430 protein-coding genes, 4 tRNA genes and 3 pseudogenes (1 of these 437 running past the window's edge) are annotated in these 454,823 nt (G+C 69.5%); 242 read left to right on the top strand and 195 right to left on the bottom strand.

The features are described 5' to 3' along the window. The first annotated feature begins 49 nt into the window (after positions 1-49). Positions 50-2,908, top strand: a complete 2,859-nt coding sequence (locus tag A37U_RS0102945; RefSeq protein ID WP_020495113.1) for a vitamin B12-dependent ribonucleotide reductase — start codon at positions 50-52, stop codon at positions 2,906-2,908. A 188-nt stretch (positions 2,909-3,096) separates the two neighbouring features. Then, positions 3,097-4,215, top strand: coding sequence for a threonine synthase (locus A37U_RS42075; RefSeq protein WP_205622847.1), 1,119 nt, complete (start codon positions 3,097-3,099; stop codon positions 4,213-4,215). Positions 4,216-4,430: 215 nt separating this feature from the next. On the opposite strand, the gene A37U_RS0102935 is transcribed toward A37U_RS42075, so the two are convergent. Beyond that, positions 4,431-4,793 (bottom strand): peptidase inhibitor family I36 protein, encoded by a 363-nt coding sequence (locus A37U_RS0102935; RefSeq protein WP_020495112.1) that lies wholly within the window; start codon positions 4,791-4,793, stop codon positions 4,431-4,433. A gap of 90 nt (positions 4,794-4,883) precedes the next feature. Continuing rightward, positions 4,884-5,321 carry a peptidase inhibitor family I36 protein gene (locus A37U_RS49035; protein WP_026196812.1) on the bottom strand — a complete coding sequence of 146 codons (438 nt, stop codon included), beginning with the start codon at positions 5,319-5,321 and terminating at the stop codon, positions 4,884-4,886. A 237-nt stretch (positions 5,322-5,558) separates the two neighbouring features. On the opposite strand from A37U_RS49035, the gene A37U_RS48035 reads away from it, so the two are divergent. After that, positions 5,559-6,560 (top strand): DUF4192 domain-containing protein, encoded by a 1,002-nt coding sequence (locus A37U_RS48035; RefSeq protein ID WP_020495110.1) that lies wholly within the window; start codon positions 5,559-5,561, stop codon positions 6,558-6,560. 4 nt (positions 6,561-6,564) lie between these two features. Here A37U_RS48035 and galE read toward each other — a convergent pair whose 3' ends face one another. From galE to A37U_RS0102910, 3 genes are read right to left on the bottom strand one after another with little or no spacing between them, the layout of a single operon-like run. Beyond that, positions 6,565-7,527: a UDP-glucose 4-epimerase GalE gene (gene galE / locus A37U_RS0102920; protein WP_020495109.1), complete on the bottom strand. Its 963-nt coding sequence runs from the start codon at positions 7,525-7,527 to the stop codon at positions 6,565-6,567. A gap of 40 nt (positions 7,528-7,567) precedes the next feature. Further along, positions 7,568-8,767 (bottom strand): galactokinase, encoded by a 1,200-nt coding sequence (gene galK, locus A37U_RS0102915; protein ID WP_026196811.1) that lies wholly within the window; start codon positions 8,765-8,767, stop codon positions 7,568-7,570. A gap of 50 nt (positions 8,768-8,817) precedes the next feature. Further along, the gene (locus A37U_RS0102910; protein WP_026196810.1) at positions 8,818-9,513 is read right to left on the bottom strand and encodes an iron-dependent transcriptional repressor DtxR; all 696 of its coding nucleotides are present in this window, start codon (positions 9,511-9,513) and stop codon (positions 8,818-8,820) included. A gap of 163 nt (positions 9,514-9,676) precedes the next feature. Here A37U_RS0102910 and A37U_RS0102905 point away from each other — a divergent pair, with 163 nt between their 5' ends. Genes A37U_RS0102905 through A37U_RS42065 form a run of 5 tightly spaced genes read left to right on the top strand, consistent with a single transcriptional unit; the run spans position 9,677 to position 15,280 of the window. Beyond that, positions 9,677-10,528, top strand: a complete 852-nt coding sequence (locus A37U_RS0102905) for a sulfurtransferase (RefSeq protein ID WP_020495106.1) — start codon at positions 9,677-9,679, stop codon at positions 10,526-10,528. A gap of 29 nt (positions 10,529-10,557) precedes the next feature. Then, complete coding sequence (locus tag A37U_RS0102900) at positions 10,558-11,724, top strand: acetoin utilization protein AcuC (protein ID WP_026196809.1); 1,167 nt, start codon at positions 10,558-10,560, stop codon at positions 11,722-11,724. A 12-nt stretch (positions 11,725-11,736) separates the two neighbouring features. Further along, positions 11,737-14,433 (top strand): bifunctional acetate--CoA ligase family protein/GNAT family N-acetyltransferase, encoded by a 2,697-nt coding sequence (locus tag A37U_RS0102895; RefSeq protein ID WP_020495104.1) that lies wholly within the window; start codon positions 11,737-11,739, stop codon positions 14,431-14,433. Positions 14,434-14,444: 11 nt separating this feature from the next. Then, positions 14,445-14,885: an SRPBCC family protein gene (locus A37U_RS0102890; protein ID WP_020495103.1), complete on the top strand. Its 441-nt coding sequence runs from the start codon at positions 14,445-14,447 to the stop codon at positions 14,883-14,885. Continuing rightward, positions 14,882-15,280, top strand: coding sequence for a hypothetical protein (locus A37U_RS42065; protein ID WP_020495102.1), 399 nt, complete (start codon positions 14,882-14,884; stop codon positions 15,278-15,280). The genes A37U_RS0102890 and A37U_RS42065 overlap by 4 nt, the downstream gene beginning before the upstream one ends. Here A37U_RS42065 and A37U_RS0102880 read toward each other — a convergent pair. The 3 genes from A37U_RS0102880 to dtd all read right to left on the bottom strand — a co-directional run bounded on the left by A37U_RS0102880 (position 15,277) and on the right by dtd (position 18,864). Beyond that, on the bottom strand, positions 15,277-16,935 hold the full coding sequence (locus tag A37U_RS0102880) for a fumarate hydratase (protein ID WP_020495101.1): 1,659 nt from the start codon (positions 16,933-16,935) through the stop codon (positions 15,277-15,279). The two genes, A37U_RS42065 and A37U_RS0102880, sit on opposite strands and share 4 nt — an antisense overlap. Before the next feature lie 291 nt (positions 16,936-17,226). After that, entirely contained in the window at positions 17,227-18,198 is a 972-nt protein-coding gene (locus A37U_RS0102875) for a sigma-70 family RNA polymerase sigma factor (protein WP_020495100.1), read from the bottom strand. Positions 18,199-18,435: 237 nt separating this feature from the next. Continuing rightward, positions 18,436-18,864, bottom strand: a complete 429-nt coding sequence (dtd, locus tag A37U_RS0102870; protein ID WP_020495099.1) for a D-aminoacyl-tRNA deacylase — start codon at positions 18,862-18,864, stop codon at positions 18,436-18,438. Between the two features lie 73 nt (positions 18,865-18,937). Between dtd and A37U_RS0102865 the strand changes: the two genes are divergently transcribed. Both A37U_RS0102865 and A37U_RS0102860 read left to right on the top strand, forming a co-directional pair. Next, positions 18,938-19,264 (top strand): DUF3099 domain-containing protein, encoded by a 327-nt coding sequence (locus A37U_RS0102865; protein ID WP_020495098.1) that lies wholly within the window; start codon positions 18,938-18,940, stop codon positions 19,262-19,264. Between the two features lie 56 nt (positions 19,265-19,320). Next, positions 19,321-19,566 carry a DUF3039 domain-containing protein gene (locus A37U_RS0102860; RefSeq protein WP_020495097.1) on the top strand — a complete coding sequence of 82 codons (246 nt, stop codon included), beginning with the start codon at positions 19,321-19,323 and terminating at the stop codon, positions 19,564-19,566. Here the strand turns inward: A37U_RS0102860 and A37U_RS0102855 are convergent. Further along, positions 19,521-20,654: a YihY/virulence factor BrkB family protein gene (locus A37U_RS0102855; RefSeq protein ID WP_020495096.1), complete on the bottom strand. Its 1,134-nt coding sequence runs from the start codon at positions 20,652-20,654 to the stop codon at positions 19,521-19,523. The genes A37U_RS0102860 and A37U_RS0102855 overlap by 46 nt on opposite strands. Before the next feature lie 253 nt (positions 20,655-20,907). Here A37U_RS0102855 and A37U_RS0102850 point away from each other — a divergent pair, with 253 nt between their 5' ends. Then, positions 20,908-22,647 carry a DEAD/DEAH box helicase gene (locus A37U_RS0102850; protein ID WP_020495095.1) on the top strand — a complete coding sequence of 580 codons (1,740 nt, stop codon included), beginning with the start codon at positions 20,908-20,910 and terminating at the stop codon, positions 22,645-22,647. Between the two features lie 81 nt (positions 22,648-22,728). Here the strand turns inward: A37U_RS0102850 and A37U_RS0102845 are convergent, their stop codons facing one another. After that, the gene (locus tag A37U_RS0102845; protein ID WP_020495094.1) at positions 22,729-22,914 is read right to left on the bottom strand and encodes a DUF7455 domain-containing protein; all 186 of its coding nucleotides are present in this window, start codon (positions 22,912-22,914) and stop codon (positions 22,729-22,731) included. Between the two features lie 270 nt (positions 22,915-23,184). Continuing rightward, positions 23,185-24,630: an amino acid permease gene (locus tag A37U_RS0102840; RefSeq protein WP_026196807.1), complete on the bottom strand. Its 1,446-nt coding sequence runs from the start codon at positions 24,628-24,630 to the stop codon at positions 23,185-23,187. 72 nt (positions 24,631-24,702) lie between these two features. Between A37U_RS0102840 and A37U_RS42060 the strand changes: the two genes are divergently transcribed. Beyond that, a complete protein-coding gene (locus A37U_RS42060) occupies positions 24,703-25,308 on the top strand; it encodes a DinB family protein (RefSeq protein ID WP_338054970.1) in 606 nt (201 codons plus the stop codon). Positions 25,309-25,359: 51 nt separating this feature from the next. Here the strand turns inward: A37U_RS42060 and A37U_RS0102830 are convergent, their stop codons facing one another. Continuing rightward, positions 25,360-26,703 (bottom strand): RNA polymerase sigma factor, encoded by a 1,344-nt coding sequence (locus tag A37U_RS0102830; RefSeq protein WP_020495091.1) that lies wholly within the window; start codon positions 26,701-26,703, stop codon positions 25,360-25,362. A gap of 207 nt (positions 26,704-26,910) precedes the next feature. After that, the gene (gene ppgK / locus A37U_RS0102825; RefSeq protein ID WP_020495090.1) at positions 26,911-27,672 is read right to left on the bottom strand and encodes a polyphosphate--glucose phosphotransferase; all 762 of its coding nucleotides are present in this window, start codon (positions 27,670-27,672) and stop codon (positions 26,911-26,913) included. 99 nt (positions 27,673-27,771) lie between these two features. Here ppgK and A37U_RS0102820 point away from each other — a divergent pair, with 99 nt between their 5' ends. Beyond that, the gene (locus tag A37U_RS0102820) at positions 27,772-28,590 is read left to right on the top strand and encodes an inositol monophosphatase family protein (protein ID WP_040586624.1); all 819 of its coding nucleotides are present in this window, start codon (positions 27,772-27,774) and stop codon (positions 28,588-28,590) included. Between the two features lie 133 nt (positions 28,591-28,723). Here A37U_RS0102820 and cei read toward each other — a convergent pair whose 3' ends face one another. Next, positions 28,724-29,380: an envelope integrity protein Cei gene (cei, locus tag A37U_RS42055; RefSeq protein WP_020495088.1), complete on the bottom strand. Its 657-nt coding sequence runs from the start codon at positions 29,378-29,380 to the stop codon at positions 28,724-28,726. A gap of 433 nt (positions 29,381-29,813) precedes the next feature. Between cei and A37U_RS0102810 the strand changes: the two genes are divergently transcribed. Next, the gene (locus tag A37U_RS0102810; RefSeq protein ID WP_020495087.1) at positions 29,814-30,122 is read left to right on the top strand and encodes a DUF4193 domain-containing protein; all 309 of its coding nucleotides are present in this window, start codon (positions 29,814-29,816) and stop codon (positions 30,120-30,122) included. Here the strand turns inward: A37U_RS0102810 and A37U_RS0102805 are convergent. Further along, complete coding sequence (locus A37U_RS0102805; RefSeq protein ID WP_020495086.1) at positions 30,095-30,601, bottom strand: DUF3093 domain-containing protein; 507 nt, start codon at positions 30,599-30,601, stop codon at positions 30,095-30,097. The genes A37U_RS0102810 and A37U_RS0102805 overlap by 28 nt on opposite strands. Before the next feature lie 24 nt (positions 30,602-30,625). Here A37U_RS0102805 and dut point away from each other — a divergent pair, with 24 nt between their 5' ends. The 3 genes from dut to A37U_RS0102790 are packed head-to-tail and all read left to right on the top strand — an operon-like array spanning position 30,626 to position 32,410. After that, on the top strand, positions 30,626-31,129 hold the full coding sequence (gene dut, locus A37U_RS0102800) for a dUTP diphosphatase (RefSeq protein WP_020495085.1): 504 nt from the start codon (positions 30,626-30,628) through the stop codon (positions 31,127-31,129). Beyond that, on the top strand, positions 31,130-31,783 hold the full coding sequence (locus A37U_RS0102795) for a DUF3710 domain-containing protein (protein ID WP_020495084.1): 654 nt from the start codon (positions 31,130-31,132) through the stop codon (positions 31,781-31,783). Positions 31,784-31,786: 3 nt separating this feature from the next. Next, the gene (locus A37U_RS0102790; protein ID WP_020495083.1) at positions 31,787-32,410 is read left to right on the top strand and encodes a LysE family translocator; all 624 of its coding nucleotides are present in this window, start codon (positions 31,787-31,789) and stop codon (positions 32,408-32,410) included. A 1-nt stretch (position 32,411) separates the two neighbouring features. Here the strand turns inward: A37U_RS0102790 and A37U_RS42050 are convergent, their stop codons facing one another. Beyond that, positions 32,412-33,116: an alpha/beta fold hydrolase gene (locus A37U_RS42050; RefSeq protein WP_157182579.1), complete on the bottom strand. Its 705-nt coding sequence runs from the start codon at positions 33,114-33,116 to the stop codon at positions 32,412-32,414. 257 nt (positions 33,117-33,373) lie between these two features. Between A37U_RS42050 and A37U_RS0102780 the strand changes: the two genes are divergently transcribed. Both A37U_RS0102780 and A37U_RS42045 read left to right on the top strand, forming a co-directional pair. Beyond that, on the top strand, positions 33,374-33,757 hold the full coding sequence (locus A37U_RS0102780) for an OB-fold nucleic acid binding domain-containing protein (RefSeq protein ID WP_020495081.1): 384 nt from the start codon (positions 33,374-33,376) through the stop codon (positions 33,755-33,757). 38 nt (positions 33,758-33,795) lie between these two features. Next, complete coding sequence (locus A37U_RS42045; RefSeq protein WP_020495080.1) at positions 33,796-34,548, top strand: DUF3159 domain-containing protein; 753 nt, start codon at positions 33,796-33,798, stop codon at positions 34,546-34,548. Between the two features lie 504 nt (positions 34,549-35,052). On the opposite strand, the gene A37U_RS0102765 is transcribed toward A37U_RS42045, so the two are convergent. Both A37U_RS0102765 and A37U_RS0102760 read right to left on the bottom strand, forming a co-directional pair. Then, a complete protein-coding gene (locus A37U_RS0102765) occupies positions 35,053-35,709 on the bottom strand; it encodes a potassium channel family protein (protein ID WP_020495079.1) in 657 nt (218 codons plus the stop codon). Next, positions 35,709-36,374: a potassium channel family protein gene (locus A37U_RS0102760; RefSeq protein ID WP_020495078.1), complete on the bottom strand. Its 666-nt coding sequence runs from the start codon at positions 36,372-36,374 to the stop codon at positions 35,709-35,711. The genes A37U_RS0102765 and A37U_RS0102760 overlap by 1 nt, the downstream gene beginning before the upstream one ends. A gap of 116 nt (positions 36,375-36,490) precedes the next feature. Here A37U_RS0102760 and A37U_RS0102755 point away from each other — a divergent pair, with 116 nt between their 5' ends. The 3 genes from A37U_RS0102755 to A37U_RS0102745 are packed head-to-tail and all read left to right on the top strand — an operon-like array spanning position 36,491 to position 41,277. After that, positions 36,491-38,506: an APC family permease gene (locus tag A37U_RS0102755; protein ID WP_020495077.1), complete on the top strand. Its 2,016-nt coding sequence runs from the start codon at positions 36,491-36,493 to the stop codon at positions 38,504-38,506. After that, positions 38,503-39,675 carry a class I SAM-dependent RNA methyltransferase gene (locus A37U_RS0102750; RefSeq protein WP_020495076.1) on the top strand — a complete coding sequence of 391 codons (1,173 nt, stop codon included), beginning with the start codon at positions 38,503-38,505 and terminating at the stop codon, positions 39,673-39,675. Before A37U_RS0102755 ends, A37U_RS0102750 begins: the two co-directional genes overlap by 4 nt. 33 nt (positions 39,676-39,708) lie before the next feature. Further along, positions 39,709-41,277, top strand: a complete 1,569-nt coding sequence (locus A37U_RS0102745) for an MFS transporter (protein WP_083933143.1) — start codon at positions 39,709-39,711, stop codon at positions 41,275-41,277. Here A37U_RS0102745 and A37U_RS0102740 read toward each other — a convergent pair. The 3 genes from A37U_RS0102740 to A37U_RS0102730 form a co-directional block, all read right to left on the bottom strand. After that, positions 41,274-42,320: a hemolysin family protein gene (locus tag A37U_RS0102740; RefSeq protein WP_020495074.1), complete on the bottom strand. Its 1,047-nt coding sequence runs from the start codon at positions 42,318-42,320 to the stop codon at positions 41,274-41,276. The two genes, A37U_RS0102745 and A37U_RS0102740, sit on opposite strands and share 4 nt — an antisense overlap. Further along, positions 42,320-43,630, bottom strand: a complete 1,311-nt coding sequence (locus A37U_RS0102735; protein ID WP_020495073.1) for a hemolysin family protein — start codon at positions 43,628-43,630, stop codon at positions 42,320-42,322. Before A37U_RS0102735 ends, A37U_RS0102740 begins: the two co-directional genes overlap by 1 nt. 198 nt (positions 43,631-43,828) lie before the next feature. Then, the gene (locus tag A37U_RS0102730) at positions 43,829-44,395 is read right to left on the bottom strand and encodes a TIGR03086 family metal-binding protein (RefSeq protein ID WP_020495072.1); all 567 of its coding nucleotides are present in this window, start codon (positions 44,393-44,395) and stop codon (positions 43,829-43,831) included. A 149-nt stretch (positions 44,396-44,544) separates the two neighbouring features. On the opposite strand from A37U_RS0102730, the gene A37U_RS0102725 reads away from it, so the two are divergent. From A37U_RS0102725 to A37U_RS0102715, 3 genes are read left to right on the top strand one after another with little or no spacing between them, the layout of a single operon-like run. Continuing rightward, complete coding sequence (locus A37U_RS0102725) at positions 44,545-46,035, top strand: peptide MFS transporter (protein WP_020495071.1); 1,491 nt, start codon at positions 44,545-44,547, stop codon at positions 46,033-46,035. Between the two features lie 14 nt (positions 46,036-46,049). Then, positions 46,050-46,445: a RidA family protein gene (locus tag A37U_RS0102720; protein ID WP_040586616.1), complete on the top strand. Its 396-nt coding sequence runs from the start codon at positions 46,050-46,052 to the stop codon at positions 46,443-46,445. Between the two features lie 10 nt (positions 46,446-46,455). After that, positions 46,456-46,986, top strand: coding sequence for a GNAT family N-acetyltransferase (locus A37U_RS0102715; protein ID WP_051111535.1), 531 nt, complete (start codon positions 46,456-46,458; stop codon positions 46,984-46,986). Here A37U_RS0102715 and A37U_RS0102710 read toward each other — a convergent pair. Beyond that, entirely contained in the window at positions 46,937-47,989 is a 1,053-nt protein-coding gene (locus tag A37U_RS0102710; RefSeq protein ID WP_020495068.1) for an ATP-dependent DNA ligase, read from the bottom strand. The genes A37U_RS0102715 and A37U_RS0102710 overlap by 50 nt on opposite strands. An 85-nt stretch (positions 47,990-48,074) precedes the next feature. Here A37U_RS0102710 and zapE point away from each other — a divergent pair, with 85 nt between their 5' ends. Next, entirely contained in the window at positions 48,075-49,097 is a 1,023-nt protein-coding gene (gene zapE / locus A37U_RS0102705; protein ID WP_020495067.1) for a cell division protein ZapE, read from the top strand. Here zapE and A37U_RS0102700 read toward each other — a convergent pair. After that, the gene (locus A37U_RS0102700) at positions 48,997-49,641 is read right to left on the bottom strand and encodes a phosphatase PAP2 family protein (RefSeq protein ID WP_026196805.1); all 645 of its coding nucleotides are present in this window, start codon (positions 49,639-49,641) and stop codon (positions 48,997-48,999) included. The genes zapE and A37U_RS0102700 overlap by 101 nt on opposite strands. 10 nt (positions 49,642-49,651) lie before the next feature. Continuing rightward, positions 49,652-50,866, bottom strand: coding sequence for an ornithine--oxo-acid transaminase (gene rocD / locus A37U_RS0102695; protein WP_020495066.1), 1,215 nt, complete (start codon positions 50,864-50,866; stop codon positions 49,652-49,654). 174 nt (positions 50,867-51,040) lie between these two features. On the opposite strand from rocD, the gene A37U_RS0102690 reads away from it, so the two are divergent. After that, positions 51,041-53,089: a S9 family peptidase gene (locus A37U_RS0102690; protein WP_240437474.1), complete on the top strand. Its 2,049-nt coding sequence runs from the start codon at positions 51,041-51,043 to the stop codon at positions 53,087-53,089. Then, positions 53,090-53,983, top strand: a complete 894-nt coding sequence (locus tag A37U_RS0102685; RefSeq protein ID WP_020495064.1) for an FAD-dependent oxidoreductase — start codon at positions 53,090-53,092, stop codon at positions 53,981-53,983. It begins immediately after the preceding gene. 5 nt (positions 53,984-53,988) lie between these two features. Here the strand turns inward: A37U_RS0102685 and A37U_RS0102680 are convergent, their stop codons facing one another. Beyond that, positions 53,989-54,789 (bottom strand): SDR family oxidoreductase, encoded by an 801-nt coding sequence (locus A37U_RS0102680; protein ID WP_020495063.1) that lies wholly within the window; start codon positions 54,787-54,789, stop codon positions 53,989-53,991. A gap of 105 nt (positions 54,790-54,894) precedes the next feature. Between A37U_RS0102680 and A37U_RS0102675 the strand changes: the two genes are divergently transcribed. From A37U_RS0102675 to A37U_RS0102665, 3 genes are read left to right on the top strand one after another with little or no spacing between them, the layout of a single operon-like run. After that, positions 54,895-55,674 (top strand): SDR family oxidoreductase, encoded by a 780-nt coding sequence (locus A37U_RS0102675; RefSeq protein ID WP_020495062.1) that lies wholly within the window; start codon positions 54,895-54,897, stop codon positions 55,672-55,674. Between the two features lie 10 nt (positions 55,675-55,684). After that, positions 55,685-56,644 (top strand): LLM class F420-dependent oxidoreductase, encoded by a 960-nt coding sequence (locus A37U_RS0102670; protein ID WP_020495061.1) that lies wholly within the window; start codon positions 55,685-55,687, stop codon positions 56,642-56,644. Beyond that, entirely contained in the window at positions 56,641-57,243 is a 603-nt protein-coding gene (locus A37U_RS0102665) for a TetR/AcrR family transcriptional regulator (RefSeq protein ID WP_205622845.1), read from the top strand. Before A37U_RS0102670 ends, A37U_RS0102665 begins: the two co-directional genes overlap by 4 nt. Here A37U_RS0102665 and crcB read toward each other — a convergent pair. The 4 genes from crcB to A37U_RS0102645 form a co-directional block, all read right to left on the bottom strand. After that, positions 57,232-57,591, bottom strand: a complete 360-nt coding sequence (gene crcB / locus A37U_RS0102660) for a fluoride efflux transporter CrcB (protein WP_020495059.1) — start codon at positions 57,589-57,591, stop codon at positions 57,232-57,234. The two genes, A37U_RS0102665 and crcB, sit on opposite strands and share 12 nt — an antisense overlap. After that, positions 57,588-58,007: a FluC/FEX family fluoride channel gene (locus A37U_RS0102655; protein WP_020495058.1), complete on the bottom strand. Its 420-nt coding sequence runs from the start codon at positions 58,005-58,007 to the stop codon at positions 57,588-57,590. The genes crcB and A37U_RS0102655 overlap by 4 nt, the downstream gene beginning before the upstream one ends. Positions 58,008-58,220: 213 nt before the next feature. Continuing rightward, on the bottom strand, positions 58,221-58,718 hold the full coding sequence (locus tag A37U_RS0102650) for a DUF3830 family protein (RefSeq protein ID WP_020495057.1): 498 nt from the start codon (positions 58,716-58,718) through the stop codon (positions 58,221-58,223). 18 nt (positions 58,719-58,736) lie between these two features. After that, positions 58,737-59,993 carry an aspartate aminotransferase family protein gene (locus A37U_RS0102645; protein WP_020495056.1) on the bottom strand — a complete coding sequence of 419 codons (1,257 nt, stop codon included), beginning with the start codon at positions 59,991-59,993 and terminating at the stop codon, positions 58,737-58,739. A 154-nt stretch (positions 59,994-60,147) separates the two neighbouring features. On the opposite strand from A37U_RS0102645, the gene A37U_RS0102640 reads away from it, so the two are divergent. Then, positions 60,148-61,617, top strand: coding sequence for an NAD-dependent succinate-semialdehyde dehydrogenase (locus A37U_RS0102640; RefSeq protein ID WP_026196802.1), 1,470 nt, complete (start codon positions 60,148-60,150; stop codon positions 61,615-61,617). A 68-nt stretch (positions 61,618-61,685) separates the two neighbouring features. Here A37U_RS0102640 and A37U_RS0102635 read toward each other — a convergent pair whose 3' ends face one another. Then, entirely contained in the window at positions 61,686-62,648 is a 963-nt protein-coding gene (locus A37U_RS0102635) for a GlxA family transcriptional regulator (RefSeq protein ID WP_020495054.1), read from the bottom strand. Positions 62,649-62,721: 73 nt separating this feature from the next. Between A37U_RS0102635 and A37U_RS0102630 the strand changes: the two genes are divergently transcribed. Next, the gene (locus A37U_RS0102630; RefSeq protein ID WP_020495053.1) at positions 62,722-62,979 is read left to right on the top strand and encodes a hypothetical protein; all 258 of its coding nucleotides are present in this window, start codon (positions 62,722-62,724) and stop codon (positions 62,977-62,979) included. Here the strand turns inward: A37U_RS0102630 and A37U_RS0102625 are convergent. From A37U_RS0102625 to A37U_RS0102615, 3 genes are read right to left on the bottom strand one after another with little or no spacing between them, the layout of a single operon-like run. Next, a complete protein-coding gene (locus A37U_RS0102625) occupies positions 62,950-63,630 on the bottom strand; it encodes a GntR family transcriptional regulator (protein ID WP_020495052.1) in 681 nt (226 codons plus the stop codon). The genes A37U_RS0102630 and A37U_RS0102625 overlap by 30 nt on opposite strands. A gap of 2 nt (positions 63,631-63,632) precedes the next feature. Then, a complete protein-coding gene (locus A37U_RS0102620) occupies positions 63,633-64,352 on the bottom strand; it encodes a maleate cis-trans isomerase family protein (RefSeq protein ID WP_020495051.1) in 720 nt (239 codons plus the stop codon). A gap of 15 nt (positions 64,353-64,367) precedes the next feature. Beyond that, entirely contained in the window at positions 64,368-65,156 is a 789-nt protein-coding gene (locus A37U_RS0102615) for a maleate cis-trans isomerase family protein (RefSeq protein WP_020495050.1), read from the bottom strand. Between the two features lie 98 nt (positions 65,157-65,254). Between A37U_RS0102615 and A37U_RS0102610 the strand changes: the two genes are divergently transcribed. From A37U_RS0102610 to A37U_RS0102600, 3 genes are all read left to right on the top strand, one after another. After that, the gene (locus A37U_RS0102610) at positions 65,255-66,247 is read left to right on the top strand and encodes a D-2-hydroxyacid dehydrogenase (protein WP_040586437.1); all 993 of its coding nucleotides are present in this window, start codon (positions 65,255-65,257) and stop codon (positions 66,245-66,247) included. Between the two features lie 29 nt (positions 66,248-66,276). Continuing rightward, positions 66,277-67,689, top strand: coding sequence for an amidase (locus A37U_RS0102605; protein WP_020495048.1), 1,413 nt, complete (start codon positions 66,277-66,279; stop codon positions 67,687-67,689). A gap of 165 nt (positions 67,690-67,854) precedes the next feature. Next, entirely contained in the window at positions 67,855-69,366 is a 1,512-nt protein-coding gene (locus tag A37U_RS0102600; protein ID WP_051111534.1) for an MFS transporter, read from the top strand. Positions 69,367-69,520: 154 nt separating this feature from the next. Here A37U_RS0102600 and A37U_RS0102595 read toward each other — a convergent pair. Beyond that, a pseudogene (locus A37U_RS0102595) lies at positions 69,521-69,862 on the bottom strand (histone-like nucleoid-structuring protein Lsr2); the annotation flags it as partial. A gap of 504 nt (positions 69,863-70,366) precedes the next feature. Here A37U_RS0102595 and A37U_RS0102590 point away from each other — a divergent pair. From A37U_RS0102590 to A37U_RS0102570, 5 genes are all read left to right on the top strand, one after another. After that, complete coding sequence (locus A37U_RS0102590; protein WP_020495045.1) at positions 70,367-72,505, top strand: DUF6421 family protein; 2,139 nt, start codon at positions 70,367-70,369, stop codon at positions 72,503-72,505. After that, entirely contained in the window at positions 72,502-73,212 is a 711-nt protein-coding gene (locus tag A37U_RS0102585) for an SDR family NAD(P)-dependent oxidoreductase (protein WP_020495044.1), read from the top strand. Before A37U_RS0102590 ends, A37U_RS0102585 begins: the two co-directional genes overlap by 4 nt. Continuing rightward, the gene (locus A37U_RS0102580) at positions 73,209-74,285 is read left to right on the top strand and encodes a threonine aldolase family protein (protein WP_020495043.1); all 1,077 of its coding nucleotides are present in this window, start codon (positions 73,209-73,211) and stop codon (positions 74,283-74,285) included. Before A37U_RS0102585 ends, A37U_RS0102580 begins: the two co-directional genes overlap by 4 nt. A gap of 65 nt (positions 74,286-74,350) precedes the next feature. Beyond that, entirely contained in the window at positions 74,351-75,781 is a 1,431-nt protein-coding gene (locus tag A37U_RS0102575; RefSeq protein ID WP_020495042.1) for a gamma-aminobutyraldehyde dehydrogenase, read from the top strand. Further along, positions 75,774-76,238 (top strand): dihydrofolate reductase, encoded by a 465-nt coding sequence (locus A37U_RS0102570; RefSeq protein ID WP_020495041.1) that lies wholly within the window; start codon positions 75,774-75,776, stop codon positions 76,236-76,238. The genes A37U_RS0102575 and A37U_RS0102570 overlap by 8 nt, the downstream gene beginning before the upstream one ends. Here A37U_RS0102570 and A37U_RS0102565 read toward each other — a convergent pair. Beyond that, a complete protein-coding gene (locus A37U_RS0102565; RefSeq protein ID WP_020495040.1) occupies positions 76,168-76,983 on the bottom strand; it encodes an SDR family NAD(P)-dependent oxidoreductase in 816 nt (271 codons plus the stop codon). The genes A37U_RS0102570 and A37U_RS0102565 overlap by 71 nt on opposite strands. Positions 76,984-77,266: 283 nt before the next feature. Here A37U_RS0102565 and A37U_RS0102560 point away from each other — a divergent pair, with 283 nt between their 5' ends. Further along, positions 77,267-77,542 (top strand): hypothetical protein, encoded by a 276-nt coding sequence (locus A37U_RS0102560; RefSeq protein ID WP_020495039.1) that lies wholly within the window; start codon positions 77,267-77,269, stop codon positions 77,540-77,542. A gap of 78 nt (positions 77,543-77,620) precedes the next feature. Here the strand turns inward: A37U_RS0102560 and A37U_RS0102555 are convergent, their stop codons facing one another. Further along, positions 77,621-79,210: a GMC family oxidoreductase gene (locus A37U_RS0102555; protein ID WP_020495038.1), complete on the bottom strand. Its 1,590-nt coding sequence runs from the start codon at positions 79,208-79,210 to the stop codon at positions 77,621-77,623. A 66-nt stretch (positions 79,211-79,276) separates the two neighbouring features. Further along, positions 79,277-79,753 carry a phosphoribosyltransferase gene (locus tag A37U_RS0102550; protein ID WP_020495037.1) on the bottom strand — a complete coding sequence of 159 codons (477 nt, stop codon included), beginning with the start codon at positions 79,751-79,753 and terminating at the stop codon, positions 79,277-79,279. Positions 79,754-79,835: 82 nt separating this feature from the next. On the opposite strand from A37U_RS0102550, the gene A37U_RS0102545 reads away from it, so the two are divergent. The 5 genes from A37U_RS0102545 to A37U_RS0102525 all read left to right on the top strand — a co-directional run bounded on the left by A37U_RS0102545 (position 79,836) and on the right by A37U_RS0102525 (position 84,547). Then, on the top strand, positions 79,836-80,969 hold the full coding sequence (locus A37U_RS0102545) for an amidohydrolase family protein (RefSeq protein ID WP_020495036.1): 1,134 nt from the start codon (positions 79,836-79,838) through the stop codon (positions 80,967-80,969). 84 nt (positions 80,970-81,053) lie between these two features. Further along, the gene (locus A37U_RS0102540) at positions 81,054-81,848 is read left to right on the top strand and encodes a 2-keto-4-pentenoate hydratase (RefSeq protein WP_020495035.1); all 795 of its coding nucleotides are present in this window, start codon (positions 81,054-81,056) and stop codon (positions 81,846-81,848) included. Then, positions 81,845-82,753, top strand: a complete 909-nt coding sequence (locus A37U_RS0102535; protein ID WP_020495034.1) for an acetaldehyde dehydrogenase (acetylating) — start codon at positions 81,845-81,847, stop codon at positions 82,751-82,753. The genes A37U_RS0102540 and A37U_RS0102535 overlap by 4 nt, the downstream gene beginning before the upstream one ends. Then, positions 82,750-83,781: a 4-hydroxy-2-oxovalerate aldolase gene (gene dmpG, locus A37U_RS0102530; protein ID WP_020495033.1), complete on the top strand. Its 1,032-nt coding sequence runs from the start codon at positions 82,750-82,752 to the stop codon at positions 83,779-83,781. The genes A37U_RS0102535 and dmpG overlap by 4 nt, the downstream gene beginning before the upstream one ends. Positions 83,782-83,803: 22 nt before the next feature. Next, positions 83,804-84,547, top strand: a complete 744-nt coding sequence (locus tag A37U_RS0102525; RefSeq protein ID WP_020495032.1) for an IclR family transcriptional regulator — start codon at positions 83,804-83,806, stop codon at positions 84,545-84,547. A gap of 647 nt (positions 84,548-85,194) precedes the next feature. On the opposite strand, the gene A37U_RS0102520 is transcribed toward A37U_RS0102525, so the two are convergent. Both A37U_RS0102520 and A37U_RS0102515 read right to left on the bottom strand, forming a co-directional pair. After that, positions 85,195-85,269: transfer RNA gene (locus A37U_RS0102520), tRNA-Val, on the bottom strand. Between the two features lie 36 nt (positions 85,270-85,305). Next, the gene (locus A37U_RS0102515; RefSeq protein ID WP_020495031.1) at positions 85,306-85,719 is read right to left on the bottom strand and encodes a TIGR02611 family protein; all 414 of its coding nucleotides are present in this window, start codon (positions 85,717-85,719) and stop codon (positions 85,306-85,308) included. Positions 85,720-86,069: 350 nt separating this feature from the next. On the opposite strand from A37U_RS0102515, the gene A37U_RS0102505 reads away from it, so the two are divergent. The 4 genes from A37U_RS0102505 (at position 86,070) to A37U_RS0102485 (ending at position 86,879) form a co-directional block, all read left to right on the top strand. Then, entirely contained in the window at positions 86,070-86,495 is a 426-nt protein-coding gene (locus A37U_RS0102505; RefSeq protein ID WP_020495029.1) for an SsgA family sporulation/cell division regulator, read from the top strand. 94 nt (positions 86,496-86,589) lie between these two features. Next, positions 86,590-86,662, top strand: a tRNA-Gly gene (locus A37U_RS0102495). A gap of 69 nt (positions 86,663-86,731) precedes the next feature. Next, positions 86,732-86,803 (top strand) — tRNA-Cys (locus tag A37U_RS0102490). 1 nt (position 86,804) lies between these two features. Next, positions 86,805-86,879, top strand: a tRNA-Val gene (locus A37U_RS0102485). Positions 86,880-86,929: 50 nt separating this feature from the next. On the opposite strand, the gene A37U_RS0102480 is transcribed toward A37U_RS0102485, so the two are convergent. The 5 genes from A37U_RS0102480 to A37U_RS53345 all read right to left on the bottom strand — a co-directional run bounded on the left by A37U_RS0102480 (position 86,930) and on the right by A37U_RS53345 (position 90,740). Further along, entirely contained in the window at positions 86,930-87,640 is a 711-nt protein-coding gene (locus tag A37U_RS0102480) for a flavoprotein (RefSeq protein WP_020495028.1), read from the bottom strand. After that, the gene (locus A37U_RS0102475; RefSeq protein WP_020495027.1) at positions 87,616-88,368 is read right to left on the bottom strand and encodes an endonuclease I family protein; all 753 of its coding nucleotides are present in this window, start codon (positions 88,366-88,368) and stop codon (positions 87,616-87,618) included. Before A37U_RS0102475 ends, A37U_RS0102480 begins: the two co-directional genes overlap by 25 nt. Before the next feature lie 92 nt (positions 88,369-88,460). Then, complete coding sequence (locus A37U_RS52800; protein ID WP_020495026.1) at positions 88,461-88,643, bottom strand: hypothetical protein; 183 nt, start codon at positions 88,641-88,643, stop codon at positions 88,461-88,463. A gap of 28 nt (positions 88,644-88,671) precedes the next feature. Next, entirely contained in the window at positions 88,672-89,688 is a 1,017-nt protein-coding gene (locus A37U_RS54335) for an alkaline phosphatase family protein (protein WP_276139733.1), read from the bottom strand. Then, the gene (locus A37U_RS53345; protein ID WP_276139732.1) at positions 89,670-90,740 is read right to left on the bottom strand and encodes an alkaline phosphatase family protein; all 1,071 of its coding nucleotides are present in this window, start codon (positions 90,738-90,740) and stop codon (positions 89,670-89,672) included. Before A37U_RS53345 ends, A37U_RS54335 begins: the two co-directional genes overlap by 19 nt. Positions 90,741-91,017: 277 nt before the next feature. Here A37U_RS53345 and thrS point away from each other — a divergent pair, with 277 nt between their 5' ends. After that, positions 91,018-93,045, top strand: coding sequence for a threonine--tRNA ligase (gene thrS / locus A37U_RS0102460; protein ID WP_040586431.1), 2,028 nt, complete (start codon positions 91,018-91,020; stop codon positions 93,043-93,045). Then, complete coding sequence (locus A37U_RS0102455; protein ID WP_020495024.1) at positions 93,042-93,575, top strand: HIT family protein; 534 nt, start codon at positions 93,042-93,044, stop codon at positions 93,573-93,575. Before thrS ends, A37U_RS0102455 begins: the two co-directional genes overlap by 4 nt. A 224-nt stretch (positions 93,576-93,799) precedes the next feature. Here the strand turns inward: A37U_RS0102455 and A37U_RS0102450 are convergent, their stop codons facing one another. Continuing rightward, a complete protein-coding gene (locus A37U_RS0102450; RefSeq protein WP_020495023.1) occupies positions 93,800-94,342 on the bottom strand; it encodes a YceI family protein in 543 nt (180 codons plus the stop codon). Between the two features lie 98 nt (positions 94,343-94,440). Here A37U_RS0102450 and A37U_RS0102445 point away from each other — a divergent pair, with 98 nt between their 5' ends. The 5 genes from A37U_RS0102445 (at position 94,441) to A37U_RS42035 (ending at position 98,112) form a co-directional block, all read left to right on the top strand. After that, on the top strand, positions 94,441-94,932 hold the full coding sequence (locus A37U_RS0102445) for a MarR family winged helix-turn-helix transcriptional regulator (protein ID WP_020495022.1): 492 nt from the start codon (positions 94,441-94,443) through the stop codon (positions 94,930-94,932). Between the two features lie 88 nt (positions 94,933-95,020). Continuing rightward, entirely contained in the window at positions 95,021-95,620 is a 600-nt protein-coding gene (pgsA, locus tag A37U_RS0102440) for a phosphatidylinositol phosphate synthase (protein WP_020495021.1), read from the top strand. 13 nt (positions 95,621-95,633) lie between these two features. Beyond that, positions 95,634-96,473, top strand: a complete 840-nt coding sequence (locus A37U_RS0102435) for a phosphatidylinositol mannoside acyltransferase (RefSeq protein ID WP_020495020.1) — start codon at positions 95,634-95,636, stop codon at positions 96,471-96,473. Then, positions 96,470-97,564: a glycosyltransferase family 4 protein gene (locus A37U_RS0102430; protein WP_026196797.1), complete on the top strand. Its 1,095-nt coding sequence runs from the start codon at positions 96,470-96,472 to the stop codon at positions 97,562-97,564. Before A37U_RS0102435 ends, A37U_RS0102430 begins: the two co-directional genes overlap by 4 nt. Then, on the top strand, positions 97,561-98,112 hold the full coding sequence (locus tag A37U_RS42035) for a hypothetical protein (RefSeq protein ID WP_020495018.1): 552 nt from the start codon (positions 97,561-97,563) through the stop codon (positions 98,110-98,112). The genes A37U_RS0102430 and A37U_RS42035 overlap by 4 nt, the downstream gene beginning before the upstream one ends. On the opposite strand, the gene A37U_RS42030 is transcribed toward A37U_RS42035, so the two are convergent. Further along, positions 98,063-98,773 carry a FadR/GntR family transcriptional regulator gene (locus tag A37U_RS42030; protein WP_020495017.1) on the bottom strand — a complete coding sequence of 237 codons (711 nt, stop codon included), beginning with the start codon at positions 98,771-98,773 and terminating at the stop codon, positions 98,063-98,065. The two genes, A37U_RS42035 and A37U_RS42030, sit on opposite strands and share 50 nt — an antisense overlap. Before the next feature lie 38 nt (positions 98,774-98,811). Between A37U_RS42030 and A37U_RS0102415 the strand changes: the two genes are divergently transcribed. After that, positions 98,812-100,203 (top strand): MFS transporter, encoded by a 1,392-nt coding sequence (locus A37U_RS0102415; RefSeq protein WP_020495016.1) that lies wholly within the window; start codon positions 98,812-98,814, stop codon positions 100,201-100,203. Positions 100,204-100,214: 11 nt separating this feature from the next. Here the strand turns inward: A37U_RS0102415 and A37U_RS0102410 are convergent, their stop codons facing one another. The 4 genes and pseudogenes from A37U_RS0102410 to A37U_RS0102390 form a co-directional block, all read right to left on the bottom strand. Further along, positions 100,215-101,510, bottom strand: a complete 1,296-nt coding sequence (locus A37U_RS0102410; protein ID WP_040586428.1) for a cytochrome P450 — start codon at positions 101,508-101,510, stop codon at positions 100,215-100,217. A 15-nt stretch (positions 101,511-101,525) separates the two neighbouring features. After that, a pseudogene (locus A37U_RS42025) lies at positions 101,526-102,180 on the bottom strand (DEAD/DEAH box helicase family protein). 12 nt (positions 102,181-102,192) lie between these two features. Then, a complete protein-coding gene (locus A37U_RS0102395) occupies positions 102,193-102,516 on the bottom strand; it encodes a TFIIB-type zinc ribbon-containing protein (protein ID WP_083933141.1) in 324 nt (107 codons plus the stop codon). A 9-nt stretch (positions 102,517-102,525) separates the two neighbouring features. Beyond that, complete coding sequence (locus A37U_RS0102390) at positions 102,526-103,098, bottom strand: TetR/AcrR family transcriptional regulator (RefSeq protein ID WP_020495011.1); 573 nt, start codon at positions 103,096-103,098, stop codon at positions 102,526-102,528. Between the two features lie 153 nt (positions 103,099-103,251). On the opposite strand from A37U_RS0102390, the gene A37U_RS0102385 reads away from it, so the two are divergent. The 3 genes from A37U_RS0102385 to egtD are packed head-to-tail and all read left to right on the top strand — an operon-like array spanning position 103,252 to position 106,747. Further along, positions 103,252-104,451, top strand: coding sequence for a glutamate-cysteine ligase family protein (locus A37U_RS0102385; protein WP_020495010.1), 1,200 nt, complete (start codon positions 103,252-103,254; stop codon positions 104,449-104,451). 38 nt (positions 104,452-104,489) lie between these two features. Beyond that, positions 104,490-105,785, top strand: coding sequence for an ergothioneine biosynthesis protein EgtB (gene egtB / locus A37U_RS0102380; protein WP_020495009.1), 1,296 nt, complete (start codon positions 104,490-104,492; stop codon positions 105,783-105,785). Then, a complete protein-coding gene (egtD, locus tag A37U_RS0102375; protein ID WP_020495008.1) occupies positions 105,782-106,747 on the top strand; it encodes an L-histidine N(alpha)-methyltransferase in 966 nt (321 codons plus the stop codon). Before egtB ends, egtD begins: the two co-directional genes overlap by 4 nt. 21 nt (positions 106,748-106,768) lie before the next feature. On the opposite strand, the gene A37U_RS0102370 is transcribed toward egtD, so the two are convergent. Beyond that, positions 106,769-107,413 carry a TetR/AcrR family transcriptional regulator gene (locus A37U_RS0102370; RefSeq protein WP_157182574.1) on the bottom strand — a complete coding sequence of 215 codons (645 nt, stop codon included), beginning with the start codon at positions 107,411-107,413 and terminating at the stop codon, positions 106,769-106,771. A 33-nt stretch (positions 107,414-107,446) separates the two neighbouring features. Then, positions 107,447-108,346, bottom strand: a complete 900-nt coding sequence (locus tag A37U_RS42020; RefSeq protein WP_020495006.1) for an oxygenase MpaB family protein — start codon at positions 108,344-108,346, stop codon at positions 107,447-107,449. Between the two features lie 74 nt (positions 108,347-108,420). Here A37U_RS42020 and A37U_RS0102360 point away from each other — a divergent pair, with 74 nt between their 5' ends. Continuing rightward, positions 108,421-109,962, top strand: coding sequence for an alpha/beta hydrolase (locus tag A37U_RS0102360; protein ID WP_020495005.1), 1,542 nt, complete (start codon positions 108,421-108,423; stop codon positions 109,960-109,962). Here A37U_RS0102360 and A37U_RS0102355 read toward each other — a convergent pair. After that, positions 109,959-111,407 carry a flavin-containing monooxygenase gene (locus tag A37U_RS0102355; RefSeq protein WP_040586425.1) on the bottom strand — a complete coding sequence of 483 codons (1,449 nt, stop codon included), beginning with the start codon at positions 111,405-111,407 and terminating at the stop codon, positions 109,959-109,961. The genes A37U_RS0102360 and A37U_RS0102355 overlap by 4 nt on opposite strands. Before the next feature lie 37 nt (positions 111,408-111,444). After that, positions 111,445-111,807 carry a winged helix-turn-helix transcriptional regulator gene (locus A37U_RS42015; RefSeq protein ID WP_020495003.1) on the bottom strand — a complete coding sequence of 121 codons (363 nt, stop codon included), beginning with the start codon at positions 111,805-111,807 and terminating at the stop codon, positions 111,445-111,447. A gap of 69 nt (positions 111,808-111,876) precedes the next feature. On the opposite strand from A37U_RS42015, the gene A37U_RS0102345 reads away from it, so the two are divergent. Beyond that, the gene (locus A37U_RS0102345) at positions 111,877-112,326 is read left to right on the top strand and encodes an anthrone oxygenase family protein (protein ID WP_020495002.1); all 450 of its coding nucleotides are present in this window, start codon (positions 111,877-111,879) and stop codon (positions 112,324-112,326) included. A gap of 56 nt (positions 112,327-112,382) precedes the next feature. On the opposite strand, the gene acnA is transcribed toward A37U_RS0102345, so the two are convergent. Together acnA and A37U_RS0102335 are read right to left on the bottom strand one after the other, a co-directional pair. Next, positions 112,383-115,196, bottom strand: coding sequence for an aconitate hydratase AcnA (gene acnA, locus A37U_RS0102340; protein WP_026196794.1), 2,814 nt, complete (start codon positions 115,194-115,196; stop codon positions 112,383-112,385). A gap of 128 nt (positions 115,197-115,324) precedes the next feature. Further along, positions 115,325-116,185 carry a helix-turn-helix transcriptional regulator gene (locus A37U_RS0102335; protein ID WP_020495000.1) on the bottom strand — a complete coding sequence of 287 codons (861 nt, stop codon included), beginning with the start codon at positions 116,183-116,185 and terminating at the stop codon, positions 115,325-115,327. Between the two features lie 94 nt (positions 116,186-116,279). On the opposite strand from A37U_RS0102335, the gene A37U_RS0102330 reads away from it, so the two are divergent. The 3 genes from A37U_RS0102330 (at position 116,280) to mobA (ending at position 119,919) form a co-directional block, all read left to right on the top strand. Continuing rightward, complete coding sequence (locus A37U_RS0102330; RefSeq protein ID WP_020494999.1) at positions 116,280-117,707, top strand: MFS transporter; 1,428 nt, start codon at positions 116,280-116,282, stop codon at positions 117,705-117,707. A 267-nt stretch (positions 117,708-117,974) separates the two neighbouring features. Continuing rightward, positions 117,975-119,330: an NlpC/P60 family protein gene (locus A37U_RS0102325; RefSeq protein ID WP_040586422.1), complete on the top strand. Its 1,356-nt coding sequence runs from the start codon at positions 117,975-117,977 to the stop codon at positions 119,328-119,330. After that, positions 119,311-119,919, top strand: a complete 609-nt coding sequence (gene mobA / locus A37U_RS0102320) for a molybdenum cofactor guanylyltransferase (protein ID WP_020494997.1) — start codon at positions 119,311-119,313, stop codon at positions 119,917-119,919. Before A37U_RS0102325 ends, mobA begins: the two co-directional genes overlap by 20 nt. Here mobA and A37U_RS0102315 read toward each other — a convergent pair. Then, positions 119,873-121,162 (bottom strand): MFS transporter, encoded by a 1,290-nt coding sequence (locus tag A37U_RS0102315; RefSeq protein WP_020494996.1) that lies wholly within the window; start codon positions 121,160-121,162, stop codon positions 119,873-119,875. The genes mobA and A37U_RS0102315 overlap by 47 nt on opposite strands. 85 nt (positions 121,163-121,247) lie before the next feature. On the opposite strand from A37U_RS0102315, the gene A37U_RS0102310 reads away from it, so the two are divergent. The 5 genes from A37U_RS0102310 (at position 121,248) to A37U_RS0102290 (ending at position 133,349) form a co-directional block, all read left to right on the top strand. Further along, the gene (locus A37U_RS0102310) at positions 121,248-122,150 is read left to right on the top strand and encodes an alpha/beta hydrolase (protein ID WP_020494995.1); all 903 of its coding nucleotides are present in this window, start codon (positions 121,248-121,250) and stop codon (positions 122,148-122,150) included. Positions 122,151-122,502: 352 nt separating this feature from the next. Further along, positions 122,503-124,263, top strand: coding sequence for a fatty acyl-AMP ligase (locus tag A37U_RS0102305; protein WP_020494994.1), 1,761 nt, complete (start codon positions 122,503-122,505; stop codon positions 124,261-124,263). Between the two features lie 15 nt (positions 124,264-124,278). Beyond that, positions 124,279-130,470 carry a type I polyketide synthase gene (locus A37U_RS42010; protein WP_020494993.1) on the top strand — a complete coding sequence of 2,064 codons (6,192 nt, stop codon included), beginning with the start codon at positions 124,279-124,281 and terminating at the stop codon, positions 130,468-130,470. A gap of 286 nt (positions 130,471-130,756) precedes the next feature. Further along, entirely contained in the window at positions 130,757-131,422 is a 666-nt protein-coding gene (locus A37U_RS42005; protein WP_020494992.1) for an ATP-binding cassette domain-containing protein, read from the top strand. Next, complete coding sequence (locus A37U_RS0102290) at positions 131,409-133,349, top strand: YhgE/Pip domain-containing protein (protein ID WP_020494991.1); 1,941 nt, start codon at positions 131,409-131,411, stop codon at positions 133,347-133,349. The genes A37U_RS42005 and A37U_RS0102290 overlap by 14 nt, the downstream gene beginning before the upstream one ends. A 63-nt stretch (positions 133,350-133,412) precedes the next feature. Here A37U_RS0102290 and A37U_RS0102285 read toward each other — a convergent pair whose 3' ends face one another. After that, on the bottom strand, positions 133,413-134,033 hold the full coding sequence (locus A37U_RS0102285; protein WP_020494990.1) for a LysE family translocator: 621 nt from the start codon (positions 134,031-134,033) through the stop codon (positions 133,413-133,415). Positions 134,034-134,243: 210 nt separating this feature from the next. Here A37U_RS0102285 and A37U_RS0102280 point away from each other — a divergent pair, with 210 nt between their 5' ends. From A37U_RS0102280 to A37U_RS0102240, 9 genes are all read left to right on the top strand, one after another. Further along, positions 134,244-135,023 carry a TIGR03084 family metal-binding protein gene (locus tag A37U_RS0102280; RefSeq protein WP_020494989.1) on the top strand — a complete coding sequence of 260 codons (780 nt, stop codon included), beginning with the start codon at positions 134,244-134,246 and terminating at the stop codon, positions 135,021-135,023. A gap of 14 nt (positions 135,024-135,037) precedes the next feature. Continuing rightward, positions 135,038-136,723: an acyclic terpene utilization AtuA family protein gene (locus A37U_RS0102275; protein ID WP_020494988.1), complete on the top strand. Its 1,686-nt coding sequence runs from the start codon at positions 135,038-135,040 to the stop codon at positions 136,721-136,723. After that, a complete protein-coding gene (locus A37U_RS0102270) occupies positions 136,678-137,859 on the top strand; it encodes an acyl-CoA dehydrogenase family protein (RefSeq protein ID WP_051111532.1) in 1,182 nt (393 codons plus the stop codon). Before A37U_RS0102275 ends, A37U_RS0102270 begins: the two co-directional genes overlap by 46 nt. A gap of 12 nt (positions 137,860-137,871) precedes the next feature. After that, positions 137,872-139,479, top strand: a complete 1,608-nt coding sequence (locus A37U_RS0102265) for an acyl-CoA carboxylase subunit beta (protein WP_020494986.1) — start codon at positions 137,872-137,874, stop codon at positions 139,477-139,479. A 5-nt stretch (positions 139,480-139,484) separates the two neighbouring features. After that, entirely contained in the window at positions 139,485-141,479 is a 1,995-nt protein-coding gene (locus A37U_RS0102260; RefSeq protein WP_026196790.1) for an acetyl/propionyl/methylcrotonyl-CoA carboxylase subunit alpha, read from the top strand. Beyond that, complete coding sequence (locus A37U_RS0102255; protein WP_020494984.1) at positions 141,476-142,645, top strand: acyl-CoA dehydrogenase family protein; 1,170 nt, start codon at positions 141,476-141,478, stop codon at positions 142,643-142,645. Before A37U_RS0102260 ends, A37U_RS0102255 begins: the two co-directional genes overlap by 4 nt. Positions 142,646-142,647: 2 nt before the next feature. Beyond that, positions 142,648-143,244 (top strand): TetR/AcrR family transcriptional regulator, encoded by a 597-nt coding sequence (locus A37U_RS0102250; RefSeq protein ID WP_020494983.1) that lies wholly within the window; start codon positions 142,648-142,650, stop codon positions 143,242-143,244. A 79-nt stretch (positions 143,245-143,323) separates the two neighbouring features. Then, complete coding sequence (locus A37U_RS0102245) at positions 143,324-143,656, top strand: ArsR/SmtB family transcription factor (RefSeq protein WP_020494982.1); 333 nt, start codon at positions 143,324-143,326, stop codon at positions 143,654-143,656. Continuing rightward, positions 143,649-144,125, top strand: coding sequence for an SRPBCC family protein (locus tag A37U_RS0102240; protein ID WP_020494981.1), 477 nt, complete (start codon positions 143,649-143,651; stop codon positions 144,123-144,125). Before A37U_RS0102245 ends, A37U_RS0102240 begins: the two co-directional genes overlap by 8 nt. Positions 144,126-144,143: 18 nt before the next feature. Here the strand turns inward: A37U_RS0102240 and A37U_RS0102235 are convergent, their stop codons facing one another. Next, entirely contained in the window at positions 144,144-145,229 is a 1,086-nt protein-coding gene (locus A37U_RS0102235; protein WP_020494980.1) for a zinc-binding dehydrogenase, read from the bottom strand. Positions 145,230-145,310: 81 nt separating this feature from the next. Here A37U_RS0102235 and A37U_RS0102230 point away from each other — a divergent pair, with 81 nt between their 5' ends. Next, positions 145,311-146,441, top strand: coding sequence for a CaiB/BaiF CoA transferase family protein (locus A37U_RS0102230; protein ID WP_040586592.1), 1,131 nt, complete (start codon positions 145,311-145,313; stop codon positions 146,439-146,441). On the opposite strand, the gene A37U_RS0102225 is transcribed toward A37U_RS0102230, so the two are convergent. Then, the gene (locus tag A37U_RS0102225) at positions 146,430-146,900 is read right to left on the bottom strand and encodes a GNAT family N-acetyltransferase (protein ID WP_020494978.1); all 471 of its coding nucleotides are present in this window, start codon (positions 146,898-146,900) and stop codon (positions 146,430-146,432) included. The two genes, A37U_RS0102230 and A37U_RS0102225, sit on opposite strands and share 12 nt — an antisense overlap. A 79-nt stretch (positions 146,901-146,979) precedes the next feature. On the opposite strand from A37U_RS0102225, the gene A37U_RS0102220 reads away from it, so the two are divergent. Further along, on the top strand, positions 146,980-147,558 hold the full coding sequence (locus A37U_RS0102220; protein ID WP_020494977.1) for a hypothetical protein: 579 nt from the start codon (positions 146,980-146,982) through the stop codon (positions 147,556-147,558). On the opposite strand, the gene A37U_RS0102215 is transcribed toward A37U_RS0102220, so the two are convergent. From A37U_RS0102215 to A37U_RS48025, 3 genes are read right to left on the bottom strand one after another with little or no spacing between them, the layout of a single operon-like run. Further along, a complete protein-coding gene (locus tag A37U_RS0102215) occupies positions 147,533-148,042 on the bottom strand; it encodes an NUDIX hydrolase (protein WP_020494976.1) in 510 nt (169 codons plus the stop codon). The two genes, A37U_RS0102220 and A37U_RS0102215, sit on opposite strands and share 26 nt — an antisense overlap. Positions 148,043-148,055: 13 nt before the next feature. Continuing rightward, complete coding sequence (locus A37U_RS48030; RefSeq protein WP_051111531.1) at positions 148,056-148,340, bottom strand: GNAT family N-acetyltransferase; 285 nt, start codon at positions 148,338-148,340, stop codon at positions 148,056-148,058. Further along, a complete protein-coding gene (locus A37U_RS48025) occupies positions 148,301-148,627 on the bottom strand; it encodes a hypothetical protein (protein ID WP_051111530.1) in 327 nt (108 codons plus the stop codon). Before A37U_RS48025 ends, A37U_RS48030 begins: the two co-directional genes overlap by 40 nt. A gap of 67 nt (positions 148,628-148,694) precedes the next feature. On the opposite strand from A37U_RS48025, the gene dop reads away from it, so the two are divergent. The 6 genes from dop to A37U_RS41995 all read left to right on the top strand — a co-directional run bounded on the left by dop (position 148,695) and on the right by A37U_RS41995 (position 155,080). Continuing rightward, complete coding sequence (dop, locus tag A37U_RS0102205; protein WP_020494974.1) at positions 148,695-150,188, top strand: depupylase/deamidase Dop; 1,494 nt, start codon at positions 148,695-148,697, stop codon at positions 150,186-150,188. 83 nt (positions 150,189-150,271) lie between these two features. Then, positions 150,272-150,466, top strand: a complete 195-nt coding sequence (locus A37U_RS0102200; protein WP_020494973.1) for a ubiquitin-like protein Pup — start codon at positions 150,272-150,274, stop codon at positions 150,464-150,466. Positions 150,467-150,553: 87 nt separating this feature from the next. Continuing rightward, positions 150,554-151,414 carry a proteasome subunit beta gene (gene prcB, locus A37U_RS0102195; RefSeq protein WP_020494972.1) on the top strand — a complete coding sequence of 287 codons (861 nt, stop codon included), beginning with the start codon at positions 150,554-150,556 and terminating at the stop codon, positions 151,412-151,414. A 153-nt stretch (positions 151,415-151,567) separates the two neighbouring features. After that, positions 151,568-152,368: a proteasome subunit alpha gene (gene prcA / locus A37U_RS0102190; protein WP_026196788.1), complete on the top strand. Its 801-nt coding sequence runs from the start codon at positions 151,568-151,570 to the stop codon at positions 152,366-152,368. Then, complete coding sequence (locus tag A37U_RS0102185) at positions 152,365-153,963, top strand: CocE/NonD family hydrolase (RefSeq protein WP_020494970.1); 1,599 nt, start codon at positions 152,365-152,367, stop codon at positions 153,961-153,963. Before prcA ends, A37U_RS0102185 begins: the two co-directional genes overlap by 4 nt. After that, positions 153,920-155,080: an MFS transporter gene (locus A37U_RS41995; RefSeq protein ID WP_020494969.1), complete on the top strand. Its 1,161-nt coding sequence runs from the start codon at positions 153,920-153,922 to the stop codon at positions 155,078-155,080. Before A37U_RS0102185 ends, A37U_RS41995 begins: the two co-directional genes overlap by 44 nt. Here the strand turns inward: A37U_RS41995 and A37U_RS0102175 are convergent, their stop codons facing one another. Beyond that, a complete protein-coding gene (locus A37U_RS0102175; RefSeq protein ID WP_020494968.1) occupies positions 155,081-156,307 on the bottom strand; it encodes an MFS transporter in 1,227 nt (408 codons plus the stop codon). A 106-nt stretch (positions 156,308-156,413) separates the two neighbouring features. Here A37U_RS0102175 and pafA point away from each other — a divergent pair, with 106 nt between their 5' ends. Continuing rightward, positions 156,414-157,772 (top strand): Pup--protein ligase, encoded by a 1,359-nt coding sequence (gene pafA / locus A37U_RS0102170; protein ID WP_020494967.1) that lies wholly within the window; start codon positions 156,414-156,416, stop codon positions 157,770-157,772. A gap of 17 nt (positions 157,773-157,789) precedes the next feature. Continuing rightward, positions 157,790-158,992, top strand: a complete 1,203-nt coding sequence (locus tag A37U_RS0102165) for a C40 family peptidase (protein ID WP_020494966.1) — start codon at positions 157,790-157,792, stop codon at positions 158,990-158,992. A gap of 93 nt (positions 158,993-159,085) precedes the next feature. Here A37U_RS0102165 and A37U_RS51230 read toward each other — a convergent pair whose 3' ends face one another. Then, complete coding sequence (locus A37U_RS51230; protein WP_157182573.1) at positions 159,086-159,259, bottom strand: hypothetical protein; 174 nt, start codon at positions 159,257-159,259, stop codon at positions 159,086-159,088. Between the two features lie 263 nt (positions 159,260-159,522). Between A37U_RS51230 and A37U_RS0102155 the strand changes: the two genes are divergently transcribed. Beyond that, positions 159,523-160,947, top strand: coding sequence for an FAD-dependent monooxygenase (locus A37U_RS0102155; RefSeq protein ID WP_020494964.1), 1,425 nt, complete (start codon positions 159,523-159,525; stop codon positions 160,945-160,947). Between the two features lie 49 nt (positions 160,948-160,996). On the opposite strand, the gene A37U_RS0102150 is transcribed toward A37U_RS0102155, so the two are convergent. After that, on the bottom strand, positions 160,997-161,779 hold the full coding sequence (locus A37U_RS0102150) for a GNAT family N-acetyltransferase (RefSeq protein WP_020494963.1): 783 nt from the start codon (positions 161,777-161,779) through the stop codon (positions 160,997-160,999). 202 nt (positions 161,780-161,981) lie between these two features. Further along, complete coding sequence (locus A37U_RS0102145; RefSeq protein WP_020494962.1) at positions 161,982-162,833, bottom strand: helix-turn-helix transcriptional regulator; 852 nt, start codon at positions 162,831-162,833, stop codon at positions 161,982-161,984. A 143-nt stretch (positions 162,834-162,976) separates the two neighbouring features. Here A37U_RS0102145 and A37U_RS0102140 point away from each other — a divergent pair, with 143 nt between their 5' ends. Then, complete coding sequence (locus tag A37U_RS0102140) at positions 162,977-163,915, top strand: SDR family oxidoreductase (RefSeq protein ID WP_020494961.1); 939 nt, start codon at positions 162,977-162,979, stop codon at positions 163,913-163,915. A gap of 3 nt (positions 163,916-163,918) precedes the next feature. Here the strand turns inward: A37U_RS0102140 and A37U_RS0102135 are convergent, their stop codons facing one another. The 3 genes from A37U_RS0102135 to A37U_RS0102125 are packed head-to-tail and all read right to left on the bottom strand — an operon-like array spanning position 163,919 to position 166,736. Next, positions 163,919-164,650 (bottom strand): SDR family NAD(P)-dependent oxidoreductase, encoded by a 732-nt coding sequence (locus tag A37U_RS0102135; RefSeq protein ID WP_020494960.1) that lies wholly within the window; start codon positions 164,648-164,650, stop codon positions 163,919-163,921. Beyond that, entirely contained in the window at positions 164,647-165,561 is a 915-nt protein-coding gene (locus A37U_RS41990) for an aminoglycoside phosphotransferase family protein (RefSeq protein WP_020494959.1), read from the bottom strand. Before A37U_RS41990 ends, A37U_RS0102135 begins: the two co-directional genes overlap by 4 nt. Positions 165,562-165,608: 47 nt before the next feature. Beyond that, positions 165,609-166,736 carry an FAD-dependent oxidoreductase gene (locus A37U_RS0102125; protein WP_020494958.1) on the bottom strand — a complete coding sequence of 376 codons (1,128 nt, stop codon included), beginning with the start codon at positions 166,734-166,736 and terminating at the stop codon, positions 165,609-165,611. Between the two features lie 133 nt (positions 166,737-166,869). Between A37U_RS0102125 and A37U_RS0102120 the strand changes: the two genes are divergently transcribed. Next, positions 166,870-167,721, top strand: a complete 852-nt coding sequence (locus A37U_RS0102120; protein WP_020494957.1) for an LLM class flavin-dependent oxidoreductase — start codon at positions 166,870-166,872, stop codon at positions 167,719-167,721. Here the strand turns inward: A37U_RS0102120 and A37U_RS0102115 are convergent. Both A37U_RS0102115 and A37U_RS0102110 read right to left on the bottom strand, forming a co-directional pair. Beyond that, the gene (locus tag A37U_RS0102115; RefSeq protein ID WP_020494956.1) at positions 167,718-169,166 is read right to left on the bottom strand and encodes a 4Fe-4S binding protein; all 1,449 of its coding nucleotides are present in this window, start codon (positions 169,164-169,166) and stop codon (positions 167,718-167,720) included. The two genes, A37U_RS0102120 and A37U_RS0102115, sit on opposite strands and share 4 nt — an antisense overlap. A gap of 7 nt (positions 169,167-169,173) precedes the next feature. After that, a complete protein-coding gene (locus tag A37U_RS0102110; protein WP_020494955.1) occupies positions 169,174-170,082 on the bottom strand; it encodes an AurF N-oxygenase family protein in 909 nt (302 codons plus the stop codon). A 91-nt stretch (positions 170,083-170,173) separates the two neighbouring features. On the opposite strand from A37U_RS0102110, the gene A37U_RS0102105 reads away from it, so the two are divergent. Then, the gene (locus tag A37U_RS0102105) at positions 170,174-170,881 is read left to right on the top strand and encodes a TetR/AcrR family transcriptional regulator (RefSeq protein WP_020494954.1); all 708 of its coding nucleotides are present in this window, start codon (positions 170,174-170,176) and stop codon (positions 170,879-170,881) included. A 162-nt stretch (positions 170,882-171,043) separates the two neighbouring features. Next, on the top strand, positions 171,044-171,166 hold the full coding sequence (locus A37U_RS54330) for a hypothetical protein (RefSeq protein WP_020494953.1): 123 nt from the start codon (positions 171,044-171,046) through the stop codon (positions 171,164-171,166). On the opposite strand, the gene A37U_RS0102095 is transcribed toward A37U_RS54330, so the two are convergent. Genes A37U_RS0102095 through A37U_RS41985 form a run of 3 tightly spaced genes read right to left on the bottom strand, consistent with a single transcriptional unit; the run spans position 171,163 to position 173,432 of the window. Next, positions 171,163-172,221, bottom strand: coding sequence for an FAD-dependent oxidoreductase (locus A37U_RS0102095; RefSeq protein ID WP_020494952.1), 1,059 nt, complete (start codon positions 172,219-172,221; stop codon positions 171,163-171,165). The two genes, A37U_RS54330 and A37U_RS0102095, sit on opposite strands and share 4 nt — an antisense overlap. 32 nt (positions 172,222-172,253) lie before the next feature. Then, complete coding sequence (locus A37U_RS54590; protein ID WP_338054978.1) at positions 172,254-172,589, bottom strand: cytochrome P450; 336 nt, start codon at positions 172,587-172,589, stop codon at positions 172,254-172,256. Positions 172,590-172,610: 21 nt separating this feature from the next. Then, on the bottom strand, positions 172,611-173,432 hold the full coding sequence (locus tag A37U_RS41985) for a cytochrome P450 family protein (RefSeq protein ID WP_020494950.1): 822 nt from the start codon (positions 173,430-173,432) through the stop codon (positions 172,611-172,613). 72 nt (positions 173,433-173,504) lie between these two features. Here A37U_RS41985 and A37U_RS0102085 point away from each other — a divergent pair, with 72 nt between their 5' ends. Beyond that, positions 173,505-174,563: a TetR/AcrR family transcriptional regulator gene (locus tag A37U_RS0102085; RefSeq protein ID WP_020494949.1), complete on the top strand. Its 1,059-nt coding sequence runs from the start codon at positions 173,505-173,507 to the stop codon at positions 174,561-174,563. A 6-nt stretch (positions 174,564-174,569) separates the two neighbouring features. On the opposite strand, the gene fmdA is transcribed toward A37U_RS0102085, so the two are convergent. From fmdA to A37U_RS41980, 5 genes are read right to left on the bottom strand one after another with little or no spacing between them, the layout of a single operon-like run. Continuing rightward, positions 174,570-175,823 carry a formamidase gene (gene fmdA / locus A37U_RS0102080; protein WP_020494948.1) on the bottom strand — a complete coding sequence of 418 codons (1,254 nt, stop codon included), beginning with the start codon at positions 175,821-175,823 and terminating at the stop codon, positions 174,570-174,572. Between the two features lie 7 nt (positions 175,824-175,830). After that, the gene (locus A37U_RS0102075) at positions 175,831-176,115 is read right to left on the bottom strand and encodes an FmdB family zinc ribbon protein (RefSeq protein ID WP_020494947.1); all 285 of its coding nucleotides are present in this window, start codon (positions 176,113-176,115) and stop codon (positions 175,831-175,833) included. 35 nt (positions 176,116-176,150) lie between these two features. Continuing rightward, on the bottom strand, positions 176,151-177,560 hold the full coding sequence (locus tag A37U_RS0102070) for an amidase (protein WP_020494946.1): 1,410 nt from the start codon (positions 177,558-177,560) through the stop codon (positions 176,151-176,153). A 9-nt stretch (positions 177,561-177,569) separates the two neighbouring features. Further along, complete coding sequence (locus A37U_RS51225; protein ID WP_020494945.1) at positions 177,570-177,725, bottom strand: hypothetical protein; 156 nt, start codon at positions 177,723-177,725, stop codon at positions 177,570-177,572. After that, positions 177,722-177,985, bottom strand: a complete 264-nt coding sequence (locus tag A37U_RS41980; RefSeq protein ID WP_020494944.1) for a hypothetical protein — start codon at positions 177,983-177,985, stop codon at positions 177,722-177,724. The genes A37U_RS51225 and A37U_RS41980 overlap by 4 nt, the downstream gene beginning before the upstream one ends. 129 nt (positions 177,986-178,114) lie before the next feature. Between A37U_RS41980 and A37U_RS0102055 the strand changes: the two genes are divergently transcribed. Continuing rightward, complete coding sequence (locus A37U_RS0102055; RefSeq protein WP_020494943.1) at positions 178,115-178,336, top strand: PspC domain-containing protein; 222 nt, start codon at positions 178,115-178,117, stop codon at positions 178,334-178,336. Here the strand turns inward: A37U_RS0102055 and A37U_RS0102050 are convergent. Continuing rightward, complete coding sequence (locus A37U_RS0102050) at positions 178,317-179,513, bottom strand: FAD-dependent monooxygenase (protein ID WP_020494942.1); 1,197 nt, start codon at positions 179,511-179,513, stop codon at positions 178,317-178,319. The two genes, A37U_RS0102055 and A37U_RS0102050, sit on opposite strands and share 20 nt — an antisense overlap. A gap of 71 nt (positions 179,514-179,584) precedes the next feature. On the opposite strand from A37U_RS0102050, the gene A37U_RS0102045 reads away from it, so the two are divergent. After that, positions 179,585-180,478: a LysR family transcriptional regulator gene (locus A37U_RS0102045; protein ID WP_020494941.1), complete on the top strand. Its 894-nt coding sequence runs from the start codon at positions 179,585-179,587 to the stop codon at positions 180,476-180,478. Here the strand turns inward: A37U_RS0102045 and A37U_RS0102040 are convergent. Both A37U_RS0102040 and A37U_RS0102035 read right to left on the bottom strand, forming a co-directional pair. Next, positions 180,464-181,165, bottom strand: coding sequence for a hypothetical protein (locus A37U_RS0102040; RefSeq protein ID WP_020494940.1), 702 nt, complete (start codon positions 181,163-181,165; stop codon positions 180,464-180,466). The genes A37U_RS0102045 and A37U_RS0102040 overlap by 15 nt on opposite strands. Next, complete coding sequence (locus A37U_RS0102035) at positions 181,162-181,704, bottom strand: DinB family protein (RefSeq protein ID WP_020494939.1); 543 nt, start codon at positions 181,702-181,704, stop codon at positions 181,162-181,164. The genes A37U_RS0102040 and A37U_RS0102035 overlap by 4 nt, the downstream gene beginning before the upstream one ends. Before the next feature lie 88 nt (positions 181,705-181,792). Here A37U_RS0102035 and A37U_RS0102030 point away from each other — a divergent pair, with 88 nt between their 5' ends. Beyond that, the gene (locus tag A37U_RS0102030) at positions 181,793-183,469 is read left to right on the top strand and encodes an ABC-F family ATP-binding cassette domain-containing protein (protein WP_020494938.1); all 1,677 of its coding nucleotides are present in this window, start codon (positions 181,793-181,795) and stop codon (positions 183,467-183,469) included. On the opposite strand, the gene A37U_RS41975 is transcribed toward A37U_RS0102030, so the two are convergent. Beyond that, positions 183,420-184,229, bottom strand: a complete 810-nt coding sequence (locus A37U_RS41975) for a globin domain-containing protein (RefSeq protein ID WP_020494937.1) — start codon at positions 184,227-184,229, stop codon at positions 183,420-183,422. The genes A37U_RS0102030 and A37U_RS41975 overlap by 50 nt on opposite strands. 53 nt (positions 184,230-184,282) lie before the next feature. On the opposite strand from A37U_RS41975, the gene A37U_RS0102020 reads away from it, so the two are divergent. Continuing rightward, the gene (locus A37U_RS0102020) at positions 184,283-184,630 is read left to right on the top strand and encodes a winged helix-turn-helix transcriptional regulator (protein ID WP_040586416.1); all 348 of its coding nucleotides are present in this window, start codon (positions 184,283-184,285) and stop codon (positions 184,628-184,630) included. Positions 184,631-184,655: 25 nt separating this feature from the next. Here the strand turns inward: A37U_RS0102020 and A37U_RS0102015 are convergent, their stop codons facing one another. From A37U_RS0102015 to A37U_RS0101995, 5 genes are read right to left on the bottom strand one after another with little or no spacing between them, the layout of a single operon-like run. Then, on the bottom strand, positions 184,656-185,315 hold the full coding sequence (locus A37U_RS0102015; protein ID WP_020494935.1) for an SRPBCC family protein: 660 nt from the start codon (positions 185,313-185,315) through the stop codon (positions 184,656-184,658). Beyond that, on the bottom strand, positions 185,312-185,656 hold the full coding sequence (locus A37U_RS0102010) for an ArsR/SmtB family transcription factor (RefSeq protein ID WP_020494934.1): 345 nt from the start codon (positions 185,654-185,656) through the stop codon (positions 185,312-185,314). Before A37U_RS0102010 ends, A37U_RS0102015 begins: the two co-directional genes overlap by 4 nt. Before the next feature lie 39 nt (positions 185,657-185,695). Continuing rightward, a complete protein-coding gene (locus tag A37U_RS0102005; protein ID WP_020494933.1) occupies positions 185,696-187,243 on the bottom strand; it encodes a GMC family oxidoreductase in 1,548 nt (515 codons plus the stop codon). Between the two features lies 1 nt (position 187,244). Beyond that, positions 187,245-188,801, bottom strand: a complete 1,557-nt coding sequence (locus A37U_RS0102000) for an APC family permease (protein ID WP_020494932.1) — start codon at positions 188,799-188,801, stop codon at positions 187,245-187,247. Then, on the bottom strand, positions 188,798-190,276 hold the full coding sequence (locus tag A37U_RS0101995) for an aldehyde dehydrogenase family protein (protein WP_020494931.1): 1,479 nt from the start codon (positions 190,274-190,276) through the stop codon (positions 188,798-188,800). Before A37U_RS0101995 ends, A37U_RS0102000 begins: the two co-directional genes overlap by 4 nt. 382 nt (positions 190,277-190,658) lie before the next feature. Between A37U_RS0101995 and A37U_RS0101990 the strand changes: the two genes are divergently transcribed. From A37U_RS0101990 to A37U_RS0101965, 6 genes are all read left to right on the top strand, one after another. Beyond that, the gene (locus A37U_RS0101990; RefSeq protein WP_051111529.1) at positions 190,659-191,228 is read left to right on the top strand and encodes a TetR/AcrR family transcriptional regulator; all 570 of its coding nucleotides are present in this window, start codon (positions 190,659-190,661) and stop codon (positions 191,226-191,228) included. A gap of 136 nt (positions 191,229-191,364) precedes the next feature. Beyond that, the gene (gene dxs, locus A37U_RS0101985) at positions 191,365-193,260 is read left to right on the top strand and encodes a 1-deoxy-D-xylulose-5-phosphate synthase (protein WP_020494929.1); all 1,896 of its coding nucleotides are present in this window, start codon (positions 191,365-191,367) and stop codon (positions 193,258-193,260) included. A gap of 52 nt (positions 193,261-193,312) precedes the next feature. Next, positions 193,313-193,990 carry a response regulator transcription factor gene (locus tag A37U_RS0101980; protein WP_020494928.1) on the top strand — a complete coding sequence of 226 codons (678 nt, stop codon included), beginning with the start codon at positions 193,313-193,315 and terminating at the stop codon, positions 193,988-193,990. Further along, complete coding sequence (locus A37U_RS0101975; protein WP_240437473.1) at positions 193,987-195,132, top strand: sensor histidine kinase; 1,146 nt, start codon at positions 193,987-193,989, stop codon at positions 195,130-195,132. Before A37U_RS0101980 ends, A37U_RS0101975 begins: the two co-directional genes overlap by 4 nt. Before the next feature lie 75 nt (positions 195,133-195,207). Beyond that, positions 195,208-195,921 carry an SDR family NAD(P)-dependent oxidoreductase gene (locus A37U_RS0101970; protein ID WP_026196783.1) on the top strand — a complete coding sequence of 238 codons (714 nt, stop codon included), beginning with the start codon at positions 195,208-195,210 and terminating at the stop codon, positions 195,919-195,921. Further along, positions 195,918-197,048 (top strand): glycosyltransferase family 9 protein, encoded by a 1,131-nt coding sequence (locus A37U_RS0101965; RefSeq protein WP_020494925.1) that lies wholly within the window; start codon positions 195,918-195,920, stop codon positions 197,046-197,048. The genes A37U_RS0101970 and A37U_RS0101965 overlap by 4 nt, the downstream gene beginning before the upstream one ends. Here A37U_RS0101965 and A37U_RS41970 read toward each other — a convergent pair. Then, complete coding sequence (locus A37U_RS41970; RefSeq protein WP_020494924.1) at positions 197,033-198,295, bottom strand: HRDC domain-containing protein; 1,263 nt, start codon at positions 198,293-198,295, stop codon at positions 197,033-197,035. The two genes, A37U_RS0101965 and A37U_RS41970, sit on opposite strands and share 16 nt — an antisense overlap. A gap of 80 nt (positions 198,296-198,375) precedes the next feature. After that, positions 198,376-199,101 carry a response regulator transcription factor gene (locus tag A37U_RS41965; RefSeq protein ID WP_040586411.1) on the bottom strand — a complete coding sequence of 242 codons (726 nt, stop codon included), beginning with the start codon at positions 199,099-199,101 and terminating at the stop codon, positions 198,376-198,378. A 237-nt stretch (positions 199,102-199,338) separates the two neighbouring features. Between A37U_RS41965 and A37U_RS0101950 the strand changes: the two genes are divergently transcribed. Together A37U_RS0101950 and A37U_RS0101945 are read left to right on the top strand one after the other, a co-directional pair. Continuing rightward, positions 199,339-200,520, top strand: a complete 1,182-nt coding sequence (locus A37U_RS0101950) for a dipeptidase (protein ID WP_020494922.1) — start codon at positions 199,339-199,341, stop codon at positions 200,518-200,520. Then, positions 200,520-201,293, top strand: a complete 774-nt coding sequence (locus tag A37U_RS0101945; protein ID WP_020494921.1) for an alpha/beta hydrolase family protein — start codon at positions 200,520-200,522, stop codon at positions 201,291-201,293. Before A37U_RS0101950 ends, A37U_RS0101945 begins: the two co-directional genes overlap by 1 nt. A 7-nt stretch (positions 201,294-201,300) precedes the next feature. Here the strand turns inward: A37U_RS0101945 and A37U_RS0101940 are convergent, their stop codons facing one another. Continuing rightward, positions 201,301-201,849: a DUF3000 domain-containing protein gene (locus tag A37U_RS0101940; protein WP_026196780.1), complete on the bottom strand. Its 549-nt coding sequence runs from the start codon at positions 201,847-201,849 to the stop codon at positions 201,301-201,303. A 195-nt stretch (positions 201,850-202,044) separates the two neighbouring features. On the opposite strand from A37U_RS0101940, the gene hemE reads away from it, so the two are divergent. Genes hemE through A37U_RS0101920 form a run of 4 tightly spaced genes read left to right on the top strand, consistent with a single transcriptional unit; the run spans position 202,045 to position 206,483 of the window. Further along, positions 202,045-203,094 (top strand): uroporphyrinogen decarboxylase, encoded by a 1,050-nt coding sequence (gene hemE, locus A37U_RS0101935; protein WP_020494919.1) that lies wholly within the window; start codon positions 202,045-202,047, stop codon positions 203,092-203,094. After that, complete coding sequence (hemG, locus tag A37U_RS0101930) at positions 203,091-204,443, top strand: protoporphyrinogen oxidase (RefSeq protein ID WP_020494918.1); 1,353 nt, start codon at positions 203,091-203,093, stop codon at positions 204,441-204,443. The genes hemE and hemG overlap by 4 nt, the downstream gene beginning before the upstream one ends. Before the next feature lie 7 nt (positions 204,444-204,450). Then, the gene (hemQ, locus tag A37U_RS0101925) at positions 204,451-205,140 is read left to right on the top strand and encodes a hydrogen peroxide-dependent heme synthase (protein WP_020494917.1); all 690 of its coding nucleotides are present in this window, start codon (positions 204,451-204,453) and stop codon (positions 205,138-205,140) included. Next, positions 205,137-206,483 carry a CoA transferase gene (locus A37U_RS0101920; protein ID WP_020494916.1) on the top strand — a complete coding sequence of 449 codons (1,347 nt, stop codon included), beginning with the start codon at positions 205,137-205,139 and terminating at the stop codon, positions 206,481-206,483. The genes hemQ and A37U_RS0101920 overlap by 4 nt, the downstream gene beginning before the upstream one ends. A gap of 214 nt (positions 206,484-206,697) precedes the next feature. Here A37U_RS0101920 and msrB read toward each other — a convergent pair whose 3' ends face one another. From msrB to A37U_RS0101905, 3 genes are read right to left on the bottom strand one after another with little or no spacing between them, the layout of a single operon-like run. Continuing rightward, on the bottom strand, positions 206,698-207,132 hold the full coding sequence (msrB, locus tag A37U_RS0101915; RefSeq protein ID WP_020494915.1) for a peptide-methionine (R)-S-oxide reductase MsrB: 435 nt from the start codon (positions 207,130-207,132) through the stop codon (positions 206,698-206,700). A gap of 25 nt (positions 207,133-207,157) precedes the next feature. Further along, entirely contained in the window at positions 207,158-207,442 is a 285-nt protein-coding gene (locus tag A37U_RS0101910) for a hypothetical protein (protein WP_020494914.1), read from the bottom strand. Between the two features lie 19 nt (positions 207,443-207,461). Beyond that, on the bottom strand, positions 207,462-208,310 hold the full coding sequence (locus A37U_RS0101905) for a MaoC family dehydratase (RefSeq protein WP_020494913.1): 849 nt from the start codon (positions 208,308-208,310) through the stop codon (positions 207,462-207,464). Positions 208,311-208,405: 95 nt separating this feature from the next. On the opposite strand from A37U_RS0101905, the gene A37U_RS0101900 reads away from it, so the two are divergent. Next, positions 208,406-209,053, top strand: coding sequence for a TetR/AcrR family transcriptional regulator (locus A37U_RS0101900; RefSeq protein WP_020494912.1), 648 nt, complete (start codon positions 208,406-208,408; stop codon positions 209,051-209,053). 25 nt (positions 209,054-209,078) lie between these two features. On the opposite strand, the gene A37U_RS49260 is transcribed toward A37U_RS0101900, so the two are convergent. Both A37U_RS49260 and A37U_RS0101885 read right to left on the bottom strand, forming a co-directional pair. After that, entirely contained in the window at positions 209,079-209,687 is a 609-nt protein-coding gene (locus tag A37U_RS49260) for a DUF3558 domain-containing protein (RefSeq protein ID WP_083933135.1), read from the bottom strand. 67 nt (positions 209,688-209,754) lie between these two features. Further along, positions 209,755-211,296 carry an alpha/beta fold hydrolase gene (locus A37U_RS0101885; protein WP_020494909.1) on the bottom strand — a complete coding sequence of 514 codons (1,542 nt, stop codon included), beginning with the start codon at positions 211,294-211,296 and terminating at the stop codon, positions 209,755-209,757. A gap of 97 nt (positions 211,297-211,393) precedes the next feature. Here A37U_RS0101885 and A37U_RS0101880 point away from each other — a divergent pair, with 97 nt between their 5' ends. Next, on the top strand, positions 211,394-212,293 hold the full coding sequence (locus A37U_RS0101880; protein ID WP_020494908.1) for an EamA family transporter: 900 nt from the start codon (positions 211,394-211,396) through the stop codon (positions 212,291-212,293). Here A37U_RS0101880 and A37U_RS0101875 read toward each other — a convergent pair. Next, a complete protein-coding gene (locus A37U_RS0101875) occupies positions 212,290-212,721 on the bottom strand; it encodes a DUF5313 family protein (RefSeq protein WP_020494907.1) in 432 nt (143 codons plus the stop codon). The genes A37U_RS0101880 and A37U_RS0101875 overlap by 4 nt on opposite strands. Positions 212,722-213,012: 291 nt before the next feature. Here A37U_RS0101875 and A37U_RS0101870 point away from each other — a divergent pair, with 291 nt between their 5' ends. Genes A37U_RS0101870 through A37U_RS0101860 form a run of 3 tightly spaced genes read left to right on the top strand, consistent with a single transcriptional unit; the run spans position 213,013 to position 216,644 of the window. Then, positions 213,013-214,581, top strand: coding sequence for a sugar ABC transporter ATP-binding protein (locus A37U_RS0101870; RefSeq protein ID WP_020494906.1), 1,569 nt, complete (start codon positions 213,013-213,015; stop codon positions 214,579-214,581). After that, positions 214,578-215,603, top strand: a complete 1,026-nt coding sequence (locus tag A37U_RS0101865; RefSeq protein ID WP_020494905.1) for an ABC transporter permease — start codon at positions 214,578-214,580, stop codon at positions 215,601-215,603. The genes A37U_RS0101870 and A37U_RS0101865 overlap by 4 nt, the downstream gene beginning before the upstream one ends. 27 nt (positions 215,604-215,630) lie before the next feature. After that, positions 215,631-216,644: a substrate-binding domain-containing protein gene (locus A37U_RS0101860; protein ID WP_020494904.1), complete on the top strand. Its 1,014-nt coding sequence runs from the start codon at positions 215,631-215,633 to the stop codon at positions 216,642-216,644. A gap of 180 nt (positions 216,645-216,824) precedes the next feature. Here the strand turns inward: A37U_RS0101860 and A37U_RS0101855 are convergent, their stop codons facing one another. After that, the gene (locus A37U_RS0101855; protein WP_020494903.1) at positions 216,825-217,829 is read right to left on the bottom strand and encodes a LacI family DNA-binding transcriptional regulator; all 1,005 of its coding nucleotides are present in this window, start codon (positions 217,827-217,829) and stop codon (positions 216,825-216,827) included. 131 nt (positions 217,830-217,960) lie between these two features. On the opposite strand from A37U_RS0101855, the gene A37U_RS0101850 reads away from it, so the two are divergent. The 10 genes from A37U_RS0101850 to A37U_RS0101805 all read left to right on the top strand — a co-directional run bounded on the left by A37U_RS0101850 (position 217,961) and on the right by A37U_RS0101805 (position 230,854). Then, entirely contained in the window at positions 217,961-219,376 is a 1,416-nt protein-coding gene (locus A37U_RS0101850) for an L-fucose/L-arabinose isomerase family protein (RefSeq protein ID WP_020494902.1), read from the top strand. 73 nt (positions 219,377-219,449) lie between these two features. Next, complete coding sequence (locus A37U_RS0101845) at positions 219,450-220,922, top strand: FGGY-family carbohydrate kinase (protein ID WP_020494901.1); 1,473 nt, start codon at positions 219,450-219,452, stop codon at positions 220,920-220,922. Between the two features lie 95 nt (positions 220,923-221,017). Beyond that, complete coding sequence (locus A37U_RS41955) at positions 221,018-222,133, top strand: hypothetical protein (RefSeq protein ID WP_157182572.1); 1,116 nt, start codon at positions 221,018-221,020, stop codon at positions 222,131-222,133. A gap of 87 nt (positions 222,134-222,220) precedes the next feature. After that, positions 222,221-223,531 (top strand): extracellular solute-binding protein, encoded by a 1,311-nt coding sequence (locus tag A37U_RS0101835; protein WP_157182571.1) that lies wholly within the window; start codon positions 222,221-222,223, stop codon positions 223,529-223,531. 6 nt (positions 223,532-223,537) lie between these two features. Beyond that, positions 223,538-224,422 (top strand): carbohydrate ABC transporter permease, encoded by an 885-nt coding sequence (locus tag A37U_RS0101830; RefSeq protein ID WP_020494898.1) that lies wholly within the window; start codon positions 223,538-223,540, stop codon positions 224,420-224,422. Further along, on the top strand, positions 224,419-225,252 hold the full coding sequence (locus A37U_RS0101825; protein ID WP_020494897.1) for a carbohydrate ABC transporter permease: 834 nt from the start codon (positions 224,419-224,421) through the stop codon (positions 225,250-225,252). Before A37U_RS0101830 ends, A37U_RS0101825 begins: the two co-directional genes overlap by 4 nt. 61 nt (positions 225,253-225,313) lie before the next feature. Further along, positions 225,314-228,340, top strand: a complete 3,027-nt coding sequence (locus A37U_RS0101820) for an alpha-mannosidase (RefSeq protein ID WP_020494896.1) — start codon at positions 225,314-225,316, stop codon at positions 228,338-228,340. A gap of 78 nt (positions 228,341-228,418) precedes the next feature. Then, positions 228,419-229,132 (top strand): GntR family transcriptional regulator, encoded by a 714-nt coding sequence (locus A37U_RS0101815; protein ID WP_051111528.1) that lies wholly within the window; start codon positions 228,419-228,421, stop codon positions 229,130-229,132. Positions 229,133-229,137: 5 nt separating this feature from the next. Then, the gene (locus A37U_RS0101810; RefSeq protein WP_020494894.1) at positions 229,138-229,884 is read left to right on the top strand and encodes a sulfite exporter TauE/SafE family protein; all 747 of its coding nucleotides are present in this window, start codon (positions 229,138-229,140) and stop codon (positions 229,882-229,884) included. Between the two features lie 64 nt (positions 229,885-229,948). After that, the gene (locus A37U_RS0101805) at positions 229,949-230,854 is read left to right on the top strand and encodes a sugar kinase (RefSeq protein WP_020494893.1); all 906 of its coding nucleotides are present in this window, start codon (positions 229,949-229,951) and stop codon (positions 230,852-230,854) included. On the opposite strand, the gene A37U_RS0101800 is transcribed toward A37U_RS0101805, so the two are convergent. Beyond that, positions 230,832-231,164 (bottom strand): YnfA family protein, encoded by a 333-nt coding sequence (locus tag A37U_RS0101800; protein ID WP_020494892.1) that lies wholly within the window; start codon positions 231,162-231,164, stop codon positions 230,832-230,834. The two genes, A37U_RS0101805 and A37U_RS0101800, sit on opposite strands and share 23 nt — an antisense overlap. A 126-nt stretch (positions 231,165-231,290) precedes the next feature. Here A37U_RS0101800 and A37U_RS0101795 point away from each other — a divergent pair, with 126 nt between their 5' ends. From A37U_RS0101795 to ligD, 11 genes are all read left to right on the top strand, one after another. Next, positions 231,291-231,854, top strand: a complete 564-nt coding sequence (locus A37U_RS0101795) for a biotin transporter BioY (RefSeq protein WP_020494891.1) — start codon at positions 231,291-231,293, stop codon at positions 231,852-231,854. Then, complete coding sequence (locus A37U_RS0101790) at positions 231,851-233,065, top strand: AMP-binding protein (protein ID WP_020494890.1); 1,215 nt, start codon at positions 231,851-231,853, stop codon at positions 233,063-233,065. Before A37U_RS0101795 ends, A37U_RS0101790 begins: the two co-directional genes overlap by 4 nt. Further along, positions 233,062-234,171, top strand: coding sequence for a thiolase family protein (locus A37U_RS0101785; RefSeq protein WP_020494889.1), 1,110 nt, complete (start codon positions 233,062-233,064; stop codon positions 234,169-234,171). The genes A37U_RS0101790 and A37U_RS0101785 overlap by 4 nt, the downstream gene beginning before the upstream one ends. Beyond that, positions 234,168-234,842 carry an energy-coupling factor ABC transporter ATP-binding protein gene (locus tag A37U_RS0101780; protein ID WP_020494888.1) on the top strand — a complete coding sequence of 225 codons (675 nt, stop codon included), beginning with the start codon at positions 234,168-234,170 and terminating at the stop codon, positions 234,840-234,842. Before A37U_RS0101785 ends, A37U_RS0101780 begins: the two co-directional genes overlap by 4 nt. Further along, positions 234,839-235,444, top strand: a complete 606-nt coding sequence (locus A37U_RS0101775) for an energy-coupling factor transporter transmembrane component T family protein (protein WP_020494887.1) — start codon at positions 234,839-234,841, stop codon at positions 235,442-235,444. Before A37U_RS0101780 ends, A37U_RS0101775 begins: the two co-directional genes overlap by 4 nt. Before the next feature lie 231 nt (positions 235,445-235,675). After that, positions 235,676-236,386 carry a P-loop NTPase family protein gene (locus A37U_RS41950; protein WP_157182570.1) on the top strand — a complete coding sequence of 237 codons (711 nt, stop codon included), beginning with the start codon at positions 235,676-235,678 and terminating at the stop codon, positions 236,384-236,386. Continuing rightward, on the top strand, positions 236,386-237,969 hold the full coding sequence (locus tag A37U_RS0101765) for a DNA polymerase Y family protein (RefSeq protein WP_020494885.1): 1,584 nt from the start codon (positions 236,386-236,388) through the stop codon (positions 237,967-237,969). The genes A37U_RS41950 and A37U_RS0101765 overlap by 1 nt, the downstream gene beginning before the upstream one ends. Beyond that, the gene (locus tag A37U_RS0101760) at positions 237,969-241,310 is read left to right on the top strand and encodes an error-prone DNA polymerase (protein ID WP_020494884.1); all 3,342 of its coding nucleotides are present in this window, start codon (positions 237,969-237,971) and stop codon (positions 241,308-241,310) included. The genes A37U_RS0101765 and A37U_RS0101760 overlap by 1 nt, the downstream gene beginning before the upstream one ends. A gap of 70 nt (positions 241,311-241,380) precedes the next feature. Beyond that, entirely contained in the window at positions 241,381-242,787 is a 1,407-nt protein-coding gene (gene gad / locus A37U_RS0101755) for a glutamate decarboxylase (RefSeq protein WP_020494883.1), read from the top strand. Positions 242,788-242,855: 68 nt separating this feature from the next. Continuing rightward, a complete protein-coding gene (locus A37U_RS0101750) occupies positions 242,856-243,929 on the top strand; it encodes an ATP-dependent DNA ligase (RefSeq protein WP_020494882.1) in 1,074 nt (357 codons plus the stop codon). Next, the gene (ligD, locus tag A37U_RS0101745; protein ID WP_020494881.1) at positions 243,929-244,933 is read left to right on the top strand and encodes a non-homologous end-joining DNA ligase; all 1,005 of its coding nucleotides are present in this window, start codon (positions 243,929-243,931) and stop codon (positions 244,931-244,933) included. Before A37U_RS0101750 ends, ligD begins: the two co-directional genes overlap by 1 nt. Positions 244,934-244,936: 3 nt before the next feature. Here the strand turns inward: ligD and A37U_RS0101740 are convergent, their stop codons facing one another. Both A37U_RS0101740 and A37U_RS0101735 read right to left on the bottom strand, forming a co-directional pair. Next, on the bottom strand, positions 244,937-245,632 hold the full coding sequence (locus tag A37U_RS0101740) for a maleylpyruvate isomerase family mycothiol-dependent enzyme (protein ID WP_020494880.1): 696 nt from the start codon (positions 245,630-245,632) through the stop codon (positions 244,937-244,939). Between the two features lie 54 nt (positions 245,633-245,686). After that, complete coding sequence (locus A37U_RS0101735) at positions 245,687-246,415, bottom strand: class I SAM-dependent methyltransferase (protein ID WP_020494879.1); 729 nt, start codon at positions 246,413-246,415, stop codon at positions 245,687-245,689. Positions 246,416-246,469: 54 nt separating this feature from the next. Between A37U_RS0101735 and A37U_RS0101730 the strand changes: the two genes are divergently transcribed. Together A37U_RS0101730 and A37U_RS0101725 are read left to right on the top strand one after the other, a co-directional pair. Beyond that, the gene (locus tag A37U_RS0101730) at positions 246,470-247,048 is read left to right on the top strand and encodes a GNAT family N-acetyltransferase (RefSeq protein WP_020494878.1); all 579 of its coding nucleotides are present in this window, start codon (positions 246,470-246,472) and stop codon (positions 247,046-247,048) included. A 17-nt stretch (positions 247,049-247,065) separates the two neighbouring features. Next, a complete protein-coding gene (locus A37U_RS0101725; protein WP_020494877.1) occupies positions 247,066-247,833 on the top strand; it encodes a 3'(2'),5'-bisphosphate nucleotidase CysQ in 768 nt (255 codons plus the stop codon). On the opposite strand, the gene A37U_RS0101720 is transcribed toward A37U_RS0101725, so the two are convergent. Next, positions 247,830-248,387, bottom strand: a complete 558-nt coding sequence (locus tag A37U_RS0101720) for a L,D-transpeptidase family protein (protein ID WP_020494876.1) — start codon at positions 248,385-248,387, stop codon at positions 247,830-247,832. The two genes, A37U_RS0101725 and A37U_RS0101720, sit on opposite strands and share 4 nt — an antisense overlap. A gap of 164 nt (positions 248,388-248,551) precedes the next feature. Between A37U_RS0101720 and A37U_RS41945 the strand changes: the two genes are divergently transcribed. From A37U_RS41945 to pcaD, 5 genes are read left to right on the top strand one after another with little or no spacing between them, the layout of a single operon-like run. Then, the gene (locus tag A37U_RS41945; protein ID WP_020494875.1) at positions 248,552-250,069 is read left to right on the top strand and encodes an AMP-binding protein; all 1,518 of its coding nucleotides are present in this window, start codon (positions 248,552-248,554) and stop codon (positions 250,067-250,069) included. Between the two features lie 22 nt (positions 250,070-250,091). Beyond that, the gene (locus tag A37U_RS0101710) at positions 250,092-250,889 is read left to right on the top strand and encodes a TIGR03620 family F420-dependent LLM class oxidoreductase (RefSeq protein ID WP_020494874.1); all 798 of its coding nucleotides are present in this window, start codon (positions 250,092-250,094) and stop codon (positions 250,887-250,889) included. Positions 250,890-250,949: 60 nt separating this feature from the next. Next, entirely contained in the window at positions 250,950-251,705 is a 756-nt protein-coding gene (locus tag A37U_RS0101705; RefSeq protein WP_020494873.1) for an MBL fold metallo-hydrolase, read from the top strand. Next, positions 251,702-254,326 carry a VTT domain-containing protein gene (locus tag A37U_RS41940; protein WP_020494872.1) on the top strand — a complete coding sequence of 875 codons (2,625 nt, stop codon included), beginning with the start codon at positions 251,702-251,704 and terminating at the stop codon, positions 254,324-254,326. The genes A37U_RS0101705 and A37U_RS41940 overlap by 4 nt, the downstream gene beginning before the upstream one ends. A gap of 9 nt (positions 254,327-254,335) precedes the next feature. After that, positions 254,336-255,094, top strand: a complete 759-nt coding sequence (gene pcaD, locus A37U_RS0101695; RefSeq protein WP_020494871.1) for a 3-oxoadipate enol-lactonase — start codon at positions 254,336-254,338, stop codon at positions 255,092-255,094. Between the two features lie 22 nt (positions 255,095-255,116). Here pcaD and A37U_RS0101690 read toward each other — a convergent pair whose 3' ends face one another. Beyond that, the gene (locus A37U_RS0101690; RefSeq protein WP_020494870.1) at positions 255,117-255,761 is read right to left on the bottom strand and encodes an FMN-dependent NADH-azoreductase; all 645 of its coding nucleotides are present in this window, start codon (positions 255,759-255,761) and stop codon (positions 255,117-255,119) included. Positions 255,762-255,841: 80 nt separating this feature from the next. On the opposite strand from A37U_RS0101690, the gene A37U_RS0101685 reads away from it, so the two are divergent. Continuing rightward, the gene (locus tag A37U_RS0101685; protein WP_020494869.1) at positions 255,842-256,441 is read left to right on the top strand and encodes a TetR/AcrR family transcriptional regulator; all 600 of its coding nucleotides are present in this window, start codon (positions 255,842-255,844) and stop codon (positions 256,439-256,441) included. Position 256,442: 1 nt separating this feature from the next. On the opposite strand, the gene A37U_RS0101680 is transcribed toward A37U_RS0101685, so the two are convergent. The 3 genes from A37U_RS0101680 to A37U_RS0101670 are packed head-to-tail and all read right to left on the bottom strand — an operon-like array spanning position 256,443 to position 260,148. Continuing rightward, positions 256,443-257,861 carry an FGGY family carbohydrate kinase gene (locus A37U_RS0101680; RefSeq protein ID WP_020494868.1) on the bottom strand — a complete coding sequence of 473 codons (1,419 nt, stop codon included), beginning with the start codon at positions 257,859-257,861 and terminating at the stop codon, positions 256,443-256,445. Positions 257,862-257,873: 12 nt separating this feature from the next. After that, the gene (locus A37U_RS0101675; protein WP_020494867.1) at positions 257,874-258,671 is read right to left on the bottom strand and encodes an SDR family NAD(P)-dependent oxidoreductase; all 798 of its coding nucleotides are present in this window, start codon (positions 258,669-258,671) and stop codon (positions 257,874-257,876) included. A 10-nt stretch (positions 258,672-258,681) separates the two neighbouring features. Next, positions 258,682-260,148 carry a class I adenylate-forming enzyme family protein gene (locus tag A37U_RS0101670; RefSeq protein WP_020494866.1) on the bottom strand — a complete coding sequence of 489 codons (1,467 nt, stop codon included), beginning with the start codon at positions 260,146-260,148 and terminating at the stop codon, positions 258,682-258,684. A 23-nt stretch (positions 260,149-260,171) separates the two neighbouring features. Here A37U_RS0101670 and A37U_RS0101665 point away from each other — a divergent pair, with 23 nt between their 5' ends. The 7 genes from A37U_RS0101665 to A37U_RS0101635 all read left to right on the top strand — a co-directional run bounded on the left by A37U_RS0101665 (position 260,172) and on the right by A37U_RS0101635 (position 270,229). After that, positions 260,172-261,017 (top strand): FAD binding domain-containing protein, encoded by an 846-nt coding sequence (locus A37U_RS0101665; protein ID WP_020494865.1) that lies wholly within the window; start codon positions 260,172-260,174, stop codon positions 261,015-261,017. Between the two features lie 76 nt (positions 261,018-261,093). After that, positions 261,094-263,382 (top strand): xanthine dehydrogenase family protein molybdopterin-binding subunit, encoded by a 2,289-nt coding sequence (locus A37U_RS0101660; RefSeq protein WP_020494864.1) that lies wholly within the window; start codon positions 261,094-261,096, stop codon positions 263,380-263,382. Next, positions 263,364-263,864 (top strand): (2Fe-2S)-binding protein, encoded by a 501-nt coding sequence (locus A37U_RS0101655; RefSeq protein WP_020494863.1) that lies wholly within the window; start codon positions 263,364-263,366, stop codon positions 263,862-263,864. The genes A37U_RS0101660 and A37U_RS0101655 overlap by 19 nt, the downstream gene beginning before the upstream one ends. Continuing rightward, on the top strand, positions 263,861-266,128 hold the full coding sequence (locus A37U_RS0101650; RefSeq protein ID WP_020494862.1) for a xanthine dehydrogenase family protein molybdopterin-binding subunit: 2,268 nt from the start codon (positions 263,861-263,863) through the stop codon (positions 266,126-266,128). The genes A37U_RS0101655 and A37U_RS0101650 overlap by 4 nt, the downstream gene beginning before the upstream one ends. Next, positions 266,115-267,488 (top strand): MFS transporter, encoded by a 1,374-nt coding sequence (locus A37U_RS0101645; protein WP_020494861.1) that lies wholly within the window; start codon positions 266,115-266,117, stop codon positions 267,486-267,488. Before A37U_RS0101650 ends, A37U_RS0101645 begins: the two co-directional genes overlap by 14 nt. A 19-nt stretch (positions 267,489-267,507) precedes the next feature. Beyond that, entirely contained in the window at positions 267,508-268,092 is a 585-nt protein-coding gene (locus A37U_RS0101640) for a GntR family transcriptional regulator (protein ID WP_020494860.1), read from the top strand. Positions 268,093-268,174: 82 nt separating this feature from the next. Then, positions 268,175-270,229, top strand: coding sequence for an elongation factor G-like protein EF-G2 (locus tag A37U_RS0101635; RefSeq protein ID WP_020494859.1), 2,055 nt, complete (start codon positions 268,175-268,177; stop codon positions 270,227-270,229). Here the strand turns inward: A37U_RS0101635 and A37U_RS0101630 are convergent, their stop codons facing one another. Both A37U_RS0101630 and A37U_RS0101625 read right to left on the bottom strand, forming a co-directional pair. Continuing rightward, positions 270,230-270,745 (bottom strand): AAA family ATPase, encoded by a 516-nt coding sequence (locus tag A37U_RS0101630; RefSeq protein WP_020494858.1) that lies wholly within the window; start codon positions 270,743-270,745, stop codon positions 270,230-270,232. Continuing rightward, positions 270,724-271,164 carry a GNAT family N-acetyltransferase gene (locus A37U_RS0101625; protein ID WP_020494857.1) on the bottom strand — a complete coding sequence of 147 codons (441 nt, stop codon included), beginning with the start codon at positions 271,162-271,164 and terminating at the stop codon, positions 270,724-270,726. The genes A37U_RS0101630 and A37U_RS0101625 overlap by 22 nt, the downstream gene beginning before the upstream one ends. Positions 271,165-271,265: 101 nt before the next feature. Here A37U_RS0101625 and A37U_RS41935 point away from each other — a divergent pair, with 101 nt between their 5' ends. Next, entirely contained in the window at positions 271,266-272,204 is a 939-nt protein-coding gene (locus A37U_RS41935) for an alpha/beta hydrolase fold domain-containing protein (RefSeq protein ID WP_020494856.1), read from the top strand. Here the strand turns inward: A37U_RS41935 and A37U_RS0101615 are convergent. Continuing rightward, complete coding sequence (locus A37U_RS0101615) at positions 272,201-273,085, bottom strand: LysR substrate-binding domain-containing protein (protein WP_020494855.1); 885 nt, start codon at positions 273,083-273,085, stop codon at positions 272,201-272,203. The genes A37U_RS41935 and A37U_RS0101615 overlap by 4 nt on opposite strands. Before the next feature lie 88 nt (positions 273,086-273,173). Between A37U_RS0101615 and A37U_RS0101610 the strand changes: the two genes are divergently transcribed. Continuing rightward, positions 273,174-274,277, top strand: a complete 1,104-nt coding sequence (locus A37U_RS0101610) for a diaminopropionate ammonia-lyase (RefSeq protein WP_083933133.1) — start codon at positions 273,174-273,176, stop codon at positions 274,275-274,277. Here A37U_RS0101610 and A37U_RS0101605 read toward each other — a convergent pair. Continuing rightward, the gene (locus A37U_RS0101605) at positions 274,274-275,431 is read right to left on the bottom strand and encodes a pyridoxal phosphate-dependent aminotransferase (RefSeq protein ID WP_020494853.1); all 1,158 of its coding nucleotides are present in this window, start codon (positions 275,429-275,431) and stop codon (positions 274,274-274,276) included. The genes A37U_RS0101610 and A37U_RS0101605 overlap by 4 nt on opposite strands. A gap of 39 nt (positions 275,432-275,470) precedes the next feature. Between A37U_RS0101605 and A37U_RS0101600 the strand changes: the two genes are divergently transcribed. After that, on the top strand, positions 275,471-276,031 hold the full coding sequence (locus A37U_RS0101600; RefSeq protein WP_020494852.1) for a helix-turn-helix domain-containing protein: 561 nt from the start codon (positions 275,471-275,473) through the stop codon (positions 276,029-276,031). 4 nt (positions 276,032-276,035) lie between these two features. Here A37U_RS0101600 and rpsR read toward each other — a convergent pair whose 3' ends face one another. Beyond that, complete coding sequence (rpsR, locus tag A37U_RS0101595) at positions 276,036-276,263, bottom strand: 30S ribosomal protein S18 (protein WP_020494851.1); 228 nt, start codon at positions 276,261-276,263, stop codon at positions 276,036-276,038. Between the two features lie 17 nt (positions 276,264-276,280). Further along, positions 276,281-276,586, bottom strand: coding sequence for a 30S ribosomal protein S14 (gene rpsN / locus A37U_RS0101590; protein WP_020494850.1), 306 nt, complete (start codon positions 276,584-276,586; stop codon positions 276,281-276,283). A 73-nt stretch (positions 276,587-276,659) separates the two neighbouring features. Between rpsN and A37U_RS0101585 the strand changes: the two genes are divergently transcribed. The 3 genes from A37U_RS0101585 to A37U_RS0101575 are packed head-to-tail and all read left to right on the top strand — an operon-like array spanning position 276,660 to position 277,832. Continuing rightward, complete coding sequence (locus A37U_RS0101585) at positions 276,660-276,920, top strand: type B 50S ribosomal protein L31 (protein ID WP_020494849.1); 261 nt, start codon at positions 276,660-276,662, stop codon at positions 276,918-276,920. Further along, on the top strand, positions 276,917-277,039 hold the full coding sequence (ykgO, locus tag A37U_RS0101580; protein WP_020494848.1) for a type B 50S ribosomal protein L36: 123 nt from the start codon (positions 276,917-276,919) through the stop codon (positions 277,037-277,039). The genes A37U_RS0101585 and ykgO overlap by 4 nt, the downstream gene beginning before the upstream one ends. 16 nt (positions 277,040-277,055) lie before the next feature. After that, positions 277,056-277,832: an alpha/beta fold hydrolase gene (locus A37U_RS0101575; protein WP_020494847.1), complete on the top strand. Its 777-nt coding sequence runs from the start codon at positions 277,056-277,058 to the stop codon at positions 277,830-277,832. Here the strand turns inward: A37U_RS0101575 and A37U_RS0101570 are convergent. The 3 genes from A37U_RS0101570 to A37U_RS0101560 are packed head-to-tail and all read right to left on the bottom strand — an operon-like array spanning position 277,760 to position 280,878. After that, on the bottom strand, positions 277,760-278,869 hold the full coding sequence (locus A37U_RS0101570) for a zinc-dependent alcohol dehydrogenase family protein (RefSeq protein ID WP_020494846.1): 1,110 nt from the start codon (positions 278,867-278,869) through the stop codon (positions 277,760-277,762). The two genes, A37U_RS0101575 and A37U_RS0101570, sit on opposite strands and share 73 nt — an antisense overlap. Beyond that, on the bottom strand, positions 278,866-279,858 hold the full coding sequence (locus A37U_RS0101565; RefSeq protein WP_020494845.1) for a DUF2891 family protein: 993 nt from the start codon (positions 279,856-279,858) through the stop codon (positions 278,866-278,868). Before A37U_RS0101565 ends, A37U_RS0101570 begins: the two co-directional genes overlap by 4 nt. A 33-nt stretch (positions 279,859-279,891) precedes the next feature. Next, complete coding sequence (locus A37U_RS0101560; protein ID WP_020494844.1) at positions 279,892-280,878, bottom strand: LLM class flavin-dependent oxidoreductase; 987 nt, start codon at positions 280,876-280,878, stop codon at positions 279,892-279,894. 214 nt (positions 280,879-281,092) lie between these two features. On the opposite strand from A37U_RS0101560, the gene A37U_RS0101555 reads away from it, so the two are divergent. The 8 genes from A37U_RS0101555 (at position 281,093) to A37U_RS0101520 (ending at position 289,199) form a co-directional block, all read left to right on the top strand. Beyond that, the gene (locus A37U_RS0101555; RefSeq protein ID WP_051111555.1) at positions 281,093-281,902 is read left to right on the top strand and encodes a TetR/AcrR family transcriptional regulator; all 810 of its coding nucleotides are present in this window, start codon (positions 281,093-281,095) and stop codon (positions 281,900-281,902) included. Continuing rightward, positions 281,899-282,789 carry a beta-keto acid cleavage family enzyme gene (locus A37U_RS0101550; RefSeq protein ID WP_020494842.1) on the top strand — a complete coding sequence of 297 codons (891 nt, stop codon included), beginning with the start codon at positions 281,899-281,901 and terminating at the stop codon, positions 282,787-282,789. Before A37U_RS0101555 ends, A37U_RS0101550 begins: the two co-directional genes overlap by 4 nt. Beyond that, positions 282,782-283,726, top strand: coding sequence for a 3-hydroxyacyl-CoA dehydrogenase NAD-binding domain-containing protein (locus A37U_RS0101545; RefSeq protein ID WP_020494841.1), 945 nt, complete (start codon positions 282,782-282,784; stop codon positions 283,724-283,726). The genes A37U_RS0101550 and A37U_RS0101545 overlap by 8 nt, the downstream gene beginning before the upstream one ends. Then, a complete protein-coding gene (locus A37U_RS0101540; RefSeq protein WP_040586572.1) occupies positions 283,713-284,153 on the top strand; it encodes a thioesterase family protein in 441 nt (146 codons plus the stop codon). The genes A37U_RS0101545 and A37U_RS0101540 overlap by 14 nt, the downstream gene beginning before the upstream one ends. Positions 284,154-284,261: 108 nt before the next feature. Then, positions 284,262-285,842, top strand: coding sequence for an ABC transporter substrate-binding protein (locus A37U_RS0101535; RefSeq protein ID WP_020494839.1), 1,581 nt, complete (start codon positions 284,262-284,264; stop codon positions 285,840-285,842). Beyond that, positions 285,839-286,795: an ABC transporter permease gene (locus A37U_RS0101530; protein ID WP_020494838.1), complete on the top strand. Its 957-nt coding sequence runs from the start codon at positions 285,839-285,841 to the stop codon at positions 286,793-286,795. Before A37U_RS0101535 ends, A37U_RS0101530 begins: the two co-directional genes overlap by 4 nt. Then, the gene (locus A37U_RS0101525) at positions 286,792-287,631 is read left to right on the top strand and encodes an ABC transporter permease (protein ID WP_020494837.1); all 840 of its coding nucleotides are present in this window, start codon (positions 286,792-286,794) and stop codon (positions 287,629-287,631) included. Before A37U_RS0101530 ends, A37U_RS0101525 begins: the two co-directional genes overlap by 4 nt. Then, the gene (locus A37U_RS0101520) at positions 287,628-289,199 is read left to right on the top strand and encodes a dipeptide ABC transporter ATP-binding protein (protein ID WP_020494836.1); all 1,572 of its coding nucleotides are present in this window, start codon (positions 287,628-287,630) and stop codon (positions 289,197-289,199) included. Before A37U_RS0101525 ends, A37U_RS0101520 begins: the two co-directional genes overlap by 4 nt. Before the next feature lie 22 nt (positions 289,200-289,221). On the opposite strand, the gene A37U_RS0101515 is transcribed toward A37U_RS0101520, so the two are convergent. From A37U_RS0101515 to A37U_RS0101505, 3 genes are read right to left on the bottom strand one after another with little or no spacing between them, the layout of a single operon-like run. Then, complete coding sequence (locus tag A37U_RS0101515) at positions 289,222-290,844, bottom strand: thiamine pyrophosphate-binding protein (RefSeq protein WP_020494835.1); 1,623 nt, start codon at positions 290,842-290,844, stop codon at positions 289,222-289,224. Next, positions 290,837-291,784 (bottom strand): agmatinase, encoded by a 948-nt coding sequence (gene speB / locus A37U_RS0101510; RefSeq protein ID WP_020494834.1) that lies wholly within the window; start codon positions 291,782-291,784, stop codon positions 290,837-290,839. The genes A37U_RS0101515 and speB (A37U_RS0101510) overlap by 8 nt, the downstream gene beginning before the upstream one ends. Then, entirely contained in the window at positions 291,781-293,187 is a 1,407-nt protein-coding gene (locus tag A37U_RS0101505; protein WP_020494833.1) for a sodium:solute symporter family transporter, read from the bottom strand. The genes speB (A37U_RS0101510) and A37U_RS0101505 overlap by 4 nt, the downstream gene beginning before the upstream one ends. Before the next feature lie 101 nt (positions 293,188-293,288). Between A37U_RS0101505 and A37U_RS0101500 the strand changes: the two genes are divergently transcribed. Next, a complete protein-coding gene (locus A37U_RS0101500) occupies positions 293,289-294,713 on the top strand; it encodes a PucR family transcriptional regulator (protein ID WP_020494832.1) in 1,425 nt (474 codons plus the stop codon). Here A37U_RS0101500 and A37U_RS0101495 read toward each other — a convergent pair. The 7 genes from A37U_RS0101495 to A37U_RS0101465 form a co-directional block, all read right to left on the bottom strand. Next, positions 294,710-296,161, bottom strand: a complete 1,452-nt coding sequence (locus tag A37U_RS0101495) for an amidase (RefSeq protein ID WP_020494831.1) — start codon at positions 296,159-296,161, stop codon at positions 294,710-294,712. The two genes, A37U_RS0101500 and A37U_RS0101495, sit on opposite strands and share 4 nt — an antisense overlap. Positions 296,162-296,171: 10 nt before the next feature. Continuing rightward, the gene (locus A37U_RS53335; RefSeq protein WP_240437471.1) at positions 296,172-296,489 is read right to left on the bottom strand and encodes a hypothetical protein; all 318 of its coding nucleotides are present in this window, start codon (positions 296,487-296,489) and stop codon (positions 296,172-296,174) included. A 158-nt stretch (positions 296,490-296,647) separates the two neighbouring features. Then, on the bottom strand, positions 296,648-296,989 hold the full coding sequence (locus A37U_RS53330) for a DUF222 domain-containing protein (RefSeq protein WP_020494829.1): 342 nt from the start codon (positions 296,987-296,989) through the stop codon (positions 296,648-296,650). 330 nt (positions 296,990-297,319) lie between these two features. Further along, the gene (locus A37U_RS41930; protein WP_157182569.1) at positions 297,320-297,646 is read right to left on the bottom strand and encodes a hypothetical protein; all 327 of its coding nucleotides are present in this window, start codon (positions 297,644-297,646) and stop codon (positions 297,320-297,322) included. Between the two features lie 109 nt (positions 297,647-297,755). Beyond that, complete coding sequence (locus A37U_RS0101475) at positions 297,756-298,346, bottom strand: DinB family protein (RefSeq protein ID WP_020494827.1); 591 nt, start codon at positions 298,344-298,346, stop codon at positions 297,756-297,758. 39 nt (positions 298,347-298,385) lie between these two features. Continuing rightward, entirely contained in the window at positions 298,386-298,814 is a 429-nt protein-coding gene (locus A37U_RS0101470) for a protein-tyrosine phosphatase family protein (RefSeq protein ID WP_020494826.1), read from the bottom strand. 69 nt (positions 298,815-298,883) lie between these two features. Beyond that, positions 298,884-299,474, bottom strand: a complete 591-nt coding sequence (locus A37U_RS0101465; RefSeq protein ID WP_020494825.1) for a TetR/AcrR family transcriptional regulator — start codon at positions 299,472-299,474, stop codon at positions 298,884-298,886. A gap of 77 nt (positions 299,475-299,551) precedes the next feature. Here A37U_RS0101465 and A37U_RS0101460 point away from each other — a divergent pair, with 77 nt between their 5' ends. Continuing rightward, the gene (locus A37U_RS0101460) at positions 299,552-300,415 is read left to right on the top strand and encodes an alpha/beta fold hydrolase (protein ID WP_020494824.1); all 864 of its coding nucleotides are present in this window, start codon (positions 299,552-299,554) and stop codon (positions 300,413-300,415) included. Here the strand turns inward: A37U_RS0101460 and A37U_RS0101455 are convergent. From A37U_RS0101455 to pdhA, 4 genes are read right to left on the bottom strand one after another with little or no spacing between them, the layout of a single operon-like run. After that, positions 300,402-301,370, bottom strand: a complete 969-nt coding sequence (locus A37U_RS0101455; protein ID WP_020494823.1) for an NADPH:quinone oxidoreductase family protein — start codon at positions 301,368-301,370, stop codon at positions 300,402-300,404. The two genes, A37U_RS0101460 and A37U_RS0101455, sit on opposite strands and share 14 nt — an antisense overlap. A gap of 56 nt (positions 301,371-301,426) precedes the next feature. After that, complete coding sequence (locus A37U_RS0101450) at positions 301,427-302,581, bottom strand: dihydrolipoamide acetyltransferase family protein (RefSeq protein ID WP_020494822.1); 1,155 nt, start codon at positions 302,579-302,581, stop codon at positions 301,427-301,429. Continuing rightward, the gene (locus tag A37U_RS0101445) at positions 302,578-303,564 is read right to left on the bottom strand and encodes an alpha-ketoacid dehydrogenase subunit beta (RefSeq protein WP_020494821.1); all 987 of its coding nucleotides are present in this window, start codon (positions 303,562-303,564) and stop codon (positions 302,578-302,580) included. The genes A37U_RS0101450 and A37U_RS0101445 overlap by 4 nt, the downstream gene beginning before the upstream one ends. After that, the gene (gene pdhA, locus A37U_RS0101440) at positions 303,561-304,625 is read right to left on the bottom strand and encodes a pyruvate dehydrogenase (acetyl-transferring) E1 component subunit alpha (protein ID WP_020494820.1); all 1,065 of its coding nucleotides are present in this window, start codon (positions 304,623-304,625) and stop codon (positions 303,561-303,563) included. Before pdhA ends, A37U_RS0101445 begins: the two co-directional genes overlap by 4 nt. A 115-nt stretch (positions 304,626-304,740) precedes the next feature. On the opposite strand from pdhA, the gene A37U_RS0101435 reads away from it, so the two are divergent. Beyond that, positions 304,741-305,223, top strand: coding sequence for an Lrp/AsnC family transcriptional regulator (locus A37U_RS0101435; protein ID WP_020494819.1), 483 nt, complete (start codon positions 304,741-304,743; stop codon positions 305,221-305,223). An 8-nt stretch (positions 305,224-305,231) separates the two neighbouring features. Here A37U_RS0101435 and A37U_RS0101430 read toward each other — a convergent pair whose 3' ends face one another. After that, the gene (locus A37U_RS0101430; protein WP_020494818.1) at positions 305,232-307,289 is read right to left on the bottom strand and encodes an MDR family MFS transporter; all 2,058 of its coding nucleotides are present in this window, start codon (positions 307,287-307,289) and stop codon (positions 305,232-305,234) included. A gap of 83 nt (positions 307,290-307,372) precedes the next feature. Continuing rightward, the gene (locus tag A37U_RS48020; protein WP_020494817.1) at positions 307,373-308,041 is read right to left on the bottom strand and encodes a TetR/AcrR family transcriptional regulator; all 669 of its coding nucleotides are present in this window, start codon (positions 308,039-308,041) and stop codon (positions 307,373-307,375) included. Positions 308,042-308,127: 86 nt separating this feature from the next. Between A37U_RS48020 and A37U_RS0101420 the strand changes: the two genes are divergently transcribed. Further along, a complete protein-coding gene (locus A37U_RS0101420) occupies positions 308,128-309,930 on the top strand; it encodes a hydroxysqualene dehydroxylase (RefSeq protein WP_040586568.1) in 1,803 nt (600 codons plus the stop codon). A gap of 25 nt (positions 309,931-309,955) precedes the next feature. Here A37U_RS0101420 and ilvA read toward each other — a convergent pair whose 3' ends face one another. Continuing rightward, the gene (gene ilvA / locus A37U_RS0101415; RefSeq protein ID WP_020494815.1) at positions 309,956-311,236 is read right to left on the bottom strand and encodes a threonine ammonia-lyase IlvA; all 1,281 of its coding nucleotides are present in this window, start codon (positions 311,234-311,236) and stop codon (positions 309,956-309,958) included. A gap of 136 nt (positions 311,237-311,372) precedes the next feature. Between ilvA and A37U_RS0101410 the strand changes: the two genes are divergently transcribed. Both A37U_RS0101410 and A37U_RS0101405 read left to right on the top strand, forming a co-directional pair. Next, positions 311,373-312,020 carry a TetR/AcrR family transcriptional regulator gene (locus A37U_RS0101410; RefSeq protein ID WP_020494814.1) on the top strand — a complete coding sequence of 216 codons (648 nt, stop codon included), beginning with the start codon at positions 311,373-311,375 and terminating at the stop codon, positions 312,018-312,020. 86 nt (positions 312,021-312,106) lie between these two features. Continuing rightward, complete coding sequence (locus tag A37U_RS0101405) at positions 312,107-313,411, top strand: aspartate aminotransferase family protein (protein WP_020494813.1); 1,305 nt, start codon at positions 312,107-312,109, stop codon at positions 313,409-313,411. A 61-nt stretch (positions 313,412-313,472) separates the two neighbouring features. Here the strand turns inward: A37U_RS0101405 and A37U_RS0101400 are convergent, their stop codons facing one another. From A37U_RS0101400 to A37U_RS0101390, 3 genes are all read right to left on the bottom strand, one after another. After that, a complete protein-coding gene (locus A37U_RS0101400; protein WP_026196772.1) occupies positions 313,473-314,210 on the bottom strand; it encodes a S1 family peptidase in 738 nt (245 codons plus the stop codon). A gap of 80 nt (positions 314,211-314,290) precedes the next feature. Then, positions 314,291-316,567, bottom strand: a complete 2,277-nt coding sequence (locus tag A37U_RS0101395; RefSeq protein ID WP_020494811.1) for a S9 family peptidase — start codon at positions 316,565-316,567, stop codon at positions 314,291-314,293. Positions 316,568-316,634: 67 nt separating this feature from the next. Next, positions 316,635-317,162: a DUF4232 domain-containing protein gene (locus A37U_RS0101390; protein WP_020494810.1), complete on the bottom strand. Its 528-nt coding sequence runs from the start codon at positions 317,160-317,162 to the stop codon at positions 316,635-316,637. A 243-nt stretch (positions 317,163-317,405) separates the two neighbouring features. Here A37U_RS0101390 and A37U_RS0101380 point away from each other — a divergent pair, with 243 nt between their 5' ends. Further along, entirely contained in the window at positions 317,406-317,798 is a 393-nt protein-coding gene (locus A37U_RS0101380) for a hypothetical protein (RefSeq protein ID WP_020494808.1), read from the top strand. A gap of 38 nt (positions 317,799-317,836) precedes the next feature. On the opposite strand, the gene A37U_RS0101375 is transcribed toward A37U_RS0101380, so the two are convergent. The 3 genes from A37U_RS0101375 to A37U_RS0101365 all read right to left on the bottom strand — a co-directional run bounded on the left by A37U_RS0101375 (position 317,837) and on the right by A37U_RS0101365 (position 321,341). Beyond that, a complete protein-coding gene (locus A37U_RS0101375) occupies positions 317,837-318,628 on the bottom strand; it encodes an IclR family transcriptional regulator (protein ID WP_020494807.1) in 792 nt (263 codons plus the stop codon). A 64-nt stretch (positions 318,629-318,692) separates the two neighbouring features. Then, positions 318,693-320,054 (bottom strand): MFS transporter, encoded by a 1,362-nt coding sequence (locus A37U_RS41920; RefSeq protein WP_020494806.1) that lies wholly within the window; start codon positions 320,052-320,054, stop codon positions 318,693-318,695. Positions 320,055-320,069: 15 nt separating this feature from the next. Then, on the bottom strand, positions 320,070-321,341 hold the full coding sequence (locus A37U_RS0101365; protein ID WP_020494805.1) for a hydroxyacid-oxoacid transhydrogenase: 1,272 nt from the start codon (positions 321,339-321,341) through the stop codon (positions 320,070-320,072). A 115-nt stretch (positions 321,342-321,456) separates the two neighbouring features. Between A37U_RS0101365 and A37U_RS0101360 the strand changes: the two genes are divergently transcribed. After that, entirely contained in the window at positions 321,457-324,315 is a 2,859-nt protein-coding gene (locus A37U_RS0101360) for an FAD-binding and (Fe-S)-binding domain-containing protein (RefSeq protein ID WP_020494804.1), read from the top strand. Here the strand turns inward: A37U_RS0101360 and A37U_RS0101355 are convergent. The 5 genes and pseudogenes from A37U_RS0101355 to xsc form a co-directional block, all read right to left on the bottom strand. Continuing rightward, positions 324,302-325,105, bottom strand: coding sequence for an IclR family transcriptional regulator (locus A37U_RS0101355; RefSeq protein ID WP_020494803.1), 804 nt, complete (start codon positions 325,103-325,105; stop codon positions 324,302-324,304). The genes A37U_RS0101360 and A37U_RS0101355 overlap by 14 nt on opposite strands. 33 nt (positions 325,106-325,138) lie before the next feature. After that, a pseudogene (locus tag A37U_RS54745) lies at positions 325,139-326,076 on the bottom strand (ABC transporter permease). Positions 326,077-326,106: 30 nt separating this feature from the next. Then, a complete protein-coding gene (locus A37U_RS41910) occupies positions 326,107-327,468 on the bottom strand; it encodes an amino acid permease (protein WP_051111553.1) in 1,362 nt (453 codons plus the stop codon). A gap of 102 nt (positions 327,469-327,570) precedes the next feature. Continuing rightward, the gene (locus A37U_RS0101340) at positions 327,571-328,935 is read right to left on the bottom strand and encodes an aspartate aminotransferase family protein (RefSeq protein ID WP_020494801.1); all 1,365 of its coding nucleotides are present in this window, start codon (positions 328,933-328,935) and stop codon (positions 327,571-327,573) included. A 196-nt stretch (positions 328,936-329,131) separates the two neighbouring features. Next, positions 329,132-330,904: a sulfoacetaldehyde acetyltransferase gene (xsc, locus tag A37U_RS0101335; protein WP_020494800.1), complete on the bottom strand. Its 1,773-nt coding sequence runs from the start codon at positions 330,902-330,904 to the stop codon at positions 329,132-329,134. 115 nt (positions 330,905-331,019) lie between these two features. On the opposite strand from xsc, the gene A37U_RS0101330 reads away from it, so the two are divergent. Beyond that, positions 331,020-331,967 (top strand): AAA family ATPase, encoded by a 948-nt coding sequence (locus A37U_RS0101330; protein ID WP_020494799.1) that lies wholly within the window; start codon positions 331,020-331,022, stop codon positions 331,965-331,967. A gap of 82 nt (positions 331,968-332,049) precedes the next feature. Then, complete coding sequence (locus A37U_RS0101325) at positions 332,050-333,678, top strand: cobaltochelatase CobT-related protein (RefSeq protein ID WP_020494798.1); 1,629 nt, start codon at positions 332,050-332,052, stop codon at positions 333,676-333,678. On the opposite strand, the gene A37U_RS0101320 is transcribed toward A37U_RS0101325, so the two are convergent. From A37U_RS0101320 to pdxR, 4 genes are all read right to left on the bottom strand, one after another. Further along, the gene (locus tag A37U_RS0101320) at positions 333,636-335,072 is read right to left on the bottom strand and encodes a sodium:solute symporter family protein (RefSeq protein WP_020494797.1); all 1,437 of its coding nucleotides are present in this window, start codon (positions 335,070-335,072) and stop codon (positions 333,636-333,638) included. The genes A37U_RS0101325 and A37U_RS0101320 overlap by 43 nt on opposite strands. Continuing rightward, entirely contained in the window at positions 335,069-335,293 is a 225-nt protein-coding gene (locus A37U_RS0101315; protein WP_020494796.1) for a DUF3311 domain-containing protein, read from the bottom strand. Before A37U_RS0101315 ends, A37U_RS0101320 begins: the two co-directional genes overlap by 4 nt. After that, entirely contained in the window at positions 335,290-336,921 is a 1,632-nt protein-coding gene (locus tag A37U_RS0101310) for an amidohydrolase (RefSeq protein WP_020494795.1), read from the bottom strand. Before A37U_RS0101310 ends, A37U_RS0101315 begins: the two co-directional genes overlap by 4 nt. A gap of 99 nt (positions 336,922-337,020) precedes the next feature. Continuing rightward, on the bottom strand, positions 337,021-338,505 hold the full coding sequence (pdxR, locus tag A37U_RS0101305) for a MocR-like pyridoxine biosynthesis transcription factor PdxR (protein WP_020494794.1): 1,485 nt from the start codon (positions 338,503-338,505) through the stop codon (positions 337,021-337,023). A gap of 150 nt (positions 338,506-338,655) precedes the next feature. Between pdxR and A37U_RS0101300 the strand changes: the two genes are divergently transcribed. Continuing rightward, complete coding sequence (locus A37U_RS0101300; protein WP_020494793.1) at positions 338,656-339,648, top strand: phosphotransacetylase; 993 nt, start codon at positions 338,656-338,658, stop codon at positions 339,646-339,648. 11 nt (positions 339,649-339,659) lie between these two features. On the opposite strand, the gene A37U_RS0101295 is transcribed toward A37U_RS0101300, so the two are convergent. Next, positions 339,660-341,159, bottom strand: a complete 1,500-nt coding sequence (locus A37U_RS0101295; protein WP_240437469.1) for a choice-of-anchor A family protein — start codon at positions 341,157-341,159, stop codon at positions 339,660-339,662. A gap of 210 nt (positions 341,160-341,369) precedes the next feature. On the opposite strand from A37U_RS0101295, the gene A37U_RS0101290 reads away from it, so the two are divergent. From A37U_RS0101290 to A37U_RS0101265, 6 genes are read left to right on the top strand one after another with little or no spacing between them, the layout of a single operon-like run. Beyond that, complete coding sequence (locus A37U_RS0101290; RefSeq protein ID WP_020494791.1) at positions 341,370-342,413, top strand: LacI family DNA-binding transcriptional regulator; 1,044 nt, start codon at positions 341,370-341,372, stop codon at positions 342,411-342,413. Between the two features lie 32 nt (positions 342,414-342,445). After that, positions 342,446-343,606 carry an extracellular solute-binding protein gene (locus A37U_RS0101285; RefSeq protein WP_020494790.1) on the top strand — a complete coding sequence of 387 codons (1,161 nt, stop codon included), beginning with the start codon at positions 342,446-342,448 and terminating at the stop codon, positions 343,604-343,606. Next, positions 343,603-345,138 (top strand): class I adenylate-forming enzyme family protein, encoded by a 1,536-nt coding sequence (locus A37U_RS41905; RefSeq protein WP_020494789.1) that lies wholly within the window; start codon positions 343,603-343,605, stop codon positions 345,136-345,138. The genes A37U_RS0101285 and A37U_RS41905 overlap by 4 nt, the downstream gene beginning before the upstream one ends. Continuing rightward, positions 345,135-346,448 (top strand): MFS transporter, encoded by a 1,314-nt coding sequence (locus A37U_RS0101275; RefSeq protein WP_157182568.1) that lies wholly within the window; start codon positions 345,135-345,137, stop codon positions 346,446-346,448. The genes A37U_RS41905 and A37U_RS0101275 overlap by 4 nt, the downstream gene beginning before the upstream one ends. 17 nt (positions 346,449-346,465) lie before the next feature. Further along, a complete protein-coding gene (locus A37U_RS0101270) occupies positions 346,466-347,641 on the top strand; it encodes a CaiB/BaiF CoA transferase family protein (protein WP_020494787.1) in 1,176 nt (391 codons plus the stop codon). Beyond that, positions 347,638-348,444, top strand: a complete 807-nt coding sequence (locus A37U_RS0101265) for an enoyl-CoA hydratase/isomerase family protein (RefSeq protein ID WP_020494786.1) — start codon at positions 347,638-347,640, stop codon at positions 348,442-348,444. Before A37U_RS0101270 ends, A37U_RS0101265 begins: the two co-directional genes overlap by 4 nt. Before the next feature lie 3 nt (positions 348,445-348,447). On the opposite strand, the gene A37U_RS54320 is transcribed toward A37U_RS0101265, so the two are convergent. The 4 genes from A37U_RS54320 to A37U_RS54315 all read right to left on the bottom strand — a co-directional run bounded on the left by A37U_RS54320 (position 348,448) and on the right by A37U_RS54315 (position 350,782). Then, a complete protein-coding gene (locus A37U_RS54320) occupies positions 348,448-348,573 on the bottom strand; it encodes a hypothetical protein (RefSeq protein ID WP_020494785.1) in 126 nt (41 codons plus the stop codon). Between the two features lie 176 nt (positions 348,574-348,749). After that, the gene (locus A37U_RS0101255) at positions 348,750-349,322 is read right to left on the bottom strand and encodes a TetR/AcrR family transcriptional regulator (protein WP_026196766.1); all 573 of its coding nucleotides are present in this window, start codon (positions 349,320-349,322) and stop codon (positions 348,750-348,752) included. Between the two features lie 10 nt (positions 349,323-349,332). Continuing rightward, positions 349,333-350,667 (bottom strand): amidase, encoded by a 1,335-nt coding sequence (locus A37U_RS0101250; protein ID WP_020494783.1) that lies wholly within the window; start codon positions 350,665-350,667, stop codon positions 349,333-349,335. Beyond that, positions 350,654-350,782 (bottom strand): hypothetical protein, encoded by a 129-nt coding sequence (locus A37U_RS54315; protein WP_020494782.1) that lies wholly within the window; start codon positions 350,780-350,782, stop codon positions 350,654-350,656. The genes A37U_RS0101250 and A37U_RS54315 overlap by 14 nt, the downstream gene beginning before the upstream one ends. A gap of 89 nt (positions 350,783-350,871) precedes the next feature. Here A37U_RS54315 and A37U_RS0101240 point away from each other — a divergent pair, with 89 nt between their 5' ends. After that, complete coding sequence (locus tag A37U_RS0101240) at positions 350,872-351,738, top strand: MBL fold metallo-hydrolase (RefSeq protein ID WP_020494781.1); 867 nt, start codon at positions 350,872-350,874, stop codon at positions 351,736-351,738. An 83-nt stretch (positions 351,739-351,821) separates the two neighbouring features. Next, positions 351,822-353,111: an N-acetylmuramoyl-L-alanine amidase gene (locus A37U_RS0101235; protein ID WP_020494780.1), complete on the top strand. Its 1,290-nt coding sequence runs from the start codon at positions 351,822-351,824 to the stop codon at positions 353,109-353,111. Here A37U_RS0101235 and A37U_RS0101230 read toward each other — a convergent pair whose 3' ends face one another. From A37U_RS0101230 to A37U_RS0101215, 4 genes are all read right to left on the bottom strand, one after another. Then, positions 353,112-353,465 carry a DoxX family protein gene (locus tag A37U_RS0101230; RefSeq protein WP_020494779.1) on the bottom strand — a complete coding sequence of 118 codons (354 nt, stop codon included), beginning with the start codon at positions 353,463-353,465 and terminating at the stop codon, positions 353,112-353,114. Positions 353,466-353,820: 355 nt separating this feature from the next. Next, positions 353,821-354,465 (bottom strand): formylglycine-generating enzyme family protein, encoded by a 645-nt coding sequence (locus tag A37U_RS0101225; protein WP_040586555.1) that lies wholly within the window; start codon positions 354,463-354,465, stop codon positions 353,821-353,823. A 17-nt stretch (positions 354,466-354,482) separates the two neighbouring features. Continuing rightward, positions 354,483-355,982 (bottom strand): class I adenylate-forming enzyme family protein, encoded by a 1,500-nt coding sequence (locus A37U_RS0101220; protein ID WP_040586553.1) that lies wholly within the window; start codon positions 355,980-355,982, stop codon positions 354,483-354,485. 69 nt (positions 355,983-356,051) lie between these two features. Beyond that, entirely contained in the window at positions 356,052-356,768 is a 717-nt protein-coding gene (locus tag A37U_RS0101215) for a helix-turn-helix domain-containing protein (protein WP_020494776.1), read from the bottom strand. Between the two features lie 65 nt (positions 356,769-356,833). Here A37U_RS0101215 and A37U_RS54310 point away from each other — a divergent pair, with 65 nt between their 5' ends. From A37U_RS54310 to A37U_RS41900, 4 genes are all read left to right on the top strand, one after another. Beyond that, the gene (locus tag A37U_RS54310) at positions 356,834-358,216 is read left to right on the top strand and encodes a CoA transferase (RefSeq protein ID WP_020494775.1); all 1,383 of its coding nucleotides are present in this window, start codon (positions 356,834-356,836) and stop codon (positions 358,214-358,216) included. A gap of 64 nt (positions 358,217-358,280) precedes the next feature. Next, entirely contained in the window at positions 358,281-358,547 is a 267-nt protein-coding gene (locus tag A37U_RS49250; RefSeq protein ID WP_083933125.1) for a serine aminopeptidase domain-containing protein, read from the top strand. Positions 358,548-358,609: 62 nt separating this feature from the next. Beyond that, positions 358,610-358,780, top strand: coding sequence for a 50S ribosomal protein L32 (gene rpmF, locus A37U_RS0101200; protein WP_020494773.1), 171 nt, complete (start codon positions 358,610-358,612; stop codon positions 358,778-358,780). Between the two features lie 136 nt (positions 358,781-358,916). Further along, positions 358,917-359,252 carry a DoxX family protein gene (locus A37U_RS41900; RefSeq protein ID WP_240437467.1) on the top strand — a complete coding sequence of 112 codons (336 nt, stop codon included), beginning with the start codon at positions 358,917-358,919 and terminating at the stop codon, positions 359,250-359,252. A 110-nt stretch (positions 359,253-359,362) separates the two neighbouring features. Here the strand turns inward: A37U_RS41900 and A37U_RS0101190 are convergent, their stop codons facing one another. Next, positions 359,363-359,944, bottom strand: a complete 582-nt coding sequence (locus tag A37U_RS0101190; RefSeq protein WP_020494771.1) for a TetR/AcrR family transcriptional regulator — start codon at positions 359,942-359,944, stop codon at positions 359,363-359,365. Positions 359,945-360,028: 84 nt separating this feature from the next. Between A37U_RS0101190 and A37U_RS0101185 the strand changes: the two genes are divergently transcribed. Continuing rightward, positions 360,029-361,183, top strand: coding sequence for an EstA family serine hydrolase (locus A37U_RS0101185; RefSeq protein ID WP_026196765.1), 1,155 nt, complete (start codon positions 360,029-360,031; stop codon positions 361,181-361,183). Here A37U_RS0101185 and A37U_RS0101180 read toward each other — a convergent pair whose 3' ends face one another. Continuing rightward, positions 361,184-362,500 (bottom strand): cytochrome P450, encoded by a 1,317-nt coding sequence (locus A37U_RS0101180; protein WP_020494769.1) that lies wholly within the window; start codon positions 362,498-362,500, stop codon positions 361,184-361,186. Next, positions 362,497-362,826 (bottom strand): hypothetical protein, encoded by a 330-nt coding sequence (locus tag A37U_RS0101175; protein WP_020494768.1) that lies wholly within the window; start codon positions 362,824-362,826, stop codon positions 362,497-362,499. The genes A37U_RS0101180 and A37U_RS0101175 overlap by 4 nt, the downstream gene beginning before the upstream one ends. A gap of 173 nt (positions 362,827-362,999) precedes the next feature. Between A37U_RS0101175 and A37U_RS41895 the strand changes: the two genes are divergently transcribed. After that, positions 363,000-364,229 (top strand): sensor histidine kinase, encoded by a 1,230-nt coding sequence (locus tag A37U_RS41895; RefSeq protein ID WP_083933123.1) that lies wholly within the window; start codon positions 363,000-363,002, stop codon positions 364,227-364,229. Continuing rightward, entirely contained in the window at positions 364,226-364,903 is a 678-nt protein-coding gene (locus A37U_RS0101165; protein WP_020494766.1) for a response regulator transcription factor, read from the top strand. The genes A37U_RS41895 and A37U_RS0101165 overlap by 4 nt, the downstream gene beginning before the upstream one ends. A 36-nt stretch (positions 364,904-364,939) precedes the next feature. Here the strand turns inward: A37U_RS0101165 and A37U_RS0101160 are convergent, their stop codons facing one another. Then, on the bottom strand, positions 364,940-366,367 hold the full coding sequence (locus tag A37U_RS0101160) for an MFS transporter (RefSeq protein WP_051111527.1): 1,428 nt from the start codon (positions 366,365-366,367) through the stop codon (positions 364,940-364,942). Positions 366,368-366,431: 64 nt separating this feature from the next. Here A37U_RS0101160 and A37U_RS0101155 point away from each other — a divergent pair, with 64 nt between their 5' ends. Then, positions 366,432-367,040 (top strand): TetR family transcriptional regulator, encoded by a 609-nt coding sequence (locus A37U_RS0101155; RefSeq protein ID WP_040586550.1) that lies wholly within the window; start codon positions 366,432-366,434, stop codon positions 367,038-367,040. 3 nt (positions 367,041-367,043) lie between these two features. Here A37U_RS0101155 and A37U_RS41890 read toward each other — a convergent pair whose 3' ends face one another. From A37U_RS41890 to A37U_RS48015, 4 genes are all read right to left on the bottom strand, one after another. Next, positions 367,044-368,048: an MBL fold metallo-hydrolase gene (locus A37U_RS41890; RefSeq protein WP_205622844.1), complete on the bottom strand. Its 1,005-nt coding sequence runs from the start codon at positions 368,046-368,048 to the stop codon at positions 367,044-367,046. Positions 368,049-368,053: 5 nt separating this feature from the next. Further along, positions 368,054-368,359, bottom strand: coding sequence for an ArsR/SmtB family transcription factor (locus A37U_RS41885; protein WP_040586394.1), 306 nt, complete (start codon positions 368,357-368,359; stop codon positions 368,054-368,056). A gap of 45 nt (positions 368,360-368,404) precedes the next feature. After that, the gene (locus A37U_RS0101140) at positions 368,405-368,851 is read right to left on the bottom strand and encodes an SRPBCC family protein (protein ID WP_020494761.1); all 447 of its coding nucleotides are present in this window, start codon (positions 368,849-368,851) and stop codon (positions 368,405-368,407) included. Positions 368,852-368,919: 68 nt separating this feature from the next. Further along, positions 368,920-369,987: a pentapeptide repeat-containing protein gene (locus A37U_RS48015; protein WP_020494760.1), complete on the bottom strand. Its 1,068-nt coding sequence runs from the start codon at positions 369,985-369,987 to the stop codon at positions 368,920-368,922. Between the two features lie 27 nt (positions 369,988-370,014). Here A37U_RS48015 and A37U_RS0101130 point away from each other — a divergent pair, with 27 nt between their 5' ends. From A37U_RS0101130 to A37U_RS0101120, 3 genes are all read left to right on the top strand, one after another. Next, the gene (locus A37U_RS0101130) at positions 370,015-370,635 is read left to right on the top strand and encodes a hypothetical protein (protein WP_157182567.1); all 621 of its coding nucleotides are present in this window, start codon (positions 370,015-370,017) and stop codon (positions 370,633-370,635) included. Between the two features lie 6 nt (positions 370,636-370,641). Then, on the top strand, positions 370,642-370,974 hold the full coding sequence (locus tag A37U_RS0101125) for a hypothetical protein (protein ID WP_020494758.1): 333 nt from the start codon (positions 370,642-370,644) through the stop codon (positions 370,972-370,974). Between the two features lie 498 nt (positions 370,975-371,472). Continuing rightward, the gene (locus A37U_RS0101120; RefSeq protein ID WP_020494757.1) at positions 371,473-371,823 is read left to right on the top strand and encodes a hypothetical protein; all 351 of its coding nucleotides are present in this window, start codon (positions 371,473-371,475) and stop codon (positions 371,821-371,823) included. Positions 371,824-371,835: 12 nt separating this feature from the next. Here the strand turns inward: A37U_RS0101120 and A37U_RS0101115 are convergent, their stop codons facing one another. The 5 genes from A37U_RS0101115 to A37U_RS0101095 all read right to left on the bottom strand — a co-directional run bounded on the left by A37U_RS0101115 (position 371,836) and on the right by A37U_RS0101095 (position 377,863). Beyond that, positions 371,836-373,329, bottom strand: a complete 1,494-nt coding sequence (locus tag A37U_RS0101115) for a purine-cytosine permease family protein (RefSeq protein WP_020494756.1) — start codon at positions 373,327-373,329, stop codon at positions 371,836-371,838. After that, on the bottom strand, positions 373,326-374,279 hold the full coding sequence (gene speB, locus A37U_RS0101110; protein ID WP_020494755.1) for an agmatinase: 954 nt from the start codon (positions 374,277-374,279) through the stop codon (positions 373,326-373,328). Before speB (A37U_RS0101110) ends, A37U_RS0101115 begins: the two co-directional genes overlap by 4 nt. Positions 374,280-374,370: 91 nt before the next feature. Further along, entirely contained in the window at positions 374,371-375,516 is a 1,146-nt protein-coding gene (locus tag A37U_RS0101105) for a glycoside hydrolase family 64 protein (RefSeq protein ID WP_020494754.1), read from the bottom strand. Positions 375,517-375,676: 160 nt separating this feature from the next. Then, the gene (locus A37U_RS0101100; protein WP_020494753.1) at positions 375,677-377,074 is read right to left on the bottom strand and encodes a helix-turn-helix domain-containing protein; all 1,398 of its coding nucleotides are present in this window, start codon (positions 377,072-377,074) and stop codon (positions 375,677-375,679) included. Positions 377,075-377,119: 45 nt separating this feature from the next. Further along, on the bottom strand, positions 377,120-377,863 hold the full coding sequence (locus A37U_RS0101095; RefSeq protein WP_020494752.1) for an IclR family transcriptional regulator: 744 nt from the start codon (positions 377,861-377,863) through the stop codon (positions 377,120-377,122). A 115-nt stretch (positions 377,864-377,978) separates the two neighbouring features. Between A37U_RS0101095 and A37U_RS0101090 the strand changes: the two genes are divergently transcribed. The 5 genes from A37U_RS0101090 (at position 377,979) to A37U_RS0101070 (ending at position 383,534) form a co-directional block, all read left to right on the top strand. Beyond that, a complete protein-coding gene (locus A37U_RS0101090) occupies positions 377,979-378,971 on the top strand; it encodes a dihydroxyacetone kinase subunit DhaK (protein WP_020494751.1) in 993 nt (330 codons plus the stop codon). A gap of 11 nt (positions 378,972-378,982) precedes the next feature. Continuing rightward, positions 378,983-379,591: a dihydroxyacetone kinase subunit DhaL gene (dhaL, locus tag A37U_RS0101085; RefSeq protein ID WP_020494750.1), complete on the top strand. Its 609-nt coding sequence runs from the start codon at positions 378,983-378,985 to the stop codon at positions 379,589-379,591. Between the two features lie 537 nt (positions 379,592-380,128). After that, the gene (locus A37U_RS0101080; protein ID WP_020494749.1) at positions 380,129-381,019 is read left to right on the top strand and encodes a LysR family transcriptional regulator; all 891 of its coding nucleotides are present in this window, start codon (positions 380,129-380,131) and stop codon (positions 381,017-381,019) included. Between the two features lie 134 nt (positions 381,020-381,153). After that, positions 381,154-382,341, top strand: coding sequence for a CaiB/BaiF CoA transferase family protein (locus A37U_RS0101075; protein ID WP_020494748.1), 1,188 nt, complete (start codon positions 381,154-381,156; stop codon positions 382,339-382,341). 11 nt (positions 382,342-382,352) lie between these two features. Beyond that, positions 382,353-383,534 carry an acyl-CoA dehydrogenase family protein gene (locus tag A37U_RS0101070; protein WP_020494747.1) on the top strand — a complete coding sequence of 394 codons (1,182 nt, stop codon included), beginning with the start codon at positions 382,353-382,355 and terminating at the stop codon, positions 383,532-383,534. Between the two features lie 32 nt (positions 383,535-383,566). Here the strand turns inward: A37U_RS0101070 and A37U_RS0101065 are convergent, their stop codons facing one another. Continuing rightward, the gene (locus A37U_RS0101065; RefSeq protein ID WP_020494746.1) at positions 383,567-385,186 is read right to left on the bottom strand and encodes a (2,3-dihydroxybenzoyl)adenylate synthase; all 1,620 of its coding nucleotides are present in this window, start codon (positions 385,184-385,186) and stop codon (positions 383,567-383,569) included. Between the two features lie 101 nt (positions 385,187-385,287). Here A37U_RS0101065 and A37U_RS0101060 point away from each other — a divergent pair, with 101 nt between their 5' ends. Genes A37U_RS0101060 through A37U_RS0101050 form a run of 3 tightly spaced genes read left to right on the top strand, consistent with a single transcriptional unit; the run spans position 385,288 to position 390,931 of the window. Further along, the gene (locus A37U_RS0101060; RefSeq protein WP_020494745.1) at positions 385,288-386,049 is read left to right on the top strand and encodes an alpha/beta fold hydrolase; all 762 of its coding nucleotides are present in this window, start codon (positions 385,288-385,290) and stop codon (positions 386,047-386,049) included. Further along, on the top strand, positions 386,046-386,783 hold the full coding sequence (locus A37U_RS41875) for a thioesterase II family protein (protein ID WP_157182566.1): 738 nt from the start codon (positions 386,046-386,048) through the stop codon (positions 386,781-386,783). The genes A37U_RS0101060 and A37U_RS41875 overlap by 4 nt, the downstream gene beginning before the upstream one ends. Next, positions 386,780-390,931, top strand: a complete 4,152-nt coding sequence (locus A37U_RS0101050) for a non-ribosomal peptide synthetase (RefSeq protein WP_020494743.1) — start codon at positions 386,780-386,782, stop codon at positions 390,929-390,931. Before A37U_RS41875 ends, A37U_RS0101050 begins: the two co-directional genes overlap by 4 nt. A gap of 15 nt (positions 390,932-390,946) precedes the next feature. Here A37U_RS0101050 and A37U_RS0101045 read toward each other — a convergent pair whose 3' ends face one another. Genes A37U_RS0101045 through A37U_RS41870 form a run of 3 tightly spaced genes read right to left on the bottom strand, consistent with a single transcriptional unit; the run spans position 390,947 to position 395,031 of the window. Further along, positions 390,947-391,495 (bottom strand): putative immunity protein, encoded by a 549-nt coding sequence (locus A37U_RS0101045; RefSeq protein WP_020494742.1) that lies wholly within the window; start codon positions 391,493-391,495, stop codon positions 390,947-390,949. 27 nt (positions 391,496-391,522) lie between these two features. Beyond that, positions 391,523-393,274: an ABC transporter ATP-binding protein gene (locus tag A37U_RS0101040; protein ID WP_020494741.1), complete on the bottom strand. Its 1,752-nt coding sequence runs from the start codon at positions 393,272-393,274 to the stop codon at positions 391,523-391,525. Continuing rightward, positions 393,274-395,031, bottom strand: coding sequence for an ABC transporter ATP-binding protein (locus A37U_RS41870; RefSeq protein WP_169526798.1), 1,758 nt, complete (start codon positions 395,029-395,031; stop codon positions 393,274-393,276). The genes A37U_RS0101040 and A37U_RS41870 overlap by 1 nt, the downstream gene beginning before the upstream one ends. Positions 395,032-395,202: 171 nt before the next feature. On the opposite strand from A37U_RS41870, the gene A37U_RS0101030 reads away from it, so the two are divergent. From A37U_RS0101030 to A37U_RS51220, 18 genes are all read left to right on the top strand, one after another. Further along, positions 395,203-398,664: a non-ribosomal peptide synthetase gene (locus tag A37U_RS0101030; protein ID WP_020494739.1), complete on the top strand. Its 3,462-nt coding sequence runs from the start codon at positions 395,203-395,205 to the stop codon at positions 398,662-398,664. 2 nt (positions 398,665-398,666) lie between these two features. Then, a complete protein-coding gene (locus tag A37U_RS41865; RefSeq protein WP_020494738.1) occupies positions 398,667-400,043 on the top strand; it encodes a condensation domain-containing protein in 1,377 nt (458 codons plus the stop codon). After that, positions 400,040-401,011: an ABC transporter substrate-binding protein gene (locus A37U_RS0101020; protein ID WP_157182564.1), complete on the top strand. Its 972-nt coding sequence runs from the start codon at positions 400,040-400,042 to the stop codon at positions 401,009-401,011. Before A37U_RS41865 ends, A37U_RS0101020 begins: the two co-directional genes overlap by 4 nt. Positions 401,012-401,022: 11 nt before the next feature. Next, on the top strand, positions 401,023-407,883 hold the full coding sequence (locus A37U_RS48010) for a non-ribosomal peptide synthetase (RefSeq protein ID WP_051111526.1): 6,861 nt from the start codon (positions 401,023-401,025) through the stop codon (positions 407,881-407,883). After that, the gene (locus A37U_RS0101010; RefSeq protein WP_020494736.1) at positions 407,880-408,701 is read left to right on the top strand and encodes an alpha/beta fold hydrolase; all 822 of its coding nucleotides are present in this window, start codon (positions 407,880-407,882) and stop codon (positions 408,699-408,701) included. The genes A37U_RS48010 and A37U_RS0101010 overlap by 4 nt, the downstream gene beginning before the upstream one ends. Further along, the gene (locus A37U_RS0101005) at positions 408,698-409,633 is read left to right on the top strand and encodes a daunorubicin resistance protein DrrA family ABC transporter ATP-binding protein (RefSeq protein ID WP_020494735.1); all 936 of its coding nucleotides are present in this window, start codon (positions 408,698-408,700) and stop codon (positions 409,631-409,633) included. The genes A37U_RS0101010 and A37U_RS0101005 overlap by 4 nt, the downstream gene beginning before the upstream one ends. Then, entirely contained in the window at positions 409,630-410,430 is an 801-nt protein-coding gene (locus tag A37U_RS41855) for an ABC transporter permease (RefSeq protein WP_020494734.1), read from the top strand. Before A37U_RS0101005 ends, A37U_RS41855 begins: the two co-directional genes overlap by 4 nt. Further along, entirely contained in the window at positions 410,427-411,227 is an 801-nt protein-coding gene (locus A37U_RS0100995; RefSeq protein WP_020494733.1) for an ABC transporter permease, read from the top strand. The genes A37U_RS41855 and A37U_RS0100995 overlap by 4 nt, the downstream gene beginning before the upstream one ends. After that, positions 411,224-412,678 (top strand): amino acid adenylation domain-containing protein, encoded by a 1,455-nt coding sequence (locus A37U_RS0100990; RefSeq protein WP_020494732.1) that lies wholly within the window; start codon positions 411,224-411,226, stop codon positions 412,676-412,678. Before A37U_RS0100995 ends, A37U_RS0100990 begins: the two co-directional genes overlap by 4 nt. Next, positions 412,671-412,931 carry an acyl carrier protein gene (locus tag A37U_RS41850; RefSeq protein WP_020494731.1) on the top strand — a complete coding sequence of 87 codons (261 nt, stop codon included), beginning with the start codon at positions 412,671-412,673 and terminating at the stop codon, positions 412,929-412,931. Before A37U_RS0100990 ends, A37U_RS41850 begins: the two co-directional genes overlap by 8 nt. Then, entirely contained in the window at positions 412,928-414,049 is a 1,122-nt protein-coding gene (locus A37U_RS0100980) for an acyl-CoA dehydrogenase family protein (protein WP_020494730.1), read from the top strand. Before A37U_RS41850 ends, A37U_RS0100980 begins: the two co-directional genes overlap by 4 nt. 13 nt (positions 414,050-414,062) lie before the next feature. Beyond that, a complete protein-coding gene (locus A37U_RS0100975; RefSeq protein ID WP_020494729.1) occupies positions 414,063-415,244 on the top strand; it encodes an acyl-CoA dehydrogenase family protein in 1,182 nt (393 codons plus the stop codon). Further along, a complete protein-coding gene (locus A37U_RS41845) occupies positions 415,222-416,583 on the top strand; it encodes an aminotransferase class I/II-fold pyridoxal phosphate-dependent enzyme (protein WP_020494728.1) in 1,362 nt (453 codons plus the stop codon). Before A37U_RS0100975 ends, A37U_RS41845 begins: the two co-directional genes overlap by 23 nt. A 42-nt stretch (positions 416,584-416,625) precedes the next feature. Beyond that, the gene (locus tag A37U_RS0100965) at positions 416,626-417,063 is read left to right on the top strand and encodes a VOC family protein (protein ID WP_020494727.1); all 438 of its coding nucleotides are present in this window, start codon (positions 416,626-416,628) and stop codon (positions 417,061-417,063) included. Next, positions 417,056-417,505 carry an SRPBCC family protein gene (locus A37U_RS41840; RefSeq protein WP_020494726.1) on the top strand — a complete coding sequence of 150 codons (450 nt, stop codon included), beginning with the start codon at positions 417,056-417,058 and terminating at the stop codon, positions 417,503-417,505. Before A37U_RS0100965 ends, A37U_RS41840 begins: the two co-directional genes overlap by 8 nt. Positions 417,506-417,597: 92 nt before the next feature. Next, on the top strand, positions 417,598-417,825 hold the full coding sequence (locus A37U_RS0100955; RefSeq protein WP_157182563.1) for a hypothetical protein: 228 nt from the start codon (positions 417,598-417,600) through the stop codon (positions 417,823-417,825). Then, the gene (locus tag A37U_RS48005; RefSeq protein ID WP_020494724.1) at positions 417,822-418,322 is read left to right on the top strand and encodes a sigma factor-like helix-turn-helix DNA-binding protein; all 501 of its coding nucleotides are present in this window, start codon (positions 417,822-417,824) and stop codon (positions 418,320-418,322) included. Before A37U_RS0100955 ends, A37U_RS48005 begins: the two co-directional genes overlap by 4 nt. A 55-nt stretch (positions 418,323-418,377) precedes the next feature. Beyond that, entirely contained in the window at positions 418,378-418,542 is a 165-nt protein-coding gene (locus A37U_RS51220; RefSeq protein WP_020494723.1) for an adenine nucleotide alpha hydrolase family protein, read from the top strand. Between the two features lie 36 nt (positions 418,543-418,578). Here A37U_RS51220 and A37U_RS0100940 read toward each other — a convergent pair whose 3' ends face one another. Beyond that, positions 418,579-419,493, bottom strand: a complete 915-nt coding sequence (locus tag A37U_RS0100940; RefSeq protein ID WP_240437466.1) for a LysR family transcriptional regulator — start codon at positions 419,491-419,493, stop codon at positions 418,579-418,581. A gap of 133 nt (positions 419,494-419,626) precedes the next feature. Between A37U_RS0100940 and A37U_RS0100935 the strand changes: the two genes are divergently transcribed. From A37U_RS0100935 to A37U_RS0100910, 6 genes are all read left to right on the top strand, one after another. Next, positions 419,627-420,799: an acyl-CoA dehydrogenase family protein gene (locus tag A37U_RS0100935; RefSeq protein ID WP_020494721.1), complete on the top strand. Its 1,173-nt coding sequence runs from the start codon at positions 419,627-419,629 to the stop codon at positions 420,797-420,799. 13 nt (positions 420,800-420,812) lie between these two features. Continuing rightward, positions 420,813-421,973, top strand: coding sequence for an acyl-CoA dehydrogenase family protein (locus tag A37U_RS0100930; RefSeq protein WP_020494720.1), 1,161 nt, complete (start codon positions 420,813-420,815; stop codon positions 421,971-421,973). Between the two features lie 66 nt (positions 421,974-422,039). Further along, positions 422,040-422,912, top strand: coding sequence for a 3-hydroxyacyl-CoA dehydrogenase NAD-binding domain-containing protein (locus tag A37U_RS0100925; RefSeq protein ID WP_020494719.1), 873 nt, complete (start codon positions 422,040-422,042; stop codon positions 422,910-422,912). Beyond that, positions 422,909-424,390 (top strand): CoA transferase, encoded by a 1,482-nt coding sequence (locus tag A37U_RS0100920; protein ID WP_020494718.1) that lies wholly within the window; start codon positions 422,909-422,911, stop codon positions 424,388-424,390. The genes A37U_RS0100925 and A37U_RS0100920 overlap by 4 nt, the downstream gene beginning before the upstream one ends. Before the next feature lie 2 nt (positions 424,391-424,392). After that, positions 424,393-425,292, top strand: coding sequence for an SMP-30/gluconolactonase/LRE family protein (locus A37U_RS0100915; protein WP_020494717.1), 900 nt, complete (start codon positions 424,393-424,395; stop codon positions 425,290-425,292). Positions 425,293-425,297: 5 nt separating this feature from the next. Next, positions 425,298-426,161: a 3-hydroxyacyl-CoA dehydrogenase family protein gene (locus tag A37U_RS0100910; protein WP_026196762.1), complete on the top strand. Its 864-nt coding sequence runs from the start codon at positions 425,298-425,300 to the stop codon at positions 426,159-426,161. A 260-nt stretch (positions 426,162-426,421) separates the two neighbouring features. Here the strand turns inward: A37U_RS0100910 and A37U_RS0100905 are convergent, their stop codons facing one another. Further along, the gene (locus A37U_RS0100905) at positions 426,422-427,579 is read right to left on the bottom strand and encodes an acyl-CoA dehydrogenase family protein (RefSeq protein ID WP_020494715.1); all 1,158 of its coding nucleotides are present in this window, start codon (positions 427,577-427,579) and stop codon (positions 426,422-426,424) included. Positions 427,580-427,650: 71 nt separating this feature from the next. On the opposite strand from A37U_RS0100905, the gene A37U_RS0100900 reads away from it, so the two are divergent. Beyond that, positions 427,651-428,115, top strand: coding sequence for an SRPBCC family protein (locus A37U_RS0100900; RefSeq protein ID WP_240437465.1), 465 nt, complete (start codon positions 427,651-427,653; stop codon positions 428,113-428,115). Between the two features lie 25 nt (positions 428,116-428,140). Beyond that, a complete protein-coding gene (locus A37U_RS0100895; RefSeq protein WP_020494713.1) occupies positions 428,141-428,794 on the top strand; it encodes a class I SAM-dependent methyltransferase in 654 nt (217 codons plus the stop codon). Here A37U_RS0100895 and A37U_RS0100890 read toward each other — a convergent pair. Beyond that, complete coding sequence (locus tag A37U_RS0100890) at positions 428,763-429,659, bottom strand: LysR family transcriptional regulator (protein ID WP_020494712.1); 897 nt, start codon at positions 429,657-429,659, stop codon at positions 428,763-428,765. The genes A37U_RS0100895 and A37U_RS0100890 overlap by 32 nt on opposite strands. Before the next feature lie 92 nt (positions 429,660-429,751). Here A37U_RS0100890 and A37U_RS0100885 point away from each other — a divergent pair, with 92 nt between their 5' ends. Then, positions 429,752-430,843: an alcohol dehydrogenase catalytic domain-containing protein gene (locus tag A37U_RS0100885; protein WP_026196760.1), complete on the top strand. Its 1,092-nt coding sequence runs from the start codon at positions 429,752-429,754 to the stop codon at positions 430,841-430,843. Here the strand turns inward: A37U_RS0100885 and A37U_RS0100880 are convergent. The 4 genes from A37U_RS0100880 to A37U_RS0100865 all read right to left on the bottom strand — a co-directional run bounded on the left by A37U_RS0100880 (position 430,818) and on the right by A37U_RS0100865 (position 433,518). Next, positions 430,818-431,402, bottom strand: a complete 585-nt coding sequence (locus tag A37U_RS0100880) for a helix-turn-helix domain-containing protein (protein WP_020494710.1) — start codon at positions 431,400-431,402, stop codon at positions 430,818-430,820. The genes A37U_RS0100885 and A37U_RS0100880 overlap by 26 nt on opposite strands. 86 nt (positions 431,403-431,488) lie before the next feature. Beyond that, a complete protein-coding gene (gene lexA, locus A37U_RS0100875; protein ID WP_020494709.1) occupies positions 431,489-432,151 on the bottom strand; it encodes a transcriptional repressor LexA in 663 nt (220 codons plus the stop codon). A gap of 55 nt (positions 432,152-432,206) precedes the next feature. Continuing rightward, complete coding sequence (locus A37U_RS0100870; RefSeq protein ID WP_020494708.1) at positions 432,207-433,100, bottom strand: SMP-30/gluconolactonase/LRE family protein; 894 nt, start codon at positions 433,098-433,100, stop codon at positions 432,207-432,209. A gap of 58 nt (positions 433,101-433,158) precedes the next feature. Next, on the bottom strand, positions 433,159-433,518 hold the full coding sequence (locus A37U_RS0100865; protein ID WP_020494707.1) for a VOC family protein: 360 nt from the start codon (positions 433,516-433,518) through the stop codon (positions 433,159-433,161). A 133-nt stretch (positions 433,519-433,651) separates the two neighbouring features. On the opposite strand from A37U_RS0100865, the gene A37U_RS0100860 reads away from it, so the two are divergent. After that, positions 433,652-434,248, top strand: coding sequence for a class I SAM-dependent methyltransferase (locus A37U_RS0100860; RefSeq protein WP_020494706.1), 597 nt, complete (start codon positions 433,652-433,654; stop codon positions 434,246-434,248). A gap of 2 nt (positions 434,249-434,250) precedes the next feature. Here the strand turns inward: A37U_RS0100860 and A37U_RS0100855 are convergent, their stop codons facing one another. The 3 genes from A37U_RS0100855 to A37U_RS0100845 are packed head-to-tail and all read right to left on the bottom strand — an operon-like array spanning position 434,251 to position 437,920. Further along, positions 434,251-435,570: an MFS transporter gene (locus A37U_RS0100855; protein ID WP_020494705.1), complete on the bottom strand. Its 1,320-nt coding sequence runs from the start codon at positions 435,568-435,570 to the stop codon at positions 434,251-434,253. Between the two features lie 21 nt (positions 435,571-435,591). After that, complete coding sequence (locus A37U_RS0100850) at positions 435,592-437,136, bottom strand: acetate--CoA ligase (protein WP_240437464.1); 1,545 nt, start codon at positions 437,134-437,136, stop codon at positions 435,592-435,594. 10 nt (positions 437,137-437,146) lie between these two features. Beyond that, positions 437,147-437,920, bottom strand: coding sequence for an enoyl-CoA hydratase/isomerase family protein (locus A37U_RS0100845; RefSeq protein ID WP_020494703.1), 774 nt, complete (start codon positions 437,918-437,920; stop codon positions 437,147-437,149). A 139-nt stretch (positions 437,921-438,059) separates the two neighbouring features. On the opposite strand from A37U_RS0100845, the gene A37U_RS0100840 reads away from it, so the two are divergent. After that, positions 438,060-438,953 carry a LysR substrate-binding domain-containing protein gene (locus A37U_RS0100840; RefSeq protein ID WP_020494702.1) on the top strand — a complete coding sequence of 298 codons (894 nt, stop codon included), beginning with the start codon at positions 438,060-438,062 and terminating at the stop codon, positions 438,951-438,953. Between the two features lie 27 nt (positions 438,954-438,980). On the opposite strand, the gene A37U_RS0100835 is transcribed toward A37U_RS0100840, so the two are convergent. Further along, positions 438,981-440,219, bottom strand: coding sequence for an MFS transporter (locus A37U_RS0100835; protein ID WP_020494701.1), 1,239 nt, complete (start codon positions 440,217-440,219; stop codon positions 438,981-438,983). Positions 440,220-440,331: 112 nt separating this feature from the next. On the opposite strand from A37U_RS0100835, the gene A37U_RS0100830 reads away from it, so the two are divergent. Then, positions 440,332-441,273 carry a LysR family transcriptional regulator gene (locus A37U_RS0100830; protein WP_020494700.1) on the top strand — a complete coding sequence of 314 codons (942 nt, stop codon included), beginning with the start codon at positions 440,332-440,334 and terminating at the stop codon, positions 441,271-441,273. Here A37U_RS0100830 and A37U_RS48000 read toward each other — a convergent pair. From A37U_RS48000 to A37U_RS0100815, 3 genes are all read right to left on the bottom strand, one after another. Further along, positions 441,270-441,818: a type VII secretion system-associated protein gene (locus A37U_RS48000; protein ID WP_083933121.1), complete on the bottom strand. Its 549-nt coding sequence runs from the start codon at positions 441,816-441,818 to the stop codon at positions 441,270-441,272. The two genes, A37U_RS0100830 and A37U_RS48000, sit on opposite strands and share 4 nt — an antisense overlap. Beyond that, positions 441,818-442,894 carry a hypothetical protein gene (locus tag A37U_RS0100820; protein ID WP_020494698.1) on the bottom strand — a complete coding sequence of 359 codons (1,077 nt, stop codon included), beginning with the start codon at positions 442,892-442,894 and terminating at the stop codon, positions 441,818-441,820. The genes A37U_RS48000 and A37U_RS0100820 overlap by 1 nt, the downstream gene beginning before the upstream one ends. Before the next feature lie 115 nt (positions 442,895-443,009). Then, positions 443,010-443,411, bottom strand: a complete 402-nt coding sequence (locus tag A37U_RS0100815) for a hypothetical protein (protein ID WP_420806219.1) — start codon at positions 443,409-443,411, stop codon at positions 443,010-443,012. Between the two features lie 269 nt (positions 443,412-443,680). On the opposite strand from A37U_RS0100815, the gene A37U_RS0100810 reads away from it, so the two are divergent. Beyond that, the gene (locus A37U_RS0100810) at positions 443,681-444,907 is read left to right on the top strand and encodes a metal-dependent hydrolase family protein (RefSeq protein ID WP_020494696.1); all 1,227 of its coding nucleotides are present in this window, start codon (positions 443,681-443,683) and stop codon (positions 444,905-444,907) included. Continuing rightward, positions 444,904-445,758, top strand: a complete 855-nt coding sequence (locus A37U_RS0100805) for an alpha/beta hydrolase (RefSeq protein ID WP_020494695.1) — start codon at positions 444,904-444,906, stop codon at positions 445,756-445,758. Before A37U_RS0100810 ends, A37U_RS0100805 begins: the two co-directional genes overlap by 4 nt. Before the next feature lie 59 nt (positions 445,759-445,817). On the opposite strand, the gene A37U_RS0100800 is transcribed toward A37U_RS0100805, so the two are convergent. After that, entirely contained in the window at positions 445,818-446,201 is a 384-nt protein-coding gene (locus A37U_RS0100800; protein WP_020494694.1) for a winged helix-turn-helix transcriptional regulator, read from the bottom strand. A gap of 66 nt (positions 446,202-446,267) precedes the next feature. On the opposite strand from A37U_RS0100800, the gene A37U_RS0100795 reads away from it, so the two are divergent. Further along, positions 446,268-447,260 (top strand): cyclase family protein, encoded by a 993-nt coding sequence (locus tag A37U_RS0100795; RefSeq protein ID WP_040586528.1) that lies wholly within the window; start codon positions 446,268-446,270, stop codon positions 447,258-447,260. Positions 447,261-447,272: 12 nt separating this feature from the next. On the opposite strand, the gene A37U_RS0100790 is transcribed toward A37U_RS0100795, so the two are convergent. Genes A37U_RS0100790 through A37U_RS0100780 form a run of 3 tightly spaced genes read right to left on the bottom strand, consistent with a single transcriptional unit; the run spans position 447,273 to position 450,846 of the window. Next, positions 447,273-448,559, bottom strand: a complete 1,287-nt coding sequence (locus tag A37U_RS0100790) for a M20/M25/M40 family metallo-hydrolase (RefSeq protein WP_020494692.1) — start codon at positions 448,557-448,559, stop codon at positions 447,273-447,275. After that, positions 448,552-449,886: a purine-cytosine permease family protein gene (locus A37U_RS0100785; protein WP_020494691.1), complete on the bottom strand. Its 1,335-nt coding sequence runs from the start codon at positions 449,884-449,886 to the stop codon at positions 448,552-448,554. Before A37U_RS0100785 ends, A37U_RS0100790 begins: the two co-directional genes overlap by 8 nt. After that, positions 449,887-450,846 (bottom strand): DUF1177 domain-containing protein, encoded by a 960-nt coding sequence (locus tag A37U_RS0100780; protein ID WP_020494690.1) that lies wholly within the window; start codon positions 450,844-450,846, stop codon positions 449,887-449,889. A 135-nt stretch (positions 450,847-450,981) separates the two neighbouring features. Between A37U_RS0100780 and A37U_RS0100775 the strand changes: the two genes are divergently transcribed. Then, positions 450,982-451,773 (top strand): IclR family transcriptional regulator, encoded by a 792-nt coding sequence (locus A37U_RS0100775; protein WP_020494689.1) that lies wholly within the window; start codon positions 450,982-450,984, stop codon positions 451,771-451,773. 3 nt (positions 451,774-451,776) lie between these two features. Here A37U_RS0100775 and pepE read toward each other — a convergent pair whose 3' ends face one another. From pepE to A37U_RS0100760, 3 genes are read right to left on the bottom strand one after another with little or no spacing between them, the layout of a single operon-like run. After that, positions 451,777-452,496, bottom strand: a complete 720-nt coding sequence (gene pepE, locus A37U_RS0100770; protein WP_020494688.1) for a dipeptidase PepE — start codon at positions 452,494-452,496, stop codon at positions 451,777-451,779. A 21-nt stretch (positions 452,497-452,517) separates the two neighbouring features. Next, a complete protein-coding gene (locus A37U_RS47995) occupies positions 452,518-452,862 on the bottom strand; it encodes a hypothetical protein (RefSeq protein WP_020494687.1) in 345 nt (114 codons plus the stop codon). A gap of 37 nt (positions 452,863-452,899) precedes the next feature. Beyond that, a complete protein-coding gene (locus tag A37U_RS0100760) occupies positions 452,900-453,505 on the bottom strand; it encodes a TetR/AcrR family transcriptional regulator (protein WP_020494686.1) in 606 nt (201 codons plus the stop codon). 108 nt (positions 453,506-453,613) lie between these two features. Here A37U_RS0100760 and A37U_RS0100755 point away from each other — a divergent pair, with 108 nt between their 5' ends. Further along, complete coding sequence (locus tag A37U_RS0100755; protein ID WP_020494685.1) at positions 453,614-454,624, top strand: fumarylacetoacetate hydrolase family protein; 1,011 nt, start codon at positions 453,614-453,616, stop codon at positions 454,622-454,624. Further along, a protein-coding gene (locus A37U_RS0100750; RefSeq protein ID WP_020494684.1) for a class I adenylate-forming enzyme family protein crosses the window boundary here: on the top strand, positions 454,614-454,823 show its 5' portion. The gene runs 1,239 nt beyond the window's last position; 210 of the gene's 1,449 nt are visible here — the first part of the coding sequence; the start codon lies at positions 454,614-454,616; the stop codon falls past the right edge of the window. The genes A37U_RS0100755 and A37U_RS0100750 overlap by 11 nt, the downstream gene beginning before the upstream one ends.

Genomic DNA, 454,823 nt, shown 5'->3' with positions numbered 1-454,823 from the left:
GCCGGATGGACAGGTGACATCGAACGTGGGAGCAAAGGGAGAGCTGGACATGACGGAATCGGTGCCGACATCGGCCGATGGCGACGCGGTCGAGGCCGCGCGGATCGCCGAGGAGGCGGCCGCGCAGGGTGTCAACGGCTGGAACGCCCGCGGCAAAGGGCTCGAGCTGCAGCGCGTGTACACCACGGCGGGGGTGCATCCCTACGACGAGGTGCGCTGGGCGCACCGCGACGTGGTCATGACCAACTGGCGGGACGGCTCGGTCAACTTCGAACAGCGTGGCGTGGAGTTCCCCGAGTTCTGGTCGGTGAATGCGACCAACATCGTCACGAGCAAGTACTTCCGCGGGGCGATCGGCTCGGAGGCGCGGGAACACAGCCTCAAGCAGCTCATCGACCGGGTGGTGCGGACCTATGTCGCCACCGGTGTCGACCACGGCTATTTCGCCAGCCCACAGGACGCCGAGATCTTCGAGCACGAGCTCACCTACATGCTGCTGCACCAGGTGTTCAGCTTTAACTCCCCGGTCTGGTTCAACGTCGGGACCGCTTCCCCACAGCAGGTGTCGGCCTGCTTCATCCTGTCTGTCGACGACACGATGGAATCGATCCTCAACTGGTACAAGGAAGAGGGGCTGATCTTCAAGGGCGGCTCCGGCGCCGGTCTCAACCTCTCCCGTATCCGTTCCTCCCGTGAGCTGCTCTCCTCCGGCGGTACGGCATCCGGTCCGGTCTCGTTCATGCGCGGTGCCGACGCTTCCGCGGGCACCATCAAATCCGGCGGCGCGACCAGGCGCGCGGCGAAGATGGTCGTGCTCGACATCGACCACCCGGACGTCGAGGAGTTCATCGAGACCAAGGCCCGTGAAGAGGAGAAGATCCGCGTCCTGCGCGACGGTGGGTTCGACATGGACCTCGGCGGCTCGGACATCTCCTCGGTGCAGTACCAGAACGCGAACAACTCGGTCCGGGTCACCGACGAGTTCATGCGCGCGGTCGAGTCGAACTCGAACTTCCCGATGCGCGCCCGCATGACCGGGGAGACCATCGACGAGGCGGACGCGAAGTCGTTGTTCCACAAGCTCGCGAAGGCCGCGTGGGAGTGCGCCGACCCCGGGGTGCAGTACGACGACACGATCAACGACTGGCATACCGCGCCCGAGTCCGGCCGGATCACCGCCTCGAACCCGTGCAGCGAGTACATGCACCTCGACAACTCGAGCTGCAACCTCGGCTCGCTCAACCTCATGAAGTTCCTCGGTGAGGACGGCACCTTCGACGGGGTGACCTTCGCGAAGGCAGTCGAGTACACGATCACCGCGATGGACATCTCGATCAGCTTCGCGGACTTCCCGACCGAGGCGATCGGGGAAACCACGCGCAACTTCCGCCAGCTCGGCATCGGCTACGCCAACCTCGGTGCCCTGCTGATGGCGACCGGTCACGCGTACGACTCCGACGGTGGCCGTGCGCTCGCCGCCGGGATCACCTCGCTGATGACCGCCACCGCCTACCGTCGTTCCGCCGAGCTGGCCGGGGTGGTCGGCCCGTACACCGGATACGCACGCAATGAGCAGGCGCACCGCAGGGTCATGCGCAAGCACGCCGCCGCGAACGACATGATCCGCACGATGCACGGGAACGATCGCGCAGTGCAGAAGCTCGCCACTGAGGAATGGCAGCACGGCATCGAGCTCGGGATGCGAAACGGCTGGCGCAACGCGCAAGCCAGCCTGCTCGCGCCGACCGGGACCATCGGTCTGATGATGGACTGCGACACCACCGGTATCGAGCCGGACCTGGCGCTGGTCAAGTTCAAGAAGCTCGTCGGTGGCGGCTCGATGCAGATCGTCAACCAGACGGTGCCGCGCGCGCTGTCCTCACTCGGCTACCAGGACGAGCAGGTCGAGGCGATCGTGGAGCACGTCGCGGAGCACGGCAACGTCATCGATGCGCCCGGGCTGCGGCCCGAGCACTACGAGGTGTTCGACTGCGCCATGGGCGACCGTTCCATCAGGCCGATGGGGCACGTGCGCATGATGGCCGCCGTGCAGCCGTTCCTGTCCGGGGCGATCTCCAAGACGGTCAACATGCCCGAGGCGGCGACCATCGAGGATGTCGAGGAGATCTACTTCGAGGGCTGGAAGCTCGGCCTCAAGGCACTCGCCATCTACCGCGACAACTGCAAGGTCGGGCAGCCGCTCTCCGCGGGCAAGCACTCGAAGGAAGAGGCCAAGGAGACCGTCGTCGAGTACCGGCCGGTCCGCAAGCGCCTGCCGAAGAAGCGCCCGAGCCAGACCGTGTCGTTCACGGTCGCCGGCGCCGAGGGGTACCTGCACGCCGGTTCCTACCCGGACGACGGGCTCGGCGAGATCTTCGTCAAGCTCGGCAAGCAGGGCTCCACGCTCGCCGGTGTGATGGACGCCTTCTCCATGTCGATCTCCGTCGGTCTGCAGTACGGCATTCCGCTCGAGTTCTACGTGCAGAAGTTCTCCAACCTGCGCTTCGAGCCGGCCGGGATGACCGATGACCCGGACGTGCGGATGTCCACCAGCGTGCTCGACTACCTGTTCCGGCGTCTGGCCCTGGACTACCTGCCGTACGAGAAGCGGGTCCAGCTCGGCATCTTCACGGCCGAGGAGCGCACCGCAGCGGTGGCCGCCGAGAGCTCGGACGGCGACGACGTCGACCTCGAAGGCCTGCGGACCACGGTCGACTCCACCGCGCGGCGCGAGGAGATCGACAGCGGTGAGAAGAGGAGCGAGGCGCACAGTTCGACGGAACTGGTCGAACTGCAGCTGGGCAAGGCCGCCGACGCCCCGCTGTGCATGACATGCGGGACCAAGATGCGTCCCGCGGGCTCCTGCTACGTGTGCGAGGGCTGCGGCTCGACCTCCGGCTGCAGCTAGCCGGTCGTCGGATCGACGGATCCTGAACCGAACGAGCGCGAAGTGGTGTCGAACGCTGCTTCGCGCTCGTTCGTGTCTGACTCCCTGCGAAAAGGGAATATTCATGGTGGACAGTCATTCGCTTGCGATGGCCCAGCGATCGCTCGGTGATCCGGCAGTTCACTACCCACTGTGGCCACCGTTGACCAGTGGCTGTCCGCGGACGAGCAGCGCGGAAACTCGCTTACCCGGTCGAGGTCGACTACGAATACGGCCAGGTCCCCGAGGAACTGTTTCCGGGCTCGTGGCGCGGAGACGGCCTCGAACGCTGGGCCCCGCTGCTCCCACCGCTGCTCGCCCCAGGACTCGGTGAGGGCGGCACACCGCTCGTGCAGCTCGCCGGGGACGTCTATGTCAAGGACGAGTCGCGCAATCCCACGTGGAGTCACAAGGACCGGCTGAATCGCTGCGCGGTCAGTGCTGCCGTCGGGGTGGGCGCGGAGGGCATCGTGGTGGCGTCGTCCGGCAATCATGGCGCCTCGGCTGCCGCGTACGCGGCTCGCGCGGGCTTGAGATGCGTGGTGCTCGCCTCGGCGGGCGCGCCGCCCGCCGTCGAGTCCTTCCTCCGTGCTTACGGTGCCACCGTGTTGACCGTTCCGGCGGATGCCCGATGGCCCCTGCTGCGGCGGATCGTGACGGAATTCGGCTACCACCCGGTCAGCAACAGCACCCTGACCCACACCGGGCACGCATTCGGTGCCGAGGGGTACAAGACCATCGCCTACGAGATCTTCGCGGACCTCGGAGTGCCGGACTCCGTGTTCGTACCGACCGGATACGGCGAGGTGCTCTTCGGTGTCTGGAAAGGGTTCGTGGAGCTGAACCGGATCGGGCGCACCGATCGGATTCCCCGGATGTTCTCCTGTGAACCCGCCGCCGGTGGCCCGCTCGCCCAGGCCATCGCCCTCGGGCGCGATGCCATGCAGGTGAGCGTCGGGTCGACGGCGGCGTACGCGATCGACACCCCGGTGGGTGGCTACCGGGGCGTCCGCACGGTCCGGGAGAGCGGCGGGGCCGCCCTGCTCGTCGACGATGCCGAGATGACGCGCGCCCAGAACGAACTGTGCCGCAATGGCCTGTGGCAGGAGCTCTCGGCGACCGCCGGGCTGGCAGGCTTCCGGAAGCGGGCGCAGAGCGCGGAATTCCCCGGTCCGGTGGTATGTATCGCTACGTCGAGCGGTTTCAAGGATCAAGGTGTCGCAACCGGTGTCCCGGATGTCACCGAGCCCGAATGGGAGACGGTCCGTGAGGCTGTTCGCCGCGCCTGACCGGATCGCTTCCGGGGATGACGCGGGTGTCCAGACCCCCAGTCCGGACACCCGCGCCGGGTAGGGCTCGTCATCCGCGGGAACGGATCGGTTCGGCGAGGGGGATGGGGTGGCTCGCCGATTCGGGGCACTCGATCCGTGGGTGGTCTGTGCGGGAAACGCCACCCGTGGCATCGCGGCCTGACTGCCCTTGCTGTGACGACCGGACTCGCCGGTCAGTTCCAGATCTCCACCGCGCGCACGACGAACGGCGCGGCGGGCACCTCGGTGGCCTCCGGATAGGTGCGGAAGTCCCCCTCGCTCGAACAGTGATCGCCCTCGTAGAGGGTGATCTCCCGGGCGCGGTTGTTCACGAAGGAGCGCGCTTCGGCGCCGTCGGGGAGCGGAACACAGGTGGAACTGGTCGCCGAGGTGAGATCGAGGACCTGTGGCTTTCCGTGATAGTCCGCGTCGGCCCAGTAACAGAACTGGTCCGGTGCGCAAGCCGGTCGGGCTGGTGTCGGCGCGGAATCGGCGAAGGCGAGCTCACCGGAGGCCGGCAGGGCCAGGACGACGCCGATGCCGATGGTCGCGCACACGCGTCTCCTAATCGACCGGGTCCTGCTGGTGTGCCTATTCTGGCCGTTCGTCTTGCGTCGGAACGAGATCATGATTTTCCCCTCTTCGTGTTATTGCGCGATCTTGATGGCGGCGACGGTGATCGGGAGTTTCGGCGTGAAAGTCCCACCGCCCGGATAGGTGCGATGAGGCTTGTCGGAATTGCAATTCCGATCGGAATAGGCTGTCAGATCGCGATCCGAGCGATTGGCAAGAGATTTCGGGGTGAAGTCACCCGAGAGTGGGATGCAATCGCCCGGATTCGTGTTCCGCAGATCCTTGGTGAGTAACGTGTCACCGTATTCCTGTCCTCCCCACAGGCACGCCATGCCTCGCTCGCACGCCGTTCGTGCCGAATCGGATCTATCGCCCGGGTGAGTGACCGAGGCCGAAGCGGATGCCGCCGTCGCCAGCGCGGCGACCATGGCGGCTCCCAACGCCGTGGAAAGCCGGAGTCCCATCGAGCCCTGCGCTTTTCGTGTCGAGTTCTGGTGATGAAACCGCGTCATTGTGGTTTTCCCTTCTCGCCCGTCGTGGCGATCGGATCGATGAATCGGGGGTGTGATGGCGGCGCTGGTGGGCCGGTTCCTTTTCACGCTAAACATTCCCCGAACGGGTGCCAAGTGGCGGACCGCGTGAATGGACCATTCACGCGGACAAGGCTTCCTGTGGACAACTCAGCGCTGTCCACAGGAACAAAAAACCGAGTTTGCGCGGACATCGAAATCCTGGGAGATGTTGATGCCATGACAGCGACACGCCATTCTGTTCTCCGCCTCGAGGAACCCGGATCCGTCATCGCGGCGGTTCCGTTGTTGCTCGGATTCAATCCGTCCGATTCGCTTGTGCTGCTTCTGCATCGCGGTCCAGAACGGGACGAGCTCGGCCTGGTGCTGCGCGCCGATCTCCCGGACACCGGCAGCGTCTCGGCGGCCGCCGAACACCTCCTCGAGCCGGCGCGACTGCAGGGCGGCACGGCCGCGACCGTCGTCCTCGTCGGAGGAGGACTCTGCCGGGAGCACCTGCGCGCGGTCGCCGTGTCCATCCGGGATCGTTTCCGGCGTTCCGGGATCCCGGTGCTGCATATGCTGTGGACCTCGCACATCGCGGCCGGGCAGCCGTGGCACTGCCTCGATGAGGACGACTGTCATGGTCTGGTCGAGGACCCGGAGGCCGGAACACTCGTCGCGCTCTCACCCACCGGCGGCGGGGAGGCCGGTATCTCCCGGTCCGATCTCGAACAGCGGCTCGCGCGTCCCCCCGACGTGGTGCTCGCCCGCAGGTCGGCGGTGCTCGCCCGTGGTCCCGATGACCGGCTACGGACCCCGGAACAGTGGTATGCGCTGGTGCTGGATGCCGCCCACGCTGATACGGGCACCGAGCCGGACGACCGGCGGCTGGCCGAGCTGGCCCAGGCACTCTGTATCACCGACGTGCGTGACGCGTTCCTCGTCGGCCGAACCGACCGCGAACAACACGCGCTCCGTGCCCTCTGGACCATGCTGACCAGGGCACTCCCGGATCCCGCCGGCGCGCCCGCTGCCTGCCTGCTCGCGGTGGGCGCCTATCTCGCCGGTGATGGCGTACTGGCCGGCATGGCTCTGGAACGGGCGCACGTCGCCGAGCCGGGATATCAGCTGGCGAATCTGCTCTCGACGGCACTGCGCGCCGGAGTGCAGCCGAGCGCGCTCAGCCGCCGCCTGAGCCCGCTCGCCCAGGCGGCACGCGCTCGGCTCGGGGTGTGCTGATGGATCAGTTTCCTGCCCGGCCGGCCACGAAAGTCCACGCGTCCCCGACCATGGTGGCGAGGTCGGGATGCTTGGGTTGCCAGCCGAGTTCGCGCTGCGCGGCCGCACTGGACGCGACCAGCACCGCGGGATCGCCGCCCCGGCGTTCCGCGAGCTTCGCCGGGATGTCGTGCCCGGTGATCTCCCGGCAGGCATCGATGACCTGGCGCACCGAGAAGCCGGTGCCGTTGCCGAGGTTGAAGATCCCGTGCGTTCCCGGCTTCGCCGCGGCGACCGCCAGCAGATGCGCTTCGGCCAGGTCGGTCACATGAATGTAGTCGCGGACGCAGGTGCCATCCGAGGTCGGGTAGTCGTCCCCGAATATCTGCACGTGCTCCCGTTGCCCGAGGGCCACCTGCAGGACGAGCGGGATCAGATGGGTCTCGGTCACGTGGCGTTCACCGAACCGGTCGAAGGCGCCCGCGACATTGAAGTACCGCAGGCTCGTGGCCGCGAGCCCGTGCGCCTTCGCGTACGAGGTGATCGCGTGGTCGATCGCCAGTTTCGTCGCGCCGTAGGTGTTCGTCGGCCGGGTCGGCGCGTCCTCGGTGATGGGCACCTGCTCGGGCTCGCCGTAGGTGGCCGCTGTGGAGGAGAACACCAGGCGGGGCGTGCCGTGGGTGCGCATGGCGTCGAGCAGCCGCACGGAGGTGAGCACGTTTCCGTGCCAGTACTTGCCCGGATCCTGCATCGACTCACCCACGAGCGATTTCGCCGCGAAGTGCAGGACACCGTCGAAACCACGGGAGAGCACCGCGTCGGCCTGCTCGGCGACGTCCCCCTCGATGAACTCCGCTTCGTCCGGTACGGCGTCCCGGTGCCCGGTGGACAGGTCGTCCAGCACGGCGACCTCGTTTCCCGCCTCGAGCAACCGGGCCGCGCACACGCTGCCGATATAGCCTGCGCCTCCAGTGACAAGCAGCTTCACGACTGCCGCCCTTCCCGTTCGATGCCTCGTGTGCCGAAGACTATGGCATCGTTCGCACGGCGAGCTGATCCCGGCCCGCCCCCTGCGCGGGGACCGCGACGAACATCCGCGGCTCGGCGAGCGACTCCGCGGCAAAGGCAGCGCGCACCGCCGCCATGAGTTGGTCGAGCAATTCGGTCCGGACGAGTGCGATTGCCGAGCCGCCGAATCCGCCGCCGGTCATCCGGGCACCCGCCGCTCCTTCGGCGAGGGCGACCTCCACGGCGAGATCGAGCTCCCTGCAGGAGATGCGGTAGTCGTCGCGCATGCTGGCGTGCGACGCCGTGAGCAGGGGGCCGATCGCCTCGACCTCGTCACCGCGCAGGGCTTCGACCACGGAGAGCACCCGATCGTTCTCGGTGACCACGTGCCGTACGAGCGGCCGGAGCTCCTCGGGGAGCCGGGCGAGGCTCTGTTCGAGTTCGGCGAGCGAGACATCCCGCAGCGCGGGCACGCCGAGCAGTTCGGCCGCCCGCTCGCACCCGCGCCTGCGCTCGCCGTAGCCGGACTCGGCGTGCTGATGACTCGCGCGGGTGTCGATCACGAGCACCGCGAGCCCGCGGTCGGAGAGGCCGAACGGGACCTGTTCGCTCTCTCCGGAGCGCACATCGAGGAAGAGGACGTTGTCCGCGACGCAACACAGGGAGGCCGTCTGATCCAGGACGCCGGTCGGAGCGCCGACGAACTCGTTCTCCGCGCGCTGCGCGAGCCTGGCCAGCGCAGGCCGGGTCAGCGTCTCGTGCGAGTCGGGGGCGACCCCGGCGAGCCCGAGCAGTGCCAGCGCGACCGAGCACTCCAGCGCCGCCGAGGAGGACAGGCCCGCCCCGGCCGGGACATCCCCGGTGACGACGAGGTCGGCGCCACCACGGATCTCGACCTCGGTGTACTCGCGCAGTGCCCAGGCCACACCCGCCGGGTAGCTCGCCCACCCGCTCAGGTCCCCGGGGCGGACCGTGGCGATATCGACCGCGGGCGCGCGTTGCGGCCGCCCGTCGTCACCGACCGTGGTCAGGCTCAGTACTCCGTCGGTCCGGGCGCCCGCGGCGACCGCGATGCGGTGCGGCAGGGCGAACGGCAGCACGAAACCGTCGTTGTAGTCGGTGTGTTCACCGATGAGGTTGACCCGGCCGGGGGCGAACCAGACGCCGTCGGCCTGCCTGCCGTGCACCCGCTGGAAGTAGGCCGCCGCGCGTTCCGGCACACCGGAGCCCGCTGTGATGGCGGCTCCGGGGACGAGGTCCTGCCGCGCGCTCAACGGGGCTGCGCGAATACGGCGTGGGCGATTTCCGCGTCGACACGCACCTGGGTGCCGCCGCCGATGATCTCGATCTTCTCGTCCTGCGGGTGCGCACCCGCGACATCCACGATCGAGCCCGGCCGCAGCCCGACGCTCTTGAGGTCGTTCATCACCGCGGGGTCGAGCTGCACGTGCTCGGCGATCCGGCGGACCTCGATCTTTCCGCCGCCGCGCCGGGCCACCTCGTCGACCCGGACCAGCCCCGACTCGACGGGCGTGGTCTCGATGTCCACCCCCAGCTCGGCGAGCCCCGGAATGGGGTTCCCGTACGGCGAGGTCGTCGGGTTGTCCAGCAGTTTGACCAGCTTGCGTTCCACGGCCTCGCTCATCACATGCTCCCAGCGGCACGCTTCGGCGTGGACCTGCTCCCATTCGAGCCCGATCACGTCGACGAGCAGCAGTTCGGCGAGCCGATGCTTGCGCATGACGGCGACCGCCCGGCTGCGCCCGGCGTCGGTGAGCTCGAGATGCCGGTCGCCCGCGACCCGTACGAGCCCGTCGCGCTCCATCCGCGCGATCGTCTGGCTCACCGTCGGCCCGCTCTGCTCGAGACGCTCCGCGATCCTGGCGCGCAGTGGCACGACCCCCTCTTCCTCGAGGTCGTAAATCGTCCGGAGATACATCTCCGTGGTGTCCACAAGATCATTCATCAGCTACCCCTAACTTCTGTGTCCATAGTAGTCGGTGGCACCGACGCGCCGGGACACGACGACTCGCTGCCTTCCCGCGGCATGCCGCAGGACGCTCGCGACGGCCGCGGTCGTGGTGCGGTGGCAGGTGGAGTCATAGCGGGACGAATGACAGTATGACGCCGTGCGCGGGTTGATTTCCACTACTGAGGCGGCGGAGCTCATCGGCGTCGGCGCGGCCGTCGTGCTGGATGTGCGCTGGCGGCTGACCGGTCCGCCGGGGCGTGCCGACTACGAACGGGCGCACCTTCCGGGCGCGGTGTTCCTCGACGTCGACACCGATCTGGCCGGCCCGCCGAGCACGGAGCGTGGCCGTCACCCCCTGCCGGAGCCGGACCGGCTCGTCGCGGTGTTCCGGACGGCGGGGATCGGCGGAAGCACCCCGGTGATCGCCTACGACGACGCGGACGGTTCGGTGGCGGCCCGGGTGTGGTGGCTGCTGCGCTGGCTCGGTCACGAACAGGTGGCCGTGCTCGACGGCGGGTTCGCGGCCTGGCAGGCCGAGGAACGCCCGCTCACCCCGGACATCCCGCACCCCGCAGCGGGGGATTTCACCGGTGAACCGGGTTCGATGCCGGTACTCGACGCGGACGCGGCGGCAGGGATCCCGGGAGACGGGGTGCTGCTCGACGCCCGCGCACCGGTCCGTTACCGGGGGGAGACCGAACCCGTGGACGCCCGCCCTGGACACATCCCGGGTGCGCGCAACAGCCCGGCCTCGGCGCATCTCGGCCCGGACGGGCGCTGGCGCCCCGCATCGGAGCTGGCCGAACACTTCGCCGCGCTCGGGGCGAGCACCGGGAAGGTCGGGGTGTACTGCGGTTCCGGGGTCACCGCCTGCTCGGTGGTGCTCGCGATGGAGCACGCGGGAATCGAGGCGAGCCCGGCGCTGTACCCGGGTTCTTACTCGCAGTGGAGCGCCGACGAGCGCCGCGAGGTGGCACAGGGGCACGAAGCCGGCGAGGTCGCCCCCTGAGCGCGGTCTCACCGGTTACGCTGGCGGATATGCGCAGCGTAGTGTGGGACAAGGCGTTACTCGCCTATGACCTCGGTGAGACGCATCCCTTCAACCCCGTACGCCTCGCGTTGACCATCAAACTGGCCACCGAACTCGGTGTGCTCGAGGATGTCGAGCTGCTGGTGCCCGGTGCGGCGGGGGAGGACGAGCTGCTCCGTGTGCACGCGAAGGGGTATCTGGACGCGGTCCGGGACGCGCCGGGGCTCGGCGCCGATCTCGCGCACGGGCTCGGTACCGACGACAACCCGGTGTTCCCGGATATGCACGAGGCCTCGTCATTGGTGGTCGGTGGCACGCTGCTGGCGGCGAAGCAGATCGCGAGCGGGGCCGCGGAGCGCGCGGTGAACATCGCGGGCGGTCTGCATCACGCCATGCCCGACCGCGCCTCCGGGTTCTGCGTGTACAACGACTGCGCGATCGCGATCTCCTGGCTGCTGGACAACGGATTCGACCGGATCGCCTATCTGGACACCGATGTGCACCACGGCGATGGGGTGCAGGCGGCCTTCTACGGGGATCCGCGGGTGCTGACGATCTCGCTGCACCAGCACCCGAGGACCCTGTGGCCGGGCACCGGGTACGCGCGGGAATTGGGCGCGGGCAAGGGAAACGGCTATGCGGTGAACCTGCCGCTACCGCCGGGAACCCAGGATCCGGCGTGGTTGCGCGCCTGGCACGCGGTGGTTCCCTCGCTCCTGGAACAGTTCGAGCCGCAACTGATCGTCTCGCAGTGCGGAGTGGACAGTCACGCCGAGGATCCGCTCGCGGACCTTTCGCTTTCGGTGGACGGTCATGCGGCGATCTACCGCAACGTGCGGGAACTGGCACGGCGCTACGCGGGCGGGAAGTGGCTCGCGATCGGCGGCGGCGGTTATCAGCTGGTGCGGGTCGTGCCGCGGTCCTGGACGCATCTGCTGGCCACCGTGCTGGACCGGGATATCCCCGGGGACACCGCGATTCCGGAGGGCTGGCGTGATTTCGTCGGTGGCCTCGCGCCGCGCATCGAGTTGCCGAAGGCGATGTCCGACCGGACCGACACGGATTTCCTCGCCTGGGGCGGGGATGTCTCGGACCCCACGGATGCCTCGATTCTGGCGACCAGGCGTGCGGTGTTCCCGCTGCACGGCCTGGAACCGGACGATCCGCGGGACTGAGGAGAGGCGGAGATGAATACCGAATCCTCACCGGACGACCTGCGCCGCGCCTATATCTATCCCGCGCACTGGGAGGCGGATGTCGTCCTCAGCGACGGCGGCACCGTCCACATGCGACCGATCGTGCCGAACGATGCCGAGGCACTGCGCGAATTCCACGCGAAACTGTCCGAGCGGACCCGCTACTTCCGTTATTTCGGCCCTTATCCGCGTATCCCGGACAAGGATTTGCGCAGGTTCACCACGGTCGATCACTCGGGCCGGGTCGCCTTTGTCGCGACACTCGGCGGGGAGATCATCTCGGTCGGCCGCTACGAACGGCTGGACGACGGGGATTCCGCCGAGGTGGCCTTCGTGGTCGCGGACGCGCATCAGGGCCGCGGTCTCGGCTCCATCCTGCTCGAGCACCTGGCCGCCGCGGCGCGGGAGAACGGCCTGCGCCGGTTCGTGGCCGAGGTGCTCGCGGAGAACGCGACCATGGTGCGGGTGTTCCGCGACGCCGGGTACCAGGTCTCGCGCGCGATCGAGGAGGGCGTGCTGCACCTGGAGTTCGACATCGACCCGACCAAGGCCTCGATTTCGGTGGCGCGCGCCCGTGAACAGGCCGCGGAGGCGCGCAGCGTGCACAATCTGCTGCACCCCAGGGCGGTCGCGGTCATCGGTGCTTCCGCGGACCCGACCAAGGTCGGCTACGTGGTGTTCACGAACCTGCTCTCGGCCAGTTTTGCGGGCACCGTCTACCCGGTGAATTCGGAGCACTCCTCGGTGCGCGGGGTGCGGGCATACGCCTCCGTGTTGGACATTCCCGATCCGGTGGATCTCGCCGTGGTCGCGGTACCGGCCTCGGGGATGGACGAGGTGCTCGACGCCTGCCTGGCGAAGGGGGTCACCACCCTGGTCGTGGTGTCCTCCGGGTTCAGCGACGCCGGGCCGCGGGGCAAGGAAGCGGAACGCCGGATGGTGGCCGAGGCGCGGGCGCACGGGATGCGGGTCGTCGGCCCGAACGCGCTCGGGGTGATCAACACCGACCCGCTGCTGCGGCTCAACGCCACCCTGGCGACCACCCTTCCCGCGCACGGCAGGGTGGGCTTCTTCTGCCAGTCCGGCGCGCTCGGCACCGCGATCCTCGCCGATGCCGCCGAACGCGGGCTGGGCCTGTCCACGTTCGTCTCGGCGGGTAACCGCGCCGATGTCTCCGGCAACGACCTGCTGCAGTACTGGGAGACCGACCCGGAAACCGATGTGGTGCTGCTGTATCTGGAGTCGTTCGGCAACCCGCGCAAGTTCGGCAGGCTGGCCCGGCGGCTGGCCAGGCACAAGCCGGTGATCGCCGTGAAATCCGGCCGGCACACCACCCGGCCGGCGCTCACCCCGACCTCGGTGCCCCTGGAGGACGCCGGCGTGGCGCGGCTGTTCGAACAGGCGGGCGTGATCCGGGTGGAGACGATCGCGCAGCTGTTCGACACCGCGCTGCTGCTGGCCAACCAGCCGCTGCCGCGTGGCAACCGGCTCGCCGTGGTCGGGAACTCGACCGCGATCGGGGTGCTGGCCGCGGACACCGCGCGCGACGGCGGACTGGAGCTGGCCCGCGAGCCGATCGACACCGGGGCGCAGCCGACCCCGGAGGACTTCGCGGAGGCGGTCCGCTCGGCCCTGGCCGACGAACAGGTGGACGCGCTCGTGGTGGTGTTCGTGCCGCCGATCGCGATCCCGACCGCCGCGTACGCGGCCGCCCTGCGCACCGTGGTCGACGAGACCGAACAGGCGAAGCTCAAACCGATCGTGTCCACCTTCGTGGGCGCCGAGGGGATGCCCGAGCAACTGGCCATCGGGGACGGGGCGATCGGTTCCATCCCCTCGTATCCGAGCCCGGAGCGCGCGACCCGGGCGCTCGTGCGGGCGAACACCTACGCGCGCTGGCGCGAGCAGCCGCGCGGGGAGCACCTGCGCCCGGCCGGGATCGACACCGATGCCGGGGCGGGCATCGTGCACGCCGCGCTCGCCGAATCCGATGCGGCCGAGACCGAGCTGCCCGAGCAGCAGGCACAGGCGCTGCTGGCCGCGTACGGCATCGAGATCGAGCCCTACCGGGTGGTCGGCACCGAACAGGAGGCCGAACAGGCGGCGGCCGGGCTCGGGTACCCGGTCGTGCTCAAACAGGCGGCCTTCGGCGAGGTACCGCTGGCCGAACTCGCCGATGTGCGCCTCGACATCACCGGGGCCGCGGACCTGCGCGCCGCCTACCGTTCACTGCGCGAGACCGGGGCGGACGGGCAGCTCTACGTGCAGCGGATGGCCCCGCGCGGGCACTCCTGCCTGTTCAGCGTGCAGGACGATCCCTCGTTCGGTTCGGTGCTGGCCTTCGGTCTTTCCGGTCCCGTCTCCGATCTGGTCGGCGACCGGGCCTACCGTGCCGTCCCGCTCTCCGACGTGGACGCGCGCTGGCTCATCCGGGCACCGCGCACCGCCCCGCTGCTGACCGGCTGGCGGGGCCGCAAGCCGGTGGACACTGCGGCGCTCGAGGAACTGGCCCTGCGGTGCAGTGCGCTCGCCGAAGACCTGCCGCAGGTGCGGTCGCTGCTGCTGGATCCGGTGATCGTGACCGCACAGGGCGCGCGGGTGGCGCGCGGCCGGATCATCCTCGGCCTGCCGGAACTGGTCGCGGACGAAGGACCGCGAAGGCTGGGCTCATACCGTACCAACGAGTAGCCTGTGCTCCCATGACTGGACGTACTGTTACGGCCTCGCGCACGGTCGCCGCGAAGCCGGAGGACATCTTCGCGCTGCTGACCGATCCGGCGCGGCACAGCGAGATCGACGGATCCGGCATGGTCCTGCGGGCCCGCGGCGCCGCACAGCGACTGCGGCTCGGCGCCAAGTTCGGCATGGACATGCGGATGTTCGGTGTTCCGTACCGGATCAGCAACACGGTCGTCGAGTTCGAGGAGGGCCGGTGTATCGCGTGGCGGCACTTCGCCGGGCACCGCTGGCGCTGGGAACTGGCGCCGAACGAGGACGGCACGACCCTGGTCACCGAGACCTTCGACTACTCGACCACCCCGGTGGGGCGGCTCTATCCGCTGGCCGGGTTCCCCGAACAGAACCGGAAGGCGATCGAGGCCTCCCTCGACCGGCTTGCCGCGCGGTTCACCTCGCCATGAAAGCGGCCGTGGTCCTGCTCGCGGTGCTCCTGCTGGCCACCGCGTGCGGAGAACCGCGGCATCACACGGGCACGCGCTCGGGACCGCTGCCCGCCGCTCAGGTCGACGCGAGCGCCCTACCCAGGGACTATCCGCACACCGTCCGAGTCCGCGACGATGGGCGGACGTTGCTCGTACGTGGCAAGGAGGGCGGCTGCTCGCACGTGAGTGCCGCCGTGACCAGGCAGGACGCCGACACGGTGCACGTCCTGTTCACCGAGAGCCGTCCGCCCGGCCGACCGCTGTGCACGATGGACCTGCGCACCCCGGAACTGACCGTCCGGCTCGCCGAACCACTCGGGGACCGGGTGGCCGAGCTGTCCGCGCGCAGCATCGTCGGGAAGCGGCCCGGTTAGGTACGGAAGCCGATCTGCAGTACCGGTTCGAGGGTCTCGGCGAAGAAATCATTCCCCTTGTCGTCCACGACGACGAACGCGGGGAAATTCTCGACCTGGATTTTCCAGACCGCTTCCATGCCCAGTTCCGGATATTCGAGTACCTCGAGCGCGGTGACGCAGTCCTGGGCGATCTTGGCCGCCGGCCCGCCGATCGAACCGAGGTAGAAACCGCCGTGTTCGGCGCAGGCGTCCACGACCTGTTTCGAGCGATTTCCCTTGGCCAGCATGACGAACGAGCCGCCGGCCGCCTGGAAGCGGTCCACATAGGAGTCCATGCGGCCCGCGGTGGTCGGGCCGAACGAACCGGAGGCGTAACCTTCCGGGGTTTTCGCCGGACCCGCGTAATAGACGGGATGGTCGCGGAAATAGTCCGGCATCGGTTCACCAGCATCCAGGCGCTCGGCGATTTTCGCGTGCGCGATATCCCGGGCGACGATCATCGGCCCGGAAAGCGAGACCCGCGTTTTCACCGGGAGTTCGGACAATTGCGCGCGGATCTCGGACATGGGCCGGTTCAGATCGATGTGCACCACGTCCGCGGAGAGTTCCTCGGAGCCGACCTCCGGCAGGAAACGGGCGGGATCGCGCTCGAGCTGTTCGAGGAACACACCGTCCCGGGTGATCCTGGCCTTGGCCTGGCGGTCCGCCGAGCAGGAGACCGCGATCCCGATCGGCAGCGAGGCGCCGTGCCGGGGCAGCCGGATCACCCGCACATCGTGGCAGAAGTACTTGCCGCCGAACTGGGCCCCGATGCCGAACTGCCTGGTCATCTCGAGCACCTGCGCTTCGAGATCCGTATCGCGGATCCCGTGCCCGGACGGTGAACCCTGCGTCGGCAGGTCGTCGAGCGCACGGGCCGAGGCGAGCTTGGCCGTCTTGAGGGTGAACTCGGCCGACATGCCGCCGACCACGATCGCGAGGTGATACGGGGGACAGGCGGAGGTGCCGATCGCGCGCAGTTTCTCCTCGAGGAATCCGGCGAGCTTGTCCGGGTGCAGCAGGGCGGGGGTCGCCTGGAACAGGAAGGTCTTGTTCGCCGAGCCGCCGCCCTTGGCCAGGAACAGGAACTCGTACGAGGGCTCCTCCCCGTCCGTGTGATACAGCTCGATCTGTGCGGGCAGATTGCTCTTGGTGTTGCGTTCCTCCCAGAAGGACAGCGGCGCCTGCTGCGAGTAGCGCAGGTTCAGTTCCTGGTAGGCGTCGAAGACCCCGCGGGCCAGTGCCCGTTCGTCGGCTCCACCGGTGAGCACGGACTCGGTGCGCTTGCCGATCACGATCGCGGTGCCGGTGTCCTGGCACATGGGCAGCACGCCGCCGGCGGCGATGGCCGCGTTGCGCAGCAGATCGGTCGCGACATAGCGGTCGTTCCCACTCGCCTCGGGATCCTCGATGATCGAGCGCAGCTGGGCGAGATGCCCCGGCCGGAGCAGGTGCTGGATGTCACCGACCGCGGTGCGAGCGAGCAGGGTGAGCGCTTCGGGCTCGACCTCCAGGAAGCGCCGGCCCGCCGCTTCGACGAGGCGCACGCCGTCCTCGGACACGAGCCGGTACTCGGTGGTGTCCTCCGCGGCATGCGGCAGGACCTCGGTGAAGTCGAATTCGGGGGTGGTCAACGCGGCTTCCTCGTCTGCGGTGGTGGGATCGGCCAGTGGGGACGTTCAACCTACCGCACACCGGGAATCGGCCCCGGACATTCGGAAGGCCGGGTCGGCCCCGAAACCGTCCCGGCCTTCCGTGGCAACGCGGATACTCACCGTCGATCGAGTAACCGCTGAAAGTAACATCGCATCTACGACCATGCTCGTGGCGGGCGTCACATGTCCAGCGGCCAATCGGGTGATTGCCGCCCGGAAAAGCCGATGCCCGCCGGGGAGCCCATCCCCGGCGGGCATCGTTTGCCCTGCTCAGCTAGCGTAAGCGCGCAGTCGCTCGGCGCGGTCGCCCTGGCGCAGTTTCGCCATGACCTCGCGCTCGATCTGGCGCACCCGCTCGCGGGAGAGACCGAAGGTCTTGCCGATCTGGTCGAGAGTCTTGGGCTGCCCGTCCCCGAGGCCGTAGCGCATCCGGATCACGGCCTGCTCGCGCTCCTCCAAGGTGGCGAGCACGCGCCGCAGATCGTCCTGCAGCAGCCCGGAGATCACCGCGTTCTCCGCGTCACCGGAGTCGGAGTCCTCGATGAAGTCGCCGAGCGGGGCGTCCTCCTCGGAACCGACCGGCATGTCCAGCGAGACCGGATCACGCGAGTGGTCGAGCAGATCGGCGACCTTCGCCGCGGCGATACCCGACTCGGCCGCGATCTCGTCGTTGGTGGCCTCGCGGCCCAGCTGCTGGTGCAGGTCGCGCTTGATCCTGGCGATCTTGTTCACCTGCTCGACGAGGTGCACCGGGAGGCGGATGGTGCGTCCCTGGTCGGCCATGCCCCTGGTGATCGCCTGCCGGATCCACCAGGTCGCGTAGGTGGAGAACTTGAAGCCCTTGGCGTAGTCGAACTTCTCCACCGCGCGGATCAGGCCAAGGTTGCCCTCCTGGATCAGGTCGAGCAGCGGCATTCCCCGCCCGGTGTAGCGCTTGGCGAGCGAGACGACCAGCCGCAGATTGGCCTCGAGCAGGTGGTGCTTCGCCCGCTCCCCGTCGCGGACGAGCAGCCGCAGTTCCCCGCGCCGAGCAGCGGTTATGTCCTCTTCGGTGTCGAGCATGTGCGCGGCGAACACACCGGCCTCGATGCGCTTGGCGAGCTCGACTTCGTCTTGCGCGGTCAGCAGCGCGGTTTTTCCGATGCCGTTCAGGTAGACTCGAACGAGGTCGGCCGCCGGGCTCTGGTTGTCGATTTCGGCTTCGACGCTCGGAGTGGAGTCGATTGTGGCTGGGACGGTCATGGTGCTCCCTCCCCAAGGGACTGAGTGCGTGCACCAACGCGGCAACGGCTCGTCCGCATTGTGTGCGTGGCGACCGTTTCACGTGTCGTGTATGGCGCTGCTTTGCTTGTCACTGGGATCAACGCCGGTGGTTGCCAAATCGTTCCCGGCGCTTCCACTCAGGGAGACGTCGTATCCGTCACAAGGTTGCGCGATTCAGTACCGGTTTCGCTGAGAGCCATACCACGTCGGCGGCGCTCAGTCGGTTTCGACCAGCACGGTGAACGGGCCGTCGTTCGCGCTGTGCACGGTCATCGGTGCGCCGAACCTGCCGGTCGCCACGTGCGCACCCCTGGCCCGCAGCTGCTCGACCACCCGGATCACGAGCGGTTCGGCCTGTTCCGGGCGGGCGGCGGCACTCCACGAGGGACGGCGGCCCTTTCGCGTGTCCCCGTAGAGGGTGAACTGGCTGACCACGAGCAGCGGTGCGCCCGCGCTCGCGCAGGACTGTTCCCCGTCCAGGATGCGCAGCTCGTGCAGTTTGCGCGCCATCGTGTCCGCGCTCGCCTCGGTGTCGGTGACCGCGGCCCCGAGCAGGACGAGCAGACCCGGCTCCTCGATCGCGCCGACGACGGCACCCTCCACCTCGACGGCGGCGTGCTTCACCCGGGCGGTGACCGCGCGCATGGCAATCCTCCTTCGACGGCGCTTGTGGGCGGTGGGAGAATGATGGCGGGGCCGCGACAAGAGAGGTGGTGTCGTGAAACGCAGCGAGGAAGCCGACACCCCTGTGTTGATCACCGAGGCGAAACCCTCCTATGACGAGGAGCTCGCGCACCGTAAACGGCGGTACATGCTGACCATGGGGTTGCGGTTCCCGTGCCTCATTCTCGCCGCGCTCTTCTATCACACCTGGTGGCTCGCGATCGGGTTCGTGGTGCTGTCCGTGCCGCTGCCGTGGATCGCGGTGCTGATGGCCAACGACCGGCCGCCGCGCAAGAGCGAGGAGGTCAACCGCTACAGCCATGAACCGGGCAACCGCCTGGAGGCGGCCGAGCGGCAGACCATCGAAGGTCGGCAGGACTGAGCACGGCCGATGCCGGGTGAGGCATCATAGGGAGCGTGAGTACGCCTACCCAGGTCTTGCCGGACACCGATACTCGGCCGGAAGGTACCGAGACGACCGGCGATGACACGCCGAAGATGTTCCACTACGTCCGCAAGGACAGCATCGCCGAGAGCGCGGTCATGGGCAGCCATGTCGTGGCGCTGTGCGGCGAGGTCTTCCCGGTGACCAAGTCACCGAAGCCGAATTCCCCGGTCTGTCCCGAGTGCAAGCGGATCTACGAAGGTATGCCGCGCGGCGGTGACGACGGCTCGGACGGCTGAGTCGCGAACTCGGCCGCCTCCGTGCCCGGAGCGGCCGGGTCCGGCGGGGCGGGGTCCGCGCCGGATTCCCACTCGCCGTCATCCGGGTCCGCGACCACATCGGTTTCCCCGTCCGGGCCCGTAGCGCGCACCTCCGGCACTTCGGTGTCCTGCTCGTAGTCCGCGAGCCGCTTCCAGCGCTTGCGGCCGCGCCGGGAGGGCTTCGCGGGCCACAGCGTCTGGATGGCCGCGTTCAGGTTGGCGCCCGCGACGATGGCGATCCCGATGAAGAAGGTGAACAGCAGGAACGCGATCGGGGCGGCGAGTGCCCCGTAGCTGTACCCAGTGCGCGTGATGATCGAGATGTAGATGCGCAGCCCGATCGAGGCGAGCAGCACGATCACCATGGCGAGTACCGCTCCGGGCAGTCCACGGTGCCACGGCAGCTTGCGGGGGAGAGCGAGTTTGTAGAGCGTGGTCAGCGCGAGCGCCAGCAGCAGCGCGATCACCGGGTAGTAGAAGATGCCGACCAGCTCGGAGATGTTCTTCGACCAGGCGTCGGGGAACACCGAGGGCAGATAGGTCGGGCCGAGCGCGATGATCGGCAACCCCACGATGACCACGACCAGCGCGGCGAGGTAGAGCAGCAGGGCGTAGATGCGCTGCCAGACGTCGTTGCGCACCCCGTACTGCCCGTAGGCCGAGGTGATCGAGTCGACGAAGGCGGCCATCGCCGAGGAACCGGCCCACAGCGAGATCAGGAAACCGACGGAGGCCACCTCGCCCTGCGCGGTGGTCAGGATCTGCTCGACGGTCGGCTTGATGATCGTGGTGACCACGTTCTGCGTGAACACCTTGTCGGCGAGGTTGATGATGGTGCTCTCGACGTCGGTGACCACCTGCCTGCCCACCCACTTGCCGAGCAGGCCGAGGCTGCCGAGCACACCGAGCAGCAGCGGGGGCAGCGAGAGCGTCTGCCAGAACGCCGCCTTGGCCGCCTCGGAGAAGATGTTGCCGTGCCATACGTTGAGCAGGGTGCGGCGCACGAGCAGCAGCGGTGCCCGTTTCCCGTACCGCTGCTTTCCGGTGTTCGCCTCCGCCGTACCCATGACACCCCTAGCATGGTGTATCGCGTTCGCGTCCGCGCGGCGACCCGCGCATGTGGCGCGTCGCGCACTGACCGGACCGGGCGGGTCCGATAAACTGGCCGACGGCCGCGAGGACGGGGTGTTTCCTTGTCGTGGCGGTGTTCGCGCGCCATCGCGGTAGCGTTCGAGGACCTGAGGGAGCCCTTGTGACCACGGCCCGGGAGTGTTGGATCGGGAGCCGGGACCGTGCCGGGTGGGAAGGAGCAGCGAGTACGTGACGTCCGCGTCGACCGAGGCCGGGGAGCAGACCCAGCAGAGCCGTCAGCCGTTGCGTGCGTGGCAGCGCCGCGCGCTCACCCGTTATCTCACCGAGAAGCCCAAGGACTTCCTCGCCGTCGCCACCCCCGGTGCCGGTAAGACCACGTTCGGCCTGCGGGTGGCGGCCGAGCTGCTCGCCGATCGCACCGTCGACCAGGTCACTATCGTGACCCCGACCGAGCACCTCAAGCACCAGTGGGCCGCGGCGGCCGCGGCGGCGGGGATCGCCATCGACTCCCGGTTCACCAACTCGACGGGCTCGACCTCCTCGGACTACCAGGGAGTCGCGGTCACCTACGCACAGGTCGCCATGCATCCGGCCAAGCACCGGGTGCGCACCGAGCGCCGCAAGACGCTGGTGATCCTGGACGAGATCCACCACAGCGGGGACGCCAAGTCCTGGGGGGACGCGACGCGGGAGGCGTTCCTGCCCGCGGTGCGCAGGCTCGGGCTCACCGGAACCCCATTCCGCTCGGACGACTCGGCGATCCCGTTCGTGACCTACGAGCAGGACGCGGAAGGGCACCAGCGGTCCAAGGCCGATCACTCCTACAACTATTCGGACGCCCTGGCCGACGGCGTGGTGCGGCCGGTCGTGTTCCTGGCCTACTCGGGCGAGGCATCCTGGCGCACCTCGGCCGGTGAGGAGTTCAGCGCCCGGCTCGGCGAGCCGTTGACCGTGGAACAGACCGCGCGCGCCTGGCGTACCGCGCTGGACCCGTCCGGGGAGTGGATCCCCTCGGTGCTGCAGGCCGCCGACCGCCGCCTCACCCAGCTGCGCGCCGATGGCATGGCCGATGCGGGCGGGCTGGTGATCGCCTCGGACCACGAGACGGCGAAGGGCTACGCGCGGGTACTCGCGCGCGAGACCGGGCACGAACCGGTCGTCGTGCTCTCCGACGACCCCGGTGCCTCGCGCAAGATCGCCGAGTTCGCCGCCTCCGAACAGCGCTGGCTGATCGCGGTGCGGATGGTCTCCGAGGGCGTGGACGTGCCGCGGCTCGCCGTCGGGGTGTACGCCACCTCCGCCTCGACCCCGCTGTTCTTCGCACAGGCGATCGGGCGGTTCGTGCGCGCCCGCAGGCAGGGGGAGACCGCCTCGATCTTCCTGCCCTCGGTTCCGGTGCTACTGGAGCTCGCCGCGCAGCTGGAGACCGAGCGCGACCACGTGCTGGGCAAGCCGCACCGGGAGAAGGACGGCCTCGAGGACGAACTGCTCGCCGCGGCCAATCAGCAGCAGGACGAGCCCGGCGAGGAAGAGAAGGCGTTCACCTCGCTCGGCGCCTCGGCGGAGCTGGACCAGGTGATCTACGACGGCTCCTCGTTCGGCACGGCCACCCTGGCCGGTTCCGATGAGGAACAGGACTATCTGGGCCTTCCCGGGCTGCTCGAACCGGACCAGGTGCGGGCCCTGCTCCGGCAGCGCCAGGAGGGACAGATCAAGGCGCGCAGCAAGGAGGCGGTGCAGCGCCCCGATCCCGAGCCGGAGCCAGCGCCGCGCGCGACCTCGGTCTCCGAGCGCCTGACCCAGCTGCGCCGGGAGCTGAACACGCTGGTGGCCATGTACCACCACCGGACCAAGCAGCCGCACGGGAAGATCCACGGCGAGCTGCGCCGCTACTGCGGTGGCCCGCCGACCGCGATGGCCTCGGCCGAACAGCTCGAGGAGCGGATCGCGACCCTGCGTTCCTGGTAGGAGCGCTCCGGAACGACACGAAGGGGCGGGAACCCGAGGATTCGGGTTCCCGCCCCTTCGCTACGGTCGTGCCGTCTGCGGCTATTCCTCGCCGCGTTGGATGTCGGCTTCCACCGAACGCAGTTTCGCGTCGTGCTCGTTGGCGTGGTGGCCGCAGAACAGCAGCTCCCCGCCGGACGGCAGGAGCACGCGTACCTTCGCGGCCGCTCCGCACCGGTCGCAACGGTCGGCAGCGGTCAGTTCGGGGCGGGTGAGTGTGCTCGGCATGGTGGATCTCCCTCCGTCCCGGCACTCGGGTGAGTGCCTGGTACCAACAGCGGCGCCCACGCGGCCCTGCGATCTCGGTTCGCCGGTTCCACCGTGTCGCTGCTTCTACTCTTGCAGACGCATCAGAGTCCGCAAGTGTTCCCGCGTACTTGGGATGCCCGTCACTTCCCGATTGCCCAGCTAGCGGCAGGGGTTAACCGGGCAGGTCGCAGTGCAGGTCACGGGCGTGTCGCCGAGGAAATTCCCGGCATCCGGACGGTTCTGGTTCGCTTACTGCGAACGCTTGGAGAGCACCGAATGGCGCCTGCCGTACGCGATATAGATCACCAGGCCGACCGCGAGCCAGATGCCGAAGCGCAGCCAGGTGAGCATGTCCAGGTTCAGCATCAGGTACAGGCACAGCAGCGCGGCCACGATCGGAACCACCGGCGACCACGGCACCCGGAAGGATCGTTTCAGATCCGGCCGCTTGCGCCGCAGTATCGGTACCGCGACCGCGACGATCAGCATCGCGGACAGTCCGCCGATCGAGACCATGTCGGACAGTTCGCTGATCGGGATGAACGCGGCGATGGCCATGATCACCACGGCGGCGATGATCGTCGTCCGGTGCGGGGTGCCCAGCCGCTTGTGCGGCTCACCGAGCGACTTCGGCAGCAGCCCGTCGCGGGCCATGGTGTAGCTGGTCCGCGAGATGGTCAGCAGCTGGACCATCATCACCGAGGTCATGCCCGCGATCGCGCCGATCCCGATCAGCACGCCCGCCCAGCCCAAGCCCACCGAGTCGAACGCCACCGCGAGCGGTGCCGCGTCGTCGAGGGTGCGGTAACTGACCATGCCGGTGACCACGAAGGCCACGCCGACGTAGAGCACCGTGCAGATCGCCAGCGCGCCGATCAGGCCGATGGGCATGTCCCTGGACGGTTTCTTGGTCTCCTCACCGAGGTTGGCCAGCGACTCGAAACCGGTGTAGCCGAAGAACACGATCGCCGCGGCGGTGAGTAGCCCGCCGAAGCCGTACACCGCGGGTTCGATGCCGAGCGCGGCCTGGATGAGTGGCTGGTGCAGTCCGCCGGGGCTGCCTGCGGCCGGAGGGGCCGAGGGCGGCACGAAGGGGCTCAGATTGGCCGCCTTCACGAAGAACGCGCCGACCACGATGATCAGCACACAGACCCCGACCTTGACGATCACGAGCGTGTTGGTGAACCAGGAGGACAGTTTGATGCCGAGCACCGCGATCGTCGCGAGGATCGCCTCGATGAGTACCGCGCCCAGATTGAACGGGGCCTTCTCGCCGAACAGGGAGGTCGGCAGGTCGAAGAGGTTCTGCAGATAGCCGGACCAGCTGCGGGACACCGTCGCGGCGCCGAGACCGAACTCCAGGAGCAGATCCCAGCCGATGATCCAGGCGAGCGGTTCGCCGAGAGTGGCGAAGGCGTAGGTGTACGCCGATCCCGCGGTCGGCACCGCGGAGGCGAGCTCGGCGTAACAGAGCGCGGCGAGCGTGGCGACGATCCCGCCGATCACGAAGGAGAGCGTGATCGCCGGACCGGCGTGCTCCTTGGCCTGGATTCCGGTGAGGGTGAAGATCCCGGTTCCGATGATGACGCCGATACCGACGCCGACGAGGTCGCGCGCGCTCAGTCTGCGTTTGAGCTGACTCTTCTCGCTGCGCGCTTTGACGTCCTCGATGGAAAGGGTACGCATGAGCGGCATTCGGTCACCCTAATGCGCTACCCCGGGCCGCGCGCCATTCATCGGTAGGTTTTTTCGTCATCGTTGTCTGGCATGCTGCGCTGCGTGAATGAGGCACTGCGGAAAGCTGAATTGCACCGTTTATCTGAGGACGGTCCGCGAGGTTCTGCTCTGGAAACTCGACGGTCTGGCCGATACGATCTGCGCCGACCTCTCACCCGGACCGGGACGAACCTGCTCGGCCTGGTCAAGCACGTAGCCACCGTGGAGACCGGGTATCTGGGGGCGGTGTTCGACCGCCCGTGGACCGAGCCGATGCCATGGGCCGAACCGGAGGCCGAGCCCAACGCCGATATGTGGGCCACCGAGCAGGAGTCCACCGAGCAGATCGTCGCGTTCTACCGGAGGGTGTGGGCACATTCGGACGCGACGATCGCGGCACTCGATCTCGACACGCCCGGCCGGGTGCCCTGGTGGCCGCCCGAACGCGGCGAGATCAGCCTGGAGATAGTCCTGGTACACGTCATCGCCGAGACGAACCGGCATGCCGGACATGCCGATATCCTCCGGGAACAGCTCGACGGGGCCGCGGGGCTGCGCGCGGACAACGACAACCTCGCCCCGGGCGACGAGGCGTGGTGGTCCGGGTACCGGGAGCGGCTGGAAATGGTGGCGCGCCGACGCGCCGGACGGACCTGAGTCGGCGCCGCCCCGGAGCGGAGCGGCGCCGTACTCGAGCGTGTCCCGAGCTCAGTCCAGGTAGTCGCGCAGCACCTGGGACCGGGAGGGGTGGCGCAGCTTCGACATCGTCTTGGACTCGATCTGCCTGATGCGCTCGCGGGTCACCCCGTACACCTGGCCGATCTCGTCCAGGGTGCGCGGTTGCCCGTCGGTGAGCCCGAACCGCAGCCGGACCACACCCGCCTCGCGCTCGGAGAGGGTGGCGAGCACGGACTGCAGCTGGTCCTGCAGCAGGGTGAAGGAGACCGCGTCCACGGCCACCACGGCCTCGCTGTCCTCGATGAAGTCACCGAGCTGCGAGTCGCCCTCGTCGCCGATGGTCTGGTCGAGCGAGATCGGCTCGCGGGCGTACTGCTGGATCTCGAGGACCTTCTCCGGGGAGATGTCCATCTCCTTCGCGAGCTCCTCCGGGGTCGGCTCGCGGCCGAGGTCCTGGAGCAGTTCGCGCTGGATCTTGCCGAGCTTGTTGATCACCTCGACCATGTGCACCGGGATACGGATGGTGCGCGCCTGGTCGGCCATGGCGCGGGTGATCGCCTGCCGGATCCACCAGGTCGCGTAGGTGGAGAACTTGTAGCCCTTGGTGTAGTCGAACTTCTCCACCGCGCGGATCAGGCCGAGGTTGCCTTCCTGGATCAGGTCGAGGAAGGCCATGCCGCGCCCGGTGTAGCGCTTGGCGAGCGAGACGACCAGCCGCAGGTTGGCCTCGAGCAGGTGGTTCTTGGCCCGCTCGCCGTCCCGGATCACCCAGCGCAGGTCGCGCCGCATCTGGGTGGGCAGCTTCTCGCCGGCCTCCTCGTGCTGGCGGTGCCGCTCGGCCGCGTAGAGGCCGGCCTCGATGCGCTTGGCGAGCTCGACCTCCTGTTCGGCGTTGAGCAGGGCGACCTTGCCGATCTGCTTGAGGTAGGCCCGCACCGAGTCGGCCGAAGCGGTGAGCTCGGCGTCCTTGCGCGCCTGACGCAGCGCCTCGGACTCTTCCTCGTCCCAGACGAAGTCACCGGATTCGGCGGCGGTCTTGTCGTCGATCTCCTCTTCCTCGACCGGCGTGTCGAGAACGATGTCGACGACTTCGAGGTCCTCGGCGTCCGGGGTCGGCTCGGCCTCCGGATCGCCCTCGCCTTCGGGGCCGTCCTTCTTGGCGCCCGCGTCCTTCTTGGCGGGTGCCTTCTTGGCCGGCTTCTTGGCCGTGGCGCTCTTCGCGGTCGTCTTCTTCGCGGGAGCTTTCTTCGCGCCCGGCGCCGTCGAGACGCCGTTCGCGGCTGGCTGGCTTTCCTCCGACGCTGCGTCGGCTTCCGCTGCCGAGTTCTTCTCAGCGGTGCTGGCGCTCCTGGTCGCGGTTTCTGCGGCTGCCACTTACGCCCTTTCGCAACTGATCTGCACGGTGTAACCGCACACGCCGTTTACCTGACGGCTGTGAGGATCGGGGTGTTCGCGTTCCATTGTAACGACACATCTGGCGGCGCACCGTCGCCAGCTCGCCCATCGGTGGTGTGGACTACCCGCCGAATGGGGGATTGAACATCCGTCTCCCATGCGTATGCAGGGCAGATGTTGTTGCTGTCAGTGTTTGTGACCAAAACTCGCCGCATCCGCCGCGCCGACGATTCCCGCGTCGTTCTTGAAGCTGGCCGGGATGATCTCGGTACGGATGTCTAGCAGGTGCAGCCACTTCTCGGCCTTCTTGCTCACCCCGCCGCCGGCGATGATCAGATCCGGCCAGACGAGATCCTCGAGGACCCGCAGGTACTTGGAGACATGATGCGCCCACTTCTCCCAGGACCAGTCGTGCTCCTCCTTCGCGGAGGCGGCCGCGTGCTTCTCCGCGTCGTGCCCGTCCACCTCGAGGTGCCCGAACTCGGTGTTCGGCACGAGCGCCCCGTTGAGGAACACCGCGCTGCCGATCCCGGTGCCGAAGGTGAGCAGTACTGTCACACCCTCGCGCAGCCGCGTCTCGCCGTGGTTGATCTCCGCGAGCCCCGCGGCGTCGGCGTCGTTGAGTACCGCGACCGACTCGGTGCCCAGCCCGAGCTGCTTGGCGAACAGGGCGCGCGCGTCGAGCCGCATCCAGTCCTTGTCGATGTTGGCCGCGGAGTACGCCACTCCCTGCTTGATGACCGCGGGGAGGGTGACCCCGACCGGGCCCTTCCAGCCGAACTCGCGGACGACCTCGCCCACGACCTCGGCCACCGCTTCCGGCTTGGACGGTTGCGGGGTGGGGATGCGCACCCGTTCGCCGACACGCTCGCCGGAATCGAGGTCGATGACGCAGCCCTTGATGCCCGAGCCGCCGATGTCCACGCCGAACCCGTGATTCTCAGCCATAACCAAGGTGCCCTTTCAACCTTCTCGATTCAGATTCGATCCCAGGGACGATACAGCGCCGGATGTCCGCAACCCGTGCTGGTGTGGTCCGATGAACGTATGGCTGATTCTCGAACCCCCGATGCGGGTGAACTGCGTTCGGTCGCCGTCACGGTCGCCGGTGCCGCGGCCGAGCTGGTCGCGGGCATGCGCTCCGGTCCGCTGCGCTTCGGTGGTGGTGTCGACTCGAAGAGTAACGAAGTCGATGTGGTCACCGAAGCGGACACCGCGGCCGAGCGGCTGGTGCGCGAACGCCTCGCCGCCCTGCGCCCCTGTGAACCGGTGCTCGGTGAGGAGGAGGGCGGGAACCTCGACGAGGCAGAGGCCGTCTGCTGGGTGATCGATCCGATCGACGGCACGGTGAACTACCTCTACGGCTGGCCGATGTACACCGTCTCGCTGGCCGCGCAGTGCGGGGGAGAGGTGCTGGCCGGTGCCGTGGTCGACGTCGCGGGCGGACGGGTGTTCAGCGCGGCGAAGGGGCAGGGGGCCACGCTGAGCCTGCCCGGGGAGGAACCACTCGCGCTCGGGCTGACCGGGCCCGACCGGCTCGCGGTCTCTCTCGTGGCGACCGGTTTCGGCTATGACTCCGCCAAACGAGTGCGCCAGGCGAAGACGCTCACCGAACTCATCGGACGGGTGCGGGACTTCCGGCGCGGCGGCTCGGCGGCCTTCGACCTGTGCGCGGTCGCCGCGGGCTGGGTGGACGCCTTCTACGAGCGCGGGCTCAACCGCTGGGACTGGGCCGCCGGTGCGCTGATCGCCCGCGAGGCGGGTGCGGTGGTGCACCTTCCGGAACACAAGGAGGAGCTGCTGCTCGCCGCGGCCCCGGGAATCGCCGGGGAGTTGCACGGCGCCCTGCTCGACGCGGGGGTCTGAGCAGGCGGGGGTCTGAGCAGAGCGCATCCGGGGCGAGGAGCGTCCGCCTTGCTGATCTCGGGGGCGGGTGTCCCGCAGGGGGCGCCGCCACGCTGACTCCCGCTCACGACGGGCGAGAGGCCCCGGACACACTCTAACCGCAGTTCGAGGTGTCGCGGGCCTTCTTGATCAGCCCCGGATCGACCGTGCCGTCTCCGTTCCCGGCCGCCTTGAGCTGGTCGAGCACCTTGCGGCCGGCCTCGCTCGGGCGCAGGTCGTCGAACTTCTGGCCGATCACGAAGTTCACCCCGGCGTCCTTGCGGTCGTCGCGCACGAGCTGGGCGCAGGGGTCGACCAGGCTGAGCGTGCGGGCGGCGTTCTGGCCCGCGGGGCCGAACCGGATCTGCCCGTGGCAGTCGAGCGAGCTGGACTGGTAGGCAGGGTCGTTCGTGGGCTTCGCGCCCTGGGGGAAGCCGAGCTGCTCGAGGATGGTGCCGACCATATTGGCCTGGCCGCGCTGACTGGAGGCGTTGAGCACCTGGACCGTGACCTGGCCCGGCGGGGTGGGCTGCACCTTGTCCAGCTCGGTGGGGGCCAGCGGGGTGCCGATGCCCTTGGGCACCGTGCAGTCGGCGACCTCGCCCTTGTCGCCGCTGCTTGTCACCGCGGTCACCCAGACGACGATGGCCACGATGCCGAGCAGGACCAGGATGGAGATCGCCGGCAGTGGGCGCCGCCTGCGGTACCCCGGACGGCGTCCACGCGGCTTGCCTTGCCCACCACTGCGGCGGACCGTGCTACTGGCAGCCACCCGGTTGTCCTCCTCGTTGTCCGGTAACGCTGGTCGTGAATCGCTCCTGGCGAGACCATTCTGCTGACCAGCCTAGGAGCTTGCCCCGATTATCGTCGCCCGTGAGCGTGTCGCGGGAGCGTATCCGCGCGCCCCGCCGCAGGCGATCGGCCTGTTCAGATGACGTTCCGGGGGTGGGGTAGGTTGCCGGGGTCAGGGGACCGGGTTTCATGACTGTGCGGCTTACCACGTTTCATGCGCTGAACGGGTGAATGAGGAAGCGTGCACAGGTGTTCATCGGTTATCGTTCGGCGCTCCGCGTCGACGGTCTTGACGGGTGACGAGACAGGCATCACGTTCCTGCGTGCGGGGCGCGGGCACAAAAGCGGGTCGCGAAGCGTTAGCGACACCCGAAACAAACACCGGTGACCACAGGGGTGAGGGAAGAAGCATCATGGCTACCGACTACGACGCACCTCGGCGCAGCGAAGCGGACGACTTGGCCGAGGACTCTCTCGAAGAATTGAAGGCACGGCGCAGCGAGAACCAGTCCGGCGTCGTCGATGTCGACACCGACGCTCCGGATGAGAACTTCGAGCTGCCCGGCGCGGACCTGTCCGGGCTCTCCGGCGAGGAACTGACCGTCAAGGTGGTGCCGAAGCAGGCGGACGAGTTCACCTGCTCGGTCTGTTTCCTCGTGCACCACCGCAGCAGGCTCGCCGAGGAGCGCGGCGGTCAGCTGGTCTGCCGCGACTGCGCCTGAGCGGCCTCGATGGCGGCGATGAGCCGCTGTGGGTGCCGCGTGGAGATCACCCAGTACGGAGTGGGATCGCGCTCATCGGTGATCTCCACTCGCAGCAGCGGCTTGATCCAGCTGCGCTGCCGTACGAAGGCCGAGGGATCGAGCTCGGGGCCGAGCGCCATGCGGCGCCGCTCCGGCTCGACCGGCTCGATCTCGCCGATGTGACCGACGGGCACGTGCGCCCCGCTGATCCGGAGTTCACCGTCCCGCACCAGCAGCCGCATGGAGCTGACCCGCACGAGCAGCACCAGGACCAGCGGGAACAGCACCACATAGGGCAGCCAGCCGCGCACACCCGGGTAACCCATGTGGATCTCGGCGCCGAGCAGCCCGGCCGCGACGAGCGGCAGGATCCAGTGGTACCAGGGCAGGTAGAGCCGTTCGGTGAAACTCGTGGCCGGGCTCGTCTCGGCCGCCCGGTCGCTCGCGGTCTTCTCCACGATCCCAGGGTAGTCTCGCTGGTCGTGACCAGTTCCGTCGAGGTATTGCTGACCCGGCTCGATCCCGGGGTCGAGCCACCGAACTACGCGCACCCCGCCGACGCGGGCGCCGACCTGTCGTGCACCGAGGACGTCACGCTCCCACCGGGGGAGCGGGCGCTCGTGGGCACCGGGATCGCGATCGCCCTTCCGGAGGGGTGCGCCGGATTCGTCCATCCGCGGTCCGGGCTGGCCGCGCGGACGGGCTTGTCCATCGTGAATTCCCCGGGCACGATCGATGCTGGCTATCGCGGCGAGATCAAGGTGTGCCTGATCAATCACGATAAGGAGAATGCGATCGAGATCCGCAGGGGAGACCGGATCGCGCAACTTGTCGTGCAGCGGATCGAGCACGCCGTGTTCCGTGAGGTGGAGAATGTCGCCGAGGTGGCAGCCTCACCCCGCGGGGCAGGGGGATACGGGTCGACCGGAGGGCATGCGGTGCTTGCCGAGAACGGCCGGCGTAACGGTGAAGTGACGGAGGAATGAGTGGGCATCTTCAAGCGCCGGAACAAGGGTGACGAGGACTACGAGGATTACGAGGACCTCGAGCAGTTCGACGACCGCGCGGAGTCCGGCGCGCACCGCGGCGGGGCGGACGAGTACCCCGAACTCGGTCCGTACGACGAGGAGAGCGCCCCGGAGGACGAGGTGCCCCGGCTGGACCTCGGTTCGGTGCGGGTGCCGGTCCCGGAGGGCGCGCAACTGCAGCTCGAGTTCGACGAGGAAGGCCCGCTGCGCGCGGTGCACCTGGTCACCGAGATCGGCCAGTTCACCGTGGGAGCGTTCGCGGCACCCCGTTCCGGGGGGCTGTGGGACGAGATCCACGACGAGCTGGCCTCCCAGCTGCGCAAGGACGGCACCGCGATCGAGCGAGCCCGCGGCGAATGGGGCCAGGAGCTCGTCGGGCACTCCGACGAGGTGATGCTGCGCTTCCTCGGGGTCGACGGGCCGCGCTGGATGCTGCGCGGGGTGGTCGCCTGCCCGCCGCAGTTCGCCGACGACGCGACCATGCTGCTGCGCGACATCGTCCGGTCCACGGTCGTGGTCCGCGGCACCGATCCGTTCCCGGTGCGCAGTCAGTTGCCGCTCCGGCTGCCGGATGAGCTGGCCGCGCACATCGCCGAACAAGCGGAGGGCTGAGCCGTGCCGAACGCCGAACAGTGGTTGATGTTCCTCGGCAGCGTCGTGATCTTCTCGGTGCTTCCCGGGCCGGGCATGCTGTACGTGCTCGCCCGCAGCCTGCGCGGCGGCCGGGGCGAGGGCATCCGTTCGGTGTTCGGCAACACGGTCGGGGCGAGCGTGCACGCGATCGCCGCGGCACTCGGGCTGTCCGCGGTGCTCGCCGCCTCCGCCGAAGCCTTCTTCATCGTGAAGATCGTCGGCGCGGTGTACCTGGTGTTCCTCGGGGTGCGCGCCCTGCTGCACCGCACGGACGGAAGCGAACTCACCGAGGCGCGCCCGAGCAGGCACGGCGCCTTCGTGCAGGGCATCCTCTCCGAGGTGCTCAATCCGAAGACGGCGATCTACTTCCTGGCGATCCTGCCGCACTTCGTGGACACGGGTTCACGGTTCGCCGCGCTGGGCATGCTGGTGCTCGGGCTGGTCGCGGTGGTGCTGGCCACGGTCGCCGACATCGTGGTGGCGCTGGCCGCCGGGGCGATCGGGGAACGGCTCGCCCGCAGGCCGCGGCTGCGCACCGGGCAGCGCTGGACCTCGGGCCTGGTGCTGATCGGGCTCGGCGGGTTCCTCGCGGCCTCGGAAGCCTGAGTCAACCCGGCGCCGCTTCCCCGAATTCCGCTTCCCCGAGCGCTGCCTTGCCGAGCACGCCGAGGTCGGCACCGATCTCGGCGAGTGAGACCGTACGCAGCCGCGCGTCCGGGATGGCGCCCGCCCATTCGCGCGCGATTCCGATCGGGTGCACCGGATCGTCGGTACACCCCACGACGACCGCGGGCGCGGTGATCCCGGCGAGTTCGGCGGCCACGGGAGCGGGCTCGGTGGCCGCGGCGCGCAGCGAGTCCTCCAGCGCGCCCCCGTAGCGCGGCCAGGCGCGGCGCAGCTGTCCGGCCAGCCAGTCCGGAACGCCCTCGGTGGCCAGTTCCAGTGCTCGGTCGAGCCCGAGTCCGCGCACCGAATCGGCGCTGGCCCTGGCGGCCAGTGCCGCGGGCGCTTCCTCCGGTTCGCCGAGCCAGCCGGGCAGCACCGCGAGCAGGCCCGCGCACCGGTCCGGGTTGCGCACCGCCCATTCGGCGCCCAGATGCGCGCCGAGCGAGACCCCGCCGACCACGACGGGCCCCTCCTGCGCGGCCGCGTCGAGGGCGGCCCGACAGGACTCGGCGAGGCCCGGTCCGGGCACCGGGGCGGGGGTTCGCAGATCGGCGCCCACCTCTTGTGCCGCAGGCCCGAAAGCGGCCCGGATGAACACCTCGTCCGAGCCCGTACCCGGCAACAGAACCAATCGGATTGCGCTCACAGGCCCTCCTCGCTGGCGCTCGTCGGCCCCGTGACCGGCGGTGCCGTATCCAATGGTGACCTCGCAAGCTCGGTCACAGGTCCTCCTCGCTGGCGCTCGTCGGCCCCGTGACCGGCGGTGCTGTATCCAATGGTGACCTCGCAAGCTCGGTCACGTATCAATCCTGCCCGGGCGGGATTGATTGGCGAAATGGGGCGGTTACGCTGATGTCACACGGACAGCCACGTGGGCTGTCCTAATCTGCGCAGGAGCGCGTGATGTCGGGGACCAACAGCGGCTATTTCCGCCGCCTTATGCATCGGCTGACCAGCGATGTCGGTGAGCTCGATGCCGACGACCTCTCGCAACAGGTCCAGGAGAGCGGGGCACGGCGTGCCTGTGACTGCGGCAGTGGCGAGGAAGTCACCGTCGTGGGCAGGCTGCGTACCGTCGAGCACTGCCCGAAGGACGCCACCGCGACCCTCGAAGCGGAGTTGTTCGATGGCACGGACGGGGTAACCCTGATCTGGATGGGCCGCCGTCGCATCCCGGGAATCGAACCCGGCCGTACCATCAAGGCACGGGGGCGACTCGCGGACCGGAACGGCCGCAAGGCGCTCTACAACCCCTACTACGAACTCCAGACCCCCGCGGACGCCTGAGAGGTGCCGTTGGGGCACCGACGGTGAAGACGAGGCACATGAGCAAGGAGTCCCCGACCGAAGCGACCGAAGCCGAGACCGGTGAGGCGAACGAGGCCGAAAAGGCCGAGAAGCCCGAACCCACCTTGCTCGAGCAGATGGGCGGTATCTCGGGTGCGGTCTACTCGGCCGTCCCGGTGATCGTGTTCGTCGTGGTCAACGCCGTCTCCTCGCTGATGCCCGCGATCTGGGCGGCGGTCGGCTCCGCGGTGCTGATCCTGGTGCTGCGCCTGGTGCGGCGCGAACCCATCCAGCCGGCCATCTCCAGCGTGTTCGGCGTGGCCATCGCGGCGTTCATCGCCTACCGAACCGGATCCGCCAAGGGCTACTTCGCCTACGGCATCTGGACGAGCGTGGTGCTCGGGGCCGCGTTCCTGATCTCCGCGGTCGTGCGCTGGCCGCTGGCCGGGGTCGCCTGGTCGTTCCTGAACAGCCTGGGCATGGCCTGGCGCTCGGACAAGCTCGCCCGCCGCTACTACGACATCGCCACCCTGGTCTGGGTGCTCGTGTTCGGCGCACGGTTCGTGGTGCAGCAGTACCTGTACCAGGAGAACCTGGTCGGCTGGCTCGCCGCGGCCAGGATCGGCATGGGCCTCCCACTCGCCGCGGTCGCCGCGCTGGTCACCATCTGGGCCGTGCACCGGGCGGACAAACGGATGAAGGAGATCGCCGAGCCGGAACAGCCGGAACCGGCCGAGTCCGCGGCGGAAACCGCGCGGCAGAAACCGCTCACCCCGGGAACCGAGGAGTAGCGCGACCGATTCGCGCCCCAGGCGTCGACCGGACAAGGCGGGCAGTCGGCTCCGTCTTCTCCGGCAGAGGCGCCGCCCTGCGGTCACGGTGATTCGAGCTCCCCGACAGCCGGGTGAAGGCCGTCTACGACCGGATGGGCGGACCAGTCTCCTCCGCACCGCCGTTCCCGTCGCGGTCCGCGTCGTGGTGAACGCGCTCACCTCGCTGCTGCCCGTCGCCGTGTCGTCGTGCTGCTCGTGCGCCGGGCCGAACGCGGCGCTGTCTGAACTCCGGTGGCCCGCCTCGATCCGGTGAAAAACGCCGGGGTGTACGAGAGCCCCGGTGCCGACCCCGAAGGAGTCCGGAAGATCGACTGACCGCGGGCCCGTCGAGAAACCAACTATCCGCGCGCACACGCTGCACGATCGGGTAGCCCGCCACGAAGCCGTTCTGGCGGGGAAACCGCAGGGACACCCTGCCGATCGGCCGCCGTCGCCGTGACGACTCGCCGGACGCGGCGCTGCTCAGGCTCCGGTGGCCGCGCGGACGGCCGCCTCGACCCCAGGGGCGGCGACGAAGAGCAGCTCGTCACCCGGTTCGAGGGAGTCCTCGGCGACCGGCACGATGACCCGTTCGCCGCGCAGGATGGCCACGAGCGCGGCGTCCCTGGGCAGTTCGAGGGTGCTGACGGGTTTCCCGGCGAGCGGGGTCTGTTCGGGCAGGGTGACCTCGGTCAGGTTGGCCTTGCCCTGGCGCAGGGAGAGCAGCTGCACCATCCCGCCGACGCTGACCGCCTCCTCGACCATGGCGGCGAGCATGCGCGGGGTGGACACGGCCACATCGATTCCCCATGCCTCGGTGAACAGCCATTCGTTGCGCGGATCGTTGACCCGGGCGACGACCCGGCGCACCGCGAACTCGGTCTTGGCCAGCAGCGAGTAGACGAGGTTGACCTTGTCGTCCCCGGTCGCGGCGATCACCACATCACAGGACTGCAGGTCGGCCTCTTCGAGGGAGGAGAACTCGCAGGCGTCGGCGAGCACCCATTCGGCCTGTTCGACGACCTCGGGCGCGAAATGGGCGGCGTCCCGCTCGATGAGCATGACCTCGTGCCCGGATTCGGTGAGTTCGGCGGCGATGGACCGTCCTACGGCGCCCGCCCCCGCGATCGCGATCCGCATCAGTTCGTCTCCTCGGGTGGGTTCGCCGCGACGGCACCGACCTCGTTGACCGTTCCGGACAGTGCGGCGACGTAGACGAGGTCACCGGACTGCAGCACGGTCTTCGCCTCCGGCAGCACCCCGGTGCCGAATCGCATCAGGAAGGCCACCCGCGCTCCGGTGGCCTGTTCGAGCGCCCGGACCGGCTGACCGGTCCACTCCTCGTGCACGGGCAGCTGGAGCACGGCGACCGAACCGGTCGGATCCCGCCACGCGGAGGCGAGGCCGTCCGGGAGCAGGGTGCGCAGCAGCCGGTCGGTGGACCACGGCACGGTGGCGACCGTGGCGATGCCCAGCCGCTCGTACACGGCGGCGCGGCGGTGGTCGTAGATGCGCGCGACGACGTATTCCACGCCGAAGGTCTCCCGTGCCACGCGCGCGGAGATGATGTTCGAGTTGTCCCCGCTGGACACCGCGGCGAAGGCCTCGGCCCGCTCGATTCCGGCGGAGACGAGCACGTTCCGGTCGAAGCCCTTGCCGATCACCTGCTCGCCCGACCATTCGTGCGGGAGCCTGCGAAAAGCCTGCTTGTCCTTGTCGATGATGGCGACCGTGTGGCCGAGCCGTTCGCAGGCCGCGGCCAGCGACGAACCCACCCGTCCGCAACCCATGATCACCACGTGCACGCCGGATCCTCCTGTTTAACCCTGTCTTCGCGCACCGTACCCCGGCGCCCCGCGCGGGGACGATAAGGGACAGCCTGGTGGTGCCCCGTCAACTGGGGCGCATACCCTTGTCGACCGTGTCGAAACTCGCCACCGCGGCAAAGCGACTTGTCGTCGGCCGACCCTTCCGCAGCGACCGGCTCTCGCACACGCTGTTGCCCAAGCGCATCGCCCTTCCGGTGTTCGCTTCGGACGCGCTGTCCTCCGTGGCCTACGCGCCGGAGGAAATCTTCATCACCCTCTCGGTGGCCGGGGTCGCCGCGTTCACGCTCGGCCCGTGGCTCGGGATCATCGTGGCGATCGTGCTGCTCACGGTGGTGGCCAGCTACCGGCAGAACGTGCACGCCTATCCCTCGGGCGGCGGTGACTACGAGGTGGCCACCACGAATCTCGGCAAGCAGGCCGGGCTGGTCGTGGCGAGCGCGCTGCTGGTGGACTACGTGCTCACCGTGGCCGTGTCCATTTCCTCGGCCGCGGCGAATATCGGTGCCGTCGTTCCTTTTGTCGGGCAGCACAAGGTGCTGTTCGCGGTCGGGGCGATCGTCGTGCTCACCGCGATCAATCTGCGCGGGCTGCGCGAATCGGGCACGGCCTTCGCGATCCCCACCTATCTGTTCATTTTCGGGATCGCCGCCACGATCGTGATCGGGCTGTTCAAATCCCTCGTGCTGGGAATCCCGGTGCGCGCGGTGAGCGCGGGACTCGAGCTCAAGGCCGAGGACCAGCACATGATGGGGCTGGCCTTCGTGTTCCTCGTGCTGCGTTCGTTCACCCAGGGCTGTGCCGCGCTGACCGGGGTGGAGGCGATCAGTAACGGGGTGCCCGCCTTCCGCAAGCCGAAATCGCGCAACGCGGCGAGCACGCTGCTGATGCTCGGGCTCATCGCGGTCGCCATGTTCCTCGGCATCATCTACCTGGCCATGCAGAGCGGGGCCAAACTCGCCGAGAACCCGGCGACCCAGTTCGTGAACGCACCGCCCGGATACCAGCAGCAGACCCTGGTCGCGCAGATCTCCCAGGCGGTGTTCTCTGCCTTCCCGCCCGGCTATTGGTTTGTGACTATCGTCACCGCATTGGTCCTGGTGCTCGCCGCGAACACGGCGTTCAACGGGTTCCCGGTCCTCGGCTCGATCCTCGCCCAGGACCGTTATCTGCCGCGACAGCTGCACACCAGGGGAGACCGGCTCTCCTTCTCGAACGGCATCCTCGGGCTCGCGGCCTTCGCGGCGATCCTCGTCATCGCGTTCGGCGCGGAATCCACCCGGCTGATCCCGCTCTACACGGTCGGCGTGTTCGTCTCGTTCACCCTGTCCCAGACCGGGATGGTGCGGCACTGGAACCGCTTGCTCGACGAGGAGACCGATCCGGCGGTGCGCCGCAGGATGCGCCGCTCACAGGCGATCAACGGTTTCGGTCTGTTCATGACCGGCGCGGTGCTCGTGGTCGTGATCGTCACGAAGTTCACCGCGGGCGCGTGGATCGCGATCGCCGCCATGGTGGTGATCTTCATGCTGATGACCGCGATCCGCAGGCACTACGACCGGGTCACCGAGGAGTTGCTGAGCACCGAACAGGCCACGGTGCTTCCCCCGCGCAACCACGCCATCGTGCTGGTGTCCACCGCGCACCGGCCCACGATGCGCGCGGTCGCCTACGCGAAAGCGACCCGGCCGGACGACCTGGAGGCGGTGACGGTCAACGTGGACGAGGCGGGGACCAAGGACCTGCTGCGCCGCTGGGAGGAACTCGAGCTCGGGGTGCCGCTCAAGGTCGTCGAATCGCCCTACCGGGAGATCACCCGGCCGGTCCTGGAGTACGTGCGCCGGGTGCGCAGCGACAACCCGCGTGACGTGGTCACCGTGTTCATCCCGGAGTACGTGGTCGGGCGCTGGTGGGAACAGTTGCTGCACAACCAGTCCGCGCTGCGGCTCAAGGGACGGCTGCTGTTCCAGCCCGGGGTCATGGTGACCTCGGTTCCCTGGCAGCTCGCCTCCTCCAAACGGGCCTGGGAGCGGGCCAAACAGCGCACCAGGAGCGTGCACGCGCCCGGGGATGTGCGGCGCGGTATCAACACCCCGCAGGCGAAGAAGTGAACCGCTACGCGCGCGGTGACCGGATCGAGGCCACGATCGAATCGGTCGCGCACGGCGGGCATTTCGTGGCGCGGGTCGACGGGCGGGTGTGCTTCGTCCGGCACGCGCTTCCCGGGGAGCGGGTGCTCGCCGAGGTGACCGAGGACCGGGGCAAGTCCTTCTTCCGGGCCGATGCGGTCGCCGTGCTTGAGGCGGCACCGGAGCGGGTGCCCCCGCCGTGCCCGCTGGCCGGCAGCTGCGGTGGCTGCGATTTCCAGCACGTTTCCCTTGCCCGGCAACGGGAACTGAAGGCCGAGGTGGTCGCCGAGCAGCTGGCCCGGCTCGGTGGGGTACGGCGCCCGGTCGAGGTGGAGGAGTTGCCGGGCGGCCCGCGCTGGCGTACCCGGGTGCGCTATGCCGTGGACACCGAGGGCAGGCCGGGGTTCCGCGCGCACCGCTCGCACACCGTGATCCCGGTCGAGGACTGCCCGATCACCAGGTCCGAATGTGTGGAACCCGTCGTGGGGCAACGGTTCTCTCCTCGCGGTGAGGTTGCGGTAGCGGTCGATTCGCGCCCGGCGGTGACCGTGACCGAGATCCAGCCCGCCCGGTCCGGACGGCGGGGGCGCAGCAGGCGGATCAGCGGCGACGGGATCGCCGAACAGCACGTCGGCGAGCAGGTTTTCCTGCTCGCCGCAACGGATTTCTGGCAGGTGCACCCGGCGGCGGCCGCGAGGTTCAGTGCCGCGGTCACCGAGTTCGCCGCGGTGGGTCCCGCCGATCGCGTGTGGGATCTCTACGGCGGGGCCGGCCTGTTCGCCGCGTCCCTGTCCGCGGCGGGGGCCGAGGTGATCGTGGTCGAGTCCGCGGGTTCCGCGGTGGACCACGGGCGCGCCTGCCTGCCCACGGTGACCTTTCACCACGGCGAGGTGGAACGGACCATCGACCGGCTGCCCGCACCCGATGTCGTCGTGCTCGACCCGCCACGCAGCGGGGCGGGGGAGCGGGTGCTGCGCGGGATCGCGGCCGCGCATCCGGACCGGATCGTCTACGTGGCCTGTGATCCCGCTGCCCTGGGCAGGGACACCGCGCTGCTCGCCGGGCACGGCTATGAACTCGCCGAGCTGCGCGCCTTCGACGCCTTCCCGATGACCCACCACGTGGAGTGCGTCGCGCTGTTCTCCCGCTGAGCGCGGCTTCGGGCCGCGAAATTCGGTCGTGCCATGCGAACGGCGTGGATAGGGTGCCGCGCGGGGACGATCGGTTTCAGCCAGGAGAGGAGCGGACCCTCGCCACGTACACGGGAAGCACTGTCCGCGGGGCCGCTTCGCTGGCTGGCGCTCGCGGTGCTGCTGCTGGGCACCGCACTGATCTCGATCGAGGTCACGGTGCTCAGCCTGGCCATGCCGATGATCACCGAACAGCTCCGGCCGAGCGCGACCGAGGCGCTGTGGATCGGGGACGCGTACTCGTTCACGCTCGCCGCGACACTGGTCGCGATGGGTCTGCTCGGGGACCGGATCGGGCGCAAGCGGCTGCTGCTGATCGGGGCGAGCTGTTTCGGCCTGCTGTCGATTCCTTCCGCGTTCGCAACCGATCCGCTGGTGCTGATCCTCGCGCGCGCCTTGATCGGGATCGCCGCGGCGACCCTGATGCCGTCCACGCTTTCGCTGATCCGCAACATCTTCATCACCGAGCGGGAGCGGACCTTCGCGATCGGGCTGTGGTCGATGATGCTCTCGGTCGGCGGGGCGGTTGGCCCGTTGCTCGGCGGAGTGCTGCTCGATCACTTCTGGTGGGGTTCGGTGTTCCTGATCAAGGTGCCGTTCGTGATCCTGCTCGTGGTGGTCGGGTTCTTCGTGCTCCCCGAATCGCGTGATCCGCATCCGGCGCCGTGGAACATGACCGGCGTGGTGCTGTCCATGATCGGAATGTTCGGCGTGGTGTACGGGGTCAAGGAGCTCGCCGCCTATGGCCTCGGTCAGCCGCTCGCGTGGCTCGCCGCGGCGATCGGGCTCGCCGCGCTGTGGGTGTTCGTGCGCGGCCAGCGGCGTTCGGCCCATCCACTGATCGATTTCGGGTTGTTCGCGAACGCGCGGTTCTCCGGTGCCGTGGTGGCGAATCTGCTCGCGGCGGTCGCCGATATCGGGGTGTTGTTCTACCTCACGCAGTACTTCGAACTGGTGCTCGGCCTCAGCCCGCTGCAGGCCGGGCTGCGGCTGCTGCCCGCCGCGGTCGCCGCGATCCCGGCCGCACTGCTGGCCGGGCGGCTCGCCCGGGCCAGTGCTCCGCGCACGGTGGTCGCACTCGGCCTCGGCGCCAGCGGGGCGGGCATGCTCGCACTGATGACCGTGGGCGCCGCGACGCCGTACCTGCTGCTGGCCGTGTTCCTCGCGGTGTTCGGGCTCGGGCTCGGCTTCGCCATGACGGTGACCACCGACGAGATCGTGATCAGCGTGCCGAAGGAGAAAGCGGGCGCGGCGGGCGCGATCTCCGAGTCCGCCTTCGAACTCGGCGGGGCGTTCGGGATCGCGCTGCTGGGCACCGTGGTCACCGCGGTGTACCGGGCCCGGGTCCCGGTACCGCGCGGCGCGGACGCCGAGACCGTGCGGGATTCGCTCGGCGGCGCGGTCGCCGAGGCGGGACGGCTCCCGGGCACCGGGCTGCTCAGCGGTGCCCGGGAAGCCTTCGTACAGGGCCAGTCGGTCGCCTTCACCCTCGGCGGTGCGCTGCTCATGCTGTGCGCCTTCGCCTCCTGGTTTCTGCTGCGCGCCCGGGCGTCGGAAACCTAGCCGCTGCTGACGTGGGTGCCGTCCCGCACGGTGCCCACGTACTCCTCGACCAGGTCCTCGAGCGCGACCACACCGAGCACCGCCCCGTCCCCGCCGACCGCGGCACCGAGATGCGACTGGGCCCGGCGCAGTGCGGAGATCGCGTCGTCCACCCGGGCATCCGAGGGCAGCTCGGGAAGCCCGCGCACCCGCCCGCGCGGCACCGGGGTCTCCCGCGGTTCGCCGGCCCTGTCGAGCACATCCTTGATGTGCAGGTATCCGGTCAGCCGCCCGCGCGCATCGCGGACCGGGTAGCGGGAGAACCCGGTCGCCGCGACCGCGTCCGCCACATCGCCGATGGTCGGCTCACTGGGCAAGGTGGTGGTGTTCGCCAGCGGGACGAGCACATCGGCAACGGTGCGGCTGGTCGCCCCGCGCAGGGTCTTGGCCAGCCTGCGGTGCTCGGACTGGTCCAGCAGCCCTTCACGGCGCGATTCCCCGATCAGCGAGGCGAGCTCGACGGGTGTGTACGCGGCATCGAGCTCGTCCTTCGGGGTGACCTTGAGCAGTTTGAGCACCGCCGTGGAGATCGCGGTGAACAGATCGAGCAGCGGTTTGGTGAGCCGGCAGAACCCGTAGTGCACGGGGACGAGCCACATCGCCGCGCGCTCGGGCCCGGCGATCGCCAGGTTCTTGGGCACCATCTCACCGAGCAGCGTGTGCAGGATCGTCACCACCACGAGCCCGAGCGCGAACCCGAGAGCGTGACGCAGCGCGGCCGGTGCGCCCAGCGCGTCCATCGGCGCCTCGAGCAGAGTGGCGAAGGCGGGTTCGGACAGCGCACCGAGCAGCAGGGTGCACACCGTGACCCCGAGCTGTGCCCCGGCGATCAGCAGCGGCAGCTTCTCCCCGGCGCGCAGCGCGGTCCGGGCGCGCGCGTTCGAGGCGGCCAGCGCCTCGAGGCGGTCCCGGCGGGCGGTGAGCACCGCGAACTCGGCACCGACGAAGAACGCGTTGCCGAGCAGCAGCAGGATGGTGATGCCGATGGCGAGCCACGGATTCATCAGCGTTCCCTCGCCACCCGTAGCTCGGCGACCCGCAACCGGTCCATCCGCATCACCGTGATCCGCCAGCCGTCGATGCGCACCTCCTCGCCGACCGAGGGGATCCGGCCGAACCGGTCCACGACCATTCCGGCCAGGGTCTCGTACTCGCCCTCGGGCATCCGGAAACCGGTGGCCTCGGCGACCTCGTCGTCCCGCAGCAGCCCGGAGACCATCCAGGACTCGCGCCCGAGCGGACGGACCGGGTTCACCTCGCCCCGGTCGTGCTCATCGCGCACATCGCCGACGATCTCCTCGACCAGGTCCTCCAGCGTGACGATGCCCGCCGAACCGCCCCATTCGTCCACGACGAGGGCCAGCTGCAGCCCGGAATCGCGCAGCCGGTCCAGCAGCGCGTCCCCCTCCAGCGAGCTCGGCACCGTGGGCACCGGGCGCACCAGCGCGGAGAGCGGGGTGCTCGCGCGCTGCCGGGAGGGCACCGAGAAGGCCTGCTTCACGTGCACCGCGCCGCGCACATCGTCCATGTCCACCTCGTGCACCGGGAACCGGGAGAACCCGGTGCGCCGAGCGGCCGCGATGAGATCGTCCACGGTCGCGTCGAGCTTGAGCGACTCCACCCGCATGCGCGGGGTCATCAGCTCGTCCGCGGTGCGCTCGCCGAACCGCAGGGACCGGTCCAGCAGCGCCGCGGTGCCCTGGTCGAGGGTGCCCTGCGCGGCCGAGGAACGCACCACCGAACCCAGCTCGGCCGGGTTGCGCGCGGAACGCAGCTCCTCGGCCGGTTCCACCCCGAGCCGGCGCACGATCCAGTTCGCGGCGCCGTTGAGCCCGCGGATGAACCAGCGCAGGATCCAGGAGAACCACCACTGCATCCCGGCGACCGCGCGCGCGACGGGAAGGGCGCGCGCGATGGCGAGGTTCTTCGGCACCAGCTCGCCGAAGATCACCGAGAGCGCCGTGGCGAGCAGCACCGAGAGCACCGCGGCGATCGGCGTGGCCACCCCGAGCGGGATGGCCATCGCGGTGAACAGCGGCCGCAGCAGCCCGGCGACGGCCGGTTCCGCCATGGTCCCGGTGATCAGCCCGGTCAGCGTGATACCGAGCTGGGCGCCGGAGAGCTGGAAAGAAAGCGTGTGCTGAGCCTGGCGTACCCGTTTGGCGCGCCGGTCGCCGACGGCCCTCTCGTGCGCGTCGACCTGGACACCCTCGAGCGTGGTCAAGGAGTATTCCGCGGAGACGAACACCGCGGCGATCGCGGTCACCGCGAGCACGCCGATCAGCTGCAGCGAACTGGCGAGAATGTCGTTCACGGTCGCACCTCGCCGGCGCTCGGCTCGATCGTTCGCGAATGCTGCTGCGGCTTTGGTTCGCTCGCAAGCTCGCTCACGGCACTACCCATCCGTGAGCGTTGGTATGGCAGCCTGACGACTCGTCGTCACGCAAGTACGAGGCACCCCTTCGCGGAATCAATGAGAATCGGTGCGCTCATTATAGGCGAAATCGTGTGGTCAGCGTCGCCAGTGCGGATCACGCCCACTCAGCGCGATCAGCCGGGAGACCGCGGTCGCGTTGGCGTCCACCGGGACCTCCTCGGCGAAGATCGGCCCGCGCCAGGCGCTGATCTTGGGCCGGGTGTACCGGTCGATCAGGCGCGCGAGTTCGGCGGGGATCGCGGGATCGACCCCGATCGCGACGCCGATGTCCCAGGCGTGCACCGCGAGGTCGAAGGTCATCTGCTCCAGGTACAGCTGGGCAGGGCTGGCGCCGAAGGACAGGTGCACCTCGCGTTCGGTGGCACCGGGTTCGAGCCAGGCGGCGCGGGCGGCCGCGGCCGCGGACTCCCAGCGGGCGACCGGACGGTTACCGAGCACATCCCCGGAATACCGATCACCGACCTGATCCATTGTTTCACCGTGCAACAGGTGCGGTACCCACAGTTGTTCCTCGGTCAGGTGATTGAGCACATCCCGGACGGACCATTCCGAGCACGGAGTCGGGGAATCCCATTCGCCGATACGGTGCGTGACCCGGTCGAATGTCTCGAGAGCCGTGCCGTGCGCGTCGAGCAGTTCCATGCGTAGAGGGTAGACCTCGGGACCAAATCGATTACCCAGGATGACCGCCGATTTCCGGCTGCGGTTAGGGTCCCTCTGCGCGACCGTCACCCGGTCGTGTTTTCGGAACCTTTTCCCACGAGGAATCACATCGCAAGGGAGCGAGCCGCGTGACAACTACGGCGCCTACCGAGGAGGAAAAGCCTCGGCAGTACGGCTTTTTCGGCCACCCATTCGCGCTGTCGACCTTGTTCGCCACCGAATTCTGGGAACGCTTCTCGTACTACGGGATGAAAGCGCTCCTGATCTACTACATGTACTACCAGGTCACCGAGGGCGGCCTCGGGATCGACCAGGGCCTGGCCACCGCGCTGATGTCGGTCTACGGCGCACTGGTGTACATGGCCGGAATTCCCGGTGGCTGGATCGCCGACCGGTTGCTCGGTGCGCAGCGTTCGGTCGCGCTCGGTGCGGTGCTGATCATGTGCGGTCACATCGTGTTGTCCCTGCCGGGTGGCGGGCTCGGTGGCCTCTACGGTTCGATGGTGCTGATCGTGCTCGGCACCGGGCTGCTGAAGACGAACACCTCGAAAATCGTCGGCGATCTCTACGACGAGAAGGATGTCCGCCGCGACGCGGGTTTCTCGATCTTCTACATGAGTGTCAACGCGGGTGGTTTCATCGCGCCGCTGGTGCTCGGCCCGCTGCGCGATCTCGGCGGATTCCATCTCGGCTTCCTCGCCGCCGCGATCGGAATGGCGATCGGCCTCGTCTGGTACATCGGCACCCGGAAGGTGCTCAAGAGCGCAGGCCAGCAGCCGCCGAACCCGATCGGGGCGGGCGAACGCAAGCGCGCGTTCTCGGTTCTGGGGCTGGTGATCCTCGTGGTCGCCGTCTACCTGCTCGTGCTCGCCGTGACCGGGGCGCTCACCGCCGATGTGGTGATCTATTCGATTTCCGGCCTCGCGTTCATCGCACCGGTCTCGTACTTCACGATCATGTTGCGCAGCAAGAAGTCCACGCCGGTGGAGAAATCGCGACTGGTCGCGTTCATCCCGCTGTTCATCGTGTCGATGTTCTTCTGGATGATCCAGGAGCAGGGCGCGAATATCGGTGCGGTTTTCGCCGATAAGCGAACCGATCTGCATATCTTCGGCTGGTCGATCAATCCGGAATTCTTCCAGTCGATCAACCCGCTCGCGATCGTGATCCTCGCCCCGGTGTTCGCTTATGTGTGGACCAGGCTCGGCACCCGGCAGATCTCGACGCCGGTCAAATTCGGTATCGGCGGGATCATCGGCGGTATCTCGTTTCTGATTCTGGTTTTTCCCGGCTGGATCAGCGGAACCGACGCCAAGGTGAGCCCGTGGTGGCTGTTCTCCAGTTTCGTCGTCGTGGTTCTCGGTGAATTGCTGATCTCCCCGGTCGGGCTTTCCGCGACCACCAAGCTCGCACCCGCGGCCTTCACCTCGCAGATGATGGGCCTGTGGTTCCTGAACAACGCGGCGGGGCAGGGAATCAACGCGCTGATCACCCCGCTCTACAGCGCGGACACCGAGACCGGCTATTTCCTGATCGTCGGCGCGGTGCCGATCGTGGCCTCGCTCGTGCTGCTGGCCATGGCACCGTGGATCAAGAAGAAAATGATGGGAGTCCCGTGAGCGAGCAGAGTCCCGTGAGCGAGTTGAGTCATGTCGACCCCGCGGATGTCGCCCCGGGGAACGGTTACACCCACGTGGTCACCGGGACCGGGCGGTTCGCCGCGATCTCCGGTCAGATCGCGCTCGACGAGACCGGCGCCATCGTCGGCGAGGGTGACCCGGAAGGTCAGGCGCGGCAGGTGTTCGAGAATCTGCGCCGCTGTCTCACGGCGGTCGGTGCGGGTTTCGAGCATGTCGCCAAGCTGACCTTCTACGTCACCGATCTCGGGGTGCTGCCCGCGGTTCGCGTGGTCCGCGACGAGTACGTGGACCCGGCGAAGCCGCCGGCCTCCACCGCGGTCCAGGTCACCGCGCTCGTCCGGCCGGAGCTGCTGATGGAGATCGAGGCGCTGGCTCTGCTGCCGGAGTAGGATCCGTTGCATGCCAACAGATTCGGGCCTCGTGCGGCTCCATCCGGAGGACGCGGGCGAGGTACTCACCCTGCAACGGGCGGCATACGTGGACCAGGCCCGCGCGCACGCGGACTGGGCACTGCCGCCGCTCGTGCAGGGCCTGGCGGAGATCGCCGCGGAGCTGGCCGACCCCGCCGTGCTCGCCCTCGGAACACGCGAGGGAGCGCGGCTGGTCGCGGCCGTGCGGGTGCGGTGCCTGAACGGGGTCGCCGAGCTCGGCCGCCTCATCGTGGCCCCGGACCGGCAGGGCGCCGGGCTCGGCAGCGGTCTGCTGCGTGCCGCGGAACGCGAGGTTTCCGCTCGCTGCACGGTGATCCGCCTGTTCACCGGTGAATTCAGCACGGGCAATCTGCGGCTCTACGAGCGGCACGGCTACGTGGAACAACGGCGCAGCCAGGCGGGGCACTATCAGTTGGTGCACCTGGCGAAAACGCTGTCCGGAACCGGATTCAGCGGGCCCGCACCCGGCCGGCGAGCACCGCGTCCAGGTCGAAGTTGATCGGTTCCTCGAGCTGCTCGTAGGTGCACGAATCGGGTTCCCGGTCCGGGCGCCAGCGCAGGAACTGGGCGTTGTGCCGGAACCTGCTCGGCGCCCCGCCCTCGGTGTGCTCGTAGGAGACCTCGAGGACCCGTTCGCGGCGCAGCGGCACCCAGGGCTGCTCCTCGGAACGCCAGCGGTTGATCCCACCGGGGATCCGGCGACCGTCCTCGGCGCCGGGACCGAGCCATGGATGGTCCGCCTCGCCGCCGGCGGTGAGCGGGGCGAGCTCCTCGGCGAGCGCGCGCCGCCGCGCGAGCGGGAAGGAGCCGACCACCCCGACGTGGTGCAGCACGCCGCGCGAATCGTGCAGGCCGAGCAGCAGCGAACCCACCAGTTCGCCCGGTTCGCCGTCCACGTGCCAGCGCAGTCCGGCGAGCACGCAGTCCGCGGTCCGCGAGTGCTTGATCTTGACCATGCTGCGCTTGCCCGGCTGATACGGGGAATCGAGGCGTTTGCCCATCACCCCGTCCAACCCGGCGCCCTCGAACAACTCGAACCAGGTGCCCGCGGTCGACGCGGATTCGGTGGCGGGGGTGAGGTGCACCCGGTCGGTGGTGACCTCCAGCGCGCTCAGTGCCTCGCGGCGCTGGCGCACCGGTTCACCGCGCGCGTCCGCCGCGCCGAGCGCGAGCAGGTCGAAGGCCACGAACTGGGCGGGCTTGGTCTCGGCGAGCAGTTCGATGCGGCTCTTGGCCGGATGCACCCGTTCGGAGAGCGAGTCGAAGTCCAGCCTGCCGTTCAGCGCGACGATGAGCTCCCCGTCGAGCACGATCCGTTCGGGGAGCGCCTCGGCGAAGGCGGTGAGCATCTCCGGGAAGTAGCGCTGCAGCGGTTTGCCCGAGCGCGACTGCATGAAGATCTCTTCGCCCTCGCGGAACACCAGGCAGCGGTAGCCGTCCCATTTCGGCTCGAACAGCCAGCCGGGCTCGTCCGGGATCCGCTTGACCGGGCTGGCGAGCATGGGCTTGATCGGTGGGGTGAGCACGGGAGCAGCGTAAACCGGACGCGCGTCGCTGTGGTGGAAATCGCAGCTCTACGGTGGAGAGATGTCCACAGCCCGGCTCAGCGAGCGGAGTCCGTCCATCGCCCCCGAGGCCCTCATCGCCTCGATGGTGCCCCCGCCGCGGTTCGACAAGGTCCGGTTCGACACCTACATCCCGAACCCGGAGGAACCGAGCCAGGCCGAGGCGGTCACCGCCTGCGCGGCTTTCGCGCGTGGCCTCGGTGCGCCACGGGAATCCAAGCTGCGCAAGGTCTTCGGCCGGGCGAGCAAGGCTGAGGGGCGCGGGCTCTACCTGGATGGCGGTTTCGGGGTCGGCAAGACGCACCTGCTCGCCTCGATCTGGCACGCCGCCGAGGGGGAGAAGGCCTACGGCACCTTCGTGGAGCTGACCAACCTGGTCGGGGCGCTCGGGTTCCGGACCGCGGTGGAGAAGCTGTCCGGGCGCCGGTTGCTGGCGATCGACGAGTTCGAGCTGGACGATCCCGGCGACACCATGCTGGTGACGAAGCTGATCTCGGAACTGGCCGATGCGGGGGTCTCGGTCGCGGCCACCTCGAACACCCTGCCGGGCAAGCTCGGTGAGGGCCGGTTCGCCGCGGAGGACTTCCTGCGCGAGATCCACGCCATGGCCAGCCGGTTCGACGTGGTGCGGGTGGACGGGCCGGACTATCGGCACCGCGGGCTCCCCGAAGCCCCCGCCCCCAGGGACGACCAGCGGCTGCGCGCCCGCGCGGAGGCCACCGCGGGCGCGACCCTGGACGGTTTCGACGAGCTGTGCGAATACCTGGCCACCCTGCACCCGTCCAAGTACGGCGTGCTGCTGGACGGGATCGAGTTGGTGTGTCTTTCCCAGACGCACGCGATCGAGCGCCAGGACGTGGCGCTGCGGTTCGTGGCGCTCGCCGATCGGCTCTACGACCGGGCGATCCCGGTCGCGGTCTCCGGAAAACCGATCCCGGAGCTGTTCACCGAGGAGATGCTTGCCGGCGGGTACCGGAAGAAGTATCTTCGCGCGATTTCCCGGCTGATTGCCCTGTCCAGGGACGCGGGCGCAGACGCAGGCTGAGCGCGTACAGCCCGAGGCCGACCGCGCAGCCGAGCGCCGCACCGCCGATCGTGTCGGTGAGGTAGTGGTACCGCCCGGCGATCAGCCCGAACGCGCCGATCAGGGCGAGCGGGACCGCGGCGTAGCCGAACCTGCGGTGCGCGAGCACGAACACGGTCAGGGTGGCCACCAGCAGCGTGGTGTGCCCGCTCGGGTAGCACAGGTTGCCCGCGTAGTGCCGGTCGAACACCGGCTTGAGCAGCACGCTCGAGCACAGCACCGCGAGCGGGGGAGCGCACACCGCGAGCGCCGCGATCCGGAACCGCCCGCGGTAGAGGTGATACCCGGCGAGCAGCAGCGCCGTCCCGTACACCAGCGCGGGCATGCTGAAGGTCAGCAGCACCGAACGCCACACCGGATCCGCTCCTGCGGGACCGGCAATGGTGTCGAAGAACCAGGCGTCCGGCGCGGCCGGGGTGTGCTGCCCGGCGAGGAACGCCCCGAGCAGGCCGGTGACCGCGAGCAGGCCGAGAACGGTGATCGACAGGCTCGTGGTCCGGCGCATGCCCTCGAGATTACGTGCCGACCACCTCGGCGACCGCGTCGATGCCCCGGTCCAGGTCGGCTTCCTCGATCACCAGCGGGGGAGCGATGCGCAGCGTGTTGCCGTGGGTTTCCTTGCACAGCACGCCCCGCTGCGCGAGCGCCTGCGAGGCCTCGCGTCCGGTCGGCCCGCCGGGGGCGAGGTCCACCCCGGCCCAGAGCCCGCGCCCGCGCACCTCGGCGACCCCGGAACCGACCAGTTCACCGAGCCGCGCGTGCAGATGCGCGCCGAGCCTGGTGGAGCGTTCCTGGAACTCGCCGGTGCGCAGCAGCCCGACGACCGCGCGGCCGACCGCGCAGGCGAGCGGGTTCCCGCCGAAGGTGGAGCCATGCTCGCCCGGCTTGAGCAGGCCGAGCACATCCGCGCTTCCGACCACCGCGGAGACCGGGAGGATCCCGCCGCCGAGCGCCTTGCCCAGCGTGTACAGGTCCGCGCGGACCCCTTCGTGGTCCAGGGCGAGCAGGGTTCCGGTGCGGGCCAGCCCGGACTGGATCTCGTCGGCGATCAGCAGCGCACCGGACCGGTCGCACAGCTCGCGGACCCGAGTCAGATACCCGGCGGGCGGCACGACGACCCCGGCCTCGCCCTGGATCGGCTCGATGAGCACGGCAGCGGTGCGCTCGGTGAACTGCGCGGCGAGCTCGTCGATGTCCCCGTATTTCGCGACCCGGAATCCCGGGGTGAACGGGCCGAAATCGGCGCGCGCGGTGTCGTCGGTGGAGAAGGAGATGATCGTGGTCGTGCGGCCGTGGAAGTTCTCCCCGACGACGATGATCTCGCAGCCGTCCTGGGGGACCTTCTTGACCTGGTAGGCCCATTTGCGGGCGAGCTTGACCGCCGATTCCACCGCTTCGGCGCCGGAGTTCATCGGCAGCACCATCTCGGTTCCGGTCAGCTCCGCGAGCTCCTGGCAGAACGGCCCGAACTGATCGTGGTGGAACGCGCGCGAGGTCAGCGTGACCTTGCCGAGCTGGGCGATCGCGGCTTCGGTCAGTGCCGGGTTGCGATGACCGAAGTTCAGCGCCGAGTAGCCGGCGAGGAAATCGAGGTAGCGCTTGCCTTCCACATCGGTGACCCACGCACCCTCTCCTTCGCTGATGACCACATCGAGGGGGTGGTAGTTGTGCGCGGAGTAGTGCTCATCGAGGGCGAGGAAATCGGCGGCGCGGGATTCGGTCATGGTCATAGGCTAGAGGCTAGGCGGTGCCGACAGCTGTTTCAGCCGGGTTTCCTTGCGCATTGCGGCGATCTGTTGCGCGGTGATGCCGATGTGATGGTGAATCCTTGTGTGGACCTGGGGGCGCTACCGAGCGATTCCGTGGTCTGCGAGGCTGCAGGGGTGAGCGATTCGTTTCCCCGTATGCAGGCCCGTACACAACGATTCACCCTCGGTACCCCGCGAATGTTCCAGATCTCTCCGGATGGTTCGCGCGTGCTGTTCCTGCGCTCTGCCTCCGGCACCGATCCGGTGCATCGGTTGCACAGCTTCGATGTGGCCAGTGACACCGAGACCTGTCTGCTCGATCCGGCCGCGCTGGGTGGCGCAGAGGAGGAACCGCCCGCCGAGGAGCGCGCGCGGCGCGAGCGGTCCCGCACCCAGGGCGCCGGGATACAGGGCTATTCCTGCGATGCGGAGCACCGGATCGCGGTGGCCGCGCTCTCCGGGCGCTGCTACGTGGTGGAACTACGCGAGGACCGGGTCCGGGAACTGCCGACGGCGCAGGCGATCGTCGACCCGCGGCCGTCCCCGGACGGGGCGCACGTGGCCTATGTCAGCGAGGGCACGCTGCGGGTGATCGGCTCGGACGGCACCGGGGACCGGGAATTGGCCGGGGAGGACGGGGTGAGCTGGGGGCTCGCCGAGTTCGTCGCCGCGGAGGAGATGGGGCGCTCGCGCGGCTACTGGTGGTCCCCGGACGGGCAGTGGCTGCTCGCCGCGCGGGTGGACGCCACGGCGCTGCCCCAGTGGACGATCGCGGACGCGGCCAATCCGCAGTCCCCGGCGCGCACGGTCGGCTATCCCGCGGCGGGAACGGTGAACGCCGAGGTCTCGCTGACCCTGATTTCCCTTGACGGGCAACGGATCCCGGTCGAGTGGGACCGGCAGACGCACGAATACCTCGCCGCGGTGCACTGGTCCGAGCACGGCGCGCCGCTGCTCGCCGTGCAGTCCCGCGATCAGCGCAGCCTGCAGTTCCGCACGGTGGACATCGGCACCGGCCGCACCGAACTCCATTACGAGCAGACCGAGCCGGTGTGGGTCGATCTGGTGGACGGGGTTCCCGCGTGGACCGCCTCCGGTGAACTGGTCACCGTGCGCGCCGCGAACGGTGCCTACCGGCTCTTCCTCGACGATCGCGCGGTGACCCCGGACGGGATGCAGGTGCGCTCGGTACTGGATGTCGGCAAGGACGTGCTGTGCACCGCCTCGATGGGCGATCCGACCAGGATCCACGTGTACCGGGTGGACGCGGACACCGTGCAGCAGCTGTCCACTGTGGAGGGTGTAAACGGGGGAACCCGCCGCGGTGACGCGTTCGTGCTCACCTCGCTCGGCCTGGACGAGGCCGGGGTGCGTGCGACCGTCCACAGTGGATCCCGGGCACTGGAACTGGAATCGCTGGCCATCGCCCCACCGCTGAAGCCGCAACCGGAACTGCTCGAGCTCGGTGAGCGCGGGCTGCGTGCCGCGCTGCTGCTGCCCAGCGATCACGTGCCGGGTACGAAGCTGCCGGTGCTGCTCGACCCCTACGGTGGCCCGCACGCGCAGCGGGTGCTCGCCGTGGCCAACGCGTTCACCACGCCGCAGTGGATCGCGGACCAGGGTTTCGCCGTGCTGATCGCGGATGGGCGCGGAACTCCCGGTCGCGGCCCGGAATGGGAACGGGCGATCCACCACGAACTCGCCGAGGTCACCCTCGCCGACCAGGTCGACGCGCTGCACGCGGCCGCCGGACACTGCGCCGATCTGGATCTCGGCCGGGTCGCGATCCGCGGCTGGTCCTATGGCGGCTACCTTTCCGCGCTCGCGGTACTGCGCCGCCCGGATGTGTTCCACGCGGCGGTGGTCGGCGCCCCGGTCACCGAGTGGGAGCTCTACGACACCCACTACACCGAGCGCTATCTGGGCACGCCGGAAGAGAATCCGCAGGTGTACCACCGGAATTCGGTCACCGGCGAGGCGAGCGGGTTGCGCAGCGAGATGCTGATCATCCACGGGCTCGCCGACGACAACGTGTTCGCCGCGCACGGACTGCGGCTGTCCGCGGCACTGCTCAAAGCGGGTCGGCGGCACGCGATGATCCCGATGCCGGGCGTGACACACATGTCGCCGACCGATGAGGAGAGCGCCGAGCATTTCCTGCTGTTCCAACTGGACTGGATCAAACGCGCACTGGAGGTGCGATAAATGCGGATCACCGTCGTCGGAGCGGGCGTCATCGGGCTCACCGCGGCACTGCGGCTTTCCGAACAGGGGCACACGGTCCGGGTGCTCGCCGACAAGTTCGGTGAGGAGACCACTTCCGCTGCCGCCGCCGCGCTGTGGCTGCCCTATCTCGCCGAGCCGTACGAGCGGGTGCTCGGCTGGGGTATCCGCGGACTCGCGGTGCTGCGCGAGCTCGCCGGGGTTCCGGGCGCCGGGGTACGGATGCGCACCGGGGTGGAACGGTGCGGGGACGAGGAACCGTCCTGGCTCCGGCACGTCGGCGAGCACCAGCGGGTGCCCGGCGGGGTGCGGGTCCGAGTGCCCGTGGTGGACATGTCGATCCACCTGCCCTGGCTGGCCGGAATGCTGCACGGGCGCGGGGTTTCCCTGGAGCGCGGGCGGGTCGCCCGGCTGGACGAGATCGCCGGGTCGGACCTCGTGGTGAACTGCACCGGGCGGGCCGCCGAGGAGCTCGTCGCGGGGGAGCGGATCACGCCGATGCGCGGGCAGATCGTCGTGCTCGAACAGTGCGGGATCGAGGAGTGGATCGTGGACGACATCGACGGCGAGCAGCCGATGTACGTCATTCCCCGCGAGCACACCGTGATCTGTGGCGGCACGCTGTTCGAGTCCGCCGACACCGAGCCCGATCCCGTTGTGACGCAACGGATTCTGCGCCGTTGCGCGGAGGAGGTGCCTGCGGTTGGTACCGCGCGGGTGCTCACCGACCGGGTCGGGCTGCGTCCCACCCGCGCCGAGGTGCGTCTCGAATTCGGCGTCGATGGCGTGCTGCACTGCTACGGGCACGGCGGTTCCGGGGTCACCATGGCCTACGGCTGCGCCGAGGAGGTGGCCTCGCTGGTCGCCGGGCGCTGATCGGATCAGCTCTGCGCGCCGCCGTAGAAGCGGCGCATGCCCGCGGCCCAGCGGTCCGGATCGGCGGCCCGGTGCGCGTACATGGTGGCCACCTCCGGGTGCGGGAGAATGTGCAGCCGCTCCTCGGCGAGTCCTTCGAGGACGGTCTCGGCGACCTGATCGGGTTCGAGCAGAGCGCCGCTGTTCGCGACGGCGAGCGCGGCCGGGTCCTCGGCCTCGATGCCGGGCAGCAGCATCTCGGTGCGCACCCCCATCGGGCACAGCAGGCTCACCCCGATGCCCCGGTCGCCGTAGGTGACCGCGAGCCATTCGCCGAAGGCCACCGCGGCGTGCTTGCTGACGCTGTACGGCGCGTCCCCGTACGCGGTGAGCAGCCCGGCGGCCGAGGCGGTGTTGAGCAGGTGACCGGCGCCGCGTTCGAGCATCGAGGGCAGCACCGCGTGCGCGGCGTACACGTGCGGCAGCACGTTGACCGACCAGGCGCGCGCCCAGTCCTGCGCGCTCGCCTCGATCCCGGCTCCGGAGGTCACCCCGGCATTCGCGCAGAACAGGTCGACGGGACCGAACTCCCGCTCGGCGAGGCTCACCAGTTCGGCCGCCGTCTCCTCGCGGCTGACATCGACCGCGGTCGCCACGGCGGCACCCCCGGCCCCGCGCACCGCCTGGGCGGTGGCCGAAGTCCCCACCTCGTCCAGGTCGGCGACCACGATCCCGCGTGCCCCCTCGAGGGCGAACCGGCGGGCGAGCGCGGAGCCGATTCCACCCGCTCCGCCGGTGATGACGACGACCTTGTCCTCGATGCGCACGCCGCGTCCTCCTCTGCCTACCACGATCCCATACCGACCAGTCGGTTCACGTTGTACGGTAGGCAGCGAGCAGCACAACGTCAACGCGAGTAGAAGGGACCGATCATGCCGACAGGGGAATTCGCGGGCAAGACCGCGCTCGTGACCGGCGCCTCGCGGGGGATAGGCAGGGCGACGGCGTTCGCGTTCGCCGAGCGCGGCGCGAACGTCGTGCTGTGCTCCCGCAAGCAGGAGGGGCTCGACGAGGTTGCCGAGGAGATCCGCGCGGCGCACCCGGAGGCGCAGGTGCTCGGCCGCGCCGCGCACGCCGCCGACGACCAGCAGGCACGGGAAGCCGTGGCGGCCGCCGTCGAGGCGTTCGGCGGGCTCGACGTGCTGGTGAACAATGCCGGCACGAATCCCTACATGGGACCGATGGTGGACATCGACGCCGAGCGCGCGCGCAAGACCTTCGAGGTGAACCAGTGGTCGATCGTGGCCTGGACGAAGGCGGCCTGGCACGCGGTGATGGCCGAGCGCTCCGGGACACCGGCCGCGGTGGTGAACATCGCCTCGATCGGCGGCATGGCCACCGAACCGGGGATCGGCTTCTACAACGCGACCAAGTCCGCGGTCATGCACCTGACCCGGCAGTTCGCCGCGGAACTCGCGCCGAAGGTCCGGGTGAACGCCATCGCCCCGGGGATAGTGCGCACCAAGCTCGCCGAGGCGCTCTGGAAGGAGCACGAGGAGCGGATCGCCGAGGCGATGCCGCTCAAGCGGATCGGTGAACCCGAGGACATCGCCAACGCCGTGCTGTTCCTCGCGGGCGAACAGTCCTCCTGGCTCACCGGCCACACGCTCGTGGTGGACGGCGGCGCGCTCGTGCGCCCGCAGATCGCGTAGGAGGCTGCGGATGTCCCGATGGGGTTTGACGATCCCGCTGACCGGGGTGCGGCTCGCCGAGCAGCGGGCACTGATCGAATCGCTTCCCGATCTCGGCTACACGGATCTGTGGACCGCGGAGACGGCGGGCACCGACGCGTTCACCCCGCTCGCGCTCGCCGCGCAGTGGGCGCCGAACCTGCGCCTGGGGACCGCGATCGTTCCGGTGTACACCAGGGGACCGGGTCTGCTGGCGATGAGCGCGGCGACCATCGCCGACCTCGCGCCGGGACGGTTCGTGTTCGGGATCGGCGCCTCCTCCCCGGCGATCGTGGAGAAGTGGAACGGGATCCCGTTCACCGAGCCGATGGCGCGCACCAGGGACACGCTCGATTTCCTGCGCCGCGCGTTCGCCGGGGAGAAGATCAGCGAACGGTATCCGAGCTTCGCGGTGGAGAAGTTCACACTCGAGAATCCGCCCGCGGTCGCCCCGCCGATCATGCTCGCCGCCCTGCGTCCCGGCATGCTCCGGCTCGCCGCGCGGTCGGCCGACGGGGCGATCACGAACTGGCTCGCTGCAACGGATGTGCCGAAGGTGCGGGCGGTCGTCGGGCCGGAGACCGAGCTCGCCGCACGGATTTTCGTGTGCCCGACCGAGGATGCGGAGGCCGCGCGTGGTATCGGGCGGCTGATGATCTCCAGCTACCTGACCGTTCCGGCCTACGCGAAATTCCAGCAATGGCTGGGGCGCGGAGATATTCTCGGGCCGATGTGGGAGAAATGGGCGGCCGGTGATCGTCGGGGCGCGAATCTGGCGATCCCGGATTCCGTCGTGGACGAGCTCGTGCTGCACGGACCGGTCGAGTACTGCAGGGAGCGGGTGCGGGAATACGTGGACAACGGGCTGGACACCCCGGTGATCGCCATCGTGCCGACCGGCTCGGACCTCAGCGGGCTGGCGCGGGCGCTCTCCCCGGCGGGTGTGCGATGAGCGAGCCCGCGGGTGGCACGAGCACCCCGCCGGTGCCGATGCGCACCCGGATCCTGCGCTCCGCGGTCCGGCTGTTCGCCGAACGCGGGTTCGACGCGACCACGGTGCAGGAGGTGGTGGCCGACGCCGGGGTGACCAAAGGCGCGCTCTATCACCATTTCAGCTCCAAGGACGATCTGCTCTACGAGATCTACGGCTCGATCATCGGCAGGCAGCACGCGGAACTGACCGCGATCGCCGAGCGCGGGCTGTCCGCGGCGGATACGGTGCGCGAAATCGTGGTCGGGGTCGTGCAGAGCACCGCGGACAACGCCGAGGAGGCCCTGGTCTTCTTCCGCGAATCGCACAAGCTGGATCAGGAACACCACGCGAATTTCCGCGCGGACCGCAGGGCGTTCCACGAACACCTCCGCGCGGTCATCGAGCGGGGCCAGCAGTCGGGGGAGTTCAGCGCCGTGGTTCCGGCCGACACGGTCGTCCAGGTCGCGATGGGAGTGGTGAACCAGTTGCCGCTCTGGTACCGGTCGGACGGCAGCAAGACCCCGCGGGAACTCGGCACGGAGATCGCCGATTTCGTGCTCGCCGGGCTACGTCCATAGCGCGGCGAGGCCGAACCCGAGTACTGCGGCGCCGAGGCCGACGAGCACGCTGAGCAGAGCGTTGGCCATGGCGAGGGTGCGCGCGTTCTCCTTGGCCAGGCGCAGCGTCTCGTAGGAGAACGTGGAGTAGGTGGTCAGCGCGCCACAGAACCCGGTGCCGAGGAACAGCTGCCACCCGGTGCTCGGTGCCAGGCCGGTGAGCAGGCCGAGCACCAGCGAACCGAGCACGTTCACCGCCATCGTGCCGAGCGGGAACCGGCTTCCGGTGCGGTGCTGGACGAACCGGTCGGTGAGATAACGCAGCGGTGCCCCGAGCATTCCGCCGAGAAAGACGAGGACCCAGGTCATCGCGCACCCGCAGGTGCTCGCTCGGTGAGCATCCGCTCGGTCACCGCGACACCGAGCCACACCGCGAGCAGGGCGGCGAGCAGCGTGCCGAACAGGGTCAGCAGCGCGAGCCCGGGCTGACCGGCGCGCAGCAGCTGTTCGGCGTCGACCACCGAGGTGGAGAAGGTGGTGAATCCGCCGAGTAGTCCGGTACCGAAGAACGGCCGGGCCAGTGGATGCCGCACGCCATGGGTGAGCAGCACCGAGAGCGCGCCGAACAGGGCACAGCCGAGGACGTTGACCAGCAGCGTGGTCAGCGGGAATCCGCCGGGTGTCCCGGGAAACAGCAGTCCGGCGCCGTATCTGGCGAGCGCGCCGATCCCACCGCCGAGCGCGATGGCACACAACAGCAGACCACGCGAGGGTGGTGTGGGCATGGTTCTCCTCGGTTCCCGTTCACACAGGGACCGTCGGTGACGCGCATTCCGCCACGGTTTGGTTCGGCGAGCCCCACCGCCGCGCCCAGAGGTTAGCAAGGCGCAGGCGGGTGTACCGTGCGACGGTGATCGGGTCCACAGGGGAATTCTGACGGAGAACGGCCCGGCGCCCATCACACGCCGGGCCGTTTCCCGTTGCCCGGGAAGGGATTTCTAGAGGCGGGCGTAGGTCATGGTCTCGCCCTCGACCCCGCGCAGCCAGAGGTCCTGGCAGGCGTTCGCGATGTCCTCGAGACCTTCCTCGATGGTGGCGAACACGTTGCCGGGAACCCAGCCCGCGTCCCCGTTGATCAGCAGGTTGTTGCGGCCGTAGAAGATCGCCAGATCGGTGGCGCCCTGGGCGGCGTGTGCCTCGCTGCCCGGCTCGTAGCCGTAGGCGGGATTGCCGATCTCCCACGGCTCGAACCCGAAGTAGCACACATCCCCGGGGATCGGGGTGATCGTCGGGTTCTCCTTGCCCGGCTGCTGCTGCACGAACGGTGGCACCAGCGTGTAGACCTCATTGCGCGCGTACTTGGCGTGGTAGGCCTGCCCGGAAAGCGGCAGCGCGTCCCACACCGCGGCACAGGTGCGCGGCGCCTCGTCCTCGAGCAGGCGGGCGACGCAGGACACCTCGCGCTTGTCCAGGCTGATGCGGATCCGTTTGGTCATCGACTCGCTTCTCCTCTGTTACTTGCCGAGCACCTTGGCCAGGGTCTGGCCGAACAGTTCGAGCCCTTCCTCGATCTGCTCCTCGGTCACCACGAGCGCCGGGAGCATCCGGACACCGTTGCCGTAGGGGCAGCAGTTCAGCGTGAGCAGACCGTTGTCCGCGGCCGCTTGCTGCACGGTCGCCGCGGTCGCCGCGTCCGGCTTGTCCTCGGCGTCCACGAACTCGCAGGCGAGCAGCAGGCCGAAACCGCGCACATCACCGATCTGCGGGTATTGTTCGGCAAGCTTCTTGACGCCGTCCAGCAGCTGCTTCCCGCGCGCCGCCGCGTTCTCCACGAGGCCTTCCTCGGCGATCACGTCGAGCGTGGCGAGTGCCGCGGCGCAGGCGACCGCGTTCCCGCCGTAGGTTCCGCCCTGGGTTCCCGGGTAGGCCTTGCCCATGACCTCGGAGTTGGCCGCGATCGCGGACAGCGGGAAGCCGCTGGCCAGTCCCTTGGCGATGGTGATGATGTCCGGCTTGCCCGCGAAGTGCTCGTGGCCCCAGAACTTCCCGGTGCGCCCGTAACCGGTCTGGATCTCGTCGAAGATCAGCAGCATGCCGTACTTGTCGGCGCGCTCGCGCAGCCCGGCGAGGAACCGCTCGCTGGTCGGGATGTAGCCGGCCTCGCCGAGGATCGGCTCGACCAGGAAGGCGGCGGTGTCGGCGGGCGGGGTCTGGGTGGCGAACAGGTAGTCCAGCTCGCGCAGCGCGAAGTCCGTCGTGGTCTCGGCGTCCCAGCCGTAGTGGTAGGCGTAGGGGAACGGGGCCACGTGCACCCCGGACATCACCGGGGAGATCCCGGCGCGGAACTTCGCCCCGGAGGTGGTCATCGAGGCGGCGGCGACGGTGCGGCCGTGGAACCCACCCTGGAAGGTGATGATGTTCGGCCGTCCGGTGGCCTGGCGGGCCAGCCGCAGCGCGGCCTCCACGGCCTCGCTGCCCGAGTTGGCGTAGAAGATCGAGTCGAGCCCGCTGGGCAGCACCTCGGAGAGCCGTTCGGTGAGTTCCAGCATCGGCTGGTGCATCACCGTGGTGTACTGCCCGTGGATCAGCTTGCCGACCTGCTCCTGGGCCGCCGCGACCACCTTCGGGTGGCAGTGCCCGGTGCCGGTGACCCCGATGCCCGCGGTGAAGTCGAGGTTGCGCCGCCCGTTCGTGTCGTAGAGATACACACCCTCCCCGTGGTCGACTACGACCGGCGTCGCTTGTTTGAGTAGTGGGGAAAGGCTGGCCATCTCTGCTCCCTGGATCGGATACTGGTACGGGGTTGTCGATTGTTGACAATCGTGCCTAGCATGCCATGTACGCGGGCGATAGAGTCAAGGCGTACCCCGAAAAAGCGCAGTTTCGAGCTGATTTCGAGCGAAGGCTGAGGAAAGGCAAGTGGTGATGGCAGGTCAGGACCGCCAGACGGCCGTTGTGGACGCCGTGGAGAAGCAGCTGTTGATCGGCGGGAAGTGGCGTAGCGCCACGGAAGGCAAGACCTTCGACGTCACCGATCCGGCGACCGAGAAAACCCTGTGCTCGATCGCGGACGCGAGCACCGAGGACGGGCTCGCCGCGCTCGAGGCGGCGCACGCGGCCCAGCCGTCCTGGGCGGCGACCGCCCCGCGGGAGCGCGGTGAGGTCCTGCGCCGGGCCTACCAGCTGCTCGTGGACCGCGCCGACGACCTCGCCCTGCTGATGACCCTGGAAATGGGCAAGCCGCTGGCCGAGGCGCGGGGCGAGGTGCTCTACGCCGCGGAGTTCTTCCGCTGGTTCGCCGAGGAGGCCGTGCGCATCGACGGCGGCTACGCGACCGCGCCCTCGGGCACCGGGCGGTTCCTCGTGCTGCGCCAGCCGGTCGGGCCCTGCTTGCTGATCACCCCGTGGAACTTCCCGATGGCCATGGGCACCCGCAAGATGGGCCCCGCCATCGCGGCGGGCTGCACCATGGTGATCAAGCCGGCCGAGCAGACCCCGCTCTCGATGCTCGCGCTCGCCGGGATCCTCGAAGAGGCCGGGCTGCCCGATGGCGTGCTCAACGTGGTCACCACCAGCGATCCGGGCGCGGTGTGCGAGCCGGTCCTGCGCGATGGGCGGGCGCGCAAGGTCTCGTTCACCGGCTCCACCCCGGTCGGCAAGATCCTGCTGCAGCAGTCCGCGGACAAGGTGCTGCGCACCTCGATGGAGCTCGGCGGCAATGCCCCGTTCCTGGTGTTCGACGATGCCGACATCGATGCCGCGATCGAGGGCGCGATGGTCGCCAAGACCCGCAACATCGGCCAGGCATGCACCGCGGCCAACCGGTTCTACGTGCAGCGCGGGGTCGTCGAGGAGTTCGCCCGCAAGCTCGCCGAGCGGATGGGCGCACTCAAGGTCGGGCCCGGCATCGAGGACGGGGTCGCCATCGGCCCGCTCATCGACACCGATGCGATCGAGAAGGTCGGCACCCTGGTCTCGGATGCCGTCTCGCGCGGCGCGAAGGTGCTCACCGGCGGCGCCGCGAACGAGGGAGCCGGGCACTTCTACCAGCCGACCGTGCTCACCGAGGTCGCCCCGGAATCGCGGATGGCCAGCGAGGAGATCTTCGGCCCGATCGCGCCGATCACCGTGTTCGACACCGAGGACGAGGCCGTCGCCGCGGCCAATGACACCGAGTTCGGCCTGGTGTCCTACCTGTTCACCAAGGACCTGAACCGTTCGCTGCGGGTCACCGAGCGCCTGGACACCGGCATGGTCGGGCTCAACACCGGGCTCGTCTCCAACCCGGCCGCCCCGTTCGGCGGGGTGAAGCAGTCCGGTCTCGGCCGCGAGGGTGGCCGGGTCGGCATCGAGGAATTCCTGGAGACCAAGTACGTGGCGATCGCGGAGCCGTGATCGTTCGCTGAATCTCCTGCCGAACCGGGAACTCCCGCGCGGATGCGGTCCGCGCGGGAGTTCCTCGTTCAACCGGCGCGGCGGAACTGACGGCGGTACCGGCTCGGTGTGGTGCCCACGATCTGGGTGAAATGGTGGCGCAACAGCTCCGCGCTCGGGAACCCGCAGCGTGTGGCGATCCGTTCCACATCCAGTTCGCCGTCCTCGAGCAGCCGCTGCGCGAGCAGCACCCGCTGTCCGGCGATCCAGCGCGCCGGGGTGGTGCCGGTGGCCTTGGTGAACCGGCGAGCGAAGGTGCGCTCGGACATGTGCGCGCGGGTGGCGAGGTCTTCGACGGACAGCCGCAGGTTCAGGTGCGCGGGCACCCATTCGAGCAGTGCGGCGATGGTGTCGTCCTCGGTTGGCGCGTGCGGCACCGGGGTGTCCACGAACTGCGCCTGGCCACCGTCCCGGTGCGGCGGGACGACCATCCGGCGGGCGATCCCGTTCGCCACGCTGGCCCCGAGTTCGGTGCGCACCAGGTGCAGGCAGGCGTCGATGCCCGCCGCGGTGCCCGCGCTGGTGATCACCGGACCGTCCTGCACGTAGAGCTTGTCCGGATCGATCTCGATATCGGGATAGCGGACGCGGAACCGGTCGAGGTGATGCCAGTGGGTCGTCGCCACGCGCCCGGCGAGGATCCCGGCCTCGGCGAGCACGAAGGCACCGGTGCACACGGAGAGTACGTAGGCGCCCCGGTTCACCGCCGCGCGCAGGATCCGCAGGATGGGCTCGGCGGTCGGCTGCTCGATGGGCAGGTAACCGCCGGGGATCGCGATGAGGTCGGCGTCCGCGGCGTGCTCGAGCCGGTGCCTGGTGCTCAGGCTGAGCCCACCGGCCCACGGCAACGGTTCGGCGTGCTGTGAGCAGACCGCGAAGTCGAAGACGGGCAGGCCGTCATCGCTGCGGTCGACGCCGAACACCTCGCAGACGACACCGAGTTCGAAGGGGGCGGTGTGCCGTCCGATGAGGACCGCGATCTTGTGCAACATGGTGGCAGTATATTCGTGATACCTGTCCATTCAGCCACTGTTGTCCGTGCGGCGACCGGCGCAGGATGGTCACATGCACACCCGAGACGAACACCGCGCGTTGTTGCCGCGGGCCAGGTTTCCACCGCTGATCGCCACCGGGCCACGGAGGTTGCTCGCCGCCGTGGTGAAGGTGGTCCGCGAGGTCAACGCGGCGAACGAGATCCTCGCCGACCGTTATCAGCGGTTCGCCCCGGAACCCGAGAACGAATTCCTGCACTGGGAGCCGACCGCTTCCGGCTGGCGCCTCTACGGGGACTACTTACCCCTCGGACCTGCTGGCGAACAGTGAAGTGCCCGGTGCGAGCCTGCGCACCGCGTCCTCCATGTGCCGTTCGAGCAGCGCGGTGGCCAGCCGCTCGTCACCTGCGGCGATCGCCTCGATGATCGCCCCGTGTTCGGTGACCCGCTCGCGCACATCCGCGTAGGTGCGCTGCAGCGCGGTCAGGCACATCCGCGTCTCCACCATGAGCGTGCGCATCATCCTGGCGAGCCGCTTGGATCCGGAAAGGGCCACCAGGCGTTCGTGGAACTCCAGGTCGGCGTCGCTGACCGCGGCGGGATCCTCCCGGTCGGCGGCCGAGGTCATCCGCTCGTGCGCGGTCCACAGCTCGCCGACCGGCCGTGGATCGGTGCGGATCACCCGGATAGCCGCCGCCGACTCGATCGCGGTCCGCGCCGCGTACAGGTCGTAGACGTCCTCGGGTTCGAGGTCGACCACGAACAGGCCGCGGTGTGGTTCGCTGCGCAGCAGCCCCTCCTGCACGAGGCGCTGCATCGCCTCCCGCAGCGGGCCCCTGCTCACCTGGAACTGGTTCGCGAGCTCGGCCTCGCCCAGCTGGGCACCGGGTGCGAGCGAGCCGGTGGTGATCGCCGCACGCAGCTGGCGGGCGATGATCCCGGCTGTCGATTCTCTCGCGACCGGTTCCACGTCGAGTTCCATGGTTACACCAGCGCCCCGTCACGGAAGAGCTTGCCGAGTCCCTCGGCCGGTTTCGTGTGCCCGGCCAGCCGCAGGCCTTCCCAGATGGTCACCTGGTTGGCGGTGAGTACCGGCTTGCCGAGGCGCCGTTCCAGTTCGTCGACGAGCAGCACTGTGCGCATCGCGGTGTCCGGGATGAGCACCGCGTCGGCATCGGGGTGGTCGTTGGCGAGCACGAGTTCGATCACCTGCTCATCGCTGAGCTGTCCGACCTCGGCGGCGGTGTCGATCCCGGCGCTGGCGAAGCCGACGATCTCGATGCCGTCATCGGCGAGGAACCGGCGGAACCGGTCGGCCACATCCGCGGGGTAGCTCGCCGCGACCGAGACCTTGCGCAGCCCGAGCGCCTTGGCCGCGCTGGTGAACGCGAAAGAGGTGCTCGTCGTCGGCACCCCGGTGGTCGCGCGCAGCGTCTCGACCTGCTGGCGCGCTCCTTCGGTACCGAACACGAAACTGCCCGAGGTGCAGGCCCAGACCACCGCGTCCGGATGGTGTCCGGCCAGCTGCTCCGCGCCCCCGGCCAGCTTGTCCGGGCTGCCGAGATCGAGTAGTTCGGGAATGGCGTGCAGATCGGTCCCGTAGGTGTGCACCACCTGCAGCCGCACGTCGTCGAGCAGTGCCTCCGCCGAGGGGTAGTCGTCCTCGGCGGCGTGATCGGGGTAGATGAATCCAACGACGGTCACTCGAATCGTCCTTTCTCAGCTTGCCGCGGGAGTCGAGGTCTGGGAGTTCGGGTAAGCCAGTTCGGACAGCCAGCCGCCCGGGCCGACGGTCGGCAGGTGCATCCGGCGCAGGGTGGCCCACATGGTGAGCTGGTTCGCGGTGAGCACGGGTTTGCCGAGAGTCTGCTCGAGCGGCTCGATCACGTCGTAGGTCGGCAGGTTCGTGCAGCTGACGAAGATCGCCTCGGCGTCGGGACGGTCCACCCGGAGCATGTGCTCGGCGACGGTGCGGTAGTTGACCCGCCAGATCCCGCCGCCGAGGCCGAGGTGTTCGCTGGCCACGGTCTCCACCCCGAGCTCGCCGAGATAGTCGTGCAGCTTCGCGGTGACATCGGCGTAGTAGGGGGTCACCACGGCGATCTTGGTGAGGTTCAGTTCCGAGACGGCCTCGGCGAGCGCGCCCGATGTGGTCAGCGCGTCCGGGGCGCCCGCCTCGCGCATGACCGCGCAGGACTCGCGTTCACCCGCGACACCGTTGACGAAGGTGGATGAGGTGCACAGGTAGCTGATGATCTCGGGTTCGATGTGCAGCAGGTCACGGGTGGCGGCCCGGAGATGGGTGGGATTGCGCAACGCCTGCGCCATGTCCATGTCCATCTGGCCGGACTCATAGGGTGTGCGGGCAAAGTGCAGCGAGACCTCGGCGGGCACAAAGCGCCAGAGTTCGCGGTCGAGTGCGAGATCGTACGGTGCGACGATACCGATGCCGCGCTGCGCGAGCGGGCCCTCGAAGCCGTCGAATTGCTCGCACACGGTCAGGTCCATTCGCTCACCTCCAGGTTCGTATCGATGGTCGGTTGCTCCCCTGGGTGGTGAACCCGCGGATTGTTGACAATCATACGATCAACTCATAGCGTGTCAATGTGCGGGTTTCCCCAGATCATCATCCACCGAAACTGGTCGTGCTCTGCGAAAAAGGCCGTCCCTCCCATCTGGACCGGGTCGAGCCGCGCGCCGAGGTACGGTACACCGACGCGGCCGGGCTGGCCGAGGCGCTCGAGGGGGCGGATGCCCTTTTCCTGTGGGACTTTCTCTCTGATGCGACCCGGCAGGCCTGGGCAGCGCTCGAGGGCGGTCCGGATCTGCGCTGGATTCATATCGCGGCCGCCGGCGTCGACAAATTGATGTTCCCGGAACTCGTCGAATCCGATGTCACGGTGACGAATTCGCGGGGCATTTTCGAGTCCTCGATCGCCGAATTCGTACTCGGCACGATTCTCGCATTCGCGAAGGATTTCCCGGGCAATTTCCGGTTGCAGAGTTCCGGGGAATGGCGGCACCGGGAAACCGAACGCATCACCGGGCGGACCGTGCTCATCGCGGGAACCGGGCCGATCGGCAGGGCCACCGCGCAGTTGCTGCGCGCCGCGGGCATGCGCGTTTCCGGGATCGGCAGGACCGCGCGGGACAGTGATCCGGATTTCGGCGTGGTGTACAGCGACGAGGAATTGTCGGAGCGGCTCGCGGACGCGGACTACGTGGTCGCCCTCGCGCCGCTGACCGAGCGCACGCGGGGCATGTTCGGCGCGCGCGCGTTCGCCGCGATGAAACCGACCGCGCGATTCATCAATGTCGGGCGCGGGGAACTGGTCGTCGAGCCCGAGCTGGCCGGAGCGCTCGGTGCGGGGGAAATCGCCGGTGCGGCACTGGATGTGTTCGCCACCGAACCGCTGCCGGGTGACTCTCCGCTGTGGACGATGCCGAATGTGCTCATCTCACCCCATATGTCCGGTGACTTCATCGGATGGGAGGATGCGCTCGCGGAACTGTTCGTCGACAACTTCGAACGCTGGACCGCCGGAGCGGAACTGCGCAATATCGTCAACAAGAGTCTCGGGTACGTTCCCGGACCCTGAATAACGTCACGGACAAGGAGGGGCAGGCTTTGCCGCAGCGCCAGATTCCACGGACCGCGACCGAAATGCTCGCCGCGTTCGCGGCCGGGGAACTCTCCCCGGTCGAGGTCACCGCGGCCGCGCTCGAGCGGATCGAGGAGGCGAACGGCACGCTCAACGCCTACTGCCTCGTCGACGGCGCACAGGCGATGGCACAGGCCGCCGAATCCGAGGCACGCTGGCGATCCGGGCACGTGACCGGTCTGCTCGACGGGGTTCCGGCCTCGGTCAAGGATGTGTTCCTCACCGAAGGCTGGCCGACCCTGCGCGGCTCCTACACCGTCGCCGAGGACGGTCCCTGGGACGAGGATTCACCGCCGACCGCCCGGTTGCGGGAGAACGGCGCGGTGCTACTCGGCAAGACCTCGACCTCGGAACTGGCCTGGAAGGGCGTCACCGACTCGCCGCGCGGCGGGGTGACCACGAACCCGTGGAACCCGGCGCTGACCGCGGGCGGTTCCTCGGGTGGCAGCGCGGCCGCGGTCGCCTCGGGGATGGGGCCGATCTCGCTCGGTACCGACAGCGGGGGATCGGCGCGGATCCCGGCGGCGTTCTGCGGGATCCCCGCGCTCAAACCGACCTTCGGGCAGATCCCGCTGTTCCCGGAGAGCCCGTTCGGCCAGCTCGCGCACGCCGGACCGATGGCCCGGTCGGTGGACGACCTCGCGCTCATCCTGGATGTGCTCTCTCTTCCGGACGCGCGCGATCCCAGCGCGATGCCCTCCCCGCCGGGGTCCTATCGCGAGGCGGTGCGCCGGGATGTGCGCGGGATCGTGGCCGCGTTCTCGCCGGACCTCGGTTATGTCGACGTCGATCCGGAGATCGCCGAGCTCGTCGCCGCCGCGGTGAACGCGGTCGGCAATGCCGGGCTGCTGATCGAGTACGACAACCCGGACATCACGGATCCGATCGAGGACTACGAGGTGCTGCTGGACGCGGGCCTGGCGAAATGGCTCGAGGCACTGCCCGCCGAGCGCACCGGCCGGCTCGACGAGGGGCTGCGCGCGGCCTGGGAACGGGGCAAGTCGTTGAGCGCCTTGCGTTTCCTCGAGGCCGATGAGCGGCGTGTGTGGCTCGGCAGCACGATGGGCACCTTCCACGAGCGCTACGACATCCTGTTCACCCCGACCGTGGCGATCCCGCCGTTCGAGGCGGGGACCGAGGTGCCACCGGGCGGTGGCTATGCACGGTGGCCGAATTGGTCGCAATTCGGTTACCCGTTCAACATGACCCAGCAGCCCGCAGCGACCGTGCCCGTCGGATTCACCTCGGCCGGTCTTCCGGTCGGATTGCAGATCGTCGGCCCGCGGCATTCCGATGATTTGGTACTCGCCGTGTGCAAGCTTGTCGAATCCGTACTGCCGTGGCACGAAAGGCAGTCGGCTCGGTCCGCCGAGCATTAGCCGGTCGCATTTTTCGGGCACGATCGCCCCGCGAACGCCGCATCCCGGAACCGCTCCAGGATGCGGCGTTTTCGTCTCACTCATTCGCCGAGCCTGAATGCATTCCGAATGCGGCGTGTGTCACTATGTCCGGCACCAACTCAACTGGGACTGCCGGGAGGCGCTGTGAGCACGACAGAGAAGTCCGATTCCCCGGGCGAGCAGGGGAATGCGATCAGAAGTCTCATTCCGGCGCGGATCGACCGATTACCCTGGTCACCGTTCCACACCAGGATGGTGCTCGCGCTCGGCGTGGCCTGGGTGCTCGACGGGCTGGAAATCAGCATTGTCGAGAACGTTATTCCCAGCCTCGCGGGCAAGGACGGCCTCGGGGTCAGTTCCGCCTCGGTATCGGCGATCGCCACGGTGTACCTGATCGGCCAGGTTGTCGGTGCGCTCGGGTTTGGCAGACTGGCCGACCGGATCGGCCGGCGCAGGCTTTTCATGGTCACCCTCGCCGTCTATCTGATCGGCACCGGCCTTTCCGCGCTGACCATGGGCCAGGGTGCCTGGGCGATCGGCTTCATGTACGTGACGCGGTTTATCGCCGGGCTCGGAATCGGTGGCGAATACACCGCGATCAATGCGGCCATCGACGAATTGATCCCGGCGCGTTATCGCGGTCGCGTGGATATCGCGGTGAACGGCTCCTACTGGTTCGGCGCCATGATCGGCGGACTGCTCACCTTCACCGTATTGCACAGCTTCACCGGATCTTGGGGCTGGCGTTCGGCGTTCATCCTCGGCCCGATTCTCGGTCTCGTGATCCTCATCGTCCGCCGGAATCTGCCGGAGAGCCCGCGCTGGCAGGTGATGCACGGCAAACAGGCCGAGGCGGAGGCCTCGATCGCATACATCGAGCGCGAGGTCGAGGCGAAAGGACGCCGACTGCCCGCGGTCGACGAGAGCACATCACTGCTCATCAAACCGAGTACCGGGCACGGCTATCTCACGATGCTGCGGGTGCTGTTCGTCAAGTATCCGAAACGGTCGATCCTCGGTGCCAGCCTGATGATCACCCAGTCTTTCCTGTACAACGCGATCTTCTTCACCCAGGGAATCGTGTTGACCACCTTCTTCTCGATCGATGAGAAAGTGGTGCCGTTGTACTCGATCCCGTTCGCCGCGGCCAACTTCATCGGCGCCCTCGTGCTCGGTCCGCTGTTCGATATCGTCGGCCGTAAGCAACTGATCTCGGCCAGTTATCTCAGCTCGGGCGCGCTGCTCGCGCTGACCGGACTGTTGTTCGAATTCGATCTGCTCACCGCGACGACCCTGGTGATCTGCTGGTGCGTCGTGTTCTTCATCGCGACCGCGGGGGCCAGCTCGGCGTATCTGACGGTGAGCGAGGTTTTCCCGCTCGAGGTGCGCGGTCAGGCAATTGCCATCTTCTTCTCGATCGCGCAGATTTTCGGTGCCGTCGCACCGCTGATCTACGGTCTGCTCATCGATAAGGAGCACCCGGACCCGACGAAACTGTTCTGGGGTTATGTCGGTGGCGGCGTGATCATGGCGATCGGGGGAATCGTGGCGATCGTCTTCGGCGTGGCCGCCGAACGCAAACCGCTCGAGGAAGTGGCGACCCCGCTGAGCGCGGTCGGGGAGGAACCGGGGGTGGCGACCTCTGGTTCACACTGACCGCACATAAACGTGGGCCCCGCCAACGACGTTGGCGGGGCCCACATTTATGAAGACCGCGAAATTCGACTCAGCCGGAGAACGACGGGGTGGCCGCCTTCTTCCGGCCGCCGCGGCCGCCCTTCTTGGTCTGCTTGGGCTGGTGCGCGGCCTCGAATTCCTCGACGATGTGTGCCGGAATACGGCCACGGGTCGAGAGGTTGTGTCCTTGGCTGCGGGCCCATTCGCGGATGGCCTTGGTCTGCTCCCGGTTCGCGGGTGCGGCAGGAGCCTTCGCGGCCGCGGTCTTGGCCGCCGTGCCACGCTTCATTCGCCCGCCGACACGACGCGCCTCGGAAACGAAGTCGGCAAGATTCTCGCGGAGTTTGCGCGCGTTCTTCGGGCCGAGGTCGATTTCGTAGTTCACGCCGTCGAGGGCGAACGTGACGGTCTCGATGTCCGTGGCGCTCGTGCCGTCGAGATCGTCGACGAGCTGGACAAGAACTTTCTGTGCCACTGCTCCTCTTCTCCTGCTGATCGATGTGCGTCGCGGTAGCCGCTTACACGGTATTGTCGTGGAGTTGGCTCCGACTATAGCGCATTATGGCAGGCACACCCTGCCCACCATTCTCGGGTGTCGGGCCGCTGCGGTATCGGCGGTAAAGTTTCGAATCACCCCGCCTTCATCTTAACGGCAGGCCAATAGTGGTACGTCAATACCGGAGCGCGCGGATTCACCGCTAACTAACCGGGCGCACCGGTGTGACCAGGGGGATGTCCGGTTAATTGCGGGAATTCTCCGTGAGCGATACCACGGGCCCTCGCGCTCATTATTCACCCGGCCGTCTCGTCCGATGAGTGTTGCACGTTTCACCGGGTTCGCCGCTCGTGGGCTCCGGATCTCCAGTGTCACAGCCTCCACACAGGAAAATTGTGTGTCAGGACGGTCATGTTGACGCGATATTTACGCCGATGGTAAACATGTACAAGAAGTATTACGGATACCTGAGGAGTGTGGCGCATGTTCGTGGACACCGCACCGGTCACCGGCCGGGGGCAGCGGGGCGCGCAGGACGAGGGGTTGTTCCCGACAGTGCTGTTCGACGAATCGCACAGCGAAGCGTGGACGATCCGCCCGGAACTCGCGGCGAAGATGAACCCCTCGCACCCCGATGACTCGGGCTATGTGAAGGCGGCGGCCGTGCTGCGCGCGCACGGGCACACCGTGGTGGCCAATGTAGACACGAGCCTGGACCGGGAAGCCCTGGAGCGGGTCGACGTGCTGGTGCTCGCCCATCCCTCCGAGTCCGACTGGGAACGGACGACGGGCTCCGGTTCCCCGGTGCTCACCGAGGCCGAACTGGACGCGATCGAGCGGTTCGTCCGGCGCGGCGGCGGGCTGGTCGTGCTCGGTGAATCCGAACAGGGCAAGTACGGCAACAATCTCAACGAACTCCTGCTGCGGTTCGGCATCCTCATCGAGAACCGCAACACCCTCGACGTCGGGCACAACTTCCGGGATGTGGCCGCCTGGGTGCTCGCCGAGCCGGTACCCGAACACGACGCCGAGGATCTGCTCGCCGGGGTCGGGCAGACATGCTTCTACCGCGCGGGGGCGCTGCGCGTCCAGCCGGAGTCCACCGGCCGCCCGGTGCTGCGCACGCACGCGAGCGCGGATCCGGCCGGTGCTCCGCTGGCCGCCGTGGACCGGGTGGATCAGGGCCGGGTGATCGCCTTCGCGGACTCGGACCTGTTCGGTGACGACTCGATCGGCGATTTCGACCATGAGCGGCTCTGGTCCAATGTGGTCACCTGGGCGGCCGGGGGAGCGCGCCGCGAAGCGGAACAGGGCACGGCCGAGTCGATCGTGTCCGAGCCGGCCTGGAACACGCTCAAGGACGCGGTGTCCCGGCTGCGCGGGCTGCAGTCCGGCGACGGTTCGATCGAGAGCGCCGTGGACGGCGCCGCCGAACTGGTGCGCGTGATCAGCGAGCAGATTCTGGCGCTCGCGCCGCGGTTCCCGTATGACAAGGACTACCTCGAGGCGGTCGTCGCGGACTTCGGCAAGTGGGCCGACAATGGGTTCGGGGTGCCGGACTTTCTCGATTCGCTCGTGCTGTTCCGCCCGGAGACCCAGCGGATCGACGGGCGCGAGCATCTGGTCGTTTTCCCGATGTACACCCAGAACGGGAACCCGGACCGGAACGTCGAAGCGGTCGTGCTGCGGACGTTCTGGCCGGATTGGCTCGCCGGACTCGAATCGGCCCGCTACGACAATCCGATGTTCGTGCCCATCACCTTCGTGGATTTCACCGAGGGGTACGACACGAATTCCGCCGTGCTCTTCCCGGAGACCGTCGCCGTGCGCGAGGTACCGAAATTCACCTGGGGCGGGATCTTCTGCGACCGGGAGGCCGCGCGGTTCCGTACGGTCGGCTCGGCCGCGGCGCAGACCCTGCGGCTGGCCCTGCCGCCGGACGCCGCCCGCCTGCTCTCGGATCAGCGGCTGGCCCAGAACACCTACGTGCTCTGGGATCTCATCCACGACCGCACGCATTCTCACGGCGATCTGCCTTTCGATCCGTTCATGATCAAGCAGCGGATGCCGTACTGGATGTACGCGATCGAGGAACTGCGCTGCGACCTGAACGCCTTCCGTGAGGCGATCGAACTGGAGCGGTCCGGGAATCCGTACGGCAAGCTCGTGCAGTACGCGATCCTGTTCGACCGGCTCTTCCGGTTCCCGATCACCGGGGACCGAGTGAAGAACTATGACGGACTCGGCGGTCAGCTGCTGTTCGCCTACCTGCGCAAGGCCGGGGTGCTCGCCTGGACCGACAACACGCTGCGGGTGGACTGGACCGCGCTGCCCTCCGGGGTGCTCGGCCTGTGCGAGGAGGTCGAACAGCTCTACTCGGACGGGATCGACCGTTCCCGGATGGCGCACTGGATGGCCGCGCACGAGCTGATGTCCGGTTATGTCGCCGCGCACCCGGCCTCGGTGTGGGCGAAGGGCATCGAGGCGTTGCCGACCGACGGGCCACCGCGCAAGATGGTGGACGAGGTGTTGCCGGACGAGTTCCCGCTCAACACCTTCTACGAAGCATTGCGCAGGAAGTTGAAGACCGTGGTGGCATCGACAGCGGGGATTACGGCATGAGTGTGCAGAACAAGGTCATCGTCGTCACCGGGGCGGGCGGGGCGGCCGGTCCGCCGGCCTGCCGTGCGCTCGCCGCGGCGGGGGCCACGGTCATCGCCTGCGATGTCCTGGAGTCCTCGCTGCATCCGCTCGCCGACGATATTCGCGCCGAGGGCGGCACGATCGAGACCCACGCGGTGGATCTGCTCGACGAGGCCGCGACCGAGGCCTGGGCGGGCGAGCTGCGCTCCCGGCATGGGCACATCGACGGCCTGGTGCACCTCGTCGGCGGGTGGCGCGGCGGGAAGAGCTTCGTCGAGGAGGACCTGGCGGACTGGGACTTCCTCGAGCAGCGCCTGGTGCGCACCCTGCAGCGCACCACGCGTGCCTTCCATGCGGCGCTCACGGACAGCGAGGCGGGCCGCGTGGTGATCGTCTCGGCGAAGGCGGCGAGCTCGCCGAGTTCGAAGGGTGCGCACTATGCCGCGGCGAAGGCGGCCTCCGAGGCCTGGATGCTCGCGGTTGCGCACGGGTGGCGGGCCAGCGAGACCGCCGCGGCCACGATCCTCGTGGTGAACGGTCTGGTCACCGACGAGATGCGGGCCGCGAAACCGGAAGCGAAATTCGCCAGCATGACCGATGTCGCGGATGTCGCGAAGGTCATCGTTAGCCTGTGGGACAAACCGGCGACGGAACTGAACGGAGAACGACTTTGGCTGACGCCGTGAACGAAGCATCGGCACTGTCCCGCAAGCATGATCCGGAATACCGCGGGTTCGCCAGCGACAACTACTCGGGCGTGCACCCGGAGATCATGGCCGCCCTGGCGACCGCGAACGGCGGGCACCAGATCGCCTACGGGGAGGACGACTACACCGAGGCCGTGCAGCAGGTGTTCCAGTCGCACTTCGGCCCGGGCGCCGAGGCGTTCCCGGTATTCAACGGGACCGGGGCCAATGTGGTCGGCCTGCAGTCGCTCACCGAGCGCTGGCAGTCGGTGATCTGCACCGAGACCGCGCACATCCACGTGGACGAGTGCGGTGCCCCGGAGCGGATGGGCGGGCTGAAGCTGCTCACGGTGTCCACTCCGGACGGGAAGTTGACCCCGGAGCTGGTGGACACCGAGGCGTACGGCTTCGACGACGAACACCGGGCGCAGCCGAGGGTCGTGTCCATCACCCAGTCCACCGAACTCGGCACCTGCTACACCCCGGCCGAAGTGGCCGCGCTGTGCGAGCACGCGCACGCTCGCGGGATGGTCGTGCACATGGATGGGGCGCGGTTGTCGAACGCGGCCGCGCACCTCGGGGTGCCCTTCGCCGAGTTCACCACCGAGGCCGGGGTGGATGTGCTTTCCTTCGGCGGCACCAAGAACGGGATGATGTTCGGTGAGGCGGTCGTGGTGCTCAACCACGAGGCCGCGCGCGGCTTGCCGTACCTGCGGAAGATGTCGATGCAGCTGGCGAGCAAGATGCGATTCGTCTCGGCGCAGTTCGACGCCCTGCTCTCCGGTGATCTCTGGCTGCGCAGCGCCACCCATGCGAACGCCATGGCCGCGCGGCTCGCCGGGACGGTGCGTGATGTGCCCGGGCTGCGGCTGACCCGTGAACCCCAGGCCAACGAGGTGTTCGCGATCCTGCCCAAGGATGTGACCGCGCGGCTGCAGAAACGGTTCCGCTTCTACACCTGGGACGAGGAGACCGGGGAGGTGCGCTGGGTGACCACCTTCGACACCACCGAGGCGGACATCGATACGTTCGCCGCGGCGGTGCGCGAGGAGCTACAAGCAGTGAATGCGTGACAATTTCGTAGTATATCGCTACGATCCTGGCTGAATTCGTAACAAGAGCGGGAGAGTGGATCGGAATGGGTAGTATCACCGTCCGGAACTTCATCGCGGGCGAGCACCGGGACGCGGTCTCGGGCAAGACGAGCGAGCTGATCGATCCGGTGACCGGCGAAGTCCTCGGTACCGCGGCCCTTTCCGGAGCCGAGGATGTGGACGCCGCCTTCGCCGCCGCGGCCGAGGCCTTCAAGACCTGGTCGCGCACCACGCCGCGGGAACGTCAGCTCGCGCTGAACAAGATCGCCGACGCGTTCGAGGCCCGCAAGGACGAGTTCGTCAAGCTGGAGTCGGCGAACACCGGGAAGCCGCTGGCCCTGGTCGAGTCCGAAGAGATGTTCCAGCTGATCGACCACACCCGGTTCTTCGCCGGTGCGGCCCGCAATCTGGAGGGCAAGTCGGCGGGCGAGTACATGGAGGGTCTCACCTCCTTCGTCCGCCGTGAGCCGATCGGGGTCGCCGCACAGGTCACGCCGTGGAACTATCCGATGGTCATGGCGATGTGGAAGTGGGCCCCGGCGATCGCCGCGGGCAACACCGTGGTGCTCAAGCCCTCGGACACCACCCCCGCTTCGACCGTGCTCACCGCCGAGGTGCTCGCCGAATTCCTCCCGCCCGGGGTGTTCAACGTGGTCTGCGGCGACCGGGACACCGGACGGCTGCTCATCGAGCACGAGACCCCGAGCATCGTCTCGGTGACCGGTTCGGTGCGCGCGGGTATGGAGGTCGCCGGTTCCGCTGCCGTCGACCTGAAGCGGGTGCACCTGGAACTCGGCGGCAAGGCACCGGTGATCGTGTTCGACAACGCCGACCTGAAGTCCGCGGCCGAGCAGATCGCCGAGGCGGGCTACTTCAACGCCGGCCAGGACTGTACGGCCGCGACCAGGGTGCTCGTGCAGGAGGGCGCGCAGGAGGACTTCGTGCGCGCGCTGACCGAGGTGGCGAAGGCGACCAAGACGGGCAAGCCCGATGAGCAGGACGTGCTCTACGGCCCGCTCAACTCGGCGGCCCAGCTGGAGAAGGTGCAGGGCTTCATCGACCGGCTGCCGGGGCACGCGGTCGTCAACGCGGGCGGGAAACGGTTCGGGGACAAGGGATTCTTCTTCGAGCCGACCGTGGTCTCCGGGCTGCGCCAGGGCGACGAGATCGTGCAGAACGAGGTGTTCGGCCCGGTGATCACCGTGCAGTCGTTCACCGACGAGGCCGAGGCGTTCCGGATGGCCAACGATGTGCAGTACGGGCTGGCCTCCTCGGTGTGGACCAGCGACCACGGCACCGCGATGCGCGCCTCGCGGGACCTCGACTTCGGGTGCGTGTGGATCAACTGCCACATCCCGCTCGCCGCCGAGATGCCGCACGGTGGGTTCAAGCACTCCGGTTACGGCAAGGACCTCTCCGGCTACGGCTTCGACGACTACACCCGCATCAAGCACGTGATGAGCGCCGTTGACTGAGATCGGACTGGTCGCCGCGGTCGCCGAGAACGGAGTGCTCGGCGACCGCGGCGGCATGCCCTGGAAACTTCCCGGGGATCTCGCGCGGTTCAAACGGTTCACCCTCGGGCATCCGATCATCATGGGGCGCAGGACTTTCGAGTCGATCGGGCGCCCGCTTCCCGGTCGCCGCAACCTGGTGCTGTCCATGGGTTCCGGGGATCCGCGGGTGGAATGGTTTTCCTCGCTCGATCAGGCAGTGGCCGCTGCCGGGCCCGGCCGGGCGTTCGTGATCGGCGGCGCGACCGTGTACCGGGCGGCGCTGCCGTTCGCCGATCTGGTGCACCTGACCAGGGTGCACGCCAGCCCGGAAGGGGACACGGTCTGGGAACCGGATCTCTCGGCCTTCACGCTGGCCGAGTCCACCCGGTACACCGAGGACGAGATCCCCTGCACGGTCGAGCTTTATCGCAGATGAATCCGTCCACTGTGGACATCGCCTGGAGTGCGTGCCCGCCTGCCACCTGCAGCACCTGACCGGTGATCCAGCGCGCCTGCCGCGAGGCGAGCAACACCACGGCATCGGCGATGTCCTCGGGTTCACCGACCCGGCCGAGCGGCACGATCGAGCGCGCGTGTTCGAGCATCTCCCCGTCGAGCCAACCGGTCTGCACCGGACCGGGGGCGACCGCGTTGACCCGGATCCCACTGGGGCCGAGGTCCAGCGCCGCCGACCTGGTGAACCCTTCGAGCGCGGCTTTCGAGGTACCGTAACCGGTCTGTCCGGGGAAGGCGCGGGCGGCGTCGGTGGAGGTGAGTAGGGCGGGTGCGAAGGTGTTCACCGCGTAGTGCCTGGCGAGACCGTCGAGGCCGAGGGTCTCGATGCTGTCCGGTTGTTCGCAGTGCGCGGCGTTGTTCACCAGCACGTCCACCGGGCCGAGCCGTTCGGTGACCGCGTCGGGAAGCAGCCGCGGCGCCTCGGCGGCGGTGAGATCGGCGGCGAACGTGACCGCGCCCAGTTCTCCGGCCAATGCGGTGACCTGCGCTTCGGCCCGGCTGCGGTGCTCCCACAAGCTTCCCTCGGGAGGGCGGGATTCCGCGCCGAAATGGTGCACCGCGAGGCGCGTGCCCTGGGCGGAGAAGGCACGCGAGATCGCGGCCCCGAGGCCCGCCGCGCCGCCGGTGACGAGCACGGTCCGCCCGGCACGATCCGCGTCGATCATCGCGGACCCGGATTCTGCGGCGGATACGGCTGATTCGGCGGCGCCTGCGGCGGGAATTGCTGCGGGGGGAACTGTTGCTGGGGCGGGAACTGCTGGGGGTGTGCCGCTGCGGATAGGACTGTTGTGGGTACTGCTGTTGAGGGGACTGCCCGGAGAGTCCCTTCCGCTCCTGTTGTCGGGCGCGCAGATGGTTCGCGGTGGAGGGGAGCGCGGCCAGCACGGTGACCAGGATCCCGACGAGCGCCATGGCGAGAAGGATCAGTGGAACGGGAGAGGCGGTCAGATGGGTGAAGGCTCCCGTCAGGACGCCGAACACGACCGAGGCCACAGCCTGGAGCGCGCCGCCGATCATCAGGACGATGCGGCCGTTCGTCTGTCCGGTGAACACCCCGACGGCGCCGGCGATCAGGACGATGGCCAGCGGGATCACCCGACGAGGCGGATACTCGTGGCGCTGAATCCCACGATCGAGCCGATGCCGAGGACGATACCGAGCACGGCGGCGGTGGTCGCGGTCGATCCGCTCGGCCGGATCGGCTGTTGCGGATACGAGGGATAGCCGGGCTGTTGCGGATACATGGCAGACCACTAGTTCGTGTGCGGGGTGTTCCCGCTGAGCCTGCCATGGATCGGTGTCTCAGGTGTCCTCGCGCAGAAACTCGGCGGCCTGTTCACCGATGAGGATCGCGGGAGCGTTGGTGTGCCCCCGGATGATGCTCGGCATGATCGAGGCGTCGGCGACGCGCAGTCCCGGTACGCCGCGCACGCGCAGCCGCGGGTCGACCACGGAGTGCTCATCGCGGCCCATCCGGCAGGTGCCGACGGGGTGATAGAGGGTCTGGGAGTGCTCGCGCAGTGCGGTTTCCCTGCGTTCGGCGCCCGGTCCCATGCCCGCGGGTTGCAGGCAGCCCTCGACCAGTCCGGCGAGCGGTTCGGTCCCCAGGAGTTCCTCGGTGAGTTCCAGTCCGTACCGCAGCCGCGCGAGGTCGTGGCCGGCCGGATCGCTGAGGTAGCGCGGATCCACCAGCGGCGCCCGCAGTGGATCGGCCGATTCGAGGGTGACCGTTCCGGTGCTCTCCGGGCGCAGCAGCACCGGTCCGGTGGTGAGGCCGTGGCTCTGTGGCGCCTCCAGCCCCTCGGCGAGGAACGGAACCGGGACGAAGATCAGCTCCAGATCGGGGGCGCCGAGCAACGGGTCACTGCTGACGAAACCGTAGGCCTCACCGATGTTCGAGGTGAGCATTCCGTTGTGGCGCAACAGGTATTCGAGCAGCGCCGGTGGTTTGGTCGCCGGATACAGCGAACCCTCGCGGGCGCCGAGCACCAGGGGAGCGGCGAGATGATCGCGCAGGTTCACACCGACCTCGGCACTGTCCACCACGACCGGGATACCGTGTGCGCGCAGCTTTTCGGCGGGCCCGATCCCGGAGAGCATCAGCAACTGCGGCGAGTTGATCGCCCCGCCGCACAGGATGATTTCGGTGCCCGCGGTCGCGGTGCGGTGCCGTCCCCGGTGCAGGTACTCCACCCCGCGCGCCCGGCCGCCGTCGACCGCGATGCGCAGGGTGTGGGCGCCGGTGAGCACGGTCAGATTGGCGCGCCGGGCGGCGGGCCGCAGATAGCCGTCGACGGTGCTCCACCGGCGGCCGGCGCGCTGGCTGACCATCGTCTCGGTGAACCCCGCCTCGTGCGGGCCGTTGGTCGTCATCGCGCGGGGCAGGCCGAATTTCTCGCACGCCGCGAGGTACTGCCCGGTCATCGCGCGCGGGGAGCGCTGTTTGCCGACGGCCATCGGACCACCGCGGCCCTGGTGCCCACCATCGGGGGTCTCGGTGTCCTCGATGCGGGTGAACAGCTCCAGCGCCTTGGCCGCGGACCACGGAGCTCCGGCCAGCTCACCCCATTCCTCGTAGTCGGCGGCGAACCCGCGCACCCACATCATGGCGTTCATCGAGGAGGAACCGCCGAGCATCTTGCCGCGCGGCCAGTAGATCCGGCGATCGGCCAGCTCGGGCTGCGGAACGGTGCGGTAGTTCCAGTCCCGGTCGGTCTCGAAGAGGTTCGCGAACGCCGCCGGGGTGCGGACCGCCATCACCTTGTCGGACGGCCCGGCCTCGAGCAGCAGCACGCTGCGGTTCTCGTCCTCGCTCAGCCGTGCCGCGAGCGCCGAGCCCGCCGAACCGGCCCCGATGACCACATAGTCGAATCCCGTCGGTACCTCGGCCATGAGCAACTCCTTTGTTGTCCAGGGCCTCCATCCTGTACCGAAACCGGACCGAACGCGAGAACCGGCTCAGTCGCGGGGGACCACCGGAGGCTGACTCGACCAGGGAAAATCGATCCAGCGGTCGGTGCGGTGCCAGACGTACTCGCACTGCACCGAGGAGCGCGGCTTCTCGTAGACCACCGCGCAGCGCACCTCGAGGACGTGCTCGGCGCAGAAATCGCGCACCAGCTTCAGAGTGGCCCCGGTGTCCGCGACATCATCGGCCACGAGCACCCGCTTGCTCGTCAGATCGACCGCGTTCGGCACCGGCGGAAGCATCACCGGCATGTCCAGGCGCTTGTCCACGCCGGTGTAGAACTCCACGTTCATCACGTGCAGGTTCTTCACCTCGAGGTCGTAACCGAGTGCCCCCGCGGCGAACAGTCCACCGCGTGCGATGGCGAGTATCAGATCGGGCCGGAACCCGTCCTCGGCGACCATCGTCGCCAGCTCACGTGTCGCGACACCGAATCGCTCCCAGGTGAGCACTTCCCGTTCGGTCACTGGCCCTGCTCCCGTCTGCCGTCCACTCCTCGGCGGGAGTTTACGGCGCTACCGTGTCCGGGTACGCGAAAGGGAGGTCATCGTGGAGGGCTTGGTGCTCGAGGAGATCGAGGAACTACGCCTCGTGGACCACCACGTACACGGGGCACTCGCGGAACCGGCCGACCGGGCCCGGTTCGAGTCCTTTCTCACCGAGTCCGACCGGCCGGCCGCGGTCGGCACGAGCCGGTTCGACTCGCAGCTCGGGTTCGCGGTGCGCCGGTGGTGTGCCCCGGTGCTCGGGCTCCAACCGCACACCGGGGCCGGGCCGTACTGCGCCCGCCGCGCCGAACTCGGCACCGAGGAGGTCAACCGGCGGCTGCTCACCGCGAGCGGGATCGGGCGGTTTCTGGTGGACACCGGGATCCTCGGCGCCCCGGTGCTCGGACCGCCCGCGATGGCCGAGGCGAGCGGCGCGCGGGCGGGGGAGATCGTGCGGTTGGAAAGCCTCGCCGAAGGACTGGCCGCGGACGGGATCGGGGCCACGGCCTTCGCCCGCCGGTTCCCTGAACTGCTCGCCGAACGCAGCGCCACCGCGGCCGGGCTCAAGAGCATCATCGCCTACCGGCACGGGCTCGCCTTCGATCCCGAGCCACCTGCCGGGCACGAGGTGGTGCGCGCGGCCGGAAACTGGTTGCGTGCGCGGGATCGTGGCGGTACGGCGCGCCTCGCGGACCCGGTGCTGCTGCGCTTTCTGCTGTGGTGCGGGATCGAACGGGGCCTTCCACTGCAGCTGCACACCGGGCTCGGCGATCCCGATCTGCGGCTGCGGCACTGCGATCCGGCGCTGCTGACCGACTGGCTGGAGCGCATCGAGCGGAACCGCGTGGATGTGTTGCTGCTGCACTGTTATCCCTTCCACCGCAACGCGGGATTTCTCGCCCAGGTCTATCCGCACGTGTATCTGGACACCGGCCTCGCGCTGACCCATCTCGGTGCACGCGCCGAGGCGGTGCTCGCCGAATCACTGGAACTGGCCCCGTTCGGCAAGCTGCTGTTCTCCTCGGACGCGTTCGGGCCCGCGGAACTGCACCATCTGGGCGCTTTGCTGTGGCGGCGGGCGATGCGCCGGGTGCTCGGCGGGTTCGTCACCGAGGGTGCCTGGTCGCGCGCGGATGCGCTCCGGGTGGCGCGGATGATCGGCGCGGAGAACGCACAGCGAGTCTACACGCGCTGAAGTGTTCCACTCAGTGGCACACACCCCTTGTTCCGCGCCGGTACCGCGCCTAGCGTCGGGGCCAGCGAAGAGACGAGGTGTTGCATGCAGGAACAGCAGCGGCAGGCTGTGGCGCGGGAATTGCTCGCCGCCTACCGCGAGGGACCGATCGACCCGCTCATCCGGCGATACCCCGGACTCGAGGTCACCGACTCGTACCACATCCAGCTCGAACAGGTACGCCAGTGGGTGGCCGAGGGCGATGTGGTGCGCGGGCACAAGGTCGGCCTGAGTTCGGCGGCGATGCAGCGCCAGCTCGGCGTGAACCAGCCGGACTACGGGCACCTGCTCGAATCGATGTTCCACCTCGAGGGCCTGCCGATCGACACCGCGCGCTATCTGCAGCCCAAGGTGGAACCGGAGATCGGCTTCGTGCTCGGAGCGCCGCTGCGTGGCCCGGGGGTCACCGCGGCGGAAGCGGCGGCCGCGGTGCGCTATGTGGTTCCCGCGCTGGAGATCATCGATTCGCGGATCAAGGACTGGCGGATCGCCCTCCCGGACACGATCGCGGACAACGCTTCCTCCGGTGGCCTGGTGCTCGGCAGCAGGTTCCTCGATCCGTCCGCTGTGGACATTCGGCTGACCGGCTGCGTACTGCGCAAGGGCGGCGAGGTCATCGACACCGGAGCGGGCGCGGCCGTGCTCGGTTCACCACTGAATTCCTTGGTGTGGCTGGCGAACACCGTCGGCCCACTCGGCATCACCTTGGCCGAGGGGCACGTGGTGCTCCCCGGATCACTGTCCGCCGCGCATCCGGTCGCTCCCGGCGAATCGGTGACCGCGGAGTTCGCCGGGCTCGGCAGTGTCACGGCGGTATTCGGCAAACAGGAGGACGTATGACGAAAGCGAAGGCGGCGATCGTCGGTCCCGGCAACATCGGCACCGACCTACTCGCCAAACTCCGGCGCAGCGAACTGGTCGAGGTGTCCGCGATGGTCGGGGTCGACCCGGAATCCGATGGACTCGCCCGCGCGCGGGAACTCGGCATCGAGGCCTCGGCCGAAGGCGTCGACTGGCTGCTGTCCCAGGCGGAACTGCCCGATCTGGTGTTCGAGTCGACCTCGGCGCGGGCGCACGCGGCCAATGCGGTGCGCTATGCCGACGCGGGAATCCGGGCCGTGGACCTCACCCCGGCCGCGGTCGGGCCGTTCGCCTGCCCGCCGGTCAACCTCGGTCAGCACCTCGAAGCGCCGAACGTCAACATGATCACCTGCGGCGGGCAGGCCACCATTCCCATGGTGCACGCGGTTTCCCGGGTCACCCCGGTGTCCTACGCCGAGATCGTGGCCTCGATCGCCTCGCGTTCGGCCGGTCCGGGAACGCGCGCGAACATCGACGAGTTCACCGAGACGACCGCCAACGGCATCGAAACCGTCGGCGGGGCGGACAAGGGCAAGGCGATCATCGTGCTCAACCCGGTCGACCCGCCGATGATCATGCGGGACACCGTGTTCTGCGCGATCGATCCGGACGCGGACACCGGTGCCATCACCGACTCGATCCACCGGATGATCGAAGAGGTGCGCCGTTATGTGCCCGGTTACCGGCTCAAGGCGGATCCGCAGTTCGACGAGCCGCGCGCCGACTGGGGCGGCAAGGCACGGGTCGCGGTGTTCCTCGAAGTGCGCGGGAACGGCGACTATCTCCCGGAATGGGCGGGCAACCTGGACATCATGACCGCGGCGGCCGCGCGCACCGGGGAACTGCTCGCCGAGCACATCATCAGCAAGGAGGGCGTGGCATGACCGATCTCCGGATCACCGACACCACCCTGCGCGATGGCAGCCATGCCATGGCGCACCAGTTCACCGAGCAGCAGGTCCGGGATGTGGTCGGCGTGCTCGACCGCGCCGGGGTCCAGGTCATCGAGGTCACCCACGGCGATGGGCTCGGCGGGTCCAGTTTCAACTACGGCTTTTCCGGGACCGATGAGCTGACCCTGATCCGGGCCGCGGTCGAGGAGGCCGAGCGCGCGCGGATCGCGGTGCTGCTGCTTCCCGGGGTCGGCACCATCACCGATCTGAAGCGGGCACACGATATCGGCGCGCGGGTCGCGCGGATCGCCACGCATTGCACCGAGGCCGACGTCTCCATCCAGCACTTCGGCGCGGCACGCGATCTCGGCATGGAGACGGTCGGTTTCCTGATGCTCTCGCACCGGATCGGCCCGGAAGAGCTCGCCAAGCAGGCGCGCATCATGGCCGATGCCGGATGCCAGGGCGTGTACGTGGTCGATTCGGCGGGCGCACTGCTTCCCGACGACGCGCGGGCCCGGGTGGAAGCACTGGTCGCCGAACTGGGCGAGGACGCACAGGTCGGCCTGCACGGGCACCAGAACCTCTCGCTCGGGGTGGCCAATTCGCTGGCCGCCTACCAGGCGGGGGCCCGCCAGATCGACGGCACCCTGTGCGCGCTCGGCGCGGGCGCGGGCAACTCGCCGACCGAGGTGCTGGTGGCCGCGTTCGACCGGATGGGCGTGGACACCGGGCTCGACCTGACCGAGACCCTCGGTGCCGCCGCGGAAGTGGCGCTGCCGTTCATCACCCGGTTGCCGTGGGCCGATCGCAGCTCCATCGTGCAGGGGCATTCCGGCGTGTACTCCAGCTTCCTGCTGCACGCCGAGCGCGCCGCCGCACGGTACGGGGTGCCCAGCCACGAGATCTTGCGCAAGGTCGGTGAGCACGGCTACGTCGGCGGCCAGGAGGACATGATCATCGATATCGCTATCCAGCTCGCCGCACAGTCCTCGGACGTCAAGGCGGGCTCGGCATAGCCGCGGCACGTAACATCGCCGCATGACCGAGCCGCCGAACGCGGTCATCGACCGTATGATGCTCATTCTCGGCGCCTTCGACACCGACCGGGTGCTGAGCGTCTCCGAACTCGCGCGGCGGACCGGACTCGCCAAGTCGACGGTGCACCGGATGGCCGGAACACTGCTCGAACACGGTGTGCTCGAGCGTTCCGGTGTCCGGTTCACCCTCGGCCTGCGGCTGTTCGAACTCGGCGAGCGGGTGCCGCGCAAGCTCGGTCTTCGCGAGGCCGCGCTGCCGTACATGGCCGATCTGCGCGCCGCCACCCGGCAGACCGTGCACCTCGCCGTGCTCGACGGCACCGATGTCGTCTACCTCGAGATATTCCGCAACCCCGAGGCGCCCCCGCTTCCCTCGCGCACCGGCGGCCGGCTTCCCGCACACGCCACCGGAGTGGGCAAAGCGATGCTCGCGTTCTCCCCGCAGCGGGTGCTCGACGAGGTGCTGCGCCGGGGACTGCGCCGGGTCGCCGAACGCACCATCACCGATCCCGCCATGCTCACCAGGCAGCTGCGCACCGTGCGGGCAAACGGCGTCGCCAACGAATACGAGGAATCCGGGGCCGGGATCGTGTGCGCGGCCAGTCCCATCCTCAACATCGACCAGACCGTGGCGGGCGCCATCTCCGTTTCCGGGCTGTCCGGGCGGCTCGATCTGCGCCGGATGACCCCCGCCGTGCGCACCGCGGCGCTGGCGATTTCCCGGACCCTCGGCGCGCGCACCTGATCCGCCGCGGGCTGATCCGGTGGCTACCGGCCGCCCTCGGATCGGTTCCCCGCACCTGTCGCAGCCACTCGGGAATCGCGTAGAGCACGGGGTGGAAGGCGAGATTCGCCAAGGCGTACTGACCGAGGACGCCTATCAGTCTGGGGCGCACGGCGAGCGACCGGACATCGGGGAATCGCTCAACGACAACAGAAACACCAGCCGGGCGAGCACGGCGCCCACGAAGCGGCCGTTCGTGGACGGTCCGCGGGGAGACGGCGCCCGGCGAGGAGCACCGCGGCAACCGCCGCCGGAACATTTCTCGCGAACGTGTCCTGCCATCCGGTGTCGGCCACGAGTGATCCCTCGCGGCGCGGACCGGACTGATCGGCCAGCCTGCCCATCATGGTCTGTCCCAGGGTGCCCGTGACGTAGAAAGCCGCTCACCGACCCGGTCACGGCCGTGATTCCGGCTCCGAAGTGCTGCCGCACTAGGGGAAGCGCCACCGCGATCACCGATGCGTCCAGGGGATTCAGCACGGTTCCGGTCGCGACCGTTGCCACGACGGCGGATTCCCGCACCACAGCACCCCGTCGGCCGCGCGGCGGGCCCGTACATGACTGAAGCCCTGCTCCTCATGAAGAGGAACAGGGCTTCTGTTACCAGCTGGTGCGCGATACTGGGATCGAACCAGTGACCCCTGCCGTGTGAAGGCAGTGCTCTCCCGCTGAGCTAATCGCGCTCGCTTGCCGATGGTCAGCAGCGTAGCGCACGTGGTTCAGCCGCCGAAGACGGGGCTGCGCAACCACGGCCACTCGATGCCGAACCACCCGCCGACGAGGGAGAACACGCCGATGAGCCACAGTACGGCCAGGATGAGCGCGAACAGGCCGGTGAGTACGAGCGAGCGGACGAACCAGTTCTGCTCGCCCATCCACCTCAGCCAGGCGTTGTAATAGCGCTTGGCGAACTCGAGCAACCGGCGCGCCCAGGTGAACTCGGTGGCGAGGATGCCGAGACCGGCGAACACGACCAGCCAGCCGGGGCCGGGGAACGGGATCATGACGAGCCCGCCGACGGTGACGAGGGTGCCGAGGACACCGATGGCGATCCGGAAGGCGAACTGCCTTCGTGGATCGGCGTCCCGCCAGCGGTGCAGGTCACCGACGACTGTCCGGAGTCGCTGTCTCACGCGCGATCACCTGACCGAAAATCGACCGAAATGACTGCTTTATCCGTAGACTCCATGGCGCCAGTGTGCCCGAAGCGACACAATCCGATATCGAGCGAGCCATATAACACCCGGACGCCGGTTGATCTGCTTCAGATCGTCTGCCCGGTGTGTGAGACTGCGAAGAGATGGCCCGACTTGCCGGAGGACGAAGGGGGCGATGAGGTTGCGTGCAGTACCGCATGAATCACGTCACGTCCACCAGCCGGGTGACATTGGCGAAAGTCGCGACGGATTCACCGGGTGGCTGCGTCTCACTCGTGACGCTCGGCCGGAAGGTGGCCGAGGGAGGGACCAGGAGGGTATAGACCATGCGTAATGACCACGTGACGCTTCGGTCCACCTCGGTGTTCGAACTGCTCGCACCGAGGACACCGGCGGTGCCGGTGCAGGTGGAGCTGCGCTACGACACCCGTGACCCGTACGCGGTGATCGCCGCGTTCCGCACCGGCCGCTCGGGCTGGGTGGAATGGGTGTTCGCTCGCGATCTGCTCGCCGACGGGCTGATCGCCGATGCGGGCGAGGGAGATGTCCGGATGCGCCCGGCCACCGATGACCCCGGCGTGATCGTGCTCGAGCTCACTTCGCCTTCGGGGCATGCGATGTTCGAGGCTTCCGCGGAAGAACTCGCCGATTTTCTCGACAGCACCTACGACGTCGTGCTCCCCGGCAACGAGCACCTGTGGGTGGACGTGGATGACGCGATCGCCAGCCTCATCCCCAACGACATGGGCTGACGCTGCCGCCCCGGCGGGCGGTGACCCCCGTGTGTGGCGGTCACCGCTCGTCGGCTAGAGTTTCCCCATACGCCACGGTGAACAAGCCGGGCAGGCGGACGTAGCGCAGCTGGTAGCGCATCACCTTGCCAAGGTGAGGGTCGCGGGTTCGAGTCCCGTCGTCCGCTCGGAAAGGTTGGGGTCTCGAGGAACTCGGCCTTGGCTATGTCGGTCTATCCGGATGGTCCGGCAAACACGGCGGAGTGGCCGAGTGGCTTAGGCAAGGGCCTGCAAAGCCCTGTACGCGGGTTCGATTCCCGCCTCCGCCTCGCGCGATTAGCTCAGCGGGAGAGCGCTACCTTGACACGGTAGAGGTCACTGGTTCGATCCCAGTATCGCGCACCAGCAAGGTAAAAGAAGCCCTGTTCCTTCTCACGAGGGACAGGGCTTCTTGTCTATCCCGGACGATTCTTCGGTGAATTCGTTTCGATCGCTTCGATGATGGCGGACCAGGGCAGTTCGCGATCCGGGGAACCCTCGCGGGGCCGGTGGAGCGGCCAGACGTCCTCGCCGGTGATCAAGGTGACGCCGGCCTTCCGGAGCGCCGCGATGTGTTGGGGCCACGCGGGATGCGCGGCGTGTGCGGCATTGATGCGCGGGAAGACGATGACGGGAACATCACCGCCTCCGATGGCCTCGCACACTTGGGTCAGTGCCTGGTTGTCGGCGAGGCCGAGGCCGAGCTTCGCGACGGTGTTCGCGGTCGCGGGCGTGACCACGTAGCAGTCCGGTACGGGATGCGGTTTGGCCTCGCTCGGCAGCCGGGGAGCGCGGCGCACGGGCAGTCCGGTCAGTTCCCGGAGTCGCGGAATGGAGCCCTCGGCGTCGAGCCAGGTCGCGGCGGTCGGGGTGAGGGTGACCCCGGCACCCCAGCCGCGCCGGAGCATGGGTTCGATCAACCGGGGCCCGATCTGGTCGACTCCGTCGGCCGCGCAGCCGACAACACCGAGGAATGGCACGATCGCCGAGGCTAGCAGCGCGCCCGGCGGGCCGCTGGTGATGTCGGCCGGACCGGAGGCGAACCCCGCGTCGGTGCGCAGCACGGCCGGGCCGGTCAGGCGGCCGAGACCGCAGATTCCAGCTAGGACCAGATTGCCTTCACCCATTCCGGGTGATCGATGAACGGGTTGCGATTGTGCTGGTACTCATCGAAGATCACGTCGTTGCGGTGTTGCTCGAACTTGTCCGGCGGGTCCTGCTCGCTCCACTGTTTGAGCACGGAAAGGCGCCCGATCGCCGGAGCGCTCCCATTGCCGGCCTTGTCATTGGGTTCGAGATCGGGGAATCCGTCACCGCCGTCGTACCGTACGGCCATGTAGAAGATCATGCGGGCCACATCGCCTTTCACGGCGTCCCTCGGCTCGAATGAATCGTCATCGGTGAAATTGCCCGGCGCGCCCTGGACCGCGTTTCCGCCCTTGTCGAAATCCTTGTTTCCGCGCTCGCTGTTGACCTTGATATCGGACGGGCGCAGGTGGTGGACATCGGTTCCCGGTCCGGGTGCGGTGCCGAAATCCCCGTGCGATTTCGCCCAGACGTGCTCGCGGTTCCACTCGCCGCCCGATGCGCTCACCGAACGGCCGGTGTACAGCTCGATCACATCGGACTGATCGGCCGGGTCCTGATCGGTCTTGGCGAGCGCGTCCTTGGCCTGGTCGTAGCTCAGGGTGTCCTGTTTGCTGATGATGGTGTGCAGCGCGGCCTTCAGTTCCGGACCGGTCTTTCCCTGTGCGTCCCGGTAATAGCCGTCCGGGGGAGCGGCGGCGAGCGCGGGCGCGCTCAACCCCAGGATCGCGGCGGCCGACAGGCCCGCGAGAATGCGAAGACGGCGCATCAAAACCCCTCCGTGCAACCGAACTCGGTTCGTCCGGTTGCACCCTCGCATCCGAGCCGTCCCGTTCGGTACCGACGATCGGACGGGGGCGATCAGCTGAACAGATGCGCGCTGGCGAGTTCGACTACCTCCGTACGCGTGCGATCACCGTGGTCGGCGGCGAGGAAGTGCTTGCCGACCGCGAGGGAGAAGGCGATCATGCTGCGGGCCTCGACCTCGTCCTCGTCCGAGCAGAAGGTGCGGAACTGCACGGCGAGGGTGCGGATCGGAGGCATAAGGCTCACGGTAACCCCGGAGCGGGGTCTATCCGCTGATGCTGGGCCGCCCGTTCTCCACGTGGCCGGTCATCCACACCCCGAGCTCCGGATCCTCCGGGCAGCTCAGCCGAACCTCGTACCACCCGTCCTGGACCGGAACCGGGATCCGCCGGCTGGAACCGGCCGGGATCCGTGCGGTCCGGGAATCCGCCGCATAATGGGTGCTCTCGAGGCGCACCGTGCGTGCCTCGCTCGCGCGCAGTTCGGCGAACGGGGCGGCGTTCTCGATCCGCAGACCCGCCGCGAGGGCCGCGTTTTCCGAACCTCCCCTGGCATCGAAACGGAACCGGTTCGGGCCGAGCACGGTGATCCGGTAGCGCTCGCGGGGAATGGGCAGTTCCACGGTCGCGGTGCCGAGTACATCCACCGGGATCGGTTGCCGGGCCTCGCCTTCGTAGGTGAACACCAGGCAGGGAGCGGTCCGCTCGCCGGTGTTGCTGAGCTCGATGCGCAGTTTCCCCTCGGCCACCTCGGCGCGCGCGGAACACTGGTAGGGAAGTGGCCGCGCGGGGCGCTTTCCCGGTTCCTGCACCGGTTGCGCCTGCTCGTCCGGTGGTTTCGGGGTCCACCGGTCGATGGGCTCGGGGACCGGGCCGGGCTGCTCTGGGCGCCGAGGGCGCGCGTTCGCGGTGAAGTCGAAGGCCGAGGTGAGGTCTCCGCAGGCGGTGCGGCGCCATGCGCTGATATTGGGTTCGCGCACCCCGGTCCAGCGTTCGAGCAGGCGCAGCACGGAAGTGTGGTCGAACACCTCGGAGTCGACGAAACCGCCGACCGTCCACGGCGACACGATGGTCATCGGCACCCGGAATCCGAGCCCGATGGGTTTCCCGTCGTAGTAGTCCGGCCCATTGCCCGATTGTGGCTTCGGCGGAATGGGCGGGGACACGTGGTCGAAATAGCCGTCGTTCTCGTCGAAGTTGAGCAGGATGGCGGTCCGGTCCCAGGTGTCCTGGTCGGCGGCGAACGCGTCGAGCACCTCGTAGATCAGGTTCGCGCTGCCCACCGGGTGGAACTGCCCGGGTGCTCGGCGTACACCGCGGGCGCCACGATCCAGGTCACCTTGGGCAGGGTGCGCGCCTCGATGTCCGCGCGGATGCGTTCGACGAGGGTGTCCGGTTCACTGCGGTACATCGCGCGGTCGAACAGGTTCCGCTGTGCCTCGGGCAGCGCGGCCCGCGCCGCGGCCAGCTGACCGAGCAGTTCCTCCCGCCGCGCGGCGGACTTTCCGGGCAGCGATTCGTAGAATTCCTCCGTGGTGCGGTAGTTTCCGTCCACGGCGGCGAGCAGGGTGTCACCGATCTTCTTGAATGGACGGAAGTACTCGACCGCGTTGTCGGTGAAGTTGTCCCACTCCTGGTAGATCCGCCAGCTGACCCCGGCCGCCTCGAGGCGTTCGGGGTAGGTGGTCCAGGTGTAGCCGGAATGGTTCTTGTCGTACGCGTCGTTGTCCACCGCACGCTTCCGGCTTCCCGGCTCGGTGCCCACCATCCCGCTCCACAGGTAGGTGCGGTTCGGGTTGGTGGAGCCGAAGATCGAGCAGTGGTAGGCATCGCAGACCGTGAAGGTGTCGGCGAGCTCGTACTGCATCCCGATGTCCCGGCGCTCGTAGTAGGTCATGGTGGCCGCGCCCTTGGCCGCGATCCACCCGTCGCACCAGCCCTTCGCGTGTGCCGCGGTGCTGCCCGCCCAGCTGTGGTCCAGGGAATCGAGGTACTGGATGTCGGAGTCCGGACGGCCCTCGCGTTCGGCGCCCGCGCGCAGCGCGAAGGGGAGCACCCGCTTGGCCAAGGGACCTGGCTGAGACCACACCGGTTCGCCATCGGGCAGCTCGATCGCGGTCGCATCGCCGAATCCGCGCACTCCGCGCAGCCGGCCGAAATAGTGGTCGAAGGCACGGTTCTCCTGCATGAACACCACGATGTGCCCGATCGCGCCGAGGCCGTCGCGGCGCGGTGCCTGCGCGGCGATGGCGCGGTGTACCGAGGGTGGGAGCAGCGAGGCGGCGGCGCCGGATGCGGCGAGCCCGAGCAGGCCGCGGCGGGTGAGTTCGGTCACGAGAGCGGGCCTTTCCGGGCATCGCGGGGCCGCTTGCGGCCAGAATCCGCGAAGACGCCGATCGAGTGGGCATCGCAGCGAGCCCTGCCGAGCGAGGAGCGGAGCGAGTGAGAAGTCGAGCCGATGGCGGAGCGCGAGGAAAGGTCCGATCGGGGCAACACAGTCATAGCCGCCATCTCAGCACGAGCGGATGACCGGTGGGTGAAATCCGGTGGTAAGGCAAGCGGACCCGGCCATTAGCATGAGGCGGGTACCTACCCATCCCGAAGGAGTCACCGTGAGTGTCCAGCCAGCAGCCGCCGTGTCCGCACCCAGCGTGAAGGTGCCGGCGGGCACTACCGCTGGTGCCGCGGTACGGGAGGCGGAATTACCGACCAAGGGCGCCGAGGCGATCGTGGTCGTGCGCGATGCCGAGGGCACGCTGCGCGATCTGGCCTGGGCCCCCGAGCAGGACGCCGAGGTCGAGGCCGTGGCTGCGGACACCGAGGACGGCCGCAGCGTGATCCGGCACTCCTGCGCGCACGTGCTCGCCCAGGCGGTGCAACAGCTGCGCCCGAACGCGAAACTCGGCATCGGCCCGCCGGTCAAGGACGGCTTCTACTACGACTTCGACGTCGCCGAGCCGTTCACCCCGGAAGACCTCGAAGCGCTCGAGAAGAGCATGCGCAAGATCATCAAGGGCGCACAGCGGTTCTCCCGGCGCCGCTACGACTCCCTGGAGGCGGCCCGCGAGGAACTGGCGGGGGAGCCGTACAAGCTCGAGCTCGTCGACCTCAAGGGCGATGTGGACACCGACGAGGTGATGGAGGTCGGCGGCGGCGAGCTGACCGCCTACGACAACCTCGATCCGCGCAGCGGGGAACGGATCTGGGGGGATCTGTGCCGCGGCCCGCATCTGCCGACCACCAAGCACATCCCGGCGTTCAAACTGACCAGGGCGGCGGCCGCGTACTGGCGGGGCAATGAGAACAACCCGCAGCTGCAGCGGATCTACGGCACCGCATGGGAATCGGCCGAGGCTCAGGATGACTACCTGGAGCGGCTCGCCGAGGCGCAGCGGCGTGACCACCGCAAAATCGGCGCCGAGCTGGACCTGTTCTCCTTCCCGGACGAGATCGGTTCCGGTCTTCCGGTGTTCCACCCCAAGGGCGGCATCATCCGCCGGGAACTGGAGAACTACTCGCGCCAGCGGCACGAGCAGGAGGGCTACGAATTCGTGAACAGCCCGCACATCAGCAAGGAGGACCTGTTCCTCACCTCGGGGCACCTGCCCTACTACGCGGACACGATGTTCCCGCCGATCCCCTTCGAGGACAGCAACTACTACCTCAAGGCGATGAACTGCCCGATGCACCACCTGATCTTCCGCTCGCGCGGGAGGTCCTACCGGGAGCTGCCGCTGCGGCTGTTCGAGTTCGGCACGGTGTACCGCTACGAGAAATCCGGCGTGGTGCACGGGCTGACCAGGGTGCGCGGGCTGACCATGGACGATTCGCACATCTACTGCACCAAGGAGCAGATGCCCGGCGAATTGCGTTCGCTGCTGAGCTTCGTGCTGGATCTGCTCGCCGACTACGGCCTCTCCGATTTCTACCTCGAACTGTCCACACGGGACGATTCGCCGAAGTTCATCGGCGAGGACTGGCAGTGGGAGGAGGCCACCGAAACGCTACGCCGGGCCGCGCTCGACTCCGGGCTCGAACTGGTGCCCGATCCCGGTGGCGCCGCCTACTACGGGCCGAAGATCTCGGTGCAGGCCAAGGACGCGATCGGGCGCTCCTGGCAGATGTCCACCATTCAGGTCGACTTCAACCACCCGAAGCGGTTCGAGCTGGAGTACACCGCGGCGGACGGCACCCGGCAGCAGCCGGTGGTCCTGCACCGCGCGCTGTTCGGTTCGATCGAGCGGTTCTTCGGGGTACTCACCGAGCACTACGCCGGGGCCTTCCCCGCGTGGCTGGCCCCGGTGCAGGTGGTCGGCATCCCGATTGCCGACGAGCACGCCGCGCACCTGCACGAGGTCGCGGACTTGTTGCGGGCCAAGGGAATCCGGGTCGAGGTCGACGAGTCCGACGATCGCATGCAGAAGAAGATCCGCACGCACACCACGCAGAAGGTGCCTTTCCTGCTGCTGGCCGGGGGCAAGGATGTCGAAGCGGGCGCGGTCTCGTTCCGGTTCCGGGACGGCACCCAGATCAACGGAGTCCCCGTCGCCGAAGCGGTGCGGGTGATCGAGGACTGGGTGCGTCGAAGGGAGAACGGCTCGCCGAGCGAGGAGAACGTGCGGGCGGCTGGTGGCCTGTGAGTTCGTTCGAGGAGCAGGACGGCGTCGGGATCCCGGACGCGCTGCAACGACTGTGGACCCCGCACCGGATGTCCTACATCGCGGGCGAGACCAAGCCGGACAGCGCCGGGGCGCCCGAGTGCCCGTTCTGCCGCCTCGTCGCGCTCTCCGATGAGGACGCGCTGATCGTGGCGCGCGGGGAGTCGGTGTACGCGGTGCTCAACCTGTACCCGTACAACCCGGGCCACCTGCTGATCCTGCCGTACCGGCACATCGCCGACTACACCGAGCTCACCGCGGCCGAGACGGTCGAACTCGCCGAGTTCACCCAGCACGCCATGCGGGTCACCCGCGCGGTCTCGGCGCCGCACGGGTTCAACATCGGAATGAACCAGGGCAGCATCGCGGGTGCGGGCATCGCCGCCCACCTGCATCAGCACATCGTGCCGCGCTGGGGCGGCGATGCGAACTTCATGCCGGTCGTCGGGCACACCAAGGTGCTGCCGCAACTGCTCGGGGAGACCCGGCAGCTCCTCGCCGACGCCTGGTGAATTGACGGAGACCTCGGGCCGGGCTGCGTTGCGGTGTCGGTGGCAGAACCTCAGGCGCCCTCTCGCTCCGGGATCGTCTCCTCATGTATGCCGATACACCACGTCGGCGCTGTCCTCGCGAGAAGACGCCTGAGAACCTGCCGCGGTGCCGGCTGCGTTGTGGGTAACAAGCGGCTTCGCCGCTTGGCAACACCGTCCCGCACCCAGCGCCGGGCATCGCCGGTTCACTTGCGCAGCAGGGCCTCGATGTCGAGCTCGATGGTGATCTTGTCGCCGAGTACGCCGGTCGGCACGTTCGGGGCGACCTCGAAGTCCGAGCGCTTGATCTCGGTACGCGCGGAGATCCCGATGACGGTGCTGCCCTCGGCGAGGCCGTCACCGATGCCGCCGACCTCCGCGGCCAGGGTGACCTGCTTGGTGACACCGCGGACGGTGAGCTCGCCGTCGATCGCGTAGTCCTCGCCGTCGGCGCGGATCCCGGTGGAGCTGAAGCTCAGCGACTCGTGCTTCTCGGCGTTCAGGAACTCCTCGGCCTTGATGTGCGTGTCCCGGTCGGCGTTGCCGGTGTCCACGCTCGCGGCGGCGATGGTCGCGGTGACCGAGGAGTCCTCGACCCGCTCACCGGTGGTGATGCTGCCGCTGACCTCGTCGAAACGGCCGCGGACCTTGGAAACACCCAGGTGCCGGACGGTGAAGCTGATATTCGAGTGCGTGGCGTCGATGTCCCAGGTCCCGGTGATGTAGCCGGGGATGGTCGGTGCGCTCATGCGGTGTTCCTCCGTAGTCGGTTCTCAGTCGGGTTGTTTGAGCCTTCAACAAGATCCTACCCAAGACAAATTGAACGTTCAACTAGTAAGATGAGGCTATGTCCGAGGTACGCTGGCTCAGCGATCAGGAGCAGGCGGTCTGGCGGAGCTATCTCGCCGCCACCACCATGCTCCGTGAGCATATCGAACGGCGCCTGCAGCGGGATGCGCAGATGCCCCAGACCTACTACGAGGTGCTGGTCGCACTGTCCGAGGCGCCGGACATGAAGCTGCGGATGAGCGAGCTCGCGGACGCCAGCCGGTCCTCGCGCAGCAAGCTCTCGCACGCGGTGAACCGGATGGAGCGCTCCGGCTGGATCAGCCGGGACGACTGCGATGTGGACCGCAGGGGCAGCTGGGCCCGGCTGACCGAGAAGGGGTTCGCGGTGATCCACGCCGCGGCCCCGGACCATGTGGCGACGGTGCGTGAAGCCCTGTTCGACGTGCTGACCCCGGAGCAGGTGCGCCAACTCGGCGAGATCAGTGCGGCGATCGCGGGCAACCTGGCGGGCGAGTGCGCGAAGGTACGCGAGGAAGAGGGCACCCTTTAGCTCACACACGGTGCACGCGCCGGGCGAGATAGGCTGATCTGGTTACCACGAAGCCGGTTACCGTATGGAGTAGTTGGACGCCCCGCTCATGCTCAACGTGCTTGCCCGCGCCCCGATCGCGAAGCTGACCGATCCGGTCGCGCATTGGCTCGTTGACCGCGGCGCCACCCCGAATGTGATCACCGTGGTCGGCTCGGTGTGCTCGTGCGCGGCCGCGCTGTGGTTCTTCCCGCACGGCCAGCTGGTGCTCGGTGCCCTCGTGGTGGCCGTGTTCCTGCTGTTCGATCTGCTCGACGGGGCGATGGCGCGGGTGGCGGGAGCGACCGCCTTCGGTGCGGTGCTCGACGCCAGCTGTGATCGCCTGGTCGACGCCGTGCTGTTCGGATCACTGACCTGGTGGGCCTTCGTGATCGAGGGGGACCACTGGCTCGGGCTCGCCGCGCTCGTCGGGGGCTGCTGCGCGCAGGTGATCTCCTACATCAAGGCGCGCGCCGAGGCGAACGGCCTGGAAGCGGACGGTGGTCTCGCCGAGCGCGCGGAGCGGTTCATCCTCGCCCTTGTCGGCGTGGGACTGCACGGGCTCGGGGTGCCCTATGCCGCGCAGGCCGGTCTCGGCCTGCTCGCGCTGCTCACGGTGTTCACCATCGGGCAGCGGCTGGCCTCGCTGTACCGCTCGGCGAGCAGCTGAGGGCAGCGGGCGGATGAAGGAGCGACTGGCCGCAGCGGGATACGCCGCGGCATGGGCGGGTACTCCGCTGCTGCCCGCACGGATCGGGGACCGCGCCTACCGGCTCGGGGCCGATGCGGCTGTCGCGCGGCAGACAGCGGGGGTGCGGCGGCTGCGTGCGAACCTGGCGCGGGTGGCCGGTCCGCAGGCCGATCTGGACGCGCTGGTGCGCGCGGGCATGCGCTCCTACGCGCGCTACTGGCGGGAGCTGTTCGGTCTGGCCGGGATGGATCACCCGCGGGTGGCGCACCTCGTCGAGCTCGGCCTGCGCGGGCGCGTCCACCTCGATGCGGCGCGCGCGGACGGCCGTGGTGTCGTGCTCGCCCTTCCGCACGCCGGGAACTGGGACATCGCCGGGCTGTGGCTGGCCAGCAGGTACGGCCGGTTCGCCGCGTTCGCCCATCGGCTGCGCCCGGACTCGCTCTACCGGCGCTTCGTGCGGGCCCGCGCCGCGCTCGGTATCGACATCGCCTCCGGACCGCGCGCCCTCTACGAGCGGCTGCGCGCAGGCGGGATCGTCTGCCTCATCGCGGACCGGGACCTGAACGGCGGCGGGCTCGAGGTGGACTTTTTCGGGGCCAGGTCGCGGTTCCCGACCGGACCGGTGCGGCTGGCACGGGCGACCGGTGCCGCGCTGCTGCCCGCGGGCTGCTGGTTCACCCCGGCAGGCTGGGGCGTGCGCATCCATCCGCCGCTGCCGGTCACCGACATCACGGCGGCGACCCAGGCGCTGGCCGACCGGCTCGCCTGGGAGATCGCGGCGCACCCGCAGGATTGGCACATGCTCGGCAGACCGTGGCACGGTGCGCCATGAGGATCGGCATGGTGTGCCCGTACTCGCTCGCCGTGCCCGGCGGGGTGCAGGCACACGTGCTCGCCCTCGCCACGGCGCTGCGCGGGTTCGGGCACACGGTCGAGGTGCTGGCCCCCGCCGCGGATCCACAGGAATCGGTCACCTCGGCCGGTCGCGCGTTCGCGGTGCCGTACAACGGTTCCATCGCGCGACTGGCCTTCGGTCCGCGCAGCTACGCGCGAGTGCGGTCCTGGCTCGCCGAGCATTCCTTCGACGTGCTGCACGTGCACGAGCCCGCCGCGCCGAGCGTGTCCATGCTCGCGCTGCTGCTCGCCGACTGCCCGGTCGTGGCGACTTTCCACGCCGGGCCGCGCCGTTCGCTCGCGCTGCGCGTGGCCGCCCCCGTGCTGCGTCCGCTGCTGGAGAAGGTCACCGCGCGGATCGCCGTCTCCGAGTGCGCGCGCCGGGTGCAGGCGGGCAACCTCGGGCTGGACGCGGTGGAGATCGGCAACGGGGTGGATGTGCCGCTGTTCGCCGGGCAGCGCGGCGCCGACGGGGTGACGGTCGGCTTCGCCGGGCGGTTCGACGAGCCGCGCAAGGGATTCCGGGTGCTGCTCACCGCGCTGCGCGAACTCGCGGCCGAGACCGACAAGCTGCGCCTGCTCGTGGTCGGCGGCGGGGACCAGCGGGCGGCGCGCCGGTTCGCCGGGCCCGTCCTCGCCGAGCGGATGGAGTTCCTCGGCGTGGTCGACGAACCGGCCAAGGCGCGGGCACTGCGGGCCATGGATGTGTTCTGCGCGCCGCAGCTCGGCGGGGAATCCTTCGGCATGGTGCTCGTGGAGGCGATGGCCGCGGGCGCCCCGGTCGTGGCGAGCGAACTCGAGGCGTTCCGCGCGGTCGCCGGGGGAGCGGCGGAGTTCGTGCCGCCTGGCCAGCCGCAAGCGCTCGCCGCGGCGCTGCGCGGGCTGCTCGCCGACGCGCGCCGGCGTGCCGAGCTCGGCGCGGCAGGCATGGAGCGGGCCGCCGTGTTCGACTGGCCGGTGGTGGCCGCGGCCGTCGAACGGGTCTACGACACCGCGATCGCCGCCCATCCCATGCGGGCGATGGCATGACGCTGGCCATCCTGATCGTCGGCGCGCTGCTGCTGGTGGTGCTCGGCACGGTGCTCGTGCTCGGCACCGCGCACCGGCTGGACCGGCTGCACATCCGCACCGATGCCGCCCGCGCCGGGCTCGCCGCCGCGCTCGGCCGCCGGGCCGCGGTCGCCAGGGTAAGCGGGCTCGGCGTGCGGGCGCTGGCCGACGAGGCCGAACATGCCGCCCCGGAGGATCGCCCGGGTGCCGAGGACCGGCTCACCGCGGCACTGGACGAGCTCGACCCGCGCGGACTGCCCGAGGAGGTCACAGGGGAACTCGCGGATGCCCAGATCCGGGTGGTGTTCGCCTGCCGGGTCTACAACGACGCCGTCCGGGACACCCGCGCGCTGCGGGCCCGCTTGCTGGTGCGGGTGCTGCATCTCGCCGGTACCGCGCCGCTTCCCGGCTACTTCGCGATCACCGAGCCCGCGATCGACACCCCGCAGGCGCGGTTCGACGAGGCGGCGGCCGAGCTCAGCCCGGACCCCCGGACCGAGCGGCGCCGGACTGATCGAGGGCGTTGATCGCGCACTCCACCATGGCCCGCGCGCTCGCCCTGGCCAGTTCGGCGTCCCCGATCCGGATCGCGTCGAACACCGTCTGGTGCGATTCGTACCCGCAGGTCGGCACCGTCGTATCGGCGTGCACCGTGCGCAGACTCGCTTCCAGGCGCACCACGAAATACCGGTAGAGCTCGAGCAGCAGCGGATTTCCCGCCGCCTGCACGATCGCCAGGTGGAACTCGGCGTCCGCGCTCGCGAATCCCTCGACGTCGGCACGGTCGTCCTCGGCCCGGTTGCGCGCCTCGAGCAGCCCGCGCAGCCGGTCGAGGTCCTGCCCGGTGCGCCGGTTCGCCGCGAGCCCTGCCGCCTGTACGTCGTAGGCCAGCTGCACCTCGTAGATCTCCCGCACTTCCGCGGTGTCCAGGCTGGACAGGATCGCTTCCGGGCTCGCCGTGCTGCGCACATAGGTCCCCGAACCGCGGCGCGCCTCCAGCATGCCGAGATTGGTCAGGCCCCGGATCGCCTCGCGCAGCAGCGGCCGGGACACGTCGAGTTCCCCGGCGAGCACCAGTTCACCCGGGATGCGGGTGCCGATCGGCCAGCGCCCGCTGTCCAGTTCGGCGCGCAGCCGTTCGGTCACCTTGGTCAGCGTCGTCGTCTTGTCGATCGGATCCAGGGCCACGGTGGACAGCCTAGCGCAGTTCCGGCAGAATCAGCCAGATGTCAGACAAGTTGGGATCATGGGGTGAGCTGTTCGGGCGGCGCTATCTCGGCGTGCTCGTGGTCCTCGCCGGCGGGGTCGCGCTGTACGCGACGAATGTGTACCTGACCACCAGCCTGCTGCCCTCGGCGATCGAGGAGATCGGCGGCGCCCGGTTCTATGCCTGGGCGACCACGATCTTCCTGCTGCCCTCGGTGGCCGCCGCGGTGCTCGTCTCCCGGTTGCTCGCGGCGACCACGCACCGGGGCGCCTATCTGCTCGCGATCGGGTTGTTCACGCTCGGCAGCGCGATCGCCTCGGTCGCACCGGACATGGGGGTACTGCTGGCCGGGCGGGCCGTGCAGGGCGCGGGCGGCGGGCTGCTGGCCGGGCTGGCCTACGCGCTGCTGCGGGTGACCCTGCCGGAGCGGTTGTGGGCAAGGGGCGCCGCACTCATCTCCACGATGTGGGCGGTGGGCACCTTCCTCGGCCCGGTGCTCGGCGGGCTGTGGGCGCAGTTCGGCCTGTGGCGCGGCGGGTTCGTCTGTCTCGGGATGCTCTCGCTGGTCGTGCTCGCGTTCGCCCCGAAGGCGCTCGGGCAGGGGCGGACCACGGCGGAGGCGGAGCGGTTCCCGCTGGCCGGATTGTTGCTGGTGGCCGGATCCGCGCTCGTGGTGAGCGTGGCCGGATTGTTCGGCAGTCCGCTGGTCAGCGCCATCGGTGTGGTTCTCGGGCTGGTGCTGATCGCGGTGTTCGTCGTGGTGGACCGGCGCGGACCGGTCCGGGTTCTCCCGGCGTCCACCTTCGTGCGCGGTTCCCGGCTTCGCTGGCTCTACGCCACGATCGCGCTGCTGGCCATCGGTTCCACGACCGAGCAGTTCGTGCCGCTGTTCGGTCAGCGCCTCGCGGGCCTCGGCGCGCTCGCGGCCGGTTTCCTCGGTGCCGCGCTCGCCTTCGGGTGGACCGCGGGCGAGGTGCCCAGCGCCAACGCCGCGCGGGAGGTGTGGGTGCGCAGGCTGATCGTGCTCGGGCCCGCCGTGCTCGCGTTCGGGCTCGCCGCCGGTGCGGTGTTCGCCCCGGGTGGCGTGCTCGTGCCGCTGGTGATCGCCCTGCTGCTCGCGGGCACGGGGATCGGCATCGCCTGGCCGCACGTGACGAGCGTGGCGATGGGCGCGGTCGGGGACAGCGAGGGCGGCAAGGCGGCGGCCGGGATCAACACCGTGCAACTGCTCGCCAACGCCTTCGGCGCGGCGCTGACCGGTCTGCTGGTCAACCTCGCCGGTGCGGACATCCCGCTCGCCGCGGGCCTGATGTTCGGTGCGGTCGCGCTGATCGGGGTGCTCGGTGTCGCAACCGCGGTCGCCGGGGTCCGCCGGTCCCGGGTACCCGAGCCGGAACCGGTCACGTCCTAGATGATCACCGTCTAGGCGATCACCGTGGCGCGCGGACCGGTCGTCATGGGCAGCGAGGCGATCCCGCGCAGGACCCTGGTCGGGCGCCTGCGCGGTGCGGAGACCGCGGCGAGACCGGGGAAGCGGGCGACCAGTTCGCGCAGCGCGATCTCACCTTCCATCCGGGCGAGGCCCGCGCCGAGGCAGAAGTGCGCGCCACCGGAGAACGACAGGTGCTCGCGCGCGTTCTGCCGGGTGATGTCGAACCGGTGCGGATCGGTGAACACCCGCGGATCCCGGTTCGCGGCCCCGAGCAGCACGCCGAGCAGCCCGCCCTTGCGCAGCGGGACCCCGGCCAGTTCGGTGTCCGCCGCGGGGGTCCGCGCGGTCTGCTGCACGGGGGAGTCGTAGCGCAGGATCTCCTCCACGGCATTGCCCGCCCGCTCGGGTTCGGCCTGCAGCAGGTGCAGCTGCTCGGGGTGACGCAGCAGCGCGAGGATGCCGTTGCCGATGAGGTTGCGCGTGGTCTCGAAGCCCGCACCGAGCAGCAGCCCCGCCGTCGCGGTGAGGTCGCGCTCGCTGAATTCCTCGTCGTGCGCGACGAGCCCGCTGACCACGTCCTCGCCGGGATCGATCCGCCGCTTGCGGAGGAGTTCGGTGAAGTAGGCGGTCATCGCGCGCCCGACCGTCTCCACCTCGCGCAGCTGGCCGAGGGTGCGCACGCCGTCGATGGTGGAGCCGAGCACCTGGCCCCAGTACGCGAAGTCCGCGTGCCGTTCGTCGTCCACGCCGAGCAGATCGCAGATCACCCTGATCGGGACCCGCGTGGCGAAATCGCTGATCAGATCGAACCGTTCGCGGGTGGCCAGTTCGTCGAGGAATTCCCGCACGGTCGCCTCGATGCGTTCGGTCCTGGTGCGCAGTGCCCGCGGGGTGAACCAGGGCGAGACCACCCGGCGCAGCCTGGTGTGGTCGGGCGGATTCATGGACAGCAGCGAGTGATCGACCGGATGGGCGATCTCCCGCTCGTCCCAGGGCCCCGGATGGAAAACCTCCGGAGGAATCACCCGCCAGTCGTTGTCCCGCAGGATCGAGCTGCACAACGCGTGATCGGCGGTGACCGCCAAGCCGACCCGGCTGGTGCACACCGGGCCCCTGGACCGGATCCGCTCGTACTCCGGATACGGGTCGGACAGCGGGGGCTCGCGGAACACCCGCGCGCACGGATCGCCGAACAATGCCGCGGTGCGCAGGATCGTGGACTGCACGGTGAGTTGGGCGAACGGTTTGAGCTCATGTTTGCGGGGCAACGCTGACCGGTTCGGCATAGGCCGAGAATGCTCTTACATACTGGTGGTACGCAAGGTTTTCCCGCCGAGTACCGCACGCGCCCACGTGGTCACCGCACGCACTGTCTCCTCGAGCGGTGCGGTCGTGGTGTCCAGTAACCGGACGGGCGGATCCATCGTGGCCGCCTCCGCGCGAAGCCAGTCGTTGAACGCGCAGGTCTCGGCGATCCGCGGCGCGTCCCACTGCCGCCACGCGGGACGGTCCCGCAGCCGCCGGGCGAGCACGGTGTTCTCCGCGGTCAGCGCGCAGTGGTGGATTCCGGAGAACAGCGCACGCTCGGGGAGCGGTTCGAACTCCGGGGGGAACCACGGTGCCGCACAGCAGCACCGGGCGGCCGCTCTGGTGCAGCATCGCGGCCATCCGCGGCCAGGTGCGGCGGAACCGGGGATGCCCCGGTTCGTCCTCGGCCAGTTCCGGGTGCCAGAGCACGTCCTGTTCGGCGAGCACGAGCTTCTCGGCCAGGTCCGCCACGAGCGCGGGCCCGACCGTTGACTTGCCCGCCCCGCTCGGCCCGGTCAGGGCGAGCAGCGGCAGTCCGCGGAACGCGCGCCTGCGCCAGCACCGGTCACAGCGCAGCATTCCGCTCTCCTCGACCAGCGGCCGTTCGGCGCGCTGCCCGCAGTACGGGCAGATCAGCGGATCGAGCACCGAGGGCAGCCCTCAGTCGAACAGCTGCTCGAGGAAGCCGCGCTTCCGCCGCTCGTGGTGACCGTACGGACGCGGAGAATCGCGGTGACCACCGTGATAGGGCCGCGGCGAATCCCGGTAGCCGCCCCGGTAAGGCTGCGGCGAGTCGCGGTAACCCTGCTGGGCGTGCGGTGGCTGGTAGGGCGGCGGGCTCGCGTAGAAGGATCGCTCGGCGCTGGCGATCTGTTCGAGCTCATCGCGGTCGAGGAAGATCTCGTGGCAGCCGTCGCACTGCTCGATGTGCACGCCGTTCTTGTCGAGCGTGCGCATGACGTTCTGACATTTCGGACAAATCACCGCACCAGCTCAGCGGTGCCGGCGCACACTCTGCTCGACCAGATCGAGTACCGGTCCGAGATGTTCCGCGGGCAGGCCCATGGCCAGATGCGAGACCAGCCCTTCGAGCACCAGTTCCAGATACGAGGTCAGCACATCCACGTCGATGTCGTCGCGCAGCTTGCCCGCATCGCGCTGGCGGCGCAGGCGCATCCGGGTGGCCTCGGTGAGCGGTTGCGAGCGCTGTGCCCAGCGTTCCCGGAACTCCGGATCGGTGCGCAGCCGCCTGGACACCTCGAGCCGGGTGCCGAGCCAGTCGGCGGGGGTGTCGCTCTGCGCGGACAGCAGATCGTGCATCACCTGCACGAGGCCCTGGTCGGCGACCACATCGGCCATGCGTGCCGCGTCCTGCTCGGCGAGGGCGAGGAACAGCGATTCCTTGTCCTTGAAGTGATGGAAGATCGCGCCCCGGGAGAGACCGGTCGCCTCCTCGAGCCTGCGCACCGTGGCGCCCTCGTAGCCGAACCGCGCGAAGCAACCGCGCGCGCCATCGAGGATTTGCCGCCTGCGCGCGGCGAGGTGATCCTGGCTTACCCGTGGCACCGGTCCATCGTCCCAGGGTCGCCCGCCGGTTCGCAAACCGTACGTACGGCTCGGCAAGTTCTGTCCCCGGGTTGGTGCGCTTGGCCCATGGAATTGTCGGACCCTCTCGGTAGCTTCCCTAGTGAGGGCCGGATCCCGCCGAGGAGGGGCACCATGATCAGTCCGGATACGCGACCGAAGGCTCTGCGCACCCGCGCCGAGGCCGAAGCATACGTGGCCTCGATCTGTTTCAAGCACGGGCCGCCGCGAAGGTACGGCCTCGAACTGGAATGGACGGTGCACCACGCGGAGGATCCGGCCGCGGCACTCGACCCCGCGAGGCTGCGCGCCGCGCTCGGCGAATCCGCCCCGGCCACCGTGGCGCCGGATGGACCGGCGCGGCCCCTGCCCTCGGGGTGCCAGGTCACGGTGGAACCGGGCGGGCAGATCGAGCTCTCCTCGCCCGCCGAGGACTCGGCGACGGCGCTGTTCGCCGCGCTCTCCGCGGACTTCGCGGAACTCGGCCGCCGATGTACCGACGCCGGGCTGGTGCTCGGCGAATACGGCCTCGACCCCTATCGCCCGGCGCGCAGGCTGCTGCGTACCCCGCGCTATGCGGCGATGGAGGCGGCCTTCGAACCGTTCGGCGGCGACGGAAAACGGATGATGTGTTCCACGGCGGGCGTGCAGGTCTGCGTGGACATGGGGGAACGGGATCGGGTGGAGCGGCGCTGGGAGTGCGCGCACGCGATGGGCCCGGCCCTGTGCGCACTGTTCGGCAACACCGCCCCGGGGGCCGATGCGGTGTCCGGGCGCCAGCTGGTGGTGTTCGGCAGCGATCCGGTGCGGATGCGTCCCGCCGAAGTGGGCGCCGATCCCGCGTTGGCCTGGGCGCACCGGGTCTTGGAGGCCCCGGTGATGTGCGTGCGCTCGCTCGGCGACCGGTGGATCCCGCCGCGCCCGCTCAGTTTCGCCGCCTGGATCGGCGGGGCGCTCGAACCGCTGCCGACCACCGATGATCTCGACTACCACCTCAGCACGATGTTTCCGCCGGTGCGCCCGCACGGGTACCTGGAACTGCGCTATATCGACGCCCAGGCAGGCAGCGGCTGGCTTGCTCCCGCGCTGCTGCTGATCGCCCTGCTCGGCACGGACGCCTACACCGAGCGGGCGCTCGAGGTGGCCCGGCCCGCGGCGGGCATGTGGCTGGATGGGGCGCGCACCGGGCTCGCCGATCCGGTGATCGCCCAGGCCGCAGCCGGGCTGGTGGCCATCGGAGCCGAGGCGATCGAGCACACCGATATCGAGGAAACCGTTGCGGCACAAGTGATCGAGCAGCTGCAGCAGCGGCTGCACACCTTCGTGGCCGGCTGAGACCGAGTATCCGAACCAGAACCGAGGCAGGGTAAGCCATGAACCTGAGCACCGAACAGTTCCGGGAAGACATCGCAATCCGGCTACGGCGCGCCCGCGAGCGCAGCACCGTACTCACCGATATCGAGGACGCCGAACTCACCACGCAGCACTCCACGCTGATGTCACCGCTGGTCTGGGACCTCGCGCACATCGGAAACCAGGAGGAGCTGTGGCTGCTGCGCGATGTCGGCGGCCGCGAACCCGTGCGCGCGGACATCGACGAGCTCTACAACGCCTTCGAACATCCCCGCGCCGAACGGCCCAGCCTTCCGCTGCTCGGCCCGGACGAGGCACGCGGCTATGTCCGCGAGGTGCGGTCGAAGGTGCTGGATGTGCTCGAACACGTGCCGTTCGAGGGCAGCGATCTGCACAGCGGCGGGTTCGCCTTCGGCATGATCATCCAGCACGAACAGCAGCACGACGAGACCATGCTCGCCACCCACCAGCTGCGCGCCGGTGGACCGGTGCTGCACGCCGAACCCGCGCCGCGGGGTCCGGGTTCCCCGGGTGAGGTGTTGATCGAGGCGGGCCCGTTCGAGATGGGGACCTCGGTGGATCCGTGGTCGCTGGACAACGAGCGGCCCGCGCATCAGGCGTGGGCGGACACCTTCGCGATCGACCGGTTTCCCGTCACCTGCGGGGAATACCGGCGGTTCATCGAGGACGGCGGGTACCGGGATCCGCGGTGGTGGAGCGAACGTGGCTGGGCGCACCGGTGCGCGGCGGGCCTGACCGCGCCCGCGTTCTGGTTCCGCGATTCCGGCACCTGGCTGCGCAGGCGGTTCGGTGAGGCCGAACCGGTCCCGGAGGAGGAACCCGTGGTGCACGTGTGTTTCTTCGAGGCGCAGGCCTATGCGCGGTGGGCGGGCAAACGGCTGCCGACCGAGGCCGAATGGGAGAAGGCGGCCCGGTGGGACCCGCGTTCCCGGCGCAGCACCCGGTTCCCGTGGGGTGACGCGGAACCGGGCACCGGGCATGCCAACCTCGGCCAGCGCCACCTTTCCCCGGCCGGGATCGGCGCCTATCCGGACGGCGAATCGCATTACGGGGTCGCGCAACTGATCGGGGATGTCTGGGAGTGGTGCGACAGCGATTTCGCGCCCTATCCGGAATTCCGGGTCATGCCCTACAAGGAGTACTCCGCCCCGTTCTTCGGCGGGGACTACAAGATGCTGCGCGGTGGTTCCTTCGGCACCGATGCGGCCGCGATGCGATCCACCTTCCGCAACTGGGATCACCCGATCCGCAGGCAGATCTTCTCCGGATTCCGGCTCGCGAGGAGCGTGGCATGACCGAGATCGAGAACCGGCTCCCCGCCGACCACTTCGACCGCGCGCTCGCCGCCGATGTGCGCGCCGGACTCTCCGCGCGGCCGAAGACCCTGCCGCCCAAGTGGTTCTACGACGCCGAGGGCAGCAGGCTGTTCGAGCGGATCACCGAACTGGCCGAGTACTACCCGACCCGCGCCGAGGCCGAGATCCTGCGCACGCGTGCCGCCGACCTCGCCGGGCTGACCGGGGCGCGCACCCTGGTCGAGCTCGGCTCCGGATCGAGCGAGAAGACCAGGCTGCTGCTCGACGCACTCGGCGAACACGGCAGCCTGCGCGAATTCGTGCCGCTCGACGTCTCCGAATCCGCGCTGCGCGAGGCCGCGGAGAAGATCGCGATCGACTATCCGGGTCTCGGTGTGCACGGTGTGGTCGGGGACTTCGCCACCGATCTCGGCGGGCTTCCCGGTGCCGCCCCGCGGATGCTGGTGTTCCTCGGCGGCACCATCGGCAACCTGGAACCGCCCGCGCGCGCCGAATTCCTCGCCGGGCTGCATGCCGTGCTCGAACCCGGGGAGTGGCTGCTGCTCGGTACCGATCTGGTCAAGGACCCGGCCGTGCTGGTGCCCGCCTACGCCGACGCGGCCGGGGTGACCGCCGAGTTCAACCGCAATGTGTTGCGGGTGGTGAACCGCGAACTCGGTGCGGACTTCGAACCGGAATCCTTCGAGCACCGCGCGGTGTGGGACCCGGATCGGGAGTGGATCGAGATGCGGTTGCGCGCACGGCGGCCGATGCGGGTGCGGATCGGCGGGCTCGGCCTCGACGTGGAGTTCGCCGCGGGCGAGGAACTGCGCACCGAAGTCTCGGCGAAGTTCCGGCGGGCTGGGATCGAGGCGGAACTCGGTGCCGCCGGGTTCACTCCGGTCCGGTACTGGACGGATCGGGAGCAGCGGTTCGCGGTGACCCTGGCGCGGCGCGGGTGAGATCCCCGGTGCGGGGAGGCCTCAGTGGGTGGGCAGCACGAAGGAGAGGTAACGCCGGGCGGTGGCGCGGATCTGTTCCTCGCTGTTCAGCGGGAGCACGGTCTCCGGGGTCAGGGTGAGCGAAACGGCGAGCCGCACGACGATCTCGGCGACCTCGTCCGGATCGATGGGCACCCGCAGCGCGGGCGGTTCGCTCGCCCGGTACTGGGCGGCGAGGAATTCGCGGATCGTGGCCAGCGCGGGACCGGCGTGCAGGGTCACCGCGGGCAGCACGAGCTCGGGCTCGGTGTGCAGCAGCCGGTGCAGCAGGGGCTGCTCGCGGATCCAGCGCAGGCCGATGACCAGCCCCTCCACCAGCCGTTCCCCGACATCGGCGATGCTCTCGGTCGCCCGCCCGATCTCGGCGAAGAAGCGCTGCGCGTCCCTGGCGATCACCGCGATGGTCAGCTTGTCCCGGCCGGCGAACTTGCGGTAGACCGTGGCGCGTCCGACACCGGCGCGCCGGGCTACCTCGTCCATGCTGGTGCGCCGGATTCCCTGCTCCATATAGGACTCGGTTGCCGCGTCGAGGATTCGCACGGCAACCGGATCGTGCGTGTGCACCACCTCGTCGAGCAGCGCGTCGGCGAGCACGGTCGCCCCGCTGGTCATCTCCTCTTCGGCCACCGGGCAAGCATAAAGGCCGGTGAGACCGGGCGCTCAGGCAGCGGCAAGCCGTTCCGCCCGGCGGTCCGCGGCGAGCCGCCAATAGCCGGTCGCGGCGCGCTGCCGTGGCACGTGCGGCCAGCCCTCGCGGCGGAACCCGGCGCGCGCCGGTGCCATGTAACGTGCCCGCAGCGGTACTCCGCGCCAGGCGGTGCGCACCGTGTTCGTGATGAGCTCGAAGCGGCGCTGATCGGCCTTGGACCAGCTCACCCCGAGGGTTTCGCGCGCGGCCGGATGCAGCATGCCGACCCCGAGCGTCCACGCCGGATTGGCCACCAGCGGGGCGACGAGCTTCCACAGCGGGGCGGGTAGCCAGGGCTGGGTCATCGAACCCGGATCGCGGGCCAGCTCGATGAACGCGGTGACCGCAGGGGTGCGTTCGAGCACCTGGGTGTAGTTGTGCTCGAAGTACTCGCGGTAGGCGGCGGAGCTGCGGGGCACCGGGCGGGTGGAGACCCCGTAACGCCGGTAGACCGCGCAGGACTCGTGATACGCGAGCTCGAGTTCCGGCTCGCTCATCTCGTGGTCGAAATGGCCGACCATGTGCACGACGACCTCGGAGATCGTGGCGTGCGCCCAGTAGTACACCTCGGGATCGAGCGCATGATAGCGCCGTCCCTCGCTGTCCACGCCCTTGAAGTCGTGGTGCAGATCGCGGATCCGCGTGCCCTTGTCGGTCCCGTAGACCACCCCGGCGATCTGCGGAACCGAACGGAACAGCCGGGCCCAGGGTTCGGCATAGAAGGCGGAATGCTGTTCCACACCGGCTCCGAGGCCGGGGTAGGCCAACTGGACGAATCCGACCCACGGCGCGATCAGCATCGAGCGCCAGTCTCCCGAATAGGTCCACACCCAGGACCGCGGGCCGAGCGTTAGGTCTTCTGGACCGCTCATGTGACACCTCCTCGCATCGTGAGACAAGAGTCGCATGACTGTCTCGCACACGCAAGTGACAAGGAGGTCAGGACGTGTCGAAGCGTTCCCTGTGGTGTGCCGTATTCACCGCCCTCGCGCTGCTGCCGGTCACCGCGCTCGCGGGCCGCGCCGCGCCACGTGGCATCGAATGGGGAAGTTGTCCCGCCGCCGTGCTCGCTCCCGTCCCCGCCGCGGAGCGGGCCCGGCTGCGCTGCGGCAGCTTCCGGGTGTCCATCGATCACGACCGGCCGGAGCTGGGCGGCATCGATATCGCGCTGATGAAACGGCTCGCCGACCATCCGCGGGACCGGATCGGCACGCTGTTCACGAATCCGGGAGGCCCGGGGAATTCCGGATTCACCGCGACCACCGAGGCGTACAAGAAATACCGGAAACCGGTCCTGGACCGGTTCGACGTTCTCGGTTTCGATCCGCGCGGGGTGGGCAGGTCGGCGCCACTGCGGTGTTTCCGCACTGCGGAGGACAAAGAGCGGGTACTGCACGATTTCGTCTCCTCCCCGGTCACCGGGGCGCAGATCCGGGCGGATCTCACCGCGCGCCGGAACTACGCGGAATCCTGCCGCCGTAACGCGGGGCCCTTGCTGTACCACATGTCCACCAAGGACACCGTGCGCGATCTGGATCTGCTGCGCGCCGCGGTCGGGGACGCGAAGCTCGATTTCGTCGGCTATTCCTATGGCACGCTGATCGGTGCGAGCTATGCCGCGATGTACCCGGACCGCACCCGGGCGATCGTGCTCGACGGGAACGTGAATCCCTTGCTGCGTACCGGAAACGGCGTCGAACACGAGCGCGAGCACGGCCTCGGTTTCGAGGACGCGCTGCGTGCGGTGCTCGCCCGATGTGCGGCAAGCGGGCCGCGCTGCGCCTTCTCCTCGGGGGATCCGGCCGCCAAGTTCGCCGAGATCCGCGATCATCTGCGGCACCACGATCTGCCCATGCCCGACGGCAGTGTGGAGACCCTGAGCGGGTTCACCGATCGCGTGGCGGAGGCGATGTGGGACCAGAAATCATTTCCCGGGCTGATGACCGATCTGCGGGCGATCTATTCGGTAGTGAACGGCACAGCGGTGCCGCACGGCGCGAAAACCGACCATGCCAGGGCTGCGGCGGCGACGAAACCCTATACCGAGGACGATTCCTATTTCGGGGTCAACTGCAGCGACAAACCGTTCCCTGCGGGCAACGACTATGTGCCGGAGGCGGCGCGCCGCTGGGAACCCGAGCAGCCCACGTTCGCGCGGTGGCAGGCGTTCAACGATGCCGCGCAGTGCCCGGTGTGGCCCGGTGCCCGCACGGCGGACCGCTATCCGGGGCCGTGGCACAACTTCGGCGCCCAGCCGGTGCTGACGTTCGGGAACTACTTCGACCCGGCCACTCCCTACGCGTTCTCCCAGCGGATGACCTGGTTGCTCGGCAAGGCGCGGCTGGTGAGCGTGAACGCGTACGGGCACACGATCCTCGGCGGACACTCCCGCTGCGCCGACCGGATCGCGAGCGATTACCTTGTGCACCTCAGGGTTCCGCCCTATGGCACGGTGTGCGCGGCGGACGAGCAGCCCTTCGGTCCCTAGACCGTGACGGTGTAGTGCTCCGGATCCGGTTCCCGCAGCATCCTGGTCAGGGTCTTACGGTCGAAGGGCCACAGATCGACGGTGCCGCGGTCGTCGAGGTACCAGCTCTGGCAGCCGGTGTTCCACACGGTCGGGCCGATCGCGGCGCGCACCTGCTCGTTGAACTCCTTGGTCGCGGCCTCGGTGACCTCGGCGGTGGTCAGCTCGCCCCGGCGGAACCGGCGCAGGAAGGAGATGATGTAGCGGCCGGTGTGTTCCGCGGTGTACTGCAGATGCACGCTCCCGATCGGGGAATTGGGACCCAGCACGGTGAAGAAATTGGGAAAACCGGGGATCGCGGTCATCCGGTAGGCGAAGGTGCCGTTCTCCCACGCCTCGTCGATCGTGGTCCCCTCCCTGCCGGTCAACCGCATCGGGCGCATATAGTTGTGCGCCTGGAAACCGGTGGCGAGCGCGATGATGTCGAACTCGTGCACCGTGCCGTCCGCGGTGCGGATCCCCTCGGGGACGATGCGCTCGATCGCATCGGTGACCACCGAGACGTTTTTCCGTTGCACGGCACGGAAGAACTCGCCGGAGACCACCTGGCGCTTGCAGAACGGTTCGTAGTCCGGGGTGAGCTTGGCGCGCAGCCGCCGGTTCCGGATCAGGCGCAGGCTCGCGCGCGCGTACGCCTGGGCGAGGGTGCGCGCGGGGCCCGGGGCGAGGGTGATGTCGGTGAGCACCCGGGAGGCGAGCAGCGAGGCATCGAAAATGGCCTGGTTGAGCCGAGGTGCCTGGCGCAGTAGCGTGCTGAGGGCGGCAGGCTGGGGGAGCCGGGTCGGTGCCGGGATCACCCACTGGGCGGTGCGCTGGAACAGGGAGAACTGCTTCGCGAGCGGCTGTAGCGCGGTGGTCAGCTGCACCCCGGTCGATCCGGTGCCGATCACCGCCACCCGTTTCCCGCGCGGATCGACCTGGTGATCCCAGCGCGCGGTGTGGAACAGCGGGCCGTCGAAGTCCGCCATGCCCAGGATGTCGGGGACCCGTGGATGATGCAGGATCCCGGTGGCCGCCACCAGGAAATCAGCCTCGAACCGGGTCCCGTCTGCGGTCTCCACGTGCCAGCGCTCGTTCTCGAACCGCGCCCCGGTCACCTCGGTGTTCAGCCGGATGTGCCCGGTCAGATCGTGCTCGCGCGCCACATCCTCGTGATAGCGCTGGATGTCGGGTCCCTTGGCGAAAAAATGCGCCCAGTCGGGTTTCCCGGCGAACGTGTACCGGTAGAGCAGTGAGGGCACATCACAGGTCAGTCCGGGGTAGGTGTTCCAGTGCCACACTCCGCCGACCCGGGATCCCTTCTCCAGCACGGTGAAGTCGTGGAATCCGGCCTTCTTCAGGGTCACCCCGATGGCGATTCCGGACATGCCGGCGCCGATGATCACGACTCTGGGCTCACGCGCCACATGGACCTCCTCAAAGACATACCGTACTGACGGTATGTCAGATGGGCGGAGGTGCACAACCGCCGGGCTCAGCCGGGCCGCGTTTCATATGGGCCTCGCCCCAGGAGCACAGCTCGCGCAGGACCGGGGTGAGCGTCCGGCCATAGCGCGAAATCGAGTAGGAGACGTGCGGCGGCACCTCCTGCGCATCGTGCCGATCGAGGACACCGTCCGCGACGAGCTCCTTGAGGTGCCGGATGAGCATGCGTTCGGTGATCCGCGGGATGCTCCGGCGCAGCTCGCCCGTGCGCATCGGCCCGTCCACCAGCCGCCACAGGATGGTCCCCTTCCATCGGCCGCCGATCACCGAAAGCGCCGCGTCGATCGGGCATTCGGCTTCCTTGTCCCGGATCACCGCCATGCGGGCGATTGTAGCTGACAAATTTGTCAGTACTGTCGGAACCGGTGGTGCAATGGCAGGCTCAGGTGCATGCATACGACGCTCGGAGTGCTCGCGGTCCTCAGCACCGGACTGCTCGTCGGAGTGGAACTGTCTGTCGTGGCGGTCGTGCACCCGATCCTGGCGCGGATGCCCGGGGACAGCGCCTTGCTCGGCCGCGTGGCCGGTGCGCGCCGGATGGGACGGCTGATGCCGTTCGGCTACGCCGCCGCGACCGGGTGCACCGTATTGCTCACTGCCGTCGAGCCGGGCGGCCAGGGCGCCCGGTGGAGCCTCGCCGCCGCGATCCTGCTCGCGCTGAGCATCGTGCTCTCGGTGGCGCTGCTGGTGCCGATCAACAACCGGGCCGCCGGATGGGAACCGGGCCGGGTGCCCGCGGACTGGCGTGCCCAGCTGCGCCGCTGGGATCGGCTGCACTACCTGCGCCTGGCGATCATCGGGACCGGATTCGTGTTGCTCGTGCTCGGCTGGGGCCGCTGACGCGAAAAGCCCCGGTACCCGCCGGAACGGGTACCGGGGCTTCGGACGAGCCGTGCCTAGCCGGCGAGCAGGTTGCGCAGCACGTACTGCAGAATCCCGCCATTGCGGTAGTAGTCCGCCTCACCGGGAGTGTCGATGCGCACGACCGCGTCGAACTCGGTCTTGCCGCCGTCGGCCCTGGTGGCGGTGACGTGCACCGTGGCCGGGGTGGTGCCCTCGTTCAGCGCGGTGATCCCGGCGATGTCGAAGGTCTCGGTGCCGTCCAGCCCGAGCGAGGAGGCCGATTCGCCTTCGGGGAACTGCAGCGGGACCACGCCCATGCCGATCAGGTTGGAGCGGTGGATGCGCTCGAAGGACTCGGCGAGCACGGCGCGCACCCCGAGCAGCGAGGTGCCCTTGGCCGCCCAGTCCCGCGAGGAACCGGAGCCGTACTCCTTGCCACCGAGCACGACGAGCGGGGTGCCCCGCGCGGCGTAGTTCTGCGCGGCATCGTAGATGAACGCCTGCGGTCCGCCCTCCTGGGTGAAGTCCCGGGTGTACCCACCCTGTACGCCGCCGTCCACGATCGCGTCCAGCAGCAGGTTGCGCAGCCGGATGTTGGCGAAGGTGCCCCGGATCATCACCTCGTGGTTACCGCGCCGCGATCCGTAGGAGTTGAAGTCCTTGCGGTCGATGCCGTGCTCGGACAGGTAACGCCCGGCGGGGGAGTCCGCCTTGATCGCACCGGCGGGGGAGATGTGGTCGGTGGTGACCGAGTCGCCGAGCAGCGCCAGCACCCGCGCCCCGGACACATCGGTCACCGGGGCCGGTTCGGCGGACATGCCCTCGAAGTACGGGGGCTTGCGCACGTAGGTGGACTTGGTGTCCCACTCGAAGACCTTGCCCTCCGGGGTGGGCAGCGAGCGCCACCGCTCGTCCCCGGCGAACACGTCGGCGTAGTCCTTGGCGAACATCTCCTGGTTGATCGCGGAGTCCACGGTCTCCTGGATCTCGGCCGGGCTCGGCCAGATGTCGGCCAGGAAGACCGGCTTGCCCTGCTCATCGGTGCCGAGCGGGTCGGAGTCGAAGTCGAAGTCCATCGTCCCGGCGAGCGCGTACGCGATGACCAGCGGCGGCGAGGCCAGGTAGTTCATCTTCACGTCCGGGTTGATGCGGCCCTCGAAGTTCCGGTTCCCGGAGAGCACCGAGACGACCGAGAGATCCTTCTCGTTGACCGCGGCGGAGATCTCCTCCGGAAGCGGGCCCGAGTTGCCGATGCAGGTGGTGCAGCCGTACCCGACCAGGTGGTAGCCCAGCTTCTCCAGGTACGGCCAGAGCCCGGCCTTCTCGTAGTAGTCGGTGACGACCTGGGAACCCGGCGCCATGGAGGTCTTGACCCAGGGCTTGACGGACAGCCCCTTCTCCACGGCGTTGCGGGCCAGCAGCGCGGCACCGAGCATCACCGAGGGGTTGGAGGTGTTGGTGCAGGAGGTGATCGAGGCGATCACCACCGCGCCGTGGTCGAGCACGAAGTCGCCGCGCTCCTCGCTGTGCACGGTGACCGGGTTCGAGGGGCGGGAGCCGCTCGGGTCCGCGGCGCTCGGCAGGATCGGCGCGTCGGCCGCGGTGTCGTGGCTGACCGCGGGCGCGTCACTGGCCGGGAAGGACTCGCGCCCGGACTCGTCCACGGCACCGTTGGCCGCGACGTAGTCCGGCAGCGTGCCGCGGAAGGACTGCTTGGCCGCGGTGACCTCGATACGGTCCTGCGGGCGCTTCGGCCCGGCGATGGAGGGCACCACGGTGGACAGGTCGAGCTCGAGGTATTCGGAGTACTCCGCCTCGTGCCCCGCGTCGTGCCAGAGGCCCTGTTCCTTGGCGTAGGCCTCGACCAGCGCGAGCTGCTCCGCGCTGCGGCCGGTCAGCTTCAGGTAGCGGACGGTCTCCTCGTCGATCGGGAAGATCGCCGCGGTGGAGCCGAATTCCGGGCTCATGTTGCCGATGGTGGCGCGGTTGGCGAGCGGGACCGAGGCGACGCCGTCGCCGTAGAACTCCACGAACTTGCCGACCACGCCCTGCTTGCGCAGCATCTGGGTGATGGTCAGCACCACATCGGTCGCGGTGGAACCGGCCGGGATCTCGCCGGTGAGCTTGAAGCCGACGACCTTCGGGATGAGCATCGAGACCGGCTGGCCGAGCATGGCCGCTTCGGCCTCGATCCCGCCGACGCCCCAGCCGAGCACGCCGAGGCCGTTGACCATGGTGGTGTGCGAGTCGGTGCCGACCAGCGTGTCCGGGTAGGCCTGACCGTTGCGGGCCATCACGGTGCGGGCCAGGTATTCGATGTTGACCTGGTGCACGATCCCGGTGCCCGGGGGGACGACCTTGAACTCGTCGAAGGCACCCTGGCCCCAGCGCAGGAACTGGTAACGCTCGCGGTTGCGCTCGTACTCGAACTCCACGTTGCGCTCGAAGGCGTCCGCGCGGCCGAACACGTCGATGATCACCGAGTGGTCGATGACCAGTTCGGCGGGGGCGAGCGGGTTGATCTTGTCCGGGTCACCGCCGAGGTCGCGCACCGCCTCGCGCATGGTGGCCAGGTCCACGACGCAGGGAACGCCGGTGAAGTCCTGCATGACCACCCTGGCGGGGGTGAACTGGATCTCCGTGGACGGTTCGGCCTTGGGGTCCCAGTTGCCGAGCGCGCGGATGTGTTCCGCGGTGATGTTCTTGCCGTCCTCGGTGCGCAACAGGTTCTCGGTGAGGATCTTGAGGCTGTACGGCAGCTTCCCGGCCCCTTCGACGGCCGAGAGGCGGAAGATCTCGTAGTCCTTGCCGCCCGCGGTCAGCGTGCCGCGTGCGCCGAAGCTGTCCTTGCTTGCGGGTGTTGTCACATCCAACTCCATGTCCTGTGGCGAGCGCAGATCGTATTCGGGAACGGTGCCCAAGTCTGGCGCACGCGAGTCGCGTGCGCAGGCCCGGGGCAACTGTGCCCTAACAGTACGCTTGTCCTGTATTGGACTCAAGCCGGGGTGCGGACCTGGTCGAGTTCGGCGAGCCGGTACAGGCGCAGCCGGGTCTCCTCATCGGCCGGGGTGTAGGTGATCAACCGCGGTCCGCCGCGGTCGGTGAGCCACATGTTGGTGTAGTCGATGCGCAGCCTGCCCACCTGCGGATTGATGACTTCCTTGGACAGGTTGGTGTTGCCGAGCACCTCATTGGACTCCCACAGCTCGGCGAACTCCGGGGAGGCGGCCTTCAACCGGGCGACGAGCTCCTTCCAGCCCGGTTCCCCGACATGATTGGCCATCGCGGAGCGGAACCGGCCCACGGACTTGCGCGAGGCGGCCCCCCAGTCGGGCAAGCCCGCACGGTAGGCGGGGGAGGTGAACATCAGCCACACCGAGTTGCGGTCCTCGACGGGCAGTTCCGAGATCGGGGTGAGCAAGCGGTCGTAGGCACGGTTGAACGCCAGGATGTCGGCGCGCGGATTGAGCACGAACGCCGGATAGGGCTGCAGCTGATCCAGGATCGTCTGGGTGGCCGCGGGCAGGTTCTGGCAGTTCTTCTCGGTCGCGCCGAACTGGGCGTTGGCCAGGGTGAGCAGGTGGCCGCGTTCGTGCGGGTCCAGCCGCAGGGTGTTCGCGATGGCGTCGAGCACCTGCGCCGAGACGTTGATGTCCCGCCCCTGTTCGAGCCAGGTGTACCAGGTCACGCCCACCCCGGCGAGCATCGCGACCTCCTCGCGGCGCAGTCCTGGGGTGCGGCGCCTGCCCGAGGTGGGCAGTTCCACCTGTTCCGGGGTGATGCGCTCACGGCGGCTGCGCAGGAAGGCCCCCAGTTCCTTGCGACGGTGCTCGTCCTTGGTGCCCATGAACACCATGCTGCCCTATTGTCGGATGCTGGTGCCAGGTAGTGCCAGTAACAGGATAGATGGGCTCCTGGTACCAGTTTCCGAGCTCTCGCAGAGTGGTTCCATGACCGTCACAAGCGAACCCCGGATCGGGACGCGCAGGGCGCCGGCAACACCGGGAACCCTGCCGCTGCTCGGCCTGCTGACCGTGCTCGGTGGCCAGTTCCTCGCCATCGTCGACGTGTTCATCGTCAACGTGGCGCTGCCCTCGATGGGTGCCGAACTGCACATGAGCCGGTCCTCTGAAGAACTGATCGTGGCCGGATACGGCCTGTCCTATGCACTGTTCCTCGTCCTCGGTGGCCGCCTCGGGGACAACATCGGCCGCAAACGGCTGTTCCTGATCGGCATGGCGGCCTTCACGCTGACCTCGCTGGCCTGCGGGCTCGCTCCGACACCCGCGGTGCTCGTCGCGGCGCGCGTGGCCCAGGGCGCCTCGGCCGCGATGATGGTTCCCCAGGTACTCGGCACGATCACCGCGGCGACCACGGGTACGGCGCGGGCCAAGGCGATCGGCGCGTTCGGGGCCACCGGAGGGATCGCCTCGGTCGTCGGTCAGCTCGCCGGCGGGGTACTGGTCGCCGCGGACATCGCGGGTTCCGGATGGCGGCCGATCTTCCTGGTGAACGTGCCGATCGGGATCCTCGCGCTGATCGGGGCGGCACGCTGGATGCCCGGTACCCGCTCCGAGGTCCGGTCCAGGCTGGATCTGCGCGGCACCATGCTGCTCGGGCTGACCGTGCTGCTGTTGATGGTGCCGTTGCTCGAGGGGCAGTCGCTCGGCTGGCCGCTGTGGATCTTCGCGCTGCTGCTCGCGGTCCCGTTCGCGGCGATGGCGTTCTACCGCACGCAACGGCGGATCGAGGACTCCGGGGGTGCGCCGCTGCTGGCTCCCTCGCTGCTCCGGCTGCACTCGCTGCGCAGGGGGCTGCTGGTCAGCGTGCCGTTCTTCCTCGGCTGGGGCGGGTTCACCTTCGGCTACGTGTTCGCGCTCCAGCAGGGGCTCGGGTTCAGCGCGCTGCAGTGCGGGCTGGCGCTGGTCCCGCTCGGGCTGGCCTTCCTGACCGCCTCGCTGTCCGCGCCGCGGCTGGTGAACCGGTTCGGCGGGCGGGTTATGCGGATCGGCATCACGGTGCAGCTGGCCGGGCTGATCGGGCTCGGCGCCACGATGTTCCTGGCCTGGCCGAACGTGGGGATTCCGGCGGTCGCACCGTGGATCGCCCTGGTCGGTGCCGGTAACGGCCTGGTCATGGGCCCACTGTTCCGGGTGGTGCTCGCCGATGTGCCCACCGCGCGGGCGGGCACCGGTGGCGGCACGATGACCACGGTGCAGCAGATCTCGCTCGCGATCGGCGTGGCCGGGCTCGGCACCGTGCTCAATGCCTTCGGTACGAGCGGCATGCACGCCGGGTTCACCACCCTCGTCCTCGTGGTCGCGGTGCTGTCCCTGATCTTCGCGGTCGGCTCCCGGATGCTCCCCGAGCCGCGCTGAGGTGTGACGCCACGCCGGGCGGCCCCATCCTGAACCACTCACGGTGGGGCCGCCCGCACGATCGTGGCCCGGTGCGCCGAAGTTGATCTACGCTCGGCAACCTTGACCGGTTCAGGTTGCTTCTGTTGAGGTAATTGTGACGCTTGATAAGCATGTTTTTCCTGAGTTACCTGGTCAAACCGGGGAGCAGGTGGCACAGTTGCCTAGCGTGATGCGTGGTGCACTTGGGAGAACTGGGCCGCTCGGCCTGGTCGGGAGGTGAAGGACGTGGCGGATCGGGCCACGACGAGGGGGTCGGCGCTGCGTCGCACAGGGGTGCTGGGTGCGTTGACGCTCGCCGCGGTGATGACGTTCAGTGGCGTCGTCGCGGCCGTGCCGCCACCGCCACCGAATCCGAGCGACAACGAGATCGACTCCGGTCGCGCGGATGTGAACAACCGCGCCGGTGAGGTCGGTTCCATCACCAATCAGCTTTCCCAGGCGGAGTCACAGCTCGATCAGCTGCAGAGCCAGGTCGAGCTCAAGATGGAGCAGGCCAAGAAGGCAATGGTGGACATGGAGTCCGCCCAGCAGGCAGCGAGCAAGGCCGAGCAGTCGGCACAGGCGGCGCGCGGCCAGGTCGACGCCGCGGACGCGCAGGTGCGAAAGTCCCGGGCCGATCTGGACGCGTTCGCCGCGGGCAGCTACGAACAGGGCAGCACGGTCGGTTCGATGTCGGCCTACCTCGGATCCAAGAACCCGCAGGAATTCCTCGAGCGTGCCTCCCTGCTCAACGCGGTGAGCGGGGCGAAGCTGAACGCGCTCGAGACGATGCAGCGGGCGCGCACCGAGAAGGCGAACAAGGAGTCGACGGCACGGGCAGCGCTCGCCGAGGCCCAGCGCAAGCAGGCGACCGCGGAACAGGCCAAGAGCACCGCGGACAGCGCCAAGCAGGCAGCGATCACCGCGCAGCAGGGCCAGCAGCAGAAGACCCAGTCGATCACCCAGCGCAAGCAGGAGCTGGAGCAGCAGCTCAACGACGCGCAGGCGAAGATCGGCGGGCTCACCGATGCGCGCAAGAAGTACAACGAATGGCTCGCGGCCAAGCAGGCCGAGCAGGAGCAAGCCGCGCAGCAGGCGGCCGCCGAATCCGCCGCGTCGTCCTCGGGCGGTGGTGGTGGCAACAGCAGTGGCGGCGGTGGCGGGCATGTCTCGCACGCGACCGGTGGCTCGGCATCGGCGGTGATCGCCAGGGCAAAATCGGCGCTCGGGATCCGGTACTCCTGGGGCGGCGGTAACGCCAGCGGCCCGACCATCGGGATCCACGACGGTGGGGTCGCCGACTCCTACGGCGACTACATGCACTCCGGCTTCGACTGCTCGGGCCTGATGACCTACGCCTTCGCCGCGGCCGGGGTCTCGCTGTCCTCGTACTCCGGATACCAGTACACTGCGGGAACCCATGTGCCGCTTTCCCAGAAGCAGCCCGGCGACATGCTGTTCTGGGGCCGTTCGGGCATCCACCACGTGGCGCTCTACATCGGCAACGGGCAGATGATCGAGGCACCGCAATCGGGCATGCGCGTGCGCATCACCTCGGTGCGCTACGGCGATATCATGCCGTATGCCACCCGGGTTCTCTGACTCGTACGCGGCGATCGTGCTCGCCGGCGGGGCGGCGCGCAGGCTCGGCGGGGTAGACAAACCGATGCTCCGGGTCGGTGCGCGTAGCCTGCTCGAACAGATGCTCGCCGCGCTGGACGGGGCGGATCAGCGCGTGGTCGTCGGCCCGCGCCGCTCCGAGGTGACCGGGGTGGGCTGGACAAGGGAACAACCCGCGGGATCGGGTCCGGTTGCCGCGCTTGCCGCCGGTCTTGCGGCCCTGACCGCGCCCGTGCCCGGGAAACTGGTGCTGTGCGCGGCCGATCTGCCCGCGTTCACCGCCTCGACCGTGCGGCGGTTACTGGCCGCGCTCGATGCGGAACCGGGATCCGCCGGGGTGGTGCTGCGGGACGGGGAGGACCGGGCGCAATGGCTCGCCGGGGCCTGGCACACCGGGGATCTGCGTAGCGGGATACCGGACCATCCCGCGGGTGCCTCGCTGCGCTCCACCATCGGGAGGCTCCCGGTCACCACGCTCGCCGCGCGGGGGGACGAAGCGCGCGATGTGGACACCGCGGAGCAGCTCAGCGCCGCGCGAGCAGCGCGGTCCCGAGCGCACCGAGCACGGTGATCCCGGCGGCCGCGATCAGGGCGATGTTCATCCCGCTGGTGAACGCCGTGTGCGCGACATCCGCGCTCACCCCGTGCGGCACCATGCCCTGCGCGATGTCGTCCACGCCGGTGGTTCCCGCCGGCACGGCACCCGCGACGGTAGAGGAGAGCACCGTGCCGAGTAGCGCGATCCCGAGCAGCCCGCCGAACTGACTGCCCGCCTGCTGCACGGCCGATGCGATGCCGGTGAGCCGTTCCCCGGCGGCCGCGAGCAGGGCGTTGGTCGCGGGCACCACACACAGCCCGGTGCCTATCCCGACACCGAGCGCAGGCAGCACGAGTTGCCAGTAACCGGCGGGTTGTCCGGCACCGGCGACGCCGAAGATGCCGCAGCCGACGAACAACAGACCGGCGCTCATCGGCCAGCGTGGGCCGAATCGTTCACCGAGCGCCCCGCCGATCAGCGCGGAGAACACCACGGTCGCCGTCGGGCCGAGGATCCAGAGCCCGGCGACGATCGGCGAGAGGCCGAGCACGTTCTGCAGGTAGAGGGTGAGCATGAACAGCAGCCCGAAGATGCCGAACGAACTCAGCGCGATCACCGCGCCCGTGACGAGCACCGTGCGATGGGTGAGCAGGGTGCGCAGCGAGCTGAACACCGTGGCATCGCGGGCGTGCGATTCCTGGACCGCGAACAGGGCACTGACCGCCGCGATGATCCCGATCGGCAGGTTGATCAGGAAGATGGCCGGCCAGTCGAGGTACTCCACGATCACCCCGGCCAGCACCGGGCCGAGCCCGATCGCGAGCGCGTTCACCCCGCTCCACACGCCGAGCGCGAGCGGGAGGCGTTTCCCGTCGAAGGCGGTGCGCAGCAGGGCGAGCGCGGCGGGCTGCAGCAGTGCGCCGGCGAGCCCCTGGATCGCGCGGAACACGATCAGCGCGGTCACGCTCCCGGAGAAGGCGATGCCTACCGAGCTGAACCCGAAGCCGAGCACGCCGATCATGAACGTGGTCCGCCGCCCGATCCGGTCGGCGACCCGCCCGGCCGGGAGCAGCCCGACCGCGAGGGCGATCAGGTAGGCGTTCGCGATGAACTCCAGTTCGGGCAGGGTGGCGTGCACATCCCGGGCGACATAGGGTGCCGCGATCGTGACGGCGGTGCCGTCGAGACCGACCATGATCGCACCGACCACGGTGGCGGCGAGCGCGAGCCATGGGCGTTGCCCTACCCGGGGCGCGTCTACCTCGGTAGTGTTCACCTGACTCCTCGTGACCGAACCCTCATGACTGGGCGTTATCCTACGGCCCCCGATCGCGTGATGCTCTCGAGAGAGGAAGATTGCCATGGAAGCGATGCGTGCGTTCCGTGATCATGCTCTCGATTCGGGCGTACGGATCGAGGACGAGTACGGGGACGAACGAGTGCGGCTGTGCTCCTTCGACTCGGCCGCGCTCGGGCGCCGCGCCGAGTGCCTGCTCGTCTTCCCGAAGAACTGGCATGCGGGTTACCCCACGCCGGTGCTCTATCTGCTGCACGGCAGCGATGACGATCCGCGCTGCTGGGTGGACAAGACGAACCTGCTCGAGCTTGCCGAGGACACCGACGCGATCCTGGTCGCCCCGGAGGCCGGTGTGGTCGGTTACTACACCGATTGGTCACACCCGGACAATGGCGGGAGCAGGCCGGAATGGGAACGTTTTCATCTTGACGAAGTTCCGCGGCGGTTGCTCGGTGGATGCGCGCTCGCACCGGAGTGGTCAGTCGCCGGAATTTCGATGGGCGGATACGGGGCGCTCGCTTATGCCGCGAATCACCCTTCGCTTTTCACCACCGCGGTCTCGTTGAGTGGTTTGCCACATATTACGAAACGTTTTGTCTCCGCGTTCGTTTGTTTCACGCTTCGCCGACAGGGGGAGCCCGGTCACGCGCCGTTCGGAAATCCGCGGGACGACTCCTCCGCATGGGTGAGTAGGGATCCTTTCCGGCAAGCCGAACGGTTTCGCGGGACGGCCTTATATCTTGCCTGGGGCGATGGTCGGAAGGCCAATGGTGACGCAGTGTTCCCGGGAAGTGGACTTGTCGAGCGGCTGGTCTCCTCTTCGAACAGAAGCTTCACACGGCGCCTCGATAAGCTGGGTATTTCCTATACGGCAAGCATCGGGACCGGTACCCACGACTGGCCGTACTGGCAGCGTGAGCTGGGCAAGGCCTGGCCGTTCCTGCGGGACAGACTGTCCGCGAGCTAGCGAAAACAGGTCCATAAGACCCTCGTGGGGCGTGGTGGCCCAGTGCGAAACTCGGTTCACGTTCGTGTGGCGGGCCAGTCGATCGGGTGATACTGTCTTGCTCACTCTGCGGGGTGACTGGAGAGTAGGTCCACCTCGTCGGCCGGTGCGCCCCGGCGTGCCGTTCCGCAAGAAAGTTGTTTGCCCGAGGAATGAAAAACTGAGGCCACCCCGACACGTCATGAAGAATCCGGTAGTTGAGATCAACAGATAATAACAACGAGTTCACTTGCATTCTGAACACTTGGGCAGTTGACCGCGGCGCCGATTCTTCCGGCGGTTGCGGAGACCTGATGAAGTCGGTGGTGAAGAAATGTCGGTCAGTAGTGGTGTCGCCGCGACGGCGGAGCTCGCCAAGGGGCGGTTGACTCAGGCGGCGCGCCCGATCACCGAGGATCTGGTGCAGCGGGCCGAATCGGATCGGCTCGCCTCGACCTTCGTGGACTACACGAACGATCGCCAGGGGGAACGGCACACGCTCACCTGGCGCCAGCTCGTCGCCCGCGTGCGGGATGTGGCCGCGGCGGTCACCGAACACACCGCGCCCGGTGACCGGGTCGCGGTGCTCGCTCCGCAGAATCACGACTATGTCACCGGGTTTCTCGGGGCGCTGCTTGCCGGCCGGATCGCGGTTCCGCTGTTCGCGCCCGAGCTCGGTGCGCACGCGGACCGGCTCGTGGGCGCGCTGGACAACTGCGCGCCGAAACTGTGGCTGACCTCCTCCGCGAGCCTGGACGCCGTCGAGGAGCTCGCCACGGGGGAAGGGGTACCCGCTCCGGGGCACATCCTCGCCGTGGACGGCATCACCGAGGGATCCGGGAAGGACTTCCAGGCCCCGGAGATCGGGCTGGACGAACCCGCCTATCTGCAGTACACATCCGGTTCCACCCGGACCCCGGCGGGTGCGGTGATCACCCACCGCGCGGTGGCGACCAACTGCGCACAGGGCGCGGCCGGTTTCCCCGCGGACGACACGAGTACCTGTGTCGGCTGGCTGCCGTTGTTCCATGACATGGGGCTCGTGCTGCAGATCTGCTTCCCGGTGCACCTCGGCGCGCACGCGGTGTTCACCACGCCGTTCGCCTTCATTCTCAAACCCGTGCGGTGGCTCGAACTGCTGGCCGAATTCCCGAACGCGGTCACCGGCGGGCCCAATTTCGCCTTCGACATGCTGGTGAAGAAGACCACCGAGGAGGACCGGGCGCGGCTCGACCTTTCCCGGGTGCATTCGATGCGCAACGGGGCGGAGCCGATCCGCGCGGGCACGATCGACCGGTTCGCCGAGGCATTCGGCCCGTGTGGGCTCGACCGCTCGGCACACCGGCCCTCCTACGGGCTCGCCGAGGCGACCGTCTATGTCACGACCACCGGTTCGGAAGGCCCGGTGGTGCGCGGCTTCGACCGGGCCGCGCTCGCCGACAACCGCGCCGTGGAGTCCACCGCCGAGGATGCCCTTTCCCTGGTCGCCGCGGGGACACCGGCCGGTCAGCTGGTGCGCATCGTGGACCGGGGGACCGGCGAGGTGGTTCCGGACGGAACCGTCGGTGAGATCTGGGTCTACGGGGCCAATGTGGCCTCGGCGTACTGGGATTCCCCGGAGGCCACCGAGGCGACCTTCCGCGGGGTGCTGCACGAGGACGGGCTGCCGGAGGGGCCGTGGCTGCGCACCGGGGACCTCGGGATGTTCCACGCCGACCTGCTGTTCATCACCGGGCGGATGAAGGACCTCATCATCATCGACGGCAAGAACCACTACCCGCAGGACATCGAGGCGACCGCGGAGCAGGCGCACGAGGTGATCCGGCGCCAGCACCTCGCCGCGTTCAGCGTGGACGACGGGGAGACCGAGGGCGCGGTGGTGCTGATCGAGGCGCGGCCGGGGACCGATCTCGCCGCCGTGGACCAGAAGGAGTTCAGCCGTTCGGTCAAGCGCGCCGTTTCCCAGGTGCACGACGTGAAACTGCGTGATGTGCGGCTGATTCCCACCGGCGGGATCATCCGGACCTCCAGCGGGAAGATCGCCCGCGCGGCGAACCGCGAGCAGTATCTCGACATGATTCGAACCGAAAAATAGCGGACGGGCGGGGACATGACCGAAGCGGAACTACGCGACTGGCTCATCGAACAACTCGCCGAGGTCTGTTTCCTCGATCCGGAGGAGATCGACGTGCACCGGCCGATGGCCGAGCATGGACTCTCCTCGCGGGACGCGGTCAGTGTCGCGGGCGAACTCGAGCAGCTGCTCGGCGCCGAACTTCCCGCCACCCTGCTGTGGGATCACCCGACCGTCGCCGGGCTCGCCGCCGCGCTCACCGGTGCGCCGAGCACCGGTCGGGAAGCGCCCGCGGTCCCGGAAACCGTTGCCGGGCAAGCGGATGACGCGATCGCGGTGATCGGAGTCGGCTGCCGGTTCCCCGGGGCGGCGAACGGTCCGGAGGCGTTCTGGGAACTGTTGCGTTCGGGTACCGACGCGGTTTCCACCGTCCCGCGCGGGCGCTGGGCCGACGAGAACGCGGCGAGCACCGCGGGCGGTTACCTGACCGGCATCGACGAGTTCGACGCCGAGTACTTCGCGATCAGTCCCGCCGAGGCGCGCCGGATGGATCCCCAACAACGGATGCTGCTCGAGGTGGCGCGAGAGGCACTGGGGCACGCCGCGGTGTCCCCGGATGTCCTGCGGGGCACCGAAACCGGGGTGTACATCGGAATCAGCGGCAATGAGTACGCGCACCGCGGGCTCGCCGATCCGCGCTCGGCTGATGCCTGGTGTGCCACGGGTGGTTCGCTCGCGGTCGCGGCGAACCGGCTCTCCTACGCCTTCGATCTGCGCGGGCCGAGCATGGCGGTGGACACCGCCTGTTCCTCCTCGCTCGTCGCGGTGCACAACGCGATCCGGGGGCTGCGTGCCGGGGATTGCCGGCACGCGCTCGCCGGTGGCGCGAACCTGCTGCTCGGTCCCGCGGTCACGGCCAGCTTCGACAAGTTGGGGGTGAGCTCGCGGAGTGGGCGCTGCCGCCCCTTCTCCGCGGACGCCGACGGTATCGTGCGCGCCGAGGGGGCCGGGGTGCTCGTGCTCAAGCGCCTCGCCGATGCGCGCGCGGACGGCGACCGGGTGCTCGCCGTGCTCGCCGGTTCCGCGGTGAACTCCGATGGCCGTACCAATGGGCTCACCGCACCGAACGTCGAGGCACAGCAAGCCGTGCTGCGCGCGGCCTACGCCGATGCGGGGATCGATCCGGCCCGCGTGGACTTCGTGGAGGCGCACGGAACGGGAACGCTGCTCGGTGACCCGATCGAGGCCCGTGCCCTCGGTGCGGTGCTCGGTGGAGGAGAACGCGAACCGGTCCGGATCGGCTCGGTGAAGGGCAATTTCGGGCATCTCGAGGCCGCGGCCGGGATCGCCGGGGTGATCAAGACCGTCCTCGCGCTGGAGCACGGCGAACTTCCCGCCTCGCTGAACTATGCGGCGCCGAATCCGCATATCGACTTCACCGGCCTCGGGCTCACCGTGGCGGCCGAACCGTTTCCGCTGCGGCGCGCGGAGCCCGCCGTCGCCGGTGTCTCCGGTTTCGGATTCGGCGGTACGAACGCGCACATCGTGGTGCGGCAGGCGGAACCGGTTCCGGAGGGGGAGAAGCGCACCGGCCCGTACCGGGTGCTGCTCGGCGAGGCGGACCCCGGGCGGCTGGCCGAGTACGCGGGTGATTTGGCCGACTGGCTGGGCTCCGGGGACCCCGGCGATCTCGCCCACACCTGTGCGCGGCGGTTCTCCGGTCCGGTGCGCCGGGCCGTGGTCGCCGAGGACGCGGTGGGGCTGACCGAGGGGCTGCGGGCACTGGCCGCCGGGCGGGAACCGGCATCCTCGGCCGCGCTCGTCGAAGGTCGCCGCGCCCGGGCGAACGGGCCGGTGTGGGTGTTCTCCGGCCAGGGTTCCCAGTGGGCGGGGATGGGCACCGAGCTGCTGGCCACCGAGCCCGCGTTCGCCGCTGTCATCGATGAGCTGGAACCCTTGGTGGCCGCGGAATGCGGGTTCTCGGTCCGCGAACTGATCACCGCGGACCAGGAGCCGGTGAGCATGGCTCGCGTGCAGCCGGTGCTGTTCGCGATGCAGCTCGGCCTCGCCGCGCTGTGGCGCTCGTACGGACAGGCCCCCGCCGCGGTGCTCGGGCACTCGATGGGCGAGGTGGCCGCGGCCGTGGTGTGCGGGGCGCTCGAACTTCCGGACGCGGTCAAGGTCATCGCCGCGCGTTCGCGGATCCTGGACTCGGTCACCGAATTCGGCACCATGGCGAGTATCGCGCTGCCCCAGGCCTCGGTCGAGGAACTGCTCGGCGCCGAACCGGAGGCCGGGATCGCGGCGATCAACTCCCGCTCGAGCACGGTGATCTCCGGGGCGACCGAGGCCGTGCACCGGATGGTCGCGAAGGCGGAATCCCTTGGGGTGTCGGCGAAACTGGTCAAGGTGACCGCCCCGGCCCATTCACCGGTGCTGGATCCCTTCCTCGGTGAACTGCGCACCGGGCTGGCCGGGATCACGGTCGCCGAGCCGGAGGTCCCGTGCTATCACACCGTCGGTACCGATCCGCGGGCCGCACGGAGCTTCGACGCGGAATACTGGGGGCACAACCTGCGCGAACCGGTGCGGTTCGCCGCGGCGGTCGAGGCGGCCGCGGCCGATGGGTTCGACGTGTTCGTGGAGATCTCCCCGCATCCGGTGCTGGCCGGGGCTACCGCGGATGTGCTCGCCGATGCGGGCAACCGTGGCGCGACGGTGCTCGACAGCCTGCGCAGGGAGGAGCCGGTGCGCCTGCGGTTCCACACCGAGCTGGCCGCCGCGCAGCTGGCCGGGTTCGGCGCGGCTACCGCGGAAGGGCGGATCGTACAGCTCCCGCTTCCGCCGTGGCGGCGGCGCTCGCACTGGGTCCGCGAACCCGAGGCGGGCGGCGGGCACCGGCTGCTGGGCACCCATGTCCGGATGCCGGACGGGAAAACCCATGTGTGGCAACGGGAACGGCTTCCCGAGGCAGAACAGCTGCCGTGGCTGGGCACCCACCTCGGCGCGGCCGAATACGTGGAGATGGCCCGCGCGGCCGCGGCGCCGCTGTTCGGTGACCGCCCGGTGGCGATCGAGGAGCTGCGGCTGCTGCGCGCGCTGCCGCTTGGTGACCAGGCGCGGGTGTGCACCCTCGCGGAACGGTCCGGGAACTCGGCGGTCCTGACGATCACCTCGCGGGTCGGAGGGGCGCCCGCGCGCACCCACGCGCGGCTCGTGCTCCGGCCCGCGGGCACCGACCCCTCCACAGTGGAGGGTTCGGAGCGCCCGCTCGAACTCGAGGAGCGCGCGAGCGGCTGGCTGTGCGCGCCCGATGTGCTCAGCGAAGTGCTCGGCGCGGCGACCGAGGTGGCCTCCGTGCGGCTGTACGGGGATCCCGCCGCGGCCGTGCAGCTGCGCGGGGACGGGACGGACAGCGTGCTGCTCGACGAGGCCGATTCGGTACTGTGCGAGCTGCGCGGGGTGCGCCGGGGAGAACAGGATCTCCCGCTCGCCCTCGCGGACAAGCTCTACCGCCTCGAATGGGAACAGCAGCCCCTCGAGGACGCGTCCGCCACGGGAACGGTCGCCGTGCTGGACGGCGCACCGGAGCTGCATGAAGCGCTGCGGCAGGCGGGATATACCGTCGCCGAGACCGTGGATCCCTTGCCGGATACGGTGATTCTCTGCGCCCCGCGCGGGATGGAGGTCACCGGAGGGCACGTGTGGTACGACCGGCTCTACGAGCTGGTGCGCACCCTGGTGACCGCGGGCGCCGCGCACACCAGACTGGTGCTGCTGACCACCCGGGCCGCCGCGGTGCGCGACGGGGATCCGGTCGATCCGGTGGCCGCGGCGGTACGCGCGAGCGTGCGGCTGCTCGCCTACGAACACCCGGAACTGCGCGCGAGCTGGCTGGACATCGAGGACACCGGGGACTATGCGACGGTTGCCGCGGAACTGGCCGCGGACACGGGCGAGGACGAGGTCGCCTGGCGGTCCGGGAACCGTTATGTGGCGCGGCTTACCCGCGCCGAGCTGGAGGTGGAGCCGGAGCGGGCGAGCGTGGTCCGCCCGGACGGCGCCTATGTGGTCACCGGCGGTCTCGGCGGGATCGGGCTCGTGCTGGCCGGATGGCTCGCCGATGCGGGCGCCGCGCGGATCGTCCTCAATGGACGCTCGGAGCCGAAACCCGAGGCGCGCCAAGTGATCGAGGAACTGGCGGCCAAGGGCACCGAGATCCTGGTGGAGACCGGGGACATCGCCGAGGAAGGGGTCGCCGAGCGGCTGGTGTCCGCCGCGGTCGAGGGTTCGGTTCCGCTGCGCGGGATCCTGCACGGTGCCGCGGTGATCGACGACCGGGTCGCGCTGCGTGCGGACGCGGAACTACTCGCCAGGGTCTGGCTGCCGAAGGTGGCCGGGGCGTGGCGGTTGCATCTGGCGAGCAGGGCACACGACCTGGACTTCTGGGCCGGGTTCTCCTCGATGATGGGCGTGCTCAGTTTCCCCGGGCACGCTGCCTATTCACCGGCGAACGCCTGCCTGGATGCGATCGTGGCGCACCGCAGGGCGCTCGGGCTGCCCGGGACGACGGTGAACTGGGGTGTGTGGGCCAAGGCCGGAGCGGTCCGGGACGGATCGGTGCTCGGCGATATCGGCACCACGGATCCGGTCGAGAACATCGAAGCCCTCGAGGCCGCGTTGGCCGCCGATGTCACCGCGATCGGGGTGAACCGCCCGCTCGAGGAACATCTCGACAAGCTGCCCGACTACGTGGCCGAGCGGCCCTTCCTGGAACGGCTCGCCGGGCAGCGGACCGGCGAGGGCGACTGGCCGGGCGTGGCGGCCTTGCGTTCGCTCGAACCGCAACGAGCACGGGAACTGCTCGCCGCGCGCCTGCTCGACCGGGTGGCCGACATTCTCGGCGTGGCGGGTGAGGCGCTCGACACCCGGGCCCCGCTGCCGAGCATCGGGGTGGATTCCCTTGTCGCGGTGCGGATCCGGAACAGCGTGCAGCACGACACCGGTGCGCTGCTGCCGCCTTCGCTGCTGCTGCGCGGGGCCAGCATCGAGCAGGTGCGGGACTGGATCGGAGCGGCGGTGTTCGGCGAGGCCGCGGACACGCCTGGCGAAGTGCCGCTGCTGGTGCCTCCGCGGGACGCGGCCGAACGGCTGCTCGAGACGGTCGGCACCGAGGTGCTCGGTACCGAGATCGGCATGACCCAGCGCTGGACCGAGGTCGCCGATGAGGCCGCGATGGAGGAGATTGCCGAGCGGCTGACCAGGCGAAGCGATCACGTGGTCACCGTGGCCGCGCTGCGCGAGGCGGAGACCGTGGAGCGCGCCGCGGGGCTGGTGCGGGAACCGGAGACCCCGGATCAGCCGGTGCGGGTGCTGCGCGCGGGAACCGGATCCGGTCAACCGCTTTTCCTGTTCCACCCCGGAGGCGGGGACACGCTCGTGTACCGGCAGCTGGTCGACCAGCTCGATCCGGACCTGGCCGTGTACGGCTTCGACCGGCTGGACGGGATCTCGGACATCACCGACCGGGTCGCGGTGTATCTGCCGCTGCTGCGTGAGATCCAGCCGCATGGGCCCTACCGGCTCGCCGGCTGGTCCTTCGGCGGCGCGCTCGCCTACGCGGTCGCGGCTCGGCTGGCGGCCGAGGGGGAGCGGGTCGAATTGGTCGCGATGATCGACACGCTGCTTCCGCTCCCGCTGCCCGAAGGGCTCGACGAGGTGGGCATGCTCGAGCTGCGGTTCGCCAGATTCCGCGATGTGCTGCGGGCGAATTACGGGATGGAGATCGACATCCCGCACGAGTGGATCGCCCGGCTCGGCGAGGACGAGCAGGTGGACGCGATCATCGAGCACATCGAATCGCACGGGTTCATCAATGCCGAGGTCGCGCCCGCGATCATCCGGCACCAGCGCACCTCGTATGAGGATGTGCAAGCGCTGCAACGGTTCCGCCCGCAGCACCTGTCCGCTCCGGTGGTGCTCTACAGCGCCACCGATCGGCAGGAGGACGGGATCCGCGACCCCATTTTCGACCGGCACGATCTGCCGAAGGGGTGGGACGAGGTGCTCGGCGAGGAATTGGAGATCGTGCCCACACCGGGTCACCACCTTTCCGTGCTCGATCCGCCGAATGTCAACAAGGTGGCCGAGCATCTGCGCGAACTGCTCGCCGGGGAGCCTTCCGGGAAAACCGCGGTGGAACGGAAGCCGTCCGGAATCGGGCGCTGAATTCGGCGATTCCGCCACTGTGTGCGGCGCCACCGTGGTCCGCCGCATTACCGGATTACGCTGCGAAACAGCGGCGAGTTCACTGGTTCGCCCCGCGCTTGCCGGTTGTGAGATGCCCGTTAGGATACGAAACGTATCGAATACGAGCCGTATCGGAAATGGGGAACTCAGTGAGCGAGCTTGCGAGCGAACCAGAAGACACAGCAGCCGGGCGAGCGGTCGAACCGAGCGTCAGCGAGGTGCGGTCCGTGAGTGAGCTGGCCGGCTCCCGCGAGGGGCACGGGCGATGAACGAGTCGATTCCGGTGTTGATCGCGGACGCCCTGAGCCTCGGAACCAAGCGGGGCTGGATATTCAACGGTGTGGATCTCGTCGTGCCGACCGGATCGCTGACCGCGGTGGCCGGGTCCTCGGGAAGCGGGCGGACCATGCTGCTGCTCGCGCTGGCCGGCCGGGCGAAGCCGAGCTCGGGCACGCTGCGGGTGCTCGACGAGCGGGGCAACGCGGAACTCAGGCGATCCGCGGTCCGCGAGGCGGTCGCGGTCGCGCGGGTGACCGGCGCCGCCGAGCTGGAGCCGGACCTGCGGGTGATCGACCACCGCGCGGAGGCCGGGATGCTCGCCGGGAAACCCATCGACTACGAGTGGGCGGCCGGGGTGCTCGGCCTCAGCGTGGATGGGGCCGCCTTCGTGGGCGAACTCCCCGCCGATGACGCCACGCTGCTCGCCGTTGCCCTCGCCGCCGCGGGCAAGCCGTCCGCGCTCGTCGTGGACGATGTGGACGCGCAGGTCACCCAGGCGCAGCAGGCGCGGATCTGGGCGGCACTCGCCGAACTCAGTGGATACGGCGTATCGGTCATCGCGAGCACACACTCGGCGGACATCGCGCGCCGCTACGGCGCCGCCGTCTGCGAACTCGGCGCAACCGAGGAGGGAATCAATGCGGGCGTTTAAGCTGGCATGGCAGGAGATCCGGCGGTTCCGCAAACCGCTGCAGCGGGCCGCGCTCGTGTTCATCGTGCTCGTCCCGTTGCTCTACGGCGGGCTCTACCTGTGGGCGAACTGGGACCCCTACGGCAAACTCAACCAGATCCCGGTCGCCGTGGTGAACGAGGACAAGCCGGTGGACGTGCAGGGCCAGCACGTGGACGCGGGCAAGATCTTCACCGACGAGCTGCGCAACGACCGGATCTTCGACTGGCACTTCGTCTCGAGGGCCGAAGCCGACGAAGGCGTGCACGACGGCACCTACTACTTCAAGATCTCGGTGCCGGAGGACTTCTCCCGGAAACTGGCCAGTGGGGCGAACGGCACCCCGCAGCGCGCGGGAATGCTGATCACGCTCGACGACGCGAACGGCTACATCGTCGGGAAGATGGCCCAGACGGTGCAGTCCGAGCTGCAGACCAAGATCAGCGCGGCCGCGGTCTCGGCGTATTTCCAGTCCGTGTTCGGCAACATGCAGCGGCTGCACGATGGCATCACCAATGCCTCGAACGGCGCCGACCAGTTGCGCGACGGTCTCGGCAGCGCGCAGAAGGGCAGCGGAGACCTCGTCACCGGGCTGGACAAGCTCAAGGCGGGCGCGGACAAACTGGCCCCGGGCGCGCAACAGGTCGCCGACGGGGTCGGCACGATCAACGACCGGGTCGGCCCGGTGGCCAACCGGATCGCGGACTCGATCCCTGCGATCACCGGTACCGCGTCGACGGCGGCGAACGACGCGGCCAATCTCGCGAGCAAGGCCTCCGATGTGTCCGACCGGTTCTCCGGGAAGCTGGACACCATCCAGGGACGAATCACCCAGGTCGGCCAGAACCATCCCGACGTGCAGTCCGATCCCGCCTATCAGCGGCTCGCCGAGATCGCCGGTGACCTCACCTCCTCGGTGAACCAGGTCAACGCGACCGCGGGCACGGTGAAGAACCGCACCGCCTCGGTGGCCCAGGGCGCATCCGCCGTCGCCGCGGACGCCCCGCAGCTGCAGGCGCAGGTCAGTGGCGCGGCGGGTAAACTGCAGCAGCTCTCCAACGGTGCCAAGGATGTGGCCAAGGGCGCGAACGATCTGGACAACGGGATCGGCCAGGCAACCCCGGGCGCGAAGAGCCTCAACCAGGGGATCGGCACCCTGCACGGCGGGGCGGACAAACTGTCCAAGGGCCTCAAGGACGCGAAGGATCAGCTTCCGGTGCTGTCCTCGCAGCAACAGCGGGACAATGCCGCCACGCTCGCCTCCCCGGTCGACGTGGCCACCGAGAACCTGCATCCGGCGGACAACTACGGCCGCGGGCTGACCCCGTTCTTCTTCTCCATCGCGCTCGTGGTCTTCGGTATCACCGCGTTCCTCGTGCTGCGCCCGATCTCCAAGCGCGCGCTGGCCAGTAAGGCGAACAGCTTCGTGGTCGCGTTCTCCGGTTATCTCCCCGCGGCCACCTGTTGTGTGCTCGCCGCCGTGCTCCTGGACGTGGTCGTCAGCCTCGGCCTCGGCCTGGATGCGCGATATCCGTGGGCACTGCTCGGGATCATGGTGCTTGCCGCCGCCGCGTTCACCGCGATCGCACACCTGTGCCGGGTGGCGCTCGGCGGAGTGGGCAGCGCGGTGATCCTGATCCTGCTGTTGCTGCAGCTGACCACCTGCGCGGGTACCTATCCGGCGGAGACCCTGCCCGGCTTCTTCAGAGCGCTGCATCCGGTGCTGCCGATGAGTTATCTCGTCGACGGACTGCGGGTGACCATCACCGGCGGGGACAACGCGCACCTGGTGCGATCGGTGCTCGTACTCGCCGGCTATCTGATCGCCGCACTGGCCCTGAGTACCTTCCTGGCCAAGCGAAAACGCGAATGGAGTATCGCCAAGCTCAAACCCGATCTGAGTATCTAGGCGAGCGAGAACCGGGCAGCGAGCGCCCGTGCGACCGGAGCACGGGCGCTCGCTGCTGTTCGGCTATTCGGTGGCCAGCCGGACGCCGAAACCGATGAGCACGCAGCCGGTCACCGCGTCCATCCAGCGGCGCACCCGGGCCCGGGTCAGCCAGCCGCGCATCCAGCGCAGCGCGGTGGCCACCAGTAGCAGCCACAGCAGGCCGAGTACCGCGTGCGAATAGGCGAGCAGCAGCGCGTCGAACCCGGTCGTGCCGTTGCCCAGGAACTGCGGCAGCACCGAGAGGTAGAGGGTGAGCACCTTGGGATTGGTGATGTTGGACAGGAAACCCTGGCGGTAGGCCGTCCAGACCCGGGCGGCGGCACCGGTCTTCTCCGCGGGTGCGGTGTAAGTCCCGGCGATCGCGCTGCGCAGCGCCTGCACGCCGAGGAACGCGAGATAGGCGATACCCGCCCAGCGCAGTGCGAGGAACACCGGCTCGCTGGCCACGATCAGTGCCCCGAGCCCGAGCGCGGCCGCGCTGCCCTGGATGAGATTGCTCGTGGTGATCCCGGCGCTCGCGGCCAGTCCCGCGCGCTGGCCACCGTGCAGCGAATGCTTCAGGATCAACGCGAAATCCGGCCCCGGCACGATGATCACCAGTACCGCGAGCGCGGCGAACGCCCCGTAGCTCTGCCATGTCACGCGCGCGAGCCTAATCGGTGCGGTGCCGCCGGGCTGGCGGGAATCGGCCCTCGCGTCAGTGCCCGAGGGGCTCGTCCGGGCAGATCCTTGACCTCGGCAAGGTTCTCCTCGATGGAGGCCTCTCACCCAAAACCAGCATGCGCGCTTGATTTTATCTTGGCGCGCTGGCACGCTCTCCGGAGAGCGGATGAGCTGAGGAACGGAGCGGCGATGCGCATCGAGGCGCTTCTCACCGACCTCGGGGCCGAGAGCGCCGAGGTGGACGCCATGGTCACCGGCCTTGATGCGGAGGGCTGGGCCATGCCGACCCCGGCGCCGGGCTGGACGATCAAGCACCAGATCGTGCACCTGGCCTGGACCGACGAGGTCGCGCGGTTCGCTGCGACCGACCCGGCCGGATTCACCGACTGGCTGCCGACGGTGACCGAGAACCTGGTCGACGAGGCGGCCGAGCAGCGTGCCGACGCCTCGCACACCGAGGCGCTCAGTGGCTGGCGGTCCGGTCGGGAGGCGCTGCGCACCGCGCTCACCGAGCACGATCCGGAGCGCAGACTGCCCTGGTTCGGCCCGCCGATGCGGGTGACCTCGATGGTCACCGCGCGGTTGATGGAGACCTGGGCGCACGGCCAGGACATCGCGGACACCCTGGGGGTCGAGCGGGTGCCGACCGCGCGGCTGCGGCACGTGGCGCACATCGCGGTGCGGGCCCGCGACTATGCCTACCTCGTGCACGGGCTGACCCCGCTGGAGGAGCAGTTCCGGGTCGAACTGACCGCCCCGGACGGCGAACGCTGGACCTGGGGGCCCGAGGACGCCGCCCAGCGGGTCACCGGTGACGCGCTCGGTTTCTGCCTGCTTGCCGCGCAACGCAGGCACCGCGAGGATGTGGATGTGCGCGCCGAGGGATCGGACGCGGCGCACTGGCTGGAGATCGCCCAGGCTTTCGCGGGACCTTCCGGGCAGGGGCGCGCGGCGGGACAGTTCGCATGACCCCGCCAGCCCGAATGACCGAGGTGCTGCGGATCGGGAACGTGTCCGGCTTCTACGGTGACCGGTTCGACGCGGTCGCCGAGATGCTCGGCGGTGGCGAGATCGACGTGCTCACCGGGGACTACCTCGCCGAGCTGACCATGCTCATCCTCGGCCGGGACCGGATGGCGAACGAGAACCTGGGCTATGCCAAGACATTCCTGCGCCAGATGCGGGAAAGCCTTGGCTCAGCGCTCGCCAGCGGGGTGCGGATCGTGGTGAACGCGGGCGGGCTGAACCCGGCCGGTCTCGCCGCGGCGCTGCGTGAGCTCGCCGCCGAACTCGGGCTGGAAGCGCGGATCGCGCACGTGGAGGGCGACGATCTGCGCCCGCGCGCCGCGGAGTTCGGCTTCGGTGAGCCGCTGACCGCGAACGCCTACCTCGGTTGCTGGGGGATCGTGGCCTGTCTCGAGGCGGGCGCCGATGTGGTCGTCACCGGCCGGGTCACCGATGCCGCGCTGGTGATGGGTCCGGCGGTGGCGCATTTCGGCTGGGGCATGGACGACTACGACCGGCTCGCGGGCGCGCTCGCCGCCGGGCACGTGATCGAGTGCGGTACCCAGGCGACCGGGGGGAACTTCTCCTTCTTCACCGAACTCGGCGATCTGCGCAAGCCCGGTTTCCCGATCGCGGAACTGCGGGCGGACGGGTCCAGCGTGCTGACCAAGCATCCGGGCACCGGGGGCGCGGTCACGACGGAAACCGTGACCGCGCAACTGTTGTACGAGATCGCCGAGCCCGCCTACCGCAATCCGGATGTGACCGCGCGCTTCGACACGGTGCGGCTGCGCGAACTCGCCCCGGACCGGGTGGAGCTTTCCGGGACCCGGGGCGAGGCGCCACCGCGGACCGTCAAGGTCTGCCTGAACACGCTCGACGGATTCCGCAACGCGATGACCTTCGTGTTGTGCGGGCTGGACATCGAGGCGAAAGCGGAACTGGTCGAACGGCAGCTGCGCGCCGAATTCCCCGATGACGAGCTGATCTTCGACCTCGCCCGCACCGACCGGGTGGACGCGGAGACCGAGCAGCTCGCCTCGGCGCTCTACACCGCGACCATCCGCACCCCGGACCCGAAACGCGCCGACCGGTTCTCCAGGGCGGCCGTGGAGCTCGCGCTCGGCTCCTATCCCGGCTTCACCATGACCAGCCCACCGGGGAAGGGGTCGCCGGTCGGGGTGTACACCCCCGGCTATGTGGACCGTGAGGCGATCCAGCAGTACGCCGTGCTGCCGGACGGAACCCGCAAACCGATCCCGCACCCCTTCGATCAGTCCGGGGAAACCGTTGCGGGACAACCGGAATCGGTGACCGAACCGGTCGGTGGGGCAACGGTGAGCGCCCCGCTCGGCCGGGTGCTCGGTGCCCGCTCCGGAGACAAGGGCGGGGACGCCAACCTCGGAGTGTGGGCGCGGGATGAGCTCGGTTACCGCTGGATTTCCGGACAGCTTTCCATCGCGCGGTTGCGGGAACTGCTCCCGGAGACCGCGGATCTGGAGATCGAACGGTTCGAGCTGCCCAATCTGCACGCGCTGAACTTCGTGATCCACGGTCTGCTCGGCAAGGGTGTCGCCGCGTCGACCCGGTTCGATCCGCAGGCCAAATCGCTCGGCGAATGGTTCCGTTCGCGAGTCGCCGACATCCCGGAGGTTTTGCTGTGAACCCCTTCGAGACCGAGGAACGCAGCCGGCTGCGCGAGACGGTGCGGAGCTTCGCGCAGCGGGAAATCCTGCCGCACCAAGCGGAATGGGAGCGCGTGGGAGAACTGCCGCGCGCGCTGCACCGTGCCGCGGGCGGGGCGGGACTGCTCGGCGCGGCGTTTCCGGAGTCCGCGGGTGGCGGGGGTGGGGACGTCATCGACGGGCTCGTCGTCGCGGAGGAACTGGGTTACTCCGGGGCCGCGGGCGGGGTGCTCGCCTCGCTGTTCACCTGCGGGATCGCGCTGCCGCACATCATCAGCGCGGGGAACCCCGGGCAGCTGAGCGAGTGGTCGGCACCGACATTGGCCGGGGAGAAGATCGGCTCGCTGGCCATCACCGAACCGGACGGCGGATCGGATGTTGCCGGGATCCGCACCACGGCCCGGCGCGAGGGCGAGCACTACCTCGTCAACGGCGCCAAGACCTACATCACATCCGGGACGCGCGCGGACTTCGTCACCACCGCGGTGCGCACCGGAGGCGAAGGCGCGCAAGGGATTTCGCTGCTGGTCGTGGAGAAGGGAACACCGGGGTTCACGGTCAGCCGCAAACTCGCCAAGATGGGCTGGCATTCCTCGGACACCGCCGAGCTGTCCTATGTGGACGCACGGGTTCCCGCGGCCAATCTGGTCGGGGAACAGGACACCGGCTTCGCCCGGATCGCCGAACACTTCGTCAGCGAGCGGCTCAGCCTCGCGGTACAGGCCTATGCCGCGGCGCAACGCTGCCTCGATCTCACCGTGGAATGGGCCCGGCAGCGGGAAACCTTCGGTAAACCGCTGATCAAGCGGCAGACCGTGCGCCAGACGCTGACCGAGATGGCCCGGCGCACCGATGTGGCGCGCAGCTACACCAGGGATGTGGCGGCCCGGCACCTGGCCGGAGAGAACATGCTCGCCAAGGTCTGCTTCGCGAAGAACACCGCGGTGGAAGCCGGCGAGTGGGTGGCCAACCAGGCGGTGCAGCTGCACGGCGGGATGGGCTACATGGCGGAGTCCGAAGTGGAGCGTCAGTACCGGGACATGCGGATCCTGGGTATCGGCGGCGGCACCACCGAGATCATGACCGGGCTCGCGGCGAAACTGCTCGGCTACTAGAGGGGCGACGGAATGACCGTACTGAAATCGGGTGTGGACACCGAATCGGCGGAGTTCCTGGCGAATGCCGAGGCGATGCGGAACAAGCTCGCCGAACTCGACGCCGAGCATGCCAAGGCACTCGCGGGTGGCGGGGAGAAATACCTCGAACGGCACCGCAAACGCGGCAAACTCCTGGCCCGCGAACGGATCGAGTTGCTGCTCGACCGCGAGGCGCCGTTCCTCGAACTGTCCCCGCTCGCGGCCTGGGGCACCGACTACACCGTCGGTGCGAGCGTGGTCACCGGTATCGGGGTCGTCTCCGGGGTCGAATGCCTGATCGTGGCCAATGATCCGACGGTGAAGGGCGGCGCCTCGAACCCGCACTCACTGCGTAAAAGCCTGCGTGCGGCCGAGATCGCCAAATGCAACCGGCTGCCGCTGATCAACCTGGTGGAGTCCGGCGGGGCGGATCTGCCGACCCAGAAGGACATCTTCATTCCCGGCGGGGCCACCTTCCGCAATCTCACCCAGCTCTCCGCCGAGGGCATTCCGACGATCTCGCTCGTATTCGGCAATTCCACCGCGGGCGGTGCCTATCTGCCCGGGATGTCGGACCATGTGGTGATGATCGCCGAGCGCTCCAAGGTGTTCCTCGGCGGCCCACCGCTGGTGAAGATGGCCACCGGGGAGGAGTCCGACGACGAATCCCTCGGCGGCGCGGAGATGCACGCGCGCACCAGCGGTCTCGCCGATTACCTGGCCACCGACGAATCCGACGCGATCCGCATCGGGCGGGACATCGTGTCCCGGTTGAACTGGCATAAACGCGGCCCGGAGCCCGTCGCCTCGGTTCCGCCGCGGTTCGCCGAGGAGGAGTTGCTCGGGATCGTGCCGCCGGACCTGAAGATGCCCTTCGATCCCCGGGATGTGCTGGCACGTCTCGTCGACGGCTCGGAGTTCGACGAGTTCAAACCGCTGTACGGGACGAGCCTGGTCACCGGCTGGGCGCGGCTGCACGGCTATCCGGTCGGCGTGCTCGCCAATTCGCGTGGGGTGCTGTTCAGCGAGGAATCGCAGAAGGCGACCCAGTTTATCCAGCTGGCCAACCAGTCGGACACCCCCTTGTTGTTCCTGCACAACACCACCGGCTACATGGTCGGCAAGGAGTACGAGCAGGGCGGGATCATCAAGCACGGCGCGATGATGATCAACGCGGTGTCCAACTCGAAGGTCCCGCATCTGTCCGTGCTGATGGGCTCCTCCTACGGCGCCGGGCACTACGGGATGTGCGGGCGCGCCTATGATCCGCGGTTCCTGTTCGCCTGGCCGAGCGCGAAGTCCGCGGTGATGGGGCCCGCGCAGCTGGCCGGGGTGCTCTCCATCGTGGCGCGTGCGGCCGCGCAGGCGCGCGGGGCGGAGTACCGCGAGGAGGACGACGCCGCGATGCGGGCCGCGGTCGAGGCGCAGATCGAGGCGGAATCGCTGCCGATCTTCCTTTCCGGGATGCTCTACGACGACGGGGTGATCGATCCCCGGGACACCCGCACGGTGCTGGGTCTCTGCCTCTCTGCCATCCACAACGCGCCCGTGGCGGGTGCCCGTTTCGACGGCGCCGGGTTCGGCGTCTTCCGGATGTGATGACCATGCTGGGAAAGGTTCTTGTCGCCAACCGCGGGGAGATCGCCCGCAGGGTGTTCGCCAGCTGCGCCAAACTCGGAATCGGCACCGTCGCCGTCTATTCCGATGCCGACGCCGAGGCACCGCACGCCACCGAGGCGGACGTGGCCGTGCGGCTGCCCGGATCCGCGGCCGCGCAGACCTATCTGCGCGCCGACTTGTTGCTGGCGGCGGCCCACGCGTCGGGGGCGGACGCGATCCATCCCGGATACGGATTCCTTTCGGAGAACGCGGAATTCGCGGCCGCGGTGGCCGATGCCGGGCTGTGCTGGATCGGGCCGGACGCCAAGGCGATCGCCGCGATGGGCTCGAAAGTCGAGGCCAAGCGGATCATGGCCGAGGCCGGGGTTCCGGTACTCACCGAGCTAGATCCCGAACAGGTCACCGAGGCGGATCTCCCCTTGCTGGTCAAGGCTTCCGCCGGAGGCGGCGGGCGTGGCATGCGGGTGGTGCGGGATCGCGCGGGCCTTGCCGAGGCGCTCGCGCTGGCCCGAACCGAGGCCGAATCCGCCTTCGGGGACGGCACCGTGTTCTGCGAGCCGTACCTGGAGAACGGACGGCACATCGAGGTCCAGGTACTCGCGGACGGTCACGGCACCGTGCTCGCGCTCGGCGAACGGGAATGCTCGATCCAGCGCAGGCACCAGAAAGTGCTCGAGGAGGCGCCCTCCCCGCTGGTGGAGCGGACCGATGGGATGCGGGAACGGCTGTGTACCGCGGCGCGCGCGGCCGCCGAGGCGATCGGCTACTTGGGCGCGGGAACCGTGGAATTCCTCGCCGACGACCAGGGCCGGTTCTACTTCCTGGAGATGAACACCCGGCTGCAGGTCGAGCACCCGGTCACCGAATGCGTCACCGGGCTCGATCTGGTCGACTGGCAGCTGCGGATCGCCGAGGGCGCGCGGCTGGGCCCCGAACCGCCGCCGATCCGCGGGCACGCCATCGAGGTCCGGCTCTACGCCGAGGACCCGGCCGCAGACTACGCGCCGCAGTCGGGGACCCTGCACGCCTTCACGATCCCCGGAGTGGACAGCGAGTTCGCCGTCCCGCCGAATCAGGGCCTGCGGCTGGACGCGGGGGTGCGCGCGGGATCGGTCGTCGGTGTGCATTACGACCCGATGCTCGCGAAGCTGATCTGCCGGGCGCCGAATCGCACCGAGGCCGCGCGCCGGCTGGCGAACGCGTGCGAACGGGCGAGCATCCACGGCCTGCGCACCAACCGCGATCAGCTCGTCCAGGTACTCCGCGATCCGGATTTCCTCGCCGGGAACACCGACACCGCCTTCCTGGGCACGCACGAGGTCAACGCCCCGCTGGCCACGCCGGAGACCGTGCGTTACGCGGCATTGGCCGCCGCGCTCGCCGAGGCCGCGGCGCAACGCTCGGATGATCCGGTGCTCGGCGCGCTGCCGAGCGGCTGGCGCAATGTGCCCTCGGTTCCGCAACACCGCGCCTATCGGCACGGCGGTACCGAGGTCGAGGTCGCCTATCGGCTGACCCGTTCCGGTCTGCACGCCGAAGGATACGAGCAGGTGCGGCTCTGCACAGCCGGGGAACACGAAGTGGTACTGGAGATCTCCGGGCTGCGCACCGTGTTCCGGATCGGCCACTTTGCTGAGCAGAACGGTCCTGAGCAGAACGGTCCTGGGCTGCTCGGGGTGGACTCCGCGCTCGGCTCGGTCTCGCTGGTCCCGGTGCCGCGGTTCACCGAACCGGGTGCTGATCTGCTTCCCGGTTCGCTGCTCGCCGAGACACCCGGAACCGTAGTGCGCCTCGCGGTGTCCACTTCGGACAAGGTTAAGGCCGGCGATCCGCTGCTGTGGCTCGAGGCGATGAAAATGCAGCACCAGATCCGCGCCCCGCACGACGGAACCGTCGCCGAGCTGCGGGTCACCGAGGGGGATCAGGTCGACATGGGAATGACACTCGCCGTAGTCGTGCCGGAAGGAGAATCGGAATGAATGCCATCACGAATTTCCAGGAATCGGAGGAACGCATCGCGCTGCGCCACGCGGTCGCCGATTTCGTGAAGGGATACGGCCCGGAATACTACCTGGAGAAGGCCCGGGCGAAACAGAACACCGAGGAACTGTGGTCGGCTGCGGGAAAGCTCGGTTATCTCGGGGTGAACGTCGCCGAGGAATACGGCGGGGGAGGCGGCGGCATCGGTGACCTTGCCGCGGTGCTCGAGGAACTCGCCGCCGGTGGCTGCCCGCAGCTGATGATGGTGGTCTCCCCGGCCATCTGCGCCACGATCATCGGCCGGTTCGGCACCGATGAACAGAAGAGCGACTGGCTTCCCGGATTCGCCGACGGCACCTTCTCGATGGCGTTCGGGATCACCGAGCCCGATGCCGGATCGAATTCCCACAAACTGCGCACGATCGCCAAGAAGGACGGCGACGATTATCTGCTCACCGGCCAGAAGGTGTTCATCTCCTGTGTGGACGCCGCCGACGCGGTGCTGATCGTCGGGCGGATGTCGGACGAGGCGACCGGGAAACTGCGGCCCGCCCTGTTCGCGGTGCCGACCGACGCGCCCGGATTCACCGCCACCCGCATCGAGATGGACATGGTGATGGCGGACAGCCAGTTCCAGTTGTTCCTCGACGATGTGCGGCTGCCCAAGAAGGCGCTGATCGGGGAGGGGAGTGCCGCGCTCGCCGCGCTGTTCGCCGGGCTCAACCCGGAGCGGATCATGGCCGCCTCGCTGGCCATCGGTTCCGCGCGACTCGCACTGGACAAGGCCGTGGAGTATGCGAACAACCGCAAGGTCTGGGATGTGCCGATCGGGACGCACCAGGCGCTGGCGCACCCGCTCGCGGAGCGCAAGATCGAGATGGAACTCGCCAAGCTGATGACCCAGAAGGCCGCGGCGCTCTACGACGCGGGTGACGACATGGGCGCGGGCGAGGCGGCGAACATGGCCAAGTACGCCGCCGCCGAGATGAACGTGAAGACCGTGGAGTCCGCCGTGCAGACCCTCGGCGGGAACGGGCTGACCGTCGAGTACGGGCTCGGGGCGATGCTCGCGAGTTCCCGGCTGGCCAGGATCGCGCCGATCAGCAGGGAGATGGTGCTCAACTTCGTCTCCGAACACACCCTCGGACTGCCGAAGTCGTACTGATCATGACGGCCCCGCAACAGGAACGGAGCAAGGCGACACGGCTGCGGTTGGTCGAGGCCGCCGTGGACTGCCTTGCCGAGAAGGGCTGGAGCGGGACCACGGTGGCGATCGTGGCCCGCGCCGCCGGAGTGTCGCGGGGCGCGGCGCAGCATCACTTCCCGACCCGGGAGGACCTCATCGCCGGGGCGCTGGAGTTCGCCACCGAGACCCAGCTCATCGAGAACAGGGCGCGGGCGGCAGCGCTGCCCGAGCACGGGCTCACCCGGGTCGAGGCCGTGGTGAACATGCTCGTGGACATCTACGTCGGCCCGTATTTCCGTGCCGCGCTGCAGGTCTGGGTCGCCGCCTCCGCCGATCCCTCGCTGCACGCGCGGGTGCAGCCGCTCGAGGCGCGACTCGGGCGCACCATCCACCACGTCGCGGTCGAACTGCTGCGCGCCGACGAGCGCAAGCCAGGGGTGCGCGAGACCATTCAGGGCACCCTCGACATGGCCCGCGGGTTCGGGCTGGCCACGGTGCTCGGCGACGACAGCGCCCGGCGGCGGCCGATCGTGCGGCAGTGGGCCAGGGTGCTGGCCGGGGTGCTCGGCGAGCAGTGATTCGGACAAACCTCTTGACGCGCCGAACCCACGGCCTATACTCAATCTATCGGTTGATAAACCGGAAGGTTGAAAATCAATGCAGGACGATCTGAGTGCGGTGTTCGCGGCACTCGCCGATCCGACCAGAAGGGCGATCCTCGCCCGGCTGCGGGACGGCGAGGCGACGGTGAACGAGCTCGCCGAGCCGTTCGCCGTGAGCACCCAGGCGATCTCCAAACACCTCAAGATCCTGGAGAACGCGGGCCTGATCTCCCGTGGCCGGACCGGGCAGGCCAGGCCACGCAGGCTCGCGGCCGGTCCGCTGCGCGAGGTCGCGCTGTGGGCCGGGGAATACCGCCGATTCTGGGCCGAACGCTACGACGCCCTCGACGATCTCCTGCGTGAACTGAAAGAGGAAGGTCATGGATGACAAGCTGGCCGTGAGCACCCCCTCGGACACCGAGATCATGATGGTCCGCGAGTTCGACGCCCCGCCCGCGCTGGTGTTCGCCGCGCACAGCAAGGCGGAGTACCTCGAGCGGTGGTGGGGAAGGGGTAACCCGCTCGACGTGGAAATCGACTTCCGGGTCGGCGGGAAATACCGTTTCGTGGAGCGCGCCGACGGTGAGGAGCATCCGTTCCGGGGTGAGTTCCTGGAGATCGTGCCGGACGAGAGGATCGTCTACACCTTCGAGTACGAGCCGATGGCCCACCTCGGCCCGCCCTGCGTGGACACGCTCGAATTCACCGGATCCGGCGACCGGACCACGCTGCGGTCCCGGACGAAGTTCGAGACCACCGAACAGCGTGACGGGATGCTGCAGTCCGGTATGGAGGACGGGGCGGGGCAGTCGCACCATGCTCTCGACGCGCTGCTCGCCGAGCTCCAGAAGGCATGAGTGCGCTTATGTGCGCCGCTAGTCCAGGGTGATCAGGGAGCGGGCTCCGGTTCCGTTGCGCATCCGGTCGAAGGCCGCTTCCACGTCGCCGAGCCCGATCCGGTGGGAGACAAGCGGTTCCAGGTCGAGCCGTCCGGCGCGGATCTGTTCCACGAGCAGCGGGATATCGCGGTCCGGATCACCGGAGCCGTACACGGAAACCGCCATGGTGCGTGCGAAGTGGTAGATCTCCAGCGCGCTGACGGTGAACGGATCGTCCCCGCGGCCCGCGCCGACCACGGTGACCGTGCCACCCCGGCGCAGTGCTCCCCATGCGGAGCGGATCGTGGCCGCGCGCCCGACGCATTCGAAGGCGTGGTCGGCACCCCGGCCACCGGTCAGGGCACGGACATCGCGGCCGTATTTGCCGGAGCCGTCCAGGAAGTGCGTCGCGCCCATCCGCATGGCCAGATCCCGCTTGGCCTCGCCGATGTCCACCGCGATGATCGGTGCCGCGCCCGCGATCCGCGCGCCCGCGATGGTGGAAAGCCCGATCCCGCCGAGCCCGACGACCACCACCGACTGGCCGGGGCGCACCCGCGCGGTGTTGCGCACCGCCCCGGTCCCGGTGAGCACCGCGCAACCGAGCAGCGCCGCGACGTCCAGGGGTACCTCCTCGGCGAGCGGGACGACCGCCTCCTCGGCGAGCACCACTTCCTCGGCCATGCCCCCGATGCCGAGGGTGCTGGTGACCGCGGTGCCATCGCGCAGCGTGGCCCGGGACGGCGTGCTGGAGACGCCCTCGTTGCGCACGCACAGCCACGGTTCGGCGTTCACGCAGAACCAGCAACTCCGGCAGGGCGGTGCCCAGTTCAGCACCACCCGGTCCCCGGAACGCACCCGGGAGACTTCGGTGCCCGCCTCGATCACGGTCCCCGCGGCCTCATGCCCGAGCACGAGCGGGTAGTCGGGTTTGAAGGTGCCGTTGAGCATGGAGAGGTCCGAATGGCACACCCCGGCCGCGGCGATGCGCACCCGCACTTCCCGCGGTCCGGTCTCCGGGACCACGATCTCCTCGGTGTGCACCGGCTGGTCCAGACCGGTCGCGATGACTGCTCGTACCACGCGTGCTCCTGTTCGCCGCCGCTCTGCGATTAGTCTTGATCATGACACAGCGAAGGGAGCTCCCGGGTGCTCGAGAAGGACATGTTGGACGGGATTTGTGTTGTGGCGCTTGAACAAGCCGTCGCGGCACCGTTCGCGAGCAGGCAACTGGCCGACCTCGGCGCGAGGGTGATCAAGGTGGAGCGCCCGGACACCGGGGACTTCGCGCGTGCCTACGACACCACCGTGCACGGACAGTCCAGCCATTTCGTGTGGCTCAACGGGGGCAAGGAGTCGATCTGCCTCGACCTCAAGGACGCGGGGGAGCGCGCGGTGCTCGATGCGCTGCTCGACCGGGCCGACGTGTTCCTGGCCAATCTCGCCCCCGGCGCGCTGGACCGGCTCGGCCTCGGCGCGCGGACCCTGCGGGAGCGGTATCCACGGCTGGTCGTATGCACCATCTCCGGTTACGGACAGGACGGGCCGTACCGCGCAAAGAAAGCCTATGACCTGCTCGTCCAGTGCGAGGCCGGGCTGCTCTCGGTCACCGGAAGCGAGGACTCGCCCGCGAAGGCCGGGATCGCGGTCGCCGATATCGCCGCCGGGATGTACGCCTACTCCGGGGTGCTCGCCGCCCTGTTCCGCAGGGAACGCACCGGGTGGGGCGATGCCTTCGAGGTCGCCATGCTCGACGCGCTCGCCGAATGGATGGGGTTCCCGCACCTGTACGCCAGCTACGGGGGCACCCCGCCGCCGCGCAACGGTGCCCGGCACGCCTCGATCTCCCCGTACGGGCCCTATCGGGTCGGCGACGGCGGGACCGTGTTCATCGGGGTGCAGAACCAGCGCGAATGGCGGCTGCTCTGCGAGCGGGTGCTCGGGGATCCGGGGCTGGCCGAGGATCCGCGGTTCGCCGCCAACACCGACCGGGTGCGCGCCGATGCCGAACTGACCGGGGTGCTCGAGGCCGCGCTCGCCGGACTGGACACCGAGCGGGTGGTCGCCCTGCTCGACGAGGTGGGCATCGCGAACGCCCGGATGCGCGATCTCGCCTCGTTCGCCGCGCACCCGCAGCTGGCCGCCCGCTCGCGCTGGGCGAGCCTGCCCACCCAGCAGGGGGCGGTGGACATCGTGCGCCCGCCGGGGACCGGGCCGGAATGGCAGCCGGGCGCGGTGCCGGAACTGGATGAGCACGGTGCCGCGATCCGCGCGGAGCTCGGTCTATCCCGCTGAGGGAGCCGGTAGGTCGAAGACGAGCTCGGGACGCGGCCAGTCGATCCTGGGCGGGCGCGGCGGGACCGTGCCGATCTGCCGGGCGCCCATCCGCTGGTAGAACGCCACGGCGGGCGGATGCGAGACGACCCGTACGGTGGTCATGCCGCGCTGTGCGGCCTGGTCGAGCAGGTGGGTCACCAGGCGGGCACCGATCCCGAGGCCCTGCGCGGAGTCGGCGACGAACAACAGGTCCAGTTCCGGTGGCTCCGGGATCAGGCTGGAGAAACCGAGAATCTCCTGCCCGGACACGGCGAGGTGGGTGGGGTTCCGGGCGAGGTATTCCGGGGTAAGCTGGTAGCCCTCCAGGATCGAGGCATACCCGCCTCGATAGGCCGAGGATGCGTGCATCAGCGCGGTCAGCGGTTCGGCATGGTCCGGTTTCGCGGCGATGATGCTGATCGGGTTCACGGTGAGCATCGTAGGTGGGGCGGGGCGCCGGATCCGTCAAGCGTTAGGGTGACCGCGCACAGCAGCGGATCCGGATGAGGGAGGGCACGTGCGCAGGCGCAGGCTCGTGGTTCTCGCCGCGTCGGCGGGCGTGCTCGCGGTCGTGGCGACGGGATGCAATGACCGGGCGAACCGGGATCTGAACGAGTATTCCACCGCGAAACCGGCGGCGCCGGGCCCCGCGAAGGCGAGCGCGCCGAGCTCGACCCCGGTCAGCCCGGTGAGCGAGGCTCGCGCGGACGCCACCCTGCGCCCGGCCGATGTGCGCGAGGAAGGCGTCAGCCAGGCGGCGGCCGATCCCGCTCCGCGACTGCCCGACTGCCTCGCCAGCGACGCCGGGCGCACCGAACCGGTGGCGGCGTGGAGTTACCCGACCGGTTCGAAGATCTACCAGTACGTGCTCACCGGGCGACTCGCCGGGCACGACTGCGGGTCCGGGCTCACCGTCGCCGCCCAGCCCGGCCTCGACCGGCAGCAGAGCTGGTGCACCGCGAAGAACTGCGGTTTCGCCGGCACACGGGCCGGGACCCTGAGTGTGGTGTTGGTGGAAGCGAAGCAGCGGGCCAAGGCCGCCGAGGCGGTGCAACGGCTCGCCCCGGCCGTCACGGCGCGGCTTTCCGCAGGCTGAGCCACCGCTCGAGGGCCGCGCGGCCGTCGGTGACGAACGGGGTGGCCGGATCCTCGAGCATCGCGCGCAGTTCCGGGAGGGTGCGCCAGCCGCCGTCGGCGACCTCCTCGGGCTGCCAGATGAACGGTCCATCGGTGCGTGCCTCGAAACAGTGACAGTGGCAGCGCGTCGGTTCGAACCGGAAACCGAACAGCGGTTCCAGGGCTACCCCGCGCACCCCGAGCTCCTCCGCGAGCTCCCGGCGCGCGCCCTCGGCCACGGATTCCCCCGCCGCGAGCACCCCACCGGCCCAGCAGTCGAACAGGCCGGGGAACACATCCTTGGTGAAGGTGCGCTGGTGCACGTAGATCCGGGTGCCGTCGACCGAGCGCGGGAGCACGAAGGTCGCCGCGTGCCAGAGTTTGCGTGCCCGCATCACCGAACGCGGGGCGGAACCGTCCGGCAGCCCGTCCTCGGTGAACAGCGCCACCTGTTCTTCAGTCATACCCGCAAGGTTCTCAGATTCGCCTGCGCAGCACGGGGCGTTTCGGGGTACGCCGTGCGACCTCGGTGAACCCGAAGCCGAGCAGCAGGCTGACCCACCCGTGGTAGGCGTGGTCGGAGTGCACCGGTCCCAGGATGTCGTCGACCGGGTAGGCCTCGACGCAGGACGCGCCCCGCGCGCGGGCGTACCCGAGCGCGCCGCGCACCAGCTCCCGGGCCACCCCGGTACCGCGTGCCTCGCGCGGCACGAACAGACAGGTCAGTGCCCAGACCGGGGTGTCGTCCACCCGGTTGGCCACCGGGGAGCGGTCCAGCCGGGGAAACCGTTCGCGCGGGCGATCGAGACCCAGCCGACCGCGGTCCGGTCCCGATAGGCGAGCAGCCCGGGATCGGCACCCTGGTCGGCGAGCGAGCACAGCGCGGCGTGGTTGACCTCGTCCCCGTTGTCCCGGAGCTCGCGGGAACTGAGCAGGAAGAACAGGCACCAGCAGCCGCGTACCGCACCGGGACGGTCGAACGGGAACTCCACATCCGGCCACGTGCCGGCGTCGGCGGGACGGATCGTGATCGCGGCGTCCGTGGTCATCCCGGTTGCCTCCCCGGTAGGCGATGTGGTGGATGGTAACCGCCGCCGAACGCCGTAGGGTGGTGGCATGCGGCGGATCATCGGCACAGAGGTGGAATACGGCATCGCGGTCCCCGGCGACTCGAATGCCAACCCGGTCCTGACGTCGACGCAGGTGGTGCTCGCCTACGCGGCGGCTGCGGACATCCCGAGGGCACGGCGGGCCCGCTGGGACTACGAGGTGGAGTCACCGCTGCGCGATGCGCGCGGCTTCGATCTCGGCGCGCCCGGCTCCTCCGGTCAGGACCAGGACAACGACGACCTCGGTGCGGCCAACGTCATCCTCACCAACGGCGCCCGGCTCTACGTCGACCACGCGCACCCGGAGTACTCCGCGCCCGAGGTCACCAACGCCCGCGACGCGGTCATCTGGGACAAAGCGGGCGAGCGGATCATGGAGGAGGCCGCGATCAAGGCGGCCACCGTTCCCGGGCAGCCACAGCTGCAGCTGTACAAGAACAACGTGGACGGCAAGGGTGCCAGCTACGGAACGCACGAGAACTACCTGTGCGGACGGAAAACCCCGTTCACCGCGATCATCGCCGGGCTGACCCCGTTCTTCGTCTCCCGCCAGGTGATCACCGGATCGGGCCGGGTCGGCATCGGGGTCGCCGGGGACGGTGAGGGTTTCCAGCTGTCTCAGCGCGCCGACTACATCGAGGTCGAGGTCGGCCTGGAGACCACGCTCAAGCGCGGCATCATCAACACCCGCGACGAGCCGCACGCCGATGCGGACAAGTACCGCCGGCTGCACGTGATCATCGGGGACGCGAACCTCGCCGAGTACTCCACCTACCTCAAGGTCGGCACCACCGCGCTCGTGCTCGACCTGATCGAGAACGGGGTCCGCTTCGACCACCTGCGGCTGGCCGACCCGGTCCGCGCGGTGCGCACGATCAGCCACGACCCGAGCCTCAAGGCCACCGTGGAACTGGCGAACGGACGCAAGTTCACCGGCCTCGACCTGCAGAACGCCTACTACGAACTGGCCGAGGAGCATCTGGATCGCTCCGACCATGCCTCGGCCGAGGTGCTGCGGGTGTGGGGCGAGGTGCTGGAGGACCTGGCCAAGGACCCGATGGAGTGCGCGGACCGGCTCGACTGGCCCGCGAAGCTGCGTCTGCTCGAGGGGTACCGCGCCCGGGACGGGCTCGGCTGGGCCTCCGGTCGGCTGCAGATGGTGGACCTGCAGTATTCCGATGTGCGCCTCGGCAAGGGCCTGTACAACCGCCTGGTCACCAGGGGCTCGATGAAGCGTCTGGTCAGCGAGCAGGAGGTGCTCGACGCGGTCACCTCACCGCCCGAGGACACCCGCGCCTACTTCCGCGGCCGTTGCCTGGAGCGCTACGCGAACTCGATCGCCGCCGCATCGTGGGATTCGGTGATCTTCGATATCGGAAGGGAATCCTTGGTGCGCATCCCGACCCTGGAGCCGCTGCGTGGGACGAAATCGCACGTCGGGGGCCTGATCGAGGGTTCGGAGACCGCCGAGGACCTGCTGAAGGCGCTGACCGACAACTGAAGACGACAGCTCGAGGGTGTAGGTCCTTGTCGGTCCCCCTCGGTACTGTCTTGGTAGTAACTCGGAACGACCGGGAGGGCGCGATGGCGCAGGAACAGACGACCCGCCAAGGCGGCGGCGACGGTGACGACGAGGTCGAAGGCGGCGGTCCGGCCGGTCAGGAGCGGCGTGAGCAGCTCGGCGACGACACGGACGCGATCCTGGACGAGATCGACGACGTACTCGAGGAGAACGCCGAGGACTTCGTGCGCGCGTACGTGCAAAAGGGCGGCGAGTAGGGCCCGCGAGCGCGGGAGTTTCGGCAAGATCACCGGTAAGCACCAGTCATACAAGATCACCGGTAAGCACCAGTCATAAGGGAGCACATGCAGAGCAGTTCGCGGCCGCAGGCGCCGACCGGTCCGCTGTCCGCGGCGTACATGAGCACGGCTACCTCTTCGTTCAGCGAGTTCCTCGCCACACAGGCACCGGATCTGTTGCCCGGTGCGCGCGGCCTGGCAGAAGCGTCCCAGGGGCTCGGCAAGCAGGAGGTCACGCACGGCACCACGATCGTCGCGCTCAAGTTCGACGGCGGGGTGCTGCTCGCCGGGGACCGCAGGGCGACCTCGGGCAACCTGATCGCTCAGCGGGACATCGACAAGGTGTTCGTGACCGACGCGTACTCGGCGGTCGCCATCGCCGGTGTCGCGGGCCTCGGTCTGGACATCGTCCGGCTCTACACGGTCGAGCTCGAGCACTACGAGAAGATCGAAGGCGTCGCGCTGTCCCTGGACGGCAAGACGAACAAGCTGGCGACCATGGTCCGGAGCAATCTGGAGATGGCCATGCAGGGGCTCGCGGCCGTGCCGCTGTTCGTCGGCTTCGACACCGAGGCGGCCGATCCGGCCCGTGGCGGGCGGATCGTGTCCTTCGAGGCGATCGGCAGCCGGTACGAGGAACACGGCGGCTACCACGCGATCGGCTCCGGATCGCTGTTCGCGAAGTCGGCGCTGAAGAAGCTCTACGACGCGGACGCGGGCGCCGAGACCGCGGTGCGGCACGCCGTCGAAGCGCTCTACGACGCGGCCGACGACGATTCGGCGACCGGTGGGCCGGACCCGGTGCGCGGGATCTACCCCACCATCGCGACCGTGACCGCCGAGGACGGCGCGGTGAAGCTGCCCGAGGAACAGGTCCAGGCGGTCGCCGAGGCGGTCGTCGCCGACCGGCGCGAGCGCGGCGAATGAGGGCGGGACGAGTGCCGGAATCTCGAATCCGGGGCGATCGACCACACAACCCGGTCACCGAAGGGGGTAGTAACTCATGAGCGAGCTTGCGAGCGAATCAAGGACACAGCAGTCTTGGCGAATGACCAAGCCGAGCGCTAGCGAGGTGCGGTCATGAGTATGCCGCTGTACGCCTCGCCGGAACAGCTGATGCGGGAGCGCTCCGAGCTCGCGCGCAAGGGAATCGGGCGCGGGCGCAGCGTCGTGGTGCTCTCCTACGCGGGCGGAGTGCTGTTCGTCGCGGAGAACCCCTCGACCACCCTGCACAAGGTCTCGGAGATCTACGACCGCATCGGGTTCGCCGCCGCGGGCCGCTACTCCGAGTACGAGGCGCTGCGCCGGGGCGGGATCAAACAGGTCGACATGTGGGGATTCGCCTACGACCGCAGGGATGTGTCCGCGCGCCAGCTCACCAACGTGTACGCGCAGACCCTCGCCGCGATCTTCACCGAACAGCTCAAGCCCTACGAGGTGGAGCTGTGCATCGCCCAGGTCGGCACCGAGTACGGCGGTGACGAGCTCTACCGGGTCACCTACGACGGATCGGTCGTGGACGAACCGCGGTTCCTGGTCATGGGCGGGCAGACCGAACCGATCTCGGCGAAGCTGGGCGAGACCTACGCGGAGAACATGGATCTGGCGCACGCGGTGGATGTGGCCGTGCGCGGTCTCGGCGCGGCCGCGAGCGGCAACGGCGGGACGAGCGCGACCGGCAACGGCAGCCCCGGCGGGGCGAAGCCGAGCGGAACCGGGCTCCCCGAGCTGGACAAGCTGGAGGTCGCGGTCCTCGACCGGCAGCGGGGCAGGCGCACCTTCCGCCGGATCACCGGCGCGGCGCTGACCGGGCTGTTGCCTTCCGCGGACACGAGCGACGCCGGGGAGAAACCGGAGAGCGAGGGCGGCGGCGAGGCATGAGCCTCGCCAGCCACCTCGTCGAACGGTTCCTCCGGCTCCCCGCGCCGCACACCCGCGAGGTGAACGTGCATCGGGATCAGCGCATCCCGATGCCGGACGGCGCGGTGCTGCTCGCCGATCACTGGACGCCCGCGCACGCCCCGGGCGAGCTGCCGACCGTGCTGGTCCGCTGCCCCTATGGGCGCCGTGGCGCCATGATCGACAACGGCATCGGGCGGGTGTTCGCCGAACGTGGCTTCCAGGTACTCGTAGTCAGCACCCGCGGCACCTTCGGCTCCGGTGGCGAGTTCGCGCCGCAGGTCAACGAGCGCGAGGACGGACTCGCGGTACTGGACTGGCTGGAGCAGCAGCCCTGGTACGACGGCCGGGTCGTGCTGTTCGGGCCGAGCTACCTCGGATTCACCCAGTGGGCGATCGCCGTGGACGCTCCGCAGGTCAAGGCGATGGTGCCGCAGGTGACCTCGGCGCGGCTGACCATCGGCTTCACCCGGCCCTACTCGCTGGACGGGCTGTTCCGCTGGTCGGTGCAGACCGCGACCCAGGAGCAGTCGTTCGCCGTGCTGCGCAGCCGGTTGCGCGAGCGCGCGGTGGTCCGGGCGATGAACACCGCCCCGCTCGGCGAGGCGGATCTGCGGGTGCTCGGCCGCCGGTGGCCGTTCTTCGCGGAGACACTCGCGCACGGTCCGGACGATCCGCACTGGGCCAGGGGCGACCTCGGCGCCACGGTCGAGGAGGTCCGCATCCCGGCGAGCTTCGTGGCGGGCTGGTACGACCTGTTCGCCGGGGATCAGCTCGAGGAGTACCGGCGGCTGGTCGGGGCGGGCACCCCGGCGCGGCTGACCGTCGGTCCCTGGGTGCACGGCGCCATGGGCGGGATACGTGCCGCGCTGCGCGAAGGCCTGGACTGGGCGGGTGCGCACGCCAGGGGAGAGCAACCGGCCCAGCGCGCCCCCGTCCGGTTGTTCGTGATGGGGCAGAATCGCTGGCGGGACTTCGAATCCTGGCCACCGCCCGGATACTCGCCGACGCCCTACCACCTGCACGGCGACGGGAGACTCGGCACCGAGCAGCCGGAGGACAACGAGCCGAGCAGGTATCGCTACGATCCGGCGGACCCGACCCCTTCGGTGGGCGGTCCGCTGCTCACTGCCCGCAAGGGTGCCTTCGACCAGCGCAAACTCGAGGAGCGCCCGGATGTGCTCACCTTCTCGACCGCGCCGCTGACCGCGGAGCTCGAGGTGATCGGCGAGGTCACCGCGAAGGTGTGGCTGCGGTCGAGCAGGCCGGACACCGATGTGTTCGTGCGGCTCTGCGATGTGGACCGGCGCGGGCACTCGACCAATATCTGCGATGCCCTGGTCAACGTCCGCCCGGACGGCATCACGCCGGTCGAGCTGCGGCTGAGCCCGACCGCGTACCGGTTCCGCATCGGGCACCGCATCCGGGTACAGGTCTCCAGTGGCGCGCACCCGAGATTCGCCCGCAATCCCGGCTCCGGCGAGCCGCTCGCCACGGCACTGAGTCTGCATCCGGCCGACCAGGAGCTGTTCCATGACCGAGAGCACCCTTCCACCGTCACCCTGCCGCAGGCCTGAACTCGCGGCCAGGGGAGCGCTGGCCACCCTGTTCGTCGTGGACGGTGTGGTGTTCGCCAGCTGGACGAGCAGGCTGCCCCAGGTGCAGGAGTCCGTGGGCGCGGGCAACGGCGGGCTCGGGGTCGCCCTGATCGGCACCGCGATCGGCGCGTTCACCGCCATGCCGCTGATCGGCTGGTGGTGCCGCAGACACGCGCCCGCCCCGGTCGCCCTGCTCGCCGGGTTCGCGCTCTGCGGGGCGGCGATGCTGCCCGGGCTCGCCGGATCGCCGCTGGTCCTGCTCGCCCTGCTGCTGGCCTTCGGCGCCGCCTACGGTGCGGTCGACGTCTCGATGAACGCCTCGGCAGTGCAGCTGGCCGAACACCGGCGCAGACCCATCCTGCCCGCGCTACACGCCGGATTCAGCGCGGGCAACGTCGCCGGTGCCGGGGCAGGGGCGCTGCTGTCCGCGCTCGGGGTGTCCGTGGAGGCGCACCTGCTGGGAGTGGGCCTGCTCGGTGCCCTGGTGCTCGCCTGCTGCGCGCCCGGGCTGTGGCGGCCGGGCTCCCCGGAACCGCACGCTGCAGGACACCGGCACCTCGGCAGGGTGCTGTGGCTGGTGCTCGCGGCCGCCGCGCTCACCTTCGCCGCCGCGTTCGGCGAGGGCACCATCGCCAACTGGTCCGGCATCCACCTGCGCGAACAGGCCGGGGCCGCGGCGGGAGTGCTGCCCCTCGGGTACGCGGTGTTCGCACTCGCCCAGGTCATCGGCCGCAGCGCGGGCACTCCGCTGGCCGCCCGCTTCGGTACCCGCCCGCTCGTGGTGACCGGGATCCTGCTCGGTGTCGCGGGCCAGCTCGTGGTGCTCGTGCCGAACACCGCGGTGCTGCTCGCCGGGTACTTCGTCACCGGGATCGGGCTGTCCTCGCTGTTCCCACTCGGCATCGCCCGCGCGGGTGCGCTCGGTGGCAGCGCGGGTGTCGCGGTGGCCTCCACCCTCGGCTATGGCGGTGTGCTGCTCGGCCCGCCCATCGTCGGGCTGCTGGCCGGGCAGAGTTCGCTCGCCATCGCGTTGCTGCTTCCGGCGGTGCTGCTGGCTGCCTGTCTCGGGATGACGGCCACCCTGCGGGAGGAGTGATCAGTGCCCGGGCTGGCGCAGGGACCGCACTCCCGAGGTGGTGACCATGGCGAGCACGCAGCCGAGCACCACCAGGGTCATCACCCACAGCGTCGGCCCCAGCCCGATCGCGTGCACCACCGGAGGGGCGGCGATCTGGGCGACCGGGATCGCGATCACCGAACCCAGGATGTCGTAGGAGACCACCCTGGCCAGTTTGTCCTCCGGGATGTGCTGCTGCAGGGAGGTGTCCCAGGCGACCGCGAACACGTCCAGGCCCAGTCCGGCGGCGAACGCGGCGACCATCAGCGGCACCGTGGACGGCCACACCGCGAGCATCAGCGGCATCAGCGCGATGCTGGCCATGCAGGCGCAGCCGAGCAGCAGCAGCCGCGGCACCCGGATCCGCATCGCCAGCAGCGCCCCGAACAGCAGCCCGACCCCCTGCGCGCCGACGATGAAGCCCCAGTCGCGGCGACCGAAACTGGTGTCGGCGATGTACGGGCCGAGCACTTCCATATAGGCGCCGAAACACGCGTTGAGCACCAGGAAGGTCAGGACCACGATCCACACCCAGTCCCGGGAGCGCACCTCGGTCCAGCCGTCACGCAACTGGCGGGTCAGGGATTCGGAGCGCTCGGAGGTGGTGTGCGGACCCACCCGCACCAGCGCGAAGCACAGTCCGGCGATCGCGAAGCTCAGCGCGTCGATGGCCAGGCCCTCGCCGGGACCGATCGCCGCGACCAGGATCCCGCCGACCGAGACGCCGAGGATGTTCGCCGCGTTCATGCCGAGCCGGATGACCGAGTTCGCCCGCTGCCGCGCCCCCTCGGGCACCGTCTGCGGGAGCAGCGCGGCCGAGGCGGGCAGCGCGACCGCGGCGGCGAGCCCGTTCACCGCGGAGAGCACCACCAGCAGGGGCACCGAGGCGATCCCGGTGAGCACCACGGCGGCGACCGCGGCCTGGCTCACCGCGGCCAGGCCGGTCGAGGAGACGAGCAGCAGGCGGCGCGGCATCCGGTCCGCGAGCACCCCGCCGAAGAGCACGAAGATCACGTTCGCCACGGTGCGGGCACCGACGACGAGACCGAGATAGGTCAGCGAACCGGTCAGATCGAGCACCGCGAAGGCCAGCGCCACGGTGGCGACCGAGTTGCCGAGCATGTCGATGAGCCGACCGGCCGCGAGCGCGCGGAACGCGGGTATGCGCAGCGGAGAGAGCTCCTCACGGTGCGCGGTGGTCGTCATGGACGCACGGTACGTGATCGGTTCACGGGCCTTGACAGGGCATCGATGTCGATTCGATCCCCGCAGACCCGCGCGCGCGGTGGGTTATTGCCCGTAGGCTGAAAGCATGCAGCGGCGGATCTTCGGCATCGAGACAGAATTCGGCGTCACCTGTACCTTCCACGGGCAGCGCAGGCTCAGCCCGGACGAGGTGGCGCGGTACCTGTTCCGGCGGGTCGTTTCCTGGGGCCGTTCGTCGAACGTGTTCCTGCGCAACGGTTCACGGCTCTACCTCGACGTCGGCTCGCACCCGGAGTACGCCACGGCGGAGTGCGACGACCTCGTCGGGCTGGTCACCCACGACAAGTCGGGGGAGCGGCTGCTCGAGGACCTGCTCGTGGACGCCGAACGCCGGCTCGCCGACGAGGGCATCGGCGGGGATATCTTCCTGTTCAAGAACAACACCGACTCCGCGGGCAACTCGTACGGCTGTCACGAGAACTATCTGGTGGCCCGGGCCGGTGAGTTCTCCAGGATCGCGGATGTGCTGTTGCCCTTCCTGGTCACCCGGCAGCTGGTGTGCGGGGCGGGCAAGGTGCTGCAGACCCCGCGCGGGGCGGTGTACTGCCTCTCCCAGCGCGCCGAGCACATCTGGGAGGGCGTGTCCAGCGCGACCACCCGTTCCCGGCCGATCATCAACACCCGCGACGAGCCGCACGCGGACGCCGAGCGCTACCGGCGGCTGCACGTGATCGTGGGCGACTCCAACATGTCCGAGGTCACCACCCTGCTCAAGGTCGGGAGCGCGCACCTGGTGCTGGAGATGATCGAGGCCGGGGTGCAGTTCCGCGACTTCTCCCTGGACAACCCGATCCGCGCGATCCGGGAGATCAGCCACGACCTGACCGGTCGGCGGCTGATCCGGCTCGCGGGCGGGCGCGAGGCGAGCGCGCTCGACATCCAGCGCGAGTACTACGCACGCGCGGTCGAGTACGTGGCCGGCCGGGAACCCGACCCGGTGATGGACCGGATCGTCGAGCTGTGGGGGCGCACGCTGGACGCGGTGGAGGCCCAGGACCTGTCCAAGATCGACCGGGAGGTCGACTGGGCCATCAAACGCCGGCTGCTCGAGCGCTACCAGAGCAAGCACGGGATGGAGCTGTCGAATCCGCGTATCGCCCAGCTCGATCTGGCCTATCACGACATCCGGCGCGGGCGCGGGCTCTTCGACCTGCTGCAGCGCAAGGGCGCGGTGGACCGGGTGACCGACGACGGGGACATCGAGGCGGCCAAGGACACCCCGCCGCAGACCACGCGGGCCAAACTGCGCGGGGACTTCATCGCCGCCGCACAGTCCGCGGGCCGGGACTTCACCGTGGACTGGGTGCATCTCAAGCTCAACGATCAGGCCCAGCGCACCGTGCTGTGCAAGGACCCGTTCCGCGCGGTGGACGAGCGCGTCGAACGACTCATCGCTTCGTTGTAGCTGGTATGAGTACACCCATGGACTCGAACGAGCCCGATGGTGGGCACGGTGCTGGGCAGGGTGGCGGACGCCGCCGCCCGATGATCATCGCGGTCGTCGTGGTGGTGGCCCTCGCGGTCGGCGGCATCCTCACGGTGAGCCAGCTGCTCTCCACCGATGCCGAGCCACGCGCGGCCGCGGACGCGAGCGCGCCGGCTGGGGAGACCGGGAAGCTCTCGGCGAGCACGCCGCCGGCCAAGGCCGGGCTGCCGCAGGCGATCGGCCGCAAGGTCGCCGTTCCCCCGGACGACACGGATTCCGGGAACGCGTTCGAGGACTGGGTCAAGCAGATCTCCGGGTGGCTCGACATCCCGGAGCGGGCGATGACCTCCTATGCCAAGGCCACGGTCACGCTGAACAAGCAGCAGCCCGCCTGCCACATGTCCTGGGTGACGCTGGCCGGTGTCGGCAAGCAGACCACCGACCACGGCCGCGCGGGCGGTGGGGTCGGCGCCGACGGCACGACCGCCGAGCCCATCGGCAACGTGAAACTGCGCGATTTCTTCGGAAAGGTCGTCTCGAAGTCCGCGGCGCGCGGGCCCATGCAGCTGACCGGCGCCCAGTGGAAGCAGTATGGGGGCAGCGCGAACGGCACCGGCAAGGGTGACCCGGAGAGCTTCGACGACGCGGTGCTCGCCGCGGGCAAGACGCTGTGCGCCGATGGGGCCGATCTCGCCGACGGCGGGGCGTGGTGGCGGGCCGTCTCGCGAATCGACGAGGCACCGCTGTTCCTGCACCGGGTGCTGGCGACCGCGACGGTGTACGGCACGGTCTCGCAGGATCCGAACCCGCCGAAGCCCCAGCCGCTGCACGCGGTCGAGTTCGCGATCTCCAAGATCGGGCTGCCCTACGTCTGGGGCGGCAACGGCAAGGGCGGCGGGGACCACGGCGGTTTCGATTGCTCCGGACTGACCACCGAGGCCTATACCGCGCAGGGCATCCCCTTGCGCCGGATGGCCGACTGGCAGTTCCGGGACACTCCGCCGGTGCCGAAGGGCCAGGATCCGCGGCTCGGTGATCTGGTGTTCTTCGGCGACCCGGCGGGCAAGATCCACCATGTCGGCCTCTACATCGGCAACCACCAGATGATCGACGCGCCCACCTTCGGGCAGGCCGTGCAGGTGCACCCGTACACCAAACCCGGGGACGACTTCGCCGGAGCGGGCCGCGTGGTCCGCTGAAACGGTTCGTCTCCGGTTCCGGTGATTCGCGTGGCTCAGGTGGTCTCCGGGTTGAACAGCGTCCGTGCGGTATGGCATTACCGGCCGGGTCATTCAGGTCGGCGTGGCGGTGCCGCAGGCCAGTCCATCCCACGGGCCTTGCGTGCGCACCTCCTGAAGCGGGCGACCGACCGCCCCGCCTCTCCGCACATCGAAGCGGTCCAACTCGCGCGCAGCTACCCCGATCCATCCCGGATGCTCGACCCGATCTTCGAGTTGCTCGAACACGGGTGGTCAGCCACCTGCCGATGACGCGGCGAGGAACCGCCTGGTCCGCTGAAACGGTTGGCGCCGGTGCCGTTCGGGCCGGTAACCTGCGGCAGACCGTGCCATCGCCCGGGGAGGTGGAACCCATGAACGCTGGATCGACGTGGGTGCTCCCTCGACGCGTCACGGCCGGCGACTGAAGGAGGTGTCGCCGGGAGCGCCCGAAAACAGGGCACTCCCGAAAGGCGACATCTATGGACTCTTCACGATTCTGTGCGCCCCGGATGGTCGATGTGATCATCGCCGGGTGCGGGCCGACCGGCGCGCTGCTGGCCGCCGAACTGCGGCGCCACGATGTGCGGGTACTCGTTCTGGAGCGGGAAACCGAACCGGTGTCCTTCGCCCGCCTCGTCGGTCTGCACATTCGCAGTCTCGAGTTGCTGGCGATGCGCGGACTGCTGGAGCGCGTCCGCGAACACGGAAGACAGCGCCCGGCGGGCGGATTCTTCGCCGCCATCCCCAAACCCGCGCCCGAAAGCCTGGACTCGGCGCACGCCTACCTGCTGGGTATCCCGCAGCCGACCCTCGTGCGGCTGCTCGAGGAACACGCCATCGAACTGGGCGCGCAGATCCGGCACGACTGCGCGGTGGCCGATGTCGAGCAGGACGAGGGCGGGGTGACCGTCGAGCTGACCGATGGGGAGCGGCTGCACGCGCATTACCTCGTCGGCTGCGACGGCGGGCGCAGCACGGTGCGCAAGCGGCTCGGGATCGGTTTCCCGGGCGAGCCCTCGCGGAACGACACGCTGATGGGCGAGATGGAAGTGGCTGTGCCGCAGGAGGAAATCGCCGCCACGGTCGCCGCGGTCCACGGGACCCAGCGGCGATTCTGGCTGCGGCCCTCGGGAGAAAGCGTCTACAGTGTCGTGGTTCCCGCCGCCGGAGTCGGTGATCGCGCGGAACCGCCCACCCTCGAGGAGTTCCGGCAGCGGCTGCGCACCATCGCGGGAACCGATTTCGGCGTGCACTCCCCACGCTGGCTGTCCCGCTTCGGCGACGCCACTCGGGTGGCCGAACACTATCGCCTCGGCCGGGTACTGCTGGCCGGCGACGCCGCGCACATCCATCCACCGACCGGTGGGCAGGGGGTCAATCTGGGCCTGCAGGACGCGGTCAATCTCGGCTGGAAACTGGCCGCGCAGATCCGTGGCTGGGCCCCGGAAACACTGCTGGACACCTACGAAACCGAACGCCGCCCGGTCGCCGAGGGCGTGCTGGACAACACCCGCGCCCAGATGGAGCTGCTGGCCGAGGAACCGGGCCCGCGGGCCGTGCGCAGGCTGCTCACCGAACTGATGGACTTCGAGGAGGTGAATCGCTATCTGATCGAGAAGATCACCGCGATCGACATCCGCTACGACTGCGGCGAAGGCCCCGAGCTGCTCGGCCGCCGCCTGCGCGATATCGAGGTGCGCGAGGGCCGCCTCTTCCAGCTGCTGCACCGTGGCCGGGGCCTGCTGCTGGACCGTACCGAACGGCTCAGCACCGGTGGCTGGGCGGACCGGGTGGACCATCTCGCGGATTCCGCGGCGGCTCTGGAAGTTCCGTGCCTGCTGCTGCGCCCGGACGGCCACGTCGCCTGGATCGGCGAGGATCAGCGGGATCTTGACGAGCACCTGTCCCGCTGGTTCGGCGAGCCCGCCCCCTGATGGCGAACCGCCGCGCGGGCCCGGACCGGCGTGACCCGGGCCCGCGCGTTCATGCCAGGCAGATATGCAGCATCTGCGCTGCCCTGCGGTAGCCGATGCGATGGTAGACGCGCTCTTCGGCCTCGCCGACGGTCATCAGGAACGGCGTCGAGATTCCCACGGCAGGGGCGGACCGGGTGAGCAGTGCCGACACCGCAGCGGCGATGCCACGGCGACGATAGGCGGCACGCACCCCCACGGCGGCGAGTTCGCTGATGCCGCCGGACCGGTCGGCTCCCGGACTGCCGTCGGGTGCCGCGTGCGGCGGACCGAGCTGTCCGGCACCGACGGCCGCACCGGAGGCGTCCGCCACGGCGATGGCGACCAATCCGCCGCCGTCGCGGACCCGGCGCAGCCGGGCGGTGTCGTGTTCGGTGACCACTTCCTGGCCGTATGCTTCGCACTGTACCTCGGCGACGCCACGCAGCATCCCGTCGTCGGTGGCGAGCACGACCCGGATGCCATCCACCGTGGGCGCGGCCGCCTGTTCCGGTGCACAGGTCAGGATCGGAACCCGCGCCTCGGCGGTGAATCCGGCCGCGAGCAGTGCGGGTTCCACTGCCGGGCACGCCGCGGGCAGATACTCCAATCGCGGTACCCGGGACCGTTCACGGAACGCCTGGACAAGGGCCGCGATGTCGTCGGGAGCCGGGGCAGCGCCATCGTCGGGTATCGCGTAGTTGAAGTACCGGCCCCGGTCGTGCTCGTCGAGCAGCAGCAGGAAGGAACCGACGCGGTGCGCGCCCGCACCGGCACGGGAGCGCAGGTAGTCGTGAATACGTGATTCGAACATGAGAAAACTGAGTCCTCACTGGTCTTCGTGGACACGGTCATCGCGCCGCCGTTGACCAGCACCGCGGGTTCGGCGGTCCCGCGTGCTACCCGGCGGCCGTTATCGGGCGCGCCGTCATGGCCTCAGCCTCCAGACTCTGGGTACGACCCGGCCGAAGCTAGTGGATCCGGGAACGGCTGCACAACCGGTTTTCGTGCCCGGCTCAGGTGTTCTCCGGCATGAGCTGCTGCGGTCCGAGGACCGAGAGCAGCCGTAGCTTCTCGTGGCTTTCGCTGCCCGGGACGGCGGTGTACACGAGTAGCATGTGCGACTGGCCGGGATCCAGGAGGGTCTGGCAGGTGACCTCCAATGCGCCGACCTCGGGGTGCACATAGCGTTTGACGCCGTCGTAGTGCACACCGATCTCGTGTTCGTTCCAGAAACCGCGGAATTCCTCGTTCCCCGCGAGCAACAGGTCCCGGAGATGAGTGGCCCGGGATCCTGGGCCGCGGAGGGTGACCAGCTTGCGCAGTCCTGAGACGAACACGCGGGAGTGCAGCACGTGGTCCTCGGGGTGGTACCGGGTCCGGACCGCGGGATCGGTGAACCACCGGTAGCCGATGCTGCGGGCCGGGCCGGTGTATCCGCCTGCGTCCCCGGTGAGCGCGATGCCGAGCGGGGTCTGGCGGAGCGTTTCGCCGAGCTCGGTGACGATCTCGGCGGGGGTGTCGGTGAGCCGGTCGAAGATGCGCAGCAGGCCGGGACCGATGTGTTCGCTGATCGTGCCGCGCGTGGGCGGATTGTGCCCGGCGAGGCGGAACAGGTGATCGCGTTCGTCGAGGGAAAGGTGCAGCCCCTGCGCGAGCGAGGCGATCATCTGCTCGGACGGGTGCGGGCCGCGCTCCCGTTCGAGCCGGCTGTAGTAGTCGGCGGAGAGGTGGCACAGTGCCGCGACTTCTTCGCGCCGCAGTCCGGTGGTCCGCCGCCGTTGCCCGCGCGGCAGGCCGACATCCTCGGGCTGCAGCGACTCGCGGCGGCGGCGCAGGAATCCGGCGAGTCCCGCTCGATCGAGCACGGTTGGCTCCTCCCTCGTTCCGGTGCTGCCCAGTGTGCCTGGCGATTCCGTGGCTTGCCTGGGATCGACAGGCCGTGGCTGCGGCCGCGGATGGGGCGCAACCTGAATGCACAACTACCGTCCAGCGAACCAAGGAGCAGCACATGGCGCGCAGCCGACCGGGCATCACCCTCGGAGACCTTTCCGGGAACCTCGCCGTGGTCACCGGGGCCAGCGACGGCATCGGACTGGGCCTGACGGAGAGGCTCGCCGCCGCCGGTGCCGAGGTCGTCCTTCCCGTCCGCAACGCGGCCAAGGGGGAGGCTGCGGTGGCGAGGATCCGGCAGCGGCATCCGGAGGCGGTGCTGTCCCTGCGCGAACTCGACCTGTCCTCACTGGACTCGGTCACCGCGCTGGGTGCCACGCTGCGCGGCGAGAACCGTCCGATCCATATCCTCGTCAACAACGCCGGTGTGATGACCCCGCCTCGGCGGCGCATCACCGCCGAGGGGTTCGAGCTGCAATTCGGCAGCAACCACCTGGGCCACTTCGCCCTCGTCGCCGGGCTGCTTCCGCTGCTGCGCGCCGGACGGGCGCGGGTGACCTCGCAGATCAGTGTCGCCGCGAACCAGCACGCCATCAACTGGGACGACCTGAACTGGGAACGGTCCTACCGCGGTCAGCGCGCCTACAGTCAGTCGAAGATCGCGTTCGGCCTGTTCGGGCTCGAACTGGATCGGCGAAGCCGCGCCGGAGGCTGGGGGATCACCAGCAACCTCGCCCATCCCGGTGTCGCGGCCACCAATCTGCTCGCCGCGCGTCCCGAGGTCGGCCGAGCCCGGGCCACCCCGCTCGCCCGGGGCATCCGCGCACTGTCCCGCCGCGGCATTCTGTTCGGGACGGTCGAGACCGCGCTGCTTCCGGCGCTGCTGGCCGCCACCGCACCGGAGGCGGGCGGCCGGCTCTACGGTCCCGGTGGTTTCCGGCACTACTCCGGAGCACCCGCCGAACAGGCCCTGTACTCCCGGCTGCGCAGCACGGAGGACGCCGAGCGGATGTGGCGGATCTCCGAGGAACTCACCGGCGCCGCCTTCCCGCGATGAGGGTCAGCGCACCGGTTCCCCATCCCGGAAGAGGCCGCCGGTGGGGCCGTCCGCGCCGAGGGTGGCCGCCCAGAGGATGCCGCGTGCGCTCTCCGCGGCCGGGCGGTCGTTGTCGTCGTCGCCGCGTTCGGGATGGGTGGCGGTTTCGCCCGGATCGACGGCGTTGACCAGGATCGGGGTGTCCGCGAGGGCCCTGGCGAGCACCGTGGTCAACACGTCGAGCATGTACTTGCCCATCGAATGGGCGGGGGAGCGCAGGCTCGCGCCGAGATCGAGCCCGGTGGCGATCTGCTGGGCGGAAAGGCTGGAGACGTTCACGATCCGGGCCGCGGGCGCGGCTTTCAACAGCGACAGCATCGACTGGACCAGCGCCCACGGGCCGAGCACGTCGACCTCCATCGCGGAGCGCACCGCGTCCATATCGGCCTCGAGTGCGGACATGGTCCGGAAGTCCGGCACATCGCTGGCGTTGTTGATCAACACGTCCAGCCGTCCGAAAGTCTCGGTGAGATATCCGGCGGTCTCGTCCATGCTTGCCCGCTCGGTCAGGTCCAGGCGCAGGGCGGTCGCCGCGTACCCGTCCTGGCGCAACCGCTCGGCCAGCGATTCGGCGCGGGCGAGTTCGCGCGCGGTGAGAATGACGTGGTGGCCGAGCCCGGCGAGCCGGCGGGACACCGCGTAGCCGAGCCCGGCCGGGCGGCTGGTCCCGGTGATCAGCGCGGTCTTCGTGGTCATGGTCGGTTCGCTCCTCGGCGGGGTCGGTTCCCGGTCAGCGCGCGTTCGAGTGCGGCCCGGCCCGCCGGTTCCCAGCTCGGTTTGCCTCCGGGAAGCCCGTGCCTGCCGTTGATTCCGATGCGGATCAGCAGCAGGGCGCGCAGCACGGCCCACCCGCGGGCCCGAGTGCGGGTGGCTTCGTCGGCGTCCGGATAGGCCGCGAAGAACCGGCCCGCCGTGCCGGCGGGCAGCAGAACCCAGGCGGCCGCCAGATCGACGGCGGGATCGCCCGCACCCACATCACCGAAGTCGATCACTCCGGCGAGCGTCCCGTCGCGCACGATCACGTTCGCCGGATGCAGATCGTTGTGCAGCCAAACCGGTGCGCGGTCCCATACCGGTGCGGCGACGGCCCTCGCCCAGACCTCGCGGGCCGTTTCGCCCGCTGTTTCGCCGGCGAGCAGTTCCAGGGCACTCTCGAACCCGTCCTGGAGCGCGACCATCGGCCCGCTGCGCGTGGGATTGACCGGGGCCTGCGCGGGCGCTTCCCGGTGTAGTGCCTTCAGGAACTCCGCCAGCGTGTCCGCCGCGCCGGGGCGGGTGATCGGCATGCGGTCCGCGGGTTCGCCATCGACCCAGCGGGTGATCGTCCAGGTGTGCTCGAACAGGTCCGAGGGTTCGCCGACGCGCACCGGAGCCGGTGTCGGCAGCGGCAGGTGCCGCGCGAGTTCGGGCAGCCACCGCTGTTCGATGCGCAGCAGGTACGGGGCTCGTTCGGTACGCGGCAGCCGCACGGCCAGATCCGCACCGAGGCGCCACTGCTGGTTGTCCCAGCCACCGGCCACCTCGCGGAGTTCGAGCCCGGCGAGATCCGGATGCTGTTCGGCCACCAGTGCCCGCACCAGATCGCGCTCGAATCCGAGCTCCTCCATGGCGCTGCCTCCTGTCGTGGTGTCCACCGGCAAGCTAGCAGCACCGGCTACTGGTCTCCGGCGAACGCGGCGACGAGGCTGTGCGGGGCTTGCGGGCCGAACATGAACTCGTAGAGCCGAACTCCCTCGGCGGCCTCCGCGGCACCGCGCGGGAACATGGCCCGTTCGAACTCGCCGAGCGCGGTTTCGAGCTCGTCCGGGTGTGCGGCGGCGATGGCCTCGCCGAGTTCGGCACCGTCCTGCATGGCCAGGTTGGCGCCCTCGCCGTTCGGCGGTGCGAGATGGGCGGCATCGCCGATCAGGGTCACGCCCGGCACGCGGTCCCAGGAATGCCCGGCCGGAAGTGTGTTCAGCGGGCGCAGGATCGGTCCCTCGTCGGCCTCGGTGATCAATGCGGTGAGCTCGGGTGCCCAGCCGTCGAACTCCTGTGCGAGGCGCGCGGCGGCCGCGCCGGAGTCGGTGAAGTCGATTCCGGCGAACCAGTCCTGCGAGTGGCTCAGCGCCACATAGCTGTGCAAGGTTCCGCCGGTTTCCCGGTGAGCCTGGATTCCCTTCCCCGGAGCGAGCGACCAGAGTGAACCGCCGCCGACCGCCTTGGCGCTGGCCGGATGCCGGGTGTCGCTCTCGAACAGGTAGGTCTCGATGAACGACATGCCGATGTACTCGGGTGCCGCGGGGGAGAGCAGCGGGCGGACTCGCGACCAGGCTCCGTCCGCGCCGACCAGCAGGCTCGTGATCACGGTGCCGCCCTCGGCGAAGGTCACCTCGTGGCGGTTCTCGCCGAGGGAACGCACGCCCGCCACCTTGTGGCCCCACCGCACAGTGCCCTTCGGGAGCGAATCGAGCAGCATCCGGCGCAGCGCACCGCGCGGCGCCTCGGGGCGGTCCCCGGTGCCGTCGTCGGGGATGTCGAGCAGCACCGTGCCGTCCCGGTCGAGCACTCGGTACTGCTGGTGGCCTTCGAGGACGAGCTCGTGGAACTGCTCGGTCAGCCCGGCAGCGTGCAGCGCGGGCTGGCCGTTGTGTTCGTGAATATCGAGCAGCCCGCCCTGTGTGCGGGCCGTCGGGGAGGACTCGGCCTCGTACACCGTGACCGGGATTCCGTGTACGTGCAGGACGCGGGCGAGGGTGAGGCCGCCGAGTCCGGCTCCGATGATCGTGACAGGGGTGTGCATGATGGGCTCCTTCGATTGATGGAACATCGTTCCAGAGAAGTCAAGCGACTTCGGAATCGGCGCGAATATGAGTTTCCGAACGAAGCACGGTTGATCTAGTCTCGGTCGGCAGGTCGAACGGGAGGATCCGGACATGCGGTACTCGATCAATATTCCGAACTTCGGGGACTTCGCCGACGCGCGCGCGGTGACCCAGGTGGCGGTGGCCGCCGAGGAAGCGGGCTGGGACGCGGTGTTCGTCTGGGACCATGTGCTGTTCGACAAACGGCTCGGTTACCCGATCGCGGATCCCTGGCTGCTGCTGGGCGCCATAGCGCAGGCCACGAACCGCGTCCGGCTCGGTGCCATGGTCACGCCCGTCGCGCGGCGCCGCCCGCAGCAGCTGGCCAGGCAGGTGTCCACTTTGGACAACATGAGCGAGGGGCGCGTGGTTTTCGGCGCGGGGCTCGGCGCGCCGATCGAGGACGAGTACGGCAGTTTCGGCGAACCGACCGATCCGGTGCTGCTCGCCGAACGACTGGACGAGGGGCTCGGACTACTCGGCCGGTACTGGACGGGCGAGCCGGTCGACCATGAAGGAAAGCACTACACCGCGCGGGATGTCGCCCTGTTGCCGCCGCCGGTGCAGCGGCCGCGGGTACCGGTGTGGATCGCCGGGAACTGGCCCCGCCGCGGCCCGATGCGCCGCGCGCTGCGCTGGGACGGGATGATCCCGTTCTTTCCCGGCGCCGACCACGGGACCGCCCCCGCGCCGGAACAGGTTCGCGAACTCACCGCGTTCGCGCACGCTCGGACCGCTTCCGGGCCGTTCGACATCGTGGTCGGCGGGGTCTCTCCGGCGGACCCGGGGGCCGCGGCCGAACTGGTCGGGCCGCTCGCCGAGGCGGGCGCGAACTGGTGGGACGAACGGCGCCCCATCGACGCGGACATCATCCGGCTGGATCCGGTACTGCGGCGGGTGCAGGCCGGACCGCCGCGGTTCTAGCGACCGCGCAGCAGCCGCTCGAAGTCCTTGGGCCCGCGTGCGGGTTCGGCGAGCCGCCCGGCCACGATGTCGTCGATCAGGGTGTCCACCGTCTCGGCCGCGCAGCCACGGTTGGCCCCGATCCCGCCGTGTGCCCCGCGTTTGGCCCAGCCGACCACGTAGGTCCCCGGCGCGTCCACCCGGCCGCGCTCGTTCGGGATGACCCCGCTGGCCGCGTCGAAGGGGACCCCGGGAACGGGCACCCCGCGGCATCCGATGGACCGGATGAACAGGCCTGCCGGAACATCCTCCCCGTCCACCCGGACCGCACGGACCCCGTGTTCGCCGAGCACCGCGCTCGGTGCGGAACCGAAGCGCAGCAGCAGCCGCTTGCCTTCGGGGGGCGGGAAACCCAGATCGACCGGACCGCTCGGCAGCCCACGCAGCAGTGCGGCCTTCGAATCCGGATCCGCCGCCGTGGATTCGCCGCCGCGCTCGTCGACGTGCACCGTGACGCCGCGAAGTTCGCGCATGGCGAGGAATTCCGAACGGGTGTAGGCGGCGTGCTCCGGTCCGCGCCGCCCGAGCAGCACGACCTCGCGGACCTTGCTCGCCCGCAGCGCGGCCAGTGCGCGCCCCGCGATCGGGGTGTCGGAGAGCTCGTCGGGGTCGCTGAGCAGGATCCGCGCGATGTCCAGTGCCACATTGCCGTTGCCCACGATCACCGCGCGCTCGCCGGCCAGGTCCACCGCGTCCTCCGGGACCTCGGGGGAGCCGTTGTACCAGCGCACCACCGTGGTCGCGGCCAGGCTGCCGGGAAGCGATTCACCGGGAATGCCGAGGTCTTTGCTCGCCTCGGCGCCCACCGCGTAGATCACCGCGTGATGGTGCGCGGCCAGTTCGGCATGGCTGAGGTTCCCGCCGATCTCGACGCCGAGCCGTACCCGTACCCGGGGATGCCGGAGCGCGCCGGCGAAGGTGTCCCCGATCCGTTTGGTGGCGGGATGATCCGGGGCCACCCCGAACCGGACGAGCCCGCCCGCGAGCGGAGCACGGTCCAGCACGGTGATCTCGGCGTCCGTGGAACGCAGCAGCGACTGCACGGTGTACCCGGCCGCGGGACCGGTGCCCACCACCGCCACCCGGGGAGCCGAGGCCGCCGAGGGCAGCGAACGCGGGAACCGGGGCGCGCCCCACACCGTTCCCGGTGATTCGTCCGCGAAATGCGCGCGGTTGAGCTCGGAGTACACCCGCTCGGGACCGGAGAGCAGATCGGCGGGGCGCACCGCGTCCACCGGGCAGGCGTCCGCGCAAGCGCCGCAGTCGATGCAGGTCGCCGGGTCGATGTAGAGCATCTCGGTGGTGCCGAAATCCGGCTCGTCCGGGGTGGGATGGATGCAGTTGACCGGGCACACCGAAACGCAGGAGGCGTCGTTGCAGCAGGTCTGCGTGATCGCGTAGGCCATGACCGCGTCAGATCATGTGCACGCGGCGATAGATGGCCACCGCGGGACGGGTGAGCAGTCCCGCCTCGTCCAGGAACTCCATCAATCCCGCGCAGGCGGTACGCATCATCGAGCGGCGGTGCGGATTGTTCGCCGCGGCCTCGACCGCGCGCCGGGTGTCCAGGCCCGCGGCGCGGTACACGCCGTAGTTGACGAGGCTGCGCACGATCACCGAGGCACCGAGCGCGATCAGGGCTGCGCTGGCCCGGCGGCGCAGCGGGCTGATTCCCTCCATGTGCTCGCGGATCTCCTGGCGGGCGAACTTCATGTGCCGGGATTCCTCGACCACGTGGATCTTCGAGCTGGTGCGCACGATGTCCAGCACGTTCTCCCCGCGCATCCAGTCCCGCTGCATCACGTCCAGTACTTCCTCGGCGACCAGGGTGCCGCCATAGGCGACCTCCCCGCCCGCGACGGACTTGAAGACCCGCGCGGCCTCCACGACGTCCTTGCGCGGGAAGTAGGCGGGAACGTCGAGCTTCGCGCAGGTGCGGGCGAACATGATCGAGTGGCGGCACTCGTCGGCGATCTCGGTCAATGCGAACTGGAACTCTGCGTTCGCCGGGTTGTGCACGTACTGATCGCGCAGGATCATCTGCTGCAGGATCATCTCGAACCAGATGCCGGTGCTCATGATCGAGCACACCTCGTGCCTGGTGAGCGTGACCCGCTGCGCCTCGGTCATCTCGTCCCAGAGCGGAGTGCCGTACAGCGTGCTCCACTCGGGATTGAGCCCGTAGCCGTCCTCGGGAAGCGGGGCCTCCCAGTCGATCTCGGTCATCGGGTCGTAGGACAGCGTCGCCGAGGATTCGAGCAGCCGGCGCGAGACGTCGTCATCCGCCGCGCTGTGTGCCGTGGTCCGTGTCGCACCGGTCATTGTCCGAACCTCCATTTACCCCGGACTTTCGGTAACAGGGACAAACTGTACCCCATAACTGCCTGTGAAGAACAGCCGTACACTCTCAGGGGTGACCGTTTCTTCCGATCGTGCCCGTGACCAGGTCGACGGCCGTGCCGCGCGCTGGGCCGGTCAGCGGGAACGGCGCCGTGCCGAGTTCGTGGAGGCCGCGGTGCGCGCGATCGCCGAACACGGCCCGGATGTCTCGGTCGAACGGATCGCCGAAGAGGCCGGGGTCGGGCGCACCCGGTTGTACAAGTACTTCGCGGATGCCGCGGATCTCGCCGCCGAGGTGGTCCGGCGCGCGATCGAGATGCTGAACACCGAGCTCGCACCGGCGCTGAGCCCGCGCAGCAGCCCGGCCGCGATGATCCGGTCCGCGATCGAAGCGCACATCGGCTGGCTGGTCGAACACGAGCCGCTGTACCGCTACCTGAGCATGCACTCGCTGTCCGCGCGACCGGACGGCACCGATGCGATCACCGACGCCAAGACCGCGATCGCCGGGCAGCTGGCCGCCCTGTTCGAGTACTACCTGCCCCGCTTCGGCGCCGAGACCAAGGTGGCCGAGCCGGTGGCTTTCGGCGTGGTCGGGCTCGTCGAATCGAGCACCGCGCGCTGGCTGACGAACCCCGGAGAACTGAGCCGCGAGGAGCTGGCGGGCCTGCTCAACGGGCTGGTATGGCGGATGATCGACGACACCCTGCGCACGGTCGGCGTGCAGCTGGATCCGGACCGGCCACTCGCCGAGACCGGTCCGGATGGTGGTCCCGCCTGACCGGTGCTCCGCGCCGTGGCGGTCCTGCTCCCGGGGAGCCCGATCAGCAGGAGGAGCTGGACATCGCGCCGAGCAGGCCGACACCGAGGTGCACCAGCACGTAGCAAGCGGAGAACGGCCCGGCCCGGCGCTGCCGGACAGTGAGCCGAGGTAGGCGGGCACGTGACTGAGGAACAGCCCGCACACCGCGAAGGCGAGAAAGGGGCGAGGAGCCTGCGGCGGGCCGATCTGGAGCAGCGGTTCCCCGGTCTGCTCGACCTCGCCATCCGGCAGGCGGGCGGCTAACCGGCCGGACTCAGCCGCATGGCCAGTCTGAGTGCGGTGTCCCGCGGCGCGGTGTGCCTGCGCACCTCGGCCATCCTGGCGACCAGCCCGGCCGCGCGGGCGAGGCGCTGGGTCGGTCTGCGCCGCCGCGCGTCATAGGCGGTGAGCGCGTCGGCGATCCGGGCGCGCTCGACTAGTTCCCGGGCGAGCACCACGCCGTCGATCAGGGCCTCGCACCCGCCCCGGCCCAGTGTCGGGCTCATCGCGTGCGCGGCGTCCCCGAGCAGCACGGCGTTCCCGCGCACATAACCGGGCAGCGGCGGATCGAGGGTGTAGAGCCCGTGCCGGAGCACGGAGTGTTCGTCGAGATCGTCCAGCACCGCACGGATTCCGGAGTGCCAGCCGCCGAACCGGGCGCGCAGGGCCGCGGGTTCCCCGTCCGGGCAGCGATCGGTCTCCAGCGCCGGTGCGCTCGCGTACCAGTTGGTGCGCCCGCCGTCCTGGGGAGTGGTGCCGAACAGGCAGCCCTCGCTCCAGGTCTCGGTCATGGCCGTGGCCGCCCGGTTCGCGCTGCCGCGCCAGACGGTGGAACCCGTGTAGCGGGCCCGGAATCGCGCACCGAACAGTACGGCCCGCACGGTGCTGCGCAGCCCGTCCGCCCCGATGAGCACCTCGGCGGCGGGCAGTTCCCCCGCGGACACCGGCGAGCCGAGGTGCAGCACATCCGGCGGCAGTGCCTCGGTGAGCAGGCCGAGCAGTGCGGGGCGGGACACGAACCGCAGCGGTTCACCGGTCTTGCGCTCGATGGCCGCGAGATCGACCGGGGTGATCCGGCTGCCGTTCGCGCGCAGGTATTCGCCCCGGACCGCGGTCAGCCCGAGCTCCCGCGCGCGCTCGCCGAGCCCGAGGGTGTCAAGCGCCGCCATCGCGCCGGGCCACAGGGTGAGCGCGGTGCCGTTGACCGAAAGCACCGGGTCCCGCTCGTGCACCTCCACCCGCCAGCCGTGCGTTCGCAGGTGAATCGCCGCGGCAAGACCGGCGATACCCGCGCCGATGATCGTCGCGTTCCTGCTCATGACGCGACACTACTATGTTTGTAGTAGTACCGCTATCCGGTCAGGCGCACCGGGAGCGCGGCGAGCCGCCAGGTGCCGCCATCGCAGTTGCGTTTCGGCTCGGCGGCGAACGCGAGCTCCGGGTACCGCTTCAGAAGGGCACCGAGCGCGATCTCGGCCTGTGCCCTGGCGATCGAGGCGCCGAGGCAGAAGTGCGGGCCGTGTCCGAAGCCGAGGTGCCCGGTCGTACTCCTGGTGATGTCCAGCCGGTCCGGTTCGGTGAACACCCGCGGATCCCGGTTGGCCGAACCGAGCGCGGCGATGACCGGTTCCCCCTTGCGGACGGTGTGGCCGTGCAGCTCGACGTCCGCACCGGCATAGCGGGGGATCGCGAGCAGATTCGGCCCACATCAGCGCAGGAACTCCTCGACCGCCGAGGGGATCAGTCCATGGTCGGCCCGCAGCGCGGCGAGCTGGTCCGGATGGTGCAGCAGCGCCTCGACCGCGTTGGCGATGAGGTTCACCGGGGTCTGGCCGGCGAGCAGCAGGTGCCAGATCAGCGTGACGACCTCGGTATCGGTGAGCCGGTCGCCGTCCTCGGTCGCGGTGCGCACGAGATCGGAGACCAGGTCCGTTCCCGGTTCCCGCCTGCGCGCCGCCACCTCCGCTTTGGCTGCCTCGACGAACTCCGGGACCGCCGCCCCGAACGCCGAGCCTGCGCCGGACACGATCGTCGCGCCGAACTCGTGCCAGCGTGGCCGCTCGGGTTCCCGGATCCCGGCGATCGCGCAGATCACCTCCATCGGCAGCGGCTTGGTGAACCGTTCGAGCAGGTCGACCGGCTCGTCCACGGGCAGGGCGTCGAGCAGGCCGTCCACGATCCCGGCGATCTCGGCACGGAATCCGGCGATCCGGCGCGGCGCGAAGGCCGGGGTGAGCAGCCTGCGCAGCCGGAGGTGCTCCGGTCCGTCCAGCTCCGACATGGTGTGCAGGTAACCGACATATTCCTCGGGAACGCCCGGTGGGGTCTGAAAGCTGCCCGGGGTGATCGCGAAGCGCGGGTCGCCGAGCATGGCCCGCGCATCGGCGTGCCTGGTCAGGGTCCAGATAGCGCCGAGACCGGGGAGTGCAAGGCGGATCAGCGGGGCTTGTTCGCGTGCCTCGGCGTAGAAGGCGAACGGGTCCTCGAGCGCCGCCGGGGTCGTCGGGTCGAGCTCCGGTGCGGTGGCCATGGAGGCTCCCTTCGGTTCAGATGTTAACTTCAGATGATCATATCATCTACAGTAGTGCGTTATCGTGACGCGATGGCTGCGTTGACACGGGTGGAGCTACAGGAACGCAATCGGGCGAAGGTGCTCGCCGCGGCCCGGGAAATCCTGGTGGAGCGGGGTTACCGGGAGGCCAAGATCGACCACATCGCTGAGCGCGCCGGGCTGACCAGGGGCGCGGTCTACTCCAACTTCCCCGGTAAGCGGGCGCTGTATTTCGGGGTGCTCGCGGAGGAGGCCGAACGCGGGGCGGGTCAGGACATCGGCGGACCGGGGGAGGGTGCGCGGGACTCGATCGGGCTGCTCGCCAGGGCCTGGGTCAGCAAGCTGCTGCTGGCGAACGTGGAGCAGGGCGAGGCCCGCCTGGATGTGGAACTGCTCTCCGAGGTGCTGGTGACCGAGCAGACCCGGCGCCCGTTCGCGCAGCTGATGAAGCTGAACGCGATCCTGCTCGGGCTGGCCCTCGAACGCGGTGGCGCTACCGGGCGGATGGTGCGCCAGGCGGAGAACATCCTGACGATGCTGCACGGGGCGAGCCAGCTGGCCGCCGCGGCGCCCGGATTCCTCGAGCCGTTCAACACCGTGCGCGCCTGCGAAGAGCTCGCCGGACTGGACCTCGGGGACACCTGGACCCCTGCGCCGATCATGCCGAAGGCGCAGCCAGTGGACGAGCCGTGGCCGGTCACCGAGATCGCCGACGCGGTGCGAGCCGAGACCGTGCGGCTGGGCGGGAACGGGGTGCTCGCGGTGCTCGGCCTGCACCGGCTCAACGGGATCGAGGACGCGGTGCGCGCCGCGCCGGAGGGTGCCGAGGTGACCGCGGTGCTCGTGACCGGGGAACCCAAGGAGCTCGCCCCGCTCGCCCGGCTCGTGCTCGCCCAGCTGTGCGGCTACCTGCGGATCGCCTTCCCGGACCGCGCCCTGCCCGCGGTCCGGGTGGTGCACGATGAATGGGGCACGCTCGCGGCGGCGGTCGGGGTGCCCGCGGTCAGCGACGGAACAGAGGTCGCGGTGCGGGTCAACGGTGGCCGGATCGTGGCCCGCGCCGATGGGCTCGGTGCCTGCCGCTCCGCCGCCATCTGGCAACAGGTTTAGCGTTCCTCAGAACGCCGCGCGCGGGGCGCCGACACCGGGGTCGATCCGGGCCGGGCCGTCCTTGCCGGGAGTGACCGGGAAATCGAAGATCGCGGTCGGCAGGTACACCGTCGAGCAGGCGTTCGGGATGTCCACGACCCCGGAGTGGCGGCCCTCGATCGGCGCGGCGCCGAGCAGCAGATAGGCCTGTTCCGGGGTATAGCCGAAGGTGGTCAGGTAGTCGATCGCGTGCAGGCAGGCCCGCTGGTAGGCCAGGTGCGAGTCGAGGTAGCGCTGTTCGCCGTCGAGGGTGACCGAGGTGCCGGAGAAGGCGAGCCATTCGGAGTACTGCGGTTCGACGTTGCCCGGCATGAAGATCGCGTTCTCACTGACCCCGTAGGTCTGCATGCCGCCGGGAATGATGTCCACGTGCAGATCGATGAAGCCGCCCATCTCGATCGCCCCGCAGAAGGTGATCTCCCCATCGCCCTGGGAGAAGTGCAGATCGCCGACGGAGAGGTTCGCCCCGTCCACGAAGACCGGGTAGAACACCCGCGAACCACGGGTGAGGTTCTTGATGTCCTGGTTCCCGCCGTTCTCCCGGGGCGGTGCGGTGCGCGCGGCCTCGCTCGCCACCCGATCGCGCTCGGTACTCGCGACTCCGCCGAGGACCGCGTCGGCGGGCTCGGGTGGCAGGGCCAGGGGCGGGACCCGGTCCGGATCGGTCGCGATGAGCGCCGCCTCCCTGGTGTTCCACGCGCTCAGCAGTTCCCTGCTCGGCGCGGTGCCCATCAGCCCGGGGTGGGTGATACCGGTGAAGGAGACGTGCGGGACGTGCCGTGAGGTCGCGGTGTGCCCGGTGAAGTCCCAGACCGCCTTGTACGCGTCCGGGAACTGCTCGGTCAGGAAGCTGCCGCCGTTGCGCGCGGCGAAGATCCCGGTGTACCCCCAGCCCTGCCCGGCGAGCGGGCCGGAGTCCTCCTGCGGGATCGGGCCGAGGTCGAGGATGTCCACGATGAGCAGGTCACCGGGTTTGGCTCCGTCGACGCCGATCGGACCGGAGAGCGTGTGCACCGAGTTCAGCGGAGCGTCCCGGATGTCCTCGGCCGAATCGTCGTTGTGGATCGCGCCGTCGAACCACTCACGGCAGTGCACCCGGAAGGTGTCGCCCGGCTTGACCCGGACCGCGGCGGGAATGTCCGGGTGCCAGCGGTTGTGGCCGAGGATCTCCTGCTCGGTGAACGCTTTGGTGGAGTCGAGGGGGAAGATCACGTCGGGCATCGCGCACCTACTTTCCGGGACGGGGCAACGTGGCGTGCAGGGGATTCCGGCTCACCGGACGGTTCGGTGCCGCGGGCGGCGGGGAGCGGACCACGGCGGGCTCGCTCGCGGTGCTCTGGGTCTGGTCGAGCAGCCGCATCGCGGTCGAGGAACCCTTGCCGAGCCGGGCGGCGGTGACGAGTTTGCGGGCCGGGAGCCCGCAGGCGCAGTCGAGGGCCGGGGGCGCCTCGCGCATCGGATAGCTGTGCTCGGTGATCCCACAGGAGGGGCACCGGTAGTCGTAGATCGGCACGGATTCCTCCTCACCCGCCGATGGGTCGTTCCTATCTAAACACGGCGGGCCTGTTCGGCGATGGTGTTCCAGGGCATCGCGTCCTCGAGTTCGTAGCCGATCTCCAGCAGGCTGCGTTCATCGCCGTCGGCCGCGCTGAACTGCACCCCGATCGGGACCCCTTCCCCGGCGAGGCCCGCGGGCAGGGACAGGGCGGGTGCGCCGGTGACGTTCGCGAGCGGGGTGAACGCGACATAGCGCTTCAGCCGTTCGATGAGTTCGTCGACCGGCACATCGGGGCGCAGATGGCCGAGTTCCGGGGTGACGTGGCCGAGCACGGGGGAGAGCACGAGGTGGTGGGTGCGGAACATTGCCGCATAGGCGGATTTCGCCCGCGCCAGCCGGTAGAGAGTGCCCGGGGTTCGGTGCGCGCTGCGCTGGTAGATCCGGCGCAGCCCGGTGGTGAGCGGGGTGAGCCGTGCCGGATCGAACTCCTTGCCGAAGCTGCGCTTGCCGAGACCGCTGAGCAGGAAAGCGAGCATGCCCCAGTAGGTGAGGAAGTCGGTGACGAACGGGTCCCCGAACGGCAGCCGCATCGGTTCCACGGTGTGGCCGAGTTTCTCCAGCCGCGCGGCCGTCGCCTCGACCGCGGCCCTGGTCTGCGGGCAGATCGCGGTGTCCACGACCGGATCGAGCACCAGTCCGATGCGGAGTTTGCGCCCGCGCGATTCGCGGATGTGACCAAGCGGCGGCAGCTTCGGGGCCCGCCGGTACCCCTCGGCCGCGGCCAGGAAAGCCGCCGAGTCCCGCACCGTCCTGGTCAGCACCCCGTCCACGACCAGGTTGATCGGCATCTTCGCCAGCTCGCTCGCGACCGTGCGGCCGCGGCTCGGTTTCAATCCGACGAGCCCGCAGCACGCGGCCGGGATGCGGATGGAGCCGCCGCCGTCGTTGCCGTGCGCGATCGGTACCACCCCGGAAGCGACGAGGGCGGCGGCCCCTCCGGAGGAACCTCCCGAGGAGTAGCCGGTGTTCCACGGGTTGCGGGTGGGTTCCTCGTCCACGAACTCCGTGGTCGCGTTCAGGCCGAACTCGGGCAGCCGCGTCTTGCCGAGCACGGTCATGCCGGTGCTGATGAACTGCTTGGCGAAGGTCCCGTAGCCGGGGGAGGCCGCCCGGGGGACCGCGGCGGAACCGTGCCTCGTCGGCAGCCCGGGGACCGGCGTGTTGTCCTTGATGAAGCTCGGCACCCCGCGCAGTGGTCCCGGTTTCGGCTCGGCGACGTGCCCGTAGTCGGCCTCGGCGATCGCGTGCAGCGTGGGGTCCACCCGCCGGGCCCGCTCGGCGGCCTGGCGCGCCGCGTCCTCCGAGGTGAGTTCGCCTGCCCTGATCAGTTCGGCGATCGCGGTCCCGTCCAGCTCGCCGAGCGCGTCTTCACCGAATGCGTGCACGAGTCGTTCGCCCATGCACCGAACCTACTTCCTGCTGCTGACCTTTTTCCAGATGATCACCATGGCGATCAGGACCAGGACGGCGAGCCCGATCACGATCCCGGCCTTGATCAGGTAGTCCTGGAACAGGTGCGCCATGATGTCCCCGCCGTCCTCGGCGAGTACCGCACCCGCGATCATCGCTTGTCGTTCTTGTCGAGGTAGTTGACGACCTTGCGGGCGGCGGTGCCCTTCCAGGCGCCGCGCCCGGTCCGCGTGCTGCGTTCACCGGCCCGGTCGATCACGGTGCGGGCCATCGGCTCCACGTACCGGCGCGCATGGCCGAGCTTCCCCTTGCGCTTGAGGTAGAGGGCGATGGCGAAGCCGATGATGACCAGTACGGCGACCCCGGCGGCCAGGATGCCGAACCGGATGAGCATGAAATTCAGGTAGCTTTCCATGCCCGGAAAGGTACGTCCGGGACCGGGTGGATTCGGACCTCCCGAGGGTGGAGATCAGGGTGGAACTTCGGGGGTGGACTCAGGGCGGTCACCGAGGCGCGGTGGCGCGCGGCCGGGCATCGTGAAGACATGACGACTTATCCGAATTATCCGAACCCCACCTACCGGACCTCGAGGCTGACCCGCTCGCGCACCGACCGGGTGCTCGGCGGCGTCTGCGGCGGGCTTGCCGAGCGTTACGGCTGGAGCGCGGGAACGGTCCGCCTGGTGTTCCTGCTGTCCTGCCTGCTTCCCGGCCCGCAGTTCCTGCTCTACCTCGGGCTCTGGCTGGTCATCCCGCAGCGCCGGTAGTGGTCGCGCGCCGGTAGTCCGCGGTGATCGCGGCGAGCTGTTCGCCGTAGTCCGCGCTGCCCGCGCTCGCCTTCTCCGCGGCGTCCATCTTCCGGTTGGCGAGCACGACCGCCCGTGTCCGCGCCAGCCGCAGCCGTTCGTACTCGCGCAGTCCGGTCATCGGCTCGGTGCCGTCGAGCGCGTCGGCGAGCGCGCGGGCGTCCAGGATGGCCTGGCTCGCCCCGTTCGCCCCGACCGGGTACATCAGGTGCGCGGCGTCTCCGAGCAGGCTCACCCGGCCCGCGCCCCAGTTCGGCAGCGGGTCCCGGTCGACCATCGGGTACTCCAGGATCGGTCCGCCGCCGGTGAACAGTTCGCGCAGGCCGAGCCGGTCCAGCTCCCATCCGTCGAGGTGACCGAGCAGATCCGGTAGTCGCCCGGCCCGTTTCCAGTTCCGTTCGATGGGCGTCCCCGGTTCCGCGACGGCCGCCTCGACCACCCAGTTCACCAGTGCCCGCCCGGATTCGGCCGCCTTCGCCGAGATCGGGTACGCGACCACACGGGTCCCGCGCGCATCGCTGACATGGTGAAAGGAGCGGCCCGTCCCGAAGGAATCGAGTTCGGTGATCCCGCGCCAGAAGTGCGCGCCGTTCCACCGCAGCGGCGCCTTGCCGGGGTGCAGCAGCTCGCGTACCACCGAATGCGCCCCGTCCGCCCCGATGAGCGCCCGGCCGGTGTGCCCCACGTATTCGCCGCCGGCCCGGTCGAGCACCCTCGCGTGCACCGATTCGCCGTTCTGGCACACATCCAGCAGCTGGGCCCCGGTGCGCACCGCCCGCGGGCCGATCCGCTCGCGCACCTGTTCGAGCAGCAGCGACTGCAGTTCCCCGCGATGCACCGAGTACTGCGGCCATTCGTGTCCCGCGGCCAGTCCGCGCGGTTCGGTGAACAACCGCTCGCCGAGGTGATCGAAGTAGACGTGCTCGGCGGTCGGGATCCCGCTCGCCGCAAGGGATTCCCCGATTCCGAGTGAGCCGAGCGCGGCCACGGCCGCCGGCTGGATGTTCAGCCCGACGCCGAGCGGGCGGATCTCCCGGGCGCTCTCCAATACCTCGACCCCGAATCCCTTGTCGTGCAAGGCGAGTGCCGCGGCCAGCCCGCCGATTCCCGCGCCCGCGATGAGAATGTTCCATGTCATACCGCCATGCTCGGCGCGGGCGCGGCTAAAAGTCCAACAGCTGGATCGTCTGCGACCTAGAATTGCCAGTTATGGAACTGCGCCACCTGCATTATTTCCTCGCGGTCCTCGAGGAGGGCTCGTTCACCCGGGCCGCCGAGCGGGTGCACGTCGCACAGCCCGGGGTGAGCGCCCAGATCCGCCAGCTCGAACGGGAACTCGGCGGTCCGCTGTTCGATCGCTCGGCCCGCAGGGTGCGGCTGACCGCGCTCGGCTCCGCGTTCCTCCCGCACGCGCGGGCCGCGCTCGCCTCGGTGGATCAGGGCCGGGTCGCGGTCGAGGAGCTCACCGGACTGGTCCGGGGCAGCGTGACCATCGGCATGGTCAGCACCGCGGCACACGGGTTTCCCGCCGTGCTCGCGGATTTCCATCAAACACATCCGGATGTGGACATCACCCTGTCCGAGGCGAGTTCGGTGGAACTGATCGGCGCGCTGCGCTCCGGCACGCTGGACGGGGCGGTGTTCGGGCTCGGGGCCACCGATCCGGTGGGGGTTCGGGTGCACCCGCTCGCAGACGAACCCGTGGTCGCCGTTCTCGGGCCCGGGGACCCGTTCGCGAACCGCAAGAGCCTGACGCTGCGCGGGATCGTGGACCGGGAGGTGATCAGTTTGGTCCGCGGTTCCGGGGTGCGCGCGGTGTTCGACGAGGGCTGTGCCGCGGCCGGGATGTGGCCGAGGATCGCGTTCGAGTGCAGTGATCCGTGGTTCGCCGTGGAGCTCGCCGAACGCGGGCTCGGGATCGCGGTCCTGCCGAGGCGGTTCGCCACCGCCTATGGTGAGCGGGCGCGCGCCGTCCCGCTCGGCAGGCCGGCGATGCGTGCCAGGCTGGTGTTCGCCTGGCGCGCGAACGGCCCGCTGAGCCCGGCGGCGAAGGCGCTGATCCACCGGGTGCGCACGACGCTGCCCGGTTCAGCCGATCCGTAGCGCCGGGCAGGCCCTGGCCACCGCGATCCCGCGGTCCGCGCGGCCGAGCCGGAACCGCACCTTGCCGTGCAGGATGGTGCCCGAGACCGCCTTGCCCGCGACCCGGTCCTCCCCGGGAAACAGGCTGAACGTCCAGGCACCGCCGATCTCGCAGTCCGGAAGCGAGGACCCGCTCTGCAACACCCGCGCGCCCCAGAGCTGGCGCACCATCAGCGCGCGGGTGTCGGTCTCGCGCACCGTGAACCGCGCTGGATCTGCTGCGCGGATCGTCTCGTCGCTGCCGAAGTGCGGACCGGCCGGACCGAGCACCGTGGCGAACAGCGACCAGTCCCGGCCCGGTTCGGTGACCAGCCGGCCCGCGGGCAGCTGCGCGTCCACGAAGTCCGGCCCGGTGATCCCGGTCTGCCCGGACCGCAGTTCCGGTTCGACCGCGGCCCGGGTGTCCAGCTTCGCCGGATCGGGCACCAGCAGCGCCCCGAATCCCGCCTGCTCCGCGAACCGTGCCCGCGCGAAATGCGCGCGCAGCTCCGCGATCGCGGCGGCCAGGTCCTCCCAGTCCCGTGGTGCGAAGGCCCGCTTCAGGTAGGCCGCGTCCGGAACGGGAAGCCCGCGCCGTTCGAGCCCGTCCCGCAGTGGCCCGCCGGTGCTCCACGCGGTCGCCGCGAGCCGGTCGGGCGCGCGGGTCATGCGCCGCTCCGCGCGCGATACAGATCCCGCAACAGCGAGACCTCGGCGCCGTGGTGGATGACCTCCCGGTGGATGTGCAGCACCAGGGCGATCATCGGGAAGTCCGCGTGCCCCTCTTCGCCGCACGGCTGCCACAGCGCCGCCTCGTCGAGCCCGCGCACACCCGCGATCCACCTCGCGTAGGTGGCGTCGACCTGGTCGAGCGCCCCGGCCGCCGTGCCCGGATAGGCGTGGCTCGCATAGTCCATCGGCGGTCCGCCGAAATGGTCGGCCACCCGCATGCCGAACACGCCGACGATGAGGTGCGCCAGCCGCCAGGCGATGGTGGTCACCGGCGGCGGTTCGGGTTGCGGGAAGGTGAAGTCCACGCTGAACTCGCCGCTGCCGTTGGGATGCTCCACTTCGGCGCGCGGCCGGATGTTCCAGGAGCCGGGCACCGGCTCCCACAGGTACTCCGCGTCGGTGAGGCCGTCCAGGCGCGGCCGCAGCTGGTTGTCCCAGTGCCAGGAGAGTTGCTCGGTGAGGTTCGGTTCCGTCATGTGCCGATGGTAGAAGTACCCACCGACAGATCCGGGCCGAGTGAAAATCGGTTCGCCCGCACCGCGCACCCGGTTAGCATGCGCGGCGATGGGATACGTGGATGTGCAGCAGATCGGCTACACCCTGCCCGATGGGCGAACCCTGCTCGACGGGGTGGGTTTCCGGGTCGGCGAGGGTGCCAAGGTCGCGCTGATCGGGGCGAATGGGGCGGGCAAGACCACGCTGCTGCGCATCGTCACCGGTGAGCTGAAACCGCATTCCGGTGCGGTGCAATGGGTCGGCGGGCTCGGCGTGATGCGCCAGTTCGTCGGCCGGATCCGGGACGAGACCACGGTGCGCGAGCTGCTGCTCTCCCTGGCCCCTCCCGCGCTGCGCACGGCGGCCGCGGACCTGGAATCCGCCGAGCTGGCCATGATGGAGGACGAGGACGAGGCCACCCAGCTGCGCTATGCCCAGGCGATCGCGGACTACACCGACGCGGGCGGTTACCAGGCGGAGGTGGACTGGGACAAGGTGTGCGAGGCGGCGCTGTCGATCGGTTTCGAGCGGGCCAGGTTCCGCCCGGTGCGCACCCTCTCCGGCGGGGAGCAGAAGCGGCTCGTGCTCGAGGCACTGCTCGCCGGTCCGGACGAGGTGCTGCTGCTCGACGAGCCGGACAACTACCTGGATGTCCCTGCGAAGCGGTGGCTCGAACAGCGGCTGCTGGAGTCCCCGAAGACGGTGCTGTTCGTCTCGCACGACCGGGAACTGCTGGCGCGCGTGGCCTCCCGGATCGTGACCTTGGAACTCGGCGCCGGCGGGAATACCGCTTGGGTGCACGGTGGCGGATTCGCCGACTACGAACAGGCCCGCGCGGACCGCTTCGAACGGTTCGAGGAACTGCGCAGGCGCTGGGACGAGGAGCACGCGAAGCTCAAGGAACTGGTCACCATGCTCAAGAACAAGGCGACCTACAACGACACGATGGCCGGGCGCTATCAGGCCGCGCAGACCCGGCTGCGGAAGTTCGAGGAGGCGGGCCCGCCACAGGCGGTGCCGCGGGAGCAGCGGGTGCACATGCGGCTGCGCGGTGGGCGGACCGGGAAACGTGCCGTTGTCTGCTCCGCGCTCGAACTCACCGGCCTGATGTGGCCCTTCGACGCGCAAGTGTTCTACGGGGAACGGGTGGCGGTGCTCGGTTCGAACGGTTCCGGGAAATCGCATTTCCTGCGCCTGCTCGCGCGCGGCGGCACCGATCCGGAACCTGAGCACCGCCCGGTCAGCGGGGTGGAGATCGCCGGGGGCGCGCACACCGGCCTGGCCAGGCTCGGCGCCCGGGTGCGGCCCGGCTGGTTCGCCCAGACCCACGAGCACGGCGAGTTCCTCGGCCGGACCCTGCTGCACATCCTCGGCCACGGGGACGAGCATCGGGACGGGGTCCCGCGCGAGGCGGCGAGCAGGGCGCTGGCCCGCTACGAGCTCGCCGCGGTCGCGGGCAACGAGTTCGACACGCTCTCCGGTGGCCAGCAGGCGAGGTTCCAGATCCTGCTCCTGGAACTGGCCGGGGCGAACCTGTTACTGCTCGACGAACCGACCGACAACCTCGATCTCGTTTCCGCGCAAGCACTCCAGGACGGTCTGGAGCGGTTCGAGGGCACCGTGCTCGCGGTCACTCATGACCGCTGGTTCGCCCGTTCCTTCGACCGGTTCCTGGTGTTCGGCGCGGACGGCACGGTCACCGAATCGGACGGGCCGGTGTGGGAGCAGGAGCGGGTGCGCCGGTAGCGGGCAGCCACGGGGTGCGCTCGCCCCAGCCCCACAGCGGCATCGGTTCCTCCATGTCCGGTTCCGCGCCCGGCCGGGAGAACAGCACGGCCATCCGCGTTCCCCACTCCAGGTAACCGAGGAACGCGGCACGGAACTCGGGATCCGCGGGCAGGCCGGTCTCGTCCGCCGCGTCCACGAGCAGGTTCACCCAGCGCCGCCGCTGCGCCTCGGTGATCGCTTTTCCGAGGTGTTTGCCGAGCATGCCCGGGTGCCCGCCGCGCTCGGTGGAATACCGGTCCGGCCCGCCGAACACCTCGGCCAGCCAGAGAGCCACGAACCGTGGATGCTCGGCGGGCATGTCCGCGAAGACCGGGGCGAGCAGTTCGTCCGTGCCGACCCGGGCATAGAACACCTCGCACAGCCTGGTCAGCGCATCCGTTCCGCCTGTCCAGTCGAACAGTGAGGGGATCGCGTTGCCCCGCCCCGAAATGCCGGTCGGCACGTAGTGCCGCATTTCCTCGATCGCGTCCACATAGTCCCGGATCTCGGCGAAGAAAGAACGAAATGCCGTGCTTCGCCGAAACGAACCGAGGTGGTCCTCTTTCGAGGTCCAGGTGATGCGCAGAATGTAGCAGCAGGTCTCCTCTGCGCAGCGGGAAAGTTCGTAGTCCACACATTCCGGGGCGCTCGAAAGCGGTACCGAGGCACGCCGGTAGGCCTCCTCGAACGCGATCTCGGCCCCGGACGCGATGCGATAACGAATGTATTCGGTGACCATGAAAGCAGCCAAACACCTTGGCGGAAACCGAACAAGTACGTACCTTTTGGTGCGTGGGTAGAGAACGCGCGCGTTACCACTGCCCGGTGGAGGTCGCGGTGGACGCCATCGGCGGCAAATGGGCGGTCGTGATCCTCGCCAGGCTCAAACAGGGAGCTTGCCGTTACGGCGAACTACGCAGGCAGGTACCGGGAATCACGGAGAAGATGCTCACCGAGCGGCTGCGCGAGCTCGAACGCAATGGGCTGGTCGTCCGCACCGCCGGGCGCGAGGGCGCGGTGACCACGATGAGCTACCGGCTCACCGAGGAAGCCGAGGAACTCGCCCCCGCGCTGCAGGCGCTCTACGACTGGGGAGAGCGCAGGGCGCAGCGGCGGCAGCTGGTGATCGAACCGGCCTGATCGGGCCGGGCTGTTCGACCCGGGGCTATTCGGGCTGGGGCTGTTCGGGCTGGGGCGTGAAGAACGCCGCGGTGCGCTCGGCGCGGGCCTGGGCGGTCTCCGGCTCGGTTCCTTCGGCGATGTCCGTCTCCGCCCAGGCCTTGGCGCATTCGCTGATGAACCGCGTGCCGTCCGCGGAGCCCAGCCACGCCTCGACGGCCATGGGGTCCACAGCCTCTCCGGTGGACAGGTGCAGCACCAGCCCGAGCAGCGCGGAGTCCCAGCCGACCCCGGTGGCTCCAGGGCCGAACTGCTCCCAGAACTCGTTCGGGCCGTCCTCGATGTGCGCGATATGGTCGAGCTCGAGCCGGGTGTGCTCCGCGGACTCGGCGTGCAGCCGCACCTCGATCCAGCTGAGCTGCCCGCCGAACTCCCAGGTCGCGCCGAAACTCTCGGGCGGATCGCAGCTTTCGATGGTGCCGCCCGCGTTGCCCTCGATCTGGTATGTCCCGCCCAGGCGCAGTTCTCCGGAGACCGGGAGGAACCAGCGCGGCAGCCGGTCGGGGTTGGTGCACGCGTCCCACACATCCTCGAGCGCGGCGGGGTAGGACTGGCTGATGGTCTGTACGCGGGCCTGACCCGCTTCCAATACCCGGGTGCCCAGTTGCCGTCGTACGGCGTTGATCTGGTGGTCGACGTCGATCATGGGTTCTCCTGCTGTTTCCGTCGGTCCCGTTTTCCGCGCGCCAGCTCGGTGCCGAGCGCGTCCAACCGGGGCGCCCAGAACCGCCGGAACGGCCGCAGCCATTCGTCGATCTCCCGCAGCGGCTCGGTACCGACCGAGTAGAGCCGCCGCGTCCCCTCCGGGCGCACCGTCGCGAATCCGTTCTCGCGCAACACCTTGAGGTGCTGGGACACGGCGGGCTGGGAGATCCCGAACTCGGCGACGACGACCTCGGTCACCATGCCCGAGGTCGCCTCGCCGTCCGCGAGAAGTTCCAGGATCCTCCGGCGCACCGGGTCGCCGAGCACATCGAAGGCGTGCACGAGGAGAACCTACCGTTTACGGCTTATATAAGTCAAGGTTTAGTATTGATCCGCCTTGACCATGTCCGAGCACTTCTCACCGATGGCCATCGTGGTGATGCAGGGATTCACCGCGACCAGGAACGGCATCGCCGAGCCGTCCGCCACGCGCAGTCCGTCCACCCCGCGCACCCGCAGCCGCTCGTCGAGCGGGGCGTCCGGATCCGAGGCCGGTCCCATGGGAACCGTGCAGGAGGGGTGGTAGACGGTGTTGTGCGTCTTGCGGATGTAGTCGGCGATCTCCTCGTCGGACTGGGTGTCCACACCGGGGGCGAGTTCGGCCTTCGCCCATTCGGCCATCGGGGACTGGCTGACGATCTCGCGCGCGAGCCGCACGCCGTAGGTCATCACGCGCATGTCGTGCTCATCGGTGAAATAGCGCGGATCCACCATGGGCTTGTCCCGGAAGTCCTTGGTGCGCAGGCGAACCGTGCCGACCGAGCGGCTGCGCGTCACGTTCGGGGTGAGACAAAAACCGTTCTCGGTGCTCGGGTAACCGTGCCGGAGGGTGTTCATGTCGAAGGGCACCGAACCGTAGTGGAACATCAGGTCCGGGCGGTCCAGGCCCTCCTCGGTGGTGGTGAAGATGCCGATCTCCCACCACTGCTCGGACTCGGTGATCATCGGCTCGGTCGCCTCCCACTGCACCAAGCCCTCCGGGTGGTCCTGCAGGTTGGAACCCACGCCAGGGGAGTCGGCGAGCACCTCGATGCCGTGCTCACGCAGGTGTGCCGCCGGTCCGATACCGGAGAGCATCAGCAGCTTGGGGGTGTCGATCGCCCCGGAGGACACGATCACCTCGCGGCGCGCGGTGATGGTCTCGGTGTGCAACTGGTCCGGGGCGAGGACATCCACCCCGGTGCACCGCTTGCCCTCGAAGCGCAGTTTCCTGGCCCGCCGTCCGGCACGCAGCTCCAGATTCGGGCGTTTGCCCAGGATCGGGTGCAGGTAGGAGACCGAGGCCGAGGCGCGGGTGCCGTCCTCGAAGCAGTTGATCTGGAACCAGTTCGCCCCGTTGGTGACGGTGCGCCCGCTGTTGAACTCGGTGATCGGGATGCCCGCCTGCTCACAGGCCTGCAGCAGGGCGACACCGGCCGGGTCCTTCGGCGGCACCGAACGCAGCCGCACCGGTCCGTCGTGGCCGTGGTGCTCGGCGGGGGAGTCGTTGTTCTCCAGGCGCTGGTAGAGCGGGAACATCTCGCGCGAGCCCCAGCCGGCAAGGCCGAGGGACTCCCACTCGTCGAAATCCTCTTGGGGAGCCCAGAACGCGATCGCGGAGTTGTGCGAGGAGCAGCCGCCGAGCACCTTGGCGCGCGCGTGACGCATGAAGGAGTTCCCGTTCTCCTGCGGCTCGATCGGGTAATCCCAGTCGAATCCGGATTCCAGCAGCGCCATCCAGTCCGTCAGGCGCAATACCGCCGGAGTGTCCTCATCGGACGGTCCGGCTTCGACGAGGCATACCGAGACGTCCGGGTCCTCGGAAAGGCGGGCGGCGACGACGGATCCGGCGGTGCCACCGCCGACCACGACGTAATCGAACTCGGCCATTTCACTTTCCTTCCTTTTCAAGGTTTTCGTCCTCGATCGCGTCCGTGCTCGCCGCGTGTGCGGCGAGAATGCCGGTCTTGTGGCGCTGCACGAACCAGTAGTACGCGAAGCCGATGCCCGCGGCGCCGACGACGAAGATCACGGCCATCCACTGCAGGTACCAGTGGTACGGCGGGGAGGCGTTGTAGATCTCGTTGCGCGGCCAGGCGAGGTTGATCACCATGGCGGTTCCCCACACCACGCCGAGCAGGTTCACGATGAACCCGAACTTGCCGAGCGAGAACCGGCCGGGTTCCCGTTTGCTCGACCAGCGACCGCGAATCCGCGCGATCAGCATCGGCACGGTCACCAGCAGATAGGAGAGGTAGATCAGGATCACCGCGAGACTGGTGACCGCGGAGAAGATCTGCGGCTGCCCGACGTTGAGCACGAGGAGGGCGACCGCGAGCACGCCGATCACGACCGCGGGGACGATCGGGGTGCCGAACTTCTTGCTCACCGTGGCGAGTTTCGAGCCCGCGGGAAGCGCGTTGTCCCGCGCCATCGCGAAGGCCATCCGGATCGCCGCGGTGTGCACGGCGAGCACGCAGACGGTGATCACGATGAACGAGGCCGCGAGGAACACCCGTCCGATCCACGGGCCGAGCGCGTCGGTGAGCACGTACTGCAGTCCGACCGAGCCCAGTTCCGGGGCGTTGATGTTGCGCACCGCCATGAGCGCGAACAGGATGATCAGCCCGCCGAGCACGAACGAGGCGATCAGCGAACGCAGGATCGCCTTCGGCGCGTTCTTGCGCGGATTCAAGGATTCCTCACCGAGCGAGGCCGCGGTGTCGAATCCGTACATCACGTAACTCGAGGCGATGATCGCGACCAGGAACGCACCGAGATAACCGGAGGAGTATCCCGCGCCGGTGTTGTGCGTCTCGGTGACCACACTGGGCCCGCGCACCGCCTGGAACAGCAGCAGCACGATCAGTAGCACCGCGGCCACCAACTCGATGAACACGCCGGTGGAATTGATGCGTGCCATGAGTTTCACGCCGAACGCGTTCACCACGGTGGTGAACACGATCAGGATCGTGGCGAGCAGCACGCCGTTCGCCGAATCCTGGGTCGGGCTCGGATGCGTTCCGCCGATGATCTGGAAGCCCTCCCAGATCTGCGGGAGGGTCTTCTGATAGGCGAGCGCGGTCGCGGCGATCGAGACGATCGAGGCGAGCAGCATCATCCAGCCCGCGAGCCAGCCGATGTGCGGATTCGCGAGTTTTTTCGTCCAGTTGTAGACCGAACCGGCCACGGCATATTTCCCGGACAGTTCCGCGAAGCTCAGCGCGACCATCAACTGGCCGATGAACACGAGCGGCCAGCCCCACCAGTAGGCCGGTCCGCCCTGGGAGATGCCGAGATAGGACATCTGGAACGTCCCGGTGAGCACCGAGATGTAGGAGATGCCGGCGGCGAAGGTGTGAAAACTTCCCAGCGTCCGCTTCAGCGAGCTCGAATAACCGAATTCCCGCAGATCGCTCTCGTTCGTGGTGGTTTTCTCGACGGTCACGCCGGGCCTCCGGAGAACCAGTGACCGGGACCTGGTCGCAGATTGTGGTAGACGTGCTTGGTCTCGACGTATTCACCGAGCCCGCCCGGACCGAGTTCCCTGCCGATTCCGGACTGCTTGTACCCGCCCCATTCGGCCTGCGGGAGATACGGGTGGAAATCGTTGATCCAGATCGTGCCGTGCCGCAGCCGCGCGGCCACCCGCTGCGCCTTGTCGGTGTCCGTGCTGAACACCCCGCCGGCCAGCCCGTAGATGGTGTCGTTCGCGATCCGCACCGCGTCGTCCTCGTCGGTGAAGGTCTCCACGGTGAGCACCGGCCCGAAGGATTCCTCGGTGACCGCGTGCGATCCCTGCGCCACGCCATCGAGAATCGTCGGCAGGTAGTAGAAGCCGTCGGCCAGCGCGGGACTCTCCGGCCGCGCGCCACCGGTGCGCAGTTTCGCGCCCTCGACGATCGCGGCGGCCACGTAGTTCTCCACCTTTTCCCGGTGTGCCGCGGAGATCAGCGGTCCGGTCTCGGCCTGTTCGTCGAACGGGCCGCCGAGCCGGATCTGTTCGGCACGCCGTACGAGTTCCTCGACGAACCGATCGTGCAGCGATTCCTGCACGATCAGCCGTGCACCGGCCGAACACACCTGGCCGGAATGCAGGAACACCGCGGTGAGCGCGAAATCGATGGCGGTGTCGAAATCGGCGTCGGCGAACACGATATTCGGATTCTTGCCGCCGAGTTCGAGGGCGACCTTTTTCACCGTCACCGCCGCGGAGGCCGCGATCGCGCGCCCGGTGTGCAGCCCGCCGGTGAACGAGACCAGGTCCACGTCCGGGTGCGAGGACAGCGGCGCGCCCGCCTTGGCCCCGGAACCGAGCACCAGGTTGGCCACCCCGGCGGGCAGTCCGGCCTCGATGAGCGTGCGCAGCAGCAGGATCGCGGTGTGCGGGGTGAGCTCGGAAGGCTTGAGCACGAAGGTGTTCCCGGCGGCGATCGCGGGCGCCACCTTCCAGGCGACCTGCAGCAGCGGGTAGTTCCACGGCGTGATCAGCCCGCACACGCCGACCGGTTCGTGCACGATCCGCGAGGCCACATCCGCGGAACCGGCGTCCACCACCCGGCCCGCGTCGTGCGCGGCGAGCGTGCCGAAGTACCGGAAACAGGCCACGATATCGGCCATGTCATAGCGCGATTCCACGATGCGCTTCCCGGTGTCCAGGGACTCGGCGCGCGCGTATTCCTCGGTGTCCCGCTCGATCCCGTCGGCGACGCGCAGCAGCAGCGCACCGCGCTCCGCGGCCGGGGTCGCCGGCCACTCACCGGCATCGAAGGTGCGCCGCGCCGCGGCGATCGCGGCCTCGGTGTCCCGCTCGTCTCCCTCATCGACCGTGGCGACGAGCGACCCGTCCGCGGGACAGCGGATCTCGCGCGTGGCGCCGCCGATTGCCGCGCGCCAGCTGCCATCGATGTGAAGTTCGGGCATGAAGTATTCCTTTCTCGCGCACAGACTCCGGATGGAGTGCCGTTCTCGAGGCTGATTCTCAGCCGTTTCGCATCGTCGTTTTCGCGGTTTGAACTGCGGTTTCGTGGATTTGTTTCAACTGCCGTGTCTCGCGCGCACGGGCGCGGAAAATGGCGGTGACGAAGGCCGTGGCCCTGCGGCGGCCCCGGACGAAAGACGACGCGCGTATAGGCAGCTTTCAGTCGTCAAGGCGATAACTTCTTCCTGTTTCAGCGTGTCTGTTCGGACGGCGATCAGGTTGCGTACATTTGTACACTGCCTACGTACATATGTCCACAACGACATTGGATATAGTCGGGAATTGTGCGGATTTATTGCGGTCGGTGATGAGGAGTTACCTGTAGTGACTGCTGAACGGGTGCAGGGTGGTGGGCGCCGCCGTGCCTACGATCCGGCGCGGCGGGAGCGCATCGCCCGTGCGGCGATCGCGGTGATCGCCAAGCACGGGGTGGCGGATCTGACCCACCGCAAGGTCGCGGCGGAGGCCGGGGTGCCGCTCGGGTCGACCACCTACCACTTCGCGACCCTGGACGATCTGCTCGAGCTCGCCCTGCTGCGGGCCACCCAGGACAACGTCGCCCAGGTCGAGCGCTGGGCGGCCGGTCTCGACGGCTACCCCGACATCCCCACCGCGCTCGCGGACCTGGTCCTCGAATCGGTCACCACCCAGCGCGACGAGACCATCGTGGGCTACGCGCTGTACACCGCGGCCCTGCACCGGCCGTCCCTGCGCTCGGCGAGCGAGGCCTGGGACGCGGAACTGACCCGGATCTTCGTCGGATGCACCGATGAGATCACCGGGCAGTTGATCGCGGTGGCCGTGTGCGGCCTGCTGGTGCAGCTGAGCCTCAGCGAGTCGGTGCCCTCGCGGGAATGGCTGCGTTCGCTGTTCGCCACAGCGCTGGCGTCCTGAGCGTCGATCGGGTCCGGTTGCCGCATCGATAGCGTGCTCACATCCGGCGCGCCTGGTTGGTATCCCTGCTGGCGTCAGGGATTACGCTGGATCGCGACGTGAATCGATTCGCCGGACGGGACGAGGTGAGCTGGCGGTGACCCTGTTGGAAACCGTGCACGGACCTGCTGACTTGAAGCGCATGACGCATGCCGAGCTGACGGTGCTCGCCCGTGAGATCCGGGAATTCCTCGTGGAGAAGGTGCCCGAGACCGGAGGGCACTTCGGGCCGAACCTCGGGGTCGTCGAGCTGACCATGGCGCTGCACCGGGTGTTCGATTCCCCGCACGACGCGATCCTCTACGACGTGGGGCACCAGTCGTACGTGCACAAGATCGTCACCGGCCGCTGGCAGGAGTTCGACTCGCTGCGCCAGCAGGGCGGTATCTCCGGATACCCCTCGCGGGCGGAGAGCGAGCACGACTTCGTGGAGAACTCGCACGCGTCCACCGCGCTGTCCTACGCCGATGGGCTGGCCAGGTCGTTCCAGTTGCGCGGCAGCCGCAGGTACGCGGTGGCCGTCGTGGGGGACGGCGCCCTGACCGGCGGGATGTGCTGGGAGGCGCTGAACAACATCGCCGCGGACCCGAACCGTCCCGTGGTGATCGTGGTCAACGACAACGGCCGCTCCTACGCGCCGACCATCGGCGGGGTCGCCGATCATCTTGCCTCGCTGCGCCTGCAGCCCGGCTACGAACGGGCGCTCGAATCCGGGCGGCGCACCCTGCTGTCCACCCCGGTGTTCGGCAAGCCGGTCTATCAGGCGCTGCACGCGGCGAAGGCGGGCATCAAGGACGCACTCGCCCCGCAGGCCATGTTCACCGATCTCGGCCTGAAGTACGTCGGCCCGGTCGACGGGCACGATCTGCACGCGGTCGAGGCCGGGCTCGCGCGGGCCAAGGCCTTCGGCGGTCCGGTGATCGTGCACGTGGTCACCCGCAAGGGCAACGGGTACGCCCCGGCCGAGGACGACGAGGCCGACCAGATGCACCAGGTGGGCCCGGCGGGCGGGAGCAAGAGCACCGGCCGCAGCTGGACCTCGCTGTTCGCCGATGCGCTGCACGAGGCCGGGCACCGTCGCCCCGATCTGGTGGCGATCACCGCGGCGATGATGGGCTCCACCGGCCTCTCCAAGTTCGCCGAGTCCTTCCCGCAGCGCTGTATCGACGTGGGCATCGCCGAGCAACACGCGATGACCTCGGCCGCGGGGCTCGCGATGGGCGGCATGCACCCGGTGGTCGCGCTCTACTCGACCTTTCTCAACCGCGCCTTCGACCAGCTGCTCATGGATGTCGCCCTGCACAAGCAGCCGGTGACCCTGGTACTCGACCGCGCGGGCATCACCGGTCCGGACGGTGCCTCGCACCACGGGATGTGGGACCTGTCGCTGCTCGGCATGATCCCCGGGATGCGGGTCGCCGCACCGCGGGACGCGGTGACCCTCGCCGAGGAGTTCACCGAGGCGATCGAGATCTCGGACGGACCGGGCGCGCTGCGCCTGGTGCGCGGGACCGCGCCGGAATCGGTGCCCGCGGTGCGCCGCGTGGGCGGGGTCGACGTGCTGCGCGAATCGGAGACGGCGGATGTGCTGCTCGTCGCGATCGGCGGGTTCGGTGAACTCGCCGTGCTCGCCGGGGAGCTGCTGGCCGCGCAGGGCATCGGGGTCACCGTGGTCGATCCGCGCTGGGTGCTTCCGGTGCCCGAGGCCCTCACCGAGCTCGCGGCCCGGCACACCTGCGTGGCCAGCGTCGAGGACAGCGGACGGCACGGGGGCTTCGGCACGGCGCTGGCCGCAGCGCTGCGCGATGCCCGTGTCGAGGTGCCGCTGCTCGACCTCGCGATCCCACAGCGGTTCCACGATCACGGTTCGCGCTCGGAGGTGCTCGCCGGGCTCGGCCTGACCGCCCAGGATGTGGCGCGCCAGATCACCGAGTGGTCCGCGGACCACCTGGATTCCTGCCGAACAGCTGAATCGTCACTGAGAAAACCCTGATGACCTGCCCAGAAGGCGGCAATACACAGGGTGACTGTGGCACGGTGGAAACGTGCGGATTCTGGTAGTTGAGGATGAAGAAGCGCTCGCCGAGGCCATCGCCCGCGGGTTGCGCAGGGAAGGCATGGCCGTCGATGTCGCTACCGACGGTACGACCGGCAGCGAGAAGGCCAGTGTCACCCGCTACGACGTCGTGCTGCTCGATCGGGACCTGCCCGGCGTCTCCGGGGACGACATCTGCCGGGACATCGTCAACTCCGGCGCGCTGACCAGGGTGCTGATGCTCACCGCGAGCGGCTCGGTCACCGACCGGGTGGACGGGCTCTCCCTCGGCGCGGACGACTACCTGGCCAAGCCCTTCGCCTTTCCCGAGCTCGTCGCGCGGGTGCGCGCGCTCGGCAGGCGGGCCACCCCGGCGACCCCGCCCCTGCTCGCGGCCGGTGACCTGCGGCTGGACCCGGCCAAGCGGGTCGTCACGCGCAAGGGGGAACCGATCGAGCTGACCCGCAAGGAGTTCGGGGTGCTCGAGGTGCTGCTCTGCGCGGGCGGTTCGGTGGTGTCCAGCGAGGAACTGCTCGAACGGGTCTGGGACGAGAACGCCGACCCGTTCACCACCACGGTCCGGGTGACCGTGATGACGCTGCGTAAGAAGCTCGGTGAGCCGGGCGTGATCGACACGGTGGTCGGCTCCGGATACCGGGTCGCCGAACCGGTACGGCAGGTTGAGTGAGCCGGTTGAGCCAATCACCCCGGCGTGGTGGATTCGGGCTCCGGGCACGGCTCACCGTGCTCGCGACCGGTCTGGTGGCGCTGGTCAGCCTGGTGTTGCTGTGGCTTGGCTGGATGCTCGCCGGGAACGTCATGCAGGCGGTGCCACGGCTGCCGGACGGTGAGGTCGTCCAGGTCGACGGCTACGACGTCACCGCGGATCAGCTCGCGGCCGCGCTCGCCGGCCATGCGCGCACCGAGGTGCTGCGGGACGGGGGAGTGGCGGTCGGCCTGGTCGTCATCGCGGCCGCGCTGCTCGCCTGGACCCTGACCGGCAGGCTGCTGCGCCCGCTACACGAGGTGACCGCCACCGCGCGCACCCTCTCGGCGAGCTCGCTCGGGGAACGCATCCGGCTGGACGGCCCGCGCGATGAGGTGGCCGAGCTCGCGGACACCTTCGACGCGATGCTCGACCGGTTGCAGGCCACCTTCGACTCGCAACAGCGCTTCGTCGCGAACGCCAGCCACGAACTGCGCACCCCACTCTCGGTGATCCGCACCGAACTGGACGTCACACTCTCCGATCCGCAGGCGAACGCCGCCGAGCTGCGCCGGATGGCCGAGGTGGTGCGCGGCGCCTCGGACCGGTCCGAGCAGCTGGTCGAGGCGCTGCTGCTGCTCGCCCGCACCGATGGGACCGGGATCGCGGTGCACGAGCCGGTCGACATGGCGGTGCTCGTGGCGAGTGCCTGGCGCGCCGTGCAGGACATGGCCGCCGAACGGGAACTCGAGGTCGTGTTCGACACCCCGCCCGCCTCCACGGTCGGCGATCCCTCGCTGCTGGAACGCGTGGCGGGCAATCTGCTGGAGAACGCCATCCGGCACAACATGGACCAGGGCTGGATCCGGGTGCGATTGGTGTCCGACGAGCACTGGACCGAGCTGCGGGTCGCCTCCTCCGGTCCGCCCATCGCCGCCGAAGAGATCACCGCGCTGTTCGAGCCGTTCCGCAGGGCGGGGGTCGCCCGCACCGCCCGCGGCGGGGCCGGTCTCGGGCTCTCGATCGTGCGCGCGATCGTGCAGGCGCACGGCGGGGAGGTTTCCGGGATTCCGGTCGAGGGCGGCGGGCTGGAAGTATTCGCTCGCCTGCCCGCGGCGCCCTAGCGAAGCGTGCCTCCTGTGGCCCCATGTCCTGCTCGCGACGGACGAGGACCACACGAGGCACGCTAGAGTTCCCCCATGACTCGAACCGCCGTTGTGGTCGGTGCCGCGGGCGGGATCGGCTCGGCCTGTGTGCGCAGGCTGGCCGCCGACGGGTACCGCGTCGTCGCCGTGGATGCCGACGAACGGGTGCGCGAGCTTCCGGACTGCCGCCCGGTACAGGGGGACTGCACCGCGGCCGAGGTACTCGACGAGGCCTTCGCCGGTCCGGTCGATGTGCTGGTGCACGGTGTCTATCACTGGGTGCGTGCTCCGCTCGAGGAGCTGCGCCGCGAGGACTGGCTGCGGGTGCTCGATGTGGGCCTGCTCTCCGCCTGGGAGGCCGCGGTCCGGGTCGCCGAGGGCGGGCGCGCCGCCTCGATCGTGCTCATCGGCTCGGTTCAGGCCGATCGCGCGGTCGCCGGGGCGGCACCCTATGCGGCCTCGAAGGCCGGCCTGGCCAGCCTGGCGCGGGCGGCAGCGGTGGAGTGGGGCCCGCGGGGGATCCGGTGCAATGTGGTCGAGCCGGGTGCCGTGGAGATCCCGGTGAGCGCCGAACACCTCGCCAAACCCGAGGTCCGTGGCCCCATGCTGGACGCCCAGCCGCTGCGCCGATTGTGCGTGCCGGACGAGATCGCCGGGGTGGTCGCGTTCCTCGCCGGGAGCGATTCCGCCTTCGTCAACGGCGAGACGATCGCAGTCAACGGCGGCACCACGGCTCTGCTCCCCGGTGAGCTTCCGAGGTATTCATGAGCGAATCGGTACTGGTCGACTTCGTCTACTGCCATCCGGTCGGGCACGCCATCGAAGCGCTGCAGTACTGCCTCGGCTACAAGCGCGCCGATCCCCGGCGGCGGGTCGGTGTGGTGCTGAACGCCAATACCCCGGCCGAGCTCGCGCACTGGTGTGCGGACGTGGACGAGGTGTACACGGTGGACATCGACGTGTTCGAACCACCGGAGGCGGACGTGCTCGCGCACATCCCCCGGGACTGGGACTGGGTGTTCGACGATGCGCGCGGCCACCAGGAATGGCAGTGCGAGTTCTTTCCCGGACTCGGGCGCTACTACCGCCTCGCGGGTGAGCGTTTCCGCGCACGGAAGCGGCACGGGGTGGTCGGCGACGGTTCGGCCGAATACCGGCCGGGGGAACGGTTGCGGATCGAACCGCCCGCGACGGTCCCGGAATCCGGGGGAGTGCCGCAGATCGCCGTGCTCCCCGCGGGCAGTGCGGAACGCTCGCTGTATCCCACGCTCGACTCCTGGGTGCGGATCCTGCGGGCGGTGCGCGCCCGGTTCGGCGAGGTGCGGCTGCGGGTACTCGGCAAGCTCGCCGCCGACGGGCGCACCAGCACCGGCTTCGCCGCCGAGGAGTTCACCGCGCTCGCCGAACGGGTGGACGGGGTGCGGCTCGATCTCGATCTGCCGCTCGCCGAACAGCTCGCCCTGCTGCGCAGCTGCTCGATGCTGCTCTCCCCGCACACCGGTTTCGGGTTCACCGCGCTCGCGGTCGGCACCCCGTGGCTCGTGCTCGCCGGGAACCACTGGCCGGAGTACTACTTCAATCCCGGCGTCCCGTTCTATTCGGTGCTGCCCGATATTCAGCGGTTTCCTTGCTACCGGCCCATTCTCGGCGACGGTTCGCTCGACGACCCGGAACCGGTCGATGACCAGGGTCCGCGGTCACCGAGCATGTGCGCGGACCGGATCGAGGGCGACCTCGAGGAACTGCTCGATGCGGCCGGTCTGCTGCTCGCCGGGGAGCTCGACTTCGAGGCGGCGATGACCGGTCATTTCCGGCGGCTCTCCGCGCTCTACGAAGGCCGTCACGAGCGGATGTACTCCGTGGACGGCATCCACCTGAACTACTTGCCCGGCTGAGCCGGCGCCGTTTCCCGCAGCGCCGTGGTGAGCACTCCGGTGGTGAGCTCGACCTGCCAGGGACGGGCCCCGCCCGCGCGCAGCGCCTCGGCGACGGTTTCCGGTTCCACGGGCTCGGGCGGCTGCCAGGACAGCCTGCGCACCAGATCGGGGAGCAGCAGATTCTCCACCGGGAGGGTATGGCGTTCGGCGATCGAGTTCAGCGCCTCGCGCGCCGCGCTGAGCCGAGCCGCCGCGTCCGGATCGCGTTCCGCCCAGCGGTTGGTCGGCGGCGGGCCCTCGTGCTGCTGGGAGGAGTTCGGCAGCGAGGTGCCGTCGAGTTCCCTTGCCCGCTGCAGCGCCCCGCTCCACAGGTTCGCGTTGCGCCGCTGTGCCCGGCCGCGGAACACCGGGAGCTTGATCAGTTCGCTCGCATCCCGGGGATCGTCGGTCGCGGCCTGCACGATGGCCGAATCGGGCAGCACGCGGCCCGGCGCGATATCGCGCCGGGCCGCGAGCTGTTCGCGGGCGAGCCAGAGCTCGCGGACCGCGGCGAGTTTGCGCGGCGAACGGACCCGGTGGATACCGGAGGTCCGCCGCCACGGTTCGTGGCGCTGGGGGCGTGGTGGCGCCGTGCGAACCGCGTCGAACTCCTGGAGTGCCCACTCCAGTTTGCCCGCCGCGCGCAGCTGCTCCTCGAGTCGATCGCGCAGTTCGATGAGCAGTTCCACGTCGAGTGCCGCATAGACCAGCCAGTCCTTCGGCAGCGGTCGTCGTGACCAGTCCGCCGCCGAATGGCCCTTCTCCAGCTCGTAGCCGAGCAGGATGCGGACCATTGTGCCGAGGGCGACCCGTTCGTAGCCGGCCAACCGTGCGGCCAGTTCCGTGTCGAACAACCGGGCAGGCCGCATCCCGAGCTCGTCGAGGCACGGCAGGTCCTGGGATGCCGCGTGCAGCACCCATTCCGGACCGTCCAGTGCCTCGACGAGACCGTCGAGCTCACCGTCGAGTGCGACCGGATCGATGAGCAGGGTCGGTGTGCCCGTCCTGCGCAGCTGGATCAGGTACGCACGCTGTGAGTACCGGTACCCGGACGCCCGTTCGGTGTCCACGGCGATCGGACCCTCGCCCGCCTCCAGAGTGCGTACTCCGTCGGCGAGTGCGTCCGGATCGGCGATCACCTCGGGAACGCCGTGTTCCGGTTCAGTGAGCGGGGTCGCCGCCTGCTGGTCGTGTTCTTCGGAAACTGCTCCCACGGTGTGCGACATTACGTCGCCGGGGCCGAGTGATGTGCTCGGACGCTCATTTCCCGGCGATACCCCCCATATTGGGGAATCGCCGAGCGTCCTTACCTGATCACTCCGGCCCGCATGGCGAGCGCGACCATCTGCGCCCGGTCCCCGGTGCCGAGTTTCCTGCCGACCCGGGACAGATGCGACTTGACGGTGAGCGAGGAAAGGCTCAGCGTCTCACCGATCTCTTTGTTCGACTGGCCGTCCGCGACGAGCTGGAGCACCTCCACCTCCCGGGTGGAGAGCTCCCGGGTCGAGTGGTCCGCGCCAGCCACCCGAGACCCCGTGGCCAGCAGCGGAGCCACGGATGGATCCGCGTAGACCCCGCCGTCCAGCACCCGCCGCACCCCGTCCACGACGACGACCGCGGACGCCGACTTGAGCAGGTATGCCTGCGCTCCGGCCTGGAAGGCCGAGCGGACGGCGTAGGGATCGTCCGAGGAGGCCAGCACCACGATCCGCGGCCACGCCTGCGTACGCAGTTCGGTGACCAGTTCGATCCCGCTGCCGTCCGGCAGCCCGAGATCGAGGATCGCGAGGTCACACGGCCCGGTGGCCACGGCTCTCGCTCTTGCCTCGGCGACCGTGGCCGCCTCGTGCACCTCGCCGGCGCCCATAGTGGCGAGTCGTGCCGCGATGGCTTCCCGCAGCAGCGGGTGGTCATCGACAACGAGCACCGAGAATTGCTCTTCCCGCGGGTGCGGGACCAAATTGCTTGCCGACAATGTGTTGCCGGCCGTCGTCGTGTTTCGGACGGCGTCGGGTAATCCGACGGCAGCCACGTCATACCTCCCTGGAGTCGGTCGTGCCCCCGACCGCACCGGGTCTTTCGGCCAACCAGCCGCGCCACTGATCGACCGAAAGTGGTGCCGATAGCGGAGAAGAGTAGCCCCCCAAGCGGCCTAATGACATGCGCCCGGGCCAATCTGTACGAAATAGTTTGAGTGAAGATGCCGGTAGATTCACACATTTGAGCGACAAATGTGTTTACCTGTAACGCGAGGAGCTTGGCTGACGACATGCCTCAATCAGCGATCGACAATTCGGTTCACACGGGGGAGAGCGGCACCGGAAGTGAGGTGCTTCGCGTCACACCCTTGGTAGACGGGCACAACGATCTGCCGTGGGCGCTGCGCGAGATGTTCGGCCCGGACGCGGTCACCCGGCTCGGCGAGCTCGACCTGGACACCGATCTGCGGCAGGCCCACCCCGAACTGCACACCGACCTGGTGCGGGCGGCCGAGGGCGGGCTCGGTGCCCAGTTCTGGTCGGTGTACGTGCCCTGTTCCTACACCGGCTCCAGCGCGGTGACCGCGGTGCTCCAGCAGATCGAGCTGGCGCACGCGATGGTCCGCCGCTATCCGGAGCGGCTCGGCCTGGCGACCACCGCCGCCGAGGCGCGCGAGGTCTTCGCCTCCGGCAGGCTCGCCTCGCTGCTCGGCGCCGAGGGCGGGCACTGCATCGACGACTCGCTGGCCGTGCTGCGCGCGCTCTACCGGCTCGGTGTGCGGTACATGACACTGACCCACAACGAGAACACCGGCTGGGCCGATTCGGCCACCGACGAGCCCGCGCACGGCGGGCTCACCGAGTTCGGCCGCCGGGTGGTCGCGGAGATGAACGCGCTCGGCATGCTCGTGGACCTCTCGCACGTCGCCGAGTCGACGATGCGGGACGCGCTCGAGGTGAGCTCGGCCCCGGTGATCTTCAGCCACTCCTGTGCCAAGGCGGTGACCAACTCCCCGCGCAACGTCCCGGACGACGTGCTCGGCACCATGGCCGGGAACGGCGGGGTGTGCATGGTCAGCTTCGTGCCCGGGTTCGTCTCGAAGGAGATCGCCGCCTGGGACGAGCAGGTGCGCGCGGCGATGGACGCGGCCGGTGACCGCTACGTCGACCTCGGACGGCGCGGTGCCTTCATCGAGACCTGGGACGGCCCGCCGCGGCCCCAGGCCACGCTGGAGGACGTGCTCGAACACCTCGACCACGTGCGGGAGGTGGCCGGGATCGAGCACATCGGCCTCGGCGGGGACTACGACGGGGTCGCGGCCCAGCCGCGCGGGCTCGAGGACGTCACCGGTTACCGGCTGCTGTTCGACACCCTCGCCGATCGCGGCTGGTCGCGCACCGACCTCGGCAAACTGGCCGGGGAGAACGCGCTGCGGGTGCTGGCCGAGGCCGAATCCGCGGCGAGCCACTGATGGCCGGGGGCGCGCGCTGGATCCTCGACCCGGCCACCCGTGGACCGGTGCCCGAACCCGATTTTTTGCTCGCCTACGGGCCGGGACCGGAGCGAGTGGCCGAGGTACGCCTTCCCGAGGGGACCGGGCCGGCTCCGCTCGTTCTGGTGCTGCACGGCGGGTATTGGCGGGCCAAGCACGACCGCGGCTACCTGGGGCCGCTGTGCGCCGAACTGACCGCCCGCGGGTACCTCACCGCGAACGTGGAGTACCACCGCAGCGGTCAGCCCGATGGTGGCTGGCCGGGGACCGCCGAGGACGTGCGCGCGGCCGTGCACGTCCTTCCCGCACTGATCGAGGAGGCGGCGCCGGGGCGGACCGGGGCCGGGACGGTGCTGCTCGGGCATTCCGCGGGCGGGCACCTCGCGCTGCTCGCGGCGCACGAGGGGATCACCGGGATCCTCGCCCTGGCCGCGGTCAGCGATCTCGCCGAGACCGCGCGGCAGCGCCTGGACGAGGGCGCGGCACAGGAGTTCATGGGCGGCGAACCCGCGCAGCTGCCCGAGGCGTACGCGGCGGCCGACCCACTGCGTCAGGGGCCGCCGGGGGCCCGCACCGTGCTGGTGCACGGCGACGCCGACGACCGGGTACCGCACGCGTTCAGCGCGCGTTATGCCGAGCGGTTCGGCGTACACCTGCGCACCGTGCCCGGGGCGGACCACTTCGACCTCGTCGCACCCGGCTCGCCCGGGTTCGCCGCGGTGGTCGAAGCACTGGCGGAGGTAACGGGCTGAGCGAGGTTCAGCGGCTGCCGTCGCGCTGGGAAAGCATCGAGATCCCGACCGGCGGCAGCCCCACCGCGCTCGCCAGCAGGCCGCAGAACGCCTCGGTGTGCGCGGCCAGATCGGTGCCGAGCGGGGTCCAGGAGGCTCGCACCTCGAGATCGCAGGCGTGCTCCGGGCCCGCGATGTCACCGAACCGCGCCGAGGTGGTCTGGGTGACGGTTCCGCCGAGTGCGGCGAACGAGGCCCCGTACTGTTCGAGGCCCTCGGTGAGCCAGGACCAGCCGACCTCGGGCAGCAGCGGGTCGGCGGCGAGCTCGCTGTCCACGTCCGCGCGCAGGAAACCGACCAGTCGCAGCACCCCGTCCCAGGACTCCTGCCCGTCCGGATCGTGCAGCAGGATCAGCCGCGCGGTCGCCGCGTCCTCCTCGTCCTCGCCCGGTCCGTCGATCTCGCAGCCGATGCCGAAAGCGTAGGGCGCGAGCCGCTGCGGTGCCTTGATCCGCTTGAGGCTGATCTCGGTGCGCGGCTTGTAGGACACCAGCGAGCGGACCGCCTCGCGGAACATCGGCGGCCCCTGCAGTCCTGTGCGATCCGAACCCCCGGCCGGCGCGGTGAGCGCCTCGCCGTTGCCGGTCTCGGTACCAGTGGTAATCGGAGTCACGTCCGGCACTGTAAGCCCGAGCACCGACTCTTACCGGCAAGGCGCGCCGATCGGCGGTGGTGGGAGGATGAGCCCACCGAGACCGAGATTGGGGACGCTGTGCCGAACAACCGCCGTGACCTGGCCGAAGCTCCGTTCCTGCGCGCGGCGCGCGGTGAACGCCCGGAACGGACACCGGTGTGGTTCATGCGCCAGGCAGGGCGGTCCCTCCCCGAATACCACGAGGTGCGCGCCGGCGCCCCGATGCTGCGGTCCTGCCTGACCCCGGATGTGGCGCGCGAGATCACCATGCAACCGGTGCGCAGGCACGGGGTGGACGCGGCGGTGCTGTACTCGGACATCATGGTCCCGCTGTACGCGGCTGGGATCGAGCTGGAGATCACGCCCGGGGTGGGCCCGGTGATCGCCGAACCGGTGCGCACTCGCGCGGACGTGGAGCGGCTGCCCGAGCTCGATCCCGCTGCGCTGGCCCCGATCACCGAGGCGGTGCGGCTGCTGACCGCCGAACTGGGCGAGGTGCCGCTGATCGGTTTCGCCGGTGCCCCGTTCACGCTGGCCTCCTACCTGGTCGAGGGCGCGCCGAGCAAGACGTACGAGCGCACCAAGGCGATGATGCTCGGCGACCCGGAGACCTGGAATCTGCTGGCGGCCAAGCTGGCCCGCATGACGAGTACCTTCCTGCGCGTGCAGGCCGAGGCGGGGGTGGACGCGGTCCAGGTGTTCGACTCCTGGGCGGGTGCCCTCTCCGAGCGGGAGTATCGCGAATCCGTGCTCCCGCACACCCGTGCGGTGTTCGACAGCATCGGCGAATTCGGGGTGCCGCGCATTCACTTCGGCGTGGGTACCGGGGAGCTGCTGCCCGCGATGGCCGAGGCCGGGGTGGACGTGGTCGGGGTCGACTGGCGGATTCCGCTGGACGAGGCGGCGGCCCGGTTGCGTGCCGCGGGGATCGAGAACCCGGTCGTGCAGGGCAACCTGGACCCGACGGTGCTGTTCGCCGGGGAACGGGTCGTGGAGCGGGAGACCGCACGGGTGCTCGCCGAGGGCAAGGCGGCCGCGGGGCACATCTTCAACCTGGGCCACGGGGTGCTGCCCAACACGGATCCGGCGGAACTGACCAAGCTCGTGGACCTGGTGCACCGCTCGTGAAGTTCGCGGTCGTCGGCGCGGGGATCGCCGGACTGGTCGCGGCGCACCGGCTGCGCGCGGCGGGTGCCTCGGTGACCGTGTACGAGTCGAGCGAGCGGATCGGCGGCAAGCTGTGCACGGCCGCGCTCGAGGCTGTAACACTGGGAAGCTCAACGCTGGGCGATTCGACGCTCGACCTCGGCGCCGAGTCTTTTCTCGCTCGCCGCCCCGAAGCGGTCCGGCTCGCCGGGGAACTCGGCCTCGAGGTGGTGCATCCGGGCCCGGCGCGCGCGGTGATCCGGGCGGGCGGGGTGGCGCATCCGATCCCGGCGGGCACCGTGATGGGGGTACCGGCCAGCAGGGAAGCGGTGCGCGGGATCGCCGAGCTCACCGAGGAACCGGCCGAACCGGCCGCGGTCGGCCCGCAGACCACGGTCGGCGGGCTGCTGCGCGCACGGCTGGGGGACCAGGTCGTGGACCGGCTGGTGGATCCGCTGCTGGCCGGGGTGTACGCGGGACGGGCGGACGCGCTGGGGCTGCGCGCCACCATGCCCGGACTCGCGGATGCGATCGAGCGGCACGGCTCGGTGCTGGCCGCCGCGGCCACGTTGCTCCCAGCGAACCCGTCCTCGGCCCCGGTGTTCGGCGCGGTGCGCGGCGGCTACCGGGCGCTGGCCGAGGCGCTGGACCGGGATGTGCACACCGGGGCGACCGTGCATGCCTTGTCCCGCAACAGAAGTGGTTGGCAGCTCGGGATCGGCGGGCGTGGCTCGGCCGAGTACGCCGAGGCGGACGGGGTGGTGCTCGCGGTGCCCGCGCCGGCGGCGGCGAAACTGCTCGCCGAGGCCGCTCCGGAAGCGGCACGCGGCTACGCCGGGATCGAGCTCGCCTCCATGGCCGTGCTGGGTTTCGCCTATCCGGAGACGGTGACGCTGCCCGAACGGTCCGGGATCCTGCTCGCCTCCGGTGAACGGCGCGCCGACGGGGCCCCGTTCACCGCCAAGGCCTTCACCTTCTCCTCGCGCAAATGGCCGCACCTGCCGCCCGGTCTGCTGCGTGCCTCGGTCGGCCGGTTCGGCGAGGAGGAGATCCTGCGCGGCACCGACGGCACACTGATCGAGGCGGTGCGCACCGATCTCGCGGAGCTGACCGGGATCACCGCGGAGCCCACCGCGGTGCGGGTGCAGCGCTGGGGCGGGGGACTGCCGCAGTACGGGCCCGGCCACCTGGAGCGCGTGGCACGTATCGAGGCCGCGGTGACCGCGGTGCCCGGGCTCGCGGTGGCCGGGGCCACCTTGCATGGGGTGGGCGTACCTGCGTGCATCGCCACAGCCGATGCGGCTGCGCAGCGCCTGCTCGCGGTGGGATGATCGAGCCATGGCGAGGCTGAACTACGAAGAGCTCAACGACATGACCCGGTACAGCATGCACTCGGTGTTCCGGGTCGACGGCACCCTTCCCGCCGAACGGGGACCCGCGGGCGAGGAGGTGGCGCAGTACCTGGAATCCCTCGAGCAGAAGGGCGTCGTGGTACGCGGCACCTACGATGTCTCCGGGCTGCGCGCGGACGCGGACTTCATGGTGTGGTGGCACGCCGAGCGCATCGAGGACCTGCAGGCGGCGTACGCCGGACTGCGCCGCACCGCGCTCGGCAGGGCGAGCACCCCGGTGTGGAGCCAGACCTCGCTGCACCGGCCGGCCGAGTTCAACAAGAGCCACCTTCCCGCGTTCGTCATGGGGGAGGAGCCGCGCAAGTTCGTGTGCGTCTACCCGTTCGTGCGCTCCTACGACTGGTACCTGCTTCCCGATGAGGAGCGGCGCAAGATCCTCGCCGAGCACGGCATGAAGGCGCGCGAGTACCCGGATGTGCGGGCCAACACGGTGCCCGCCTTCGGTCTCGGCGACTACGAGTGGATCCTCGCCTTCGAGGCGGACGAACTGCACCGGATCGTCGAGCTGATGTGGCTCATGCGCTATACCGAGGCGCGCAGGCACGTGCGCGAGGAAACCCCGTTCTACACCGGCACCCGGACCCCGATCGCCGAGATCGTCGCGAATCTGCCGTGACCCCCGAGGAGCTCGCCGGGTCGGTGACCGGTGAGCCATCGCCGCCGGTCACCGTGCACGGCGCCGAACCCGCGCTCGCCGGGCCGTTCCTGGTCGGCACCGCGGCCGCGGCCTGTGTCGGCGCCACCACCGCTGCCCTGGCGGGCTATCACGCGGAACGGGGCGGGGAACCGGGCGCGGTCTCCGTGGACCTCGCGCACGCCGCGGAGTCCTTCCGCAGCGAACGCCATCTGCGGATCCTGGGCGCCGAGCCGGAACCGCTGTGGAGCGGGGTCTCCGGGCTCTACCGGTGCGCGGACGGCTGGGTGCGGGTGCACGGCAACTACCCGCACCATTCGGTGGCGGCGCTGCGCGCGCTCGGTGCCGGGGACGCCGAACGGATGACCGCGGTGATCGCCGGGATGCCCGCGGTGGCCGTGGAAGAGGCGGTGCTCGCCGAGGGCGGCGCGGCCGCGGCGCTGCGCTCCCGCGCGGACTGGCTGGCCCACGAACAGGGCAGGGCATTGGCCGGGGAACCGCTCGTCGGATTCGACCGTCTCGGACCCGCGCCCGCCCGTAGCGAACCCGCCGGAGCGCGCCCGCTTTCCGGGATCCGGGTACTCGATCTGACCCACGTGATCGCGGGACCCGTGTGCGGCCGGGTGCTCGCCGCACACGGGGCCGAGGTGCTGCGCATCGATGCCGAGCACCTGCCCGCGGTGCACACGCTGGTGGTGGACACCGGATTCGGCAAACGCAGCGCGAATCTGGATCTGCGCACCGATCCGGGCCGGGCGCGGCTGCGTGAGCTGGTGGCCGATGCCGATGTGCTCGTGCAGTCCTACCGGCCGGGATCCCTTGCCGCGAAAGGGTTTGGCGCGCGTGAACTGGCGGAACTGCGGCCGGGCCTTGTCACCGTGGAACTCGATGCGTACGGCTGGCGCGGGCCCTGGGCGCGGCGGCGCGGATTCGACAGCCTCGTGCAGCTGGCCTCCGGGATCGCGCACGAGGGCGCGGTCGCCGCGGGGGAGGACAAGCCACGCCCGCTTCCCGCACAGGCACTCGATCACGCCACCGGCTGGCTGGCCGCCCTCGGTGCGGTCACCGCGCTGCGCAGGCGCGCCCGCGGCGGGGGAACCTGGCGGGTGCGGCTGTCCCTGGCGCGCACCGGACAGTGGCTGGATGGCTTGGGGCGCAAGGAAACCGAAGCCGGTGACGCGGAGATCGCGCGCTATCTGACCGAGACCGATTCGCCGTTCGGCAGGCTGGCGCATCTCCGGATTCCCGGTGTCCTTTCCGGATGCCCGCCGTACTGGGCGCACGGTCCGCGGCCACGCGGGGCCGATCCCGCCGAGTGGAGCTGAGTCCGGACGAGAGTTTCCGGGTAATCGTTCTCTGGGGCCGCCGGCGTCGTACCCCCAGCGACGACGCCGACGGCCCTGTTACCGCTGTCCGCGGATTAGCACCGCCGTCCCGGCACAGTCATTCATAGTCGTGAAAACCACGCGGCGTGACAAGACCGTTTCACCTAGATTTAAGGTTCGCTAGCCACGAAGTGGGGGGTTGCGTGCACAGCTGCTACGAATCGCTACCGTCAGTAGGCGAAAGTCGTAGCGCGATGGAGTTGATGCAATACCGTTGGTCAGTGGGGGTCTGGTAACCCTCGCCCTCGAAGACATGACCGAGATGGCTGTGGCAAGCGGCGCACAGCACTTCGACGCGTCGCATCCCGAGCGAATTGTCCTCGCGCAGCAGCACCGCCTCGCTCGCCGCGGGGTCGTAGAAGGACGGCCAGCCGCAGTGCGAATGGAATTTCGTGGTGCTGCGGAACAGTTCCGCACCGCAGGCGCGGCATTCGTAGACGCCCTCGGTCTCGGTGTCGGTGTACTCGCCGGTATAGGGGCGTTCGGTGGCCGCCTCACGCAGCACGGCGTACTCGGCGGGGCTGAGCTCGCTGCGCCATTCCTGTTCGGTCCTGACGACTCGCGGACCGGGCTCGGCTTCTTGTCGCATAGCGCCAACGGTACGCGCGAGCCGGTCAGCCGAACACGGCGAGCATCTCCGCGATCGCGCGTAGCACGGTGAAAACCACGCCGAACAGGATCAGCCCGACCAGCAGTACCGCGGTCATCCGGCGATGCCCGGTCGCCCGGTTGGCGGAGTCGGCGAACCGCGCGACCCCACCCAGCTGCCCCTCCACGGTGTAGGTCGGCCGCGCCTCGCGCATCCGGTGCAGGTGCTCGGCGAACGCCACCGCTTCGGGGTCCTCCGGGTCGAGGCCGAGCAGCTCGTCGTCGAAGAGCTCGCGCGGTCCCTGCGGCATGGGACCTACGGTAAGCCGGTCAGGAGTGCTTGACCAGTCCCCGGTCGATGACCACGTCCCCGTCCTCGTTCACCGTCCGGAAAGCGGTGCCGTCCCCGGTCGACCAGGTGTGCACCGTCAGATCCTGGCCGGGGAACACGGGTTTGGTGAACCGGCCCTCGATGTGCCGCAGTCGGCTCGCGTCGCCCCCGCACACCTCGCCGACCAACAGGCGGGTGGTGATCCCGTAGGTGGCCAGCCCGTGCAGGATCGGCCGGTCGAATCCCGCCGCCTTGGCGAAGGTGGGATCGGAGTGCAGCGGGTTGCGGTCCCCGGTGAGCCGGTAGATCAGCGCCTGGTTCACCGCGGTCCGGAAGGAGACCTCGGCATCGGGTGCGCGCTCGGGAACGGGGGAGTCCGGGTTGGCGCCCCGGTCACCGCCCCAGCCGCCCTCGCCCCGGATGAACACGCTGGTGCGCGTGGTGAACAGGTCACTGCCCTGTTCGTCGCTCGCGGTGAACGAGGTCTCCAGCAGCGCGCCCTTGGTCTTGTCGTAGAGCCCGGTCACCTCGGAACGCAGGCTGATCTTCCCCTCGGCGGGCAGCGGCCGGTGCAGGGTGAGCGCCTGTTCGGCGTGCAGCAACTTGGTGAGGTCCACACCCTCCAGCGCGGTGTTCCGCGGGCCGTCGAACTGGGCGAGCACAATGGCCAGCGAAGGGATCGCCTGTTGGGTGATCTCGGCGCTGTTCTCCGTGGTGAACGGCAGCTCGCGGAGCGGATCGTCCTGCCCCGCGCCGACCGCGACCGCGTAGAGCAGGCTGTCGGTGCTGCTCCAGGTTCGGTCCCACGGGCCGGTGACGGTACCGACGACATCGTGGCGCAACGCCATTGTTTTCGCTCCTTCGCTCGTTCCCGGAAAACCGAACATCGTTAGGTTTACTGTACCCTCGTCGGTCAAGAGCCCATCGGCAGGAGGGAGCGAGTGTGCCGCGACCGTCCACGCCGCTGCTGTCCGGGTCGGTGATCAAGGCGAAGGCACTCGAGATCCTGGACAGCGAAGGACTCGACGGGCTGACCATGCGGCGGATCGCCACCGCGCTCGGCGTGCGGGCCGCCTCGCTGTACGGGCATGTGGCCACCAAGGACGAGCTGCTCGACTCGCTGGTCGACGACCTCGCCGCGCAGGTGGACATCGCCGATGCCCTGCAGCAGCGGGACTGGGTCGGCGGACTGCGCGCCTGGGCGCGCTCGTACCGGGCACTGCTGGCCGAACACCCCAATCTGGTCCCGTTCCTCGCGCGTGGGCCGCGCAACCGGCCCGCCTCACTGCGCCAGGCCGACGCGATCCACGGTGCCCTGCTCGCCGCGGGCTGGCCACCCCGCTACGCCACGATGGTGGGCGCCTCGGTGAGCTACCTGGTGATCGGCGCGGCGATGACCCAGTACTCGGGCGGGTTCTCCGAGGGGTTCTCCGATGACGTGCGGGCCTACCTCGACCGGTACCCGAACCTCTACGACGCGCACCGCCTGCACGCGTACGCCGCCGAGATCGACGGTGAGTCGTTCGAAGTGGCACTCGAAGCGTCCCTGGACGGATTCCGTGCGCTGTTCGAACGGTTGAAATCCGGCTGAGCACCAGAGTTCCCGGGCGCGGTGCTCACTTCGCGCGCAGCGTGCCGACCGCCGCGCTGGCGGCCTGTTTCGCGCGCTGGCACAGGAAATCCTCGCCCCTGGCTTCCTCGGCGGCGTCCTCGCGGTAGAGCACGTCGAGCGCCTGGCCGCTGCGCACGCCGACGGTGACCGTGCAGAAATCCGATCCGGGCGGGGCATCGGCTGGCCGGTTCTGGAAGGCGGGCAGACCCGCGACGGTGGTCTTGTGTACCGAGCCCGCGACCTTGCCGGGGCCGAAGAACTCGAGTCCCTTGCTGCTCACCGTGGTCAGCAGCAGGCCGAGGTGGCTCTGTTCGCTGGTGTAACCGCACATGGGGGCGTTGTCGAGCACCTCGTTGCGCGCCGGGCTGCCCGTGGCGGGCATCCCGAGCGTGCTCGCCCTGGCCGCGCTGAGCAGCCTGCACGGATCGGTGCCCGCGAGGTCGATCCCGTTGCCGGCCTTGGACTGCGGTGCGGAACTGGGCGCGCTGGACGGGGCCGGGCTGCTCGACGCCGGGGACTGCTCGGCGGGCGTGGAGTGCGGGGTTCCCGAGCAGGCCGTCGCGAGGACGGCGGCGCAGGCGAGGACGCAGGCGGACAGGGTTCGGCTGTGCACGGGCCAAGGCTAGCCGGGCGATGGGACACGGACCGGAATCCGCGCACCGGGCGTGTCCGGCGTGTTCTCATGCCGGACAGGCGGTACTCGAACTGGGCAGCGTCGCGTGCACCAGATAGCTGCTCGCCTTCTCGGTCGCGCACTGGGAATTCCCCAGCGCGCCGTGGCCCGCCCCCTGCCAGCCGACCCGCACGACGGCGGGAATCTGCTGGGCGACCCGCTGGGTTCCCTCCTGCGGAGTGACCGGATCGTGCGCGGTGGACAGCATCAGGCTCGGCGGGAGCTTGTCGCTGGGTTTCCCGACCGCCTTGGACGAGGGCGGCCAAGGCAGGCACAGCAGCAGCCGCTGCCCGAAGGCCGCGCCGAACAGCGGATCCTTGGCGCGCCACTCCTTCACCGAGGCGCCGACCTGTTGCGGTGGCAACCGGGCCTCGTCGTCGTTGCAGCCGGTCACCATACGGGCGTCCAGCCGCGATCCGGTGTCCTCGTTGCCCTGCAGCAGTGGGCGCAGGAAGGCGGCGAGGCCGTCTCCGTTCCCGCCGCGGGCGCCCGCGATGGCCTTGGCGAGCTCGGGCCAGCGCTGCTTGTCGGCGAGCCCGGTCAGCACCGCGTTCACCGCCATCCCCGGCCCTATGCGGATACCCGCGCTGTTGAGCGGTTTCTCGCGCAGCGAGCCGAGCAAGGCGGTCAGCGCGGCCCGCGGATCCGCCCCGAGGGGGCAGCCGTCCTCGCGGCAGGAGTCGGCGAAGGCGTCGAAGGTCTGCTCGGCGGTGTCCGCCCTGGTGCGGTACCGGTCCTGGATCTCGGCATTGGGATCGGGGAACCCGTCGAACACCATGCGGCCCGCGTGCCCGGGATAGCGCGTGGCGTACTGGGCGAGCAGCCGCGCGCCCTCGCCGCGCCCGATGCCGTTCAGATGCCCGACCCCGAGCTTGTCCCGGAGCATCTCGATATCGCGCACCGTGTTGTAGGTGTCGAAGCTCTGCAGCGTGTTCTCCATGTCGACCTGGCACTGCTGCACGGCATCGCGTTCGGCGGTGATCAGATCGTCCAGCTTGTCCGCGGCCGGGTCGTAGCCCAGGATCGCGGCCCGGTCCTGCTGCGGGATGCAGCCGAGCCCGTCCGAGTCGCCGGTGCCGCGCCGGTCCATCCCGATCAGGGTGAACGTGCGCAGCATCTCTGGGGGAAGGCTCGCGGCGAGCTTCGCGGCATACACCGTGCCCGGTTCCCCGTCCACATCGTCGAGCACGAGCAGCGGGACCGCGCCGGTGCCCGCCTTGAGCAGGCTGATCTTGGCGTTCATCATGCTCGGCACGGTGTCCTCGCCGAGCCGGGGCGCGATCGTCGAGCACTGGGCGTTGCCGAGCGGGGCGTTGGACTCGGCAAGATTCCGGCGCACATCGGCGGAGCAGGGCTGCCAGGCGAGCTGGTCCTGCTTGCTGCGGTCCAGTGGGGGGACGGGGCGCTTGGCCGGGTCATCGGAACCGGTCGGTGCCGGAGCGGGGCCAGGGGCACCGATGATCGCGGGGCGTGCCGAGGGGCCCGCCGTGCATCCGGCGAGCACCGCCGCGACGAGCACGATCGCGGCGCAGACGGACGCGTACCGCACGGTTGGGTCCCTCCCACAGAAATGTCATTGATCCACCGTCAGCTTGACATGTACACAGTGAGACGCTGGTGAGTGGGCGGTGGAAGGAGAAACGCGAGTGGTCACGGTTACCTCCTCGGAACGGGCACAGCGGTTCTGGTCGTTCGCCGGGGAGATCCGCGAATCGGCCGGGACGGCATGGGGCCGGGTTCCACCACCGGCGATGATCCTGGTCGGGATCGTCTCGGTGCAGTTCGGGGCGAGCGTGGCCAAGCAGCTGTTCGCGGTGACCGGACCGATCGGCGCGGTGGCCCTGCGGATCGTGTTCTCGGCAGGCATCATGCTCGCGGTGCTGCGGCCCTCGCTGCGGGTCGGCAGGCAGGCCTGGCCGGCGATCATCTGCTACGGGGTCGTCCTCGCCGGCATGAACATGTTGCTCTACCAGGCCATTTCCCGGATCCCGCTCGGGGTCGCGGTGACCATCGAATTCCTCGGCCCGCTGACGATCGCGCTGATCGGGGCGCGCAGGCTGGTGCACGCCGGGTGGGCGCTGCTCGCCGCGCTCGGGGTGTTCCTGCTCGCCGAGGGCGGGCGGATCGACTGGCTCGGCGTGGTGTTCGCGCTCGGTGCCGGTGTCTGCTGGGGCGGCTACATCCTCGCGGGCAGCGCGCTCGGCAAGCGCACCAGCGGGCACGACGGGCTGGCGCTGGCGATGGCGGTCTCCGCGGTGATGGCGCTCCCGGTCGGCATCGTGCAGGGCGGATCCGGAATATTCTCCTGGACCGCGCTGCTCGCCGGGCTCGGTGTGGCCCTGCTGTCCTCGGTACTGCCCTACACGCTCGAACTCGAGGCACTGCGCCGGATCCCACCGCGCGTGTTCGGCGTGCTGATGAGCCTCGAACCGGCGGTGGCCGCGCTCGCCGGGCTGATCGTGCTCGGTGAACAGCTCGGCTGGCGGCAGTGGATCGCCGTGTGCTGCGTGGTGGTCGCCTCGATCGGGTCCACCCGAAGTCGCTAGCTACCGGGGTTGCGCCAGACCCGCTCGTAGTCCTCGTCCTCATCGGTGTGCTCGGCCTTGTACCGGGCTTTGCGCATCGTGGTGCCGTAACCCGGCGGGTGCCCGTTCTTGGCGAGCCGATGGTCCACGCTCTCCACCGAGTAGGCGAGCACGAACCGGAACCCCACGAGCAGGGCGAGGAGGATGGAACCGAAGGCGAGCAGCAGCGGCCCGCCGAGTACCACGGCGAAGAACACGAACAGCACGGCTAGCACCGGCAGCATCTGCACGAAACCGCGCAGGAACACCCGCAGCAGCCAGGTCCGGCAGGTGCCGTCGTGCAGTACCCAATCCCGGTACCGGACGGGCAGTCGACCGGTGAACTGGTAGGACAACCAGAGCAGGGGATTGGGGCGGCGCACGGGATCCAGAATAACCTGAGGGCGCATCCGACAGCTCCGTGTCCTGCTGCGCTGCGACGTCGGCCTGCGCTGCGACGTCGGCGAAGTGCCTTCGCAGGCCAGCGCGGCGCTGGTAGAGCCTCCGGTGCCGACGGGCACGGCACGCATTGTCGTCAAACACCGCAGAACACCGCTGCGGCTCATTGGTCCGCTCGCGACGGACGAGAGCCATCAGACGCGCTCCGAGTCCGAGTACCGTCAGTGAGCGTGATGCTTGACACCCTGAGTGGGGCTGCCTTAGCGTTGCAGAAATCGATTACCCGAAGTGTCGGGGAGCTCATGGGGAACGAGACGGACGGCGGCGTCCCACTTGTCGCGATGGCCGGGATCAGCAAATCCTACGGTGGGGCGCAGGCCTGCGTGGAGGTCGACTTCGCCATCCGTGCGGGCCAGGTGCACGCGCTGCTCGGGGAGAACGGGGCAGGGAAGTCCACGCTGATGAAGGTGCTCTCCGGAGACATCACCGACTACACCGGGACGATCCACATCGGCGGTGAGCCGCGCCGATTCGCCCGCCCGGCGGACGCGCAGCACGCCGGTATCGCGATGATCCACCAGGAGCTCGACCTCGTCCCCGCGCTCTCGGTCGCGGAGAACGTGTACCTCGGCCGCGAACCGCGGACCCGGCTGGGCACCGCGGACTTCGGCGCCATGGTGGACGGCACCGCGGCGCTGCTGGAGCGCACCGGGATCCCGATCGATCCGCGCCGCGCGGTGGAACAGCTGCGCACCGGGGAACAGCAGCTGGTGATCATCGCGAAGGCGCTTGCCCTCGACGCCCGGGTGCTGATCATGGACGAACCTACCTCTGCGCTGTCCTCGCACGAGGTCGAGCAGCTGTTCGGGGTGGTGTCCGAGCTGCGGGCGGCGGGTGTGGGCATCGTCTACATCTCGCACCGGATGGACGAGATCGGCCGGATCGCCGATGTGGCCACGGTGCTGCGCAACGGTTCGGTGGTCAAGGAGTTCGATGTCGGCTCCATGACCTCGGAACAGGCCTCGGAAGCCATGGTCGGGCGCAAGGTCGAGGCGCTGTTCACCCACGAATCCGTGGCGCGCGAAGCGGAGCTGCTCGAGGTCGGCGAGCTCCGGCTGTCCCGCAAACGCCCGGTTCCGGGACGCCGCGATCCGCGCGGGATCAGCCTCCGGGTGCATGCGGGAGAGATCGTCGGGCTCGCCGGGCTGCTCGGCGCGGGGCGTACGGAGCTGCTGCAGACGCTGTACGGAGTGGGTGCCAAGGGGCGGCTGCACGGGCGGATCTTGTTGAACGGCAAGGAGTACCGCCCCTCCGGGGTGCGCAACGCCATGGCGAGCGGGATCGCCTACGTGCCCGAGGACCGCCGGATCGAAGGGCTCAGCCTGGACCATTCGGTGACCGCGAACAGTGTGCTCTCCACGCTGTCCACGATCGCCTGGAACGGATTCCTGCGTGGCGGAAGCGAACGGGACGCCGCGGCCCGGATGGTCGAGCGGCTCGGGGTGAAGACGGCCTCGGTGCGCACCGCGGTCGGGGCACTGTCCGGGGGTAATCAGCAGAAGGTCGTGCTCGGGCGGAATCTGGTGACCGAGCCGAAACTGCTGCTGCTCGACGAGCCGACCAGGGGCGTGGACATCGGGGCGAAGGCCGAGATCTACACCCTGCTCACCGAGGCGGCGAAGCAGGGGCTCGGAGTACTGCTCGCCTCCTCCGAACTCGCGGAGCTGATCGGGGTGTGCGACCGGGTGGTCGTGCTGCGCGACGGGGTGAGCGTGCGGGAGATGTCCACCGCACGGCTCGGCGAGGCCGAACTACTGGCCGTATCGATGGGCGCGGCGTCGTTGGACGAGTCAAGGGGAGAGGACGGATGAACGCAGCGAAGGGGCTCGAGGAGCAGCTGCCGGGCACCCGGTCGAACGGTGCCACGGTGATCGCCACGATATTCAAGTTCCAGAGCCTTTTCGGCCTCGTCGCGGTGTTCATCCTCGCCACGATCCTGGACCCGGAGACCTTCCCGAGGCCGGACAACCTGCTCGACGTGGTGCGGGCCTCCGCGGAAAACGGGATACTCGCGGTCGGGATGACCATGGTGATCCTGATCGGCGGGATCGACCTCTCGGTCGGCTCGGTGCTCGGCATGGCCAGCGTCGGAATCTCGGTGCTGCTGGCGCAGAGCGGATTCGGGATGTGGCCCGCGATCATCTGTGTACTCGGAGTGGGCCTGGTTTTCGGGATACTGCAAGGAATCGCGAACGCGCGGTTCAAGATCCAGGCGTTCATCGTCACGCTCGCCGGGATGCAGGTCGCACGCGGCATCGCCCGGATCTGGTCCGGCGGGCAGGGAGTGTCGATCACCTACCAGTCCCAGGGCGGCCCGGTCTCGGACGCCTTCGCCTTCATCGGCGGCAAGACCTTCGGCGGTACCGTACCGATTCCCGCGATCGTCTTCATCGTCATCGCCGTGCTCGCCGCGCTGTTCCTGCGGTTCACCACGTTCTCCCGGCACGTCTACGCCATCGGCGGCAACGAGAAGGCCGCGCGCCTGTCCGGGGTCCCGGTGCTGTGGACGAAGATCCTGGTGTTCGGTATCTGCGGGCTGCTCGCCGCGCTCGCCGGGATCGTGCACGCCGGCCAGCTCAACAACGGGGACCCCAACGACGGACAGACCTACGAACTCGACGCGATCGCCGCGGTGGTGATCGGCGGGGCGAGCCTGACCGGAGGACGCGGCGGAGTGCTCGGCACCGTCGCCGGTGCCCTGCTGGTCGGCGTATTGCGCAACATCCTCGCCCTGCGCGGGGTCAACTCCGATCTGCAGCTGATCATCATCGGCCTGGTCATCGTGCTCACCGCGGGGCTGCAGTTGCTGCGCCCCGCATCGATGCGCGCCTGAATCCCCTCTACACGGTTGGAGAAACCCATGTCAGTACGCAAGATCGGCACCATGGCGGCGGCCACCGCGTGCACCCTCGCGCTCATCGCCGGATGCGGCACCACCACCAGCGCCGACAAGGGCAGCAGCGGTGCCCCGCAGCAGCAGCCCAAATGCGGCGGCCCGAACGGGAAGTACAAGATCGGGGTCAGCCAAGCCAACGTGGCCGAGCCCTACCGCGAACGCATGGACGAGGACATCAAGAAATACGCGAAGAAACTGCTGCCCCAGGTCACCGATGTCGACGTGCAGGACGGCCAGCAGAACAACGCCAAGCAGCGCGACGACGTGAACAACTTCATCACCAAGAAGGTCGACCTGCTGATCATCAGCCCGAACGAGGCGGCACCGCTGACCCAGGCGGTCAAAGACGCCTACAACAAAGGAATCCCGGTGATCGTGCTCGACCGCAAGGTCAACGGGGACCAGTACACGAGCTTCATCGGCGGAGACAACAAGGACATCGGCAAACAGGCAGGCCAGTTCGTCGCCTCGAAGCTGCTGACCAGCGGCGGGAAAGTCGGCGAGATCCGCGGACTGGACGGCTCCACACCCGCCAAGGAACGCTCCGACGGGTTCAAGGAAGGCATCCAGGGCAAGAAGATCGACGTCGTGGAAAGCCAGTCCGGGGAATGGGTGCGGGACAAGGCTCAGCAGAAGGCCGAAGCGATGTTCAAGGCACACCCGGACATCCAGGTGATGTTCGCCCAGGGTGACCCGATGGCCGAAGGTGCCTACCTCGCCGCGCAATCCGCCGGGCTCAAGAACGTCAAATTCGTGGGCATCGACGGACTGCCGATCCCGTCCGGCGGGATCAAGGCCGTCGAAGCGGGCCGGCTCGCCGCGACCTTCGTGTACCCGACCGGAGGCAAAGAAGCCATCGAAGCCGCGAAGAAGTTCCTCGTGGACTGCAAACCGGTACCCAAGAATCAGACGCTGCCGACGCAGCAGGTGACCAAGGAGAATGCGGCCCAGGTCTACACCAAACTCAACCAAGGATAGGAACTGTGTGCGACTGCTTGGGTGGTTCGGTGGCGGAACCTCAGGCGCCACCTCGCTCTGGGATCACCTTCTCATGTATGCCCATACACCACGGCGGTGCTGTCCTCGCGAGGAGACGCCTGAGAACCCGCCGCGGTGTGAGCTGCGTGGGTGGATAGGCGGCTACGCCGCTTGAAAGCCTCAGGCCGTGGGGTTCGAGCTGGCGCGGGGGATGAGACGCGCGGAGAGTGTGGTCTGTGTGGGTGCGCGGGAACTGTCGTTGACCCGAGCCAGGAGTAGTTGCGCGGCAACGGTGCCCATCTCGTAGGCGGGCTGGGCGACCACGGTGAGCGGGCGGTCGATCAGCGGTGCCCACGGCGCGTCGTCGAAGGAGACCACCCCGATATCGGTGCCCGGCCGCAAACCCGCCTCCGATATGGCGACGAGTGCCCCGATGGCCATCGCGTTGTTCGCGATCAACAGCGCATCGGGGCGCTCGCCGCCTTCCCCGGCCAGCAATTCGGTCATGGCCGCGCGGGCTCCGGCCGCGCGGAATTCGGCCCGCCGCACCAAACTCGGATCGCGGCGAAGGCGTGCGGAGCGCAGTCCGTCCCGGTATCCGGCGAGCCGTTCGTCGGCGGTCGGGATCCCGGACGGTCCGGTGAGGCAGCCGATCCTGGTGTAGCCCTGTTCGGCCAGGTGTACGGTGGCCTCCCGGGCCGCGGCGCGGGTGTCGACGAGCACGCTGTCGGTCGCCGCGTGCGGCAGCGGACGGTCGACCGCGATGACCGGAGTACCGCGCTCGGTGAGGGCGCGGACATCGGTGGCCGTGCTGGTCGGGGAGAGCAGCACCCCGGCGACGCGCTCCTGCACGGCGACATCGATATAGCGGCGCTCCTTCTCCCCATTCTCGTCCGCGTTGCACAGCACGACCGAGTAACCGACCGCCTGCGCCACATCCTCGACACCGCGGGCGAGCGCGGTGAAGAACGGGTTCTCCACGTCCGAGATGATCAGGGCGATCACCGCGGTCTCCTGCCTGCGCAGATTGCGGGCGAGGCCGTTCGGCTGGTAACCGAGCTCGCGCGCGGCCTGCACCACCCGCTGCACGAGTGCCGGATCCACGCTGCTCTTCCCGTTCAGCGCGCGGGACACCGTGGCGGTGGAGACCCCCGCACGGGCCGCCACATCGCTGATCGTCGCCACGGACTGCTCCTCACTGGGTGCCGGACAGGGCTCGCTTCGTGGGCCCGGAGGGCTATTGACACCCCATCATGCACCAGCATAACGTCGTGAGTAAACGATTACCCGGGCAGGTGTCCGTTGGAGGGGTACACGTGGCGCGAATCGGCGTGATCAGTATTTCGGACGGCCGGGGACACGTACACGAGCGGGTGCGGGAGTTCATCCGCGCCAAACAGGACCGGCTGGCCGGGGCGCTGGAGGCCGCTGGGCACGAGGTGGTGCGCGCCGGGGAGTCGTTGTCCAGCAACGCGATCGCCACCGGCCGGGCCCGGGAAGTGGCCGCGGCCGAGGTCGATCTGACCGTCTTCTACTACGCGGTGTGGGCCTTCCCGCACTTCACCATGCTCGCCGCGGACGCGACTGAGAGCCCGCTCGTGCTGGTGGCGAGCACCGATCCCACCGAGCCGGGGCTGGTCGGGATGCTGGCCGCGGGAGGGGCGCTCGATCAGATCGGCCGAGAACACACCCGGCTCTGGGGCGCGCCGGACGGGGCGGAGCTCGTGGACCGGATCGGGGCCGTCGCCGGTGCCGCGGCAGCGGTGCGCGGGCTGCGCGGGCGCACCTTCGGCCGGTTCGGCGGCAGGCCGATGGGCATGAACACCGCGGTGGCCAATACCGACCAGTGGATGCGCCAGTTCGGGATCGACGTGGAGGAGATCGACCAGTACGAGCTGGTGTTGCGCGCCGAACGGGCGGACGCTGCCGAGGCGAAGCGGGCAAGGGAATGGCTGGAGCGGTACGCTGCGGGCGTGCACTACGACGGGGCGAAGCTCACCCCGGAACTGCTGGAGCGGCAGATCCGTTCCTATCTGGCGATCCGGGACATCATCGAGGAGCGGCACATCGACTTCTCCGGGATCAAGGCCCAGCCGGAGCTCACCGAGAACTTCGCGACCATGGACGTCACCGAGGCCTTCCTCAACGATCCCTACGACTGGAACGGCCCGAAGGCGCCGCACATCACCGCGACCGAGGCGGACATGGACGGCGCACTGACGATGCAGCTGATGCACGAGATCTCCGGGGACCCGGTGCTGTTCGCGGATGTCCGGCACTATCACGCCGATCGCGATATCTGGGACCTGTGCAATTCCGGCCAGCACGCCACCTGGTACGCCGCGCGCAGTGCCGATCCCGCGGAGAACCTGGCCAGGGTGCACCTGTATCCGGAGGTTTTCTTCTTTCCCGCGGGCGGTGCCTCGGTGCAGCACATAGCCGCGCCCGGGCAGATGACGCTGGGCAGGCTCACCCGGGCCGACGGGGCCTACCGGCTGCAGCTGATGCTCGGCGAGTTCGAGAGTTACGATGAGGCGACGAACACCGAACTGGTCGAGCAGTCCACTCCGGAGTGGCCGCACGCCTTCGCCCGCCTGGACGCGTCCGCTGAGGTGTTCCTGTCGAACTTCGGGGCGAACCACATCCACGCGATTCCCGGGGACCGCAGGACGGAACTGGTCGCGGCGGCCCGGATGCTCGGTGTCGAGGTGCAGGAGTGGTCACGGTCGTGAGCGAGCTTGTGAGCGAACCGAGGACACGGCAACGTTCGCGAACGGCGAAGCCTTGCGTCAGCGAGGTGCAGCCGTGAACGGACTGTTTCTCGGTATCGATATCGGCACGGCGAGCTCCAAAGGCGTGCTCGTGGACGCCGCGGGGCGGATCCGGGCCCGGGCGAGCCGCCCGCACGAGACCTCGAGCCCGCATCCCGGCTGGTTCGAACACGATGCGGAAACCGTGTGGTGGCAGGATTTCCGGGCACTGACCGCGGAACTGCTCACCGAGGCGGCCGAACCGGTGGGCGCGGTCGGGGTCAGCGGGATCGGGCCGACGCTGCTGCCCGCGCGGGCCGACGGCACCCCGCTGCGCCCGGCGATCCTGTACGGAGTGGACACCAGGGCCACCGCCGAGATCGCCGAACTGACCGAGGAACTGGGAGCCGAGGACATCCTGCGCCGCGCGGGAACCCCGCTGTCCAGTCAGGCGGTCGGGCCGAAGTTCCGCTGGCTGGCCAGGCACGAACCGGAGGTCTACGAGCGCGCCGAGCTGTTCCTGATGTGCAGCTCCTTCGTGGTGCACCGGCTGACCGGGGAGTACGTGCTCGATCACCATTCGGCGAGCCAGTGCGATCCCATGTACGACATGGCCGCACGGGACTGGTCGGCCGAATGGGCCCCGCTGGTCGCTCCGGGGATCACCTTGCCGAGGTTGGCCTGGCCGACTGAGGTGGTGGGCGCGGTCACCGCCGAGGCGGCCAGGGAAACCGGTCTGCCGCAAGGGATCCCGGTCACCGCGGGCACGGTGGACGCTTGGTCGGAGGCCACCAGCATCGGGGTGCGCGAACCCGGCGACACCATGGTCATGTACGGCACCACGATGTTCCTCATCGATGTGCTCACCGATCCCTTGCCGCACAAGGGATTGTGGACCACCTGCGGTGCTTTCCCGGGCACCTACACGCTTGCCGCGGGCATGGCCACCTCCGGCTCGATCACCGACTGGCTGCGTCAGCTCAGCGGCCGGGACTACACCGAGCTCGCCGAACTGGCCGCGCAGACGCCCGCGGGAAGCGGTGGACTGCTGCTGTTGCCGTATTTCGCGGGCGAGCGGACCCCGATCTTCGACCCGGACGCGCGGGGCATGCTCGCCGGGCTCACGCTCGGTCACGGGATCGGCGAGCTGTACCGCGCCGCGCTCGAGGGCATCGCCTACGGGGTGCGGCACAACCTGGAGACCATGCAGGCCGCCGGTGGAGCGACGAACCGGCTCGTCGCGGTCGGTGGCGGCACCACGGGCGGACTGTGGACCCGGATCGTCAGCGATGTGCTCGGCGCCGAACAGTCGGTGCCCCAGGAGACCATCGGCGCCTGCTTCGGCAATGCCATGCTCGCCGCGCTCGCCACCGGTGCCGAAGCGCAGGGATGGAACCCGGTCGCCCGGACCGTGCGCCCCGATCCGGCGCGGCACGAGGCGTATCAGGATTTTTACCTCCGTTATCGTGAGCTCTATCCTGCGACGGCGGATATCGCACATTTCCTCGCCGAACGGCAGCGCGGCTGAATCGTTCGGGCGCACTGGTCTGAAAAGGTGACCGGTGCTGGCATTCGAGGGAATTACGCTGACAAATAGCGCACCGTTCCCGCAGGATGAATGGTGTGCCAGCCTCGATCGAGGACCTATGTGGCCTGCTGATGCTGCAATGCCGGCCGGTCGAGTCGGACTCGCTCACCGGGATCGTGGAGCCGGGGAATTCCGGACTGATCCGCACCGGGCGCGTGGAACCGGCGCCGGCGGGCGATTTTCCGGTGCTGCACGATCGTGATCTTTACACCGGAAAACGGCGGAAATACGCGGGCGAGGGAATCGAGGACGACTGGATAACCACCCAGCAGAACCGGGGGCATATCGCGCTGACGGATTCCGGTTACCTCGCCGAACGGGACTGGCGGGGACTGCACGGCATCCTCGAGCAGAGCGCGGTGCGCCCGGGTCCGGTGATCGCGCTGCTTCCGCTGGCCAACTGGTGGCTCGCCGAGGAGGAGACGGTCACCAGGCTCGCCGAGGCGATCGTGACCTTCGAGGTTCCGGTCGCCGTCGCGGTCGAACACCAGCGCGATCCGTTCGCGGTGCGCCGCACCCTGCGCGGGGCGCTGCTGCTCGCCGACAAACTCGAGCACGGCCCGCCGCTGCTGTTCCTGCGCGGGGACACCTCGGTGCTCGGCCTGCTCGCGCACGGCGGCTACGCGGCGGCGGTCGGCACCTGCGCGACCTTGCGGCACATCTATCCGCCGGGTAGGGGCGGCGCGCCGGGAACGGGTTTTTCGGTGTACGTGCCGAGCCTGCTGACCTATCTGCGCGCGGACAAGGTGGAGCGGCTGGTCACGAGCATGACCGAACTGGCCCAGCTGTGGGAATGCGGCTGCGCGGTGTGCTGCGGGGGTTCGCTCGAACTGCTGCGCGATCCGGCGCTGGCCAGGGAACACTCGCTGCGCGCCCATCTCGAAGCTCGCGCGCAGCTGTATCGCCCGCCGCGGGAAACCCACACCGAGGCCGAACTGCGCCGGCGGCGGGCGAGCATCTGGTACGAGTGGTGCAGTCACGCGCTGTACGTGAACGATCAGATCGCGGAACAGTTCCCGGGCTGGGAACCCGCGAAGGCGGTGTGGCACTGGTACTGGCTCGGCCCGGACCCCTTCGCCATCCGTACCCGCACGGAGCAGATCGAGCTCGACACGCTCCGCTTCGACGACGCGGGGCGTTCGCCGCATTAGACATGACAACAAGACAAATTGGGCGTACCCCCTTGGCCGGGTGCGGGTGCTCCGGCAATACTCCTACGCCAACGACAACGTTGTCAGGTGAATCGAGAGGCAGACCGGATGACCGCAGGTGGTTCGGCGCTCGGCCGCAGAAAGCTGTTCACGCTCGCCGCGGCGGGCGCGCTCGCCGGACTCGCCGGATGCGGCACCGGATCGCTGCCGCCGAGGACCTTCCGCTGGCTGGCCATCCCCACTGAGTCGGTCCAGTCACCGACCAAGGCACGGGCCGAATACGCCCAGCGCGTGCTCTCCGGCTATCAGCGCACCAGCGGCTGGCGGGTGGTCCCGCAGATCACGGTCACGGACATCGACCAGGCGATGGCGAAACTACTGCTGCAGGCATCGCAGCACCGCGCGCCCGAGGTGGCCGCGGTCGATTCCTATCTGTTTCCCCGGTTTGCGCGTTACGCCAATGATCTGAGCAAGCCGATGGCCGAGGCCGGGGTCCGCCTCGGGGACTGGTTCCCGCAGTTCCATCCGGTGATGGCGAGCACCGGGCAGCCGCGCTCGCTGATGTTCGAGACCGATGTGCGGGTGCTGTTCTGCCGCAAGGATCTCGTGGACCGCCCGCCCGCTTCCTGGGACGAGCTGCTGCACGCGGGACGGAAGGCCGCGGCACACGGCAAACAGGTGCTGTTCGCCGGCGCGCGCTCGGAGGACAGCGTGGACGCGGTGCTGTGGCCGTTCTACTGGTCCCAGGGCGGGCAACTGCTCACCGCGGACGGCAAACCGGGGTTCGCGCACGGCAAAGGCAGGCAGGCGATGGTCGATGCGCTGGCCTTCATCCGCGAACTCATCACCGAGGAGGCCGCCCCGCAGCGGGTGGCCACCATCCAGAGCAACGACGACATCAACCCGGACGTGGTCGCCGACCGGGTCTCGATGTTCATCGGCGGCAGCTGGCAGGCCTCGCAACTGCAGGAACTGGTCACCGACGGGGATTTCGCCAAAGACTGGACCATCGGCCCGATCCCGAGCCGGTCCGGGCAGGACCACACCTGCATGGCGGGCGGCTGGACCTGGGCCTCGTTCGCCGAGGACCCCGAAGTCGCGCAGGAGAGCATCAGGCTGCTGCTGGACGGCTATGTCGCGGACGAGGGCATGGCGCGGTGGTGCACGGTGAGCGGGAACCTGCCGCCACGGAGCCCGGTGTACCGCAATTCCGCCTATCACGGGGACGCGTTCACCGAGCTCTACCGCGAACACCTGGCCCGCTACGCTCGGATGCGCCCGCTGCGCAAGGAGTACCAGCAGGTCTCCCAGGCCATGCAGATCGCACTGTCCTCGGTGACCTCCCTGTCCGCCGAACCGGAGGCCGCCGTGGATGCTGCGCTGGCCCAGATCGTGTAGGCGCCGGTGAAAACGGCAGCGAAACCCTGGATCTGGCTGGTACCACTCGGTGTCCTGCTGCTCGTGGTGTTCGGTTATCCAATCGTGGAGATCGTGCGCCTGTCGTTCACCGACTCCACGATGGTCAGCGGTGAACCCTATTCCTACACCGGATCCGCCTACCGCAGCGTGGTCACCGGACCGGATTTCGCCGACACGCTCCGGGTGACTTCGGCGTTCGTGGTGTTCAGCGTGGTGTTCCAGCTGCTGCTCGGCCTGCTGATCGCGCTGCTGGTGGACAACGCCAAGCGCAGAGGGCTGCGCGGGGCGATGATCACCCGCACCGTGGTGCTCACCGCGTGGGCCATTCCCGGTGTGGTCATCGGGGTGCTCTGGCAGCTGCTCTACCAGGAGAGCACATCCGGGATCCTGAACTATCTGGGCAGCCTGCTCGGTTTCTCCGGTGACTCGGCGTTCCTCTCGGATCCGGGCAACGCGCTGGTCTCGGTGACCATCGCGAACGTCTGGCGGGGCACGGCGTTCTCCATGATCCTGATGTACGCGGGCCTGCAGACGGTGCAGCGGGATCTGCTCGAGGCCGCACGGCTGGACGGGGCCAGCCCGTTCCAGGCCTTCCGGGCGGTGACCCTGCCCGCGCTGCTGCCGTTGATCGCGATCGATCTGGTGACCATCACGGTGGAGACCTTCAACAGCTTCGACATGATCATGGCGCTGACCCAGGGCGGGCCGGGCACCTCGACACAGGTGCTCGCGCTGAAGGTGTACGACCAGATCTTCACCCAGCTCGGCCTCGGCCGCGGCGCCGCGATGTCCATCGTGCTGCTGCTGATCAACGCGGTGATGATCGCGATCTATTTCCGGTACCACAAGCGCAGGGAGGTGAACCCATGACCGGACGGCGCTGGCAGAACGCCGGTCTCTACCTGGCCATGGTGGTCACCGTCGTGGTGTTCGCCTTCCCCGTGCTGTGGGTGCTCTCCCTCTCGCTGCGCACTTCGCGGGAGATCGTCGCGACCCCGCCGCCGCTGCTGCCCGCCAGCCCGCAGTGGGGCAACTACACGCACGTGCTCGAGACCACCGGGATCGGCGGTTACCTGCTGAACTCGGTGATCGTGGTCGCCGGTTCGGTGTTCGGCTGTCTGCTGCTGTGTGTGCCCGCCGCCTACGCGCTGTCCCGGTTGCGGTTCCGCGGCCGGGCCACGTTCTCCCGCGGGGTGCTCGCCGCGCAGCTGATCTCGCCGCTGGTGCTGGTGATCCCGATGTACCGGCTGTTCGTGACGCTCGGCCTGCTGAACAACTACCTCGGGCTGATCCTGGTCTATGTCGCGGTGACCGCGCCGTTCCAGACCTGGTTCCTGCGCAACTACTTCGACAGCATCCCGGTGGAACTGGACGAGGCCGCGCTGGTGGACGGGTGCACGCGGGGGCGGGCGCTGCGTTCGGTCGTGCTTCCCGCCGCCCGGCCGGGGATCGCCTCCGCGGGGATCGTGGTCGCCGTGCTGTCCTGGTCGCAGTTCGTGGTGCCGTTCGTACTGCTCGACGATTCGAGCATGTACCCGATCTCGGTCGGCGTGGTGAACCTGCAGAACCAGGGTGGCGAGATCACCACCCAGTATCTTGCCGCGGGAAGCATCATCGCCGTGGTGCCCGTTGTCCTCGTGTTCGTCGCGCTGCAGCGCTACATCGTCGGCGCGCTCACCGCGGGCAGCCTGAAGGGCTGAGAAATCCGGGATGTAGAAGGACCGTGCTCGGTGAAAGACTGTGCTCGATGAAAGGAAGTAGATGCACGACGATCGTAAGGTGACCGAGGACCGCATCACCCGGGCGCTGCGTGAGCGGATCCGCCCCGCGGTGTACGGCGCCGCGTGCCCGGTCGAGCTCGAGGTCTGGCACGTGGACGGTGAACCGGTGCCCGTCGGGGACGCGCTCGGCGCGCCGTACGGCTCGTTCGCGGTCGGTGACCGGTGGGGCCCGCCCTGGGGGACGAGCTGGTTCCACGTGCGCGGCCGGGTGCCCGGGGAGTGGGCCGGGCTGCGGGTCGAATTGGTGCTCGACCTCGGTTTCGACGCCGACCGTCCGGGCTTCCAGTGCGAAGGCCTCGTGTATCTGCCGGACGGTACCCCGGTCAAAGGGCTCAATCCGCGTAACGCCTGGATCCCGGTCGGTGCCCCGGTTTCCGGGGGTGAACAGGTCGATTTCTATGTGGAGGCGGCGGCGAATCCGCTCATCCTGGACGACGGGGACCTCAGCTTCGCGCCCACCCCGCTCGGTGACCCGGCGACCGCGGGCACCGAACCGCTCTACCGGCTCGCGCGCGCCGAGCTCGCCGTGTTCGAGGAACCGGTGTGGGAGCTGGTGGCCGATATCGAGGTGCTGGACGGCCTGATGCGGGAATGCCCGGAGACCGATCCGCGGCGCTGGGAACTGTTGCGCGCCTTGGCATCCGCGCTGGACGCGCTCGACCTCGGGGACATCGCGGGCACTGCGCAGGCCGCGCGGGACCGGCTTGCCCCGGCCCTCTCCGGTCCGGCACGGTCCAGCGCGCACCGGATCTCCGCGATCGGGCACGCGCACATCGACTCCGCCTGGCTGTGGCCGCTGCGCGAAACGGTGCGCAAGGTGGCGCGCACCGCGTCGAACGTGACCGCGCTGATGGACACCGATCCGGGATTCGTGTTCGCCATGTCCCAGGCACAGCAACTGGCCTGGATCGAGGAGCACCACCCGAAGGTCTTCGCCAAGGTGGCCGAGAAGATCGCCGCGGGCCAGTTCGTCCCGGTCGGCGGAATGTGGGTCGAGGCGGACACGAACATGCCCGGCAGTGAGGCGATGGCCCGTCAGTTCGTGCACGGCAAGCGGTACTTCCTGGACCGGTTCGGCGTCGAGACCGAGGAGGTGTGGCTCCCGGACTCGTTCGGTTACAGCGCGGCGCTGCCGCAGCTGGTCACCGCCTCGGCCTCGAAATGGTTCCTCACCCAGAAGATCTCCTGGAGCCAGACCAACAAGTTCCCGCACCACACCTTCCTCTGGGAGGGTATCGACGGGACCCGGGTGCTCACCCATTTCCCGCCGGTGGACACCTACAACTCCGAGTTGATCGGCCGGGAACTGGCGCATGCCAGCGCGAACTACCAGGAAAAGGGTGCGGCCACCCGTTCACTGGTTCCGTTCGGGCACGGGGACGGCGGTGGCGGGCCCACCAGGGAGATGCTGGCCCGCGCCGCGCGCACCGCCGATCTGGACGGTTCGCCGAAGGTGGCGATCGAGGCGCCGCACGCCTTCTTCACCCACGCAGAACAGGACTATCCCACGCCACCGGTCTGGGTCGGCGAGCTCTACCTCGAATTCCACCGGGGCACCTACACCAGCCAGGCCAAGACCAAACAGGGTAACCGGCGAAGCGAGCACCTGCTGCGCGAGGCGGAACTGTGGTCGGCGACCGCGGCAGTCCACAGTGGAGTCGAGTACCCGTACGAGCGGCTGGACCGGATCTGGAAAACCGTGCTGCTCAACCAGTTCCACGACATCCTTCCCGGTTCCTCCATCGCCTGGGTGCACCGGGACGCCGAACATGCCTATGCGCGGGCGGCGGAGGAATTGGAGGAGATCATCGGCTCCGCGCAGCGCGCGCTCGCGGGAACCGGGTCCCGGCGGCTGGTGTTCAACGCGGCCCCGCACGCCAGGGACGGGGTCGCCGCCGGTGGCGCGGACACGGCCGAGGACGGGCAGGACGCGGTCACCGTGCGCGAACACGAGGGCGGCTTCCGGCTGGCGAACGGGGCGCTCACGGTGACCGTGGACCCGGAGGGGCTGATCCGTTCGGTGCTGGACGGGGAGAATGGGCGTGAGGTCATCCCGCGAGGGACCCGTGCGGCGCTGCTACAGCTTCACCAGGACCTGCCGAACCGTTGGGACGCCTGGGACATCGACGAGTTCTACCGCAACTCGGTCACCGATCTGACCGCGGTGGACGAGCTCGTGGCGACCGCGGGCGGGGTGCGGATCACCCGCTCTTTCGGTTCCTCGGTGCTGACCCAGTGGCTGGGGCTGCGCGGACGGGTGCTGGAGGTGGAGACCGAGGTCGACTGGCACGAGTCGGAAAAGATGCTCAAGCTCGCCTTCCCGGTGGATGTGCACGCCGACCGGTGCGCCTGCGAGGTGCAGTTCGGCCACACCTACCGGCCCACGCACGACAACACCAGCTGGGACGCGGCCAAGTTCGAGATCTGCGCGCACCGCTGGGTGCACGTCGCGGAACCGGATTTCGGGGTCGCGCTGGTGAACGACGCTACCTACGGGCACGACGTCAGCCGGACGGCCACGCCGGGCGGGATCGCGAACGTGCTGCGGGCCTCGCTGCTGCGCGCGCCCCGGTTCCCCGATCCGGAGACCGATCACGGCACGCACCGCTTCCGGCACGCGCTCGTGGTCGGCGCGCAGATCGGGGACGCGGTGCGCGAGGGATACCGGATCAACCTTCCCGCGCGGGAGATCGAGGGCGCGAACCCGGTGCGTCCGCTGGTCACCGTGGACAACCCGGATGTGGTCGTGGAATCGGTGAAGCTCGCCGAGGACCGTTCCGGCGATGTGGTGCTTCGGCTCTACGAGAGCGGTGGCACCCGGGCGGAGGCCACGGTGCGCGCGAGCTTCGGTCTCGATCGGGTCGCCGGGACCGATCTGCTCGAGCGGGACTGGGCCGAACCCGAGGAGTACGGGCACACCGAAGGCGCGTTCACCATCGCCCTGCGTCCCTTCCAGCTGCGCACCATCCGGCTCACGCGTGGCGCAACTCCGGCTCCCGGCTCCTGATCCGCAGGTGAGGAGTTTGCGCAGCGCACGTGGGGTGGCGTAACACGGCTGTCATCGAAACCCGGTTAGCCTCGCCGGGTGACCACATCTCGAGCACAGCGGGCCCGCCAGCTCGCGGGAGTGTTGCGCGAATCCATCGCCCAGGGCACGTTCGACGACCAGCCGCTGCCCGATGAGCGGGCGCTCGGACAGCGGCTGGGTGCCTCACGCAACGCGGTCCGGGAAGCGCTCGGGCTGCTGCGCGCCGAGGGGCTGATCACCCGGCGCCGGGGCATCGGAACCATGGTGGTGTCCCCGAAACTGGGGCATGGCCTGGACCGCCTCGCCGGGCTCGCCGAGAACCTGGACGGGCACGGCGAGCTCGGCAACGAGGTGCGGGCCGCGCGGATCGAGACGGCCACCCCCGCGATCGCCGAGCGGCTGGAGATCGCGGCGGGGGAGCGGATCGTGTACCTGGAACGGCTGCGCCGGATCGGAGGTGCGCCGCTGTCCCTGGACAGCACCTACCTCGTCGCCGACATCGGGCTGCCGCTGCTCGACCGGGACCTCGCCGGCCGGGATGTGTTCGCCCTGATCGAGGAGACCAGCGGGCAGCGGCTCGGTCGTTCGGATGTACTGCTGCACGCGGTCAACGCCGATCCGGCCAGCGCGGAACTGCTCGAGGTACCCGAATCCACCGCGGTGTTCGCCGTGGAGCGGTGCACCCGGCTCGCGGACGGGCGCGCGGTCGACTTCGAGTCGATCCACCTGCGCGCGGACCGGATCAGCTTCCACGCGAGCCTGCCGAGGTGAGCGGGATGACGGTGGTACTGCTCGGCTTGTTCGGCCTGCTCGGCGGAATCGGCATCACCGCGCTCGGTCCCGGCGGGGTGCTGCCGACCATCGGCCTGTTCGTACTCACCGGGCTGAGCCCGGCGCAGGTGGCGGGCACCGCGATCGTCACGCACGTCGCGACCGGGGCGCTGGGCACCGGCGCCTATCTGCGCTCCGGGCACCTGCGCGAACCGGCGAACCGCAGGACCGCGCTGCTGCTCGCGGGCGCCGCGCTACCGGGTACCGCACTCGGTGTGCTGCTCAACGCGCACGTCTCGGCGCGGGCGTTCGGCATCCTGCTCGGCGTGCTCGTGGTCCTCGCCGCGCTGCTCGTGCTCTACCGGGAACGGCACGCGGAAGAGGCCGAGCGGGCGCGTCCGGGGACCCTGACCGTGCTCGGGACCGGGTTCGCCGTGGCGGTCGTCGCCGGGATCGTGGGGATCGGCGGGCCCATGCTCACCGTGCCGCTCCTGCTCGCGTTCGGTGTCCCGGTGCTCGAATCGCTGGCCGCCGCGCAGGCCCAGTCGATCGTGATCGCCGGGATCGGTTCGATCGGCTACGCCGCGAGTGATGCCATCGACTGGCCGCTCGCCGTGATCATCGGGGTACCCGAGCTCGCCGGGGTGCTCATTGGCTGGGTCATCGCCCGTCGGGTACCCACCAGGCTGCTCAAGCGGGTGATCGTGGTCGCCCTGCTCGCCCTCGGCCCCTACCTGGCCCTGCACGGTTGACCAGATGATGGGAAAGGAGATTCGCGGAATGGGCACGGCCACCGGTCCGCTACGGTGAACCCCCGTGGAACCAGTCGAAGTGCTGTGCATCGGAGAAACCATGGCCCTGCTCGCGCCGCTCGACGGGCCGCTCACCGAGGCCGAGCGGCTGCGGCTCGACATCGGTGGCGCGGAGTCGACGGTGGCGTTGTACCTGCGCGAGTTCGGCCAGCGCACCGCCTGGCTTTCCCGGGTGGGCGACGATCCTTTCGGGGAACGGATCGTGCGCACCCTGTCCGGGCACGGGGTGGACACCCGCTTCGTGCGCACCGACACCGAAGCCCCGACCGGGGTGTACTTCAAGAACCCGGGCATCGAGAAGACCACGGTGCACTACTACCGGGCCGGTTCCGCCGCCTCCCGGATGGGCGAGGGCGAGCTCGACGGTGTGCCGCTGGACGAGCTGCGCCTGGTGCACCTTTCCGGGATCACCCCCGCGCTCTCGGCGAGTTGCCGGGCGCTCGTGGAACAGGTGCTCGCCCTGCCGAAGAGGGAGGGACGGGAGGTCTGCTTCGATGTGAACTACCGCCCCGCGCTGTGGCCGGTGGCCGAGGCCGCCCCGGTGCTCCGCGAGCTGGCCGCCCGCGCCGATGTGGTGTTCGTCGGACAGGACGAGGCACAGACGCTGTGGGGTCTGGACACCCCGGAGGAGGTGCGCGAACTGATCCCCGGCCCGCGGCGGCTCGTGATCAAGGACGGTGCCATCGGGGCCAGCGAGTTCGAGGGGACCCGGAAGACCTTCGTGTCCGCACGACCGGTCGAGGTCGTGGAGGTCGTCGGCGCGGGTGACGCCTTCGCCTCGGGATACCTCGCGGGCCTGCTCGCCGGGCACGAGCCGGCGCAGCGCCTCGCCGAGGGACACGAGCTCGCCGCGCGGACCCTGCGCAGCACCGATGACTTCGTGCCGGTCACCCGCGCGGCGCGTACATGATCACGCCGACCCCGGCCAGGCAGATCAGCGCGCCGATCACGTCGTAGCGATCCGGGCGGTATCCGTCGGCGACCATGCCCCAGGCCAGTGACCCGGCCACGAACACACCGCCGTAGGCGGCGAGGATCCGGCCGAAGTGCGCGTCCGGTTGCAGGGTCGCCACGAACCCGTAGACGCCGAGTGCGAGCACCCCGGCACCGATCCAGATCCATCCGCGGTGTTCGCGCACGCCCTGCCAGATCAGCCAGGCGCCGCCGATCTCGGTGACCGCGGCGAGTACGAAAAGCGCGATCGAACGCAGGATGAGCACGGTTGGCCTCCTCGGTCGGGGGTGTTTCTCCGGGACTTTGTATCCGATCTGCGGTGCTTTGGAGGGTTATGACAAGGCAGGCCGGGAGATTTTTGGTTCGCCATGCGGGCGGGTTAGGTTCGGCTTGTGCCGGATCAACGAACCACCCTTCCCGCGGCCGAGCTCGCGCGGACGGTCGTCTTCGCCGCGTTCATCGCGGTGCTCGGACTGTTCCCCGGGTTTTACCTCGGCGGTTCCGGGGTGCCCATCGTCGTGCAGAACATCGGGCCGCTGCTCGTGGGGGCCCTGCTCGGCGCGAAGCGGGGAACCGCCTCGGTCGTGCTCATGCTCGCGGTCACCGCGATCGGGCTGCCGCTGCTCTCCGGCGGGCGCGGCGGGATCGCCTCGTTCATCGGGCCCAGTGGCGGGTTCCTCATCGGTTGGATCGCCTCGGCACTGGTGACCGGGCTCGTCGCGACCCGGTTCGCCCGCCCGGGTTTGCCCGCGCTGCTGCTGGCCACGGTCGCGGGCCTGGTGGCCGACTACGTGATCGGCATCCCCTTCCTCGGCTTCTACACCGGGGACTTCGGTGCGGCCGCCGTGCAGTCGCTGGTGTTCCTTCCCGGGGACGCGGTGAAGGTCGTGCTCGCCGCGCTCATCGCCTCGGTCGTGCACCGTGCGCTGCCGACGGTGGTGGGGAGGAAGGGGTGAACCCACGCGTGTACGGCGCCGCGCACCGGCTCGCCGAGCTCGGGGCCGGCTCCGGTGCGCGGGTGGCGATCGACTCGCCGGAACCGCTCGACTGGCTGCGTGGCGCGGATCTGCTCGGCGCGGCGAGCCTGATCGTGGACCCCGCATGGACCGAATCCGAGCGCGCCGCCGTGTTCGCTGACGTCTGTCCGGATGTCACGGTGACCGGGACCCCGCGGCCGTGCCCGGAACCCGTTGCCCGGCAAGGGGACGAGTCCAGCTGGTTCTACCTGTCGACCACCTCGGGCAGCAGTGGAACGCCGAAGGTTCTGGTGCGCACCAGGGAATCCTGGACACTCAGCTTCGCCGCACTCGGCCGGGTCGAACATCCGGTGCTCGTGCCGGGAAAGTTGAGTTCCTCACTGTTCCTGTTCGGGGCACTGCACGCGCTGTGGTGCGGGGACGAACCGGTGCTGCGCCCGCGACTGCGCCTGGCGGACGCCCGCACGGCGCGCACCGTGCACCTGGTGCCCGCGATGTTGCACGGTCTGCTCGCCGAGCTCGAACGGCACGGCGGACCCTGTGCGCTGCGCACCGTGGTCTGCGGTGGGGCGCACCTCGGGGCGGAACTGCGCGAGCGGTTCGCAGCCGTGCTCCCGGACGCGGAACTGCTCGAGTACTACGGCGCGGCCGAGCACTCGCTGATCGCGCTCGGTGTCGGGGAACTCCGCCCGGTGCCCGAGGCCGAGCTCGACATCCGCGACGGGGAACTGTGGGTTCGGTCCCCGCTCGCGTGCAGCGGACATCTGCGGTCGGGCCGGTTCCATCCCGCACCGGAGTGGTCGAGCGTCGGCGATCGGGTCAGCATCGCCGACGGGGTGTTGACCGTGCACGGCCGCGGTTCCGCGATGCTGTCCACCGGAGGCGTGCTCGTGCCTGCCGAGGAGGTGGAGTCGGTGTTGCGCGCGGTTCCCGGAGTGGACGACGCGCTCGTGATCGGCACCCCGCATCCCGCGCTCGGCACCCTGGTGACCGCCATCGTGCAGGCCGAGCAGCCGCCATCGGTGCGGGAACTGCGTGCCGCCGTCCGGTCCGGTCTCGCCCCGGCGAAGCGCCCGCGCCGCTGGCTGGTCACGAAATCCCTGCCGCGCACCTCGTCCGGGAAACCGGCGCGTTCCCTGGTCACCGATCGGCTGGCCGAAGGCATCTTCGACGGGGAGACACTGCGGTGAACGAACGGAACCCGGTGGTCATCGCCGCGCGGCGCACCCCCATCGGTACCGCGGGCGGGGCGTTGCGCGGGATGACCGTGGACGCCCTCGCCGCGCCCGTGTTGCGCGCGGTGCTCACCGATTCCGGTGTGGACACCGTCGCGGATGTGTTGCTGGGCAACGTTTTCGGTCCGGGCGGGAATACCGCGCGGGTCGCCGCGCTCGGTGGCGGCCTCGGTGCGGAGGTTCCTGGGATGACCGTGGACCGGCAGTGCGCGAGCGGGCTCGCGGCGATCACCACGGCCGCCGCGCTGATCCGGGCAGGGCAGGGGGACGTGTACCTGGCCGGTGGGGTCGAGAGCGCGTCCACGGCTCCCTACCGTGCCTGGCGGACCGAACCGCCGCGCTGGTACACCCGCGCCCCGTTCTCCCCGGCGGAGATCGGCGACCCGGACATGGGACAGGCCGCGGACCTGGTCGCCGCCGAAGCGGGGGTCGGCAGGGAACGCCAGGACGCGTTCGCCGTGCGCAGCCACGAACGCGCCGTCGCCGCCCAGCGCGCGGGCCGGTTCACCGCGGAACTGGTGCCGGTCGCCGGATGCTCCGCCGATGAACGTCCGCGCTCCGGGTTCACCACGCGACGACTGGCCAGGTTTCCTCCCGCCTTCACCGAGCACGGCACCGCAACCGCGGCGAATTCCTGCGGGGTCAGCGATGGAGCCGCCGTGGTGCTGCTGGTCAGCGAGCGGCGCAGGCGCGAGCTCGGACTGCCCGGGCTGCGCCTGGTGCACGCGGCGACGTCCGGCTGCGATCCGAACCGGCTCGGGCTCGGTGCGGTTTCCGCGATGCGCGCCGTTCTCGACCGCGCGGTGGACATCGCGGAGTTCAACGAGGCCTTCGCCGGTCAGACCCTCGCCTGTCTCGATGCCGCGGGGATCGAGGAGCACACGGTGAGCCCGGACGGTGGAGCGATCGCCCTCGGTCACCCCTGGGGCGCCTCCGGCGCGGTGCTCGTCGTCCGGCTGTTCAGCGCCATGGTGCGGTCCGGTGGACCGGGTACCGGTCTCGCGGCGCTGTCCGCGGGCGGCGGGCTCGGCGTCGCCACGCTCTGGGAGGTGGTCTCGTGATCGAGTTCCGTGGTGTCGGGCACCGTTACGGGGAGCGGGTCGTGCTCTCCGAAGTCGACCTGTGCCTGGAACAGCGGCGGGTGGCCTTCGTCGGTGCCAACGGTTCCGGGAAGTCCACGCTGGCCCGCATGGTGAATGGACTCGTGCACCCCACCGAGGGCAGCGTGTCCGTGGACGGGCTCGATCCGGTACGGAACGGGCGAGCGGTACGCAAGCGGGTCGGCTTCGTGTTCACCAATCCGGACAGCCAGATCGTCATGCCGACCCCGGAGGAGGACGTGGCGTTCTCCCTTCGTGGCAAGGGGATCTCGAAGGACGAGCGGGAACGGAAAGCACGGGAACTCCTCTCGGCGTACGGACTTGGTGGACATCTCGAACATCCGGCGCATCAGCTCTCCGGCGGTCAGAAGCAGTTGCTCGCCCTGTGCGCGATGCTCGTGCGGGAACCGGATGTGCTCGTCTGCGATGAGCCGACCACCCTGCTCGATCTGCGCAACAAGCGCCGGTTCGTGGAGCTGCTGGGCAGCCTGGAGCAGCAGGTGCTGCTCGTCACCCACGACCTCGATCTGCTCGGCGGGTTCGACCGCGTAGTCGTCATCGACGGCGGCCGGGTGGTCGCCGACGACACCCCGGAACCCGCGCTGCGCTATTACCGGAAGCTCGCAGAATGACCCCGCTCGGGCTCTACGAACCGGGCGCGAGTCCGCTGCACCGGGCGGGCGCGGGCTGGAAACTGCTCGGCATCCTGGCCCTGGCCATCGCCGCTTTCGTGCTGCGGGACCCGCTGTGGCTCGGCGTGCTCGCCGCGGTCGCCGTGCTCGGCTACCCGATCGCCCGGATCCCGTCGCGCCGCTGCCTGCAGTCCGCCCGCACGTTCGGGGTGCTGGTGGTCGTGGTGTTCGCGCTGCAGTGGCTGCTACTCGGGCTGGACGGGGCGATCGTGGTCGGGCTGCGCCTGGTCACCGCCCTGGCCGCGGCCAATCTCTATACGTTGACCACGCGGATCGTGGATGTGATCGGCAGCGTCGAGCGCGGCCTCGGCCCGTTGCGCCGGATCGGACTGCGTCCCGAACGCCTCGGTCTGCTCGTCGGGCTGACCGTGCAGGCCGTCGGTACCCTCGCCGGGATCGCGGGCGAGGTGCGCGAGGCGGCGAAGGCGCGGGACGCGGGCTGGTCCGCGACGGCGTTCGCGGTGCCGTTCCTGGTACGCACGCTCCGGCACGCGGACGAACTCGGCGAGGCACTCGCGGCGCGGGGTGAGGGCGAGCGTTAGCGCCCGCGCGGGTCCTCTTGCCGGATCGGGGGATCGTGCCCCCGGGTGATTCCCGTTGTTCTCGGGGATTCCGGATGGTTCATCGGTGGGCTACCTCTCAGTCGTTCCCGGTGTGAGCGAGCTTGACATCGCCGCACATCAGTCAGCATAATTCGAACACCAGTTCGATAGCAACCCGATGTTCGAATCCAGCCCGCCCGCACCGGCGGGCATCCGCTGAAGGGGGAGGTCATGTCCGCGCCTGCCGCAGTGTCACGGGCGAGTGAGGCATCCGATGCCCCGCTCGGGGTGACCACTCTGCGCAAGCTGCGTGGGGCCGGGGTACGGCCGGCGAGCGAGCTCTCCGCGGCCCTCGCGGAGCGGCTGCTCCCGGTGCGGCCGGATCTGGCGGAAATCCTTCCGTTCGGTGGTCTGCGCAAGGGAAGTACGGTCGCGGTCCTCGGTTCGACCTCGCTGACCCTCGCGCTGCTCGCCGAGGCCACGGCGCGGGGAAGCTGGGCGGCCGTTGTCGGGCGCCCCGATCTCGGGGTGCTCGCCGCGCACGAGCTCGGAGTGGAGCTCGCGCGGCTGGTCCTGGTGCCCGATCCGGGACTCGAACTCGTCCCGGCCCTCGATGCGCTCTTCGACGGGGTCGACATCATCGCGTTCTCGTTCGGGTGCACCAAAGTGCGCCCGTCCGCCCGGCCCGGGCTGGCGCGGAAGCTGAGCGCGCGGGCGCGGCAGCGCGGGGCGGTGTTGATCGTCGACGAATCCGTGCCGGGGGCGGATCCGATCGTCCGGTGCACCGGACGTGCATGGTTCGGCGCGCGGCATGGGCACGGTGCCCTGGAATACCAGCGGCTCCGGATCGAACAGGAGGGCCGCGGGCACGGCGGCGGGGCGGAGCTGTGCCTGCCACCGCAGGGGGACCGGCTGTCCGAATCCGTGGCGGAGGTGGGCTGATGGCGCGCTTGCTCACGGTCTGGGTACCGGACTGGCCGGTGGTAGCGGCGAGTGCCGCGGGCGGGATTCCGCTGGATGCGCCCGCGGCCGTGGTGCACGCGAACCGGGTGTTCGCCTGCTCGGGCACGGCGCGCAAGCACGGGGTGCGAAGAGGAATGCGACGCCGGGAGGCACAGTCGATCTGCCCGGAGATCCGGGCCCTCCCGAACGATCAGGACCGGGACGCGCGGATGTTCGAGGCGGTCGCGGCAGAGGTGGAGCGGCTCGCTCCGGGGATCGAGGTGGTGCGCCCCGGGATGGTCACCATTCCGGCGCGGGGTCCTTCGACCGCGTTCGGCGGCGAGGCGCGGGCCGCCGAACGCATGGTCGAGCATGTCGGCACCGAGCTGGGCCTGGAATGCATCTCCGGGATCGCCGACGGGCTGTTCGCCTCCGCGATCGCCGCCATGCGGGGCGAGCTCGTCCCGCATGGCGGCTCGGCGGAATTCCTCGCCCCACTGCCGATCGCCGATCTGGCGACTCCGCTGCGGCCGCCGCATCCGAGGCTCGACCGATCCCGGGCGAACTTCATCGACCTGTTGTACCGCTTGGGAATTCGCACCATCGGTGAATTCGCCGCGTTGCCGGAACGGGATGTGGGCGCGCGATTCGGTACGGACGCGATCCGGCTGCACCGGATCGCCACGGGCAGACAGCAGCGGCCCGCGGTGCGCAGGGCGGTTCCCGCCAGCCTGGTGTCAAGCCAGGAATTCGATCCCGCGCTCGACCGGATCGACACCGTGGCCTTCGCCGCGCGAGGGCTCGCTGAACGGTTCAACTCCCTGCTCACCGCGCACGGCCTGGGTTGCGTGCGGCTCGGGGTGCGTGCCTCGACCGCGAACGGGGAGGAGTTCGCACGTTCCTGGCGCTGCGCGGAGCCGCTCACCGAGCACGGCATCGCCGAGCGGGTGCGCTGGCAGCTGGAGGGGTGGTTGCGCCGGCGGGACGGTGCGCCCACGGCAGGCGTGTGTGCGGTGTACCTGGAACCGGAGGAGACCCTTTCCAGGAAAGACGGGCAGCTCGGCATGTGGCACGGCGCGGAAGCCGACCGGGCGAACGAGGAACGGGCGGGGCGGGCACTCGTCCGGCTGCAAGGACTGCTGGGACCGGACTCCGTGTACACCCCGGTCCTCCGGGGAGCCCGGGCACCGGGAGCGCGGGTACGGCTCGTGCCCTGGGGCGAGGACCGGGTGCCGGACACCGATCCGGATCTGCCGTGGCCGGGGCGGGTTCCCGCTCCTTCCCCGGCGACCATCCCCGTCGAACAGCTGCCGGTGACCGTGCTCGACGGCTGGGCGGACCCGGTGGGCATCAGCGCGCGCCATGAGCTCACCGCGGAACCGTGCAGCCTCGTCGTGGACGGAGCCGAACGGTTCATCAGCCGGTGGGCGGGCCCCTGGTTGCTGGACGAGCACTGGTGGCGCGCGGATCCGGTGCGGGAGCTGGCCAGGATCCAGGTGGTCTGTGCCGACCAGCGATCGGAGCAGGGTTTTCTACTGCTGCGCAAGGAGAAGCGCTGGATCCTCGAGGGGGTGTACGACTGATGGGCTGGGAGAATCCGCCGATCAGGTGGGGCGAGCTCGAACGGGCCTATGCCGGCGAACCGCCCCAGCCGGGCGACGGGAACGACAGCCCGGCATGGACCCGGAAACGGGCGCCATACCGGAAACCGGACGAGCGGATCTTCCTCGAACCCACCGACAGCGCGGACGGTGACCGGACACCGCGATACGCCGAGCTGCACTGCCACTCCAACTTCAGTTTTCTCGACGGGGCGAGTGACCCGAAGGAACTGGTGGAGACCGCGGCGAAACTCGGTCTCGACGCCATCGCCCTCACCGATCACGACGGCATGTACGGCGTGGTCCGGTTCGCCGAAACGGCGCGGGAACTGGGTGTCCGCACCCTCTACGGCGCCGAACTGTCCCTCGGTCTCACCAAGCCACAGAACGGTTCCCCCGATCCCGAGGGAACACATCTGCTGGTGCTGGCCCGGGCGCAGCGCGGGTATTCCGCACTGTGCAGGGCGATCACCGAAGGACAGCTCGGCGATGAACGGTTCGCCGAGAAATACGGAAAACCCGAGAAGGGCAAACCCGTCTACGGCCTCGAACGACTCGCCGAGATCCTCGGTGAGGAATGCTTGGTACTCACCGGCTGCCGCAAAGGTGCGGTGCGGCAAGCCTTGAGTACCGAAGGGCCGGCCGCCGCAGTGCGGGAGCTGCGGCGGCTGGTCGCCCTTTTCGGCCGGGACAACGTGTTCGTCGAGCTCACCGATCACGGCCTGCCGGACGACGACCGGCGCAACGATCTACTCGCCGGGATCGCGGAGGATGTCGGCTGCCCGACCGTGGCGACGGGCGCGGTGCACTACGCGACACCACAGCGGGGCAGGCTCGCCGCCGCGATGGCCGCGGTCCGTTCCCGCCGCTCGCTCGAAGAACTGGACGGCTGGCTGCCCCCGGCTCCCATGGCGTATCTGCGCTCCGGGGCGGAGATGCACCGCAGATTCGCGAAATACCCGGGTGCGGTGCAGCGTGCCGCGCTGCTCGGAGTGGACTGCTCCTTCGATCTGCTGCTCGACTCTCCCGGGCTTCCGCCGTTCTCCCATCCCGAAGGCAAGAACGAGGAAAAGCATCTGCGAGAGCGTATCCGGTGCGGCGCGGCCATCCGCTATGGCTCGGAAGCGGAGAGCCCGATGGCGCACGGCCAGATCGACCATGAACTGAGGGTCATCGAAGAAAAAGGCTTCCCCGGGTACTTTCTCATCGTCGACGAGATCGTCAAGTTTTGTCGTGATCGGGGAATCCTGTGCCAGGGCAGGGGATCCGCGGCCAATTCCGCGGTCTGCTATGCCCTCGGTATCACCAAGGTCGACCCGGTTCGCTGGGAGCTGCTCTTCGAACGATTCCTCGCGCCGGAACGGGACGGATATCCGGACATCGACCTCGACATCGAATCCGATCGGCGTGAGGAGGTGATCCAGCACGTCTACGAACAGTACGGGAGAAACTGCGCGGCCCAGGTGGCCAATGTGATCACCTACCGATCCCGCAATGCTGTGCGCGATATGGCCCGCGCGCTCGGCTACTCCACGGGGCAGCAGGACGCGTGGAGCAAACAGATCGACCGCTGGGGCCCGCTCGCGAAGACCGCCGAGGAAGACGGCTACGACATTCCCGAGGATGTACTCGAACTCGCGAAACAGATCGAGGACGCACCCCGCCACCTCGGCATCCACTCCGGGGGCATGGTGCTCTGCGAGCGCCCGGTCAGCGAGGTCTGCCCGGTGGAGTGGGCCCGGATGGAGAACCGTTCGGTGCTGCAGTGGGACAAGGACGACTGCGCCACGGCGGGGCTGGTCAAATTCGACCTGCTCGGGCTCGGGATGCTCTCCGCACTGCACTACATGATCGACCTCGTCGCGGAGCATCACGGAACCGAGGTCGACCTCGGTGAGCTCGACCTCGGGGAAAAGGCCGTGTACGAGATGCTGCAGCGTGCGGATTCCGTCGGCGTTTTCCAGGTGGAGAGCCGGGCACAGATGGCGACCCTTCCCCGGTTGCGCCCGGAGGAGTTCTACGACCTGGTCATCGAGGTCGCGCTGATCAGGCCTGGGCCCATCCAGGGCGGATCGGTGCACCCCTTCATCCGCCGCAAGAACAAGAACGAAAAGTGGGACTACGACCATCCGCTGCTGGAAAATGCCCTGAAGAAGACCAAAGGGGTGCCGCTATTCCAGGAACAGCTCATGCAGATGGCCGTCGACATAGCCGGGTTCGACGCCGCCGCGGCCGATGAGCTGCGCAGGGCGATGGGGGCGAAACGGTCGACCGAGCGGATGGCGAAGCTCAAAGACCGGCTGTACGACGGGATGAAAGAAAAAGGGATCACCGGTGAGCTCGCCGACAAGCTCTACAACAAGCTCCTCGCATTCGCGAATTTCGGCTTCCCGGAAAGCCACGCGCTCAGCTTCGCGCTCCTGGTCTTCGCCAGCGCCTGGTTCAAACTGCACTATCCCGCTGCGTTCTGCGCCGGGCTGTTGCGCGCCCAGCCGATGGGGTTCTACTCGCCGCAGTCCCTCGTCACCGATGCGCGCAGGCACGGAGTCGTCGTGCGCGGGCCGGACATCAACGCGAGCGACGTCCACGCGGACCTCGAACCCGAGGAATCCAGCATGGGAGAAAAGGCGGTACGCACCGGGCTGGCCACGGTGCGCACCATCGGGAAGGAGGTGGCCGAGCGAATCGTGACCGAACGCCGGACCGGCGGCTGGTACCGGGACATGGCGGATTTCGCACGGCGACTGCGGTTGCGCGCCGACCAGCTCGAAGCGCTCGCCACCGCGGGGGCATTCGAGTGCTGCGGCACGGACCGGCGCGCCGCGCTGTGGGGAGCCGGTGCGGCGGCGCAGATCGGCCACGGTGAACTGCCGGACACCATCCCCGGGATCCGGGCGCCCGCACTCGCGGTGATGGAACCCATCGAACGAGCGGTCGCGGATGTCTGGGCGACGGGGTTCTCCCCGGACACTTTCCCGACCGAATTCGTCCGCGATCAGCTGGCCGCGCGGGATGTGATTCCGGCGAACGAACTCGCCGGTCACGCCGGCCAGCTGGTGAACATCGGGGGAGCGGTCACCCACCGGCAGCGCCCCGCGACGGCGGGCGGAGTCACGTTCATGAGCGTCGAGGACGAGACCGGGATCGCGAACGTGATCTGCACACTCCAGGTGTGGCAGCGCTACCGCAGGATCGCGCGGACCAGCCAGGGACTGCTCATCAGGGGGCTGGTCGAACACGCGGAGGGGGTGACGAACCTCCTCGCCAAACATATGGAACCGCTCAACCTCAGGGTGCCCTCCACCTCGCGCGACTTTCACTGAAGTGTCACAGTCACGAGAAGCAGTGACAGCTTCATGTCCATCGCGCCGAGACCGCGTTACCGTGACATCCATGGCGCTGCACACGGGAACGGCTTCGCAGATGGGAACGAACAGGCGCACGAACCGCAGCGGCGGCGGCAATCCGCTGCACGATGCGCGCCCGGATCTGGCCGCCGAACTGAGCCCGCCGCACGAGCGGCTCGCCGATGACTCGGTCGCCCCGGACACCGCCCTGCAGCTGGTCCGTGACGAGCTGATGCTCGACGGAAACGCACGGCTCAACCTGGCCACCTTCGTGACCACCTGGATGGAACCCCAGGCGCGCGAGCTGATGGCCGAGTGCGTGGACAAGAACATGATCGACAAGGACGAGTACCCGCAGACCGCCGAACTGGAGCGGCGCTGTGTGCACATCATCGCCGACCTGTGGCACGCCCCGGATCCGGGCCAGGTGATGGGGTGCTCGACCACCGGTTCCTCGAAGGCCTGCATGCTCGCCGGCATGGCGCTCAAGCGCCGCTGGGCGAAAGGGGGTGGCACCGGGCGGCCGAACCTGGTCATGGGCGCCAATGTCCAGGTGTGCTGGGAGAAATTCTGCGAGTACTGGGAGGTGGAAGCACGCCTGGTGCCGATGGAAGGGGAGCGGTTCCACCTGTCCGCCGAGCAGGCGCTGGCCCGGGTCGACGAGAACACGATCGGCGTCGTCGCCATCCTCGGTTCCACCTTCGACGGCAGTTACGAACCGGTCGCGGAGATCGCCGAGGCCCTGGACGAGTACCAACGGCGAACCGGAACCGACATCCCCGTGCACGTGGACGGTGCCTCCGGCGCGATGATCGCCCCCTTCCTCGATCCCGAGCTGGACTGGGATTTCCGACTGCCCCGCGTCGCCTCGATCAACACCTCGGGGCACAAGTACGGGCTCGTCTATCCCGGGGTCGGCTGGGTGGTGTGGCGGGACAAGCAGGCCCTGCCGGAGGAACTCGTGTTCAACGTGAACTACCTCGGTGGTGAGATGCCGACCTTCGCGCTGAACTTCTCCCGCCCGGGCGCCGAGGTGGTCGCGCAGTACTACACCTTCGTCCGGCTCGGGAAGCAAGGATTCCGCGCGGTGCAGCAGGCGACACGGAACGTGGCGACCGAACTCGCCGCGCGGATCGCCGAGTTCCCCGAGTTTCGCCTGATCACCAGGGGCGATGAGCTACCCGTGTTCGCGTTCACCACGGCCCCGGACGTCGAGGCCTTCGATGTGTTCGACGTGTCGCGCAGGCTGCGGGAACGCGGCTGGCTGGTGCCCGCCTACACGTTCCCGGACAACCGGACCGATCTCGCCGTGTTACGCATCGTGGTGCGTAACGGGTTCACACACGATCTCGCGGATCTGCTGCTCGGCGATCTCGGACGGATCCTCCCGGACCTGCGTGAGCAATCGGGACCGAGTAAGCGGACAGGCGTGCACACGAGCTTCCATCACTGACATCACCGACATCACCGATATGCTTCGCGTTTCGCGCGCTCCCGGTGGATCTGGCTTAGGATCACGACGTGGAGCTGCCCGTGATGCCGCCGGTCAAACCGATGCTCGCCAAGGCCGTGCGCGAGCTGCCGTGCGCCCCGGGCCTGCACTACGAGCCGAAATGGGACGGCTTCCGCGGCATCGTGTTCCGCGACGGCCCGGAACTGGAACTCGGCTCGCGCAATGACCGCCCGCTGACCAGATACTTTCCCGAGCTGATCGAGCTGCTGGGGCCCGCACTGCCACAGCGATGTGTGCTCGACGGGGAGATCGTGGTCGTCACCGACGCCGGGCTGGACTTCGACACCCTGCAGAACCGGCTGCATCCGGCGGCCTCCCGGGTACGTACCCTCGCCGAGCGGACCCCGGCGAGCTTCGTGGCCTTCGACCTGCTCGCGCTCAGTGATCGGGATCTGACCGCGGCCCCGTTCACCGAGCGCCGCCGCCTGCTCGAATCGGTGCTGGACCATGCCCCGGACGGGATCTATCTGACGCCGGTCACCGAGGACCCGGAGATCGCCAGGGACTGGTTCGCCCGGTTCGAGGGCGCGGGTTTCGACGGGGTGATGGTCAAGGACGGGGCCGCACTATACGAGCAGGACCGCCGCACGATGTGGAAGGTCAAACACGAACGCACCGCCGACTGCGTCGTGGCGGGATTCCGCTGGCACAAGGACGGTAATGGGGTCGGTTCGCTGTTGCTCGGCCTCTACGACGAACGCGGGGCACTCAACCACGTCGGGGTGGCGAGCAGTTTCACCGCCGAGCGCCGCCGCCAGCTGGTGACCGAACTGGAGCCGTTGCGCGCGAACGCACCCGCGGACCACCCGTGGCGGAGCTGGCTCGACGAGGGAGACGGCAGCGCCCTGCTTCCCGGCGGACAGAGCAGGTGGAGCGCGGGCAAGGACCTCAGCTGGGAGCCGCTGCGGATCGAACTGGTCGCCGAGGTGCGCTATGAACACGTCATGGCGGGCCGGTTCCGGCACGGTGGGCGGCTGGTGCGGTTCCGCCCCGACCAGGAACCGTGCTCCTGCACCTACGCCCAGCTCGATCAGGTCGCACCGGCGGAACTCGCCGACGTGTTCGCCGTGAAGGAGCCGTGATGAGTGAATCGCTGAACATCGAGGTGGATGGCGTGGAGGTGGCCATCTCGCACCCGGACAAGGTGTTCTTCGCCGAACGCGGCGAGACCAAGCTCGACCTGGTGCGCTACTACCAGGCCGTGGCGGAGCCGCTGCTGCGGACGGTGCGCGGCAGGCCGTTGCTGCTGGAGCGCTACCCGAACGGGGCAGGCGGGAAATCCTGGTTTCAGAAGCGGGTCCCGAAGTCCACTCCGCCCTGGTTGCAGACCACCGAGGTGGCCACGCCGAACGGAACCACGAGCGATGCCCTCGTCGCCGCGGATCTCGCGCACGTGCTGTGGGCGGTGAACCTGGGGTGCCTCGGATTCCATGTGTGGCCGTACCACGCGGACAGCCCGGAGATCACCGACGAACTGCGGATCGACCTCGATCCCTCGCCCGGGGTCGGCTACGCCGAGGTGCGCGAGGCCGCGGTGCGCGCCCGGGAGCTGCTCGCCGAACTCGGGGTCGAGGTGCTGCTCAAGACCTCGGGATCGCGCGGGCTGCATCTCTATGTCGCGCTGGAGCCACACTGGGATGGCTACCAGGTGCGTGCGGCGGCCGTCGCGCTCGCCCGGGAACTCGAACGCCGCCACCCGGACCTGATCACGGCGAAGTGGTGGAAGGAGGAACGCGGGAAACGGGTCTTCGTGGACTTCAACCAGAACGCGCCGCACAAGACGGTGTTCGGCGCCTGGTGTGTGCGCCCCAAGGCCGGTGCGCCCGTCTCCACCCCGATTCGCTGGGCGGAACTGGATTCGGTCACCCCGGAGACACTGACCATCGCCACGGTTCCGGGCAGGCTCGCCGAGCAGGGCGACCCGTGGCAGCAGCGGGATCCACAGTCGATCGAGGTACTGCTGGAGTGGTCCGAGCGGGACCTCGCGGCCGGGCTGATGGATGCACCCTGGCCTCCGGTCTACCCCAAGATGCCGAACGAACCGCCTCGGGTCGCGCCGAGCAGGGCGAAACAGGAAGCCGAGTAACCCTCAGATCCGTGGCCACCGCTCGAGCAGGCCGCGGTCCCCGTCGGCGTGCAGGTCCAGCGGATCGACCCGGTGCCACAGCGCGAGCAGTAGCTCCGATGCGGTGCCGCGCATCCTGGTGACCGGGCCGGGGTGCGGCAGATCCTTGCTGATCGACAGGTCCAGATCGGTGAGCTCGAGGGCGATGGTCGCATCGGCGGCCAGCTCCGGGCGCATGGCCAGCCCGGTCGCGGTGAAGGCGTCGAAGTATTCCTCGATTCCGTCCCTGGCCAGCTCGCCGGGGATCGGTGCGGGATCCGTGGCGCCGGTCGTCGCGGCATCCCAGCGGTGTACGGCGAACTCCTGCGCGCAGCGCCGGATCCAGAAGATCGCCGTGTCCGGGGAAGTGGACCAGTTGGGCACCGGATCGTCCACCGCGGCGGCACGCAGGGTGGTCAGCAGCGAATCGAGCGCGTCGGCCCAGTCCCCGGCGGCCTCGGCCGGGGTGACCGCGGGAACCGGCGTGGTCATCGTGCTGGTTCCCGCGAACACTCCGGGCATCCAGTGCGCGAAGGCGGTGGTGTGTGCGAGCAGGTCCGCCCCGGACCACTCGGGGCAGCTGCGCACGGTCGCCTCCGGGGCGGCGAGACACAGCCGCCCGATCTCGTCCCCGTCCCGTGCCGCATGCTCCAGAAGCGCTCCGTGATCGAGAGTCAGCACCTATCGCACCCCACATCCGTTGTGTGCCTTACCGTCCCGTTCAGCCTAACGGGATCATTCCGGCCGTGCGGCGAGAAACACGAATTCACGGCCGGGGCGATCCGGCGCATCACGGACCTCGTCGACCCGAAATCCGTTCTCCCGCAGGGATTCCGCCACTTCCGCGCGTTCCCGGAAGCGCAGTGTGGAATCCGAGGTGAGCACCTCGCCGTCGGCGGCGAACACCCAGGTCCAGCGGAACCTGACCAGCGGACCATGGACCGTGAGCAGTTCGACCCAGCTTTGCACCTCGCCGACCCCGGCGATCTCGGTGACCCGGTGGGAATCCGCGCGGTTCCACTCGCGCCAACCGCGAAAGGCCGGATCCCGGGTCTCGAACACGAGCCGCCCGCCCGGCCGCAGCGCGGTATGGATCCCCCGCAGGCTCGCCGACCAGTCGGCCGGATCCGTGATCGCCTGGGCGACGTTCCCGGTCATGGTGGCGAGATCGGCGCGTATCGATGGCAGGGTCGTCGCGTCCCCGCGCAGCCAGCGCACCGCGCCCGCCCCCGGTTTCGTGCGGGCGACCCGCAGTGTGGCAGCGGCCGGATCCACCCCGATGACCGAACGGCCACTCGCGGCGAGTGACAGCGCCAGAGTCCCTGTGCCGCAACCGATATCGAGCACGGTGTCCGCCGCGAACTCCTCGGCCATGGCGAGATAGGCGGCCAGGTCCGCGCGATCGGATTCGAGCGCGTCGTAGATCGCCGCGAGCCGGGGATGCTCGAATATCGGGTCGGCCATGGCGGCGAGCCTAGGCCCTTCCGGCGCGGACCGCCCTGTGGTTCACTCCGGTGCGTGCTTGTCACCAGGACGTTTCTGCAGCAGCTCGCCCCGGCCGACATCGTGCCCGCGGTGGTCCCGGAGGAACCGGTGGAGATCACCCGAGTGTCGGTGCCCGCCCCGGAGTTCAGCAGGTTCCTCTATGCCACGGTCGGTGAGGCGTACTACTGGACCGACCGGCTGGACTGGTCCTGGCAGCGCTGGCAGGACTGGGTCACTCAGCCGGGCTTCGAGAGCTGGGTGTGCTGGTCCGGTGGCGCGCCCGCGGGATACGCCGAGCTGCTGGGTTCGCCGGGGGAGCAGGGCACCGAGGTGAAGCTGGCGTATTTCGGGCTGCTTCCCGCGTTCACCGGCCGCGGACTCGGCGGGCACCTGCTGACCACGGCGCTGCGCAGGGCGTGGTCGCTGTCCGGACGGCATCCGGATTTCCCGCCGGTGTCCCGGGTCTGGCTGCACACCTGCACGCTGGACGGGGAGCGTGCGCTGCCCAACTACAAGGCGCGCGGCCTGCATCCCTATCGCAGCGAGCAGTACGAGCGGGAACTCACCCGGCCGACCGGTCCGTGGCCGGGCGCCTTTCCCGGTGAGGACTGAACCGGCATGCTGGTGCGGTGACGACAACGGATATCCGTCTCGCGGCCGAGCTGGCGGGCCAGGCGGGGCAGCGGCTGCTCGGACTGCGCGCCGATTCCGGACTGACCGGAGCGGAACTCGGCAAGAAGGGGGACGCGCTGGCGAACGATTTCCTGCTCGAGCGGCTGGCCGCGGAACGGAGCACGGACGCGGTGCTCTCCGAGGAGGCCAAGGACGACAAGGCGCGGCTGGCCGCGGAGCGGGTGTGGATCGTGGACCCGCTGGACGGAACCAAGGAGTACGCACAGGGTGGCTCGGACTGGGCGGTCCATGTCGCGCTCTGGGAGGCGGGCGCGGGCATCACCGCGGCCGCGGTCGCCCAGCCCGATCTCGACACGGTGCACGCCAGCGGGCAGCCCGCGAGCGCGACCGAGCCGCCCGCGGTGCCGCGGATCCTGGTCAGCGCGAGCCGTCCGCCGGAGTTCGCCGATGCGGTGGCCCGCGAGGTGAGCGGCGAGCTGGTGCCGATGGGTTCGGCGGGTGCGAAGACGATGGCGGTGCTGCGGGGGGAGGCGGAGATCTACGTGCACGCGGGCGGGCAATGGGAGTGGGACTCGGCCGCCCCGGTCGGTGTGGCACGCGCCGCGGGGCTGTACGCCTCGCGGATCGACGGTGCTCCGCTGCGCTACAACCGCGAGGACCCGTACCTGCCCGATCTCGTGGTGTGCCGGCCGGAGTTCGCCGAGCGGGTGCTCGCCGCGATCGGCGCCTGGCCGCACGGGGAACCCGGAAAACAGGCGGACTAGAAGACCGCGACCTGGGCGCCGCGGTCGAGCTCCTTGTAGTACCGCGCGGAGTCCTGCGGCGAGAGGTGCACGCAGCCGTGCGAGGTGGACACCAGGCTGCCCTGGTGGAAGGCGATGCCTCCGGCGGCGAAGAACACCGCGTTCTGCATCGGCTCGCCGAATTCGCCGCTGACGTGGTCGGCGTCCTTGTACTGCACGTGGAACAGGCCCTTCGGGGTGGCCACGGAGTCCGCCGCGCCCTGGGTACCCGGCATCACCGGGACCGGGCCGTAGGTGATCCTGCCGTCGTGCTGCAGCCAGCTGATGCGCAGCCGCTCGTCCACGCAGGCGGCCGCGGTGGCCGGGCAGCGATTGGCCACCGCCGGATTGGGCCCGGCCTGTGTTTTGGGGGCGGGCTTCGCCTGGGCCTCGGGTTCGGGGTGGTCCGCGGCCATGTTCTGGGGTGTCTCGGCCTCCGTGGAACCGCTCGGCACCTGTGTGATCACCCAGACGGTCAGCGCGGTCAGCACCACGACGGCCGCGATCCACGCCGTTCTGACCGGCTTCTCCAGCACCGTACGCAAATCAGTTCACCACCTCTGCCGGTGTCGAATGTACCGCCCGCGCCCGGGTTACCCCGGATGCGGCCGTGATCGAGGACACCGCACAGCGTCATTGACCGGGATGTAGGCGTAACCGGATGCTCATAGAGTAACGAACCGATGACGGGGAGGTCCGGTTGTCTGAGAATGGTCAGCAGACGAGCACGGAATTTCTGCTCGAATGTTTCGCCGAGTACGGGAACGAGATCGCATTCGTGCACGGCGAGGACGCCGTCGGCTACCGGGACCTGACCGGGCGGGTCTACCGGTTCGCGCGGGCGCTCGAGGGCCTGGGGGCGCGTGCCGGGGAACGGATCGTGCTGCTCGGTGCCAACTCGGTGCGCATGCGCACCGCCCGGCTCGCGGCGAATCTGCTCGGCTGCACGGTCAGCGAGCTCTACGCCGGGCTGGCCCCGGAGGCGAAGGCGCGGATCGTGACGGACCTCGAGGCCCGGTTCCTCGTCGTGGACGCCGGATTCGGCGCGGAGGCCGAACGGGTACTGGAGCACGTCTCGGTGGACGTGCTCGGCCTCGGGGAACCGTTCGGTACCGATCTGTGCGCGCTCGCCGCCGCAGAATCGGCCGAGCCGCTCGGCTCACGGGCCCGTCCGGAGGACATCCAGCAGATCCGGCACACCGGAGGAACGACGGGGCACCCCAAGGGAATCTGCTACCGGTTCGACAACTGGCAGCCACCGGGCAAGGTGCTCATCGAGCAGGAGGACGAGCAGTACACTCCGCGCCAGCTGGTGTGCACCACGCTCGCGCACGCGGCGGGCGGGCTCGCCGACCGGACCCTGTCCGAGGGAGGTGTCGTGTTCGCGCGCGACGGCTTCGACGCCGGCGAGGTGCTGGCGACGATCGAGCGCGAGCGCATCACCGATCTGTTCCTGCTTCCGCCGCTGATCTACCGCCTGCTCGATCACCCCGATATCGGGCGCACCGACCTGTCCAGCCTGCGCCGGATCCTGTACGGCGGTTGCAAGGCGGATCCGACCAGGATGGCCACCGCGGTGCGGGTGTTCGGGCCGGTCTTCACGCAGTTCTACGGGCAGACCGAGGCCGGACTGGTCAGCGTGCTCGGCAAGGAGGAGCACACCAGGCCCGAGCTGCTGGGCACCGCGGGCAAGGTCTCCGCGGATGTCGGGCTGCGGATCCTGGACGAGCGGCAGAACCCGGTGCCCGAAGGGGAACGCGGCGAGCTGTGGGTGTGCACCGGTCACGAGATGGCCGGGTACTGGCGGAACCCGGAGCTGACCGCGCAGACCATCGTGGACGGCTGGGTACGCACCGGGGACGTCGGCTATCTCGACGCCGAGGGCTATCTGCACGTGGTGGACCGGGTCAAGGACATGATCGTCGTGGTCGGCGGGCACGTGTACTGCAGCGAGATCGAGAGCCTGCTGCTCTCCAGCCCGGGAGTGCGCGCGGCCACCGTGTTCGGCACCCCGGATCCGGACGGGGCGGAACTGGTCAACGCCGCCGTGGTCGCCGACGAGCGGGTATCCGGGGATGAGCTCATCGAGCTCGTGGTGCGGCACAAGGGCACGATGTACCGCCCGGCCCTGGTGCGGTTGCTCGACGAGATCCCGCTCACCGACGTCGGCAAACCGGACAAGAACGCGCTCCGAAAGCAGTTATTGACCTCAATATAGGTTCAGGTTCTACGGTGCGGTCATGACACGTTCCGAGCTCGCCAGCATGATCGACACCACCGACCAGGACAGTGCCCGCGCGGACGCCGCGCGCCTGGAGGAACTCGGCTACGGGACCATCTGGGTCGCGGGCGGGCAGTTGCAGACCAGTCTCGAACCGCTCAGCAGGCTGCTCGAGGCGACCGGACGGATCCGGGTCGGCAGCGCGGTGACCATGGTGGACCGGCACGCGGCGGCAGCGCTCGCCGAGCGGTACATCGAGGCGCCGGATCGGCTGGTCGCCGGGATCGGTGGCGGGCACGGCCCGCATCCACTGCGCACGCTGAACGCCTACCTGGACGAGCTGGACAGCTCCACCCCGATCCCGCAACAAGACCGGATCCTCGCCGCGCTCGGGCCGCGCAAACTCGATCTCGCCGCGCGGCGTTCCGCGGGCGCGCTCACCATACTGAACACGCCCGAATACACCGCATGGGCCAGGGAACGGCTCGGTGCCGGCCCCACGCTCATCGTGCAGCAGCTCGCCGCGATCGGGCTCGAACCGGACCAGGCGCGGGAGCGGGCGCGTGAACCGCTGCGGTTCCTCTCCAGGGTCACCGGTTACCCGGAGAACTTCGCGCGCATGGGGTTCACCGAAGGCGAGATCACCGGACTCGAGGACAGTCTGGTCGACGGGCTGGTCGCGCACGGGGACGTGGATACCGTGGCCGAGCGGATGCGCGCGCACCTGGACGCGGGCGCGGACCAGGTCATATACAGCGGACTCGGCCCCGATCCCGAGCGTCACGAGCACTGGCGGCAACTGATCGAGCGGCTGTGAGAGTCACATCGGGGCTACGGGGCGCCAACGGCGGATCACCGGTCGGGAATACTGACCGGCATGCACTTCCTCGGCCACTCCACCATCAGGATGCGGCTCGGCGGTCACGTGGTGCTCAGCGATCCGGTGCTCACCGCGACCGTCGGCGGGCTCCGCAGGGTCATCCCGCCGCCGGATCCGCGGCTGTGGCGGGACGCGGAACTGGTGCTGATCTCGCACCTGCACGGGGATCACCTGCATCTGCCCTCGCTGCGGCTGCTCGATCCCGGTGTCCGGATCGTGGTGCCGCGCGGGGCGGGTGAATGGCTGCGGCACAAGGGCTTCGGCGCGGTCACCGAACTCGGGGTCGGTGAACGGATCCGGCACGGCGGGCTCACCGTGACCGGGGTGCGCGCGGTGCACTCCGGTCATCGCTGGGGCCCGCGGTGCACGGCGGGCCCGGACGCGCCCGCGCTCGGGCACCTGCTCGAGGCCGATGGGGAACGGATCTACCTGGCCGGGGACACCGATCTGTATCCGGATATGGCCGAGCTCGCCCCGGTGGACACCGCGGCGCTGCCGGTCTGGGGCTGGGGCCCGAATCTGGGGCCGGGGCACCTGGATCCGGCACGGGCGGCGCGGGCCGCGGGCCTGCTGCGCGCCCGGCGCGCGGTCCCGGTGCACTGGGGCACGCTCGCGGTGCCGTTGCTGGCCCGCACCGCGCGGATGCGCAGGTTGCTGGTGGATCCGCCGCGCCGGTTCGCCGCCGCGGTCGCCGAGGCGGGTTTGTCCACCCTGGTGCTGCTCACCGAGCCGGGCGCGGAGGTGACCGGATGAACATCGGCTGGACGGACATGTCCGCGATCGGGTACCCGACGCTGTTCCTGGGGGTGCTGCTCGGTTCGATCGTGCCCATCGTGCCGACCGGGGCGGTGGTGGGTGCCGCGGCCGCGGTCGCGATGACCACCCCGCACCTGTCCCTGCCGCTGGTGCTGCTGATCGCCACGGTGGCCGCGATGCTCGGCGATGTGCTCACCTACGCGATCGCGCGGCTGGGCAGCGAGGCCGCGGTGCGCTGGTTCGCGCGCGGCGAGCGCCCGGAGCGGCTGGAGAACATGCGCGAACGGCTCGGCAACCGCGGCTGGCAGCTGATCGTGGTCGGGCGCCTGGTCCCGGCCGGGCGCATCCCGGTGCTGCTCGCCGCGGGCGCGGTGGCCTATCCGTGGCGCCGGCTGCTGCCCTCGGTGTTCGCCGCCTGCCTGCTGTGGGCGGTCGCGTACGCGTTGCTCGGCGTCCTCAGCGGCGGACTGTTCGACTCGCCGCTGATCGCCACGCTGCTCGCGGCCGCGCTCGTACTCGTGGTGACGGTGGTGCTGAACCTGATCGCGCGCCACCGCAAGAGAAAGGGGACGGGCATGACCACGCACGGACCGGGCAGGCTGGTGCGCGGCGGACGGCATTCCGCGCGCGTGCTCCTGGTGTGGGCCGCCGTGATCGGCACCTTGTACGGGTTCGACGTGCTGCTGCCCGGCTTCTCGATGACCTCCTGGTGGCAACCGGTGGTCTGTGCGCTGCTGCTCGGCCTGCTCACCAGCGTGGTGTGGCCGCTGGTGCTGCGTGTGGCGCTGCCGCTGGCTCTTTTCACCCTCGGTATCGGCAGCTACCTGCTGCTCGGCGCGGCCACGCTCGCCCTGTTCACCCTGGTCCCCGGGGTGCACATCGACGGGCTGCGCACCGGGGTGTTCCTGGTCCTCGGGGTCACCCTGATCACCGCGGTGGTCTCCAGCCTGCTCTCGGTGGACCAGGACGAGCTCTACTTCCGCCGTGCGGCCCGGCGCAGCAAGCGCGGTCCGGATCTGGGCCGGGTGCCGCCCGGGGTGATCTTCCTGCAGGTGGACGGGCTCGGCTACGACGTGGCGCGGCGCGCGATCCGGGACGGGGACATGCCGACCCTGGCCCGCTGGCTCGCCGAGGACAGTCACACGCTGCGACGCTGGCAGACCGACTGGAGCTCGCAGACCGGGGCCAGCGTGTGCGGGATACTGCACGGTTCGAACGAGAACATCCTCGGATTCCGCTGGTACGAAAAGGATCGCGACCACGTGATGGGCTGCGCGCACCCGGCGGACGCGGTGGAGATCGAGCGCCGCCACTCCGACGGCCGCGGGCTGCTCGCCGAGGGCGGGGCCAGCCACGGCAACCTGTTCACCGGGGACGCGCCGCACGTGAGCTTCACGTTGAGCGCGATCTCGGTGCTGTTGCCCAGGAAACTGCGCAGGCACCGCACCGACCGGATGGGGTCCGGCTACTACTCCTACTTCGCGAACCCGGCGAACGCGGTGCGCACCTTCTTCGGTTACTTCGCCGAGGTCGGCAGGGAAATCCTCGCCTCGACAAGGCAGCGCCGCGCGGATGTGCGGCCCAGGGTGCACCGTGGCGGGTTCTATCCCTTCGCCAGGGCCGGGGCCACCGTGATCGCCCGGGATGTCGTGGTGCACGCGATCCTCGACGACATGCTCGCCGGCCGCCCCGTGGTGTACGCGGACCTGCTCGGCTACGACGAGGTCGCGCACCACTCCGGGATCGAGCGGCACGACAGCCTCGCCGTGCTGCGCGAGATCGACCGGCACATCGGGCGGCTCTACCGGGCGAGCAAGCTCGGGCCGCGGCCGTACCACCTCGTGGTGCTCTCCGATCACGGACAGACCCAGGGGCAGCACTTCGCCGAACGCTTCGGCGAGCCGGTCGAGGAGTTCGTCGGCCGGTGCGCGGGCGGTCAGGAAGGCGGCAGGCCGGACGGTCCGGTGTCGAGCAGGCTGCGCGAACGGGCCCGCGATCACGGGCACATCGAGCACAGCCACCCCGATGCGTCCGGTGCGGTGCGCCGGGTCGCGCCGGGTGTGGTGGCCTGCGCCTCCGGGCACATGGCCATGGTCTCGTTCACCGAATTCGACGGCCGGGTCCCGATGGAGACCATCGAGGCCGAATACCCCAAGTTGCTTCCCGCGCTCGTGGACCATCCCGGTATCGGGTTCGTCCTGGTGCGCAGCAGCGAACACGGTCCCGTGGTGCTCGGCAGGGACGGGGCGCACCGGCTGGTCACCGGCGTGGTGCTCGGCAGCGATCCGCTCGCCGAATACGGTGAGCACGCCCCGGAACTGGTCCGCAGGGTCGACGGGTTCGACAACTGCGCGGACATCATGATCAACAGCCGGTACGATCCGGAGACCGATGACGCGCCACCGTTCGAACCGCACGTCGGCTCACATGGCGGTCTCGGTGGGCCGCAGGAGGGCGGATTCCTGGTGTATCCCAAGGAGTTCACCGTCTCCGGGGAACTGGTCGGCGCGGAATCGCTGCACCGGCTGTTCCGCTCCTGGATCGGCGGGCTCGGCCGCGATGTGGGCGCGGAGGCCCCTGGAGAAGACGAATTGACCGAGGCGCGCGTCGCTGGCTAGGTTGTTCCGGTGCGGGTGAGCTATCGCGTCGACGGCCCGGAACAGGCCATGGCCATTGTATTCGGCAATTCTCTGTGCGCCACGACGCAGATGTGGGATGCCCAGATGGAACCCTTGGTGGACAAGGGATTTCGCGTTATCCGCTACGATCTGCGCGGGCACGGTGACAGTCCGGCCCCGCAGGGGCCGTGCACAATCGCCGAGCTCGGCGGGGATGTGCTCGAGCTGCTCGATGGGCTCGACGTGGAACGGGCGCACTTCGTCGGGCTCTCGATCGGCGCCATGATCGGGATGTGGCTCGGCGCGCACGCCGGTGAGCGGATCGACCGTCTCGTGCTGTGCTGTACTTCCGCGCGCCCCGGCGCGCCCGAGGCCTGGCGTGGGCGACTGGATGCCGCACGGGACAACGGGATGGAGTGGTTCGCCGATGGCCTGCTCGAACGCTGGTTCACCCCGCAATGGCGGGCGGCCGATCCGGTGCGTTTGGCGCGCATGCGGACGATGATCACCGCGACCACACTCGAGGGCTACCTCGGCTGCGGCGATCCGCTGGTCGGCCTGGATCTCACCGGTGAACTCGGCCGGATCACCGCGCCGACCCTGGTAGTGGCCGGAGCTGGGGACGCGGCCTTCGGCCCCGGGCACGCCGCGACGATCGCCGAGGGGATTCCCGGTGCTCGTACGGAAATCGTCGCCGACGCGGCGCATCTGGCGAACGTGGAGCAGCCTGAACGGTGTACCGAGTTGCTGCTGGAGCACCTGGCCTGAAAGAGAGCTGTCTCGACTTCGATCACGCAGCCAGCCCGGCGAGCGCGGTACCGGCCTCCGCGGCCAGCGCGTGGCTCCGGGTGCGCAGCTGCACGGCTTTCTCGCGCAGGTGGGGCATCGCCGGGCTGTGCTCGGCCAGCGTCAGCTCGGTCTCGATGAGGGTGACATCCGCGCCGAACACCTCGCCGCCGAAGGTGTGGAGCAGGAACGGCACGGAGTGGTCCCAGCCTTCCTGGGGCGCGCCCGGCGAAGCGCCGCCGCCGCGGGAGACGACGAGCACCACGAACTTGCCGGTCAGCGGGTAGGTCCGGGGCGCGAACCGGGGGTCGGTCCAGAGCATGTCGATCCAGCATTTGAGGTGTCCGGAAGGCCCCCAGTTGTACAGCGGTGCTCCGATGACGATCACATCCGCGGCGAGCAGCTCGTCCGCGAGCCTGGCCGCGAGATCGACGGCGGTCTGCTGTCGTGGGGTGCGTTCGGCGGCCTCGCGTGCGGCCAGGGCATCGGCCCAGGTGGCGGGGGACAGCGGCGTCGCGGTGAGGTCGCGCCGGTCGAAGAGGCCACCGGGCAGCGCCGCGGACCAGGCGCGCTCGAACTCATCGGTGATCTCCCGCGTCACGGACCGGTCGCCCTGGATGCTGCTGTCGATGCGGTACAGGGTGCGCATGCTCGCCCTCCGATAGTCGATACGATACGTTCATGTATCTTATAGTCGGCCACGGTAGTTCGTTGCGATAGGATACGCAAGTGAATCTTAAAGAGGATGGGGGCAAGGTCCGCAGGCGTGGCGCCGCGCTCGAACAGGCGATCCTCGATGCCGCGTGGGAGGTGCTCGCCGAACAGGGATATCCCGGTTTCACCTACGAGGCCGTCGCCGCCCGGGCGGGAACGAGCCGTCCCGTGCTGTACCGGCGCTGGCCGCAGCACGAGGACCTGTTGCTGGCCACGGTGCGCAGGTTCCGGCGGTCGCAGCCGATCGAGGTACCCGACACCGGCAGTCTCCGCGAGGACGCGATCGGCTTCCTGCGCAACGCCGATGTGGGCCGTGCCCGCATGCTCACCCTGCTCAGTGTGCAGATCACGGACTACTTCCGGGAGATCGGAATGAGCCTCGGCGAGCTGCGCGATACCCTCCGCCCCGGCGACCAGCCACCTCCGTTCGACACGATCCTGGCTCGCGCGGTAGAGCGCGGCGAACTCGCCGGGCCGCCGCGCTCGCCGCGGGTGGTGAGCCTGCCGTTCGACCTCTATCGCCACGAGGTGTTCATGTCCATGAAACCGGTACCGGACCAGGTGATCCGGGAGATCGTCGACGAGCTGTGGCTGCCGCTGCTCGGCGTGCGCTGAGTCAGCGCGCCATGCGGGCATGCACCCCGCGCAGGGCCTCGTAGGTCTCCCGGTACACCGCGAACAGTTCGCCGTAGCGTTCGGCCGGTCCGGGATCGGGTTCGAGCACCGCGCCCGCGCGGCCGAAACCGGCGGCGCGCTCCCAGGGATCGGCTCCCTGGTGCGCGGCCGCGGCGAGCGTCCCGGCCCCGTGCACGCTCGTGTCCGCGGTGTCCACCCTGCGCATCCTGGACTGGGTCACATCGGCGAGGATCCGGCGCCACAGCGGGCTTCGGGTGCCGCCCCCGCACAGCGCGAGTTCCCCGACCGGGGTGACCGCGCGCACCACGTCGAGGATGTCCCGCACCGAATACGCCACCCCTTCGAGTACCGCCCGGCTCAGTTCCGCGAATCCGGTTCCCGCGTGTACTCCGGTGAACCAGGCGCGCACCTCGCTGTCCCACAGGGGCGCGCGCTCGCCGAGCAGGTGCGGGGCGAAGACCACCCCGCCGGATCCCGGTTCGGCCTGTTCGGCCGCGGCGAGCACATCCTCGGCCGAGTGCCCGCTGGCCCGCGCCCACCAGCGCAGCGAGTCGCCACCGGACTGGGTCGGCCCAGCGTGCACCACCCGGCCGCGATAGGGCGGGAAGGTCACCAGTCCGGGCACGCCGACCGGATCCGTGCTCGTCTGTCGGGTGCCCAGCGCCCCGGCCACCGCGGTGGTGCCGAGGATGACGAAACCCGTTCCCGGGGCGCTCAGTCCGGCGCCGAGCACATCGCAGTAGGCGTCCATGGTCCCGGTAGCCACGTTCGCGCCCGCCGGGATGCCGTGCCAGTCCGCGCGCAGCTCGCCGAGAGGTTCGTGCGGGGCACACAGCGGGGGAAGCCGTTCGCGCAGCCCGGCGGCCCGGTCCACCACCGGCAGGTACCCGCCGGCCGTATCGGTGATCTTGACCGAGGCGAGCGGGTCGCTGCCGACCACCCCGGTGAGCCAGGCGTTCACGTAGTCCTTGGGCAGCAGCAGCCAGCGCGCTCCCGCCCAGTGCTCCGGTTCCGCACGGGCGAGCCACCGCGCCCGGGGCACCGGGCTGGAAGCGTCCAGGTCGAGCTCGGCCGCTTCGGCCGCCGCGCGCACGTCCTGCCACAGCAGGGCGGGGCGCAGCGGTTCACGGTGCTCGTCGAGGAGCAGATGGGTGTTGACCTGACCGGTCACCCCGATCCCGGCAACGGTGCCGAGATCCAGGTTCACGGCCAGTTCGGCCACGCAGTCGTCCACGGCGCGCAGCCAGATGCGCGGATCCTGCTCGGCGCGGCCTTGCCCGGGCCGGTCGATCTGGTAACCGGACCGGGCCGAACCGAGCGCGGAACCCGCCGCGTCGAAGGCGATCGCCTTGGTCGCGGTGGTCCCGATATCGACACCCAGATAGCGTGCGGGCCCCATGGCGCCATTCCATCAGGTATCCATGATCGCCTTGCGCTGGGCGCCGTCCACCGGAATGTTCGCCCCGACCAGATAGCTTGCGCGCGGGGAGGCGGTGAACGCCACCACGTTCGCCACCTCGGCCGGTGTGCAGATCCGGTTCAGCGGCAGGGAGCGCAGCGCGAGCCGGTGGGCCTGGTCCTTGTCGATGCCCTTGTCCCTGGCGAGCGCTGTTTCGAGCCCGTCCCAGCGATCCGTGGCGACCGGGCCGGGATTGACCGTGTTCACCCGGATTCCGTGCGGGGCGTACTGCTCGGCGATCGAGGAGGCGAAGTTGATGTCGGCCGCGTTCGCCGCACCCGCGGTCAGTTCCCAGTAGCTCTGCTTGAGCCCGTCGTTGCCGACCACGAGCACGATGCTGCCCTCGCCGCGCTCGCGCATGTGCCCGACGACCGCGCGCACCGAACGCACATAGCCGAGGAACTTCAGCGAAAGACTGGCCAGCCAGTCCTCGTCGCCCAGATCCTCGAGCAGCCCGCCCGGCGAGCTTCCCGCGCAGGTGACGAGGATGTCGATGTGCCCGAACTCGGCGATCGCCGCGCGCACGCAGGATTCCACGTCCTCGGTGACGCTCATGTCCCCGGTCAGCGGGAGCACCCGGCGCCCGCTCGCGGCGGCGACATCCGAGGCGGCACGTTCCAGATCGGCCGCGGTGCGCGCGGTGAGCGCGAGATCGCAGCCCTCCGCGGCGAGCAGCCGGGCCGTCTCCAGCCCGATTCCCTTGCTCGCCCCGGTGATCAGTGCGACCTTGCCGGACAGTCCGAGATCCATTCCTGCTCCTTCACTGGTTCTTCGCGCCGAGCGCCCGCCGCATCAGCTTGCCCATGCTGTTGCGCGGCAGGTCCGGCACGAGATGGATGTGTTTCGGGCACTTGTATTTGGCGAGCCTCGCCGCCACGTGCGCGAGCAGTCCGGCCTCGTCCGGCCGGGTTCCCGGGCGCGGCACGACCCAGGCGGTGACCTCCTCGCCCCAGCGCGCCGAGGCCACCCCGGCGACCCCGGCCTCGGCGACATCCGGATGCGCCTCGATGGCGAGCTCGACCTCGCGCGGGTAGACGTTGAGCCCGCCGCTGATGATCAATTCCTTCTTCCGCCCGCTGATCCGCAGATGACCGGAGTGCCGATCGAACTCGCCGAGATCGCCGGTGCGGAAGAAACCGTCCTCGGTGAACGCCTCTTCGCTCGTCTCCGGGCGGTTCCAGTACCGGGGGAACACCTGCGGACCGGCGACCGCGATCTCGGAGTCCTCGAGCAGCCGCAGCCGCACCCCGGGCAGCGGAAGCCCGACGGTGCCCGGACAGCGTTCGCCCGCATACGGATTCGCCACGTTCAGCCCGCTTTCCGTGGTGCCGTAGCGCTCCAGCGGGATCTGGCCGAACACCTCGCCGAGTGCCACGCAGTCCGCGGCGTCCAACGGGGCCGACCCGGAGACCACCAGGCGGGGGCGGACCCGGGCGAGCGTGGTCAGTTGATCCGGCTCGGCGAGCAGGCGCCGGTAGATCGCGGGCACCCCGAACAGCACCGTCGCCCGGGACTCGACGACGTGCGCGGTGAACTCGGCCGGATCGAAGTGGGGGAGCAGCACCGCGGTGGACCCGGCGAGCAGGGTCGCGTGTAGCCCGCCGAGCCCGTGCTGGTGCGAGAGCGGCAGCGCGTGCACGAGCACATCCCTGGCCGACCACCGCCAGGCCGCCAGCACTGCGCGGATCGAGGAGTACAGGTTCGCCTGGGTGAGCACGACACCCTTGGGGATTCCCGTGGTGCCGGAGGTGTACGCGAGTACGGCGGGGTCGTCCGGCCCGGCCCACACCGCAGGCACCGGATCACCTGCCGGGAGTGCCTGTTCGGCGCTGACCCACAGCGGGGTGTCGAGTTCGCGGTCGTCCGGCAGGATCGCCGCTCGGGCCCCGCTGTCGATGTACAGGTGCCGCAGTTCCGCGTCGGTGTAGGCCGGGTTCGCCAGCACGATGACCGCGCCGATCCGGTGCAGCGCGAGATAGGCGAGCACGAACACGGTGGAATTGGGTGCGCACAACAGGACCCGTTCGCCCTTCGAGATGCCCTGGGCGTGGAACCACCCGGCGACCCGGGCGCTCCGGTGGTCGAGTTCCCCGTGGCTGAGCGTGGTGAACCGGCCGTTCTCGTCCGGCAGCCGCACGGCGGGATGATCCTTGCGGGTAGCAGCAGTGGCACCGTGCATCCTGGCGAGTCCGCCGTCGGTCTCGGTGAGCCGGGACACATCCATCATGAAAAATGGTATACCATATACTTGTGAAGCCAGCGAGCTACGAGTATCACCGGGCCCACGATCTGGAGCATGCGCTGGAACTGCTCGGCGAACTCGGTGAGGACGCGAAACCCCTTGCCGGAGGGCAGAGTCTGGTGCCGATGATGAATTTCCGGCTCGCCCGCCCGAGTGCGCTCATCGACCTCGCCCGGCTCGACGAACTCCGTTATCTGCGCCCGGTCGGGGACGGGCTGCGAATCGGCGCGCTGACCACGCACCGGACGGTGGAGACGGCCACGCTGCCCGGTGGGTTCGGAGTGCTCTCCCGGGCCGCGCGCTGGATCGGGCACTATCCGATCCGCTCGCGGGGCACCATCGGCGGCAGCCTCGCGCACGGGGACGCGACCGCCGAATGGTGCGTGCTCGCGGTGCTGCTGGACGCGCGGATCGTGCTGCGCGGCCCGCGCGGGCAGCGCACGGTGCCCGCCGCGGAGTTCTTCCACGGATTCCTGAGCACCGCGGCCGAACCCGGCGAGCTGATCACCGAGGTGGTGTTCCCGAGCCCGGCCCCGCGGGCCGCGCTCACCGAATTCGCGCAACGTCAAGGGGATTTCGGGCTCGTGGTGGTCGCGGTGGCGCTGGAGACCGAGGGCGGACACTGCCGCGCGGCCCGGGTCGCTGCAGGCGGGGTCGGCTCGGCGGCGCAGCGGCTGCCCGCGGTGGAGCAGGCGCTGGCGGGAGCGGAACTGACCGAGCGGGCGTTCGCCGAGGCGGCGCGGGCCGGGGTTGCCGAACTCGAACCACCGGAGGACATCCACGCGAGCGCCGGATACCGCCGCACCCTCACCGCGACCCTGCTGCGCCGCGCCTGCCTCGAGGCCGGCGCATGAACCCGAAGGCGAGGAGTACGGAAGCATCGCAGCGAGTGCCGTCGAGCCAGCAGCGCACCGGGCGAGGAGGCGAGGCATGACCTGGGTCGGCAAAGCCTTGGCGCGCAAGGAGGATCACCGGCTGCTGCGCGGGCGCGGCCGGTTCACCGCGGATGTGCGCCGCACTGGATTGCTGCACGCGGCCTTCGCGCGCAGCCCCGTCGCCGCGGCCCGGATCGGGGCGGTGCGCGCACCGGACACGCGCGCGGTGCACGCGGTCTTCGATGCCGAATCCCTCGGCTGTGCCGATGTTCTCGCCACGCTGCACCGCCCGGAGTTCGTCTCCACCCCGATGCCGGTGCTGGCCCGCGACCGGGTCCGCTACGCCGGGGAACCGTTCGCGATCGTGCTCGCCGAGGACGCCTATACCGCCGAGGACGGGGCCGAGCTGATCGCGGTGGCCCAGGAACCGCTGGAGGCGCTGGCCTCGATGTGCGCGGCGCTGGCCGGGGAACCCATCCACGAGGGGCTCACCGCGAACACCTTCCTGGACGTGTTCCCGTTCGAGGATCCGGACATCGACCGGGTCTTCGCGGACGCGTACACCGTGGAGCTGGAATTCCGCAGCGCCCGGGTGGCCGCGCTGCCCATGGAAGGGCGGGCCTGCCTCGCCGAATGGGATGAGCGCGATGAACAGCTGGTGGTCACGGTTTCCACCCAGGTGCCGCACCAGGTGCGCACCGCGATCGCCGAGTCCCTGTGGCTGCCCGAACGACAGGTCCGGGTGCTCGCCCCGGACGTGGGCGGCGGGTTCGGGCTCAAATGCGTGGTCGGGCGCGAGGAGATCGCGGTCGCCGCGGCCGCGTACCGCACCGGACGTGCGATCGCCTGGTCCGAGGACCGGGTGGAGAATCTGACCGCGAGCTTCCACGGGCACGAGCAGCGGCACCTGGTGCGGGCCGCGTTCGACGAGCAGGGCCGGTTGCTGGCCCTGGACGCGGACATCCGCTGCGATGTCGGGGCGTACTCGGTTTTCCCGTTCACCAGCGGGGTGGAACCGCTGATGGCCGCGACCGAACTGCCCGGGGCCTACCGGGTGCCGCGCTATCGGGCGCGGGCGCGCGGAATCGCCACGAACAAGCCGCCGACCGCGCCCTACCGCGGGGTGAGCCGCCCGCAGATCGTCGCGGTCATGGAAGGGCTGATGACCGAGGCCGGGCGAGTGCTCGGCATCGATCCGGTCGAGGTGCGCAGGCGGAACCTGATCACCGAGTTCCCCTACACCGGGGTCAACGGGATCACCTACGATCCCGGTTCCTACACCGAATCCCTGGATCGCTGCGCGGAGCTGCTCGCGGGCGAGGAACGCGGGCCGCTGCGCGGTATCGGGTTCGCCTGTTTCAACGAGCGCACCGGATACGGCACCGAGGCGTTCGCGGCCAGGAAGATGGAGTTCACCCCCGGCTACGAGATCGCGAACGCGCGAATGGACCCCAGCGGCACGGTCACCGTGATCACCGGGACCTCCGCACACGGCCAGGGACACGAGACCACGCTCGCCCAGGTGACCGCGGACCGGCTCGGGCTGCACCCGGACCAGGTGCGGGTGCGGCAGGGGGACACCGAAGCCACCCCGTACGGCTGGGGGACCTTCGGCAGCCGCTCGGCGATGATCGGCGGCAGCGCGGTGCGGTCGGCCGCGGACCGGCTCGCCGACCGCATCCGGCGGATCGCCGCGCACCTGCTCGAGGTCACCGAGGAGGAGATCGAGCTCTCCGACGGAAAAGCGCTAGGTAGGGACAACTCCATCACACTCGCCGATCTGGCCCGGTTGAGTCATTTCCAGGCACACCGGTTACCGAAGGGAGTGGAGTTCGGTCTCGAGGTGCAGGCCGGTTTCGACGTCTCCGGTTCGGGCACTTTCTCCAATGCCACGCACGGGGTCGTGGTGGAACTCGATCCGGAAACCGGCGCGGTGCGCATCCCGCGCTATGTGGTGGTCGAGGACTGCGGAACCGTGCTCAATCCCTCCATTGTGGACGGTCAGGTGCGTGGCGGGGTGGCGCAGGGAATCGGGGCCGCGCTCTACGAACGGCTGCACTACGAGGAAAGCGGCCAGCCGGAGGTGGCGAGCCTGATGGACTACCTCGCCCCGACCGCGCAAGAGATCCCGGACATCGAGATCCACCACCTGGAGACCCCGTGCCTGTTCAACGAGACCGGGGCGAAAGGAATGGGGGAGGGCGGCACGATCGGCGCGCCGGCCGCGGTGCTGAACGCGGTGAACGATGCGCTGTCGCACACCGGGGTGCGGATCAGCGAGATCCCCATCCGGGCCGAGACGATCCAGCGAGCACTGGAGGGCGCATGCACGATCCGCACCTGATCACGATCACCGTCAACGGCACCGAACACGAGGTGCTGACCGAATCCCGGCACACCCTGGCCGATCTGCTGCGCGAGCTCGGCTACACCGGCACCCATCTGGGCTGTGAGCACGGCATCTGCGGGGCGTGCACGGTACTCGTGGACGGCGTGCCCGCGCGCGGCTGCCTGGTGTTCGGCGTGCAGGCCGACGGCCGCGAGGTGCGCACGGTCGAGGGGCTCGCCGACGGCGGGGAACTCTCCGATCTGCAGCGGGCCTTCGCCGAACACCACGGGCTGCAGTGCGGTTTCTGCACCCCGGGATTCCTGATGCTCGCCGAGGCGTTCCTCGCGGAGAATCCCGCGCCGACGAGGGCGGAGATCCGCGAGGTCGTCGCCTCGAACCTGTGCCGTTGCACCGGATATCAGGGCATCGTGGACGCGATCGAGGATGTGGCCGGAAAACGGGCGGGGGCCGCGGACACAGGGACCTCGCGGCCATGACGGTCCTCGCGGGACGACAGACCGGCGTCGGGGCGCGGGTCGGGCGGCACGAGGACACCCGGCTGCTCACCGGGCGCGGCCGGTTCGCCGACGATGTACGCCGGGCGGGCGCGCTGCACGTGCGCATGGTGCGCGCACCGGTGGCACACGCGCGGATCGAGGCGATCGACGCTCGCGAGGCGCTCGGCACACCGGGCGTGCACACGGTACTGACCGGGGCGGACTGCGCGGAGCTCGGCCCGATCCCGATCCGCCTGCCGCGCGGGGATGAGCCCGCCTCGGCGCTGCAACCGGTGCTGCCGGCCGATTCCGTGCGCTATGTCGGCCAGCCGGTCGCCGCGGTGGTCGCCGAGGACGCCTACACCGCGGAGGACGCCGCCGAATTGGTGCGCGTGGAGTACGCGGAGCTGCCCGCGGTCCTCGATGCCCGGGAATGCGCACCGGTCGGCACGATCGAGATCGGCTACGGCGGAGTGGACGCGGCCTTCGCGGGCGCGGCGCACGTGGTGCGTGCCCGCCTGGAGGTGGGCCGGCATGCCGCGGTGCCACTGGAACCGCGCGGGCTCACCGCGGAATACGAGGCGGGCACCGGGAAGCTCGAGATCTGGGGCGCCACCAAGGTCCCGGTGTTCAACCGGGGTGTGCTCGCGCGCATGCTCGGACTGCCCGAGGAACGGATCCACCTGCACGCCATGGACACCGGAGGTGGATTCGGCGCGCGCGGGGAGTTCTACCCCGAGGACGCGATCGTCGCGCTGCTGGCCACCCGGTTGCGCGCGCCGGTCACCTGGACCGAGGACCGCGCGGAGAACCTGGTCGCGCTGAATCATTCGCGGCAACAGGAACACCGGATCGCCGCGGCCTTCGACGCCGAAGGGGTGCTGCTCGCGCTCACCGACGAGGTGTGTCACGACAACGGCGCTTATCTGCGCACGCACGGCTTCATGGTCCCGGAGCTGACCGTGACCATGCTTCCCGGTCCCTATCGCATTCCCGCGTTCCACGCGCGCATCGCGGTCGCGCTGACCAACAAGACCCCGTGCGGCACCTATCGGGGACCGGGCCGTTATGAGGGCACCTTCGCCCGTGAACACCTCTTCGACGTCGCCGCGGACCGGATCGGCATCGACCGCGCCGAGCTGCGCAGGCGGAATCTGTTGCGCGCAGGGGAGATCCCGCACCGGCGGCCCTATTCCGCGCTGAACACCGAGATGGTGCTGGACGCGGGCGACTACCCGGGACTGCTGGAGAACGCCCTCGCGCACACCGAGCCCTGGCAAGCGGAACGGGACCGACTGCGCGCCGAGGGCCGGGTCAGCGGCTACGGATTCGCCTACTTCCTGGAGAAGAGCGGCCTCGGCCCGCACGAGACGGCCGATGTGCTGCTGCACCCCTCCGGCCGGGTCACCGTGCACTCCGGGGCGACCTCGCTCGGGCAGGGCGTGGAGACCGTGCTCGCCCAGATCGCCGCGGAACGGCTGTCGCTGCCGGACACCGCGGTCACGGTGATCAACGGGGACACCGATCTGCAGCCGTTCGGACTGGGCTCCTGGGCGAGCCGGTCCACCGTGGTCGCCGGTTCCGCGGTGCGCCTCGCCGCCGACGCGGTCGCCGCCAAGGCCCGCGGGATCGCCGCCACACTGCTCGGCTGCGCACCCGAGGAACTGCTCCTGGAGGCGGGAACCCTTGCTGTGCCCGGGTTTCCGGAGCGTTCGGTGACGCTGGCCGATGTGGCAGCCGAGGCCGGGCGGGACGCTATCGAGCCGGGGCTGGCCGCGCGCAGGCGGTTCACCGTGGATCACATGACCTATCCGTACGGCATGCACGTGGCGCTGGTGGAGGTGGACACCGGAACCGGTGCGGTGCGGGTGCTGCGCTATCTGGTCGCCTACGAGGTGGGCAGGGCGATCAACCCGGACCTGGTCGAGGGGCAGCTGCTCGGCGGGGTCGCGCAGGGCATCGGCGGGGCGCTGTACGAGCAGTTCCACTACGATGAGGCGGGCCAGCCGCAGGCGACCACCTTCATGGACTATCTGCTGCCCACCGCCGAGGAGGTCCCGGACCGGGTACAGACGCTGATCACCGAGGATGCACCATCCCCGGACAATCCGCTCGGCGCCAAGGGAGCGGGCGAGGGCGGGATCACCGCGGCAGGCGGGGCGATCGCCAACGCGGTGCGCGATGCCCTCGGGGTGCCGGAGGATCTGGGCGGACTGCCGCTGACCCCGGCGCGGATCGTGGAGCTGGCCGATGCGCACCGGTGAACAGGTGGTCGCGGACCTGCCGTGGCGCTGGCGGGTGCAGGGCAAGGTCTTCCTGCTCGGCGGGCTCGGGTTCGGTTTCGACGCCTGGGATGTCTCGCTCACCGGCTATCTGCTCCCGCTGCTCGAACGGCAGTGGCGGCTCGGGGCGACCGAACTCGGCCTGTTCGCCACCGCCGGATTCGCGGGCATGGCGATCGGCGCCTTCGGCTGGGGCAGCCTCGCCGACGGGATCGGCCGCAAACGCGCGTTCAGCCTCACCCTGCTCGGTTTCGCGCTGTGCTCCGGACTGGGCGCACTCGCCCCGAACTACCCGATCCTGCTGGTGACCCGGTTCCTCGCCGGGCTCGCGCTCGGTGGCTGTGTCCCGGTGGACTACGCGATGGTCGCCGAATTCACCCCGCGCGCGGTGCGCGGCAGGGTGCTCACCGCGCTGAACCTGTGGTGGCCGATCGGGGCGAGCCTGTGCGGACTGGTCAGCAGCGCCCTGGTCACCGTGGTCAGCTGGCGGGTGCTGCTGGCGCTGATGGTGGTGCCCGCGCTGCTGGTGTTCTTCGTGCGCCGCGGGGTCCCGGAATCCCCGCTGTTCCTGGCGCACAAGGGACGCGCGCGCGAGGCGAGTACGGTGATCGAGGGCCTGGTGCGCGCGACGGGCGCGAACCCCGGTCCGTGGCGGGTCGCGCCGAATCCCGGCCGTGTCACGGAAAGCGTGCGCGGCATGCTCGCCCGGTTCACCGCGATCTGGCGATTCGACTGGAAGCTCACCCTCGCGGCCTGGCTGCTGTTCGTCGCGGTGCTGCTGGAGTACTACGGCACGATCACCTGGCTGCCGAGCCTGCTGTCCCGCAACGGGGCGGGCACCGTCGCGGCGTTCCTCGGCGCCACGGCCATGACCGCGGTCGGGATCGCGGGCACCGCGCTGTCCGCCTGGCTGGTGGATGTGCTCGGCCGCAAACCGGTGATCCTGGTCAGCGGGGTGCTCGCGGCCTTCGCGCTGGTCGGGTTCGCCGTCGCGTTCACCGCCGAGGGCCCGGCGCTGCCCTGGCTGATCGGCTTCGGATTCGCGATCGAGTTCACCATCCCCGCGATGCAGTGCTACGTGCCCGAGCTGTACCCGACCAGCCTGCGCGGTACCGGTTTCGGCTGGGCGTCCGCGGCGAGCAGGGTGACAGCGGCCGTGGTTCCGCTCGTGTTCGGCAGCCTGCTCTGGCCGGTGCTCGGGCTGACCGTTACCTTCATCGTCACCGGCGCGTTCGTGCTGCTCGCACTCGGCTGGCTGGCCTGCTTCGGGCCGGAGACCAGGGGACGGGTGCTCGACGAGCGGGAAACGGGAGGAAAACGTGCAACCGCAGTACACTTCTAAATCCGAACTGGTCACAAGCATGCTGCGGGAGCTGATCCTGACCGGGGAGCTCACCGCGGGCCAGCCGCTGCGCCAGCGTGATCTCGCCGGGCGGCTGAACGTGAGCCAGACCCCGGTACGCGAAGCCCTGCGCCGCCTGGAATCCGAGGGGCTGGTGCGTTCCGACACGCACCGCGGGGCCACGGTCGCCGAGTCCGCGCTGGACGCCACCGAGGAGAACTATCTGATCCGGGCCGCACTGGAATCCCTCGGCGCGGAGCTGGCCGCCGAACGGGTCACCGAGGTGGAACTCGCCGAGATCGAACGGATCAACGCCGAGATCGCCGGTCTCACCGACGACGATCCGCGCTACGGCGGGCTCAACCGGGATTTCCACTTCCACATCTACTCGGCGGCGCGCAGCCCGATGCTCACCTCGCTGATGCGGCTGTTGTGGCAGTCCATGCCGGACGGGCCGAAGGTGGTCCGCCCGCACGCCGAATCCGCCGCGCAGCACGCCGAGATCCTCGCCGCACTGCGGGCGCGGGACGGCAAGACCGCGAGCGCGCTCACCTACCGGCACATCGTCGGAAGCGAGCACCTGGCCGCCGAACGGAAGGGGTGAACCGGCGCCGACCTCTTGGCCGATCGCCCCGGCGGGAGCACAGTAGTAGTCGCGGACAACGACGTCAGCGAAAGGTGCGGCAATGGGTACGAAGAACGGCGGTGCGGCGGCCGCCCAGTTGGGCGCCGCGGTCGACGATCCGGGGCGGATACGGAACGTGGTGCTGGTCGGTCCCTCCGGGGCAGGCAAGACCACGCTCGTGGAGGCGCTGCTCGCGGCAAAGGGGGCGGTACCGAGACTGGGTTCGGTCCCGGACGGGACCACGGTCTGTGACCACGATCCGGCCGCGGTACGCCAGCAGCATTCGGTCGGACTCGCGGTGGCCTCGCTGCACCACGAGGACGTCAAGGTCAACCTGATCGATACACCCGGCTATGCCGACTTCACCGGGGAACTGCGCGCCGGACTGCGGGCCGCGGACGCCGCGCTGTTCGTGGTCGGTGCCGGTGAGGGCTTCGACGAGGCGACGGCGGCGCTGTGGCAGGAGTGCGCCGAGGTGGGGATGCCGCGCGCGGTCGTGCTCGCCCGGCTGGATCACCCGCGCGCGGACTTCGCCGGCCAGCTCGAGGCGTGTGCCCGCGCCTTCGGCGGGACGACCGCGCTGCACCTGCTGGACGGGGAGAACCTGGTGGACCTGCTCACCGAGGAGCGCGCGGAATTCGGCGAGGCGCGCGCGGGACTGATCGAGGCGATCATCGAGCAGAGCGAGGACCAGACCCTGATGGACCGGTACCTGGACGGCGCGCCGGTGGACCACGAGCTGTTGGTCGCCGATCTGGAGAAGGCGATCGCGCGCGGTTCCTTCTATCCGGTGCTCGGCGCCTGCGCGGCCACCGGAGCGGGCATCGAGGTCCTGCTCGACCTGCTCACCAGGGGATTCCCCTCCCCGCTCGAGCATCCGCTTCCCGAGGTGACCGATCCGGAAGGGGCGATGCACCAGCCGGTCGCGGCCGATCCGTCCGGGCCGCTGACTGCCGAGGTCGTGCACACCACGGTGGACGCCTACGTCGGCCGGGTCTCCCTGGTGCGGGTGTTCTCCGGGACACTGCGCCCGGACGGCGCGGTGCACGTCTGCGGGCACGGCCTCGCCGAGCGCGGGCACTCCGACCACGACGTCGACGAACGGGTCACGCACATCTACAGCCCGTTCGGGGCGCACCTCACCGAGATCCCGTACTGCGTCGCCGGGGATCTGTGCGCGCTGACCAAGGTGGCCAGCGCGGAGACCGGGGACACCGTCTCCGCGCCCGAGGACCCCATCCGCATGGCGCCGTGGCCGATGCCCGAACCACTGCTCCCGGTCGCCGTGGGCGCCAAGACCCGCAGCGATGAGGACGCCTTGGCGCGCAACCTTTCCCGGCTCGCGGCAAGCGATCCGACGCTGCGCCTGGAGCGCAATGCCGAGACCCATCAGCTGGTGCTGTGGTGCATGGGGGAATCGCACGCGGATGTGGTGCTCGGCAGGCTGCGTTCGGGCGGCGCCGAGGTGGAGACCGAACCGGTGCGGGTGGCCACCAGGGAGACCTTCGCCGCCGCGGCCGGCGGGCACGGCAAGCATGTCAAGCAGTCCGGCGGGCACGGCCAGTACGCGGTCTGCGATATCGAGGTGCAGCCACTGGAACGCGGAGCCGGTTTCGAATTCCTGGACCGGGTCGTCGGCGGGGCGGTGCCGCGCCAGTTCGTGCCGAGCGTGGAGAAGGGAGTGCGCGCCCAGATGGAGACCGGGATCGCGGGTGCACCGCTGGTCGACATCCGGGTGACCCTGGTGGACGGCAAGGCGCACAGCGTGGACTCCTCGGACGCGGCCTTCCAGACCGCCGGTGCGCTCGCGCTCAAAGCGGCCGCCGAGACCGCGGGCATCACCGCGCTCGAACCCCTGGACGAGGTCACGATCACCGTGGGCGAGGACTACCTCGGCACGATCCTCGGCGACCTGTCCTCCCGGCGGGCGCGCGTGCTCGGCACCGAGCCGGGGGAGGCCGGGCAGACGGTGATCACCGCCGAGATCCCGGCGGGCGAACTGGTGCGGTATGCGACCGAACTGCGCTCCATGACCGCGGGCACCGGGCGGTTCCGCAGGCGCTTCGTCCGCTACGAGACCGCCCCCGAACACGTACCCGCCCCACGCGGCGGCTGATCAGGAACCCGTCACTCGCAGCACCTCCTCGACCGTCCGCGTCACGGACAGCCGCGAGGTGTCCAGCCAGTGCCCGATCCTCGGGGTCTCGGTGCGCAGCACGGCGGCCAGCGCCCCGATCGTGTGCTCGGCATAGGCGCTCTTCGCCCGCGCGCTCTCCCGCCGGGCGACGACCTCGGGGTCCGGATCGAGCACGATCACGTGCAGCGGCCGGGCCGTGATCAGCGCCGCCGTCTCGGCCAGGTGCGGGCCGAGCACCACATCCTGGGCCACCACGGTGAATCCGGCCGCCCAGTAGGCATCGCAGGCGCCGGCGAGCAGCCGATAGCGCAGCCGCAGCTGGTCCACCGCCTCGCCGTCGGCGCCGGGTGCCATGTCCACCCGGCCACGCACGATCCAGCGGCGGAACGCGTCCCCGCGCACATGGACCCCGCGCGGGAACCGGTGCGCGAGCGCCTCGGCCACCGTCGACTTGCCCGCCGCGCTGATCCCGGTCAGCAGGTAGACGGCGGGCACTGCCGCGGCCGTTCCCGATAGGTGCGGTCCGGCTCGGCGAAACCGAACTTCGCGTACAGCCCGTGCGCATCGTCGGTGTGCAGCAGCCAGCGGAACCGGTCACCGGGACCGCGCTCGATCATCGCGTCCACGAGGGCGACACCGAGTCCGTTGCCCCGCGCCGGTTTCGCGATGAACACATCGGCCAGATAGGCGAGCGCCACCCCGTCCGAGATCGCGCGGGCGAACCCGACCGTGGCCCCGCTCGCGCGCTCGTAGACGCCGACCACCCGCCAGGCAGCCGTGATCTGCGCGTCCACATCGGACCGCGAACGCCAGCGCGCCCAGTACGCCTCGGTGGAGAGGAAGGCCCAGATCGCGTGTCGGTCCAGGCGGGCCGGATCGTCGTCGAGCTCGTATTCGCCGCGTTCGATGCGCATCGGGCGAGTCTGGGGTACCGGACCGGCCGCATTCAACCGGTTTAGCCGCCGGGCGAGCGCTGCTAGGGTGCGACGCCACCGAAGACACCCTGGGAGACAAGGTGACGGTTCCAGAGCAGCCGAGTCCGGAAGCGCTCGAGCAGCTGCGGAAAGCGCGGGAAAGTGGACAACGCCGCATGCTGGAAGGACTGCGGCCGAAGGGGGTTCGGCTGGTGCTGTACAAAGCGCTGATACGTGGGATCGACGCGGTACTGCGGCCGCCACGCACGACCACGGTGCGCCGCATCGGCATCCCGCCGGGATGGTGGATCGCCGCCGAGCACGCCGAGGAATCGGAGGGTGTGGTGTTGCATCTGCACGGCGGGGCATTCGTGCTGCCGCCGATGCACCGCGCGAGCGCCGCCGTGTTGTCCGGGCGGACCGGGATGCCGGTGTTCCTGCCGCGGTACCGGCGCCCGCCCGCCCATCCGTTCCCCGCCGCGGGCGACGACGCGCTGGCCGCGTATCGTGTCTTGCTCGCTCGTGGGGTGCCCGCGGAGCGGATCCGGCTCTCCGGCGATTCTGCGGGCGGTTTCCTCGCCTTGGCGCTGCTCGGTGATCTCGGCCGCGCCGGGTTGCCGCTGCCTGCCGCGGTGCATCTGATGTCTCCACTGATCGATCTCACCGGCGAGTCCGCCATCCGGTGCGACAACGTGCAGCGCGATCCCGTCTCGTCACCACGACTGATCGTGCGCACCAACAAGGCCTATGTCGGGGAAACATCCCTCTCCGACCCGAGGCTCGACCTGTTCGCCGCCGACAGCAGCGGCTGGCCGCCGATTCTGATCCAGATCGGCGAGACCGAATGCCTCACCGAGGAGAACATGGCCTTCGCTGAACACGTCAATGCGGCCGGTGGGCACTGCGAGCTGCAACTCTGGCCCGCCCAGACCCATGGCTTCCCGGTCAATGGACTGAACCGGATACCCGAAGCCAGGATCGCCTTCGACCATGCCGTCGCTTTTCTCACCGCACCACCGGGAGACGGGCACCGACGCTAGGGCTGGTTCTCGGCGAGCGCGGCACGGAAGGCGTGCACGGCCGGATGCTCGCCCATTCCCGGACGGGTCGCGGTGAACAGGGTGCGGGCATGACCGCCGCCGGGGATCGGGTGCAAGGCGAGTTCGGGCGCCGCGTTCGCGGTGAACAGTTCCGGAAGCAGGGCGACGGCGTGCCCGCGTGCGACGAGCTGTGCCTGCACGAGCAGGTCGTCGGTCTCGAAGGGCACATCGGGTTCGAATCCGGCGTCCCGGCACAGTGCCATCGCCCAGGACCGGGAGGCCGTGCCGCGCGGTTCCATCACCCACGGCAGTCCGGCGAGCCGGGACAGCGAACGCACCCGTTTCGCTCCCGGCGCTCGCGCGAGCAGGACCGTGTCCCGGCGCAGTTCGACCCGTTCCACCTCGGCGCCCCGCGGCTGGGGGTGACCGGGGTACTCCTCGGCGAGCACCAGGTCCACATCGTGCGCGAGCAGACCGGGCAGCGCGACCTCGGGTTCGGCCTGGGTGACCTCGACCCGCAGTTCGGGATGGGCGGTGCGCAGCGCGCTCAGTGCCTCCGGGAGCAGGGTCAGTGCGGCCGTCTGGAAGATCGCCACGCGCAGGGTGCCGGTCAGGTCCTCGAGTGAGCGCGCGATCTCCGCGGCCGCGGTCTCCAGCCGGTCGAGCACGGCCCCGGTGTGCTCGACGAGGATCCGCGCCTGCGCGGTGAGCCGGACCCGCCTGCCGACCTGTTCGAGCAGCGGGACTCCCACCTCACTCTCCAGAATGGACAGTTGCTGGGAGACCGTGGACGGGCTGTAGGACAGCGCGGCGGCCACCGAGGCGAGGGTGCCCCGATGGCTGAGCTCGCGGAGCAGCCGCAGCCGGTGCAGGTCGAACACGTGTCCACCGATCGTTCGATTTTCCCCACCAGTATACGTCGAAAACATTCGCTTTACCGAACTGCTTCCGGTGCGGCACCGTGGACCCATGCCTTCCCCGACGACTACCGCGCACCGGTCCTGGTACGGCGCCGCCGGGCCATCGACGCTGCACTGCCCGCCCGCACCACGGGAGGTGGCCGCGTTCCACGCCGCGCTGCCGCAGTACGCGCCGACACCGCTGACCGAGCTGCCCGCGCTCGCCGCGGAACTCGGGGTGCACCGGGTGTTCGTCAAGGACGAGTCCGCCCGGCTCGGCCTGCCCGCGTTCAAGGCGCTCGGGGCCTTCTACGCGATCCATCGCACGATCGCCGAATGGGTGGGCGAACCGGTCCCGGGCACACCCGAGGGAATGCGGGACCGGCTCACCGGCCGGATTCCGCCGCGGTTGTGCACGGCGACCGACGGCAACCACGGGCGGGCCGTGGCCCGGATGGCCGCGCTACTCGAGATTCCGGCCGTGGTCTTCGTCCCCGCCACCCTGGACGCCGAGGCGATCGCGGCGATCGAGGCCGAGGGCGCCGTGGTGCGCACGGTGGCCGCGGAGTACGACGAGGTGGTGCGCGCCGCGGCCGGGTTCGCCGCGGCCGATCCGGGGACCGAACTGGTGCAGGACACCGCGTGGCCCGGATACGAGCGGGTGCCCGGCTGGATCGTGGACGGCTACTCGACCCTGTTCACCGAGGTGGACGAGCAGCTCGCCGCGGCGGGGGCGAGCCCGGACCTGGTCGCCGTCCCGGTCGGGGTCGGCTCGCTCGCCCAGGCGACGGTGCGGCACTACCGGGGTACCGCCGCGGTCCGCCCGCGACTGCTCGCCGTGGAACCGGAGACCGCGGCCTGCCTCACCGACAACCTGCACGCCGGACAGCGGCGCAGCATCCGGCCGGGGCCCACGATCATGGCCGGGCTGCACTGCGGCACCGTTTCGGCGCTGGCCTGGCCGTATCTGCGGGACGGGCTGGACGCCGCGGTCACCGTGACCGACGAGGCCGCGGCGGAGGCTTCGGCCGCGCTGGCCGCGCTCGGTGTCTCCTCCGGACCATGCGGCTCGGCGAGTCTGGCCGCCGTGCGTTTCCTCGTGGCGGACAAGAGATCGCCCGGCCCGGGGAGCACGCTCGTGCTGTTGAGCACCGAACACCGGGCGGCGCGCTAGAACGCCGCCGCGAACCGAGAGCGCAGATCGCCGATCCGGTCGAGTGGTTCATTGGCGAACACGAACCGTAGATAACGGTCCCCGCTCGGGCCCCAGCCGCGCATCGGGGTGGCCGCGATCCTGCCCCGTTCGAACAGCCGCGCCGAAGCGGTCTCCGGGTCCAGGCCGAGTTCCGCCGTGTCCAGCAACAGCGACCAGCCGCCGTCCGGTGCCACGAGTGGATAATCGCCGAGCTGATCGAGGATGTGCGCACAGCGGCCGCGCCAGATCTCGGTCGCCCGAGCCACATCCTGATCCGCGTCGGGTGCTTCGAGCGCGGCGGCGACCCCGGCCTGGGCGATCCCGACCTGGCAGACCACATTGGCCATGCCGACGAGCCGGATGTCGGCGAGGATCTCCCGCGGGGCGAGCACCCAGCCGACCCGCCAGCCGATAAGGCGCAGTTCCTTGGACGCCGAACCGATGGTGATGGTGCGCTCGGCAAGCCCGGGATGCGCTGCGGGATGGGGCACCGGCATCCCGTCGAAGCGGATGCGCTCCATGGCCGCGTCATAGAGCAGCCAGGCACCGGTGCGCTCCAGCGCCGGGGCGAGCGCATCCCAGTGTTCGGTGCCGAGCACCAGTCCGGTGGGCATCGCCGGGCCCATGGCGAGCACCGCGGCGGTCCGTGGCCCGATCGCCTCGGCGAGCCGCTGCGGGTCGACCCGCCAGCCGTGCGGACCCGCTGTCGCCGCGACAAAGCGGGGCACACCTCCGGCGAGCCGGATCCGGTTGACCAGCCCGGCATAGATCGGATCACAGAGCACCACCTCCGCGCCGGGTTCGACGGTGGCCAGCAGCGCGTTGAGCACGCCGTTGAGTCCGCCCGCGACGCTCACGCACTCAGTGTCCGGATCATAGGAGCGCCCCGCGATCCGGCCGACGTGCGCGGCGGCCGCGGCCCGCAGTCCGCGATGTCCCTGGAACGGCAGATAGCTGTTCGCGGAATCCTGGTCCAGCGTGTTGCGGGTGACCTCGACGGCCCGGCGCGGCGGGCGCACATCGGTGTCGAGGTTCTCCAAGCGAAGCAGTTCCGGATCTGCGGCCGCGTCCGCCGCGTCGCCAATGATGTCCACCCCGATACCGGGAATCTCCCGCAGCCGGGATACCGACATGCCGCCACCTCATTCTTCATACTGATACACGGTTCAAGTATGATGGTACGCGTGGATTGGGCGCGGATCGTCGGCAGGAACATTCACCGCCTGCGTGGCTCGGCGGGGTTGTCGCTGGTCGAACTCGGAGAGGCGGGCGGGATCAGCAAGACCACCCTGCACGGAATCGAGCAGGGTACGGGAAATCCGACGCTGTCCACGTTGTGGGCGCTGGCCACCGCACTGGAGGTGCCGCTCGGTGAACTGCTCGAACAGCACGGTGCCCCGGCCGAGGTGACCCGAGCCGGGCAGGGGTCGCGAGTGGACGGGGATGCGGTACACGCGCGGCTGCTGCACCGAATCCGGCTGCGCGGCACGGTGGAGGTGTACGACATCGAACTGGACGAGGCGCACCAGCGCTCGGCGGCGCACGCGCCCGGGGTCCGGGAATGCCTGGTGCTCACCGAGGGCGCGGCTTTTGTGGGGCCCGAGGAATCCGCTGCCGAACTCGCCGCCGGTGACTCGATCCGATTCGGCGCCGACACCCCGCACGTGTATGCGGGACGCGGGGAACGCAACCGCGCCGTGCTGCTGATGCTGCACGAGGACGCGGGAGGTTGACCGCTCAGCCGCGTGCCGGTCCGGGATAGGGCAGCAGTGCCATCTCGCGGGCGTTCTTGATCGCCGTGGCGACCTGGTTCTGCTGCTTCGGGGTCAGCCCGGTGACCCGGCGCGCCCGGATCTTGCCCCGGTCCGAGATGAACTTGCGCAGCAGCTCCACATCCTTGTAGTCCACTTCGGACACTCCGCGCTCGGCGAGCAGGTTGCGCTTACGCTTCGGTCGGCCCTGCATGCTGGCTCGTCCCCCTTTCACCAGCTGGACTTCGAGACGCCGGGCAGTTCGCCGCGGTGGGCCATCTCGCGCAGCCGCACCCTGGAGAGCCCGAACTTGCGGAAGTGCCCGCGCGGGCGCCCGTCGACCGCGTCCCGGTTGCGCACCCGGGTGGGGCTCGCATCACGAGGGAGGGCCTGCAGCGCGGACACCGCCTCCGCCTTCTGCTCCGGGCTCGACTGCGGGGAGCGCACCGTCTCCTTGAGCGCGGCGCGCCGGTGCGCGTACCTGGCCACGGTTGTCTTGCGTTTCTCGTTCTTGACGATCTTGGATTTCTTCGCCACGACCCTCTCCGAAGTTGCTAATGATTATCGTTTTCAGTAGACTAACACGGTCGAAGATGAAGGAGAACGACAGGTGAAACCGAACATCCATCCCGACTACCACCCCGTAGTGTTCCGCGACAATGCGACCGGGGATGCTTTCCTCACCCGGTCCACGATCACCTCGCGGGAGACCGTGGATTGGTCGGACGGGAACACCTATCCGCTCGTGCGTGTGGATGTGAGCGCATGGTCGCACCCGTTCTGGACGGGCAACCGCCGGATCATGGACACCGAGGGCCAGGTGGAGAAGTTCCGCAGGCGCTACGGGCAGCGGAAGGGGGCGCGGTCGTGAAGGTGCGGAATTCCTTGCGGGCATTGAAGAACAAGCCGGGTTCCCAGGTGGTCCGGCGCAAGGGGAGGGTCTACGTGATCAACAAGAAGAACCCGAGGCTCAAGGCCCGACAGGGCTGACTGGTTATCATCGGGCGTGCCTTACGCGCTCGCTTCGGACCGGACCTCCATTCACTACCAGGTGCACGGGGAAGGCGCGCGCACTCTGCTGTTGCTGGCCGGGCAGGCAAATTCCCGGCACTGGTGGGATCCGGTGCTCGAGGACTTCTCCGCGGTCTTCCGCGCCGTGACCCTCGACTACCGGGGCACCGGGTGCAGCGCGAAGCCGGACACGGATTCCTACAGCACAACGGGTTTCGCCGAGGACGCCCGCGCGGTGCTCGATCATCTCGGGGCCGCGCGGGCACACGTGTACGGCACCTCGATGGGCGGGCGGGTCGCGCAGTGGTTCGCCGTCAACCATCCGGGACGGCTCGACCGGCTCGTACTCGGCTGCACCTCACCCGGCGATGCGCACGGCGTGCCACGGGATCCCGCGATCACCGAGGCGCTGACCAGGCGGGGTGGTCTGGCCGAGCTGATGTACACCCCGGATTGGCTTGCCACGCATCCGGGACCGCACAGCACACTCGGGGATCCAGGGATGCCCGGGTACGCCCGTCGCAGGCACCGGTTCGCCAGCGCGCGGCACGACAGCTGGGCGGTGCTCGACCGGATCGCCGCGCCGACCCTGATCGTGCACGGCACCGAGGATGTGTTCAATCCGGTCGCGAACGCGACATTGCTCGCCGAACGGATTCCGCAGGCGCGGCTGGAACTTCTCGAGGGCGCACGGCACGCCTACTTCGAGGAGTTTCGGGCGCGGGCGAGCCGCCTGGTGCTGGACTTCCTCGCGGACGTTCCGGTGTCCTGACTCGCGAGCGAGATCACGGTCATTCCCGCCGTTCCCGGTTCGTCGAGTCCGGCAAGGGCCGCGCCCGCCTCGGGGAGCCCGATCACCGAGCCGACGAGCAGTTCCGGGCGCAACCTGCCTTCGGCGAGCAGCCCGAGCATCGCCGGATATTCGTGCGCCGCCATCCCGTGCGAGCCGTGGATCTCCAGTTCGTGGGCGATCACGGTGTCCATCGGCAACGGCGGCCGCGCCGCATCCCCGAACAGCAGTCCGACCTGGATGTGCCGTCCGCGCCTGCGCAGGCAGCGCACCGAGGCGGCCGCGGTCGCCGCGGAACCGAGCGCGTCGAGTGACACGTGCGCCCCGCCGCCGGTGAGCTCGTGGATGGCCGGCGCGGTGTCCGGGCAGCTGCCCGCATCCACGGTGTGTTCCGCGCCGAGCGCTCGCGCTTTCTCCAGTGCCCGCGCGGAAATGTCCACGGCGAGCACCCGGGCACCGAGTGCCACCCCGATCTGCACCGCGGAGAGTCCCACCCCGCCGCAACCGTGCACCGCGAGCCGGTCCCCGTCCCGCACCCGCCCATGCGCGTGCACGGCGCGGAACGCGGTGGCGAACCGGCAACCGAGCGAGGCAGCCGCGATATCGTCCACGGAATCGCTCAGCCCGACCAGATTCGTGTCCGCGGCGTGCACCGCGACTCGTTCGGCGAAGGACCCGGACCCGGTGAATCCCGGTTGTGTCTGCTGTGGACAAACCTGCGGGTCGCCCGCCGCGCAGTAGCCGCAGGTTCCGCAACCGCACACGAACGGCACCGTCACCCGGTCCCCGGCGCGCCAGCACTGCACTCCGGAACCGGTCTCGCGGATCACTCCGGCGAACTCGTGCCCGGGAATGTGGGGCAGGGCAACGGGATCGTGCCCGCGCCAGGCGTGCCAGTCGGAGCGGCACACCCCGGTCGCGCTGACCTCGACGATCACTCCGTCGTCCGGGCAGACCGGTTCGGGCACCTCGGTGAGCGCGGGCGTTCCGCCGTACTCGGTGTACACCACGGCTTTCATGACTGTGCTCCTTCGGCGAGCAGGGCGAACGACACCAGCCAGTGCGTCGCGTGGAAATTTCCCGCCGTGACGACCGGAAGTGCCGATTCGAACTGGGTGTGTGCGGCGGCGCGGAGTGTCGCGGCGCGTTCGGTGGGCAGGTACGCCGCGAGCGCACGCAGCTGCCAGGCGCGGGACAGCGCGAGCCCGTAGAGGTGGCCCTGCTGCCCCTCGGTGGGATCGTCCACCTCGGGCGCGGTGAGCAGTTCGCCGTGGTTTTCCCCGCCCAGCCCGGGGAGGAACCGGTCGAGCCAGGCGGTGCGTTGTCCGGCGGGCAGCACCGCGCACATCAGCTCGGCCTCGGTGAGCGCGGGGGAGAGGAATTCGTTCCCGGAGGGTTCGAACCGGGTGTCGTATCCGGTGTCCCCGGAGAACAATCGCAGCGCCGTTTCCCGTGCCGTATCGGCGAGTTCGTGCCCCAGCCCGGTGCCCGCGCGGTACAGAGTGGACAGTGCGAAAGCGGTGTTGGCATGGGTGCCGTGCCGGACGGGATAGCGCAGCCCGGCGAGCCATCCGCCGAGCAGTTCGGCGGCCGTGTCCACCAGCGGACCGGTCACCGCAGCGAACCCGCGGGTCGGCGCGGAGCGCGGCAGTTCGGCGCACAGCAGCAGCGCCCACACCAGTCCGTACGGCCGCTCGAACCCCGGATGCGTTCGCAGGTAACGGATCTCGGTGTCCAGCTTCTCCGCTCGCAACCGTTCGGCGAGCAGCCACCTGGCCCGGAGCGCGGTCTCCCTGCCGAGCCCGCCACGGTCCAGCAGGGTGACAAGGGACCACTGCATGTGCACGCTGGAATGCCAGTCATAGGCGCCGTGGAAAGCCGGATGCAGCCGGGCCGGTTCGATGTCCAGGTCGCCGGGGCCGGTGGCGAGATGGCCGCAGCCGTACGGATAGTGCGTCTCGAGCACCTCGCAGGCGATGCGTGCCCATTCCTCGTCGTGCTGTGTCACCGGATCCCCGTCTCGACCGTCGATGCCCCCACTCTAGGGCAGGTGGAGTTCGGCGAGCCGGGTGTAGGAGTCCAGCATCTCGGCACGGTCGAAGGTGCTCATGGTGATCAGCAGCTCGTCGGCTCCGGTGCGGGCCAGGAGTTCGCGCAGCCGCTCGCCCACCTCGAGCGGGGTGCCGTAGATCTGCTGGCCGAGGGTTTCCTCGATGCTCGCCTGCTGCCGTGCCGACCAGGGGTGGGCCAGTACGGCATCGGCCGGCTCGAGCGGGCCGAACACCCCGTGGGTGCGGGAGTAGGCGGTCGCCCAGGCCTCGGGGAGCAGCAGCCGCCGCGCCGCCTCGGTGGTCTCGGCGACGGCGACCGATGTGGACAGAAGTACATAAGGAGCGGGCAGCCGCGCGGAGGGCACGAAGGCCGCACGGTATTCGGCAATCCGTTCGAGCAGCTGCTCGGTTCCCCGTACCGGCGCGATGACCAGGGCGAGCCCGAGCCGCGCCGCGAGCTGTGCACCGGCGCCGGTGGCCAGCAAGAAGACCGGGGGATGGGTGCACTCCGCGGGGAAGGCGTGCACGCCGGGGTAGGGCCCGCTGGTCGCGTCGAAGTAGCCGAGCAGTTCGCTCACCCGCGGTTCGAAGTCCGTGGTGGCCTCAGCCCCGAGTGCCGCGCGCACCCCTCCGGTGAAGCCGAGTGAGCGCCCGATGCCGAGGTCGATCCGCCCCGGATGCAGCGCCTCGAGCACCCCGAACTGTTCGGCGACCACCAGTGGGCGGTGGTTGGGCAGCATCACCCCACCGGTGCCGACCCGGATCCGCTCGGTCGCATCGGCGATGGCGGTGGCGAGCACCGTCGGCGCGGAACCGGCGACCCCGGGAACGCTGTGGTGTTCGGAGACCCAGAAGCGTTGGTAGCCAAGCGATTCCGCCTGGCGTGCGAACCTGACGGTGTCCCGGATGGCGGCGGCACGGTCCTGTTCGCCGCGGATGCTCGAGCGGTCGAGCACGGAGAGCGCAACGGTACCCACGAGCGGTACAACGCGGCGGCCGGGTATCGAATTCCACACCCTCGGTATTGATCAGTCAGTTAGGTCTACAGAAATTCGCAGGTCAGAACACTAAATTGCGATGTGAGCTTGCGATTATCGCAATTGCTGACTAATCTGCCTTCCCGTGACTTCCCCGGCAGGATCGAGTTCATCGAACGGCGTGGCCGGGCGCGTCCGTGGTCTCGTCAAGGCGATGCCCGGAGTGCAGCGGGATTTCGCCAAGGCGATCGGTCTTGACGAGTCGAAGCTGTCCAAGGCGCTCGTCGGCAAGCGGCAGTTCGCGGCACACGAACTGGTGCGGATCGCCGAGCATTGCGGAGTGACGGTCAACTGGTTGCTCAACGGGAGCGACGAGGCGAAAACGGTGGCCGCGGTACCGGCGATCCCGGCGCGCGCGGACACCAAGGAGGAGCCACGGCGGCGGATCCTGGAGAAGGCCTGGGAGCTCATCGCCGTGCGTGGGTACCACAAAGTCCGGATCGCGGACATCGCGAAGGCCTGTGGGACGAGCACGGCACGGATCCACTACTACTTCCCGACCAAGGACGATGTGCTCAACGATGCCTTGCGGCGCAATGTGAAACTCGCGTTCGACCGCCAGGTCGCCGAGCTGCACGCCATCGAGTGCGCGGACGAACGGCTCTACCGGCTGGTCGAGCTGCAGCTGCCGCTCGAGGGTCTGCTGCACGCGGAATGGTCGGTGTGGCTGCAGGTGTGGAACGAGAGCGCCCTCAACCCGGCACTGCGTTCGCTGTACTGGGACTCCTACGACCGGCGCTATCGCACCATCGCGATGACCATCCGGAGCGGCCAGGAGCAAGGGCTGTTCCGCTCCGGTGACCCGGACCGGTCGGCCACCGCGCTGACCGCGCTGATCGACGGGCTCGGCGTGCAGGTGCTCACCGGGCACCCGAACAGCTCCGTCGAGGCGATGCGCAGCCAGCTGCGGGAGTACATCGAGAACAACATCCTCGGCGGCGCCGAGGAGAAGGGCGAGGAATGACAAGCACCATCATCACCTGCGCGCTCACCGGAGCGGGCGATACGGTCGGCAAGAGCGATCGGGTTCCGGTCACCCCGCGTCAGATCGCAGATTCGGCGATCGAGGCGGCCAATGCTGGCGCGGCGGTCGTGCACATCCATGTTCGCGATATCGAGACCGGGCAGGGCAGCAGGGATGTCGCGCTGTACCGCGAAACCGTCCGCCTGGTGCGGGAAAGCGGCGTGGACGTGGTGCTCAACCTGACCGCGGGCATGGGCGGGGACCTGTTCATCGACGTGGAGGACCCGCTCAAGCCGGTCGAGGGCACCGATCTGGTCAACGGCCTGCAGCGGCTGCCGCACGTCGAGGAACTGCTTCCGGACATCTGCACCATCGACTGCGGCTCGCTGAACTTCGGCGAGGGCAGCCAGCTCTACATCTCCACCCCGGACATGCTGCGCACGGGTGCCGCGCGCATCCAGGAACTCGGCGTGAAGCCCGAGATGGAGATCTTCGACACCGGCCAGCTCTGGTTCGCCAAGCAGATGGTGGCCGAGGGGCTGATCGATCCGCCGCCGCTTTTCCAGCTGTGCATGGGAATTCCGTACGGCGCACCCGCGGAACCCGCACTACTGCAGACCATGGTCGAGCTGCTCCCGGAGAACGCGCAGTGGGCCTCGTTCGCGATCGGGCGCAACCAGATGCGCTGGGTCGCCCAGTCGGTGCTGCTCGGCGGGCACGTGCGGGTCGGGCTCGAGGACAACCTGTACCTGTCCAAGGGAGTCAAGGCGAGCAACGGACAGCTCGTGGAGCGCGCCGTGGAGATCGTCGAGGATCTCGGCGCCACCGTGGCCACCGCGGCGGAAGCACGCGAACAGCTCGGACTGAAGGGGACCAATCGTGGCTGAACCACAGCAGGCGCGCACCATCGCGTGCATCGGGGCCGGGGTGATCGGTGGCGGCTGGGCCGCGCACTTCCTGGCCAAGGGATTCGACGTGCTCGCCTGGGACCCGGGTGAGGGTGCCGAGGAACGCCTGCGGCTGCTCGTGCAGCGCGCCTGGCCCGCGCTGACCGAACTCGGCCTCGCGCAGGGCGCTTCGCAGGATCGGCTGCGGTTCACCGCGACACTCGCCGAGGCTGTCGAAGGCGCGGACTTCGTCCAGGAGAGCGGGCCCGAGGAACTCGAGCTGAAGCAGAAGCTGCTCGCCGATATCGAGGCGGCCACCCCCGAAGGCATCGTGATCGGTTCCTCCACTTCCGGGTACGGCATGACCGAGATGCAGACCAAGGCGGCGAACCCGGGCAGGCTCGTGGTCGGCCACCCGTTCAACCCGCCGTACCTGATCCCGCTCGTCGAGGTGGTCGGCGGGCAGCGGTCCGAGCGCTGGGCCGTGGACTGGGCCTCGGATTTCTACCGCCATGTCGGCAAATCCGTGATCACCATGGGTCGCGAGCTCCCCGGATTCATCGCGAACCGGCTGCAGGAGGCGCTGTGGCGGGAGGCGCTGCACATGGTAGCCAACGGGGAGGCCACGGTCGAGCAGATCGACACCGCGATCACCGAGGGCCCCGGTCTGCGCTGGCCGGTGCAGGGCCCGTGCCTGACCTTCCACCTCGCGGGCGGGGACGGCGGGATGGCCCACATGCTCGATCATTTCGGTCCCTCGCTGAAATCCCCGTGGACCCGGCTGGACGCGCCCGAACTCACCAAGGAGCTGCGGGACCGGATGGTGGACGGCTGCCTCGAGGAGGCGGACGGGCGTTCGATCGCGGAGCTGATCGCGGAACGCGATCGCGCCGTGATCGCCCTGCGACGAGCGATTGGTGGTGATGCCCGTGGGTAGTCTCGAGTATTCTGCGCGGGTTCGCGAGGAATGGATCGACTACAACGGCCATCTCTCCGAACCGTTCTACGTCCTGATCTTCGGCGATGCGACGACGGCCATGATGGACGTCGTCGGCATCGACGCCGAGTACCGGTCCGCGACGGACTCCTCGTTGTACACCGTCGAGGCGCACGTCCGGTACCTGCGCGAGGTCGGCCTGGGCGCCGAGGTTCGCGTGCACACGAAAGTCCTTTCCGTCTCGGGCAAGAAGCTGCGTTTCTGCCACGAGATGTTCCATGAGAGATCACTGGTCGCCACCGAGGAACTGCTCGCGCTGCATGTGTCGGCGGGCAAGGCGGCGGCATTCCCCGAGCACATCGCCGCGCGGCTGGAGTGCCACATCGGAAAGGCCCCGGACTACGCGGGCCGCGCCATCTACACTTAGCTTTTCGGCTCCCCGTCTTTCGATTTTCACCACGTCAATCGGATTTCCACCGAATTCATCGGATTCGAACAACAGCCGAATTGTATCCTCGTGTCTCGGACAACTCTCATGAATCCCTCATCGAAATACCACCGGATCGGCCGCCGTGGTTTCCTCGGCCTCGCCGCCGGACTGGCCGCCGTTCCGGTGCTCTCGGGCTGCGGCCGCGCCGCGGATGCCGAGGCCAGTGCGCCCGCCGGTCCGCCGAAACGTGGCGGCATGCTGCGTGTCGGGGTCACCGGTGGCGGTTCCTCGGACACCCTCGATCCGCATATCCCGGCCACCAATCCGGATATCGCCCGCACGATCAATCTCTACGAGGCGCTGCTCTACCGGGACAACCAGTTCCGCCTGCGCCCGCTGGTCGCGGAATCGGTGGTGAGCTCGCCGGACGCCACGGTGTGGACCGCGACCATCCGCAAGGGCATCAAGTTCCACGACGGACGCCCGGTCATGCCCCGGGACGTGGTGGCCAGCTTCCGCCGGATCACCGATCCCGACGATCCGAAGACCGGGGCGGCCAGCCTCTCGATGCTCGAGTCCGTGGTGCCGACCGGGGACCGCACGGTCGAGTTCCGGCTCTCTCAGGCCACCGCCGGTTTCGACGACTACCTCGGGCAGTACTCGCTCGGGATCGTGCCCGCGGACTTCGACGTCAAGAAGCCGATCGGCACCGGGCCGTTCCGGATGGGCACCTTCGACGCCGGGCTGCAGAGCACCTTCCTGCGCAATGAGCACTACTGGGTACCGGACCAGCCCTACCTCGACAAGCTGGTGCTCACCAACTTCACCGAGGACGACGCCCGCATCAACGCGTTGCTCTCCTCCCAAGTCGACGTGATCGACCAGGTGCCCGTCGCGCTGATCGACGTGCTGCGCAGCGATGAACGGATCCGGATCCTCAACTCCCGCACCGGAACCTGGCAGCCGTTCACCATGCGGGTCGACCGCCCGCCGTTCGACGATGTGCGGGTGCGTCAGGCGCTGCGGCTGGTGATCGACCGCGAGCAGATGATCAACCAGGTGCTCTCCGGCCAGGGGCGGGTGGCCAATGATCTGTACGCGCCCTACGATCCGGCCTACGATTCCACGCTTCCGCAACGGCGCCGCGATCTGCGCAAGGTGCGGGGACTGCTCGCCGCGGCCGGGAAGCCGAACCTCGAGGTGGAACTGACCACCGCGCCCATCCAGGCCGGGGCGGTGGAGGCGGCGCAGGTCTTCCAGCGCCAGGCCAAGGATGCCGGGATCACCATCCGGCTGCACAAGGTGGACACCACCACCTTCTTCGGCGAGAACTACAAGAACTGGGATTTCGCCCAGTCGTTCTGGTACACCCGCAATTATCTTCCCCAGGTGAACAACGGCGCACTGCCGAGCTCACCGATCAATGAGACGCATTTCGGCGATCCGGAGTTCACCGCGATCATCGCGAAGGCGCAGGGCACCGTCGACACGGCCGAGCGGACCAAGCTGCTGCACCAGGCACAGCGCATCGAGTACGAACGCGGCGGCGACATCATCTGGGCGTTCCCCAACCAGGTGGACGCTTATCAGGTGTACGTGGCCGGGCTCGTTCCGGACCGAACCGGCATCCCGCTTTCCGGTTACCAATTCCGCAATGCCTGGCTCGGCCAGGGAGGTGGCGCATGATCCGGATGATCCTGCGCCGCCTGCTGATCAGCGTGCTGGTGCTGCTGGTGGTCTCGATACTCGTGTTCGTGGCGACGCTGCTGCTGCCCGGTGACCCCGCGCGGGCCATTCTCGGTACCCAGGCCACCCCGGAACGCATCGCGGCACTGCAGGAGCACATGCACCTGAACGTCCCGGTGTGGCAACGGTATTTCGACTGGCTCTCCGGCGTGCTCACCGGGGACCTCGGGTTCTCCACCTCCACCCAGGGCTCGGTGAACACCCTGCTCGCCGACCGGATCGGGGCCTCGCTGGTGCTGCTGATCGCCTCGGCGGTGATCAGCACACCGATCGGGCTGGTGGTCGGCACCTGGAGCGCGATCCGTGCCGGACGCACCAGTGACCACGTGGTCTCCGGGTTCAGCCTGGTGATCGCCGCCCTCCCGGAGTTCGTCATCGGCGTGGCGCTCGTGGTGCTGTTCTCCACCTCGGTGTTCAAGCTCCTGCCCTCGGTCACCCTCTCGCCCCCGGGCACTCCGGTCTGGGAGCGGCCCACGCAGTTGGTGCTTCCGGTGCTGACCCTGGTGCTCGTGGTGACTCCGTACATCGTGCGCATGATGCGGGCCACGATGATCGAGGTGCTGGCCAGCGGTTCGGTGGAGATGGCGCGGCTGAAGGGGATCCCGGAGCGGATCGTGCTGTTCCGGCACGCGCTGCCGCAGGCGAGCGGACCGGTGGCACAGGTGATCGCGCTGCAACTGGCCTGGCTCGCCGGCGGGGTGGTCGTGGTGGAGTTCCTGTTCCGCTATCCGGGGATCGGCGCGGCGCTGATCGACGCGGTGAACAACCGGGATGTCCAGGTGGTGCAGGCCATCACCCTGCTGATCGCCGGGGTCTACGTGGTGGTGAACCTGCTGGCCGATGTGGTCGGCATCGTCACGAATCCGCGGCTGCGCACGGAGGTGGCGAAATGAGCGGCGGACTACTGCGGCGTGCGCTCGGGCTGCGCCAGGCCAAGATCGGGCTCACCCTGACCGGGATCGTCGTGCTGCTCGCGGTGGCCGGTGCGCTGTTCGGCAACATGATCACCGGGTACCAGCCCGATGACTTCTCCGGAAAACCGTTCCACGCCAACGGAATGGCGGGAACCGACGGGGTCGGCCGGGATGTACTGACCCGGTTCCTGGACGGCGGCCTCGATCTGCTCGGCTACGGCCTGGCCGCCACCGCGATCGGGGTGCTGCTCGGTGCCGCGCTCGGCATGCTCGCCGGGTACACCGGCGGCTGGCTGGACGGGCTGATCATGCGCGGCTCGGATGTGCTCCTTTCCATCCCGCAACTGGTGTTCGCCCTGCTGGCGATCGCCATGATCGGTCCGAAGGGCTGGTTGCTGATCCTGGTCATCGGCATCACGCACGCGCCGCGGGTGGCCAGGGTGGCGCGCCAGACCACGGTCGGGGTGATCGGGCAGGACTACATCAAGGCCGCGCAGCTCTACGGCATGCCGCGCAGGCGGATCCTGCTGCGCGAGGTGCTGCCGAACATCACCGGTCCGCTCATGGTCGAGCTCGGACTGCGGCTGACCTACTCGATCGGGTACGTGGCCTCGCTTTCCTTCCTGGGACTGGGAATCCAGCCACCAGCGGCGGACTGGGGGCTGATGATCAACGAGAACCGGATCGCGCTCGTGGTGCAACCCTGGGGCGTGGTGCTCCCGGTGCTCGCCATCGCGGTGCTGACCGTGGGGACCAACCTGATCACCGATTCGCTCGCCGCGGCCGCGGCCCGACGTACGACGGAGGAATCGTGACCGCGCTCGATGTCACCGACCTGCACGTGTCCACTGTGGACGACACGCCGGTGCTGCGCGGCGTCTCGTACTCCATCGAACCGGGGGAGATCCTCGCACTCGTCGGGGAATCCGGCTCCGGGAAGACCACGGCCGGGCTCGCCGCGCTCGGGCACTTCCGTACCGGGCTCAAGGCGGTCTCCGGATCGGTGCTGGCCAGTTCCTGCGGCGGCGCGCCCTCGGATGTGCTCGCGCTGCCGGAAAAACAGCGCAGGGCACTGCGCGGCAGGGTGATCTCCTACATTCCGCAGGATCCGGCGCTCTCGCTCAACCACAGCCTGCGGATCGGCAAGCAGATCGCCGAGGTGCTCGAGGTGCACGGTTACCCCGGTTCGGTCGAGGACCGGGTGCGCGAGACGCTCACCGAGGTCGGCCTGCCCTCCGATACCGAGTATCAGCGCCGCTACCCGCACCAGCTCTCCGGTGGCCAGCAGCAGCGGGTCGGGATCGCCATGGCGTTCGCCTGGAAACCGAGCGTCGTGGTGCTCGACGAACCGACCACCGGACTGGATGTCACCACCCAGGCGCTGATCCTGGAGACCGTGGCCAAGCTCGCCGCCGAACAGGACACCGCCGCCCTCTACATCACCCACGACCTGGCCGTTGTGGCCCAGATCGCGCACCGGGTCGCGGTGATGTACTCCGGTGAGATCGTGGAATCCGGTGCGGCACGACAGGTTCTGCACGAGCCGCAGCACTCCTACACCCGCGCGCTGATGGCCGCCGTCCCCGGGATCGAAGGGCCGGTCGGCCGCAGCGAAGCCGAGGAACCGGACGAGGACGTGGTGCTGCGCGCCGAACGCATCGAAGTGTCCTATGCGGACACCAAGGTGCTGCGCGGGGTGGACCTCGCGGTGCGGCGCGGGGAATCCGTGCTGCTGCTCGGCGAATCAGGATCGGGCAAGACCACACTGTCCCGCAGCCTGTGCGGCTTGATCGAGAAGTGCACCGGAACCGTCACCCTGGACGGGAATCCACTCTCCGCCTCGGCGCGGAAACGAAGCTGCGAACAGCTGCGCGATGTGCAGTACGTGTTCCAGAGCCCGTTCTCCTCGCTCAACCCGCGCAGGACCATCGCCGAATCGGTCGAGGTTCCGCTGCGGCAGCTGACCGATCTGGACAAGGACCAGCGCCGGAAGCGGGTGGCCGAGGTACTCGAGCAGGTGCGGCTGGACCCCGAGTACGCCGACCGGCTCCCCGGCGGGCTCTCCGGAGGGCAACGCCAGCGCGCCGCGATCGCACGGGCACTGGTCACCACTCCGAAGGTGCTCGTCTGCGATGAAGTCACCTCGGCCCTGGATGTCTCGGTACAGGCCACCATCCTCGAACTGCTCGGCGAACTGCGCACCGAACTGGGCATGTCGATCCTGTTCGTCACGCACAACATCGCGCTCGCCCGGCACGTCGCCGACCGGATCGCGGTGCTGCGCGAAGGGCTCATCGTCGAACAGGGCACGGTGGACCGGGTGCTCGACGCGCCGGAACACGAATACACTCGGGAACTCCTGGCCAATACACCGAAACTGTAGTCCTCGCCGGGCACCCGGCGCCTCAGCTCGGTGCGAACAGGCGCGGGCGGGCGGAGAGCAGGAGCACGCCCGGGCCAGGGGTGACGAGTTCGGCGGCGAGATCGGTGCTGAGCCGGTCGGGTGCGGTGCGGGCGGCGCGGACACCGAAAGAGCGGGCCAGGGCGAGGAAATCCGGCCGGGCGAGGTCCACCGCCGGGCCGTGTGCGGCTTCCGGGCCGAAGGCGCCGTCGAGGTACTCGCGCAGGATCCCGTATCCGCCGTCGTCCACGATCAGCCAGGTGACGTCCAGCTGATGCTGTGCCGCCGTGGCCAATTCGGCGATCCCGTACATCGCGCCGCCGTCCCCGGAGACCGCGAGTACCGGAGAGCCGGTGGCCGCGGCGGCACCGAGTGCGGCGGGGAACGCGTAGCCGAGCCCGCCGGTGCCCTGCGCCGAATGCATCCGCCCCGGCCAGGCCGACCAGGCCCAGTAGGCGAGGATCGTCATGTCCCAGAAGCTCGGCACGTGTTCCCCGGCTCCCTCCCACACCGCGTCGAGCAGCGCCCGTTCGGCTTCGAGGTCCTGGCCGTCGAGGCGCTCCCGCACGGCGGCGAGCAGGGCGGTGACCGCCTCCTCGGCGCGTCCGTCCGGGTCGCGTTCGGTGACCGCGGCGGCCAGCCCGGCGAGTGCTTCGCGCGCATCAGCGTGCACCGGAACCACGGGCAGGTTTGCGGCGAGTTTCCCGGCATCCGCCTCGATCTGCACCACTGTCCCTTGTGGACGGAGGCTGTGGTAGTTGCCGGACAGCTCGCCGAGCCCGGAACCGGCCACGAGCAGGACATCGGCTGCGGCGAGAAAATCGGTGGTGTGCCGGTCCTCCAGCCAGGAACCGCAGGAGAGCGGATGCCGTGCGGGGAACACCCCTTTGCCGCCGAAGGTGCTCACCACCGGGGCGCGCAGCCGTTCCGCGAGGACGCGCAGTTCTGGTTCCGCGCAGGCTCGCGCGACTCCGCCACCGGCGAGGATCACCGGGTTGCGGGCGCCGTCGAGCAGCCGGGTGACCTCTTCGAGCGGCACCGGTTCCGGGGCGGTGGGCCGGATCGGGAGCTCGCGTACCGTGCCGAGATTCGTGGGCGCGAGCAGCACATCCTGAGGGATCTCCACCCAGCTCGGTCCGTACGGCGGGCTCGCCGCGTCCTGCCACGCCTGGCGCAGCACGGCGGGGATCTGCTCGGCGTGCTGCACGGTGCGCGCGGTCTTCACCACCCCGGCGGCGATGGCGCGCTGATCCGCGAGCTCGTGCAGATAACCGCGACGCGCCCCGCCGAGGCCGTCGCTCGGGATCTGGCTGGCGACCACGAGCAGCGGAACCGAGGCGGCGAACGCCTCTTGGAGCGCGGGAAGGGCGAGCAGCGCACCCGGTCCGGTCGAGACGGCCACGGGGGTGACCGGGACCGATTCGTCACGGCGCAGGCGTACCCGTGCCATACCGTCCGCCGCGAACCCCGCGTTGTGCTCCATCCGATAGGTGAGGGTGCGCATCCCGTTGCGGCGCAAGCCTTCGAACAGGCCGAGCGCGTGCTGGCCGGGCAGGCCGAGTACGGTGTCCGCGCCGAGCGTCCGCAACGATTCGGCCACCAGGTCCCCGCCGGTGCGCTCAGCCACGGCCGGCCCGCAGCGCGTAGAGGCCGAGCAGGTCGTAGACCACGTGCGCGGCGGCGATGGCGGTGATCTCGGCGTGGTCGTAGGCGGGGGCGACCTCCACCACGTCCGCGCCGACGAGCCTGGCCGGGCGGAGCCCGCGCAGGATCTCCAGGAGTTCGCGGCTGGTCATCCCGCCGGCTTCCGGGGTTCCGGTGCCCGGTGCATGCGCCGGATCGAGAACGTCGATGTCGATCGAGATGTACAGGGGCCGATCGCCGATCCGGTCCAGTAATGCCGAGGCGATCTCGTCCGGGCCGCTGCGAAGCACATCCGCGGATGTGACGATGCCGAACCCGAGGCGCTCGTCCTCCTCGAGATCCGCCCGGCCGTACACCGGGCCCCGGGTACCGACATGGCAGGCGCTCGCGGTGTCCAGCAATCCCTCCTCGGCGGCCCTGCGAAACGGGGTGCCGTGCGTGTAGGGCTCGCCGAAGTAGGTGTCCCAGGTGTCCAGGTGCGCGTCGAAGTGCAGCAGGGCGACCGGGCCGTGTCGTCGCGCGGCGGCACGCAGCAACGGGAGGGCGATCGTGTGGTCCCCGCCCACTGTGACCAGTTTCGTGCCGCGGTCCCCGTATTCGGCGGCGACCCGCTCCAGCTCCCCGATCGCCTCGTGGATCGCGAAGGGATTCAGCGCCGTGTCCCCGGCATCCGCGACCTGCATCGCCGCGAACGGTGCCACATCCAGGCCGGGGTGATAGGGGCGGAGCAGTCTGCTCCCATCGCGCACCGCGGCCGGGCCGAACCGGGCCCCGGGGCGGTAGGAAACTCCGGAGTCGAAGGGCGCGCCGAGGATCGCCACCTCGGCGTGACCGACATCCTCGAGCCGGGGTAACCGGGCGAAGGTGGCGAAGCCGCCGAACCGGGGCATGGCCGTGGGATCCAGCGGACCGGTGGTGCTCATGATGTCGATGTCGCTCCTTCGTGCATGCGCCGCCGCCATCCGGCGAGGACGTCCCGGTCGGTGCGCCGGGTCCCGAGGCTGACCGTCACATAGGCCAGCAGGCTCACGCCGAGCCCGTAGTAGATCGGCTCGTCGGCGAGTACTCCCTTGATCACCATGGTGACCACGACCGTCGCCGAACCGGCCAGAATTCCGGCGATCGCCCCGGCCGCCGTGGCCCGCGGCCACACCAGGGCGCCGAGGATCGCCACGAGCAGACCGCCGACGAGCAGGTTGTAGGCGATGTTGAGGGAACCGACCACGCTCCCGATGCTCAGCGCGAGACCGATCATCAGCACCCCCATGGCCAGGGTGACCATCCGGATGCCGGGCGCCCGGGTGCGCAGCCGGGGGAGCAGATCGTTGCTCGCCACGGTGGCGCAGGCCAGCAACGCCCCGCTGGATGTGGACATCAGCGCGGACAGCGCGGCCGCGAGCACCAGCCCGCGCAGCCCGGTCGGCAGCAGGTTCTCCACGAGTACCGCGAAGGCGTCGTCCGCCTTGCCCAGGTTCGGATAGAGCACGTGCCCCGCGGCGCCGATCACCGCACCGGCGATCGCGTACAGCAGACAGTAGGTGCCCGAGATCAGCCCACCGGTGGTGGCGATCTTCGGGGTGCGCGCGGTGAACGCCCGCTGCCAGATGTCCTGCCCGATGAGCAGGCCGAGCGCGTAGGTGAGCAGGTAGCTGCCGATGGCAGCGCCGCCGATACCGACCGGGTCGAGGAACTGTTCGCCGAGCCGCGTGCCGATCCCGCTCAGCCCGCCCGCGCTGGTCAGGGCGATCGGCAGCAGGATCGCGAAGATGCCGATCGTCTTGAGGCCGAACTGCACGATGTCGGTGATCGTGATCGACCACATCCCGCCGAGCGTCGAGTACAGCACCACGATCGCCCCGCCGAGCGCGATCGCCGCGGCCGAGGGGAGCGCGAACAGCACCGCAAACACGGTGGCGAAGGACAGCACCGAGGTGACCGCGACCATCAGGGTGTAGGCCCACATCACGATCGCGGTGAGCAGTTCCACCACGTGCCCGTATCGGATCCGCAGCATCTCGGCGACCGTGTACACCCGGAGCCGGACGATGCGCCGCACGAACGCCGCGTGCAGCAGGAGCAGCCCGAGCCCGATGGCGATCACCAGCCAGGCACCGGAGATCCCGTATGTGTAGCCGAGACCGATGCTGCCGATGGTGGAGGCCCCGCCGAGCACCACCGCGGCCATCGTCCCGGAGTACATCGTGGTGCCGAGCCGCCGCCCGGCCACGATGAAGTCGCTGCGAGTGCGCGCCAGCCTGGTGCCGAGCCAGCCGATGGCGAGCATGCCCAGGATGTACAGCGTGATCACGAGATAGTCGACACCCATGGCTGACCTCCGGCGGTTACGGCTGGGTTCGAACCGTAGGCCCGCCGGAGACGGCGCGGAATGGGATGATCCGGCCCGATCGCGGGTTAGCATTGGGCACAATGACCAGTTTCGCCGAAGCCGAGGTCTCGTTGCGCGAGCTGCTCGCCGTTCGCGAACTCGATCTGGAGGTGCGGGTAGCGGCCGGGCTGGATGTGCCGGTCCGCGGGGCGCATCCGTGCGAGCTGACCGATCCGCGGCCCTATCTGCTCGGCGGGGAACTCCTGCTCACCGCCGGGGTGGATCTCGTCCCCGAGCCCGAGCCCCTGCGGGACTATGTGGCCCGCCTGGTAGCGGCCGGGGTCGGTGCGCTCGGCTTCGGCCTCGAGCCCGTGTTCCATGCCGTGCCGGATGAACTCGAGCACGCCTGCGCGCGGGAGGGGCTCGCGTTGCTGCTCGTTCCGGGCTCGACCCCGTTCATCGCGGTGTGCCGCGCGGTGGCCGAACTGCAGGCAGACCGGGCCGAGGCCGGGCGGCGCCGGCTCGCCTCGGCCCAGCGCGCGCTGAGCACCGCGCTCACCGGGGACCGGCCCCGCGAGGCACTGCTCACCGTGCTCGCCGAGACTCTCGGTGGCTGGGTGGTGCTGCTCGACGCGCATGGCGCGGTCCTTTCCGGGCACCGGTTTCCCGATCCGCTTCCCGCGGAACTGCGCATCCTCACCGAGCGGACGGGGACGAGTGACATCGCCGCGACCGAGACCGTGGACGGCACCCGGCTACTGGCTCAGCCGGTGGGTGGCCGCAGCCGGGAGGTGCTCGGTGTCGGCCTGGCGCGGCGGCCGGACGACAGCGATCGCGCGATCATCGCCGTGGCACTGGCCCTGCTCGGTGCGAGCGTGCCGCGGAAGACGTTCACCGAGGTTTCCGCGCTCGCCACCCGGACGCTGCTCGGTGAGCCCGCCGAGCTCGCCGCACTGTTCGGTACCGATGGCCCGTACCGGATCGTGCGCGGGGTGGCCACCACACCGGAGCCGCGGCCGATTCCGCTCGCCACCCCCTTGTGCGCCGTGGACGGGAGGGAATTCCTCGCCGTGCTCGACCGCGATGTCGATTCCGCCGAACTGGCCGCGCTGCACCGGGGCGGATGGCTGGCCGTGACCAGCGAGGCGAGTGAGGCCGGGCAGCTCGCCGAGGCGGCACGGCGGACCCGGGCGTTGCTGCGCAGGGCACGCACCCTCGGCAGGCCGGTGCGCGCCGAGGAGCTGACCGCGGCGGGCTTGCGCGGCCTCATCTCCCCGGACCAGGCGCACCGGTTCGCCGAGGACCGGTTGCGCCCGCTCGCCGGGACCGATCTCGCCGCGAGCTTGCGTGTCTGGCTGGCCAACCACGGCAACTGGGAGGCCACCGCGGCGCAGCTCGGCGTGCATCGCAACACCCTGCGGCACCGGATCGAACGGGTGCGGCGGTTGCTCGGCGTCGATCTCGCGGACGCGGAGGTGCGTATGCAGTTGTGGTTCGCGCTCGGCTGGGGTGAGACGGGCACCTAGCACGCGGCCGGTGGGGCACCGATTCGTTGTTCGAGCAGTTCGGCCAGTCGCAGTGTGGTGCGGTCTTCGAACATCGGACCGATGAGCTGTACTCCCACCGGCAGCCCCTCGGGGGAGCGCCCCGTCGGTATCGCCGTCGCGGGAAGGCCGGGCATGGTGGCCAGTCCGGCCCAGACGAGCTGGTCGAAGTACGGGTACTCGGCCCCGTCGATATCGAGCCTCCGCTGCAACGGATCGGGGTTGTGGTCGTGCGGGAACGCGGGGGTCGGCGTGATCGGGCACAGCACGGCATCGAACCCGGCGAACAGCTGCCGCCAGCCGTGGCGGTGGATCTCACGACGGTTGGTCACCTCGAGCCAATCGCGGTGACTCGACACCATTCCGCGCAGCCGGGTCGCATCGAGGCTGTGGTCGTGTGGGTTCAGTCCGGCTGCGCGGTCCCGCAGCTGCTCGTACCCTTCGACGGGAAAACGTGCAACGGTGCCGGAAACCAGCAACCGCATGTACAGCGACGCGGCTTCGGCCAGATCGGGCAGCAGTGGGCTGTGCCGTTCGACGCGGGCACCATCGGCGACAAGCGCGTCGGCCACCCGGTTCACTCCCGCTCGAACCGCGGTCCCGGTCGCGATCAGCGGATGCTCGTCGAGGACCAGGACCCGGAAGTCGCCGAGTGTTTCGTGGCGCGCGGGCGGTAGCGTCACCTGGTGGGCCAGGCCGAGTGTCAACGGGTCCGGGCCGGCCATCACGTCGAGCAGCAGACTGAGATCACCGGCGGTGCGCGCCATCGGGCCGACCACGGCGAGATCGGCTTCGGTCGGCAGAGCCGGTGCGGACGGCGGCGTCATACCGCGGATCGCCGCCAGTCCGAGTGTCGGTTTGTGTGCGTGGATGCCACAGAAATGTGCCGGGGTGCGCAGCGAACCCGCGAGGTCGGAGCCGATGGACAGCGCGCCGAATCCACACGCCAGGGCCGCCGCCGAGCCGCCGGAGGATCCGCCCGAGGTGCGACTGGTGTCCCACGGGTTGTTGGTGGTGCCGTAGATCTGGTTGAAACTCTGGATGTCCTGCAGCCCCAGGGGCACATTGGTCTTGCCGAGCACTACCGCGCCCGCGGCTTTCAGCCGCGACACCTGTACCGCATCCTCGGGTGGTTCGAAGTTCCGGTATTGCGGCATGCCCCAGGTCGTGGGCATCCCGGCCATGTTGTAGGACTCCTTGACCGTTACCGGAATACCCAGCAGCGGCCGATCCGTACCCCGGGCGCGTGCTCGATCGGCGTCCCGCGCCGCCACCCGCGCGCGATCGAAGTCGGGCACACAGATCGCGTTGATCGCCCCGTCATCCCGTTCGATCCCGGCGATCGCCGCGTCGGTCAGTTCCACCGAGGACACCTCGCCGGCACGGAGCGCGGCCGCCAGCTCCCCGGCCGACCGGAAATTCCATTCCATGGCTGCAACGCTAACGACCCTCCGCTGAGGTCACAAAATGGCGCTTTCCGCAATGGAACGGCCGATATTCGGGTGGGGTGAATTCTGGTTTGCCCTTGGTGATGCGAACTTGCCAGTCGGTGTTGTGGATGAGGGTGTGGTGGTGGGCGCAGCGGAGCACCATGTTTTCTTCGGTGGTGAGTCCGCCGTCGGGGTGGGCGCAGCCGTGGTCTCGGGCGATGAGTCGGCGGCGGAGTTTTGGTGGTGCGGTGCGTTCGCGGCAGCCCATGTCGAATACTTCGCCGCCTGATTCGGGGAGGTTTTCCGAGTTCGCGGCAAGTTGAATCACGTCGGCTAATGCATCGGCGTCGCGTTCGGCCTGGGTGCGTATATCGGGTGTGCCGCCGTTGGTTTCGGTGCTGCGGGGTTTGCCGAGTGCGTCGAGGGCGCTGCGGAGTTTGGGCCGGTTTCGTGGTCCAGGGTTCCGCGGATGGTCCAGTTGTTCTGCTACTGCTCCAGCCAGATCTGCCGGGCTGGGCGGGTGAGTTCGCGGTCGGTGGGTTCCTGTCCATCCGGATCGAGTCGCGTCTGCAGTTCTCGAATCGGACGGACGAGCCAGTGTGGTCCGACCTCACCGGCGATCTCGGCGAGAGCCTTTTCCGCGATCGGCCACGCGTCTCCGATCAGTATCTCGGCGGAAAGCTCGCCGGCAAACTGACGAATCCGGTCCACGTGTTCGGTGCCGACTTCTCCGCGCGAATAGGCTTCGGCGGTGTTCGGTAAATCCGGGGAGAGTGGTTCCCCACTGATACCGAGCGCGCCGAACAACATTCGTGCCCGTTCGGCCATTCGGCGTGCTTCGGCACGACTAATGCCTAGCACGTCCCGCGCCAGAGTCGCCGCCGAACCGCAGTACCCGAATTCGACCGGCGCAACCCTCCTTATCCAACTCGGCAAGCTGATGTAATGACTCGGCTTCGGCACGACGCACTACGACGGCCTGTTCGATGAACCGGTCAAGCCACTCCCGACTCGACAGTTTTATCCCCATTTCCCCAGTGCTCATAACATCTATACTAGCAGAAGCCGGGCGCTGATGAACTGCTTAGCCGGAAATCGCCCGAATGGATTAGCCCGTGTTTTTCAGGCGGGGCGTCTTTTTGTTCGAAGCGATGAATGTTACTTCGGTTGGGTGGCGGTGGGCATCGGCATGTTCTTGAGCTGATCGCCGACCTTGTCGAGTTCGGCGGACCACTGCGCTTGCAGAACAAGCGTGATGGCGATGCCCGCTATTCCGCATACGACACCGGAGATGGACATGGCACGCGCGGATTTCCAGATTCCGATGATGCCGAGTACGACCGCCGCGCCGCCGATGATCGCCCCGACGTTGTTGAGGATCGGCACGGGACTGATGGCGAGCGCGATGATCCCGAAGACCAATGCGAGTATGCCAAGGGTCTTGGATCTACCGGGTGTGACCGCTCGTGGTGCCGTTGTAGCCATGGTTTCTCCTGGTCAGAAGGATGATGACCGTTTATCGGAGAACCTCGGGCGCCGTTACAGCGCTGGGTGAGGCGTGGACGGACCGGTTGGGATCAGCGCTTTTTCCTTGTCATACAACGGGTTTCCGGTGTTGTTCGGCGGCCGCGGTCACCTTGGCGTAGTAGTTCCGCCACCATTCGGCACCCCCGAGGTCCTCGGCGTCGGCGCCGCCTTCGCCGTCGATCAGTTCCCGGACGATGTCGATGTGGCCCGCGTGGTGCGCGGTTTCGTCGACCATCCGCACGAGCAGTGAGCCGAGGGTGGTGTCCCGTCGCTCTTCGGGCCACCACGGCACCCGCGCGGGTGCGTCGAGGCCGAGCTGTGCGATGGATTCGTCGGAGTGCCGCCACACGGTCCGGTAGAGCTCGCGCAGTTCGGTCGAGGATTCGGTGGATTGTGCCCACATATCGGCGCCGTCCCAGATGGATTCGTCGTCGACCCAGGGCAGGGTGATCGTTCCGGGGCGCCCCACGCAGGCGCCGAGGTAGCCGAATTCGACGGTGGCGAGGTGCTTGACCAGGCCGAGCAGGTTCGTCGCGCTCGGGGTCAACGGGCGGCGGATGTCGTACTCGGAGAGCCCGTCCAGCTTGGTGAGCACGTGTTCGCGGGACTGTTGCAGGTAACGGTGCAGGTCGGCGGCAATGCCGGTGAGTTCGTCCATGCCCGCGAGCCTAGAACCGGGCACTGACAATTCCGGGTCTCAGCGGAACCTGCGGATGAACCGGCGCTGCCACGGGGTTTCCACGGCACGCGGAGCGTAGTGTTCCCGGATGTAGCCGACCGCCTCCGTACCGGGAATCCCGTCGAGCACGGCAAGGCAGGCGAGCGCGGTTCCGGTGCGCCCGAGACCGCCACCGCACGCCAGCTCCACTCGTTCGGTCTCCGCGCGCTCGAGCGCTTCGGCCAGGGCGGCACGTGCGGCGGGCCGGTCGGCGGGCAGGCGGAAATCCGGCCAGCGGACCCATCGGGATTCCCACTCGACCTCGGGCGGGGTGCGACCGAGCAGATAGAGCGCGAAGGTGGGCCGCTGTCCTTCGGGGAGCCCGTTACGCAGGCCGCGGCCGCGGAGCAGCCGCCCGGAAGGCAGCCGGAGAAGGCCGGGTGTCGTGGGATCCCATGGTGTGTTCACCGTGCACAGCCTAGGGATCCGGGCACAACGGGGTGCCGCCTTTCGCGGGTGGTGAACACGGGGTGTGGATCAGGCCGATCGCTCGATCGCGGTGCGGGCGAGGGCGACCATGGAGCGCCCGGCCGTATGGATCGGCTCCGGGGCCCGTGCGGCACGGCTCAGCAGGAACGCGCCCTCCAGGAGCATGATCATCGACTGGGTCAGTTCGCGGGCCGTTGCCGGATCGTCGACCCAGCGGGAGAACCACCGGGTGCCCGCTTCGACCCAGTCCGCGAACACCTCGGCGGTGGCGATGCGCAGTGTCTCGTTGGTACTCGCTACTTCGAGGGCCATGGTCGCGATCGGGCAGGCGTCCGCATAATCGGTGGCCGCGAGGGTGGCCGCGGCGGCCTCGAAGGCTTCGCCCAGTGCTTCGAGGGGATCCGTGGCGTCCTCGATCAGGCTCAGCACCAGGCGCATGTACTCCGGACCGGTCGTGCGGATCGTGTCCTCGGCGAGCTGTTCCTTGCCGCCGGGGAAGAAGTGGTAGATCGAGCCGAAGGGCGCCCCGGACTCCGCGGCGATCGATTTCAGCCCTGTTCCCGGGAAACCGTTGCGGCGGAACAACATCGCGGCCGCCTCCCGAATCCTGGTCCGGGTGTCCGGCTGCGCCGTGCCCATCTGGTACTCCTCTCGCCTTCCGGATCCGCGGTGCTGCTGCTAGTCTACATTAGAACGATCTATCAAGAGGAGGTGTCATGCCTCGAATCGAACTTTCGGCGGGACCGATCGACTATCTCGACACCGGGGGTGAGGGGCCCGTTCTCGTGCTGACCCACGGGCTGCCGATGAACGAGACGCAGTGGCGCAAGGTCGTGCCGCTGCTGCACGGCTACCGCTGTGTGCTCCCGACGCTCCCGCTCGGCGGGCACCGGACCCCGATGCATGCCGATGCCGACCTGACCCAGCAGGGGCTCGCGCGTCTGCTCGCGGAGTTCCTGGAACGGCTCGACCTGCGGGACGTGACCGTGGTGATGAACGACTGGGGCGGCCCGCAGTTCCTGGTCGCCGAGGGGTGCACCGAACGGGTGGCCAGACTGGTGTTCGTGGCCTGCGAGGCGTTCGACAATTTCCCGCCCGGTTCGGCCAAGGGACTCGCGCGGCTGCTGCGGATTCCCGGTGGCACGAAGCTCGCCGTGTGGCTGTTCGGCAGGAAGTGGTTCCGGCAGAGCCGCCAGGCCTACGGTGCCCTGAGCCTGCGTGGAGTGCCCGACGAGGTCATGCGGGACTGGTTCGAACCGCTGACCAGTGACGCGAACGTGCTGCGGGACTTCGTCAAGTTCGCCACCTCCGCGCCGAAACGGGCCCGGCTGCTGGAACTGAGCGAGCGGCTGCGGGAGTTCGACCGGCCGGTGCTGGTGGTGTGGGCGGACAGGGACAAGCTGATGCCCCGCGCGCACGGGCGCAGGCTCGCCGCACTGTTCCCCGACTCCCGTCTGGTCGAGATCGCGAGTTCGGGCACCCTCATCCCGGAGGACCAGCCGGAGCGGCTCACCGAGGTGCTCACCGGCTTCCTCGCCGAGACCGGTGCGGTCCCCGCCGATGGCGTCACCGGACGGTGAGCACGAACTTGCCGGTCGCGGCGCGGTTCTCCAGGGCGGCGAGCGCTTCGGCGGCGTGTTCGAGTGGCCGGCACACCGGCTCCGGGGCGCTCAGTTCGCCGGAGGCGAGCAATGGTCCCAGTTCGGCCCACTGTTCGGCCAGGTAACCGGGATTGCCGAGCACCCATTCGCCCCAGCCGACGCCGATCACGGCCGCGTTCTTGAGCAACAGCCGGTTCACCTTCACGGTGGGGATCTCTCCGCCGGTGAAGCCCAGCACCAGTACCCGGCCCGCCCGGGACAGGGAGCGCACGCTGTCGGTGAACCGGTCCCCGCCGACCGGGTCCACGACGATGTCCACGCCGCGGCCGCCGGTGAGTTCCCTGACCTGGTCGAGCCAGCCCTCGGTGAGCACGGTGTCGGTGGCTCCGGCGGCACGGGCCACGGCGGCCTTCTCCTCGGTGCTCACCACGGCGATGGTGCGGCCCGCGCCGAGCGCCCCGGCGAGCCGGAGGGTGGATGTGCCGATACCGCCCGCGGCGCCGTGCACCAGCACGGTCTCGCCCTCGGCGATGCGGCCGCGCTCGCGCAGCGCGAAGTGCACGGTGAGGTCGTTGAACGGCAGCCCGGCCGCGGCCCGCAGGGATACATTGTCCGGCAACCGGAACACCGTCTGCGGGGGCAGCACCGCGACCTCGGCCATCGCGTTGCCGAGCATGATCAGCCCGGCGACCCGATCACCTTCGGTGAACCCGCTGTCCGCGGGCGCTGAGCGCACCACCCCGGCGAGTTCCGCACCGAGCACGAACGGCGGATCCGGTTTCATCTGGTAGAGCCCGCGGGTCAGCAGCACATCGGGGAAGGCGACCCCGGCCGCGTGCACCTCGATGACCACACCGTTCGGTTCGGGCTCGGGGATCTCGTCCAGCCGGACCGAACCGGGCCCGTCCAGTTCGACGACTCGTACCGCGCGCATCACCGCATCACACCCCGTTCATGATCGACAACGGGGTCAGTCTATCGGTGATCCGGTCACAGGCTGGCCAACGCGGCCACGGGGGACTCCACGGCGTCGGCGATGAACCGGAGGAATCCGGCCGCGGTCTCTCCGTCGCAGACCCGGTGGTCGAACACCAGGGACAACTGGGTGATCCGGCGCGCGGTCACCTCGCCGTCCACGATCCACGGGCGGTCCAGGATGCGCCCGATCCCGAGGATGGCGGCCTCGGGATGGTTGATGATGGCGGCGCTGCCGTCGACGCCGAACCGGCCGTAGTTGTTGACGGTGAACGAACCCGTGCCGCGCACCGATCCGGACCTGGCCGCCGCGACGACCTCCCGGATGGCGGTGTCGAGCTCGCGCGCGTTGCGGGTGTGTGCCGCGGTGACGGCGGGGACAAGCAGTCCGTGCTCGGTCTGGGTGGCGATACCGAGATTGACCCCGTCGAGGTGCACGATCTCGCCTGCCCGCTCGTCGACGCGGGCGTTGAGGGCCGGACAGCGGGCGAGCCCGGCGACGGCGAACCGGGCCAGAAAGGCCAGCAGTCCCGGCCCGTCCAGCTCGGCGCGCAGGGCGAGCAGTGCCGTGGCGTCCACGTCCACCCAGACGGTCGCCTCGGGGATCTCCGTACGGCTGCGGGAAAGCGCCTCGGCGATCGCTTTCCTGGTGCCGGTCAGCGGAATCCGCTCGCGGACACCGAGACCGGTGCGCGCGTCCGTCGTACCGCTCTGCCGCGGTTCGATCGCGGCCTCGACATCGGCGCGGGTGATCAGCCCGTCGGCGCCCGTGCCACGGATCCGGTCCAGCGGGACACCGGCCTCGCGGGCGAGTTTGCGCACCACCGGGGAGACCACGGCCGGACGGCGGTGCCCGCGGTGGCCGGGTTCGGATTCCGCCGTGGTGCCGTAGCCGATGAGCACATTCCCCGAACCGCCACGGGATTCCTCCTCGTCGGTCACCGAGATCAGCGGTTCGCCGACCTTGAGCACCGCGCCCTCGGCCCCGTGCAGCGTCTCGATCACCCCGCCGTAGGGGGAGGGGACCTCGACGGCGGCCTTCGCGGTCTCGACCTCAGCGACCGGAGAGTCCACGCTGATCCGTTCGCCCGGCTCGACCAGCCAACGGATCAGCTGGGCCTCGGTCAGTCCTTCGCCGAGATCGGGAAGGACGAAGGTCTGAGAACTCATGCGTGCTCCCATTGCAGTTCGTCCACGGCATCGAGGATGCGGTCGATGGAGGGCAGGTGATGGCGTTCGAGTTTCGGCGGTGGGTATGGGATGTCGAAACCGGTGACCCGGCGCACCGGGGCCTCGAGGTGGTGGAAGCAGCGCTCGCCGATGAGGGCGGCGAGTTCCGCGGCCACCGAGGCGAAACCGGGCGTCTCGGCGATCACCACCGCCCGCCCGCTCGCCCGTACCGCTTCGGCGATCGTCTGCTCGTCCAGTGGGACGAGGGAACGCAGATCGAGCACGCCCAGCTCGCGTCCCTCCGCCGCCGCCTGTTCGGCGGCGGCGAGTGCGACCGGGACCGAGGGGCCGTAGGTGATCAGGGTGGCATCGCGGCCCGCGCGGCGCAGCTCCGCGGTGCCGATCGGCGCGACCGGTTCCCGGATATCGGCCTCCTCGCTGGCGAAATAGCGCTTCTTGGGTTCCAGGAAGATCACCGGGTCCGGGTACTCGATGGCCGCGCGCAGCAGGCCGTAGGCGTCCGCGCTGGTGGCCGGAGCGAGCACGGTCAGGCCCGGGGTGTGCGCGTAGTAGGACTCGGAGGAATCGCAATGGTGCTCGACCCCACCGATCCCGCCCGCATAGGGCACCCGGACCACCACGGGAAGGTGCAGTGCCCCGCGGGTGCGGTTGCGCATCTTCGCGAGGTGGCTGGTGATCTGTTCGAACGCCGGATAGGCGAAGGCGTCGAACTGCATCTCCACCACCGGGTGCATGCCGTTCATGGCAAGCCCGATCGCCATGCCGAGGATCCCGGACTCGGCCAGTGGGGTGTCGAAACACCGTGCCGCGCCGAAGGAATCGGTCAGGCCCTCGGTCACCCGGAACACCCCGCCGAGCGGCCCGACGTCCTCACCGAACACGAGCACCGAGTCGTCGGCGCGCATCGCATCCCGCAGCGCGGTGTTGATCGCCGCGGCCATTGTCAGCTTCTCGGCGCTCATCGGGTACCCGCCCCGGCGCGCAGTTCGGTGTCCAGCAGCGCGGCCTGGGTGGCCAGCCGCTGCGTCGGCGTGCCGTACACCTCGGCGAACAACGCCCCCGGTCGCGGTGCGGCCATCGCGGAAACTCCTTGACGCACAAGGGAAGCGAACTCCTCGGCGGCTTCCTCGAGCTCGGTTTCCCGTGCCGCGCCGAGCAGTCCGGTGCCACGCAGGTACGCGCGCAGGCGGGGGAGCGGATCGCGTTCGGTCCACTCCGCCACCTCCAGCTCACTGCGATAGCGGCCCGCATCGTCGGCATTGGTGTGTGCTTCGAGGCGGTAGGTGTCCGCCTCGACGAGGGTGGGGCCGGCTCCGCTCGCTGCCCTGGCCACAGCCTCGTCGAGGACCGCGGTCACCGCGGCCGGATCGTTGCCGTCCACAAGGACCGCGGGCATGCCGTAGCCGATTCCCTTGTCCGCCAAGGATTCCGCAGCGGTCTGCCGGGAAAGTGGCACCGAGATCGCGTATTTGTTGTTCTGCACGAGGAAAACCACGGGCGAGGTGAACACGGCGGCGAAGTTCAGCGCCTCGTGGAAATCGCCCTCGCTGGTCGCCCCGTCCCCGCACAGCGCGAGCACCACGGTGTCCTCGCCGCGCAGCCGGGCCGCGTGGCCGACCCCGACCGCGTGCGGCAGCTGGGTCGCCAACGGGGTGGCCTGCGGGGCGATCCGGTGGGCGAGCGGGTCGTAGCCACAGTGCCAGTCGCCGGTGAGCAGAGTGAGCGCCTCGACCGGCGGAACCCCGCGCTGCACCACCGCCACGGTGTCCCGGTAGGTGGGGAACAGCCAGTCACCGCCGCGCAGCGCCGCGGCCGCACCGATCTGGCAGGCCTCCTGGCCGCGCGAGGACGGGTACACCGCGAGCCTTCCCTGCCGCACCAGGCTGTTCGCCTGTTCGTTGAACCTGCGGCCGAGCACCAGGCCGCGATACAGCTCGAGCAGGCGCTCCGGTTCGGGAAGGGCATAGCGCTCGTGTTCGAGCACGGTGCCATCGGTATCGAGCAACCGCACGATCTCGGTCATGCACACCTCCGGACAAGACGGAACGGCGCAATTGTGTGTCGAGCGGCGAATGACCGGCTAGAATTTGACATGATTACGATATGAATGGCCGACTACAACACTCTCGGAGAGTCATATGTCCAGTGAGGAACCGATCGAGGCGCGCGTCGCTGGACGAATGGCGCCCGCGCTGGACGAGATCGATGAGCACATCCTGCGCGAGCTGAGCCAGGACGGCCGGCTCTCGGTCCGGGTACTCGCCGAGCGGATCACCATCTCCCGGGCGGCGGCCTACAACCGGATCGAGCGGCTGAAGAAGACCGGGGTGCTCACCGGGTTCACCGCGACCGTGGATCCCGCCCGCTGCGGCCTGTCCACCTCGGCCTATGTGACGCTGACCGTGCGGCAGAACAACTGGCGTGATCTCACCGAGCATCTGCGCCGGTTGCCGGAGGTCAAGCACATGGCGCTGGTCGGCGGGGAGTTCGACGTGGTACTCCTGGTGCGCACCACATCCAATGAGCACCTGCGCCACCTGGTGCTCGACAAGCTTCAGGAGATCCCCGGCGTGCTGGGCACCACGACCCTGCTCATCTTCGACGATCTCGCGAACGCCTGAGCCCGCGGTCAGACCAGCGCGTGCTTCCCGTACGGGCGCTCGTCGGTCGCCTGGTCGAGGATCCGGTTGGCGACCCTGCCGAGCGCCTCGTAGAGCTCCTCCCGGCCTTCGATGCCCCAGCCCTCGGTTCCCCAGTCGTGCAACCGATCGGTGAGCCACTCCTGCCAGGTGTGCAGCAGTTTCCGCAGTTCGACCAGACCCGGTTCGGTGACCGTCCACACCGGACCGATCGCACGCAGATAGCCGGTTTCCTCCAGCTTGGCGAAGGCGGGCTCGAACACCTCGGGCGGAATCCCGAAATCGGCTCCGAGCACGGCGAGCGAGGTCGGCTTCTCCCGCCGCTCCCGCAGCCGCACCTGGGCGAGGCACCAGAGCCCGCCCTGATCGAGCACACAGCCCGAGCGCTCGGTGATCGTGGTGGCGATCTCTTTGCCCTCCTTGGCGAGCAGCCGGCCGACCGCCCGTTCCAGGTCCTGCTCGCGATCGCTCGGCTCGGGCATCGCGAACCCATCGCCGAGATCGGGCGCACCGGCCCGCGCCGTATCGCGCAGCGGTACCTGTTTGAGGAACAGTGCGAGCACCAGAGCGAGCAGCCCGACCGGTGCGGCGTAGAGGAAGACCGTGTGCAGCGAGTCGCTGTAGGCCTGGATGTACGGCGCGGCAACGGATTCCGGTAACCGGTGCAGCGCGGTGGGCACCTGGACCGCGTGCGGATCGAGACCACGGGGCAGCGGATGCTCACTGCCCGCCCGGGCCATGTTGGGGGCCAGCTGGTTGGCGTAGATGGTGCCGAACACCGCCGCGCCGAAGGAAGTACCCATCGAACGCAGGAAGGTGACCCCGGAGGTCGCGACCCCCAGATCGCGGTATTCGGCGGTGTTCTGCACGACGATGACGAGCACCTGCATGCTCAGCCCGATCCCGAGGCCGAGCACCACAAGGTAGGCCGACATCTCCCAGAACCCGCTCGCCGGGGTCATCGTGGACAGCAGATACAGGCCGAAAGTCAGCCCGATCCCGCCGAGGATGGGGAAACTCTTGTAGTGCCCGGTCTTGCCGACCAGATTGCCCGCGATCACCCCGGCCACGAGCAGCGCGAGCACCATGGGCAGCATCCGCACCCCGGAATCGGTCGCCGAGATGCCGTGCACGTACTGCAGATAGGTCGGCAGATAGGACAGTGCGCCGAGCATCGCGAAACCGACGACGAAACTGAGCGCGCTCGCCACGGTGAACACCGGATTGCGGAACAGCCGCAGCGGCAGGGTCGGTTCCTTCGCCCGGCGTTCGGCGAACACGAACAGCATGAGCAACAGCACCGAACCGGCCGCCATGCCGATGATCACCGGTGAGTCCCAGGCATACTGGGTACCTCCCCAGCTGGTGACCAGGGTCAGCCCGGTCGCGGCGAGCCCGATGAGCAGGATGCCCAGATAGTCGATCGCCGCCTTGATCTTGGTGGTGACACTGGGCATGGCGCTCGCGGTCACGATCAGCACGAGCACCGCGACGGGCACGTTCACGTAGAACGCCCACCGCCAGGACAACTGATCCACGAACACCCCGCCGAGCATCGGCCCGAGCACGGTCACCACGCCGAACACCGAGCCGAGCACGCCCTGGTACTTGCCGCGTTCGCGCAGCGGCACCACATCGGCGACCAGTGCCGTCGCGGTGACCATCAGCCCACCGGCGCCGAGACCCTGGACCGCGCGCGCCGCGATCAGCCACACCATGCTGTCGGCGAAGCCGCAGAAGAACGAGCCGCCGGTGAACACGATCACCGCGAGCTGGAACATCAGCTTGCGCCCGAACAGATCGCCGAGTTTGCCGACGATCGCGGTCATGATCGTCTCGGCGAGCAGATACGAGGTGATCACCCAGGACAGGTGCCCGCCGCCGCCGAGGTCGCCGACGATGGTGGGCAGGGCGGTGCCCACGATGGTCTGGTCGAGGGCGGCGAGCAGCATGCCGAGCGCGACGGCCGTGAACACGGCGTTGATCCGGTTGCGGCTCAGTCCGGGAGCCGCGGCCTGTTCTGCGGTGGCGTCGACGCTCGCGGTCATCCGTTCCCCTCGGCCTGCGGGCGGCCGCTGCGAGCCGCCGTGACTGGCTGGCTACTGTACGCGATTCGCCATAGGGGTGCGAGTCACCCGGCCGCGCCGGCGTCCACCCGGTCCAGCATCGCGTGGGCGAGCGTGGTGCAGTGCTCGATGAGCTCCTCGATGGGCAGATCCAGCTGGTCGTCCTGCTTCTCCACGAGCACTCGCTCCAGCATGCCGACCACGGCGTGGGCGAACAGTTCGATAGGGATGGGCGAGCGGTTCCCGGATCTGGTCGCGCGTGCGGTGTCGGCGACGAGCCCGGCGAAGCGGCGCAGCGAAGCACGCATGTGCGCCTCGGCCTCGGGGCCCGCGCAGGCCGGTTCGGCGAACACGATCCGCAGGGTGCGCCGGTCCGCGTCGAGGGCGCGCAGGAAGGTCGCGATGCCCGCGCGCAGCTGCTGTTCGCGCCCCGCGGGTGCGGCGGCGACCTGTTCGGCGACGGCGGCGAACAGGTCGCCGATGATCGTGTCGAACACGGTGAGGAACAGTTCCCGCGTACCGCGGAAGGATTCGTAGAAGTAGCGGTCGGTCAGCCCGGCCGCGCGGCAGATGTCCTTCACCCCGGTGGCCAGATAGCCGCTGGTGCCGAACAGTGCGGTGCCCGCGCCGATGATCCGGGCTCGCCGGGCGGCGACCCGTTCGCGCGCCCCGACTCCGCCGTAGGGGCGCACCGGGCGCCGGGATGTGCCGCTCACCGTGGCTCCCTCGCTCATCGGGGTCAGATTCGTTGCCACCGTACGGGATTTCTGTGAAGATGACGATCGCGATAGTCAGATTTGACCACGATGAGGTGATCGTGATGACCGAGCTGCACCGGAACGCGGGACTGAGCAGGCGCACACTCCTGCGCGGGGCCGCCGCCGCGGGAATCGCGGGTATGGCGGGAGCGGCGGTGAATTCCGCGACCGCATCGGCCGCCACCGGAACCGGGCGCCGGGTCGCGGTGCTCGGTTCCGGGATCGGTGGGCTGACCGCGGCACAGGAACTGGCCGAGCGCGGATTTTCGGTCACCGTGTACGAACGCAAGGCCCTCGGCGGGAAGTCCCGCACCATCCCGGTTCCCGGTAGTGCCAGTGGGGGACGCCTGCCGCTTCCCGGTGAGCACGGTGCGCGCGGATTCACCTCGTTCTACCAGCACATCCACGATTCGATGCGGCGGATTCCGGTGCCGGGCAAGCAGAACGGGGTCTACGACAACCTGATTCCGTTCTCCTTCGGGGATGTGCGCTATGCCAGGGCGAACGGACGCGCCGACGGGAATCCACTGCTGTTCGGTTTCTACTTCGATCCGCGCGAGGCACTCACCCCGGAAGGGCTCAGGAGCATCCTCATCGAGGGGATCCTTAAGCAGCACGAGGTTTCGCTCCCGGACGCCGAATACCTCGTGGAACGATTCCTCGTGTTCTTCACCAGCAGCGAGCAGCGCCGCTTCGGCCAGTGGGAGAACACGAGCTGGTGGGATTTCGTCGGCGCGCGCAGCCGTTCGGCCGAGTACCAGAACCTGGCCGCGACCGGGCTGACCCGGGCACTGGTCGCGGCGAAGGAACGCGTGGCGAGCACCCGCACGATCGGGAACATGGCCGAACAGTTCCTGCTCGCGGTTCTGCGCGAGGTCGGTGGCGGGCCGAAGGTCTACGAGGTGCTCAACGGGCCGACCAACGAGGCGTGGCTGGATCCGTGGGTGGCGCACCTGCGTGGGCTGGGGGTGCGGTTCCGGGTCGGGGACACCGTCGAAGGACTCACCCTCGAGGGCGGGCGGATCACCGGTGCCCGGGCCAGGGACGCGAACGGCACGCACACCATCGAGGCCGACTGGTTCGTCTGCGCCGTCCCCACCGACCGGGCACGGGGACTGTGGTCCCCGCAGATTCGCAGCGCCGCTCCCGGGCTGGCGAACATGGACCGGCTGACCATGGACTGGATGAACGGCATCCAGTTCTTCGTGGACGAGGACACCCCGCTGGGCAACGGGTTCAACATCTACCTGGACGCGCCGTGGCGGCTGACCTCGTACACCCAGGATTCCTTCTGGCACACCGATTACCGGCACAAGTACGGGGACGGGGCGAGCGTGAACGGGCTGACGATCGACATCGCGGACTGGGACACCCCGGGCATCCTGTTCGGCAAACCCGCGAAACGGTGCAGTCGCGAGCAGATCTACCACGAGGTGTGGGCCCAGCTGCAGGCCGCGCTCGACGACAGGGGAGCGGGGCAACTGCCCGATGGCATCGTGCGCGCCTGGCAGCTGGATCCCGCGATCAGCTGGTCGGCCGCGGCCGGGCAGAACACCAATGACGAGCAGCTACTGGTCAACGGAATCGGTTCGTGGCGCAACCGGCCGAGCGCGGATACCGGTATTCCCAACCTGTTCCTGGCCGCGGACTATGTGCGCACCGATTTCGACCTGGCCACCATGGAGGGCGCCAATGAGGCCGCACGGCACGCGGTCAACGCGCTGCTCGAGGAGGCGGGATCGGCCGCGGGGCGGGTGCCGGTGTTCACCCGCTATCAGCCGCCGGAATTCGACGGGCTGAAGAAGATCGACGCGCAGCGCCACCGTGCAGGGCAGCCGAACCTGTTCGACCATCCACGCCCGTGAACCGCCCGGCCCAGAGCAGAACCCCTCAGAGCAGGAACCGGAACAGGCCGGATTCCGGGTCCACCCGCTGAATGCGCATCGGGCTCTCGTCCATCCTGGACTGCAGCGCGGGCAGGTCCTCGCGGCTGCCGAGTTCGATGCCGACCAGTGCGGGGCCGGTCTCCCGGTTGTTGCGCTTGATGTACTCGAACAGCGTGATGTCGTCGTCCGGCCCGAGCACCCGGTCCACGAACAGCCGTAGCATGCCCGGTTCCTGCGGGAATTCTACGAGGAAGTAGTGCTTGAGCCCCTCGTGCACGAGTGAGCGTTCGAGGATCTCGCTGTACCGGCTGACGTCGTTGTTCCCGCCGGAGAGCACGCACACCGTGACCGCTCCCGGTTCGGCGGGAACCAGGGTGGCCGCGGTGCTGGCCAGCGCGCCCGCGGGTTCGGCGATGATGCCGTCGGTCTGATAGAGGTCGAGCATCTCCACGCAGACGGCGCCCGCTTCGACCCGGGTGATCCCGGCGCCACTGTCCCGCACGATCGGGAAGGTGTGCGCGCCGACCTTGCGCACCGCGGCCCCGTCGACGAAAGGATCGACGGTCTCCAGTGCGACCGGTGCACCGGCGTCGAGCGCGGCAGTCATGCTCGCGGCCCCGGCCGGTTCCACGCCGAGCAGGCCGACCCCGGGGTGATGTTCGGTGAGCCAGGCCGACATTCCGGCGAGCAGCCCGCCACCGCCGACCGGGACCAGGATCCGGTCCGGCACCCGGCCGAGCTGTTCGAGGATCTCCCCGGCGACGGTGCCCTGGCCGGCGATGGTGCGCGGATCGTCGAAGGCGGGCACCACGGTGGCGCCGGTCTTCTCGGCGTGGGCGAACGCGGCGGACTGGGCGTCGTCGTAGGCATCGCCCTGGACGATCACCTCGATCCACTTCCCGCCGATGGCCGCGATGCGCACCCGCTTCTGCCTCGGGGTGGTGCGCGGCAGGTACACCCGGCCGCGGATGCCGAGGCTGGCGCAGGCGAAGGCGACACCCTGGGCGTGGTTTCCGGCGCTCGCGCACACCACGCCCACCGCCGCGGCCTCCGGGCCCAGCTGGGCGATCAGGTTGTAGGCGCCGCGGATCTTGTAGGACCGCACCGACTGCAGATCCTCGCGCTTGAGCCAGACCTCGCCGCCGGTGGCCGCGGAGAGCCGCTCATTGCGGATCAACGGAGTGCGCGACAGCACCCCGTCGAGGCGCGCGCGTGCCCGCTCCACCTCGGCGGCCCCGACCGTTGCCGTACCGGTCTGCGAAGTTCCTGCTGAGGGCGCCATCATGCTCATTTCCGCGAAGCTGTGGGACAACCGCGAGGTTAGCACCGGTGGGTGCGCGGTCTGCCAACAGGTGTGATCATCGATAAGGAAGGTGATAGCTTCTAACCGGATCTCGGGCTCGACCAGGGAAGGAGCGCCGATGACCGAGGCGCAGCGGCGCAGCCCGCGGGATCGCTACCGGGCACAGGTGCGCGCGGAGATCAAGCAGCACGCCTGGGAACAGATCGCCACGCAGGGCGTGCCCGCGCTCTCGCTCAACGCGATCGCCAAGCAGCTGGGCATGAGCGGTCCCGCGCTGTACCGGTACTTTGCCAATCGCGACGAGTTGATCACCGCGCTCATCCGGGACGCCTATCGCGGCTTCGCCGACACCGTGCGCGCGGCCTTCGACGCGGGCGCGGACCTCGCGGGTCTGGCGCATGCGATCCGGGACTGGGCCCGTGCCGATCCGCAGCGGTACTTCCTCATCTACGGCACCCCCGTGCCCGGGTACCACGCGCCTGAGGACATCACCGCGATCGCGGACGAGGTCATGGTGGTGCTGCTGGCGGCATCCGAGGCGCCGGTGACCGGGAAACCGGCGACGCCGTTCGACGACCGGTTCGCGAACCGTCGCACCCGGACGGATGGTTCCCCGGTGCCGGGCGCGGTCCTGCGGCACGCCGTGTCCTTCTGGACCCGCCTGCACGGCGTGCTCTCGCTCGAACTCGCCGGCCACTTCACCGGGATGGAGTTCGATCCGGAACTGCTGCTGGACGCGGAGCTGCACGAGCTCGGCACGTCCTGATCGGCCCCGGCGGCTGTCGTTTCCGGTCCCCGGCGAACTAGGCTCGCCGGGGCGGTTTTCCCCGAGCGGCCGGATGGGAGCACGAATTGGACGAACAGGAATTCTGGCGGCACGCCGCGAACCACCTTGTCCGGTATGGCGGCGGTTTCACCCCGCGCATCATCGAGCGGGCAGCGGGTTCGTATGTCTACGCCGCCGACGGGACCGCGATCCTGGACTTCACCTCCGGGCAGATGAGTGCCCTGCTCGGGCACTCGCATCCGGATGTGGCCCGGACGGTCGCCGAGAGCGCGGCGAGCCTGGATCATCTGTACTCCGGAATGCTGAGCAGGCCCGTGGTCGAGCTGGCGCGACGGCTCGCCGAGACGCTGCCCACCCCGTTGAGCCGGATGTTGTTGCTCAGCACCGGGGCCGAGGCCAACGAGGCGGCCATCAAGATGGCGAAGCTGTACACCGGCAACTACGAGGTCGTCGCCTTCGACCGGTCCTGGCACGGAATGACCTCCGGGGCGGCGGGCGCCACGTTTTCCGCGGGACGGCGCGGTTATGGTCCGGCGACGCCGGGAAACCTGACACTGCCCACGCCCAATGCCTATCGTTCCCCGTTCCGTGCGGCGGACGGCTCCTATGACTGGGAAGCCGAGCTCGAGTACGGGTTCGGGCTCATCGATCAGCAGTCCTCGGGCAACCTCGCGGCCTGCCTCGTGGAGCCGATCCTGTCCTCCGGCGGCATCATCGAACTGCCCGAGGGATATCTCGCCCGGCTGCGCGAGTACTGCACCGAGCGCGGGATGCTGCTGATCCTCGACGAGGCGCAGACCGGTTTGGGACGCACCGGGACCATGTACGCGTTCGAGCGCGACGGTGTCGTCCCGGACCTGCTCACCCTGTCCAAGACGCTCGGCGCCGGGTTGCCCGTGGCGGCGGTGCTGACCTCCGAACGGATCGAGCAGACCTGCTACGACCGGGGATTCCTGTTCTTCACCACGCATGTCTCGGATCCGCTCCCGGCCTCGGTCGCGCTGACCGTGCTGACCGTGCTGGAGCGGGACGCCCTGGTGAGCCGTGCGCAGTCGCTCGGTAAACAGCTGACCGAGCGACTGCTCGAGCTTCGGGACCGCTACGAGGTGGTCGGCGATGTGCGCGGCCGTGGCCTCTTGCAGGGCATCGAACTGGTGACGGACAAGTCGAGCAGGGCTCCGGCCGACCGGCTCGGCCAGCAGGTGACCGCCGCCTGCCTCGAGCGTGGGCTGCACATGAACATCGTGCAATTGCCCGGCATGGGCGGGATCTTCCGGATCGCCCCGCCGCTGACGATCGAGGAGAGCGAGCTGCACACCGGCCTCGATCTGCTCGAGTCCGCACTGCGCGCGGTGCTCGCCGCGCCCTGAGAGTTCGTTGCCGGAGGCCCCGTCGCGCAGCAGCTGGCGTCATCGTGCAATGAACGCCGAGTCAGTGCCGGATCGTGTCCCGGATCCAGTTCAGCTGCCGGGACACATCACCGGTTCCGGCGATGCTGGCGCGGTCCGAGCTGTTGAACACCCCGAGAAGGGTGTCGGCCCGCCCGGGACCCGTCGACATCACCGGCCCGCCGGAATCACCGCCCGCGGGAACGCCGGAAACGGACACCGAGCAGAAGTCCGGTCCGTTCGGGATCGCGAACCCTTGGCAGCGCTTGTCCGTGGCGGGCAGGACGCGCAACTCGGACTGCCGGAGCACATCGGACTGACAGCTGTTCTCGTCCCCGGTGCAGGTGGCGCCCCAGCCCAGTTGCCGTACCGCCTGACCCGGTTCGACCGGGCCGGAGGCGGGGAGCTTCGCGGGACTGACCGGCATCGAGGGCACCTTGATCAGCATCAGGTCGGCGACGTTCGAGCCGTTGCGGCTGTTCTTGACCGGATGCACCGGTTTCCCGGTGCGCTGGTCCAGGCTGCCGACCCGGAATTCGATGCGCGAATCGGCGATCGGCTCCGCGTGTTCGAAGAAGCAGTGGGATGCGCTGATGATCCATTCCTTGCTGATCGCGGTTCCGGTGCATTCCGGTTTGCCGTCCACCAGCATGCGCACCGCCCACGGTCCGTGGGTGCTGACCGATCCGCCGATGACCGCGGCCGCCGGGGCGGTGGCGGCGAGGGCACCCAGCAGCGGAATCGACGACAATACCGCGAAGGCTCGAAGACGCCTCGACATGATTCTGGATCCCCTCTCGTCCGTTCACCTGATAGCAAGGACGTCTGCCCGGCCGTGAGGTTGCTCCGGTACGCCGGAAATCAGCCACCCAGGAGCTCGCCGAGCCGTTCGGGATCGAGCGGGATGTCGGCGATGCGGTAGTCCGGTGGAGTGGCGCCCATCAGGTGCCGGACGAAGTAATCCCAGCGGCGCCGCATCCAGTAGGCCGCGTGCACCAGCATGCTGTGATCGGCGTTCGGGACGATGAGCAGGTCGAAGTCCTTGTTCGCGGTCATCAGCGCGTCCGCCAGGCGCATCGTCAGATGCGGGGTGACGTTGTCGTCCATCTCGCCGTGTATCAGGAGGAGCTTCCCCTCGAGGTTGCCGGCGAGCGAGACGTTGGCGTGCGCTGCGAAGTCGAACTCGTCCGCCGGTCCGTAGTATTTCTCGCCCCACATGGCGTGGTAGATCCGATCGTCGTGATCGCCCGCCGAGGACACCGCGACCCGATAGAAGTCCGGTTCCTGCAGGATCGCCCTCGTCGAGGCGTAGCCGCCACCGGAATGGCCGAAGATACCGACCCGGTCGAGGTCCAGCCACGGCCGGGTTTCCGCGAGCTGCCTGATGGCCGCGACGTGGTCCTCGATGTACTCGTCATCACCGGCCAGCCGTGCGTGGTCCTGAAAAGCCTTGTGCCGCAACGGAGTTCCCCGGCCGTCGATCGCGACGACGGCGAACCCGAGCGCGGCGAAGACGGTTCCGGACTGGGCCACGGTCAGGACACCGCCGGAGAGCGGGAAGCGCAGCGGGGCGCTGCATGCCTGTGGGCCGGGGTAGATCTCGTCGAGGACCGGGTACTTCCTCCCCGGGTCGAAGTCGAAGGGTTTGTACAGCGCGCAGTAGATGTCGGTGACCCCGTCCGCCGCTTTCACCACTACGCGTTCGGCGGGCGTGAAACCGGCGGCATAGAGCGCCGAGGCGTCCGCCGGTTCGAGTTCGCGCACGATCGCTCCGCTCGCGTCGCGGAGCACCGAGACGGCGGGGATATCGAAGCGGGACATGACATCCACGAAGAACCGGCCCGACCGGCTGGGGTGCGTGTCGTGGTCCAGACCGTCGGCGGTGAGCGCGGTGATCTGGCCGCCGTCGAGCGAAACCGAGTACAGCTCCTGCAGATACACATCGGTTCCCGGCTCCCGTCCGGAGGCGGTGAACAGCACCCGGCGGCGCTCCTCGTGCACGCCGACGATCTTGCGCACCAGCCAGTCGCCGGAGGTGACCGCGCTGACCGTGCCGTCTTTCCGGTGCAGATAAAGGTGCCCCCAGCCGCTGCGCTCGGACCACCACAGCACCTCCCCGGAGGCGAGTACGTGCACGGTGCGGCCGAGGAAATCGGGGCCGTGCTGGACGGTGGTGTCGCTGGATTCCTCGAGCAGTTCGGCGACCGCACCGGTTTCCGGTTCGCACTCGTACAGTCGCGCCGTCCGCTCGGTGCGGTCTCCGGCCAGCCAATGGATTCTCGTCCCCGCCTCGTTCCACCAGAGGTGGCCGCGCAGGATCGTGGACAGGAACGGCATCGGGAACGGTTCGCAGTCCGCCCGCGTCACGGCACCGGTCTCGGCTTCGAACACGAAGTACTCCGCCATGCTGACCGTGGCATCGCCGAGCATCGCGTAGCGGTAACTCATCGGCTTCGGCCGTCCGCCGTCGAACGGAGTGGAACGCACGAGGTGCATCAGGTCCAGCTCGCGCTGATCGAGCCGGTGGGTGACGAACCGTTTCGAGTCCGGGGACCACGCGATCAGCGGTGGCATGCTGAATCCGAGATTCTCCTGCATCACCAGGAAACCACCGGCCTCCGGCATGCTCGCGTAGGTGTACGCCTGCACGCCGTCGGTGGTGAGCAACCGTTCCGCATCGGTTGCGGTGTCCCGGATGCAGAGATCATAGCCGCGGAATCCCACCGCCCAGCGGCCGTCGGGGGACAGGGTTTCACCGCCACGTGCCGGGCCGTGCACGGTGGCCGCGTAGGTGTCCAGCGATACTTCGATGCGTTGTCCCCCGAGCACGAACCGCACCGCGCCCTCGTGGAATTCGATCGCGGCGAACGGCAGCGCCGACGGATCGGCCGGTTCACCGGTGAGTTCGCCGAGCGCTTCGGCGAGCCGGGCATGGTCGAACGCGGGCCGCCGCTGTCCCGCTGCCGCGTCCACGAAGACGAATTCGCTGCCCTCGGGCGTCTTGTTCCGGTACCAGAAGGTCTCGGTGTGCTGAATCCAGTTCGGCCGCACCCGCGGTGTCCGGACCAGTTTGTCCAGATTGTGCGGTAACAGTGCTTCGGCCCTTGCATACCGCTCGGCCAGCTCGGGAGGGGTCATGTGCAGCGACGGTAGCGAGCACCGGTCCTCCGGTAAATATCCCGGCCGGACGTGTTCGGGCGAATCCTCAGGCGCCCGCCTCGATCGGACCCACCTGGGTGCCCTTGTCCACCTCCATACCGCCCTGGGCCGCGCCGGTGCTCGGGATCGCGCCACCGGGCGCGCCGAGGGTGAAGCTGACCCCGTCCACGGGCGCACCGCCGGGAGTGTCGGGGGTGCTGATGTCGAAGTGCACCGGTTTGCCCGGGCCGAAGGTCACGGGGGCCCGCGGGTCGCCATAGGTGGTGGCGCTGACCCCCGCGGGACCGGCGCCCTGGGAGAAGATCAGGTCCTGCGGGGAACCCTGCAAGGTGCAGGGGGCGTAGCCGGGAGCGGCGGTCAGCGTGACCCGGTAGTGCCGCTGGCCCGCGCTGGGGTGGTCGGTCTTGATGCTCGCCTGGTAGTTCGCCGGACGGCAGGACGAGGGCGCAGGCGAGTCGGCGTGTCCGGGGGCGGTCGCTGCCACCGCGTCGACGGCGAACGGGCTCAGCACCGCGGCGGCGGTCAGGCTGGTGGCGGCGATCGCGCGGCGGGCGAAGGCGGTGGTGCTGGTCATGTCAACCCCTCACTTTCCATGCATCAGGTCTTGCCGGTTTCTCACAACCACAGATGCGTGGCCGCCCCCGAGGGTGGGCCCGGAATGTCATGAACCACCGGGGAGCAACCCGGGCGGCCGCCAGACGTCATGCGGGTTGTCACCGATTCGAGTGCTCGCCTTGCCCGTGCGGACCGGCGATTCCGCACGGGTCACCGGAAGTCTCTACGATCCGGTGCGAACCGGAATCGAGGAGACGATCGTATGAAGGCAAGGATCCTGTGCTGCGCCGCCGTCACGGTGGCCGTCATCGGGACCGTTTCGGCTTGTTCGAATCCCACGGGGAAATCCTGGGCGATCAGCTACGAGGTCACCGCACCGGACGGCGGAACCCTTTCGGCGGTGGGCTATTCCGCCTCGCCCGATCGGTATCAGGACAAGGTTTCGGACTTCACGGTGACCGGCCCGGTCGGGCTGCCGTGGAAGGAGCCGAACGCCATCGTCAGTGCCGGAAAGGACGCCAAGGTGACCGCCACCCCGACGGGGCAGGCACTGCTGAGCTGCCGGATCCTGCTGGATGGCACGAAGGAACTCGCCAAGGCCACCGCGCCCGCTCCCGGCAAACCGGTGAACTGCAAACACCGCACGGATTCCTGATCAACGGCAGATGGATCAATGAGGGCACGGGGTAGCGGCTAGAAACTGTGCCCGGGCGGCAGCAGCGTCGCGATCTCCTTCGCGGCGGCGGCGACGAGCGGGCCGAGTTCGGCGAACCGCTCGTCCGGTACCCGCACCGCGGGGGCCTGCACGGCGACCGCGGCGCGCGCCCGGCCCGCGCTGTCCAGGATCGGGGCACCCGCACAGCGCACCCCGAGCACGGACTCCTCGTCGTCGGTGCTCCAGCCGCGCGCCCGGATGGTGTCCAGTTCGGCGCGCAGGGCCTTCGCGGTGGCGTATGTCTTCTCGGTGACCTTGGTGAGCCGTGGTGTGCCGTGCAAGGTCTGGTGCTCGGCATCGGAGTTGTTGGCCAGCAGCGCCTTGCCCATGGAGGAGGCGTGCAGTGCGATGCGGGTGCCCGGCGGCTGGGTGAACCGCAGCGGCTGCGCGGATTCGACCCGCTCCACGACCACGACCTCGGTGCTCCCGGAGAGCACGCCGAGGTTCACCGATTCACCGGTCTGCTCGGCGAGCCGCTGCAGTACCGGGTACACCACGTCGAGGCCGAAGTTGTGCTGGGCGGCCTGGCCGAGCAGCAGCGCGCCCGCGCCGAGGTAGTAGTGCTCGTTGTCCTCGTTCTGCGCGAGGTACCCCTCGGCCACGAGCGCCCGCACGATGCGGTGGGTCGTGCTGAGGTTGAGCCCGAGTTCCCGTGCCACGGCCCCGACACCGAGATCGCCTCGGTGATCGCGGAACAACCGCAACACGGCGAACGCGCGGGCCACGGTCTGGGTACCGGCCACCCGGCCGCCCGCTTCCGGGGTGCTCATGCTGCTGGCCTCCTCCTTGCCTGATGGCAGCAGCCTACCGTGCGCCCCGGAACGGGCGTCCGGATCAACCGTTCGCCGGCGTGCTCCGCAACTGCCCGGCGCGGTCTGCTTCGGTCTGCTCCGCGGGATCGGCCCTGCGGATGAGCACCGTGGACACCAGGCTGAGCACCATGGTGACCAGCAGATAGGTCAGCACGAAGCCGTAGCCACCACCGCCGAGACTGACCAGATAGGCCAGCAGCAGCGGGGTGAGGCCGGAGGCCACGATTCCGGAGAGCTGGTACACCAGCGAGATCCCGGTGCACCGGACCGAAGTGGGGAACAGTTCGGCGTAGAAAGCCGCCTGTGGCCCGTACACCAGCGGATAACAGATGCCGAGCACCCCGATCAGTGCGAGGATCGCCGCGACCGTGTTCGCCTGATTGAGCAGTACGAAGGCGGGGAAAGCCCCGATTCCGGTCAGCACGAGACCGAGCCCGAACACCCGTTTGCGCCCGTACCGGTCGGATGCGCTGCCGAACAGCGGGATGCAGATCGCCATCACCGCGGCGGCGGCGAGCACCGCGAGCAGCAGTGGCTGGCGATCCATGCCGATGGTGCCGGTGCCATAGGAGATGGCGAACACCGCCCAGGTGTTGAACGAGACACCCTCGTGCAGCCTGCTTCCCATGCCCAGCAACAGGTTCCGCCGACTGGCGCGGTCACGCAGCAGGTCCATCGCCGGGATGGTGGCCTTCGCCTGGTTGCTCTCCATGGTGCGGAACGCCGGGGTCTCCACCACGCGCAGCCGGATGAACAGGCCGATCAGCACCAGCAGCGCGGAGAGCCCGAACGCGAGCCGCCAGCCCCAGGACAGGAAAGCGTCCCCGGGCATCGCCGCGTTGAGCAGGGCGAACACTCCGGTTCCCAGTACCAGTCCGGTGGCGAGTCCCAGTTGCGGGAAACTGCCGTAGAAGCCGCGTTTCCGGGCGGGTGCGTATTCCACGGCGAGCAGCACGGCGCCGCCCCATTCGCCGCCGATCGCCACACCCTGGATCAGCCGCAGCACCACCAAAATCAGCGGTGCGGCGAGACCGATCTGGGAGTAGGTGGGCACGATGCCGATCGCCACCGTGGCCGCGCCCATGATGAGCATGGTCGCCACCAGGGTGCGTTTGCGCCCGAGCTTGTCACCGATGTGCCCGAAGATCAGCCCGCCGATCGGCCGGGCGACGAAGCCGAGCGCGAAGGTGGCGAAGGAGAGCACCGTGGAGACCACCGGGTTCCCGCTCGGGAAATAGAACCGGTTGAAGATGATCCCCGCCGCGGTGCCGTAGAGGAAGAAGTCGTACCACTCGACCGTCGTGCCGATCACGCTCGAGGCGACCACCGTGCGCAGTTGACGCTGTGTCTGCCGCTGCGTCGCATTGTCCGGGACAGCAGTCATCGCGGTCTCCCTGAATCACAGTGACTGCTCGAAGATGCGGGTCAGCGCCTGCCGGTCCACCGGCCGGGGCACCACCGCCAGTTGCCTGGTCTGCTTCAGCGTGCCCTCGGCGAGGGTGTCGATGTCGTCGGCGGTGTAACCGAACGCGCGCAGCCCCGATGGCATCCCGATATCGGTCATCAGCTCGGTGAGCACGGCGGGCAGTGCCTCGGCACCGTCGGTCTTGGTGAAGGTGCGCCCGGAAAGCAGTTCGGCGGCCCGCAGGTGGCGTTCCGGATCAGCCGGGTAGGTCCAGCGGAACACCGCGGGCGCGGTGGCCGAGACCGCCTGGCCGTGCGGCACCATCGGCATCTGCGGGTACCCGGCGGCGTGGTATTCGCGCACCGCCCCGGCGACCGGGTAGGCGTTGGCGTGCGGCAGATGGGTGCCCGCGTTGCCGAAACCGGTGCCCGCGTAGGTGGAGGCCAGCGCCATGTTCGTGCGCGCGGCCAGATCGCGGCCGTTGCACACCGCGGCCCGCAGGTGGGCGCCGACGAGCCGCAGCGCCATCTCGCACCACACATCGCTGATCGGGTTGGAACCGCAGAAAGCGGGGCGGCGCATGGGATCCTCGGGCGCGGCCTTCGCGTCGTAGCGCACCGCCGTGTAGCTCTCCAGCGCGTGCGAGAGCACATCCATGCCACTGGCCGCGGTCACCTCGGGCGGCAGGGTGAGCAGGGTCCTCGGGTCCACCACGGCCAGGCTCGGCCGGAGCTTGGCATGGCTCACCCCGGCCTTGAGGTGCAGGCCCAGGAAGTCGATCACGCAGATGGTCGTGGATTCCGATCCGGTTCCCGCCGTGGTGGGCACCGCGATCAGCGGTTTGAGCGGCAGCCACGGTGCCTTGCCGCCGCCGATCGGCGGAGTGACGAAGTCCAGCAGTTCCCCGGGATGCGTGGTGAGCAGGTTGACCGCCTTCGCGGTGTCGATGGCCGATCCGCCACCCACGGCGACGAAGCAGTCCCATTCGCGTTCCCGTGCATAGGAGACGGCTTCGGCGATGCTCTCATCGGTCGGTTCCACACCGACCCGGTCGAACACCTCGGCCTTGACCCCGGCCGACAGCAGGCTTTCCTTGATCTGGTCGGGAATTCCGGTCTCCTGCACGGCCGGATCGGTGAGCACCAGGCAGCTGCCCGCGGCCATCGCCGCGACCTCCGCGCCGATCTCGTCCAGTGCGCCCGCCCCGAATTTGAGCGGCGGGGCGGCCCAGGTGAAAACGCTTTCGTTGGTGCGGATTTCCGGCATCGTCGACGGCTCCAATCGTTGACACTATATGGGAGACACACCCACTATGTGACATAGACCGTAAGGCGTGAGACGGCGTTCGTAAAGGGCCGGGCGGAAAGTCAGGAGATCGGCAATGGTGGCGACAGCGAAACACATTCAGGCGTTCGGCGGCGAACTGGCCGCGGTGCTCGAGGGGACCGTGCGCACCGACACCATGGCACGGGCGCTGTACTCCACCGATGCCTCGAACTACCGGCACATCCCGCTCGCGGTGGTCGAACCGGCGAGCACGGAGGATGTGCTGGCTATCCTGGAACGGTGCGCCGCGTACGGTCTTCCCGTGCTGCCGCGCGGGGCGGGCACCAGCATCGGCGGCCAGGCCAGCAACGCGGCCGTGATACTGGACTGCACTCCGCGGTTCAACCAGATCCTCGAGCTCGATCCGGAGCGTGCCGTGGCCAGGGTGCGGCCCGGTCTGGTGCTGGACCGGTTGCGGGACCGGGCGGGCGCGCACGGGCTGACCTTCGGCCCGGACCCGTCCACGCACAGCAGGTGCACGCTCGGCGGGATGATCGGTAACAACGCCTGCGGTTCGCATTCGGTGGCATGGGGGATGACCGCGGACTCGGTGCGCTCCTGCGAGGTGGCGCTGCCCGATGGCACGGTGACCGAACTGGGGCCCACCACACCCGAACAGCTCGCCGCGCTGTGTGCCCGCCAGGACCGGATCGGCGAGTTGTACCGGGACCTGCGGCGGATCGCGGAACGTGAACAGGCGGCGATCCGGGCGGCCTTTCCGGAGCTGCCCAGGCGTGGTTCGGGGTACCGGCTCGACGCGCTGCTCCCGGAGCACGGCTTCGACCTGGCCCGCGCCTTCGTGGGGACCGAGGGCACCTGCGCCACACTGCTCAGCGCCACCGTCGACCTGGTCCGGGTACCGCGGACCCGGGCGCTCGTGGTGCTCGGCTTCGCCGACCCGATCGCCGCCGCGGACGCCGTCCCGGCGCTGCTCGGGCTGCCGGTGCTGACCGTGGAGGGCATCGACGAGCAGCTGGTGCGGGCTTTCCAGGAGCGCACCGGGGTGCGCGGGGAACTGCCCGAGGGCGGTGCCTGGCTCTACGTCGAGGTCGGCGGCGCGGACCAGGGCGAGGCGGCCGAACAGGCGCGGCTGGTGGAGAAGGCGATGACCGGGGCGGGTACCGGGGCGCTGGTGGTCACCGAACCGGCGCGGCAACGGCGGCTGTGGCGGATCCGCGAGGAGGGCGCCGGGCTCGCGACCCGGCTCGCCGACGGCGCGGAAGCGTGGTCGGGCTGGGAGGACGCCGCGGTGCCACCGGAGCGGCTGGGTTCCTACCTGCGCTCGTTCACCGAACTGCTGGGCGAACACGGCAGGCGGGGCACCGTCTACGGGCACTTCGGCGAGGGCTGCCTGCACGTGCGCATCGATTTTCCGTTCACCGAGCCGGACGGATCGGCCCGGTACCGGGATTTCCTCACCGCGGCCGCGGATCTGGTCGTGGCGCACGGCGGATCGCTTTCCGGGGAGCACGGCGACGGGCAGGCGCGCGCGGAGCTGCTGCCCAAGATGTACCCGCCCCGGATCATCGATGCGTTCGGCGCGTTCAAGGCCGCCTTCGATCCGGACGCGCGGATGAATCCCGGCCGGATCGTGGACCCGGCCCCGCTGGACGCGGACCTGCGCCCCGTTGTGGCCCCCGCGACGCTGCCGACGCGCGCGGAGCTCGCGCTGCACGCGGACGGCGGGGACCTCGCCGCGGCGAGCAGGCGCTGTGTCGGTGTGGGGAAATGCCTCGCCCCGTCCGGTGGGGTGATGTGCCCGAGCTACCGGGCGACCGGTCAGGAGCAGAACTCCACCCGCGGCCGAGCGCGGCTGCTGTTCGAGATGCTGAACGGCGAGGTGATCACCGAGGGCTGGCGGTCACCCGAGGTCGGTGCGGCGCTCGACATGTGCCTCGGCTGCAAGGGCTGCAAGACCGACTGCCCGGTCGGGGTGGACATGGCCGCCTACAAGGCCGAGTACCTCAACCGGCGCTACCGCGGGCGCCCGCGCCCGATGAGCCACTACGCGATGGGTGCGCTGCCGCAGTGGCTGCGCCTGGCCGCCCGCGCGCCCCGGATGGTCAACGCGGTGACCGGCTCCCGGTTCGCCCCGCTGCTGAACCGGGCGGGCGGCCTCGCCCCGGAGCGCGCGATCCCCGCACTGGCCGGGTGGACCCTGCGGCAGTGGTGGGCTCGCCGCCCGGCACGCGCGGGCGGGGACACCGTGCTGCTGTGGCCGGACACCTTCACCAACCACTTCGATCCGGAGATCGGCCAGGACGCGGTGGCCGTACTCGAGGAGCTCGGGTACCGGGTAGTGCTGCCGCAGCGGCCGGTGTGCTGCGGGCTGACCTGGTACAGCACCGGGCGCTTCGAAGCGGCGCGGCGGCGGCTGCGGTCCACCCTGGACACGCTGGAGCCGTGGCTGCGTGCCGGGGTTCCGGTCGTCGGCCTGGAACCCAGCTGCACCGCGATGCTGCGCGCCGACGCGGCCGAGCTACTGCCCGATGATGAGCGGGTTCCCCTGCTCGCCGGATTGACCAGGACCTTTGCCGAGCAGACCGGTGCGGCCATCGAGCAGCGCGCGCCACGGGGCGAGGGCACCGTGCTCAGCCAGGTGCACTGCCACCAGCACGCGGACCTCGGTTCGGCACCCGATCGCGCCCTGCTGGAACAGCTCACCGAGCAGGTGACCGTCCTCGAGGGCGGCTGTTGCGGGCTGGCCGGGAACTTCGGCTTCGAACGCGGGCACTATGAGGTGTCGGTGGCCTGCGCGGAACAAGAGCTGCTGCCCGCCATGCGCGCGGACGGTACGAGCGAGGTGCACGCCGACGGGTTCAGCTGCCGTACCCAGATCCGCCAGCTCGGCGAGCGGGAACCGGTGCACCTGGCCAGCCTCGCCGCGCGGGCGCTCGGGGTCAGCGCGACATGATCCGGTCCAGCGGGATGAACCGGGCGATCTCCTTGGCCGCGGTCACCACGCGCGCGCCCAGCTCGCGCACCCGATCCGAGGGCATGCGCACCGTCGGCACCTGGATCACCAGCGCGGCCTGGGCGCGGCCGTCCGCGTCGAGCACCGGGGCGCCCACGCAGCGCACCCCCGCCACGTTCTCCTCCTTGTCGGTGCTGTAGCCGCTGCGCCGGATCTTGGCCAGCTGCCTGGCCAGTTCCGCGCGGCTGGCCACGGTTCCCGGCGCGAGCGGTTCGAGGCGTTCCGGGAGGCCGTCCAGATAGGCGTCCGCGTCCGGTGAGTGCGCGAGGATGGCCTTGCCGGATGCGGTGCTGTAGAGCGGGAACCGGGCCCCGACGCGCTGTTCGAAGCGCAGCGCGAGGGTGGACTGCACGCGCAGCATGACCACCGACTCGGATTTCTCCCGCACCGCGAGGTTCACCGATTCCTCGGTCTCGGCGTTCAGCGCCTCCAGGATCGGCAGCGATTTGTCCAGCCCGAAACCCTGCTGTGCGGCCTGGCCGAGCAGCACGGTGCCCGCCCCGAGGTAGTAGGTGTCGGTGCGCGGATCGTGCGCCACGAGCCCTTCCGCGAGCAGCGCGCGCACCATCCGGTTCGCGGTGCCGGGAGAGAGGCCGAGCCGGGTGGCGATGCGGTTGACCGAGAGCGCGCCGCCGTCCTCCGCGAGCAGCTTCAGCGTGCCGAGCGCGCGCCGGATCGCCTGGGTCCCCGCGGGCGCCGCGGGGGAATCGTCGTGGTCAGCGGAGGTCATGCAGGCAAGGTACCGCGTTGCGCCGGGCGGAACTCATACCCAGTAGGACACCCGGGCCCGGTAGACGCGCATCAGCAGCAGGGTGACCGTCCAGCCGAGGATCGCCATACCGGCGCAGACCACGAAGCTCCACGGGCTGAACAGCTGGCCGATGAACGGTCCGCGCACCACCTGGATCAGATGATAGACCGGGTTGAGCTGGATGATCGGCTCGACGAAGGCCCTCAGTGCGTGCCGGGAACCGCCGGGGGAGAGCAGCTGATCGATCGGCCAGACGATCGGGGTCAGGTAGAACAGCAGCCGCACGATCGCGTTGATCAGCTGCGGGAAGTCCCGGAACCGGGTGGAGACGATCCCGAAGAACAGGGTCAGCCAGGTCATGTTGAGCAGGACAAGGGCGAGCCCGAGCAGGCCGAGCAGCCACTCCGGGGACAGTCCCGGGTTGCAGATCAGGTCCGCTCGGCACGCCCCCGCGGCCGACTGGGTCGCGTACGGATGGTCGAGCTCGGCGAAGAAGATGGCGAGCGCGGCCACGTAGACGAGCGCGTTGTGCGCGAACATCAGCAGCTGCCGCCACACGGTGCGCAGCATGTAGAGGGAGATCGGCGCGGGCAGGTGCCTGATCAGCCCTCGTTCGCGATGAACGTCTCCATGCCCTCGGTCAGGCAGCCCTGGATGAGGTTCCAGGTGATCAGCCCGGTGAGCAGGTACGGGATGAAGGTCGGAATGTAGGTGTGGAACAGCACCCCGTAGAGCAGGCCGAGCCCGACCGCGATGACCGCCTGACTGATCGCGATCCAGAACGGCCCGAGCACCGAACGGCGATACCGCGCCCGGATGTCCTGCCAGCCGAGGTGGCCCCACAGGCTACGCGCGGACAGCCCCTCGCGCAGGTCCGCAACGGCTCGCCGGACCGTACGGCCGGCTTCGGCAGGAGCGTCCCGGCTGGCCGGGGTACTCGGCGCGCGCACGGTGCCCGAGGTTACTCCTCGCGTGTTGAATTATCCGCCGGGGCTGCTCGTCTCGCTCGGGCTCGGCGTCCCGGTCTCCCCGGATCCGGTGCCCGCCGTCGCCTTCTTGGCGCGGCGCCTGCGGATCTCGAAACCGATCAGGATCACCACGAGGGTCAGCACACTGAGCCAGAACTGCGCGCGGCTTGCCGGGAGCACCGCCATGGCGATCAGCACCGCGGCCATGAGCGCGATGGTCGCGTAGCTCAGCCAAGGGAACAACCACATCCGCAGGGTGCCCGGATCGCGGCGCTTGCGCAGCCGTACCTGGGCCAGCGCGATGGCCAGGTAGACGAACAGGGCCACGGCACCGTAGGAGTTCACCAGGAAATCGAAGATCAGATCCGGTGAGGCGTACGCGGCGATCACCGAGACCAGGCCGACAACGGTGCCGAGCAGGATCGCCCTGCGCGGCACCCCGCTGCGGGAGAGCTTGGTGAACGCGCGCGGGGCGTCCCCGTTGTCGGTGAGCGCGAACAGCATCCGCGAGGAGGTGTACAGCGCGGAGTTCAGGCAGGACAGCACCGCGATGAGCACGATGGCGTTCATGACCGTGGACACCGCGGGGACACCGAGCACCCGCAGCGCGGCCGCGTACGGGCTCGTGGCGATCTCCGGGGTGTTCCACGGCCGGATCGCGACCACCACGAACACCGAGCCCACGTAGAACAGCACCACCCGGAAGACGATCGAGCGCATCGCCTTGGCCACGCTCTTCGCCGGTTCCGCGGACTCGGCCGCCGCGATGGTGACGATCTCGGCCCCGGTGTAGAAGCCGATGCACGGCACCACGGCGGCGAGGATGGCGCCGATCCCGAGCGGGGCGAATCCGCCGGAGGACACCAGATTTCCGAGCCCGCCCTGGGCTCCCGGCCACCAGCCGCACAGGTACAGCACGCCGACCAGCAGGAACACCACGATCGCGATGACCTTGATCGAGGAGAACCAGTACTCGAACTCCCCGTAGGAGCGTGCGGAGACCAGGTTCGTCGCGGTGAGCAGCACGAGCAGGGCGAGGCTGAGCACCCACAGCGGCACCGAGGGCAGCCACAGCTGCACGATCCGCCCGCCCGCGACCGCTTCCACCGCGACGACGATCACGAAGAAGTACCAGTACATCCAGCCGACCGCGAATCCGGTCCGGTTGCCGAAGGCCTCTCTCGTGTACACGTAGAACGAACCGCGCACCGGTTTCGCCACGGTCATCTCGGCGAGCATCCGCATGATCAGCACCGTGATCAGCCCGGCGATCAGGAAGGAGATCACCGCCGCCGGGCCGGTCGACTGGATCACCACGCCACTGCCCACGAACAGCCCGGCACCGATCGCCCCGCCGATCGCGATCAGATTCATGTGCCGCTGCCGCAGGCCCTGCCGCAGCCCGTTCGATTCGCCCTGGCCCACTGAACTCCTCACGCTCCTTTGCGCCATCGTTCCACCGTCCCGGATCAGGTTCTAGGCTTGAATGGCCTTCTCCACCTGGGTGAGCATCCCGTCGATGCCGTGCAGCAGAGCCGACAGCGTGTCCCGATCCGCCACCAGTGGCGGGGAAACCATCAGCATCGTCGCACCCCGGTCGTCGCCGCGCAGCAGTACGCGCGTATTGCGGAACGCTTCGGGCAGCACCTCGCGCAGCACGGTGGCCGATTCCGCCTCGGTGAACTCGCGCCCACCGTCCCGGTCGGCCATCAGCTCGATCGCGTAGAAGAACCCGGTCCCGCGCACATCCTTGACGCAGCGGTGCGCCTCGGTGAGCGAACGCAGGCCCTCGTACAGCACCGGCCCCTCCTCGCGCACGTGCGCGGGCACCTGCTCATCGCGCATGGCGGTGAGGTTGGCGACGGCCACCGCGGTGGAGACCGGGTGCCCGCCCCAGGTGGCGCCGTGGGTGAAGGTACCGGCCTTGGGGGAGCCGAACAGTTCCTCGACGAGCTGCTCGCGCACCAGGAGGCCACCGAGCGGGGCGTAGCCGGAGGTCGAACCCTTCGCGAAGGTGATCATGTCCGGGACGACGCCGGTGAACCCGTGCCCGAACCAGTAACCGATCCGGCCGAAGGAACAGATCACCTCATCGGAGACGAGCAGGATGCCGTACTTGTCGCAGAGATTGCGCAGCGCCGCCCAGTAGCCCCCGGGCGGGACGAGCGCGCCCCGGCCGTTCTGCACCGGCTCGGCGAACACGGCCGCGATCGTCTCCGGGCCCTCCTCGAGGATGACCTCTTCGATCGCGCGCACACAGGCCAGCTGCTCGGCCGGGCCGCAGTCGCCGAGGAAACCGAGCGTGTTGGGCACGTGCCGGACCCCGGGCATGAGCGGGCCGAACGGTTCCTTGATCTTCGGCAGCCCGGTGACGGCGAGCGCGCCGAGGGTGGTGCCGTGGTAGGCCATTTCCCGGCTGATGATCTTGGTGCGCTGTGGCTGGCCCTGGCCGCGGTGGTACTGCCTGGCGAACTTCACCGCGGATTCCACGGCCTCGGAACCCGAGTTGACGAAGAAGGTGGTGCCCAGATCGCCGGGGGCGAGTTCGGCGATCAGTTCGGCGGCCTGGATGGCCGCGGGGTGGGCGGTGCCCCAGTTGCTGGCGTAGCCGAGGGTGCTGATCTGGTCGGCGGCCGCCTTCGCGATGTCCTGGCGGCCGTGGCCCATGTTCACGCAGAACAGGCCGGCGAGGCCGTCGAGATGGCGGTTGCCCTCGCTGTCGATGAGATAGCAGTCCTCGCCGCGCACGAAGACCGGGAAATCCTTGTCCCAGGCCTGTTTCTTGGTGAAGTGCGGGCCGAGGTGGCGGCGGGCGCTCGCCCGCAGTGCACTGGTCTCCATACTCGTCTCCTTTGACCGCTCGCGCTGTGTGCCTCAAACGATGGCAGCGGAACTGGTCCGCGCAAAGAACCAGACAGCGCCGCTTTGGTGGGTCCAGAACGCGCAAAGACGCTGCCGCACAACAAACTGTGTCCGGACGCGACAAGCGGGTGCCCCGGCGCGCCGGGACACCCGCTTGTCCTTGTCAGGAAAGGGATTACACGTAGTCGGAGTACTTCTCCAGGTAGCGGACCGGCTTGGACAGCGCATCCCTGCGGAACGGGTCACCGAGCTCGCGGGTGCACATGATCTCCACGACCGTGGTGCGTCCCTTGGTCATCTGCGCCTCGACCGCCTTGCGCAGTGCCGGGCCGACCTCCTCGAGCTTCTCCACGACGATCCCGTCCGCGCCCATGGATTCGGCGATGCCCGCGAAACTGGGGCTCTCCAGTTCCCCGGCCACGAACCGGCGGTTGTAGAAGTCCACCTGGTTCTTCTTCTCCGCGCCCCACTGGCGGTTGTGGAACACCACGGCGGTCACCGGGATGTCGTGCCGCACGGCGGTGAGGATCTCGCCCATGCTCATCGCCCAGGCCCCGTCGCCCGCGTAGGCGATGGCGGGACGTTCGGGTGCCGCGGCCTTGGCACCGATGATGGTGGGCAGCGCGTAACCGCAGTTGCCGAAGCTCATCGGGGCGAAGAACGAGCGCGGTTCCTCGAAACGCAGGTAGCTGTGCGCCACGGAGTTGATGTTGCCGATGTCCGTGGACACCATGACGTGCTCGGGCATGGCCCTTTCCAGCTCCCGCAGTACCTGCCGCGGGTGCAGCCAGTTGCCCTCCTCCTGCTCCTGTTCGGCGATCATGTCCAGGCTGTAGGGATCGGTCTCATGGGTCCACTCGGAGAGTTCCGTTTCCCACTCGTCCTTCTCCGCCTTGGTTTCCGCGGCCCGCTGCGCCGTGGTGGCATCGCAGGCGAGCGTGCGCCCGGTCAGCCGTTCGGTCAGTGCGGCGGCGGCCTCGCCCGCGTCGGCGCAGATGCCCACGGTGATCTTCTTGACCAGGCCGAGCATCTTGTGGTCGGCGTCCACCTGGATGATCTTCGCGTTCTTCGGCCAGTAGTCCATGCCGTGCTGGGGGAGCGTGCCGAACGGGCCGAGCCGGGTACCGAGGGCGAGCACCACATCGGCCTTGGAGATCAGCTTCATCGCGGCCTTCGAGCCCTGGTAGCCCAGCGGCCCGCACCACTGCGGATGGCTCGCGGGGAAAGAATCGTTGTGCTGGTAGCTGTTCACCACCGGGGCACCGAGCCGTTCGGCGAGCGCCTTGCACTGCTCCACCCCGTCGGCCATGACCACCCCGCCGCCGGAGATGATCACCGGGAATTCGGCGCTGGCGAGCAGATCCGCGGCTTCGTCGAGACTGCGGGTGCCGCCGGCACCACGGTCGAGCCGCTGCGGAGCAGGGATGTCGGCCTCGAGCTCGCCGTAGAAGAAATCGCGCGGGATGTTCAGCTGGGTCGGCCCGATCTCGGACATCGCCCGGTCGAAGGCGCGCGCGGTCAGTTCCGGCATCCGCTTGGGATTGTTCACGTGCGCCTGGTATTTGGTGAATTCCTGGAACATCGGCAGCTGGTTGGCCTCCTGGAAGCCACCGAGGCCGATGCCCATGCTCCCCGCCTCCGGGGTCACCATCACCACCGGGCTGTGCGCCCAGTAGGCCGCCGCGATCGCGGTCACGCAGTTGCTGATGCCCGGGCCGTTCTGCCCGATCACCACGCCGTGCCTGCCGCTGACGCGTGCGTACCCGTCGGCCATGTGCGCCGCGCCCTGCTCGTGCACGACGGGGACCAGCCGGATACCCGCCGGCGCGAAGATGTCCATGGCGTCCATGAACGCCGAGCCCATGATGCCGAAGATGTCCGTGACACCGTTGGCGGCCATGGTTTCGACGAACGCCTCGGACGGGGTCATCTTTCGCGGCTCACCCATGCCGACTCCTTCCATATGATGACAAAGTCTTCCTTATAGTGGAATATGTTGACGATAGGACGGTGCGCCGGAGCAGTCAATGCCGCGTACGCGCGAGATGAGTCGAGGAGGGCACATGTCAGCGGAATTCCGATCGCCGGACACCGAGGTGGCCGCACGCGAGGTGTTCGGGATCGACACCGATCTCCGGGTGCCCGCGTTCACCGAGGCCGATGAGCACGTGCCGGACCTCGATCGCGGTTACCGGTTCGACCGGGAGACCACACTCGCGCTGCTCGCCGGGTTCGCGCGCAACCGCAGGGTACTCGTGCAGGGCATGCACGGCACCGGGAAGTCCACGCACATCGAACAGGTCGCCGCGCGGCTGAACTGGCCGTGTGTCCGGGTGAACCTGGACGGGCAGCTGTCCAGGCTGGACCTGATCGGGCGGGACGCGGTCGTGCTGCGCGAGGGCCAGCAGGTCACCGAGTTCCGCGAGGGCGTGCTGCCCTGGGCGGTACGCCGCCCGGTCGCGCTGATCCTGGACGAATACGATGCCGGTCGCCCCGAGGTGATGTTCGTGGTGCAGCGGCTGCTCGAACGCGAGGGGCGGTTCACCCTGCTGGACCGCAACGAGGTGCTGCGCCCGCATCCCGGGTTCCGGCTGTTCGCCACCGCCAACACCACCGGGCTCGGTGATCACACCGGCCTCTACCGCGGGGTGCAGCGGCTCAACCAGGCGCAGCTGGACCGGTGGAACATCGTCGCCGCGCTGGATTTCCTGCCCGCGGCCGAGGAGATCGCGATCGTGCTCGGCCAGGTTCCCGGACTGGACCGCGAACTGGCCGCGGCCATGGTGGAACTGGCGGGCCTGACCAGGGAAGGCTTCGCCGCGGGTGACCTGTCCACCCTGATGTCCCCGCGCACCGTGATCAGCTGGGCGGAGAACCTGGCCGTGTTCCCGGATCCCGGCGAGGCCTTCCGGATGTCGTTCGCGAACAAGTGCGATCCGGAGGAACGCCCGCTGCTCGCCGAGTACTTCCAGCGCTGTTTCGCCGCCGAACTGGACGAGCTGGTGGCATGACGACTGTGCTGTCCCGATCGGACTTTCGCTGCGCTCCTCACTCGCCGGCGCTCGCTGCGATGCTCATGAAAGGTCCGCTCTCATGACATCCGTCGAAGGAGCCACCCTGCGTGCGCTGACCGGGATCCCGGAACTGTTGTTGCACGGTCCGGTGCCCTATCGCGGCGGGATTCCGGTACGGATCCCGGTCGCACATGTGCGCCCGGAACACCGCAGCGCGACGGTGCGGCGCGGCTCGGTGGACGCGATCGCCGCGCGGCTGCGGTATTCCGATCCGCGGCTGTTGCGCGCCACCCGCCCGGAGCATCCGGTCGCGCGGGCGGTTTTCGAACAGCTGGAACAGTTCCGCGTCGAGGCGCTGGCCCCGCCCGGACTTCCCGGTGTGGCGGCCAATCTGCGCCGCTGCTTCGCCGACTGGTCCGAAGCGGTGCGCGCCGGGGGCCACCTCGAGACCGCGCGCGGACTGCTGCTGTACACCGTGGCGGTGATCTGCCACGCGCGGGTCACCGGCGAGCCGATCCCGGAAGAGGTCGAGGACCTGATCGAACAGCCGAGGGCCGCGCTCGCCCCCGCGCTCGGGGAACAGCTGGCCAGGTTGCGCCGCAGCCGGGGCGATCAGGCGGTCTACGCCGGGCATGCGCGGGAGATCGCCGAAACCCTCGCACGGATGCTGGGCGATCCCGGTGAGCCGGAGCGGGCGCCGGATTCCGCGGGCGCATTGCTGGTGCTCGGCGCCGAGAGCGAGGTCGAACATCCGGGGATGCGCGGCGGGAAACCGGAAACCGGTGGGGAAACCGCGCCGTACCGGGTGTTCACCACCGCGCACGATCGCCAGCAGCACGCCACCGAACTCGTGCGGGCGGCCCAGCTCCGCGAATACCGGGAGCGACTGGACCGGCTCGTGGCCGGCCAGGGGATCGCCATCGGCCCGCTGGCCAGGAAGCTGCACGCCCTGCTCGCCGAACCACGGGTGGAGGGCTGGCTCGGCGGCCAGGAGGAGGGGTATGTGGACGGGCGTGCGCTCAGCCAGCTGATCTGCGCCCCCGCCGATCACCGGGTGTTCCGTGTCGAGCGCACCGAACCGGTTCCGGATGTGCTCGTCACATTCCTGCTCGACTGCTCCGGTTCGATGAAGCGGCATATCGAATCGGTCGCGGTGCTCGTGGATGTGTTCGCCCGCGCGCTCGACCGGGCCGGGGCCGCCTGCGAGGTGCTCGGGTTCAGCACCGGCGGTTTCCACGGCGGCCGCGCGCGGCGGGACTGGCTGCGTGCCGGGAGCCCGCCGGATCCGGGCCGGCTCGCCGAACGGCGGCACCTGGTGTTCAAGGAGGCGCGCACTCCGTGGCGGCGCGGCCGGTCCGGGATCGCCGCACTGTTCCGCGAGGACCTGTACCGGGAGGGGATCGACGGCGAAGCGGTGCGCTGGGCGGCCGAACGCGCCGAGGAGCAGTCCTGGCAGCGGCAGGTGCTGGTACTCGTCTCCGACGGGGCACCGATGGAACGGGCGACCGAACTGGCCAACGGCGCCGGTTACCTGGAGCGGCACCTGCGCGCGCAGCTGACCGCACTGGAGCGGGCCGGGCGGGAAGTCCTGGGACTGGGGCTCGGCCTCGATCTCGGGCGCACCCTGCGGCGGCACCGCGAGCTGGACACCGAATCGCTGTCCGGTCAGCGGATGGTGGCCGAGGTGCTGGCCGCGCTGGCCCGCTGAGTGCCGCGGTGCAGCACCGGAACCCGTTCGGAGCCCGGCCGGATCGCACTCCAGCCGAACACCACGGCCAGGTTCAGCGCCATCGAGATCAGCCCGGGATTGACCCCGCCGAAGGAGAATCCCGCCACGTACAACAGGATCGCGGTCACCGCGCCGACCACCATGCCCGCGATCACCGCGCTGGTGCGCACCCGCCTCGCGAACAGTACCGCGAGCCAGCCGGGCACCAGCTGGGCGAGCAGGTTGTAGGTCAGGTTGAGCACGGTGAGCATCAGCGTGGAGGCCACCAGGGTCAGTACCGCGCCGAGCACCAGGAACACCCCGACCGCGAGCACCGTCCAGCGCCGCTGCACCGAGGGCGCCAGGTTCGGCACCAGATTGCGGCTGACCATGCCGCCGAGGGACAGTGCGGTCGCGGCGAGCACGAGCACCCCGGAAAGAGCGGCGCCCGCGGCGACGATACCGAGCAGCCCGGAGGGGAGCAGTCCGCGGGCGGTCGCCATGAACACGGTGTTCGGATCGGCGAGGTCCGGATGCATCCGGATGCCGTAGTAGGCGGCGAGCACCACGAACGGGAAGATCAGCATGTACAGCGGCATCCACACCGTGGAACGCTTCACCGTGCGTTCCGAGCGGGCCGGGAAGATGTACGAGGCACCGAAGCCGAGGTAGAACACCAAGCCCTGGAACAGGATCGTGGTCATCGCGAAGGTCAGCTGCGATCCGCCGAGCGTGGTCTCGATGTGCCGCGGTGGCCCGCTCGGCGCCGCTCCACCGCTGTCCAGTGCGAGCACCGCGGCCAGCCCGACGGCCACCACCGCGATCAGCATGAGCGTGTCCTTGAGGATCGCCACGAAGGCGGGGGAACGGATCCCGGAGACCGCGATGTAGCCGAACGCGACGAGCCCGGCGAGCACCACGCACTCCACCGGGTTCAGCGGGATCCCGAGGTTGCTCAGCACGATGCGCAGCCCGATGAACTGGTACTGGCCCCAGGGGATCAGGGCGAGCAGCATCATCACGCAGGAGACCAGTTCCAGTTTCCTGCTCCGGAAATGGCCGCCGAACACGTCCGGCACGGTCATCGCGTCGTAGCGGTGCGCGGCCCGCCAGATCAGCGGCGCGAGGAAGTACCCGATGGCATAGGCCAACAGGATGTAGCCGAGGAACCAGACCCCGTAGCCGGGACCGCCCGCGTAGATCCCGCTCGGCAGGCCGATGATGGCCCCGATGCTGTACACCTCGCCGACCGCGAGGAAATAGATGAGCCAGGCGGGAAAACTGCGCCCGCCGACCAGGAACTCGGAGATGCCGCCGCCCCGGGTGCCCCGGCCCGCCCAGAACGCGAGCGCCAGCGAGGCCAGCATGACGACGACGAGGATCGCGACGGTCATCCGGGTTCCTCCGGTCGGTCCTCGGTCACCTGCCGGTCGAAGAACCGCCAGCTGATCCACAGGCACAGGGTGGTGAGCGGGAAACAGCAGAAGATCCAGAAGAACACCAGTGGAAAGCCGAGCACGGTCACCGTGCTTCCGGCCACCGCGGGGATCCCCGCGAACAGGGCGAGCGCCGGGATGCCGAGTCCGATGAGCAGGCTCGGCCAGCGGCGGGTCATCGCGTCGTCCCGGTCCAGACCGGCTCGCCGCCGCGCACCGTTGCCTCCACCCGGAGGTCGCGCAGCCGCTGCGGGTCGACGGTGAGCGGATCGTCGTCCAGCACCGCCAGATCGGCGAACTTGCCCGGTTCGATGCTGCCCTTGAGATGTTCCTCCCCGGCGAGGTAGGCGGCGTCGATGGTGTAGGCGCGCAAGGCGTCCCGTGCGCTGACCGCTTGTTCGGCACCGAGCGTGTGCCCGCCACTGGTGGTTCTGGTGACCGCGCACCAGATTCCCTCCAGCGGCGGTACCGGGGTCACCGGGGTGTCCGAGTGCAGTCCGAAGTGGATTCCCCTGCGGCGCGCGGAGGCCAGTGGGCTGATCCGGGCCGCCCGTTCCGGGCCGAGGAACACATCCCGGTGCCGATCGCCCCAGAAGTACACGTGCTTGACGAAGAACGAGGCGAGCACGTCGTGCGCGGCCATCCGGTCCAGCTGGTCCTCGCGTGCGGTCTGGCAGTGCTCGATGCGGTGCCGCCTGCCGGTGCCCTCCGGAGCGCCGAGCCGTTGGTAGCCCTGCACGATGGCCTCGATCGCGGCGTCACCGTTGCCGTGCACGGCGACCTGCCAGCCCGCCCCGTCCAGCGCGGCGATCCGCCTGGCGAGCTCGTCCGGTTCGAGCAGCAGCATCCCGTGCTCATCGGGTGCGCAGGTGTAGCCCTCGGCGAGGCAGCCGGTCAGGCCCTGGATCGAGCCGTCCGCGACGATCTTCACCCCGGTCATGGTGAACGCATCATCGCCGGGTTCCGGTGGTTCCGGGACACCCTCGCGCAGGCCGTCGAGCAGTTCGTGGAAGAGGTATCCGTGCACCCTGGTGCGCAGCGCGCCCTCGCGGTGCAGCCGCCGGTAGGCGCTGAGCTCGGCCGCCCCGCCGATCAGCCCGACCCCGGTGTCGTGCACCGAGGTGATCCCGTTGGCCAGGTATTCGGCATCGGCGAGGCGCAGTGCCTCGGTCAGGGTTTCGACATCCTGCCCGGGCAGCTGCGAGGTCGCCAGGAAGGCCGCCGATTCGATCAGCAGCCCGCTCGGGTTCCCGCTCTCGTCCCGCGCGATGCGCCCGCCGGGTGGGTCCGGGGTGTTCGCGTCGATGCCGACCGCGCGCAGCGCCGCGGAGTTCGCCACGCAGAAGTGTCCGGAGACGTGGGTCAACAGCACCGGATTCCGTGGCGCGACGGGATCGAGATCGGCGCGCGTGGGGTGCCGGTTGTCGGCGAGCAGCGTGTCGTCATAGCGGAACCCGCGGATCCACTCGCCCGGACCGCGATCGCGCACCGCCTGCGCGACCCGCTCGACGATATCGGAGATCCGGTCATTGGGCGGGCTGCCCGCGTCCACCGGTGCCGCGAGGGTCAGCCCGAAGAAGGTCGGATGGTTGTGTGACTCCACGAAACCCGGAATCACGGTGCGCCCGGCGAGATCCAGAACCTTCGTGCGCGGTCCGATCAGCGCGGCGATATCGCGCTCCGAACCGACCTCGGTGATCAGCCCGCCGGTCGCGGCGACCGCCCGCGCCGTGCGCGCGCCGGCGTCGAGGGTGTGCACGGTTCCGCCGGTGAGGACCAGATCCGCCGGATTTGCCGCTGGTGTCAAGGTGCCTCCTCGTTGCCGGTCGCTCGCCTGAGCGTGCGTCACGGCGGGCGGCCGGGAAAGGTCCAGAATCGTGTCCGCCGGTGGTACCAGTTTCCCGGCTCAGCCAAGCAGATCACGGGCGAGCCCGCCGAGCAAGCGCACCCCGGGGGCGATCGCACGCTGTGGGATCGCGGCGAACCCGATGCGGAAGTGGTTGCGCGGCTTGCCTTCGGTGAAGAAGATGTCCCCGGGTTCGATCAGCACCCCGGCGCGTTCGGCCACGGTGACCAGTTCGCGGCAGTCCAGCTCCGGCGGGCCGCTGACCCAGAGGCTGACCCCGCCCGGTGGATACGGCGGCTGCGGCCAGGGCAGATACTCGTGCACCGCCTCGGTGACCGCGGTCCACTTGCGCATCAGCCTGGTGCGGTAGCGGCGTAGCGAACGGTGGTACTCCCCGGAAGCGATGAGCAGGGCAAGCGCTCGCTGTAGCTGTCCCGGCGGATGGCGGAGCACATAACGGCGCACCTGCCGCAGTTCGGTGATCAGGGCCCGCGGCCCGACAAGATAACCGAGCCGGAGACCGGGGGAGAGGAACTTGGAGAAGGTGCCCAGATACACCGCGTCTCCGCCGGTGTCGAGCGCTTTCAGTGCCGGTGTCGGGCTGCCCTGGTAGCGGAATTCGCTGTCGTAGTCGTCCTCCACGAGCACCGTCCCCGCGGCATCGGCCAGCCCGAGCAGCGCGCGGCGCCTGCCGATGCTCAGCGTGGCATTGGTGGGATGGTGATGGCTCGGGGTCAGATACAGCAGATCCACCCCGGACAGCGAGTGCGGCGGCTGCATTCCGCTGCGATCCACCGGAATGCCCGTCAGCGCGGCGCCGGTGCGCAGGAAAATGTGTCTGGCGTCGAGGTAACCGGGATCCTCCATGGCCACCCGGCTTTCCGGGCCGAGCAGCGCCCGGCCGAGCAGATCCAGTCCTTGCTGCGAACCGACCGTGATGAGCACTTCCTCCGGACCGGCCTCGATTCCGCGCGCAGGCAGCAGCTGGCGGCACAGCTGCTCGATCAGCAGCGGATCGTCGGCATCCATACTGTCCGCGAGGCTGTGCGCGACATGCGGCTGGTCGAGCGCCTCGCGGAGGCTGCGCGTCCAGGCCCGCGCCGGGAACGCGCCGATGTCCACCTGTCCGGCGAGGAACGGATAGGGATACCGGTGCCAGTCCGGGCGTTTCTCGATGTGCGGCAGCGCGGCGTCGGGGAACCGGCGCAGCCGCGCCGACCAGTCGATGCCCTGCCCCGGGGTGGGTTGCGCGGGCACGCCCTGTGGCCGCATCTCCGGATTGACGAACAGTCCGCTGCGCTCCCTGCTGGACACGAACCCTTCGGCGATCAGTTCCTGATAGGCCAGGTTGATCGTGTTCCGGGAGACCCCGAGTTCGGTCGCCAGTGCCCGCGAACTGGGCAGCCGATGGCGCGGATCGTAGATACCGACCGCGATCCCGTGCTCGATCGCCTTCCGCACCTGCCGGTACAACGGCTCGGCGGAGTCGCGATCGATCGCGATGAGCGTGCGCGGCAAGGTCGACTCCTCGCGTCGGTTCTCCATTGAGCTGAGGCGGCACGGATGCCGGTCAACGTAAGAGCAGGGAGCTGGCCTGTCAATGCGCGGACCGCCGTCGTTGACAGCCCCGCCCCGCGGGCTCTACGGTGCATATGAAATCGAATTTTACATAATGAAATAGCCGGAGTGAATGGGATGAGCGTGTCTGTACGGTCCGAAGTGGACTTGCCCGGCCGCTGGCGGGATGCGGTCTCCGGCGGTGGCCTGCGGATCGCGCTCGCCGATGGCTGCGATCCGCGCGCGATCGCCGCGGCGGTCCGATTGCACGAGCAGGGCCTCGTGTGGCCGCTGCTGGTCGGGGAAGCGCAGCGGATCACCGCGGCGGCCGACCGTCCGGTGCCCGCCGAACTGGTACTCGATCCGGCATGGCTGGCCACGCATCCCGGGGTGCGCAAGGTGCTCGGTACGGCCTTCGCCTCGCGTTCGGAAACCGAGCGCGAACTCGCCGACACCGATCCGGTGTATCTCGCGACCGCGGCGCTGCGCGCGGGATTGGTGGACGCCTGCCTCGGCGGTGCCACGCGCTCGACCGCGGATGTGCTGCGCGCCGGGCTGCGGGTGATCGGCCTGCGACCCGGCGTGGCCAATGTGAGCAGTCTGTTCCTGATGGTGCTCACCGATGGCCGGGTGCTCGCCTTCGCCGACTGTGCGGTCCTTCCGGAGCCGGACACCGCGCAACTGGCGGAGATCGCGATCGCCACGGCGGGCAGTTTCCGGGCACTGACCGGGGATGAGCCCCGGATCGCGATGCTGTCCTTCTCCACAAGGGGTAGTGCCGAACACGCCAGCGTGGCGAAGGTCCGGGCGGCGGCGGAACTGGTCGCTGAACGCGCCCCGGAACTTGCCGTGGAGGGCGAACTCCAGCTGGACGCCGCGGTGGTGGACGCGGTCGGTTCGGTGAAGGCGCCGGGTTCGGCGGTCGCCGGACAGGCCAACGTCCTGGTGTTCCCGAATCTGGACGCGGGCAATATCGGTTACAAGATCGCCGAACGGCTGGGCGGCGCGACAGCGCTCGGACCGGTGCTACAGGGGCTCCGGAAGCCGCTCAACGACCTCTCCCGTGGCTGCTCCGCCGCGGACATCGAGACCATGGCCCTGATCAGCGCGGTGCAGGCACGCGCGGGCTGAGGTTCACCCGGCTATCGACCGGCGTCGCGCCCGCGCTGCCGGGCGAGCAACATCAGCAGGGCGCCGCCGAGCACCAGCAGCGAACCGATCCCCACCGGCCAGCCGACTAGCGCGCCGGTGTCGGCCAGCCCGGAATCCGGGCCCTGCGGACCGGTGCCGTGCGAACTGCCCGCCGAACCGTCCCCATCGGCCGGGCCGGGCAGGACCACACCGGGACCAGTGCTGGTCGTGGTCGCCGGGCTGCTGGGTGTCTGGCTGGGCGTGGTGCTTGTCGTGCTGCTGGGTGTGGTGCTCGTCGGCTCGGTGGTCGTACTCGGTTCGGTCGTACTGGGTTCCGTGGTGGTGGGCTGGGTCTCGCTCGGTTCTGTCGTGCTCGGTTCTGTCGTGGTCGGCTCCGTGCTGGGTTCCGTTGTGGTTGTGGTCGTGGGTTCGGTCGTGGTGGTCGGTGTCGTCTCGCAGGACGGGAGGTCACCGTCGAAGGGGTAGGCGTGGAATTCCTCTCCGCCACCACCGCCGGGTGGTGAGGCGTGGGTGAGCGATCCGGTGGTGAAGAACCGCCCGTTCGTCCCGGAGGCTGTCACGCTGGTCTCGCTCGCCGGATTGCCGACCAGCACGCTGCCCTGGAACTGGGCACCTCCGGCGATCCGGACCTGTCCGGCGTCCGGGAAGTTCCACAGCAGATGCTCGCGCAATGCGTTCATCGGATCGGTGTCGGCGGGGTCACCGGTGTAGGTGTTGATCGTGCGGTCGGCGCCGAGCATGTTGACCAGAATCGTCGCGCCCTTGGGGATCTTGTTGAACACCAGGCCCTGCATGCCGCCGCCGGGTCCGGTGAGGTCGAAGTCCACAGTGAACACTTGCAGCGCGGAGTGCCCGTCGCCGGTGAATTCGGTCTGATAGCCGAGATTGCGCGCCGTCCCGGTCGCCGGTCGTCCCGTTCCTCCGGAGCCGTGCGCGTAGCAGCGGCTGCCCGCGCTCAGTTGCGCGGCAAGGCCTTCGTACTTGCCGAAAGCGTTCGGATCCTGCACCGGTTTTCCGGTGATCGTGCCCGTGACGGTGCCCGCGTGCCGCACGACTCCGCCATCGGCGAGCAGCTTCTGCCCACCGGCGACGCTGACCGAGTCACCGGTGACGAGGAAGTCCGAACCGTCCGGCGGGGGCACCCGTGATCCGACCCCGGCGATCCCCACGTTGTACACGTTCGAGCCGCCCGACTTGGCCTGGTCGAAGTTCCCGCCGACCACGACCCGGCCCTCCGCTTCCGCCGCGCTGCCGCGCACCCGGAAGTCCTTGCCGACGAACATGTTCACGCCGTCGTCGCGTCCGGCGAAGGAACCGTTGTTGATCGGCGGGTACTTGCCCGGACAGTCGCCGGGTGCGCAGGGGCCGAGCCCACCCGCGAGCGGATCGGCACGGCTCGCGGGTACGGCGAGCGCGCCCGTCAGGATCAGCGTGCCGCCGACCGCGAGCATCGAACCGGCCAGAGCGGGAAGTTTTCGGGGAGACCGCACAACTGGACAGTGACACAGGGGAGCCGGTCCGGCACTGTGACACGCAGTGGTTTCACCCATACAGGGGGTTGTGCGTGAGGTGGTCAGCGCGGTCGGTGTCCTCCGCGCTCGGTTCGGTCTCCGAAATTCGGCGCTTGCGTTCCGTTCCCTCGCACGGTAAAACGTTATAGCAAGAATGGTAAAACGTTATACCAACCGAGTGGAGGATCCGTGGCCGATGGGCGTGGTTCGCGGACCGGTACGTCCGGTGGCCGGGGATCGACTCCGGGACTCGCGGATGTGGCCCGCCGGGCCGGGGTCTCGGTCGGATTGGTTTCCCGGATCCTGAACGGGGACAGTACGTTGCGCACCCGCGCCGAGACCCGGGAACAGGTGCTCGCCGCGGCGCGGGAACTCAACTACGTGCCGCACGGTGCCGCCCGCGCGCTGCGGCTGGCGCGAGCCGGAGCGGTCGGGCTCGTCGTGCACGATGTGAGCAACCCGATCCACGCGGAGATCATCGAGGGCGCCCAGGAGGCCCTGGCCAGCAGCGGGCAGGTGCTGTTGCTGGCCAACGCGCGGGAACTCGCCGACGGTGGGCGCGCGTTCGACCGGCTCGTCGGCGAGGGCCGCATCGACGGATTGCTGTGGCAGGGCGGGGGTTTCGACTTCGACACCGCGCTGGCCGCACGCGCGAGCCGGACCCTGCCGACGCTACTGGTGAACAGCCGCCCGCTCGCCGAGGTCGGTTCGGTGCGTCTGCAGGACGAACAGGCCGCCGAATGCGCGGTGGAACATCTGCGCGAGCTCGGCCATGAGCGGATCGGTTTTCTCGGTGGCCGTCCTGGTTCGGATCTCTCCGAACGCCGCAAGGCCGGATATCGGACCGCGATGGGCACGGAGGACGAGGCGTTCGTCGTGGAACAGGAATGGGACGCCACCGCGGGATATGCGGCGATGGGTGAGCTGCTGGCCCGCGGAACCCAGCCGACCGCGGTGCTCGCCGCGAACATCGTGCTCGGTACCGGGGCGCTCGCCGCGGCCCGCGAGAGGGGAATCCGGGTGCCGGAGGAACTGTCCGTGGTCACCATCCACGACGCCTGGTCGGCGGCGCACGCCTGGCCGCCACTGACCACCGTGCGCCTTCCGCTGCGCGCGATGGGCAGGCGCGCGGTCGAGCTCGTACTGGACGAGCCGGGCCGCCCCGAGCTGGTGCTCGCCGATCCGCCGCCCGAACTTCTGGTGCGCGCCTCGACCGCACCGCCCGCCGACTGAACACCCCGAACCCGAAGGGACCACTGGATCCGATGACCCGGCTGCTCGGCATGACCTGGAACCACCCGCGTGGGCGGGATTCGCTGCGCGCGGCGACCGCGGAGTACGGGCGGGTGGACATCGAATGGGAGGCTCGGTCGCTGCGGGAGTTCGAGGACACTCCGGTGACCGAGCTCGCCGCGCGCTACGACCTGATCGCCATCGACCATCCGTTCACCGGGACCGCCGCCGCGAGCGGTGCCCTGCTTGCGCTCGACGAAATCCTTGCCGCGGACGTGCTCGCCGACATTCGTGCGGGCGGGCTCGGCGCGAGCTTCGCCAGCTATCAGGCGCACGGGCACCAGTGGGCTCTTCCGGTGGACGCGGCCGCCCAGGTCAGCGCGTACCGGCCGGATCTGCTCCGCGAGCCGGTACCGCGCGGTTGGGCCGAAACCGAGGAGCTGCTGCGACACCTGCCTTCCGGCGTCACCGCGGAGCTGCCCGCGAACCCGACCCACCTGTGGTCCACCTTGCTGAGCCTGTGCCACCACCACGCGGGCACCGAGGCGCCGGCCGATGCGCGCCGTCCGTCCTGGTGGCCGGACGAGGGCATCGAAGCGGATGTGGCCGCGGCGGCGTGGGAACAGCTGCGGACCCTGCTGGACCTGGTGGATCCGGTTTCCCTGGAACGCGACCCGATCGGAACACTGCACGCGATGGCCTCGGGTGCGCCGATCGCTTATGTGCCTCTGGTTTTCGGCTACTCCAGCTACTCCCGCGCGGGATACGGTGAACGACTGGTGCGATTCGCCGAGGCGCCGCGCTACCGGGTTCCGGGCACGCTGCTCGGCGGGGTCGGGCTCGCGGTATCGGCACGGTGCGCGGATCCCGGTGCCGCGGCGGGATTCGCCGGCTGGGTGGCGTCCTCGGCCTCTCAGCGCGGAGTCTATCTGCGCGGTGGTGGGCAACCCGGGCACCGCGCCGCCTGGCAGGATCCGGCGGCCGATGCGCTCACCGGCGGGTTCTTCACCGCGACCGGGCCGACCACGATGGCCGCCTTCGTACGGGACCGGCGACCGGGCTATCCGGTGTTCCAGCAGCGCGCCGCGGCCCGGTTGCACGAACTGATGCTGCGCCGCGAACCCGCTTCCGTCGCGCTCGAGGAACTGCGGCGGCTCGAGCAGGAACGCGCGCCGGTGCGGGAGTCCCGGTGACCACGACGAGAGAACTGACCGCGCGGGCACACCGGCGGTACGCGAGCGCGCCCGCGATACTCGGTGCCGGGACAGCCGAAGTCCGGGAGACACTGAGCTTCGCCGAACTCGGCACCGCGGCACGGTCCTGCGCGGCGAAACTGCGTGCCGCCGGGCTGCGGGCCGGGGACCGGGTGGTGATCGCGATCGCGAACCGTCCCGAGTCGCTGATTCTCGACCACGCCGTGTTCCTCGCCGACCTGGTGCGAGTCGCGGTCGGGCATCGCTTGCACGGCAAGGAGATCGCGGCGATCGCGGCGGACTGTGCCGCGGCGGCCGTGGTTTGCGAGCCCGGGCATCGCGCGGTGGCCGAGGGCCCGTGGCAGACGATCCACGCTGGAGAGGGCCTTCTCGCCGAACACACCGATGGCGCTGGGTTCGAGCCACCGGAACCCGTGCCACCTGACGATGCGGTGACCGCGCTGATGTACACCTCGGGATCCACGGGCAGCCCGAAGGGGGCCATGGTCACACACACCGGGTGGGCCGCGATGGTGCGCGCCTTCTGGGCGGAGCTTCCGCCGGTCGGTCCCGGGGATGTGGTGCTGCACGTGGCCCCGATGAGCCACTTCGGCGGCTCGGCAGGTTCGGCGTGCACCTTCCGCGGCGCCGCGATCCTCCCGGTCGCGCGGTTCGATCCGGCCGCGGTGCTCGAACTGGTGGAACGGCACCGGGTGAGCGTGCTTCCGCTGGTGCCGACGATGCTGAGCGAACTGACCAAGGAGGCCGAGCGCACCGGAGCGGACCTGTCCTCGCTGCGCGCGATTCCCTACGGCGGGGCCCCGATCTCGCCGAGGGAACTGGATCGCGCCCGCGCGGTGTTCGGCGAGCGGCTGTACCAGTGCTACGGGCTCAGCGAAGCGCTTGCCCCGGTCACGGTGCTCTCCGGGGCCGGGCACCGGCGCGCGGAGCTGCTCGGTTCGGCCGGACGGGCGCACCCGGAGACCGAGGTCGTTGTCGCGGCTCCGGACGGAGAAGCGGTTCCGGAGGGAACGCGGGGCGAGGTGTTCATCCGCGGCCCGCAGGTCACACCGGGCTACTGGGGCGCGGGAGCGGCCACCGACGAGCACGGCTGGCTGCACACCGGGGACATCGGTGTGCTGGACGCGGAAGGTCTGCTGTACCTCGTGGATCGCACCAGCGAGGTGATCCTCAGCGGCGGCTTCAACGTGTACCCCTCCGAGGTGGAACGCGCCATCGAGGGCGTTCCCGGGGTGGAGGCGGCCGTGGTGTTCGGCGAACCGCACGAGCGCTGGGGCGAGTCGGTGGCCGCGGTCGTGGTGCCGCACAAGGGAGGCACGCTCACCGCCGAGGAGATCGTGCGCTCCTGTCGGGAACGGCTCGCCGGATACAAGAAACCACTGCACGTCGAATTCACCGAATCCCTGCCGCTTTCCGCGACCGGGAAGGTGGCGCGCCGCGAGGTGCGGGAACGATTCCGGCGTGCTCAGACGGATCCGGGGGACGACTGCGCGAGAGGCGGCAATCCATGAGCACACCGGCCGGGACCCGGACGAAAGCGCCTACCGAACGGGGCGGGGGCCTTCGTTATCGCTGGGCCGTGCTGAGCATGAACTTCCTCGTGCTCGGCCTGAACTACGCCGACCGGGCGGCGATCGGGGTCGCGGCACCGGTGATCATGGCCGAGTACGGATTCAGCAAGAGTTCCTGGGGCTGGATCTCGGCGGCGTTCTTCCTCGGGTACGCGCCGTTCTGTTTCATCGGCGGCTACACGGCGGACAGGTTCGGCCCGCGCAAGGTGATGGCGATCGCCGTTGGCTGGTGGTCGCTGTTCACCGCACTGACCGCGGCCGGGTTCGGTTTCGTGAGTTTCCTGGTGATCCGGTTCTTCTTCGGTTTCGGTGAGGGTCCACAGGCGACGGTCACCGCGAAGACGATGTCCAACTGGTTCCCCCAGCGGCAACTCGGCACCGCGATGGGACTTTCCCAGGCGTCCACTCCGCTCGGCGGGGCGGTCGGAACCCCGCTCGTGGTGGCGCTGATGAACGCCTTCCACGGCGACTGGCGGGCCCCGTTCATCATCCTGGGCGTGATCGGCGTGCTGTTCGTGATCGGCTGGTGGACCGTGGTCCGGGACCGCCCGGAGGGATTCCGCAGGGTGCGCCCCGCGGAGATCGCCGAGATGGCCGCCGAGGAACGCGCGCATCCGGTGGATCCCGGAAACGGAGAGGGTTCGCGGTGGCGGTACCTGCGCAACCCCGTGGTGCTCACCACCGCGCTCGCGTACTTCGGCTATTCCTGGGTGCTCTACGCATTCCTGAACTGGTTCCCGGATTTCCTGTCCGAGGCGCACGGGCTCGATCTGAACAGCATCGCCTTCACCGGTTCCATCCCCTGGCTGTGCGGGTTCGTCGGGCTCGCCATCGGTGGTGTGCTCACCGACGCTCTCGGCAGGAGGTTCGGCGTGTTCGGCGCGCGCAAGTGGACGGTCGTGCTCGGCATGCTGCTGGTCGCGATCGCCTTCGCCGGGGTGGGCGTGGTCGACTCGACCACCGCCTCGGTGACGTTGATGGCGGTGGTGGTGTTCATCCTCTACATCGTCGGCGCCCAGTTCTTCGCGCTCATAGCCCCGGTGGTGCCGCGGGCCAGTTTCGGTTCGGTTTCGGGTTTCGTGCACTTCATCGCGAACATCGCCGGGATCATCGGCCCGGTGGCGATCGGCTACCTGGGCTGGGGAACCGCGTTCGGCCTCAGCGCGGCCATCGCCGCCGTGCCGGTCCTCGCGCTCGCCGTGTTCGGCAGGGGACCGCGGAAGGTACAGACCAAAAACGCAGCACTATGACGACTAGGAGTACCCAGATGCCCGCAGCCCTCGATGGGATTCGCATCCTCGACTTCACTCAGATGATGCTCGGGCCCTATGCCACGCAGACGCTCGCCGACCTCGGCGCGGATGTGATCAAGGTGGAGCGCCCGGCAGGGGAGTGGGAGCGCGGACTGGAGATGATGGGTGATCTCGTGGCCGGGGACTCGGCCGCGTTCCTCGCCATGAACCGGAACAAACGCTCGCTCGCGGTGGACCTGAAGTCCCCGGCGGCCCGGGACGCCTTGCTGCGTCTGGGCGCGAGCTGCGATGTGGTCGTGGAGAATTTCCGGCCCGGCGTGCTCGACCGGCTCGGGCTCGGCTACGAGGCGTTCCGTTCGGTGCGCGAGGACATCGTGTACTGCGGCGGTTCCGGCTGGGGGAGGGAGACCGTGTTCGCCGAACAGCAGCGGCCGGGCCAGGATCTGCTGATCCAGGCGATGTCCGGGCTGGCCGCCGCCGGTGGCCGGGCAGGAGAACCGCCGACCCCCGCGGGAACCGCCGTGGTGGACGCCTCGACCGCGCTCACCCTCGCCAACGGGGTGCTCGCGGCGCTGCTGGCCCGCGAGCGGCACGGGATCGGCCAGCGAGTCGATGTCGACCTGTACTCCACCGCGATCGTCCTGCAGTGCCAGGAGATCTCGGCGATGGTGAACCAGCGCCAGGAGTGGCAGCGTTCGGCCGAGGGCATCGGGCAGGCGTGGTTGTCCGCACCCTTCGGCATCTACGCGGCGGCCGACGGCTGGATCGCGCTCGCCATGGCCGAGGTGTCCACGGTCGCCGGGCTGCTCGGGGTCACCGGGCTGGACGGGCTCGATGCCTGGTCCGAGCGGGATGGGATCAAGCGCGCGCTCGAACAGGCCACGGTGGGCGAACCCGCAGCGGAACTGGTCGAGCTGCTCGGCTCGGCCGGTCTCTGGTGCGCCGAGGTGCGCAGCACCCGGGAAGCCGTGGACGAACTGCGCGAGCAGGGCCACGACCTGATCGTGGAGGTGGAGCATCCGCGTGCGGGCACCCTGGAACTGATCGGCTGCCCGATCCGGCTTTCCGCGACACCGTGGTCGTTGCGGTACCCGCCGCCGCTGGTCGGTGAGCACACCACCGAGGTGCTCGGCGAAGTGCTCAGCGCGGAGGAACTCGCGGAACTGCGTGCCGGAGGCGGGATCGGATGAGCGAGGCGGAACCGGTGCCGGACAGCGAGGAACGCCCGCATCCGAATCTCGCGCTGAGCAGGTATGGCCGGATCACCGTGCTGCGCATCGAACGCGAGGAGGCGCTCGGCGCGCTGTCCCGCTCCATGGTCACCGCGCTCGGTGAGTGCTTCCGCGAAGTGCGGGCCGACGAGACCGCGGTGTTCGTGCTCACCGGGACCGGGCGCGGGTTCATCGCGGGTGCGGACATCGGCGAGTACCGGGAGGCCTCGGCCGCGGAATTCGATGCCTACCAACGGCTTTCCCGTTCGGTGTTCGAGGAGTTGGAGTCGCTGCCGCAGCCCACGATCGCCGCGGTGAACGGCTATGCTTTCGGTGGCGGCTTCGAGCTCGCGCTGTGCTGCGACTTCCTCGTCGCCGGTGAACGGGCCCGGTTCGGACTTCCCGAGGTGAAACTCGGCCTGCTGCCCGGAGGTGGCGGCACCCAGCGGCTCGCCCGCGCCGTGGGCACTCGGCTGACCAAAGAACTGGTGATGACCGGCCGCACCATGCGCCCGGACGAGGCCGAGCGCCACGGACTGCTCACCCGGCGCACGGACACCCCGCTGGACACCGCCCTCGAACTGGCCGGGGAATTCGCTTCCGGTGCCCCGCTTGCGGTCCGCGAGGCCAAACGCCTCATCGAGGACGGCGTGCAGCAGTCCCTCGGTACCGCGCTCACCACCGAACAACGCGTGCTCGGCAGGCTGTTCGCGACCGAGGACGCGAAGGAGGGCATCGCGGCGTTCGCGGAGAAACGCACGCCCCGGTTCTCCGGACGTTAGCGTTCAGCACATCAGCCCGACGGCGTACCGCTCGGCGGGCTCGATGTCCCAGAGTCCGTGCATCGGGGCCGGGCCGGTGTTGTCGGCGAGGAGGTCGATCCGGCCGTTCCGGCGCTTCGGTGCGGGCACGGTCGAGCTGCCCGGGTTCGGGCAGCTGTCACCGCCGGATCCTGCGCCAGCCAGGATGGACGCACACCAGGGTGCGCGGCCGGGAACGGTATCTCGCGCTGCCCGGGGAAGAACTCGACGCGCTGTCCCCGGGCCCGGCTCACCGCGCACCGCGCCGAGGGACAGTGCGGGTGGGCCTACTCCGTGGGCCCGGTATCCGCCAGTGCCGCGTCGACCAGGTCTTCGGCGTAGGCACCGGCCAAACCGTCCGGGCGGAACAGGATGCGGTACATGATCGGCGCCACCACCCGGTCGAGCAGGGTCTCGGTCCGGGGCACGGGTTCGCCGCGTTCGGTGGCGCGCGCCAGGATCACCTCGATCTGCTGGGCCGCGTAGGCCGAACACTGGCCCGCGTTGCCGCTTTCCGGGGCACCGAGCAGGGCGTCGCGGATAGCGGCGCGGCCGGGCTGGGAGTTCATCTCCTCGAGGAGCTGCCCGGCCCAGTCGCGCAGATCCGCGCGCAGCCCACCGTGATCCTCCGGCGGCTGTTCGGGACGCAGGTGCTCGACGGCGACATCGGAGAACAGTTCCCGCAGGTCTCCCCAGCGCCGGTAGATCGTGGAGGGAGTGACCCCGGCCCGCGCGGCGACCATGGGCACAGTGAGCGCCGCGCGCCCCTGCTCGGCTTCCAGTTCCCGGACCGCGGTGTGCACCGATTCCTGCACGCGCGCGCTGCGCCCGCCGGGGCGCTCCATGGATCGCGGACTCATGACCGCCAGCCTAACCCGTCGCCGTCCTCGTCCTGCTCGTCTCCGCAGCCAGTCCCGCGCGCAGTACCGCGTGCTCGGCGCCGGGTCCGCCGATGAGCTGCAGGCCCGCGGGCATCCCGGAACGGTCGGTGCCCGCGGGCAGGGTCAGCGCGGGCAAGCCCGTGAGGTTGGCGGGAACGGTGAACCGTACATAGGCGTCGGTCACCGATTCCGTTCCGCCGTCCGGCCAGTGGACGGCGTGCTGCCCGGCGAGGACGGCCCCGGTCGGCACAGTCGGTGCGGCGAGCACATCGACCCGTTCGAACAGCTCCTCCCACTGCCGGCGCAACACCGCCTGGGTTCGCTTGGCGCGCAGATAATCGGTCGCGCTGACCGACTCGCCCGCCTCGAGCAGCACGCGCAGATCGGTGCCGTACCGCTCGGGTGCCGCATGCAGCAGCCGAGCGTGGTACGCGCTTGCCTCGGGAACCATGAGTCCCCAGTGGATCGCGCGGATGTACTCGGTCATCGGCAGCTCGACCTCGACCGGTTCGGCGCCACGCTCTCGCAACCGGTCCACCGCCGCGCGCACCCCGCCCTCGATCGAGGCATCGACCCGGCCGCGGTAGTAGTTCACCGGAATCCCGACCCGGAGGCCGCGCAGATCCTCCGCCGGGTACACGGTCCCGCGCAGCACCGAGTCGACGAGCGCCGAATCGCGGACCGTACGGGTGAGCACGCCCGCGTGGTCGAGCGACCAGGAAAGCGGGGTGACTCCGTCGAGGGACAGTGCGCCGTAGCTCGGTTTGAAGCCGGTGATCCCGTTCAGCGCGGCGGGTACCCGGATCGATCCGCCGGTATCGGTGCCGAGCGCGAAACTCGCCATTCCCGCGGCGACCGCGACCGCGGAACCACCGCTCGAGCCGCCCGCGACCCGGTCGCGCCGCACGGCGTTGCGCGTCTGCGGGGTGGTCAGTCCATAGGCGAACTCGTGCGTGTGCGTCTTGCCGAGCAGTACCGCCCCGGATCCGAGCAGCCTCGCGACGAGGGCGCTGTCCCGATCGGCGCGATATCCTTCGCGGGCAAGGGAACTCGCCGTGGTCGGCAGCCCGGCGACATCGTAGAGATCCTTGACCGCGAACGGGATCCCATGCAGCGGCCCGCGGTGGTTTCCCGCGGCGATCTCCCGCTCCGCCTCGGCGGCCGCCGCGCGTGCCTGTTCGGCAAGTACCAGGACGTAGGCACCGAGTTCCCCGTCCTCGCTCGCGATCCGGTCCAGTGTCGCCTCGGTGAGCTCGACGGGGGACAGTGTTCGTGCGGCGATCGCCTCGGCCGCCTCGCTCAGCGAGAGTTCATTCGCCCGCATTGCCCGCCTCCTGGGGCCTGGCCGGGCTGGCTTCGCCGAGATCCAGCTCGCGCAGCACCGCGAGCACCGCGCGGATGTGCGCCGCCGTATCGGCTACCTCTTGCTCGATGTCCATCGGTCCTCCTTTAAAGCTCAATGTTTGCGTTAGTGCCACAGTGCAGGGTACTGTCGATTAACGCAAACATTGAGCTTTTAGGAGATGTGATGAGCCGAGAGTGGAACTTCGCCGGGGTGACCGTGCACCGGATCGACGAGGTGACCTTCCCCGCCTCGACCGGGGCCTGGTTGCTGCCCGATGCCGATCCCGCCCTCGTCGGTGCGATTCCCTGGCTGCGTCCGGAATTCGCCGAGCCGGACGGGGCGCTGCGGCTGTCCAGTCACAGTTATGGGATCACCGTGGACGGGCAGCGCATCCTGGTGGACACCGGGATCGGCAACGGGAAGGTGCGGGCCAATCCCGCCTGGCACGACCTGCACACCGACTACCCCGAGCGGCTCACCGAGGCCGGGTTCGCCCCCGAATCGGTCGATCTGGTGGTGCTGACCCACATCCATGCCGACCATGTCGGCTGGAACACTGCGTTCGACGGCGATTCCTGGGTGCCCGTCTTCCCGAACGCGCGCTATCTGGTCAACCGGGCCGAATGGGACTACTGGACGGGTGTCGAGCTCGAACCGGCGCGCCAGCAGATGTTCGACGACTCGGTGTATCCGGTGCGCGCCGCCGGGCTGCTCGATCCGATCGAGGTCCCGGCGAACGGAACCCCGATCGCGCCCGGGATCCGCATGCTGCCGACACCCGGGCACACACCCGGACACAGCGCGGTGGAGATCCGGGACGCGGGGGATGCCGCCCTGCTCACCGGGGACGCCATCCATCATCCCGTGCAGATCGCGCGGCCGGAGCTGGGCAGTCATGTGGACGTCGACCCGGCGCTGACCCTGCGCACCCGCCGGGAACTGCTCGCCAGGGCCGCGCGGGACTCCGTACTGATGCTCGGCGCGCACTTCCCGGATCCCAGCGGTGGCCGGGTGATCACCGAGGGGGCCGGATACCGCCTCGCCAAGTGATCCGGCTTGTGGCGTGCCCGGAATCCGCAATGCGTCTAGGATCCTCGGGGACGCTAGATTCCTGGTGAAAAGCGGAGGAAGACTTGATCGCACGCGCATTGCTCGGGGCGGCGGCTGTCACCGGTGGTTTGCTCACCGTGACACCTGCGGCGCAGGCGGCCACCGGTCCCGAATGCCCGTCCACTGTGGACTGCACGTTCACCCCGGCGGCCTACGACTGGTCGAGCAAGGACCACAGCAACCCGAACGCCTACGGCGTCTACGATCCGGCGAACCGGCCCGCCGATGGCGATTCGATCCGCTACATCGTCATCCACGACACCGAACTGTCCTATGCGGACACCATCAAGGCGTTCCAGGATCCGGCACACGGGGCGAGCGCGAACTACGTCGTGCGCGCCTCGGACGGCCAGATCACTCAGATGGTGCCGAACAAGGATGTCAGCTGGGGCGTGGGCAACTGGTCGATGAACCAGCACGCCATCAACATCGAGCACGAGGGCTTCGCCAAGAACGGGAAGTACCCGGACGCGTTGTACGAGTCCTCGGCGAAACTCGTGCGCTACCTGGCCGCGAAGTACGACATCCCCTTGGACCGTCAGCACATCATCTCCCACGAGGACGTCCCGGGGCAGAACGACGCCTCGCAGCCGGGGCAGCACTGGGACCCGGGCCCCTACTGGAACTGGCAGCACTACATGTCGCTGCTCGGTGCCCCGCAGCGCAAGCCGAATGGTGCACCCGAGACCGGTGATGTGGTGGCGATCGATCCGGACTTCGCCACGAACACCCCGGAGATCACCGACTCCGACGGGAAACCGTTGCCCAAGCAGGGCGCGAACTTCGTCTACCTGCGCACCGCCCCGGACTCCTCGGCCCCGCTGCTCGGCGACCCGCTGCTGCACCCGGACGGCAAACCGGGTACCACCAAGATCGACGACGGTTCGGACAAGGCCGTGACCGGGCACCGCTACGTGGTTGCCGGGACCAGCGGGGACTGGACCGCGATCTGGTTCGGCGGGCAGCAGGCGTGGTTCGAAAACCCGAAGGGGCGCAACACCGTCGCCGTGCGAGCCACCACGCTCACCGCGCACAGGGACATCCCGGTGTACGGGCTCGCCTTCCCGGAGAAGTCCGAGTACCCGGCGGAGATCCCGTTCGAGCAGGGCTGGACGCCGAAGCCGCTGTCCTGGAGCATCCCGAAGGGGCAGTCCTACACCGAGGTCGAGCCGATGCAGGCGGCCAACTACTACGCCCGCTACGACAAGGCGAACGTGCCTGCCAACCACACCCTGGTGCGCGGTTCCACGGTCTACCGCCTGGTGGACTTCAACCACCGCTACGCGTGGGTCAAGGAATCGGACCTGCGATAGTCACGCCCAGCCGAGCCGCAGGCGCAGGATGAGTGCCGCGACGGCGAGGCAGAAGAACACCGCCCAGCCCGCGAGGCCCCGGTCGCGCACCCGCAGGTGCGCGACCAGGGCCCCGAGGAAGTACAGCACGAGACCCGCCGCGGCGAGCGTGCCGAGCACCGGGACGGCCAAGCCGGCGAGCAGGCCGAGCGCGCCCGCCGCGAGCAGGGTGCCGAGCGGGATCATCCAGGACCGTGGCACGCCCAGCTGGTCGGCTTGCCTGATGGGGTAATCGTGGCCGATGAAATCGGCGATGGCGGCGCTCCCGTTCGCGAGCGCGGCGACCAGGGTGACCGTGAGGTAGGCGGCGAACACGGGGATCTCCTCGGTTGGCGGGGGTACTACTACGGAATAGACCGATCAGTGGCGCAAAAGGTGACCTTCTCCGCGGCTATCTAGTCGAGTAGTCGATCTGTACTTCCGTGGCGCGCATGACTGCCACAGAGCAGGGCCCGCTGCCCGGCCTGGCCGCCGCCTGTGCCTGGCTGGACCGGCAGGCGGACTGGCCACCGGAGACCGCGCAGGGCAAGGTGCTCGAGTGCTGGGAAGGCCTGAACATCCTGAGGCTGTACGAGCGCCGGGGACGCGCGGCCGGGGTCTCCCGCGCGGACCTGGCGGGTCATCCCGGTGCTCGCGCTCGTCCCGGTGGACGGGAACTGAACCGCCGCGGTCACGGGTTCCGGGCGATGCGGAACCCGACGTCGTCGATGCGGAACGTCGGGTGGCTGCGCCGCCGCACCGAGGCCCGGCAGCTCCAGTGCTCATCGGACCAGCCCCCGCCGCGCAGCACCCGGTAACTGCCGTACACCGCCGGATCGTAGAGATCCCAGCACCAGTCCCAGGTATTGCCGAGCATGTCGTAGAGACCCCAGGCGTTGGCCCGTTTCCCGGCGACGGGGTGGATCCGCTCGGCGGAGTTGTCCCGGTACCACGCGATCTCGCCCAGTTCGCCGTAGCGCGGCCCGGTGCTGCCCGCGCGGCAGGCGTGCTCCCATTCGGCCTCGGTCGGCAACCGGTACCCATTCGCGGCGGTGTCCCATTCGGTGAGCCCGGCGGGGAAATCGATGCGGTACGCGGGAGTCAGTCCCGCCTGTTCGGACAGCGTATTGCAGAAGCGCACCGCGTCCCACCAGGAAACCCCTTCGACGGGCAATTCGTCGCCGTGCGCGGTGCCCGGCCGTTCCCCGGTGCTCCGGGCGTACCAGTACTGGGTGACCGGGACCGCGGACAGCTTGAACGGCGCCACCTCGACCGGCCAGCTGTGCCGGGTGCGCCGGTCGGTCAGCGTCACCGTCCCTGGCGGGACCGCGATCATGCTCGATTCCACGGTCACTACACCGATTCCGTGCGCAGCGCGGCCTTCTGGATCTTCCCCGCCGGGGTGAGCGGAAGTTCGGCACGGAGCACGATCTCCTTCGGCACCTTGTAGTCGGCGATCCGCTCGGCGCAGTAGCGGGTCAGGTCCTCCGCGGTAAGCGTGGAACCGGCGGCAAGGACGAGGTAGTAGCGGCCGATCTCGCCGAGCACCGGGTCGGGCACCCCGATCCCGGCAGCCATCACCACCTCCGGGTGGGTCAGCAGCAGGTTCTCCACCTCGACCGGGTAGATGTTGAAGCCGCCTTGGACGAACATGTCCTTGGCTCGGCCGCGCAGGGTGATGGAGCCGTCCGCCCCGGTGACCGCCATATCGCCGGTGTGCAGCCATTCGTGCGCATCGAGGACCGGGGCGGGGTTGCCGTGGTAGCCGGCCATGATCGAAGGACCGCGGACGAGCAGTTCCCCGGTCTCGCCCGCGCCGAGCGGTGCGCCCTGATCGTCCGCGATCGCGGTTTCGACACCGGGCAGCGGCGAACCGATCGCGTGGGCGGTCGTCGCGGGTTCGGCGGCCCACGGGGTCATGATCACCGCACCGGAGGTTTCGCTGAGCCCGTACAGGTTCATCACCGTGGCGTTGGGAAAGCCTGCGGTGAGCCGCTCGACGAGATCCGGCTCGGCGTTGGCGCCGCCGGTGATCACCAGCCGGATCCCGGTGGTGTCCACCTCCGCGAACCGGGGCTGGCGCAGCAGCAGGGTGTGCATGGTGGGCACACCGACCCACAGCGTGAACGCGTCCAGCGACTCCACGAGGGAGGCGGCGTCGAATCGGGACAGCAGCACCACACGGGACCTGGCGACCAGGCAGGTCAGTACGCAGCAGGTGATCCCGCTGACGTGGTTGAGCGGAACGGCGAGCGGCACCACATCCCCGGCTGCCATGCGGGTGTGCTCCGCCTGCGCGGTGGCCGCCGCGAGCTGTCCCCGGTGGGTCAGTACCGCGCCCTTGGGGCGGCCGGTGGTGCCCGAGGTGTAGATGATCATGACCGGATCCGCCTCGGTCACCCGCGCCGTGGCTTCGGCGAGCCGGTCCGGATCGTCCGGTGCACCCATCGCGGGCAGCTCGGCGAAAGTCGCCACCTCCGCCGGTCCCGGGATTTTCCGGAACACGGCGAGGAAATCGACGTCCTCGCCACGCGGCACGGTGACCACCAGCCGGGCGCCCGAATCGCCGAGGATGTGGCCGAACTCGGTTTCCCGGTAGCGGGGGCTGAGCCCGACCAGGACCGCACCGATCTTGGCCGCCGCGAAGTACACGGCCAGCCAGTCCGCCCGGTTGGGGCCGTTCACCGCGATCCGGTCCCCGTGCCGGATCCCGCGGTGCAGCAACCATTCGGCCACCCGGTCCGACCACCGGTCCAGCTCCGCGAACGGGATCTCCCGGTCACCGTCGACCCAGCCGATGCCCTCGGGAGCGGTTCGTGCCGCCTCGCGGAGCAGCTCGGGGATGGTCGTCATGGATTCCTCCCGGTTCGCGGTCCGTGTCACGGACAGGTTCTCCCGATCGCCGGTGCCGCGCAACGGGGTTCATCCGGCACGCCCGGCGAGTGCTTCGGCGAGCCGTGCCGCGGCCTGGTCCAAGGCCGGATCGGGCCGGGCCGGCCTGTGCCTGGATGCGGTGACCACGGTGGCGGCCACCACGGCACCGCGCTCGGTGACCGGAAGGGCGATGGCACGGATGCCCGGATCGGCGAGGCCATCGCTGCGGGCGAGCCGCTGCCTGCGGATGGCGGGAAGCTCCGCGGCGAATGCGGCCGCGGCCTCCGGGTCCACTTCGCCGAGCAGTCGCTCGCGGTCGGCCTCGGGGGCGAACGCGACCAGCAGCCTGCCCGCCGCGGTGCGCAGTGCCGGGCGCGGGATGTGTTCATCGGTGACCCGCTGAACCCGGCCGGGCGCCCGCGGCCCGGCGTGATCGAGGTAGAGCACTTCCCTGCCGACGAGGGCGGCGAGTGCGATCGGCGCGCGGGCGTACCTGCTGAGCCGCTCCAGCTCGGCGTGTTCGAGTGCGGCCGGGGTGAGCACACCGCCGAGCAGCCCCAGCAGGTGCGGGCGCAGACCGAGCCGGTAGCGGCGGTCGAGCGTCGTCAGGTAGCCGTGCGCGCGCAGCTGGCGGAGCAGATCCCGGGTGGAACTGATCGGCGCGCCGATCGCGGCGGCGATCTCGGTCAGCGTCATCGGCTCGGCCGCGCGGGCGACCACATCCAGGATGCGGTCGATCCGCGCGACCACTCGGTGCTCCGGCATCGCCGCATTTTACGGATATCCGCAAACTCGGAGAGACTGGAATGTGCCGGTGTCACGGTACGGACATGACGGAAACATCCTTTCGGACAAGCGAATCCATCACGGCGGAACTCACCGCGGAGCTCGGCGGCCCGGCCGTTCCGGTGCGCATCGAGGGCGCCGGTCCGATGATCCGCTCGGTGCACCGGCTCGGTGCCGCCTCGGCCGCCGCCATCGCCTGCTTCGGCCAGCAGATCGCCGCGCTGGCCGGGGCCTCGGGTGTCCACGTGGACACCGCGGAGGCCATCGACCAGCTCCGCGCGGCGTACCTGACGACCATCAACGATCAGCCGGTGCACCGGCTCGCCGAGGACCCGGCCGCCCTGGGCAACAACGATTTCTACCGCGCGAGGGATGGGCGCTGGATCTTCCTGATGACCACGTATCCGAAGCTGCGGGACGCGGTGTGCCGGGTGCTCGACTGCCCGCCGCTGCACGACCGGATCGCCGCTGCCGCCGCGGACCGGGACGCGTTCGCCCTGGAGGACGCGGTGTGCGCGGCGGGCGGGGTGACCGCCGTGGTGCGCAGTGCGAGGGAGTGGCGCGCCCTGCCCGCCGGACAGGAGAGCACGGCACATCCCGTGGTGCGGCTGGAGCGCATCGGGGACGCGCCCGCTCGCCCGGCGCCGCACGGTTCCGAGCGGCCGCTGTCCGGGCTGCGGGTACTCGACCTCACCCATGTGATCGCCGGTCCGGTCGCGGCGAAGCTGCTGGCCACCTTCGGCGCGCAGGTGCTGCACGTCAGCCGTCCCGATCTGCCCGATCCGAACGTGATGGTGGCGCTGACCGGTGGCGGTAAGCGCAACGCCTACTGTGATCTCCGGGAGCCGGAGCAGGCGGAGCGGCTGGACGTACTGGCCGCGGATGCGGACGTGTTCATCGACGCCTATCGCGGCATGTCCCGGCGCGGTTTCGGCGCCGGGACGCTCGCCGCTCGCCATCCCGGGCTCATCACCGTGGAATACCACTGCTGGGGACTCGACGGGCCATGGGCGGCGCGCGGCGGATTCGACCAGCTCGCCTGCTCCGCGACGGGTTTCGCGCTCGAGGAAGGGATCGACGGCAAACCATCGCTGCCGCCGACCTATCTGCTCAACGACTACCTCGCCGCCTATCTGGGTGCCGCGGGTGTGGTCGCGGCGGTGCGGCGGCGCGCCGCCGAAGGTGGCTCCTGGCGGGTGCGGATCGAACTGGCGCGGGTGTGCGGCTGGGTGCAGGACCTCGGCCAGTTCCCCGTCGAGCAGATCCGCGATCTGCCCCGCCCCGGCGCCGCCGTGCTCGGGACACAGACCGTGCGCGGTGCCTTCGGTGCGGTGACCGAGCCGGTCGTGCCGCTGCGCTTCGACGGCCTGTCCACTCCGGCGCACCGGCCCGCCACGGCCCTGGGCACCGCCGCGCTGCGCTGGTGATCACGCCCCGAAGAGCCGGTCGAGCTGTGCCGCGAGCACCGTTCTCGCTTCCTCGGCCGTCCGCCTGCCGGATGCGCGAATCTTTCGTGCCGTGCTCGCTGCGGGGGATCGGCGGCGCGAGCTGAATTCGGTGCGGTGTCCCGCGTTGATCATCCACGGCGAGGCCGATCCGATGTGTTCGGTGCGCGCTGGCCGGGCGACCGCGGAGGCCATTCCTGGTGCCCGGTTCGTGTCCTACCCCGGAATGGGGCACGACCTGCCGCGGGCACTGTGGCCGGTGCTGGTGGACGAGATCATCGCGCACCTCCGGCGGAGTCCTCCCAATTATTGATAATCATTTTCATGTAGGGTCTCCGTTGGCATGGCCGCACGACAGCGGAGGAGTGGAACGGCATGGCGGTACCGAAGCGGAAGAAGTCGCGCTCGAGGACGCGCACCCGGCGCGCGACGTGGCAGGCGACACCACCGGATCTGGTGCCGATCGTGGTCGACGGCAAACGCAAACTGGTGCCCCGCGCGCTGATCAGGCACTTCCACGGGGACAGCGGCCACCGTGACCGCTGACACAGCGAAATACCTACTTATGGCCCATTCTGGGCGCGGCGCTGTTCGCCGATCATGATGACGTACCGCGCTGCGTTTCCCACCACTTCCCGGCGATCCGTCCATCCGGCAACCGTGGGAGAACGCAGGACCGAGTATGAGTCTCCTTCACCGCGCGCAGTCGCCCGTCTATGTGCTGTTCCGGGTCATCGTGGGGCTGATGTTCGCCTGCCACGGGCTGCACAAGCTGTTCGGTTTCTTCGCCGGTGCCGGTCCGCTCCCCATGGTGGGGGAATGGCCGGACTGGTGGGCGGCGGTGATCGAGCTCGCGGGCGGGCTTCTGGTCGCGTTCGGGCTGGCGACAAGGTTCGCCGCGATCATCTGCGCGGGCGCCATGGCGTACGCGTATTTCGTCGTGCACCAGCCCGGCGGGCACTGCCCATCCAGAACCACGGTGAATCCGCGGTCCTCTACTGCTGGGCGATGCTGGTGATCGCCTGTATGGGCAGCGGGCGCTGGTCGGTGGACGCGGCGATCCGTGCCATCGTGGGCAAAGCCGGGGGCGAGCCGGAAGTGGTGCGGTCACAGGCGAGCGCGTGAGCACTACCGCCGCTGGACACCCGGTTCCCGCGCGGGCAATCCGCGCAGCAGGGTGTCGAGGAACAGCTCGAAGCGCGGCGCCCGCTCCCCGAGTTCGAGGGGGTTCTCCTGGGTGGCGAGCCAGCTGACGAGCGAGGTGATGAAGATGTACCAACTCTGCTCCGCGAGCTCGGGTGGCACACCGGCCTCGGTGAACGCGGCGCTGACCGCGTTCCGCATCCGGCCGAAGGAATGCGCGTTGTGCCGGTGTGGCCGCGCCAGATGGGTGGCGTAGCCGGGCACGGCGAGGAACTGATCGTGCATGGCCCACGCGACGCGGCCGAGCCAGGGACGCCAGGACCGTCCCCGTGGCGCCTCGGCTGGTAGCACCCGGTCCACCATGACCTCACCGAGGAGGTCGAACAGTTCCTCGCGGTTCTTCACCCACCGATAGAGCGCTCCGTGGCTGACCTGGAGGCGGGTGGCGAGCTCCCGCATGGTCAGCGTGTCCAGATTCCCCGCCGCGAGCACCGCGTCGACGATCCGTTCCCGGGACAGCTGTGCTGGGCGTCCGGGACGGTTCCGGGTTGTGCGGGCATCGGCCATGGGGACGACTGTACGAGAACACCGCGTGGGGATCGCACGACAGAGTTTATGACCAATGGTTACAAACTTTGCTAGGCTCGGGTCATGACGGAGACGAACGCGGTAGCGGGAACAGTGGCCGAAGGATTCGAACCGGTGCGCGAGGAGTTCGCCGCGGTCGCCGCCGAAGAGGGTGGCGATCTCGCCGCGCAGCTGGTGGTCTACCGGAACGGTGCACGGATCGTCGATCTGTGGACCGGCCCGGAGCTCACCGGGGACACCCTGCTCGGTGCGTACTCGGCGAGCAAGGGGGCGGCGCATCTGATCGTCGCGCTGCTGGTGCAGGAGGGCGTGCTGGACCTGGACGAGCGGGTCGCGCACTACTGGCCGGAGTTCGCCGTGGCGGGCAAACAGGACCTCACGGTGCGCGAACTGCTCGCGCACCGGGCGGGCCTGGTCGGCGCGGACGAGGGGTTCGGCATCGAAGAGCTCGCCGACGACCGGATCGTGGCCGAACGGCTCGGTGCGCAGCGCCCGTACTGGCGGCCGGGAACCGCGTTCGGCTATCACGCGCTGGTCGCCGCCGCGCTGAGCGGGGAGGTGGTGCGCAGGGCCACCGGGCGCACCGTGCAGCAGCACTTTGCCGAACGGGTGCGCGAACCGTACGCGGTGGACTTCTATCTGGGCCTTCCGGACGAGCAGGAGCACCGATTCCGGTGCGCGCAGCCGATGGTGCTCACTCCCGAACGGCGCGCCGCGCTCGCGGCCCGGGCGAGCGGACCGAACAGCCTGACCGGGATCGCGTTCAACCGGCACCATCCGCGGAACCCGGAGGTGTGGGAACTGCCCAACTTCCGGGCGGTCCGGGCGAACGGCACCGCCTCCTTCGGTGGCGTGGCCTCGGCGCGCGGGCTCGCCCGGATGTACGCGGCCGCGATCGGTGCGGTGGACGGTGTGCCTCCGCTGCTGACCCCGGAAACCGCCGCCGCGTTCGCACAGATCCAGTCGATCGGTTACGACCTGGTCACCCGCGAGCACAAGGCTTTCGGGGCCGGGTTCCACGTCACCGGCGAATACCATCCGGCGCTCGGGCAGGACACGTTCGGGCACAGCGGGGCGGGCGGTCAGCAGGCCTTCGCCGATCCACGCAGCGGGCTCGCCTACGGCTACACCCGGCGGCGAACCCCGTTCCCCGCGGCGGCGGCTCCGGAGAACGATCGCCTGATCCGCGCGCTGTACGCCGTGGCGGCCGAAGTCTGATCACACCGGAGTGGCGCCGAGTCTTCCGGTTTCGGCGCGCAACGGAAGCCGGTCGTAGCCGCGCAGCACGCGGGTGCGGCGCCGGGACGGGGTGCCGGCCGACCGCAGTTCGCCGAACCGCTCGAACAGGGCCTGCAGCGCGACCTCGGCCTCCAGGCGGGCCAGCCGCGCGCCGAGGCAGTAGTGGATGCCCGCGGAGAAGGCGAGGTGTTCGCGGGCGTTGGCGCGGGTGATGTCGAAGGTGTGCGGGTCTTCGAACACATCCGGATCGCGATTGGCCCCGCCCAGCATCAGCACCACGGCGCGCCCCTCCGGAACCGGGACGCCCGCGAGTTCGGTGTCCTTTGCCGCCACTCGCAGGGTGATCTGCACCGGGGACTCGTAGCGCAGCACCTCCTCCACCGCACCGGGCCATCCGGTGGGATCGGCCCGCAGTGCGGCCAGCTGGCCCGGGTGGTCGAGCAGCAGCCGCACGGCGTTGCCGAGCAGGTTCACCGTGGTCTCGAATCCGGCGCCGAGCAGAAGCAGTGCGGTGGCGCGCAGCTCGGTATCGCTGAGCCGGTCGCCGTCCTCGTCGTGGTGCACGAGTTCACTGAGCAGATCCTCGCCGGGATGGCGGCGCAGCCGGTCGAGGTGTTCGCTGAGCCAGCCGTTGAGGCCGCGCAGGGCGGTGTCCGCGCGCCAGAACGCCCGCCAGCCGAGGTCCGGGTCGAGGGTCATCGCGGCCTCGTTGCCCCACGCGAGGAACTGCTCGCGCATCGCCGTCGGCACCCCGAGGATCTCGGCGATCACCATGACCGGAAGCGGTGCCGCGTAGCGCTGCACGAGATCGAACGGTTCGCCGTCCGGGATCCGGTCCAGCAGATCCTCGGCGACCTCCCGGATGCGTTCGCTGAACGCGGCGATCGCGCGCGGGGTGAAGGCGTGCGCGACGAGCCTGCGCAGGCGAGTGTGCTCCGGGGGATGAATGGTCAGCAGCGAGGGGTGGTCCACCGGTCCGATCGCCCGCGGATCGACGGCCGCGGCGAGAATCCGGTCCAGCGTGGCGTTCGCCCCGCCGCCCGGGTTGGCGAGGAAACCGTTGCCGCGCAGGGCTTCGCTGGCCACCCGGTGGCTGGCGGTCGCGCTGACGAACCGGTTCGAGGGCAGTGGTCCCCTGGCACGCAGTTCGTCGTAGGCCTGGAACGGATCGGCGCGGACGGACTGGTCGGCGGTGAGCCGGGCGATCAGATCACCGCGGCCGGCGCCGAACCGGATGGCCGCGCCGGGCAGCCCATAACGGATCGCCCACACCGTCGCCGAACGCAACCGGTTCATGCCACACCTCCCAGGCCGCGGCGGGCGGTGATCCGGGTGGGCGCCGGTGCCGCGAACTCGGCCGCGTGCCTGCGCAGCAGGCGCAGCAGCCCGGAATTCTCCCCGGCGAGCTCGCGCAGCCGGCGATCCGGCTCGTGGAACGGCTCGACCTGGGCCTGCACCAGCAACTCCCAGCGCCTGCGCAGGGCAAGCAGCAGACCACGGCGGTCGCCGAAGATCTCGGCGTATTCGGCGCGCCAGGGCAGTACCGGATCACCGGTATGCTCCAGCTCCTCGGTCACCTCGCGCAGCGCCGCGTAGTAGCGGTGGGTTTCCTGCCAGCCCATCGATTCCTCCCACGTCTGCTCTGGCCTGCCGTGCGGTCTGCGGACGAGGTTAGGGCGTGCGCGGGCCGGTTCGCTTCGAGCCGTGGACGGCATTCCGCTTCCTACCCTGGTAGGAAGCGGCTGCCCGCCCGGCGAAGGATGCTCGCGACCCGCTGTCCTCCTATGATGAGTTCGTGCTGGCAATAGCGACACGGGTGAAGGCGCGCATCGAACACAGCAGCGCCCGCCTCGGTGTGCCGTATCCGTGGTGGGTCCCGGCGTGGGCCACCGCGGCGAGCACCATCATCGCGGTCGCCGCGCTGATCCAGCGGTATGCGCTCGCCCCCGGCTGGCTCGTGGTCGCCGGGGTGCTGTTGTACGGCCATCTCGTGGTGTGGATCGTGACCGGGCGGATGCTGCGACCTTGGATGGAGGCGCTGCTGGCGGCCGCAGCCGTGGTGGTGCTGCTGCTCGGCCATCCGGTGTCCACCGATATCGCGCCCTGGCTGCTCACCGTGGCGGTCGCCGAGGTCGCGGCCACCTCGCGCCCGCTGATCACGGTGGCCGCAGCCGTGCTCGGTAGCGCGATCCCGATCGTCGCCGGGCTGACCGGGTACCTGGAGAGCGCGCCGGTCTACGTGGTCGGCGTACTGCTCGGCACCCAGGTCGGGATCACGCTGCGCTGGCAGATCCGGGCGCTCGCGGCCGAACGGACCACCAGGACGGCCGAGCGCGAACAGGCGGTGCTCGCCGAACGCCAGCGCATCGCCCGCGAGGTGCACGATGTGGTGGGGCATTCGCTGAGCATCACCCTGCTGCACGTGACCGGAGCCCGGCACGCACTGACCACCGACGGCGACCTCACCGAGGCGATCGAGGCGCTCACCGAGGCCGAGCGGATCGGGCGCGGGGCCATGACCGACATCCGGCGCAGTGTCGGCCTGCTGCCCGCGGACCAGCCGAGCACCGAACCGCTTCCGGATCTCGCCGAGATCACCACGCTCGTCGAACGGACCAGGGGAGCGGGTGTCGAGATGCAGTACCAGCACAGCGGTGACCCCGGCACGATCGACGCCACCTGCGGCCTCGGGCTCTACCGGATCGCCCAGGAGTCCCTGGCGAACATCGTCAAGCACGCGCCGGGGAGCACGGCGAACGTGCTGCTGCGTATCGACCGGGACCGGGTCCGGCTCACCATCCGGAATACGCTGCCGAGCGGTGAACCGGTACGGCGGGACACCGGAACCGGCCTGGACGGCATCACCACCCGCGCCGGTCAGCTCGGCGCCGAGCTGACCGTGGGACCCCAGCGCGGCGGGCACTGGATCGTGGACGTCTCCGTGCCGCTCGAGGAGCCCGAGCCCGTGCGCCGGGCCGGTTCCTGCCCGATCCGGTCCACGACACCCCGGCCGAGGACGCCATGAGCGAGACCGATGCCGAGATCCGGGTGCTGCTGGTGGACGACCAGGAGCTGGTGCGCTCCGGGCTGCGCCGGATCCTGCGCAGGCGGGCGGGATTCCTCATCGTGGCCGAGTGCGCCGACGGTGAGGAGGTGCCCGCCGCGCTCATCGCACACGATGTCGACGTCGTGGTGATGGACCTGCGGATGAAACGCGTGGACGGGATCGGGGCCACCCGCCGGATCCGGGCGAGCGCGGAATGGCCTCCGGTGCTCGCGCTGACCACCTTCGATGACGACGAGCTGCTCTCCGGGGTGTTGCGGGCGGGCGCGGCCGGGTTCGTGCTCAAGGACTCGCCCGCCGAGGATCTGATCCGCGCCGTGCGCACCGTCGCGGCGGGGGACAGCTGGCTCGACGCCGGGGTCACCGCCCGGGTGCTCGCCACCTACCGCGAGGCAGCCGTTCCCGAAGCACCCGGCGCCCCACCCGCGGAACTGACCACCCGCGAACGGGATGTCCTGTACGCCATCGCGAGCGGGCGCACCAATACCGAGATCGCCGAGGAACTGGTCATCTCCGAGGTCACGGTGAAAAGCCATATCGGCCGGATCTTCGCCAAACTCGACCTGCGCGACCGGGCCGCGGCGATCGTCTACGCCTACGATCACGGCATCGTCACCCCCAACAGCCGGGGCTGATTCGGTGGCGGTCTCCGGGGAAAGCATGGATGCGCGTCAGCCCTGGGGCGGGGGGCCGGTGCGCGATCGGCGTAGCGGCAGCAGGATCGCGGCGGCCGCGGTGAGCACCCAGCCGAGACCGGCGACCATGCCGATGATCGTGTAGCCGCTGTTCGCCGGAAAGTGTTGTCCCGGCGCGGTTTGTGCCTGCAGCAGGACCGCGCTCAGTGCGCTGCCGGTGGCATATCCGACGTAGCGCAGGATCTGGTTGAAGCTCATCGCGCTGCTCGTCTCGTGTGCCGGAACGGCGCGCATGAGGTAGCCGGGCAGCACCGCGAAAATGCTGCCGGTGCCCACCCCGGCGATCGCCATGGTCAGCACGATCTCCGCGATGTTGTCACGGGCAAGGCTGAACAGGATCATGCCGGCGAGCATCATGGCCGAGGCCAGCGGCAGGACCACTTCATAGGAGGTGCGGCGCACCAGCCAGGGCACCACCCGGGTTATCAGGTAGCTGGTGGCGGAGAACGGGATCAGTACCAGTCCGGCGATGACGACGGTGCCGCCCAGTCCGTAGCCGGTGCCGCGTGGTGTCTGCACGAACGTGGTGACCGGCGAGATCAGCAGGTACATCCCGACAGAGGCCAGCAGGGTGGCCACGTTCGCCGTCAATACGGCGCGTTTACCCAGCAGCCGCAGGGCAACCAGCGGCTGCGCGACCCGTAACTCCCACCACGCCCAGACCACCAGCACCGCCGCGGCCGCGCCGAGGATCCCGATCACCCGCCCCGATCCCCAGCCCCACTCCGCACCCTCGCTGAGTGCCAGCAACAGACCGGCCAGGCCGAGGCCGAGCAGCACCGCACCGAGGATGTCGAGCCGCTCCCGGCGGCGCGACGCCGAACCGGGGACGACCCGCCACGCGATCAGCAACGCCAGCGCGGCGACCGCGGCCCCGAACCAGTAGGGCAGGTGCAGACCCCCGGCCTTCGCCAGCAGCCCGGTGACCGGGTAGCCGAGGCCCACCCCCACCGCGGCGGTGGTGGAGAGCATCGCGACCCCCGCCCGCATCCGCTCCGGCGACAGGTTGTCACGGGCGGTCGCGATCGCCAAGGGCGTCAGCCCGACCCCCAAACCCTGCAGACCGCGTCCGACAAGGAAGGGCCCGAATCCGAGCGGCAGCGCCGCCAGCACTCCGCCCAGCGTCAAGGCGGAAAGCGCGAACAAGAAGACCCGGCGCCGGTACGGCCCGTCTCCCAAGCGGCCCAGCACCGGGGCGGCGACCGAAGCCACCAGCAGCGTGATCGTCAAGGACCACTGGGCCTCGGCGAGCGACACGTGCTGGGCCGAGGCGATGACCGGGATCAGCGGCGCACCCAGGCTGCTGATGACCGCCACCACCAGACACGCGAGCGTCAGGCCCGGCAGCAACCCCCGGGACGAAGCTCGGCTATCGGATTGCTTCTCGGTCACTGGTACCTTCATTTTTTTGAGACTACGCCTCAATTGATACTCAGTGTCAAATATGTTCGCGTGTCACAATCGGCACATGACTCTGCGGGAGCGAAAGAAGCAGCGCACACGCGCCGAGCTACAGCGTCATGCCCTGCGCCTGTTCCGTGATCAGGGGTACGCCGAGACGACGGTGGACGACATCGCGGCGGCCGCCGAGGTCAGCCGCAGTACCTTCTTCCGGTACTTCGGCACCAAGGAGGACGTGCTCCTGTTCGACAACGTGGACCCGGTGATGTATCGCATGATGGCCGCCGTTCCGGAGGGAACTCCGCTGCTGGAGGCCGTGCGCCGGGTGCTGCGGGACTCGTTCGCCTCCCTCGACGATGAGGCCCGCGAGCTCGAGGAGGTCCGCATGGAACTGGCCCGGACGGTGCCCGCCATCGCGGCGATCCTGCGGGAGCGCAACTCGTTCGGCCTCGAGGAGATCGCCGGATTGGTCGGGCCCGCGACGGGGCGCAAGCCCGATGACTCCGACGTGCTGCTGTTCAGCGGCGTCCTGATGGGCGTGCGCCTTGCCGCCCGGGCCCGCATGGACGCCGGGCGCGGCGAACGCATCGTCGACGAGCTGGACGACTTGCTCGGGCGCCTGGCTACCGGTGTCCCACTGGCCGGTGAGCCGGTCCGCTGCCCGGGGGATGCCTGAGCCTCAGTGCAGCGGAATCCGGTCGAGATCGGCTCCCACGACGAGCCGCCCGTGGAACGTGTCCGCGGCCTCGTGCCAGCGCGGTTGCGGGTTGTGGCCGGGCACGAAATGGGTGAGCACCAGGGTGTGCACGCCGGATTCGGCAGCGATCCGCCCGGCATCGGGAATCGAGGTGTGCGCCGTGGTGTGGTGGGCGAGCATGGCCGCGGCTGCCGGATGGGTGGCGCCGCCGTAACCGCGCTGGATCCAGTGCTCGTCGATGACCTCGTGCACGAGCACATCGGCGCCACGGGCCAGGCGTACCAGGTTCGCGCACGGTCCGGTGTCCCCGGAGAACACGACCGATCCGTGCGCGGTGTCGAACCGGAACGCGAAGGCTGGGGCCATCGGTGCGTGCCACACCAGGACCGCGGACACCTCGACGTGTTCATCGCGGTAGACCGGAAGCGGTTCCATGTCCGGGGCGACTCGGGTGTGCGGGTCGAAACCGAGCGAGTCCGGCAGGGGGATGTCGGTGCTGTCGAGTACTTCCTCCGGCGGGCGCCGGGCATTGTCGATGATCCGGTCCTCGATATCGGTGGCGTAGGCGTGCAGCATCCTGCCCAGTGTCTCGGTGAACCCGGGAAGTTCGCCGGTGTCCCCGTTCCGGTAGGACGGCCGGGGTCCCGGTCCGAACAGCCGCACCGGCCGCGGCACTTCGCAGAGTCCGGCGTACCACCCGTACAGCAGCAGGGTGCCCAGATCCGCGATGTGATCGGAATGCAGATGCGTGATGAACCCGGCGCGCAGCCGTTCGAAGCCGAATCCGGCGAGGGTCAACTGGCGGCAGGCGCCGTAGCCGAGGTCCACCAGATACAGCGCCTCGCCGATCCGCAGGCCGAGGCGATACCCGCACGCTCGGGTTGCGGGCGGGGACCTCCGGCGGTACCGAGCAGCACGAGTTCCGCCGATTCCTCGGATGAGCGCAGCACGATCGGCCATTCCACCGGATTCGTACCGGTGTGGCAAGGGTTTCAGGATCGCCGTACGGCGGCGAGCACGCTGCCGAGCACTCCGGGATAGAGTTCCTCCACGTCATCGCGAAGCCGGACGTAGCACCGTGTTCCCTCGTTGCGGTGCCGGGTGACGCCCGCTTCCCGCAGGGTCTTCATGTGATGGCTCAGCGTCGACTGCGCCAGGGCCACCTCGAAGTCGTCCCGGGTATGCTCCGCGCGGTCGGCGAGTACCTCCACGATGTGCAGCCGCACCGGATCACCGAGAGCGGAGAGGACGTTCGCCAGCTCGATCTCCTCGGTGCCCGGATGCCGTGGTTGCCGCATGTCTCCATGATAGGCGATGCTTCGAGCTTCGCCGATCATCGAACTTCAGCTGCGGGCCAGCGATTTCTCCGCGGCCTCGAGGATGGTGCCGAAGGTCCGGCTCAGGATCGGCTGGGCGAGCAACCGGGTGAGGAACGCGCCGATCAGCGGGATCCGGACCTCGGCCCGGGTCCGCCACCGCACGTGGGTGCCGCCCTCGACCTCGGTGAACTCCATCCTGCCGAGCTCGTGCCTGCTCGGCGGCAGGCTGCGATCCACGACGTATTCGGTGACATGGGGCCGTTCGTAGCTGGTGATCCGTTCCCGGAACCAGCCGACCAGCCACAGGTGGTCCCGGATCGCTCCGGCTCCGTACGGTGCCCCGGCACCCCGCCGGGTCAGTCGGCAGCGCAGTACGAGCGGCGATGCCGTGTAGTTGGTGGTCGTGGTCAGCCAGTCGAATACGTCCCCGATCGGTGCCGGGATGACGCGTTCGACGGTCACGGTTTCCATGGCGATCCTCCTCGCGGTTGGTCATCCCCTGGGACAAACCGCGACGGCGAACCGTGACATCCGGGCGCTCAGGGGCGCCAGTCCGGGTGGGCCCGGTAGCCGGATCCTTCGGCGGCGGCCCCGGCCAGCGCGCTTTTCTGGATGTCCTCGCTCGGCCACCGGGTGTCCTCGGTGAACAGCACCGAACCGAGTTCCGCGTCCCGCAGGACCGCTCCGGTCAGATCGGTCCCGGACAGGTTTGCCCCGTCGAGCCGGGCATGGCTGAAGTTCGCCTCACGCAATGTGGCATTGGCCAGCACCGCGAGTTCAAGCTCGGCCTCGGTGAAATCGGCCCGCATCGACTGTGCTGAAGCGAGATCGGCATCGCGGAGATCCGCCCCGGCGAAGTTCGTGTGATCGAACTTGGCGGTGGTGAAATCGGCGGCACCCAGCTTCGCGCCGGTGAAGATGGCGTCGCTGAGATCGGCCCGAGCGAACTCGGCGCTGGATAGCTCGGCGCCGGTCAGGTCGATCGTGAGCCCGGACCAGCGCTGGTCCTCGCGATGCTCCTGACCGGCCGCGGTGGTCAGCCTGCGATGCAGGATGCGCTGCGCGGTCAGCCGCACCTCCCGTTCCTGAACCCGTTCCTGGTATCCGGCGTCCTCGGGAGAACCAGGTTCGGTGAACGGCATGCGCAGATAGGCGCAGATGACGTTGACGACCGTCGGCCGCTGATCGGGCGCCCCGCTGCCGACCCGTTCCAGCGCGTACAGCCCGGCGAGCCGCACCGGGGCCTTCTCGCTGCCGAGCTGGTCGGCGGCCTTGGTGTAGAGCTCGGTGATCCGGCGTTCCACCGCGTCGAGTTCGCTGACCCGGTCGGCCGCGTACTGGCGGCTGAGTTCGAGTTCGGTGGACCGCTGCCGGCGCGCGGCGAGCCACAGTGCGACGAGGCCACCGGCACCGACCACGATGGTGCCCGCCACCCGGATGGCTTCGAGTCGTCCCCGGTCCGCGGGGGTGCTGCCGCCGAACAACCAGGGCAGCATGATCCCGATCGCCACGGCGAACACGATCAGAACGAGCCCGGTGAAGGCGATCATCCGGTTGGTGAGCGGAGCCGCGAGCGGACGGGGATACGGCTCTTTCTGGGGCGTCATGGCTCTATTTGTGGCATATTGGTCATCTTGCTGTCAGCAGTTTGCACGCTTCTGGGGGCACTGTTGTTCGGACGCCGCGGCATCGAGAAGGACCGGCAGCGCGCATCGAGTGCGATGCGGCGCTCGATCGCCCGCGCGGAATCGGGTGATCTGGTCATGGCGGTGCGGCACAGCGCGGACGCGGAGGCCTGTGTGGAGCGGCTGATGCGGCACGAGCCGGAGAACACCTATCATCGGTTCGTGCTCGCCGGGCTGCTGTACAACCGGGCGACGATCCTGGACCGGACCGGTGAGGGCGCGGCAGCACTGGCCGCGGCACGTGCGGCGAGCGAGCTCTACGAAGACCTCGACCCCAGTCACGGCGATCCCTCGGCGGTGGAACCCTTGCTGCGCGGATTCCGGGACGAGGGCCAGGAAATGGAAACCCTGATCGCGCACGCCGCGGACGCCCGGGCACGGTTCGCCCGACTGCTGGCCAAGAATCAGCGGGCATCCGCCGCTGCGGCGGCACGTCAGCACGGCCGCGCCGCGGTGCGGACCTATGAGGTGCTCGCCAGGGCCGGGCAGCACTTCAGCCAAGCCGATGTCGACCGGGTACGCGAGCAGTACCGGGCCGTGCGGGAGCACCTCGGTGAACCGGACGGATGAGCGCCGATGCCACGAACCGGAAAGATCGACCGGGCGATCCGGAAATCCCGCTCGCTCACCGGATCCGGGAACCACAGCCGGGCAGCGGCCTGGAATCTGCGCGCGATCGGCATGCTGGAACGGGCCGCCCGGTTCGAGGTCCTGCACGGCCTCGCCGACCGGCCTGCCCTCGCCGGTCTGTACTACGAACGGGCCGGACTTCTGGCCGGGCTCGCGAAATGGGGAGCGGCCTGCGATGCCGCGGAAACCGCGGTGGAGCTGTACCTGGACGTGGATCCCGCGTGGCGCACCGGATCTCGTCGCGGTGAAGATACGCGAATTCCGGGCCGAACACGGTGATGAGGCGGTCATTCCCTTCGAAGAACACATCGGTGATGCCGCCAACGCGCGCGGTTTCCTCGCGCTGCTGCTCGCCAGGCACCGTGGTGCGGCGGCGAAACCGGCCGTCGAACTCCTCGAAAGCAACGCGGTACAGACCTTCACCGAACTGATCCGGGCCGGGCCCGCCTACGACCGCGAGGATCTGCGCCGGATCCGCGACCAGGTGGGCCAGGCGCACCGGCTGCTCATCGCCGAGGCGCCGTCCGGGCATGGCGTTCCGCTCCCGCCGACATTCTGGCCGTTTACCGGAAAGCGATGGGGAAATGAGCACGACGGCACGCGTCAGACCGGAGGCGCACCTGGCCGATGGGGCACGGTGCGCCGCCGAAGGAGACTATCGCGGCGCGCTCGCGCAGAACATCGCGGCCACGCGCCTGACCTGGCGGCTGGGCAGAAGAGAACCGACCGGGCCGGAGTACGACGCGCGAATGGGATTCGCGTACTACTGCCGATCCCTTGTCTTCGATCCTGTGCTGCGAGGAGCACGATCCGATCCGGTGCGGCGGAAAGACCGTCGCCGAGGCGCTCGCGTGCGGGCCGGACAGCGCCGGACTGCGCGTACGGGACCGGATCGCGGGCCTCGCCGAAGCGAGGTCCCTCCTTGCCCTGCTGCTCGGCAAGTACGAATGGCCCGGCATGATGCGCGACCGTGAGCCGGCCTTGTTCGACCTGGACCGGGACCTGACCATCCGGCACGAGGTGCACGTCCTCGACCAGAAGTCCTTCTTCGCTTCCGAGGCACTCGTACAGTGCTCCCGGCGCGCCGAGGACGACCACGAGCGAATGCCCGACCATTCCCGGAGATGACTGCCCGGTAGCTCAGGAAACCCTGCGCCGCAACGAGTCCGGGCGCCCCGTTGCGGTGATCGGCCGGATCTCGGTGGCCGCGGCGGGAATCAGGCGCGGGCCCGCGGAGCCGTACACCCCGCGCGGTTCCGGGAACGTCCACACGAGCAGCAGGTACAGCACCGCGGCGAACACCAGGGTGACCACGAGGCTGATGTCCACGCCACCGGCGATCCCGGCGAGTGGCCCGATGATCAGCGGGGTGTTGGCGGTGAGCAGTCCCGCCGTCGTCGCCGGAATCCAGGCCGCCATCGCGCGCCAGTTCACCCCATGGCTGAACCAGTAGGCGCCGCCGGTCTGTCCCCGGTTGAACACCTGCAGATCGTCCGGCAGATAGTGGCCGCGGCGCAGCCAGTAGCCGGTCATCATGATCACCATCCACGGGGAGGTGCACAGCACGATCAGCGTCACGAAGGCGTTGATGCTGGCGACCACGTTGAACACGAAGGAACCGAGGAAGACGAATACCACCGAGAGCGAGCCGATCAGGGCGGTGGCGCGCACCCTGGACAGCTTCGGGAAAATCGAGCTGAAATCCAGGCCGGTGCCGTACAGCGCGGTGGTTCCGGTGGAGAGCCCGCCGATCAGGGCGACGAGGATGAGCGGAATCGCGTACCACAGCGGCGAAATCGCGGTGAGCCCGGCGATGTAGTCGTTCGGATCGGGCACCAGGGTCGCGGTGGCCACGCCGAAACCGAACGGCAGCATGGTGCACAACTGGGCGAAGAACGGGGCCGCCAGCACCCGCGTTTTCGGCGCACTGGCGGGAATGTAGCGGGACCAGTCGCCGAGGAAGGCACCGAAGGAGATGGGGTTCGCCATCGCGGTGAGCGCGGCGAGCACCCAGGTCGGCCAGAACCCGCCGAGCGCATAGCCGCCGTGCCCGGTCGCGCCGGCGTGGAAATCGCCAGCATAGGCCAGAATGCCGAGCAGCATCAGCACCGTGCAGGCCAGCACGGCGAGCTTGTTCACCAGCAGCATGAATCGGTAGCCATAGATGCAGACCACGAAGGTCGCGATCGCGATCAGTCCGTAGGCGATGGCGCGCACCAGGTTTCCGCCGTCCACTCCGGCGAGCCTGCGCACCGCACCGGTGACCGCGTCCCCGGAGACCCACACCGAGATGGAGAAGAACGCGATCGCGGTCAGCAGGGAGAGAAACGAACCGACACAGCGGCCGACGACTCCGAAGTGGGCGCCGGAGGACACCGCGTTGTTGGTGTGGTTGGCCGGGCCGAACAGGCTCATCGGGGCGAGGATCAGCGCGCCCACCAGCACTCCGGCCACGGTGGCGCCCAGCGCCGCCCCGAAACCGAGGCCGTAGGTGATCGGCAGTGTGCCGAGGATGATGGTGGCGAAGGTGTTCGCGCCGCCGAAGGAGAGCCGGAACAGATCCCACGGCCGGGAGGTGCGTTCCGCTTCGGGGATCGGTTCGACCCCGTGGACCTCGATCTCGGTGACCCTCATGACCGCGCCCGCCCGGGGAGCACGGAAAGCAGTTCGTAGAGCACGTGGGCCGCGGCGATCCCGGTGATCTCCGCATGGTCGTAGGCGGGGGACACCTCGACAACATCCGCGCCCACGATGTCCAGTCCGCGCAGCCCGCGCAGGATCTCCAGCAGCTCCCGGCTGGACAGCCCACCGGCCTCGGGGGTTCCGGTCCCCGGCGCGAATCCGGGATCCAGCACGTCGATATCCACCGAGACGTACAGTGCGCGGTTCCCGATGCGTTCGCGCACCCGCCCGATCAGTTCGTCGATCGGGGAGCGCAGGAAATCCCGTGCGTGCACCGCGGCGAAGCCGAGCCGTTCACTTTCCTCGAGGTCCAGCCCGGAGTACAGCGGACCGCGGATGCCGACGTGCATCGAGTGTGCGAGGTCGATCAGCCCTTCCTGCGCGGCGCGGCGAAACGGTGTGCCGTGCGTGTAGGGGGCGCCGAAATAGGTGTCCCAGGTGTCCAGGTGCGCGTCGAAATGCAGCACCGCGACGGGCCCGTGCCGCTCGCGCTGTACCCGCAGCAGCGGAAGGGCGATGGTGTGGTCGCCGCCGATGCTGAGCAGCCGCCGGTTCGTGCCGGAGAGTTCGCGGGCGCACCGCTCGATCGTGCCGATGGCATCCCGGATATCGAAGGGGTTCACCCCGGCATCGCCGCCGTCGGCGACCTGGCCGCGTGCGAACGGTTCGGTGTCCAGCGCCGGGTTGTACGGGCGCAGCAGTTTCGAGCTCGCCCGCACGTGCGCGGGGCCGAACCGGGCACCGGGCCGGTAGCTGACCCCGGTGTCGAAGGGCACGCCCCAGAGCACCGTGTCCGCCTCGCGCACGTCGGCGAGCCTCGGCAGCCGGGCGAAGGTGTTCTCGCCCGCGTAGCGCGGGATCCTGCTCGCGTCCACCGGCCCGACCGGCTCGTGGTCTTCCATGGTGGACAAGCCTGAGCGAACACCGCGGCATGCCGGAACCCGCGGATCCTCCAAGACCGCGCCGCGCCGTTGGAGGAACGCACAACGGTGCCTAGTGCAGCTTGTGCACCGTGATGGTGAGCTCGACCGGATCACCGGCCTGCACGGCCCCGCTGAAGTCCGGTCCCGGCGAGACATCGTCGTAGGGGAACGCGTAACCGCGGTTGTCCGGCAGGTGGGCGTGCACGATCTTGGCGTAGTGGTTGGTGACGTCCTGCTGATAGAACTTCTTCGGGTCCTCGCCGTCCGGTTGGTTCGGGTTGTCCAGCAGCGTGGTGCGGTTCAGCGCGGCCGCCAGTCGCGGGATGATGGCCTTGCGCGCCGTACTGCCCTCGTTGGCGAACGGGCCGCTGTTGCAGCTCCACACATCCGCGGTGACCGGCTTGGTGAACTTCTCGCCGTTGTCGAAGGTGAGCACGTCCCCGTTCACCCGGCCGGTGAACTTGCCGAGATCGGGCCGCTGCGAGTCGACGACGAGATCCGTCCCGGCGTACTTCTTCCAGCACTGGTCGATGTAGTCGTCCAGGTAGTCACCGAATTTGTCGCTGTGGTGCCCCGCGGACAGCGCGCGCACATTGCCGCCGTCTCCGGTGGTGACCAGCCCGGCCCACTGGTCGCCCGCGGCGCGCAGATCGTCGCAGATCTTGTCGAGGGAGCCCGCGGGGAGGCCGGGGGCGTCCTGTTCTCCGCTCCCGGAGGTGGTCAGGTGCAGTCCCATCGGGAAGGCGACGAAATCGACGTAGCTGATGTTCGCGAACAGTTGCTCGTCGTTGAAGGTGAACTCGCTGAACGACCAGTTACGTTGATAGTTCGGATCATCGGCATTGAGGAAACTCGGATGGACCAGCGCCGGTCCGGGATCCACGAAGAAGTCGAGTTTCGTATCGGTGACCACGTAGATCCGGGCTCCGGACAATTTCGGCACGGTCACCTTGGCGGATTTCAGCGGGATCGCGCAGTCGTCGATCGGAGTGTGCGGGGCACCGGGGGACGGCACCTGGTAGACCGAACCGTCGGCCTTGACGAAGACCGGCTGTTTTTCCGTGTTGAGCCCGGTTATGTAGGCATACGCGGACCCGGCGCCGGTCTGGTCGTCGAACGCCACCGAAACGGTGTCCGGGGTCCGGCCGCCCGCCGCCCTGGCGAGCCCGCGGCCGAGCACCGGCACCGCCGCCGCTGCCGTCGCCGCCGTCGCCACACCGAGAAAACCTCTCCGGGAAATCAATCGGAACGCCTCCTGGGTTCGTTTTATTCGAACAGCGAAAAACGCTAATCAGGGCGCGCGGAGAGGGTCAACAGCCGGTCCCGCGGTTGACTTGTTTTGTCATCTCTTTACGACGAAAGTTCTGTTCTCCGGATCAGCGCTCGGGCAGCGCCCGGAGTGCGAGATAGAGATCCACCCGATCGGCGGTGTCGCCGAGGCTGCGGCCGGTCAGTTCCTCGACCTTGCCGATGCGATGGCGCAGGGTGTTGATGTGCACATGCAGTGACTGGGCGGCCTCCTGCCAGCGGCCGCCACAGTCCAGGAAGACCCGCAGCGAGGGCAGCAGTTCGCTGCCACGGCGCCGATCGTGTTCGGCCACCCCGCCGAGCACCGCCCGGGAGGTGGCTTCCAGCAGCTCCGGATCCTGCGCGGCGAACAGCAGCGTCGGGCTGGACAACCGCGCGTAGCTCAACCGGCCGGGTTCTCCGCGTAGCGCGGCCACCGCGTGCGCGGCCTGCAACAGGCTCGCGCGCAGCGAATCCACCGGACCGGGGCCACCGATACCGAGCCCCGCCTCGCCGAGAGCTCCGTGCAGCGTGGCCGCCTGCCGGTCCGGGTCCCCGTCGACCGTAATCAACCCGAGCACCTCCTCCCCGCGCACCGCGCAGACCCCGACGCCGTGCAGTGCCTCGGCCAGCCGGGCGGCGAGTGCTTCCGGTGCGCTGCCGTGCACCACGAGTCCCGCATACTCGGCATCGGGCGGCAGGCCGAGCGAACGTAGCCGGGAACGCACCGCGGGCAGTTGCGGGCTGCCCGCCTGGATCCACTCGAACAGTTCCGCGGCGAACCGGGACTCCGTCTCGCGCAGTGCCCGCACCCGCTCGATCTCCAGGGCGAGGAACGGCATCGCCTGGGTCACCGAGGCCCGCTGCCGGACCTCCAGTTCGGCGAACGGAACCGGGAGCAGCAGTTCGGCGTCCGCGAGCCCGTCACCGACCAGTGCCACCCCGTGCCGCGCCTCCGGTGGTTCCCCGAACACCCCGGCCGCCGTGCGCACCGCGACCGGCAGCCCGAGATGCTTGGCGAGCACCCGCAGCACCGAGTGCACACCCCGCTCTCGGCGCAGCGCGGCCACGATCGCGTCGTACTCGGCGAGATGTCCGCGCAGCGGGCGTTCCCACTCGGCGCGTTTGACCGCCACGAATGCCTCGGTGATCTGTACGAATGGAACCTCGACCGGGACGACGAAACAGGTGAGCGCCTGCCGGCGCGCGGCGGCGAGGAACTCCTCGGGAACGTCCGGCGTATCCGGCAGCAGGCCGTAGCCGACCGCGGCGACCCCGGCGGCCGCGATCCGGTCCACGAACTCGCCCGCGCCGAGCCCGCCGTCCCGCCACACCCCGGCGGTGAGCACCACCTCGCCGCCGCGCAGGAATCGGGCCGGGTCGGCGACCTCGGTCGTGTGCACCCAGCGCACCGGCCGGTCCAGCGCACCGCTCACCCGCAGTTCGAGCCGCAATTCGGGATCCGTCACCAGGTCGCGAACCAGCATCCGGTCACCCTACGCCGGTGTTCCTCCGTCCACTGTGGACCGCGGTCAGCGTGCGGCGGGCCAGCCGGTCGCGCCGAGCTCGTGGGAGATGGTGCGGGCCGCCTCGCGCACCGCCGCGATCGCCGATTCCGCGACCGGCCATTCCGCGATGGGCACCACAATCCCGATGGCCCCGACGACCGATTCGGCGTCGGCGATCGGCGCGGCGAGCCCGCACTCGCCGAGCACCGCCTCCTCCTGCTCGGCGGCAAGGGCACGGGCGCGCACCTGATCGAGCTGTTCGGCGAGCGAAGCCCGCTCGGTGACGGTGTCCGCGGTCATGCTCGGTAGCTCGCCGGGTTCCTCGCCGGTGAACGCGAGCACCGCCTTGCCGAGCGCGGTGGCGTGCAGCGGAAGGGTGAGCCCGGCCTCGGCCATCTGCCGGGACCCGTCCGGGCGCGGTTCGTGGTGCACGATCATCACCTCGCCTGCCGTGCGGGCCCCGATGCGCACCGCGAAACCGGTGCGCCGGGCCAGTTCGGCCGACCAGGTCACCGAACGGGAGCGCAGTTCGAGCGTGCCGAGGTAGACGTTGCCGAGCTTGAGCAGTTCGGGTCCGAGCCGGTAATGACCGGAACGCGGTTCCTGCACCACGAGTCCGTGCGCCTGCAGGGTCTTGACGATGCCGTGCACGGTGGACGGGGCGAGCTCGAGGCCCGCGGCGAGCTGGGCGAGGCTGAGGCCGTGCGAACCGCGGGCGGACCGGAGCAGTCCGAGTGCCCGGATCGCCCGGTCGACGGACTGGATCATGAGGCCTCTCCCGCTCCGGTCAGCACGCGCTTTACAGCGATGCGAGATCAGCCTAGTATGCCTCGATGATTCGGTAATGTCGAATGAGCTTCGACGATGAAGGATGGTCGCGAGGATGCCGGTACGTGCACTGCTGAATGATCCGGACGAGCTGGTCGCCGAGGCGCTCGACGGGTTCGCGCGCTCGCACCCGGGCCTGGTGCGCGCGAACGCCGACCCGGCCTACCTGATCCGTGCCGAACCGGCCGACAAGGTGGCGCTGGTGTCCGGTGGCGGTTCCGGGCACGAACCGCTGCACACCGGTTTCGTGGGCACCGGGATGCTCGATGTCGCCGTGCCCGGTGCGGTGTTCGCCAGCCCGACCGCCTACCAGGTCCGGGCCGCGATCCGGGCGGCCGACCGCGGGCGCGGGGTGCTGCTCGTGGTGAAGAACTACACCGGTGACCTGCTGAACTTCGGCATCGCCGCGGAACTGGCCGCCGAGGAGGGCATCGAGACCCGGATCGCGCTGGTGGACGACGATCTGGCCACCGAAAGCGAGGACGGGCCCGGCAGGCGGGGGACCGCGGCCGTGCTCGCGGTGGAGAAGATCTGCGGGGCGGCCGCCGAGCGCGGCGCGGACCTGGAGCAGCTGGCCGAACTGGCCGCCCGGATCACCACCTCGGCGCGTACGCTCGCCCTGGCCACCGCCGCCTGCACCCATCCAGGCGAATCCCGTCCCTCCTTCGAACTCGAAGTGGACGAGGTGGAGTTCGGGGTCGGTATCCACGGGGAGCACGGCATCGGCCGCAGGCCGTACGGCAGCGCGCGGGAACTGACCGCCGCGCTGGCCGATCCGGTGCTCGAATCGCTCGGGCTCACCGGGGGCGAGGAGGTGCTGGCCATCGTCAACGGACTGGGCGCCACGCATGGCCTCGAACTGGCCACCGTGGCGCGCGAACTGCACGAACACCTCGCGGCCCGCGGCATCCGGATCGCCCGTTCCCTCGTCGGCTCGTATGTCACCGCGCTGGACATGCGCGGTTGTTCGGTGACCCTGCTCCGGCTCGATCCGGAACTGGCCGAGCTCTGGGACGCCCCGGTCCGTACCCCGGCCCTGACCTGGTGAAGGAGCAAGACGTGGACGCATTCGGCGGCGCGGAGGTGCGCGCCTGGATCGACCGGTTCATCGCGAACGTGCTCGACCGGACCGGTGAGCTGACCGAACTCGACCGGCGCGCGGGCGACGGTGACTACGGCACCAACCTGCGTTCGGCGCTCGGCCGCGCCCGGGTGAACCTGGAGGGGGCCGAGGATCCGGCGGCCGTGTTCACCGCGGTCTCCGAGGCCTTCCTGAACACCGGCGGGACCAGTGGTCCGCTGTTCGGCATGTGGTTCCGGGAGTTTGCCAAGGCGTTCACCGAACCGGTGAACGGCACGAACCTGGCCACCGCGGCCGGGAACGCCGCCGCGGTGGTGCAGCGGCTGGGCAAGGCCGAGGTCGGGCACAAGACCATGGTGGACGCGATGGTGCCCGCCGCGCAGGCCCTGCGGGCGGCGGCCGAACGGAACGCGGGACCGGATCAGGCACTGCACGAGGCCGCCGCGGCCGCGCGTACCGGTGCCGAATCGACCGAGCAGCTGCTGGCCCGGCGCGGCCGGGCCAGCTACGTCGGGGAGCACGCCCGCGGAGTGATGGATCCCGGCGCGCTCACCGTGGCGATGTTCTTCGCCGCCGCGAACGGTTGAACCGGACGGGGAGCACGTCGGACAACTCCGTGTCCTGCTGCGCGGCGCCTCGCTGCGTTGTCGTCGACCTTGCTGATCCCGGGGGCGGGAGTCCGCAGGGACCCTGCCACGCTGACTCCCGCTCGCGACGGACGAAAAGTCATCAGACGCGCTCTGAGCTTGTTGGTCAAGGTCTGTTTCGGCTACGGGCACCCTGAGGCAGCTGACCGGTGGATGTGGTTGATCATCGCCGCGCACGCCGGACTGAGATTCGCCCGCCACCTCGCCGAAGACCTGCGCCGACCACGGGAGAAAGCGGCGCCGCCCCCGGCCGGTTGACACCGGCCCGCGTCCGCCGGGGATTTCGCACCATCCGCCCGGCCACCGCGCTGCCCGCCAGCGCACCGAAACCTTCCAGGCTCGACCCAGGCCGCCCACCAGGGTCACGCAGCAAACATCGTGCCGTCACCTGTCGTCGGGAAACCAAAACGACACAGCAACCACAACCCGCACGAAGCACGAAGGTCGAACAACGAGCTGAGACGTTACGGTTGACCGGTGGAGATCTTTCACCTGCGCTATTTCCTCGCGGTCGCCGAGGAGCTGAGCTTTTCCCGGGCGGCGCGGCGGTTGCACATGGCGACCTCGCCGTTGAGTCAGCGGGTGCGGGATCTGGAGCGGGAACTCGAGGTCGTGTTGTTTGACCGGGACTCGCACCACGTCGGGCTGACCCGGGCGGGTGAGGCTTTGGTGCCGATCGTGCGCGATGTCCTCGGCCGCTTCGACGATATCGGCTGGCGGCTGCGCGAGGAAATCGTGCCGGAACAGCGCACCGTGTACATCGGCGTGCCGCCCGGCCTGCATCGCCGGGTCCGGGAACGGCTCAAGGAACTCGAATCGCGCGCGACGGGATACCGGTTGAAGCGCTGGCCGGGCGGCAGTGCCGATCTGGCCGCCGCACTGCAACGCGGGGAGCTGGGCCTGGCCCTGGTGCATCTGCCGGTGCACATCGAGGGAATCGGGATCCTGGAGATCGACAGCGAACCACTCGGCGCGGTGCTGCCCGCGGCCGAATTCCGGGACCGGGAATCGGTTTCGCTCTCCGAGCTGACCGAGTACACCTATGTCCGGCCCGCCGCGGGCATGTCGCCGACCTATTTCGAACAGCTCGGCGTGCGCATCGCGGCCGCGGGAATCAACAAGAAAATCACCCTTTCCAGTGGTGACTACGGCAGCGTCAGCGAATTCGTGGCGAACGGATCAGCCTTCGCGATCTCCATGCTCGATCCGGAAAGCGATATGCAGAAACATCGGACCGAGAACAATGTCGTGCTGCCGTTCAATGATTTCCAGCCTGCGCTTACTACCGGGCTGGGTTGGCGAGAAGACCGCGATGACCTGCGAGAACTGCTCGAACTCGCCAAGGAAGTACTTGCCGGGAGCCGGTGATTCAATGGCGTGACCGCTGTGGTCACGCCATTGTTCGCCACTCGGTGCAGCCGGATCGTTGATTGTTCTTTTCCGCCGCGGCTAGCGTCGAAGGTGAAAGCACGAGACGCGTTATCCGGTGGAGGAAGATGACAATGCAGGCTCCCGGAAACAACAATGGACCGCTCGCGGGAGTGCGGGTCGTCGACCTGTCCACCGTGGTGATGGGTCCGTACGCGGCGCAGATCCTCGGCGATCTGGGCGCGGATGTGGTCAAGATCGAATCCCCGCGGGACACGGTGCGCAACGGGACCGTGCACCGCACGCCGGGGATGACCCCGCTGAACCTGAACGTCAACCGGAACAAGCGCAGTATCGCGCTGAATCTGAAGGACGAGCAGGAACACGCCAGCGCGCTCGAACTGGTGCACGGCGCGGACATCCTGATCACCAATATGCGCATCGATGCCCTGCGGCGGCTGCGCATGGACTACGACAGCCTCGCCGAGGCGAACCCGAAACTCATCTATGCGCACGCGCAGGGATTCCGGCCCGATTCCGACCGGGCCACGCTTGCCGCCTACGACGAGACGGTGCAGGCGGCCTCCGGGCTGCTGGACATCGCCTCGCGGGCAGGGGACATCGGCGCACCCGTGGTGCTGCCCGGGATCTTCGCGGACAAGGTGAGCGCGCTGACCATCGTGTACTCGGTGCTCGCCGCGCTCGTGCACCAGCGGGCCACCGGCGAGGGTCAGCTGGTCGAGGTGCCGATGACCGACCCCCTGCTCGCCTTCAACCTGGTGGAACACCTGCAGGGCAAGATCTTCGAGCCGCCGATGGGGGAGACGGGCTTCCCGTTGTCGATGAACAAGGGACACCGCGCCCGGCCGACCAAGGACGGGCACGCGATGATCATCCCGTACAGCCCGCAGAACTGCCGGGACCTGTTCCACGCCGCGGGCCGGGACGACCTCGCCGCGGACCCGCGGGTGAACGGGGAGATCATCGACGCCAAAGCCGACGGCGCCGCGATCGCCGAACTGATCGAATCGGTCACCCCGAATCTGACCACTGCCGAATGGATCGAGGTCTGCACCGAGCACAGTATCCCGGTCGGTCCGGTGCTGCGCCTGGACGAGGCCGAGGAGGACCCGTATGTGCGCGAAGGTCGCCTGCTCGATGTCGCCGAGCACCCGAGCGAGGGTAGCTACCGGGTGATCGGCACCCCGATGCGGTTCTCCCGCACCCCGGCCAGCGTCCGCAGGCACGCACCGCTCCCCGGCCAGGACGGCGCGGAGATTCTCGCCGAACTGGGTGCCATCGAGACCGCAGGACAGGAATAGGAGCATCGATCATGGCACAGGTGCACGAGGAAGCGGATTTCTTCGGGTACGCCGAACTGCTTTCCGCCGAGGAACGCGCCGAGCTCGCGGACATCCGATCCTATCTGGAGTGCGAGATCACACCGATCGCGAACGAGGCGTGGGACAGCGGCGAATTCCCGGCCGAGGCCATCGGGAAATTCGCCGAGCTGAAGCTGGCCGGTTATCAGTACCCGGAATACGGCGACGGGAAAGCGCGCAGTGCCCTCTTTCCCGGATTTCTCAGCCTGGAGCTGAACCGCATCGATCCCTCCTTCGCGGTGTTCTCCGGGGTGCACACCGGGCTCGCGCTCGGCTCCATCTACGGTGGGGGCGACGAAGAGCAGCACCGGCGCTGGATCCCGGACATGGTGGCGATGCGCAAGATCGGTGCCTTCGCGCTCACCGAACCGGAGGGCGGTTCCGATGTGGCGGGCGGAATGCGCACCACCGCGCGCTGGGACGGCGCGGAATGGGTACTGGACGGGGCGAAGCGCTGGATCGGGAACGGCACCTTCGCCGATCTCGTGGTCGTGTGGGCCCGGAATGTGGCCGATGGCAATGTCAAGGGATTCGTGGTGGAGAACGGTACGCCGGGATTCACCACGAGAAAGATCGAGGGCAAGATCGCGCTGCGCACCGTGCAGAACGCGGACATCACCCTCGATGGCGTGCGGGTCCCCGAGGCGAACCGGCTCCAGCGCATCAACAGCTTCCGGGACACCGCGAAGGTGCTCGCCCGCACCAGGGGCGGTGTCGCCTGGCAGGCACTCGGGATCGCGGTTCGCGCTTATGAGCTCGCGCGGGAGTACGCGACGCAGCGGGTGCAGTTCGGCAAGCCGATCGGCGGTTTCCAGCTGATCCAGGACCTGCTGGTGAAGATGCTCGGCGATATCACCGCGATGTTCGGCATGGTGGTGCGCCTCAACGAGCTCATCGAACGCGGAGAGGCGCGAGCCGACCAGGCCGCGCTGGCGAAGGCATTCACCACCACCCGGATGCGCGAGGTCGTTTCCCGGGCGCGTGAACTGTTCGGTGGCAACGGAATCGTGCTCGACTACGAGATCGCGAAGTTCTTCGCCGACGCCGAGGCGGTGTACTCCTTCGAAGGCTCCCGGGAGATGAACACGCTGATCGTCGGCAAATCCATCACCGGGCACAGCGCCTTCGTGTGACAGCGCCTTCGTGTGACAGCGCGTTCGGGTGATCAGGCCAGCCGCTCGGCGAGTGCCTTCTTGTCCATCTTGCCGAGCGGGGTCAGCGGCATCGTCTCGATGTGTTCCACCCGGTCCGGTGCCTTGTAGGCGGCGATGCCCCGCTGTTCCAGGAACTTCGTGAGTTCCAGGCGGTTGGGGGCATCGCCGTGCTGCGCGACGACGAAGGCCACCGAGCGTTCGCCGAGGTCGGTATCGGGCGCGCCGACCAGCGCCACCGAGCGGATTCCCGGATGGGCGAGCAGATGCCCCTCGACCTCGGTCGCGGCGATCTTCTCCCCGCCCCGGTTGATCTGGTCCTTGACCCGCCCGACCACGATCAGATGGCCGCTTTCGGTGCGGCGCACCAGATCCCCGGTGCGGTAGAACCCGTCCGGAGTGAAATTTTTCGCGTTGTGTTCCTCGGCCCGGTAATACCCGCGCAGGGTGTAGGGACCGCGGGTGAGCAGTTCGCCCGGTTCTCCCGCCGCCACCTCGTTGTCCTCCGGGTCGACCACCCGGATCTCGTCCGCCACGGAGATGGGTTTGCCCTGGGTGGTGGCGAGCGTCTCCCGGTCATCGCCGAGCCTGGTGAGGTTGAGCAGTCCCTCGGCCATGCCGAACACCTGCTGCAGCACGGCCGGTTCGAACCGCTCGATGACCTGGCGCGCGGTGTCATCGGCGAGTCGGGCGCTGCCGATCTGCAGCACCCGCAGGCTGGACAGGTCCGCCGAGGTGTGCTCGACCTCGTCCAGCCAGACCGGGGCCAGCTGCGGATTGATGGCGGTGATCGTGACCCGGTGGCGCTCGATGAGCTCGAAACAGTAGCCGGGGTCCGGATTGCCGGCGAGCACCACGGTGCCGCCCGCGCCGAGGGTGCCGAGCACGCCGGGGCAGTTCCAGGTGTAGTTGAACGAGATCGGCAGCGTGGCCAGGTAGACCGAGTCCTCGCCGAGCTCGCAGACCGCGGCCGCGGCGACCCCGTTGTACCGGTAGTCGTCGTGGGTGCGCGGGATCAGCTTCGGCTTCCCCGTCGTACCACCGGAAAGCAGCAGCACCGCGATCTCACCGGCGTTCGCGGCCCGCTCCGGCAGCACGGTCCCGGCACCGAGCCCGGCGAGCTCGCTGAACGCGATGAATCCCGGTTCGCCTCCCGGATCGCCGAGCACGATGACGTGCCGCAGCGCCGGGCATTCGGCGCGCACCTCGGCGGCGAGTCGGCGGTGGTCGAACCGATCGTGTCGATCCGGGATGACGTAGCCGCTGGCCCCGCTGAGTTCCGCGAGGTGGGTGATCTCGCTGCGGCGGTGCCCCGGCTGGGTGTGCACCGGGACGGCGCCGATCCGGACCAGGGCGAACCAGAGCACCAGGAACTCCGCGCGATTGGGCAGCTGCACCAGGATCCGCTCGCCCGCCCGGATACCGAGCGCGTGCAGGCCACGGGCGACCGCGGCGGATTGTTCGTCGAGTTCGCGGAAGCTCAGCCGCATCCGGTCATCGAGCACCGCGGTGCGCTCCCCGTGCCGCTGCACCAACTCGGCGAGGAATTCCGGATAGGTGGCCCCGGTCCAGTATCCGGCGGCGCGGTATCCCTCCGCGGCATCGCTCGGCCATTCGGTGAGATCGACGGGCATCGGCTCGCTCCTCGACGGTACGCCTTGATTCATGTGGTTGGTAAGCCTAACCTAACTCGTGCTGCGTCGAATGGCCAGCGAAGTGAGCGAGAGGACGGTCCGTGCCCGAGGTCGCACTGCGCGCAGGTCCGGTCGAGTACGCGATGATCGAGGGGGACCCGGAGCTGGCGCCGCTGGTGCTGCTGCACGAGGGCCTCGGCTGCGTGGCGTTGTGGCGGCGGTTCCCCGCGGCGCTCGCGGCGGCCACCGGGCGCGGCGTGCTCAGCTATTCCCGGTACGGATACGGTGCCTCGGCGCCGGCACGCCTTCCCCGGCCGGTGAGTTATCTGCACGATGAGGCGTTGGCGGTGCTCCCGGAACTGCGCGACCGGCTCGGCCTGCCGGAGCCCGTGCTGCTCGGGCACAGCGACGGCGCCTCGATCGCGCTCATCCACGCCGCGCGGCACGCGGTCGCCGGTCTGGTGCTGCTCGCCCCGCATGTGTTCGTCGAACCGGAGACCCTCACCGGCATCCGTGCCGCGGCCGGGGAGTACGAGAACGGTGCGCTCGCGGGGAAACTCGCCGCGTTCCACGCCGATCCCGATGCGGTCTTCCGTGGCTGGAGCGGGGTCTGGCTCGCCGCGGAGTTCCGCCCCTGGTCGATCGAGGCCCTGCTGCCCGCGGTGTCCGCGCCGGCCCTGGTGCTGCAGGGTGAACTCGACCAGTACGGCACGGGCCGCCAGCTCGACGCGCTCGAGAGCGGGCTCGGCGGACCGGTGAACCGGGTCGAGCTGGCCGACTGCGGGCACGCCCCGCACGCGCAGGAACCGGAGCGGGTCCTCACTGAGGTCGGCGCGTTTCTGCGGTGGGAGGTGGCCCGGTGAACACGGACTCCTGGTTGCGGACGCTGCGTCCCTCCGGCCGGTCCCGGCGGACCGATCGGATCCGCGGCAGGCTGGTGTGCTGGCCGCATGCGGGCGGTTCGCCCGCGGTGTTCGCGCCGTTCGCCGCCGCGCTGCCCGAATTCGAGGTGTGCGCGGTGCAACCGCCGGGCAGGGCGAGCAGGTTCGGCGAGCCGCCGGTGACCGATCCGGTCGAGGCGGTGGCCGCGGTGCGCGCCGCCATCGAGGCCGCGGAACCGCTCGATGAGCTGGTGCTGCTCGGGCACAGCATGGGGGCCGCGATGGCGAACCGGCTCGCCGTGGAACTCGGCACGGCCGTGCACACGCTAGTGCTTTCCGCATGGCCCGCTCCGGGCCGGGAGTACACCGAAACCCCGAGCAGCCAGGACAACCGGGCCCTGCTCGAGTTCATGCGCAGGCTGGAGAGCCCGGGACTCGAGGAACTGGACGAGCAGGAGGTGACCGAGTTCCTGCTGCCCCCGCTGGCCGCGGATCTGGCGCTGGGCGAAGCGGCCGGTCCGACGGCACATGCGGCGAAGGCGCCGATACTGCTGACCTACGGCGAACGGGATCCGGTCATCTGGTCCGCGGATGTGCGCGCCTGGCGCGAAACCGCCCGGGTGCGCGCCGAATTCCCATTGCCCGGCGGGCATTTCGCCATCTTCGAACACATCGAAACGCTCGCCGGGGCGATCCGGAAGAGGGCGGGCTCATGACGATCGAGGCGAAACGCATGGCGCTGCTGCGGCGCCGGCTCGCCGAGCGGGAACTCGCCGACGGAGCGAGCACCATCCCCACCCGCACCGAACCGGATCGCGCCCCGCTGTCCTTCGCGCAGCGCCGGATGTGGCTGCACCAGCAGGTCAATCCGGGCGACAGCGCCTACAACGTGAGCATCCTGCTGCGCCTTTCCGGCCCGGTGGATCGCGATGCGCTCGAGGCGGCGCTGCGCACCGTGGTCGCCACCCACGAGATCCTGCGCACCACCTACCACACCGATCCGGACGGTTTTCCGTATCAGTGGATCCACCAGGAGCTGCCCACACGACTGCGGTACACGGATCTCGCGAACGCCGCGGAGCGGGAACCTCGCCTTGCGGAGCTCGCGAGTGTGGAGGCGGCCGAGCCCTTCGAACTGGACCGCGAAGGCCCGATCCGGTTCCACATTCTGCGGCTCGCGGACACCGAGACCGCGGTGCTGCTGAGCCTGCACCACATCATCTGGGACGGACTGTCCTTCGCCGCGCTGAGCACCACACTCACCGCCGCCTACCGGGGCACCGCCGATACTCCGCCGACGCCGCAGTACGCGGATTTCGCGGAGTGGGAGCAGCGCAACTGGTCGGACGAGCAGCACGCGGCGGAGCTGGAGTACTGGCGCGGACGGCTGCTTCCCGCACCGGACTCCTCCGCGCTGCCGAACGCGCGCACCCTGAGCCGGGCCGAATACGAGCGGGCCGAGCGGCTGGACCTGCGGTTGCCCGGGCACTGCGCGCCCGGGCTGCGCGCGCTGGCCAGAACCGGGCGCACCACCGTGTTCAACGCCTACCTTGCCTGCTATCTGCTCGTGCTGCACCGCTATTCCGGGGCGGAGGACATCCGCATCGGCACCATGGCGATGAACCGCGAACACCCCGGGCTCGCCGCGCTGATCGGCAACTTCGGCAACACCCTCGCGCTGCGGTTCGACCTGTCCGGGAACCCGGAATTCGGCGAGCTGCTGGACCGGGTGCGGCACACCTGCGAATCCGCATACCGGCACCAGGACTATCCGTTCGAACTGCTCGCCGAACGACTGCGGGAACCTGGGGCCCCGGCGCTGTTCGAATCCCTGGCGTTGCTGCTCGCCGGTGAGGTCACCGGACCGGAACTGCCCGGAGTCTCGGCGAGCTGGCGCACCGTTTTCCACGGTTCGAGCCCGTTTCCGTTGAGCTGTCAGGGATTCCTGAGCGAGGACACGCTCGATATGGAGGTGACCTATGCCGCGGGGCTGTTCGACCGCGCCACCGTGCACGGCATGCTCGCCACCTTCGGGACGCTGATCGGGCGGGCGGCGGCCGATTCCACGGTACGGCTTGACGAGCTCACCGAACCGAGCCCGGCCGAACGTGCCGCCGCGCTGACCGCGGGCACCGGCGCGGCACTGCCCGGACACCGGCTCGTTCCGGAAACCCTTCGCGCGGTGGCGGAGCGGTATCCTTCGGCGATCGCGCTGCGTTGCGGGGAGCGGAGTTACGACTACGCGGAGCTGCTTTCCGCGGCGGGCGAGGTCACCGCACGGCTGCGCGAACTCGAGGCCGGTCCGGAATCGGTGGTCGCCATCGCGGTGCCCCGGTCTCCCGAACTGGTGTTCGCGATCCTCGGGGTGCTCTGTTCCGGAGCCGCCTACCTGCCCGTGGACACCGGTTATCCGGCCGAACGGATCCGGTTCATGCTCACCGACCAGGCCCCCGAGGTGGTGCTGTCCACCGGCGCGGTCGAACTTCCCGAGGTGCCCGCGCGGCGGATCGACCTCGACCGGATCACGCCGGTTCCCGGACAGCGCCCGCCCGCGGCCACGGTCCGAGCCGCCTCGATCGCGCTCATCGGCTACACATCCGGATCGACCGGGCGCCCGAAGGCCGTGCTCGACACGCACGCCGCGCTCGCCGCGAAGGTGGCGGCCGCGGCGCGGGAATGGCCGCTCGAACCGGGCGGCTCCCGGCTGGCGAAGAGCTCGCCGACCTTCATCGACGGCTCCACCGAAATCCTCGAAACGCTGTGCGCGGGCGGCACCGTGGTGCTCGCCGGGGATACCGAGAGCCGCGACGGTGCGGCGCTGGCCCGGCTGCTCGGCGAGCACCGGATCCGGCATCTGATGGCGGTGCCCAGCCTGCTGCGCGCGATCGCCGAGACACCGGGCGCCTTCTGCGGGATGGAACGGGTCGTGTGCACCGGGGAAGCACTGAGTGCCGCGCTCGCCACCGAGCTGGGGGAGCGGGTGCCCGCCGGTGCGCTGACCAATTCCTACGGCTGCTCGGAGGTCGCCGGGGATGTGATCGCCGGTGCGGTACCGGACGGCTCGGTGCCCATCGGTGTTCCGCTTCCCGGGGTGTTCGCCGTGCTGCTCGACGACCGGCTGCGCCCGGTCCCGGAAGGGATAGCCGGTGAGCTCTACCTCGGCGGTCCGCAACTGGCCCGCGGCTACGGCGGCGATCCGGCGCTGACCGCGAGCAGGTTCGTCGCGAACCCGTTCCACGCGGGGCAGCGGCTCTACCGGACCGGGGATCACGCGCGGTGGACCGCGGGGCGCTTGGAATTCCTCGGCCGGGACGATGAACAGGTCAAGGTGCGCGGGCACCGCGTCGAACTCGGTGAGCTCGCCGCGATCGCGCGCACCGCACCGGAGGTCGAAGACGCCGTGGCCGTCGCGCGGGGCACGAACGCGCTGGGACTCTATGTCACCCCGGCCGGGCTCGACACCGAGCGGTTGCGTGGTTTCCTGGAACGCGAACTGCCGGGTTACCTGGTGCCGGCCACCATCCTCGCTGTTCCCGCGTTCCCCTTGCTGCCCAACGGAAAGGTCGACCGGTTCGCGCTTCCCGCAGGTACGGAGCCGGCCGCGCAACCGGGCGGCACCGCGCGCACCCCCGCGGAACGGGAACTGTGCGCGCTCGCCGGGGAGCTGCTCGGCACACCACTCGGGCCGGAAGCCGATTTCTTCGCCGCGGGCGGGGACAGCATCAGCGCGATCAGCTTGGCCGCGCGGGCACGCAAGGCCGGTTTCTCCTTCGCCGTACCGGATATCTTCGACCGGCGCACCCTGGCGAAGCTGGCCGCGTACCGCACGGTCGAACCGGTTCCGGTGGCACTGCCCGCCGCGGCGCACCGCCTGCGCCGTTCCGGAACGCCGCTCGCCGAGTACACCACCTGGACCTGGTGGCGGCCGGGGCCACGGGCCGGGCTCGCCGCCGTGGAACGGGCTGTGCGCGCCGTCCTGACGCGGCACGATGCGCTGCGGCTGCGGGTGGACACGAGCCGGAAAACCCTGTGGCGGGCCGAGATCACCGACGGGGCCGGTTCCTGGGCGCATGCCGAGGCCGGGGCGGGACCGGTGACCGCGCTCGCCGGGGCGGCGTGTTCGCGTCTCGATCCCGGCAGCGGGCGGATGCTGCACGCGGTACTCGCCACCGACGGCTCGGCCCTGGTGCTCGCCGGACATGCGCTCGCCGTGGATCACGCCTCGCTTTCGGTGCTGCGTAAGGAAATCGAGACGGTGCTCGACGGCGGTGCGCTCGCCGGACCCGGAACCGGGTGGCCGGAACCACCGGCGCCCGGCGATCCGGAGCCCTGGCTGGCCACCTTGCGGCCCTCCGACCCCGTACCGGAGCGGGGGAACGGGGAGGCGCGCGGCTCGTGCCGGGTCCCCTTCGCGGTCACCGAAGCACGCGCGGTCGCCGCACTGCTGTACGCCTATCGCGGCTGGCACGGCGGCGAACACGCGGTTGCCGAACACCTCGTGCGCCACGGACCGGAGGACGCGGTCGGCCCGTTCACCTACCGGCATCCGGTGGCGGTCTCCGCGCAGGATTCCCTTGCCGGACTGGTGTCCCTGGTGGCCCAACGCGCCGAATCGGCGGCGGGTTACGAGGCGCTGCGCTATGCCAGTCCGCGCGGTGCACGGCTGTTCGCCGAACTGGGCGAACCGCGGGTCCTGGTCACCGGGGAAACCGTGCCCGGTTCGCTGAGGCGGGATTACCCCCTGATCGCGCGGTTCCGGGACGGGCGGGTGGACACCGGACTGGAGCTGATTTCCGAGGGCGGACCAGGAAAAGACGAGCTCGCGGAACTGCTCGCCGACTGGCGGGCCGCGCTGGAGCGGTGAACGCCCGGCCCGGAGTCAGCGCAGCAGGCCGTCCAGGCGCCGGATCAGTTCCCCGGGCCGCGCCCCGCCACTCGGTGCGGGCGGAAAACGGCGCAGTACGTCCACTACGACGGGATTCGCCAGTTCCCGGGAGCGCGCGAGGTGTTCGGCCGGGTGCTCCTCGCCGGTGGCGAGCTCGAGGGCGCGGGCGGCGTGCGCCGCTGCCCCGAGGATGTGCTTGACCTGGGTGGCCTTCGCCAGCGGATGCAGATACGCCGCACCCGCGGCGGCCAGGGCGGCCCGCGCGGCTTCGCTCGCCGCCGCCTTTCCGGTGTCCCGTGCTTCCTGCGCCGCGCGCTGTGCCGCCCATGCGCAGTCCCGGATGTGTTTGCTCCGCTCGGCCCCGTCCGCGAACGCCTGCGCGGCGTCGATCGCGGCCCGCGGACGCGGATCTGCGGGGAACGCCCCTTCGAAGATCGTCAGGGCGGGTTGTGCGCAGGCCGAGGCATAGCCCGCGACCTCGCGCAGTTCGGCCATGCTGAGTTCGATCGCATCATCCGCCACCGTGGCATCATGGCGCACCATCCTCGGGCAGGCCAGGGAATTCCCGCCTCAGACCGGTGCCCGCAGCCGCCAGCCGCCCGCCTGTTCGTGGGAGCGCCAGAGCTTCCGGTACCGTGCGCAGCGTTCCAGCAGCTCCGCATGCCCGCCCTGGTCCAGGATCCGGCCCTGGTCGAGCACCACGATCCGATCGGCCGTGCGGATCGTGTTCAACCGGTGGGCGACGAGCAGCACGGTTCGCCTTCCGGACATCGCGGTGATCCAGCGGTGCACCAGCAGTTCGTTCATCGGGTCGAGCGCCGCGGTCGCCTCATCGAGCAGCAGCACCGGTGCGTCCTGCACAGCCACCCTGGCGAGACAGACACGCTGGCGTTCCCCGCCGGAGAGCCCGATGCTCGCCGAACCCACCGGACTGTCCCAGCCGAGCGGTAGCCGCGCCACGATCTCGTCCACTCCGGACAACCGGGCCGCCTCCGCGAGTTCCGCCTCGCTCGCCGACGGGCGGCCCAGCAAGATGTTGTCCCGGATCGTGCCGTCGAGCAGCACCACATCCTGGAGCACGACACCGAGCGAACCGTACAGCTCGTCCGGGGCGAGTTCGCGCAGATCCGCGCCGCCGAGCGAGACCCGGCCCTCGTCCGGATCGGTGAATCGCGCGGCGAGCCGCAGCAGCGTGGTCTTGCCCGCCCCGGAACTGCCGACGATCGCGGTCGCGCTCCCGGCGGGCAGGTCGAGCTCGATGCCGTCGACGGCGGGCGATTCGGTGTCCGGGTAACGGAATCGCACGCCTGCGAAGCGCAGGCTCAGTCCGCCACCCGCTTCCGGCGCGGGCACCGGAAGCGGCTCGTCCGGTACCGAGAGTGGTTGCGTGGCGAGGATTTCCGCGGTGCGCCGGACGGCCGCTGCGGACTGGCGCATCCCGCGGGCCAGTTCCGCGACGGTGCCGATCGGTTCGGTGAACCGCAGCACCAGCACCAGGAGCGCGACCAGCAGCGCCGCGTCCTGCCCGCCGCGCGAGACCAGCCAGGCGACCACGGTGGCCAATGCGGCGACCGCGAGATGTATCGCCGTGCCGAATCCGGCCCTGGCCAGCAGTTCCCGCCCGATCCCGGCGCGCATCGCCTGTTCCCGCTCGTCGAGGGCCTCGTGCAGCAGCCGGTCCCCGAGCCCGAGCCGGCCGCTGGCCCGCAGGGTCGGTTGTTCCTCGGCGAACTCCACGATCCGCGCGGTCGCCTCGGACTGCGCGCGGTGGGTGCGCTGCTCGGCGCGGTCCAGTGCCACCGTGGTGCGGCGGTAGACCAGCCACAGCAGCGGGGCGGTGGCCAGCATGACCAGCGCGGGCCGCCAGTCCACCAGTGCGGTGATCACCAGGATGACCGCGGGGGTGAGCACCCCGCGCAGTAACGGGGCGAGGTTGGTGAGCACGTTCTTGGTGACCTCGGCCGCGCCCGGCCACACCGTGCGGATCAGTTCTCCGCTGTGCGCCGGGGAGAACCGGTCCACCGGCAGCGTGGCCAGGTGTCCCGCGATGCGCCGGTGCAGCACGTTGATCGCGGTGATCGTGGTGCGCAGCGCGGTATCGGTCTGCGCGGCGCGCACGCACAGGGTGGCCACGACCACGAGGGCCAGCGCGAGGAACCAGTTCCATTTTGCCGGATCGTCCTCGAGTACCGCGGCCAGTGCGGGCAGGGTCAGCCCGAACGCCACTCCTTCCAGCAGCGCGTAACCGCAGGCGAACCAGATCTGCCTGCGGTAGGCGCGCGCGGTCGCTTCGTCGAAGAGTCCGAACAGCGTGCGCAGCATCAGGAAACCGGCTCCTTGGTCTGATAGGCCTGCCACATCCGGCGGTAGACGCCCGCGGTGGCCAGCAGTTCCTCGTGGGTGCCGAGCTGGGTGATCCGGCCGCCGTCGAGCACCGCGATCCGGTCTGCCTCGGTGATCGTGGGCAGCCGGTGCGCGACGATCAGCACCGTGCGCCCGGCGGCCAGTTCCGCGAGCGCGGACTGGACCTGTGCCTCGGTGTCCGGGTCGACGTTCGCGGTCGGCTCGTCCAGCAGCAGCACGGCGGGATCGGCGAGTAGCAGCCGCGCGATGGCGATCCGCTGCGCCTCACCGCCGGAGGGCCGCAGATCCACCCCGGCGACCGAGTCGTATCCCTTGGGCAGCGCGGAGATCCGCTTGTGGATGCGGGCGGCCTTCGCGGCGGCGATCACCTCGTGTTCGGCGGCTTCCGGGCGGGCGAGGCGGATGTTGTCCCGGATGCTCGTGCGCACCAGTCGCGTGCGCTGCAACAGGAAACCGACCCGACGGTAGAGTTCGGCGCCGGTCATGTCCCGCACGTCGACCCCGCCGATGCGGACCGCGCCCTCGTCCACGTCGTAGAACCGGGCGATCAGCGCGGCCAGGGTCGACTTGCCCGCGCCGGACGGGCCGACCACCGCGGTGATGGTGCCCGGCCGCAGTTCGAGGTCGATGCCGCGCAACGCCGGTTCGTCCGCGCGGTAACCGAAAGCCACCCCGTCCAGTGTCACCTCGCCGCCGCGCGGAGCGGCGCCCTGTTCGGGTTCCGGCAGCACCGGCGTCTCCAGCAGCGAGCGCAGTCGTTCCGCGGCGAGCCGGGCTCCGCGCATGCCCGCCTGCGCCGTGGCGATCTCCTGTAGCGGATTCGCCACGGTGACCGCGACCAGCGCGAAGGGCAGCAGATCGATCGCCGCGAGTGTTCCGCTGGACACCAGCAGCGCGCCGAATCCGATCACCAGGGCGGTGGTGGTGACCGCGTCCACGATCACCCCGCCGGCCACGCTGCGCCGGTTCTCCCGTTCATAGGCGGCCGACTGTGCCGCGCGGAACGCATCGCTCGCGGCGAACACGGTGCTCGCCCCGTCGCCGCGCCGGGCCACCCGCAGTGTGGGCAGTTCGCGGATCAGCTCACCGAGCGCGGTGAGCAGCGAGGTGAGCGCCACCAGCACCCCGCGCTGCCGTTCCCCCGCGCCGGAGAGTGCCCAGCGCTGCTGGAAATACACCGCGATGCTGGGCAACACCACGATCAGCGCGAGCCGCCAGTCCACTGCGAGCAGCCAGGCAAGTGCCAGCGCGGGGGCCACGATGGCGGAGATCACCTCCATCCGGCCGTGTGCCACCGCGGCATGCAGTTCCTCCACATCGGACTGCAGGCTCTCCAGCGCCCGCCCGCCCGCTCCGGCGCCGAACCAGCCGAGCGGAATCCGGGAAAGCCTGGTGGCCACCCGATTCCGCACCGAGCGCTGCACTCGCAGATCCGCGCGATGGCTCAGCCAGTACGCGCCCAGCCGCAGCAGCAGGCTCAGCACCGAGGCGGCGGCGGTGAGGATCACCCCGGCCACCGCGGTGGTCGGGGGTGCCGCGCCGAACGCGGCCCTGCCGATCAGCCACAGCCCCACGTACGGCAGCAATGCCGTGACCGAGGCGAGTGCCTGCACGGCGAGTGCGCCGCGCAGCAAACCCCTTGCGGGGGCGGTCAATTCGGCGAACACCCGCCGATCCGGTCGCGGTGGTCTCGTCCGGTGCTGCCGAGCTCGCACGGGCGGTGCTCCTTGTCGTCGGTTCGGTTCGGCCATTCGGGCGAAGATATGCCGCGTCCAAGACTTTAGGTTAGCCATGCCTAAGTAAAATGAGAAGTATGGCATTGACACGGCCGCTCGGCTTCACCATATTGTGCAGGTAAGGCTAACCTAACTTAACGAGGAGTCGCTGTGGTCGATGCCGCCTTGCCGAGTCTGGACGCGATCCGCGCGGTCGTCGCGGAGCAGCTCGAGGTTCCGGTGGCCGATATCGGAGCGGAGGACGATCTGGTCGAGCTCGGGGTGCACTCGATGTGCATGATCAAGCTCGCCGCGCAGTGGCGGCGCAGCGGATTCGATGTGAACTTCGGTGAACTGGCGGCGAATCCGAGTGTGCGCGATTGGTTCGAGCTGCTGCGCGGGCGCGCTCAGGCGGACGACACGCGGGAGCCGGAACCGGCGGCGGCGCGCGACACCGAGAACGCCGATGACACCTTCGGGCTGGCCACGATGCAGCACGCTTACTGGGTCGGCCGTTCGGACGAGCAGGCACTCGGCGGGGTGGCGGCGCACCTGTACGCGGAGTTCGACGGCGGCGAGGTGGATCCGGAGCGCCTGGAGCGGGCGGTGGCCGCGCTGCTGCGCAGGCATCCCATGCTGCGCTGCCAGTTCCTGGACAACGGAAGGCAGCGGGTGCTCGAGGAACCGGGGGTGCCCGCTTTCGAACACACCGATCTGCGGGACCTCCCCGAAGAACAGGCGCAGCGGCGGCTGACCGGGATCCGCGAGGCGAAGACCCACCAGCGGATGCCCGCCGAGCTCGGCAAGGTGTTCGATGTGGCGCTGAGTTCGCTGCCCGGTGGCCGCACCCGGCTGCACGTGGACGTGGACATGCTGGCCGCCGACGCGCTGAGCTACCGGGTGCTGATGGCCGACCTCGCCGCCTTCTACCACGAGGGCCCGCAGGCGCTGGATCCGCTGGAGTACACCTACCGCGACTATCTCGAGGACCGGGCGAATCCCGAAGCGAGGGAACGGGAACGCGAATGGTGGCTCGGCCAGTTGCCGCAGCTGCCCGATCCGCCGGTGCTCCCACTGGTTCCCGAGGCCGAGCGTGCCGATCCGCGGCGCACGGTGCGCTACGCCCAGCACGTCGGCGCCGAGGGCAAACACCGGCTCATCGAGCGGTCCAAACAATACGGGGTCACCCCGGCCGCGGTGCTGGCCGCGGTGTTCGCCGAGGTGATCGGGCGGTGGTCGGGCAATCAGCGGTTCCTGCTGAATCTGCCGCTGTTCAACCGCGAACCCACGCACGCGGACATCGAGCAGCTGGTCGGGGATTTCTCCAATTCGGTGATGCTGGACATGGACTGCACCGGCGAGGCGAGCCCGCTGGAGCGCGCGCGGGAACTGCAGCGCCGGTTGCACGGCAGCGCGGCGCACGCGGACTATCCGGGTCTCGACGTGCTGCGCGATCTCGGCCGGTACCGGGGGCAGCCGCTGCTGGCTCCCGTGGTGTACACCAGCGGACTCAATCTCGGCGAACTGTTCCGGGAGTCGGTGCCCCGGACCTTCGGTGATCCGGTGTGGATCGTGTCCCAGGGCCCGCAGGTCGTGCTGGACGCGCAGGTGGTCGAACTGGACGGCGGGCTCCTGTTGAACTGGGATGTGCGCGAGCACGCCTTCCCGGACGGGCTGATGGCCGAGATGTTCGGCAGGCACCGCACGATCATCGAAAACCTGCTCGCCGAGGACGCGGACTGGACCGTGCCCTTCCCCGCCGGACTGCCCGCCGCGCAACAGGATGTGCGGGACCGCGACAACGCGGTGACCGCGCCGCGCTCCGGCTCCTGCCTGCACGACGGCTTCTTCGCGATCGCGGCACGGGACCCGGAACGGACCGCGCTGTACTTGGCCGATTCGAGCACGGTGAGTTTCGGCGAACTGCGCGAGCGGGCGCTGCGGATCGCCGGTGCGCTCGCGGAAAACGGTGTGCGCCAAGGGGATGCGGTCTCGATCCAGTTGCCGAAGGGGCCGGATCAGGTGAGCGCGGTGCTGGGGGTGCTCGCCGCGGGCGCGGCCTATGTGCCGATCGGCGCCGATCAGCCGCCCGCGCGGCGGGACCGGATCCAGCGCATCGGCGAGGTCGTGCTGGGCCTCGTCCCCGACGGTGAGACCGAGGACCAGCGGGTGCCGGCGCTCGCCTTCGGTGCCGCGGCCGGGCATACTCAGCCGTTCGCCGGACCGGTGGAACTCGGCTCCGGCGCGATCGCCTATGTGTTGTTCACCTCGGGCTCGACCGGTGAACCCAAAGGCGTGGAGGTCGCCCATGCCGCCGCGATGAACACCATCGAGGGCTGCGCCGAACGGTTCGGGGTGACCACCGAGGATCGCGGGATCGCGCTGTCCCCATTGGAATTCGACCTCTCGGTGCAGGAGATCTTCGGCACCCTCTCGGTCGGGGCGAGCCTGGTGGTCGCGGAGGAGTCGGCCCGCCGGGACGGCACCCTGGCCGCCGCGCTGCTGCGCGAGCACGCGGTGACCCAGCTGTACTGCGTGCCCGCGTTGCTGGACATGATCCTGGCCGCGGGCGCGAGTCCGAGCCTGCGCACGGTGCTGCTCGGCGGGGACTGGGTGGGCGCCGAACTTCCCGCGCGGTTGCGGGAGATCGCACCCGGATGCCGGTTCGCCGGGCTCGGCGGGGCGACCGAAACCGCGATCCACCACACCGTCTGCGAGGTCGGTGAGCGGCCGCCCGCCGACTGGAAGGCCGTCCCCTTCGGGGTTCCACTGCCGAACACGCGGGCGCGGGTGGTCAACGAACGCGGACTGGACTGCCCGGACTGGGTCGCGGGGGAGCTGTGGATCGGCGGAAGCGGGCTCGCCTCCGGTTATCGCGGAGATCCGGAGCGCACGGCCGACCGGTTTGTGACGTACGCGGGCAGCCGGTGGTACCGCACCGGGGACCGGGCCCGCTACCGCCCGGACGGCACGATCGAATTCCTGGGCCGCGCGGATGAACAGGTGAAGATCCGCGGTTACCGGATCGAGCTCGGCGAGGTGGAGCAGGCGTTGCGGTCCGTGGACGGAGTGCGCCAGGCGGTCGCGGAGGTACTGGGCAGCAGGGCGCCGGTGCTCGCCGCCGCGGTGACCGGTTCGGCGGATCCGGAACGGCTGCGCGTGGAGCTGGCCGCGACACTGCCCGGCTACATGGTTCCGGAGCGGATCGAAGTCCTCGACGCGATCCCGCTGACCGGCAGCGGCAAGGTGGCCCGTCGCCAGGTGCGCGTCCTGCTCGGCGCGGAAGGCACCGAACAGCGGTACACGCCGCCGGACAACGATCTGGAGTCCGCGCTGGCCATGATCGTCGGCGAGGTGCTGGAGGTGCGCCGGGTGGGTGTGGAGACGGATTTCTTCGCCCTCGGCGGGGATTCCGTGCTGGGCACCGTGGCGATCGCCCGGATCAGGGAATGGCTGGACACCGCGGATGTCTCGGTCGCCGACCTGTACACCGGGCGGCATGTGCGGGGCCTGGCCGAACTGCTGGCGGGCAGGCAGCGCACCCCGGGGCGACTGGAACAGGTGGCGAAGCTGTACCTGGAGGTCGCCGAAATGCCCGATGAGGACGTCCTGACCGAGTCGGCGGCGGGGTAGCGGTGGATCTCGCCGAACGCCGCAAAGCCCTGCTGGCGAAGAAACTCCGCGCGACCGGGATCGCCGAGGGCGAGGCCGGTATCCCGCACCGCTCCCGGCCGGACCGCGCACCGCTTTCCTATGCGCAGCAACACGCCTGGGCGCATCAGCATGCTGCCCCGGACAGCGCGGCGAACAACCTCTGCCTGAGCATGCGCGCCGAGGGGCCGCTGGATCTCGACGCGTTGCGCGGTGCCTTCGAGGAGGTGGTGCACCGGCACGAGGTACTGCGCACCACCTACCACGCCGATCCGGAAGGCACGCCGTACCAACGGATCCACGAGGAACTGCCACCGCCGGTCACGGTGCTCGACCTTCCCGAAGGCGCCCGGCTGCGCGAACTGATCCGGGACGCCGCCGCCGAACCCTTCGACCTCGCCGCCGAGGGGCCGCTGCGGCTGTGGTTCGTCCGCCACGAACCGCGGGTGTACACGATCCTGCTGGTCATCCAGCACATCGTCTGGGACGGGATGACGCTCGCGGTGCTCTCCGCCGATCTGCGCGAGTGCTACACCGAACTGTGCTCCGGAACCCTTCCACCGCAACACTTTCCGCGGCCGCAGTACGCCGACTACGCGGAATGGCAGCGGTCCGCGGAACTCTCCGGGGTCGAACGGGAGTACTGGCACGCGCGGCTCGAGCCACCGGCACCCGCACTGGCCTTGCCCTACCGCGGGGATGCCGCGGAACCAGCCGACGAAGCGGGGGCACGGGTGGACCGCAGGCTGGCCAGGATCGGCGGGGCGGAACTGCGCACGCTCGCCGGACGGCACGCGACCACCCCCTTCGCGGTCTTCCTGGCGTGTTACGCCGAGGTGCTGCACCGGTACTGTGGCGGGCCGGAGTTCACCATCGGCACCCTCGCCGTGGACCGCGAGGAACCCGGGCTCGGTGCCCTCGCCGGGAATTTCGCCAATCCGATCACGCTGCGGCTCGATCTGACCGGCCGGACGGGGTTCGCCGAACGGCTCGGTCTGGTGCAGGCCGAGTGCGGGGCGGCGTTCACCCGCCGCGGTTATCCCTATCCGGAACTGGCCAGGGAACTCGCCGGGGAGGACGGTTCCGGGCGGGTCCCGTTCTTCGACACCCTCGTGGTGTTCGTGGCCACCGATATCGAGGGGCCACAACTGCCCGGGGTCAGCCTGGACTGGCGGCGCGAGGACACCGGAGCTGCCCAGTTCCCCCTCGTTCCGCTCGGTGTCGAGGTGTTCGTGCGTGCCGAGGGAATCGATGTGCAGCTGACCTATCAGACCGGGCTGCTCGAACGCGCGGCCGTGGTGGAGCTGCTGGACGAACTGGAGGCGGAACTGTGCGCCACGGTGTCCGGGAGGGTGGCATGATCGGAACACGGCGGCGAATCGCCGTACTGCTCGGGATCTGCGCCGTGCTGCTCGGCCTGTGCACGGCCTGTGGGTCCGAAAAGGACGGACGGTCCGGCCCGGTCGCACCCGGTTTCCCGGTGCGGGTACCCGATGGCAAGCAGACCGTCACCGTGCCGGACAAACCGAAACGCGTGGTGGCACTCGGCTACGCCGATATCGCCATCGCCCGCGCGCTCGGTGCCCCGATCGTCGGTGCGGTGCGTTATCCGCAGGGCGCCGACGGGCGGAACTTTCCCGGTGTCCGACCGAACCTGGACGCCGAGGTCGCCGATCTGGATCTGGCGAACCCCAATCTGGAGCGGATCTCCGCGCTGCACCCGGACCTGATCCTGGCCACCGCGGCGCAGCCGGGATACGGTGCGGTGGCCGGCAAACTCGCCCAGCTGGCACCGACCCTGAGCGCGCCGGGCACACCCGGTGACTGGCGGGCACAGACCACCGCGATCGGTGCCGCGCTCGGCGCGCCGGACAAGGCCCGGCAGCTGCTGGCGAAAGCGGACGGGCAGCTCGGCACTTTCGTGCGTGAACATCCTTATCTGCGCGGCAAAACCGCCGTGTTCGGGCAGACCGTGCCTGCGGGACTGCAGCTGATCGTCGGACCGGATGCGGCGACCCCGAAGCTGTTCGACCGCCTCGGGCTGCGGGTCCCGGAGCGGTTCGCCGCCGCGCAACCAGACCAGCAGGGCGCGGTGACGCTGTCCCGGGAACGGCTCGGTGACCTCTCCGCAGCGGATGCCGCGTTCCTCTACTTCTATGCGCCCGGCTTCCGCGAGACCGGAACGCTCACCAGGCTGGACCTGGTGCGCCAGCGGCGATTGCTCGAACTGGACGGCAGGCAGGCCTATGCCCTGTTGCAGCCGAATCCGGCGAACATCGGCTACGTGCTCGACGCCATCCGACCGACCCTGGAACGACTCCGCGGCTGACTGGAGTGCGCGTGACATCCTCATCGAAACAGCATCAGCTGCACCGCAGGCTCGCCGAGGCCGGGCTGCTCGACTCACCGGAATCCGTGGCACGCCGGCGGATCCGGCCGGGTACCGATGCCGGTCCTGCGGTGCTCGCTCCCGCGCAGTTGCGCATGTGGTATCACCAGCAGCTGGCCGAGGGCAGCACCGCCTACAACTTCTGTCTCGTGCTGCGCCCCCGCGGTGCCCTGGATCCCGAGCGCTGCACCCGCGCGCTGCAACGGGCCGTGGCACGGCACGGCATCTTCCGGACCACCTATCACGCCGGCGAGGACGGAATCCCGTACCAGTGCCTGAACGAGGGGCTGCGCGCCGATGTGTCCACTGTGGATCTCGGTGGTCCGGCAGCGGCGGAGCTGGACGAGCGCATCGACGCTCTGGCCACCGCGGCCAAGGAGGCCCCGTTCGCGCTCACCACCGATCCCGGCCTGCGGGTGCGATACGTGACCGCGGGCGCCATGGTGCACGCGGTGATCCTGACCCTGCCGCACATCGCGGGCGACGGTGGCTCGTTCCGCACCTTCCTCGCGGATGTGCAGCGCTGTTTCGGCGAACCCGGACCGGAACGCACCGAGCTGCGCTACCTCGACTATGCGCGCTGGCAGGCACAGCGGCTCGGTTCACCCGAGGATCCGGACAGTGTCCGGGCCCGCCAGCTCGAGTTCTGGGCCCGCGAACTCGACGGGCTCCCGGTCGAACTGGAATTGTCCGCCGACCGGGAACGGCCCGCCGTGCCGGAGTTCGCGGGCGCGCAGCACTGGATGCGGCTGCCGGAGGCGCTCGCCGCCGCGGTCACCGCGCTCACCGAACGCCACCGGGTGAGCCTGCTGGTGGTGCTGCAGGCCGCCGTGGCCACCGCGCTGTACCAGGCCGGGGCCGGAACCGATATTCCGCTGGGCACCCCGGTCGATCTGCGCACCGATTCCGAGCTCGCCGAACTGGTCGGGTTCTTCAACAACACCGTGGTGCTGCGCACGGATCTGCGCGGCGATCCGAGCGTGACCGAATTGCTCGCCCGCGCCCAGGAAACCGGGCTGGCCGCTGTCGATCATGGTGAGGTGCCCTTCGAGCAGGTAGTCGAGCGGATCAATCCACCGCGCTCGCCCGCGCGCAATCCGCTGTTCCAGGTGATGATCGCGGCAACCCGGGAATGGCCGGAACTCGATCTCGGCGGGGTACCGGCCGCCGCGGCCGAACCCAGTCAGACCCAGGCGAAGTTCGACCTGACCTTCGCCATCCACGAGTACACCGACGGCGGAATCGGCTGCTCACTGCTCTACGCCACCGAGCTCTTCACACCGGAAACCGCGCGCGGGCTGCTCGAACTCGTGCTCGGGGTGCTCGGCCAGGCGGCGCACACCCCGGAACTGCGGCTCTCCGAACTCGCCGCCTTCGGTCATCGCGCGCTCGGCGAGCAGGCGTCCGCCTTCGCCGAACTGCTCGCCGAGGAGCATCCGGGAACCGTGCGGTGCGCGGTGGAACTGCCGCAGGGCAGCGGAGCCACACAGGCGGCCGCCGCGGTGTACCGGGCGCTCGCGGCCCACGCGGCACTGCGGTTGCGCCGTGGCACCGAGGGCTGGCGGATCGCGAACGCCGCCGAACTGCTCGCCGAGGGAGTATTCGAGAACCCGGACCGGGCCCGGCTGCACGGCACCCGGCTGGAACTGCGGTTGCCCGCGGCCTTTCTCGATGAGGAATCCGTGCCGACGCTGGCCCGCACACTGCGCGAATCCGGCGGCACACGGACCGTGGACGGCTACCTCGACTACCTGGAGCAGACCGCGGCCTTCGCCGAAGACCCGGGCATCGTGGCGCACGCCGAGACCTGGCTGGACGACAACGAGGGGTTCGCCGAGCCAGACGAGGCCGCCGGTGCGGACACCGCGCACGAACCGCACCGGATCACCCTGCCTGCCGGTCTTCCGGCACCGGATCCGGAAACCTTGCGCGGTTGCGCGGTATCCGCACTGGCGGCCGCCTACCGGGAAATCGGGGTGGCCGCGCCGCCGGTCGAACTGGACGAACCCGATCGGGACCGCGGACCGTACGCGGCGACCGTCGGCCGCTGCCGCAGGCGGTTCCCGGTGGTCCCCGGCCCGGACGGAGAACTCGAGGTGCCCGCGGATCCGTGGCGCGCGGTGAGCTACCGGCTCGCCGCTGCGCTCAGCCCGCACACCGCGGGTGCCTTCGCCGAACTCGGGGAACCCGGACTGCGCCTGCGGCTGGTGTGCGCCGAGGCCGGTACGGAACCGGCGGGACCGGAGCTACGGGTCTCGCTGCCCGGCGAACGCGAACTGCTGCTGGAGGGTACCGGCCACCCACCGGGGCTGCTCGAAGCATGGGCGCCCCGGCTGCTGGAGGCACTGCGCGAGCACCGTGGCCCGGACGACCGGCTGCTCGGCCTCGAACCGGCGCAGCGGCATGCGCTGGAACGGGATTTCGGCCCGCTGCGCGAAATCCTGCCGCTGTCTCCATTGCAGGAAGGGCTGCTGTTCCACCTGTTCTCCGCGGACCGCGGCGAGGACGTCTACATCTCGCAGACCGGTATCGAGCTGACCGGACCGCTCGACCCGGATCGGCTGCGCCGGGCCGCCTCCGCCGCGCTGGCCGCCTGCCCGACGGTCGGCGCCGGTTTCGCCGAGGTCGGGGAGCGCTTGGTACAGCTCGTTCCGGAACGGCTCCACGTTCCCTGGCGCAGCCTCGACGTGTCCGAAGTGGACGATCCGGGCGCCGCGGTGCGCGAGCTCACCGATGCCGAGTACCACACGGGATTCGATCCGGCCCGCCCGCCGATGGCCCGGTTCGCCCTGATCACCCTCGCCGAAGACCGGCATCGCCTGTTGTTCACCGCACACCACGTGTTGCTGGACGGCTGGTCGATCCGGTTGTTGCTGATCCTGGTGCTGCGCTGGTACACCGATCCGGACGGAATCGAATCACCGCCGCCGTTCCGGAACTTCCTTTCCTGGCTTGCCGAACAGGACGAGGAGGCCGCCGACACGGCATGGCGGGGACAGCTGGGCGGCGCCGAACCCACGCTGCTCGCACCGCGCATCGCCGGGGTCGCCGCGGACGCCGGCCGCACCGAGGAACGCACCGAAACACTGCCCGAGGGCCTGGCCCGCCGGGTCGAGGAACTCGCGAAAACGAGCGGAACCACGGTCAGCACGGTGTACGAGCTTGCCTGGGCGGTGTTGCTGATGCGGCTCACCGGTACCCGGGATGTGCTGTTCGGGACCGTGATCTCCGGACGGCCACCGGAGATCGAGAACGTGGACCGGATGATCGGCCTGCTGTTCAACACGGTGCCCGCCAGGGTCGGGGCGGGGCCCGGTGCCACCGTGGGGGACACACTGCGGTCCCTGCACCGGCGGAAATCCGTGCACCTGCGCTACGGGTATCCGAGCCTGTCCCGGCTGCACCGGATCGCCGGGCAGCAGCGGTTGTTCGACACGCTGTTCGTGGTGCAGAACCTGCCCGCCCCGGCCCACGAGGAGGGCTTCGGGCCGGACCGGGCGCTGCGCATGACCGGGGCCTCGGTGCGGGACGCGACGCACTATCCGCTGAGCATGGCGGTCACCCCGGAGCCGGGCGCGGTCGGACTGCGGTTGATGTACCGCACCGACGCGTTCAGCCCGGAACAGGCGCACGGACTCTTCGATCGCTATCTGCGCTGCCTCGAAGGGATCGCCGAAGGACCGGAACAGTGGATCCACCGGGTGGATGTGCTCTCCGGTGCGGAACGGAACCTGCTGCTCGAGGGGCACAACCACACCACGGGGCCGATTCCGGAGGCCTCGGTGGCCGAACTGCTCGCCGCGCAGGCCGCCGAGACCCCGGCTGCCATCGCGGTCGTCGCCGGAGCGACCGTGCTGCGCTACGCCGAGCTGGCCACGCTGGCCAACCGCACCGCCCGGCTGCTGCTGGCGCACGGGGCGGGCGCGGAACACCGGGTCGCCCTGCTGCTGCCGCGCTCCGAGCTGATGATCGGCGCGCTGTTCGGGGTGTTCGCCGCGCACGCCGCATATGTGCCCATCGATCAGGAGACTCCGCCCGCGCGCATCCGCTCCATGCTCGACCAGTCCGCGCCGACGCTCATCCTGACCACCCCGGAGCTCGCCGGGCGGCTGCCCGAGCAGTACGCGCGGGATCCGCGGGTGGTGCACTACGCCGGTGCCACGGAATACCCGGGCACCCCACCGGAACAGGTGCCCCGGCCCGCCGGGCTCGACCACCTAGCCTATGTCATCTTCACCTCCGGCTCCACCGGGGAACCCAAGGGTGTCGCGGTGAACTATCGCGGGCTGACCAACATGTTCCACAACCACGAACGGGAGATCTTCGCCCCGGTGCTGGACCGAGTCGGTGGCAGGCGGCTGCGCATCGCGCACACCACCTCGTTTTCCTTCGACGCCTCCTGGGAACAGTTGCTCTGGCTACTCGCCGGGCACGAGGTGCACGTGATCGACGACGAATTGCGCCGCAATCCGCCCGGGCTGCTCGCCTACTTCGACGGGCACCGCATCGACGCCTTCGACGTCACCCCGACCTACGGACAGCATCTGGTGGAACAGGGGCTGCTGGAGCGGCCGAGGGCACAGGATCCGCGGCACAGTGAGGAACCCGGTGTCGTGTTCGTCTCGCTCGGCGGGGAAGCGGTCGGCGATGCGCTGTGGACCGGCCTGCGCGCGGCTCCCGGGGTTTCCGGCTACAACCTGTACGGCCCGACCGAGTACACGATCAACGCGCTCGGTGCCGATCTCGCGGACTCGGCGGATCCCACGGTGGGGCGCCCGATCCGGAACACCCGCGCCTATGTCCTCAGCACCGGGCTGCTTCCCGTCCCGGAAGGCGTCACCGGGGAGCTCTATCTTGCCGGGATCGGGCTGGCGCGCGGTTATCTCGGCCGCGGCGGACTCACCGCGGAACGATTCCTCGCCGATCCCTTCGGCGCGCCGGGCACCCGGATGTACCGCACCGGTGACCTGGCCAGGTGGCGCCCGGACGGCGGGCTCGACTTCCTCGGCCGCGCCGACGATCAGGTGAAGATCCGCGGCCACCGCATCGAACCCGCCGAGGTGGGCAATGTGCTCGCCGCGCTGGACGGGGTCGGGCAGGCGGCGGTGATCGCGCACGGCAGCGGAACCGAGGCCAGGCTGATCGGCTATGTGGTGCCCGATTCCGGGGCCGCCGGGGAACTCGGCACCGAGGCGCTGCGGGAACGCCTCACCGCGCAGCTGCCCTCGACCATGGTGCCCGCCGTCCTGCTCGCCGTGGACTGCCTGCCGCTGACCGTGAACGGGAAACTCGACCTCGCCGCCCTCCCGGAACCGGCGCTCGCCGCCGAGCGGGAACGGGAACCGGGCCGTACCCCGGCGGAGCGACTGGTCGCCGAGCTGTTCGCCGAGGTGCTGGAGCGGGACGCGGTCGGCAGGGCGGAGGACTTCTTCGCCGTGGGCGGGCATTCGCTGCTGGTCGTCCGGCTGGTGAACAAGCTGCGTGCCCGCTTCGATCCGGGGATCTCGGTGCGCGATATCTACGATGCGCCGAGCCCCGCGTTGCTCGCCGCCCGCGGACCGCAGGAAGCAGACACCGACACCGAAACCGGCGGCGAACTCGAACTGCTGCGCGCGGACACCGAACTCGCTGCGGACATCCGCGCGGACGGTTGCGCACCGGCGGTGGAACCGGGGCGGGCGCGGCACATCCTGCTCACCGGTGCCGCCGGGTTCCTCGGCTCCTTCCTGCTCGCCGAACTGCTCGCCACGACCCCGGCCACGGTGCACTGCCTGGTGCGTGCCGCCGATGAGGAGGCCGGATACCGGCGGGTGTGCGCGGCCCTGCGGCGCTACCGGCTCTGGTCACCGGACTACGCGCAGCGGATCGTCGCGGTGCCCGGTGATCTCGCCGCACCGCGCCTCGGCCTGGACAGCGAGCGGTACGCCTGGCTGGCCGAGCACTCCGGGGAGATCTACCACAACGCGGCGAAGGTCAACGATATCGAGGCGTATCCGAAACTGCGGGAGACCAATGTGGACGGAGCGGTCGCGGTGCTGCGGCTGGCCACGACCGGGCGGCTCAAACCGGTCCGGTTCATCTCCACCGCCTCGGTATCGGTGCGCCGTGGCGCCAATCCGGCGGTACTGCCCGAGGAGCCGGCGCTGAGCGCCGAACAGATCGGCACGAACGGCTATGTGCGCAGCAAATGGGTCGCCGAGGAACTGATGCGTGCGGCCGCCGGTCGTGGCATACCGGTCGCGATCTACCGGCCCGGACGGATCAGCGGGCACAGCGGAACCGGCGCGTGCAGCGACTCCATCGGATTCTGGTACTTCATCCGTGCCATGGTGCTGCTCGGGGCCGCGCCGGAACTGCGCTCGGATGCGATCACCCTGGCGCCGGTGGACTACGTGGCGGGCGCGATCGTGCGGCTGGCACACACCGATCCGGGCACCGGCAGGGCCCACCACCTCACCAATGAGCAGCCGACCAGTATCGCCGCCATCCTGGACCGGTTGCGTGCGGCCGGATTCGTGCTGCCGGTGCTGCCCTTCGAACAGTGGCGTGCGCTGCTCGAGGAGCGCGCGGGCGAGCTCGCCGAACGCGGGGACCACTCACTCGCCCAGGCGGTGCTGCTCGCCGAGCACTACGGCAAATACACCGGAAGCACGAGCGAATCCCGGCTAGGCCAGGAACACACCAGGGCCGGGCTCGCCGGATCCGGGTTCGGTTGCCCACCGGTCACCGCCGAGACCCTGGACCGCTATGTGGCGTACTTCCGCGCCATCGCGTTCCTCCCGGAACCCGCGAGCGCGGGGAGCCGCCGATGAGCACCGCACCGGTGAACGGCAGGAACTGCAGCTACACCGAACACGGCAACGGGCCGCTCGCGGTGCTCGTGATGGGCACCGGGAGCCCCGGCCGGGTCTGGCACGGTCACCAGGTGCCCGCGCTGACCACGGCCGGGTACCGGGTGGTCACCCCGGACAACCGCGGGCTCGAACCCGGGGACGGCACGGATTTCGGCATGGCCGAACTGGTCGGCGATCTCGCCGGACTGCTCGATCACCTCGACGCGGGCCCGGCCGTGCTGATCGGCACCTCGCTCGGCGCGCGCATCGTGGCCGAGCTCGCCCTCGAACGGCCGGAGCTGGTGGACCGGATGGTGCTCATGGCCACCTGCGGGCGCCCGGAACCGGTGCAGGACACCCTGACCCGGGGAGAGTGCGCGCTGCACGACGAGGGCATCGTGCTGCCACCGGACTACTATGCGGCGATCACCGCGCTGCAGAACCTTTCCCCGGCGACACTGCGCGATCCGGTCGCGGTGCGCGACTGGCTGGACCTGTTCGCGCTGCAGGGATCTGCGGTGACCGAGGGGGTGCGCACGCAGTATTCCGTGCAGCTGCGGGATTTCCCGGACCGGCTCGCGGACTACCGGCGGATCACCGCGCCGGCATTGGTGATCGGGTTCGCCGACGATCTGATGGTGCCGCCGGAACTCGGCCGCGAGGTGGCCGAGGCCATCCCGGCCGCGCAGTACACCGAACTCGCCGACTGCGGGCATTTCGGCTATCTCGAACGCCCGGAAGCGGTACACGAAGCGATATCCCGGTTTCTCCGGGAGACCGAAGGAGGGAACCGGTGAACGTCGTCGCGCTCGAAGACGTGCACAAGCGGTTCGGGCCGACCGAAGCATTGCGCGGGCTCTCGCTCACCGTCGCCGAGGGCAGCATCCTCGGCGTGCTCGGCCCGAACGGTGCGGGCAAGACCACCGCGATCAATGTGCTCACCACGCTGGTGCGCCCGGATTCCGGGCGAGCCTCGGTCGCCGGATACGACACGGTGACCGAGCCGGACCGGGCGCGTTCGGTGATCGGCGTGACCGGCCAGTTCGCCGCACTGGACGAGAACCTGACCGCGCGGGAGAACCTGAACCTGTTCGCCAGGCTGAACAAACTCGGCCGGTACGCGGGACGGCGCCGGGCCGGGGAACTGCTGGAGGCCTTCGGTCTCGCGGAGGTGGGCGACCGGCGCTGCGGCGGTTTCTCCGGCGGCATGCGCAGGCGGCTGGACCTCGCGGTGTCCATCATCGCCCGGCCGTTGGTGCTGTTCCTGGACGAGCCGACCACCGGGCTCGACCCGAACAGCCGTGCCGCGCTCTGGGAGATGGTGCGCGGGCTGCGCGCCGAGGGCGTGACGATTCTGCTGACCACGCAGTATCTGCAGGAGGCCGATGAACTCGCCGACCAGATCGCGGTGATCGACGGCGGGCAGGTCATCGCCGAGGGCAGCGTCGCCACGCTCAAGGCGAAGATCGGTGGCGCGGTCTGCCACCTCACCCTCGCCGATCCGGGCACCAGGGCCCGCGCGCGGGACATCCTGGGCGCCCGGTACCGGATCACCGAGAACGGGCAGCTGCTTTCGGTGCCCGCACAGGGATCCCGGACCCTGACCGAGGTGCTGCGCACCCTGGACACGCACGAGATCGAGGTGGACGACGCCGCGCTGCGCCACCCCAGCCTCGACGATGTGTTCTTCGCGCTGACCGGCGCACCGAGCACGGGGGCGCCCGAATGAGCGCGGCCCTCGTCGTGGTGCGCCCGCACGGGCCGACGCCGTCCGCGCTCGCCGACTGGCGGGCGCTCGCGGTCCGGCATCTGGTGCAGATCCTGCGCAGACCGGCAACGCTGATCGGGGTGCTGTGCACCCCGATGGTGTTCGCGGTGCTGTTCTTCGCGGTGTTCGGCCGCTTCATTCCGGCATCCGGGCTCGGCTACGCCCAGTACCTGTTGCCCGCGGTGCTCATCCAGGCGACGCTGTCCAACGGGATCTCCGCCGCGGTGGCGGCCGCGGAGGATGTGGGCACCGGATTCCTGCGCCGCCTGCGCGCGCTGCCCATCGCCCGCTCGGCCCCGCTGCTCGGCTGGCTCGCGGCCCGGGTGCTCGTAGCGCTGGTTTCCTTGCTGCTGCTGGTATCGGTGGGCTACGGGCTCGGCTTCCGGTTCCTCGGCGGGCCGCCGGCCACCGTAGGGTTCGTGTTGTGCACGATCCTGCTCGCGCTCACCGTCTGTTCCGGTTACCTCGCCCTCGGGCTGAGCATCCAGAAGCTGCCGCTGCTCGACGCGGTGTGCAACCTCGTCTACTTTCCGATGTTGTTGCTCTCCAACGCTTTCACGCCCACCGGCTCCTATCCGGGCTGGCTGCGGCCGGTGATCGCGCAGCTCCCCGTCTCTCGGATCGCGGATCTGCTGCGCGCGCTGAGCGTCCCGGCGACCCCTCCGGTTTCCACCGTCCTGATCGGACTGGCCTGGCTGCTCGGCCCGCTGGTGCTGTTCGTCTGGCTCGGTGCGCGCCGGTTCGGGAGGCAGGCATGACCACGAACACCGCCGCGCGCCCGGAATTCTTCCGGGACGCCGCACTGCTGGCCGGGCGGGCGGTGCGGGAGACCTTCCGCAGCCCCGCGACGATCGTGCTCGGCTCGTTCTTCCCACTGGTGATGCTGCTCGCGATGACGCTGGGCTTCGCGGATGTGGTGCTGCCGGGCCGTGGCTATGCCGGATACGTGAACTACAGCCTGCCGCTGTTCATCGTCATGGGCGTGGTCTTCGCCGCGCTGAACACTGCCGTGGCCACCTACCGGGATCTGCACGGCGGGATGGACGCGCGGCTGCGCACCGTGGCGATCGCGCGTTCGGCCCCGTTGCTCGGCCGGGTCGGCGCCGATGCGGTGCGCAATCTGGCCACCACGGTGCTGGTGTTCCTGCTGGGCTTCGCGCTCGGTTTCCGCTTCGCGGCCGGTCCGCTCGCGATCCTGGGCTTTTTCCTGCTGCCTGTGGTGTTCGGTTTCGGCATCGCCTGGTTCATGGTCGCGATCGCGATGCGCGCCAAGTCCGCGGAGACCGCCATCTCACTGGTGAACGTGCTGCTGTTGGTGCTGTCCTTCCTGTCCACCGGTTTCGCGCCGAAGGGATCGCTGGCCGGCTGGGCCGAACCGATCGCCGCGGTGAACCCGCTCTCCTCGGCCATCGACGCGATGCGCGGGCTCGCGCACGGCGGGGAACTCACCGGCCCGCTGCTGGCCACACTCGCCTGGACGGTCGCGCTGACCGCGGTGTTCGGGGCCGTTGCGGTATCCGCCTACCGGTCCCGCGGCGAACGGAGGTCCGGATGAACCGGCTGGACGAACTGCTGGCCGAGGCCGCGCGGCGAGCCCCGGAGGCGCCCGCACTGCGCGCGGACGGGGCGGGTGTCGGGTACCGCGAACTGGAGCTGCAGGTGCGCGAGCTCGCGGACCGGCTGGCCGCCGGGGGAGTGCGCCCGGGGCACCGGGTCGGGATCCACCTGCCGAAGAACGCGGACGCGGTGCGCGCGGTCTACGCCGTCCTGCGGGCCGGGGCCGTCGCGGCACCATTGGAGTATGCCGATCCGGCCGCACGGATCGAGCGCGCCGCGCAGAACGCGGATCTCGACTTCGTGCTCACCACGGGGAACGACGGCATGCTGCTGGCGAATGTGGTGCTGGAACCGCGTTCCCCGGTCGAGCGGGATCCCGGGCAGGACGCCTACATCCTGTTCACCTCCGGTTCCACCGGCTGGCCGAAGGGAGTGCTGCTCACCCACGACAACATCCTCACCTTCGTGCGCTGGTCGGTGGCCGCCCTGGGAATCGGTGCCGGGGACCGGATCGGCTCGCAGTCCGCGCTGAGCTTCGATCTGTCCACTTTCGACATTTTCGGTTCCGCGCTGGCGGGCGCCTGCCTGGTACTGCTGCCCGAGGAACTGAAACCGTTCCCCCGGGATGTGACCGGCTGGCTCGCCGATGAGCGGATCACCGTCTGGTACGCGGTACCCACCTTCTACCGCGCGCTCGCCGATCGGGGTGGCGCCCGTGCCGCGGTACTTCCCGAACTGCGGGTGTGCGCGTTCGCCGGTGAACCGTTCCCTCCGGAGTTACTGGAGTGGTACCTGCGTGAGTTTCCCGGGCGGGACTGGTGGAATCTGTACGGGCCGACCGAAACCAACGTGTGCACCGGTTTCCGGGTCCCCACGGACTGGCGGGCCGTCGAGGGCCTGCCCATCGGCGGCGCGATCGACGGGCTTTCGGTGGAACTGTTCGACGAGCGCGACCGGCCGGCCACCGAGGGCGAGATCGCCGTCGCCGGGCGCTCGGTGTTCCGCGGTTACCTGCAGGACGGGCGGCTGCGGGACGCGTGCGTGCCGCTGCGGTTCGCCGACGGCGAGACCCGGCGGGCCTACCGCACCGGGGATTTGGCCACTGTGGACGGACAGGGCCGGATCCGGTTGCACGGCAGGCGCGATCACCAAGTGAAGTTCCGCGGGCACCGGATCGATCTCGGCGAACTCGAACACGCGGCGAGCGGGATACCGGGAATCGCCGAGGCGGTGGCGCTGCCGCACGGGGACCGGCTCGCCCTGTTCGCGGTCACCGAGGGCATCGGGCCGGGGCCGCTGCGCGCGCAGCTCGCCGCACAGCTCCCGCGCCGGATGATGCCCGACATCCTGCGCGAAATCGACCGGCTTCCGCTCAACAACAGGGGCAAGCTCGACCGGCCCGCGCTGGCCGCCGGGCTGCCCGACACAGAGGAGGAATCGAATGACTGATCTCGAACGATTGCGGGCACTCGTGGAGCGGGTGATCCGGGAATCGGCGAGCGGCCCGGTCGAACCGATCGAACCGGACACCCCACTGCTGATCTCCGGGCTGCTCGATTCGCTGACGATCATGAAGATCGTCGGTGAAATCGAACGCGAGCACGGGGTGCGGCTCGGAGATGCCGAGATCGTCGCCGCCAACTTCCGTGACGTCCGCGCACTGTGCCGGGCGGTCGCTCCCGAACAGACCGTGGCACGATGACGGCCCCACTCGGTCTGGACGGCGCGCTCGAACAGCGGGTGCTCGCGGCGCGGCAGCGGGCGGAACCGGTGGCGGCGGAGCTTTCCGGGGCGGATTTCCGCACCGCGTGGAAAGCCCTCGGCGCACACGGCCTGCTCACCGATCCCGAATCGGTGCTCGACGGGATCGCGATGATCGAGGGACTCGGCCGGGCCGGGGTGCCCGCCGGACTGTGCTACGCGCTCACCTCACAGCTGTTCGGGGTGCAGCGCCCGCTGCGGGCCGCGCTCGGTGAAGCGGTGCTGCCCGATGCGGTGCGGTCCGGTGAACTCGTGCTCTGTCACGCGCTGACCGAGGACGAGGGCGGCAGCGATCCGCTTTCCATGCGCACCAGCGCGGTTCGCCGCGAGGACGGGAGTTTTCGGCTCAACGGCAGGAAATCCTTCATCACCGCGGCCCCGGTCGCGGACCTGGCCCTGGTGTTCGCGCGCACCGAGGAGGGCAACCATCCGTTCGCGCTCACCCCGTTCCTCGTCGATCTGGACGCGGAAGGGGTCACCCGCACCGAAGCGTTCGGCAAGCTCGCCCTCCCGGAGGTTCCGATGGGCGCGCTCGAATTCACCGAGGTGCACGTGCCCGCGGAGCGGATGCTCGGCGAACCGGGCTCCGGGCTCGCCCTGCTGACCGCGACCACGGCCTGGGAACGTTCCGTACTGCTGGGGTACGCGCTCGGGCCGATGCAGCGGGTGCTCGACCGGACCGTGAGCTGGGCACGGGACCGGAGCCAGTTCGGCAGGCCGATGGGGGCAAGCCAGCTGGTCGCCGGGCGGGTCGCGGAGATGGCCATGGCGCTGTGGCGCTCCCGCGGGCTGGTGTACGGCATCGCCCGCCGTCTCGATGATGGCGAATCGATCCGCCGGCTGGCCGGTGAGGCGGCGCTGACCAAGATCTCGGTCTCCCAGGACTACATCGCCTTCACCGAGCACGCCACCGCGCTCGGCGGTGTCCGTTCCTTCGTCGCGGGCTCCGGGCTCACCGCGGAACTGTTCGGGCCGCTCGCCGGGCTCGTCTACGCCGGACCGAACGACCTGTTACGCGTCACCGTCGCCCGCGAGCTCGGGCTTCCGGTGCAGAACTGAAACTGGAGGGACCGTGACCCAGGAAACGATCTCGGCGAGGGCCGATGCGGTGCACCGCGCCGCGGCGGCCGCCGAACAGCTCGCCACCGGTGCGTCCGGAGTGGACAGTGGGGAGGACGCGCGGCCCGGATACCGGGCGATCCGGGAATCCGGGCTGCTCCGGGCGCTCCTGCCCCGGGACGCGGGCGGATTCGAACTGTCCTTTTCGGACTACACGAAGGTACTGGAAACCCTGGCCACCGGATCCGGTTCCGGGGCGCTGGGTTTCAACATGCACAACGTCGCGATCGGATCGCTCTGCGAGTCCTCCGGGATCTCGCTTCCGCCCGCGGCCGAACGGTTCTGCGACTGGGCCTTCGCGGAGGTCGTGCACCGGAACCGGATGTTCGCCTCGGCGACCTCCGAGCCCGGCAGCGGCGCCAAACTGCGCGGGCTGAGCACCACCTACACCCGCGAGGACGGTGGTTTCGTGCTGCGCGGCGAGAAATCCTTCGTCTCGCTCGCCGGGATCGCCGATTACTACGTGGTCGCCGCGGTCTCCGCGGCGGGCGGGCAGGACGAGATCTCGCATTTCGTGGTCTCCAAGGACGACCCCGGAGTGCGCTTCGGCGGAATCTGGGACGGCGCGGCGCTGCGCGGAACCGAGACCGCCTCGATGACCCTCGACGCGGTGCCGGTCGGCGCGGACCGGTTGTTCCTCGGCGTCGAGGGTGCCTCGCTGTTCAAACTCGTCCGGGAACCGCACTGGATGGTGGCCGGATACCTCGGCGCCTACCTCGGCGTCGGTGAATCCGTCGTCCGGTACGTCACCGATTTCGTGGCGGGGCAGGAAAAGCGCCGGGATTCCGCGGTGGTACGGTCTCAGCTCGCCGAACTCGTGGTCGACCTGCACGCCGCCCGCGCTCAGGTTTACGCGGCGGCCGGGCTCATCGACGAGCGGCGCGGCAGCCTCGAGGCGAACACCGCGGTGCACGTGGCCAAGTATCTGATCGGGGAACTCGTGCCCTCCCTCGCCACCCGGGCCATCCGGATCTGCGGGTCCACCGGATTGCGCCGCAGCCAGCCACTCGAGCGCCTGCTCCGCGAATCGGTGTTCTGCTCGGTGATGCCCGCCAAACCGGACGAGTGCCTGGACTATATCGGCAAATCGGTACTCGGCTTCAATATGTTCCATGCGCACACCGTCGACTGGTGAACCGGCGGCACCGCTGGCGCGGCGGCTGCGAACGATCGCCGAACACGGTCGGTGCCACAATTTCCACGCCCTCCCGGCGAGCGCGCTCGAACAGGAACGGTTGCCCGATGTCTCGTTCTCGGGAAGCGCGCTGGATTCCTTCTTCGCCCCGCGCGGCGTGCTCGCGGAGGCCCAGGAGCTCGCCGCCGAGGCGTTCGGTGCCGACCGGACCTTCTTTCTCAGTTGCGGGACGACCATCGCGAACCGCATCGCGACCGAGGTACTCGGCCGTCTGGGAACCGGGATCCTGCTCGATCCGCGATCGCACCAGTCGGTGCACTTCGGGACGAACGCGTCCCCCGCCGAGGTCGCGCCGCTGCCGATCACCGCACGGGGTGAGCCCGATCTGCCCGCCGTGCAGCGAATGCTCGCGGACGGCCGGTACGGTGCCATCGCCCTCAACGCGGCGACCTACGAGGGGATCCGGCTGCGCCTCACCGAGGTGCTGACCGGGATCGCCGCGGTGGCACCGGAAACCGTGCTGCTCATCGACGAGGCGTGGAGCGCGATCCACACCTTCTCCCCGGAGCTGGCCGAACACTCGGCCCTCCCGGTGGCGCGGCGGCTGCGGGACCGCGGGCAACCGTGCCCGGCCCTGCTGGTCACCCAGTCCGCGCACAAGACCATGCTCGCCCTGCGCCAGGCCGGTTATCTGCACCTGGTGGCGGGACAGGACCGGCGCATGGGCCTCGAATCCGCGCTGCGGCAGGCGATCTACCGGCAGCACACCACGTCGCCGTCCTGGCCCATTCTCGGTTCACTGGACACCGCGCGGGAACACGCGCAGGCCCACGGCGCACAGGCGCTTGCGCACGCGCTCGAACTGAGCGCCGAGTTCACCCGCGCACTGGGGGACAGCGGGTTCCCCGACGACCGCGGTTCGGCGGAGAACCCGTGCACGGTAACCGATCCGCTGCATGTCCGGCTGCGTACCGGGTGTGGCGCGGCCGGATCGCTGCAGCGGTATCTCTACGCCGAGCACGACGTCTACCTGCCCCGTACCGGACCGGACACCCTGGTCGCGCACTTCCACATCGGTGTCCGGGCCGAGGATGTGCGAGCCCTGCTGCATGGCCTGGAGAGCTGGCCGGGAGACCGGCCGGACAATGGGAGCCCGGACGGCCCTCGGGAGTCCGGGGCGGAGCCGAGGATCGGCAGCGTGCTGAACGGATTCCTGCTTCCGTATCCGCCCGGGGTGCCGCTCACGCGGCCGGGGGAGGTGTGGACCGAGCGGCATGCCCGGCTGCTCGCGGCCCACCGGCGCAGCGGAGCGGAGGTTTTCTGGGTAGCCCAGGACTGAGCGGACCCGGCCATTCGTTGACGAACCGGGCAGAATAGGTGAATGAGTGAAGTGCTGCCGGTGATCCGGCAGACCGTGCTGGACACCACCGACGCACGCGCGCTCGCCGAGTTCTACCGGAAGTTCCTCGGGCTGCGCTATCGCCAGGGCGATGAACCACCGGCGGCGGGGGAACCCGATCAGCACGGCGCGGACTGGCTGGTGCTGCGGGATTCCGTCACCGGGTTCCGCCTGGCCTTCCAGCAGGTCGCCGAGCTGCCCGAGCCGACCTGGCCGCACGGACCGGTGCCACAGCAGGTGCACCTCGACCTCACCGTCCCCACCAAGACCGACCTGGAACGCCAGCACCTGCGCGCCGTGCGACTCGGCGCGCGGCTGCTCTACGACCGAACGGATGATCCGGTCGAACCGCTGTACGTCCACGCGGATCCCGAGGGGCACCCGTTCTGCGTGTTCGTGGCGGGTCCGGAGCATGCCTGAGGGCAGCCTCGAGGCCACCCGGGCCGTGGCGGCCAGTGCGCACCGGATCTTCGCGTTCCTGGCCAGGCCCGCGGAACACCGGCGCATCGATACGAGCGGCATGGTCCGGGGCAGCGTGCGGGACGGCAGGGTGACCGCGGTGGGTGAGGGCTTCGTGATGGACATGGACAACCCGGTCACGGGCGCGCACCGGGTGGAGAACCATGGGGTGACCTTCGAACCGGATCGCGCCATCGGCTGGGCTCCCGCGACACCCGGGCACCCGCCCGCGGGGCACACGTGGACCTGGCGTCTCGCCCCGCTCGATGCCGGTTCCACCAGGGTGACGCTCACCTACGACTGGTCCGCGTTCCGCGATCGGGCGATGCTCGACCGGCTCCCGGTGCTGGACCGGGGCGGATGGCATGCCTTGATCGATCGACTGGCCGAAATCTACGAGTGACCCACGTCACTTGTAGGAACTGTGGGCGCCTCGCAGCCGACCAGTCCCGTATGCGGTGTTGTTGGATCGGTGAGGTCTCGCTCCTTCCGGTGGTGCCCGCGACCGAGCCGCAGCCACCGGCCTGCGGATCGCGCGCGTGCGGGAATCCGGCCTGCCCACGCAACCGTCCGGCCGCCCAGCCCGCGGACACCATCGACGAGCTGCTCGACACCCTGAAGGCGGGACCACCCGATCCGGAGGGGCTCACCGAGCGCATCATGCACAGCCTGCGCGAACACGGTGCACTCGACGAGCCCGGCGGATCGGAGGGCGAGCAGTGACCGAGGGGACCGCCGAGGTCCGGCGGCTGCTCGAGCGCACCGGGCCGCGGTTGTGGCGGGTGTGCGCGGCGCTGGTGGATGCAGATTCGGCGGAGGAACTGGCCGCGCGCGCCTACTACCTGGCCATTCGTTCGGGGTCGGCGGGAGCGGATGCCGCACTGTCCTGGCTGGCCGGAATTGCCAGGCAGGTCTGCGCCGAGGAACGCGCCCGCCGCGGTTCCGGGCACCGTGCCGCGGAAACCGGGCGGCATCCCGCCACGCTGCTGCGCGGGGCGCTCGCCGAAGCGGTGGACCGGCTGGCCGTGGAACCCCGGGAGGCGCTGCTGCTGACCGCGGTGGCCGGTCTCTCGGTGACCGAGGCGGCGCTGGCCTGCGGTTGCTCGGCGGAGGTGTTGCGGGGCCGGGTGGCCCATGCGCGCACGGCGCTGGCCGACGACCTCGGTATCGGTACCGCCTCCCGCCGGGACGGTGCGGCGGACGATATGCGGGCCTGCTGACCGCGTCGCCGTCGCCGAGCACGGCGCCTGTCCCGTCGGTACCGGGACCGGGAACATGATCACCGAACGCCGCAGATTCCTGGCCACCCGGCTCGCCCGCCGGCAGGAGAAGTACCCGGATGTCCGCGTCGAGCAGGTGGTCGCGCACAACGGGATCCGGCGGCAGCTGCCGGAGTGCTCGGGCCGGGCGCATGCTCCGGACTGGTACTCGGCTCGGTGAGCAGGGCGATGATCTACCACGTGCTGAGCCGTTCGCTCACTCGGGCTCCCGGGCCTGCCGCAGCACGCCGACCACCTCGTCGAAGCGGTCGTCGGTGGCGCGCCGGATCAGGTAGGTGGTGATCCGCGCGTCGAGGTCCTGGATCGGGAGGATCGCGAACTCACCCGAGTGCAGGCCGAACGCGGCCGCGGATTCGAGTGGCACGAGCCCGAAACCCTTGGTGCTGCGCAGGAACACCAGCAGCCCGCTCGGATCGGAGTACTGGGTGCCCTGGTCGACGAGGATGCCCAGCTCGGCGAACTGCTCGGCGCGGCGCGCCCCGAGATCCCAGTGCCGCGGACCCTGGATGTAGGAGAAACCCCGCAGATCGGCGAGGGTGAGCGCGGTGCGGCCGGGAAACCGGGTCGCGTCCACGACCACGCCGAGCGGTTCCCGGTACAACACGATCGTGGCGAGCCGGTTGTCGCTGGTGCCCAGGTGCGATATCGCCAGATCGAGGGAATTGCTCAGCAGGGCGGATTCCATGTCCAGCGAGGGCATCTGGCGCAGCGTGAACCGGTGCGAATCCTCGAACGCGCGGATCGACTCGCCGAGCCTGCGCCGGTGCGCGGGATTGAGCAGGTCCGGGATCGCCAGCCGGACATCGGTGCGCCGGTCGCGGGCACTGATCTGGGCGGGGATCGCGTCGAACTGGACGACGACGGACTCGGCGAGTGGCAGCAGCGCCTCACCGGCCGAGGACAGCCGGGTGTGATGGGTGGAGCGGTCGAACAGCGGTTCACCCAGCTCGCGTTCCAGTGCCCGGATGCGTTGGCTCAACGGGGGCACCGACATGTTCAGCGAGCGCGCCGCACGGGTGAAATTCAGCTCCCGGGCGACCGCAAGGAAGTACCGCAGGTGGTGCATCTCCACGCTGCGCAGCGTACTCGGCGGTGTTATCACTGTGGACATACCGCCCTGATGTACTCGGTCATTCCCTGGTTACCGAGTGGTACCTAAGGTCGGAGGTAGAGCAAGATCGTCGCGGAGCGCGGACCAGCGAAGTGTCGCGGAAAGCGAAATGTTGCAGAAAGGAAGGCGAGCCATGGATCTGGAGTTGTCCGGCGAGGACAGGAAATTCCGGGACGGTCTACGGGAGGTGTTCCTCGGCGAGATCCCCGAGGACATCCGCAGGCGCAGCGCGCTGAACGAGACCACCCGCGAGGACATCGTCACCACGCAGCGGACCCTGAACGCGCACGGGCTTGCCGTGCCGCACTGGCCGACCGAATGGGGCGGCAAGGGCTGGACGCCGACGCAATCCCACATCTACGCCTCGGAACTGCAGCGCAATGCCGTACCGCAGCCGCTGGCTTTCAACGTCAGCATGGTCGGTCCGATCATCGCCGAATTCGGCAGCGCGGAACAGAAGCGCCAGTTCCTTCCCGCCACGGCGAACCTGGACATCTGGTGGTCGCAGGGCTTCTCCGAACCCGAAGCCGGATCCGATCTCGCCTCGCTGCGCACCACGGCGCGGCGCGAGGGCGATGTCTACATCCTCAACGGCCAGAAGACCTGGACCACTCTCGGGCAGCACGGTGAATGGATGTTCGTGCTGGCCCGCACCGATCCGGACGCGCCACGCAAACAGCAGGGCCTCTCGTTCCTGCTGATGGACATGACCTCGCCGGGTATCGAACGGCGGCCCATCAAACTGATCGACGGCAGCGCCGAGGTCAACGAGTTCTTCTTCGACAATGTGCGCGTACCGGCGGAGAACCTGGTCGGCGAGGAGAACAAGGGCTGGAGTTACGCGAAGTTCCTGCTCGGCAACGAGCGCAACGGCATCGCCCAGGTCGGCACCGCGCAGCGGATCTTCGCCGATCTGGCCGCGTTCGCCGTGGACTCGCCGACCGAGACCGCGACCCTGGCCGAAGACCCGCAGTTCCGCGCTGCGATGCACCGCGCCAAGACCACCCTGCTCGCGCTCGAGGCCACCCAGATGCGCGTGACGGGGGCCTCGGAGAACGGCGCCGCGAGCCCGGTCTCCTCGCTGCTGAAGATGGAAGGTACCCGGGCATTGCAGGAGCTCACGAAGCTGCGGATGCGCGCGGCCGGTGCTGACGGGATGCTGGTGCCGACCGAGCACGCCTTGCAGGCCGAGGAGGCGGCGAGCGTGGCGGCCGCGCAGTACCTGAACCACCGCAAGCTGTCGATCTTCGGCGGTTCCAACGAAATACAGCGCGGCGTCATCGCCAAGACCATCCTCGGACTGTAGAAGGGCGCGGATCATGAACCTCGAATTCAACGAAGACCAGCGGCTGCTTTTCGAGACCGTGGACGCGGCGGTCGGCCGCGGTTACCAGGCAGGCGGGCGCGCCGAAGCGACCGACTCGGAGCTGGGCTGGAACGCGGAGGTGTGGAACACCCTCGCCGAACTGGGGCTGATGGGGCTCGCGGTATCCGGTGATCACGGTGGAGTCGGCGCCGGATCGGTCGAGCTCTACGCGACCCTCGAAGCACTCGGCAAGCACGCGGCGGCCGAACCACTGCTGGATGGTGTGGTGCTGCCCTCCTGGCTGATCGCCGCGCTCGGCACCGAGGAACAGGCCAAGAAACTGCTGCCCGCGCTTGCCGAGGGCAGCACGACGATCGCCTTCGCGCACGCCGAGCCCGGCAGGTCGTGGGGCGCAGCGCCGACGGTCACGGCCGCGGCCGCCGCGGACGGATCGGTGGCGCTTTCCGGTGTGAAGTCCCCGGTACGGCAGGCCGATCAGGCGGGGAGCTTCCTCGTCACGGCACTCGACGGGAACACCACCCGGGTCTATCTGGTGGCCGCGGACGCGCCGGGGGTGCAGCGCACCGAGGGGCGTGGCGCGGACTGGAGCCACGCCGCGCAGCTCGAGTTCTCCGGGACCCCGGCGACACTGCTCGGCACGGCCGGGACGGATACCACGGACATCCTGGGCACCGTGTTCGCCAGGGCGCGGGTCGCCGTTCTCGGCGAGGCGGTCGGCCTGATGGAGACCGGGCTCGGGAAAACCGTGGAATACCTCAAGAACCGCAAGCAGTTCGGGGTTCCGCTGTCCACCTTCCAGGCGCTCGTGCACCGTGCGGCGGACCTGTACGCGCGGGTCGAACTCGCCCGCTCGATGGCCCTGTGGGCGACCGCGACGGTCGAGGCCTACGACAACGGCGCGGAGGTGGACCTCGGTACGGCGGCGGACGACGCGTTCGTGTTCGTCGGCGAGGCGGCGACCGAGGCGGCCGAGGAGATCGTCCAGCTGCACGGCGGAATCGGGATGACCTACGAGGCCGAGGTCGCGCACCACGCCGCCCGGCTGATCGCGATCACCGAGAGCTTCGGCGGGCTGACCGCCGCACGCCGCCGCGCGGTCGGCGCGGAAACGGCACTGTCGGCGCCGAGTGCACTGCTGGACAACGCCGTGTGACAGCGCCAGAAGAACAGCGCCAGAAGAACACGGATAACGGGGAGTCGAAGAGAAAGGGAGTGCGTGATGCCGGTCGTCGCGATCGTGGGAGCGGGCGTCATCGGAATGTCGTGGGCCCGGTTGTTCGCCGAGGCGGGCTGGGAGGTCCGGGTCAGCGATCCGCGCCCGGATCTGACCGAGCTCGTGACCGGACAGCTGGCCGGGCTGCCTGCGTCCGCGGTCGCCGATCCGGCGACGGCCGCGGACGGGGCGGACTTCGTGCAGGAGTCCGGCCCGGAGCGGATCGAGCTCAAACACGAACTGTTCGCCACGCTCGCGGCGAACACCCGGGAGGACGTCGTACTGGCCTCGTCCTCCTCCTCGCTGCTGCCCTCGGTGATCGCCGAAGGCAACGCGGCGGCCGGGCGCATCGTGATCGGGCACCCGTTCAACCCGCCCCAGCTGATGCCGCTCGTCGAGGTGGTGCCCGGCACGGAGACCGCACCGGAGACCGTGGACCGCGCGGTGGAGGTCTATCGCGGGCTCGGAAAGCTGCCCATCAGGCTCCGCAAGGAGATCCCCGGGTTCGTCGGCAACCGGTTGCAGAAAGTGTTCAACGACCAGGCGATGTACCTGGTGCAGCAGGGCGTGATCGCCCCGGAGGACCTGGACGAACTGGTCAAGGCCTCGCTCGGGCTGCGCTGGGCCACCATCGGGCCGTTCGAGAGCATGCATCTCGGCGGTGGCCCGGACGGAATGCGGCACCTGGTCGGGCACGTCGGCTCGCAGATGACCTTCGAGATCGGGCATCCGGACCGGGAACACCTGGAGGACGTGTTCGAGGACGTCGAGCGCGTGTACGGCAGCGGGGCGGAGAACTACCGCGAACACGCCGAGCAGCGCGACCGCAAGACGCGGGCGATCCTGGGCGCGCTCGGCTCGGAGGGGGCGCGGAAATGAGCCTGACCGGGGAACTCGAGACCGCGCTGGCCAAGCCCGCGACCAGTGATGAGTACGACCTGCACGCGCCGCTCGGCGGACTGCTCGCCGCGGTGGGCCTGACCGAAGCCGACTGCGGTGGCAGCGTCGCGTTCACCGGTGCCGATCCGGTGCTGCCCGGTGCGCTGCGCCTGGCCGGTGCCACCTCGCTCGCGCTGGCCGCGAAATCGGTGGCGATCGCGAAGATCTGGCGGATGCGCGGCGGGCGCGGCCAGGACATCGCGATGGATCTGCGGGTCGCCCCGCACCGGCTGTGCCCCTTCTACGACAAAAAATGGGAACTGCTGGACGGTTATCCGCTCGGTGATCCCGCACGGGTCGATCCGGCTTTCAACGCGGACCGTTTCTACGAGACCGCGGACGGCCGCTGGGTGCACCCGATCGGCCCGTACCCGAAACTGCGCAACGATGCCTCGGCGCTGCTCGGTGTTCCGGAACGGGAAGAGTCCGTGCGCCGGGCGATCGCGGGGTGGAACTCCTTCGAACTGGAGGACGCCGCCGAGCGGGCGGGCGTGATCATGCCGGTGCTGCGCACGACCGAGGAGCTGATGGCCACCGAGCAGTACCGTTCGGTGCTGGCGCAGCTGCCCCCGGTCCAGGTGGAAAAGATCGGGGACAGCGAACCGGAACCGTTCACCGGAGATGCCGCCGCGCCGCTGGAGGGCATCCGGGCACTCGGCCGCGCGCACATCATCGCCGGGGCCGGATGCGGGCGGGCCCTGGCGCTGCACGGGGCCGACGTGCTCAACGTCTGGGATCCGGACGAGTACGAACTCCCGCTGCTGTACGGCACATCCAATGTCGGCGTGCGGTCCACGAAGCTGGACCTGAAACGGGCGGCCGATCAGGAGACGATGCGCGGACTGCTCGCCGGAGCGGACGTCTTCTACGCGAATCGACGACCCGGTTATCTGGCCCGGCACGGACTGGACGCGGGTTCCGCGGCCGCGATCCGGCCCGGGATCGTGCACGCCGAGGTGACCCTGAACGGGGACACCGGGCCGTGGGCGGGCCGGGTCGGTTTCGACCAGACCGCGGGCTGCCTGGCCGGGGTGATGCTGCTCGAAGGGGAGAACGGAGTGCCTTCCCTTCCGGCGGTCCCCGTGGTGAACGACTACATCACCTCCTGGTTCCTGCAGCTGGGCATCCTGCGCGCACTCATGCTGCGCGCGGAATACGGCGGCTCGTACCGGGTGACAGTGTCCCTGACCCGGGTGGCGCTGTGGTTGCTGAGCCTCGGGCTGCTGGACAAGGAGTACTCGGCGAGCGTCGCGGGGATCGCGCCGGGGCACGAGTACCTGGACCCGGAGACCTTCACCGCGGACAGCGCGCTCGGCCGCTATCGCGGGGTCACCGAGCAGATCCGGATGTCGGCGACACCCGGCTATTACACGAATCCGTGGATCCCACGGGGATCACACCGGCCGGAGTGGAGGTAAGCATGTTCGCGGAACTGGTGGTGCTCGGTGTGCGCACCGGAGCCGTCTATCGCATCGACGCCGAGACCGGGAACGTCGCGACGATCCGGGAACGCGCTGGCTGGTCACCGGACGGCGTGGTGGTCGAGAACGGGACCGTCTACTGGACCACGATGGGCAAACCGGTGCTCGACCCCGGGATTCCGGGCGAGGCGGGCATGGACTACACCGCGCGCGACGGTGGCCTGCACGCGATGCGGCTGGACGGCACCGAGGTGCGCGATGTGCTCGCGCCGGGCACGATCACCACCGGCAAACAGCTCGCCTCGGATCGCGCGGGCACCCTGTACTGGGGCGACCGCGAGGGATTCCGGGTCAGCCGGGTGCGTACCGACGGGAGCGGGCTGACCGACCTCGTGGTGAACAACCCCGATACGAGCGGGCTGCAGGAATGTGTCGGGGTGGCCGTGGACCGCGCGGCCGGATACCTGTACTGGACCCAGAAGGGGCCGAGCAAGGGCGGGGCGGGCCGGATCCTGCGCGCGGGCCTGGAGATTCCCGAAGAGGAGACCGCGGCCACTCGCTCCGATATCGACGTGCTCTGGGACGGTCTCCCGGAACCGATCGACCTCGAACTGCGCGGCGGCTGGCTGTACTGGACCGATCGCGGGGCGGAACCCGGGGGCAACACGCTCAACCGCGCGCCGATCCCGGCTGCGGGGGAGAAGGGCGCCGGACCGGTGATCCTCGCCGGCGGGTTCACCGAGGCGATCGGTCTCGCCGTGGACAGCGACCGTGCTTATGTCTCCGATCTGGGCGGGCGGATCAGCGTGGTCCCGCTGCCGGAAGCCGGTGGCGGCGAGGTTCGCGTGCTCGTACAGCTGCAGGACCATTTCACCGGGCTCGCCGGGATCGGAGCGTGAACACCATGCCGTACACCTTCACGTTCGCCGACATCCAGGACCGCCCGGTCGCGGTGTTCGGTGCCGGGACACTCGGCCGCCGGATCGCGCTGATGTTCGCCTCCCGCGGTGGCACGGTCCGCGTCTACGACCCGAGCGCCGAGCAGGCCAGGGCGGCCACCGAATTCGTGGCCGGGGAACTGCCGGGGCTGATCGCCGCACGCGGTTCCGGTACGCCGGGCACGGCGGTCGTGGCGGAATCGGTCGCCGAGGCCGTGGCGCAGGCGTGGCTCGTCGTGGAGGCGGTTCCGGAGCGGCTCGACGTGAAAATCCCGCTGTGGGGCGAGATCGACACCGCCGCGCCCGCGGACACGATCTTCACCACCAACTCCTCCTCCTATCCCTCGCGGCTCATGACCGAAGGTGTCCGGGACCCGAAGCGGTTGTGCAATATGCACTTCTACATGCCGCCGGAGGCGAAGGCCGTGGACCTGATGTCGGACAGCGAGACCGAACGCACGCTGCTCGACACCCTGCTCGCGGTACTGCCGGAGTTCGACATCCATCCATTCGAGGCCCGCAAGGAAAGTGTCGGGTTCATCTTCAACCGCGTCTGGGCGGCCATCAAGCGGGAGTCGCTCGCCGTGGTCGCCGAAGGCGTGGCGCGCCCCGAGGACGTCGACGCGATGTTCCGGCTCAACTGGCACCTGCCCGCGGGGCCGTTCCAGATGATGGATCAGGTCGGCCTGGACGTGGTCCTGGACATCGAGGAGCACTACGCGCGGGAGAACCCGGACCTGCCGGAAGGACCGCGGGAACTGCTGCACCGCTACGTGGATGCGGGCAAGCTCGGTGTGAAGACCGGCGGGGGCTTCTACCCGCACCGGTGAGCGTACATCTGACAACTCCATGCCCTGCTGGGCTGCGACATCGGCGAAGTACCTTCGCGGGAAGGTCGGCGAAGTGGCTTCGTACGCCAGCGGGGCGCTGTCCCGGCCTGCGGTTTCGGCGGACCCGGTACGCGTTGTCCTCAGTCACCGCAGAAACCCGCTGCGGCTCGATCGTCCGCCGCTGTCTCGGGTGTGGGTGCCGCGCAGCGGCACGGTCCCGCTCGCGACGGACGAGAGCCATCAGACGCACTCTGAGCGAATCAGCGCCTGGCCCGACGGACCAGCCCGCCGCCGATGATCAGGCGCTGGATCTCGCTCGTGCCTTCGTACAGGCGAAGCAGGCGCACATCGCGGTAGATGCGCTCCACCGGGACATCCCGCATGTAACCGGTTCCGCCGTGCACCTGTACCGCGAGGTCGGCGACGTTGCCGACCATCTCGGTGCAGTACAGCTTCGCCGACGAAGGACCGATCCGCCGGTCCGCGCCGCTGACGTAGTTCCGTGCGGTCTCACGGACCAGGGCGCGGCCGGCGAGCACCCCGGTCTGCTGATCCGCGAGCATCGCCTGCACCAGCTGGAAATCCCCGATGGGGGTACCGCCCTGGGTGGCCGAGGCGGCATAGGCCACCGACTCGTCGAGGGCCCGCTGCGCGGTGCCGACCGCGAGGGCGGCGATGTGCACCCGGCCGCGGGCCAGTGAGGTCATCGCCGCCCGGTAACCGGCCTCTTCATCGCCGCCGATCAGGCTCGCCGCGGGGATCCGGACCCCGGTGAAGGTCACGTCCGCGGTCCACGCGCCCTCCTGGCCCATCTTCCGGTCCTTGGCGGCGACCTCGACCCCCGGCGTGTCCGCGGGCACCAGGAACACCGCGATCCCGGTTCCGGACTCGTCGGCCGGGCGGGTGCGGGCGAACACGATGAACAGGTCGGCGATCGGCGCGTTGGTGATGAACCGCTTCTGGCCGTCGATCACCCAGTCGCCGCCGTCGAGCACCGCTGTGGTGCGCAGCCCGGCCGGATTGGACCCGGCGCCCGGCTCGGTGAGCGCGAAGGACGCGACCACAGCGCCCGAGGCGATCCGCTCCAGCCACTCGGATTTCTGCTCATCCGTGCCGAAACCGACCAGCACCTGACCGGCGATGCCGTTGTTGGTGCCGAACATCGACCGCAGCGCCAGCGTCGTGTAGCCGAGCTCCATGGCCAGCTCCACGTCCTGGGTGAGGTCCAGGCCCAGCCCACCCCATTCCTGCGGGATGGCGTACCCGAACAGCCCCATCTCGGCGGCCTGCCTGCGCAGTTCCTCCGGTATCGCGTCGGCATCGGCGATCTCCTGCTCGCGCGGCACCACCCGGTCGCGGATGAACTCGTGCACCAGCTCCTGGATCGGCTGGAAATCTTCCTGGCTCACTGCGGGCATGTCAGCATCCTTCACCGTCTCGTCGTTATGGGATGTGCCTAGCAGATCGCGATATGTGGTTGCATGATCGGGTGACCGAACAGACGGAGCGCGTGGTGCGCGCGAGCCGGGACATCGCCGCCGGAACCGAGCACGTTTTCGAACTGATCGCCGATCCGGCGAAGCATCCGAGCTGGGACGGCAACGAGAATCTTGCCGAGGCCGTCACGGGACAGCGGGTGCGCGGCACGGGGGAGACCTTCCGCATGACCCTGACGAACGGAGCCGTGCGGGAGAACCGCGTGGTGGAGTTCGCGGAGGGCAGGCGGATCGCCTGGATTCCCGCCGAACCGGAACAGGAACCGCCGGGGCACCTCTGGCGCTGGGAACTCGAACCGGTCGGGGAGACACACACCCGGGTCACGCACACCTACGACTGGAACCGGTTGGCCGACAGCGAGACAATGCGGTTGCAACGGGCCCGCGCCACCACCGCCGATCGCCTGCGCGCCTCGATCGACCGGCTGGCCGTGCTCGCCGAAAGCACTGGGGAGTAGGACCGGCGCGGCTGCGGAGGCGGCGATGGATCCCTATGACGGCAGGCGGCCGAGCAGCCACGAGCGGATGGCGGGCCAGCCCTGGGACGCCTCGTACCACGACGGCCCCGCACCCTGGGACATCGACCGCCCGCAGCCCGCGATCGCACGGCTCGCCGATGCCGGCGGATTCACCGGCCCCGTGCTCGACGCCGGGTGCGGGACCGGAGAGAACGCCCTGTACCTCGCCGCGCTCGGGCTTCCGGTGCTCGGTGTCGACGTCGCCGCGACCGCCGTCGCCATGGCCCGGGAGAAGACCGAGAAGCGCGAGCTCGCGGCCGAGTTCACCGTGGCCGACGCCTTCGCGCTCCACCGCCTCGAACGCAGCTTCGCGAGCGTGCTCGACTGCGGACTGTTCCACACCTGCGATGCCGCGGAACGAACCGCGTACCTGGCCAGTCTGGCCACCGTGACCGAACACGGCGGGACCCTGTACGTGCTGTGCTTCAGCGATGAGGGCCCCGGCACCGGCCCGCACCCGGTCACCCAGGAGGAACTGCGGGCCGCGTTCGGGCCGGGCAGCGGGTGGGAACTCGGCACGGTCGAATCCGCCCGGATCCACACGAGGTTCCACGACGAGGCGGGCGGACCGGCCTGGCTGGCCACGATCAACCGAACCTGGGCGCGATCGCTCTGGTGACGGCCGTGATCGCGGCCGAGGGACGACCGGGAGGCCGGGCCAGCAGCACGCGGCGGATCTCGCGGGGTGCGCCCTCGACGCGCAGCAGGATCACCCCGGGCGGCAGTGCGGCTGCCATCCGCAAGGGCACCGTGGTGAGGCCGAGCCCGGCGGCGACGAGGTGCAGTTTGGTCAGCCAGTCCCGTGCGCTGTGCGTGATGCGTGGCCGTCCGGGCAGCCCGGGCCAGACACCGAGCAGTGGTTCGGCGCTCGAGGACGGGGTGGCGATCCAGTCGGCCTCGATGAGCTCGTCGAGGTGTACCGAGCAGCGCCCGGCGAAGCTGCCGGTGGCCGCTGCGGCCACGAGCAGTTCGGTGTCCTCGATGATCTCGGTGTGCAGGCGGGGCGAGTCACCGTCCGGCGCACGGTGTGGCGGGCGGGAACTGAGCACGGCGAGGTCGAGCGAACCCGCGCGCAGTGCCCGCGCGAGACCGGGCGTCGTCCCCTCGCGGGTGGTCACCGTGATCCGGGGATCGGTCGTGGCGAGCCGGGTGAGGACGGCGGGCAGCAGCATCGCACCCGCGCTCAGGAAGGTCCCCAACCGCACGCGTTCGGTGCGGGCATTCGCACCGTTCAGCTCGCTCTCCGCGGCCGCGACGGAGCCGAGGATCGTGCGGGCGTGCCGCAGCAGGGTCAGTCCGGCAGGGGTGAGCCGCACCCCGTCGGAGCGTCGTTCGAACAGGGCGGCACCGGCGTTCCGCTCGAGGGCGACGGCCTGGCGGGAGATCGCCGACTGGGTGTAGCCGAGGTGCGCGGCCGCGGCGGTGAAGCTGCCCGATTCGGCGACCTGACACAGTACCCGCAGATTCTGGCTGGACAGATCCATGCTGACTACGCATATCAGAGATGCGAGATCTTCGCTTCCCGCATGGGTGCTCGCGGCCTAGCGTCGATCCCGGAACGAGGAGGTCTCACACGATGCGAGCAGCGGTATTGACGGCGTTCGGGGAACCGCTCGAGGTCCGGGAAGCAGCCGATCCCGAGGCAACAGGCGGCGAGGTGGTGATCGAGGTGCACGCGGCCCTTGTGCTGCCGTACACGCGGGAGGTGTTCAGCGGCGAACGGGACTATCCGCTCGAGCCACCGGTGGTGCCCGGCCTTGGTGGGGTGGGCAGGGTCGTGCGCGTCGGCCCGGACGCCACGCAGGTGCGTGCCGGGGATCTGGTGTGGTGTGATCCGCTGGTGCGGTCCAGGGATGACGCGCTGACCCCGGACATCACTTTGCAGGGCTGGAGTTCGCGCGGCGCGGGCGGTGCGCGACTCGCCAGGTGCTTTCACGACGGCTCGTTCGCCGAACTGATGCGGATCCCAACGGAGAACGTGTACCCGCTACCCGCGGCCGCGGACGATCCGGCACGCTGGTCGGCACTCGCCGTGCACGCCGTTCCCTACGGCGGGCTGCTCGCCGGTGGACTCGAGGCGGGCGAGACTCTGCTCGTCAGCGGGGCAACGGGCAACTTCGGCAGCAGCGCGGTCGCGGTGGCGCTGGCGATGGGGGCGGGCACGGTGATCACTCCCGGACGGAACCGGGCGGCGCTGGACCTGCTGGCCGACCGCTTCGGCGCGCGGGTGCGGCCGGTCGAAATCAGTGGCGCCGAGGAGGCCGACCGGGCCGCGATGTCCGCGGCTGCCGGGGGACCGATCGACATGGTGCTGGACCTGCTGCCGCCGCAGGCGCCGAGCGTGGCGACTCGCGCCGCGGCGATGACCGTACGGGACTACGGCCGGGTGGTGCTGATGGGTGGGGTCGGCATGCTCGGTGGTGCCGATCTCGCGCTGCCGTACCCATGGATCATGCGCAACTCGATGACCGTACGGGGACAGTGGATGGGCCCGCGCACGGCCAATACCGGCCTGATCCGGCTGATCCGGGCGGGCGCCCTCGATCTCGGTGCGGAGCGTGTCGAGCGGTTCGGCCTCGATCGGGTCAACGAGGCGATCGGGTATGCCGCCGAGCACGGCGGGCCGTTCGAGCGCACCGTGCTCACTCCGGCCGATAGCTCGCCCTGACGTGGAAGCGCTCGCCCTGCGGGCCGAGAATGCTCAGGAACTCCACCGCGTGGGCGTCGGCGTTCCCGAACCAGTGCGGAAGATGGGTGTCGAACTCGGCGACCTCACCGGCGGCGAGCACGAGATCCTGCTCGCCCAGCACCAGGCGCAGCCGTCCGTTGAGCACGTACAGCCAGTGGTATCCTTCGTGGCTGCGGGGATTGGGTTCGCGATCCGCCGGGCCCGCGGGCAGGATCTGTTTGAACGCCTGTAGCCCACCGGGTTTGCGGGTCAGCGGGATGACCGTCATGTTCTTGTGCTTGACCGGGCGCGGATACACGCGCGGATCACCGCTGGCCGGGGCACCGACGAGTTCGTCGAGCGGCACCTGATGCGCACGGGCCAGCGGCAGCAGCAGTTCCAGGCCCGGTTTCCGGCTCCCGGACTCCAGCCGGGACAGCGTGCTGACCGGGATGCCGGTGCTCGCCGAGAGCTCGGCCAGGGTCGACCCGCTGCGGTGGCGCAACGCGCGCAGCCGCGGGCCGACGGTGCTCAGCACGGCTTCGAACTCCTCGTCCATCTCCCCACTGTGCCAACACTCTTGCGATTCTCCCAAAGAACCTTGCCAGGGTGGCGAAGGCACGGAACCGAACGGACGGCCGCAGGTCAGACGCTGCGCAGGACGGAGACCACGATGCCGAGTACGACGGCCCGGTCGCCGTCGATGACCTGATAATCCGGATTGCGCGGTTCGAGCAGCACGTGCCCGTTTCGACGGCGATACACCTTCACGGTCGCCTCCTCGTCGATCATCGCGGCCACGATCTGCCCGGAGTGGGCCTCCGATTGCCTGCGCACCACCACGATGTCGCCATCGCAGATCGCCGCGTCCACCATCGATTCCCCGCGCACCCGGAGCCCGAAAACGGTGCCCCGGCCGGTGAGACCGCGGGGCAGGGAGAGCACCTCGTCCACGGATTCCTCGGCGGTGATGGGGGTACCGGCGGCGATATCGCCCACGACGGGGACCGGGACGGCGTTCTCGGACCGGTCCCGTTCGGCGGGGTCACGCAGGAAATCGCGCACATCGATCGGCCGGGCCAGTGACTCGCTGCGCCGCAGGAATCCCTTGTCCTCCAAGGCGTTCAGGTGCTTGGAGACCGAGGAGGAGGACCGCAGCCCCACCGCATCGCCGATCTGGCGGGTGCTCGGCGGATAACCGTAGCGCTGCACCCAGTCCCGGATCGTCAGCAGGATCCGGTGCTGGCGCGGCGGCAGGGCGGTGGTGTCGAGGTGCTCGAACGGATCGCAGTCGTCGTAGGCGGTCACGCGCGCATAGTAGAGGCAGTCACCGACAACCGGCGCACCGGTCGAGCGCGCGGGCTCAGGGCCGGCCCGCGCGCGGCACCTCCACCCGTACGGACAGCAGGGCGGACTCCCGGGCGGCGCGCCGGTTCGCCTCGGCGAAATCCGGTGCGGCACACAGGAAAAGCGTCTTTCCGTCGACACCGCCGAGCATGCAGGCGAACACTCCGGTTCCGGGATGGATCTCGTCGAGGATCTCCCCGCCCTCGCGCACCCGGACCACGCGGGCGTTCAGCGCGTCCGCGATCCACAGTGTGCCCTCGGCGTCCAGGCAGCAGCCGTCCGCGGCCACTCGGCCCTGCGGAAGCACCTCTTCGAGCGTGCTGCCCGCCGGCGGTTCGCCGAACGCGGCCCACACCCGGCGGTCGTGCAGCGAGCCGTCCTCGGCGATGTCGAACGCGGTGACCCGGTTCCCGAGCGTCTCGCCGACGAGCAGCATTCCGTCCTCGGTGATCACGCTTCCGTTGGGGAACAACATGTCCTCGGCGACCACGGTCACCGAACCGTCCGGATCCATCCGCACGAGACTGGTCGGTGCGATTGGTGCGCCGTTCATCAGGTCGAAGCCGAAGCTGCCCGCGTACAGCCGGCCCTTGGCGTCGGCCACCATGTCGTTGAGGTGCCCCTTGCCCGCGGCGCCACGTGCGGCGTGCGGAACCAGCTCGCCGCCGGGTTCCCTGCGCAGCACCACCGCGTCCCGCATGGCGGCGATCAGCAGCCTGCCGTCGGGCAGCCAGCCGAGCCCCGAAGGCTGATCCGCGAGCTCCGCCTCCACCCGCTGACCGGTGCCGTCCTCTTCGGCGGAAAGCACCCGGCCGGTGTAGAAATCGGAGAACCAGATCCGGCCCTCGTGCCACCGCGGACTCTCCAGAAACGAGAATCCCTGCGCGATCGTGTTGATCTCCCGGCCCATGCGGAACCTCCTCGTCGTCGCGGTCCAGCTCGCAGTATGGTCCGGATCCGGCGCGCTGTCAGCCGTTGTGCGCGAGAATGTTCACGATCGTGCCACCGGGGTCCTCGAGGAAGAAGCGGTGCACGCCCCAGGGTTCGTCGGTGAGCGGGTACTCGATGCGCAGCCCGCGGCGCAGCGCCTCGGCGTGCGCGGCGTCGACCGCGGCCGGGGTACCGAGGTCCACGCCGAAACCGGGGCGGGGCTGTTCGGCTCCGGGCTGCAGGAGAATGAGCTGTGCACTGGGATTGCCGGGGGAGTCGAGGCAGAGCACCGGATCCGTCATGACGACGCGGAATCCGAGCGTGTCGACGTAGAAGTCCCGGGAAGCGGCGATATCGCGGCCGCCGGGGTAGTGGATGACGCGTGCTGGTGTGGGCATGCTCCGAGTCTGCGCGCCGGTTCCGCCTCCGGCTTGGAGAAATGGTACCGAACTTGCGGGAATCGCAAATTTTCTTGGGGTGTCCGCTACGCCGCGCGCACAGTGGACCGAACGGACCGAGAGGAGCGGAAACATGGATCAGGCGTTCTGGGACGAGCAGTACCGGCAGAGTGAGCGGCGGTTCAGCGGCAGGGTGAACGGCACGCTGCGGGTCGAGGCCGGAGGACTGCGCCCGGGCAGGGCACTGGATCTGGGCTGCGGCGAGGGCGCGGACGCGATCTGGCTCGCCGAACGGGGGTGGAAGGTCACGGCGGTGGACATCTCGGCGGTGGCACTGGAACGTGCGGCCGCGGTCGTCGGTGCGGATTCCGGGATCGACTGGCAGCAGGGCGATCCGCGGGTCACCCCGCCGCCGGGGCAAAGCTTCGATCTGGTGTCCGCGCAGTACTTCCCGGTCCTGCGCGAGGCCGAACACCGGACACTGCGCGGGCTGCTCGATACCGTGGCGCCCGGCGGAACGCTGCTGGTGGTCGGCCATCTACTGGACGGCCCGCCGCCCGCGGAATGGACCGGCCCCGACCCGAGCGAGTTCTACTCCCCGGAGGAGATCGCCGAACTGCTCGACGAGGACTGGTCCATCGAGTTCAACGGACCGCGGGAGCGTCCCGAGGTCCCCGAGGGGAACCCGCACCACAAGGATGTCGTGCTGCGGGCCCGCCGGCTGCGCTGAACCTAGGTGACGGTGTCCCGGCGCAGCGAGAGGTTCTTGGTCTCGGTGAACGCGAACAGCACGACGATCAGCGAGATGAGCGCGACACCCATGACGTAGAACCCGGGGCTGAGCGAGGAACCCGTGGCCTGGGTGAGCCCGGTGGCCACGAACGGAGCGGTGCCGCCGAACAGCACATAGGCCGCGGTGTAGCCGATCGCCGAGCCACTGGAGCGCACCCCGGTCGGGAACAGCTCGACCAGCGCGGGCACATTGGAGGTGCCGATGGCCGCGACGAGCAGGGCGAGCACGCCAGCGCCGAGCATGGCCATGCCGATCCCGAACGGCATGATCAGGAACGCCGGATAGGTGAGCACCACGAAACCGCCGCAGGCGACCAGCAGCATGGGTTTGCGGCCGAACCGGTCGCTCGCCCTGGCCAGGAACGGGCAGGCGATGCTGTACACGAGCATCGCGACCACACTGGTCAGCATCGCGGACGCCTTGCTGTAGTGCAGGTTCTCCGACATGTAGGCGATCATGTAGCTGCTCATCAGGTAGTACGCGACGGCATTGGTGATGCTGTAGCCGAACAGGATGAGGATCTGCTTGCCGCACAACCGGACCGCGTTCCGCAACGGGGTGCGGGGCACCGCGTCGTGCCGTTCGAGCGCGCGGAACACCGGGGTGTCCTCGACCCGGGAGCGCAGGTAGAGCCCGATCAGCCCGAGCGGAGCGGCGAGCAGGAACGGGATCCGCCAGCCCCAGCTGAGCAGCGCGGCCTCGGAAAGCCCGGATGTGAGCAGCACACCGACGAGCGAGCCGGCCACGGCCGCGATGCCCACCGTCATCGGAATCGGGCTCGCGTACCGGGCCCGCTTGCCGTCCGGCGCGTACTCCATGATGAACGCGGAACCGCCGGTGTACTCGCCGCCGGTGGAGAACCCCTGGACCGCGCGCAGCAGGAAAAGCAGGATCGGGGCGGCGATGCCGAGCACCGAGTACGGCGGCAGCACCCCGATGAGGAAGGTCGCCCCGCTCATGCACAGCACGCTCGCCGCGAGCATCTTGTTGCGCCCGATGCGGTCACCGAAGTACCCGAACACGATCGCGCCGATCGGGCGGGCGATGAAACCGCCCGCGAAAACCGCCCAGGTGGCGAGCAGGGCGGCCGCGGGATCGTACTGCGGGAAGAACAGGCCCGCTATGGTCGCCGACATCACCGCATAGGCGCCGGAATCGAACCATTCGACGAAATTGCCGATCGCCGAGGCGAAGGCGACTTTCCTGCGCAGGGTCGCTGTGTCCACATCGGACTCCCGCGCCGTTGCGGTCGATGACATCGGTCCTCCTCGGATCGGGCTCTAGTCCTGCCGGGCACGCAGTTCGGCGCGCCTGATCTTGCCGGTCGCCGAGCGGGGCAACTCCTCGACGAACTCGATGTGCCGCGGATAGGCGAACCGGGAATACCGCTGTTTCGCGAAATCCCGGATCCGCCTCGCCAGTTCCTCGCTCGGTGCCGCGGATCCGGCGAGTTCCACATAGGCCTTCACCGCCTGTCCGCGCACCGGATCCGGCACACCGACCACACCGGCCTCGGCCACATCCGGATGCTCGCGCAGCGCCTGTTCGACCTCGTAGGGGCCGACGCGGTAGCCGGATGTCTTGATCACGTCATCGGTGCGGCCGAGGAACCAGAAGTAGCCGTCCTCGTCCATGACGGCCTGGTCCTTGGTGTGGAACCAGTCCCCGCCGAACACCTGTGCCGAATCCTCCGGCCGGTTCCAGTAGCCGAGCGGGAACTGCGGATTCGACCGGGCACGAAGGCAGATCTCACCCGCCTCGCCCTGGGGGGCCGGATTCTCCGCCTCGTCGAGCAGGGAGATCTCCCAGCCGGGGACCGGCCTGCCCATGGAACCCTCCTTCACCGGAACCCCGGGGAAGTTGCCGATCAGCGGATACGATTCGGTCGAACCGTAGTAGTCGAGCGGGGTGAGCCCGAACTGTTCGCGGAACCAGGTGATCAGGTCGGCGGTCAGCGGTTCGTTGGAGCAACACACCACGCGCAGCGACTGCGGATACCGCCGCCCCGCATCGGGGACCTCGGCTCGCATCTTGCGCAGGAAGGTGGGATTCACCAGCGCCGTGGTCACTTCGTTGCGCGCCATGCTCGCGAGCAGCCCCTCCGGATCGAACCCGGCGGCCGGACGGTAGACCAGGTGCACCGCGCCCGCCCGCAGTGGGCCCATCAGCTTGGCCATCGACCAGGCCCAGTCGCCCGCGCCGTAGAACACATCGCCGGTCCGCAGCTGGTGGCAGTGCTCGAATTCGTTGTGCCCCAACAGGGTGCGGTGCGCGTGCACGATTCCCTTGGCGGCACCGGTGGTTCCCGAGGTGTAGAAGATCAGCGCGGGATCCTCGGCGAGGGTCTGCTCGGTCTCGAACTCCGGTTCCCGGTCCCCGATCCGCGGGTCGTCCACATCGAGCACGGTACCGGCGAAGTCACCGGCGCGCCGGGTCTGCGCGGCCTCGGTGACCAGAACCTTCGCCCCGGAATCGGCGAGCCGGTAGCGGATCGGCTCATCGGCCCACAGCAGCGACATGGTCACCAGTACCGCCCCGGTGCGCAGCACGCCGAGATACGTGGCCGGGGTGTCCACGCGCTGCGGCAGCAGCACGGCGACCCGGTCGCCCTTGCCGACCCCGGCCGCACGCAGTGCCGCGGCGACCTGCTTGGAACGGTCCTGGATCTGTCCCCAGTGGACCTCGGTGCGCGCGCCGGTGTGGTCCTCGTGGATCAGTGCCAGCCGTTCGCGCGGATGCCGGTCGGCCACATCGGCGGCCATGTTGTAGGTCCGGGGCACCGTCCAGCGCTGTTCGGTGCACATCCGTTCGTATTCGGTCGTCACGGTTGCCCCTTCAGCGCCGCTGTCCGCCGATGAAAGCGGCCATCTCCCGTTGTGGTTCCCCGCTGGCGTACGCCTCGGCGTGCACCTGCTTCGCCGCGCGCACCGCATCGGTGAGGGATTCCTCCTCGAGTTCGCGGATCCGTCCCTTGGTCAGCGAGACGGCCCCGGCAGGCAGCGCGGCGAGCTTGGCTGCCCGGTCCACCGCGGCCTCGAGCACCTGCTCCGGTTCCACGAGCGTCGTGAGCAGGCCGAGCCGGACCGCCTCCGCGGCCTCGACGAGTTCACCGGTCAGCGCGAACTCCGTGGTCTTGGCCCGGCCGAGCACGCTCCACATCGCCCAGATCCCGGTGATGCTCGGGATGCCGGAAAGCACCTCGGGCTGGCCCATCCGCACCCCGGCGTGCCCGATGCGCAGATCGGCGAGCAGCGCGAACTGGAAACCGGAACCCGCGACCACGCCGTTGACCGCGGCGATCGTGGGTTTGCCCGTGTCCCGCACGGTGCGGAAGAGCCGGTCGAAGCTGTCGATCCACGCCTCGGCGGCCGCCTGATCGCCCGGGTCCACGCTTGCGGTCTCGTTGAGGTCCTGGCCGGCGCAGAACGCGCGCCCGGTCCCGGTGAACACGATCGCGCCGACCTCCGGATCGGCGTCCGCCGTCCGCACCGCCTCGATCAGGCTCTCCCGCATCGGCGCGGTCCAGGCGTTGAGTTTCTCCGGGCGGTTGAGCGTGAGCACCGCGACCGGGCCGCGACGTTCGCTGCGGATGAGGTTCTGTTCGGACATCGTCTGCCTTTCGACGCTGGTGTTTCGCCGATACAAGCACCGCGATGCGCGGACACTCCAACACCAATTCCGACCTCCGGTGATATCGAAGCGATATGACCGGCGCGGAACGCTGATCCGCCGGTTAGAGTCACCGGTCATGGAACTCAGGCATCTGCGGTATTTCGTGGTGCTCTGCGAGGAACTGCATTTCGGGCGCGCCGCCGAACGTCTGCACATGGCCCAGCCACCGCTTTCCCAGCGAATCCGGGACCTGGAACGGGAATTCGGCATGCGCCTGTTCGAACGCGGCAAGCACCGGGTGAGCCTGACCGAGGCCGGTGCGCTGCTGCTCGAACACGTACGGCCAGTGCTCGAACACGCGGAGCTGGCCAGGGAGGCGATGCGCCGGATCCGACCGGGTTCCACCGGGACGTTGCGGGCCGGGATCCCGCCGGACACCATGCCGGTCACCCTGCGCACCTTGCTCGAGGGATTCGCCGCGCGCGAGCCGGAGGTGCTCGTCGACCTGCACGAGCTCACCACCGATGACCAGATCGCGCAGCTGCGGGACGGGCAGCTCGACGTCGGAGTGGTGCGGCATCCCTCGGACACGGTGGGATTCGAATCGAGCGAGACCGTGCAGCGCTCGCTCGGTGTGCTGCTGCCCGTGGGGCACCGGCTCGCCGAAGCGGAGCGGGTGCGGCTGCGGGAACTGAACGGTTCGGGGCTGGTGATCTTCCCGCGGCGGATGGCGCCCCGGCTCTACGATCACATTCTGGCGATCTGCCGGGACAACGGATTCCTGCCCGGCGCGATCAGGCACGCGCGTAATCCGCACTTCGTGCAGGGACTGGTGCTCGCCGGGCGCGGGATCAACCTCAACGAACCGCCGACCGGGGAACTTCCCGAAGGACTCGTCTGGCGCCCCATCGACGAGGCGCGCCTGGCCTGGGCCACCTCGGTGATCTGGCGCAAGGAAAGCGAAAGCGAGGTGGTCCGCGCCTTTTCCGCCGCGGCGCTGGACGGCCTGGCCCGGGCGGGGCACGGCTGATCAGCGCCCGGGTGTTCCGGGCCCTGGTCAGACCGGGGCGGGTTCGGTGCGTTCTTGTTTTCTCGGCAGCAGCAGCGGAGTGGCGAGCAGCAGCACCCCGGAGGCGATGATCGCGGTGCGCGCACTGGTGAGTGTCGCGAGCTCGCCCCAGACGGCCATGAGCCCCGCCTGGCTGAGCTTGCCGCTCACACTCCAGCTGGCGAGGACCCGCGCGGTGCGATCGGCGGGCGTGCGCTGCAGCCGTTCGGTCGTGTAGCTGGGGGTGAAGATGCCCATGCAGGTGATCAGCAGGCCCTCCACGAGGATCACCGTGACCAGTCCCGGGATGCCGGGCCCGGTGAACGCGAGGCCGATCGGGAACAGCGAGCGCAGCCAGCCGGTCACCAGCAGGACCCGGCCGCGGCCGTAGCGGGCGACCAGGCGCGCGGACAACCGGGCGCCGAGTAAACCACCGGCCGCGGGCAGACCGAACGCGAGGCCGTACTGCCAGGCGGGGAAGTGGTACCGGCCGAGGAGTAGCACGGTCAGTGTCGGCTGAGTGGCCATGATCAGGCCGCTGACCGTCACGGAGTTGAGGAACAGCCGCCGCAGGAACGGGTCGCCGAGGATGAACCGCCAGCCGGCGAGCAGCTCGGCCATCCGGTGCTCGCTGTCCGGGTTCCGGCTGCCGTTCGGTTCCCGCAGTGCCGCGATGTCGGTGCCCCGGATGCGGAGCACCCCGAGCGCGGACAACAGGTAGCTGACCGCGTCCGCGGCGATGGTGACGACCGGGCCGAGCATCCCGATGAGCGCACCGCCCAGCGGTGGGCCGACCGCGGTCGCGCTCCACATCGTGGCCTCGAACCTGCCGTTCGCGGCGAGTAGGTGCTCCTCGCGCACCAGGTGTTTCAGGTAGGCACCGGACGCGGCGGTGAACGCGATGCCCGCGGTCCCGGAGACGACCGAGACCGCCAGCAGCTGGCCGTAGCTCAGGAAACCGCACAGGTACGCGAGCGGAACGCCGGCCATCGCGAGGAACCGGAGCAGATCCATCGCGATCATCACCGGTCGTTTGGCGCGGTGTTCGATCCACGGTCCGAGGCCGAGCGCGACGACCGCCGCGACGGCCGGTCCGGCCGATTCGAGCAGTGCGACGCCGAAGGTTGGGGAGTGCAGCACCCGGACCGCGATGAGCGGGAACGCGCCGAAGGCGATCCAGGTGCCGTAGGTGCTCACCGCATAGGCCGACCACAGCCGGACGAATCCGGCCCTCGGTTCGATCCGCACAGCTCTCCTTCTGGTCGGGGCTCCCGAAGCAAAGCAGCGGCCCGCAGGCGTATTCAAACAACCGGTTCCCGGCGAGCCACAACGATCGGTTGGGCCCGCCTATGCTGGACCGGTGGATACCAAGGCGGTGCGGTCGTTCGTGCTCGCGGCCGAGCGCGGGCAGCTGCAACAGGCCGCCGATGAGCTGGGGATCACCCAGCAGGCGGTGTCGAAGCGGATCGCCGCCCTGGAACGGGAGCTCGGTGTGCGCCTGTTCGCCCGCACCGCGCGCGGGGTCGAGCCGACGCTCGACGGGCAGGCGTTTCTCGCACACGCGCGCGGCATTGTCACCGCCGTCGAGCGGGCCGGCAGCGCGATCCGGCCGGAGTCCAGGGCACCGCGCATCGATGTGCTCGGCTACCGGCTCGGCCAGGCGGTCGTGCTGCACGAGTACTGGGGCGCGCATCCCGGGACCGAGCTGGACGTGGTGGTGCTGAAAGTCGATGACCCGCAGCAGGCGGTCGCCGCGGTACGGGCCGGCGAGGTGGACGCTTCCTTTCGGACGGTCACCGACCTGCAGACGCTGCCTGCCGAGGTGCGGATGCTCCACCTGCTCGATTTCCCGATGGAACTCCTCGTGGGTCCGAAACATCCGTTGTTCCCGGTGCGCACGCTGACCCCGGAGCAGCTGCGCGGGCACCGGATCTGGGTGCCCGGCATCGCACCGCGCAGCGAATGGGGCGAGTTCTACGCGGAACTCGCCAGGGACCTGGAACTGCGCATCGACGGGACCGGACCGAATTTCGGTGTCGAACCGCTGCTCGACACGCTCGCGGATTCCGCGGAGGTGGCCACCCTCACCGGTGCGCGCGATCGGCTCATCTGGCCGGCGAACCACGGCCTGCGCCGGATTCCGGTCACGAACCCGACGATCGCCTATCCGGTCTCGATCATCTTCCGGGAACCGGATCCACACCCCGGAATCCGGCCGGTGATCGACCATTTCCGAAGCCTGGCAACGCTTTCCGGGGACATCTGGCGTCCGTCCTGGGCCCGGGCGAGCTCGGGATCCTAGTCCGGGAGCGTCAGTTTCTCGCCGGGCAGGCGCAGTCCGAACCGGCTGTGCGGATTGACCACGAGGTAGCGCTCCCGTAGGGCGGGGAGCAAGGCACGGACCGGGAAGCTGAGCCAGGACAGTTCGCTGGAGGGCAGCTGTCCGCGGGAACTGAACACGTGCAGCACCTCCCGGTCGGAGCCCTCGTCGAAGAGCGCGATCTCCGTGGTGCCCGGCCGGACGGGGGCGATGACCGTGGCTTCGAGCAGCATCTGGCGGACGCGCTGCTCGTCGGCGTTTCCGGTCACGGCGTCCTGGAGGACGGCTTCGAGCTCGTTGCCCGGTGGGGGTACGCCGAGACCGCGTAGTGTCGGCCGGTAATGCTCATTGGGGAGGAATTCCTCGGTGAGCTCGCCGTCCTCGCCGACGCGGTAGGCCCCGACGATGGCCGAACCGGGAACCTCCTCGGTGCCGGAGAATGCGGGATCGACGGCGTACACCCAGCCGCCCGGATGACGGCGGGCTTCGGCGCGCATGGCCGGGGTGATGGGTCCAGGGGTGCTCATCAATGCTCCCGGTAGTTCGGGTTGGCGTGCCAGGTCGACTTGAATCCGGAACCGGGTGCCATATCGAGTTTGACGCCACCTTGTCCGTCGGGAACCGGGTTGTAGTAGCCGGTGACGTGGCTCGCCCCGTGGATGCGATCCGGGGGAATGTGATCGAGGCCCGCCCACTCGTCCTGGTAGTGGAACCGGTCGAGGGATTGGGGCAGGGACTGGGAGGGAACGTGGATCATGTCGGGGGAGGGCCGCACCCAGTAGACGTAGCCTTCCCGCCCCGTGTAGGTGGTGCCGTTGACGTTGACCGTCTGGTGGGTCTGCCGGATGAACTGATGGGCGACGTGCGGGTTTCCCGTGGTGGACACGAATCCGCTGCCGTTCGCGTTGTGCACATGGGCGGGGAGGTTGTAATGGGGTGGTGCCCCGGACAGCCTCGCCGAGGAGGACAGACCGCTCTGGAAGATCGTTTCCGGCGGGGCGCTCGATCCGTGCATCAGTAAGCCGGGTGGTTGTGGTTGTGGTTGCGATGCCCCGGCAGGCGCGGGGCGAGGTGGCCTGTTCGGCCTGCCGTCCGGATTCGACGGCGAGCCGGGCCGTGTGCCGGTCGGTGAGTGCCCGCGGGAACCGCCCCGGGTGTCGAGCGAGTCGAACAGTCCCTTGTTGGTGTGTTCGTTGTGCCGCATCGATTCGGCGGTCTTGCCCACCTTGCCACCGGCACCGTGTGCGCTGTTCGCGATGTTGCCGATGCCCTTCTCCACCGAGGAGAGCACCCCGCCGAGCTTGCCGGACAGCGCTTCGCCGACGACCCCGAACGCCCCGCCTCCCGGGTGCGCCGAACCGACCGAGGAAGCGTGCCCGGTCAGTTTGTCGCCCAGGCCGCCGAGCTTGGATTTCATCGAGTCCAATGCGGACACATCGGCACTGAACCCGTTGCCGGGCTTGCCAGTCGAACCGGAACCGCTCCCCGAGGATCCGTGCCCGGAGGACCCGTGCCCCGAATGCCCGGAATCAGTGGAGTGCCCCGGGGAAGTGGAACCGTGACCGGAGGACTGCCCGCCACCATGGCCGTGTTTCGCCACCATTGCCCCTCTTCACCACATCGACGTCGCGGACGTCACCCCGCACCTCGTCACCACGGACAGTCTACCGGCACGTCTCGTCTCGTCTCGCATGTCCCGTCGTTGCAGTACCACATGCTCAAGGCCTCGGACGTGATCGGCCCTTGCTCATGCGCAGGATCAAGGCGATCATCTCCTCCGAATGGACTACTGCCGGAGTCAGAACTTCCTGGAGGAGCAGACCACGAATCGCGGCGATGGTGACGGTTGCCGTGGTCAGCGCTTCGTTGCTGTCGAGTCCTTCGCGTTCCGCAAGCGAAGCCAGCATCGTGGTCAGATCGTCGAGCGAGTCGATGAATGCACGAAAATCGTCCGGGCGGTACGTGGCCAGTCCTATGACGTGAAAGAAGCCGCGGGCACGCGAGAGCTGTTCCGGGCGAGTGTAGGACCGCCAGATCGCCACGACGAGGTCGTCGAAGGTGCCGTGGCGGGCGGCTTCGAAAAGCGCCTCGTTGTCCCGGGATCGCTGTGCCTCGAGCATCGCCGCCAAGACGCCCGGGAGTGACCCGAAGTGGTATCGCAGGAGGGCGTGGCTGGTTTGGGTCCGGGCGGCGATCTCGCGGAGTGACACCTCCGGTGCGGGGAGATCCTCGCCGAAGGCGTCGAGGAGCCGGGACAGCAGCCGCTCGCGTGCCTCGCCTTTGCGTTCCGTGCTTGACAAGATCACTCCCACAGTTTATCCATTGGATAAGATCGGTGCCGTGCTGCTTCACATGGTCGCAGTCGGCTCGCAGATGGAGGGAGTGACTCGTGGGACGCCTTCAGCTAGTCGGCGCGGCGGTCCTCGACGGTTCGGGTCGCGACCCTGTCGAGGCCGACGTCACCGTCGAAGACGGGCATATCGACCGGCTTGGCGGATCAAGCGCGCCCGGCGAGCGTCTGGATGCCGGAGGACTGACGATGACTCCCGGCCTGATCGACGCGCACGTGCACCTGGGTTTGTCGAGCCCCATCCAGCAGCAGTTCTCGTTTCGGATCAGTGCCGCGGAGATCGCGGCGGACATCTTCGGCACGGCGGGCGCGACGCTCGACGCCGGTTTCACGACCGTTCGGGACACCGGTGGGATCGACGGCGGTGTCGTCGCCACGATCGCGAAGGGCAAGGTCAGGGGACCGCGCGTGCTGTCGTGCGGACCTGTGCAGTGCCAGACCGGCGGACACGGCTATTACGGAGCCGACTGGGAACCCACCGAACTATGGAGCAGCCATCACATTCCGGGCCTGTGTGCCCTGTCGATGATGGCGGGCAATGCGGACGAGCTGCGCGCCAATGTGCGCGAGGCGTTCCGTCGCGGAGCCTGCTTCCTGAAGCTCTGTGTGACCGGCGGAGTGGTCGGCGCTCACGACCGGCTGACCGACACTCAGTTCACCGTGGACGAGATCGCCGTCGCTGTGCAAGAAGCCGCGGCGCGGGGCACCTATGTGACGGTGCACGCCCACAACAACGAAGGCATCCGGAACGCGGTCGCGGCCGGGGTGCGCTGTGTCGAGCACGGCACCGACCTCGATGAGTCCACGGCCACGCTGATGGCCACTCACGAGGTTGCCCTGGTGCCCACGTTCACTGTCGTCGAGCAACTGCTGTACGACACCGCAGGAGCCGGCCTCGGCGAGCCGACCCGTGACCGGGTGATGGGGGTTCGTGAACGGATGACCGAGGCGCTCGCTGTCGCCAAGGAGGCCGGAGTTCGGATCGGGCTTGGTTCCGACCTCATCGGTCCGGCTCAGCACCGTCGAGGAGAAGAGCTCACGGTGCGAGCGGCGCTCGAGACGCCGATGGAAGCGCTCGTGGCGGCCACGAAGACCAACGCCGGGATCCTCGGCCTGGCAGATCGGGTAGGGGTCATCGCCCCCGGCATGCAGGCAGACCTCGTGCTCTGGAACGGCAGCCCGCTCGAAGACCCGGAGCTCTTCGCCGATCCCGCGAATGCCGTACTCGTCGTCCAAGCCGGACGTGTTGTGCAGGACCTCCGATGAGCACCATGTGGCACGGCTGCCTCGCCGACACCGACTACTTCGAGATGCGTTCGGGCGGTGGGCACGACTACGGCGTCTGGGTCACCATGCCGCCGGGCTACGACCCCGCTACGACGCACAATCCTGTCGTGTACGTCCTCGACGGCAACTGGGCCGTCGGTATGACAGCTCCGCTCATCGTCACCCAGGCGGATCCCATGCAGCAGATCAAGCCCTACATCCAAGTCAGTGTGGGCTACGCGGGCGAGGAAGCACGGCACTGGGATCGGCTGCGCAACAGGGATCTGGTGCCGCCCGGCGAACCCATCGCCGAGGAACTCGTCGCCGCCGTGGAGAGGGGAGTCCAAGCGGGCGGGAGGAAACGTGCGGAAGCCGATGCCTACCTCGCCGAACTACGCGACACCCGCGCCGATGCGTTCCTGAGCTTCCTCACCGCGGAACTGCACCCGCGGATCGAACGCGACTACGGCACGGCTACGAGCGGGCACGGCCTTTTCGGCTACTCCTACGGCGGACTCTTCGGTCTCTACACCTGGCTCACCGGCTGCACGCTCTTCGAGAGCATCGGAGCGGGCAGCCCCGGCGTTGCCAGTGCGGACAGTCAGATCTTCGCCCAGCTCCAGGAGATGGGCGAGCGTCGGCCTGCCGCCACGTTGCACGTGACCCTCAACGAGCGGGAGCTGCTCGGAGACCTGGCCGTCTACCAAAACCTCGCGAAGAACGCGGCCACCGTCCTGCACCGCCTCGCCTCCCGCGGCGTGGCCGTCACCAGCGCGGTCCTGCGCGAAACGCACGTGACCGGCCTGCAGGCCTCGTTCCTCAGCTACCTCAGAACCTGCCGCGCGCGGTGAACACCAACCTGGCGCGAGCCGTCGAGGACAGCCCGGTGACGACGACCTGGTGACGACGGCTAGGCAGTCGCGGTCTGCCGGTCGTCGTAGGCCGAGCGGGCCGCGAGCACCCGGGACACGTTGGCCTGGGACCAGTCGGCGATCGCGGCGGTGAGGACGCCCGCCTCGACGCCGAGCTCGGTCAGGGCGTACTCCACGTGCGGCGGGATGGTGGGGTAGACGGTGCGGCTGACCAGGCCATCGCGTTCGAGGTTGCGCAGCGCCTGGGTGAGCGATTTCTGGGTCACGCCCTCGACGCGGCGGCGCAGTTCGGTGAACCGCAGCGGGCGGTCGTGGCGCCGGAGCAGGCCGAGGATGTAGAGCGACCATTTGTTCGCCAGCACATCCACCACGGTGCGCGAGGGACAGTCCTTTGCGTACCGGTACTCGAGGTCGGTATCCATCAGGTACCTATATATCGGAAAGGTGCCTACTTCACAAGCGATACCGGTGCGGGCATGATCGATCTCATGCAGCGTCGGAAGAACCGCCCGGAGGGCTCGAACTGGGGAGAATTCGGTGCGGACGACGAAATCGGCCGCCTCAACCTGATCACCGCGCAGCGCCGCCGTGCCGCGGCCGCGGAGGTCCGCGAGGGAATCGCGTTTCCGCTGAGCCTGCCGCTGGATTTCCCGCAGGGGGAGTACGCCCGCGGTCCCCGCAAGCCACCGGAACTGGCCAGCACCGTCCTGGGGCACAACAACCATTTCCTGCCCACGGTCCCGGATGTGGTCAGCGATGACCTGGCCACCATCCATCTGCAGTACTCCACGCAGTGGGATTCCTTCGCGCACGCCGGATCCATGTTCGACTTGGACGGGACCGGTGAGCCGGTCGTCGCCTACTACAACGGCCACCGGGGTGGAGAGCACGTCATCGGCGACCCGGCGGGTTCGGTGCGCCCGCATGCCGATGCGCTCGGGATCGAGACCATGGCCGCGACCGGGGTGCAGGGCCGTGGTGTGCTTCTCGATCTGGAACGGGTGTACGGCAGGGAACGGGTCGCGGTCGGCTACGAACAGCTGACCGAGATCATGGAAGCCCAGAACGTCACCGTGGAAACCGGGGACATCCTGTGTCTGTACACCGGTCTGGCGGAGGTCGTCCTCGAACTCGGTGCGGAGCTCACTCAGGAGAGGCTGGACACCAGCTGCGCGGTGCTCGACAGCCGGGACGAGCGTCTGCTGCAGTGGATCACAGACAGCGGAGTCTCGGCGATCGCGGCGGACAACCATGCTGTCGAAGCCTTCAGTATGGCGCCGCCTTCCGGGGCGGAGCACGCCCTTCCGCTGCACGCGCACTGCCTGTTCAAACTCGGCATTCCGCTCGGCGAGCTGTGGTATCTCACCGAGCTCGGCGCGTGGCTGCGGGAGCGGGGACGGTCCCGGTTCCTGCTCACCGCGCCACCGCTGAACCTGCCCGGAGCGGTCGGCTCGCCGGTGACCCCGATCGCCACCGTGTAGCGGAACGGGGACTCAGCCGCGGACCAGGCGACCCAACACCCGGGTGGCGAACCGCAGCGACTCCAGCGGAATGCGCTCGTCCACCCCGTGGAACATGCGCGAATAGGGCAGTTCCGGGGCAACCCGCAGGGCCTTGAAACCGAAGCCGTTGATCCCGATCGTGGCCATCGCCTTGTTGTCGGTGCCACCCGCATTGCAGTACGGTGCCGGGTGCCCGTCCGGGTCCTCCTGCTGGATCGCCGCGCACATGGCATCCACCAATTCCCCGGAGAACTCGGTCTCCATGGCCACATCACGGTGGATGAACTCCCGGCGCACCGAGGGCAGCAGCAGCGAGTCGATGGTGTCCAGCAGTTCCTGTTCGCCGCCGGGCAGGAAGCGCCCGTCCACCGCAGCGCTGGCGGTTCCCGGGATCACGTTCGTCTGGTATCCGCCCTCGAGCATGGTGGGATTGGCGGAGTTCCGCAGGATCACCTCCACCAGCGGGGCCACCTGGGGCATCCGCTCCAGGCTCGCGGGCACATCGCCTGCGTCGAACTCCACGCCGAGCAGTTCCGCGGCTTTCTCCAGCAGCACCCGGACCGGTTCGATCAGCCGGACCGGGAACCGGTGCCTGCCGATGCGGGCCAGGGATTCCGCGAGATCGGTGACCGCGTTCTCGTCGTTCGGCGAGGAACCGTGGCCCGCGCGGCCGGTGGCGATCAGCCGCAGCCAGGCCTGCCCCCGTTGGGCGCACTCGATCGGATACAACCGCTTGCCCTCGCCGAGTTCGAAGGAGACCCCACCGCCCTCGGTGATCGCCTCGGTCACGCCGGCGAAGAGGTCCGGGCGGTTGCGCACCAGCCAATGCGAACCCTTGCGCCCGCCGCCCTCCTCATCGGCGAGGTAGCCGAACACGATGTCCCGCGCGGGTTTCTCGCCGGTGCGGGCCAGTTCCCTGGCGGTGGCGAGGGTGACCGCGTCGAAGTCCTTCATGTCGATCGCGCCGCGCCCCCACAGGCAGTCCTCGCGGATCTCCCCGGAGAACGGGTGCACCGTCCATTCGGCCGGGTCGGCGGGAACGACATCGAGGTGCCCGTGCAGCAACAGCGCGCCACGGCTCGGATCCTTGCCCTCGATGCGGCCGAACACGCTGGCCCGGCCCGGTTCGCTTTCCACGATCTCCGGTTCGATACCCGCATCGGCGAGCTTCTCCGCGACGTACTCGGCGCTGGCCCGCTCATTGCTTGTCGGATTGGAGCTGTCGATCCGCAGCAGATCCCGGCACAGGTCCACGACCTCGGATTCGGCGTCAGTCAACGTGTTCCTCCATTTCGGATGTTCCCCACGAGCGCACCAGACCGGTCAGCGAGGCGAGTACGTACAGCACGAACGCGGTCACCAGCGAGTTGAGCACCGGAATGCCCCAGTCCACGAAGAACCCGACGCAGAAGCTGGCCGCCCAGATCACCAGGACCACGGGCACCCAGGTCGGCACCACCCGCGGCATGGTCTCGCTCGCCCTCGTCTCGTCCAGCGCCCCGCGCATCCGGCGCCCCACCCAATACTCGGCGACGATGATCCCGCCGACCGGTGGGATCGCCACGCCCAGGATGGACAGGAACGACTTGAAGTGGTCCAGGAATCCCAGCGCGGACAGCACCGTGCCGAGCACCCCGATGACCAGGGTGACGCTCGCCCGGTGCATGCGCTTGCCGAAGACCGTGTAGACGAAGTTCACCACGCCGAGCGAGGCGCCGTAGAGGTTCCAGTCGTTGATCTTCGCCGTGGACAGGATGACCACGATCAGTCCGACGATGCCGGAGGTGGACAGCACGATGTGGGACACATCGCTGGTGCCGACCAGGTGACCGAGCAGCACACCGGTCATGCCGACCAGGTACTCGCTGACGATCATGGTGCACGAGCTCTGCAGCAGCACGTGCCAACCCTTGGAGTTATACCGGGTCATGTCCGGGGCCACGATGGCGCCCGCCATGAATCCGCCGGCGACGATCGTGGCCGCCGCCGGGACGGACAGCAGCGGACCGCTCGGCTGTTTCGCGATCAGTTCCCCGATGTCGTGCTGGGAAAGCGTGCTCATGACACTCCACGCGACGAGCGCGAAGAACAGCGGAACCGCGATCTTCGCCAGCCACATCATGTATTTGAAGCCGTAGATCACCAGCACGGTGAGCACCACACCGGAAAGCGCGCACCACAGCCACACCGGGCCGCCGACGAGCTCGACCATGCTGTTGCCGAAGATCCCGTTCTGCACGCCGAACCAGCCGATCATGCTGACCGCGATCATCAGCGATACCAGGGCCGATCCGTTGCGCCCGAAACCGGCGAACCGGGTCAGGATGGTCATGGTGAGTCCCTCGCGCTGACCGGCGAGCCCGATGAAAAAGATCACCACCTCGAGGGTCACCGCACCGAGGGTGAACGCGAGGAATGCCTGCCAGAATCCCATTCCCACGCCGAGGGTCGCGCCGAGCACGAACTGGGAAAGCGACCCCGACTGGCCGAGCCACTGCAGCAGCATCGAACCGAAGCCGTACCGGGCCGAGCGGGGCACCCGGCGCAGCGAGTGATCGTCGTTGCCGATGCGGCCGGACCGTTCGCTCTTGGTCTGCGTGCTCATCTATGCCGTCGCTTCACTGGGTTGCGGCTCGCCCATGGTCTGCAGGCGGCGCATCGATCCGTACCGGGCAAGCAGCGTGGCGAACTCGTCTTCGTCGTGGAAGTTCAGCGCGCCCGCACCGAATTCCCGCGCGACCTCCACCGCATAACGTGCCGCCGCGGCGATATCGGTCTCGTGGCTCGCCCCGGTGGCGCAACCGGCCACCGTCGCCGCGGACACGATCGCCAGCCCGGCGACCGGCGCCCCGGTGGCCGTCGCGGGCTGCAGGATGGAGTTGATGTGGTGCACCCCGTTGCCGTACGGGGTGATGTCCTGCATGGTCACCGGATAGGTCACGCTCGGCTCCCCGGTCACCGTCTCGAGCAGGCCGTTGAGCCGTTCCGAGACCCGCAGCACCCAGCCCTGTTTGACCGTGGGGGAGAGCGCGAGCCCCTTGTGGTTGATGACCCGGTTGCCCTTGGTGGTGTCGATGGAGAGCACCGCCTCCATCTCGGTGGAGACCTCGTGCTCGTTCATGGTCGCCATGTCCACCGGAGAGTTCATGAACGGCACCGGATCGTGCGGGCACGTGGGCGCGTCCGGGCACACATGCGTGCTGATCAGCACATCGCCGGTCAGCACATCACCGCGGGCCCGCATGGCGAGCAGTTTGGCGGCCGCGGAGAAGGCCGCGGCGGCACCGTCCCCATCGGAGACGAAGCCGGTCACCTCCGGCCGGGCCCCGACCCCGCCGAGGCGCCCGATCACGCCGAGCGTCGGTGCTTTCCCACCAATGGTGCGGCCCGCGGTTCCCGGGACCCGCACCTGGACGAAATCGGTGTGCCCCTGCCCGCCGCGCACGCGTTCGGTGCGTGTCAGGCCACTCTCACCGGCGATACCGTCCAGATAGGACACCATGGCGGCACCGTCGACCCGCGGATCGTCCAGCCGATCCAGCACGTCGAGGACAAACTTGAGCATGCGGTGATACCTCGAAACTTCCGACCGTGACAGTACTTTCGCGCAGGCTTGTGGCCCTCTCCGCGATCCCCGCACCACGGTGCCCCGATGGGGGCGAACCGGACAAGAATGTCCCACTATATGCAAAATAGGAGCATGCTCGATTTCCGAACCGACCCGAGCACCCCCGCGGGCCTCCCGCAGACCGTGGACCGGGCGCTGCGCATCCTGCTCGCCTTCGACCGGGAGAGCCCGGAATGGGGCGTCACCGAGATTTCCCGCGCGTTCGGGCTGCACACCTCGACCGCGCAGCGCCTGCTGGCCGCGCTCACCCACCGTGGATTTCTGGTGCGCGACGATTCCAGTCGCCGCTACCGGATCGGCCCGGCCGCGCTGTATCTCGGGCGGGTCTGGGACCAGGTCGGGGCGCTCGGCCTGCTCGCGCAGCCGGTGCTGGACGAACTGGCCGCGTTCACCGGGCAGAACATCCTGTTCGCGCTCCCGGACAGCGCGCATATGCGCACCGTCCTCGTCGCAGAGGGGGAGCACGGGCGGCTGCGCGACTATCCGATGGTGAACGAGCTCTATCCGGCGCACGCGGGAGCCACCAGCAAGGCCTATTACGCGTTCCTTCCCTTCGCCCAGCGCAAACGATTGTTCATCGACCGGCCGCTGGCCCGGTTCACCGCGAACACCGCCACCGATCTCGGCCGGCTGGAGCGCCAGTTCGCCCAGGTGCGCGCGCGGGGCTGGGCCTACACCGAGGGCGAGTACGACGAGGGTGTCGCCACCCTTGCCGTTCCCGTTTTCCTGCGCGAGGAACCGTATGCCAGCCTCAGCGTCGGGTGGCCGAAGGAGCGCCTCGGCGAGCACCCGAGCGACTGGGTGGACGCGCTGTGCTCGGCCAGTGAGCGGATCAGCCTGCGGCTGACTCACCGCGGCCGCTGAGCTTCAGTCCCGGACGTCGAAAGTGGACTCGATCCCGTTCAGGAAGGACAGATCCGCGCCGTCCCGGTGTTCCGCCGGTTCGGTTCCGCGCCGGAACAGCCGGGCCGCGCCACCGTGCAGGGTGATCGATTCGCCGTCCACCCGCAGCCAGGTCCCCTCCCGCAGGCCGAGCACCGGAGCGTCGTTCTCCTCGTGGAATTCCGCGAGGCGTTGCTCGCGCGTCTCGCCCATGTGGGTGGAGCCGCCGACCGGATCCAGATAGTGCGGATTGATCTGGAATCCGATCAGGCCAAGGGTTTCGAACCCGTCCGGTGCCACGATCGGCATATCGTTGGTGGTGCGCAGGCTCGGGCAGGCCATGTTCGTTCCCGCGCTCGCCCCGCCGTAGGGCGCTCCGCCGCGCACCGCGGAACGGATCGCCTCGAGCAGGCCGAGCCGCTGCATCGTGCGCAGCAGCCGGAACGAGTTGCCGCCGCCGATGAACACCGCTTCCGCGGACCGCAGTTCAGCGGCCGGATCCGAGCTCCGGTGCACCGGGCGCACCCGCACACCCGCCGCGGCGAACCCCTCGCTCACCAGTTCGGTGTACCGGTCGTGATCGGCGAGCGCGTACGGCACGAAGGACACGGTGCGCCCGCCGTAGTGCTCCGCGAGCGCCTCGCGGGCGTGCGAGAATCGCCCGGCACCGTGGTTCGTGGAGTTGGACAGCAGCAGCAATTGCATGTGGAATACCCTCCCGTTCGCTCAGCCGAAGACTACGACCGGACCGGTGCCAGGATCGAAGGCAGGGGCCGCCAGGACCGAACAGGGAACCGCCGCCTGTGCGGGAATCGAGGAGCTGCCGCGCCCAGGCAGGGCGAATTGCTGCGGCTGCTCGCCGGCGGGATCGGGCCGGGAAGTGTCGGCGAGGCCGGACCGGATTACGGCGTGGGGCTCGCCCGGCCGGCCAGCGGAGCACATCCCGGCGCGCGGCTGACCGGTGCCGAACGCGAGGGCCGTGCGCGCGGCCGCGGCCCGCGAAGTGTTCCATGGCAACGATATCCGGTGCGGACCGGTGACCGGCGCCTGCTGCACCCCGGAGAGTGCCACGATTCTGGCGACCTACACCGGTTGCGGTGGTGTCCGCTCAGCGAAGCGTTCCGTGCAGGATCATGCCGAGCGAATCGAGCAACCGCTGTTCCAGTTCGAAGGGTGCGGGGTCGGTGGCGATCCACGTGCTCAGCGTCGCGAGGTAGGCGCTGGCCAGCACCATCCCGGCCTGTTCGGTGTCCACTCCGGAGCGAAGTTCGCCCGCCTTCGCGGCGGGGGCCATGAGTCGGCTGAACTGGTGCGCGAGCTCGGAGTCGGCGAACACGTTGGTGGAGTGGATCGCCGCGCCCATGCAGGCGACGGTCTCCTGCCGGGTATTGGCGCTGACCCGGGCCAGTTCGGCCAGATACCGGGCCAGGATCTCGGGCAGCGGGCGGCCGTCGAGCCATTCCTCGTGCACCGCGGTCAGTGCGCGGTCCCGCCGTCTGCGGCTCCACTCCTCGAGAAACGCGGACTTGCGCTGGAAGTGGTTGAACACGGTGGCGCGCGCGGTATCGGCCCGTTCGGCGATCTCGTCCATGGTGGCGTTGTCGAACCCCCGCTCGACGAACAGTTCGATCGCCGCCCGGTAGATGCGGTCGCTGCGCTCCTCACGGTGCCGCGACCGTCTGGTGCTGCCCGGTCCGGTGGCGCCTGCGGTCATGGTCCCAGTCAACCAGCCGGGGCGACCGAGTCTTGACGGGGACCTTGCGGTGGCCTAGCTTTGGATTGGACTTGAATCCAAATTCGGACCATGATCCGAGGAGGCGCCGTGCGTCTGGTCACCTATGTGTCCTCGTTCTCCCCGTGGCCGCGGCTCGGTGTGCTGCACGGCGACGTGGTGGTGGATCCGGCGCGCACCCTGCGGGCCGTGCACCGGGACGCCGATGCGGCTGCGATGCCGACCGAGATGGTCGCCTTCTTCGAGGGCGGTGCCGAGGCACGCGGTCTCGCCCAGCGTGCGGTGGACACCGTGGCAGCGGCGCTCGAGCGAGGCACCGAGCTCACCGAGGACGGGGTACCGGCGATGCTGCCCCGGGATCGGGTGCGGCTACTCGCCCCGGTGCCGAGACCGCGCCGGATCCGGGACTATCTCACCTACAACGACCACGCCACCGGCTCGGGCCTCGCGGTCCCGCCCGCCTTCTCGGCGATGCCGATCTGCTACAAGGCCAACGTCGAGACGGTGATCGGCCCGGAGGAACCGCTGCTGTGGCCGTCCTATACCGCGCAGCTGGATTTCGAACTGGAACTCGGTTTCTTCACCTCCGGCGGCGGGCGGGATCTGACCCCGGAGCAGGCCGCAGACAAGATCGCCGGGGTCACGATCTTCAACGACGTCAGCGCGCGGGACATCCAGTTCTTCGAGATGAGCCTGGGAATCGGCCCGTCCAAGGGGAAGGATTTCTGCACCGCGATGGGGCCGTGCGTGTTGACCATGGACGAGGTCGACGAGTGGTCGGTACGGATGTCGGCGAAGGTCAACGGTGCGGTGTGGGCCTCCGGCAGCACCGCGGACCGGCAGTTCTCCTTCGCCGAGGTGCTGGCCTGGGCCTCGCTGGACGAACCGGTGTATCCGGGCGAGTTCCTGGCGCTCGGCACCGTGGGCGGCGGCTGCGGTCTGGAACTGGATCGCTGGATCCGGCCGGGAGACGTGGTGGAACTGGAGGCGTCCGGGCTCGGGGTGCTGCGCAATCCGGTGGGCGAACCTTGCAGGGCACCCGAAGGGGCCGGGGTGGCCGCGTACAGCGGTGCGCCGGAGGTGCGTCCCGGTGCGCACTGAGACGACCGCGGCCCTGATCGCCGCGGCGCCGCCGGATTCGGTGTTCGCTTTGGTGGACGGTGGTACACCGGTCACCTACGGCGAGCAGCATGCCCGGCTGCAAGCCACCGCCGCCGGGCTGGCCGCGCGTGGTGTCCGGCGGGGCGACCGGGTGCATGTGAGCCTGCCCAACTGCCAGGAATTCCTGGACATCTGGTTC

It is taken from the genome of Sciscionella marina DSM 45152 (genome assembly GCF_000379465.1).
Classification (GTDB): Bacteria; Actinomycetota; Actinomycetes; order Mycobacteriales; family Pseudonocardiaceae; genus Sciscionella; species Sciscionella marina.
This window is presented reverse-complemented; position numbering and strand designations above follow the sequence as displayed.

Coding starts and splice junctions, on each gene's coding strand:
- A37U_RS0102945 (WP_020495113.1), top strand. CDS start 50: ATGACGGAATCGGTGCCGACATCGGCCGATGGCGACGCGGTCGAGGCC.
- A37U_RS49035 (WP_026196812.1), bottom strand. CDS start 5,321: ATGACGCGGTTTCATCACCAGAACTCGACACGAAAAGCGCAGGGCTCG.
- A37U_RS48035 (WP_020495110.1), top strand. CDS start 5,559: ATGACAGCGACACGCCATTCTGTTCTCCGCCTCGAGGAACCCGGATCC.
- A37U_RS0102910 (WP_026196810.1), bottom strand. CDS start 9,513: ATGAATGATCTTGTGGACACCACGGAGATGTATCTCCGGACGATTTAC.
- A37U_RS0102900 (WP_026196809.1), top strand. CDS start 10,558: ATGCGCAGCGTAGTGTGGGACAAGGCGTTACTCGCCTATGACCTCGGT.
- A37U_RS0102895 (WP_020495104.1), top strand. CDS start 11,737: ATGAATACCGAATCCTCACCGGACGACCTGCGCCGCGCCTATATCTAT.
- A37U_RS0102890 (WP_020495103.1), top strand. CDS start 14,445: ATGACTGGACGTACTGTTACGGCCTCGCGCACGGTCGCCGCGAAGCCG.
- A37U_RS42065 (WP_020495102.1), top strand. CDS start 14,882: ATGAAAGCGGCCGTGGTCCTGCTCGCGGTGCTCCTGCTGGCCACCGCG.
- A37U_RS0102875 (WP_020495100.1), bottom strand. CDS start 18,198: ATGACCGTCCCAGCCACAATCGACTCCACTCCGAGCGTCGAAGCCGAA.
- dtd (WP_020495099.1), bottom strand. CDS start 18,864: ATGCGCGCGGTCACCGCCCGGGTGAAGCACGCCGCCGTCGAGGTGGAG.
- A37U_RS0102855 (WP_020495096.1), bottom strand. CDS start 20,654: ATGGGTACGGCGGAGGCGAACACCGGAAAGCAGCGGTACGGGAAACGG.
- A37U_RS0102845 (WP_020495094.1), bottom strand. CDS start 22,914: ATGCCGAGCACACTCACCCGCCCCGAACTGACCGCTGCCGACCGTTGC.
- A37U_RS0102840 (WP_026196807.1), bottom strand. CDS start 24,630: ATGCCGCTCATGCGTACCCTTTCCATCGAGGACGTCAAAGCGCGCAGC.
- A37U_RS42060 (WP_338054970.1), top strand. CDS start 24,703: ATGCTGCGCTGCGTGAATGAGGCACTGCGGAAAGCTGAATTGCACCGT.
- ppgK (WP_020495090.1), bottom strand. CDS start 27,672: ATGGCTGAGAATCACGGGTTCGGCGTGGACATCGGCGGCTCGGGCATC.
- A37U_RS0102820 (WP_040586624.1), top strand. CDS start 27,772: ATGGCTGATTCTCGAACCCCCGATGCGGGTGAACTGCGTTCGGTCGCC.
- A37U_RS0102810 (WP_020495087.1), top strand. CDS start 29,814: ATGGCTACCGACTACGACGCACCTCGGCGCAGCGAAGCGGACGACTTG.
- A37U_RS0102780 (WP_020495081.1), top strand. CDS start 33,374: ATGTCGGGGACCAACAGCGGCTATTTCCGCCGCCTTATGCATCGGCTG.
- A37U_RS42045 (WP_020495080.1), top strand. CDS start 33,796: ATGAGCAAGGAGTCCCCGACCGAAGCGACCGAAGCCGAGACCGGTGAG.
- A37U_RS0102765 (WP_020495079.1), bottom strand. CDS start 35,709: ATGCGGATCGCGATCGCGGGGGCGGGCGCCGTAGGACGGTCCATCGCC.
- A37U_RS0102745 (WP_083933143.1), top strand. CDS start 39,709: ATGCGAACGGCGTGGATAGGGTGCCGCGCGGGGACGATCGGTTTCAGC.
- A37U_RS0102740 (WP_020495074.1), bottom strand. CDS start 42,320: ATGAATCCGTGGCTCGCCATCGGCATCACCATCCTGCTGCTGCTCGGC.
- A37U_RS0102730 (WP_020495072.1), bottom strand. CDS start 44,395: ATGGAACTGCTCGACGCGCACGGCACGGCTCTCGAGACATTCGACCGG.
- A37U_RS0102715 (WP_051111535.1), top strand. CDS start 46,456: ATGCCAACAGATTCGGGCCTCGTGCGGCTCCATCCGGAGGACGCGGGC.
- A37U_RS0102710 (WP_020495068.1), bottom strand. CDS start 47,989: ATGCTCGCCAGCCCGGTCAAGCGGATCCCGGACGAGCCCGGCTGGCTG.
- zapE (WP_020495067.1), top strand. CDS start 48,075: ATGTCCACAGCCCGGCTCAGCGAGCGGAGTCCGTCCATCGCCCCCGAG.
- A37U_RS0102700 (WP_026196805.1), bottom strand. CDS start 49,641: ATGCGCCGGACCACGAGCCTGTCGATCACCGTTCTCGGCCTGCTCGCG.
- rocD (WP_020495066.1), bottom strand. CDS start 50,866: ATGACCATGACCGAATCCCGCGCCGCCGATTTCCTCGCCCTCGATGAG.
- A37U_RS0102690 (WP_240437474.1), top strand. CDS start 51,041: ATGCAGGCCCGTACACAACGATTCACCCTCGGTACCCCGCGAATGTTC.
- A37U_RS0102685 (WP_020495064.1), top strand. CDS start 53,090: ATGCGGATCACCGTCGTCGGAGCGGGCGTCATCGGGCTCACCGCGGCA.
- A37U_RS0102675 (WP_020495062.1), top strand. CDS start 54,895: ATGCCGACAGGGGAATTCGCGGGCAAGACCGCGCTCGTGACCGGCGCC.
- A37U_RS0102670 (WP_020495061.1), top strand. CDS start 55,685: ATGTCCCGATGGGGTTTGACGATCCCGCTGACCGGGGTGCGGCTCGCC.
- A37U_RS0102665 (WP_205622845.1), top strand. CDS start 56,641: ATGAGCGAGCCCGCGGGTGGCACGAGCACCCCGCCGGTGCCGATGCGC.
- crcB (WP_020495059.1), bottom strand. CDS start 57,591: ATGACCTGGGTCCTCGTCTTTCTCGGCGGAATGCTCGGGGCACCGCTG.
- A37U_RS0102655 (WP_020495058.1), bottom strand. CDS start 58,007: ATGCCCACACCACCCTCGCGTGGTCTGCTGTTGTGTGCCATCGCGCTC.
- A37U_RS0102650 (WP_020495057.1), bottom strand. CDS start 58,718: ATGACCAAACGGATCCGCATCAGCCTGGACAAGCGCGAGGTGTCCTGC.
- A37U_RS0102645 (WP_020495056.1), bottom strand. CDS start 59,993: ATGGCCAGCCTTTCCCCACTACTCAAACAAGCGACGCCGGTCGTAGTC.
- A37U_RS0102640 (WP_026196802.1), top strand. CDS start 60,148: ATGGCAGGTCAGGACCGCCAGACGGCCGTTGTGGACGCCGTGGAGAAG.
- A37U_RS0102635 (WP_020495054.1), bottom strand. CDS start 62,648: ATGTTGCACAAGATCGCGGTCCTCATCGGACGGCACACCGCCCCCTTC.
- A37U_RS0102630 (WP_020495053.1), top strand. CDS start 62,722: ATGCACACCCGAGACGAACACCGCGCGTTGTTGCCGCGGGCCAGGTTT.
- A37U_RS0102625 (WP_020495052.1), bottom strand. CDS start 63,630: ATGGAACTCGACGTGGAACCGGTCGCGAGAGAATCGACAGCCGGGATC.
- A37U_RS0102615 (WP_020495050.1), bottom strand. CDS start 65,156: ATGGACCTGACCGTGTGCGAGCAATTCGACGGCTTCGAGGGCCCGCTC.
- A37U_RS0102590 (WP_020495045.1), top strand. CDS start 70,367: ATGTTCGTGGACACCGCACCGGTCACCGGCCGGGGGCAGCGGGGCGCG.
- A37U_RS0102585 (WP_020495044.1), top strand. CDS start 72,502: ATGAGTGTGCAGAACAAGGTCATCGTCGTCACCGGGGCGGGCGGGGCG.
- A37U_RS0102575 (WP_020495042.1), top strand. CDS start 74,351: ATGGGTAGTATCACCGTCCGGAACTTCATCGCGGGCGAGCACCGGGAC.
- A37U_RS0102565 (WP_020495040.1), bottom strand. CDS start 76,983: ATGATCGACGCGGATCGTGCCGGGCGGACCGTGCTCGTCACCGGCGGC.
- A37U_RS0102560 (WP_020495039.1), top strand. CDS start 77,267: ATGGGTGAAGGCTCCCGTCAGGACGCCGAACACGACCGAGGCCACAGC.
- A37U_RS0102555 (WP_020495038.1), bottom strand. CDS start 79,210: ATGGCCGAGGTACCGACGGGATTCGACTATGTGGTCATCGGGGCCGGT.
- A37U_RS0102540 (WP_020495035.1), top strand. CDS start 81,054: ATGCAGGAACAGCAGCGGCAGGCTGTGGCGCGGGAATTGCTCGCCGCC.
- A37U_RS0102535 (WP_020495034.1), top strand. CDS start 81,845: ATGACGAAAGCGAAGGCGGCGATCGTCGGTCCCGGCAACATCGGCACC.
- dmpG (WP_020495033.1), top strand. CDS start 82,750: ATGACCGATCTCCGGATCACCGACACCACCCTGCGCGATGGCAGCCAT.
- A37U_RS0102525 (WP_020495032.1), top strand. CDS start 83,804: ATGACCGAGCCGCCGAACGCGGTCATCGACCGTATGATGCTCATTCTC.
- A37U_RS0102505 (WP_020495029.1), top strand. CDS start 86,070: ATGCGTAATGACCACGTGACGCTTCGGTCCACCTCGGTGTTCGAACTG.
- A37U_RS0102480 (WP_020495028.1), bottom strand. CDS start 87,640: ATGGGTGAAGGCAATCTGGTCCTAGCTGGAATCTGCGGTCTCGGCCGC.
- A37U_RS0102475 (WP_020495027.1), bottom strand. CDS start 88,368: ATGCGCCGTCTTCGCATTCTCGCGGGCCTGTCGGCCGCCGCGATCCTG.
- A37U_RS52800 (WP_020495026.1), bottom strand. CDS start 88,643: ATGCCTCCGATCCGCACCCTCGCCGTGCAGTTCCGCACCTTCTGCTCG.
- A37U_RS0102450 (WP_020495023.1), bottom strand. CDS start 94,342: ATGAGCGCACCGACCATCCCCGGCTACATCACCGGGACCTGGGACATC.
- A37U_RS0102445 (WP_020495022.1), top strand. CDS start 94,441: ATGTCCGAGGTACGCTGGCTCAGCGATCAGGAGCAGGCGGTCTGGCGG.
- pgsA (WP_020495021.1), top strand. CDS start 95,021: ATGCTCAACGTGCTTGCCCGCGCCCCGATCGCGAAGCTGACCGATCCG.
- A37U_RS0102435 (WP_020495020.1), top strand. CDS start 95,634: ATGAAGGAGCGACTGGCCGCAGCGGGATACGCCGCGGCATGGGCGGGT.
- A37U_RS0102430 (WP_026196797.1), top strand. CDS start 96,470: ATGAGGATCGGCATGGTGTGCCCGTACTCGCTCGCCGTGCCCGGCGGG.
- A37U_RS42035 (WP_020495018.1), top strand. CDS start 97,561: ATGACGCTGGCCATCCTGATCGTCGGCGCGCTGCTGCTGGTGGTGCTC.
- A37U_RS0102415 (WP_020495016.1), top strand. CDS start 98,812: ATGTCAGACAAGTTGGGATCATGGGGTGAGCTGTTCGGGCGGCGCTAT.
- A37U_RS0102410 (WP_040586428.1), bottom strand. CDS start 101,510: ATGCCGAACCGGTCAGCGTTGCCCCGCAAACATGAGCTCAAACCGTTC.
- A37U_RS0102385 (WP_020495010.1), top strand. CDS start 103,252: ATGATCAGTCCGGATACGCGACCGAAGGCTCTGCGCACCCGCGCCGAG.
- egtB (WP_020495009.1), top strand. CDS start 104,490: ATGAACCTGAGCACCGAACAGTTCCGGGAAGACATCGCAATCCGGCTA.
- egtD (WP_020495008.1), top strand. CDS start 105,782: ATGACCGAGATCGAGAACCGGCTCCCCGCCGACCACTTCGACCGCGCG.
- A37U_RS42020 (WP_020495006.1), bottom strand. CDS start 108,346: ATGAGCGGTCCAGAAGACCTAACGCTCGGCCCGCGGTCCTGGGTGTGG.
- A37U_RS42015 (WP_020495003.1), bottom strand. CDS start 111,807: ATGGCGGTGATCCGGGACAAGGAAGCCGAATGCCCGATCGACGCGGCG.
- A37U_RS0102345 (WP_020495002.1), top strand. CDS start 111,877: ATGCATACGACGCTCGGAGTGCTCGCGGTCCTCAGCACCGGACTGCTC.
- A37U_RS0102335 (WP_020495000.1), bottom strand. CDS start 116,185: ATGGTGTTCATGGGCACCAAGGACGAGCACCGTCGCAAGGAACTGGGG.
- A37U_RS0102330 (WP_020494999.1), top strand. CDS start 116,280: ATGACCGTCACAAGCGAACCCCGGATCGGGACGCGCAGGGCGCCGGCA.
- mobA (WP_020494997.1), top strand. CDS start 119,311: ATGCCACCCGGGTTCTCTGACTCGTACGCGGCGATCGTGCTCGCCGGC.
- A37U_RS0102310 (WP_020494995.1), top strand. CDS start 121,248: ATGGAAGCGATGCGTGCGTTCCGTGATCATGCTCTCGATTCGGGCGTA.
- A37U_RS0102305 (WP_020494994.1), top strand. CDS start 122,503: ATGTCGGTCAGTAGTGGTGTCGCCGCGACGGCGGAGCTCGCCAAGGGG.
- A37U_RS42010 (WP_020494993.1), top strand. CDS start 124,279: ATGACCGAAGCGGAACTACGCGACTGGCTCATCGAACAACTCGCCGAG.
- A37U_RS42005 (WP_020494992.1), top strand. CDS start 130,757: ATGAACGAGTCGATTCCGGTGTTGATCGCGGACGCCCTGAGCCTCGGA.
- A37U_RS0102290 (WP_020494991.1), top strand. CDS start 131,409: ATGCGGGCGTTTAAGCTGGCATGGCAGGAGATCCGGCGGTTCCGCAAA.
- A37U_RS0102280 (WP_020494989.1), top strand. CDS start 134,244: ATGCGCATCGAGGCGCTTCTCACCGACCTCGGGGCCGAGAGCGCCGAG.
- A37U_RS0102275 (WP_020494988.1), top strand. CDS start 135,038: ATGACCGAGGTGCTGCGGATCGGGAACGTGTCCGGCTTCTACGGTGAC.
- A37U_RS0102270 (WP_051111532.1), top strand. CDS start 136,678: ATGGTTCCGTTCGCGAGTCGCCGACATCCCGGAGGTTTTGCTGTGAAC.
- A37U_RS0102265 (WP_020494986.1), top strand. CDS start 137,872: ATGACCGTACTGAAATCGGGTGTGGACACCGAATCGGCGGAGTTCCTG.
- A37U_RS0102260 (WP_026196790.1), top strand. CDS start 139,485: ATGCTGGGAAAGGTTCTTGTCGCCAACCGCGGGGAGATCGCCCGCAGG.
- A37U_RS0102255 (WP_020494984.1), top strand. CDS start 141,476: ATGAATGCCATCACGAATTTCCAGGAATCGGAGGAACGCATCGCGCTG.
- A37U_RS0102250 (WP_020494983.1), top strand. CDS start 142,648: ATGACGGCCCCGCAACAGGAACGGAGCAAGGCGACACGGCTGCGGTTG.
- A37U_RS0102245 (WP_020494982.1), top strand. CDS start 143,324: ATGCAGGACGATCTGAGTGCGGTGTTCGCGGCACTCGCCGATCCGACC.
- A37U_RS0102240 (WP_020494981.1), top strand. CDS start 143,649: ATGGATGACAAGCTGGCCGTGAGCACCCCCTCGGACACCGAGATCATG.
- A37U_RS0102230 (WP_040586592.1), top strand. CDS start 145,311: ATGTTGGACGGGATTTGTGTTGTGGCGCTTGAACAAGCCGTCGCGGCA.
- A37U_RS0102225 (WP_020494978.1), bottom strand. CDS start 146,900: ATGCTCACCGTGAACCCGATCAGCATCATCGCCGCGAAACCGGACCAT.
- A37U_RS0102215 (WP_020494976.1), bottom strand. CDS start 148,042: ATGACTGAAGAACAGGTGGCGCTGTTCACCGAGGACGGGCTGCCGGAC.
- A37U_RS48025 (WP_051111530.1), bottom strand. CDS start 148,627: ATGACCACGGACGCCGCGATCACGATCCGTCCCGCCGACGCCGGCACG.
- dop (WP_020494974.1), top strand. CDS start 148,695: ATGCGGCGGATCATCGGCACAGAGGTGGAATACGGCATCGCGGTCCCC.
- A37U_RS0102200 (WP_020494973.1), top strand. CDS start 150,272: ATGGCGCAGGAACAGACGACCCGCCAAGGCGGCGGCGACGGTGACGAC.
- prcB (WP_020494972.1), top strand. CDS start 150,554: ATGCAGAGCAGTTCGCGGCCGCAGGCGCCGACCGGTCCGCTGTCCGCG.
- prcA (WP_026196788.1), top strand. CDS start 151,568: ATGAGTATGCCGCTGTACGCCTCGCCGGAACAGCTGATGCGGGAGCGC.
- A37U_RS0102185 (WP_020494970.1), top strand. CDS start 152,365: ATGAGCCTCGCCAGCCACCTCGTCGAACGGTTCCTCCGGCTCCCCGCG.
- A37U_RS41995 (WP_020494969.1), top strand. CDS start 153,920: ATGACCGAGAGCACCCTTCCACCGTCACCCTGCCGCAGGCCTGAACTC.
- A37U_RS0102175 (WP_020494968.1), bottom strand. CDS start 156,307: ATGACGACCACCGCGCACCGTGAGGAGCTCTCTCCGCTGCGCATACCC.
- pafA (WP_020494967.1), top strand. CDS start 156,414: ATGCAGCGGCGGATCTTCGGCATCGAGACAGAATTCGGCGTCACCTGT.
- A37U_RS0102165 (WP_020494966.1), top strand. CDS start 157,790: ATGGACTCGAACGAGCCCGATGGTGGGCACGGTGCTGGGCAGGGTGGC.
- A37U_RS0102155 (WP_020494964.1), top strand. CDS start 159,523: ATGGTCGATGTGATCATCGCCGGGTGCGGGCCGACCGGCGCGCTGCTG.
- A37U_RS0102150 (WP_020494963.1), bottom strand. CDS start 161,779: ATGTTCGAATCACGTATTCACGACTACCTGCGCTCCCGTGCCGGTGCG.
- A37U_RS0102140 (WP_020494961.1), top strand. CDS start 162,977: ATGGCGCGCAGCCGACCGGGCATCACCCTCGGAGACCTTTCCGGGAAC.
- A37U_RS0102135 (WP_020494960.1), bottom strand. CDS start 164,650: ATGACCACGAAGACCGCGCTGATCACCGGGACCAGCCGCCCGGCCGGG.
- A37U_RS41990 (WP_020494959.1), bottom strand. CDS start 165,561: ATGGAGGAGCTCGGATTCGAGCGCGATCTGGTGCGGGCACTGGTGGCC.
- A37U_RS0102125 (WP_020494958.1), bottom strand. CDS start 166,736: ATGCACACCCCTGTCACGATCATCGGAGCCGGACTCGGCGGCCTCACC.
- A37U_RS0102120 (WP_020494957.1), top strand. CDS start 166,870: ATGCGGTACTCGATCAATATTCCGAACTTCGGGGACTTCGCCGACGCG.
- A37U_RS0102115 (WP_020494956.1), bottom strand. CDS start 169,166: ATGGCCTACGCGATCACGCAGACCTGCTGCAACGACGCCTCCTGCGTT.
- A37U_RS0102110 (WP_020494955.1), bottom strand. CDS start 170,082: ATGACCGGTGCGACACGGACCACGGCACACAGCGCGGCGGATGACGAC.
- A37U_RS0102095 (WP_020494952.1), bottom strand. CDS start 172,221: ATGAGCAGGAACGCGACGATCATCGGCGCGGGTATCGCCGGTCTTGCC.
- A37U_RS41985 (WP_020494950.1), bottom strand. CDS start 173,432: ATGGCCACCGCACCGGAGCTCGACCCGACGACCCCGGCGGCGCTCGAG.
- A37U_RS0102085 (WP_020494949.1), top strand. CDS start 173,505: ATGGCTGCGTTGACACGGGTGGAGCTACAGGAACGCAATCGGGCGAAG.
- fmdA (WP_020494948.1), bottom strand. CDS start 175,823: ATGCCCGACGTGATCTTCCCCCTCGACTCCACCAAAGCGTTCACCGAG.
- A37U_RS0102070 (WP_020494946.1), bottom strand. CDS start 177,560: ATGGGCGAACGACTCGTGCACGCATTCGGTGAAGACGCGCTCGGCGAG.
- A37U_RS51225 (WP_020494945.1), bottom strand. CDS start 177,725: ATGATCGCGGGTGCGGTACTCGCCGAGGACGGCGGGGACATCATGGCG.
- A37U_RS41980 (WP_020494944.1), bottom strand. CDS start 177,985: ATGGAAAGCTACCTGAATTTCATGCTCATCCGGTTCGGCATCCTGGCC.
- A37U_RS0102055 (WP_020494943.1), top strand. CDS start 178,115: ATGACGACTTATCCGAATTATCCGAACCCCACCTACCGGACCTCGAGG.
- A37U_RS0102050 (WP_020494942.1), bottom strand. CDS start 179,513: ATGACATGGAACATTCTCATCGCGGGCGCGGGAATCGGCGGGCTGGCC.
- A37U_RS0102045 (WP_020494941.1), top strand. CDS start 179,585: ATGGAACTGCGCCACCTGCATTATTTCCTCGCGGTCCTCGAGGAGGGC.
- A37U_RS0102040 (WP_020494940.1), bottom strand. CDS start 181,165: ATGACCCGCGCGCCCGACCGGCTCGCGGCGACCGCGTGGAGCACCGGC.
- A37U_RS0102035 (WP_020494939.1), bottom strand. CDS start 181,704: ATGACGGAACCGAACCTCACCGAGCAACTCTCCTGGCACTGGGACAAC.
- A37U_RS0102030 (WP_020494938.1), top strand. CDS start 181,793: ATGGGATACGTGGATGTGCAGCAGATCGGCTACACCCTGCCCGATGGG.
- A37U_RS41975 (WP_020494937.1), bottom strand. CDS start 184,229: ATGGTCACCGAATACATTCGTTATCGCATCGCGTCCGGGGCCGAGATC.
- A37U_RS0102015 (WP_020494935.1), bottom strand. CDS start 185,315: ATGATCGACGTCGACCACCAGATCAACGCCGTACGACGGCAACTGGGC.
- A37U_RS0102005 (WP_020494933.1), bottom strand. CDS start 187,243: ATGGCCGAGTTCGATTACGTCGTGGTCGGCGGTGGCACCGCCGGATCC.
- A37U_RS0101995 (WP_020494931.1), bottom strand. CDS start 190,276: ATGCCCGAACTTCACATCGATGGCAGCTGGCGCGCGGCAATCGGCGGC.
- A37U_RS0101970 (WP_026196783.1), top strand. CDS start 195,208: ATGACTCGAACCGCCGTTGTGGTCGGTGCCGCGGGCGGGATCGGCTCG.
- A37U_RS0101965 (WP_020494925.1), top strand. CDS start 195,918: ATGAGCGAATCGGTACTGGTCGACTTCGTCTACTGCCATCCGGTCGGG.
- A37U_RS41970 (WP_020494924.1), bottom strand. CDS start 198,295: ATGTCGCACACCGTGGGAGCAGTTTCCGAAGAACACGACCAGCAGGCG.
- A37U_RS0101950 (WP_020494922.1), top strand. CDS start 199,339: ATGCCTCAATCAGCGATCGACAATTCGGTTCACACGGGGGAGAGCGGC.
- A37U_RS0101945 (WP_020494921.1), top strand. CDS start 200,520: ATGGCCGGGGGCGCGCGCTGGATCCTCGACCCGGCCACCCGTGGACCG.
- A37U_RS0101940 (WP_026196780.1), bottom strand. CDS start 201,849: ATGTTCCGCGAGGCGGTCCGCTCGCTGGTGTCCTACAAGCCGCGCACC.
- hemQ (WP_020494917.1), top strand. CDS start 204,451: ATGGCGAGGCTGAACTACGAAGAGCTCAACGACATGACCCGGTACAGC.
- msrB (WP_020494915.1), bottom strand. CDS start 207,132: ATGCGACAAGAAGCCGAGCCCGGTCCGCGAGTCGTCAGGACCGAACAG.
- A37U_RS0101910 (WP_020494914.1), bottom strand. CDS start 207,442: ATGCCGCAGGGACCGCGCGAGCTCTTCGACGACGAGCTGCTCGGCCTC.
- A37U_RS0101905 (WP_020494913.1), bottom strand. CDS start 208,310: ATGGCGTTGCGCCACGATGTCGTCGGTACCGTCACCGGCCCGTGGGAC.
- A37U_RS0101875 (WP_020494907.1), bottom strand. CDS start 212,721: ATGCGCCCTCAGGTTATTCTGGATCCCGTGCGCCGCCCCAATCCCCTG.
- A37U_RS0101870 (WP_020494906.1), top strand. CDS start 213,013: ATGGGGAACGAGACGGACGGCGGCGTCCCACTTGTCGCGATGGCCGGG.
- A37U_RS0101865 (WP_020494905.1), top strand. CDS start 214,578: ATGAACGCAGCGAAGGGGCTCGAGGAGCAGCTGCCGGGCACCCGGTCG.
- A37U_RS0101860 (WP_020494904.1), top strand. CDS start 215,631: ATGTCAGTACGCAAGATCGGCACCATGGCGGCGGCCACCGCGTGCACC.
- A37U_RS0101825 (WP_020494897.1), top strand. CDS start 224,419: ATGACCGGACGGCGCTGGCAGAACGCCGGTCTCTACCTGGCCATGGTG.
- A37U_RS0101820 (WP_020494896.1), top strand. CDS start 225,314: ATGCACGACGATCGTAAGGTGACCGAGGACCGCATCACCCGGGCGCTG.
- A37U_RS0101810 (WP_020494894.1), top strand. CDS start 229,138: ATGACGGTGGTACTGCTCGGCTTGTTCGGCCTGCTCGGCGGAATCGGC.
- A37U_RS0101775 (WP_020494887.1), top strand. CDS start 234,839: ATGACCCCGCTCGGGCTCTACGAACCGGGCGCGAGTCCGCTGCACCGG.
- A37U_RS41950 (WP_157182570.1), top strand. CDS start 235,676: ATGTCCGCGCCTGCCGCAGTGTCACGGGCGAGTGAGGCATCCGATGCC.
- A37U_RS0101765 (WP_020494885.1), top strand. CDS start 236,386: ATGGCGCGCTTGCTCACGGTCTGGGTACCGGACTGGCCGGTGGTAGCG.
- A37U_RS0101760 (WP_020494884.1), top strand. CDS start 237,969: ATGGGCTGGGAGAATCCGCCGATCAGGTGGGGCGAGCTCGAACGGGCC.
- gad (WP_020494883.1), top strand. CDS start 241,381: ATGGCGCTGCACACGGGAACGGCTTCGCAGATGGGAACGAACAGGCGC.
- ligD (WP_020494881.1), top strand. CDS start 243,929: ATGAGTGAATCGCTGAACATCGAGGTGGATGGCGTGGAGGTGGCCATC.
- A37U_RS0101735 (WP_020494879.1), bottom strand. CDS start 246,415: ATGGCCGACCCGATATTCGAGCATCCCCGGCTCGCGGCGATCTACGAC.
- A37U_RS0101710 (WP_020494874.1), top strand. CDS start 250,092: ATGACACGTTCCGAGCTCGCCAGCATGATCGACACCACCGACCAGGAC.
- A37U_RS0101705 (WP_020494873.1), top strand. CDS start 250,950: ATGCACTTCCTCGGCCACTCCACCATCAGGATGCGGCTCGGCGGTCAC.
- A37U_RS41940 (WP_020494872.1), top strand. CDS start 251,702: ATGAACATCGGCTGGACGGACATGTCCGCGATCGGGTACCCGACGCTG.
- A37U_RS0101690 (WP_020494870.1), bottom strand. CDS start 255,761: ATGCGCACCCTGTACCGCATCGACAGCAGCATCCAGGGCGACCGGTCC.
- A37U_RS0101680 (WP_020494868.1), bottom strand. CDS start 257,861: ATGGGGCCCGCACGCTATCTGGGTGTCGATATCGGGACCACCGCGACC.
- A37U_RS0101675 (WP_020494867.1), bottom strand. CDS start 258,671: ATGGATCTCGGACTGTCCGGCAAGGTCGCACTGATCACCGGGGCGAGC.
- A37U_RS0101670 (WP_020494866.1), bottom strand. CDS start 260,148: ATGATGGATGTGTCCCGGCTCACCGAGACCGACGGCGGACTCGCCAGG.
- A37U_RS0101660 (WP_020494864.1), top strand. CDS start 261,094: ATGACCTGGGTCGGCAAAGCCTTGGCGCGCAAGGAGGATCACCGGCTG.
- A37U_RS0101655 (WP_020494863.1), top strand. CDS start 263,364: ATGCACGATCCGCACCTGATCACGATCACCGTCAACGGCACCGAACAC.
- A37U_RS0101650 (WP_020494862.1), top strand. CDS start 263,861: ATGACGGTCCTCGCGGGACGACAGACCGGCGTCGGGGCGCGGGTCGGG.
- A37U_RS0101645 (WP_020494861.1), top strand. CDS start 266,115: ATGCGCACCGGTGAACAGGTGGTCGCGGACCTGCCGTGGCGCTGGCGG.
- A37U_RS0101640 (WP_020494860.1), top strand. CDS start 267,508: ATGCTGCGGGAGCTGATCCTGACCGGGGAGCTCACCGCGGGCCAGCCG.
- A37U_RS0101635 (WP_020494859.1), top strand. CDS start 268,175: ATGGGTACGAAGAACGGCGGTGCGGCGGCCGCCCAGTTGGGCGCCGCG.
- A37U_RS0101625 (WP_020494857.1), bottom strand. CDS start 271,164: ATGCGCATCGAACGCGGCGAATACGAGCTCGACGACGATCCGGCCCGC.
- A37U_RS0101610 (WP_083933133.1), top strand. CDS start 273,174: ATGCCTTCCCCGACGACTACCGCGCACCGGTCCTGGTACGGCGCCGCC.
- A37U_RS0101605 (WP_020494853.1), bottom strand. CDS start 275,431: ATGTCGGTATCCCGGCTGCGGGAGATTCCCGGTATCGGGGTGGACATC.
- A37U_RS0101600 (WP_020494852.1), top strand. CDS start 275,471: ATGATGGTACGCGTGGATTGGGCGCGGATCGTCGGCAGGAACATTCAC.
- rpsR (WP_020494851.1), bottom strand. CDS start 276,263: ATGCAGGGCCGACCGAAGCGTAAGCGCAACCTGCTCGCCGAGCGCGGA.
- A37U_RS0101570 (WP_020494846.1), bottom strand. CDS start 278,869: ATGAAAGCCGTGGTGTACACCGAGTACGGCGGAACGCCCGCGCTCACC.
- A37U_RS0101555 (WP_051111555.1), top strand. CDS start 281,093: ATGCCCGGAGTGCAGCGGGATTTCGCCAAGGCGATCGGTCTTGACGAG.
- A37U_RS0101550 (WP_020494842.1), top strand. CDS start 281,899: ATGACAAGCACCATCATCACCTGCGCGCTCACCGGAGCGGGCGATACG.
- A37U_RS0101540 (WP_040586572.1), top strand. CDS start 283,713: ATGCCCGTGGGTAGTCTCGAGTATTCTGCGCGGGTTCGCGAGGAATGG.
- A37U_RS0101535 (WP_020494839.1), top strand. CDS start 284,262: ATGAATCCCTCATCGAAATACCACCGGATCGGCCGCCGTGGTTTCCTC.
- A37U_RS0101530 (WP_020494838.1), top strand. CDS start 285,839: ATGATCCGGATGATCCTGCGCCGCCTGCTGATCAGCGTGCTGGTGCTG.
- A37U_RS0101525 (WP_020494837.1), top strand. CDS start 286,792: ATGAGCGGCGGACTACTGCGGCGTGCGCTCGGGCTGCGCCAGGCCAAG.
- speB (WP_020494834.1), bottom strand. CDS start 291,784: ATGAGCACCACCGGTCCGCTGGATCCCACGGCCATGCCCCGGTTCGGC.
- A37U_RS0101505 (WP_020494833.1), bottom strand. CDS start 293,187: ATGGGTGTCGACTATCTCGTGATCACGCTGTACATCCTGGGCATGCTC.
- A37U_RS0101500 (WP_020494832.1), top strand. CDS start 293,289: ATGACCAGTTTCGCCGAAGCCGAGGTCTCGTTGCGCGAGCTGCTCGCC.
- A37U_RS0101495 (WP_020494831.1), bottom strand. CDS start 296,161: ATGGAATGGAATTTCCGGTCGGCCGGGGAGCTGGCGGCCGCGCTCCGT.
- A37U_RS53330 (WP_020494829.1), bottom strand. CDS start 296,989: ATGGCCGAACGGGCACGAATGTTGTTCGGCGCGCTCGGTATCAGTGGG.
- A37U_RS41930 (WP_157182569.1), bottom strand. CDS start 297,646: ATGGCTACAACGGCACCACGAGCGGTCACACCCGGTAGATCCAAGACC.
- A37U_RS0101475 (WP_020494827.1), bottom strand. CDS start 298,346: ATGGACGAACTCACCGGCATTGCCGCCGACCTGCACCGTTACCTGCAA.
- A37U_RS0101465 (WP_020494825.1), bottom strand. CDS start 299,474: ATGGGCACGGCGCAGCCGGACACCCGGACCAGGATTCGGGAGGCGGCC.
- A37U_RS0101460 (WP_020494824.1), top strand. CDS start 299,552: ATGCCTCGAATCGAACTTTCGGCGGGACCGATCGACTATCTCGACACC.
- A37U_RS0101455 (WP_020494823.1), bottom strand. CDS start 301,370: ATGCGCGCGGTACGAGTCGTCGAACTGGACGGGCCCGGTTCGGTCCGG.
- A37U_RS0101450 (WP_020494822.1), bottom strand. CDS start 302,581: ATGAGTTCTCAGACCTTCGTCCTTCCCGATCTCGGCGAAGGACTGACC.
- A37U_RS0101445 (WP_020494821.1), bottom strand. CDS start 303,564: ATGAGCGCCGAGAAGCTGACAATGGCCGCGGCGATCAACACCGCGCTG.
- pdhA (WP_020494820.1), bottom strand. CDS start 304,625: ATGACCGAGATCGTGCGGTTGCTCGATACCGATGGCACCGTGCTCGAA.
- A37U_RS0101435 (WP_020494819.1), top strand. CDS start 304,741: ATGTCCAGTGAGGAACCGATCGAGGCGCGCGTCGCTGGACGAATGGCG.
- A37U_RS0101430 (WP_020494818.1), bottom strand. CDS start 307,289: ATGACCGCGAGCGTCGACGCCACCGCAGAACAGGCCGCGGCTCCCGGA.
- A37U_RS48020 (WP_020494817.1), bottom strand. CDS start 308,041: ATGAGCGAGGGAGCCACGGTGAGCGGCACATCCCGGCGCCCGGTGCGC.
- A37U_RS0101420 (WP_040586568.1), top strand. CDS start 308,128: ATGACCGAGCTGCACCGGAACGCGGGACTGAGCAGGCGCACACTCCTG.
- ilvA (WP_020494815.1), bottom strand. CDS start 311,236: ATGATGGCGCCCTCAGCAGGAACTTCGCAGACCGGTACGGCAACGGTC.
- A37U_RS0101410 (WP_020494814.1), top strand. CDS start 311,373: ATGACCGAGGCGCAGCGGCGCAGCCCGCGGGATCGCTACCGGGCACAG.
- A37U_RS0101400 (WP_026196772.1), bottom strand. CDS start 314,210: ATGTCGAGGCGTCTTCGAGCCTTCGCGGTATTGTCGTCGATTCCGCTG.
- A37U_RS0101395 (WP_020494811.1), bottom strand. CDS start 316,567: ATGACCCCTCCCGAGCTGGCCGAGCGGTATGCAAGGGCCGAAGCACTG.
- A37U_RS0101390 (WP_020494810.1), bottom strand. CDS start 317,162: ATGACCAGCACCACCGCCTTCGCCCGCCGCGCGATCGCCGCCACCAGC.
- A37U_RS0101380 (WP_020494808.1), top strand. CDS start 317,406: ATGAAGGCAAGGATCCTGTGCTGCGCCGCCGTCACGGTGGCCGTCATC.
- A37U_RS0101375 (WP_020494807.1), bottom strand. CDS start 318,628: ATGAGCACCCCGGAAGCGGGCGGCCGGGTGGCCGGTACCCAGACCGTG.
- A37U_RS41920 (WP_020494806.1), bottom strand. CDS start 320,054: ATGACTGCTGTCCCGGACAATGCGACGCAGCGGCAGACACAGCGTCAA.
- A37U_RS0101365 (WP_020494805.1), bottom strand. CDS start 321,341: ATGCCGGAAATCCGCACCAACGAAAGCGTTTTCACCTGGGCCGCCCCG.
- A37U_RS0101360 (WP_020494804.1), top strand. CDS start 321,457: ATGGTGGCGACAGCGAAACACATTCAGGCGTTCGGCGGCGAACTGGCC.
- A37U_RS0101355 (WP_020494803.1), bottom strand. CDS start 325,105: ATGACCTCCGCTGACCACGACGATTCCCCCGCGGCGCCCGCGGGGACC.
- A37U_RS41910 (WP_051111553.1), bottom strand. CDS start 327,468: ATGAATCTGATCGCGATCGGCGGGGCGATCGGTGCCGGGCTGTTCGTG.
- A37U_RS0101340 (WP_020494801.1), bottom strand. CDS start 328,935: ATGGAGACCAGTGCACTGCGGGCGAGCGCCCGCCGCCACCTCGGCCCG.
- xsc (WP_020494800.1), bottom strand. CDS start 330,904: ATGGGTGAGCCGCGAAAGATGACCCCGTCCGAGGCGTTCGTCGAAACC.
- A37U_RS0101330 (WP_020494799.1), top strand. CDS start 331,020: ATGTCAGCGGAATTCCGATCGCCGGACACCGAGGTGGCCGCACGCGAG.
- A37U_RS0101325 (WP_020494798.1), top strand. CDS start 332,050: ATGACATCCGTCGAAGGAGCCACCCTGCGTGCGCTGACCGGGATCCCG.
- A37U_RS0101320 (WP_020494797.1), bottom strand. CDS start 335,072: ATGACCGTCGCGATCCTCGTCGTCGTCATGCTGGCCTCGCTGGCGCTC.
- A37U_RS0101315 (WP_020494796.1), bottom strand. CDS start 335,293: ATGACCCGCCGCTGGCCGAGCCTGCTCATCGGACTCGGCATCCCGGCG.
- pdxR (WP_020494794.1), bottom strand. CDS start 338,505: ATGGAGAACCGACGCGAGGAGTCGACCTTGCCGCGCACGCTCATCGCG.
- A37U_RS0101300 (WP_020494793.1), top strand. CDS start 338,656: ATGAGCGTGTCTGTACGGTCCGAAGTGGACTTGCCCGGCCGCTGGCGG.
- A37U_RS0101285 (WP_020494790.1), top strand. CDS start 342,446: ATGACCCGGCTGCTCGGCATGACCTGGAACCACCCGCGTGGGCGGGAT.
- A37U_RS0101275 (WP_157182568.1), top strand. CDS start 345,135: ATGAGCACACCGGCCGGGACCCGGACGAAAGCGCCTACCGAACGGGGC.
- A37U_RS0101270 (WP_020494787.1), top strand. CDS start 346,466: ATGCCCGCAGCCCTCGATGGGATTCGCATCCTCGACTTCACTCAGATG.
- A37U_RS0101265 (WP_020494786.1), top strand. CDS start 347,638: ATGAGCGAGGCGGAACCGGTGCCGGACAGCGAGGAACGCCCGCATCCG.
- A37U_RS0101255 (WP_026196766.1), bottom strand. CDS start 349,322: ATGAGTCCGCGATCCATGGAGCGCCCCGGCGGGCGCAGCGCGCGCGTG.
- A37U_RS0101250 (WP_020494783.1), bottom strand. CDS start 350,667: ATGCGGGCGAATGAACTCTCGCTGAGCGAGGCGGCCGAGGCGATCGCC.
- A37U_RS54315 (WP_020494782.1), bottom strand. CDS start 350,782: ATGGACATCGAGCAAGAGGTAGCCGATACGGCGGCGCACATCCGCGCG.
- A37U_RS0101240 (WP_020494781.1), top strand. CDS start 350,872: ATGAGCCGAGAGTGGAACTTCGCCGGGGTGACCGTGCACCGGATCGAC.
- A37U_RS0101225 (WP_040586555.1), bottom strand. CDS start 354,465: ATGATCGCGGTCCCGCCAGGGACGGTGACGCTGACCGACCGGCGCACC.
- A37U_RS0101220 (WP_040586553.1), bottom strand. CDS start 355,982: ATGACGACCATCCCCGAGCTGCTCCGCGAGGCGGCACGAACCGCTCCC.
- A37U_RS0101215 (WP_020494776.1), bottom strand. CDS start 356,768: ATGCCGGAGCACCGAGTGGTCGCGCGGATCGACCGCATCCTGGATGTG.
- A37U_RS54310 (WP_020494775.1), top strand. CDS start 356,834: ATGACGGAAACATCCTTTCGGACAAGCGAATCCATCACGGCGGAACTC.
- rpmF (WP_020494773.1), top strand. CDS start 358,610: ATGGCGGTACCGAAGCGGAAGAAGTCGCGCTCGAGGACGCGCACCCGG.
- A37U_RS41900 (WP_240437467.1), top strand. CDS start 358,917: ATGAGTCTCCTTCACCGCGCGCAGTCGCCCGTCTATGTGCTGTTCCGG.
- A37U_RS0101190 (WP_020494771.1), bottom strand. CDS start 359,944: ATGGCCGATGCCCGCACAACCCGGAACCGTCCCGGACGCCCAGCACAG.
- A37U_RS0101185 (WP_026196765.1), top strand. CDS start 360,029: ATGACGGAGACGAACGCGGTAGCGGGAACAGTGGCCGAAGGATTCGAA.
- A37U_RS0101180 (WP_020494769.1), bottom strand. CDS start 362,500: ATGAACCGGTTGCGTTCGGCGACGGTGTGGGCGATCCGTTATGGGCTG.
- A37U_RS0101175 (WP_020494768.1), bottom strand. CDS start 362,826: ATGGGCTGGCAGGAAACCCACCGCTACTACGCGGCGCTGCGCGAGGTG.
- A37U_RS0101165 (WP_020494766.1), top strand. CDS start 364,226: ATGAGCGAGACCGATGCCGAGATCCGGGTGCTGCTGGTGGACGACCAG.
- A37U_RS0101160 (WP_051111527.1), bottom strand. CDS start 366,367: ATGAAGGTACCAGTGACCGAGAAGCAATCCGATAGCCGAGCTTCGTCC.
- A37U_RS0101155 (WP_040586550.1), top strand. CDS start 366,432: ATGACTCTGCGGGAGCGAAAGAAGCAGCGCACACGCGCCGAGCTACAG.
- A37U_RS41885 (WP_040586394.1), bottom strand. CDS start 368,359: ATGCGGCAACCACGGCATCCGGGCACCGAGGAGATCGAGCTGGCGAAC.
- A37U_RS0101140 (WP_020494761.1), bottom strand. CDS start 368,851: ATGGAAACCGTGACCGTCGAACGCGTCATCCCGGCACCGATCGGGGAC.
- A37U_RS48015 (WP_020494760.1), bottom strand. CDS start 369,987: ATGACGCCCCAGAAAGAGCCGTATCCCCGTCCGCTCGCGGCTCCGCTC.
- A37U_RS0101125 (WP_020494758.1), top strand. CDS start 370,642: ATGCCACGAACCGGAAAGATCGACCGGGCGATCCGGAAATCCCGCTCG.
- A37U_RS0101115 (WP_020494756.1), bottom strand. CDS start 373,329: ATGAGGGTCACCGAGATCGAGGTCCACGGGGTCGAACCGATCCCCGAA.
- speB (WP_020494755.1), bottom strand. CDS start 374,279: ATGGAAGACCACGAGCCGGTCGGGCCGGTGGACGCGAGCAGGATCCCG.
- A37U_RS0101100 (WP_020494753.1), bottom strand. CDS start 377,074: ATGCTGGTTCGCGACCTGGTGACGGATCCCGAATTGCGGCTCGAACTG.
- A37U_RS0101095 (WP_020494752.1), bottom strand. CDS start 377,863: ATGATCCAGTCCGTCGACCGGGCGATCCGGGCACTCGGACTGCTCCGG.
- A37U_RS0101090 (WP_020494751.1), top strand. CDS start 377,979: ATGCCGGTACGTGCACTGCTGAATGATCCGGACGAGCTGGTCGCCGAG.
- A37U_RS0101075 (WP_020494748.1), top strand. CDS start 381,154: ATGCAGGCTCCCGGAAACAACAATGGACCGCTCGCGGGAGTGCGGGTC.
- A37U_RS0101070 (WP_020494747.1), top strand. CDS start 382,353: ATGGCACAGGTGCACGAGGAAGCGGATTTCTTCGGGTACGCCGAACTG.
- A37U_RS0101065 (WP_020494746.1), bottom strand. CDS start 385,186: ATGCCCGTCGATCTCACCGAATGGCCGAGCGATGCCGCGGAGGGATAC.
- A37U_RS0101050 (WP_020494743.1), top strand. CDS start 386,780: ATGACGATCGAGGCGAAACGCATGGCGCTGCTGCGGCGCCGGCTCGCC.
- A37U_RS0101045 (WP_020494742.1), bottom strand. CDS start 391,495: ATGGTGCGCCATGATGCCACGGTGGCGGATGATGCGATCGAACTCAGC.
- A37U_RS0101040 (WP_020494741.1), bottom strand. CDS start 393,274: ATGCTGCGCACGCTGTTCGGACTCTTCGACGAAGCGACCGCGCGCGCC.
- A37U_RS0101020 (WP_157182564.1), top strand. CDS start 400,040: ATGATCGGAACACGGCGGCGAATCGCCGTACTGCTCGGGATCTGCGCC.
- A37U_RS0101010 (WP_020494736.1), top strand. CDS start 407,880: ATGAGCACCGCACCGGTGAACGGCAGGAACTGCAGCTACACCGAACAC.
- A37U_RS41855 (WP_020494734.1), top strand. CDS start 409,630: ATGAGCGCGGCCCTCGTCGTGGTGCGCCCGCACGGGCCGACGCCGTCC.
- A37U_RS0100995 (WP_020494733.1), top strand. CDS start 410,427: ATGACCACGAACACCGCCGCGCGCCCGGAATTCTTCCGGGACGCCGCA.
- A37U_RS0100990 (WP_020494732.1), top strand. CDS start 411,224: ATGAACCGGCTGGACGAACTGCTGGCCGAGGCCGCGCGGCGAGCCCCG.
- A37U_RS41850 (WP_020494731.1), top strand. CDS start 412,671: ATGACTGATCTCGAACGATTGCGGGCACTCGTGGAGCGGGTGATCCGG.
- A37U_RS0100980 (WP_020494730.1), top strand. CDS start 412,928: ATGACGGCCCCACTCGGTCTGGACGGCGCGCTCGAACAGCGGGTGCTC.
- A37U_RS41845 (WP_020494728.1), top strand. CDS start 415,222: ATGCGCACACCGTCGACTGGTGAACCGGCGGCACCGCTGGCGCGGCGG.
- A37U_RS0100965 (WP_020494727.1), top strand. CDS start 416,626: ATGAGTGAAGTGCTGCCGGTGATCCGGCAGACCGTGCTGGACACCACC.
- A37U_RS41840 (WP_020494726.1), top strand. CDS start 417,056: ATGCCTGAGGGCAGCCTCGAGGCCACCCGGGCCGTGGCGGCCAGTGCG.
- A37U_RS51220 (WP_020494723.1), top strand. CDS start 418,378: ATGATCACCGAACGCCGCAGATTCCTGGCCACCCGGCTCGCCCGCCGG.
- A37U_RS0100940 (WP_240437466.1), bottom strand. CDS start 419,493: ATGTCCACAGTGATAACACCGCCGAGTACGCTGCGCAGCGTGGAGATG.
- A37U_RS0100935 (WP_020494721.1), top strand. CDS start 419,627: ATGGATCTGGAGTTGTCCGGCGAGGACAGGAAATTCCGGGACGGTCTA.
- A37U_RS0100930 (WP_020494720.1), top strand. CDS start 420,813: ATGAACCTCGAATTCAACGAAGACCAGCGGCTGCTTTTCGAGACCGTG.
- A37U_RS0100925 (WP_020494719.1), top strand. CDS start 422,040: ATGCCGGTCGTCGCGATCGTGGGAGCGGGCGTCATCGGAATGTCGTGG.
- A37U_RS0100920 (WP_020494718.1), top strand. CDS start 422,909: ATGAGCCTGACCGGGGAACTCGAGACCGCGCTGGCCAAGCCCGCGACC.
- A37U_RS0100915 (WP_020494717.1), top strand. CDS start 424,393: ATGTTCGCGGAACTGGTGGTGCTCGGTGTGCGCACCGGAGCCGTCTAT.
- A37U_RS0100910 (WP_026196762.1), top strand. CDS start 425,298: ATGCCGTACACCTTCACGTTCGCCGACATCCAGGACCGCCCGGTCGCG.
- A37U_RS0100905 (WP_020494715.1), bottom strand. CDS start 427,579: ATGCCCGCAGTGAGCCAGGAAGATTTCCAGCCGATCCAGGAGCTGGTG.
- A37U_RS0100895 (WP_020494713.1), top strand. CDS start 428,141: ATGGATCCCTATGACGGCAGGCGGCCGAGCAGCCACGAGCGGATGGCG.
- A37U_RS0100890 (WP_020494712.1), bottom strand. CDS start 429,659: ATGGATCTGTCCAGCCAGAATCTGCGGGTACTGTGTCAGGTCGCCGAA.
- A37U_RS0100885 (WP_026196760.1), top strand. CDS start 429,752: ATGCGAGCAGCGGTATTGACGGCGTTCGGGGAACCGCTCGAGGTCCGG.
- A37U_RS0100880 (WP_020494710.1), bottom strand. CDS start 431,402: ATGGACGAGGAGTTCGAAGCCGTGCTGAGCACCGTCGGCCCGCGGCTG.
- A37U_RS0100870 (WP_020494708.1), bottom strand. CDS start 433,100: ATGGGCCGGGAGATCAACACGATCGCGCAGGGATTCTCGTTTCTGGAG.
- A37U_RS0100865 (WP_020494707.1), bottom strand. CDS start 433,518: ATGCCCACACCAGCACGCGTCATCCACTACCCCGGCGGCCGCGATATC.
- A37U_RS0100860 (WP_020494706.1), top strand. CDS start 433,652: ATGGATCAGGCGTTCTGGGACGAGCAGTACCGGCAGAGTGAGCGGCGG.
- A37U_RS0100855 (WP_020494705.1), bottom strand. CDS start 435,570: ATGTCATCGACCGCAACGGCGCGGGAGTCCGATGTGGACACAGCGACC.
- A37U_RS0100845 (WP_020494703.1), bottom strand. CDS start 437,920: ATGTCCGAACAGAACCTCATCCGCAGCGAACGTCGCGGCCCGGTCGCG.
- A37U_RS0100840 (WP_020494702.1), top strand. CDS start 438,060: ATGGAACTCAGGCATCTGCGGTATTTCGTGGTGCTCTGCGAGGAACTG.
- A37U_RS48000 (WP_083933121.1), bottom strand. CDS start 441,818: ATGAGCACCCCTGGACCCATCACCCCGGCCATGCGCGCCGAAGCCCGC.
- A37U_RS0100820 (WP_020494698.1), bottom strand. CDS start 442,894: ATGGTGGCGAAACACGGCCATGGTGGCGGGCAGTCCTCCGGTCACGGT.
- A37U_RS0100815 (WP_420806219.1), bottom strand. CDS start 443,411: ATGCTCGAGGCACAGCGATCCCGGGACAACGAGGCGCTTTTCGAAGCC.
- A37U_RS0100805 (WP_020494695.1), top strand. CDS start 444,904: ATGAGCACCATGTGGCACGGCTGCCTCGCCGACACCGACTACTTCGAG.
- A37U_RS0100800 (WP_020494694.1), bottom strand. CDS start 446,201: ATGGATACCGACCTCGAGTACCGGTACGCAAAGGACTGTCCCTCGCGC.
- A37U_RS0100795 (WP_040586528.1), top strand. CDS start 446,268: ATGCAGCGTCGGAAGAACCGCCCGGAGGGCTCGAACTGGGGAGAATTC.
- A37U_RS0100785 (WP_020494691.1), bottom strand. CDS start 449,886: ATGAGCACGCAGACCAAGAGCGAACGGTCCGGCCGCATCGGCAACGAC.
- A37U_RS0100780 (WP_020494690.1), bottom strand. CDS start 450,846: ATGCTCAAGTTTGTCCTCGACGTGCTGGATCGGCTGGACGATCCGCGG.
- A37U_RS0100775 (WP_020494689.1), top strand. CDS start 450,982: ATGCTCGATTTCCGAACCGACCCGAGCACCCCCGCGGGCCTCCCGCAG.
- pepE (WP_020494688.1), bottom strand. CDS start 452,496: ATGCAATTGCTGCTGCTGTCCAACTCCACGAACCACGGTGCCGGGCGA.
- A37U_RS0100760 (WP_020494686.1), bottom strand. CDS start 453,505: ATGACCGCAGGCGCCACCGGACCGGGCAGCACCAGACGGTCGCGGCAC.